This is a genomic window from Actinocorallia sp. API 0066 (assembly GCF_020991275.1).
Lineage (GTDB): Bacteria > Actinomycetota > Actinomycetes > Streptosporangiales > Streptosporangiaceae > Actinocorallia.
Genome location: NZ_JAJLQY010000003.1, coordinates 57672 through 519044 on the forward strand (window position 1 = coordinate 57672; position 461373 = coordinate 519044).

Here is a 461373-nt window from a genome sequence, read left to right on the forward strand (position 1 = left end):
GAGGAAGCGGCCTACGCGGGAGGCGTAGGTGGTGTAGGCGGGGCCGTGGGTGCGGAGGAGGTAGGGCTCTTCGACGGCGCGGACCTGGAGGTGGATGGAGACCACGGTCAGGGCGAGGCCCGCCAGCGAGACGGGGTTGGGGACGGCGGCCGTGAGGCCGAGCGCGGTCACGATCATGGTGGTGAAGATGGGGTTGCGGGCCAGGGCGAACGGGCCGTGGGTAACCAGGGCGGTGTGTTCGGTCTCGTCCACACCGATCCGCCAGGACGCCCCCATCGCGGCCTGGGCGACGACCGTCCCGGCGACGCCGAGCAGGGCGACGACGAGGCCGGGGAGCGCGACGGCCGGGTGGTCGAGGAAGCCGACGGGGTCGAGACCGGCGAGCGCGGCGACCGGGCCCGCCGCGCCGGTGAGCAGCGCGGCGACGAACAGGATGCGGACCCACCACTGGGCGGAGCCGGGCGCGAAGCCGCCGCCGCGGAAACCGGTGTCGGCGGTGGCCCGCCACTGCCTCCAGGTGCGCAGGCCGAACGCGAGGGCGAACCAGACCAGGTAGACGACGAGCGCGGCGAGCGCCATCAGTGTTCTCCTTCGGAAGGGGTGGGGCCGCAGCACACGCGACCGTCCTGGCGGGCGACCGGAGCGCGAGCGGACGTGGCGGCGGGGGTGGGGACGGGCGTGGCGCAGCAGGTGTCGCCGCGCCAGGCGGCACGGCCCTCCCGGACGGCGGCGGCGGCGATGACGAGCGCGGCGACCGGGTCGGCCCAGGCCCAGCCGAACAGGCTGTTCACCGCGAGGCCGACGAGCAGCACCGCGGACAGGTAGGTGCACAGGAGCGTCTGACGGGAGTCGGCGACGGCGCTCGCCGAGCCCAGCTCCCGCCCCGCCCTCCGCTGCGCGTACGAGAGCCCCGGCATGACGGCGAGCGACAGCGCGGCGAGCACGAGCCCGACCGACGTGTGCGAGGCTGCCTCGCCCACGCCCGTCAGCGCCCGCACCGACTCGGCGGCGACGTAGGCGGCGAGCGCGTAGAAGGACACGGCGATGACGCGCAGGGCCGTCCGCTCCCGCCGCGCCACCTCGGCCGGGTCGCGCGCGGCGAACTGCCAGGCGACGGCGCCCGCCGACGCCACCTCGATCACCGAGTCGAGCCCGAAGGCGATGAGCGCGCCCGACGACGCGACGGCGCCCGCCCCGATCGCGACGACCGCCTCGACGACGTTGTAGGCGATCGTCCCCGCGACCAGCAGCCTGACCCGGCGTACCAACACCGTCGCTCGGGTCGGCGAAAGGACGGCTGCCATCAGCAGCAGCCCTTGTCGGCGGCGTCGGGACAGACCGTGGGATCTACCGCGAGGACGAGACCGAGCAGGTCGTCCAGCGCGTGCGCGAGCCTCTCGTCGGCGAGTTCGTACCGGGTGCGCCGTCCTTCCGGCAGCGCGACGACGAGCCCGCAGCCGCGCAGGCACGCGAGGTGGTTCGACAGGTTCTGCCTGCTCGTCCCTACCAGTTCGGCGAGGTCGGCCGGGTAGGCGGGCGCCTCCCGCAGCGCGAGCAGCAGCCGCGCGCGGGTCGGGTCGGACAGCGCGTGGCCGAAGCGGGCGAGCACCGCGCCGTGCGTCGAGGTCTCCATGCCGCCAAAGTACAGCGGAAGCTGAATTCAGTAAAGGCTGAACTCAGCGGGCCTGGGCGTCGAGGGCGCGGACGAGGTCGATGCCGCGCGCGAGGTTGTCCAAGCGGGCGGGGAGGGTGTCGCCCGCCGGGTAGAGGCGAACCGTGGTGACGCCCGCGGCCTTCCAGGCGGCGAGCCGGGCGCGGACCATCTCCTCGGTGCCGATGAGCGTCGTCGCCAGGACCATCTCGTCGGGGATGAGGGCGGCCGCGCCGGCGCGGTCGCGGGCCTGCCAGCGGTCGCGGACCTCGGCGGCGACGTCGGCCCAGCCCTGACGGCTGTAGGCGTTGTTGTAGAAATTGGTGCTCCCGGTGCCCATCCCGCCCAGGGAGAACGCGAGTTCCAGCTTGCGGGAGCCGACGATGCCCGGAAGCTCCGCTTCGTCCCGGACGATGTTGATCTCGGCGCCCTGGCAGAGGTCGAGGTCGGTGCGAGTGCGTCCGGAGCGGACGAGTCCGGCGTCCAGGTGGGTGAGGTAGGCGTCCTCGGCGGCCTCGGGGATGAAGCTCGTGCCCAGCCAGCCGTCCGCGAGTTCGCCGGTGAGCTCCAGCATGCGCGGCGAGAGCGTCGCCAGGTAGACGGGCACCGCTACCGGCGGAAGGCTCAGCCTCATGGGACGGCCCTGCCCGCCCGGCAGAGGGATGGTGAACGCGCTGCCCTCGTAGGAGAGCTTCTCTCCGGTGAACACGCGACGGACGATCTCGACCGTCTCGCGCATCCGCGTCAGCGCGCGCGCGAACGGCACACCGTGGAGTCCTTCCAGCACCTGCGGCCCCGACGCGCCCAGGCCGAGCAGGAACCTTCCGCCGGACAGGTGCGCGAGCGTCATCGCCGTCTGCGCGATCGTCACCGGGGAGCGGGTGCCGAGCTGGATGACGCCCGAGCCGAGCAGCATCCGTTCCGTCCGCGCCGCGAGATAGCCCAGCGGGGACGGCGCGTCGCTCCCCCACGCCTCGGCCACCCAGCACACGTCGAGCCCGAGTTTCTCGGCCTCCACGACGTACTCCGTGAGTTCCGTCCAGTCGCCCGCCGAACCCTCGACCGTCGTCGCCGTCCGCATCACCGCTCCCGTTCCGCGCGCGCCTTGATCGCCGCGAGGTTGGCCCTCATCCCGGTCTCGAACTCGCGGAGCCGGACGAAGACGATCTTCTGTTCCTTGTCGGGCATGGCCTCGATGGCGAGGCTCAGCCCCGACGGCGCCGGGCCGAGCTGTCCGCTCTGCTCCAGGACGGTGCCGCCGTCGTCGTCCGGCCGCAGCGTGAACCGCCACAGCCCCGACGGGTGCGCCGGGTCGCCGACGGCCCAGGCGAACCGCTCGGGCTCCACGCACTCCACGATGGTGCTGACGGTCTCCCAGTCGCCCAGTGACGGGTGCGCGCTGCGGCCCAGGAACCTGGCGCCCTCACGCGGCCCGGTCGCGCCGTCGAGCCAGAAGACCTCCTCCAGCTCGGCGCTCAACTCCGGCATCAGGCCGATGTCGCTCACCAGTGCCCACACCCGTGAGGCGGGCGCGGCGATCCGCGTGGTGACGGCGACCGTCGGCGCGTCGGCGTAGACCTGGCCCGTCCATTCCATGGTCTAGAGACCTCCTTCAACCGGTGGAGCTCAATAGTTGCGTAGATGGACTGACTAGGCAAGGGGAAGATTCCGGCTTTGGAGTGCTGAGTCTTTTTGATGGATCGTCTAGGCTTGGGGCATGAGGCGTACGTCGTTCGCGAACTGGCCCTGCTCGATCGCCCGCACCATCGACGTGCTCGGCGACTGGTGGACGCCGCTCGTCCTGCGCGAGTGCTTCTACGGCGTCCGACGGTTCGACGAGTTCCAGCAGCAGCTCGGCATCGCCCGCAACACGCTGTCCGACCGGCTGAAGCGCCTCGTCGAGGTCGGGCTGCTGGAGAAGCGCGTCTACGAGACGCAGCCCGTCCGGCACGAGTACGTGCTGACCGCGTCGGGCCGCGACTTCTTCCCCGTGCTGGCCGCGCTGAACGCGTGGGGCGACCGGCACCTGGCCGACCAGGACGGCCCCCCGATCGTGTTCCACCACACCGCCTGCGACCACGACGGCGAGGCCGAGGTCGTCTGCACCCACTGCCGCGCCCCCCTGCACGCCGACGACGTCGTCCCGCGCCCGGGGCCCGGCTACCCGGCCCGCCTCCTCACCCGCCCCGACGTCCGCGCCCGCTTCCACCTGGACGACCCGGCCCCCGCCCCCGAATCCTGAACCGGGAGCCGTCCGCGACCCGACGTTTCCGGCCTCCGCGCCCGCCGGATGATCTAGGCTGGGGCGACGCCGCCGCCCGGCGGGACGGACCCTGGAGTTCACACAGCAGTGACCGCACGTTTCTCCCGCCCGCGCCTGGCCGCCGCGGCGGTACTGTTCCCGCTCGTGCTCGGCACCGGATGCGCCGCCGAATCCGCGGACGAGGCCCCGCCGTCGGCTGAGCCGAGGCCGACGGAAGCCGGCGACCCCGCCAACACGCTCGACCGCTCCCGTGCGCTGCCCTCCGCCGCACCGGCCAAGGGCCAGGAGAAGATCCTCGCGGAGATCCTCGACTACGAGGTGCAGCCCGACGGCAGCACCGTCCGCGTCTGGGTGGCGCTGCCCACCGAGGACACCACCGCCTGCGGCACCAGGGCCACCGAAACCGCCAAGTCGGTCACCCTCACCATCACCCTCTGCTTCACCAAGACCACCTCTCCCCCCACCGCCGACGCCTCCCCCACCGCTTACACCGACATCCTCCTGAAGTCGCCCGTCAGCTCCCGGGCCCTCCTGGACCCCACCGGCCTTCTCATCCCCGACCTCCCCTCCTGACCCCGATACTGGCGGGTCTGGGGGGATTCGGGGGATCGCGCACGATCACGGCGGCGCCTGTCCTAGATTGACGAGCCAGTCCATCCGGTGAAGTGAGGTATTCGTGCGCGTTGGTGTGGTGTTGTTCGTTGTGGTGGCGGCCGTGTTCGGGAGCGGTGGGCAGGCAGGGGCGGCGCCCAAGCCGAGCCTGAAGTTCGCGAAGATCCAGTACGACGCGCCGGGGCCGGACACCCGGGACAACTCCCAGCTGAACCGGGAGTACGTCGTCATCAAGAACACGGGGCGGAAGGCGGTGCCGCTCAGGAACTGGACGTTGCGGGACGCGCAGCGGCACACCTACAAGTTCCCGAAGTTCACCCTGAAGCCGGGCAAGACCGTCACGGTGCACACGGGCAAGGGCAAGAACACGGCGGCGCACCTGTACATGAACCGTAGCTGGTACGTCTGGAACAACGACAAGGACACCGCGACCCTGCGCAACGCCAAGGGCGTCAAGGTAATCTCCCGCTCCTGGGGCAAGCCCAAGCCCAAGCCGCAGCCGTCCCTCGACCCGCGCTTCAGCACCTGCGCCCAGGCCAAGGCCAACGGCTACGGCCCCTACTACAAGGGCCGCGACCCCGAGTACCACTGGTACATCGACCGTGACGGCGACGGGGTCGTCTGCGAGTGACCGCCCCTCCCCGGGAAGTTCGCCTGCGGTCAAGCACGCTCAAGGACTGAACGGCCAAGCGCTTCGTCCAGATATGTGCGGGTACGGAACGTAGATGAGGCTTTTGCGGCTTCCCGGGGTGTACCGGCCTCGCCGTGACACCTGGGTCCTGTGCCGCGCCCTGCGAGAGGCGAAGGTCCCGCAGGGCGCCCGGGTCCTCGACCTGTGCACCGGGACGGGCCAGGTCGCCGTCGTCGCGGCCCGCTGCGGGGCGGCCCGGGTGACCGCGGTGGACGTCTCGTGGCGGGCCGTGGCCTGCGCCGCGGTGAACGGCCTCGTCCGACGGCTCCGGGTGAAGGCGCGCAAGGGCGACCTGTTCACACCCGTCGCGGGCCAGCGGTTCGACGTCATCACGGTGAACCCGCCCTACGTGCCGCGCGCGCACGGCGGCCCGCGCAGGCACGGCAGGGAGCGCGCCTGGGACGCGGGCCGCGACGGCCGCGACCTGGTGGACCGGGTCTGCGCCGAGGCCCCCGGCATGCTCGCGCCCGGAGGCGTCCTCCTCATGGTGCACTCGGACCTGTGCGGCGTCCCCCGGACGCTCAGCGCGCTCCGGGAGGGCGGCCTGCGCGCCGAGGTCGTCACCCGCGAGCGCGACCCGTTCGGCCCCGTGATGCGCCCCAGGGCCGCCGACTTCGCCGCCCTGGGGCTCATCGCGCCGGGCCGGGCGCACGACGAACTCGTGGTGATCCGTGCCGAACGCCGCTGACCGGCCCCGCCGCGTCCTGCTCGATCCGCGCGGTCCGCTGCTCGTCGAGGGGCCCGTCGAGATCGTCCTCCCCGACGGCACCGCCACGGTGTGCGAGAGGTTCATGGTCGCCATCTGCCAGTGCAGGCGCAGCCGCACCTATCCGCTGTGCGACACGAGCCACCGGCGCGCGCGGGCGCGTCCCTCAGGGGAGCGGCTCCAGGAGTGACGTCCGCCCTTCCCGCCAGGCGCCAAGGAGGTGGGCTTCCAGGCGGTCCTCCAGCCATCCCGTGGCCCGGACGCCGAACACCACGTCCGCCGCCAGCTCGGGCTCCCGGGCGAGGAGGTCCCCGATGACGTCCCTACGCAACACCTGCTCGTGGACGGCGTCCGCCTCGACGTGCTCGGTGTGGAAGACCAGCGCTCGTGGGCTCGCGCCCAGCCGGGTCAGCGCCTCGGCCATCCTGCGCGCGCTGGGCGCCGTCGTGATCTCGGCGGCGGCGAAGTGCCCGACCATCGCGGCGCGCAGGGCGCGGTGCAGGCCGAACAGCGACATCATGTTGACGATGGCCAGCGCGGGCGCCGGAACCACGTCGAGGTACCGCAGATAGGACGCGTCGAGCCCGGCGTCCGTCATGAGGTCGGCGTACAGGCGGGAGTGCGCGCGCTCGGCGACGCCCGCGCCGAACTCGTCGTACTCGACGGCCACGAGGGACGCCTTGGCCTGCCCCTGGAGCCGGGGGATCACCCAGGCGTGCGGGTCTGCCTCCTTCAGGTGGTACACGGACCTGTGCACGAGGTACTCGCGCAGCCGGGTCCAGGTTCCCTCGTCGCGCAGGAAGTGCGAGACGCCGCGCGCGGCGGGGTCCTCCGCCAGCAGGGGGCTGAGGGCCGCTTCCACGTCGTCGCCTTGGGGGACGGCCGCGCGGAGTTCCCTGAGGAAGGAGTCTTCGAGGTCGCGCCTGAGCCGGAGGAGGCCGGGGTCCCATTCCCAGCGCGGGTCGGCGTCAGCGAAGCCCCGGTAGTGCAGCTCGTAACACGTGTACAGGGCGAGTTGCGCGTCGTCGCCCAAGGGATCCGCCGGGTGGGCGGGGGCGCGCACGGGTGTCCCGGCGGGCGCGCGCAGGGCCGTGACGACGGCCGCGGAGACGGGTCCGCGCGGTCGCGGCAGCCGCGCCGAGCCGTCAAGGACGGCGGTGGGAGCCGGGGTCGCGGTCATGGTTCCTCCTCCGGGTCGGTCTGGGCGGCGAGCAGGTCCAGGACGGCGCGGGGGCCGCCCTCGCCGGCGAGGAGCTGGCGCTGCGCGCCGGTGCCGTCGTCGCGGAGCGCCCGCCACAGGGCGCGCGCCGCGTCGAGGTCGCCCGCGTCCTCCAGCGCGTTTCTGACGGCCGCGAAGAGCGCGGCGACCCGGGTGAACGCGGCGACGGGTGCGGCGCTCACCGGATCGATGAGCGCCCCGCAGAGCCCGTACCGCGCGGCGGCCCACTGCGCCGCCGCGCAGACCTGGGCGTCGAGCGGCGCGGCCTCCCGGCCCACGGCCAGCTCGGCGCGGGCGGTGGCGACGAGCGCCCGGGTGAGCGCGGCCTGGAGCACCGCCTCCCCGACGGTGCCCGCCGCGTCCGCCGCCCTGACCTCGACCGTCGGGTAGCGGGGCGACGGCCTCGCCGTCCAGAACGTCATCGCGGGGTCCACGAGGACACCGCAGTCCACAAGCCGGGCGACGGCCTCGTCGTGCTCCCGCGCGGAGCGGAAGTACGGCGGGACGCCTCCGCCCGGGAAAGGCGCCTGCTCGACCATGCGCCAGCTCGCGTACCCCGAGTCACGCGCGTGGTGGTAGGGCGAGTTCACCGATAGCGCAAGCAGGACGGGCAGCCATGGACGCAGGTGGTTGACGACCGCCACGGCCGTCTCCCTGTCCGGCACGCCCACGTGCACGTGGCATCCGCACACCTGGTAGCCGCGCGCCACGCCCGCGTAGAGGTCCCGCACCCGGGCGAACCTCTCGCCGTCCGTAGGTGGAGGGTCTCGGGTGGCCACGACGGGCGTGCCGGAGGAGACGAGCGCGAGCCCTTCTTGGCGGGCGGCCTCCGCGAGCACCCGCCGTCCGGCCGCCACGTCCACGCGCAGATCCGCCAGCCTCGTGTGCACCCGGGTGACGGCTTCCACCTGGGTCTCCTGCATCTCCGCGTGGAACTCGCCTGCGAACCCGTCCGCCACGGCCGCGCGGGCCATGACGCCGTGGGCCCGGCCCGACGGCTCGCCCGTGTCGGGCTCGACGAGGAGCAGTTCCTCTTCGACGCCCACGGTGCCGGGCTCCGAGACCCGGGCCGTCTGGCCCATACGAACAGCCCTGCCCGAACGCGACACGCCGCAAAGCCGGTTTTGCCAAGCCCCGCACGTGCGATGGCCACCTCCACACCGGCACGCCTCTCCCCCGGACGCACAGGAACGGCTGCGCTCTCGCGCAAAAGGTGAAGCCGGGCGGCGCTTGTGCGGCGTCGCCCGGCTTTGGGGGGAGGGGGGTTACTTGCCCCAGAGCTTCTTGTACTGCTCCTCGTAGTCGGGGACGAGTTTGGGGAAGGTCTGGGCTTCGGGGGCGGGCGGGACGTTGTTGAAGTCCTTGGCCCAGATGAGGGGGCGGGTGTACTGGACGGCGAGGTCGAGGGCGGCGTCGGTCTGGCCGGTGAAGATGCGGGCCAGGGCGTCGACGGTGCGCCAGCCGAGTTCGGGCTGGTCGAACGGAGCGGACGCGGTGAGGGCGCCGCTCGCGACGTGCGGGATGTTCGAGACGGCGGTCGCCACCGAGTAGGTCTTCGGCAGGGTGACGCCGGCGGCCTTGGCGGCGGCGATCAGGTTCGTCGCCATGCCGTCATAGCCGACGAACAGGGCCTTCAGGTTGGGGTTGGCGCGCAGGAAGTTGACGATCAGCGTGCCGTCGTTCGTGCCGAGCGCGGTGACGGGGATCGAGGTGTCCTTGATGGTGCAGGACGGGCAGAGTTCCTTGACCTCGTCCCGGTACGCCACCGAGTAGTCGTTGATGATCTTGTAGCCCTGGATGCCGACCATGCCGATCTCGCCCGGTCCGTCCAGGTCGGCGAGTGTCTTGTCGGCGACGGCGGTGGCGAGGCCGCTCAGGCCGTCGGTGCCCATGATCTGGAGGGTGAGCAGGTCGCCCGTCGGGTCGGGCCCGGTGCTGGAGATGACCGGGATGTTCTTGGACTTCAGCTCCTTCAGCTGGTCCTGGATCGCCGCGACCTCGGTGGCGCTGATCAGCACGGCGTCCGGCTTGAGCTGGATCGCCTGGGTGAGCGCCTGCTGGAACAGCTGCGGCGTCGGCGACTGCGGCTGGATCACCTTGACCGTCCAGCCGAACAGCCTGGCCGCCTCGGTGACCGCCTTGTAGGTGAGGATCGTGCCCTGCCCGCCGGGGCCCGCGCCGATCGCGATGATCGTCTTGCCGCTCGGGACGGGCTTGCCGACCGGCACGGTGATGCCGATGGACGTCGGCGGGGTGCTGTAGGTGTCGGCGAGCGCCTTGGCCTGCTTGAGGCCCGCGGTGTCGGCGGCGGTGCCCTCGCCGCCGCCTCCGCCGGACGAACCGCCGCACGCGGCGACGCCCAGCGCGAGCGCCGCGGCCGCCGCGGACGCCGTCAGCTGACGTGTCCAAGTGATCTTCATGAGCCTGTGCTCCTTACGAGGGGGTTGGGGGTGGGTTGGGCACGACGGCGTCCGGTCGCCGGGTTCGGTCGCCGACGCCGTCGCGCCCGTTCGGCTCGGGGGTGGGGAGCCGACGTTCAGGGGGCGGCGGCCTGCCGCGCCTTGGCGCGGATCCAGGAGCGGGCGCGGATCGCCTGCTCCAGGTTGGAGGCGCCGAGCGCCAGGAGGAGGACGACACCGCCGAACAGGCTCTGCGCCCAGGCGGCGCCGCCGATGAGGAAGATGCCGTTCGTGCCGACGCCGAGCAGGATGACGGCGAGCAGCGTGCCGAAGGCGTTGAACCTGCCGCCGAACTGGGTCGCGCCGAGGAACGCGGCGGCGTAGGCGTCGAGCAGGTAGGGCGGGCCGATGTGCGGGGTGCCGGAGTTGACCGAGGACGCCAGCAGGATCCCGGCCACGCTGACGACGAACCCGGCGGCGATCAGGCTGGCGAACTTGAGCCGCCGGGTCCTGATGCCGACGAGTTCGGCGCCGCGCTCGTTGAAGCCGAGCGCGTAGACGCGGCGTCCCGTCACCGTGTACTTCTGGAAGAACCAGAACGCGACGGCGACGGCGAGCAGCAGGTACAGCGGCAGGGTCAGGCCGAACAGGCCGGTCGTGGCGATCGCGCCGAACGCCCCGCCGAGTTGAGGTCCGGTGACGGACTGGTCGGCCAGCATCGTGACGACCGTCGCGAACAGCGCGCCCGTCGCGAGCGTGCCGATGAACGAGTCGATCTTCGCGGAGACGACGACGAGGCCGTTGAACGCGCCCATCGCCAGGCCCGCGAGCAGCGTCACCAGCACCGCGGGGGCGACGCCCCAGCCCTGTTCGACGAGCAGCCAGGCGACCAGCACGTTCGCCAGGCCCATCGCGTTGCCGACGGACAGGTCGAACAGCCGGGCTGACAGCGGGATGACCAGGGCGAGTGCGATCAGACCCGGCACCGCCGCACCGTTCAGTACGGATCGGACGGTCGTCCACGTCGGGAACGTCTCGGGCGCCAGTATCGAGAACACCACGATCAGGCCGATCAGCACATAGATGATGCCGATGTTCGTGACGCTCAGGTAGCGCGTCCAGGAGCGGCGGGGCTCGGCCGTCCGATCCGGCCGGGGCCGCCGTTCCGCTTCCGCCTCGGGGCGGCGGGGGTCGTCAAGCGTGTTCATCGTGCGCACCTTCGATCGCGTAAGCCAATGCGGACTTGGTGATGCCGTCGCCCGAGAAGGCGCCCGCGACCTTCCCGTCCCGCAGCGCGATGACCCGGTCGCAGCAGGCGAGCAGGTCCTCCAGGTCGGACGAGGCCATGACGACGGCGAGGCCCCCGTCGGCGCGGCGGCGCAGCTCCCGGTAGATGACCCGGCGCGCGCCGATGTCGATCCCGGCGGTCGGCTCGGACAGCACGAGCACCTTGGGCCGTACCGACAGCGCCCTGGCAAGGACCGCCTTCTGCTGGTTGCCGCCGCTGAGCGTCGTCACGGGGCGGGGCGCGTAACGCGGGTCGGCGTGCATCGCGTTGAGCCAGTGGCGGGCGAACCGCCTTTCGGACCGTCCGGTGAACACGCCCTTGCGCCGGATGTACGGGAGCGCGCCTAGTGAGACGTTCTCCGTGGTGCTGAACCCGTCGAAGACGGCCTCGGCCGCGCGGTCCGCAGGCACGAGGGAGACGCCCAGGTGACGCGCGTGCCCCACGGTCAGCCGCTCGGCCGTGACGCCGCCGACGCTGATCGTGCCGCCGCCCACCGTCTGGGCGCCCGCGATGACGTACGGGAGCTCCTCGCGGCCCGAACCGAGCAGTCCCGCGACGCCGACGATCTCGCCGGGCGCGACGGAGAAGCCGACCCCGCGCAGGTACTCGCCGTGCACGTCGCGGACGTCGAGCGCGGGCACCCCGCCGGGGACGCGGCGCTGCGCCGGCCTGTTCGCGGGCTCGGCGTTGGACTCGGCGGCGCCGACCACCAGGTCCACGAGCCCGCTCAGGGTGATGTCGCTGAGGGCGCCGTCCCAGACCTTGCGTCCGTCGCGCATGACGGTGGCGCGGTCGGCGATCGCCATGACCTCGTCCAGCCGGTGCGAGACGATGACGACGGCGGCGCCGCGTGCCGCGATCGTCCGGATCAGGTCGAACAGGACGTCCACCTCGTGCGCGGGCAGCGCCGCGGTCGGCTCGTCCAGGACGAGCACGCCGCGCTCGGTCCGCCAGCCGGAGACGGCCCGCACGATCGCCACCATCGCCCGTTCCGGCGGCGTCGCCTTGGCCAGCGGCATGTCGGGGTCGAGCGCGAACCCGAACCTGGCGAGCAGCTCGCGGGCGTGCCTGGCCTGCCGCCGCCAGTTGACGGCGCCGAACGGGCCGCGCGCGTACCCGGTGACAAATCCGATGTTGTCGACCGCGCCGAGCTCGGGGATGATCCCGAGGTCCTGGTGGACGAAGCGCAGCCCGGCGCGCTCCGCGTCCTGCGCGTCGCCCAGCGCGGTGGGCCTGCCGAACACCGTGCACTCCGCGCCCGGGTCCGGCGTGTACACCCCGGCGAGGCACTTGATGAGCGTCGACTTGCCTGACCCGTTGTGGCCGAGCAGCGCGTGCACCGTGCCCGGCTGGACCTCGAAGTCCACCCCGTCGAGCGCCCGCACCCCGGGGAACGTCTTGGCCACGTTCCGCAGCCGCAGCGCCGGCGTGCCCGCGCCGGCGCCGGCGCTCACCGCGTCCCCCGACGCACGCGGCGAACGGACGGCCCGGTCAGCCGCCCCTTCCGCCACGGAAAAGCTCGTTCCATCGGTCCTCCGCTTCGCCTCGGTCCCGCATCCGCACCCGGCGTCACCGACCCGGCGATCAAATGTGATGCGAGATCGAAAATATATAATGCCTGGTGACTGGCGTCACAGTGAAACAGTCGCCGACGCCACCGTCAACCCCCCGGCCCCTGGTGACTTTCCAGTCACCAGGGCCCCGGCTTGGGCCGGTGCACAGAGTGCGGGGCGGGGACGGGGGCCGGAGGCGCTTTACGAGGGGTGGGAGCGGGTGGACGATCGGGGCGGATCGTCGGGTTCGGGAGGGTCGATGGGCGGTGGCCGGCTGCACGGGTGGTTGGCGGAACAGGCGCCGGAACTCGTCGCGCTCGTCGTCGACGAACTGGCGCGGCGGGTGCCGTTCTACGCGCTGCAACCGCGCGAGGTGCTCGACGGGCCCGTGCGGATGGCCGTCGAGGCGAACCTCCGGATCGTCCTGGAGACGCTCGGGCAGGGCCGCGAGCCGAACGTCGAGGAGCGGGCCGAGGTCATCACGTGGTCGGCGCGGCGGGCCGAGCAGGGCGTGCCGCTGGAGGCCGTGCTGACGGCCTACCACCTCGCGGTCGAGGTGTGGTGGCGGGCCGCCGCCGAACAGGCGCCGCCCGAGGAGGCCGCCGCCGTGCACGATCTCGGGCTGCACCTGCTGGCACATCTGCGGTCCGTCGTCCCCGCGGTGACGCTCGCGCACGTGCAGGAACAGCAGCAGCTCTACGGCGAGCGGCGCGAGGCCAGACGCGCCCTGCTGTCCGCGCTGCTCTCCGGGGAACCCGCACGGCCGCTCGCCGCCCGTGCGGGGACGGCCCTCGCCCCGTCCTACACCGTCGTCGCGCTCCACCTCGGCGGCCCGTCCTCGCGCCACCGGTTGGGCGGCATCCTGGGCGCGCGGCGGGTGTCGCGGAACCTTGAGGCGACGCTGGCGGCGCACGCCGGAGGCCACGTGCTCGCGTCGTTCGACGGGAGCGGCGGGACGGTGCTGCTGCCGGGCACCGCGGTGCCGGACCTGCCGGAACTCGCCGGACGGCTCGGCGACGCCGTCGAGCGGGAGGCACGGGCCGCGGTGACCACCGCGTCCGGCCACGCCGAGATCCCCGGCGCGGCGGCCGAGGCGCGGGAGGTGCTCGGGCTCGTCGTCCGGCTGAAGCGACCGCCCGGCCTGTACCGGCTTGAGGACGTGCTCCTCGAATACCAGCTCGCCCGGCCCGGCAGCGGGCTCGCCAAACTCGCCGCGCGGCTCGACCCGATCGCGGACCGGCCGGACCTCATGGACACCGTCAGGGCCGTCGCGGCGCGCGGGCACAACCGGCGGCGGGCGTCACTCGACCTGCACGTGCACCGGAACACGCTCGACTACCGGCTCCGGCGGATCGCCGAGCTCACCGGGCTCGACCCGGCCGACCCCGACGGGTTCCGGCTGCTCACCGCCGCGCTCACCGCGCGGGACCTGCTGCACTGACGTTTCGGTTGGGTGAACGCCCAACCCGATCATCGAATGATTGCCGCGATTGCGGACAGACACGGATCGTCACGGCGATCAGGATGACTGTCCATGAGGAGCAGATTCACCGCACTCGCGGCCGCCGTGCTCGTCGCGGCCGCCGTCGTGCAGGCACCCGCCAGCGGCGCCACCCCCGCCGCCCCCCTCCCGTCCGCCGCCTCCTGGGGCGCGCCCGGCCCCTACGAGGTCACCGTCGAGATCGAAGCGGTGACCACCTTCTACCGCCCCAAGCACATGAACGGACGCCACCCCGTCGTCATCTGGGGCAACGGCACCTTCGCGATCCCCGGCGTCTACACCGGGCTGCTGCGGCACTGGGCGAGCCACGGAATCATCGTCGCCGCGTCCAACTCCACCCAGTCCAACCCCGGCCTGTCCATGCGCGCCGGAATCGACACGCTGACCCACCGGAACGCCAACCCGGGCAGCGTCTACCACCAGCACGTCAACCTCGACCGGATCGCCTCGGCCGGGCACTCGCAGGGCGGCGCGGGCGCCGTCAACGCGGCGCTCGACCCGCGCGTCGACACCGTCGTCGCGATCCAGCCAGGACCGCTCACCGACCCCGACTGGATCGACGTCCCCACGCTCTTCCTCTCCGGACAGCGTGACCTGATCGTGTGGCCGGCCCTCGTCCGCGCGCTCTTCAACGACGCCGACCACGTGCCCGCCGTCTACGGCGAGCTGCGCGGCGCGACCCACCTGTCCATCGCGGGCGACGGCGGCGCGTCCCGTGCCCCGGCCACCGCGTGGCTGCGCGCCTGGCTGCTCGACGACCCCGTCGCCAGGGCCGCGTTCTTCGGCCCCTGCGGCTACTGCTCCGACGGCACCACCTGGTCGGACTTCAAGCGCAACGCCAAGGCGGCGGCACTCCCCGCCACCTGACCACCCCGCCCCCGGCCCGGAGGCGGCCGCTCCCGACGAAGTCGGGCCCGCGAAGCGGCCGACCTCCGGGCCCATCAAACACAGCCCGGGGGGCGGCCGCTCCCGACGAAGTCGGGGCCGCGAAGCGGCCGACCTCCGGGCCCATCAAACACAGCCCGGGGGGCGGCCGCTCCCGACGAAGTCGGGGCCGCGAAGCGGCCGACCTCCGGGCTCATCGAACACGGCCCGTCCCGGCGTCACCTCTGCACCGGGGCGGGCCCCGTTTTCCCAGGAGTTCCGCCATGATCCGACCCGTCGCCGTCACCGGCGCCGCCGTCTTCGCCCTCTCGCTCGCCTCCCCCGCGCACGCGACCCCTCCCGTCGACTACGTCGCGCTCGGCGACTCGGCCGCCGCCGGGCCGCTCATCCCCGTGCAGGACCCGTCGGCGCCCGGATGCTTCCGGTCGCTGGTGAACTATCCGGCTTTGACGGCCAAAGCACTGAAGGTCCGTTCGTTCCGTGACGTCACGTGTTCCAGTGCGAAGACCGCGCATCTGACGTCGCCGCAGCAGACGCCGCTCGGCGAGGTCCCCGCCCAGTACGCCGCGCTCAGCAGGGGCACCGACCTCGTCAGCCTCCACATCGGCGCCAACGACATCTCGCTCACCCGGATGATCACCGACTGCCTCGCCTCCTCCCCGGCCGCGAAGAGTTGCAAGGACGCGTACTTCGCTGAGACGGGCAAGGACCCGTGGAAGCCGAAGATCAGGGCGCTCGTCCCCGTGCTGCGGAAGGCCATCGACGGGATTCGGGCGCGTTCCCCGCACGCCCGGATCTACGTCGCGGGCTACACGACCTACCTTCCGCGCGGCGGGTGCCATCCGCGCGTCCCGATCCTGCCGCGCGACGCCACCTACATCCAGCAGACCATCAACCGGCTCAACGCGGCCATCGCGCACGCCGCCCGGTCGCGCGGCGCGCACTACGTCGACCTCGCCCGTCCGGCCCGGCACCACACCGTGTGCGCCTCGCCCCGCGTCCGCTGGGTGGAGCCCTACGTCCCCGCCAACCCCGCCGTCCCCTTCCACCCCAACGCGACGGGCATGCGCGCCTTCGCCGCGATTCTCGTCGCCGAACTCAAGCACTCCCGGCGGACTCCAACAGCATAAGGAAAGCGCGGCGATCCGTAGGAGCGGAAAATGTCCTTCGACCCCCATCTGCACGCCGTCCAGCAGCACTCCGACCAGGCGTTCCGCCGGAGCGGCCAGATGATCGACGACCTCCACCGCGACCGGCGCCGCCGCCGCTCCGGCAGGTCCACCGGAAACGGCCTGGGCTTCCTCCTCCTCATCGCCCTGGGCGCCTACATCTACACCCAGCACCCCGACCTCTGGCACACCCTCAAGTCCCACCTCACCGACTTCCTCGCCCTCCTCCAGAACTGACCCAACCCCATCCCCGAACACACGATCCCGCCCCGCCACAAGCACGCGGTGCGTTTCCTCCTTCAGGCCGGAGACCCGATGACAGGGCTCCGGCCTGAACCATTCCCCCACCCCGGCGCATTCCCGGAAATCCCCGGCAAGCGCCAACGTCACCCGCTTCAGCGGCACCCGACGCGCGGCGGCGACGGCACGGCCCGCGAACCAGTTCCCCTGGATATCCGAACCCCAGACGACAAACACCCCAAGCCCAAACGTTTCTCCATACCGCTGACCTGTCGGCACCCGGTTCTCCGCTGGGCATCCGTCCGGTGACGGCCTCGGTTCACCTCGTGCGGCCACACGTGCCGCTGTCTCGACGATGATCGGTCTCGCTGGTCTGGCCGGGGGCGTTGTCGCCGGTGGGTGTGGGGGTAAGCGGGAGAGGGCGGCGGCGGTGAGGGTGGCGAGGGCGGTCATGCCTCGGGCGTTGGGGTGGAGGGCGGCGGCGCCGGAGGGGGCGCGCATGGGTTCGGTCCAGCGGGTGGTGTGGGAGCGGCAGGCGTCGCGGCCGGTGCTCGCGGCGTAGGGGTTGACGGCCAGGGCGCCGTTGGCGGCGGCGCGCTGGGCGAGCATGGTGTTGAGGGCGCGCTGCTTGGCGGAGAGATACGGGAGGTCGGCCGCGTCGAACGGGACCGCCTTGCCGCAGCGCGCGGTGTCGGGGAGCAGCCGGAGGTAGCCGACGACGACGATCGTGGCGCGCGGCGCCTTCTCCCGGATCCGCCGCAGCGCCTTGTCGATCTTCGGCGCGGTCGCGGCGATCTTCTTGTCGATCCGGTCGGTGCCGCCCGAGGTGAAGATCCGTTTGCAGCCGCGCAGGAACGCGCCGATGACACAGGTCCGGAGAATCCCGGTGAATCCGACGTCGTTGCCGCCGAACGTGAATGTCACAAGATCCGTCTCCCTGGTGATGGCGTCGATCTGTGCGGCGACGCCCGCCTTCTGGCGATAGGCGAGCGCGTCCGTCGTCGCCCCCTTGCACGTGACGTCGGTCAGCGACACCCGTCCGATGATCCGCGCGAGTTCCCGCGGGTAATTGCGATCCGACCTGTCACACGCCGCGTTCACCACCCGCGGAATACCGGCCCCCGACGCGAACGAATCCCCCACCGCCACATACCGCAGCGACCGCCCCGCCGCGGGCCCCACCAGCACCCCGCCGACCAGCACGGCAACCGCCACCACCGCAAGTCCGGAACGCCACAACCAGTACCCGCCCACACATCCCCCCAAAATCCCAGAAACCATCACCGCCCACCGCCCACATCGCGATGAGCGTCCGACCAAAAGAAAGATAACCCCGCCACGCCGCCCGAGCAAACAGAATAGCCAATCCCCAAAAACCCCCGCAAATCCACATTCATAATGAACAATCAATAACACCCCCACAATTCACCGGGTCCACCAAAGGCGCGCGGCAGCCCGGAGCCGCGCCCCCGCCAGCCGGGCCCGGTCCAGCGAGACGGCTAGGCGAGGGCGCAGTCGGGGCATTTGGAGCCGGTCGGGGTGCGGTAGTAGAGGCAGCAGGTTCGGCGGCGGAAGGTGAGGGAGGGGCTGGTGAAGGTGCCCTTGTTGTGGAGGTGGCCGAGGGTGAGGAGGCGGGTGGCGAGGTCGTGGGCGGGGGTGGCCAGGTCGGGGCGGGCGGCGCGGAGGTCGCGGGCGGCCTCGGCGAGGGCGGAGGCGGCGTTGCCGTACAGGACGGGTCGGGCGACCTTGACCTTGAGGCCGGAGGCGAAGGGTTCCAGGTGGTCGGTGATGACGGCGCGGTAGAGGGCTTCGGCCACGTCGTCGTCCACGTGGTGCCCGGCCGCTTCCGGGACGCGTAGGGCCGGGCCGTCGTCGGCGCGCTGGAGGCGGCCCAGGTCGGGCAGGACGCCGTGGGCGAGGACGGAGTACAGCAGCGGCGACCAGAGCCGGGCGGCGTGCCCGAGCTGCACGATCGAAGCACCGATGCGCGGTTCGTCGGTCCTGTACCGGTCGGCGGTGGCCTGTACCAGGTCGGCGAAGCCCCGGTCGTAGGCGTCCGTGACGGGATGCCAGCCCGCGTCGGGGCCGCCGACCGCCAGCGTGAAGAACGGACCGAGGGCGGCGGCCTCCGACAGCGCCGCCGCGACGACCGAGCCCGGAGCTTCGGACGACATGGGCAGATCAGCTCCTTTCCACGTACGTCAGGGGTGGCCGCCGAACGGCGCGGGCGCGCCGGGCAGCAGGACGACCTGGGGCACACCGGTCACCGGATGCGGTTCGATCGAGGCGTCCACCTGGTAGACGTCGGCGAGGAGGTCGCGGGTGAGGATCTCCTCCGGCGTGCCGAGCGCCACCAGCCGTCCGCCGTGCAGCACGCAGATCCGGGCGCAGAACATCGCGGCGAGGTTGAGGTCGTGCAGCGCGACGACGCCCGTCACGCCGAGCCCGCCGACCAGCCGGAGCGTGTCGAGCTGGTGCCGGAGGTCGAGGTGGTTCGTCGGCTCGTCCAGCACCATCGTCCCGGCCCGCTGGGCGAGCGCCCGCGCGATGAGGACCCGCTGCTTCTCGCCGCCCGAAAGCCTGTCGAACGGGGCTTCCGCGAGGTGGGCGGCGTCCAGCGCGGCGAGCGATTCGGCGATGATCTCCCGGTCGGTCTGGTCGTCGCCGTCGAATGCCCGTTTGTGCGGGGTCCTGCCCATCGCGACGACCTCGCGGACCGACAGGTCGAACTCCCCCGACGACTCCTGGAGCACCGCCGCGAGCCGCCGCGCGAGTTGCTTGCCGGGCAGCGTCCACACGTCGTCGCCGTCCAGCAGGACCCGCCCGGACGTGGGCCTCTGCGCCCGGTACAGGGTGCGCAGCAGCGTCGATTTTCCGGCGCCGTTGGGCCCGACGAGCCCGACGACCTCGCCGGGCGCGACGTCGAACGAGACAGCGTCGACGAGGGCCCGCCCGTCGGCGCGGACGGTGACGTCGCGCAGGGCGAGCGCGCCGGGCGCGCCGCGCTTCACCGCGCCGCCTTGCGCCGCATGAGCCACAGGAAGAACGGGCCGCCGACGAGGGCGGTGAGGACGCCCACGGGGATCTCCTCCGGGCTGATCAGGGTGCGGGCGGCGAGGTCCGCGCCGATGAGGAAGGCCGCGCCGAGCAGCGCGGCGGCGGGCAGCGCGCGCCGGTGGTCGGTGCCGACGAGAAGCCGCACCACGTGCGGCATGATCAGCCCGACGAAGCCGATCGAGCCGCTGACCGAGACGACGGTGCCGACCATCACCGCGACGCACACGAACAGCGTGGCGCGGAAGCGGTGCACGTCGAGGCCGAGCGCGGCGGCGGCCTCCTCGCCCGCGAGGAGCAGGTTCAGCGGCCGGGAGACGCCGAGCAGCGCGACGGTCCCCGCGAGCACGGCGGTCGCGGGGATCCAGAACATCTCCCAGGTCGTCCCGGCGAGGCCGCCGAGCATCCAGCGCAGCGCCGACTGCGCGGCGTGCGGGTCGTTGGAGGTGACGACGAGGAAGCTCGCGACCGCCGACAGCACCTCGGCCGTCGCGACGCCCGCGAGGACGAGCCGCACCGTCGGCATCCGGCCGCCGGAGCGGGCGAGGAAGTACACCGCGACGAGCGCGGCGAGCGCCCCGCCGAACGCGGCGAACGGCAGCGTGAACACCCCGAACCAGGCGACGCCGTACACGACGACGATGACGGCGCCGACCGTCGCGCCGGAGGAGACGCCGAGCAGCATCGGGTCGGCGAGCGGGTTGCGGACCAGCGCCTGGAGCGCCATGCCGCACACCGCGAGCCCGGCCCCGACGACGCCGCTCAGCAGCACGCGCGGCAACCGCACGTCGAGCACGATGGTCGCGCGGACGGGCGGCCAGTCCGGGGCGGCGAGCCCGGGATGCAGCCAGTGCAGGAGGATGCCCCACACCTGTCCGGCCGGGATCCGGATCGAGCCCGCCGCGACCGCCGCCGTCGCGACGGCCAGGAGCAGCGCGACGAGCAGCAGCAGCACGAGCGGGTAGGGCAGGCGGCGGCGCGCCGCCGGGGCGGCCGGGACCGCGGTGGCGATCCCGGCCGTCTTGGCCTCGGTCACTTGAAGAGGTCCGGGTGGATCTGCTCGGCCAGCGACTGGACGGCGGCGGGCACCCGCACGCCCGTCACGGTGGATGAGAGCGGCAGCACCGCGAACCGCTCGTTCTTGATCGCGGGCACGTCCTTGAGGGCCGGGTTCGACAGCAGGAACTTCTTCTTGTCCGCGGCGCTCTGGCTGCCGTAGTCGTAGATGACGATCACTTCGGGCGCGCGGTCGGCGACCTGCTCGAACGACACGTCGGCCCACGCCTTGTCCACGTCGGCGAACAGGTTGACGCCGCCCGCCAGCTTGATCAGCTCGGTGCCGATGCCCGCGCCGCCCGCGGTGAACGCCGTCTTGTCGCCGCTGTCGTAGACGAACACCTTGAGCGGGTCGAGGTCCTTGAGCTTGGCCGTGACGGCGTCGAGGGGCTCGTGCAGCTTGCCGATGAGGGCTTTGGCCCGGTCCGGCACGCCGAAGATCTTCGCGAGGGTGGTGATCTCCTCGTCCATCGTCGCGAGGGTCACCCTGCCCTCGGGGCACTCCTCGATGTTGACGTGGGTGTTGATCCCGGCCTTGGTGAGGCGGTCGCGGGACCTGCCCTCCTTCTCGTCGAAGGCGCTGGACCAGCCGCCGTAGACGAAGTCGGGCTCGCTGGTCAGGAGCGTCTCGTAGGAGGGGTACTCCTCCGCGATCACCTTGATGCCGTCGTAGGCCGCCTTGTACTCCGGCAGGACCTCGTCATCGAGGTAGGCGGTGCCGACCATCGACTTCTCCAGGCCGAGCGCGAGGAGCGCCTCGGTGGCGTGCTGGTTCATCGACACCGCGCGGCTCGGGGGCCGCTCATAGGTGGTCGTGACCCCGCAGTTCTCCACCGTGACCGGGAAGCCGGGGGTGGCGGCCGCCGTGGGGGACGTGTCGTCGGCGGAGGTGCCGCCGCAGGCCGTGACCAGTGCGGCACAGGCCACGGCGAGCAGCAGGGACAGCGGACGTCTGCCCGTCATAGGGGGTCTTCCTCTCACAAAGAACAGCGAGGCTCGTCGTGAGGGGACGGCGCACCGTGGCACGGTGCGAAGAGAGGCGGAGAGCGTGTTCCGGGGCATACCGGACCGCTCCACGGGCCGCGCGAGACGGCCGACGGGTGACGCGCATGACGGCGTCCCTCCTCTCCGGGGAGATCCGCCCCGGTCACAGCGAGGAGGCGAGACGCGTGAGTCTCCTGGCTCTCGGCTCAAGCGCCCTTCCCGGCCTTCCCACCCCGCACGGGGCAGTGGCAGCTTCGGGACCGGCTCGCCGATCACAGTGGCGGGACCGCGCCGGATTCACACCGGCTTCCTCGTTCCGCGTTCGCCTGTTTTCACCGGCCATCATGGCATATGCCGGGCGTCGCGTCCGCACCCGGCCACCCGCCGTTACAGAGCAGGGATGACCAGCGGTGCGCCCGTGTGCGGATCCGGGTGGGGCGGTTCGAACAAATGTTTGGATTTGTGGTTTGGGGGTGTGGGCCACGGGCAGGTTAGGTCTTGGTCACGGTGTGGCATCGGGGTGTGGCGGTACGTTGTGGAGGTTGTGATGATTGTCGGTTTTGTCCGATGGGTGCGCGGGGTCGTGCGGAGGGTTTGGACGTTCTCCACAATTGGAGGCGCTCAAGGTGCGCTGTGTCCGACATGGTGTCGCGGGCCGCGGGACGGAAGGGTGAAGAGTTCCGGGGGATCGTCGTGCCCGGGAACGTCGTCTGCAGAAGGGCTTGGTCGGGTGTTCAGTCGCATCGCCATCGTCAACCGCGGTGAAGCCGCCATGCGGCTCATCCACGCCGTGCGGGACATCGCAGCGGAGACCGGGACACGGATCGAGACCGTCGCCCTGTACACCGACGTCGACAGGGCGGGGGCCTTCGTCCGTGAGGCGGACCTCGCCTACGACCTCGGTCCCGCCTCGGCGCGGCCCTATCTTGATCTGAAGGTGCTGGAGCGGGCGCTCGTCGCGACGAAAGCCGACGCCGCCTGGGTCGGCTGGGGCTTCGTCGCCGAGGATCCGGCGTTCGCGGAACTGTGCGCGGAGCTGGGCGTGACGTTCATCGGGCCCAGCCCGGACGCCATGCGCAAGCTCGGCGACAAGATCGGCGCGAAGCTGATCGCCGAGGAGGTCGGCGTCCCGGTCGCGCCGTGGAGCCGGGGCGCGGTCGAGAGCCTGGAGGCCGCGCTGGCGTCGGCGGCCCAGGTCGGCTACCCCCTGATGCTGAAGGCGACGGCCGGAGGCGGCGGCCGCGGCATCCGCGTCATCACCAACGAGGCGGAGCTCGCCGACGCCTACGAGCGCACCAGCCAGGAGGCGGCGCGCGCGTTCGGCAGCGGCGTGGTGTTCCTGGAGCGGCTCGTCACCGGCGCCCGGCACGTCGAGGTCCAGGTGATCGCGGACGGCCAGGGCACCGCGTGGGCGCTCGGCGTCCGCGACTGCTCGGTGCAGCGGCGCAACCAGAAGATCATCGAGGAGTCGGCCTCGCCGGTGCTGAGCCCGGAGCAGACCGCCGACCTGAAGGCGTCCGCCGAGCGGCTCGCCCTCGCCGTCGGGTACCGGGGCGCGGCCACCGTCGAGTTCCTCTACCACCCGGGCGAGCGGCTGTTCGCGTTCCTTGAAGTGAACACCCGCCTCCAGGTCGAGCACCCGATCACCGAGTCGACCACGGGGGTCGACCTCGTCAAGGCCCAGATCCACGTCGCGTCGGGCGGCAGGCTCGAAGGCCGTCCCCCGGCCGAGCGCGGCCACGCCGTCGAGGCGCGGCTCAACGCCGAGGACCCCGACCGCGACTTCGCCCCCTCCCCCGGCCGCATCGCCCGCTTCGACACGCCCGTGGGCCCCGGCATCCGGGTGGACACCGGCTTCGCCGAGGGCGACGTCATCCCCGCCGACTTCGACTCGATGATCGCCAAGATCATCGCCTACGGCCGGGACCGCGAGGAGGCCCTGGGCCGCCTGCGCCGCGCGATGGCGCAGACGACCGTCGTCATCGAGGGCGGCACCACGAACAAGAGCTTTGTGCTCGACCTGCTGGACCAGCCCGAGGTGATCAACGCCTCCGCCGACACCGGCTGGATCGACCGCGTCCGCGCCGAGGGCGGGCTCGTCACGCACCGGCACTCCGCGGTGGCCCTGGCCGCGGCCGCCATCGAGGCGTACGAGGAGGAGGAGCGCGTCGAGCGGCAGCGGCTGCTGACCACGGCGTTCGGCGGCCGTCCGCAGGTGCGGCACGAGAGCGGCAGGCCGCTCGACCTCAAGCTGCGCGGCGCCACGTACCGGGTGCGGGTGGCGCGGGTCGGGCCGCACCGGTTCCGGGTCGGCGTCGAGACCAGCGCGGACGTCCGCACCGCCGACGTCGAGCTCGAACGGTTCGACCGGCACACCGGGCGGATCACCGTCAACGGCGCCCGCTACCGGCTGCTGACCGGCACCCACGGGCCCGTCCACCTGGTCGAGGTGGACGGCGTCACGCACCGCGTCAGCAGGGACGAGGGCGGCGTCGTCCGCTCCCCCACGCCCGCCCTCGTCGTGGCGACCCCGCTGGAGGTCGGCGCGGAGGTCGAGGCGGGCGCGCCGGTCCTGGTGCTGGAGTCCATGAAGATGGAGACGGTGCTGCGCGCGCCGTTCAAGGCACGGCTCAAGGAGATCGCCGTGTCCGTCGGCAGCCAGGTCGAGACGGGCGCGCCGCTGCTGCGGCTGGAGCCGCTCGCCGACGACGAGGCCGAGGACACCGCCGACACCGGCGCGATCGAACTCGACCTGCCCGCCGAGCCCGCGACGCTCCCGGCCCGCGAGCGCGTCACCCGGGCCCAGGAGGATCTGCGCAGCCTCCTGCTCGGCTTCGACGTCGACCCGCACAACGACCGCCGCGTCCTGGACGGCTACCTCGCCGCCCGGCGGCCCGCCGAGGCGGACGGGCACCGGGCCCTCGCCGGGGAGCTCGAACTCGTCGAGGTGTTCGCCGACCTCGCCGAGCTGAGCCGCAACCGCCCGTCCGGCGAGGACGGCGCGGGCAGCCACGTGCACAGCGACCGCGAGCACTTCCACACCTACCTGCAGAGCCTCGACGTCGAGCGGGCCGGGCTGCCCGAGGCGTTCAAGGCACGACTCGCCAAGGCGCTCGGCCACTACGGCGTCACCGAACTGGACCGTACGCCGGAGCTCGAAGCCGCGGTGTTCCGGATCTTCCTCGCCCAGCAGCGGGCGTCCGCCGACACCGCCGTCATCACCGCGCTGCTGCGCACCTGGCTGCTGGAGCCCACGCCGGACGCGCTGCTGCGCGAGCCCGCGGGCCTGACGCTGGAGCGGCTCGCCGACGCCACCCAGATCCGCTTCCCCGCGGTCGCCGACCTCGCGCGCGGTGTCCTGTTCGCCTGGTTCGCCCAGCCGCTGCTGCGCCGCAACCGGGCCCGCGTCTACACCGACGTCCGCAGGCACCTGCGGGTGCTCGACACGAACCCGGACGCGGCCGACAGGGCCGAGCGCGTCGCCGAGATGGTCCGCAGCACCGAGCCGCTGGTCCGGCTGCTCGGCCAGCGCCTCCTGCGCCACGACCGGGACAACTCGGTCTTGCTCGAGGTGCTGAAGCGGCGCTACTACGGCAACAAGGGGCTCACCGGTGTCCGCACCCGCGAGGCGGCGGGCTGCTCCTTCGTCATCGCCGAGCGCGCGGGCGAGCACCTGGTCTCGGCGGCGGTCCGCTTCGAGGCGCTGGGCGACGCGCTGCGCGGCCTCGCCGAACTCGCGGACGGCGGCCCGTCCCTCGACGCCGACATCTACCTGTCGTGGGAGGGGCAGCCCGACGACCACGCGGCGATCGCGTCCGCGTTGCAGGAGGTCGTCAGCGCCCACCCGCAGCCGTCGCACGTCCTCCGGGTCACCCTGACCGTCGCGGGCAGCCACGGCGCGGTCATGCACCACCACTTCACGTTCCGCCCGTCGGAATCCGGCCTCGCCGAGGACAGGCTGATCCGCGGCCTGCACCCGTACATCGCGCAGCGGATGCAGATGAAGCGGCTGCACCGCTTCGACCTCACCCGCCTACCGTCGCTGGACGAGGACGTCTACCTGTTCCGCGGCGTGGCGCGGGAGAACCCGTCCGACGACAGGCTCGTCGCGTTCGCGCAGGTCCGCGACCTCACCGAGCTGCGCGAACAGGACGGCCGCCTCGTCTCGCTGCCGACCGCCGAGTACACCGTCGCCGCCTGCCTCGACTCGATCCGGCGGGCCCAGTCGCTGCGGCCGTCCAAGACGCGCTTCAACACCAACCGCGTCGTCGTCTACGTGTGGCCCCCGAGCGACCTGCCACGCACCGAGCTGGAGACGCTCGCCCAACGCATCCTGCCCAGGACGGCGGGCGCGGGCCTTGAGGAGATCCTGTTCATCGCGCGCGAGCGCGACCAGGAGACGGGCGAGCTGACCAAGGTCGCGGTGAAGATCGCGTTCGACGCGACCGGCGGCACCGAGCTGACCGTCGGCGAACCGCCGACCGAGCCGATCGAACCCGTCGACGGCTACCGCCTGAAGGTGCTGCGCGCCGGAAGCCGCAACACCGTCTACCCGTACGAGCTGACCGGGCTGCTCGGCGACTTCACCGAGTACGACCTCGACGACGCCCACACGCTCGTCCCGGTCGAGCGGCCCAAGGGGAAGAACTCCGCGGCGATCGTCGCGGGCGTCGTCTCCACGCCGACCGAGCTGCACCCCGAGGGCATCACCCGGGTGGTGCTGCTCGGCGACCCGACCAAGTCGCTCGGCGCGCTGTCCGAGCCCGAGTGCCGCCGGGTGATCGCCGCGCTCGACCTCGCCGAGCGGCTGCGGGTGCCGCTGGAGTGGTACGCGCTGTCGTCCGGCGCGCGGATCTCCATGGAGTCGGGCACCGAGAACATGGACTGGGTGGCCGCCGCGCTCAAGCGGATCGTCGAGTTCACCCAGGACGGCGGCGAGATCAACATCATCGTCGCGGGCATCAACGTCGGCGCCCAGCCGTACTGGAACGCCGAGGCGACGATGCTCATGCACACCAAGGGCATCCTCGTGATGACGCCCGACTCGGCGATGGTCCTCACCGGCAAGCAGTCGCTCGACTTCTCCGGCGGTGTCTCGGCCGAGGACAACTTCGGCATCGGCGGCTACGACCGCGTCATGGGCCCCAACGGCCAGGCGCAGTACTGGGCGCCGAACCTCACCGCCGCGCGCGACGTGCTGATGGCGCACTACGCGCACTCCTACGTCGCGCCGGGCGAGCTCGCGCCGCGCCGGGCCACGACCACCGACCCGGCCGACCGCGACGTCTCGCCGTTCCCGCACGTGCTGGAAGGCAGCGACTTCGCCACCGTCGGGGAGATCTTCTCCGCGACGGCCAACCCGGACCGCAAGAAGCCGTTCGACATCCGGACGGTCATGCGGGCCCTGTCCGACCAGGACCACCCGGTGCTGGAGCGCTGGGCCGGCATGGCCGACGCGGAGACGGCCGTCGTCCAGGACGTCCACCTGGACGGCATCCCGGTCTGCCTGCTCGGCATCGAGTCGCAGTCCGTCCAGCGGCGCGGGTTCCCGCCCACCGACGGGCCCGACTCCTACACCGCGGGCACGCTGTTCCCCCGCTCGTCGAAGAAGGCGGCGCGGGCGATCAACGCGGCGTCGGGGAACCGTCCGCTCGTGGTGCTGGCCAACCTGTCGGGCTTCGACGGCTCGCCCGAGTCGATGCGCAACCTCCAGTTGGAGTACGGCGCCGAGATCGGCCGCGCCATCGTCAACTTCCGCGGCCCGATCGTCTTCTGCGTCATCTCCCGCTACCACGGCGGCGCGTTCGTCGTCTTCTCCAAGGCCCTGAACCCGAACATGACGGTCCTGGCCCTGGAGGGCTCGTACGCCTCGGTGCTGGGCGGCGCTCCGGCGGCGGCCGTCGTCTTCTCCGGCGAGGTCAACGCCCGCACGTCCGCCGACCCGCGCGTCCGCTCCCTGGAGTCGCGCGTCACCGGCGCCACCGGCGCCGACCGCACCGCCCTGGTCGCCGAGCTCGACGAACTCCGCACCTCCGTCCGCGCCGAGAAGCTCAGCGAGGTCGCCGCCGAGTTCGACCGCATCCACAACATCCACCGCGCCGTCGAGGTCGGCTCCGTCGACGCCGTCATCACCGCCGCCGACCTCCGCCCCAAGATCATCGCCTCCATCCGCACCCACCTCTCCTGACCCGCACCCGCACCACCGAGGCCCGGCCGCCCACCGCGACCGGGCCTCAGCCATGATCAGGACATTCCTGTGGTTCGGCCCGCGTTCGACGCCCTCGTCCGCCGCTGTTCGCGGTAGGCCGACCAGCGTTAGGGCGCGGTTCGGGCACACCGTGCGGTTCGGGCCCGGGTTTGACACTCTCGTCCACTGCTTCGCGGTGGGCCGACCAGCGTTAGAGCGCGGTTCGGGCCCGGGATGGCCTGGGGGTCGGGGGTGGGTCAGGTGGGGGTGTGGCGGAGGGAGTAGGTGATGAGGTGGCGGAGGGCGAGGATGATCGCGGTGACGGCCAGGGGTTGCCAGCCGGGTTCGGCGCCCAGGGTGAGGAGGCCGGAGGCCAGCCAGAAGTCGAGGGCGGTGGCGAGGCCGGTGGTGACGTCGCGGGCGACGAGGGCCACGACGACGCCGGTGACGAGACCGGCGGCCACGCAGCACAGGGCGGCGAACTGGATCCAGGCGGTCATCGCGGCGGTGCCTCAAAACCCAGGTTCCCGAGGCCGGGGTCGGGCGGGCCGGGGTCGGGAGTGAGCAGATTCGGGGGCTTTGTTGGGTGTTGTGCTAGCTCGGCGCGTTCCTCCTTGATCTCTCGGTTGAGGAAGTAGTTGAGGGCGGTCCGGATGGCGGCGACGGCCGCGAGTTCGCCGATCGCTCTGAGGGTCGGCGCGACGGCCGTCCGCAGGATGTCGGACGCGAGCTGGAACTCCAGCCCGAGCGCGAGGAACCGGCCGAGGCCCAGCCGCACGGGCACAAAAGCCTCCGGCGTCCGGTCGCGCACCGCCGCCACCAGGAACCAGCCGAACGCGACCACCGCCCCGGTGAAGATGACGATCGCCCCCGCCGCCTCCACCACCCGCACGAGCAGATCCACCGCCCGCGCCAGCCACGCCTCCCCCAACACCTCGTCCACAAGATCCCCATGCCCACCCACCCGCCCCCCAAGCCCCACCCCACCCACCGGACGCCAAGCGACCGGAGAACGACGTGGGCTGTTCGTGGCGGGGGTGGTCAGCGGGTGTAGTTGAGGAGTTTGGCGGCGAGGTCGGTGAGGACTTCGGTGGAGCCGCCGCCGATGGGGAGGAGGCGGGCGTCGCGGTAGTGGCGTTCGACCTCGGTGCCGTGCATGTAGCCGGTGCCGCCGTGGAGTTGGACCGCCTCGTCGCAGACGTGGGTGGCGCATTCGACGGCGGTCTGTTTGGCCAGGCAGGCGGCGGCGATGAGGTCGGCGTCGAGCGCGCCGGTGACGTGGCGGGCGGCGACGGCGCGGGTGTAGGTGCGGGCGACGTCGACCTGGCGGTGCATTTCGACGAGTTTGTGGCGGACGACCTGGCGGGAGATCAGCGGCGCCCCGAACGTCTCGCGCCGGCGGCAGTACTCGGCGGTGAGCGCCAGGGAGCGGGCGGCGATGCCGTAGGCGTGGACAGCGAGGCCGAGCCGCTCCACGACGAACTGTTCCGCGATGTAAGCGAAGCCCGCGTTCTCGTCGCCGACAAGGTTCGTGACCGGCACACGCACGTCGGCATAGGACAGTTCGGCGGTGTCGGAGCAGTGCCAGCCCATCTTCGCCAGGGCGCGGTCCACGGTGAGGCCGGGCGTGTCCTTGTCGACGACGAGCAGGCTGACGCCACCCGAGCCGGGGCCTCCGGTGCGGACGGCCGTCGTGACGAAGTCGGCGCGGACGCCGCTGGTGATGAACGTCTTCGACCCGTTGACGACATAGTGGTCGCCGTCGCGGACCGCCGTCGTGCGCAGATGGCCGACGTCGGAGCCGCCGCCCGGCTCGGTGACGCCGAGCGCGCCGATCAGCTCACCCGCGAGGGTCGGCCGGGCATAGCGGTCGATCAGGTGGTCGGCGCCGCGCGCGATGAGGTGCGGGAGCGCGATGCTGTGCGTGAACAGCCCGGCCGAGAGACCGCTGGACATGCCCGCCTCGAACATCGCCTCCTGTGCGGCGACGACGTCGAGGAGCGTCCCGCCGTCGCCGCCCTTGTCCTCCGGGAAGCCGAGCGCGAGAAGGCCCTGGTCGGCTGCCGCTTTGTGGAGTTCCCTGGGGATTTCGCCAGCTTCCTCCCACTCGTCGAGGTACGGCATGATCTCGCGCTCGGTGAAGCGGCGGGCGGTGTCGCGCAGCAACTCCTGCTCGGGGGTCCACGGTGACAAGACAGCTCCTCGGGGGGTCAGGGGGTCAGCGCGTCAGGGGCGGGGCGGCGTTGAGGTCGCGCAGGGCGCCGTCGAGGGTGACGGCCCAGCGGTCGAGCACACGGCGTCGGCGGGCCGAGTCGTCGGTGAGCGTGTTGGCGAGGCCGAGGCCGCGCACGAGGTCGAGGGTCGCCTGGACGAGTTCGCGCACGCCGGGCACGGATTCGTCAACGCCGAGCGCCTCGACGGTCAGCCGGTGCGCGGTGCTCCCGATGCGCTGCTCCAGCCGGACGACGGCCGCGTGCAGGGCGGCGTCCCCGCGCGCGGCGACCCACAGTTCGAGGGCCGCCGCGTAGAGGTCGCCGGAGAAGTGCTCGCCCAGCAGATGGACGACATGCCGGATCCGGTCGGGTCCGTCCGGAAGATCCGCGAACGCCGTCCGGTGCGCCGCGCCGCGCGTCTCCCAGAGGTGCTCGACCGCCGCCAGCACAAGATCGTTCTTTGTCGGGAAATGGTGGAGTTGCGCGCCCCGGCTCACCCCGGCCCGCTCCGACACCAGCACCGTGGACGTGCCGCTCCAGCCGTACTCGACGAGGCACGCCACCGTCGCGTCGAGCAGGCGCTGCCGCATCGCCTGCGACCGCTCCCCCTGCGGAACCCGCCCGGACCCGGAAGACGACATGTCCCGCATCATGCCCTCGGCGAAAACAAACAGTCAAGCCTGACTTTTTTGGATCCGCGACCGCTCGTGGTCGGCGTGCGGGGGCGTCAGAGCTTGAAGAGGGTGGTGGCGTTGTCGTGAATGACGGATCTGAGCCAGGCGTCGCCGAGGTCGAGGCGGGCCAGGGACTCCAGGGAGCGCAGGTACGGGTACGGGATGTTGGGGAAGTCGCTGCCGTGCAGGATCTTGTGCTCAAGCGCGCGCAGGCGGGGGCGATCCGCGACGGGGAAGGGGATGGAGCCCTCAGGGAAGTCGGTGAAGGCCATGGTGGTGTCGAGCCTGACCTCGGGGTACCGCTCGGCGAAATCGAGGAAAGCACCGTACTCGGGCATTCCGAGGTGGGCGACGATCAGCGGGAGCCGCGGATGCCTGCGCAGGACCTCCCCGATCGGGCCGGGGCCGGTGAACTCCCCGGCCACCGGGCCCGACGCGCAGTGCGCGACGACCGGCGTCCCCGACTCGGCGAGTCGGCCCCAGACATCGTCGAGCAGCGGATCGCGCGGATCGTAGGCGCCGACCTGGAGGTGCGCCTTGAACACCCGCGCTCCGGCGTCGATGGCCTGTGTGACGTAGGCGGCGGCACCGGGTTCGGGGTAGAACGTGGCCGTGTGGAGGCAGTCCGGCGTCCGCGCCGCGAAGTCGGCGGCCCACCCGTTCAACCAGGCCGCCATATCCGGCTTGTGCGGATAGACCATGGCGGTGAACGCGCGGACGCCGAACGCCCGCAGCGTCGCCAACCGCTCGTCCTCGTCGGCCCGGTAGCGGATCGGCCACTGCACACCCGTCAGCGGCCCCACCGAATCGAAGTACGCCCACACCTTGTCCATCACCCGCTTGGGCAGGAAGTGCGTGTGCACGTCAACGATCCCCAAAAGCCCTGTCCGGCCGAGAAACGCCGCGATCTCCCGCGCCTCCCCGTCCCGAGCCGCCATCCGTCCCTCCCTTTCCGCGCCGAGAACGCTACTCCACCCCCGAACCGCCCCACCCGCGCCCCTCCTCGGCCGGGTCAGGGGGTGAGGGTGAAGGGGGTCGGGGGGTGCGGGGTGCCGTTGACCTGGAGTTGGAGGCTGTGGGGGCCCGGGTGGAGGGGGCGGGTGCTGAGGGGCTTGAGGGGGTGGCGGCGGGTGAGGGTGAGGCGTTCGCCGGACGACAGGGTGCGGGTGGTGAGCTTGAAGACCTTGGGCGCGGTGCGGCCGGAGGACTTGCGGTAGTGGACGATGTAGTCGATCACCAGGTGGGCGGGCGCGTCGCCGGTGTTGGTGATCTCGAAGGCGAAGTCCAGGGCGCCGCCGATGGGGATGTCCGGCGCGGACAGGCGCGGCGTGGTGACGGTGACCGGAGGGTCGGCGGTGAAGCCCAGCAGGGCGAGCGCCGGTGGGTGGCCGCGCTTGACGGCGGTGCGCAGCGCGTGTTTCACGACGCGCGGCGTCCGCGGGTCGGGGGCGGCGGACCAGGTGGCGGCGATCGCGACGGCGAGGTCCGGGTCGGCGTGGCTGATGTCGTTGACGTGGTTGGCCACGGAGCGGCGCACGTACTCCGAAGGGTCGCGGTAGAGGGCGTCGAGGATCGGCAGCGCCGCTCGCGGGTCGCGGAGGATCGCCGGGACGCGGATCGCCCAGGGCAGGCGGGGCCTTGTCCCTTCGGACGCAAGCCTGCGGACGTGCTCGTCCTCGTGCTCCGTCCACGGCCTGATGACGGCGAGGGCACGGTCGAGATCGGCGGCCAGCAGGCGGCGGATCGCGAACTCGGCGGTGAGTCGCGGGGTGAGCGCCGCAAGCAGGTGGAGCGCCTCATCGAACGCTTCCGCCGAGCCGTCCTCCAGCGCCCGCGTCACCACCGCCTCGGTGACGGGCCAGACCATCCACCCGGTGAACACGGGATCGGCGAGCAGCGCCCCGACCGTCTCCCGCATGACGCCGTCACCCCCCGGCAGCCCGGCCAGCAGCGCCGCGCACAGAGCGTCGCTCCGCTCGCGCAGCGCGAGCCCGCCGAGGCCCGCCACAACACGCCGCGCCCCCGCGGCCGCCGCCCGCTCCCCTATCCCGTCGAGCACCGCCGCGAACTCCCCCACAGCCCGCTCACCCAACAACTCGTCCGCGAGAGGCACCGCTCTCCCCTTTCCCCCGAGCCAATGACCACCCGCCACGCTAACCCCCGCCACTGACATTTCTCCCGGCACAGCGCCCACCCACCGACCTCCCAGCACCACGGGCAAGCGGGAGGGTCTCTGGCGCTGGCGGTTTGTGCGGAGTGGTGCGGGTGGTGGCGTAGGTTCATGTTGGTGGAAATTCTTGGCCGGGTGGGCGGATTGTCGGGCGGTGGGACGGAATGTGGAACGGGTTGACAGAAATCAGGCCGGTCGGTCTAGAATCAGGCCATGCGGTCAGAGGATGGCGGGAGCGGGCGGCAGCGGTCGTTCATCGAGGAGGCGCGGCGGGCGCAGATCGTCGAGGCGGCGAAGGAGGCGGTGGCCGAGCTGGGGTACGCGCGGGCGTCGCTCGCGCGGATCGCGGAGCGGGCCGGGATCAGCAAGAGCGTGATCTCGTATCACTTCGACGGGAAGAGTGAGCTGCTGGAGCAGGTCGCCCGGCAGTACCTCGACGCGGCGGGCACGGCGGTGGAGGCGCGGCTGGCCGAGGCGGGCGGGCCGGTCGCGCGCATCCGCGCGTGGGTGGACGCGCAGCTCGAGTACTTCACCGCGGACCGTGTCGGATTCCTCGCGATGGCCGAGATCGTCACCAACCATCGCGGCGAAGACGGGTCGCGCCCCTTCGACGGCATGGACGAGGAGGAGATCGAGATCCTCACGGGCCTGCTGATGGAGGGGCAGCGGGCGGGCGAGATCCGCGATCTCGATCCGCGGGCCGTCGCGGTCGTCATCCAGCAGACGATGAGCGGCCTGCTCATCGGGTGGGCGCACGACGGCGGCTCCCTCGACGTCGCCACACAGGTGCCCGTCGTCGTCGACTTCATCGAGCACGCGATCGTCAAGGAGAAGACATGACCATCCGGGAAGAAACCGGCAAGGCACCCCCTGCCGCGAACAAGGAGGCGGGTCCCGGCACACCGGACCCGACGGTGGGGCGCCCGGCGTCCGGGCGGTGGGCGGCAGGTCCCGGCGCGCCCGACGCACCCGTAAGGCTGCGGCCGCCCCAGAACGGAGTGGAGCGCAGGGCGATCGTGTGGTGGGCGCTGCGCGGACTGACGCTGTGGGGCGGGGCGCTCGCCGCGCTGGCGGCCGTCGCGGTGTTCTGGGCGCCGTCGCGGCCGTGGCTGGCGGCCCCGATCGTCGCCCTGGCCGTCACCACCGTCGCGAAGTCGCTGGTCGAGCCGTGGTGGCGGTTCGCGGTGCACCGGTGGGAGATCACCGACCAGGCGACCTACGCCGTCACCGGGTGGGTGGTCCGCGAGTGGCGGGTCGCGCCGACATCGCGGGTGCAGACGGTCGACGCGGTGCGCGGCCCGCTGGAGCAGCTGCTCGGGCTCTCCACGCTGCGCGTCACCACGGCGTCGTCGTCCGGGGCGATCTCCGTCGCGGGGCTCGACAAGGACGTCGCCAGAGACGCGGCGGAACGGCTCGCCGCCGTCGCCGAGATCACCCCGGGGGACGCGACATGAGCTCCGACGACACACGGCCCTCCGAGCCCACGTGGCAGCGGCTGAACCACCGGGTGATCTGGGTGGATCTGCTCTGGAGTCTGCTCGCGCTCACGCCGGGCGCGGTCGCCCTGTTCGTCGTCGGGGCGAAGCCGTCCAATCTGGTGCCCTGGGCGATCGTCGCGGCGCTCGGCCTCTTCGGCGCGGGCTCCGACATGCTGCGCTGGACGTTCACCCGCTACCGCGTCACCGACCAGGAGGTGCAGCGGCGCACCGGGGTGTTCGTGCGCCGGTACCGGGCGGTGCGGCGCGACAGGATCCGCAGCGTGGACACCCACGCCCGGCTCCGGCACCGGATCGCCGGCCTGCGGGTCGTCACGATCGGCGCCGGGCAGCAGCTCACCACCGGCCAGTCGGCGTTCGTGCTCGACGCACTCGCCGCCCCCGAAGCGACACTACTGCGCGCCACGCTGATGGGCGAGAGCGAAGTCCCAGCCCCACGCACCCCTGCGGAAGAGTTCCCCCAAGCACCAGAGAACCCTGCGGCCCAACACGGGCCCGTGGACGGATCCGCACAGGGGCTCGGAGAGGTCGGGGCCCGACTCGGGCCTGAGAACGCATCCCCACAGGGGCTCGGAGAGGCCGGGGCCCCACACGGGCCCGAGAACGGATCCCCACAAGGGCCTGGGGAGGCCGGGGCCCGACTCGGGTCTGAGGACGCGTCCCCGCAAGGGCTCGGAGAGGCCGGGGCCCGACTCGGGTCTGAGAACGCATCCCCACAGGGGCTCGTAGGGGCCTCGCGCGGGCCTGAAAACGGATCTCCCCAGAGGCTCGGAAAGGGCGGGGTCCGGGTCGGGCCTGAGGACGGATCTGCACAGGTTGGGGAGGCGGGGGTAGCGGGGGCGCGTGGCGGAGGTGGCGGGGAGGGCGGTGCGCCGCGGGAGCGGGTGACGGTCCTGGCTCGGCTGCGGCCGTGGTGGGTGGTCTACAACGTCGTCGGGGTGTGGGCCTATGCGATGGCGGCGGGCCTGCTGTGGGGGCTGTACTGGTTCGTCTCCACGTTCGGCATCGATCTCTGGGACGTGGCGACGGGCCTCGCGGACAGGGCGTCGTTGGGGCCCGTCGCGACGGCCGTGGTCGCCTTCGTCGCGGTCGGTGTGTTCGGCGCGGCGGGCATGGCCGTCAGCTTCTTCACCACGAACTGGGGGCTGGAGCTCGCCCGCGTGGCCACCGCCTCCGGCTCGGCGCTGCGCACCCGGCGCGGCCTGTTCACCACCCGCGAGGTGAACCGGGACGAGGCGCGGATGCGCGGGATCTTGATCCGGGAGCCGCTGCTGTGGCGGTGGGCTGGCATGTCCGACACCCAGGTCATCACCACCGGCCTGCAGCTGTACTCGATGGCCGAGCCCGCCACGATCCTGCCGCGCGGGCCCGTGGGGGTGGCCCGTGCGGTGTCGGCCGCCGTGCTGGGGGTCGAGCCATCGCCTTTGACGGTTCCACTCACCCGGCATCCACGGGCGGCGCTGCGCCGACGCCTCTGGTGGGCGACCCTGCTGACGGCCGTCATCGCCGCGTTCCTCGCCGCGCCCGTCCTCGCCGGGGTGGTGCCGCCGCTCGTCCTGTGGTGCCTGCTCGGCCTCTGGCCTCTGACGCTGCTGCTCGCGGTGGCGGCCTACCGCTCCCTGGGCCACACCGTGAGCGGCGCCTACGTCGTCGCCAGATCCGGCCTGGTCAGCCGCTCGACGTCGGCCCTACGCCGGGACGCGGTCAGCACCATCGCGCTACGCGAGTCGATCCTCCAGCGCCGACTCGGCCTCACCACCGTCTCAACGATGACCGCCGCAGGCTGGGGCGTCTACGCCACCCCCGACCTCGACGCCCACGAAGCCGTCTCCTTCGCCTCCACCGCCGCCCCCGGCCTACTGGACCCCTTCCTCGAACCTTCCACCCCCACCCCACAACCCTCCACCCCCACCCCAGACACCCAAGCCCCAGAACTCCCCGAACCGTCCCCAAAACCCACCAACCCCTCCCCGGACGGCGCCGACCCAGGCTGACGCGCCGGAGCCGTCCCCGCCGACCCAACCGCAGCATCTCCTGCACCGCCCCGGAGACCGCCGACCCGACCTTGGAAACTCCCGCATCACCCCCACGAGCCGCCGTCCCAGCCCCGGAACCCACCGGGCCCTCCCCGGAGGGCACCGACCCAGGCGGGCGCGCCGGACCGTCCCCGCAGATCCAACCGCGCTGACGCGCCGGAGCGGCCCTGCGGACCACCGACCCGACCGCAGAGGCTTCTGCGTCGGACCGGGGGCTGCTGGCCTGGGCTTGGGGGCTCGTGGGTCTTCGCTGCGCGCTGCCGTCGCGGCCCCGGAGGACACCGGGCCGTCCCCGGAGGGTGCTGACCCAGGTTGAGGCGCCGGAGCGGCCCTGCGGACTGTCGGCCCGGTCGCAGGATCTTGTGCGTCGGACTGGGGGCTGCTGGCGTGGGCTTGGGGGATTTTGGGTCTTCGTTGGGGGCTGTCGTCGCGGTGTTGGGGCTCGCTGGATCGGGTGTGGAGGGTGGCGATTCGGGTTGGGGTCTTGGGCTGTTTTGGGGGTGGTGAGGTGGGGCTGGGGTTCTCTTTTGGGGTTGGGGTGGGTGGGGGTGGCTTGGGGGGTGGGGCGTAGGGTGGGGGGAGTTGATCATGGGGTTGGGGTGGGTTCCGGCCTTGGGGAAAGGGGGGTGGCGGGGTGGAGCTGTCAGGGGTTGGGGTGTGGAGTCGGGAACTGCGGTATGGGGATGTCGGGGAGGGGGCGGAGGCGGCTGCGGAGTTGGAGGAGCTTGGGTTTACGGCGCTTTGGGTTCCGGATACCGGGGGGCGGTTGTTCGGGGCGGTCGAGAACCTGTTGGGGGCTACGGCCCGGGTGGTGGTGGCGACGGGGATTCTTAATCTCTGGATGCATGAGGCGGGGGGCGCGGCGGCCGCGCATGCGTCGCTTACGGCGACGTATGGGGATCGGTTCCTGATGGGGATCGGGGTGAGTCATGCGCCGATCGTCGACCGTAAGGAGGCGGGGCGGTACAGGCGGCCGCTTGCGGCCATGGAGGCGTTCCTTGACGGGTTGGACGCCGCTCCGGTGCCGGTCCCGGTCGAGTCTCGGGTGCTCGCGGCGCTCGGGCCGAAGATGCTGGAGTTGGCGGGTCGGCGCGCGCACGGGGTCCACCCGTATCTGGTGACGCCCGAGCACACCAGGATCGTCCGGGAGGCGCTTGGGCCGGGGGCGCTCGTGCTGCCCGAGCAGTCCGTGATCCTCACCGAGTCGGCCGACGAGGCGCGCGCGCTCGGCACCGCCTGGCTGAAGACCTACCTTGCGCTGCCGAACTACACCAACAACCTGCTCCGCCTCGGGTTCACCCGGGAGGACGTGGACTCCGTCAGCGACCGGCTGTTCAACGCGCTCATCTCCTGGGGCGACGTGCCGGCCGTCGCCGCCCGCGTCGCCGAACACCGTGCCGCGGGCGCCGACCACGTCGCCGTCCAGGTCATCATCGCCGAGCCGAAGAGCTTCCCCCGCGAGGAGTGGCGCCGCCTCGCCGCCGCCCTCGTCTGAGCACCGAAGCGGCACCCGAGGCGCGCGACGACACCTGTCGACGCGCGGCTCGAACCGTGCTCCCCCGCCTGGGAGCGCAAAAGCGCTCCGGGCCGGGCCAGGCCCCGGCCCGGACACCTCCGTCGCGGCGCTCGGTGCCGCCGTCCGTGCGGGAGAACAGGACGTGTCCGGGCTTCAGGGTGGGGCGAAGGCGCTCGGGCCGAGTCGGGGCGGGGTCAGAGGGCGCCGGCCTTCTTCGCAGCGGTGGTGAGGTCGGCGATGGCGTGTTTCCAGGCGGTGACGACGGCCACCAGCATGGCGTCGAGGAGGCTACGGGCGGCGTCCTTGGGGGCGACGGCCAGGGCGCGGTCCAGCTCGGCGACGAGGCCGTCGGGCACGGTGAGGGGGTCCTTGGGTCCCGGGTGGCCGACGTACGTCTCGTAGGCGTCGTGAAGCGCCTGCCGGTACAGGTCGTCGCTCATGGATTCGCCGCGTTTGACCCCGCACATGGGGAAGTGCGCGAGTTCGTCGGTGAAGAGCCGGTGCAGGAACGGCAGCCGGGCACCGCCCTGGTACCGGTCGGGGCCGACGAGCGCGGGCCACAGCTCGGGGTTGACGGTGACGATCTCGGCGAGCTGGTACCGCATGCCCGCCTCCCGTGAGGTGCCGTAGTGGACACGCTCGTAGCGGACGCCTACAAGGTGCGCCTCCGGACCCACCTTGGTCGTGGCGAGTTCACCGTGACCCTTGTAGTGCTTCATCAGCCACTCTTCGGAGGAGGGTGACACGAACTTCTCACTGCCGCGCGCCAGGGTCTGGATGGCGCTGGTGTTGTAGACGTCCTTCACGGCGAGGAGGTAGCACCACGTGCTGGTGACGGGCCGTCCGCCGCGGTAGCGGAACTTCCCGTAGTCGTCGTCCGGCAGGGTCGTCCCGGCCCTCAGGGCGTCCCGGTACCCCTGGTGCTCTTCCAGGACGGACTGGACGAGGGGGAAGTCCAGCGCGGTGACGGCGCTCTGCGCGATGCTGACGGTGGTGGCGAGCTCGTTGTCGGCGCTGGCCCGCCGGAACAGGGCCTGCCCGGCGTAGCCGCCGCCCGCGCGCAGCGGGTGCCACACCTGGTCGGCGCCGATCTCGGCGGGCGCCTTCCAGGCGATGGTCGGGCAGGTGATGCCGCCGTCGCGGAACGTCTGCGGGGTCCTGGTGGTGGCGTGGTAGGCGAGCAGGTCGGTCGCCTGGACGCCCCCGGGCAGCGACGTGCCGGCGCCGACGGACGCCAGGAGGGACGCGCGTTCGGCGTCCACCGCCTCGGCCATGATCCACAGGGCTTCGTGGCGCATGAAGTCGAGGGCGTAAGCGGCCTCGTCGTCATCGAGCCACCGGTGTGGGCCGGTGGGGTCGGCCTGGAGGGCGGTCCGCTCGGCGGCACGCGCGTTGCGTTCGGCGTCCGTGGCGGGCAGCCACCGGTACAGCACCTTCAGTCCGGGGTTGACGGGGTCGGCGACCGCGTGCGCCTCGGCGTCGTTCGCCTGGCCCCTGCCCTGGAGCAGGTAGCCCGCGATGATCTTCGCGCCGTCTCCGGCGATCTCGTTGTACAGGCTGTTCGCCCAGTACTCGAACCTGTTCTCGCCGGTGCAGCGTTCCTCCCCGTAGGGGACGAGGTTGCCTCCGACCTTGCGCGGCGGCGGGGTGGGCGGGGTGGACGTCGCCGTCGTGACCGACCGCTGGAACCTGAGCCACAGGTTGAGGCCGCGCAGCAGGTCGGCGTCGGACGTCGCGGAGCCGTCGGGGAGGGTGAGCCGCGCCCACGCCAGGTCGTAGGCGATGACGGGGGCGCTGCTCCCTTCCACCGTGAACCTGTTGGGACGGCCCTCGGGTTTGGACAGGGAGCCCTTCTGCTCGATCGCGGCGCGGATGTCCTTGGCGATCCCGTTCGCGGGGTCGAAGGACAGCAGGGTCGGCGGCGCGGACGACGGCGCGGTCCTGCCTCCGGACGGCGGCGGGCCGCCCGTCGTGGGCGGGGGCGGGGGGCCGCCGGTGACGACGGGGACGCCGAACCGCAGGAGATGCAGGATCTCCTTCCACGGAATCACGCGCGTGTCGGGCGGCGTGTCGGGGGCGAGGTAGGCCGTGAGCGGCCCGTCCTTCGGCGGGGGGAACGTGGTCGGCAAGGGGCTCTCCCGAGGGCTCTGCGGCCCGTTCGGAGCGCGCGGGGGTCGCGTTCCCGGCGGCGGGCCGGCATCGTGAACCTAGCCCGGCCCCGGCCCTGACACGGATCTCTGACTCGCCACCCTTATCTCACTTAAAGCAGCCAAATCACTACATTTCGCCACATTTGCCGACCAATCGCCCGGCCTCTCCGGGCGAGCCCCGGGGGGCCGGGCACCGCGTCCCCTGACGGGTCCGGGAGCTGGAACAATCGGTCCGGGGAGGACGAGATGGGACCGAAGACCGACCGACGGCAGCAGCACGGCGAGGAGTCGCGCCAGCGCATCCTCGACGCCGCCGTCGAGATCGCCGCCGAGCGCGGCTACGAAGGCACCAGCATGTCGCTGGTCCGCCAGCGTTCGGGCATGCCGAACAGCAGCATCTACTGGCATTTCCGGGACAAGGACGACCTGTTCGCGGCGGTCATCGAGCGCAGCTACCACCTGTGGCGCGAGCGCCTGCTCGACGCCGGATCACGCCGCAGGGCGGACGCGAGCCGCCTTGAGCGCTTCCAGGACCTCGCCGCGGCCATCGCCGAGAGCCTGCTCGACCGGCCCGAGTTCCTCAGCCTCGGGCTCATGCTGACGTTGGAGCGGCGGCCCGTCGAGGCCAAGGCCCGCGCCCTGTTCGTCAATATCCGTACCGAGGTGTGCACGTTCGCCCGCGCGGAGTTCGAGGACATCCTCGCCGATCTCCCCGCGGACCGCCGCATCGCGCTAGCCGACCGGCTCGCCTCCTTCACCATCGCCTCCGCCGACGGCTTCTTCATCGCCTACCAGCTCAACCCGGACACCTACGACCTCGTGACGGCCTTCGCCACCCTCGGCACCGCCATCGACGCCCTCCTCACCCGCTGGCTCGCCGAACCCTGAGCCGGGAGATCACAGGCGGAAGGCGGGCCGGAGAAGGAGCCAGAGGAGGTACGGGGCCCCTACGACGCCCGTCACCACGCCCGCAGGCAGGGGGACGCCTGGGATGGCGAACTGGGCGACGAGATCGGAGGCCAGAAGGATGACGGCTCCGATGAGGGCGGAGGGCAGGAGCGCCAGCGAGCCCGTGACGCGCCGGGCGATGGGCGCGCTGACCAGGGCGACGAACGGCACCGGGCCCACGACGGCGACGGCGGAGGCGGCCAGCGCGGCGGCGAGGCCCAGCAGGAGCGTCCGGGTGCGTCCCACCCGCTCGCCCAGCGCCGCCGCAGGGTCGTCGCCCAGCTCCAGGACGGAAAGGCGACGGCCGTAGGCGAGCGCCACAGGGACGAGGACGGCAGCGCAGACGGCGAGGGTCAGCGACGTGTCCCACCCGGCCCGGCCGAGGCTCCCGTTGATCCAGACCAGCGCCTCCTGGGCGTCGCGCACGTCGGTCCGGGTGAGCATGTAGGAGACGACGCTGACGCACAGCGCGGACACCCCGATGCCGACGATGACGAGCTGGTGCCCGGCCCGCCGCCGGGACAGGAGGTAGACGGCGGTCGTCGCGGCGAGCGTGCCGACGAGGACGGCACCGGTCAGCCGCAGCCCGCTCAGCCCGAACGCGATGAGCCCGACGACGCCCGCCGCGCCCGCGCTGTTCGTCACGCCGATGATGTCGGGGCTGGCCAGCGGGTTGCGCAGCAGCGACTGCAGCACCGCCCCGGACAGTCCGAGGCACGCCCCTGCCAGCAGCGCCGTCACCATGCGCGGCATCCGCAGTTCGAGGATGACGAACTCGGTCATCGCGTCGCCACGGCCGAGCACGGCCGCGAGCACCTCCGCAGGGCTCACCGACGCCTTGCCGAACGCGAGCCCGCACACCGCCAGCACGACGATCAGCAGCGCGAGGACCCCGGTGACGCCAGCCTGACGCGCCCGCGCCCGCCGGAACTGCCCCTTCACCGGTGTCGAAAGCGCGCTCATCGGCGTCCCCTCTCCCGCAGCCGGACCAGCACGACGAGCAGCGGCGCGCCGACCGCCGCGACGACGACACCCACCTGGAGCTCACCGGGACGGACGACGACCCGGCCCAGCACGTCGCAGGCCAGAAGCAGAGTGGGCCCGGCGAGCGCCGCGTATGGGATCGTCCAGCGGTGGTCGGGTCCGGCGAGCCGGGCGGCGACGTGCGCGACGATCAGCCCGGCGAACGAGATCGGCCCGGCCGCCGCGGTGGCCGAGCCGCACAGCAGCACCACGGTCAGCGCGGCGAGCGCCCTGACGAGCCCGACCCGCTGGCCGAGCCCGCGCGCCACCTCCTCCCCCATCGCCAGCCCGTTGAGCCCCCGGCTGATCCCGAACGCGATGACGAACCCGGCGGCGATGCCGGGCAGCGTCTGCCACAGCACGGCGAAGTCACGCGCGGCGAGCCCGCCGACCTGCCAGAACCGCATCTGGTCGAAGGCGGCGCGGTCCGTCAGCAGGATCGCGGTGACGATCGAGGTGAGCGCCGCGCTGACCGCCGCCCCGGCCAGCACGAGCGTGACGGGGCTGGCCCCGCCGCGCCCCGCCACGCTCGCGATGCCGTACACGAGGACGGTGACCAGCGCGGCCCCGGCGAACGCGAACCACACACGGCCGCCGCCCTGCACGCCGAACACGCTGATCGCGACGACGACGGACAGCGACGCGCCGGAGTTCACGCTGAGCAGGCCGGGGTCGGCGAGCGGGTTGCGGGTGAGGCCCTGCATGACGACCCCGGCGACGGCGAGGCCGAGCCCCGCCGTCACGCCGACGAGGGTGCGCGGCAGCCGCTTCTCGACGACGACGAGGTGGTGCGGGTTCGCCGGGTCGTACTGCGTGAGCGCCTCCCACACCGTGTGCGGGGGCAGCGCGTTCGCGCCGACGGCGAGGCTGAGCGCGGCGGCGGCGACCAGCGCCGCCGCCAGCGCGAGCAGACCGAGGGCGAGCGGGCCGAACCGGGTCTGGGGGAGGATGGGCACGTACGGTACTTCCGGTTACTTGGCGGCCTTCTCGGCTGCCGCGGCAAGGTGCGGGACGTACTGGTCGAGCATCCACGGGATGGACAGGACGGTCGGCGCGCTGCTGGCCATCACGAACGACTCCCCGACGATCGGCGCGAACCGCTGCTCCTTGATCGCGGGCATCGCGGCGATGACGGGGTCGGCGACGAACTTGTCGACCTCCGCCTGGGAGCCGAAGTACATCACCAGGACGTCGGTGTTGATCTTCTCGACGTTCTCGTAGCTCGTCGGGTAGAAGTACGAGCCGGCCTTCGGGTCGGCGTCGAGCGCAGCGACACTGGGGCTGACCTGCATACCGAGGTCGCCGAGCAACTGCACGCGCGGGTCGCTGGCGCGGAAGATGTTGAGCTGGTCCGCCTCGTTGGCGGAGCCGTAGACGAACGTCTTGTCCTTGAGGACGGGGTTGGCCTCGGCGAGCCGCTTGACGTGGGCCGTCGTCCTGTCGAGAAGTTCCTTGGCCTGGTCGGTACGGCCCAGCGCCTTGCCGATGATCTCGATCTGGTCCTGCCAGGGCAGCGCCCACGGCTTGTCCGGGTAGGCGACGACCGGGGCGATCTTGCGGAGCTTGTCGAAGTCGTCCTGGACGATCCCGGAGTAGGGCGCGAGGATGACGTCCGGCCTCGCCTCGACGATCTCCTCGAACGGCACCTCGGCGGTGTCGGCGCTGAGCAGGGCCGGGGTGGCGCCGCCCAGCTCCTTGATCTTCGCGGCGGCCCAGGGCAGCACGCCGTCCGCGTCGCCGCCGTAGGTGTTCTTCGGCATCGCGACCGGCACGACGCCGAGCGCGAGCACCGCGTCCTGGGCGGACCAGCCCCACGTCACGACGCGCTGCGGCGCCTTCTCGATGACGGCGTCGCCGAGCGCGCTGGTGATGGTGACGGGGAACGTGTCGCCGGAGGCCGCCGGGCCGTCCGCCTTGTCGTCCTGCTCGGCGGCCGAGCACCCGCTGAGCGCCAGCGCGGTCGCGGTGACCAGGGCGGCCAGCGCGGCCCGCGGGCGCGACCGTACGGCGGTGAACATAGGGGCACTCCAAGTGATACGTGAGACTTAAGTTAGGCTTACCTTACCTTGACCCTCACGCGAACTTTGACCCCACCCGTCCCTATAGCCCCACATTGTTACTGAATATGCAGTACGCCGGGAGGCAGCATCCCGGTGAACTCCCCCGACGGCTCGATCCCCAACTCCGCCCGCACCAGACGGCGGTAGGCCCGGTAGTGCCGGACCGCCTCCACCGTGTTGTGCTCCGCGAGGTGGACGGCCACGACGGCGCGGTGCATGCTCTCCCGCAACGGCTCGACGCGGACGCCGGTGAGCGCCGCGTTCAGCGCCAGCGAGTACCGCCCGCGCCGCGCCAGGCAGACGCTGAACGTCTCCAGCGCGTGCAGCCGCAACTGCCGCAGCCGCTCCCGCTCGAAGACCACCCAGTCGTCGTCCCACCCGGGGAGCAGGTCGCCCGCGAACAGCAGGTCCAGCCGCGGCTCGTCACCGCGCACCTCGGCCGCCTCGACGACGGCCAGCGCCGTCGCCGCGAGCAGCCGCGCGTCCACGGCCAGGCCCTCGCGCAGCGCCAGCGTCTCGCCGCCGACGACGAGCGGCCCGGCGTCCCGGTGCAGCCGCCACAGCGCGGTGCGCAGGCTGCCGTGCGCGTGCTCGTCGGTGGACTCCGGCCACAGCGTCCCCGCCACGACGCTCCGCGCGGCACACCCGTGGAGCGCGAGGAACGCGAGAACGCGCCGCCCCGGCGCCGCGACGTCGCGCGCCCCCGCCACGCCGTCCAGCCGGAACGGGCCGAGCAGCCGCAGCATGGGTGGGGGCAGCGACACGTGGGGCATGGTTCCGCCTCAGCTCCTCGGATGGTGCGTTGCCGCGGCGGCCCCGAGACCCGGAGACGACCCGCTGTCCCGCAATGTGCTCACCGATCACCATCTGAAAACCCGGCGACCCGCGGCGCGCACCGGACCGCGCGGCGGTGACGGCACGGTGACGCCCCGGTGATGGGCCCGGCCCTACCGTGCAACGGGACGCGGACACGGCGCGGACCCTCAGGGCGACGAAGGGCGGAGCCATGCCCAGAAGTGACGGCGGCACCCGGTGAGCGCGTTCACCGACGCGCTGATGCTGCGCCTGCACGCCCCCGACGGCGTCCGGGACCTCCTGTTCCCGCAGGGGCCGCAGCGCCCCGCGCGGATCCAACGGCTGGCCGCCACCCTGTACGGCCTGCCCGCCGCCGACATCGCCGACGTCGTGACGGTCGAGGTCGTGGGCACCCGGTTCCAGCGGCCCCTGTTCCGGCGCCGGACGCTCACCGGCACCCGGACCCGCACCACGCCCGACCACGCCCGCACCGACGTCGCCTACGAGGGCCGCGACACCGGGACGCCGCCCGAGTGGGTCGACATGTCCGCGAGCCTGGACGTCACCCTCGTGCTCCGGCCCCGCACGGCGAAGGTCGCGTCGCTCACGCTCGGCGACCTCGGCGACCTCGGCGAGGTCACGACGCTCGCCGAGTTCGAGGCCCGGTTCCGGCACTTCGACCTGACCGGGTACATGGCGCGGCACGGGCTGGAGACCGTCGAGGACGTCAGGCGGTCCAGCCACCTCCTCGGCGAGATCACGCTCGCCGAACCGCCCCCGTTCGACCCGGCCGACCCCGGCAACCGGCGCACCGTCCGGATGGAGATCGGGCTGCTCGTCCGCGACTCCCTCGACGTCACCGGGGCGCTGCGCGCCGCCAGGATCGTCCGCGACCTCGTCGAGCGGGACGTCGCCTACCCCCGCGAGGTCGGCGAGCTGGAGGCCGCCGCCCCGCTGGCCCCGGTGCTCGCCTTCCCGTCGGACGCCGTCACCGCGAGCGGGTTCACCGAGGCGGACCTGCTCGGGTTCTTCGCGGCCCAGGACGTGCTCGCGATCCCGATCCCGCCCTAGCCCGCCCGAGCGCGCCGGTCCGAACACACCAGGAGACGAAGGGGAGAGCGATGGCCGTCCGGTACATCAACGTCAGTTCCACGATGGCCCTGGCCCCCGAGGCCGTGCGCGCGACGGGGAACGTCGCGGTGATCGGCGCCGCGACGTCGGGAACCGACGACGTGCCGGTACCGGTCGCGAACTCCGAACACGCCGCCGAGCTGTTCGGACCGGCGCGGGTGCCGGACCCACAGGACCCAAAGAAGACGGTGCCCAACTCGGCGCTGACGGCGGCGCTGGCGACCCTGTTCGTCCAGACCCCCGGGCCGGGCCAGGTCTGGGCGGTCAAGACCGTGGGCGACACGGACAGATCGGTGACCAATCCGAGCAACGCGCTCGCCGAGGTCGGCGCGCTCGACGTGCAGTTCGTCGTCCTCGCCGGCACGCCGCTCACCACGGCGTCCGGCGAGGCCACCGGTGCGATCGGGCAGCTCGCGGCGCACGTCACCGAGATCTCGAACAACGGCGGCGACGGCAAGGAGCGGATGGGCGTCGCGATGCTGGCCAAGGGCTCCGCCAACCCGGCGGTGGTCCAGGGGAAGCTGGTGAGCGACCGCATGATCTACATCGCGCACAACAGTGACGAGGACGCCGCGGCGGCCGTCGCCGGAACCGTCGCCGGGTATCCCCCGCACGTCTCGATGCTGCTCAAGCGGGTGGCCATCACCAGCGCGCCGTTCACGTCCCTCCAGATCGACCAGCTCAACGACACCGAGAACTGGGGCGACCCCCCAAAAGGCAAGGGGATCAACTGGCTCGTCGATCCGACGCTCATCCCCGGCGGCGGCATCCACCTCGGTGAGGGCTACACCGGTGACCCCGGCGGCAAGAAGTTCATCGACGTGCAGCGCACCGTGGACGATCTCTCCTTCCGGCTGAAGGCGCGGCTGATCAGGGCCGTCGGCGACATCCGGGTCAGCCGGAGCGGGCTGCGCGCGCTCACCGTGCAACTGGAGTCCGCGCTTGAGCCGCTGGTCCGCGACGGGGTGATCGAGGGGTACACGATCGACATCCCCGTCCTCACCCTCCTGGACGGCGACCCCACGGCACTCACCCCGGCGCAGCACGACATCGTCCAGCGCGCGCAGGTCGAGCGGATCATCCAGATCCTGGTGACCGTGGACTACGCGGGCGCCATCCACCGCATCGCACTGAAGCTCACCTTCGCCTAGGAGCGGCCATGCCCGACTGGAACACCCGGCTGGAGATCCGCCTCGGCACCACCGTCGTCTCGCCGATCTCCCAGTTCACACCCACCTTCAACGTCCCGCACCTGGTCCTGCACTCCATCGACGAGGACAACGTCGGCTACGTGCGCCAGCCGCAGACGTTCACGTTCACCATGACGGTGCAGGCGATCGGCACGGTCGTCGCCGACCTCACCGCGCTCGCGGTGAACGGCAAGGAGTTCGAGATCACGGTCGCGGAGAAGCAGGGCACCGACTGGGCTTTCAAGGCGCTCAAGTTCGCCCGGTGCGTCATCACGTCGGTGAATCCCAGCAACGTCGTCATCGACGGCGCGCCAAGCGCGAGCTTCACCTGCATGTCGCTGAGCCCGGGGGTCGAGGCATGACGCCCGACGACACCCGCGACGACGAGGGCGAGGGCCTCTTTGTGATGCCCGCGTTCGACGTCGGCGGCCGGGTCGAACGCACCGGGATCGCGCTCGTGCACGAGGGCGAGTACGTGGTGCCCGCGCCGGGCGGCCAGGCGCTGTTCGGCCCGCCGGACGGCGCGGCCGGGGCGCCCCGCGTGGTCTGGAACCTGCCGGTGGAGGTCGAGGTGGTCGGCGAACTGTCGGACACGCACCTCGAAGCCGTCGCACGGCATGTCTTCGCCGAACTCGACGTGGCGCTGCGGCGGCAGGGCGGACGGTGACCGGGATGCCCGACGTCGAGGTGCGGGTGCCGATCCGGATCCGCCTGGTCGGCCTGCCCACCGCCACGGACCTCGCCCGTCTTGAGGACGCGGTGGCGCTGCTCGTCGCCCGCCGCGCCGCGCAGGCCGGGCAGGCCCTGGCCGCGCGCCCCGGCACCACGGCGGCGACCGCCGGGACCGCCGACGCGGCGGCCCGCTACGAGGCGGGCTTCGACACGACCGGGGACGGCGGCTACTCGATCACGTCCCATCAGGGCCCGGCCCGGCAGGTGCGGGTCCCGCTGGTGCGGCGTGACGGCGCGGGCGCGACCGCCGCCGGGACCGACGCGGCGCGGCAGGCCGCGGTGCGCCGTGTCACCGAGCTGCTCAGCACCGGGATCCTCGACTGGGCGGTCACCGACGCCGAGGCCAGGGAGGCGTTGCGGATCCTGCTGGGCCTCGCCCCGGTCGACCTGATGCGGGCCGTGCAGGCGCTGCGGCTCACCGGCCGCCTCGCGGTGCTGGGCCGGGAGGCGCCCGCCGACGCCCACCGCGACCTCACCGAGCTGCGGAGCCGCATCGACCCGCACGAGGGCTACCTGATGCCGGGCGACACCGTCAGCGTCGAGGTGTTCCTCGGTACGGCGCGGCAGCGGGACGTCTGCGGCGACCACACGCTCGGCTCCGGCGGGCTCGCCCTGCCGCTGCTCGACCGGGTCGTCGAGGCCACCGGCCTGCGGCCCGCGCGGCTGCCCGACCTCATCGCCCGCGCCTACACCGACGCGAAGGTCCTCACCGACCCGTACGTGAAGGTCGCCGTCGCGGCGCGCGGGCCGCTGTACGCGCCGTGGCACGGCCCGACGCGCGGCCTGCTCTGGTACGCCTCAACCCTCCGGGAGCGGACGGCTCGGGCGCGTCCGGGCGGGGCGCCCGAGGCGCAGGCGCCGCCCGAGTCGCCGCGCCGCGGGTTCCTCGCGCTGGCGACCACCATGCGGCACGCCGCGACGGCGGCCGCGCCCGCCGAACGGCTCAGGCTCGCCGGGACGCTCGCCGACTACCTCGCCTGGCTCGGCGCGCGGACCGACGACGCGCTCACCAAGGAGGACCCGGCGACGGTCTGGACCCGCCTGTCGCTGGCCAGGCTGAAGGCCGACGTCACGACCGAGGTGGCCGCGCGGTTCCGCCGGGAGCGGCGGACGGCCGACGACACCGCCGCCCAGGCGCGCTGGGAGGCCGCGCGACGCAAGCTGGACGCGACCCTGGAGTTCCTGCGGGTCCAGCTGGCGCGGCCGCGCGACCCCTACCGGGTCGAGGACCGTGAGCGGAGCACCGGCTACCTGGTGTGGCAGTCGGCGCGGGAGAGCGCCGTGCGCGACCTCATCGCCAACGCGTTCCTGCGCGACGCCGTCGCCGCCGCGCACCGCCCCGACTTCGCCACGACGAGCGTGGCCGCCGACTTCCAGACCTGGCTCGCCGCGCACCCCGCCGAGTACCGCGCCCTTCTCGCCGCGCGGGCGTATCCGGAGACCGAGTCCTACGAGATCCGGGTGGACATCCCGGCGTGGCAGATCGCGATCGAGGTAGGCGTCGGCCTCATCCCCGTCGTCGGCTCGATCGTCGCGGCGGGTGAGGCGGCGCTCGGGTACGACCTGTTCGGCAACCGGCTGAGCACCGTGGACCGGGCCGTGCTCGCCGCCGCGGTGCTGCTGCCCGCCGCGGCCAAGGTGTTCAAGGCGGGACGCGCCGTCGTCACCGTCGCCACGCTGAGCCGCGACTACGGGCTTTCGACGCGCGAGGCCGAGGTCGCCTACCGGGCCCTCACGCGGGTCCGGCCCGGCACGGCGGGGGCGCGGGTGCTGGAATCGGCGGCCCGCGACGTCAGGGCGGGCAGGCCAATGCGCGACGCCAAGCGCCTGACGGAACTCGGCGGCCTCTTCGACGACATGGGCCTGACCGACCGGGCGACCGTGGACGAGCTGCGCGCGGGCGCGGCGGAAAGCGCGCTCGGCGGCCACGCGGGACGTCCAGGGCAGGAGGCCGCCGACCTGTTCGCGTCCGCCGACGAGGCGGCCGAGCTGGTCGGGGCCGCCGAGTCGCGGGCGGCCCGGCCTGTCGTGCGGGGCGGCAAAAAGCCCCACATCTCGGACACCTCGGTGCCCACCACCAAGCGCACGAGGACCGACATCGAGCACCTCCCGCGCCAGCCCGGCGAGACCGGACGCGCGGCGCTCCAGCGGGTGCGGCGGGTCATCGGGCGGCGGATCGACCAGACGCCGCTGAACGAGGTGTGGGCGGAGGCGCGCCGGAGGGTGGTCGGCGACCGTTCGCTGGAGCACGCCACCCGGCAGGAGATGGTCGACCTCTACGACAGGGTGCGCGACAGGTTCTGGCTCCTGGCGCGCGACGGCGGCGAGATCGAGGACTTCCTCAGGCGGGCGGGCTTCGAGTTCCCGGCCCAGAGCGGGCGGAAGCGGCCGGTGGCGCCGCTCCTCGTCGTCGTCGACCCGCCGCCCGGCACCGGCCTGCCGAAGGCCGCCGACCTGTCCCTCCAGGAGCGGCGCGTCAGCCTCGACCACAACCTGGAGAAGGCGCTGGGCGAGAACCACCGCCGCGCCCTGGACGCCGACAACCTCACCTTCGAGCTGCACAACCCGAACAGCGACCGGGAGACCGTCCAGGTGCGGTTCGGCCTGCGGCCGGGCCCCGGGGAGGCCGAATGAGCACGGCCGGGGCACCCGAGCCGGTCCTCGTCGGCTGGACCGGGCGCGGCGACGCGGCGACCCGGCGGGCCGTCCTGGCGGCCGTCGCCGCCGGGGTGCGGCGCGCGCTCGGGCCGGACGGCCCCGCGAGCCTCGCGCGGGCCGCCGCCGGGCGCGGGCCCGACGGCGGCGGCGTGTCCTGGGGCCCCGACGCGGCGGGCTCCCGGTGGGTCATGCCCGGATACGACGGCGGGGGCGCCCCGGTGGCGGTGCCGATCCTGTCGGCGCCGGGGGCGGTCGCCGACGGGGAGCGGCTGCCGCTCGGCGACGTGATCGTCAGGTCGGACTTCCCCGCGAAGCCGGTCATCAGGCTCATCGCGAACACCTGGGTCATGACGGGCGACGGTGCCCATGTGGCGTCGCCGTCGCTGGCCCGCGCGCTGGCCTGGGGCCGGGTGCTCTACCGGGCGCACGGGTTCGCCGTCCTGGAACGGCTCGACCCGCACGCCGCCGAACGGTTCGTCATGGTGCCGCTGGCCGAGCCGCTGCTGAGCCACCGGTTCGGCGACGGCGGCCCCGCCACCACGCACCCCGGCGGGGACGGTACGCCAGGGCTGCGGGTCGGCCAGGGCAGGGTGCAGCCGCTCAAGGGTCTCAGCGTCGTCGCCGTCGCGACCGGCGACGGCCACTACGCCGTCGACCTCGCCCCCCGCGCGCGCTGGGGCCCGGCGGCGCTGCGCCGCGAGGTCGCGCGCACGCCGCGCGCCGAGCGGCTCGACCCGGCCGTCACGGCCCGCGTCGCCGAGTCCCTGCTGACGGCGGAGGGCACCGGCGCGGAGCCGGGCACCGCCGACGACGTGATGCTCAGGCACATCGTCGCCATGGACCGCGACATATTCGCGGCGCTGCCCTGGGAGCGGCGCGCCGCGTTCCTCACCGTGCTGTCCGGGCTGCGGTGGCCGAGTGCCCGGCAGAAGCGGGCGATGGTCGAGCTGGTCGCCTCCGCGCGCAGCGGCGCCGAACTGGAGGCGATGGCGGCGATCCTCCGGGAGAACGGCGCCTACGGGCGGCTGTTCACCACGCTCGACGGCTCGGTCGTCGAGCTGCTGCTCGTCCTGGGCCGCACCCGTCCGCGCCGTCCGATGAGCCCGCGGTTCGTCGGCGCGCTGTTCCGCGACCTCAGCCTCCTGCCCTCGTCCGGGGAGGACGCCCAGGCGCCGGACGTGCTGCGCCGGACGCGCGTCGCGGCCAACGGGCTGAGCCTGTGGGTGCGCTCGACGGTCGACGGCGTCATCGACCTGTTCACCCACCCGCCGGCCGAGCTGATCAGGGGCGTCGCGCACCTCGCGGAGTTCGTGCTCCTCGTCCGCCTGGCCACCGGCGTCCCGCCCGACCCGGCGGCGGAGGCGGAGCTCAAGCTGATCGCCGACCAGGCGGGCGCCGCGATCCGCACCGCGATGGCCGGGCTCGAATACGCCGAGGAACTCGGCACGCCCTACGGGAACCGGGGCGGCGGCGCGCACGTCAGCGGCGACCTCGCCGGGACGCTGGCGACGGCGCTGGCCGTCGAGATCCTCAGCTGGTTCGTCGGCATCGGTGAGATCAAGGACGTGCTCAAGGCCGCCGAGCTGGGCGAACGGCTCGCCGCGCTGCTGAAGGTGCTGGCGGCGGCGCGCGGGCTCGGCGGTACTGCGGCGAAGGCGGGCAAGGTCGCTCAGCTCGACCGGTTCGTCGCCGCGCTGGCCAGGGTCGCGATGCTCAGGGACCTGAACGCGGCGGCGCGGGCGGCGCGCCTGCTCCCGGCCGCGCACCTCGCCGAGCTCGTCCGGCTCGCCGAACTCCTCGACGTCCCGGCGGGCGCGAAGGCCAAGGCGCTGCGGGAGCTGGCGCACGCCAAGAACGTCCTGCCCGAGGTGCGGCGGCTCGCGGACGCGCTGTCCCTCGCGCGGCGGTTCGAGCGCAGGGCGGCGGCGGTCGGCGGTGTCACCGAGGACATGGCGGCGGCGCTGCGGCGGCTGCTCGACACCGGCTGGGCCCGGCCGACCCTGGCGGAGCTGGTGGACGCCGTCCCGGCCGAGCGGCTCGGCGCGTGGTCACGCGCCGTCGTCGCGCTGCGACCCGACCAGGTGACGGCCCTCGGCGCGGAGGCGCTGCAGGCGCTCGCGTACTGGCCGCGCTCGTTGGCGTTCGTCGTCGAGACCGGCGGCGACGTCTACCTCACCCTGCTGCGCCGCCACGGCGGCCGCCAGGAGACCGTGGACGTCCTGCTGCACAGCCTCGACCTGTGGCGGGCCGAACTCGGCGGCCCCGCGAGCTACCAGCGGCTGCTCGACCGGCTGGCGCGCGGCGAGAAGGCGGCCTTCGGCGAGCTGGCCCAGCGGATCTCCAGGGAGGCGGAGGCGGCGCGGGACCGGCTGCGCGCGGCGGGTCGGCGGCGGCTGCTCCGCGAACACGAAGAGGCCGTGCGGAGGGCGGCCGAGCTGCGCGGGCAGGGCCGTACCACCGAGGCCGCCGAGGTGCTCGCCCGGCACGACGAGTTCGCGGCATGGCTCGGACGGCTCTCCGACCGCGAGCTGTCCGGCCTCGACCACGTCGCCCGGCTCACCGAGAACGCCCCGTTCCGGTGGCAGGAGATCCTCGACCTGCCCGCCGCCCACCGGGCCGAACTGCTGGTGCTGGTCGACGACATCGCGAGCGCGGTGCCCGGCGGCCGTCTCCTGAGCGGGGCCGCCTCCTTCGTCGAGCGGCAGCTCGTCGAGGACCTGTCCGCGCACGCCGCGACCGGCTACCGGGACCTCATGTACCTCTACCACCCGAGCGTGGAAGCCGAGCTTCCCCAGCTCGGGGAGCGCATGCTCCGGCTCTTCGACACGCCCGCGCTGACCGCCGAGCTGGCCGGGGCGGGGCAGGATCCCGGCGTCGCGAAGGCCGCGTTCCGGGAGTGGCTCAAGGCGGGCAACCTGCGCGTCTACGGGCGGTGAGCGCGATGACCGTGCGCGGGATCCGGCGAAGGAGGACGGATGGCGAACACACCGGTGCTGATCGGCCCGGTGCCGCTGCTGTACGTGCAGCGGCTCAGCATCACCGAGGGCTACCAGATCGAGCGGATCGCGGGCAGCCGCTTCTCGCAGGCGATCGCCCCGACGGCGAAGACCATCACCGTCGAGGCGGTGCTGCCCGGACCGGGTCGGCTGCTGGTGAAGAAGCAGTTGGAGGCGCTGGCGCTGGTCTCCCGGACGGTGGTCGCCGCGACGGCGCCGCTGCTCGCCGTCGCCGGGATCCCCGTGGTGTCCGGCCTGACCGTGAGCCTCGACATGCAGATCACCGACCTGCGGTTCGCCCAGTCGGCGACCCAGCGGGAGGCGCTGGAGGCGAGCGTCACGCTCCGGCACGTCCCCCGGTCGAGCATCACGGCGGCGCTCGGCGAGGCGGCCGACCTCGCGCTCGCGGCGGCCACCGCGCTGTCCGGGCCGACCCCGCCCGCCGCCGCCGTGCCGCGCGCCGCGACCGCGCCGCTGGGCGGGTGAGCGCGGTGGAGGTCGACCTGTCCCGGTTCCTGCGGCTGCCCGTGCAGGCCGACGACGGCTTCCCGCAGGCGTTCCGGCTCTCCCTCGGCACCGCCGTCTACACCGTCGCGCTCACGGTGACCGTCGTCGAGGAGGAGACGCTGGCGACGGGACGCAAGCTCGTGCTGCCCGAGCCCGGCGCCTTCATGGTCGCAACGGTGACGCGCGAGACGCCGGGGCCGCCCCGTGTCGTGCTGCGCCGCAAGCTCGTACCGGGGCTCACGTACGAGGCGGCCGAGCTGGAGTTCGTCGCGGTGTCGATGGTCGTCGACCCGCGCAACCTGGGCGCGGCGGGCGCCTTCGGATCCGAGGTCGTGGCGGGGGTGGCGGCGCGATGGGCTTTGTGATCTGGTTCCAGGCGCGGATCGAGAAGGCCGCGTTCGGCGGGCTGCTGCCGCTGCGGGTCTCCAACGACGTGTTCGGCGGCGAGTACGTGCTCGACGCCGAGATCAGGATCGACCTGGTGAGCGGCGCGGCGGCCAGCACGTTCTCGATCACCTTCACCAGCCTGCCCGCCGACGTCGTGGAGACGCTGCGGTCACGGCACGCGGCCGCGCTCGCGGGCGGGAAGCCGCTGTCCGTGGTGCTCAGCCTCGGCTACTTCGACGACCCGGACGGCAGGTCGGCCCCGGTGGTCCGGGGCGTCGTCACCTCGATCCGCACCCGCGTGAGCGAATCCGGCGAGCTGCTCACCGACCTGCGGGGCATGGAGGCCGCCGGCTTCCAACTGCTGCGGACGGCGATACGGGCGAGCCACGCCGACGGGCCGCTCACCGCCGCCGTCAAGGCGATCGCCAAGGCGGCGAGCGGCGCCGGGGACGCCCTCGCCGTCGCGGCGGCCGGGCTGCCCGAGGCCGAGTGCTTCACCCTGCGCGCGGGCGACGGGCTTGAGGCGCTCCGGCAGGTCGCCGACTTCGCAAAAGCGCCGCTCGTCATCGGCGACGGCACGATCCGCGTCGGCACCGCCGTCGGCACCGGAACACCGCTGCGGTTCACCGCCACGGACAACATCGTCACCCTCACCCACGTCCAGGAGGACCCGGAGGACCTCGTCCCGCGCCCGCCCGACACCGGCGCCGACGACCCGCTCGGCGCCGCTGCGGGCGCCGTCGCGGCGCTCGCCGGGGTGGGCCCGGCCGGGAAGGCGGACGCGGCGCGCACGAGCGTGGAGCTGACCGTGCTCGGCGACCCCGCCATCCGGCCGGGGCTCCCGGCCGTCCTGGAGCCCGCGGACGGCCGGGACGCGCCGCCCGGCACGCTCCGCGTCGAGCGGGCCGTCCACGTGTTCGGCCGCCACGGGTACACCTGCGACGTGACGCTCGTGGTCGCGGAGCCGGGCCGCAGGGCGGTCCGCACGAGCGGCGCCGACGGGCTCGCCCGGCGTTTCCGCGACCTCGCCGAATCCGTCAGGACCGAGCATCCCGCGATCGACGTCGGCGAGGTCGCGCGGTACCGGGACGGCCGCACCGGCGGGCACCTGGCCGACCTGCGCTACGGGCAGTCCCCCGCCGCCGACGTCGTCGCGCCGAGCGTCGAGACCGAGGTGGACCGCGAGCCCCTGCTGCGCGCCAGGCCGATGGCGTCGCCGTTCGCCTTCCACAACTGCGGGCTGATGGTCCCGGTGCTGCCCGGCATGCGCGCCGTCCTCGCGCACAACCGGGGCCTGGTCAACGACGCCGTCGTCACCGGGTTCCTCTGGCCGGAGAAGCCCGCGTCCACCCCGCCGAAGAACAGGCCGGGCGACTGGTGGCTCTGCCTGCCGACCGGGCTCGACGCCACGGGCCTGCCCACCGGCAAGGGCGTCAACGACCTCACCGACGCCCGAGGCCGACGGGTCGTGCAGGTCAAGGGGCTGCGCGTCGCCATCGGGGACAGGCTGCTGCCGGAGGTCGGCGAGCGGCCTACCGTCCCGGACGACCTCGACGGCAGGCTCGTCATCGAGCACGCGAGCGGCACCACCGTCACCGTCGCGCCCGACGGCGGCGTGACCATCGACGCCGGAGCCGGAACCATCACGCTGCGCGGCGGGACGGCGTCCCTCACGCTCGGCGACGGAAAGATCAAGCTCAGCGGCGCTCCCGTGGAGGTGGCCTGATGCCGCACGTCCTCAACGCCAACGCCTCGATCGGCTGCGGGCACGGCGGCACCGTCGGCGTCGGCGCCGGACAGGGCGCGCTCCGCGCGGGCGGCGCGCCCGTGCTCGTCGCCGGCGACCTCGACGGCCGTCCGATCAGCGGGTGCGCCACCCCTGACAGCGCGGGCGTGACAGCCAAGTGTTGGGCTGTCGTCTCGGTACTCGGCGGCGCCTCGGCGACGCTCTTCGCGGGCGGCCGCCCCGTCCTCCTGGACACCGTGCGCGGCGTGACGAACGGCGTCCCGCCCGGCGTCCTCGTGGTGCTGTCCCCCGGGCAGGCGACGTTGCGCGCCCACTGACCCCCGCCCGAACCCGTCCACGAGGAGGACCCATGGCGACACCGACCGGCCTCGGCCGCGGCCTCGCGCTGCGCGACGGCGACCTCGTCCTCGACGGCGGCCGCCTCGCCGAGGTCGCCGGGCCCGCCAACCTCGCGCAGGCGCTCACACTGCGCGTCCTGACCCCGCTCGGCAGCGACAGGTACGCCACCACCTGCGGCTTCGACGCCGCCGCCGTGTTCACCGGGGCCGTCGGCGCCCGCGAGGCGCGCGACCTGCTGCGGCTCGGCCTCGTGCGCGCGCTCGGCGCCGACCCGCGCGTCCGGGAGATCCGCGACGTCACCGTGCTGGCGGTGCCCGGCGGCGGACGGCGCCTCTGGCGGGCCGAGGTCACCGTGCTCGGCGCGGACGGCGCGGAGCACGCCCTCGCGTTCGAGGTGGAGGTGTGACGTGGCCGAGTTCGGGGTGACCGCCCAGGGGTTCGTCCGCAAGGACTTCGCCACCCTCTTCCGCGAGGCGCGGGCGCGGGCCCGTGCCGCGTTCGGCGACGACATCGACCTGTCGCCCACCAGCGCGCTGACGAAGATCCTGCACGTGGCCGCCGCGGAGGACGCAAGGCTGTGGCGGCGCCTTGAGGACGTCTACTACGCGCGGTTCCCGTCGTCGGCGACCGGCGCCGACCTCGACCGGCTCGGCGAGGACCTCGGACACGCCCGCCCGCACCTGTGGGCGACGGGCCGGGTGACGATCAGCGTCGAGAACCCGCAGCCGAAGCGGATCTACGTGCTTCCGGAGGGAACGGTCCTGGTGTCGTCCGTGCCCGGCCCCGCCTTCCACACGACCGGGACGGTACGGCTCAGCGCGGACGCCGACAGCGCCACCGTCGGGGCGCGCGCCGCCGCCCCCGGCCCGGACGGCGACGTCCCCGCCCACACCGTGACGTCCGTCGACCCGGACTACCAGCGGCGCTACCTCGGGGCGCTCCCGCCGACCTCCTTCACGGTGAGCCACCACAAGCCGTTCACCGGCGGGGCCGACAAGGAGGACGACGAGCGGTACCGGAGCCGTCTCCTCGGCCGCCCACGGACGCTGTGGACGCCCGACGCGGTGCGCGCCGCGGTCCTCGCCGTGCCCGGCGTGCTCGACGTGCTGCTGTCCGACCCGCTCGGCGGCGTCGACGTCGCCCAGGGCTACTTCGGCGCGTTCCCCTTCGACCAGCTCCTGTTCAGCGCGGAACGGCGGATCGGCGAGCCCTACTTCTTCGGCGTGGTCGTCGCGCACGAGTTCACCAACCCGTGGCGGACCGAGCCGCCGGGCACCGTGCCCGGCGTGTTCGAGCGGGTCACCGCGGCCATCGACGCGGTGCGCCCGGTGGGCGTCCACCCCCAGGTCGTCGAGGCCGACCACGTCGAGGTGGGGGTGCGGGCCCGGCTCGTCATCCAGCCGGGCTACGACGCCCAGGTGCTCGTCGGGGTGCTGGCCGAGCGGCTCGCCGCCGAGATCGGCGGGCCGGTGCTGGGCCGCGACGTGCTGTTCAGCGGGGTCATGCGGCTGCTCGCCGAACAGCCGGGCGTCAGCGACGTCCAGGACCTGCGGCTGCGGCGGTGCCCGCCCGCGTTCGGCAGGATCACCCTCGGGCAGGTCGCCTACGCGGGCGAGGCGGTCGAGGCGGGGCCGGGCGAGAACCTCACGATGGGGCCGACGGAGATCGCCGTGTTCAGCGTGGACTCCACGCTGCTCGACCTGGAAGCGGCGGGCCGATGACGGCGTCGTTCGCGCGGATGGCAGGTGACGTCACCGCCCCCTTCAGCCGGGGCGCCGACCTCCTCGACCTGGTGCTGGCGCCGTCCACGGGCGCGGGGCCGGGGGGCGCCGTGCTGGTCGGGGGCGACTTCGCCGAGCACCGCGCCCGGTTCGGCGTCGTGCCCGAGCCCGCGTTCGTCGTGCGGGCGCTCGCCGACGTGCCGGAGCCGACCACGTTGACGTTCGGCTACGCCGTCCCGGCGGCGGACGGCGGCGAGCGGGACGGCACCGTCGAGGTGTCCGTTCCGGCGGGGACGGTCGCGGGCGCTTCGTTCTGCTTTGTGCCGCCGTCGGGCGCGCTGCTACGCACGGTGCGTGCCGCCCCGCCGCCCGTCGAAGGCCAGGTCGCGGATCTGTGGCGGGTCACCGCGCTGCTGGGCAACCTCGCCCGGCTGCTGTGGGTGGTCGGCGCGGAGCACGACGTCCTCGACCAGTGCCTTGACGACGTCAGGACGCTGCCCCGGATCGGCGAGCGGACGGCCGGGGCGACGCTCGACCGGATCGGCGCCGACCTCGGCGTTCCCCGGTTCCCGGCGCGCCCCTACGGGCAGGAGGACGGGACCGTCGCGCTCTACCACCTCTCCGACGCGCCGGGCGCGCCCGTCCATGACGCCTGGCCCCTGTACACGGCGGCGGGCACCGGGCATACGGGGACGGCGACGGGTGGGGTGCGGGCCGGGGTCCCCGGGCGGTTCGGGACGGGGACGCGGTTCGCCGCGCCGGACGCCGAGATCACGATCGGGCACGACGCCGCGCTGTCCACCGGCGCGGCCGCGAGCCTGACCGTCGAGTGCTTCGTCAAACCCGACGCGGCGACGGGCGAGGGCGCGGTGCTGTCCAAGCACGCCGATCCGGCGGACGCGACGCTGCCGGGGTGGGCGTTGAGCGTCGGCGGGTTCGGGCGGGGTATCGCCAGGAATGTTCGGTTCCGGGTCGGGGACGGGACGGCGGCACGCGACCTGTTCGCCGACCGCTCCCTGTCCACCGCGCGTTTTACGCATCTCGCCGGAGTGGTGGACCGGGCGGCGCGCCAGGTACGGCTCGTCGTCGACGGCGAGGTCGTCGCCCTCGCGCCGCTCGACGCCGTGCCGCCTTCCCCCGAACTGGCCGGGGCGCTCAGCAACACGGAGCCGGTGCGGATCGGCCGGACGGGCACGACCGCCGCGCACACCTTCGCCGGGACGATCGACGAGGTGCGGCTCTCGTCGGTCGCCCGCACCGCGTTCCACCCGGTGCTCGGCGAGTCCGACGACGGGTACCGGCGGCGGCTGCGCATCTTCCAGCGCTGGGCGCTGCCGACAAGGCAGGGGATACAGGACGCGCTCAACGACGCGGTCTGCAAGCTCGGGAAAGTCACCGACCCGTTCGTGGTGGAGGACGGCGACGCGACGCTCGTCCACGCGTCGCACCTGCTGACCGTGCTGCCCGTCGCGGTGCCCGTCGGCGGCACGCTCGACGACACGGGGCGGCGCGGGCTCCGCGAGGCCGACGTGCTCGGGCCGCCCGCCGAGGACCCCGGGTTCGCGGCGGAGCTGCTCGTGGACGGCGGTGCGCTGCCCGCGGACTTCGCGTCCGGTTCTCGGCGCATGCGGGTGGGCACCCGTGCGGCGCTGCGCGCGCTGCTCGAGCAGCTCGCGGCCGACGGCGTCACCGGCACGGCGCGGGTCCTCGCCGGGTTCGACCCGGCGGCTCCGGATCTGCGTGCCGTCGGGCGCGCCCTCGTGCTCAGCCATCCGGGGCTGGCGCCCGACGTGCTCGCGGCGCGGGCGATACGGGCCGGTTTTGGCTTTGTCGCGCACCGGCCGGGTGAGGTGTACGCGGCGGTGCGCGGCACCGGGACCGTCGAGATCATCGACGGTCCCGACGACGACGCGACGGCCGAGCACGGCTTCGACCTGCTGGCCGGGCAGACCGTCGGGCTGCGGCTCGATCCGGCGCCGCCGCCCGGCGCCGCCGTGCACTGGTCGGTGGTGCCGTGCGGCGCGGGCGGCGCCGAGTTCGTCGGGGGCCGGGCCTCACAGGACATCCTGCTGCGGGCGGAGCGGCCGGGGAGCCTCGTCGTCGCGGTGCGGGTGCGGCATCGCGGCCGGGTGTTCACCGCGTCCCGCCGCCTGCGGATCGGGCTCGCCGAACTCCCGGCGGGCGCGGCGATCGCGGCGTCGGGGCGCCTCGGCGCGGACGTTCCGGGGCACGACGACCCGGCCTTCCATCCCGTCCACCTTGTCGACGCGCCGTCGCGGTTCGACCGCCCGACCGGGGCGGGGCCGCAGACCCGGCGCGTCCACCCGGCGCTCGCCGCCCGGCTCGCCGCCCTTGTGCCGCTGCTGCCCACGGGACGGCCCCTGCTCAGGTCCGCCTGGAAGCCGGACGATACCGGGGCGGCGGGCGCGGGGCTGACCGTGACGCTGGGGCGCGGCACGTCGGCGGCGTCGCTCGCGCGGCTGGGGGCGCTGGCGCACGCGGCGGGGGTCAGCCATGTCGTCAACACGGGGTCGGAGGTGGTGCTCACCCAGGAGCCGGGATCCGCCTGCCCGATCGAGGGTCCGGCGACCGTCGCCGAGGGGGGCACCGCCGGGCTGCGGGTCGCCCGTGCCGCGCCGTGCGGGCTGGCGCTCGCGGCCGGGCTCGTCTGGACGGTGAACGGCGGCACGGGCAGCGTCTCGGCGGTCGACCCGGAGACGGGGGTGGTCGAGGCGTGCGTCAAGGTCGGGCTCGCGCCGGGCGCGGTGGCCGCCGCGCCGGACGGGTCGCGGCTGCTCGTCGCGGACACCGGGGACACCACCCTCACCGTCGTCACCACGGCGGACCGGGCGGTGGCCGGGCGGATCGCGCTGCCCGCCGCGCCCGCCGCCGTCGCGTACCACCCGGACGGGAGCCGCGCCTACGCGGGCCTGCGGTCGGGGGAGGTCGCCGAGGTCGATCCCGTCGCGGGGACGGTGCGGCGTGTGCTCGCGCTCGGCTCGCCCGTCGTCGCGCTGCGGTGCGCGCCCGGCGGCGCCCGGCTGTGGGTCGCGACGGAGGCGGGCGACCTGCACGGTGTGACGCTCCCGGCGTTCACCTCAGGGCAGGTCGTCGCCCTGGACGGGACGCCGGGCGGGCTCGCGGTGGGGACGGGCCGCGCTTACGTCACCGTGCCTGGGGCGCCGTCGCTCCAGGTCGTGGATCTCGCCACCGCGTCCGTGGCGGCGACGTTCACGGACGTGGGATCGCGGCCGACCGACGTGGCGCTCGCGCCGTCCGGGGCCGTCCTGTACGTCGTGGACGCGGAGCGGGGGCGGGTGCACCTGCGGCGGGCGGACGGCGCGCCGGGGCCGCCCGCGTCGCTTTCGCTGCCGGGGGCCGTCGCGGGGGCCGCCGACGACGCGCGCTGTCACGTCGTCGCGGCCGGGGACGTCGCGGACACCGTCGCCATCCTGGACGCGGCGGGCGGATCGCAGCTCGCGTCCTGGCCGCTGGGCACCGGGCTCGGGGAACGGCTCGTCTGGTCGGTGCGGCTCACCGGCGGGGCCGAAGCCCGGCTTTCCGGGACGACCCGGCCGCGTACCTCGGTGCTCGGGCTGCGGGCCGGGACCGTCCGGGTCCAGGCCGTGTGGCGGCGGCCCGACGCGCCGCCCCCGTACACGATGCGGGTGGCGCTGTCCGAGGCGGTGCTCCTCGCCGACGACGGCCCTCCCGTCCTCACCAAGGAGCAGTACGACCTGGTGATGAACGTGCTCCACCACCTGTGCCCGATCGGCGTCGAGATCGACACCCGCGCGATCCGGGCGCACGTCCTGGAACTGCGGGCCGGGCTGCTCGACCCCTACCCGCCCTACACCTACCCCGACTTCCGTGCCCACGGCCCACGGCGGCCCGCCTGGACGTTCGGGCTCGACACCGACCCGGAGACGGAGAGGACACCACGATGACCGCCGGATACACACCCGAGTTCCAGCACACCGACTGGGTGGACAACGTCGACAAGGTACGCGCGGCAGGCGACAACGGCTTCAACAGCCGCTTCCGCGCGATCGAGGAGGAGTTCCACAGAATCAGCAAGGCCGTCGCAGCCCTGGGCACCACCCCCACCCCGCAACCGGTGAACCTCACCCTCACCCCGACCCTGACCACGCTCACCGACCCCTGGAACCACACTTACGGCGGGGCGATCAGGACGGACGGCGAAGCGGCGAGCGGCATGATGCCCGTCACGCTGCCGCAGGGGGCGGTGATCCAGGCGCTGCGCGTGTGCGGGCGCAAGCAGCAGGGGGCGCTGTCGATCTGCCTGCGCAGGCAGGGCCTGGCACCCGCCTCGTCTCCCGAACCGCTCCTGGAAGTGCTTCCGATGGCCGGAGCCTTCGACAGGGCGGAACGCCACAACGACGGCATCACCGTCCGCAACGAGCAGTTCCGCTACTTCATCACCGCGGAATTCGAGGGTTCGGACGCCGCGTCGACCGTCGAACTGACCTGCTTCCAGATCACCTACCTACCGTCCTGACCACCTGCCGTCATGGGAGGAACGAGATGAGCAAGGTTCCCGGGGACCTCTACATCAAGTACGACGCGTCCGACGACGGGAGCAGCGCGATCCCTGGCGGCGCGGTCTTCTGGGCGTCGCCTTCGATCTGGCTCGCCGACGACGAGGGCGACACCCTGCCATACGCGAAGGTCGGTGTACCCACCTCGATCATGGTGCAGGTGAACAGCACGAGCACGACGCCGCGCACCCAGGTGAAAGTGCAGACGTGGGTCTGCGACTACACCCCCGGCCACATCGGGCCGGACACGGCGCTGTCGAGTTCCGGCGGCCCGAACGGGCGGACGAAGACCGTTTCCACGGCGGTGTCGAAGGCTGGGCCCGGCACTGTCGCGATCCCCTGGACGCCCAAGGCCGCCGACCTCATCAACGGGCCCGACCCAGACCATGGGCACGTGTGCGTAGGCGCGAACGTCTACGTCGAGTTCGTCCCCACCGAGGAGGCGCCGCCGCCCGAGGGGGGCCGGCTCAGCAGCGGCACACTCGACGTGATGAAAAACAGGCACCACGGGTGGAAGAACATCACCGTCGTCCGGAACGGGCCTCAGTTCCGGCCGATGGTGTTCCGGCTGACCAATCCCGGTCCGGAGCCCGCGACGTTCGGTGTCCGGGCCTGGGAGGTCGACGGTGACGCGCCGCTCAGCGATGTCGAACAGGAACACCTGCTCGCCACGCATTTTGTGGACCTCGTGGAAGGCGCGCCGAAACCGCCGCCCCAGAATCCGGCCTGCCTGCGTGAGCCGCGCGAGCGGACCTGGCTGGCCGAGGGCGGCCGCCTCGTCCTCCTGGGCGTGCCGGACCAGGTGTCGCTCCGCCGGGCGGACCGGCGCGCCGACTTTGTGTTGCGCACCGCCGAGGGCGCCTTCGAATCCGGCACCGTGCGCGTCGAACCCGGCCAGCGTGTGCCCGTCGCCCTCACCGTCACCTCTCGGGGCGAACCCGGCGAGGTGCACACCTTCGACATCGTCCGCCACACCGAGGACGGCACCATCGTCGGCGGCGCCCGCCTCATCACCGTGGACGTTCCGGACTGGCACCTCTGACCGACCGGGACGCCACCCCGGCCGGGGCCACCTCCGCGACGCGGCACTCAGCGACCATCGACCATGCGGACGGAAAGCGTCCTCGTTGGGTTCTAGGGTTGAGGCGTTGTGGAGGGGCCCCGGTGGGTGCCCTTCCGGGGAACGGCCGAGGAGGAGACCGGGATGAGCGGCGTTGTGGAGATCTCGTGGGACGGGGTGTGTCGGCGGCGGTTGGTGCGGCATGGGTTGGTGGGCGTGGGGAAGGCGGGCGTGGGTGAGGTGGCTTCGGCGGTGGCGGGGGTGCACGGGCAGGTCATGTCGGCGGCGGAGGTGGGGATCGCGATGCGGACGCCCGGCGGGACTCGGGGGGACGTGCGGGAGGGGCTCTGGGGGGAGCGGAGCCTGGTGAAGACGTACGGGGTGCGGGGGACGGTGCATGTGGTGGCGGCGGAGGAGCTCGGGCTGTGGGTGGGGGCGCTGTCGGCGCTGCCGTTCACGGGGCTCGGCGGGTTGCCGCCCGAGGTGCTGATGTCGGAGGGGCAGATCGGTGACGTGCTGGGGGCGGTCGGGGAGGCCCTGAGCGAAGCGGAGCTGACGGTCGACGAGTTGACGGAGGAGGTCGTCAGGCGGACCGGGGCCTGGGCGGGAGATCCCGTGATGGAGGCGTTTCAGGGGAAGTGGCCCCGATGGCGGCAGGTGATGCATCTGGCGGGGATGCGCGGGGCGTTGTGTTTTGCCCCGAACAAGGGGAGAAAGGTGGCGTTCACCCATCCGGAGCGGTGGGTGGAGGGGTTCGTCCCGGTCGCGGCCGATGAGGCGCTGCCCTGGCTTGTCCGGAGCTACCTGCACGCGTACGGGCCGTCCACGCCGCAGCGGTTCGCGCACTGGACGGGAGTCGGCGTGACGTGGGCGAAGGAGCTGTTCGCGTCGCTCGGAGACGGGCTGGAGAAGGTGCTCGTCGAAGGGGAGGCGGCCTGGGTCGTCGCGGGGGACGTCGACGTGCCCGAGGCGGAACCTACCGGGGTCCGCCTTCTCCCCTACTTCGACGGGTACGCCTACCGGGTCGGGAACCAGCCTCTGTCACTGCTGTATCCGGGCGTCGCGGGGCGGGCCGCGCGGGGGAACTTCCAGGTGCTGCTCGTGGACGGCGTCGCGGCGGGCCTGTGGCACCAGCGCAGGTCCGGCAGGCGGATCGCCGTCACGGTGGAGCCGTTCACGCCACTCACCCCGGCGCGGCATGACGAGCTCGTCGCGCAGACCGAGAGGCTCGGCGAGATCCTGGAGGGCGTCCCGACGCTCACCCTGGGGCCCGTCACCGTCGGCAGCCACGCCTGAACCACACGCCACCACCCCGTATTGACGTAATTCATACCTGAAAAGTATGTTTTTACGGGCGGCTCCCCCGACACCCCCGCCGCCCGGGAACGGAAGAGGTGGCGGCGTGGCTCCGCGAGGACGGCTGGGCAGGCGCGGGTTCCTGGCGGGCGCGGCGGCCGCCGTCGCGGGCTGTGCCGGGGACGAGCGGCCCGCCCCCGACGTCGCGGAGGTCGCGCCCGTCGTGCACGCCGCGCCGCGTCCGGCCCGGCCGAACATCCTGGTGATCGTCACCGACGACCAGCCGAAACACCTCGCGTGGGCGCTGCGCAAGACGCGGCGCTGGCTCGTCGACGGCGGCGTCGAGTTCACCAACGGGCACACGACGACGCCGCTGTGCGCGCCGTCCAGGTCGTCCATCTTCTCCGGCAGGTACGCGCACAACCACGGCGTCCGCGACAACTACCAGAAACTCCGCCTGGACCAGGACACCACGTTCCAACGGCACCTCAAGGACGCCGGGTACCGGACCGGCATGTTCGGCAAGTACCTGAACGAATGGCGCATCGCCAGCCCGCCCGCGCACTTTGAGGACTTCGCGCTGCTCAGCCCGGTCGGCTACGTGGACGGCAGGTTCAACCACAACGGAAAGGTCGCGAAGCTCCCGGGCTACACGACGCACCGGATCCGTGACTTCGCGCGCGGCTTCATCCGGCGCGGCACGACCGACCCGCGTCCCTGGTTCGCGTACGTCGCCCCCTATGCCGCGCATGCGCCCTTCACCCCGGAGAAGAAGTACCGGAACACACCGGTACCGGGCTGGGCGGGCCGCCCGTCCGTCACCGAGCGGGACAAGAGCGACAAACCGCCCTACCTTCGTGACGTCCACGCGGCGCTCCCCCGAGGCCGAGCCATCCGACGCGACCAACTCCGCACCCTCCTGTCCGTCGACGACGCCGTCCAGGCGCTCCGGGACGAGCTGAAGGCCACCGGCCAGCTCGACAACACGCTCGTCATCTTCCTCGGCGACAACGGCTTCCTGTGGGCCGACCACGGCTGGACGCGGAAGTCGGTCCCCTACCGTCCGGCCATCGAGGTCCCGTTCTTCCTCTCGTGGCCCGCCGGCGGCTTCGGCTCCGGCACGAAGGACCGCAGGCTCGTCGCCAACATCGACGTCTCCGCGACCGTCCTGGACGCCGCCGGGATCGACCCGCCCACACCCCAGGACGGCATCTCCCTCCTCCGCGGGCACAAGCGCGACCACCTCCTCATCGAGTTCTGGAAGCAGGGCGGCGACCCCCGCCCACCCCACTCGTGGGCCTCCTACGTCACCGAGACCAAGCAGTACACCGAGTACTACGCCCTCCACACCAACGCCGTAGGCAAACCCGTCGGCTCCGGCCGAGTCGTCTTCCGCGAGTACTACGACCTCACCAAGGACCCCCACCAACTCACCAACAAACTCCACCGAGCCACCCGAGCCCAGGAGAAGTCCTGGGGCATCCCCACCCTGGCCGCCCGCCTCGCCAAGGCCCGCAAAGCCTGAACCGGCAGGGGCCGGACGGGGGGCGCGGAGTTGGTCAGGAATCGAGAAGCGGCGGGGGGTGGGGTGGGCCTAGCGTGGGGGTTATGGGGAAGGGCCCCGTACGACGGAAACGGAGGTGGCGGGATGGTGCGGCAGGAGCAGGGTGGCAAGAGGGCGGCTGGGACGCCCGGAGGGTTCTCGCGGTGGATGCAGCGGAAGATGAACGCCCGGATGAGCCGGAAGGTTCGGGGTGGGAAGGGCTCGTTCATGGGGATGGACGTGCTCATTCTGAACACGGTCGGGCGGCGGAGTGAGGAGGCTCGGGAGACGCCGCTCGCCTGGTTCGCCGACGAGGGCGACGCGCGGCTTGTCGTCGCCTCGGGCGGCGGCTCGCGGCATCCGGACTGGCACGCCAACCTGATGGCGCACCCCGAGCGGGCCTCGATCGAGCTGCCCGGTGAGGCGGCCGTGCCGGTGACGCCGGAGGTGCTCGACGGGCCGGAGCGGGAGCGGGCGTGGGCGCGGATCACGGCGGCCCAGCCCCGGTACGGCAAGTACCAGAGCAAGTCCGAGCGTCAGTACCCCGTCGTGCGCCTCACGCCCCGGTGACGGCCGACCGCGCCCGTCCCCGCCGCCGTCCGGCCGGACGAGGCGGGGAAGGCCGGGCCGCCCGGGCCCTGGCCGCGTCGGGGGCGTCAGGGCAGGGCGGCGAACCTGGGGATCAGGTGCTCCGCGACGAGGGCGGCTTCCGAGGTGAGCGGCCATCCGGCGAGGATGAGGGCGGTCAGGCCGGTCCGGGCGCGTAGGTCCGCGACGGTCGAGGCCAGGCCGTCGGGTGTGCCGACGAGGTAGACGGCTGACGAGCCCGTGCTGAAGATGTCCAGGGGCGACCACGCGGTGACGCCCGCGTACAGGTTGTCGCCGATCTTCAGTTCGCGCGGGTGCGGGAGTTGCCCGGCCAGGAGCGTGTCGACCCACTTCTGGCGGAGCGGGTCGCGCGCGGTGAACGTCCGCAGGTCCTGGGCGCCGTGGGTGCGGCGGCGGACGGCCTGGTCGAGCACCTCGGTGATCCGTTCGACGCCCGCCCGTTCGAACAGCGACGCGAGCCGGTCGAGCGCCTCGGCCTCGGTGGGCCGGACGATCACCCCGGCGAGCGCCCCCAACTCGGTGAGCCGCCGCCCCGCCGCCTCGGCGGACGCCCGCGCGGTTCCGAATTTCTCGTTGAGGAACTCCGGATGCCGCATCATCGTCAGGTAGGCGTCGAGGACCTGGCCGGAGTTCGCGAGCCCGGCGTCGGAGTCGCCCGCGCCCCACACCGGAACACCTCCGGGGCTCGTCGGCTCGATCCGCAGCGGCGTGTTGGGGAAGTTGGAGTCGGCGCCCTCCCGGTACCGGCGGCGGAACTCCGTCCAGTAGTCGCGGCCCAGTTCGTACCGCTCGTCGTGCGCGGTGTCCATCCCGTACCTGGTGAGGATGTTGTCACGCCCATTCACGGAGTTGATGAGCAGCCGCCCGCCGCTGAACGCGTCGAACGTCAGCGCCTTCTCGGCGAGCAGCCGGGCCGGGATCATCCGGGCGTACACCGCGACGAGGAACTTCATGGACGTCGTGTGCGCGGCAGCGACGGAGGCCGACACAAACGGGTCGTTCGGCCACGTGGCGACAAGCGCGCCTTCAAAGCCGCCCTGATCGATGGTCCGGGCAAGGTTCACATACCGGGCCGAATCAAACGGGTACAGACCGTCCGGACTCCACGGATAGTCGCCGTCCGCCGCGCTCAGGTACCAGAACGTCTTGACGCTCACGCGGCCACCGGCTCGATCCTCGCGGACTTGCGCAGGTCGTCCGGCGTGACCGAGGCGAGCGCGTCAAGGAAGGCGGGCACAAAGGTGCCGGGCCCGGCCGCGCCGCCCTCGGCCCGCTCGGACGCGACGGCGAAGTGCGCGTGCGCGGCGACGAGCCCGGTGAACGGGTCCGTCACGGCGAGGTAGGCCGCCGACAGCGCGCCGAGCGAGCAGCCGGTCGCGGTGACGCGCGGCAGCAGCGCGCTCCCGCCGAGCACCCGCACCACCTGCGGGACGCCGTCCACCCGCCCCGCGACGTAGTCCACCGGCCCGGACGCCGAGACGGCACCGGCGACGTCGAGGAGGGCGAGCGCGGCGGGCACCGCGTCGGCGGCGTCGGCGGCGCTGTCCACGCCGCGGGTGTCGCCGCCGAGCCCGGCGACGGCGGCGATCTCCGAGCCGTTGCCGCGGATCGCGGTCGGCCGGTGCGCGAGCAGTGCGGCGGCGAGGCCGGTGCGCCAGGGCAGCCCGCCGACGCCGACGGGGTCGAGCACCCACGGGGTGCCCTTCTCGTGCGCGGTCCGCGCCGCCTCCTCGAACGCGGCGGCCTGGAAGTCGGTCGGGGTGCCGAGGTTGACGAGGACGCCCCCAGCGATCCCGGCGAAGAACGCCGCCTCGTGCGGGTTGTCGATGACGGCGTTGGTGGCTCCGGCCGCGAGCAGCACGTTGGTGAGGAAGTTCGCGGACACGATGTTCGTGAGCGACTGGACGAGCGGCACGGACTCCCGTAGCCGCTCCAGCGCGACGGCGGCGGTCTCGGCGGAGGGTGTGACGGCGGCGGAGACGGTGGTGCTCATGGGAAGGGTCCCTCCTCGGGGCGGTGCGCGAGGCCACGGCGAAGGCGCCGTGGCGACGCGTGTCGACACGCGTCCGCACAAGACTACACAGTTGGTAGGATTAGTGAAGATTCGAGCGGGAGGGGAAGTTTGACCGAGACGACGGGCCACACGCACTACTGGCGACTGCGCCAGGACATCCTGGACGGCGCGTTCCCGCAGGACGCCCCGCTCCTGGAGACGGCACTCAGCGACCGCTACGGCACCTCGCGCGGCCCGATCCGGGAGGCCCTGACGCTGCTGGAGCACGACGGCCTGATCGAACGCGGCGTGCGCGGCTACCGGGTGCGCTCCGGACGTCCCGAGGACGTCGTGGAGATCTACGAGGCCCGGATCGCGCTGGAAGCGGAGGCGGCCGGGGCCGCCGCGCTACGACACACCGACCTCGACCTGGCCCGGCTGACCCGTCAGCACGAGCTGTGCCATACGGCGCCCGACGACGCGTCCGCCCGCGCCGAGAACTTCCGCTTCCACCGGACACTCTGGAAGGCGGCCCACAACACGACGATCGAGACGCTCCTGGAGCGCCTCACCACCCGCCTGCGCATCTACGACAGCGGCCCGCCCGCCTCCTACGGCGACCCCGCCCTCCTGCACACCGAACACGACGGCATCATGGCGGCGCTCCGCGCCCGCGACCCCGAGACCGCCCGCGCCGAGATGCGCACCCACCTACGACGCAGCCTCGACCTGCGCATCCAGACCTTCGCCGAACACCCCTGAACCCCCGTCCGGACCGCGCCGGGCAGGCGGTCCGGACGGGACGGGGTCAGGCGCCGATGTACCCGGCCAGGTGCTCGCCGGTGAGGGTGGAGCGGGCGGCGACGAGGTCGGCGGGCGTCCCCTCGAAGACGACGCGGCCGCCGTCGTGGCCAGCGCCCGGCCCGAGGTCGATGATCCAGTCGGCGTGCGCCATGACCGCCTGGTGGTGCTCGATCACGATGACGGACTTGCCGGACTCGACGAGCCGGTCGAGCAGCCCGAGCAGGTGTTCCACGTCGGCGAGGTGCAGGCCGGTCGTCGGCTCGTCCAGGACGTAGGTGCCGCCCTTGTCGGCCATGTGCGTCGCGAGCTTGAGCCGCTGCCGCTCGCCGCCGGACAGCGTCGTCAGCGGCTGGCCCAGGCTCAGGTAGCCGAGCCCGACGTCGGCGAGCCGGGACAGGATGGCGTGCGCGGCCGGGAGGCGGGCGTCACCGGCCCGGAAGAACTCCTCGGCCTCGTCCACCGGCATCGCCAGCACCTCGCTGATGTCGCGCCCGCCGAGCCGGTACTCCAGCACGGACGCCTGGAAGCGCTTGCCCTCGCAGTCCACGCAGGTGGTGCTGACGCCCGCCATCATCGCCAGGTCGGTGTAGATGACTCCGGCGCCGTTGCAGGTCGGGCAGGCGCCCTCGGAGTTGGCGCTGAACAGCGCGGGCTTCACCCCGTTGGCCTTGGCGAACGCCTTGCGGATCGGCTCCAGCAGCCCGGTGTACGTCGCCGGGTTGCTGCGCCGGGAGCCACGGATCGGGCTCTGGTCCACCGAGACGACGCCCGTGCCCTTGGGGATCGACCCGTGGATCAGCGAGCTCTTCCCCGACCCGGCGACGCCGGTGACGACGACGAGCACCCCGAGCGGGACGTCCACGTCCACGTCCTGGAGGTTGTGCGAGGACGCGCCCCGGATCTCCAGCTTCCCGGTCGGCTGACGCACCGACTCCTTGAGCGACGCCCTGTCGTCCAGGTGGCGGCCGGTCAGGGTGCCGCTTCCCCGCAGCCCCTCCACCGAGCCCTCAAAGCAGACCGACCCGCCCGCCGAGCCCGCGCGCGGCCCGAGGTCCACCACGTGGTCGGCGATCGCGATCATCTCCGGCTTGTGCTCCACGACGAGCACCGTGTTGCCCTTGTCGCGCAGCCGCAGAAGCAGCTCGTTCATCTTCTGGATGTCGTGCGGGTGCAGGCCGGTGGTCGGCTCGTCGAAGACGTACGTGACGTCCGTCAGCGCCGATCCGAGGTGCCGGATCATCTTGGTGCGCTGCGCCTCGCCGCCCGACAGGGTGCCCGAGGGACGGTCGAGCGACAGGTACCCGAGGCCGATCTCCACGAACGAGTCGAGCGTGTGCTGGAGCGTCGCCAGCAGCGGCGCCACCGACGGCTCGTCGACGCCGCGGATCCAGGCGGCGAGGTCGCTGATCTGCATCCGGCAGGCGTCGGCGATGCTGATGCCCTTGATCTTGGACGACCGTGCCGCCGCGCTCAGCCGGGTGCCGTCGCACTCGGGGCAGTCGGTGAACACCACGGCCCGCTCGACGAACGCCCTGATGTGCGGCTGCAGCGACTCCTTGTCCTTGGACAGGACCGACTTCTGCATCCGGGGGATCAGGCCCTCGTAGGTGATGTTGATGCCGTCGACCTTGATCTTGACCGGCTCCTTGTGGAGCAGCGCGTCGAGTTCGGCGTCGGTGAACTCGCGGATCGGCCGGTCGGCGTCGAAGAAGCCGCAACCGCTGAAGATCCGGCCGTACCAGCCGTCGGCGCTGTAACCGGGGATCTTCAGCGCGCCCTCGTTGAGCGACTTGTCGGCGTCGTACAGCTCCGTCAGGTCGAAGTCGGTGACCGAGCCACGGCCGTCGCAGCGCGGGCACATGCCGCCCGCGCGGCTGAACTCCTCGCGGACCGTCTCCTTCTTGCCGCCCTTCTGGACGGTGATCGCGCCCTTCGCCTGGACCGACGGCACGTTGAAGGAGAACGCGTTGGACGAGCCGATGTAGGGCTGGCCGAGCCTGCTGAACAGGATGCGGAGCATCGCGTTGGCGTCGGTCGCGGTGCCGACGGTGGAGCGGATGTCGCCGCCCATCCGCTGCTGGTCCACGATGATCGCGGTGGTGAGCCCTTCGAGGACGTCCACCTCGGGCCGGGCCAGCGTCGGCATGAAGCCCTGGACGAAGGTGCTGTACGTCTCGTTGATCAGCCGCTGCGACTCGGCGGCGATCGTGTCGAACACCAGCGAGCTCTTGCCCGAGCCGGACACCCCGGTGAACACCGTGAGCCGCCGCTTGGGGATCACGATGCTGACGTCCTTGAGGTTGTTCTCGCGCGCGCCCTGCACGCGGATCAGGTCGTGGCTGTCGGCGGCGTGCGAACGGGCGTCGGTCCCGGTGCTCAATCGTCTCTCCATCTGTGGTCGGGGGGCCGCCTCAGCGGTGTCTCCGGCGGAGGCCGGGCCTGGGCGGCCCGGCCTTCGGCAGTATCGCGGATCTTGCGGACGGTTACCGTCCTCATGTCTACCCGAGGCCGGAAAGCTCCAGGAACGTGCCGAACGCGCGGTCAGGCCGTCTGCTGGATCCGGATCAGGTTGCCGAACGGGTCGCGGAACGCGCAGTCGCGGACGCCGTACGGCTGGTCGGTCGGCTCCTGGACGACCTCGGCGCCCGCCCCGGCCAGCTTCTCGAACACCCCGTCGAGATCGGGGGTGGCGAGGTTGACCGCGCCGTAGGTGCCCTTGGCCATCAGCTCGGCGATGGTGCGGCGCTCGTCGTCGGTGAGGCCGGGGTAGGCGGCGAGCGGCTGGAGCACGAGCGAGGTGTCCGACTGCCCGGCCGGGCCCACGGTGATCCAGCGCATGCCCTCGTAGCCGACGTCGTTGCGCACCTCAAAGCCGAGGGTGTCGCGGTAGAAGGCGAGGACGGCGTCCGGGTCGTCGTGGGTCAGGAACGTCTGGTGAATGGTGATGTCCATGGGCTTCACGCTAGTTGCGCCTCGGTCTGCGGCGCTTCTCGATTCCTGACCGGTCTGGTCACCTGCTTGGCGACGCACGCGGGCATGCCCTCGGTGGCCTCCACCGCGTCGCGCCGGTAGACGCTGGGCGGCACCCCGACCAGCTCGGTGAACCGGGTGCTGAACGTGCCGAGCGAGGAGCAGCCGACGGCGAAGCAGACCTCGGTGACGCTGAGATCGCCCCGGCGCAGCAGCGCCATCGCCCGCTCGATCCGCCGCGTCATCAGATAGGAGTAGGGCGACTCCCCGTAGGCGATCTTGAACTGGCGGCTCAGATGCCCGGCCGACATGTTCGCGCCGCGCGCCAGGGCCTCGACGTCGAGCGGCCGCGCGTACTCGCGGTCGATCCGGTCGCGGACCCGGCGCAACCTGACGAGATCACGCAGATGCTGCTCATCAGCGGCTTTCCTGCTCACCTCTGCGATGGTGTCACATCTCCGAAAAGATCGCCTATCGGAATTTCGGGCGGGCCGAACCCGCCTGCGGGGGTGCTAGCCGAGCAGGCCCTCCCCCACCCAGCCGTCCGCGCCGCAGCCGGGGGGCAGGGCGAAGACGGCGGAGCCGGTGGCGGTGGTCCAGAGGTTGAGGAGGTCGGCGTCGGCGAGACGGCGCTGGACGGGGGTGAACTGGCGGGCGACGTCGGCCTGGTAGCAGGCGAACAGCAGGCCGGAGTCGACGACGCCGGACGCGGAGAGGCCGTCGTCGTAGTTGTAGCCGCGCCGCAGCATGCGCAGGGCCGGATCGGCGGCGCGGGCCAGCCGGATGTGGGCGGCGTCGTCGATCACGGGGAAGCCGAAGCGGTCGACGGCGTCCAGGTCGGGGTCGTCGTGCTCGGCGCCGCCGGTCAGCGGCGCCCCGTCGGTGATCTTGCGGCCGATCGCGAAGTCCTTGGCGGCCTCATCGGCCTCGTCCCATTTCTCCAGGTCCATCCGGATGCGTCGGAGCACCATGAGGGTGCCGCCGCGCAGCCAGGACGGGCCGTCGGAGATCCACACCGAGGCGTCGAGGTCGGCGGGCTGGACGGTGCCGTCGAGCTGGCCCATGAGGTTGCGCTGGGTGTGCCCGGCGGGCTGCGAGGACGTCGGCCTGCGGAAGCCGCGCTGGGTCCACCTGACGGTGGCGAACGCGCGGGCGTCCTTGGCGACGAGGCGGAGCGCGTGGGCGAGCGTCACGGGGTCGTCCGCGCACAGTTGGATCAGGAGGTCGCCGCCACTCCATTTCTCCTCCAAGGCGTCGCCCTTGAAGGCGGGCAGGGTGGTGAGGGGGCGTTCGTGGTCCAGGCCCCCGGCGGTGAACAGGCCGGGGCCAAAACCGAACGTCACGGTGAGGCGGGCGGGCGGGTCGGCGAGTTCCGGCTGGGCGTCGGCCAGGCCGGGGCGGCCCTCGGTGAGTCGGCGGGCGTCGTCGGTGAGGAGCCGCATCAGCCGTCCGAGGGCCGCCCGGTCGGTGCCGGGGCGCAGGGTGAGGCCGAGGAAGACGGCGTGGGACTGCGGCGGGGTCGCGACGCCCGCCTGGTGCGGGCCGTGGAACGGTTCGGCGGCGGGGGCGGGCCCCGGGGCCGGGCGCGCGTCGCGCCCGGCCGCCAGGTAGCCGCCGGTGGCGGCGAGCGCACCCGCCGCCACCGCCCCGCCCGCGAACAGACCGCGCCGGGTGAGGCCGGGACGGTCCATCAGTGGCCGCCGCCCGGCTCGTAGTCCTCGTTGCCCCCGGCGAACTCCTTGGCCAGCGCGGTGAACTCGATCTTTGTGCCGTCGCCGAGGGTGAGCGTGAACGGCACGTCGGCGCCCGCCTCGATCGGCTCCTTCACGTCCATGAGCATGATGTGGAAGCCGCCCGGCTTGAGGGTGATCGAGCCGCCTGCGGGCACGACGAACCCGCCGTCCCTGGGCTGCATCTTCGTCTGGCCGCCGGTGTCCACGACCTCGTGCAGCTCGACGACGCCGGACGCGGGCGTGGCCGCCGACACGACGGTGATGTCGGCGCCGGAGGTGTTGGCGAGGGTGCCGAACGCGGCGGTCATGCCCTTCTTGACGACCTTCACCCACGGGTCGGTGACGGTGATCTTCGCCTGTGCCTGCGCCTGCGTGGGGGCGGACGCGGACGGGGCGGCGTCGGTGGAGGTGGCCTCCTCTCCGCAGGCCGCCAGAGGCAGCGCGAGGAAGGCGAGGGTGGGGATGATCAGACGCTTGTCCATGCGGAACTCCTTGATGAGAACAGGGGGACGGAAGCCGCCCGTCCGTGGACGGGCGGCACGCACCGTCAGGACGTCGCGGAGCCGCGCCGACGCGCGAGCCCGATGACGACGTCCAGGAGCAGGAAGGCGAAGAGGGTGTAGCCGAAGAGGGGCACCAACCAGGCCGCGCCCAGGGCTCCGGCGGCGAGCAGGGCCAGCAGCCAGCCCGGTGCGCCCCGCCAGGCGCCGCGCGGGATCGGACGGCCGAAGCCGTGCCGTCCGCGCCGCCACCACATCAGGTAGCCCCAGCAGAGCAGGACGATCAGGGCGAGGGCGAGCGCGGCCAGGACGACCTGGTTGGTGAGCCCGAACAGGGAGCCCATGTGGGCGGATATCCCGATCGAGGTGAGTTTGGCCAGTGGCGGGTAGTCCGCGAAGCGGAGGGTGTCGAGAACCTCACCGGTGGCCGGGTCCAGCGCCTTGGAGTCCTGGCGGAGCGGCCACGAGCGGTCGGTCTGCTTGACCACGAACGCCTGGTCGGCCTTGGCCGGGTAGACGGCTTCGACAGGGCCGTCCAGCCCTGCCGAGGCGATGATCCTGTCGACGTCGGTGGGGGCGGGCGTGTGGTCGTGGCCACCCCCGTTGGACGGCCCGTGGTGGCCCGCCGGGGTTCCGGCGAGGCTCGGGGTGACGCCGTTGAGCTTGGTCTGGAGGACGTCGACGCGGGCTCCGGCGTGCGTCGACCAGGTCAGGCCGGTGGCCGAGAGGAACAGCAGCCCGAGCGCTGCCCACAGGCCCACGGTGCCGTGTAGGGAGAGGGTGCGCTTACGTCCCTTGGCCTTCAGGTCGGGGAGGGCGAGGTCGCGGCGGCGGGTGCGCCTGCGGGCGATCCACAGGACGAGCCCGGCGAGCACGACCACCCACAGCCAGGACGCGGCGAGTTCGCTGTACAGGCGGCCGGTCTCACCCAGGTGCAGGTTCCGGTGCGTCTGCGACAGCCAGGCCCGCACCGGAAGCGCCTCGGACGAGCCGTACACCGGAAGCTCGCCCTTCACCTCGCCCCGGTAGGGGTCGACGTAGACGGCGAGGCGCTCGGACTCGCCGAGCCCGTCCGCGTCCATGAGAACGCGGGTCGTCGCGCCGTCCTCGACCGACGGGCGGACGGCGAGGACCTTCGCGTCGGGCCGCGCCGCCTGCGCGATCTCGACCTGGCGCTGGACGGGCAGCCGCTCACCGGCGGCCGGGACACGCAGCTGCTCGGCGTAGATGATCTTCTCGGCCTGCCAGGACCCGGCGTACAGCAGCCCGGTGACAGCGGCGACGAGCAGGAAGGGCGCGACGAGCACACCCGCGTAGAAGTGCAGGCGCAACGCGAGCGCCCGCAGCCCGCCGGTGGCGGACGTCGGGGGCCGGTCCACCGGGGACGGCGGAGCGGAGATGGGGGATTGAACGGACAAAGCAGTACTCCACAGGGCACTCTTCCGACCGCATGGCGTTTCCCGGCCATACGGCCATGGACCTCCGGCGCACACGCCGAAGGCGCGCATCAACAGGGGAATGTCTAGGAAGAGCGCGGCGCGGGCGGACCACGCCGGGAGACCTCGGTACCGACCGCGACAGGCACCGGCACCCACGCGGGCGACGCCACGGGCCCATCGGTGAAGACGATCGCGGGCCGAACAGGCTCAGGCAGCCGAAGCACCCGGGCGGCGAGCCGCCGCACGAGCGAACAGAACAGCTCCTCGCCACGCCGCAGCCACGCCGCCGAGACAAGCGCGACGATCACGTGGCTGAGCAGCATCGTGCCGTGCGTGTGGTCCATCGCGACCATGCCGGACCCGTCCAGCGCCGCAACCGGCGCGGCGGGCGAAAGCTCCCCGAACGCGGTGTGCAGCCCGTACTGCGCCGCGAACGCCAGCGGAAGGATCACCCCCATCCCCCGCTCCCGCCCCGCCAACAAAAAAGCCCCAAACGTCACCACCAGCGCCGCCACCCCCAGCGCCCCCGCCCCAACCAGCCCCCCACCCCCATACCAGTGCGCCCCAGCCGAAATCACCGTGCACACCAAACCAAACCCCGCCGCACGCACCAAGCGCACACCCAAGTCCGGCTCCACCCTCCCATTATGCCGCCCCCTCCCCCACCTCCCGTCAGGGGTAGGCCCACCCGCTCCTGACCGCCACCGCGCACCGGGATCGGTGGGTTGTTTGGGGGCGGTGGGTGGTGGATGGCCGGGATCACGGTGCTGTGGGGGGTTGGGCGTTGGGTTGGGTGGTTAGGATGGGCAACTAGTTGAATAGTCGTAGGGAGGAGTAGGCGATGGTGGGGTTGGCTGGGCGGGACGGGGTGTTGCGGTATGTGGCGGTGGGGGACAGTCAGACGGAGGGGTTGAATGACGGGTCGGAGGGGGTGGGGTATCGGGGGTGGGCGGATCGGTTGGCGGAGCGGCTCGCCGGTGCCGGGCACGACGTGCGGTACGCGAACCTGGCGATTCGGGGGCGGTTGGCCGGGCAGATCCGGGCCGAGCAGGTGGCGCCGGCGCTGGCGTTGAAGCCGGACCTGGTGTCGGTGATGGCGGGGATGAACGACGTGGTGCGTCCCGGTGTCGTCGTGGGCGCGGTGGCGGCGGAGCTTGAGGCGATGTACGCGGCTTTCGCCGGGACGGGCGCGACGGTCCTGACGTTCACGTTCCCCGACGTCGCGCGGATCGCCCCGCTGGTGCGGCACCTGCGGCCGCGCGTGGTCGAGTTCAACGCGCTCATCAGGGAGGCCGCCGCCCGGCACGGCGTGCTCGTCGTCGACACCTTCCACCACGAGATCAGCGTCGACCGGCGCCTCTGGAGCACCGACCGCATCCACGCGACACCCCTGGGCCACGCCCGCATGGCGGCCGCCGCCGCGCACACCCTGAACCTGCCCGACGCCGACGATTGGGCGACGCCCCTGCCTCCTCTTCCCCCAGCCTCCCGGTGGCGGCACGCCGCCGACGAGGCCGCCTGGGTGGCCACCTTCGTGGGCCCCTGGATACTCCGCCGCCTACGCGGCCGCTCCTCCGGCGACAACCGCACCGCGAAGCGCCCGGACCTCCTCCCCCTCCAAGAATCCTGACCACCTTGCTCGGGCCCTAGCTGGTCCATCGGCTACGTGGCCGCTCCTTCGGCGACGGCAGGGAATTGACTCTTGGGTAATTTACCGTAGGGTCAATTTACTGATCGTGGCCTGGGAGGGGTGGGCGGATGGGGACTCGGTCCTGGTGGGGTTGGGGGAAGGTGGGGGACGCCGTCGTCGGGGAGGAGAGGGCGGCGTTGACGGGGCGGGTGGCGGTGGCGTTGCCCGGCGCTGATCTGACGGCGCACGAGGCGCCGCCGTTGGCGGAACTGGGGGTGCCCGAGGCGCGGATCAAGGCGCCGGGGGCGTTGGCCGGGCTGGCTTCGGCCGACGTGACGGACCGGGTGTCGCATGGGCGTGGCCAGGCGTTCCGTGACGTGGTGCGCAACCTGCTCGGGCGGGTGGAGGACGTGCCGGATCTTGTGTTGCGGCCCCGGACGGAACAGGACGTCCAGGACATCATGGAGTGGTGCGGGGAGGCCGGGATCGCACTGATCCCGTATGGGGGCGGCACGTCCGTGGTGGGCGGGGTGGAGCCGCGTGGGGTTGAGGGCTACGCCGGGACGGTTTCGCTTGATCTAGGACGGCTTGACCAGATCGTCGAGGTGGACCGGACGAGTCGGGCGGCACGCGTCCAGGCGGGCATTCTCGGTCCGGCGTTGGAGGCGGGGTTGCGGCCCGAAGGGTTGACGCTGCGGCACTTCCCGCAGTCGTTCGAGTTCTCCACGCTCGGCGGCTGGCTCGCGACCCGCGCGGGCGGGCACTACGCCACCGTTTACACGCATATAGACGACATGGTGGAGTCGCTGCGGGTGGTGACCCCGGTCGGCGTCAGCGAGTCGCGGCGGCTGCCGGGATCGGGCGCGGGCCCCTCCCCCGACCGGCTGTTCCTCGGCTCCGAGGGCGTTCTCGGCGTCATCACCGAGGCGTGGATGCGGCTCCAGGACCGGCCGCGCTGGCGGTCCGGCGCGTCGATGCTGTTCGCCGACTACGACCGCGCCGTCACCGCGACACGGGAGATCGCCCAGTCCGGGCTCTTCCCGGCGAACTGCCGACTACTCGACCCGATGGAGGCGTTCCTCAACGCGGGGACGGACAGCCCCGGCGGCGTCCTCGTCCTCGGGTTCGAGTCGGCCGACCACCCCGTCGACGAGCCGATGCGCCGGACCGCCGAGATCTGCCGCGACCACGGCGGGCACGCCCCGGACGGGATCGCCTCCACCTCCGACGCCGACGAGGCCGCCGCCCGTCCCGGCGCGGCCGACCGGTGGCGCGCCGCGTTCCTGCGGATGCCCTACCAGCGGGACGCGCTCGCCGCCCAGTCCATGATCGTCGAGACGTTCGAGACCGCCTGCACCTGGGACCGGTTCGACGCCCTACGCGCCTCCATCCTCACCGCCGCCTCGGCCGCGTTCGCCGCGACGGGCGTCACCGGCGTGGTGACGTGCCGGTTCACCCACGTCTACCCCGACGGGCCCGCGCCCTACTTCGGCGTCTACGCGGCCGGTACCTGGGGACGGACCGTCGAGCAGTGGGACGAGATCAAGAGCGCGGTCTCGGAGGCGATCGCAGGCTCCGGGGCCACCATCACGCACCACCACGCCGTCGGACGCGACCACCGCCCTTGGTACGACCGCCAACGTCCCGAGCCTTTCGCCGTCGCACTACGCGCCGCCAAATCCGCGCTCGACCCGCACGGCATCCTGAACCCGGGTGTCCTCATCGACCCCGAGCCGTCCAGGAGCGGCGTCGCGGGGACGGGACGTCCGTGACCAGCACGAGCAACGCGGGCAGGGCCGGTACCAAGGGTGTGCCGCGTGAGGAGCGGGAGCGGCAGATCCTCGACATCGCCACCGTCGAGTTCGGCTCGCGCGGGTACGCGTACGCGTCCCTCAGCGGCATCGCCGCCACAGCCGGAGTGTCAAAGCCCCTCATCTACACCTATTTCGGTTCCCGGGACGGTCTGCACGCCGCGTGCGTCCACCGGGCCGGGACGCGTCTCGTGGAGGCCGTCGCCGCCGCCCAGCGCGTCCCGGGCGTCGCGAACCGCGCGCTGGCGACGCTGTCCGCGATCTTCCACGCCCTGGACGGCGACACCGAGAACTGGAAACTCATCTACGACTCGACGCTGCCCCCCGAGTCGGACGCCCACGCCGTCGCCCGCACCTACCAGAACGCCCTCAACACCATGGGTTCCGAAGGCGTCGCCGCCGCCCTGGCCGCCACCACCACCGACCCCACCGACCACTCCCTCCTCCTGGCCCTCTGGTTCAACACCATCACCACCACCATCACCTGGTGGACCACCCACCCCACCGAAACCCCCGAATCCATGACAACCCGCTCCCGTCGCTTCCTCACGGCCCTCCAACAATCCCCACCGCCATCCCCACCCGATATCGACTGACCGCCCCCAACAACTGAACCCGAGGAATCGCCCGCCAACAGATTCCCCAGCTCAGCCCCCACGTCCCCGGTATACAAGGGGACTCTCACCTGTTGTGACCGGGGGATGACTTACGGATAATCGGGGCGTCGGGGCGGGTTGTCGGGGTGGACATCGACCCCGAGGTCGCGCGGGAGGCCGGGCGGCGGGTCAAGAGTGCCGGGTACAGCGCGACGGTGGTGGCCGGTGACGGGGCGCGGGGGTGGTCGGCGGGCGGGCCGTACGACCGCGTCCAGGTCAGCTACGCCGTCTCCGGGATTCGGGCGGACTGGCTTCGGCAGACGCGACCGGGCGGGGTGATCGTCGCGCCGTGGCGGAGCGGCTTCGTGAACCACGGCGCGGTGGTGCGGCTGGAGGTGGACGGGGACGGAAACGCGAGCGGAAGGTTCACCCGGCCCGCCGAGTTCATGCGGGACCGGCGGGACCGCGCCACGGTGGACCACAACGACTACGTCCCCACGGGGAGCGACGGATGGCCCACCGGCACCCTGGAGTCCAGGACGCGCCTGACGAGGGAGGACGCGCGGGACAGGACCGCCGAGTTCGTCGCCGGGCTGCTGGTGCCCGACGTCGTCTCCACGACGGCCCGGCACGGCGAGCTGCTCACGAGGTGGCTCTACTCGCGGACGGACCGCTCGTGGGCGGCCGTCGTGTGGCCGGACGACGGCGAGGGCCACGTCTTCCAGGGCGGCGGCCCACGCCGTCTGTGGGACGAGATCGAGCGCGCGTTCCACCGGTGGCACCACGCCGCCCACCCACCCCTCACCGACCTCGGCCTCACCATCACCCCGAACGGCACCGCCCTCTGGCTCCACCACCCCAGCCACCCGGCCCAGCCCTAGCCACAGACGGGGTCAGGGGCGAGGGCGGGTCGCCCTGACGGTGGTGAGGAGGGTACGGAAGGCCGGGGTGGGGACCGAAAGGTGGCCGCGCGTCGGGTGCTTGGAGTCGCGCAGACCGATCCGCGAGGACCCTAGTCCGGATACCTCGACGCAGTCGTCTCCGCTGCCGTCGCTGTAACTGGACTTCCGCCAGGCCAGGGGAGTCACGACGTCTCGTCTCCTTGGACTTGGGTGCTCGGCAGGGTGAGGAGAGTGCGGGAGGCGGGGTGTTTCCTAAGTAGGTGGAAACAGCGGGGTGGGTCGACGCTTCGGGCGGCGGGTTAGGGTCAGGGGTGGGTGGCCCTGACGGTGCTGAGGAGAGCGCGGAAGGAGGGGGCGGGGAGCGAGAGGTGGCCGCGCGTCGGGTGCTTCGAGTCACGCAGACCGATGCGGGTCTTGTCCAAGCTGGCGACTTCGACACAGTCCTGTCCCTGGGCGTCGCTGTAGCTGGACTTTCGCCAGATCGGCAGTGTCATGCAAGTTTCTCCATGTACTCGTGGATCAATGCTCGCGAGTCGTTCTCGGCGAGCGCCTTGTACCCCAGAATCTCATGACGCCGCACGAAAGGTGACACCAACTGCGGGTCGGAGATGAGGCGACCCCCGATCGCCGCTTCGGCGCTCACGATCGGCAACTCACCGGTGAACATCATGATCTTGAACTGGCCCTGGTAGCCCTGGTGCATCACTCCGTTCTTCGGAACGATCCCGATGCCGACGTTCGGAAGCTCGGAGACTTCGAGGAGGCGCGCGAGCTGCGCGCGCATCATCCCCCGATCCCCCGCCTCACGGTCGATGGCGTCTTCACTGATGAGGGCGGAGATGTAAGGGGCGGTCGGCTCGGTGCGCGTGAGGATCTCCTGCCGCCTCACGCGCCTCGCGACTAGAGCAGGGATGTCCCCCGGCTGGTCCATCGCTCGGAAGACCGCAGTGGCGTACTCCTCGGTCTGGAAAAGTCCGGGAATGTAGAAAGCATCCCAGCTCTTCATCATCTCCGCGCGGGCCTCCTGCTCCTCCCGGTCCTCTCGGTACCAGTCTTCGGTGGGTTGTTTGTCGGCTTGGAGGACGAGGGCTTCGAAGCGTTGGAAGGTGAAGCCTTCGGGGGGGTCGTAGCCCAGGATTTGTGGCATGCGTTCGGTGACGGCGGCGTCCAGCAGGCGGGCCTGGTCGAGTTTGAGGGACAGGGTGCCGTGTTCGATCTTGGAGATCGCCGTCTTTCCGACGTAGATGAGGCTGCCGAATTCGGTGCCGGTCATGCCTAGCATCCAGCGGAGATGGCGCACCTCGGCGGCGATGAGCCACCTCAGGTGGACCTTCGGGTCGTTGCGGTGTTCGTTGTCCATGGTGCGCTCCCCTGCGTTCCCCTCGCGTTGCCGACATCTGTGAAACTGTGGACACGGTACGTCGCGGACGCCAGGCTGTCAGCAGATTTCGACCATCTGGCAACCCGGGAAACTGTGGGAACTGTTCGATAGCATTCGCCACCAATTGCCCGATTTGCCCGCAATGAGAATAGTGAGGAAGAGCATGGCAGCTGGGGCGATGGACGTGGTGCCGGACCAGGTCGCGTACTCGGAATACGTGATCGGATTTCCGGCGGAGAAGCGGAGCGTCGCCATGGTGCGCACCATGGTCAGAGCGGCGTGCCGGTCCTGGCGGGTGCCCGACGAGGCGGCCGAGCGGATGGAGCTGCTCGCGTCCGAGGTCGTCACCAACGCCGTCCGGGTCAGCGACGGGGAGATCCTGCAGGCCAGGGTCCGCCGCGTCCTCTCGAACCTGTACTTCGACTGCGAGGACAGCCACCCGGACGTCCCCGTCATCCCCACGATGCCCGACCCGACGAACCCCAACGGCCGCGGCCTGGCCCTCATCGACCTCCTGGCCCGCGCCCACGGCTGGCACCGCCTCCCCACCCGCCGCGCCAAAACCTTCTGGTTCCTCCTCTCCCCCGACCCCGACCCCGACCCCGACCCCCACTCCCCCACCGACCGCTGACCCCGCCCCCACCCGAACAACGCCACCGCACCGCCACACGGCCCCGCCCGACAAACTCCAGTTCAGGGCCAGACCCAAAGTTGACTACCATCCCGGCAACACACACGGCGAACCGACGCCACAAAAGCCCACCACCGCCCGGAGGCCCACCGCCATCCACGTCTCTCCCAACACCAGGTTCCCGTGGTTCCTTTCCTTCGACACCCCGAGCCTTCCCGAGACCAGGTCGGAAAGCACGCGACGCCCGAACAAGGCCCGGAAGCACTACTCACGACCCGCGCCGGTCCGCCAGAAACAACCAGTCCAAAAAGCATCCGCGAGGTCAGCGCGCATTGGTACCGCAGGGAATTCCCCTGCGCCGTGCCGGGGGGTGGCCGGGCGGTTCTGGGGTGGTCAAGGGTTCGGGGGCTGAGCGATCCGTCGGCGGCGATGGCGAAGCCGGACACCGTCCTCGGGAACTCGTTGGCGACGTGCTGGGCGGTTGGTCCACCGAGACGGTGACGCCGACGATCTTGTCCGACAGCAGCCCGGCCACATAGATAATGGGCCGCTGGTCGTTCGGGGTCAGGGGGGAGGTTTGAGGGGTAGCGGCAGGAGGGAAAGGAGTTCGTGGTGCCAGTGGTGGAGTTCGTGGACGGTGGGGGAAAGTTCGTAGGAGTGGTAGTGGCAGGCTTGGCTTAGTTGGCTCCAGAGGCTGTGGAGGCGGGCGGCGGTGGAGGGGGCGGTGTAGGCGGTGAGGCAGAGGAGTTGGGTGCGCATGGGGGCGCGCGGCAGGGTCGGCAGGGCGGCGCGGAGCCAGAAGGCGTCGACCTCGTGTTCCAGGGCCAGGCGGAGTAGGAACGCGACGGTGCGTGTCTGGCCCGGCTTGTTGAGGAGGCCGACGGCTACGGGAAGGAGGTCACCAGTCACGGCGCACCGTCCGGGCGGCGCGGGCGACCAGGGTGATGGCGCCGAGCAGGTCGCCGCCGGAGTGCGTCCCGTGCACGCCCCGGTTGCAGAAGGCGATCGCGGCCTTCACCTCCGTGGGGACCTCGGCGTTGAAGTCCTCGCGCGGCCGGTTCTCGCCGAACAGGGCGAGCGAGGCGATCTCGGTGAGGGAGCGGCTCGCCCGGACCCGCGCGTCCACGGCCGAGTGGGCCCAGCCCCGCTCCAGGAGCTTGCGCCGGACGACCTGCACGCAGGCCGCCTCCAGCGCCGTCCGGCACAGCCCGGCGACGACGGTGGCCGCCGTCTGCTGCGGCAGGTCCACGCTCGCCGCGACGGCCCGCGCGTCCGCCAGGGCCCGCGCGACCTCGTCCTCGACCGGACGCACCGTCACCGCCGAGCGTTCCCCGCGCGTCACCTCCAGGACGGTCGCGGGCAGCCGGAGGCGGGCGACGGCGTCACGGAGCCGTGTGTCGTGGGTGAAGACGACGACCTGCCGGTGCCGGGCCACCGAGTCCAGCACCATCGCGAGCCCGTCGACCTTCGCGGGGTCCATCGACTGGACGGGGTCGTCGATGAGCACAAACCCGAAGGGCGTCCGGGCCGCCATGACGCGGGGCAGGAACAGCGCGAGGGCGAGGGAGTGCAGCTCACCCTGGCTCATCACGCCGAGCGCCGATGTCTCGCTCCCGTCGACGGTGACGTCGAGCTCCACCCGTTTCATCGTGCCGGTTCCGGCCAGCGTGACGGGCCCGAGCGACACGTTGCTCTCCTGCCGCAGCCGCTCCCAGATCGCGGACGCCGTCTCGGCCATCGGCCGGAGCTCCTCGGTGCGCAGCGTGTTCGCGGCCTTGGTCAGCCAGGCGCGGGCCGCCTTCAGGCGGGCCAGGAGCGGCGCGGACTCCTGTACCGCGTGTTCGCGCGCCGTCCACGCGGCGAGGCGGAGCGCGAGGGGACGCCACCTGTCGTCGAGCGCGGTGAGTTGGGCCTCGGCGGTCTCAGCGGCGCCGACGCACGCCCGGACGAGCGGCGCGGCGTGCGCGTCGAGGTGGTCGGCGAGCGGCCCGGCCTTGCCGAGCGACAGGCCGGCGGCCCACTCCTTCCAGACCGCGAGCAGGTCGGGCGGGAGGTCGGCGGGCGGCTGGGCGATCAGCGCGTGGGCGGCGGCGACGGCCTCGGCGACGCGGTTCCGGTGCGCGATCGTCTCGGCTGTCCGCGCGCGCAGGGCGGCGAGTTCGGCGCGGGTCTCGTGCGCCCACGCCTCGTCCAGGTGCGTCTCCGCGCGGCAGACGGGGCAGCGGTCGGCGCCCTGGTGCGCGAGGGCGCGTTCCAGGAGGTCGGCGAGCCGCACCTCGTCCGCGCCGATGGACGGCGGCGGCGCGGCGGCCACCGCGCGCAGCTCCCGGACGGCGGCGGCGACGGCCGCGAGGTCGGGCGGCGTCAGCACGGCGAGCCTGCGCAGCGGCGCGAGGTCGCCGGTCGGGCCGCCCGCCGTGGCGAGTTCGGCGAGCGCGGCGACGTCGGGTTTCCGCGCCCGCAGCAGGTCGAGCGCCCGTTCGGCCCGGGGGTCGGCGAGGTCCGCGAGGTCGGCGAGCAGCGCCGTCCTGTCGCGGGCGGACTCCTTGGCCGTCGCCTCCAGGGCCTTGCGGTCGCCGTCCAGCGCCGCCTCGGTCGCGGCGAGCCGCTCCAGGCCGAGGATGCCGGCGATCGCGTCGTGCATGTCCTTCGGCTTGCCGGTGAGGATCTTGCCGAGTTCGGAGTACGACAGGAACGGGCGGCAGACCGTCAGGTCCTCACCCCATCCGAGGCCGTCCAGCCCGGCCGAGATCTCCTCGCCGTCCACGACCTCCACGACCGAGCCGTCGACGGACGTGCCCGGCCAGGTTCGGCGGACGCGCACCGGCTCGGGCCGTCCGTCGAACCTCAGCTCCACGGTGACGGCCGGGGCGCCCTCGGCGTGCAGGTTGCGCCACCCGCCGCGCCACACCGCCGGCAGGTCGCGCCACCGGGCGTTCGTGCCGGTCAGCGCGATCTCCGCGCCCTCGGCGAAGCTCGACTTCCCCGACCCGTTCCGCCCGACGACGAGGGTCAGCCCCGGCTCCGGCCGCAGCGACACCGTGGCCTCCCGCCCGATGCCACGGAATCCGGCGACGGTGATCGACCCCAGATAGGCCCGTGCGACGCCGTCCCCGTGACGGCCGCCCTCCTCCCCCCGCGCGTCGAACGCCGCGAGGATCAGCGCCGCGACGTCCGCGTCCAACCCCGCCCCGTCAAGCCGCTCGACCAGCACGTCCCGCAGCGACATCCGCACTCTCCCGCCGGTCCCGAACCTCACCCGAGACTCTCAAACTACCGACCACCGCTCCCCGCGCGCTCCCGCTTTCGCCGACGGGCGAAGGACACACGCCTCCGCCCGCCGGTGTCCTCCCATCGGGGCCGACCGGCCGACCGCGCGACCGCGCGGAACGTCGTCGAGCCCGCCCCCACGGGCGGGGACGGCTTGTTCACGCCGTGCGCCCGCGCGTGGTGGGTGGTCAGCTGGCTTGGGCGTGGCCGCAGCCCGCCGGGTCAGGGGCGTGGAGCAGGGCGGCCGCGCCGTAGAGGCCGGCGTCGCGGTGCAGGGTGGTCGCGGAGACCGTCAGGAGCCGCTGCCGTGAACGGTGGGCGAGCGCGGCGCGCAGCGGTGGGAGGAGCACGTCGGAGGCCGCCGCGACGCCCCCGCCCACCACGGTGTGGGTGAGGTCGAGCAGCGTGGCCGTCGTGCTGATCACGGACGCGAGCGCGGCGGCCGCCGTGGTGAAGGTCGCCTCGGCGACGGGGTCGCCGGCGCGCGCCGCCGACGCCAGGGCGCGCGCGTCCGGGTCGGGCGCGGCGGGGACCCAGCCGTCGCGCAGGGCACGGCGGACCATGTGCGGGCCGCTCGCGACGGTCTCCAGGCAGCCGGTCCCGCCGCACGGGCACCGGTCGCCGCGCGGGTCCACCACCACGTGCCCGAGGAATCCCGCGTTCCCCGAGCTGCCCAGGTAGGGCCTGCCGTCCAGGACCAGGCCCCCGCCGATCCCGGTCGAGACGACGACGCCCAGCAGCGTGTCGGTGTCCAGGCCGCCGCGCCACCACTCGCCGAGCGCCATGCACTGGGCGTCGCCCGCGAGCCGCACCGGCAGGCCCGGCAGGCGGCCCGCCACCTCGCCGACGAGGGCGAAGTCCCGCCACGCCGGGATGTTCACCGGGCTGACCGTGCCCCGCGCCAGGTCGATCGGGCCCGCGGACCCGATGCCGACGCCGCGCACCCCGCGCGTGCCGGTCGCGTCGATGAGGGCGTGCAGGGCCTCGGTCGGATCCCCGGTCAGCGGCATCTCGGTCCTGCGCCGCAGGGTGCCGTCGGCGTCGGCGAGGGCCGCGGCGAACTTCGTGCCGCCGATGTCGATCGCGAGCACCGTCATGAGCCGGTGCCTCCCTTCGTGCGTGCCCGCCCCCTCCGGGGCGGGGCGGTACTGTCCCGTACCCGCAGGCGCGGGGTCCCCGCCTCCAGGTGGGGCGCGGCTCCGGTGTCGATGAGGATCTCCAGGGTCCGGGCGGCGGCGACGCCGTACTCGTGGACGTCCCGCGACAGCGCGGTGAGCGGCGGGTATCCGATCTCGCAGAGCTGCGAGTCGTCGCCCGCCACCAGCGAGAGCCGTTCCGGCACCGCGACGCCGAGACGCCGGGCCACGGTCAGCCCCGCCACCGCCATGATGTCGTTGTCGTACAGGATCGCGGTCGGCCGCGCGGTCCCGGTCAGCAGCCGCTCCGTCGCGCGGGCGCCCGCCTCCCACGTGTAGTCGGTCTCGACCGCCACCGGTTCCGGCAGGCCGTGCCGGGTCGCGGCCGCCGTGAGCGCCGCGCCGCGCACCCGGGTGTGGTCGAGCCCGGCGGGCCCCGAGACCCGGCCGAGGCGGCGGTGGCCCTGGGCGACGAGATGGTCCACCGCCTCGTCGACGCCGCGCCCGTCGTCGCTCCACACCGCCGGGAACGGCCAGTTCGCGCGCGGCCTGCCGACGAGCACGGCGGGCACGCCCATGGCGGACACGGCCGCCAGGCGCGGGTCGTCGGTCCACAGGTCGGTGAGGATCACCCCGTCCACCCGGCGCTCCTCCCACCAGCCGCGCAGCGCCTCGACGGCGTCGCGCGGCCGGGGGACGACCTGGAGCAGCAGCGCCGACCCGCGGACGGACAGGGTCTTCTGGAGTCCGGCGATGAAGCGGGCGAAGAACGGTTCGACGCCGAGCGTGTCGGTCTCGCGGGCCAGGACGAGCCCGATCGCGTCCGCGCGGGACGCCGACAGCGCGCGGGCGGCGGCGCTCGGCCGCCACCCCATCTCGGCGGCCACCGCGAGGATGCGCGCCCGGGTCGCGGCCGACACGCCGGGGCGTCCGTTGAGCGCGTAGGACACCGCGCCCGTGGACACCCCGGCACGCGCGGCGATGTCGCTGATGGTCGGTCGCCTCACTTGCCCGAGCCCTTGGCCATGCCGTTGTAGATGAACCGCTGGAGCGTGAGGAACACGGCCAGGGTCGGGATGATCACCAGGATGGTGCCCGCGGCGATCGCCTCCCAGTGCGCCCCGAACGGCCCCTTGAACCGGAACAGCGCGGTGGACATCGTCCCCAGGTCGGGGTCGGGCATGTAGAGGAACGGGATGTAGAAGTCGTTGTAGACGGTGATGCCCTTGACGATCACCACGGTGGCGATGGCGGGCTTGAGCAGCGGCAGGATCACCCGCCAGTAGATGGTCAGGGTGGACGCGCCGTCGATGCGCGCCGCCTCGTCCACCGACTTGGGGATGCTCCGGATGAACTGGAGGAAGATGTAGATCGCGATGATGTCCGTGCCCATGTACAGCACGATCGGCGCGAGCCTGCTGTTGAACAGGCCCATCCCGTTGATCACCTGGAACGTGGTGACCTGGGTGGTGATGCTCGGCACCAGCGTGGCGAACAGGAAGAGTCCGACGACGAGGGGGCGCAGCCGGAACTCGAACCTGTCGATCGCGTAGGCGGCCATCGAGCCGATGAGCACCGAACCCGTCACCGAGACGACCAGGATGATCGTCGTGTTGAGCAGCGCGGTGAGGATCCGCCCGCGTTCGAACGCGATCCCGTAGTTCGCGAGGTTGAACCAGTTCTCCGGCAGCGCGAGGACCCCGCTTCTGGCGAGTTCCTCAGGGGTCTTCAGCGACGTGAACAGCACCACCACGAGCGGCATGATCACCACGACGCAGGCGGCGAGCAGCGACAGGTACACCAGGGTGCCGGAGGTCGGCGACATCCGCCGGGGCTTGGGCTCGGTGAGCCGGTGGGACGCGGTCATACGGTCTCGGTCCTCTCCTCCGGGAAAAGGCGGCGCTGCACCCAGGTGACGATCAGGATCAGGACGAGGAGCACCACGGCGGCGGCCGAGGCCAGGCCGGTCTTGTTGAACTGGAAGGCGAGCTTGACGGTCTGGATGACGAACGTCTCGCTGTTGCCCGCGCCGCCGGTCATGATGTACGGGATCTCGAAGACCGACAGGGACCCCGAGACGGCGAGGATCACGCTCAGCCCGATCAGGGGGCGCAGCAGCGGCAGGATGATGTGCCGGAACTGGTCCCAGCGGCTCGCGCCGTCGATCTCGGCGGCCTCGTACAGGTCGGGCGAGATCGACTGGATCCCGCCGAGGAACAGCACGAAGTTCAACCCGAGGTAGCGCCACACCGAGACCCCGGCCAGCGAGTAGTTGACCAGGTCGGGGTCGCCGAGCCACAACCGCCCCTCGACGCCGAAGAACGCGAGGAACGTGTCGAAGGTGCCGCCGGGCTGGAAGAAGTACAGGAAGACGAACCCGATGGCGACGCCGTTGATCAGGTACGGGAAGAACAGGACGCCCTTGAAGAAGTTGCGGAACCGCACGTTGAAGCTGAGGATCGTCGCGAAGTACAGCGCCAGGACGATCTGGACCACCGAGGCGCCCAGGTAGTAGAGGCTGGTCAGGAAGACCTTGAACAGCTGCGGCCGGGTCGCGATGTCCGTGTAGTTCGCCAGGCCCGTGAACGCGTAGTCCGGGCTGATCCCGTCCCAGTCGGTGAAGCTGTAGACGATCATGGTGGCGATCGGCACCATCGAGAAGGTGACGACGAACGCCAACGGAAGCAGGAGGAACATCCAGGGCGTCAGCGCCCTGGGCCAGCGCCTGCGGCGGCCGTGCCGCCCTGTCCTCACCGGCCGGCCTCCCCCCGGCCGACCGGGCTGACCGGTGCCCGTGGCCGCTGGGGGCGCCTTGGTGTGCGACGGTGACCACATGTCCCCGCCCTTTCCTGTCTCGTAGGAGGCGCCCGGCCCTCGGTGGGCTCGGGCGCTCGGTCAGGACCAGGGGCCCGCGGCGGCTGATGGGAGGGAGCCGCCGCGGGCCGACGCGTCAGCCGACGGTCTCCTGGCCGTCCTTCCACTTCTTGGACAGGTCGGCGAGGGCGTCCTTCAGGTCGCCCTTGGCCGCACCGCGGGCGATGTCGATGAGGTGCTGGCGGTAGTCGGGCGTGTTGACTCCCGTCTCAGCCGCCTTGTCGATGTCGTTGTACTGGTTGACCTTGCTCTGGTCGAGCTCGATCAGGGTGACCCCGGCGGCCTCGAACGGCTTGAGCGCGGGCGGGATCGGGGAGCCGATCAGCGGCGAGACGCCCTCGTTCAGGGCGGGGAAGTCGGACTTGTCGACCAGCCAGTCGATCCACGCGCGGGCCGCGTCCTTGTTCTGGGAGTGCGTGCTGATCGCGTAGCGGTAGTCGGGCGACAGCGTCGAGCAGGACTTGCCGTTGGACTGGTTCGGGAACGGCATGAAGCCGATCGTCTGCGGGTCGAGGCCCGCCGCCTCGGCCGCCGCCTGGATCTGCGGGACCGCCCAGGAGCCGAGGAACATCGCGCCGACCTTGCCCTTGGCGAGCAGGCCCTTGGACTCCTCCCAGTTCGTGGTGGTCGGGTCGGGCTCGGTCAGCTTCTGCGCGACGGCGTCGAACAGGAGGCCGTCGCCGACGGCGAAGTCCGCGCCGGGCGCCCACGGGTCGCCGGTCGTCAGGGCGGCCTGCGCGCCCGCGTCACAGCTCACCGCGCCGAGGACCTGGCTCCACTGGGTGATCGGCCAGGCGTCCTTGTAGTTCGTGTAGAGCGGGATCGCGTCGCCCTTGGCCTTGATCGCCTTGAGGTCGGAGAGGAACTCCTGGGGGCTGGTCGGCCAGTCGGTGGCGCCGGCCTGCCGCCACGCCGTCTGGTTGTAGACGAACCCCGAGGCGGCGGCGAACGAGACGATGCCGTAGGACTTGCCGTTCACGTCGGACGCCGAGGTGAACCGGTACTTCTTGGCCAGTTCGGCGGTGTCGCCGAGGGACGCGAAGAACTTGGGGTAGTCGCCGGTCGCGACCGCGTTCGGGACCAGGAGCACGTCACCGTAGTTGTCGGTGTTCATGCGGATCCTGACTTCGCCCTCGTAGTCGGTGAGGGCCTCGAACTTCACGTTGACGTTCGGGTACGCCTCCTTGAACTGGGCGGCGTACTTCTCCAGCGTGCCGTCCTCCTGGAGGTCGGTCCTGTTGGTCAGGACCGTGATGTCACCCGCGACCTTGGTGGGGTCGTCGGCGCTGTCGGCGGTGGACTCGGCGCCGCCGCCTCCGCCGCAGGCCGCCGTCAGCAGCGCCAGGCTGGCGAGCGACAGGGTGAGCGCTCGTCTGCGCATCCTCACCATCTCCCCTCTCAACGGGACGTTCCCGCCCCGCCCGTTTCGCGAGCGCACTTTAGCGCTTCAGTAGGCAGAACAGTGACACAAGCCACTGAACCAGTAAAGGGCATATGTCCACCACGAGACACAACCGTTACGGAGGCCAGTCCAGACATATCGGACTCAAGGCTGTGACCTGGTGGTTTGTAGCTACGAGCTGATCCATCATGCGTCAAACAGGTACCGAACCGGTTACTTAACGCCGGTGAGATCCGGCGCAAGCCGCCGTGCGTGGAGGGCCACACGACGGCGCACCGCGCCCGGGGGCGCGGCACCCGGCCTCAACGGCCGACGGCCACCCCGACGCCCGGCTGGACGGCGTTGACGGAGAAGAGCGCGGCCTCCACCGCCTCGACCGCGGGCGCCCCGGCGAGGCCCGACACGGTGATCGCGACGCTCTCGCCCGGGAGCAGCGTCACCAGCCCCCGGTCGGCCACGGCCTCCGGGCCGAGCCGGTCGGCCTGGAGCAGGAGGTCACGGGCCAGGCCCGCCGCGGTCACCACGACCACAAAGGAGCCGTCGGCGGCGTCGCCCACCTTGACGGTGAGGCCGGGATCGGGGAAGGCGAAATCGCGGTCCTCGCTGCCCAGCACGACGTCACGCAGCCCGTCGGCGTCCACCACGAGCAGCTCCCGCCGCGGCTCGCCGAACGCCCCGACGCCCGACGGCACGGGCAGCAGGGCCACCGTGCGCGGCGGCACGGCGAAAGCCACCCGTTCCGCCGCGAGCGTCCGCCCGTCCGCGCCGAGCCGCCGGACCAGGGCCGTGGCCGTCCACTCCGCGTCCGCCTGGTTGTCCACGGCCAGGACGGGCACGCCGTCCCGGCGCTGGAAGCTGACCAGCCGGTCGGCGTACAGCCGCCGCAGCTCGAAGTACAGCGGCTTGGGCCGCCCGCCGCCGTCGATCGCCGCCCACGAGGTGACCGGCCAGCAGTCGTTCAACTGCCACACGACGGTTCCCGCGCAGACCGGCCACAGCGACCGCCAGTGCGCGACCGCCGTGGCGACGGCGCGCGCCTGGTTGACCTGGGTCAGGTAGTGCCAGGCGTCGAACGTCTCCGGCGGCGCGAAGTGGTGGGCGAGGCCCCGGTCGAGCTTGCCGTTGCCGTCCTCGGCCTTCTGGTGGTGCAGCATGCCCGGCGACGCCGGGGCCAGCTCCTCGGTCGGCAGCCCCTCCCGGATCGTGGCGAGCGTCGCGGGGGCCTGCCAGCCGAACTCGGCGGCGAAGCGCGGTGTCTCGTTCAGGTAGTCGGTGTAGTCGCGCCGGTTCCACACCTCCCAGAAATGGGAGGTGCCGTGCGCGGGGTCGTTCGGGTGCCGGTCCCACGAGCCCGACCACGGGCTTCCCGCGGCGTACGGGCGGGTCGGGTCGAGTTCGGCGACGATCCGGGGCAGGACCCCCAGGTAGTAGCCCTCCCCCCAGCTCTCACCCGCCAGCGGCTCCGCCCAGTCCCAGTCGCGGAAGCCCCACAGGTTCTCGTTGTTGCCGTTCCACAGCACCAGGCTCGGATGCGGCGCCAGCCTGACGACGTTCTCCCTGGCCTCCGCCTCGACCTCGCCCCTGAGCGGCTGCTCTTCCGGGTAGGCGGCGCAGGCGAAGAGGAAGTCCTGCCAGACCATGAGGCCCAGCTCGTCACAGGCGTCGTAGAACGCCTCGTCCTCGTAGATCCCGCCGCCCCAGATCCGGACGAGGTTGATCCCCGCGTCGGCCGCCTGCTCGAGGCGGCGGCGGTAGCGTTCGGGCGTGACCCGGGCGGGCAGGGCGTCGTCCGGGATCCAGTTGACGCCCCGGGAGAACACCGGCCGTCCGTTGATCCGCAGGGTGAAGGCGGTTCCGTGCTCGTCCGGGGAGCGGTCGAGCTCGACGGTCCGGAAGCCGAGCGTGCGCGACCAGGTGTCGAGGACGCCGCCCGAGGAGTCGCCGAGCGTGATCTCGCAGGGGTAGAGGTTCTGGTCGCCCTGACCGGCGGGCCACCACAGCCGCGCGTCGGGGACCTCCGCGACCACCACGGTCTCCGCCGCGCCGGGCTCGACCCGCGCCTCCACCGTGCGGCCGGCGACCGTGAGCCGGGCGGTGAGGTCGGCGTCCCGGCCGGACGCGGTCCGTTCGACCGACACCCGGGCCTCGACCCTGCCCGTGCCGTCCACGACCGTCACCAGCGGACGGACCCGGGCGATCCGCGCGGTACTCCACGTCTCGATCCGGACCGGCCGCCACATCCCCGCCGTGACGAGGGTCGGGCCCCAGTCCCAGCCGAAGCCGCTCGCCATCTTCCTGATGTAGTTGAACGGCTCCGGATAGACGTTGGGGCGCTCCCCGACCAGGGCGCGCACCGCCTCCGCCTCGGTGTAGGCGGAGGTGAAGCGGACCGTCAGCTCGGCTCCCCCGGCGGCCAGGCCGGTCACGTCGAACCGGTAGGAGCGGTGCATGTTCCTGGTCGCGCCCACCACCGTGCCGTCGACGGCCACGGTGGCGACCGTGTCCAGGCCGTCGAAGACCAGTTCGGTCCGCTCGTGCCCGTCCGGGATCCCGGCCAGGACGGTGCGGTACTCCCAGTCGGCCCTGCCCACCCAGGCGACAGCGCGCTCGTTGTCGTCCACGTAGGGGTCGGGGATCAGTCCCGCGGCCAGCAGGTCGGCGTGCACACAGCCGGGAACCTCGGCGGGCAGCGGCCCGTCATGCCCCTGCGCCGGGCCCTGGGGGGCCTCCCCTCCGGCCCACCGGACGGTCCACCCCCGGTCCACCGGCGTCCACTGCTTGCTCAAGCGTTCCTCCTCGGGGAGGGGTGCGCGCGCCAGGTCGGAGACGGATGCCCCCGGCACCGTGGCCCGCGCACCGCGATCTCACGATTGACCGCCTCAAGCTATAGGCTTAACCGGTTCCTGTCCAGAGCGTGATCTACCGTGATCAAACACGCTTATCACTGGCTTAACACCCCCTCAGGAACGGCCGAAAGGGCCCCGCCGGAGGCGCGGCCCCCGGTACGGGGGGCTCCGGCGGGACCCGGTCAGGAGCGGGCCGGGGAAGCCGGGCTCAGCCGCCGTCGCCCGGGGACACCAGGAACACCACGCCGTGGCCGGTGATCGCGGGTGACGGTTCGTCGGCGCCGACGAAGAGTCCAGCGCCCGGGCCGAGCGCGGGTCCGGGTGACGGGAGGATCCGGCCCTCCACGCAGAGCGCGATGTGGGGGACGCCGGGCGCCAGGCTCCGGACACCGTCGAGTTCGAGGCGGCTCAGCCGGAAGTACGGACAGGGCGCCGGGTAGGAGCCGTCGGGGTCGGGACGCACCGGGGTCGGCGTGGCCGCCGGGTCGAGCACCCGCAGCAGCTCGGGGACGTCCACCGGCTTGCCGGTGAGGCCCGCCCGCACGACGTTGTCCGAACCCGCCATCACCTCGACGGCCAGGCCCGACAGGTAGCAGTGCAGGACGCCCGCGTCGAGGAACAGCGCCTCCCCCGGCGCCAGGTCGTGGCGGCGCAGGAAGAGCGGGGCGAGGCAGGCCGGATCGTCCGGGTACCTCGCCCGCAGCTCCCCGACCAGCCGGTAGTCGGGCCCGTCCAGGGACTCGGCGATGTCCAGCGCCTCCCGGAACGTCGTCGGCGCGTGCAGCAGGGCACGCAGCGCGGCGCGCTCCTCCCCCGCCCCCAGCAGCCGGGCCACGAGGCGGGCCGCCGGGGTGTCCAGCGCCCCGAACAGGGCGGCGCTCTCGGCCGCGGGCCGGAACCCGGCGAGCGCGGTGAACGGGGTCAGCGCGCAGACGAGTTCCGGCTTGGGCAGCGGGTCGCCGTAGACGCCCCGGCGGTGCCCCTCGACGGCCTGCCGCGCGCTCGGATGGACCTGGAGCGACAGCGGCGCGTCCACCGCGATGACCTTGAGCAGGTAGGGCAGCCGGGCGCCGAACCGCCGGGCGGTGTCCGGCCCGAGGACACGGGGCCCGGCGTCGGCGATGTGCTCGGCCAGGGTGCGCCCGCCGTCGGCGAGCACCGCCGACCCGGCGGGATGGTCACCCAGCCACAGCTCGGCCTCGGGCTCGGCGCTCGGCGTCGGAAGGCCGCGCAGGGCGGCGATTCCGGTGCGTGAGCCCCACGGGTAGTTCTTGATGATGCCGGTGAGCGGATGCACGTCGTCGTCCTTGCCGGGAGGGGCGGATCGGATGGTTCCGGGCGCGGGCGGCCTCCCTCCCTGGGCCTGCCCGCGCCCGGTGTCCCTAGGGGCGGATCACTCGGCGCGCACGGAGTCGAGGGTGAACGCGCCGGGGCTGAACCAGACGTAGAGTCCGCGGACGTCCGCGAGGTCCTCGGTGGTGCAGGACATCCCCGAGATCAGGTCGGCCTCGACGGTCGCGCTGACACCCGGCTCCTGGTGGCCCCAGGCGGACTGGCACCAGGAGTAGCCCTCACCGGTCTGGAGCGCGACGCTGGTCGAGGTGCTCTGCCCGACCGTGGTCAGGTCGAACTTGAGCGTGCCCTTGCCCGACAGGTCGATCGGCTCGGGGAAGGCCGCGCCGAACCAGCCGCCGCCGGTGGCGTCCACCGCGAGGGCGCCGTTCTGGGCCGACACGGCGCCGGCGCCGTCCTGCCAGTCGCCCGGCGCCCAGCCCTCGGTGCCCCCGTCGAAGGTGAACAGCTCGACCGGCGCGCCCGGGTCGGGCCTGACCACAACGGTGATCTTCGCCTTGTTCGTCAGGCGGGTGAGCAGGTCGCGGATGACGTAGGTGGCCTCGGCCCTGCCGGTGAACCCCGCCTTCGGCTGGAACGTGACCTTCCCGGCCTTGGCGGTGTAGGTGCCCGCGGCCGTCTTCAGGCTCTGCTGGATGCCGGACTTCGCCGGGTCGAGGTCCAGGCTGACGCGGAGGATGCCGCCGAGGTAGGCGATGTCGTTGGCGGCGACGTCCACCGTCACCGGGGTGTCGAACGTGGTGACGGCGGTGTCGTCGTCGGCCACCGGGGGCAGCAGCGCGGCGGGGACGCCCTTCAGCCGGGCCGTGGTGTTGCCGATCGTCGTGCACACCGGGCTCGGGCAGTAGACGGTGAACCCGTCGTAGTCCGGGTAGAGGGTGCCGTCGTCCAGGGTGCCCGCGAGCATCCAGTAGGTGACGCCGTCTCCCCCTTCGTTGACGAAGGTCTCCAGCCACTCCTGGTAGACGGGGTTGCGGACCGCCTTGTCCTGGAGGCCGAACTCACCGAGGATCGCGGGCTTGCCGATCCTGCGGGCGTCGCGGAGATGCCGCTTGATCCACTCCGTGCCCCAGGCGGCGCTCTTGCTCCAGTGGTCGGGGTAGAGGTGGAACGACATGACGTCGATCGCGGGCAGGCGGGTGAGCTTCAGGGTGTCCACGCCGTCCGAGCAGTCCCCGATCGGGTCGGTGCTGCCGGGGGTGCAGTAGAACCCCTCGTCCCCGGCGGAGACGAGCTGCTTCGGCGCGATCGACTTCACGTACCGGGACATCTCGTCAGCCCAGCCGGTGACGGTGTCCACGGTGCAGGAGGCGGACGTCGGGTAGTTGCCCGAGCCCTTGCAGCGCGGCTCGTTGGCCAGCTCCCAGGCCATCACCGTGGGGTCGTCCTTGTACTTGACGCCGGTGATGGTGTTGGTCCGGTTGAGCAGGTGGGAGATCCAGTCCTTGTACCAGCCGCGGATCCGCGCGTCGGTGTAGAAGTCGTCGTGGTGGGTGCCGCCCGCCCAGCGGACGTACTGGTCCATGCCCCCGAAGGCGCTCCAGTTGTTCGTGAACGGGATGATCAGCTTGATCCCGGCGGCACGGGCGCTCGCGAGCACCTGGTCGAGGTGGACCAGGCCGTCCGGTCCGTCGTTATAGGCGGGCGCGGCGCCGTCCCAGTACTGGAAGTAGACGCCGTCCTCCTTGTGGTGGATCGAGTTCGTGCCGTCCTCGTCGCCGATGTCGAGGAAGCCCCAGGTCCTGACCACGGTGAGGTCGGCGGCCTTGGCCCGCGCGAAGACGTCGGCGACCGCGGCCGGGCTCTTGTACATCAGGTAGTAGTTGTTGGTCCCGGCGAAGCGGAAGGGCTTGCCCTTCAGGGTGAGGTCGGCGCCCGAGGCGCGGACGAAGTCGGCGGAGGCTGCGGGTTTCGCCGTCGCGGGCGCGGCCGCCGGGACGGACGACAGGGCCGCTGCCGCCGCGAGCGCGGCGACGGCCAGACGGGATCTCTTCACGGGGTGTGCTCCCTGCGGGGGGTGGTCGGGATCGTGAATGCTTAACCGGTTATGTGAGGCACACCCTAAAGGCAGCACCGACCGCCGTCAACCGCCCGCACCACCGACTCCGCCGACCACGATCACCATCGTGAGGTAGTAAACTGACGGGAGATTTCCCTGTTCGTGCGGTAAACCGGTTCAGTCAGAGGTGTCGTGAGAAGGCCAACCATCGCGGACATCGCGCGGCGCGCGGGCGTGTCCAAGGTCGCCGTGTCCTATGCGCTCAACGACCGTCCCGGCGTCTCCGAGGAGACCCGCGCGATGATCAAGCGGATCGCCGCGGAGATCGGCTGGCAGCCGAACAGCGCGGCCCGCGCCCTCAACGGCGCGCGCGCCAGGTCGATCGGGCTCGCGGTGGCCAGGCCCGCCAGGACGCTCGCGGTGGAGCCGTTCTTCATGGAGCTGATCAGCGGGATCGAGAGCGAACTGTCCCCGCACTCCTTCGCGGTGATGCTCCAGGTCGTCGAGGACCACGCGCGGGAGACCGAGACCTACCGGCGCTGGTGGGGCGAACGCCGGGTGGACGGCGTCATCCTCGTCGACCTGCACGTCGCCGACCCCCGGATCGCGGAGCTTGAGGCGCTCGGCATGCCCGCCGTCGTCGTCGGGCATCCGAGCGAGGCGGGCACGCTGCCCCCGGTCTGGTCCGACGACGCCGTGTCCGTCCGGGAGACCGTCGCGTACCTGCACGCGCTCGGGCACCGCAGGCTCGCCCGGGTCGCGGGCATGCCCCAACTGCTGCACACCAGGCTGCGGGACAGGGCGTTCACCGAGGTCTGCGCGGAGCTGGGCGTGGACGGCGCGATCACCCACACCGACTACTCCGGCGAGGAGGGCGCCCGCGCCACCCGCACCGCCCTGATCTCACCCGCCCCGCCGACCGCGATCATCTACGACAACGACATCATGGCCGTCGCGGGTCTCGGCGTCGCCCAGGAGATGCGCCTCGACGTGCCCGGCGGCCTCTCCATCGTCGCCTGGGACGACTCGCCCTTCTCCCGCGCGGTCCGGCCCGCCCTCACCGCCCTCACCCGCGACATCCCCGCCTACGGCGCGCACGCCGCCCGCACCCTGCTGTCCGTCATCGACGGCCACACCACCCCGGGCTACCAGGACCAGCCGGCCCGCCTCACCCCCCGGGCCAGCACCGCCCCGCCCCGCACCCCCTGACCCGCGACCGACCCCCGGTCAGGTAGGCGGGAGGAGGTGGGTGGGGATTTCGGTGTGTTTGGCGCGGAGGTATTCGCCGAGGGCCTTGGCTTGGGCGTCCAAAGCGTGGTTGGCTGCCACGCCTTCGCCCAGGTAGGTGAGGATGTCGGCGCCGCAGGCGCGGAGGAGGGGGAGTTCCCAGAGGCGGAGCGGGAGGTCGGCGGTTTCGGGGAGGAGGGTGCGGAGGGTGTCCTCGGTCCACCAGGAGCGGAGCCAGCGGTAGGTGGCGTCGTCGCGGGCCCAGACGCCCAGGGTGGCTTTACCCGCTTTGTCGCCGGAGCGGGCGCCCAGGACGGTGCCCAGGGGGGCTCGGGTGGTGGGGCCCTGGGCGGGCTCGGGGGCGGGGGGTTCAGGGGTCGGCACCGGAGGGGCCGTGGTGGGGGGTGTGGGCGGGACGGTCCAGGTACGGCCGTCCAGGGTGACGGTCTGGGGGAAGTCGGCGGGCAGCAGGGTGGGCCAGAAGACCGTGACGGCGTTGCCGGGGCCGGGCGGGGCGGTCGCGTGCAGGCCGGGGTACCCGGCGAGGGCGATCTCGACGGCCGCGCGGGAGAAGCCGGACACGCGTGAGCGGTCCTGGCCGCTTACGGTGATCGTCAGCAGGGCGACGGCCTCCGCGAGGGTGGCGGGGTCGGGGCGGTCGGCGCGCAGGAGGCGGACGGTCACCCTGTCGAACGCCTTCTCGCCGCCCGGCACGCCCGCCCACAGCGCGGTTTGCGCGGCCCGTGCCTTGGCCTCGATGTCCAGGCCCGTCAGCACGAACGTCGCCTCGTTGCGCCAGCCGCCCGGAAGCAGCGCGCCCACCTTGGCGGACGCCGGGGCGGGCTCGCCGCGCACGCCCGAGATCCGGACGCGGTCGGGGCCCTCCTGGGTGAGGCGTACCGTGTCCAGGCGCGTCACCACGTCGGGGTTGAGGTAGCGGGGGCCGTCGATCTCGTAGAGGAGCTGCGCGGTGACAGTCTCGACGGTGACCGCGCCGCCCGTCCCCGGATGTTTGGTGATGACCGAGGAGCCGTCCGGGTGGATCTCGGCGAGGGGGAAGCCGAGACGGCTCAGGTCGCCCAGCTCGGTGAAGAAGGAGTAGTTCCCGCCCGTCGTCTGGGTGCCGCACTCGATGACGTGCCCGGCTGCGACGGCACCGGCGAGCGCGTCCCAGTCGTCGCGCGCCCACCCGAAGTGCCACGCGGCAGGGCCCAGCGTCATCGCGGCGTCCGTGACGCGGCCCGTCACCACCACGTCCGCGCCCGCCGCGAGCGCCTCCGCGATGGCCCAGCCGCCCAGGTAGGCGTTGACGAGCAGCGGTTCGGCGCCGAGCGGGGCGCCGGTGTCGAGGTGCGGGGCGTCCCATCCGGTGGCGCGCGCTGCCTGGAAGGCGGCGGTCACGTCGTCGCCGGTGACCACGGCGACGCGCACGGGCCGACCGATCCGGGCGCCGATCTCCTCGATCCGCGCGGCGCACGCCGCCGGGTTGAGCCCGCCCGCGTTGGAGACGATCTTGATCCCGCGCGCCAGGCAGTCGGCGAGCACGTCGTCGAGCTGCTTCACGAAGGTGCGCGCGTACCCGGCGTCGGGGTCCTTGAGGAGCTGACGGCCGAGCAGGCCCATGGTGAGTTCGGCGAGCCAGTCGCCGGTGAGCACGTCGATGGGGCCGCCGTCGACCATCTCGCGGGCGGCGCTGAGCCGGTCGCCGTAGAAGCCGCTGCAGTTCGCGATCCGCAGGACGCTCACGCCTCCTCCCGCAGGGTCACCAGCGCCGTGCGCGCGTCCACGTACTGCCCCTCCTTGACGTGCACCGCCTCAACCACGCCGTCGCTCGCGGCGGCCGACGGCCATTCCATCTTCATCGCCTCGATGATGACGAGCGGCTGGCCCGCCGACACCCGGTCGCCGGGCCGGACCCGGACGGCGACGACGGTGCCCGCGATCTCCGCGACGGGGCCGCTGCCGCCCGGCCCGCCGGTGTCCTCCGGCAGGCGGGGCACCGGCCGCCAGGCGCGCTGGCCGTCCGGGTCGTTCACCCAGACCGAGCCGTCGGCGTGCACCGCGACCCGGCAGGGCCACTCGCGGTCGCCGTCGCGGACCCGCACGCCGTCCGGCGTCAGGTCGCGCAGCCCCAGTTCACGCGGCGTGCCGTCCAGGGTGAGGCGCAGCGTGGCGGCGCCGTGCGCGGCGTCCAGCCGGTACGCGATCGGGACGTCGGCGCCGTCGGCCGCCGTCCAGACGACGGTCGGCTCGGGGTGTCCGGGGAGCAGCCGGAAGCCGGGCGGCGCGTGGCCGGTCAGCGCGTCGGCGGCGCGGCGGCGGCTGACGGTGACCGCCAGCGCGGCGGCGAGGTGGACGTGTTCCGGTGTCTCCGGCGCGGCCGTGCGCAGCTCGGGGTGCAGCTCGACGAAGTCGGTGCGGGTCGCGCCCGCGAGGAAGGGCGCCGAGCGGAGCGCGGCCACCAGGAAGTCCCGGTTCGTTGTGGTTCCGTGGAGTTCCGTCGTCGCGAGGGCGCGGGCGAGCCTTAGCGCTGCCTCGCGCCGGGTCGGGGCGTGCGCGATCACCTTGGCGAGCATCGGGTCGTAGAACGGAGTGATCTCGGCCGTCTCCGCGATGCCGTCCTCCCAGCGGACGCCGGGCGCGGTGTTGTGCCGGTAGCGGAACAGGGTGCCCGGCTCGGGCGCGAACCCGCGCTCGGGGTCCTCCGCGTAGAGGCGGACCTCGACCGCGTGGCCGTCGAGCCGGACGTCGTCCTGGCCGAAACCGAGCGGTTCGCCCGCCGCGACCTGGAGTTGCAGCCGGACCAGGTCGAGGCCGGTCACCTCCTCGGTGACGGGGTGCTCGACCTGGAGCCGGGTGTTCATCTCCAGGAAGAAGAAGCGGCCCGTGGTGTCGTCCAGGAGGTACTCGACGGTTCCGGCGCCGAGGTAGCCGAGTTCCCGCGCGAGCGCGACGGCCGTCTCGCCCATCCGGGCGCGCAGGTCGGCGTCCACGACGGGCGAGGGTGCCTCTTCGATGACCTTCTGGTGCCGCCGCTGCACCGAGCACTCGCGCTCGTTCAGGTGGATGACGGTGCCGTGCGCGTCGGCGAAGACCTGGATCTCGATATGCCGGGGTGCGGTGAGGTACTTCTCCAGGAAGACGTCGGGGTTGGCGAAGGAGGCCGCCGCCTCACGTCGTGCGCCTTCGATCGCCTCCACGAGGCCGTCCGGGCCGTCCACCCTGCGCATTCCCCGGCCACCGCCGCCTGCGGCCGCCTTGACCAGCAGCGGATAGCCGACCCCTTCGGCCGCCGTGTGCCACGCGGAAGGGTCGTCGCCGGTGACAGGCGCGTCCGGCAGCACGGGCACCCCGGCGGCCTTGGCGACCTCCTTCGCCCTGTCCTTCAGCCCCATCGTCTCGACGGCCTCGGGCGACGGGCCCACGAACACCAGCCCAGCGTCAACGCAGGCACGGGCGAACGCCGCGTTCTCCGAGAGGAAGCCGTATCCGGGATGGATCGCGTCGGCGTTGGCCGTCGCGGCGGCCTGGAGGATCCTCTCCTGGTCGAGGTAGGCCATCGTGCCGCCGAGCGCGACGGCCGTGTCGGCCTCCCGGACGTGGGGGGCGTCGGCGTCGGGGTCGGCGAACACGGCGACGGTCCGCAGCCCCATCGCGCGGGCCGTGCGGATGACACGGCGGGCGATCTCGCCCCGGTTGGCCACGAGCAGCGTCGTGACGGCGGCTGGCGCGTTGCGCAAGGCGGTCCTCACATTCGGAACGGAGCAAAACGGGTGGCTCCGGCGACCGGCGCCGAGTGCACCGCCGACAGGGCCAGGCCGAGAACGGTGCGGGTGTGGCGCGGGTCGATGACACCGTCGTCCCACAGCCGTCCCGTCGCGTAGAGGGCGCCGGACTGGCTTTCGATCATCGCCTCGGTCTGCTCGCGGACGAACCGGTCGGTCGCGTCGTCGTAGGGGCGTCCGGCGCGTTCGGCGGAGCGGCGCTGGATGATCGACATCACCCCGGCGAGCTGGGCGCCGCCCATGACCGCGATCCGGTGGTTCGGCCAGGTGAAGATGAAGCGCGGGTCGTAGGCGCGGCCCGACATGCCGTAGTTGCCCGCGCCGTAGGACGCGCCCACCATCAGCGTCAGATGCGGGACCGTCGAGTTGGAGACGGCGTTGATGAGCTTCGCGCCGTCCTTGATGATGCCGCCGTGCTCGGCGGCCGTGCCGACCATAAAACCGGTGATGTTCTGGACGAACAGGAGCGGGATGTCGCGGGCGTTGGCGAGCTGGATGAAGTGCGCGCCCTTCTGCGACTCGGGCGAGAACAGGATGCCGTTGTTGGCGAGGATCCCGACCCGGTATCCGGCGATGGAGCCCCAGCCGCACACGAGCTGCGAGCCGTAGAGGGGCTTGAACTCGTCGAAGCGGGAGCCGTCGAGGACACGGCCGAGGACCTCGCGGACGTCCATCGGGCGCTTGCTCTCGGCGGGCGCGACGCCCAGCAGCTCGTCCGGGTCCAGGAGCGGCGGTTCCGGTAGCGCCGAGGGCGGCGGGCCCGCGCGCTTCCAGTCGAGGTCGGCGACGATCTGGCGGCCGATCCGGATCGCGGAGCGCTCGTCGGGGGCGAGGTAGTCCGCGAGGCCCGAGACGCGGGCGTGCATCTCCGCGCCGCCGAGCGTCTCGTCGTCCACCTCCTCACCGGTGGCCATCTTCACCAGCGGCGGGCCGCCGAGGTAGACGGCGGCGGCGCGGTCCACCAGCACGGTGTACTCGCTCATGCCGGGCACGTACGCGCCGCCCGCCGTCGAGCTGCCGAAGACGAGCGCGATGGTCGGGACGCCCTGGGCCGACAGGCGTGTCAGGTCGCGGAAGGAGCGGCCGCCGGGGATGAAGATGTCGGTCTGCCGGGGCAGGTCGGCGCCGCCGGACTCGACGAGCGAGACGACGGGGAGCCGGTTGCGGTCGGCGATCTCCAGGGCGCGGAGCTGCTTGGCGACGGCGCTGGGGCTGATCGAGCCGCCCTTGACCGTCGCCTCGTTCGCGACGATCACACACTCGACGCCGGAGACCTGCCCCACTCCGGTGATCAGCCGGGCGCCGGGTTGCTCACCCTCCTCGTGCGCGCCCGCGAAGGCCGACAGTTCGAGGAAGGGCGCGTCCTCGTCCACGAGGAGATCCACGCGTTCGCGAGCGAGGAGCTTGCCTCTTGAGCGGTGCCGGGCGACCGTCTTCTCGCCGCCCGCGCCGACGACGGTGGCGCCCAGCGCGTCGAGTTCCGCGAGCGCCGCCACCATGGCCGCCCTGTCCCCCGTGTACTCGGCGGACGAGGTGTCGATCGCCGATCCGAGTATGGCCATGCGCGCCCCTTCCGCCCTGTCCTTCGCCCGTAGCCTGCCCCGCACATGACAAAGTCGTCAAGTACCTGGGCTGTGTTCGATGGGAGGCCGTGCGGTGGCTCAGGGGGTGTCGGCCGGGGGGCGGAGGCCGATCGCGCGGGCCCACAGCTTCGTGGCCTCGTTGACGAGGTGGTCGCGGTCGTGCGGCTGGCCGTAGAGGTACATCATCCGGCCGATGTTCTCGACCATCGCGCCGAGGAGGTGGGCGCAGACGACGGCGTCGAGGTCGGGGTCGGCCAGACCGTCGCGCTGGAGCTGGCGGGTGCCGCCGATGATCCGGTCGATGAACAGGTCGCGCACCTCAAGGAGCAGCGTCCTGAAGTACTCGTCGCGGACGGCGACCTGTTCCAGGACGAACATCATGTGCGCGTGCTCGGCGAACGCCTCAAGGTAGTGCAGGGTCGCGTAGCGGATCTTCTCCTCGGGCGGCGCCGTGTCCGGCAGCGACGCCGAGGCGCGCGACGCGGTGAACAGGGCGCCCGCCACGCTCTTGACGATCTCCTTGAAGACCGCTTCCTTCGAGTCGAAGTAGGTGTAGAAGCTCCCGTAGGCGACGCCCGCCCGCGTGGTGATCTCGGCGATCCGCGCCTCGTCGAAGCCCCTCTCCGCGAAGATCTCACGCGCCGCCTGCACGATCGCCAGCCGGGTGCGGCGGCCCCGGATGCTCGTCGGCACCGAGACCGGCTGTGACGCCTTGCGTGAAGCCACCGGCTCAGCCGCCGGAGCCGTCGGGGATCCAGGGGGCCGGGCGTTTGGAGAGCAGCGCGGCGATGCCCGCCTGACCTTCCGCACTGGTGAAGTGCCGCACGGACTCGGCTTCGAGCAGGGCGAACGCGCGGTCCGTCTCCTCCCGCCGCACGGTGCGGACCAGCCGCTTGGCGGCGGCGAGCGCGGACGGGCCGCCCTTGACGAGCGCGCCGGTGTAGCGGGCGACGGCGGCGTCCAGCTCCTCCGGCGACACCGCCCGGTTGACGAGGCCGGTGCGCTCGGCGACGGCCGCGTCGAACGGCTCGCCGGTGAGGAAGTACTCGTGGGCGGCCGCCGCGTCCATCCGCGCCAGCACCGGGACGGCGATCATCGCGGGAATGACGCCGAGACGCACCTCGCTGAACGCGAACGTCGAGGTGTCCGGGGCGACGACGATGTCGCACGCGGCCATCAGGCCGAGCCCGCCCGCCCGCACCGCCCCGTTGACCCGCGCCACGACGGGGCGGCGGTGGTCGAGGATCCGGGTGAGCACCTCCGGCATCGAGACCGGGCCGGGGCCCAGGCCGTCGCCCTGCTCCTTCAGGTCGGCGCCGGAGCAGAAGACCGGACCCGCGCCGGTGAGCACGACGACCCGGACCTCCGGGTCCCGCTCCGCCGCGTCGAGCGCCGCCGCGAGTTCGGCGAGCAGCCGCCGCGACAGCGCGTTGCGGTTCCGTGGCGAATCCAGCGTCAGCGTCGTCACACCCGCCGCCGAGGCCACCCGCACCAGCGGTTCCGTGGGCTCCACCATCGCATCCCTCCCCTTTTCTTCGGGGAGCATACTTGACAACCTCGTCATGTCCCAGGGACCTGCTCGGGGTTCAGCCCTTGAAGTAGACGAGCTGGTGCGTCGTGGCGAGCAGGCCGCCGGTGCGGGACCAGAGCTGGGCGGACTGGTCGAAGAAACCCCGGGAGAAACGGTGCGCGCGGGCCCGGCCCAGCAGGTGCGCGTCGCCGTTGGCGGCGAGCTCGGCGGCGTCCGCGAGGAAGTAGACGGTGAGGGTGACGGTTCCGGCCGGGAGGAACTGGCCCCGGCGCAGGAAGACGCGCGGGTAGAAGATGTCGGCCATCGCGGTGAGCGTCGTGAAGTCCAGCGGGCGGGACGGCTTGTCGCGGACCCACACCGTCGTCGTCGAGTCCGGGTGTTCGCCCGGGTTCTCGCCGGGGAGGGCGCCGTCGAGGAAGCGGAAGTCGTAGTTGCGGGCCCAGGCGACGAAGTCGGGGAACCCGCCGGGCGCGATGTCCTCGGGCGCGGGCACCGACGGCATGTCCGTCTCGGCGTCGGCCCAGGTGTCGCGCCGGTACCCGAACACGGCGGTCGCGGTGGTCGCGACGGCACCGTCCTGGACGAGTTCGAGCGCCCAGTGCTGGGTCGACCGGTTCGTCCGCACGGCCCGCGCCGTGATCTCGAACTCCCCGTCCGCGATCGGCCCCGCGAAGTTCACCGTCAGCGACAGCGGCTCGCCGAGGCAGTCCGGCCGCCCCTGCACCGCCGAAAGCAGCGTCGCCGCCGTGATCCCCCCGAACGGGCCGACCATGTTCATGTACTCGGCGCGCGTCCTGCCCCGCACCAGCCCGTCGTCCCCGGCCGTCAACTCGATCGCCCCGTCGAACGGATGCGGCAACGCCTCGATCTCCGTCACTCTTTTCCCCTTATAACCTGGCAAGTCCCCTTACTGTACCCACTCCCCCTTTGGCACCGACAAAGCCCTCCCCCTCGCCCGGTGCGGTGGTCAGAAGATCGTGCCGACGTCGCTCGCGACGAGCCGGGTGGTGGCCTGTTCGGCGAGGGCGGCGATGGTCATGGACGGGTTGCACGCGGCGGTGGTGCCGGGGGCCAGGGCGCCGTCCAGGACGTAGAGGCCCCGGTGCCCCAGGACGCGGCCCGCGAGGTCGCAGACGGTGCCCATGGACGCGCCGCCCAGGGGGTGCCAGGTGGAGGGGACGACGGCGTTGGTGTCCAGGAGCAGGGACGAGCGCCCGGCGATCTTCTCGGCCCTGCGCTGGAGGTGCGCGAAGAGCACGGAGTCGCCGGGCTTGGGCCAGTGGAGGACGGCGTCGTCCTTGGCGGCGTCGTAGACGAACCTGCCACGGGCCTCGCTGACGCCGTAGCCCACGAGCATCGTGGAACGCGGATTGACGGGCAGCGGTGGGAGCGACGCCTGGATGACCGTGTTGGCGGTCGCGGGGTCCGCCCAGTCCTTGCTTCCGTAGACGACGGGTCCGCCCTGCGGGGCGCCGAAGTCCTCCGCGAAGTTCGTCCAGACATAGATGCGGTCGCCGTTCGTGCCCCAGTTCGTCCCGAGGCCGTCAGGGAGGTCGGGGATGTCGCCGCGCGCCGCGGCCCGCATCAGCAGCCGTGTGGTGTTGACCGTCCCGGCGGCCATGACGAGCCCGCGCGTGGTCAGGATCTTCTTCGCCAGGACCGTCCCGTCGGTGGCGATCCGGTCGACGTGGACGGTCCAACGCCCGTCCCGGGCCAGCGCCACGCGGGTGACGTTGTGCCGGGGCGCGACGGTGACGAGGCCCGTCGCGAGGGCGTCCGCGAGGTAGGTGACGTCCACGGAGTGCTTGCCGCCGTTGTTCACGCCGAGCGCGCAGTCCCCGTTCGTGTACGAGGGCCGCATCTCCCCGGCCAGCTCCCGCCGCGCGAAGTTCCAGTCGATCGGCATCGGGATCTTCGCGACGGCGTAGCCCGCGCGTTCGGCGTTGCGCTTGAAGATCCGCGACGGCAGGTAGGTGCGGCTGGCGATGACGTCGTCCGGGGCGGTCCGCAGCCGCAGCATGCGCGCCACCCTCGGATAGTACTCGGAAACCATCCGCTGGTAGTCGAGCCCCTCGGGCATCGTCGTCTCGAACAGCTCGCGCGTCGGCTGGAGCGTCATGCCCTGGTAGACCAGCGAGCCGCCGCCGACGCCCGCGGCGCACACGACGTTCATGCCGTCGCCCGGCACCATCTCCAGCAGGCCGGTGTACGGGTCGTGCGGCCTGACCGGGACGCCGAAGAGGGTGGGCGGGACGAGGCCCATCCAGAAGGCGCGTTTGTCGAGGTTCGCCGGGCTCGGGAACGTTGTGGCGTTCGGGCCGGTCCGCCACCAGACGCCCCGCTCCAGCACCAGCGACGGCACCCCGGCCTGGGCGAACCGGAGCGCGGCGACACCGCCGCCGAACCCGGAGCCGATGATGACGAGCCGGTGCTCCTCGCGCGTCACCGGCACGGGCTTGCGCGCGGCGGCGGGCGTCTGCGCGAGCACCGGCAGCGCGGCGGCCCCGGCCAGCAGCGAACGACGGGTGACGGTGGACATGGCACTCCTCAGGGTCGAAGGCTCACGCGGAGGGGGTGCGGGCCGGGGCATCGGTGCCCCGGCCCGCACGGCGGGTCGAGAACGCGCGGTCAGGGGCGCTTCGGCACGGCCGCGCAGTTCGAGCGGGCGGGCTTGCCGTGGAGGCGGTCCGTCAGCCAGGAGATGGCGGCCGACTGGTCGGTGAGGAGCGGGGCGAAGTGGTTGGTGAGGAGTTTGTCGCCGAGGTTCGGGAGGTTGACGGGCTGGTAGGTGACCTTCGCGCCCCTGGCGCACCAGTCGGCGGCGAGGCGGCGGGCCTGGCCGTGCGGGACGATGTCGTCGAGGACGCCGGTCGCGACCCGGACGGGCCCGGACGGCCTCAGCGAGCCGAGCCGCTCACGGGCCAGGACCTTCCGGACGGCGGGCGTCGCCGCGATGATCGCGGACAGCGACCTGCCGTCCTTCGTCCACTGGCCGCTCCTGGCGAAGGCGTAGCCGAAGATGGCATCGCCCACGCACATCGTGGACAGGTCCTTCAGGGCGGCCTTGCCCTTGGCGTTGACGTGTTCGTTCACGAAGCGGCGCAGTTCAGGGTTGTTCTGCACGAGCCCGTTGATGGACCAGCCGAGCGCGCCCGCCAACGCGCTGCCGTCGATGCCCCTGATGACCTTCGCGAGGTCGGCCGGGGGCGCGCCCGCGTACGTCCCGGCGAGGCGGATCTCGGGCGCGTAGCGGGCCTTCAGCTCGGCCGCGGCCGCGCTGGCGCCGCCGCCCTGGCTGTACCCGTAAAGGCCGACGGGCGACTTGGCCGTGAGCGAGGTGCGCGGCAGCCGGAACGCCGCCCTGACGGCGTCGAGCAGCGCGTGCGCCTGGTCGAACCGCTCGGCGTAGGTGTGCAGCCGGTCGGTGGCGCCGAGGCCGACATAGTCCGTCACGACGACCGCGACGCCCTGGCTGAGCAGCCGGTAGACGGCGACGTCCTCGTACCCGACGGACATGGTCTCGCCCTCGACGAGGATGGGTTTCTCCAGCGCGAACGAGGGCGCGCACTGGTCGCCCTGCCCCATCGTGCCCGCGCCCAGCGCGACGAGCGGGCGCGGCCCCTTGCCCCGCCACGCCTTGGTGGGCTCCAGGTAGGCGCCGGTGACGGCGACCGGCTTTCCGTTGGCGTCCGTCGACTTGTACATGAGCCGGGTCGCGCGGCCCGGCAGCGGCCCGTCAACGCCGGACAGGGTGACGGCCAGGGGCAGCCGCTCGGTCCTGATCAGCGTCCCGTTCTTCTTCGGGAGCTTCTTCGGCGGTGTGTAGAACGCGGGGATCACGACGCCGCGCGACGTCACCCGCTGGTCGGGGGCGGCCTGCGCCGGGGCGGTGGAGGCGACGGCGAGAAGCGCCGTCGCGATGAGGGTGCCGGTGATCGGGAGCACCTGTTTCCGGGTGCGTCGCCGCACCGCGTGTCGCGCCATCAAGCTCAACTCATGCTCCTCGACGTTAAGTTTCCGGCGAGTAACATAAGTGATCCATTACGGGTTTTTCAAGGGCCTGGAGCTAGCCGATTGGCTAGTTCCCACCTAGCCGATCGGCTACCTGCGACGATTGCTATCGTGGCCTGAATGAGCCAGCGAAGCCGTCCCGGAGAAGCGCGCGCCCGCGTGATCGGCGCGGCACTCGCCGTGTTCGCCCGGCACGGGGTCGCCGCCGCCTCGCTCCAGATGATCGCCGACGAGCTCGGCGTGACGAAGGCGGCGATCTACCACCAGTTCCAGACGAAGGACGACATCGTCCGGGCCGTCGTCGCGCCCGCCCTCGCGCGGCTCGCCGAAGTCACCGAACTGGCCGAGCGCCGACGCGGCCGCTCCGCCCGCGCCGAGATCGTGCTGGCGGGCATCGTCGACCTCGTCATCGAGCACCGCGAGCTGACGGCGCTGCTCCAGTCCGACCGGAGCCTCATCGGGCTGCTCCAGGAGGGCCTCGAACTCCAGGCGCTGGAGCAGCGCGTCTTCCGGCTGCTGTCCGGGCCCGACCCCACGCCCGAGACACACGTCGCCGTCGTCATGGCGAGCGGGGCGCTCATGTCCGCCGCCACCGGGCACCACCTCGCCCACCTCGACGACGCGGCGCTCCGCCAACACCTCCTCAGCAACGTGCGCCGCCTCCTCCGGCTCAGAACACCGTCCTGAGGGGTGCGGGACTCGCCCTTGATTCCGGCGCCGTCTTCCGCGTAACCCGCCATCCGCTACCCGGCGCCCGGCAACAACTACTACCCTTGTAGTAGTTGTCCGCGGCCGCGATGGGGGTGCACGGGTCCCGTGACCTGGCTGACGCTCTTGCCCACGGGCCTCGCGCTCGTCCTCGGCGTCGCGCTCGGGCGCGCGCCGCTCCCCCTGCACCCCTCGTGGGCGGGCCGGGTGCTGTGCACCGTCGCGGGCACCGCGACGCTCGCGACGGTCGGCACACTCCTGTTCGTCGCCGTCAACCACGCGGCGACGCGCTGGCCGCACGCCGCCGACCGGCTGCCCGAGTGGGCGCTGTTCGGCGACGAGGAGCCCGTGTCCGCGCTGCTCGGCTTGGGGGCGCTGCTGCTGCTTCTCGGATGCCTCTTTGTGGTGGTGCGGCTCGGCGCGCACTGGGTCGCCGAGGTGCGCGCGGCCCAACGGCTGGCGCGGCCGCTGCCGACCGACGTCCCCGTCGCGCTCGCGGTGCCGGGGCGCCGGGGCGGGGTGCTCGTCTCGCGCGGGCTCGTGGCCGCGCTCAGCCCTGCCGAACTCGACGTCGTCCGCTGGCACGAGGCGTCGCACCTGCGGCACCGGCATCACCGCTACCTCGCGGTCGGGGCGCTGGCCGCCGAGCTGCTGCCGCCGCTGCGGCCGCTGCACGACAGGCTGCGCTTCGCGCTGGAGCGCTGGGCCGACGAGGACGCCGCCGAGGCCGTCGGCGACCGCGCGCTCGTCGCCCGGACGATCGCCAGGGTGGCGCTGCTCCAGCCGCGCCGGGACCCGGGACCGCTCGGCGCGTTCGCGGACGCCGGGGTGGTGCGGCGGGTCGAGGCGCTGCTGGGCGGGGCGCCCTGCCGGAACCCGATCGCGGGGCCGGTGGTCCTGGTGGGCACCGGGCTGGTGTCGGGGGCGCTCGCGTTGACGGCGCTCCAGCTCGACCACGCGCTCGACCACGCCCTGGACCTCACCGGACGCTGAGTTCTCCCGCTCACCCCGCCCTTATTCTACAGACGTGTAGAATACTTACCGACGCGCGTCGCCATCGAGTCAAAACCCATCGGAAAGGGCGTACATGGCTTCGATCGACCTGACGAAGGTGCTGGACAAGGCGTGGTCGGACAAGAGCCTGCCGGAGATCCTCGCCGCCCCCGTCTCCGCGCTGAAGGGCGTCTCCGACCGTGACGGCGAACTCCTCAAGGAGGCCTTCAACGTCACCACGGTCGCCGACCTGGCCAACCTGAAGTACGTCCACTGGGCCCAGGCCCTGGCCGCCCTGGCCCCGGCCAAGTAAGCCACCCGAGGGGCGCGCCCGAACCCACGGCCGCGCCCCTCCCCCACCTCCCCCGTCAGGCGGGGCGGTCCGGGTTGGCGGTGCGTTCCAGGAGGGTGCGGAGGGTCTCCTCGTCGCCCTCGGTGAGGCCGTTGACGAAGCGGGCCAGGACGGCGTTCCGGTCGGCCTCCCGGTCGAGGATCCGGCGCATGCGCAGGGCGGCGAGGTCGGCCTCGTCGGCGGTCGGCGTCCACAGGAAGAGCCGCCCCGACTTCTCCCGCGTCACCGCCCCCTTGGCCAGCAACCGCGTCAGAATCGTGATCACCGTGGTGAGCGCGGCCGGACCGCCGAGCCGCTCCCGCACCCACGCGGCACTCACCGGGCCGGGCGCGGCACACAGCGCGCCGAGCACCGCCGCCTCAAGCTCCCCCTGCCCCCGCCGCCCTTCCGTCACGCGCGCTCCCCTCACCCCGCCCAAGCGAATGGTCCATCGTAGTCAGCCCCGCCCCCCGATGCGTCGCCGCAAGCCGCAGACGCCAAGCGTCCGGTCCGGCCACGCGGCGGGCGCGGGGAGGGCGCGGGACCACCGGCCGTCGCGGGTCCGGCGGGCGGCCACCGAGAGCCGCGCCCCGGGCACAGCGCGTCAAAGGCAGGCGAATCCGCGTTGGTTCCGTCGCGCATGGCGCCAGCCGGACGACCTCTGACCTGCGCCGCGCGGGGTCGCGTCTTCGGGCGGCCCCGCGGCGGGCGCCGCCCTCCCGCGCGCCGACCCTGGTGTGGCTCCAAGGAGGATCATTCAAGGGCCAGGGCCGTGCGGAGGTGGGAGGGGGGTTGGCCCAGGTGTTGTCGGGTGGTTCGGGTCATTTCGGCGTGGTCGGCGAAGCCCAGGTCGGCGGCGAGGGCGGCCAGGTCGCGGTGGCCGTCGGCGAGGGCGTCGAGCATCCGGCGGACGCGGAGTTCGTTGCGGTAGACGGTGATCGTCCGGCCCGTCACCCGGCGGAAGACGCGGCTGAGGTGGTGTGGGGACGCGCCGACGGCGGCGGCCAGGGCGGGGAGACCGAGGCCCGGACGGTGGTGGAGCGCCTCCTGGGCGTCGGCGACGAGGGCACGGTGCGCGGCCCACGTCGCCGGGCGCGGCCTTGGGCCCCGGACGCCGTCGCCGTGCGGCAGGGCGGCGAGCAGCAGGAAGATCCGCTCGGCGGTCTCGGTCGCGTCCGCGCCGCGCCGGACCGCCGCCAGGAGACGGCGGTGCTGGAGGTCGAAGACGGCGTCCGTCCTGAGCAGCCAGTCGCGCGCGCGGCAGGCCCGGGAGGCGTGCGTGTCGTAGGCGTCCGGGGAGAGGCGGATCCAGGTGAGGCCCGCCGCCTCTCCCGCGATGCGCTCCTCGACGCCCGCGCGCGCGACATAGCCGCCCGTCGCGTCCACGAACTCCTCGCGGCCGAGCGCCCTCCGCGCGAACCAGCCGGACCTGACGAGGCACAGCGCGTCCGAGGGCTCCGGCGCCGCCTCCGACCAGCCGCCGTGCGGTGGGGCGTAGGCGATGTCAGCGAGGACGATGCCGCCGGTCTCGGCGAGCCGCCGGGTTCTGAGCATCGTGCCTCCCGGGGATCGAGCACCATTCCACAAGGAGGCCGCGGCCGGTGCTCACGAGGATGGTCGTGTCCGATCTGACACGAGATCAGTGCACCGGAGGCCCGCGTTATGCGCAATGTCCACAACCGGCGGTCGGCCGCCTCGTTCGCCGCGTCCGTGCTCGCCCTCGGCGTCCTGGCGGCGCCGTCCGCCGCGGCCGCCGCGCCGGCGCCGGAGACCTGCAACCCCGGCTGGTACGACGTCGGCGACTACCTCACCGAGCGCGTCTCGCCCTGGTTCACCACCACGAGCGACATCGGGAACCTGCCGCGCCGGATCCAGTTCAAGCAGACCTACGGCAACGTCTACCAGTACGTCACCTACGAGTGCGCCGTCGGCCCGCGCACCACCTTCCCGACCGGCAACATGTACCGCCTCCAGCACTACCCGAACACGATCACGCCGTGGATGTGGTCGAACAAGGGCGAACAGCACCGTCTCGGGAACCGGGCCAGGACCTGCATGGGCTACGACCAGTACGCCTGGGTCTGGCGGGTCTGGTCCTGCTGACGGGCCGTGCGCCGGGGCTCGGACCTTGGTGGCGGCGGGGGCCGTCACCGGGGATCCGGGCTCCCCATCGTCGGCGGGGGTTCGGCCTCCAGGGGCGGGGGCGGAAAGGGGCTCAGCCACTTCTCTCCACCTCTAACGTATAGCGGAGTGGGGGGCTTGCGGCAAGGGGTGGGGGATGCCCCACAATCGTCGGCCTGGGCGGATTCGGGACGACGGGGGAATCATGGCGGGCAGTGTTTTTGCGCTTTCCGAGCAGGTGGCGGGCAAGGCCGATCCGGAGTTGATCGGGGCGGACGAGCGCTACTTCGCGGTGCTCGCGGAGAGCCTTGACGGGGCGATCGCCGAACTGTCCGAACGGCTCGACGCGGCGCGGCGGGAGCCCGGCGGGCTGGGCCAGGCGGCGCTGGACCGGGATCTGGAGATCCACCGGCTGGCGGCGCGGTTGCGGACGCTGCGGCGGTTCGGGCTCGACCTGTGCCTCGGGCGCATGGTCGGGGCCGACGGATCCGAGCCCGTGTTCGTCGGACGGCTCGGGCTCACGGACAAGGCGGGGCGGCGGCTGCTGCTGGACTGGCGCTCCCCCGCCGCCGAGCCGTTCTTCGGCGCGACGCACGCCCAGCCGATGGGCCTGGCGAGCCGCCGCCGGTACCGGTGGACGCGCGGACGGATCAGCGACTACTGGGACGAGGTTTTTACGCCCGACGGGTTGGAGGGGCACGCGGCGCTGGACGACCAGTCCGCGTTCATCGCCGGCCTGGGCGGCCACCGGTCGTCCAGGATGCGTGACGTGCTCGGCACCATCCAGGCCGATCAGGACGCGATCATCCGGGCCGGGTCCAAGGGCGCGCTCGTGGTGGACGGCGGCCCGGGGACGGGCAAGACCGTTGTCGCTCTGCATCGTTCCGCCTACCTCCTCTACTCCGATCCGCGCCTTGGGCAGCGCAAGGGCGGCGTGCTGTTCGTCGGCCCGCACCAGCCGTATCTCGCGTACGTGGCCGACGTCCTGCCCAGCCTCGGTGAGGAGGGCGTGCAGACGTGCACCCTGCGCGACCTCGTCCCCGAGGGGGCCGCGGCGGCCGTTGAGGCCGACCCTGAGGTGGCCCGCCTCAAGTCCTCGGCGGATCTGGTGAAGGCGATCGAGACCGCCGTCAGGTTCTACGAGAACCCGCCCGCCAAGGGCCTGACCGTCGAGACCCACTGGGGCGACCTCCGGCTCACCGCCGACGACTGGACCGAGGCGTTCAACGCGCCCGACCCCGGCACCCCGCACAACGAGGCGCGCGACCGGATCCTCGACGAGCTCGTCACCATCCTCATGGACAAGGACACCGGTGACGCCCCGGCCGAGCCGCTGCGCAGGTCGCTGCTCCAGCACCGGGGCCTGCTCATGGCGCTGAACCGGGCCTGGCCGCTGCTCGACCCGGCCGACCTCGTCGGCGACCTGTGGTCGGTGCCCGCCTACCTGCGGATGTGCGCGCCCCGACTCGGCCCCGACGACGTCCGCCGGCTCCAGCGCGCGGAACCGCACGCCTGGACGGTGTCGGACCTGCCGCTCCTGGACGCCGCCCGGCATCGGCTCGGCGACCCCGAGGCGTCACGGCGCAGGCGTAAGCAGGAGGCGGCGCTCGCAGCCCAGCGCGCGTACATGACGCAGGTCGTGGACACCCTCATCGAAGCCGTCCGACACGTCGACCCGGCCGAAGAAGGCGAGGGCCTCGTGACGATGCTGCGCGGCCAGGACGCCCAGGTCAGCCTGGTCGACGAGACGGTGCTGCCTAACACCGACCCGGACCTGCTCGCCGGGCCGTTCGCGCACATCGTCGTCGACGAGGCCCAGGAACTCACCGACGCCGAATGGCAGATGCTCCTGCTGCGCTGCCCCACCCGGAGCTTCACCATCGTCGGCGACCGCGCCCAGGCCCGGCACGGCTTCACCGAATCGTGGCGCGACCGCCTCGAACGCATCGGACTCCCCGACATCACGCTCACCTCACTCACCATCAACTACCGCACACCGGAAGAGATCATGACGGCCGCGGAACCCGTCATCCGGGCCGTTCTCCCGGACGCCAATGTCCCCACGTCCATCCGCAGCACCGGCATTCCCGTGCGGCGCGGCCGCATAACCGACCGTGACACCATCCTCACCTCCTGGCTAGCCTCCCACCCGGAAGGCACCGCCTGCGTCATCGGCGACCCCACCTTCCAGCCCCGGCCCCGCGTCCAGTCCCTGACCCCCGAACTGGCCAAGGGCCTGGAGTTCGACCTGGTCGTCCTGGTCGATCCCGGTTCCTTCGGCACCGACGTCACCGGCGCGGTGGACCACTACGTGGCCATGACCCGAGCGACCCGGCACCTGGCCGTCCTCACCCCCTGACCCCGCCCGCCCGGCGTCGCACCGCGCGCGGACGCCCACGTCACACCCGCCGCTTGACCTTCGAGTCGACGCGAAGGTCTACCCTCGTCGCAGGGCCACCGGCAGCGGGCGTTCCGCGGTGGCTTCTGCCTTCCGCCCCCTTGATCAAGGAAGAACCATCGTGACTGTTGTGCGGTCGATCGTCCTGTTCGTTGCCGCAGCGCTGTTCGAGATCGGCGGGGCATGGCTGGTCTGGCAGGGGGTGCGTGAGCACCGGGGGTGGATCTGGGCGGGCGCCGGGGTGATCGCGCTCGGTCTGTACGGGTTCGTCGCGACGTTGCAGCCGGACGCGAACTTCGGCCGGATCCTCGCGGCCTACGGCGGTGTCTTCGTCGCCGGTTCACTGGCCTGGGGCATGGTCGTCGACGGTTTCCGACCCGACCGGTGGGACGTCGCAGGCGCACTCATCTGCCTCATCGGCGTCGCCCTCATCATGTACGCCCCCCGCACCTAGCCCCCTCAAGGTTGGCTACCGCACCCGGATAGCACGTTCGGCCAAACTCTGCATCCCGTCGAGGGTCGCCCCGGCGGCCTCCGGTGCGCTGATCTCGACAACGAACCCGGCTTCGGTGCGGTCGAAGCCAAAGCCCAGAAAGGCACAGCACCGCTGCTCCGCAGCGAACAGCGCCCGAATCGCCACCTCCCGAGCCCCGTCAGCCTCGAACGTCAGGCGAAGGCTCAGCGGCCCACGGACCACACCAGTAAGCGCCTCGGCGTACAGGGTCTCAAAGTCCGTCAGCCGCTCGTACATGGCGTTCGGCGACAGCGTGCACACGATCGGCAGCTCGGATCCGGGCATGACAGGCTCCTCATCTCTTCACGAACCACCCCGACGGCAGCCCGCGAAGACGACGGTAAGCCGGTACCCAAGTACCGGATGCAACCCCGACGACTCACGGCACGAGCAAAAAGCAGTGGTCCTCAAGCACGGCGATAAGGCGCGGGCTGGTACCCAGCGCCAACCGCGCCCCGCGCGACCTCGCCTGGCTGATGGCGGGCGTCCTGACGTAGTGATTGCGTCAATGCATTATTCTTCTATGCTGTTTCCCACTCCCTCCCTCGACTCCGCGGATCAGAAGGTCCTCGAAGAGGTCGAGCAGATGCGCCACGAGTTGCGCTGTCAGGTGCGCACTCCCGCGAAGTGGACGGATGGCCTGCGGAAGTTCCTCACGGCGGACGCGGTGGCCGCCTCCAACTCAATCGAAGGCTTCCGCGTGTCCACCGTGGATGTCGCCGATCTTATGGAAGGAGAGCACGACGTCGAGGTCTCCGACGAGGACCGCGCGGAGACGCTGGCCTACCAGCGCATGACGACCTACATCCAGACGCTCCACGACGTGGCGGACTTCTCCTACAGCAAGGGACTGCTGAACGGGCTTCACTGGATGCTCCAAGGACACCGCCACACAGCGCGTAAGCCCGCGGGTCAGTGGCGTAGGGGCCCTGTGTATGTCACGGACGCACGCGATCCGGGTATCGCCGCCTACACCGCACCGGACGAGTCGGAAGTCCCGGCCCTGATGTCGGAACTCGTCGCCTGGCTGAACTCCGACGAAGAGGTACACCCCCTGGTACGGGCCGCCATGGCGCACCTGCATCTTGTGTCGATTCACCCGTGGGCCGACGGGAACGGACGGATTTCCCGCTCCCTCCAGACTCTGATGATCGCCCGGGAAGGGGTCCTCGCCCCTGAGTTCTCCTCCATCGAGGCGTGGCTCGGCCGTCCGGGCAACACCTGGGAGTACTACAAGGAACTCGGGGCCCGCGGCGCCACCTATCTCCCCGACCAGGACGTCCACAGTTGGGTTCGCTTCAACCTGACCGCCTACCACCAGCAGGCCCAGACCGTCCAGGCCCGCCTCGCCCGCTCCGCCAGGGTCTGGACGGCCCTCGCCGACTTCGTCGCGTCCGAACCGTTCGACGAGCGTGTCGTCTCCGCCCTCCACGAGGTCGCGATGGCCGGACGCGTCAGGCGTCTCCGTTACGAGAACGCCGAGGCGCTCACCACCCAGCAGGCACAACGCGACCTCCGCGAACTCGTCGCCGCGGGCGTCCTCACCTCCGTCGGCCGCACCCGCTCCCGCTACTACACACCCGGCCCACGCTTCCCCGACCCGCCCCTCACCCTGGCGAACACCCCGATCATCCTGAGCCCCCCATACCAGCCGTGACCGACCGACCGCGCGGGTTGGTTGAGGATGGCGTCGGGTTCGTCGCCGCGTTGGGCGAGTAGCTTTGCAGTGCCGGGGGTGGTGTCGGGTGGCCGGGGCGGTGATTTGGGGTGGGGGTGGGGTTTGCTTGTGGGAGATTGGCGGGGCAGGCTAGAGTCCGGCGTCTAGGGGGCCGGGAGTTCGGTCGGCAACGTCGGTGTGGCGCGCTGGAGAGGGTTTGGCATGAGCGATCAGCATTCGTCGAATTCGTCGCCGTCGCTGCTCGGGTTCCTGGGAACGGGCGCGACGCTCATGCGGACGCTGCGGCACCACGACCCGTCCGCGCTGCAGGCCGACGAGTGGAGCACCGCCGACCACCTGGACGGCGACCCCACCGAAACCGCCGAGTCCCTCCACATCTTCTCCAAGCCGAGAACCCGCGACCTCACCCCCAACCTCCACGAGGACTTCGAGCCCTGACGGCCGCGGAACCGCGGCGTTGAGCGTTCAACGCCCGTCGTCTCCGCCAGGGTCCCGGCCTATCCTGCCGTGGTGACAGCGCGCCCCTCCTGGCGTTCCGGCGCCTATCGGCACGTGTTGATCGAAGACAAGCGTCGTGCCCCGGCGGGCGACCTCATCAGCGAACTGGCGGCCGCCGAAGATGGGGGTCTTTGAAGCCGGGTCGAGCTGGAATCCATGGTCTTTCTTCTCCTGCTCGGCCATGTAGGAGCGGATGGGGTGGTGGGCGTCAGGGAAGTAGTCTACTATTTTGGTCGATATTGCAGGAATAGGTCGGAGGAGGGGTTGGGATGGGGCGGTTTGTGATTGTGGGGGCGGGGGCGGTCGGGGTGAGTCTGGCGGCGGAGTTGGTGCGGGCCGGGCGGGATGTGGTGGTTGTGGGGAGGGGGGCGCAGCTTGCGGCGTTGCGGGAGGGGCGGTTCGTTTATGTGCGGCCCGAGGAGAGGTGGGTGGTGGAGGTCGCCTCGGTGGGCGGGGTTGACGAGGTGGAGTTGGTCGAGGGGGACGTGTTGGTGTTGGCGACGAAGACGCAGGACGTTGAGGCCGTCGTCGCGGAGTGGGCGTGGCGGCCGGTGCGGTTGGCGGACGGGGGGACGGGGTCGGCGGCGGAGCACGTGCCGGTGGTGACGCCGCAGAACGGGCTGGACGCCGAGCGGGTGGCATCGCGGCGGTTCCGCACGGTGTTCGGGGCGGTGCTGGCCATCCCCGCGACCTACCTGAGGACGGGCGAGGTACTTTCGGCGGGAACGCCCCAGGTCGGGCTGGTCTGGCTCGGGCGGGTGCCCGGCGGGGAACACCCCGGAGTTGAGGAGGTGGCCGCGGATCTGCGTGAGGCCGGGTTCGGGGTGCAGACCGTCCCGGACATCGCCCGGTGGAAGGCCGGGAAACTGCTGCTCAGCGTCACGTTTGTGCTCAAGGCCCTCTACCCGGACGGCCCGCTGCGCGACAGGGCCGCCGCGGTGCTCACCGCCGAGGCGCGCGAGATCCTGGCGGCGGCCGGGCAGGACGCCGCCGACCTGGTGGCCGACAGCACGGTGGACCTCGCCGGGTTCACCGCCGCCGACGTGCCCGGCACCGAGCCCGGCGGGAACTCGACGTGGCAGAGCCTCACCCGCGCGGGCTCCCTCGAAACGGACTTTCTGAACGGTGAGATCGTCCTCGCCGCGCGGCTGCTCGGGCTGCGCGCCCCGGCGAACGAGGCGGTCCTGCACCGGATCCACCGGCTGCGCGCGGAGGGCGGCACCCCCGGATCACTCACCGAAGCCGATCTGCTGGCCGACCTGCCCGTGCTGGCCGAACCGTCCGAACCGTCCGAACAGGACGTACTCATCGACGTCGCAGGGCTCAAGGTCGCCCTGGACGGGCCGGACAAGCCCGTCGTCCTGGACGTCCGCTGGGCGCTCGGCGACCCGCACGGCAGGGAGCACTACCGCGCGGGCCACCTCCCCGGCGCGGTGTTCGCCGACCTGGAGCACGACCTGTCCGGGCCCGCGACGCCCGAAGGGGGACGTCATCCGCTGCCCGACGTAGCGGCGTTGGAGAAGGCAGCCCGTGGATGGGGGATCACGCAGGGCGGTCCGGTGGTGGTCTATGACAACAGCGGCGGTCTGGCGGCGGCCCGCGCGTGGTGGCTGCTGCGCTGGGCGGGCGTCGCGGACGTCCGCATCCTGGACGGCTCGCTCAGCACGTGGACGGCGGCGGGCCTCCCGCTGGAGACGGGCGAAGCCGCGCCCGAGCCCGGCGACGTTGTCCTGAGCGGCGGGCACCTGCCCGTCCTCAGCGCCGACGAGGCAGCCGCGCTGGCGCACGACGGGGTCCTGCTCGACGCGCGCGCCCCCGAGCGGTACCGGGGCGAGACCGAGCCCGTCGATCCGCGTCCCGGGCACATTCCGGGCGCGCGGAACGCCCCGGCCACCGCGAACCTGGGCAAGGACGGCAGGTTCGCGCCGCCGGAGGTGCTGCGGGCCAGGTACGGCGCGCTGGGCGCGGTGCGCGGGGCCGCCGTGGGCGTCTACTGCGGCTCGGGTGTCACGGCGGCGCTGGACGTCGCGGCGCTGCGGGTCGCGGGCGTGGACGCGGCGCTGTACCCCGGCTCGTGGTCGGCCTGGTCGGCCGACCCGGCGCGGCCCGCCGCCACCGGTCCGCGCGCGTGAGCGGCGTCCTGCCCGCCGACCGCTGGCTGACCGGCGCCGACGTCGAGCCGTACCGGTTCGACCGCTCCGGCTGGGTGCCGGAGGGCAGGCCCGCCGCGGTGGCGCTCGCCGAGTCCGTCGAGGACGTCAGCGCGGTGCTGCGGGAGGCGTCGCGCACGGGGACGCCGGTGGTGCCGCGCGGCGCCGGGACGGGGCTGGCGGGCGGCGCGGCCGGGACGGACGGCTCGATCGTGCTGGACGTCAGCCGGATGAACCGGATCCTGGAGCTGGCGCCGGACGACGAGCTCGCCGTCGTCGAGCCCGGCGTCATCACCGCGGACCTGGACAAAGCCGCCGCCGCGTACGGCCTGCGGTACGCGCCGGACCCGGCGAGCGCGGCGATCTCCACCATCGGCGGGAACATCGCGACGAACGCGGGCGGGCTGCGCTGCGCGAAGTACGGCGTCACGCGGGAGTCCGTGCTCGGGCTCGACGTCGTGCTGGCCGACGGGACGCTCCTGCGGACGGGGCGGCGCACCGTCAAGGGCGTCGCGGGCTACGACCTGACGGGGCTGCTCGTCGGCTCCGAGGGCACGCTCGGCGTTGTGGTGGGCGCGACGCTGCGGCTGCGGCCCATCCCCGACGAGACGGCGACGATCGCGGCTCGGTTCGCCGACTTCACGTCCGCCGCACGGGCTTCGGCGGCCCTGACGGCGGCCCGGATCCGGCCGTCCCTCGCGGAGCTGCTGGACGAGGCGACGCTCGCCGCCGTCTCCCGGCTCGACCCGGCGCTCGGAAGCGGGGACGGCGCCCTGCTGCTCGTCCAGACGGACGGCCCCGCCGCCTCCTTGGAAGCCGACCGCATCGAGAGCATCCTCGCTCCCCTGGCCCGCACGACGGACCGGGCGGGCGACGCCCAGGAAGCCGAAGCCCTCCTTGCGGCCCGCCGCCTCGCCCTTCCCGCGATCGAACGCCTCGGCCGTCCCTTCATCGAGGACATCGCCGTGCCGCGCACCCGCCTGGGCGAGGCTGCCTCGTCCATCGCCCGCATCGCCGCCGCCACCGGCGTCCACGTCTGCACCATCGCCCACGCCGCCGACGGCAACCTCCACCCCATCATCGTCACCCCTGACGGGGCCGACCACAACGCCGAGAAAGCCGTCTGGGAGACCGCGGAGCAGATCTTCGCCCTGGCCCTCGACCTCGGTGGCACCGTCACCGGCGAACACGGCATCGGCACCCTCAAACGCCGCTGGCTGACCCGCGAACTGGGGCCCGCGTCCCAGTCGCTCCACCACCGCCTGAAAGCCGTCTTCGACCCCCAGAACCTGCTCAACCCCGGCAAGGCGCTCTGACGACCAAGACCCACCCGTCCGCCGGTATGGCGAGCGCGCTGCTTCTGGATCGCCTGACGCGACAGGTGCCGGTGCCTCCCGTTCGGATCGAAGGGGAGGCACCGGGGCCGGGCCGCTATTCGAGGACGATGAGGAGGTCTCCGGCTTCCACCTGCGTGGGGCCGGGGACTACCACTCGGGTTACTACGCCTGCTACGGGCGTGGTGATGGCGGCTTCCATCTTCATGGCCTCGATGACGGCCACGGTGTCGCCCGCCGCGACCGTCGTGCCGGGGGCGACCTTGGTCGTCACGGAGCCGGAGAAGGGGGCGGCCACCTGGCGCGGGTCGGCCGGGTCGGCGCGTTCGGCGCGCGGGGTGTCGGGCGCCACCGAGCGGTCGCGAACGGTGACGGTGCGGGCCTGGCCGTTGACGGTGCAGATGACCTGGCGGCAGCCCGCCTCGTCGATGGGGCCGATGGCCTCGATGGACGTAAGGACACGGACGCCGGGTTCCAGGTCGAAGGCGACCTCCTGGGCCGGGCGCAGGCCGTAGAGGAACGCGCCCGTGGGCAGGACCGACAGGTCGCCGTACGAAGCGCGGGATTCGGCGTAGTCCTTGGCCGGGCCGGGGAACAGGAGGCGGTCCAGCGTCGTGCGGACGTCGGGCCCGGCCAGCCCCTTCTCCTCCTCCTTCGACAGGGTGGCCTTAGGCGGCGTGTAAGCGCGTCCGCGCAGGGCCGCCGATCGGAACGGCTCGGGCCAGCCGCCGGGCGGGTCGCCCAGCTCGCCGGAGAGGAACCCGATGACGCTGTCGGGCAGGTCGAACGCGGCGGGGTCGGCGGCGAACCGCGCGGGGTCCGCGTCGGCGGCGACGAGGTGCAGCGCGAGGTCACCGACGACCTTGCTCGACGGCGTCACCTTCACGAGCCGTCCGAGGATCCGGTCGGAAGCCTCATAAAGCCGCTCGATCTCCTCGAACCGGTCGCCGAGGCCGAGCGCGACGGCCTGCTGTCGCAGGTTGGAGAGCTGCCCGCCCGGGATCTCGTGCCTGTAGACACGTCCCGTCGGCGCGGGGAGGCCCATCTCGAACGGCGCGTAGAGCCGTCGCACCGCCTCCCAGTACGGCTCAAGCGCGGTGACGGCGTCGAGGTCGAGCCCGGTGGCGCGCTCGGTGTGGTCGGTGTGCGCGACGACCGCCTGGAGCGGCGGCTGGCTCGTCGTCCCCGACAGCGGCGACGACGCGCCGTCCACCGCGTCCACACCCGCCTCGATCGCGGCGAGGTAGGTCGCGAGCTGGCCGCCCGCGGTGTCGTGGGTGTGCAGGTGGACGGGCAGGTCGAACCGCTCGCGCAGCGCGCCGACGAGGGTGCGGGCGGCGGGCGCGCGCAGCAGCCCCGCCATGTCCTTCACGCACAGCACGTGCACGCCCGCCTCGACGAGTTCCTCCGCGAGCCGCAGGTAGTAGTCCAGCGTGTACAGCCGCTCGCCCGGCGACGAAAGGTCGCCCGTGTAGCAGAGGGTGCCTTCGGCGATCGCGTGCGTGTGTAGGACGGCGTCGATAGCGGGGCGCATCCGGGACACGTCGTTGAGCGCGTCGAAGATACGGAAGATGTCCACGCCGGTCTTGGCGGCCTCGCCTACGAACGCCTTGGCCACGGCGTCCGGGTAGGGCGTGTACCCGACGGTGTTGCGGCCGCGCAGCAGCATCTGCAGGCACGTGTTGGGGGCCGCCTCGCGCAGGGCCGCCAGCCGCTCCCAGGGCGACTCACCCAGGAACCGCAACGCGACGTCGTAGGTGGCCCCTCCCCAAGCCTCGATAGACAACAGCTCCGGTAGCGTCCGCGCGACGTGCGGTGCGGCGCGCAGCAGGTCGGCGGTCCTTACACGGGTGGCCAGGAGCGACTGGTGGGCGTCGCGGAACGTCGTGTCGGTGACGGCGAGGGCCCGCTGTTCCCGCAGCTGAGCGGCGAAGGCGCGCGGTCCGAGCGCGAGCAGCCGGTCGCGTGACCCCTCGGGGAACGGCCCGCGAGCCAGCGGCGGGAGCTTGACGGCCGGGTCGAGATCCGTGGGCGCGTCGCCGTAGGGCTTGTTGACGGTGACGTCCGCGAGGTACCGCACGAGCCGGGTGGCCCGGTCGCCGCTGGACCGGGCGGTGAGCAGCTCGGGATGCTCGGCGATATAGGCGGTGGTGACACCTCCGGCCCGGAAGTCCGGTTCGTCCAGCAGTGCCAGCAAGAAGGGGATGTTGCTGGCGACGCCCCGAATGCGGAACTCCGCGACGGCACGGGCGGCGCGGCGGACGGCGTCCTCGAAGGTCCGGCCGCGCGTGGTGAGCTTCACCAGCAGCGAGTCGAAGTGCGGGGAGACCTCCGCGCCCGCGTAGGCGGTGCCCGTGTCGAGCCGGACGCCCGCGCCGCCGGGTGAGCGGTACGCGGAGATCCTCCCGGTGTCGGGGCGGAAGTCGCGCGCCGGGTCCTCCGTGGTGATCCGGCACTGCACCGCGAACCCGGACACCGTCACCTCGTCCTGGGTGATGCCGAGGTCGTCGAGGGTCGCGCCGCCCGCGATCCGCAGCTGCGCCTGCACGAGGTCGACGCCGGTGACCTCCTCGGTCACCGTGTGCTCGACCTGGATGCGCGGGTTCATCTCGATGAAGACGTGCTTGCCCTGTTCGTCGACGAGGAACTCGACGGTTCCCGCGTTGACGTACCCGACCTCACGGGCGAACGCGACGGCGTCCGCGCAGAGGCGGCGGGCGACGAGCGGGTCGAGTCCGGGCGCGGGGGCGATCTCCACGACCTTCTGGTGGCGGCGCTGCACCGAGCAGTCGCGCTCGCGCAGGTGCACGGTGTGGCCCGCGCCGTCAGCCAGGACCTGGACCTCGATGTGCCGCGGCCGGTCCACCGCCTGTTCCAGGAAGACCGTCGGGTCGCCGAACGCGCTCTCGGCCTCGCGGCGCGCGGCGTCCACGGCGTCGGGCAGGTCCTCGCGGCGGTCCACCCGGCGCAGGCCGCGCCCGCCGCCCCCGGCCGCCGCCTTGACGAACAGGGGCAGGCCCACCTCGTCGGCCGCCTCCAGCTCGCGGCCGGGCTCGGGCGTCACCGAACGCAGCACCGGCAGCCCGGCCCGCCGCGCCGCCGCGACCGCCTCGATCTTGTTGCCCGCCAGCCGCAGCACCCGCGCGGGCGGCCCGACGAACACAAGCCCGGCCTCCGCGCACGCCTCCGCCAGCTCCGGGCTCTCCGAGAGGAACCCGTACCCGGGATACACCGCGTCCGCGCCGACCCGCAGCGCCGTCGCGACGATCTCCTCGACGTTCAGATACGCGCGCACCGGATGCCCGGGTTCACCGATCGGGTACGCCTCGTCCGCCTTCTGCCGGTGCAGCGAGAACCGGTCTTCCTGCGCGTAGACGGCGACGCTCGCCACGCCCAGCTCATACGCCGCCCGGCACGCGCGCACGGCGATCTCCCCGCGGTTGGCGACCAGCAACTTCGTGATCACGACACAGCTCCTCGTCCTGGGATACCGCGACGTTCACACGTCGGCACCCCGCTGAGAAGCCACCCACCCGGTAATTCATCAAGATCTACCCTGTCAACGACCAAATGCCAATAATTCCGCCCCACCCTTCACTTCAGCCACAGGACGGCGTTCGCTGGGCCCGGAGGCGGCTAGGTGAGGCGGCGGAGGTCGGGCGGGATGAGTTCGAGGAGCTGGTCGGGGCGGAGCGGGAGGTCGAGAAGGCTGAGTTTGACGCGGCTGCGGCTCGCGTGCTCGTCCGTGGAGAGGCGGACGACCTGGGCGGCCTCGCCGCGCAGGGACGCGCTGAGGACGTCGCCGGGGTCCAGGACGCCCGCCGCGGTGCCGTCGATCTCGACGGTGACGGGCGTGCTGTCCTGCGCCACGGAGAAACGGACCTGGTCCTGCGCGCCCAGGACCACCGAACGGCTGATTCCGGACATCGGCGCGACGGGGGTGACGACGACCGCGTCGGAGGAGGGCGACAGGACGGGGCCGCCCGCCGCGTAGTTGTAGGCGGTCGAGCCGGTCGGGGTCGCGACGACGACGGCGTCGCCCCGGTAGTAGCCGTACCCGAGGTCGTTGACGGCGAGATCGACCGAGACCGTCCCGGCGCGGCCCGCCCTGCCCAGCACCACGTCGTTGAACCCGAACCGCGTCTCCAGCGGGCCCTGCCCTGCCGTCACCTCCAGGCAGCCGTGCTGCTCGATGGTGAAATCGCCGGACGTCAGCCGTAGCAGGGCCTCGGCCAGGCGTGCGGGCGCGACCTCCACGAGGAACCCCAGGGTGCCGTGGTTGACACCGAGGACGGGCACGGGACGATCGACCATCAGCCGCATCGCGCCCAGCATCGTGCCGTCACCGCCGAGCGCGACGACGGCGTCCACCCGGGCGACGAACTCGTGGTCGGCGACGAACTCGACACCGCCCGTCACGCGCTGCCTGTCGCCCTCCCGGACGAGGACCCGGACGGCCTGCCGCCGGGCGAACGCGAGGATCGTCGCCACCGAGCTGTCCACCGGCCGGACCGGATGGACCACCAGCCCCACCGCGCTCCCCCGCAGGTCAGACCCCATACCTCAGCCTAACCTCCGGCGTCCGGCGAGGTGGGCGGCGGTGCGGCTAGCGGAGGTCGGCGGCGAGGGCGGGGCCCAGGTCGTGGAGGACCCGGAGGAGGAGTTCCACGTCGCCGGTGGTGGTGCGCCAGTTGACGATCGCCGCGCGGAGCACCTTTCTGCCGCGATACATCGAGGTTCCCGCGTAGACGCGGCCGTCGGCCAGGAGGGCTTCGCCTAGGCGGGTGTTGAGCTCGTCCAGGCGTTCTTCGGGGACGCCGGGCGGGCGGTAGCGGAAGCAGACGACGCAGAGGCGGACGGGGGCGAGGAGCTCCAGGTCGGGGGCCTGGTCGATGAGGGCGCCCAGATGGGCGGCGACGTCCAGGTGGCGTTCGACCATCTGCTGGTAGCCCTCGCGGCCATAAGCCTTGAGGGTGGCCCAGATAGGCAGGGCGCGTGCCCTGCGGGAGGATTCCGGGCCCAGGGTGTTGTAGTTGATCTGCTCCTCTCCGGCGCCCGGTAGGTAGGGGACGCCCCAGTCACCGAAGGCGCGGTGCTGCCATGCGGGGTCGCGGATGAAGGAGAAACCACTCTCATAGGGGACGTTCAGCCATTTGTGGCCGTCGGCGGTGATCGAATCGGCGCGCTCCATGCCGTCCGTGAGGTGGGAGGTGCGCGGGGAGAGGGCGGCGAACGCGCCGAAGGCGGCGTCCACGTGCAGCCAGGCGCCGTGGCGGGCGGCGAGGTCGGCCAGCTCCGGCAGCGGGTCGGCGGCGCCGGTGGTGACCTCGCCGACGTTGCCGACGACGATCGCCGGGGCGCCGTCCAGGGCGCGCAGTGCCGCTTCCAGGGCTTCGAGATCGACCGTGCCGGTGTCGTCCCGGGCGAAAGTGCGCAGGGTGTCCCTTCCGTGCCCGAGGACCTGCAGGGCGCGGCGGGTGCTCGGGTGCACGAGCCCGCTGCTGAACACGGGCAGCGGCGGCAGGCCGGACAGCCCGTGCGCCGTCACGTCCACGCCGTGCCGCTCCGCCCACCACGCCCGCGCGCAGGCCAGCCCGGTGACGTGCGCGAACGTCGCGCTCGGCGTGAGCACCCCGCCGAACTCCGGCGGGATCCCGAACAGCTCCTTCAACCACCCCAGCGCGACCGTCTCCACCCGCGCCGCCAGCGGCGACGCCAGCCAGAGCCCGCTCACCTGGTCCAGCAGCGACGTCGCCCAGTCGCCCGCCATCGCGGCCGGTGTCGCCCCGCCCACGACCAGATGGAAGAACCGGGGCCCCGACGAATGGGTGGCCGCCCTCACGCCTACCTCGACCAACTGCTCGATACTCCGCTCGCCCCCTACGCCGCGCTCGGGCAGCGGCCCGCCCAGGTCGCCGAGCACCCCGTCGTCGGCCGACTCGTGGACCTTCCGCTCCGCCAACCCCTCCAGATACGGGCCCGCCGCCCGGAAAACCACCTCCAACGCCTTTCCCGCCGCCGCCCCCTCGCCCACCGGATCGCCCATGAACGCCATCGTAGAACCCCCGATCGGGGCCGCCATCGGCACGGCGGCCCGACATCTCCCACCGCAGGGCGCTCCGCGTGGTGGCCCGCTGAGCGTGCCGGTGCTCGGCGGGGCGCGGTGCGCCAGTCCCCATGTACCCCGTGCACGGCGCGAACTCCGTGACGTGTGGGGCGGGTTTTGCTTGCTGTGGAGTGAGGGGGTGCTTGCCGTTCGGTCAGATGGGGACGGCGAGGGTCGAGGTGTAGCCGGTCGCGGGGGTTCCGGTGACGGTGGCCAGTTGGAGGGAGTGGCCGTCCCGGAAGATGATGTCGGTATCCAGGTTGAGGGAGCGCATGGTGGTGGCGCTCGCGGTGTAGCCGGGCTGCTTGTACGCCTCGTTGCAGACGTCTTCGGGGAAGGCCATCTGGGTGGTCTTCAAGGGGGTGGAGGTGGTGGTGGCGATCCTCAGGGAGGCGTAGACCTCAAAGTGGACGTGCGGCCAGCGGCCCGGATAGGCGGCGGGGAAGACGCTGGTGAAGGTGACGGTGCCGGAGGAGTCGGTCTCCTGGACGCCCCGTAGGTAGTTCTCTTCGGTGACGCCTTCCGAATAGAGGGAGTAGCGGCCTTCGCGGTCGCACTGCCACGCGTAGACGGCGGCTCCCGCGAGCGGCGTGCCTTCCCTCGTCACGGTGAAGGAGAAGGTGAGCGGGATGCCTTCGGCCCTGCCGGTGGGGCCGCCGAAGCTGGAACGGATGTCGCTGCGCACGATGCCGGACCGCGTCAGCACGTTCGGGCCGTTGGAGCCGTCGCCCGGGTAGGGGCCTGCGGACTCGTCGGGGATCCGGGCTCCCGCGGCGCCCTGGGCCCGCTCGGCGGTCTTCGTCGAGGTGCTGGCGTGGCCGTCCTGGTCGGCGCAGCCGACGAGTCCCGCCAGGGCCGCGCCGCCCAGGAGGCCGAGCGCGGCCCTGCGGTTCAGCAGCGTCGAGACGTCGAACGTGAGACCGCGATCGTGGTCATGCTCGTGCACGTGTGCTCCTCCGGGTCCGGCGCTCCGATCCTTCCAGCTTGGCGGCCCGTGATGAGATCCGCGTAAAGCCCGCCAGCGGCCCGGACGGAGGAACGCAAGGGCGCGGCGGCCCTGTCTGGAGGCTCCTCCCGGGACGGGCCCATCGGCCATTGGGCGGCATCTGAAGGAACGCGTCCCGGGCGTGGCGCGTAGGCCCGGCTTCGAGTGGATCAGTGGAGGAGGCGGGCGATGAGGGGGCCGACGACCGGGACGGTGCGGCCGGTGCGGGACTCGAAGCGGTCCACGCCGTGGGCGAGGACGTCGCCCGCCGAGGTTCCCAGGTAGCGGAGAGGCTGAGGCTCCCAGCGCGGGGAGCGGTGGTTCGTCCAGCACAGGCGGGTCTCCGGGCCGTCCAGATCCGCGACGAGGCGGGCGGCGGTGCGCCCGGCGAGGTTGGCGAGGGAGACGCCGTTGCCGCCGTAGCCGCCGGCTCGGGCGACGCCGTGGGCCGCGTCGTACGCGACGGACGGGCGGAAGTCGCGCGGCATGGCGAGGGGGCCGCCCCAACGGTGGGTGACGGCGGCGTCCGCCGCGCCGGGGAACAGCTCGTGGAGTGTGGCGACAAGGCGACGGTGAACAGGCGCGGACTCGTCCAGCGCGGCGTGCGGGTGCGACCAGGGGACGCCGACGCCACGGCCGCCCAGAGCGATCCTGTCGTCTGCGGTGCGTTGGAGGTAGGTGAAGTGCAGGCGCTGGTCCGCGAGCGTCGCGCGGTCCGCCCAGCCGACCGAGCGCCAGAACTCCTCGGCGAGCGGCTCCGTGGCGATCATGTACGAGTAGATCGGGGCGGGCGGCGGGCCCGCCAGGCGGGCGCCGGGGATGCTGCCGGTGAACGCCTCGGTGGCCAGGACGACGGTCTTCGCGCGGACCGTCGCCCGGTCGGTGCGCACCAGGGACGGCAGCACCTCGACCACCGGGCTGCCCTCGTGGATCACGCCTCCGCGCGCCTCCACGGCTGCGGCGAGCCCACGGGCCAGCCGGGCCGGGTCCAGGGCCGCGCAGTGCGGGGTGAACGAGGAGGCCACAACGCCGGGGACGGCCAGGTGCTCGCGCGTCTCGGCGGCGTCCAGGAGGCGCAGGTCGGTCGGCCCGAAGCCGAGCGCGTGCCGCGCGCTCACCGTCGCCGCCAGCCGGTCTGCCTGCGGCTTGTTGACGGCGACGAACCTGGCGCCGCCGTGCTTGTACCCGCAGTCGATGCCCTCGTGGGCGACGACGCGCCCTACCTCGGCGACGGTGTCGTCCACCGCGCGCTGCAACGTGGCAGCGGCCTCCCGTCCGTAGCGGCGCGCCCAGGGGGCAGGGCCGCCTGGGAGCTCGCCGAAGCACCAGCCGCCGTTCCGGCCGGACGCGCCGAAGCCCACTGTCTCGGCCTCCAGGACGACAACCGAGAGTTCCGGCGCCAGGACGCGCAGGTAGTACGCCGTCCACAGGCCGGTGAACCCCGCGCCGACGATGGCGACGTCGGCGCTCTTGTCATGCTCCAGGGGCGCGCGGGCCTGACGTGCTTCCAGGCCGCTCTGCCACAGCCCCGGCGCCGTGGCGGGGCTCCCTGCCTTCTTCCGAGTTTCCATGATGTCTATTATGATAATACTCGTCATGGAAATTCAAGCCGGGTGTCGGGCGGCTATGCTCGGGGCTTGTCATGACGTCGCAGGAAACACGCCGCTCCGTCGGCCGCCCGCCCCAGCCGGGCCGCCGCGCCGAGATCCTCACGGCCGCCACCCGGATCGTCGCCGAACGCGGCGTGGAGACCCTCTCGCTCGCCGAGCTGGCCAAGGCGCTGGGGTGCAGCACCTACACGCTGACGTACCACTTCGGCTCCAAGGACCGGCTGCTGGCGGCCATCGTGGGCGAGGTCGAACGGCACCTGCAGGCGGAGATCGCCGAACTCGCCGCGGACCCCGCGACCCCGCTCCCGGACCTGCTGCGCCACTACTGGCAGGCCGTCCGCTCCCCCAGCACCCGCCCCTACCTCCAGCTGTGGCTGGAGCTGCTCGTCCTGTCCGCCCGCCACCCCGACCGCTACCCCGGCTTCCAGGACCAGGCCGTCACCGGCTGGCGCACCCTCGCCGCCGACATCCTCCGCGCCCGCACCGGCTCCGACGCCCTCGCCAACCTCATCGTCGCCACCGTCACCGGCCTGGAACTCGACCTCCTCCTCAACCCCGACCCCACCCCCGCCGACGCCGCCCTCCACCACCTCCTCACCCTCCTGGAAACCCACCCCAACCCCTTCGACCCGACAAGCCCATAAACGGGTTGAGGGCACAGCGGCAACGTTGTTACGGTCAAAACATGCAGTACTACTTCTTCCTCTGACGGGCCGTGTTCGATCGGCCCGAGGGCAGGCGCTTGACAACTCCCGACTTCGTCGGGAAGCGCCCACCCCCGGACTGTGTCCGACCGGCCCGAGGGCAGGCGCTTTGCAACTCCCGACTTCGTCGGGAAGCGCCCACCCCCGGACTGTGTCCGACCGGCCCGAGGGCAGGCGCTTTGCAACTCCCGACTTCGTCGGGAAGCGCCCGCCCCCGGGCCATGTGCCTCCTGTGCCTCCGTGGTGAGGTGGTGGGGCGCTGACGTGTCCGTTGGTCGCTTGGGGAGGGTGCCGGTGAGGTGCGTCCCCGGTTGGTGGAAGAAGAATCATGCGGTTCGAACTTGTTGTTCCGGCGCGTTCGCGTGCCCAGCTCACCGCCGCCGGGGTGCGGGTGGCGCGGGGTGGGCGGGCCGTGCTGGCCGGGGTGGATCTGACCGTCTCGCCCGGGTCGCGGTGGGGGGTCGTCGGGGAGAACGGGCGCGGCAAGACGACGCTCCTGGACGTGCTCGCGGAGCGGCTCGCGCCCGACGCGGGCGAAGTGCGGCGGGTCGGCACGCTCGGGACGGCCGAGCAGGAGATCAACGCCGAGACCGTCGGCGACGTCGTCGCGGTGCACCTCGCCGGGGCGCGGGCCGCGCTGGCCGCCCTCGACGCGGCGGGCGAGGCGCTCGCCGAAGGCCGGGCCGGGGCCGACGACGCCTACCAGCGCGCGCTGGAGGCGGCCGAGGCGCTCGACGCCTGGGACGCCGAGCGGCGCGTCGACGTCGCCCTCGACGCGCTCGGCGCCGAGACCGACAGGGCGCGCCCGCTCAGCGAACTGTCCGTCGGCGGGCGGCACCGGGTCCGGCTGGCGTGCCTGCTCGGCGCGCCCTACGACTTCCTCCTCCTAGACGAGCCCACCAACCACCTCGACGCCGCCGCCCTCGACCACCTGACGACGGCGCTCAGGCAGCGCGCGGGAGGCGTCGTGATCGTCTCGCACGATCGGACGCTGCTGTCCGACGTCGTCACACACGTCCTCGACCTGGATCCGACGCAGGACGGGCGGCCCGCCGTCTACGGCGACGGCTACGCGGGCTACCTCGACGGCCGCCGCGCCGCGCTGGCCCGGTGGGCCGACGAGCACGAGCGGCAGCAGGCCGAGCGCGCACGGCTCAGCGCCGACCTCGCCGCCGCCCAGGCCCGGCTCGTCACCGGCTGGCGGCCGGACAAGGGCACCGGCAAGCACCAGCGGGCCACCCGGGCGCCCGGCCTGGTCCGGGCCGTCAACCGCAGGCGTGCGGAGCTGGAGCGGCATCCGGTGCCTATCCCGGCGCCGCCGCTGCGGCTGTCGGTGCCCGAACTGCCCGCGCGGCCCGGCGTGGCGCTCGTGCACGCCGTGGACGTCCGGGTCGACGGCAGGCTGCGCCGTCCCGTCTCGCTCACCCTGGAGTCGGGGTCGCGCGTGCTGCTCACCGGGCCGAACGGCTCCGGCAAGTCAACCCTGCTCGATGTCCTGGCGGGTCGGCTCACGCCGTCGTCCGGCACCGTCCGCGGCGCGCGGAAGGCGCGGATCCGGCTGCTCCGCCAGGAATCGACCCGCGCGGACGGCCGCGGGGCCGCCGACGTCTACGACGCGCACGTCGCCTCCCTCGTCTCCGCCGGGGAACTCCCGGTAAGCGAAGCTGTCTCCTTGCGTTCGCTCGGCCTCCTCTCTGGCCGGGACCTCGACCGTCCCGTCCGTGACCTGTCCACCGGCCAGCGCCGCCGCCTCGACCTCGCGCTGACCCTCGCCACCCGCCCCCACGCCCTTCTCCTGGACGAACCCACCAACCACCTCTCCACCCAACTCGTGGACGACCTCCTCCAAGCCCTGGAAACAACCCCCGCCGCCGTCCTCCTGGCCACCCACGACCGCTGGCTCCGCCACCGAACCGCCCACTGGCACCAACTCTCCACCACCTGACCAACCCCGCCGGGGCCCGAACCACGAGCCCACCTCTTCCTGACACCGCCGACCGCGCTCATCCTCAACAACGCCAACCATCACCACAGCTGACACGCACCGTACCCGTCTCACCACCGACCGAACTTACCGCCAGGCCACAACGGGCTAACCCCGCGCGGGCGGCGGGTGAGGTGGATCACTTGCCCGGAGGTGTCACAAAGCGCGGGGGTGTCTCGTCCTATGGGCGGTTCGGTACTCAGAGGAGGTCGGGATGAAGATTGTTGTGGTGGGCGCCGGGTACGCGGGGACGATCGCGGCCAATCGGGCGGCTCGGAAGGTGAAGGGGGCGGAGGTCACGGTGATCAATCCACGGGAGGAGTTCGTGGAGCGGGTGCGGCTGCACGAGCGGGTCGCGGGCGGCGGGGGCGCGGCGACGCCGCTCTCGGCGATGCTCCGGGACGGCGTCCGGGTGCGGCTCGGCACGGTCGAGCGGATCGGCGACGGCGAGGTCACCCTCCAGGACGGCGAGGTGTCCGGGTTCGACTACCTCTTCCTCGCCGTCGGAAGCACCGTCAGGGCACCCGAAGGCACCATCCCGGTCGGCACCTGGGAGGGGGCTGAGCAAGGCCGCGCCGCGCTGGCCGGGCTGCCCGACGGAAGCCCGGTGACCGTCGTCGGCGGCGGCCTGACGGGCATCGAGACGGCCGCCGAGGTCGCGTCCGCCCGTCCGGATCTGCGCGTCAGCCTCGTCAGCCCGACGCTCGGGGACAGTCTCGCCGAGGGCGGTCGCAGGCGCGTCCGCAAGGGCCTGGAAAGGCTCAACGTGGAGGTCGTCCAGGACACGTTCGCGGGCCTCGACCCCGAGACCGGCGCCGTCCTCCTGGCCTCGGGCGGACGGATCGCCTCCGGCCTCACCCTGTGGGCGATCCTCGAAGGCGTCCCGGACCTGGCGGCCCGCAGCGGCCTCAAGGTGGACGGCGAAGGCCGCGCGATCGTCGACGAGACGCTCCGCAGCGTGTCGGACCAGCGGATCTTCGTCGTCGGCGACTGCGCCGCGGTGCCCGGCGCGCGGGCCGCCTGCGCGACGGCGCTCCCGCAGGGCGCGCACGCCGCCGACACCCTCGCCCGTGTGCTCACCGGAAGGCGGCCCGCGCCCTACTCCATGGGCTACGCGGGGCAGGCCATCAGCCTGGGCCGCCGCGACGCGGTGATCCAGACGACCCGGCGCGACGACTCCCCGCGCGGTCTCCATCTCGCCGGACGCGCCGCCGCCGTCGCCAAGGAGACCATCGTCCGCTACGCCCGGACGGGCGCCCGCACGGCCGTCTACGGCTGGCTCCGGGGCCCGAAGTGAGCGACCCGGCCGACGAGTTCGCGGCGCACCGGCCGCTGCTGTTCTCGATCGCCTACGAGATCCTCGGTTCGGTCGCCGACGCCGAGGACGTCGTCCAGGACGCCTACCTGCGCTGGCAGGCGGTGGACCACGCCTCGGTGGACAACCCGCGCGCTTACCTGGCCCGTGTCGTCACCCGTAGGGCGCTGGACCTGCTGCGCTCGGCTGCCAGGCGTCGTGAGGAGTACGTCGGCCCGTGGCTGCCGGAGCCGCTGGCGACGGACGGCGCCGACCCCGGCCTCGACCACGTGCTCACCGGCGAGGCCGTCACCACGGCGATGCTGCTCGTGCTGGAGACGCTCACCCCGGCGCAGCGCGCGGTCTTCGTCCTGCGGGAGGTGTTCGACTTCGGCTATCCGGAGATCGCGGCGGCCGTCGGCAGGTCCGAGGCGGCGGTGCGGCAGCTCAACCGGCGCGCCCGCGCGCACGTCCGGGAGCGCCGGGGCGCCGCGATCGCCGACCCCGCCGAGGCGCGGCCCGTCGTGGAGCGGTTCCTGACGGCCGCGGCCACCGGCGACGTCCAGTCGCTGATGGACCTGCTCGCCCCCGACGTCGTCTTCCTGGCCGACGGCGGCGGTGTCGTCAGCGCGGTACGCAGGCCCGTACACGGCCCCGACAAGGTGGCCCGCCTGCTCCTGGGGCTGTTCGCCAAGGGCGCCCGGATGGGCGTCCTGGACATCCGCGTCGGGGTCACCAACGGGATGCACTCGATCACCGCCTATCTGGACGGCGCCCTGGACCAGATCACCGCGCTGGAGGTGCGCGACGGCCGTGTCACCGCCATCTACTGCGTCCGGAACCCGGAAAAGCTCACCAAGGTTCCCGCTCATTAGGGGGTCATGTCCAAGCCATCCCCGCTGACGTCGTAGGTTCGCCTCCATGGGAGACACAGCACAGGTGACGGAGCCCCTCGCGGCGCCGCTCGACCTCGCCCACGGTCCGGCCTGGACCAACCGGTTCGCCGTCGCGCCGCTGACGAACATGCAGAGCCACCGGGACGGCACGCTCTCCGACGACGAGTACGGCTGGCTCGTCCGCCGCGCGCAGGGCGGGTTCGGCATGGTGATGACCTGCGCCGCGCACGTCGCGCGGGCGGGGCAGGCGTTTCCCGGCCAGCTCGCGGCGTGGGACGACAGGTTCCTGCCGGGCCTCGCGCGGCTCGCGGCCGGGATCGGCGCGGCCGGGGCCGTCGCGGCGCTCCAGCTCCACCACGGCGGGCGGCGCGCCAACGCCCGGCTGTCCGGCGTGCCGGTCGTCGCGCCGTGGGACGACGCCGAGAAGGACGCCCGCGCGCTGACGACGGCCGAGGTAGGGCAGGTCGTGGAGGACTTCGTGGCGGCCGCCGTCCGGGCCGAGCGGGCCGGGTTCCACGGGGTCGAGGTGCACGGCGCGCACGGCTACCTCCTGTGCCAGTTCCTCAGCCCCCACAACACGCGGGCCGACCGGTACGGCGGCTCGTTCGAGAACCGTCAGCGGATCGTCTGGGAGATCCTGCAAGGCGTCCGGGACGCTACGGGGCCCGGCTTCCAGCTCGGACTCCGGCTCACCCCTGAGCGGAACGGCATCCCCCTCGCCGAAGCGCGCGCGCTTGCCGCCGACGTCCTCACCTCCGGACTCCTCGACTACTTGGACATGTCCCTCTGGGACGCGTTCAAGGAGACCTACGAGGAGGAGCACCGGGACAGGCCGCTCATCGAGTACTTCACCGGGCTGCCTCGCGGAACGACCCGGCTCGGCGTGGCCGGGAAGATCGCCTCCGCGCCGGACGCGGCGTGGTGCCTCGACCGGGGCGCCGACTTCGTCCTCGTCGGCGCCGGGGCGATCCTGCACCACGACTTCCCCCGGCTGGCCCTGGCCGACCCGTCCTTCCGGCTCGTCCAACCGAGGCCGCGCGAGCACTTCGTCAACGAGTCCGTCGGCCCCGCCTTCCTCCACTACCTCGCCACCGGCTGGCCCGACTTCGTCTCCTGACGCCGCCGGTCTGTGCTCGATTGGCCCGGAGGACGGCCGCTTCGCGACCCCGACTTCGTCGGGAGCGGCCGCCCCCGGGCCGGGTCACCTGGCGCTGCGGTAGGCGAGGGCGAAGGCTACGGCGGCGGAGAGGGCGCCCAGGGTGCGGAAGTGGTTGGCGGTCGTCCAGCGCGACAGGTAGGTGTGCCAGAAGTCGGCGGTCGTGGGCGCGGCGGCCGTCAGGGCGTCAAGGCGGTTGTTGTAAGGCACGTGGTAGACGACCGTCAGAACCACCGGGATCAGGTAGAGGGACGCCCCTACGATCGCGTGGACGGCGCCCGGGGCGTCGGTGTCGCGCAGCCCCGCCACGCCGACGGCGACGCCCGTCACGGCGGTGCCGAACAAGGCGAGCATAAAGAGCGGGTGCGGGGCCGCGCGGTTGATCGACTGCATCGCGGCGACGCCCTGGGCCGGAGGCAGGTCGCCCAGGGCCCGCATGACGAAGGTGGAGAAGCCGAAGAAGACACCGGCGCTCAGCCCGGCGCCGACGGTCGAGACGAGCAGCAGCGCGCGCATGACAGGTACTCCTTCAACGGGGTTCGCAGGGTCGGCCTGACGCCGACACCTCCCATCCCATCGGCCGACGGCGACGAACTCCATGGCCGGGCGGCGCACGCGCATACGCGTCCGGCGCAGGCGCTACCGTCGAGCCATGGACCCTCTCGCCGCCCTCCTGGACGGTCCACGGGCCCGCGGCGCGTTCCTGCTCCGGTCGGTGATGGACCCGCCGTGGTCGATGCGCGTCCAGGACCGCGCCCCGCTGACGGTCGTCGTCATCGTCAGGGGGCACGCCTGGATCAGCCCGGAGACGGGGCCGCCCGTCCGGCTCGCGGCCGGTGAGGTGGCGCTGGCCCGTGGCCCGCACGCCTACACGGTGTCAGACGCGCCGGAGACGCCCGCGCGGATCGTCATCCATCCGGGCCAGGTCTGCACGTCCCTGGACGGCACCAGGCTCGCGGAGCGCATGTCGCAGGGCGTCCGCACGTGGGGCAACAGCCGGGACGGCGCGACGGTGATGCTCACCGGCACCTACGAGACGGCGACGGAGACCACCCAGGACCTCCTCAACGCTCTGCCGCCGCTACTCACGCTCCCGGCCGACGCGTCCAGGGAGCCGCTCGTGGCGGCCCTCACCGAGGAGATCACGAGCGACTCCCCCGGACAGCCCGCCATCCTCGACCGCCTCCTCGACCTGCTGACCATCACCCTCCTGCGCGCCTGGCTGACCCGTCCCGACGCGCGGCCGCCCGCCTGGTACCGCGCGCGGGCCGACCCCCTCGTCGGGCCCGCCCTGCGGCTACTGCACCACAACCCGGCGCATCCCTGGACGGTCGATCTCCTGGCGGCCGAGCTGGCCGTCTCCCGCTCCACGCTGACGCGGCGGTTCACCTCGCTCGTCGGCGAACCCCCGATGGCGCACCTCACCCGGCACCGGCTGAGCCTGGCCGCCGACCTCCTCGAAGACCCCGCCCTCACCCTCGACACGATCGCCCGCAGGGTCGGCTACGCCAGCCCCTTCGCCCTCAGCACCGCCTTCAAACGCACCCGTGGCCTCACCCCCGCCCAGCACCGCGCCAAGGTCCGCTGACACGCGGTAAGCGACCCGAGGTCGCTTACCGCGTGGGGGTGGTGGTGCGTTGGGCGAGGACGGTGAGGGCGTGTTCGGCCCAGGTGATGTTCTCCTGCTCGAAGGAGATGCCGCGGAGGAGGGTGAGGTAGGGGCCTACACGGTCGCCGTGGGCCAGGTGCTCCTCCTCGGTGCGGCCGTCGAGGAGTTTGGCGCGGAGCCGTTCGTAGCGGGCGAGTTTGGCGCGCGCCCACTCCAGGCGTTCGGCGATGGCGGCGCGGACGGCCTCGGTATCGCCCACGTCGACGGCCTGGACCTTGACGAGCAGCTCGTCCCGGATCGCGCCAGGTTTGGGCAGTTCGGCGGTGAACGCCCGGAGCGCCGCACGGCCCGCCTCGGTCAGCGTGTAGACGCGTTTGTTGGGCCTGCGCTCCTGTTCCACGACGCGGGCGGAGATCAGCCCGGCCGCCTCCATCTTCTCCAGCTCCTTGTAGAGCTGCTGCGGGGTGGCCATCCAGAAGTTGGCCACGGACGCGTCGAAGCCCTTGGCCAGGTCGTAGCCGGACGCCTCGCCCTCCAGAAGCGCGGCCATGACCGCGTTGCGCAGTGCCATGCCCCCAGGATACCCACATCGCAGAATAGACAAAAAAGTGACTATTCAAGTGCATGCCTGAGTAGACAGCCGCCCGGCCGGGCACGTACCCTCCAATGCACCTAGTCAAAAAATTTAGTAGGAGGACCGCCCATGACCGCGTTCCGCAAGGCCGTCGAGGCCCGCGACGAGGCCGCCATCGAAGCGCTGCTCGCCGAGAACGTCGTGTTCACCAGCCCCGTCGCGTTCAAGCCGTACCCGGGCAAGGCGATCACCGCGGCGATCCTGCGCGGCGTCCTGCGGGTGTTCGAGGACTTCCACTACGTCCGCGAGATCGCCTCCGCCGACGGCCGCGACCACGCGCTCGTCTTCAAGGCGAAGGTCAACGGCAAGGAGGTCAACGGCTGCGACTTCCTGCACTTCGACGAGGACGGGCTGATCGACGACTTCACGGTCATGGTCCGCCCCCTGTCCGCCGCCAACGCCCTCGCCGACGCGATGGCCGCCCAGTTCGAGCGGATCCAGCGCGAGGCGGCGGGCGCGTGAACGACTACGACGCGATCGTCGTCGGCGCGGGCAACGCGGGCCTCACCGCCGCCGCGACGCTGCAGCGGGCCGGGCTGCGCACCCTGCTCGTGGAGCGGCACAACGTGCCCGGCGGCTGCGGCACGTCGTTCCGGCGCGGCAGGTACGAGTTCGAGGTCGCGCTGCACCAGCTGTCCGGCGTCGGTGAGGAGGGGCAGCCGTTCGGGCTGCGCCGCCTGTTCGACGGGCTCGACGTCGAGCTGGAGTTCGTGCGCGAGGACGATCTGTACCGCTCCGTCGTCCCCGGCCGGTTCGACGTCACGCTCCCCGCCGACTGGGCGGGCGCCGCCGACGCGCTGGAGGCCGCCTTCCCCGGCAACCGGAGCGCCGTCGAGCGGTTCTTCCAGCTCGTCAAGGACGTCACGTTCGGGCAGATCGCGGCGATGCGGGGCATGCCGCCCGAACAGCTCGACCCGGTGCTGTTCCGGCAGGCGCTGCGGCCGCTGAAGGACGTGCTGGACGACCATTTCGCCGATCCGGGGATCAAGTTCGTCCTCGGCAACTACTGGGTCTATCTCGGGCAGCCGCCGTCCCGGCTCGCCTTCCAGGACCTGGCGCTGACCCTGTTCGCGTACCTGGAGTTCAAGCCCTGGCACGTGCGCGGCGGCTCCCAGGCGATGTCCAGCGGCCTCCTGGACGCCTTCCTGCGGACGGGCGGCGAGGTCCGCTTCAACACCGCGGTGGAGCAGATCCTCACCCACGGCGGACGTGTCGTCGGCGTCCGGCTCGACGACGGCCAGGAGGTCACGGCGGCGCACGTCGTCTCCAACGCGTCGCTGCCGACCACCTACGGCATGCTCGACGCCGACGCGCCGCTCGCCGCGCGCGCCGACCTCGCCACCCGCAGGGTCGGTGTGTCCGGGTTCGTGCTGCACCTGGGCCTCGACGCCACCCCGGCCGAACTCGGGTTCACCGCGAGCACGAGTTTTGTCAGCGTGGACACCGACGACGACCGTGCGCACGCGTCGTGGCACACGCTCGAACCCGTCCGGGGTATCTGCGTGACGTCCTACGACGTCGCTCCTATCGGCTTCGCCCCGTCGGGCGCCACACACGTCAGCCTTATGTGCCTCCAGTACGCCGACGCGTGGGACAAGGTGGCGCCCCGGGACTACGCGCGCACGAAGTTCGCCTACGCCGAGTCCCTCCTCGACCTGTGCGAGAAGGCGACCCCCGGAATCCGCGACGCGATCGAGGAGGTCGACGTCGCGACACCCCTCACGATGGCCCGTTATCTGGGCCATCCGGGCGGCGCCATCTACGGGTACGACCAGGACCGCACCGAGAACTGGCTGTTCCGCAACAGCGAACGCGAGAGCCATGTGCCCGGCCTCCACCTCGCCGGGTCCTGGGCGGGCATCGGCGGGTTCCAACCGACCCTCGAATCGGGCGCCCGCGTCGCCCGCCGCCTGCTGCGCCGCACGGCCGCCTGACCTCCGGAGACTCCGTGAAACACCCCATAGCCCATCTTTTCGACGGCCATGACGACGTCCAGGCCGAGATCGACGCCCGCGCCGCCGACCCCGCCGACCACCTCGCCGAGACGGCGCGGCTGATCGAGGGCCGCCACCCGAAGCGGCTGGCGCTCACCGTCACCGAGGTGATCGAGGAGACGGCCTCCACCAGGACGTTCCGGCTGCGCCGCCCGGACGGGTCCGACCTGCCGCCGTTCCTGGCGGGCCAGTACGTCGCCGTGTTCACCGACGGGACGAACCGGCCTTATGCGATCTCGTCAAGCCCGTCCCGGTTGGACCGTTATGACCTGACCGTCCGGCGGGTGCCCGGCGGACGGGTCAGCAACCACCTGATCGACACCGTCGCCGTGGGCGACGTCCTCACCACGTCCGGACCGATGGGGACGTTCCACCACAACCCGCTGTTCCACGGCGAGGACGTCGTTTTCCTGGCCGGAGGCAGTGGTGTCGTCCCGGCGATGAGCATGATCCGTGAGATCGCGGACGACAGACTCGGCCGCCGCTTCCATCTGATCTACGGATCCCGGAACGTCGATGACGTGATCTTCCGGGACGAACTGGACGCGCTCGCCGCCGACCACCCCGACCTGCGCGTCGACCACGTCATCGGCGAGCCCGACCCGTCCTGGGCAGGGCCGACCGGGCTGCTCACGTCCGGCATCATCAGCACGCTCGCCGGGCCGCTCGACGGCCGCATGGTCTACGTGTGCGGGCCGCAGGCGCTCTACCCGTACGCGCTCGACCAGCTCACGGCGCTCGGCCACCCCCGCCGCCGGATCCGCTTCGAGGCCAACGGCGCCCCGGCCCGTCCCGAGGCGCAGCCGCACTGGCCGTCGGACGCCGACCCGGCCGAGGAGGTCACGGTGACGTTCCGGGGCCGCTCCTTCCGGACGCCCCGGTCCCGTCCCCTCCTGGACGCGCTGGAGGACCAGGGCGTCCGGCCCGAGGCAGCGTGCCGCTCCGGCGAGTGCAGCCTGTGCCGCGTTCGCGTCCGCAAGGGCGACGTCCACAACGCGCAGGAGGCCCAACTCCGCCTCTCGGACGCCACCTCAGGCCACGTCCACTCCTGCGTCGCCTACCCCCTCACCGACCTAGAACTCGACCTCTGACCCCACACCAGCAAAGAACCAGGGTGGCGCCTCCGTGGAGACGCCACCCTGGTCTCGCCTTGGCCTCACACCCCGGCGAGTCTGTGTGGCTGATGCTCAGCCGTTGAACTCACGCCTCAGGATCCCGCCCGTGGACGTCAGCGGAAGCCCGTCCCGGAGCTCGACAAGGCGAGGATACTTGGAGGCGGCGAGGCACGTCGTCGGGACCCCGGCGAAGTGTGCGACGGCCCCGTCAGACGGTCTCCCGCTCGACGGCCTCCCTCGGGCCGCGCAGCCTCCGCACCGCGAGGACGAGCAGCACCGCCCCGGCGAGCACCGGGAGACCGACGCGGACGAGGCCCGTCGCGCCGCCCCACGCGTCCACCGGGTGCTGGGTGGCGGTGCCCGCGGTGAGGTCCCAGGTGATGAAGACGGCGTTCACGAACGCGCCGGGCAGCACGCTGCCGGTCAGCCGGTAAAAGTACGTGGAGACCAGCGCGACGACGGCGAGCAGAGGCACGAACTGCATCGCGATGATGATCAGCAGCGGCTGCCCCGGGATCGCCAGGGTGCCGCCCGCGAGCAGCGGCAGGTAGTCGGCGACGACGAGGACCGCGATCCCCGTCACCAGGACCCCGACGTTCAGCGCGAGGTCCCGGCGCAGGCTACGTTCCGCGCCCCTGAGCTGGCCGTGCAGGACGACCCCGAGGACGACGAAGAAGAACGTGAACGGCAGCAGGTAGGTCAGGAAGATCCGGAAGTGCAGGGCGTCCATGAGGTGCAGTTGGAGGATCCAGAGCCGGAAGTCCGTCTTGAACGCCCAGTCGGAGAAGGCGAGCAGCAGGTAGAGGCCGCCGGTGACCGTCGCGGCGAAGACGACGGCACGGCCCAGGCCACGGGTGTGCAGCCCGTAGTCGGCGAGGGTCGCCGTCCGGTTCGCCCGGTAGTGCCAGACCAGCAGCAGGACGAGGGAGATGACGGCGTTGCCGACCGCCCAGCCCATGACGCCCGTCGTGATCTCCTGCGGGAACCAGCCGCTCACCGGGAGGAGCGCGGTCGTGCGGTTCTGCAGCCAGAAGTAGGTGACGGCGGGGATCGCCGTGGCGACGGCGGCCGTCGCCCACCAGGCCGGGCCCGGCCTCACGCCGCGCGGGCGCGGGACGCTCCGGCGCAGCGGCGCGAAGTACGGCGTGGCCAGCAGCAGCCTGCCGAACGGGAAGAGGAACAGGACACCGCCGACGAACGCCGCGAAGGTGCCGAGTTCCTTGAGCCACCACGTCTGCCCGGCCGCCGGACGGCCGCCGTCGAGCGTCGCGGCGAACCAGTCGGCGGAGGCCGCGACGACGCGCGGGTCGGCGTGCAGACCGGGGTGGGTGTTGACCGGCCGGAGCAGCTTGCGCGCGGTGCCGTCCGCGACCGACCCGTAGAGCCTGCCCTCCTCGACCGTCTCGGCCGTGCCGAAGAGCGCCTTCATCTTGGCGGAGGCGTTGGCGTCGCCCGGGTCGTCCACGGCGTACATGAGGGGCGAGAACTCCTCCCACGTCCCGTAGATGTTGAGGACGTTGCGCGGCCACGAGGTGTCGGCCTCGGCCGCGAACGGCGCGCCGGGGGACGAACCGACGAGGATCATCGACCGGTAGGCGTCCGGCATGGCCTGCGCGGCGGCCAGGACCGTCCAGCCGCCCATGGAGTGGCCTTCGAGCCCGATGTTGTCCTTGTCGACGATGTCGAGGGAGCGCAGATAGGCGAGGGCGGCCGGGCCGCCGAAACCGTGGGCGAACGCGGGCGGCGCGGAGTTGCCGTGCCCCTGCTGGTCGAGGGCGAGGACGACGTGGCCGCGCCGGGCGAACTCGATGGCGAACGCGTCCTGGGTCTCGCGGGAGTTGATGTAGCCGTGCACGGCGAGGACGCCGGGCGCGGGGTTCGCGGCGCTGACGCCGTCGGGGACATAGAGCAGGCCCGACAGTTGGCGGCCGTCGTCGCCGGTGAAGCGGACGTCCTGGATCTCCGTCCTGCCTCCGCTGGTCTGCGTCCAGGCGGCGAGGCCGCCGCCGAGGAGGACCAGGGAGAGCGCCAGCAGAAGCAGTGCTCTCGTTCTGTTCATGGGGTGGTACCAGCTTTCTTGCGGAGGGCCGCGCGTACGTCGGGCGGGCACCTCACGACATCACCGATCTCTGTTCGACAATGTCGAACATGTGCAGGGTAGACAGATCCGGCGCGCGTGGGAACAGCACGATCCATCGGATGATCAATGGGAGCCATCGGGATTCCGATGACCGGGGTCAAGAGGGCCCGAAAGGTACGAAATAGACTTCCTGGGTGACCGATAGGAGTTCCAATACACCGCTGGATCTTGGGCAGTTGCGAACGTTCCTCGCGGTCTATCGGGCGGGGTCGCTGACGGCGGCGGCACGGTGGGTCGGGTTGTCGCAGCCGACCGTGACGACGCAGCTCAGGGCGCTTGAGGAACGGCTAGGGCGGCAGTTGTTCGAGCGGCTGCCACGCGGCGTCGCGCCGACCGCCGCCGCCGACGACCTGGCGGCCCGACTCGCCGGGCCGATGGACGCACTGGAGGCCGTCGCCGGAGGAGGACCGCCCGAGCAACGCACCCCCGAGCCGCCGGTCCTGCTCGGCGGGCCCGCCGAACTGCTCGCCGCCCTGGTACTGCCCGCGCTCGCCCCGCTCGTGAACCGTGGCGTGCGGCTGCGCGTCACCACCGGACTCGCCGACGACCTCCTCGCCGGACTACGAGCGGGCCGCTTCGACCTCGTCGTCTCCGCGATCCGCCCGCGCGGCCGCACCCTGATCGCCGAACCGCTACTGGACGAGGAGTTCGTACTCGTCGCGGCACCCACCTGGGCCGCCCGGCTGGCTTCCCTCGCCGCAGACGGCCCAACCGCCCTCACAAACGTGCCACTGCTGTCATACGCCGACGACCTGCCCATCCTGCGCCGCTACTGGCGGCACGTCTTCGGCACCCGACTCCTCGCCGATCCCGCCGTAGTCATCCCCGACCTGCGGGCGGTGAAGGCAGCCGCCCTCGCGGGCGCCGGCGTCACCGTCCTACCCCGCTACCTGTGCGCCGCCAACCTCGCCTCCGGCGCACTCCAACTCCTCCTCGACCCCGAGGACCCGCCCATCAACACCGGCTTCCTCGTCCAACGGGCGGGCGCTCCGGCGCTTCCGCACGCAGCGCTCGTCCGCGACCTTCTTCTCGACTCCGCACGATCCTGGTAACCCCGGCCGGAAAGGGCCGTATTGGGACGAAGTCTTGACCTCGTTCGGTCTGGACCATACATTCACTCATTATCTGTATGAATGAAGGTGGTGGCGGGATGCGTGGGCAGAGGGCTGTGGTGTTGGGCGGGAGTGTCGCGGGGTTGTGTGCGGCCGGGGTGTTGGCGCGGCACTTTGACGAGGTTGTTGTGTTGGAGCGGGACCGGCTGCCGCCGGGGGCGGAACACCGCAGGGGGGTGCCGCAGAGCAAGCACCCGCACTTCCTGCTCAACTCCGGGCGGCGTGCGATCGGCGAGATCCTGCCCGGCTTCGAGGAGGCGCTGATCGCGGCGGGCGGGATGCGGCTGATGCCGTCGATGGACGCCGCGTACTGCGAGAACGACGGCTGGGCCCCGCGCAAGGAGGGCTCGATGACGATGGTGTACAGCTCGCGGGTGCTCATCGAACGGGTCCTGCGCGAGAAGGTCCGGGAGCTGCCCGTCATCAAGATCCGCGAGGGCGTGACGGTCACCGGGCTGCGGTCCACCGGAGGCGGCACCGTGAACGGGCGCGTCGAAGGCGTCGAGTACCGCGACGACGACGGTGACCACCACCTGTCCGCCGACCTCATCGTGGACGCCCTGGGCCGGGGCTCGTCCGTCATCGACTGGCTCGTCGGGACGGGCTGGGCGGCGCCCCCCGAGCGGACCCTGGACGCGAAGGTCACCTACACCTCGCGCTGGTACGACCTGCCTCCCGCCGAGAAACGCCCCCCGGCGTGGTGGTGGAAGCACCTCGTCGTCACGCCGACCCAGGACACCGGCGAGCACCCCGAGGAGCACGAGTTCCTCAGCAACTTCTTCCCCATCGAAGGCGACCGCGCGATCGTGTGCATGGGCTCGTGGGGCATCGAGATGCCGCGTAAGGCCGAGGCGTTCGAGGCGGCGGTAGACAAGGTGCGGGCTACGACCTTCGGCACCGCCACCCGGGCCTGCACACCCACGTCCGAGGTGCACCTGACCCGCGCCACCGGCAACAAGTGGCGCCGCTTCGACCTCCTCGACACACCGCCGGTCGGGCTCGTCTGCGTCGGCGACTCGATCTGCGCGTTCAACCCGTTCTACGCGCAGGGCATGAGCTCGGCCGCCCGCTCCGCGCTCATCCTCGACGCCCTGCTGGCCACCCGCGGCGCCGTCGACTCCGCCTTCACGCGGGCCTTCCTGGCCGAGCAGAAGAAGTCGCTGGACGTCCCCTGGATGCTGGCGATGGCCCGCGACCAGGCTTACGGCTTCGCGACCGGCACCGAGACCGTCGCGCCCTGGCGGCGCGCGGTCGCCGCCCGGCTGAGCTGGCCGGTCTTCAACGCCATCAACGCGGCGAGCCGCGAGGACGCCTACGTCGAGCGGACGTTCGCGCAGGTGTTCAACCTGGACAAGTCACTCAGGGAGATGGCGCGGGACCCCCGGTTCTGGTTCGGCATCGCCCGGTACAAGCTGCGCCGGCGGCTCGGCCGGACCGTGGTGCCCGGCGGCTTCGACCAGCGGCACGACCCGCCCGGCACCGACTACACGGCGCTGGCCGCCCGCCGCGCCGCGCTCGTGGACGCCTGAGCCCCCGGAGGCAGCGATGGACTACACCTGTGACGCGGTCGCCGAGCGCCTCGCCGAAGGGCTCGGCTTCTCCTGCGACGACGCAAGCCCGGTCGTCAGCTTCCGCGACCCGTTCGGCCTGGAGAACGGCACCATGGCCGTCCTCGAACTGCTCGTCGTCGCCGGTGCGGTGTTCGCGTTCGCGCACGCCTGGCGACGGTGGCGGCGCGACGGCGACCCGGTGAACCTCACCCTGTGGTTCGCCTCGGTCGGCTACCTCGCGGTGATCGAACCGCCCCTGTACTTCCCCGGATGGTTCGGCCTCACCGAGCACGTCGGGTTCATCTTCTCCCACAACGTGTTCACCGTGCAGTTCATGTACGACAGGCTGCCGCTCTACATCGTCGCGTTCTATCCGGCGCTTTCGCAGCTCGCCTACGAGCTCGTCAGGACGCTCGGTGTCTTCGCGCGGCGCGGGCCGCTGCTGGGTTCTCTGGCCGTCGCGTTCGCCTGCCAGGTGTTCTACGAGATCTTCGACCACCTCGGCCCGCAGCTGAGGTGGTGGGTGTGGAACCCCGACAACACGATGATCAACCAGCCCGCGCTGGGCTCGGTGCCGATGAACAGCATGCTGTTGTTCGCGTCGGTCTCCTTCGGGGCGCTGACGTACCTCGTGGTCCGGCTCACCGGGGGCGGGGAAAGGCGGGTCACCGGCTGGGGGATCGGGTGGCGTGCCCTCGTGGCGGGCGCCGTGACGCCGCTGGCGATGATCGTCGCGGGCGCGCCCAGCGGGGCCTTCCGGGGCGACGGCCAGCTCGGGATCCAGCGGGCGATCCTCGCCGTCGAGCTCGTCGTCGTCTGGGTCGTCGGGCTCTGTCTGCTCGCGGACGCCTGGCGGGCCGGGCGCTCCGAGGCGGCGTCGCCGCTGTTCGCGCGGACCTATCCGGCGGCGTTCCTCGGTGTGCACGTCGCGCTGTGGCTCGGCGCGCTGCCCGCGTACCTCGCGGCGACGGACGGCGTCACCGGGCAGGGCACGCCGACCGGGAGCCTCTGGTACGCCGCGCTGTGCGCCGTCGCCGCCACCGGGTTCGTCGCGGCGGCGCTGCGCGCGACCGGCTCACCGGCCACGGCGGCGCCTGTGCGATCCTAGGATCATGGCGCACCACGGCTGGGGCGGGCGGCCCCCCGCATCGCACGCCGAGGCCCGGCAGCGCATCATCGACGCGACGGCCCGCTGCGTCGACAGGCACGGCGTCGCCAAGACGACGCTCTCCGACGTCGCCAACGAACTCGGCGTCACGCGCCAGACGGTGTACCGCCACTTCGACCGGATCAGCGACATCATCGGCGAGGTGGCCGCCCAGGGCGCCGCCTCGTTCGTGGACCGGCTGGTGGACCACCTCCAGGGCGTCACCGATCCGGCCGAGGCCGTGGTCGAGGGCATGATCTTCTGTGTCCGGACCATCCCGACCGAGCCGCGCCTCAGCCTGCTCCTCCAGCTCGCCGACTCCACCGCCTTCGGCCGTGGCGCGACCACCGCCGACACGATCGCCTACGGCGCCCGCATGCTCCGCCGCTACCCCGTCGACTGGGACGCCGCCGGCCTCACCGACACCGACCTCAACAGCCTCGCCGAGATCATCATGCGCCTCCTCACCTCCTTCCTCCAACACCCCAGCGACCCACCCCCCTCCGACACCCACCTCCGCACCCTCCTCCACCGCTGGCTCTCCCCCGCCCTCCACCTCCCCACCCCGTCCCTCCCCCACCCCTCCTAGCGCCCGCCCACCACCAGACCAACCACCCTCAACCCACCCCAAGGCCGCGCGCAGGCACAACCACGCGGTGCCGGATCCCCGGCCACGGGCGATCAGGCGGCCCCGATCACCACGCCGAACCGATCACCGGTCCGCAACGCGTAAGCACGACCACGCACACGCGGTGTCGGATCCCCGGCCACGAACAATCAGGCGGCCCCGATCACCACGCCGAACCGATCACCGGGCGGCAGCGCGTAAGCACGACCACGCACACGCGGTGTCGGATCCCCGGCCACGGGCGATCGGACGATCGCCGTCCGCACGGCAAGCCGATCGCCGGTCGGCGGCGGGTAGGCAAGACCGTGACCACGGGCGCACAGTGGTGGATCCCCGGTAGCGGGTGGCTCAGTGGGGGTTCGGGGCGGTGGTCAGGCTCGACAGGGCGGTGAGGTAGGCGGTGGCGAAGGAGGTCGCGGCGGGGTGGTCGAAGAGGGGGTGGCGGTAGCGGAAGCAGAGGTGGAGGCGGTTCGCGGTGGTGACGGCGCTGACGGACAGGCCGCGCGGGAGGGCGGCGGGGGCGGAGAACCAGAGGGGCTCGGGGTCGGGGCCGAAGCGGGGCGGATCGGGCGGAAGACCCAGGTTGGAGAGGAGGACGGTGTCGGCCAGGCGTTCGCCGGTGAGGCGGCGCAGGGTGGTCATGACGCGGCGGCGGGTGGCGGAGGGGGCCCAGGGGCCGGTCAGGACGCGGAGCTGCCAGGAGACGGGCGGGCCGACGACCGCCTTGCCAGCGGCCATCTGGGCCGCGACGTCGGCGATCAGGGCGGCGCCGTCGGACGACGGCTCCGCCGACACCGTGGTCAGCCGTGAGCTGTTGCCGAATCCACGCCACCAGTCCGCGCGGGGCCGTGTGTTGACGGGCACGGTGACGCGCACCGCGCCTTCCGCGGCGCCCCTTGCCGCGTTCCAGCGGCGGACCGTCCGCGCCAGCGCCGCGACCATGACGTCGTTGACCGTGCCCGAGGCCGAACGCGGCACCTCCGTCGACACCAGGACGGCACCGCTACCGGGCCGCCCCGGCGTGCCGCCCTCCGGCGCGATGCGGACGGGACGCGGCGCGGACGACGAAGCGGCCTGGGCGGCAGCCGTGCGCGGCACCGCGCGGGCGAGGGCGATCTCCGTGGGCAGGCCCCGGTACACCCGGGTGATCGTGTTCATGAGGTCGAGCGTCGCGATGCCGTCGTAGGCGGCGTGATGGGCGCGCAGCACCACGACGTCCCCGCCGGGCCCGACCGCGTGCGTGACCCGGAACAGCGGCCCCGCCGTCGTCGGCAGCGGAGCCGACAGCAGCCCGTCGCGCAGCCGTGCCAGATCGGCTTCGTCCCGCCAGCCGACCCGTTCCAACGGATCAACGTCGGGCCCGCCGGGATCGACCCAGCGGGGCCGTCTGAGCCAGCCGCTCCCGACGGCGCGGCGCCGGACCAGCGGATGCGCCGCCACCTCCTGGACGGCGTACCTGAGCCGCGCCGCGTCGAGCGGAGCCAGGGGACGGAGCTCGACGTGGACGACGTTGGGCTCCTCCGACGTGTCGAAGACCCGGTTCAGCTCCTCGACGTAGGTGAAGGGAACCGCCCTGCCCACCGTTCCTCCTTACCGGGGGGACGCGCCCCCGTGCCACGGGTCAAAGGCGGACGGCCCGCACCAGGAGGATGCTGGCCAGCGACGGCCTGCGGCAGATCAGCCGGTCCAGCGGCCGCAGCGGGCGCGGCACGTCGTGGTAGGGCGCGCCGGCGATCCGGTCGCAGCGGAAGCCGTTGGCCTCCAGCAGGCCCGTCAGGGCCCGCAGGGTGAACATGCGCAGGTGCCCCACCACCTCCTCGCCCGGACGGCCATGGATCGCGCGGAGGCTCACCTCGGAGAAGACCGGTTGGACGCCGACGGCGAGCAGCGCCCGGTTGAACCAGGCGGCGAGGTTGGGCGTCGAGATCAGGAGGGTGCCGCCGGGCTTCAGGGCCCGGTGGATCTCCTCCAGCGCGGCGTCGGTGTCCACGAGGTGCTCGATCAGCTCGCTCATGAACACGACGTCCACGGACCCGTCCGCGACGGGCAGCGCGTCCGTCCCGGCCCGCACGACGGGGACACCCCGCTCCCGCGCCCGGCGGAGCGCCATCATCGACCAGTCCGTGCCGACCACGGAGTGCCCCGGATGGCGGGCGATCAGCGCGCCGGTGGCCGCGCCGTCGCCGCAGCCGACGTCGAGGACGCGCAGCGGCGGCCCGTCCAGCAGGTCGCGCACCATCGCGAGCTGCCTGTCCGCGCGTTCGGGACCCGACACCACCGTCGCGTCGGGTTCCTCGTAGAAGCCCTGGAGCGAACCGACGGTCATCGGCGCCGCCTCCGCGCGCCGATCCGGACGGCGGTTCCCCGGGCGTCGCGCGCCAGCCTCCGCATGCACATGGGAAGCATCGTCAACGCCCCGGCACCCCCGGGGCAACCATGCCTCCGACAAAACTCTTTGTCCGTTCGACCAGTGCCGGGCGCGGGCCTGATCAAAAAAGGGACCGCCGCAAAATCCCCGGCGGAAATTGTCGGCGCCGACAAGCAACATTGGAGGGCACGCCGTTGGTCTCGCGTGTGAACGTCGTCACTATCTTTCGGATGGATCCATCCCCCCTTTTCCTCCGGAGGTAGCCGCATGCGCAGAACAGTGGGCGTCGTCTTGCTGACCCTGGGATTCGCCGCCCTGTTCCTCGCCCCCCTGCTGCGCTTCCACGTGGCGGACCGGCTTGTTGTCGCGCCCTCGGGTGACACGATCAAGACCACGTTGACGGCCCCCGGATCCACGTACATTGACGGCAAGGGCACCGTGGTGGAGAACGCGTCACTGATCAACACCACGACCTTCAAGGGCTCGCCCGACGACAGCACCGCCGACACCGCCCTCTGGGACGTCTTCAGCGCGGTGGAGGACACCGTGAGCACCGCGGCGGTCACCTACACGTCCGCCCGGATCGTGCTCGACCGCAAGACGGGCGCGCTGAAGGACGGCGGCTCCCACGAGGGAGACACCAGCGCGGTGCAGACCGGACAGAGCCCCCTCTTCCCGATCGGCAAGGTCGAGAAGAAGACCTACGAGGTCTACAACTGGAACGCGAACACCAGCTGGCTCGCCGGCTACCAGGGCGAGGAGACGGTCGAAGGCATCAAGACCTACCGGTTCGCCGGCAAGGTCGCCCCCACCCCCGTCGGCGGGAAGATCGACGTTCCCGGCTCGCTGGTCGGCATGAAGGTCCCCTCGGTCCCCGCCCAGCGGACGTACACCGCGGACATCACCCTGTGGATCGACCCGCGCAGCGGCGCGACCGTCAAGACCCTCCAGCAGGTCCACGTCACCCTCCGCACCGAGGACGGCGTCGACCGGGCGACCGCGCTGCGCGGCGACTTCGAGCACACCGACGCCGCCCGCCGCGAGGCGGCGGCCCGCGCGAACTCCTCGGCGTCGCGCATCCAGCTCATCACGGTCACCGCGCCGCTCGCCGCCCTCTTCGGCGGCGCGCTCCTGGTGGGCCTGGGCGCCTGGGCCACCGGCCGTGACCGCGGTACGCATCGCGCCGACGCGTGACTGAGCAGGGTCCACGCCGCCGCCGCCTGGCCATGGCCGGGGGCGTCGCCCTGCTGCTCGCGCCCGCCCTGTTCGCGATCACCAGGACGCCGCCGTGCTCGACCGACGAGGTCCAGGACGTCGGCGTCTCGGTGGTCGCCGAACTGCTGCCCGCGGTCACCGCGGCGGCCGAGAGGGTCCAGCCGACCCTGGAACCGCGCTGTCTGCGGCTCAGGGTCGGCGAACGGCGTCCCGACGAGATCTCCCGGATCCTGTCCGGGGAGGCGCTGACCGACGTGGAGCGGACGGACGTCTGGATTCCGGACTCCTCGACCTGGCTCGCCCGGCACGGCCTCTCCGGCCTCTCCCTCGCCCGGTCGCCACTGGTGATCTCGCAGCCGGCCGGCACCGCCAAGGCCGACCGGATCCGCACCTGGAAAGAGCTGTTCGACCACGTCGCCGAGGGCGGGAAGGCGCGGCTGCCCGACCCGTTCCGGGAGGCGGCGGGCACGGAACTCCTCGCCGCGGCGCGGACCATGATCGCCGACCCGACCCGGCGGACCGCGTTCGTCCGGGAGATGGGACGGCGGACGGCGGAGACGTCCGCCTCCCTCGACGACACCCTCGCCGTGCTGCCGGAGCGCATGGTGTGGAAGCACAACACCGAAGCGGGCGGACGGAAGATCCGCGCCGCCTATCCGGCCTTCGGCGTCCCGATGCTCGACTACCCCCTCGCGGTGCTCAACGGCGATCCGCGCCGCCGGGCCGCCGCCGAGCTGCTGCGCGCCGAACTCGAAGGCGAGCCGACCCGGCGCGCGCTGCTCGCCGAAGGGTTCCGCACCCCGGAAAGCCACGCCCCGAGCACGTTCACGGCCGACCTCGGAGTGTTCCCGAGCCCGCCGCGGGTGCTCGCGGCGCCGGGCGAGCGGGAGATCACCGCCGACCTCGCCGTCTGGACCCGGGTGAACCGCGGCCTCAGGATGCTGGTCCTCCTCGACGTCTCCAGGTCGATGGGATCCGAGGTGCGGCCGGGGCGAACCGGGCTGTCCCTCCTCGCCGACTTCGCGCGGGCCGGGCTCGAACTCCTGCCCGACGACACCGACGTCGGCATGTGGACCTTCGCGGGCTCGGCCGGGCAACGGCCCTGGGAACAGCTGGTTCCGACCGGCCCCCTGGACGAGCAGCTAGGTGAGACGACACGGCGGGCGCAGCTCAAGCAGCGCTACGACCGGGTGAAACCGCTCCCCCGCCGTGGCTCGGCGCTGTACGAGGCGTTCCTCGCGGGCTTCCGCGACCTGTCGGGCACCTACCGGCCGGACCGGACGAACGTGCTGCTGATCCTCACCGACGGCGTCCGTGGGTCGAGCGGCCTCAGCCTCGCCGAGACGGTCAGGAGGCTCTCCGCGGAGGTGTCCCCCCAGCGTCCGGTCAGGGCGATCGTCGTCGGGGTCGGTGACCGGGTGGACGTCACCGGGCTGCGGAGCCTCGTCGCCCCGCTGGACGGCATGGTCTTCACGGCGGACGAGCCGTCGGACGCCCGGCGGCACCTGATCGAGGCGATCACCAGCGCCCTGCGCCAGGAGCCGACCGGCTGAGATCCCGGACGGCTCCCGGCGGCAGGGTCAGCGGGTGAGCGCCTCGTCGACGACGTCGGCGAACGTGCGGACGGCGCCGTCCCAGGTGAACTCCAGGGCGCGGGTCCTGGCCGCCTCGCCCGCCCGGAGCCGCCGCGCGTCGTCCAGCGCCAGCGAGGCCCAGTGGGAGACGAACTCGCTCTCCGTGCCCGCCAGCAGGCCCGTCTCACCGTGCACGACGGAGTCGCGCAGGCCGGGCACCGAGAAGCCGATCGCGGGGGTGCCACGGACGGCGGCCTCGGCGACCACGATGCCCCACCCCTCCACCGAGGCGGGGTGCAGGAGCAACCACGCCTGCCCGAGCAGCCGCTGCTTCGTCTCCTCGTCCACCCGGCCCGTGAAGACGACGTCAGGGCCCGCGAGGGCCTCCAGGCGGGCCCGCTCCGGGCCGTCGCCGACGATGACGAGCTGGCCGCCCGTGATCGGCCGCACCCGCTCCCACAGCCGCAGGAGCAGGTCGATCCGCTTGTGCGCGGTGAGCCTGCCGAGCGCCACGAACAGCGGGCCGGACGAGCGCGGGTAGCGCTCGGCGGGGGCCTCGACGCCGTTGCGCAGGATCCGGATCCGCTCGCGGTCGACGCCCAGGTCGGCCAGGGCCTGCGCGGTGGACGGGGAGACCGTCAGCACCAGGTTGCGGCGGTGCGCCCACGGCATGACCCGGCGCTCCAGGAAGCTGCCAGCGGCGGCGATGGGCGCGGGGAACTCCAGCGGCCACATCTCGGTGTGCACGTGGTTGACCATGCAGATGGTCGGCTTGTCCGACCACAGGGGCGTCAGGAACGGCATGCCGTTGCAGACCTCGACGACCACGTCGCAGTCGCGCAGCCGCCGCCCGTACACGAGCGGGGCGCGCAGGAACTGGCTGAGCCGCCCGCCGCTGCGCACCACCTGGTACGGCCGGGCCGTGGACGGCCCACCGGCCAGCAGCGACACCCGGTGCCCGCGCTCGACCATCCCGGCGGCCAGCCGGTCGACGAGGACCTCGGAGCCGCCGGCCGCCGGATTGGCGAGATCACGCCAGGCGACGAAGAGCACATGTGCGCCCGTGCGGGTGCTGGTCGCGAGATCAACGGGTGCGGAGAGCATGACGCCACATAGTGATATGCGTCTCCACCACAGACAAGAAGAAATTCGACAAAGCTCTTCGTGGTGCTCTCCAATGCGGTCAAGGACACCCGTACCGCATTGTTGGCGGGTGTCACTCATTTCCCTTCCGGTGGCGATCATGAAACGGCGGGGCGCCCCCGACCGGATCGCCGCGGCGCGCGCCGCCGTCGCGCTCGTCGCGCGGCACGGCGACCTCGCCGGGCGGGCGGTGCTGGAGATGAGCGACGACACCGGGCAGCACGCCGCGGAGTTCCGGCGGCTCGGCGCGGCCTGCCTGGTGGTGACGCCGGGCCGGGCCGGGCACACCGCCCCGGCGGCGCGGGACACGGTGCTGGCCGAGCCCTACTGGCTCCCCGTCGGTGATCGCCGCGTCGACGTCTGCTTCCTCGCCGACACGCTGGAGCACACCCCCGACCCGGCCGGGCTGCTCGACGAGATGATCCGGGTCACCCGGCCCGGCGGGCTGGTCTGCCTGTCCTACCCCGTCCGGCCGGAGCGGCGGGACACCGTGACGCGCCTCGTCCGGAGCCGCCGGGACGTCACCCCGGTCGAGCTGCGCCCGCGCCGGTGGGACCTCCTCCTGGCCGTCCGTGGGCTGCGCGCGGCGCCCGCCGGGAACCCGCTGGTCGTCCTGCGGCGGGCGCGGTGAGCCTGGCGACGGGCCCGGGGAGTCAGAAGGCGGGCCGGATCCTCGCCGTCGTGTTCTGGATCCTGGCGTTCAACGCGCTGGTGCTCTACCACACCGGCCGGATGACCTTCGACACCAAGCTCGGCGTCAACATCGACCCGCTCGGCTTCTACGCCCGGCTCTGGGACCTGTGGAACCCGCTCCAGTGGTTCGGCGGGATCCACAACCAGTACACCGGCTACGCCTTCCCGATGCTGCCGTTCTACGCGCTGGCCGATCTTGTCGGCCTGCCGGTGTGGCTGGCCGAGCGCGTCTGGATGGCGTCCGTCCTCACCACCGGCTTCTGGGGGTTCGTCCGCCTGGCCGAGCGGCTGTCCCTGGGCGACGCCGTCTCCAGGCCCGTCGCGGGCGCGCTGTTCGCCCTGTGGCCGACCTTCACGATCCTCATCGGCTCCACCTCGGCGGCCATCCTTCCCGCGATGCTCGCGCCCTGGGCCGTCCTGCACCTGGCCAATCCCGATCTGTCGCCGCGCCGGGCCGCCACCCGCGCGGGCCTGATCGTGCTGTGCATGGGCGGGGTCAACGCCGTCTGCACGATCGCGGCGCTGGTGCTGCCGACCCTGTGGGTGCTGTTCCACCGGCGGTGGGCGCTGTTGGGCTGGTGGGTGTTCAGCGTCGGCGCGGCCACCCTGTGGTGGGTCGTCCCGCTCCTGCACCAGGCGGAGTACGGCCACGACTTCCTGCCCTACATCGAGACGGCTTCGGACGCCACCAGCACGATGTCAGCCGCCGCGGTGCTGCGCGGCGCAGGCGACTGGGTCGCCTATCTGGCGCTCGGCGCCCCGTGGCTCCCGGCCGGATGGGCGATGGTCAGCAGCGTCTGGACCATCGGCGCCGCCTCCCTCACCGCCGCCGCCGGGCTGTTCGGGCTGGCCAGGTCCGACCTGCCGGAACGCGCGTGGCTGCGCTGGTCGGCGGGGCTCGCCGCGCTGATCGCGCTCGCCGGGTACGGCGGCCCGCTCGGCGGCCCGCTGCACCCCTGGGTCCAGCAGCTCCTGGACGGCCCGCTCGCCCCGTTCCGCAACGTCTACAAGTGGGAGCCCGTCCTCGCCACGGTGCTGTGCCTGGGCGTCGCGCACACGCTGCCGCTGCTCCGGCAGCGCCTGACGGTCGCGGCGGTCGCGCCGATCGTCCTGGCGGGCGTCGCGATCCCCTACCTGACCGGACAGATCCTGCAACCCGGCTCGTTCCGGGTGATCCCCGAACACTGGCACCAGACCGCCGCGTTCCTCGAGCGGCACTCGCCCACCAACACCGCCCTGGTCGTGCCCGCGAACTCGCACGGCCTCTACGCCTGGGGCCAGCCCATCGACGAGCCGCTGGAGCCGCTCGCGAACTCGCCGTGGGCACAGCGCGACCTCGTCCCGTTCGGCGGCGGCGGCGTCCGCGACCTCCTGGACGCCGCGGAGAAGGCGATCTCCGCAGGGCGGGCGACCCCGGGCCTGGCCGCCTATCTGACGCGCGCGGGCGTGCGCTACGTGGTGGCCCGCAACGACCTCGACCCCGACCAGCCCGACTACACCTCGCCCGACCTCGTGCGCACCGCGCTGCGGGAGTCCGGCTACCAGCGGGTCACCAGCTTCGGGCCGCAGGAGCGCAGGGCCGGAAGCGGCATCGAGTACCCGGCCGTCGAGATCTACCAGGCCGCCGATCCCGCGTACCAGCCGACCACCCCGGTCTCCGTGCTGGCCGCCGACGACGCGCTCAGGGTGAGCGGCGGCCCGTCCGCCCTGCTCCAGCTCGCCGCGCAGGGGCTCGTCCGGCCCGACCAGGCGGTGCTGACCTCCGGTGTGGACCCCGACGCGCCCGCCGCCGCGCGGATCGTCACCGACGGGCTGCGCCGGACCGAGACGAGGTTCAAGCTCGTCACCCGCAACGTGTCCCACACCTACACCGCGACGGAGACCACCCCCGTCGACGACCCCTACGGGCGCGGCGGCCAACCCCCGCTGCAGCTCCCCCCGGTGCCGCTGAAGGACAACGAGACGGTCGCCGTCCTGTCCGGCGCCGCGCGGGTCACCGCCTCGTCCTACGGCTCCTGGTTCTGGAGCGAGCCGCACCGCGAGCCCGTCGCCGCGTTCGACGGCGACCCGGCCACCGCGTGGACGGAGGGCCGTCCCGAGGCGGGCGTCGGCCAGTGGATCCAGGTGGAGTTCGACGAGCCGCTCGACCTGCCCGCCACGGTGCCGATCCGGCTCCTCCAGGACGTGCGGCGGGCGATGGCCGTCGAGATCAAGGCGACCACCGACAAGGGAAGCGTCCGCACGACCCTCGACGCCACCGGCGACGCCCAGCCGCTGAAGGTTCCGGCGGGCCCCACCAAGTCGCTCCGGCTCACCCTGACCCGGGTGGACGGCCACGTCTCCGGCGGGCCCGGCGCGGGCATCTCCGAGGTGGAGCTGCCCGGCGTCCAGGTCGTCCGGGGGCTGCGGGTGCCCGACGTGCCGTCGGGCAAGCCGGTCTCCTACTCGTTCCGGCGTGACACGACCGCCATGGTCGCGCTGCTCGGGAACGACGCGGAACCCGTCCTGCACCGCGTCTTCACCAGCCGCGAACCGACCGCCTACCGGGTCGCCGCGACGGCCGTCGCCCAGCCGGGCGCCGCCCTCGACGCGCTGCTGAACACGTTGCGCGGGGCCGGGAAGGTGTCCGTCACCGCGTCCTCGACGCTGGGCTCGCTGCCCGCGCTCAGGGCCGAGAACCTGCTCGACGGCAGCGAGGCGACGGCCTGGGTGGCGGACGACCCGCGCGCCGAACTGACCCTGCGGTGGAAGGGGAAGCGGCTCATCGACCGGATGGTCCTGAAGCCCGGCGCGCGCGGGCTCGCCTCGGCGCCCGCGCAGGTCGAGATCAGCGGCGCCGACGGCGTGCGGGTCCTCCAGGTCCCCGCCGACGGAAGGCTCTTCTTCACCCCCCTGTCCACGGACCATCTGAAGCTCACCTTCACCGGCGTCCGCGAAAGGCCGGTCCGCAACCCGCTGACCGGGATCACCGGACAGCCGCCGGTCGGCCTCGCCGAACTCGACATCCCGGCGCTCGACACGCTGCTCACCGACACGTCACGGCAGCCGGAGGAGTTCAACCTCCCCTGCGGGCAGGGCCCCGCCGTCACGGTGGACGGGCGCGCCCACCCCACCTCGGTGTCCGGCACCTTCGCCAGCCTCGTCGAGCTGAAGCCGCTGACGGTCAAGCTGTGCACGCCCGGAGCACGGCTCTCGCTCCCCGCGGGCACCCACAAGCTCGACACGTCCCGCGAGGGCGCGTTCGCCGTCACCGACGTCAGCCTGACCGCACCGGCCCCCGAGACCTCGGACAAGGCCGTGCGCGACCTGACCGTGCACACCTGGGACACCGTCGACCGGCGGTTGACGGTGGGGGCGGGCGACACCTCCTACCTGCGGGTGCACCAGGCCGTGAACATCGGGTGGAAAGCGACGCTCAACGGGGCCGCGCTCACACCGGTGACCATTGACGGCTGGCAGCAGGGATTCCTGCTTCCCGAGGGCGAGGGCGGCGAGATCCGGCTGTGGTTCGCCCCCGCGGACCGCCACCACCTGCTGCTCGGGATCGCGGTCGCGGCGGCCCTGCTCGTCGCCGTGCTGGCGCTGTGGCCCGGCGGCCGGGCCCCCGGACGGCCGGAGCCGCTCTATCCCGGCCGGACGGCACTGCCCGTCTTTGTGCTGATCACCGCCGTCGGGGGGTGGGTCGGCCTGGCCGTCCCGCTGCTCACCCGGCTGCCCGACCGGGCCCGGCCGTGGATCGCGTTCGGCGCGATGGCGCTCGCGGGCGCGTTCAGCGCGGCGGGCGTCGCCGCAGGCGAGATCGCCCGGCACGGGGTCGGCGCCTTCGGCTGGCCCGCCCAGCTCGCCGCGCTCGTGGCGCTGGCCGCGGCGCTGCTCCCGGGGAGGCGGAAGTGATCCTCCTCGGCCTCGTCGCGACCTTCCTGTACAACCTCGGATTTGTGCTGGAGAAGCGCGCGCTGGAGCGGCTGCCGCGAGTGCACGCGCGTAGGCCCGCGCGGTTGCTCATGACGTTGTTCAGCACCCCGGCCTGGCTCGCCGGGTTCGCGGTCATGGGGCTCGGCATGGCCTTCCAGACCGTCGTCCTCGCCTACCTGCCGCTCAGCGTGGCCCAGCCGATCCAGGCGACCGGCGTCGTCTTGATCCTCGCGCTGTCCCGGCTGGTCCTGAAAGAGCGCCTCCAGCCCAGGGAAATGGCCTGCCTCGTCGCGATCGTCGTCTCGGTCGTGCTGCTCGCGCTGTCACGGGGCGGGTCGGTGGGTTCTACGGCAAGCCCGCTGCTGATCGTGATCGGGCCGCTCACCTGCGTCTTCGCCGTCTCGCTGGCGCTGCGGTCGCACACCGCCGTCGTGCAGGGGTTCTGCTGCGGGCTGCTCTACGGGGTGGCCGGGCTGGCGCTCAAGGGGCTCTCGACCGAACTCGCCGGTGAGCCGTGGACGCAGTGGCCGGTGATCGCGCTCACCTCGTGGCACGCGTGGGGCAGCGTGGCCTGCTCCGGCGCCGGAATGATCCTCTTCCAGGGCGCGCTCCAGCGCTTCCCCGCGTCCATCGTCGTGCCGGTCTCCTGCCTGACCGGGATCAACTACACGGTCCTGGTCGGCACCTGGATCTACCGGGAGGCACTGCCCTCCGAACCGCTACCGCTCTTGCTCCGCGTCACCGGCGCCGCCGTCACCGTCGCCGCCGTCGTCCTGCTCAACCGCGTCCCCGCGCCGCCGGAAAGGATCCCCACATGAAACTCGACCCCGCGCTGTTCGACCTGCTCGCCTGCCCGATCGACAAGCAGGCGCTGCTGTACCTCGACGACCTCTGGCTGTTCTACAACCCGCGGCTACGCCGCGCCTACCACGCCGAGGACGGGATCCCCGCCCTCCTGGCCCAGGAGGGCGCCCCGGTCACCGACGAGAACCACGACCTCTACCTACGCCGGGCCGTCGAAGGGAACGCCCGCGTCACCCTGCGGGCGTCCCTCGCGGAGGTCGTCCAGTCGGCTCAGCGCGTGCCGTAGTTGTGCAGCGACGCCGACGACGGCTCCGAGTCGCCCGCGAGCTGGATCGTGGTGGTCGAAACCCCGGCGGCGAGCAGGAGTCCCAGGACTCCGGAGATCAGGAACTTCATGAGGTCTCATTTCGGCAGTGAGCAGGTCGTTCAGGACGATAGTTCGCTCCGGTACGCGGCAGCGTCGGCGAACTCCACAGCGTTTCTTGTCCCCCGCCACAGCGCGCGGGACGGATCACTTCACGTCGGAATCAACAAGCCGCAGATACTGGAGCGCCCACCACACCGTCATGGTGTCGGCGAGCCGTTCCAGCGACAGGCCCGTCGCCTTCTCGAACTGGCGCAGACGGTACCGGAGCGTGTTCTGGTGCAGGTGCAGGGCGTCCGCCGCCTCGGGGACACGCTGGTCGTGATCGAGATAGGCGGTGAGCGTCTCGATGAACAGGGCGCGCTGGCGGGCCGGGACGCCGCCGAAGCACCGCTGCACGATGGTGTCCGAGACGCTGCTCTCCAGCACCGCGACGTGCACGGGGACGTCGGTGATGGCGACCACGCCGCGCATGCCGAACCCGTTGGCGACCCGGAGCGCGGTGGACGCCTGGGAGAAGGACAGCGAGGCCGACTTCAACGGGACCTGCTCCCCGACCGCGATCAGGTCGGCGCAGGCGCGGGGCGGCTGGGTCAGCACGCCCATGAGCTCGCCGTTGTGGACCTCCGCCAGCCCGATTCCCTTGAGCGCGCCCTCGATCCGCCACCGGGCCCGCGCGTTCGGCAGCGGCGCGCGGAAGGCCAGATAGCGGGAATTGACGTCGAGGCCGAATTCGGACGCCTGGGCGGCGAGGCCGCTCTCGGAGATCTCCCCGGCGAACAGCGCCCGGAGAAAACCGGCGCGCCTGTCCCGCGCCTTGCCGGACAGGTCCGTCTCGATCCGCCGGTGCTCCTCGCCCGCGGCCTCCAGGACCTCGATCGTCCACATCCACAGCCGCGTGACGTCCGGGACCAGCGGCTCCGCGCCGTTCGCGACGCGCTTCTCACTGACCTCGATCGCGAAGCCGACGATGAGCTTCACGATGTGCAGGAGGGTATGGAACGGCATGCCGGAGCGGGCGGGGTGCGCGCCGATCCGCGCCATGATCCGCAGTTCGGCGCGGGTCGGGGGACGGTCCTCGCGCAGGGCGGCGCAGGCCAGCCGGACGCCGGCGCAGGCGACGGCGCGCACCGCCTCCTCGGGAACCTGAACGTATGCCGAGATCTCGGACTTGACCAGGTTGCAGGCGTAGTCGGTGATCTCGTCGAGCGCGGATTCCACGTCGGCCGGGAAGCCGTCCTCCAGCGCCCGGAGCGGCCGATGCGTCAGGGCCGTGAAATCCCGCTGCGGGTTCACGCCACGCGTGCGCCCGACGGATGAGGGGGTGATGACATTCGGCATGGGTTGCTCCTTCGAGGAACACCGCCCCCGGGGCCGACGGAGCTCCTCACTCCACAACCCGACGGCGTTAAACGGCATCGCATGCTCCGATCTTCTTACGTGATGTAAGTTACACCACGTAGGAAGTACTGAGAACCCTGGGCCGCGAGTGAATCACCCGCACGGCCCGTCCCGGCGGGCACGGTGTGTCCGCCCGAGCGCCGAAAGAATGGCAGGATAAAGTCCGACTTCAAGCACGGGAAGGACGTGCCATGGCACAGCACGCGGTCCGTCGGCGCATGCCCCGCGACCAACGGGCGGCGCAGCTTCTCGACGTGGCGGAACTGCTGTTCACCGAGCGCGGCTACGCCTCGACGACGATCGAGGACATCGCCCGTGTGGCGGGGGTGACCCGTCCCGTCGTCTACGAGCACCACGGCGACAAAGAGGGTATCTACCTCGCCTGCGTGCGCCGTGCACGGCGGGCCCTGGAAGAGGAGATACGCGCGGTCTCCTCCGCCGTCGACGACCCCAAGCAGAAGATGACCGTCGGGTCCGACGCCTACTTCCGGACCCTGGAGGACGACGCGCGGCGCTGGGCGCTGCTGTCCGGCCCCGCCGGGCTCGCCGCCGACACCCTCGCCCGCGAGCTCGACGTGGAACACCGCCAGACGGTCAACGTGATCGCCGAGATCTACCGCGGATACGCCGCGGGCGCCGACCTGCTGGACCTTGAGGCGCTCGCGCACGGCGTCACCGGCGCCGCCGAGCAGCTGGCCCGCTGGTGGCTCGCCCACCCGGAGGTACCGCGCAGCAAGGTCGTCCAACACCACATCGATCTCGTGTGGCCCCGCGTCCGGCAGGTCATGGGCCTGCGCGACGCCCCCTAACCGCCGCTCGGGTCCGGTGCGCGGGGACGGCGCGGCACCGAGGTTTCAGATGATCGCCGGTGGGAAGAGGATCTCACGAGTTCAGCGGTGTTGTCGGGCGTGAGTGTTGTCGGGTGTGGGTGTGGCGCGGGTGTGGATGGCGGAGTGGATACGGTGAGGCGGTGAGTTTCTGGTCGATCTACGAACACGGATTCGCCCGGGTGGCGGCGTGCACCGGGCGCACGGCGCTCGCCGACCCGGCGGGCAACGCCGAGGCGGTGTTGGGGCAGGCGCGGCGGTGCGCGGGGGAAGGGGTCGCGGTCGCCGTCTTTCCCGAGCTGTGTCTGACGGGGTACTCGATCGAGGACCTGCTGTTGCAGGACACGGTGCTCGACGGGGTGGAGGCGGCGGTGGACGCTGTGGTGGCGGGGTCGTCCGAGCTGATGACGGTGCTCGTCGTCGGGGCGCCGCTGCGGCACCGCGACCGGATCTACAACTGCGCCGTCGTCGTGCACCGGGGGCGGGTGCTCGGGGTCGCGCCGAAGTCGTTCGTGCCGAACTACCGGGAGTTCTACGAGGCGCGCCAGCTCGCGTCGGGCGTCGACGAGCGGGGCGGCACGATCCGGCTCGGCGGGGCGGACGTGCCGTTCGGCACGGACCTGCTCTTCGAAGCCGAGGACGTGCCAGGGTTCGTGCTGTACGCGGAGATCTGCGAGGACATGTGGGTGCCCGTGCCGCCCAGCGCGGAGGCGGCGCTCGCGGGTGCGACGGTTCTGGCGAACCTGTCGGGCAGCCCGATCACCGTCGGGCGGGCGGAGGATCGTCGGCTGCTGTGCCGCTCGGCGTCGTCCCGCTGCCTCGCCGCCTACGTGTACGCGGCGGCGGGTCTCGGCGAGTCCACCACCGACCTGGCCTGGGACGGCCAGACCATGATCTACGAGAACGGAGCGCTACTCGCGGAGACCGAGCGGTTCCCGTCGGACGAGCGGCACGCCGTCGCCGACGTCGACCTCGACCTGCTGCGGCAGGACCGGCTGCGGATGGGCACCTTCGACGACAACCGCCGCGCGCACGCCGCCCGCACCGACGCCTTCCGGCGGATCCGGTTCCGGCTCGACCCGCCGAAGACGGACTTCGGGCTGCGCCGCCGGGTGGAGCGGTTCCCGTTCGTGCCCGCCGACCCCGCCCGGCTCGCCCAGGACTGCTACGAGGCGTACAACATCCAGGTCGCGGGCCTCCAGCAGCGGCTCGGCGCGATCGGGAACCCGAAGGTCGTCATCGGCGTGTCCGGCGGCCTCGACTCGACGCACGCGCTGATCGTCGCCGCCCACGCGATGGACCGTGCCGGACGTCCCCGCTCGGACATCCTCGGCTTCACCCTGCCCGGCTTCGCCACCGGCGCGCACACCAAGGAGAACGCGCACAAGCTGATGCGCTCGCTCGGCATCACCGCCGCCGAACTCGACATCACGCCGACCGCGCGGCTCATGCTGGAGGAGATCGGGCACCCGTTCGCGGAGGGCGCGCCGGTGTACGACGTCACGTTCGAGAACGTCCAGGCCGGGCTGCGGACGGACTACCTGTTCCGGCTCGCCAACCAGCGCGGCGGCATCGTCCTGGGAACGGGCGACCTGTCGGAGTCGGCGCTCGGCTGGTCCACGTACGGCGTCGGCGACCAGATGAGCCACTACAACGTCAACTCCGGGGTGCCGAAGACCCTCATCCAGCACCTCATCCGCTGGGTCGTCGGCAGCGGCCAGTTCGACGCCGAGACCGGCCGGACGCTCACCGCCATCCTCAACACCGAGATCAGCCCCGAGCTGGTGCCCGGCGAGGAGCTCCAGTCCACGGAATCGAAGATCGGCCCGTACGCGCTGCACGACTTCACCCTCTTCTACGTGCTGCGTTACGGCTTCCGCCCGTCGAAGATCGCCTTCCTCGCCTGGCACGCCTGGCACGACCCCGCCTCAGGCGCCTGGCCGCCCGGTTTCCCGGACGCCGAACGCGGCTCCTACGACCTGGCCGAGATCCACCACTGGCTCGAGGTCTTCTGCCGCCGCTACTTCGCCTTCGCCCAGTTCAAACGCTCCGCCATGCCCAACGGCCCCAAGGTCTCCGCCGGCGGCTCCCTCTCCCCCCGCGGCGACTGGCGCGCCCCCTCCGACGGCAACGCCCGAGCCTGGCTCCACGACCTGACCCGCTGGAACCTCCCCACCCCCTGATCGACCCGACGCCCGCAGCACCCGCACCCCACGCGCCACCCCCGCCCGGCTTGTGGTTCACCGGGCGCTGCACCTGATCTCCGGCCTCTTGGGGCCGGAGCCGGGTGTGGGTCAGTCCGGGTCGTAGACGGACGGGTCGGAGGGGCGGGGGGGTTCGGGGCCGTCCCGGCCGACGCGGAGGAAGCGGGAGACGCGGATGGTGCGGAACCTGCGGCCCAGCACCTCCCATTCGTGTTGGTGGTTCGGGTGCTCTTCGATCCAGGTGGCGGCGCGTTGCCATTTGGCGAGTTCGGCGGGGGTCGGCGGGTCGCCCTGGAACTCGCGGAGCCGGGGAAGGATCTGCGAGAAGTGGGCGGCGAGACCGCGCCGGGCGTCGTCGGGGCCACGGCCGCCGGTGAGCGGCTTGTACGAGCTTCCCTCGATCTCCACAACGGTGAACTCGGGTGGAAGGACGATGATTCCCGGGTGGGTGCGGTGGGCGTGGCGCGCTTCGGCCTGGATCTGCTCGGGAACGGTTCCCGGAATCGGCTGATAGGTGAGCAGGTTCAACCGGAGTTGCGTTTCCCAGGGGCCGGAAGGCGCCAGCGGGTCAATCGGATGGCCTTCCAGGAGCCTTGATTCCTTGGGCGGATCGGTGTCGGTGTGCCGTGGCGGTTCCATGACACCGTTGTTGATCAACGTGTATTTCTCGATCCGGATGATCCGGTACCGGCGGTCCCCGATCTCCCATTCGTCCTTGGCGAGCGGTTCCCCTTCCGGCGGTTCGAGTTTGTCCGCCGCGGCGAGCATTGCGCGTCCCGTCTCCGGCGGCGTCTCGGGGCGGCGCGCGGCCCGCCGGAGACGCGAGGCGAGCGTGATCCGGGCACCGAGCGGATCTCCGCCGCCCGCGCAGCCGATCCGCCAGGAGTCGCCCGTCTGCACCGCGAAGCCGAAGTCCGGAGAGCCCGCCGGAAAGAGCTTCGGAAGGGCCTTCATCCGCTCCCCGAGCTCATGATCCCGCACCATCGCCGCCGGTTCGAGCCCGGCGACAGCGTTGATCTTGTTGTACCCGCGCATCAACCTGAAGGCCATACCCCCATCATCACCGCGCGCCAGCCGCCGCGCAGCCGATATTTCACGAACGGACCGAACAACCCCACAAAGGCAAATCCCAAAAACCCCCACCCCACCCCAACACCCCACGGACCGACCATGCCGACCATAATGCCCAATTCACCAACCCAGCCCCATCCACCCCACCACAAGCCACACGGCTGAGCGACCAGAAGACGCTCACTACTCGTCAGATCGGGGATGGGCGGCGTCGGCGTAGAGAGCGGCCAGGCGGGCGAAGGCCGCTTGGAGTTCGGGTGGGCCCAGGACCTCGATTCCGGTGTCGAAGCGGCCCAGGGAGGCCGCGAGGGCGGGCCAGGACCACGAGCCGGTGTGGAGGCGGCAGAGGTCGGGGCCCAGTTCCTCGACCAGGTCGTCCTGGGCGTGGGCGGCGACCTTGGCGGCGGGGAGGTGGAGGAGGACCGAGCCCCGGCAGGGCCATTCGGTGGTGCTGTCGGAGCCACGGAAGCGGGCGGTGATGAAGGTGGCGACGTCCTCGGCCGGGAGGTCGCGCGGATGGAAGCGGGGGCCCGTGGGGGTGAGGGGGGTGACGCGGTCGGCGCGGAAGGTACGCCAGTCGGCGCGGTCGAGATCCCAGGCGAGCAGATACCAGCGGCCCTTCCAGACGACGAGGTGGTGGGGCTCCACCCGGCGGGGCACGGCGAACTCGTCCTTGGGCCCGGCCGGAGTCGCCTCGGACGGCGTCGCCGAGCGGTACCGGAAGCGGAGGACGTCGCGGTTGTGGACGGCCGCGCCGAGGGCGACCAGGACGGCGGGGTCGAGCAGCGGCTCGGGGCGGGCGCCGACCGTGGTGATCACCAGGGTGTCGACGCGGTGGCGCAGCCGGGCGGGCATGACCTGCCTGACCGTGTTGAGCGCCCGCGCCGCGCCCACGCCGATGTCGGCTCCGGCGGCGGGCGCGAGCCGGAGCGCGACCGCGACGGCGACCGCCTGGTCGTCGTCGAACAGCAGCGGCGGCATCCTGGTCCCGGCCTCCAGGCGGTATCCGCCGTCCGGGCCCTTGACCGTGGTGACGGGATAGCCGAGCTCGCGCAGCCGCTCGACGTCGCGCCGCACGGTGCGCGGGCTGACCTCAAGCCGTGCGGCGAGCAGCGCGCCGGGCCAGTCACGGCGCGCCTGCAACAGGGACAGCAGCGACAGAAGCCGCGCGGACGTTTTCGGCATACCCGGAATCCTGCCCGGAGTAGCGGACACTTCCTGTCCGCTACCCCTGTGATCGTGGTCCTCCAGCGGCCCGGAACGGCCGGGCCGCACGGGAACGATCACGGAGGAGAACGATGATCAGCACGGTCGCGCACGTCAACCTGCGGGGTGACGCACGCCAGGCCCTGGAGTTCTACCGGTCGGTGTTCGGCGGCGAGCTCGTCGCGGTCACCTACGCCGACGCGCACAGTGTGCGGCACCCCGACGAAGCCGATCAGATCATGTGGGGCCAGGTCACCTCGTCCGACGGCTTCCGGATCATGGCCTACGACGTCCCGTCGTCCCGCCCGTGGAGCCAGGGCGACGCCCCGTTCTTCGTCTCGGTGCGCGGCGCGGACGCCCACGAGATCACCGACTACTGGAAGCGCCTCACCACCGGCTCAACCGTCATCGTCGACCTGGCCCCCGCCGCCTGGTCCCCCCTGTACGGCATGCTCACCGACCCGTTCGGCATCACCTGGGTCCTCGACGTCACCGCGAGCTGACCCCACCCGCCGCCCCGGAACAATCCCGGGGCGGCGGCCGGGGTCAGGGGTCGGGGAGGGGCTGTCGGCGTCGTCAGCGGCTCAGGGAGTCGATGACGAGGTCCAGGAGTCGGTGCATCTCGGCGCGGAAGCGCACCCTGCCCTCGATGGTGTCGGCCCTGATCACGACACGCTCGATGTCGGGGATGCCGCCGACCGAGAACCCCACGACGCTCCAGATGAGGACGCTGAGGAACATCTGCATGGTCGGCACGGCCATGAGGTCGGGGCCCAGAATCCCCTGGATCTTCCGGTAGGAGGACATGTGGTAGCGGGCGTCGAGATCAACGAGGTCGGCCGCGTCGTCGAGTCTGCGGTGCTGCCAGATCGCCAGTTCCGCCGGATGGTCGAGATAGAAGTCCAGCGCCCGGTCGAGGAAACGGTGCATCCCCTTCTCGTCGGGCCTGAAGTCGCGCTCCGCCTCGGTGAGCATGGCGATCGAGTCGCTCGAGAACCGCTCGATGATCTCCTGGTAGAGGCCGCTCTTGCCGCCACGGGCCTCGATGACGTCCCGGGACACCCCGGCGGCCTCGGCAAGCATGTGCACGGAAGCCAAGTCGTAGCCCATTGAGGCGAACACACGCGCCGCCGACGAGCGCACCGGATCGTCGCCGGTGTCGCCGCCGTGGAACTGTGCCGCCATGTCTCAACGCTAGCCCCGGCGATCCCAAGGCCGTCCCGGGGGGAGAGTAAGGTCGGCGCAAACCTCTCCGCCCCGCCGCGGCCAGACAAAGGCGACGTCGGTCGCGATTACCATGGGGGCTTCGTCTGGCTGGTGGGGGTGCTGAGGATGACGTCATCGAGCGGTGTCCGCGCCGAACGGCCGCGCAGGCCCGGGGGCAGGGCGGCGGCGGTCGTCGCGCGGGTTCGGCAGGCCACCGCGGAACTCCTGGACGAGGTCGGCTATGAAGCTCTGCTTCTGCCGGAGGTGGCCGCGCGGGCGGGGGTGAACAAGACGACGGTGTACCGGCGCTGGCCGACCAAGGCGCGGCTGGTGGCCGAGCTGATGCTGGCGCAGATCGCCGAGCAGGACCCAGGACGGGACACCGGCAGCCTCGTCGGCGACCTCATCGCCATGCTGGAGGACATCGCCCGGCTGCTGCGGGAGCGCACCACCCGGGCGGTTCTCGCGGTCCTCGTCGGCGGCGAGCTGGACGAGACGGCGCGGGCCGCCCGCGACGCCTTCTGGGCGGAGCGCTTCCAGCGCGGCGCGGCGATCGTCGAGCGTGCCGTCGCGCGCGGCGAGCTGCCCGCGCACACCGACGCGCGTCTCCTCCTCGAGGACGCCGCCAGCCCCGTCTACTTCAGGCTCGCCGTCACCGGCCGGGCGGTCGGGCGCGCCGACCTCGAACTGTTCGCACGCCGCGCCGCCGCCCGCGCCCAGCTCGGCGGCCTGTGACCGGGCGACGGCTCAACCCGCGTCCGCGAAGGCCAACTCCACCCAGTTCGCCCATTCCGCGGCGAGGTGCCAGCGGTGCCCGGCGACCATGCTCGGCGCGATGACGCGCGGGAACTCGACGCACAGCAGGGCGCCGAAGCCGCCCGGCTCCTCGCGGAACTGGTGCCGGACGCCGCCGATGGCGACCCCGGACCCCGTGCGGGCGACCCCGGCCGCCTCAAGCGGATAGGCGGAGCGCCGGGGCGAGACGAGAGACCCCAGGTCGGTGGAGTCGATGAGGAACCGGCTCGCCGAAGGGCTGCCCCCGGTCGTCTCCAGCACCTCCTGCCTACCGTCGGCGTCGGTCCGGATCAGGAAGTGGTCGGGGCTGGCGGCGATCATCGACCACCCGTAGTCGGCGCGCCCGTCGTCGTTGAACCAGCGCAGGAACTCGGCGGCGTTCCCCCCGGTGACGTGGAGCTCGGCGACGCACAGGGCCCGCCTGCCGCGCGAGAGCCGACCGGTGGCCTGGGAAATCACCGAGGACACCCGCAGATCGCGGGCCAGCCTCCGCTTGACCTCCTCGGCGCCCAGCGCCAGCTTCGCGTCCGCGAAGGCGAGCTTCCGCTCATCGAGCGTGCCACCCGGCACGGGAAGCCCGATCTTCGAGGCCGCCTTGGGGATCCGCCGAGCCTCCCACGCGAGCAGCGCGTCACGGCTCACCTCCCGCCCGTTGATCACCGCGTACATCTCGACCGCCTTACCCGCCATCGGTCCCTCTCCGTCCGTCCGCCTCGCGGCCCACCGCCTGGACGGCTCTCCACCAGGCCACAACCAAGACATCGCCAAATCCGTGGCGACTAAAGCAACTCTAGTTGCTCAGTCAAGGCGCACCGCCCGGCGTTCGCCGACGCCGAGACCACGGGCCGCGAGAAGATCACGGCCATCCCGTGAACACCGACAGCTTCGGGCTCCCCCGCTGACGGCACCGGGATCACGCGAGTCCACACTCGGTGCGTTCGCTTGTGGCGCCGACGGGATGCGGCGCTTGTCGGGGCGTTGACAGAGGCTCGGGGGGCGTGTCATGGTTCGTACGGTGTAAGCGGGTTTTGGGGCGTACGCAGCGGGAGGGCGGGGAATGAGGACCTGGGACGTTGCCACGGGGGCGGTCGGGGATGCCGCGCGTAAGGCCGAGGTGGAGGCCGTCGTCGCCACCGAGTCCGACGCCTGACGGTGCCGCGACGGCGGCCGGACGGGCCGCGCACCTGGCACGTCGTCGGGACGGTCAGCCTGGGCACGGTCATGCTCCTGCTGAGCGGCTCGGCGCTGAACCTCGCCCTCCCCCTGCTCGCCGAGCACTACCGGGCGGGATCCGTCGCGACGACGTGGATCGTGCTCGGCTTCACCCTCACCCAGACCTCACTCCTCGTGGTCAGCGGCCGTGTCGCCGACCGGTTCGACCGGCGGCTCGTCTACCTCGTCGGCATCGCCCTGTTCGTCGCGACGAGCCTCGGCGCGGGCTGGGCCGGGTCGATGGGCCTGCTCATCGGGCTGCGCGTGCTCCAGGGCGTCGCCGCCGCGCTGGTCATGGCGAACGGGACGGCGCTGATCGCCGCGGCCGTCCCGCCGGAGCGGCTCAGCCAGAGCATGGGCGTCTACCTGGGGATCATGGCGGCCGCGCCGCTGCTGGGGCCCTCGCTCGGCGGGTATCTCGCGGAGAACGTCGGCTGGCAGTGGGTGTTCTGGCTGAACGTGCCCGTCGGGCTCGCGGCTCTCCTCTGGGGGGCGCTGGTCCTGCCGCGCGTGAAGGGGGCGCGCCGGGATCCGGTCGACCTGCCGGGCGCTGCCCTGCTGACCGGGTGGCTGGGGCTTCTCGTGCTGCTCGTCTCGCGCACCGCGTCCGGCGGCTTTGAGCCGGTGGACGGGCTCGTTCTGGCGCTGATGCTCCTGCTCCTTGCCGGTTTCGCGGCCCGTCAGCGGTTCGCCCGGGTGCCGCTGATCGATCCCGCGCTGTTCCGCGACCGCCCCTTCGTCTTCAACGGCGCTGCCTCGGCGCTGGGCGCGATGGGCTGGATCGGCGAGGTGTTCCTGATGGCGCTCTACTTCCAGAACGTCTACGGGCTGACGACGGCGCAGGCGGGGCTCGCCGTCCTGCCCGGACCGCTGATCGGGGTCGCCGCCGCGCCGCTGAGCGGGTTCCTCGGCCGACGGTTCGCGCCCGGACTCGTCGCCCGCTACGGGATCGCGACGGCGGCGGCCGGGCTCGCGCTGCTCGCGGCAGCCGTAGGACGGGACACGCCGTACGCGGTGCTCGCCGTCGGGATGGTCCTCGTCTCGGCGGGCAACGGCGTCTTCTACACGGCGAACACCACGGTGATCATGACGGGCGTCCCCGAGGAGCGGCTCGGGCTCGTCAACGGCGTGCGGCTGACGCTGCACAGCCTGGGCCTCGTGCTGGCTCCCGCGCTGTGCGCGGCGCTCGCCGCCTCGCGGCTGCCCGCGCCCGACCGTCACCTCCTCTACGCGAGCGCCGCCCATCAGCCGGGCGCGGAGGCCGTGGACGCGCTGGTGGCCGGGTACCGGCTGGGGTTGTCGGCGCTCGCGGCCACGGCGACGCTGGCCGTCGTCCTCACCGTCGCCGCGGCGCGCTCCGCGCCGGACCGGCGGGACCCGGCGCCCGCCGGGAAGGGCGTGCCGCAGAACACCGGGAGCTTATGACGTCCCGTCCGTGCTCCCCGCTGTTCCCTGGAACAGCATCGCGCGGGATACTTCAATCGACGAACCATGACTTACCAGCCACACACCACCCGTCCGAATCGGACACGCACACGATGCCCGTCCCTCGTCGTGTTGAGGGACCCGGTCGAAGGTCGAGGGCGGATATGAAGGCGAACTGGTATTTGGAGGGCGCTCTCAGGGGCGCCGTTCCACGGGACGATCTTGTTGGGTTGGCGTTCGATGTCGCCGCCTCCCAGGAAGCCGCGGCGGGCCATGCGCTTCGGGTCATCGGGGCGGACGGCGAATGGTACGCCATGACCTTGGATCATGATCCCGACCGGGTCAATCTTATTCTCGAAGCCGGAAAGATCGTCTGGGCCGGTATGTGTTAGAGCCGACCCGACCGCTCGCGGGCCTGGAGATTGACGGTGGCACCTCGGCCTCGTGGCGGGCCGGTGAACGACCACAGAATATGTCGGGTGACCCATGTGGCCGCATGCGGACGAGCGGCGTGCGAATGGGGCGGACGGGGGCTGAAACCGTTGTCGGGAATGCTCGGCGGAAGGGCGGAAAGCGCGTGTAGCATTCGGGCAGTTCGGGTGTGTTGGGCTTTCGGTTCTGTGAGGACATGTTGGCCAATCTCAGTACCACCGCACTGCCTCGGTTTCCGGCCTGGCTCGTGACACGTGACCTGTCCTACTCGGTGAACGTCGACGAGCGGTTGCGGGAGTTCGTGCTCACCACGGTCATGGAGAGCGGGACCCGGGCCGTCTGCCCGTCCTACGGGGTCGATCTCGCACCGGTCGTCCGGCACGCCGCCCGCGCTCGGGAGCGGCGGCGTAAGCAGGACGTCCTTCTTAACGTCGCACGCGGCCTCATCGTGGCGGGCGCGGCCGTGGCCTGGCTGTCCGCGTCGATCGCCGTCGCCATAGGCGGGGTCGTGGTGGCGGCGGGCCTCGCCTGGGCGGCGGTCACCCGACGCGTGTACGGGGACCTGACGGCGGCGGTCGAGGTCGGCCGCGACGGCGTCGACGTGCCCGTCCCGCCGCTGGACGCCCCGGACGAGCGGCGGCTCGCGGAGGTCGGCAAGGCCCAGGTCGTGATCTACTCGCAGGGCGAGAACGACCCTTTCATCGGGAGCGGTCGGCGGATGCACAGCTTCCAGTTGCATCCGATCGACCTCACCCGTCCGGGCCTCGACGACAACGGCGACCCCAAGCCGCTCCTTCCGTTCACCGCAGCGGACCTGCACGCCTATCTCGCCTGGAATCTCCCGGCGAAGGGGCCGACGGGGGTCACCGCGCGCGACCGGCTCTACGTGCGCGGCGACTACGTCCATCTTGTTCCCGGTCTGCTCCCCGACCGGAAAAAGGCGCCGAGCACCACGGTCCCGCCCGACCTGCTCCAGGCCGGTCTTCTCGACCCGACGGAGGTCGCCCGGACGTTCCTGTGCGTCGAACATTCGATGCGGGGCGGCGACATCGTGGTGTGCATGTACGTGCGGGCGTGGATCGACAAGGACCTCCTGTCCATCGAACGGCTCGTGTATCTGCTGCCACCGCTAAGGCCCCGTTTCCGCGTCGACCGGGAACAGGTCTCCGCCGGGCGTCCGGGTGCCGTCGCGAACGCGGTCGGGGAGGGTTTCCGGTGTTTCCTGGGCGCCCTCGCCTTCGTCGACACGGATTACACGATGACGTCGAAGGAACGCCGGGACAACGAGGCCGAGAAGGCGAAGGCGGCGCGCGCGATCAGGGCCGGATTCGAGAACGACTACGGGTCGCGGGTCAGCCTGCGCGAGGCCGTCGCGTCGTACGACACGTCCGAGTTCAACGAGCAGTCCGACGTCGACGACAGCACCAGGCGTCTCCAGATCGCCTTTCTCGGGCTTGTCGAGGAGTTCCTCGACGACCACGGGGTGGAGCTCAGCAAGTTCCGCGACCAGGTGAAGGTCATCAACAACTACACGATCGACACCGTCCAAGGCGGCAACGTTGTTGTCGGGGGCGAAAGCCACATCATCACGGGGCACGGCCAGATCAACACACCCCAGCAGCAGGACCAGCAGAACCCGCAGAAGGAGTGACGATGGGCGACCACATCGAGATCGGCAAGCTGAACGCGATCAACAGCGCGGTCGGCGGCACCGGCCACATCCTCTCCGGCGACGGACGCGTGGAGGCCGCCGCTGCCGACACGGAACTGACCCGGCGGCTCACGGAGCTGAGCCTTGCCCTGATCGCCGAACTCGAACGGCGCTCACCGGACGACGTCGCCGAGGCCGAGGAGTCGCACCGCGAACTCGTCGAGGGCAGGCCGGGCAGGCTCCAGGTCCTCGTGAAGCGCCTCGCCCTCGGCGGCACCGCCTTCACCAGCATCGCCGAGATCCGTTCCGCACTCGAACAACTCGGCTTCTGACCGCGCGCACACCCATGTCCGCGACCGCGTCGGGCGCAGGACGCCCTCGGCCACCCGAACCCCGCCGCCCGGCGCCAGAAGGGCGGGACGGGGATCGGAGCGAGAGCGCTGGCGGCGGTCAGAGGGAGGTGAGGAAGCGGGTGATGGCGGTGTGCATCTGGTCGAGGCCCGGCTGTTCCAGCGGGTAGTGGCCCGCGTTGTCCAGCAGGGCGGTGGTGACGGGGACCTTGGTGACGCGCCTGAGGAACGGCTCGCTCAGGTGGAGCGGGGTCCAGTGGTCCTCGGCGGGCTGGGTGAGCAGGATCGGGCAGGCGGTGAACTCCTCCGGCTCGACGGCAGGCACGTAACTCATGTAGGAGTCGAGGAAGGAGACGGTGACGCTGTTGGCCGCCGAGGTCCGGTCGGTGCGGAAGACGCGCATCGCCTCGGGGTCGTTGGCCAGCGCCGACATCTTCGAGACCCAGCGCATCGGGACGCGCAGACGTCCCAGCGGTGTTCTCGCGGCGAGCCGGTTCACCGGGGCGCCCACGGCGCCGACCAGCGGGTTGATGGCGGTCTCCTTGCGGACCCGAGGGTCGCGCTGGTCGAGGAAACACATGCCGATGATCCCGGCGAGCGAGCCCCGCGGGGCGCGGGCGGCGGTGTGGTAAGCGACCATGCCGCCCGCGCTGAGCCCGTACATCACGGTGGGACGGGGGTCGCGGGCCTGCTCGACGGCGAGGAAGTCGGTGGTGAGGTCGATCCAGTCGTCGTAGGTGGGGTTGCTGCCCGGCGCGACGCGGGTCAGGCCGTAGCCGAGGTTGTCCAGCGCGACGACGTCGTACCCCTGACGGGCCAGCGGGGCGCCGACGATCAGCGACATCTGGCGGCCGTTGGTGCCGACCCCGTGGTGCAGGATCACCCTGAGCGGGGCGTCCGGGTTGCGGTAACGGTCGAGGTGGACCTGGTGGCCGCGCCAGTTCCAGAACTCCTCCGCCGGGGCCGTCTCGTCGGTGAGCCGGTACGCGGCGGGAAGGCGCTGCTGGAGCCTGCGCCAGGTGTCCTGGTCGCGGTAGGTGCTCGGTGCCATGGGTTTCTCCTGATCAGTGGGATGCGTTGAGGTCGGTGAGACGGTCGGCGGTCGCCTTGACGAGGACCACCGCGTGGTCCACGAGTTCGTCCCGACCCAGGGTGAGGCCGCCGTCGATCCAGGCGGCGAACAGTTCGTTCACCGCGGCGACGAGCCCTGTCGCGAGGACCCTCGGCTGGAACGGGCTGTCCGGAGCGGGCTGCGGGAAGGCGGTGGCGAGCAGCCCCGCGAACGCCCGCAGCCCGCGCTGCCTGGACGCCTGCGACAGCGGGCCCGCCCCGACGACCTCCACGAGCTTGACGCGCGCCTTGAGCGGTTCGGCCTCCAGGAACCGCGCCATCTCCACGAGCGCGTGCCGGATCTGGACGATCGGCGGGGCGTCCAGTTCCAGGCTCCGGGCGGCGGCGAAGAACATCTCCGCGTGGATCTCGTCGTGGACGGCGGCGAGCAGCGCGTCGAGGCTGGCGAAGCTCTCCGCGAAGTACCGCTCGTTCAGCCCCGACTCGCGCAGCACGGCCCGCACGGACGTCGCCGCGTACCCCTGGCCGCCGAACAGCCGCAGCCCCGCGTCCAGCAGCTGCCGCCGCCGTTCCGCCCGGCGCTGCTCCGCCGTCAGCCCGCGATAGTCCTTCACCGCCCCATCCCATCCTTCTGGTGCCAACCGATGCCAGAAGTCTATACACGACATCGGTATGGTTGACACCAAGAGCGAATCAATCTGGTGTCATCAGATACCAGATGATCGCCAACCGAGCCTCCCGCATCCGGAGATCACCTCACGCCCCGTCCGCTTCCACAAGGTCGGCGGTCCGGTACCACACGATCCGCTGGAAGGAGCGATCGAGCCGCGCCCGCGTCACCGGGAGGCGGGACGCGCCGGGCGTCGTGCTGTAGAACCGGCCCGTCCGTCCGGCGAAACCCGGCTCGACGGCCAACCGCACGGCGAGGCGCGCGCCCTGCTCCGGCGTGTTGACCAGCGGGGTCCGCGCCGCGATCCGCGTCACCCGGGCCAGCCGCGGCACCTCGCGCAGGAAGCTGGACGCGACGAGCCCAGGGCACATCGCGTTGGCGGTCACTTCGTCCTTCGCCATCTGGATCGCCAACTCCTGGGCGAAGAGGATGTTGTAGAGCTTCGTGCGCCCATAGGCGCGGTTGGCGGCCACCAGCCCGGCGTAGCGCCCGGGTTCGGCGAGCCGGTGCACGTCCACGTCGTCGGCGAGGCGGTGCGCCTCGGAGGCCACCATGACCACCCGGCCCCGGGCCTCCTTCAGCGGGTCCAGGAGGAGCCGCGTCAGCAGGAACGGGCCGAGGTGGTTCGTGGCCACCATCCTGTCGAACCCGTCGACCGTGATCCGCGGGCTCGTGTCCTGGATCCCCGCGTTGTTCACCAGCACGTCCACGGCCCGGAACCGGGTGCGCAGCTCGTCGGCGACGCGCCGGACGTCGGCCATCACCGACAGGTCGGCGAAGAAGGGCTCCACGGACGCGCCGGGCACGGTCCTGCCGAACTCCGCGAGGACGTCCTCGGTCTTGCGGGGGTCGCGGCAGACGATCGCGACGCGGTGACCCCGCTTCGCCAGCGCGCGGGCGATCTCCTTGCCGATCCCGGCGGACGCGCCGGTCACGACGCTGACCTTCTCGCTCATGCGGCTCCCCCCGAGGTGCTGACGGGCGCCGTCTTCCGGTCGGCGGGCACGGGCACCGGCGCGTCGGCCCTCCCCACCGTGTAGGTGTAGTGGTCGAGGTTGAAGGTGCGGCTGGCCCACCAGAGTCGGGGGCCGGAGACCGGGCGGACGAACGGGGCGTCGCCGTGCCGGTCGAAGTAGTAGCTGTTGGCCTGGGCGCAACTGGGCTGGACGAACACCGTGTGCCTCATCTTCGCGCGCATGCTCCTCATGTAGGCGTCGTGCGGCCCTGCCTTGACGACGACGCGCACCGCGTGGCGCTTCTTCGCCTCGGTGACGCAGCGGACGATGTGCCTGCTCCCGGACTCGATGACGCTGAACCAGGAGGATCCGGCCACCGAGTACGGGCCGTTCATCAGCCAGAAGTTCGGGACGAGCGGCGTGGAGATGCCCTCGTAGTTCTGGTAGCGGTGCTCGTCCCAGTACCGGCCGAGCTCGACCCCGCCGAGCCCGTACACGGGGAAGGCGGGCACCGCGCCGAGCTTCATCACCGCGAACCCCGTCGCCAGGACCAGCGTGTCGATCTCGTGGAGGGTCTCGACGTCGGCGCCGGTCGCGGGGTCGGTGCTCCCGGTGACGATGCCCTTCTCGGTGATCCGCTGGATCGGGTCGGTGACGAGGGAGACGTCGGGCCGGTTGAACGTCGGCAGGTACGTGCTGGAGAAGGACGGCCGCTTGCAGCCGAACGCGTACCGGGGCGTCAGCTTCGCGCGCAGCTCCGGATCGGCGACCTGCCGTTCCAGGTGCCGCAGACAGACCCGCTCCATGAACCGCACCAGGAACGGAAGCCGGGTGTGGTGCACGACCCCGGCGGTCATGACGAACTCGGCGAAGGCGGTACTGACGAGCCGCACCGCGCTCTGGGTGGGCGGCACCCGGCGGAACAGCGCCCGCACCCCACGCGGAACCCTGCTGTTCGGCTTGGGAATCACCCAGATCGGGGTGCGCTGGAACACCGACAGGTGCCGGGCGCGCGGGGCGATCTCGGGGATGACCTGGAGGCCGGACGCCCCGGTGCCGATCACCGCGACCCGTGCGCCGTCGAGCGGCACCGAGGCGTCCCAGCGGGCCGTGTGCACCGTCCGTCCCGCGAACGTCCCGACGCCCGGGATGTCCGGCGGCTTGGGCTGGTCCAGCGGGCCGACCGCGCCGACGAGGAACCGGCAGACGACGACGCCGTCCTCGGTGTGCACGTGCCAGACGTCGCCGTCCTCCTGGAACACGGCCTTGACGACCTTGGTGCGCAGCCGCAGGTGCGGACGCAGCCCGTACTTGTCCACGCAGTGCTCGGCGTACCGCTTGAGTTCGGCGCCCGGCGCGAACAGCCGGGACCACGACGGGTTGCTCTCGAACGAGTAGGAGTAGGTCGTCGTCGGGATGTCCACCGCGATGCCGGGATAGACGTTGTGGTGCCAGACGCCGCCGATGCCGTCGGCGGCGTCCAGGACGACGAAGTCCCGGTGCCCCGCCTCGCGCAGTTTGATGGCGACGCCGATGCCGGAGAACCCGGCCCCGACGATCACGATCTCATGGTCGGTCATCGTTGGGTCTCCTCCTGGCTGGGGGGTCGGTGCGGGCCGTCCGCCGCACGCCGGGCGGCCTCGGCGGCGATGGGCTCGGCCAGCGTGCGGATCGTGAAGGTGAGGATCCGGCCGTAGAGCCGCTCGGGCAGCGGGAGGCGCGAGGAGGAGCGCATCGTGTAGGCGAGCGTTGTGGTGCCGTCGCCGTTGTCCGTCAGCTCGACGGTGCCGACGTGCTCCGTCACCGGCATGCCGCCGATCACCTCGTAGACCATCAGTTCGGGCCGCCGCAGCTCCACGACCCGCTCGCGCGGGCCGAGACCGGCGACCATGTCGATCCCGTGGACGGCGCCGACGCTCTGGCCGCCGTCCGCCCCCTCGGTGAGCAGGGTGACCGAGCGCAGCATGCTGAACCGGGCGTAGCCGCACCGGTCGGCGACCACGTCGAAGACGACCTCGCGCGGCGCCTGGACGCGGAACGTGAGCGTGCGGATCGCGTGTCCGGCCATCAGCGGCCTCCCGTCCTGGTGGTGGCGCGCCGCCGTGACGACTTCCTGCGGTTTCGTGTCGCGTTGGCGTGCGTCGCCGCCAGGAAGCGGTGTATGGCGACGACGGTGTGCGCGGTGCGGGCCGAGGCGACGGTGTCGAAGCCGTGCTGGGCGCGGGGCAGTTCGGCGTAGCCGACGGGAGCGGACGAGGCGGCGCGCAGCGCGTCGACGAAGCTCCGGGACTGTTCGGCGCCCACGATCGCGTCGCGGGAGCCGTGGACGACGAGGAACGGGGGCGCGTGCGGTCCGACCCGGTGGATCGGCGACGCCCGCCGCCACTGCTCGGTGTGCGTCGCGTAGGCGGTGTCGAAGATCCTGCCTTCGAGCAGTTCGCGCAGCCCCTGCCGGTCCTGGGTGAGGTCGAACAGCCCGTACCTGGGCACCGCGGCGGCCAGCGAGGTGTCCGCGTCCGCGAAGCCCGGCTGGTAGTCCGGGTCGTTGGGGGTGAGCGCGGCGAGCGCCGCGAGATGGGCGCCGGACGAACCGCCGGTGATGGCGATGAAGCCGGGATCCCCGCCGTACTCGGCGATGTGCCGCCTGGTCCACGCGATGGCGCGCTTGACGTCGACGATCATCGCGGGCCACCGGGCGGCCGGGGCGAGCCGGTGGTTCACCGTGACGCAGACCCAGCCCTGTTCGGCCAGGTAGCCCATCAGCGGTTCGCCCTGGCCGACCTTGTCGCCCAACTGCCACGCGCCGCCATGGATCTGGATCAGCACCGGCGCCTTACCGTCGCGCGGCAGGTCGGCGCGATGCCACACGTCCAGCGTGCCGAACCTGCCGTGGTCGGCGTACACGACGTCAGCCGCCCGCCGGTACCGCCAACGCGCAACCGGGCCGTGTGGGACGCCCGGTGGTCGTCTCCGGCGTGGCTCGGGTGGTGGGGTCACCCCGGCCTGGTCCAGGGCGGTGGCGAGGGCGCGGGCCGAGCGCCGGGCGTCGCCGGACAGCCCGGCGAGTCCGGCGAGCGCGGCCAGGTTCAGCGCGAGCGCGAGCGGGCGGCGTCGTCCGGGGCGGAGCGCGGCGCCCGCCGCGAGCGCGTGCAGCCCGGCGACGAGCGGCGGGGCCTCGGCGGCGAGGAACGCGGACATGTTCGTCACCGACCAGGGAAAGCGGCGCAGCAGCGGCCGGTAGGCGAGTGCGACGGCGGCGCTTCCGGCCGTCCCCACCACCAGGGGCCACGTCGCGGCGGGGGGTTTGTTCTGTGTCATCCCAATGTCTCCTCAGGAATCCGCCGGGCGGGGCCCGGCGCACCGGACACTAATCGGACGCGTGGGACATTTCAAGTCCGATTGTCCGACAGCTTCTTGCGGCATACTGAGGGGGAACAGGGGACGGGAGAAGATGTTCACGGAACTGGTGAAGCGCGCGCTGACGGAGCACTCCGCCGCGGGGGTCGAGCCCGACGAGCAGACCGAGCGCATTCTGGACGCCGCCCTCGCCCAGTTCACCGACTTCGGGCTGCGCCGCTCCTCGATGGAGGACGTCGCGCGGCGCAGCGGGCTCGCCCGCTCGACCGTCTACCGGCGCTTCACCGGCAAGGACGTGCTGCTGGAAGCGGTCCTGCACCGCGAGGTCCAGCGCTTCTACCGGGGGCTGACGGCCGTCCGCGAGAGCGAGACCACCCGCGCGGGCCAGGTCGTGGAGTCCGGCGCGTTCTGCCTGCTGTTCCTGCGCGGCCACGGGCTGCTGCGCCGCCTCGTCGACACCGAGCCCGAGTCGATCCTGCCGCAGCTCACCGTGCACAGCGACGCGCTGGTGGAGCTCGCCAGAAGCATCCTGAGCCTGATGCTGCGGCACGAGCTCTACGGCGCGCAGTCCCCGCCCGCCGAGGTCGCGTCCCGCATCGAGGGCCTCGCGGAGGTCACCGTCCGGCTCACCCTGTCGTTCGTCCTCAACGACCGCGGCGTGATCCCGCTGGAGACCGAGGACGACGCCCGCGAACTCAGCCGCCGCTACGTGCTCCCCCTCTACACCGCCCTCTTCCAGGAGATCTCCGCCTGACCCGGCTCCGCCGCCCCGCGTCCGGTCGGGCGCGGCCGTCAGGCGTGCCCGAACACGCCCACCGAGCGTCACCACCACACCGCGCCGCCCTCGTGTGGAACGTGTCGGACACTTGACGTCCCTGGTGTGTCATGAGTAGTTTCCGACCGTCAGTAAGACGGACGCCCTCGGCCCGCCCCACGCCGCCGGGGGCGTCCGTTTCGCGGCGCGGCCCACCCCCGCGCCGCGCCGCCACGGACCGCGAGGGACACCGAGCATGGCTCCACTGCTGGCACGCGCCCCGGCGCTGGTGAAGGCGCGCGCCGCGAGGACGCTCGACGAGACCGGCGAGCTGTACGTCACGCTGTTCGAGGGGCTCCGCCGGAGCTGGGACGTCCGGACGTGGTGGGGCGCGTTCGTCGAGCAGTGCTGGTTCGTCGTCCGGGTCACGTGTGTCCCGCTGCTGCTCATCGCGATCCCGCTCGGCGCGACGATCTCGCTCCAGGTCGGGGACGTCGCCCGGCAGATCGGCGCGCAGTCCAGCACCGGGGCGCTCGTCGTCACCGCGATGGTCCGGCAGATCGCGCCGCTGGCCGCCGCGCTCCTCATCTCCGGCGCCGGAGGCTCGGCCATCACCGCCGACATGGGGGCGCGGCGCATCCGCGACGAACTGTCGGCCCTGGAGGTGATGGGGATCAACCCGACGCACCGGCTCGTCACGCCCCGGCTGTGGGCCGCCGCCGTCGTGTCGGTGCTGCTCTGCTCGATGGTGATCCTCTCGGGCGTCGCGGGCGGCTTCTACTTCAACGTGATCCAGCAGGGCGTCACACCGGGCGCGTACTTCGACGGGGCCGCCTCGCTGCTGCGGACCTCCGACCTGCTCGTCACCCTCGTCAAGGCCGGGGTCTTCGGCCTCGTCGCCGCCGCGGTGGCCTGCTCGACCGGGATGACCTGCGACTACGGGGCCGCCGGGGTCGGCAGGGCCGTCACCCGCGCCACCGTCGTCACGTCGCTGATCGTCTTCTTCCTCAACTACGTCATCGAGACCCTGTACCTGGTCCTCGTCCCACCCGAGTTCTAAGCGAGGAAACCCCCCTTTGGCCGCCATCCTCCCCGGCCGCCGGCTCGGCTCGCTGGTCCGGGCCCGGGCACGACGGCTCTCCGCCGCCGCCACGGCCCCGCCGCTCTTCCTGGCCCGGGTCGTCCGCCACCTGCTTCTCGACCTGCTGCTACGCCGCAAGTACGGCAAGGTCGTCGTCCGCCACATGAGCGACATGACCATCGGGGTCAACGCGCTCCTCGTCGGCGGCGGCATGGTCTTTGTACTATTCGCGATGTCGTTCTTCACCGGCGCGATCGTCGGTGTCCAGGGCTACCCGTCGTTGCAGCGGCTCGGCGTGGAGTCCTTCACCGGGCTGATCGCCGGGTTCACCACGGTCCGTGAGCTGGGGCCCGTCATCACCGGGATCGCGCTCATCTCGCAGGTCGGCTCGGCCTGCACCGCCGAGATCGGCGCGATGCGCATCGGCGAGGAGATCGACGCGCTGGAGGTCATGGGCGTCAACCCGATCGCCTACCTGGTGTGCACCCGGATCGCCGCGACGATCGCCGTGCTCGTGCCGCTCTACCTGCTCGCGCTGTTCGCGTCGTTCTTCGCGACCCGGCTGATCTCGGTGCGGTTCTTCGGGCTCTCCCCCGGCGTGTACGACCACTACTTCCACCTGTACCTGCCGCCGCGCGACGTGTTCTACAGCGTCGTCAAGGTCGTGGTGTTCGCTTTCATCATCATGGTCGTCCACTGCTACCGGGGCTACCACGCGTCCGGCGGGCCGGTGGGCGTCGGGGTGGCGGCCGGACGCGCCATCCGCTCCTCCAGCGTCGCCGTCATCGTGGCGAACCTGCTGCTGTCGTCGCTGTTCTGGGGCGACGGCGGGACGGTGAGCCTCGCCGGATGAACCACCTCACCGCACGGCGCGCCCTCGCCGTCCTCGCCACCGTGGGCGCCGTCGCCGCCGCCTTCCTGCTGCCCGCCCCGTCCACCACGCGCACGTACACCGCGTCCTTCGGCCACACCGGGCAGGGCCTGGACACCCGCTCGGCCGTCCGGGTGCGCGGCGTGCCCGTCGGCGCGGTGACGGGCGTCGGCCTCGACGCCACGGGCCGGGCCGTCGTCCGCGTCAGGATCGACGCCGGGGTGCCGATCCCGGTGACGGCGTCCGCGCGCGTCGAGTCGCTCTCGGTGTTCGGCCCGAAGGACCTCGTGCTCGACCTCGGCGCGGGCGAGGGCACCGGGCCCTACCTGCCCGACCACGCGCCGATCACCCGCACGGCCGACCCCACCGACCTGGCCGACGCGGGCGCGCCGCTCAGCGCGCTGACCGAGGCCGTCGACCCGGGCGAACTGCACACCGTCGTCAGCACCCTCGCCGCCGCCCTGCGCGGCAACGGCGCCCGGATCCGGCGCGCCACCGGCGACACCGCGACGCTGCTCGGCGTCGTGACCGAGGACCCGGCCGCGCTCCGGCGGCTGATCGGCGACGCCGCCGCGCTGACCGGCACCCTGGCGACCCGCGCGGACACCGCGCCGGCCGCCGCCCGCGACCTCAACACGCTCCTGCCCGTCCTCACCGACGACCCCGCCGCCCTCGGCGACGCCCTGGACGGGATCTCCGACCTCGCCGACGAGGCGACCGCGCTGCTGCGGACCAGCGGGCCCGGCATCGGCCGGATCCTCGACTCCACCGGCGGCCTCACCCGGGTGCTCGACCGGCACCGCGACGACCTCCTCCCACTGCTGCGGGCGCTCCAGGAGCTCTTCGGCGACCTCGCGGGCCTGCTGCGGCTCCCCGGCCCCGACGGGACACTCATGGGCGCGGTCAACAACCACATACCCCTCGACCCCTGCGGCACGTTCGTGGACCTGTGCCCGCCGCGCGACCAGCGGCCGACGGCGACGGACGGCAGCCGGTGAACGGCGTCCTCGGCAGGAACGGCCCCAGCCCGTCCGTCCTCCTCAGATTTGTGGTCTTCGCGCTCGTCGCCGGGACGCTCACCTGGTTCGTCGGCGCGCGGATCCACGGCCCCCGCTACCCCGACGCGCTCGTCCTCAAGGCCGTCTTCGACGACGTCGGCGGGCTGCGGTCCGGCGATCCGGTGAAGATCGCAGGGACGCCCGTGGGCAGGGTCACCGACGTCCGGGTCGCCGACGGCCGCGCGCTCGTCACGCTGCGGATCGACAGGACGCTGAAGCTGCCCCCCGACAGCACCGCTGAGGTGCGCTGGCGCGACCTCATCGGCCAACGCCTGCTCTACCTCGTGCCGGGCACCGGCACCGGCGCGCCGCTCCGCGACGGCGCGACCCTCACCGCCACCAAGGCCGTCGTGGACCTCGGCGAGATCGTCAACCAGCTCGGGCCGCTCACCCGTGGCCTGGACCCGGCGCAGCTCAACCAGATCCTCCAGGCCGTCGCCCGGATGATGGAGGGCAACGGGCAGAACCTCGGCCTGCTCATGGTGGACCTCCAGACGCTCATCGCGACCTTCGCCGACCGCAGGGAGCAGATCGCGTCCCTCACCGACGACTTCGCCAAGCTCAGCGATGTCGCCGCCGAACGCGACGACCAGATCGCCACGCTCATCGGCGACCTCGCCGCGATCAGCAAGTCCTTCGCGGGCAACACCGACCTGCTGGGCGACGCCGCCGACGAGCTCGGCCAGGTCGCCGCCTCGCTCGACACCGTGCTCAGCGGGAACCAGAAGCAGCTCGGCCAGGCCATCGCCAACCTCAGCGCGATCACCGACACCGCCGTCGCCAACACCGCGAAGATCGAGAAGGCGATCACCCAGCTTCCGCCGACGCTGCGGGCGCTGTTCACGCTCACCAACGGCGGCCACTTCGCCCGCATCAACGTCATGTGCTTCAACGTCGTCCGCGCCCCGTGCCCGTGGCCGCTGCGGCTCCCCGGCCAGGGCGCGGCGCAGCCGCCCGCCGACGCGGCCGTCAATCTCAAGAAGCTCGCCGACCTCATGAGCACGCTGACCGAGGAGGCCGACTGATGGCTCTGCGCTCCCTGCGCGACGTGGACCAGCGGCGCGTCGCCGTGGTCGTCACCCTCCTGCTGGCGGTCACCGTAGCCGCCACGTTCGCTTACGGGCAGCTCGGCCTGTTCCGGGGCGGCTACGAGATGTCGGGCGTCTTCCGGGACTCCGGCGGGATCAAACGCGGCGACGAGGTGCGGCAGGCCGGGGTGCGGATCGGCGCGGTCACCGAGGTGACGCCCGACTTCGCCACCGGAACCGTCGTCATCACCTGGCGGGTGGACGGCGGCGTCAGGCTCGGCCCGCGGACCCGCGCCGAGATCACCACCGCCAACCTCCTCGGCGGCCGCTACCTGCGCGTCAGCGGCCCCGTCACCGGGCCCCACCTGCACACCCTGCCCGCCGCCCAACGCCGGATCCCGGTAGAGCGGACCGGTGTCCCCCACACCCTGGTGGACGCGCTCAACACGGGCACCACCACGCTCGGCGCCCTGGACGTCGCGAGCATCACCAGGATCCTCGACGAGGCCCGGCAGACGAAGCTGCCGTCCCCACAGAACCTGCGCAAACTGCTGCTCGACCTCGGCGCCCTGGCCGCCACCCTCAACGACCACGCGCCGGAGATCCGCCGTCTCATCACCGACTCCCGGCGGCTCAGCACCGTGCTCGCCGCCAGGACCGCCGACCTCGCCACCCTGCTGGACGCCGCCCGCACCCTCCTCAGGGTCATCGCCGAACACCGGGACACGCTGTCGGCCGCGCTCGGCGCCAGCGGCCGGACGCTCAAGGCACTCGGCGACACCGTGGCCGACCGGGAGGACGAGATCGACGCGCTGCTCGCCGGGCTGCACCGGATGACGGCGGCGCTCGCGCCCCGCACCGCCGAACTCAACACCGGCCTCGCCCTGCTCGGACCGACCTTCAAGGGGTTCGCGGCGGTCGCCGACACCGGGCACCTCGCCGGGTTCCTGTCCGGGCTCGGCTTCCTCCAACCGCCCCAGCAGGTCCTCATCCCGGAGGCGAGACCATGAGCGTCCCGACCCGCCGCCGCGCCCGCGCGCTGCTGCCGCCACTCGCCCTGGCTCTGGCCGTCGCGGGCTGTGCCATGCCCGACGGCGGCGACCGCCAGGTGACGGTCACGTTCGACCGGGCGCCCAGCTTCTACGCCGGGTCCCGGGTGAAGGTGCTCGGCCTCGACGTCGGCACCGTGACCGAGGTGCGGATCGCCGACACCGGGGTCCGCGTCCGCGCGTCCGTCGACCGGGACGTGCCGCTGCCCGCCGACGCCGTCGCCTCGATCGTCCCGCTGAACGTGGTCGGCGAACGCAACCTCGTGCTGTCGCCCTGGACGCCGGGACGGCCGAAGGCGACCGGCGACCTCGCCATCCCCCGCGAACGCACCGTCCTGCCCGTCGAGACCGACGAGGCGCTCGCCGCCTTCACCGGGATCCTCCAGGCCGTCGATCCGGTGCGGGCCAGGGACCTCACCCGCGACCTCGCCTCCTCCCTCAGCGGCAACGGCACGGCGTTCAACAGCGCGCTCCAGCAGCTCGGCCGGCTCACCGACACCGTGGGCGGGCAGGCCGACGACCTCGCCGCCATCGCCGACAACCTGCACACCGCCCTCGGCGCGGTCCGCGGCAAGGAGGACGCCCTCGGCGACCTGCTCGACGGGCTCGCCACCGCGACCAGAACCCTCGCCGCCGAACGCGAGGCGATCACCCAGCTCGTCCAGGGGCTCGCGAAGCTGATCCGGAGCGGGCACGCGCTGCTAGAGAAGTACGACGGCCAACTCGTGGACGACATGGCGGCGCTGACGCGGGTGGCGCTCACGCTCCAGGGCAACAGCGAGCACCTGGGCGAGTTCGTCGACGCCCTCCCGGCGGCGAGCAGGGCGTTCCTCACCTCGTGGAACCGGAAGGAGCACCGGATCGAGCTGCGCTTCGCCCTCGACCCGCAGCTCCGCCACCTCCTCCAGCAGCTCGGCATCCCCGACCGGTGTGTGGTCCCGGGGCCATACCTGTCGAACTGCCCGTGGGAGGCCGCCCGATGAAGCGGCTCCTCGCCCTCGTCACCGTGCTCGCCGCGCTCGCCGCGCTGTCCGGGTGCGCGCCGTCCCGGCTCGGCGGGGTCACCGGCTCACTCACCCTGACGGCGCGCTTCAGCGACGCGCAGAACCTCGTCTCCGGCCACGGCGTGCAGATGGCGGACGTCACCATCGGCGGCGTCACCCGCGTCGCGCTCGTCGCCGGATTCCAGGCCGAGGTGACCATGTCGATCAAGGACGGGATCCGCATCCCGACCGCTGTCGTCGCGGAGATCGCGCAGACGTCACTGCTCGGCGAGAACTACGTCAGGCTGACGCTGCCGCCCGGCCGCGACCTGACCCAGGGCCCGTACCTGCGCCACCGCGACCGGATCGCCAGAACCGGCGTCGCCCCGCGGTTCGAGACCGTCGTCGGGAACGCCGGGCAGATCCTGCGCGCGGTCAGCGGCGACGACCTCGCCACGCTCGTCGGCGAGGGGGCGCTCGCGCTCGGCGGGCAGGGCGACCAGCTACGGGACGTGCTCACCGCGTCCGGCGACCTCGCCGCGCTGCTCGCCGCGCAGCGCCGCCAGCTCGGCGACACCATCGACGGCCTCGCCCGGATCGGCCGACGGCTCGCCGCCGACGCGCACGCCTTCGACCCCGGCCGGATCGCCGAGAGCACCGCCCTGATCCGACGGGACAAGGACAAGATCCTCGCCGCCGTCACCAAGGCGACCACCACCGCGAGGCTCCTCAACGACCGGGTCTTCGTCAACCGCGCCGACGACCTGCGCCTCCTGCTCCAGCGCCTCGACACGGTGCTCAGGACACTCGCCGGCGGACGCCGTGAGCTCACCGCGCTGATCGACAGCCTCGTCCGCTTCGAGCGGGACGTCCCCAAAGCCCTGTACGACGGCCAGCTCCTGGTGTCCGCGGTAGTCAAACCGGACCCGCCCGGCGACGTCCCGTGGCCGCGCGCGCTGCGCTCCCGGCTCGACGGCCTTCCCGGAGGGCACGGGTGAACGGCCGCCGCGTCCAGGCGAACCTCGCGTTCTTCGCCGTCCTCACACTCGCGCTCGGCGGGTGGGCGGTCGGGACCGTCTTTCCCGGCCTCGTCAGCCGCCCGTACACGATCAGCGCGGAGTTCGCCTCCGCTCCCGGACTGCGGCCCGAAGCCGAGGTCTCCTACCTCGGGGTGCGGATCGGGAGGATCCGGGAGGTCAGGCTGGAGACGGAACGGCACAGGGTCGTCGTCGTCCTCGCGATCGACCGGGGGGTGCGCGTCCCCGCCCGGCTCCGGGCCGCCGCCGCGCGCGGGTCGGCGGTCGGCGAACCCCACGTCGAGCTGAGCCCCGTGCCCGGCGCGGAAGGTGGGCCCCGGATGGGGCAGGGCGGCGTCATCCCGATCGACCGCACGTCCGTGCCCGTCAGCTACAGGACCGTCTTCGGCGAGGCGATCGACGCGCTGAAGGCCATCGACCCCGAGGCGACCAGGACGATCGTCCACGAGCTCGCCCTCGGCCTGGAGGGACGGGACCAGTCGCTGCGTGATCTTGTTGAGGGCGCGGACCGGCTGACCGCCGCCTTCGCCACCCGGTCGCCGGAACTGCGCCAGCTCATCACCGACCTCAGCGCGTTGACCCGCACCCTGGCCGCGCACAAGGACGACGTGGCGGCGACCGTCGACGGATCCGCCGCGCTGCTGTCGTCGCTCACCTCCGTCCGGGACGAGCTGGCGGAGACGGCAAGGACCGGGCCCGGGTTCGCCGCCCGGCTCGCCCGCCTCCTGGCGCGGACCCGCGACACCACCCCCTGCGCCGTCGCCGCGCTCGACGGCCTCCTCGCCGACGTCGCCGCCCCGGCCCGGCTCGACGGGCTCAGCGACCTGCTGCTGATGGCCGACGACGTCCGCGCGCTGCTGTCCGACATCATCACCATCGAAGGCGGAGGGCCCACCCTCAACCTGGCCTTCATCATGGAGACCCGGAAGATCGCGCCGCTCGAACACCGGCACCAGCGGCCGCAGCTGCAGCCGGGCCCCGTGCCGTCCTGCCCGGACGGCTCGTTCCCCGGCCCGCGCACCCCGCCCGCCGCCGCGCCCGTGCCCGCGCCCGGTGACGGGCCCGTCCCGGAGCCGAACGGCACCTCCGTCCCGCACGGCACGCCGACCGGACAGGCCGCCCGGCCTCCGTCCGACGGCTCCCCGTCCTGGCCCGTCCACCTGCCCCCGGCGCTCGCGCTGCTCGTCCTGGGCGGCGCCGCCGTCCGGTTCGTCCATGTGCTGCGCCGCCGCCACGACCGCTGAGACCCCACGGAGTCCCCATGCCCACCGAACCCCCCACCGGCGCCAGGAAGAACGGGCCGGTCCGGCGCGTCCGCGTCATCGAGATCCTCGACGACGGCGACGCCCCGCTGGACGACGCCGCCCTCACCACCGCCCTACGCGCGGCCACCGACCCCGACAAGGACGGGGACGGGGCCACCGCCGACCACACGCCCGACGCCGCTCCCGACGAGGGCGAGACCGCCGCCCGGCGGGGCCGGTTCGCGGCGGGGTGGGCCGGGCTGCGGGCGGCCGTCCCGACGTCCGGCCGTGCCGTGCTCGTCGCCGCGCTCGCCGTCACCACGGCGACGGCGGGGGTCGGGCTGCACCAGTGGCGGGCGCTGGCGGCCGAGAAGAGCGCGCGGCAGGAGCTCGTGCGGCGGGTCGCGGACTACGGCGACGCGGTCGGCGGCTTCGACTACCGGGATCTGCAGGGGTCCATCGACCGGAGCCTGTCCTTCCTCACCGGCGACGCGCTGGCCACGCAGAAGGAGGCGCTCGTCGCGAGCAGGCTGGAGAAGGAGTGGACGTCCAAGCAGCTGAAGCTGACGTCCAGGACCAGCGCCGTCTACGTCACCGAGCTCAACGGGGACATGGCGGGCGCCGTCCTGGTCTTCGACATCAACGCGGAGAGCCCCCTGTTCGAGGACTCAGGACCGGGGCCGCAGCCGCTGCTGGTCAGGAACCACCTCACCCTCGGCCTGGTGAAGCGGCGCGGTGTCTGGATGGTCGCCGCGCAGTCGCCCGCCGGGAACGAGTCCACCGGCACCGCCGTCCCCGGCCTCACCGCCGCCGACCCCCCGACCGAGGAGCCCTGATCCGGGCGGCCCCGGCGCCCAACGCACGAGCCCGTCCGGCGCCGGGGCTGGGCCCCGCGCGCGGGGCCCAGGGGGTTCAGGAGCCGAGCGCGTCCGTGAGCCAGGCGATGGTCTCGGGGAGTACCTCGTCCAGCTTGCGGACGGCGCAGTGGCCCGCGTCGGGCAGCAGGAGGGTTCTCGTGTCGCGGCGGCCCTCGAAGACAAGGGTGTCGTGCGGCGGGACGTGCACGTCGTCCGCTCCGTTGACGACGAGCATGGGGGCGTTGCGGTCCTGGTCGAGCAGGGGGCGCAGGGAGAAGGGCGGCATCAGGGTGTCCCAGTCGGCGGGGCCGGGCGGGGCGGTGAGGCCGAGCGCGTTGCCGACGATGCCGTCCATGCCGAAGCTCGGCTTCCAGCCGGGCGCGAACGCGCGCTCGACCGGTCCGCCGAGGACGACGGCGGCGTCCACCGCGCCTTCGAGCCCGGAACGGGCCGCGTAGTGGCCGCCCATGGAGACGCCCAGATGCCCGATCCGGCGGGCGCCGAACCCCCTGGCGTGCCCGATGAGGCCGGTGACGATCGCGGCCCCGCCGTGCGGGGTCATCGGGCCGGGGGTGTCGCCGGTGCCCGGCAGGTCGAACGCGAGGACCCGGACGCGCAGGAGTTGGGTGAAGCCCACCAGCACCGCGTGCAGGTCCATCTTCCAGGTGTCGACGCCGCCGCTGACGAGCAGCACGGGCACGTCCGCCGCGACGCCGGGCACGGCGAACAGGTGCACGGGGACGTCCACCCGGCCGCCCGTCCCGTCGGGGACGGTGACGACGCGGCGCTCGAAGCCGACGTCGAAGCCGGACGCCGCCAGCAGGTACTCCGAGAGCTGGTGCTCGAACGCGTCCCGCCTGGTGGTGTTCGCCAGGCTGGGGAACTTGGCCCACCCGTACGCCAGCGCGGCGAGGTCGTGCCTGCCCGCGCCCGCGTACCGCCGGGCGACCCGGGACCACTCGTGGACCCAGCCGCCCGGCCCGTCCGCCCACATGTCGGTGATCTCGGCGCGGACCCCGTCGACGTCCACGGCCGGCATCCCGGTCGACGTCATGTGCGGGTACCGCTCAAGGAACAGCGCTTCGGGCTCCAGCGGCCACTCGTACGCCATCATGCCCTCCCGATCCATTAAAAGCAGAAGATTCTGCTTTAACGTAACCGGGTGTTCGCGCCAAAAGCAAGGGCCTCTGCTTTATGGAGCGGCCCACTACGATGGCGTCCGTGAGCGAGAGCGAGGTGCGCCGCCGCCCCGGTGGCCGCGGCGAGCGGGTCCGGGCCGCCGTCCTCGGCGCGACGATCGAGGCCATCGCCGAGGTCGGGGTGGAGAAGGTCGGCATCGTCGACGTCGCCGCCCGTGCCGGTGTGCACGACACGTCCATCTACCGCCGCTGGCGCACCCGGGAGAACCTCGTCCTCGAAGCCCTCCTTGACCACAGCGGCCACCACGTCCCGATCCCGGACACCGGTTCCGTGCGCGCGGACCTCACCGAGTTCGTCCGCCTCGTCAACGCCCACGTGCACACCCCGCTCGGCCGTGCCCTGGCCCAGTCCATGGCCCTCAACCACGACGAGACCCTCGAACCCGCCCGCGCCCGGTTCTGGCGGGCCCGCCTCGACCTCGCCGCCGCGATGATCGACCGCGCCGTCGCCCGCGGCGAACTCCCCGCCGCCACCGACCCCCGCCTCGTCCTGGAGACGCTCACCGCCCCCCTCTACATGCGCGCCCTCCTCACCCGCCTCCCCCTCACCAACGACGACGTCCAAGCCCTCGTCAACCTCATCCTCACCGGCCTCCAGACACCCGCGCCCCGCCCCGCCTCCTGAACGGGCCGGGCACGGCAGGCGTCGCGGCGCGACCCGGCGACCGCGCGCACGCGCTCAGGCCCGGAAGGCGGTGCCATGCTCGCCGCGATCCGCCCGGAACACCCCGCACGTGCCTGACCACCGGCTTCCCGAGGCGGACGTCTGGTAGAAGTGGGCACGACGTCGGGGACCGGCCGGTGGCCCTTACAGGGTGGAGCGGTCCGCCGCCAGGGACCTGGGAGCCAGACCGACGGGTGGCTCGGGCGAGTGATTCGCGACCGGTGGCGCGATCCGTAACGTCGGAAGCGACACACCAACAACCCTGGAGAGACCTTGACCAAGACCCTCGCAGCGCCGCGGACCGGCAGCGACTTCACGCCGCTGGCCCGCAAGGTAAGGGCCAGCGGGCTGATGGAACGCCGCACCGGCTACTACGCCCGCTCTATCGCCTTCACCACGCTGGCGACCGTCGCGGTCTGGGCCGCCGCCGGGGCCGTCGGAGGCTGGTGGGCGCTCCCGCTCGCGGTGCCCGCCGCGCTGCTGTCGGCGCGGCTGGGGTTCCTCGGACACGACGCGGGCCACAAGCAGATCGCCGCGACGGCCCGCGCCAACCGGCGGCTCGGCCTGTTCCTCGGCAACCTCATGCTCGGCCTCAGCCACGGCTGGTGGAACCACAAGCACAACGCGCACCACGCGCATCCCAACCACGTCGGCAAGGACCCCGACATCGGCCCCGGCGCTCTCGTCTTCACCAAGGAGGACGCGATCGGCCGGACGACCGGCGTCATCGGCTGGCTGACCCGCAACCAGGCCGCCCTGTTCTTCCCGCTCACCCTGCTGGAAGGGATCGCCCTGCAGGTGTCGAGCGTCCGGGCGCTGCGGGAGCGGCCCGCCGCCGAGCGCCGCACCGAGGCGCTGCTCCTCGCCGCGCACCACGTCCTCTACTTCGGCGCGGCGTTCCTGCTGCTGCCGGTGCCCGTCGCGCTCGCCTTCATGGCGCTGCACCAGGGACTGTTCGGCCTGCACCTGGGCGCCGCGTTCGCGCCCAACCACAAGGGCATGCCCATGCAGGGGCCGGACGACGACTGGGACCACCTGCGCAAGCAGGTCCTCACCTCACGCAACGTCCGCGGCGGCGCCGTCACGGACTGGATGCTCGGCGGTCTCAACTACCAGATCGAGCACCACCTGTTCCCGTCCCTCCCCCGCCCCGCGCTGCGCGAGGCACGCCCTCTCGTCCGCGCCCACTGCGCCTCCCTCGGCCTCCCCTACACCGAGACGTCCCTGCTCACGTCCTACGCGACGGCCCTCCGCCACCTGGACTCGGTCGCCTGACCCCCGCCCGACACCCGAGTTCCGCACCCAGCCCACGGATCGCCCGAGGAGCTGCGGCGTAGACTCGGGTGAGGTGGGTTCGTGGAGGGAGAAAGGGTCCGCATGGAACTGAGGTTCTCCAAGTCCTCCTACAGCGACGGGCCGTACGCGGCGTGCGTCGAGGCGGCCTCCGGCGTCCCGGACCGGTACTTCCGGGACTCCAAGAACCCGGGCGGCGGTGTTCTGGCGTTCAGCCCGGCCTCCTGCGGCGCCTTCATCAAAGCCCTGAAGTCGGAGTAACAGCCGAGCAGGGCCGGGGTCAGCCTGCCGGGGTCGTGGGCCCTGGCCGTACCAGCGGCAGAAGTAGGCCGTCGACGACCTCCTCGATCTCCTGCCCGGTGCTCTCGGCCCCGCCGTTCAGGCAGCGGTAGAGGATCATCGCGGGTCCGGCCGCGGCGACCGCGGCGACGTCGACGGTGTGCGCGCCGCCGTGCCACCGGATCAGGTCGGCGATGCGCTGCTCACACGGGCTGGTGACCGCCTCGTGGAACAGCTCGCGCAGCCCCGACGTCTGCTGGGGCCCGACCGCGGCGACCGCCTGGAACGCGGCTCCCCGCGAGTCGTACACGGCCTGGTCTAGGTAGCGCAGCAGCGACACGAGCCCGTCGCGCAACGGCGTCCCGGCGGTGACCTCCGGCGGCTCCGGCAGCAGGTCGCGCAGGGCGTCGCGGACCAGTTCCTCCTTGTTGCGCCAGCGGCGGTAGAGCGCCGCCTTGCCGGTGCCCGCCGCCGCGGCGACCGTGTTCGTGCTCAGCCGGGCGTAGCCGACGGTGCCGAGCTGCTCGATCACCGCGTCCAGGATCGCCCGGCGCAGCTCCTCGCCGCGCCGCCGGTGGACGGTCGGCCCCTCGGGGCTGTCCGGAGCGGCCTCCTGGGGCGCGCCCTCGGCGGCGTCCGCCCTGGCCATCAGCACCTCCGTTCGGGCCGCGCGGCCCCGATCCGGGCAGGCCGACGGCGCCGCAAAGCCGTTGCGGCCCACCCTACCAATCTCTATAGTGAACCATGTGGTTCACTATTCCGGATCACATCACGGCCCTGATCGTCCGTCGTCCTCAAGGGGGAGTCTTGTCCAGTCAAGCCGAGCGCGCCACCTCGCCACCGGTCCAGGCGCTCACCGGCGTCGCCGGGGTGGCGCTGGCCATCATCGTGTCCTGCGAGCTGATGCTGATGCTCGACGGGACGATCATGAACGTGGCGCTGCCCGAGATCCGCGCCGGGCTCGGCTACACGCCCTCCGGGCTGTCCTGGGTCTCGACCGCCTTTCTGCTCGCCTACGGCGGGCTGATGCTGCTCGGCGGACGGATCGGCGATATCGTCGGCCGCCGCCGGACCTTCCTCGTCGGCATCGCGGTCTTCACCGCCGCGTCGCTGGCGGGCGGCCTCGCCGAAGGGCCCGGCTGGCTCACCGCCGCCCGCGCGGCGCAGGGCCTGGGTGCGGCGCTGGCCGCGCCGAGCACGCTCGCGCTGCTCGTCACCAACTTCCGGGGGCCGCTCCAGGCCAGGGCGCTGAGCGTGTACTCCTCGGTCACCGCCTCGGCGATGACGCTCGGCCTGGTGCTGGGCGGCGTCATCACGAGTGCGCTGTCGTGGCGGTGGGTGCTGCTGGTCAACGTCCCGATCGGGCTGCTCGTCCTGGCGTTGGCGCCCAGGTTCGTCGCCGAGTCGCCCCGCCGGCCCGGTCGGCTCGACGTAGGCGGTGCGCTGGCCTCGGTGCTGGGCCTGGTCGCCGTCACGTTCGGGCTGGTGCGCGCCGGTGAGCACGGGTGGTCCGATCCCGTCGCGCTCAGCTCGCTGATCGCCGGTGTGGTGCTGGTCATCGGGTTCGTGCTCATCGAGGCGCGGGCGAAGGAGCCGATCATGCCGCTGCGGCTGTTCGCCGACCGCACCCGCGCCGGGGCGTTCGCCGCGCTGCTGCTCATCCCCATGGTGACGATGAGCACGCAGTTCCTCATCATCCAGTTCCTCCAGGAGGTGCTCGGCCACAACGCGCTGCAGGCCGGGCTGGCGTTCCTGCCGATGGCGGCGGGCATGCTCGTCACCGCGCAGAACGCGCCGAAGCTGATCGGCCGGATCGGCGGCAGGTCCACCGCCCTCGCCGGAACGGCGATCCTCGGCGTCGGCATCGGCTGGCTCGTCCCCCTGGCCGCCGACACCGGCTACCTCACCGGCGTCGCCGGGCCGATGCTGCTGGTCGGCGCGGGCATGGGCCTCGTCGTGGTGCCGTTCAACATCGCCATCATGTCGACCGTGGACCCCGCCGAGTCCGGCGTCGCGGCCGGTGTCCTCCAGACGGCGCTGCTCACGGGCGCGTCGCTGGGCATCGCGATCCTGTCCACCGTGTACGCCTCGGGCCTCGGCGGCCACGGCCCGGCGGCGGCCGCCCCCGGGCCCGCGTCGCCACCATCGGCCGAGACCATCGCCGACAGCATGGGCACCGCCTTCACCGTCGGCCTCGGCCTCGTCGTCCTGGCGTTCCTCGTCATCCTGTTCACCATCAGATCCCCCGCCACGGCGAACCGCGCCAACTCCTCCGTCGACTCGGCTTCTGACCAGGCGTGACCACCGGTTGGGAAGAGGGGCGCCTTGGCGGTTAGACGGGGAAGGGGATGCCGGTGAGTTTTTCGGAGGTCTCCCAGAGGCGGCGGGCGGTGTTGGGGTCGGTGGCGGAGCGGACGGGGCGGACGAGCTTCGGGTGGCCACGGCTTTCGGCGATGCCGTCGGGGCCGTAGAAGGAGCCGCCCTCGACGTCCGGGGCGGTGGCGGCGTAGAGCTGGTTGAGGGCGCCCTTGCTGACGTGCTGGGCGAGGAGCAGGTTGCCGATGCGGCCGCCCAGGTTGATGATGCCGGTCGGGCCCGAGGTCTGGAGGTTGGTCGCCGCGTAGCCGGGGTGCGCGAGAGTGCTGACGACGGGGCTGCCGGACGCGCGCAGCCGCCGGTCCAGCTCCAGGCCGAACAGCACGTTCGCGAACTTCGACTGGGCGTAGGCGCGGGCCGGTGAGTAGGAGCCGGTGGCGCCCAGGTCGTCGAAGTCGATGCGGCCCCGGCGGTGCAGGCTGGAGCTGACCGTGACGACCCTCGGCGCGGAGCCCTCCCGCAGCACCGGGTACAGCAGCGCCGTCAGCGCGAAGTGCCCGAGGTGGTTGGTGCCGAACTGGAGCTCGAACCCCTGCGCGGTGGTGCCGCGCGGCGTCATCATCACGCCCGCGTTGTTGACGAGCACGTCGGCGCGCTCGACCCCGGCGGCGAACCGGGCGACGGAATCCAGGTCGGCGAGGTCCAGCGTGCGGACCTTCACCTCGCCGGGCAGGCCCGCGGCTGCCGCCCTGCCCTTCTCCGGGTCGCGCGCCGTCATGATCACCCGCGCGCCGTGCTCGGCGAGCCGCCGCGCCGTCTCCAGCCCCAGGCCGCTGTTGGCGCCGGTGACAACGAAGGTACGACCGGTCTGATCAGGAATGTCAACTGCCGTCCACTTAGCCATGTGCCTCATCATGCCCATCTTGGCACTGAGTGTCAACTCTTGCATTGAGGGGCACGTCTGGCATGGTTGATACAGTTCCAGGGTGATCTGGAAGTCCGAGCCGCCCAGCATCGCCGAGCGCAAACGCCGGGCCGTCCGGCAGGAGCTCGGCGAGGTGGCGCTGAAACTGCTCGCCGCGCACGGCTTCGAGGGCACCACGATCGACCAGATCACCGAGGCCGCGGGCTGCTCCCGCCGCACCTTCTTCCGCTACTTCAAGTCCAAGGAGGACGTGATCATCGAGGTCCTCAGCGACCTCGGCGACCTCGTCGTCACCGCCCTCCGCACCCGCCCCGCCGACGAGCCCCCACTGGACGCCGTCCGCGCCGCCCTCCAGGCATCCCTACCCGTCCTCACCGCGAACCCCCACAAATCCGCCGCCCTAGTCCGCCTGGTCCACGACACCCCCGCCCTCCACGCCCGCCACCTACACCGCCAACAGGACCTCGAAACCGCCCTGACCGCCGAACTCGCCACCCGCGAGAACGCCCCCCCGGACGACCTCCGCCTACGCCTCACCGCCGCCACCGCCCTCAAGATCTACGACCTGGTCCTCCCCCGCTGGGCCAGAACCAACGGCCAAGCCGACCTCTCCGCCCTGCTGGACGACGCCTTCACCCTCCTCGACGGCCCCTCCGCCACCCCGGTGGCCGACCCGCACGACAAGCCGCGCCCTGGGCCCGGGTGACGGCCCGGGCCCGGGGCGCGATCGCGGCTTGCGCGCCACCGAGATCGTTACCATGTGCGCATGTCATGTCACCCAATGCCGTTCGGCTGGAGGCGGTCGGCGGCCGTCGTGCTCGGTACTGCCCTGCTCACCGTCACCGCCACGGGCGCGCCGGTCCGCGCCGGCCACCCGCCCCTGTTGTCGCCCGCACTCGACGACACCCTTGTCCATCTGCTCCTGAGCAAAGGAGACAACCTCGTCGAAAGCGACTGTAGGCAGCTCCAGGAGCCGATCGTCGCCGAGTGCGTCGACCTGATGAAGAAACTCCTCGCGCTCCAGGTCGAGGACGAGAAGGCCGAACAGGTCAAGTGGGAGCAGCAGCAGGCCGAGGACCGCAAGATCGCGCCGGCGCTGGCCGTCGCCAAGAAGGGACCGAAGGAGACGTGCAGCGTCTCGACCGACAGCCGGGGCTCGGGCAAGTCCGTCGTGTGGTCGTTGTGCCTGAAGACCAGCGGCCACAAGCACGGCAGCTTCGAGACCGGATGCTGGGGCGGAACCATCCTCTGGTCGCGTCAGAAGTGCTCGGTCCACGGCCGCTACAAGCTGCACAAGGACGGCAAGCTCATCAAGGCCGCCTACTTCGGCGGTTCGGGCGACCCCGACGGCCAGCTCCTCCTGGCCGACCGGTTCACCTTCAGCTGCGACGGCCCCGGCAAGTACACGTTCTCCGTCACCGATCTCGACTTCACCGTGGGCGGCGGCCTGTCTCGCGGCTCCTTCAAGGTTCCGGCCGGAGGCTCCATCTCCCGTCAGGGATGCTGACGCCCGCCTCGGCGGGAACGGGTCAGGAGGACGGGATGAGTGTGGTCTTGAGGCGAGTGAAGGCTTGGATGCCTTCGGGGCCGCCTTCGTAGCCGTAACCGCTGTCGAGGCGGCCGGAGAGCGGGGAGGCGGGGTCGGCGCCGGTGGCGAGGTTGAGACAGACTCGGCCCGCGTTGAGACGGGGGGCGAGGGTGCGGATGTGTGCGGGCCGTTCCCCACCAGCCCGAGTAACGGTCCGGATTCGGTGGGGTGGCCCCCTGCCATGGCTCCCCGCTCTTGGCCGACCACTACATCAGGAGCGTCCCGATCTGCTAACGCATGTTCTTGACCTCTGGCACGTTCCGCCACCGTGCGGAGAGGGCGACGATCTCCGCGAGATATCCGTGCAAACGAGCCGATGAGACCAAGGGCGCAATGTGCACCAGCGGTCCGGTCAATTCCACAGCGGTGATCGGCTGAGAAGATCGCAGCGCGTCTCGGTACGGGCTGTCGGTGGCGGTCGGCACAAAGCCACGGTCGCCACCTTGGTGATGAACTCGCGTCGCTTCACTGCCGCCCATCGGGTTTGCGGCGTATGACCAGTTCATAGCCTATGCGTCCCAGCATGTCCGAAAGCTGGTTGAAGCGGATATCTTGCTTCCCATCGAGCACAAGAGACACCCAAGCCTCGGTCCGCCCCCATGCCTTGCCCAGGTCCGCTTGGGTCCACCCCTTGTCTTTCATGATCGCTTGGACCAGTTCGGGGAGATTCCTGATTTCCATGGGGCGAGACTACAAGAGGCCCCCAGATATGCCCAGGTCCGTATAAGCACTTCTTGTACGGCCCTGGCTGTCAATCACGCGCCCTAATGAGGATCGGTGGCGATCGCCACGAATCGAGCTGAGATCGCCGGGGCGGGCCGACCTGAGTCACAACCCGGAAATCGGAACAAACGGGTGCAAAAGGGTGCGATCCCCTCCGCCGCCGAGCTGGCCACCAACGCATGCGCCGCCACGCCCGAAGAACGATGCCCAGCATGTCCGTAAGGCAGATACCACGGCATTTCTGATCTTTTGGTGCGAGGAAATTGTGTGCATATGTCTATGTCTGTTATGAATCTGGTCCGGTGGGGAGAGGTGCCGTACATCACGGCGTGGTCGTCGGAAGAGATTGCCTGTCGCGTTGATGGTTCGCGGCGGGCGGATCGCCTATGCCGATGAGAGGGCGGGGGATCGTGATGGTGCGTGCGGCAGCGGCGGGCGATGGGTGAGTTGCTGTGCCGCGTGACCGTTGGCGGTGGGTCAGGGGGATGGGGTGAGGGTGGTTTTCAGGCGGGTGAAGGCTTGGATGCCCTCGGGGCCGCCTTCGTAGCCGTAGCCGCTGTCGAGGCGGCCGGAGAGGGGGGAGGCGGGGTCGGCGCCGGTGGCTAGGTTGAGGCAGACTCGGCCCGCGTTGAGGCGGGGGGCCAGGAGGCGGACGCGGGCGGGGTCGCCGAAGAGGAAGGCGCCCAGGGCGTAGGGGGTGGTGTTGGCCAGGGCTACGGCCTCGTCCTCGGTGGTGAAGGTCTGGACGGGGGCCAGCGGGCCGAACGGTTCCTCGGTGAGGATCCGGGCGTCGGGCGGGAGGTCGGTGAGGACCGTCGCCGGGTAGTACCAGCCGGGGCCCGGCGGGATCGTGCCGCCTGCCCGGAGTGTCGCGCCGCGCGCTACGGCGTCGTCGACCAACGTGTGGACCTCGGTGCGGCGGGAGGCGGTGTGCAGGGGGCCTAGGGTGCCGCCGGGGTCGCGGTCCAGGGTCGGGAGGGCGGCGAGCAGCAGCGCGACGAACCGGGCGGCGACGGGCTCGGCGACGAGGAAGCGGCTGGGGGCGGCGCAGCTCTGTCCGGCCGAGCCGAACTTCATCGGGACGAGGGCGGCGACGGCGGCGTCAAGGTCGGCGTCCGCGGTGATGATCGCGGGCGCGTGGCCGCCGAGTTCCAGCACGCACGACGCGAGGGTCTCGGCCGCGGCGGCGGCGACGAGCCGTCCGGTGCGCGTCGCACCCGTGAAGCTCACCGTGCGGAACTCCGGCCGCCGCACCAGCGCGGACGCCCCGGCCGGCGTCGTGAACACGACCTGGAGGACGTCCTCGGGCACACCCGCGGCGTGCGCGGCGGCGACGAACGCCCGGACCATCGACGGCGCCGTCTCCGGCGCCTTGACCACCACCGGGCAGCCCGCGACAAGCGCGGCACCCGCCTTACGCGCGGTGACGACCGCCGGGAAGTTCGACGGCACGATCGCCAACGCCGGACCCGCCGGTTCCGCCGTCACCTCCCGACCCGGCCCGGCACCCGACGCGGAAGCAAGAGCAAGCGCGGAGCCCGCCGATTCCATCGCCGCCTCCCGGGACGGGCCGAGATCGGCCGCAGGAACGCGGGTCAGCGCGGGGGTGGGGGTGAGGGCGGCTTGGGCGTTTTGGGCTATCCACTCCAGGGTTTCGGAGGTTCGGGCTAGTTCGGCTTGGGCTTCGGTGGGGGTTTTGCCGGTTTCGCGGGTGAAGGCGGGCACGAGCGAGGGGGCCCGCTCGGCCAGTACGCGGGCCGTCGCGGCGAGCAGGGCGGCGCGGTGGGCCAGAGGGACGGCGGCCCAGGAGGCGGCGGCCAAGGCGGCGCGCTGGGCCGTCCCCCCGACGGCGTCCTCCGGGAGCAGCGCGATCTGGTCGATCACGCCGCCGGTGCGGGGGTCGTGTACTGGCGCGAGCGGGGTCATCACGGTCCTCACTAGCTCCAGGTGACGACGGTGCGGTCGTCGACGAAGCCGAGCATGGCGGCGAGGGTGGTGCGGGTCTGGGTGGCGGCGGTGTTCGGCTCGACGGCGTGGACGTGCGCGCCGTTGAACACGTACACGTCGCCGGTGCGGACCTCGACCCACTGGGACTCGTAGCCGGTCAGCGTCTCCAGCGGGTACGGCGAGCCGGTGAACTCGACGCCCAGCGCGCGCTTGCTCTCGACGTCGGGCTTGACGTTCCAGTAGACGAGCCGGCCGCCTTCGCTGTCGTTCTCCAGGCAGATGTTGAGCGCGGCGACCTGGTGGTCCACCACGTGGCGGCGCTCGAAGTCGGCCATCTGCGGGTCGGCGCACTGGGAGTCGTCGTCGTGCGGGTCGAGCGCGAAGACCCCGGCGCCGTGCCACGAGCGCAGCAGCGCGATCGCGGCGGAGCCCCCGTCGTGCTGGGCGGGACGGACGACCGCGCCCTCCCGGGCCAGGGCGGCGCCGAGTCCGGTGTAGAACTGCTTCATCGGGTCGCCCGGCACGTCGAGCAGCTCGCGCAGGATCGGGTTGACCTGCTCGGACTCGGCGATGTACTGCGCGGTCGGCTTGTTCCAGGAGTAGGCGCCGAGGTAGAAGCCGGGCGCCTCGACCCCGCGCACCCGGCGGTGGGTGTTGGCCCAGAACCGGTCGGCGACGGCGTCGCAGACGTCGCGGGGCACCATGCCGCGGAACATGACGATCGCGGCGCGGCCGTGCAGGACGTCGAGGACCGCGTCGGGGTCGTAGCCGTCGTACTCGCGGATCTTGAAGTAGTCGGGGGAACCGGACCATCCGGTGAGCGGGCGGGCCTGCAGGGCGTTGTTCATCGGACCTTCTCCATTTCGCGTGCGTTTTCCGGTGCGGTCGGGGCCGTGCCGTCGTCCGGCTCGGCGGTGTCGGCTGCGGTGTCCGTGGGCGGCTCGTCGGCCTGGACGGGCGAGCGCAGCGCCAGCACCGCCGCGACGGGCCCGATGAGCGCGACGGCCCCGCACACCAGCCAGGTGGTGGTGAGCCCGAGGACGAGGGAGAGCCCGCCGAACACCGCGACCGAGGCGGGCGCGGTGGCGATCCCGGCGAGCGAGAGCGTGGACATCGCGGCGCCCATCCGGGAGCGCGGCGCGGCCTGCTGGTAGAGCGTGACGATCGCGGGCCCGTTGAAGCCGGACAGGACGCCGACGGCGAACCCGACCGCCGACAGCGCCAGCACCGTCGGCATGAGCGCCATCGCGGCGATTCCGATGGCGATGCCGACGCCGCTGGCGACGAGCCGGATCCAGAGCGGGATGCGGTGCGCGTACATCGCCCCGGCGAGGCCCGTCAGCAGGGCTCCGGCGCTGAACGCGGCGACGGCGATGCCGATCGTCTGCACGCCCCAGCCCCGGTCCTCCACGAGCAGCGGCAGCGCCACTTCGACGGGCCAGCCGAAGGACATGTCGAGGCAGAAGGCGCAGACGAACAGCCAGCGCAGGCGGGCGTTCCCGGCCAGGAGCCGGACGCCGTCGCCGGAGCGGCGCAGCAGGCTCTCGCCCTGCTGCGGCGGCGGCTTGGGGAACCCTCGGGTGACGTACACGAGGGTCCCGAAGGAGACGGCGCACGTCAGGCTGACGAGGGCGAGCGCGTGCCACACGTGCCCGGCGCCGATCAGGATGGCGCCGAACGGGGTGCCGACGATAGGCGAGAGCCGCAGGACCGTCGAGTAGAGCGAGTTGGCGCGGGCGAGGTCGTCGCCCTCGGCGAGTTCGGGCAGCAGCGAGCCGAACGACGGGCTTCCGAGCCCGAGCAGCGCGCCTTCGACGGCGGCGATCAGCACGAGCGGCCAGAAGGTGTCCGTCAACGCGAGGGTGACGGCGCCGCCCGCCAGCAGGACAGTCCGGGCCGAAGTGGTGCGTAGCAGGACGAACCGAGGCCCGTGCAGGTCCGCGAACGCGCCGCCGAAGATGAGGGCGAGCGCACGCGGCACCGCGGCGGCCAGGCTGAGCAGGGTGATGGCGCCCGCGCCGCCGTGCTGGACGGCCGTCCAGGCGAGCGCGACGAGGAGGGCGTAGTCGCCGGTCAGAGCGAGGCCCTGGCCTAGGACGAGGGCGAGGAGTCTGCGCCGGGGGGACGCGGGCGCGGGGTCGAGGGCGGCTTGGGTCGCCATGGGGGTCACCTGTTCCGGTCGGGGAGCTGACGGGGGCCGTGGTCGCCGCGCTGCGGCAGGAGCATCCAGGCGCTGCCCCGGCCGCCGCGCAGCGCGCTGGCGACGGCATGGGCGACCGCCTGGCTTTCGGTGGCCTCGGCGGCGCGGCAGCCACGGGGCAGGACGCCGTCGGAGGTGATCTCCGCGTGCCCGCCCAGGTAGCCGCGGCCGAGCGTGGACAGCGTCCTGGCCATGGCCCGGATCGCCATCGCCCGGTGCGGGGAGGTCGTGAGGAGCGGCACGTCGGACGGGGTGAAGCGGGCGTGCACGGAGCGGGCGGCCGGGGTCCGGACGGTCGGGTCGACCGTGCACCAGCGGGCCGCTGACGGTGAACGTTTCACTGGCGGTCTCCGATCGGGACGCGGGGCGCGGGCAGGGGCTCGTCGGGCGTCCACAGGTCCTCGGGGGCGAGCGCGGCGACGTCGTACTTGCCCAGCGCGCTGATGAGCAGCCGTGCTTCGGCGGCCAGGCAGGCGGCGAGCCTTTCGAGGCCGTGGTCGGGGTCCTCGTCCACGGCGAGCAGGGCGGCGCGGCCGAGCCCGGCGGCGCGGGCGCCGAGCGCCAGGGCGCGGACGACGCGGGCGCCCTCCCACATGCGTCCGGACGCGAGCAGGCAGCCGCCGGGGGTGCCGATCCGGCGTAGGCACTCGGCGAGAGGCAGGCCGACGTGGGTGAGGAACGCGTGCGGCGCCCAACCGGTGCCGCCCTCGGCGCCGTCCACGGTGACGGCGTCGGCGCCCGCCTCCCACGCGGTGCGGGCGGCGGCGGCCACGTCCCGGCCGGGCGGCAGCTTCACCCACACGCGGGCGCGCGGGTAGTTGTTGCGCATGAACTGGACCTGCCGCCGGACGATCTCCTCGGTGAAGGTGCCGGGGGTGGCGGTGCGCAGCTTGGCATCACCGCCCAGGACGTCGGAGACGGTGAAGGTCGCGGCGGCGCGGGCGCTCTCTTCGGGGCCGACGACGGTCATGCCGCCGAGTCCGGGCTTGGCGCCCTGGCCGATCTTCAGTTCGAAGCCGAGACGGCCCGCCCAGAGGAGGTCCTGGGAGGCGGGGTCGCTGTAGACGAGGTTCCAGACTTCGGCGTCGGCGTCCTCGGTGCTCTGCTGCACCACGACGCCGCCTTGCGCGGGGTCGCCTTCCTCTGTGTAAGCACGGATGCGGGCTATGAGCGGGGCGTCTGCCTTGCGGTAGCCGTGGACGGGCACCATGTTCTCGCCGATCACCATGGGGATGCCCAGGCGGGCGGCCTGACGGGCGGTGGCGACGCCCAGGTCGCCGCTTCCGGCGCGGGTGGAGCCGAACGCCGACAGGTAGAGCGGGAGGGACGAACTGAGGCCGCCGACGTCGGTGGTGAGATCCACGTCGTCGGGCATGGGCTCGCGGCCCAGGTCGATCAGCTTCTCCAGGCGCAGGGGCATGAAGACAGGGGGAACGATGCGGGTGCGATCGAGGGCGTCGGGGTGGCTGCCGAAGAGGGTGGTGCCGTAGTCGCGGGCCTCGGGGAAGGCGGCGGCGGTGCCCATGCGGGCTCGGGCGCGGACCTCCGCCTCCGGGAAGCCCGGCGCGGACAGGGCCGTCACGGGGCCACCACCCCGGGCAGCTTCGGATAGGCGCTGACCTGCCACACGGCGTCCAGGCCGGTGAGGAAGCGGACCAGCCGCTCGACGCCCATGCCGAAGCCCGCGCCGAACGGGATGCCGTCCTTGACGTTGCGCAGGTACCAGTCGTACTTCGCGGGGTTCTCGGCGCTCTCCCGCATCCGGGCGACCATGGTGCGGTAGTCGCTCTCGCGCTCGCTGCCGCTGACGAGCTCGCCGTAGCCGCCGTGCGCGATCAGGTCGAAGTTGCGCAGGGTGCCGGGGGCGTGCTCGTTCTCGCGGTCGTAGAAGCCGCGTGAGCCCTTCGGGTAGTCCGTGATGAAGAACGGGCGGGCGGTCTGCTCCGAGAGGGTCCGCTCCCCCGTCCAGTCGATCTCGGCGTCGGGGCTCTGCGGGTGGCCCTGGGCGCGGAGCTTGCTGACGGCTTCTTCGTGTTTGACGACGTCGAAGGGGCCTTCGAGGAGGGCTTTGAAGAACTCCTGGTCGCGGCCGAGGTCTTGCAGCACGTCGGGGACACGGGCGCAGACCGCCTGGACGACGTGCTGGAGCAGGCCCGTCGCGGTGGCCATGGCGTCCTCGCGGGTGGCCCCGGCGATCTCGACGTCGATCTGGTGGAACTCGACGAGGTGGCGTCCGGTCGTCGCGGTCTCCGGCGGCTCGATCCGAACATTCGGGGCAATAAAGAACAACCGCTCGAAGCCCCGCAGCGACACCTGCTTGTACAGGTACGCGCTCGTCATCAGCTTGTAGGTGTGCCCGTAGTAGTCCACGTCAAGGGGCTTCGCCCCCCGCCCGCCCGGGTCCGTGACCGGCCCCATCAACGGCGGCAGCAACTCCACAAACCCCTCGCCGCGCAGAAACTCCCGAGCCGCGTACAGCGCCTCCTGCTGCACCAACATCGCCGCCCCAAGCTCCGGCGTCCGCAGATGCTCCCCAAGCGGCAACGGCCCCTCCACCGCCACCCCGACCCTGTCCCGATCCATCACGCCTCCCAAGCGTCCGGACAACCACTCGTCGATCCCCTTCACGCTAAAAGCCCACCCCCCGCCCAACCGGAGCCCCAACCGGCAGAACCCCGGCAACTCCCCCCACCCCGCAACGCGACCAGAAAGCCGTCAGAACCCTCCGCCTCCGAGAATGCGGGGCATATCAGGTGCGGGTGAGGGCTGTGAGGGCTTGGGTGAGTGGTTCGGAGAGTGCTGTCAGGCTGGGGAGGACCGTTGGTGGTGGGGAGTCCAGGGCGGCGTGGTGGAGGAGATCGGACAGTGCTGTGCTGGTGTCGGGGGGAAGTGTCGCTGGGCAGGACGGGGTGGCGAGGGCGGCGCGGGCGGCGTAGGCGTCGTTGGCTGTCAGGATGTCGTCGGCAAGACGTCGCCAGAGTGGGGCGAGCAGTTCCGGTGGGCTGCCGAGTGCGTCCGCGACGTGGGTCAGGCGGACGTGCCAGAACGCGGACGACGGGTCGGTGTGTTCGCCGTTCGATGGGAGTTCGCGGATAAGTGCATCGACGTAGCTCGGGAGGTGGTCGTCCCTGGTTTCGGCATGGGTGTCGATGAGGGCGTGCAGGGCGAGACCGCAGGGGCTGCCGCGGTCGGCGGGGTGCGCGGAGTCGATGAAAGCGCGGGCCGAGTCGGTCCGGGCGGCTCGTAGCTCGGCGACGACGCGGGTCTGGCGGGCTTCGTGGAGGCGATCGGGGTCGGTGTCGTGGAGGGCGGCGTGTGCGGCGGCTCGGGACCAGTCTCCGGTGGCGGCGAGGGCCCTTGTACCGTCCTGGGCCAGGACTTCCCGGTACCAGGCCCGTGCCTCGGACGTGTCGGTGGTGAAGCCGTCCAGTGTGACGCGGGTGTTGTGGAGATCGATGCCGACCCCGTTGTTGAGTGTCCGGGCGATGCCGGTGAGCGCCTCGTACATGAGGTGGGGACGGCGGGCACGTCCGTGGAGGCGGGCGAGATTGACCAGGGGCTGGAGTGCCGCGATGGCCGCTCGGCCCGGCAGGGGCCAGAGTCGGCGCAGGACGTGGTGTTGCCGCCAGCACAGGTCGGCTGCCAGGCCGGGAAGGCCGCTGTCGGCGGCGATGAGGGCGGCCAGGTTCCAGGCGCCGCACGCGCGGTCGATCCGTTCCTCGGGGTCGGTGGCGTCCATGGCGGCGTCCGCGTGGTCGGCGACGCCGCGGAGCCGGTCGGCCAAGGGCGGGCAGATGAGCCGCGGTCGCGGGACAAGAGGGAAGAACCGGTAGACGCCGTCCGGCTGTGGGTGCTCGGAACGACGCCTCGCGGGTCTGTTCGGAGCGGTCGGAGCGGGGCCGAGCACGGCGCTGCGGGCAGCGTGGGCGAGGAGGCTCTGCTGGCGGAAGGCCAGGCCGAGCCGGTTCCAGTGGAAGAGGACGTGGTAGGCCAGGACCGACCTCAGGCCGCGTTCCAAGATCCCTTCGGCTGCCAGATCCGCCAGGGCACGGCCGCAGGTGAAGAACGCACGCGCCCACGGTGCGGCGTCGGCGAGCGGCCCCGAAGGCCCGAACGCGGCGCCCTCCGGACCGGCGTCGGTGCGCAGCAACGTGCCGACCGTCCCGGCGAGCCGGTCAAGTGCGCCTGCGCCGACGTCTTCAGGGAGCGGTCGTTCCGCCGCCGCCTTCGCCCAGACGTCACCCATCTCGTACGGTTCGAGCCGGGCACCCGCCAGCAGGGCGCCGCACAGCAGCATCGACAGTTCACGGGCACCGACCGGCAGATCCGCGCCCCTGCGGAGGACGGCGTGGCTGTCGGCCGCGAACAGGGTGTGCGCGGCGGTCATCGCGGCGGGACCACCGAACGCGGCCGTCTCAGGTTCGTAGCTCCCCGACCACCACCGGTCGAGAACGCCCGCATCGACAAATTTGTCGAGCGCACCGGTCAGGGCGTCGGCCGCGGAGCTGACGCGCAGCCGCCAGCCGGGGTGCTTGCGGATGAACCACCACGTACCGGGCCCGGCGGTGCCGTCCAGGACGGCGGCCATACGGCTGAAGGACTCCGCGGGGGCTTGGTCGGCGAAGCGGAGGAAGAACTGGCGCCAGTGTGCTTCGTGCGCGGCCGTAAGGCGAGCAGCAGGCATGTGTCCCATTCCGAGGAGGGTGGGTCGAAAGGCCGCTGAGCGGAGCTCAAAGCGAGGAAGGCTCCGGCGTCGCCATCGAGAAAGCCGGGCCCGTGCCCGCGCGGATCGGAGGCTCTACGTGCGAGCCGTCCGGCCAGCTGGGGAAGGAAGGACGTCAACGTGGGAGCGACGGCGTCCTCAGCGGCGCGTCGAACGGTCTGGTAGAGGCCGGCGGCACCGTGGCACAGGCCGGGATCCGTGACGAGTTCCTGCTGGGCGAAGTCCGCGAGGCAGGCTGCGAGCGCGTCCTCGTAGCGGTGCTGGACGGCCGGGTCCCCGATCGCCAGCGCGGCGAGTTGCCCGGCACGGGCGATGCCGGGAGTGCCGTAACACCAGCTCGGACGTCCAGGGCCGGTCTGCGACGGCCGCCCGAGCACGAGATCCCGACGGGTGATCCACTGCGGCCACCACAAGCTGTGGGGTCCGTCCTGTCGCCAGGAGTCGAGAAAGTCGAGGATCACGGCGATGGCCTCGGTGTGGCCGTCGACGGTGTGTCCGGCTCGGGCGGCGATGGCGAGCAGTGCGAGGGGCCCGGTCACGCCGTGCGCCATGCCGAGGTTGGCATGGCCTCCCGGATAGGAGGACGAGTTCCGGCGGTGCGGGTCGTGCCCCACCCACCAGCCCGGCAGCCAGACGTCCTGCTCACGGCGCGGACGCGTCAGGGCGACGAGTGACGTCAGGACCCGTTCGGTCGCGCCGCCGCCCGGATCGAGGCGCAGCAGCAGAGCACCGAGTCCGGCGAGTCCGAAGAACACGTCGTACTCCCGGAAGGTCGCCGGGATCCCGGCGGCGACCCGGGCCTGGAGCGCATCGGCACGTCTGTGCGCGATCGCGGCGAGCGGTCCGGCCGTGTCGGCGAGCCCACCGCCGTAGCGGGCGGTGGCGCGCAGGAGGAAGGCGACGGCGGGCAGTCCCTGGAACAGACCGGCGTCGTCGCCCGCGCTGACCGGACCACCCGCGCACGCGCGCCGGATCCATGCGTGCGCCTGCCGCCACGTCCCCGTGCCGAGCCGGGCTCGCTCGACGTGTACGAGAGCGATCCCGGTGGTTCCCTGGGCGAGCGAATGCGCCCACCACGGTTCATCGTCCGGAGCGGGTCCGGGCTGCGGAAGACGAGCCAGGCACGCCGCCGCGGCAGCTTCGACGGAGGCGCTCACGATCGGGACAGGCCGGGGTCGTGAAGCTCGCGGAGCGCCCGTGCCCGTGCGAGCCGCATCGTGGTCCGCTCGTGGTCGATGTCGCAGGCACGACGGTGGTGGCCACGCAGCAGCAGTGTCAGCATCGTCATCGGATCATCCCGTTCCGTCTCCAGCACGGCTCGATAAGCGCGCAGAGCGGCGGCCCGGTCCCGCCATGCCGCGGCGACCTCCTCCGGCACGACGAGACGCAGCGCGTGATCACGCAGGACGGGATCTACCCGCCCCCGGCGACCGGGCGGTCCATCCACCAGATGACGCCGTCCAGCGTCGGGAGCCCCGGCGAACGCGCACGCGAGATCCACCATGCTCACCGCGGCGACAGCGGCGGCCGGAATCCGCGCGCGAGCGGTGAAGGCGATCTGCGCGAGCACCGCGACGGTGTCCGCCGCGAACGCCGCGTAGGCGGCGTCAAGCGAACGCTCGGACCATCCGTACTGTCCCGGTTGTGCGCGGAAGGTCTCCAGCGTGACGTCGGACGCGAGGTTCCGGCGCACGAGGTCATCGACCCAGGACGTCAGCGCTTCGGCGGCCTCTCCGCGCGCCGACGGTGCGGACACAGGGAAGTGCAGGAGCAGTGCCGGCGGAGTGTCCGGCCTGCGCAGGTCCCGGTGGCGGACGAACCACCACCGTGGCGGAGATTCAGGAAACGCGGCGAGCAATCGAGGCACGTGAGCCGTCAGAAGCTCGTCCCATCGGGCCGGATGGCTCAGCAACCGGGCTTTGAGCACCGTCCTCCGGTCCCGGGGTTCTGCAACGTGCCGAACCGAGGAGAACCCGCCGCTCACGCGCTTCACGGGTGCGGAAGGTCGGCTGAGGCGTAGCGGGAGAAGGAGCTCGTGCGCACGGCCGATCCACCCGTTGTCCACCAGGTCCTCGTGAAGCTCCACTCGGGCGGCGGCACCCAGACGCGACCGCAGAAGGTGCCGGTGCAGCGGCCGGTCGACATCAAGGGGAAGTCGGCGGTCGTACTCGACGAGTACCACCTCGCGCGGGACGTTCCAGCCATGCCTCCAGCGTGCGAACGCCTCGTCCCATGTGCGCTGCGCGGCCGCTCGGCCGGGGAGCTCATCCGCCCGCAGGAGCCAGCGCGCCGGTGCCAGGATCGTACGGCGGAAGCGAACGCGCGGCAGATAGGGCAGCGTTTGGGCCGCGCCGAAGTGGAACCCGGCGTACAGGGCGCCGCGCGCCGTGGTGATCTCGGAGAGGAAGCGGGCGAGCGGAGGGATGTGCGTGGTGGCTTCCAGCGCGTTCGCCACCCTGATCTCCAAGCGGCGTCCGGACGGCTGATGGAGCAGGCGGAACCGATCTGAAGCCGCCACCACCGCGATGTCCGCGACCCCGAGCACCCGCGCCTCGCCCGCGTTCCCGGCGGAGACTCCCTCGCCCAACGGAATGAGGTGGTCGAGCAGCGGGACAGCGGCGGCCAACACGGCGTTGCCCCGACGGCGCGGCGGGCACGAGAGCTGCGCCGCGATGGCCCCAGGGTCGTCTGCCGTGAGGCTCGCGGCGAGTTCCGCACGCGCCTCGGCGGGCAGGAAGTGCGCGTGCCTGCCCGTCATGCTGCTGCCCGATCGAGGAGTGCCGGTCACCAGAAGAGCAAAACGGCCACGATCGATCTCCTCTCGCGAAGCGGCCTGGACCTGGACGCCGATCTCCGCCCGGTCGGGCCAGATCGGCTCCGCCCCCTCGTCGTCGGCGAGTTCACACACGAGGTCGTCGGTCAGCACCAGTTCACCGCCCTTGACGCCGATCTCCTGCACGAGCGCCAGGAGGCGTTCGTCGCGCGCGGTCAACACGCGCGGGGCGAGCGCCGCCGCGGCTCCCGCGTACCCTGCCGGGAAACCGAGGCCGCCGTCTCCGACGAGTTCCAGCACGGGTACGGGCCGATCCGTCCCGTACCGGTCGAGAAAGCGGGCGTGGTAGTCCCGCCAGGCGGCCGTCCCGAACGGGAACGGGGAGAGCCGACACAGGATGGCCGCCGCCCGCGCCGCCTCCCGTCCGACCTGTTCCGGCACCAGGACTGAGGCGTCCAGCACTGTGTCAGCCGTCAGACGCACCTGCTCCGAGCCCGCTCTCACGAATGCGTCCAGAGCGGCCGGGGCGTTCAGCGGAAGTTCGGGGACGAGGCCGTGACGCAGCGCGAGCAGTTCGTCGACCGTCCCGGCCAGTTCGGGCACGTCGTGCGCCGCCACGTCGCGAAGGACACCGCACACGTGGCCGAGCGCGTCAGGACCGCTCATCGGCGGGTTCAGGTCGCTGATCAGGAGATTGTGGGCGACGAGTTCCCGGAGGATGCCGTTGATCCGATCGCTCGACGCCTCGGGGAACGCCTCGGCGACGATCTTCGCCAGTTCACCGGCGCGCACCGGCGCGCGGGCCTTCGCCAGGGCGAGCCGCACCGGACGCGTCGCGCGCACCGACACCTCGACCGGTGCGAGCCCCGCGTCGACGGGGACGGGACCCGGGCCGACGAACTTGTCTCCGCGCACGGTCAGCGCGCCGTTCGCCGTGACGGTAAGACGTTCCAGCAGCGCGGGACATGCGTGGAGGCGCGCGACGACCTCACCGAGCCAGTGCGGGTCGGGCCGCCGGACCACCTGATGCCGATCGCCCCACCGCACAGCCGTCCGGCCGCGCCGGACGGTGCCGACCCCGGCGAAGAGGCCGAACGGAGTGGCCCGGTGCCGCCACCGCAGCAGGTAGGACGCGGTCGAGATGACCAGTCGGCGCAGGCGCCGTTGATCGGTCTCTCCGGAGTCGAGGTGATCCAGGGCGTCGAGCAGATCCGGACTGGCCATCGCCAGCGCCGCCCGCACCTCCGGGCGACGGCAGAGCCCGGTGAGCCAGGCCGCGCCACGGCGGAGATCTGCGGGGTCCGTCAAGTCCAGTTCGTCGGGCAGTTCGAGGTCGCCTGGCGCTGTGCTCGCGCGGAGCACTCCGCTGCCGGACCACCGGAACGTCAACTCAGGGGGCATGCTGTGGCCTCCGCGATCAGCACCCTGAGGGGCGGACGGCTCGGCTGCTCCCGCCCGCCCCCGGAGACGGTCAGGACAGGGCGTTCATCGCGGAGTTGCAGGCGCTGGAGCTACCGGAGCAGGTGTTGCCGCACCCGTCGTCGGTGGGGCACGGCGTCCTGCCGACCGGATCGAGCGTCACCAGCACCGTCACGTCGAGGTCGAACTCGTCGTCGAGGTCGGCCGGTTCGGCGAACGCGAGGCCGCCGGGGGAACGGTCGTACATGCGGTTCTCTCCTTCAGAGTGAGTCGGACTGTTCGGCACGGGTAGGCGTCGGCCAGGAGATCGAGACGCGCACGTGACGCTTGTTGATGACGCGGCCAGGAGGGATCAGGTCGTCGGGCGTGCCCGCGAGGTAGATCCGGTACCGGGGGCCCGGCCCGTGACGCTGTTCCCGGCCCCAGGTCCGCAGCTGTTCCGCGACGCGCTCGGCCAGATCGGCGGCCTCGGGGCCGTAGGCGTGAACGCCGTACTCCGCCGACCTGTCGACCGTGGTGGCGGTGCGGTGGACCAGGTAGGCGAGGTTCGGCCCGTCCACGACGGCCATCGCCATCGCCCGGTTGCCCGGGAACTCGACCACGCCGCTGTCCCTCTCGCGGTCGAGGGTCAGCCAGCAGAAGCCCGGCTGGGTGGTGGCCAACCACATCTGCACCGTGTCCAGGGGCTCGGTGTCGCCGATCGGCTGGCCGCTCCACACCTCGGTCCACGGCCCCTCGAACACCGTGTCCAGCGCCCCTGGCGACAGCGCGGAGTCGTGATCGTCGTCGTCGAACCGCAGGCTCACCTGGCCGCCGCGCAGAACGACGACCTTCGCCCGGTGGGCTCCTTCCCCCTGCATGGGCACGAACCCGAACAGCTTCGCCCCCACACTCACCAGGCCGCCGGTGATCGAGTCCTTGGCGAACGCGATCGTGCGGGACAAGCCGCGCATGCGCAGCGGAATCAGGAGCAGGCCGTCATCGGCGAGCTGGTCGATCCACGCAGGAGGGATGTCCCAGCTTCCGACCGTGACCAGGATCCGGTCGTACGGCGCCCCGTCCGGCACACCCGCCTCGGCGTCGCCCAGGACGACCCTGACGCGCGACCCGTATCCGTTCTCGTCGAGGAGACGGCTGGCCCGGTCGGTCACCCACTCGTCGATGTCGACGGTCGTCACCCGACCGTCGGAACCGACGAGCTCAGCGATCAACGCGGCGTTGTAGCCGCCCGAGCCGATCTCCAGCACGTTCGCGCCCGGCTCGATCCGCGTTTCGCTGAGCATGTAGGACTGGACGTGCATGTCCGACACCGAGCTGAGCGCGTTGCCGTGTTCGTCCCGCTTGGTCACCACCGCCGAGAACGGATCCCACGCCGACTCCGGGTCCACCTCGGGGATGAACAGGTGCCGCGACACCTGCCTGAACGCCTCCTCGACGTCCGCGGAGACGATGGTGCCCGCGGAGCGCAGTTCCGCGATGGCGGACTCGCGGAGCCCCTCGATGCCGGTTCGGTCGGTGGTCGTGTCGGTCACTGAGACTGTCCTCGTTCGTCGATGATCCGTGGTCGAGCCAGGAACCATGTAACCGGGTCGGCGAGATACCGTCACGGGGGCGCGGAGCATCTTCGCCATGCGTCAAGAAAGGTCGATGAGCTGCGGTTTTGGGCCCGCGCAGCGAAGATCTATACGTTGGATTCGACGGCCGTGACCTGCGTCCGCCATTCGTCTTCAAGGATCGAATGGACGATCGAGTCCCGCCAGGCGTCGCCGATCTTCAGATGATGGCGGATGCGTCCTTCTTCGATCATGCCGAGCTTGCGCATGAGCTGGTCGGACGCCGTGTTCTCCGGTGATCGAGCGCCCCAAAGCCGATGCAGGCCAAGGCCCTCGAAGCCCAGGCGAAGGAGAAGGCGCACGGTCTCCTCGCCCAGGCCCCGACCCCAGAGGTCGGCGCGGACCGCGAACCCGAGCTGGGCACTGGACTGACCGGGATGAGTGGAATCGACCGCAAGACGGGCGAAGCCGATGCATCTGCCGGTATCGGCGAACGCCACGGCCAGCGAGTACTCGGTACGCGGTTCCGCCCGTGCCGCGCGCGTCACGGTCTCGATGGTCCTGACTACCTGGCCGCGCTCACGCGGGTCGAAGGACAGGTGCTCGGTCACGACCGGATCGCCGTAGACGGCCAGGACAGCGTCAACGTCGTCCTCGGTGAACTCACGAAGGACGACCCGCTCGCCTGTGATCGTGACCGGGAACATGCCCTTGAGCCTAGCGTCCGGCCGGAAGAGCCGCGCTGACCGGGAATCGGCAGAAGTCCTCGATCTCCGTCTGGAAGCCCTTCACCAGGGTGTTCCCCCGGTACCGCGGACCACGCAGGGCGTGGTGGACCCGCATGACGCTGGCCGTGACGCCCCCGATCCGCTGCCCGGCGGGCAGATCGAGGACGGGGCGGATGGCCTCGGCAGCGCCTTCCACCTCCGCCCTGTTGGCCCGGGCGAGCGCCAGATCGGCTCGCGCCCCCGCCTCGTCGCTGAAGGACCTCTCGTGCGCCGGGGCGGCCTCATACGCGCGGATCGCGGCTTCGGCCGACCCCGCGACCTGATCGTCCGCGTTGGGCAGCCACACCTGGGTGTCGGCGACGTAGTAGAGCTGGCGGGGCAGGGGGAACGCCATGATCCCGCCGAGTTCGTCGAGCTCGTCACCGCGCACCGCGTCCCTCGCCCGCACCGCACGGACGATCGCTTCTTCCGCGCGCTCGGCGTCGCCGAGAACGGCCCAGGCACGGGCTTCCTGCGCGGGCAGCCACACCGAAGCGGTCCCGCCAGCCCGAGCGGCGGCCTCGATACCGAGTCCGGCGTAGCGGATCGCCTCGTTCGGCCAGCCCGCCCAGTAACCGATCATCGACTGGAGGCAGCGCGTCCAGGCGCGTAGCCCGTCGTGTCCGGCGTTGTCGGCGCACACATAGGCCGTACGGGCCTGCGTCATGGCGGCGTTCGGGTCGCCGAGGTCATGCGACGCCTTGGCGAGCATCCCCGACAGGGCTCCGGCCATCAGGTAGAGGTCGATGGTGTCCGATGGCCGCTGTCGTCCCTCCAGCAACCGGAACGCCACGTTCTGAAGGTCGATGAGATCTCCCAGGACGTCCGGCAGACCGTGCCGCGGATAGGCGTGCGCGACGCGCGTCACCTCCGAGCGGAGCTGCGCCAGCGTTTCCGGTCCGACGTTCGAACCCTCGACGGTGACGGCGAAGCTCAGCGCCCTGCGTGCGGCCATCTCAACCTGCCTTTCCAACGAATCATCCGTCGCCGTCCTCGGCCGCGCGTTCGACACGGACGTGGTCTCGGGGCTTTCACGCGGAACTCGACTCACGACCGGGGCGACGTTCGCGGGGGCGAAACCGGCGTCACAACGGATCAGCACCGCGCGTTCGCGTTCATCAAGGAGATCGAGCGTCACGGCGTCCATCAGCCGAAGCGGCCTTGTGCCGTACAGGCCCGCCAAGGTGATGATCTGCGTCGCGAGCGGGGTCCGCGCGCCCTCGGCGGGAAACGCTTCCAGCCGGGACAGCAACGGCTGGTCCATCACCGACCGCGGCGCCACGGCGGAGTACCGTTCCACGACCTCGGGCTGGGACAGCCCGCACGCCATCCGGTACGCCGCGAGCATCGACCCGCGCGTCAGATGACGGATCTCCGCCGCGATGTCGTCGACGTCCCGGCCCTGCTCGCTCATTCGCGACCGCAGCCGGTTCACGTCCCGCCTGCTCCAACCGCCCATCACGATCCCCTCGCGTACGGTTACCCGGTCCAGCGTCTCCACTCGACGCCGCCACGACAACCAGACAAAACCGGCACTGCCCGTCCCGGTGACATGGACGCGACGAACCTCGGTGCGTCCCCGCAGGTCACGGGCTTGTCCGCGGCATAGAGAACATGCTCCTGACACCGATGTGTGTTTCCGTGCCCGTTCCAGATGCCGGACGGCGCGGTGGACGGGCATGCGAACCACAGCAGGCTGCGGGAGCATCCCTTCTCATCGGTTCCGCCGGGGGCGGCCGCCGTTCAGATAGAGAGGGCGGTGCTCTTGGGCGGCGGTGAGTGCCGCGGCGAGCCGGGCGGGCAGGTCCTCGTCCAGGACGTCGAGGACCATGGCGCATGCCTCATCGAGACGCCGCTGTTCGATCAGGATGGAGATCAGCACGAGCTGACCGAAAACAAGGTGAAGGGATCGATTTACCCGCTTTGGTGCGGTTACCGGAGAGATCCGCCGTACGACTACTCCGGGTTCGGCCCGCCCAGATGCTCGGCCCTCGCCTTTTACCGGCTGGGCCCCGACCGGTCGGGGTGGGGAGTGGGTGATGGCGGCCCTTGGGCGCGGGGAGTGCGCCGGGGCCGCCATCGGGGGGTGGGGTCAGGTGTATTGGGCGACCAGGCTTTGGGGGCGGATGTCGGTCCAGTGGGTTTCGATGTGGGTGAGGCATTCCTGGCGGGTGCCTCGGTCTCGGGCGACGGTCCAGCCGCCGGGGACGGGGGCGAAGTCGGGCCAGAGTGAGTGCTGGCCCTCGTGGTTGACGAGGACGAGGAAGGTTCCGTCGTCGTTGTCGAACGGGTTGGTCATGTGAGCCTCCGTGAGAGCACTGCGCCTATGTGCGCGATGGGCCGGGGGTCGGTCATTCGCAGGTGGGGGGAGTCGACGGGATGGTCGATGACTTCTCCTTCCAGGTGGGGGTGCCAGCGGGCGTGCGCGGGCGGGGTTCCGCCCTGGTTCTCCAACGCGGTGAAGAACAGCGGGTCTCCGGTGAAGACCCGCGGCCGGTGGGCGCACATCAGGTGCGCGTGGTGGACGGCCGCCTCGACGAGTGCCGCCGTCTCGTCCTCGGTGAACCCGGCTAGCACCGGGTCGCGGCGGCGGAGGACCTCGGCGACGGCGACGACCCTGGGGTCGGGCGCTCCCGACGGAGCCCGGCTTCCGAAGCGTTCCGCCCCCTGGTCCGAAGTGAACAGGGCGTCGAGGCGGTCGGGTGGGACGTCCTGCGGGTCCGGGCCGAGGAGCATGGTGACGAGTTCGGCGTCGGTCACCTGCTCGCCGGGCGGCACCGGGTAGGCGTCCAGGAGGGCCAGCAGCTCGACTTCCTCGCCCGCCTCCTGGAGCAGAACGGCCATCTCGTGCGCGACGAGCCCGCCGAACGACCAGCCGAGCAGCCGGTACGGCCCGCGCGGGCTGACCTCGCGGACCGCCGCCAGGTAGTCGACCGCCATCGCCGCGACGCTCTCGGCCCGGTACCCGGACTCAGCCAGCGCGCGCGTCTGCAGCCCGTAGACGGGCTGGTCAGGGCCGAGATGCGGAAGCAACCTCGCGTAGGGCCAGGCCATCCCCGCGCCCGGGTGGACACAGAACAGCGGCGGCCGGTCTCCGGTGGTACGGAACGGGAGGAGCACGTCGGCGACGCCGGGCGCCGCGTCGGCGGGCGTGCCACCGGTCGTCCCGGTGGGCGTCCCGGCATGCGTGCTGGTCGTCCCGGTGGGCGTGCCTCCGGTCGTCCCGGTGGACGTGGTGCTGGTCGTCCCGGTCGGAGTTCCGGCATGCGCGCCGCCGGTGGTTCCGGCGGGCGTGCCGCCGGTGGTTCGGGTGGGTGGTGTGGGGGGTGCGGCGAGGAGTCCGGCGACGGTGGGGGTGCGGAAGATGTCGCGGACGCGGAGGTCGAGGCCCAGGGTGTCGCGGATGCGGGCGACGAGGCGGGTGGCGAGTAGCGAGTGCCCGCCCAGGTCGAAGAAGCCTTCGTCGATCCCGACGCGGTCGACGCCGAGAACCTCGGCGAACAGCGCGCACACCAGGCGTTCGCGGGCGTCGCGGGGACCGCGTGCCCCGCCGGCGCGGGCCGGGGCGGGCAGGGCGCGGCGGTCGAGCTTGCCGTTGGGGGTGAGCGGCAACTCGTCCAGGACGACGATGGCGCTGGGCACCAGGTAGTCCGGAAGCACGCGTGCGGCTTCCGCGCGCAGCGCCTCGGCGTCCAGCACACCACCGGCCGCTGCCCCGCCGCGGGGGTGGGGCGGGGTGGTGGGGGTGACGTAGGCGACTAGGCGTTTGTCGTTGGGGCGGTCTTCGCGGACGGTGACCACGGCGGCGGCGACGCCTGGGAGGGTGGTTAGGGCTTGGGCGGCCTCGTCTGGTTCGATGCGGAAGCCTCGGATTTTTACCTGGGCGTCGGCGCGGCCGAGGAACTTGAGTTCGCCGGCCGGGGTCCAGCGGACCAGGTCGCCGGTGCGGTACATGCGGGAGCCGTCGGCGGCGAAGGGGTCGGGGAGGAAGCGGGAGGCGGTGAGTCCCGGGCGGTCCAGGTAGCCTCGGGCTACCTGGGGGCCGCCCAGGTAGAGCTCGCCTACGCCGCCGAGTGGGACGGGGCGGAGGCGGTCGTCCAGGACGTAGGCGCCGATGTTGTCGAGCGGGGTGCCCAGGCGGACGCCGTCGAAGGTCCGTCCCTCGGTGCCGAAGCGCTGGTGGTGGCTGGCGAAGGTGACCTCGGTCGGGCCGTAGCTGTGCACGACGACGGTGTCCGGGCAGTGGTCGAGCACGGTGCGGAGGACTTCGGGGGCGATGACGTCGCCGCCCGTCCAGACCTCCTTCAGCCGGGCCAGGGCGTCGAGTTCCGTCTCGGCCATGAGGTGGAACAGCCCGGCGGTGAAGTAGGCGGCCGTCACGTCCTCGTCGGTGATGACGCGGGCCATCTCGCGGACGTCGGCGCCGTCACCCGAGGCGATGACGAGGCCGCCGCCGCGCAGCAGCGGCACCCACAGCTCGTAGGTGGAGGCGTCGAAGCCGAACGCCGAATGCACCAGCATCCGCTCATGCCGCGCCGCGTCCCAGCACCCGGCCTCCACCAGGGCGACGATGTTGCTATGGGTGACGCCGACGCCCTTGGGCCTGCCCGTCGAACCGGACGTGAACATCACGTAGGCGAGATCGTCGGGGTGGACGGGCACGCACGGGTCGTCGTCCCGTCCCCCGGGCTGGGGGCGCGACGGCAGGACGCGGGTGCCCGCCTCGCGTTCGGCGGCGAGGATCTCGGGCGCGGTGCCGTCGCCGACGAGGACGGTGGCGCCGGAGTCGGCGAGCACGATCCGCGCCCGCGCGGCGGGCAGCCGGGGATCCACCGGGACGTAAGCGGCACCGCACTTCAGCGCCGCGAGCGTCACCGCTATGAGGTCAGGCCCCGGCCGCACGAGCACGCCCACGGCCCCGCCGGGGACGACACCCGCCGCGATCAGCAGGTGCGCGAGCGCGTTGGCCCGGCCGTCGAGCTCGGCGTACGTGAGCACCACCCCGTCACAGGCGACCGCGACCGCCCCGGCCCGGGAACGGACCCGCCCGGCGAACAGCCCGTGCACGGTCCCGGCCGAAGCAGCCGCGATGCGCGGAGCAGCAGCCGGGACGGGCAGCGCCGCCGAAGCGGCGGAGACCGACAAAGCACCGGGGGCGACAGGCGCGCCGACGGCGGCCGGGGTGCCGGAGACGGTCCGAACGCTGAGGGTGGCCGGGGTGGCCGGGGTGGCCGAGACGCTGGGGGTGGCCAGGGCGGTAGGGGTGGTGGGGGTCGGGGGTGGGAGGGTGACGACTTGGGCGAGTTCGTCGGGGGGCATCAGGGTGACTTCGCCTACGGTCAAGCCTGGGTTGGTGGCTACGGTGGTGAGGAAGCGGACTAGGCGGGCGGTGAGGAGGGTGGCGGTCTGGTGGTCGAAGAGGTCGGTGGCGTATTCGAGGGAGCCGTCCAAAGTGGTGATGGTGCCGTTGGGGGCGCGGTGGACGGCGGCGGCTAGCGTCAGGTCGAACTTGACGGCGCCGGTGTCTACGGGCCAGGGGCTTCCCGCGAGGGGGGAGTCTGCGGGGTCGGCCTGGGTGGATTCGGTGACCAGGAGCATGACCTGGAAGAGGGGGTGGTGGGCGGCGGAGCGGGCCGGGTCGAGGTGTTCGACGAGCAGCTCGAACGGGAGGTCCTGGTGGTCGTAGGCGGCGAGGTCGGCGTCGCGGACGCGGGCTAGGAGGTCGGTGAAGCTCGGGTCGCCGGAAGTGTCGGTGCGGAGGACTACGGTGTTGACGAAGAAGCCGACGAGGCCGTCGAGGTCGGGGTGGTCGCGGCCTGCGGTGACGGTGCCGAGGGGGATGTCGGGGCCGGTGCCGAGGCGGGACAGGACGGCGGCGAAGGCGGCCTGGACGACCATGAACATCGTGGCGCCCGACGAGGCGGCGAGTCGGGCGAGTCCGGCGCGGGTGGCGGCGTCCAGGGCGAACGGGACGTGGCCGCCGTGGTGGGTCGGCTCGGCCGGGCGGGGGCGGTCGGCGGGCAGGTCGAGGACGGGCGGGGCGTCGGCGAGCGCGTCGCGCCAGAAGGCGAGGGAGCGGCCGGCCGGGCTCGCCGCGTCGGACGGGTCGCCGAGCAGGGCGCGCTGCCAGACGGCGTAGTCGCCGTACTGGACGGGCAGCGGCGCCCAAGCCGGGGCCTGCCCCGCCGCGCGGGCCGCGTAGGCGGCGCCGAGGTCGTCCATCAGCCGCGCGACGGACCAGCCGTCCCCCGCGATGTGGTGCAGCACCAGCACGAGGAGCTGTCCCTCGTCCGCCTCCACCAGCCAGACCCGCAACGGCACCTCCGCCCCCACCGCGAACACATGCCCGGTGAGCGCGTCCAACTCGGTCCACAGCGCGCCAGGCGCGGGCCGCCGCACCTCAACAACGGGCCGCCCGAGCTGCGGCCGCGAAGCCCGAACGCTCCGCGCGCCCGACTCCACCGAATGCGTCCAGTCGACGGGCTGCGTCTGCTCCGCGCCCTCGGACCCGACGCCTTGCGGGGGCTGCTCTGAGGGTCCGCTAAACTGGGGGTGTTGTTGGCTTGGGGTGCGGACGTTTGTTGGGTCTGGCGTTGTTTGGGCGTAGGGGCTGGATAGGACGATTTGGTGGGGTTCGGTGTTGATCTGGGTGAAGAGGGAGCGAAGGACTTCGTGGCGGGCGATGACGTCGGTCAGGGCGGCTTCCAGGGTCGCCGGGTCGGCGGGGTGGGTGAGGTGGAGGACGACCGGGATGTTGTAGGAGCGGCTGGGGCCTTCCAGTTCGTTGATGAACCACAGGCGGCGTTGGGCGTAGGAGAGCGGGAGGGGGGCGGACCTGTCGACCGGGACCAGGGCCGGGGCGTCGGCGCGGGTCCTGGTGAGGCGGGGGGCCAGGGCGGCCACGGTCGGGGCGGCGAAGACGTCGCGGACGCCGAGGTCGGCGCTGAGCTCGGCGCGGATCCTGGCGACCAGGCGGACGGCGAGGAGGGAGTGGCCACCCAGGTCGAAGAAGCTGTCGTCGATGGTGACGTCGGGGACGCCCAGGACGTCGGCGAACAGGGCGCACAGGGCGCGTTCGCGTTCGGTGCGGGGGGCCCGGCCGCCCGTCGTGTGGGACGGGGCGGGTAGGGCGCGCTGGTCGAGTTTGCCGTTCGGGTTCAGCGGGAGGGCGGTGAGCGGGACGACGGCCGACGGCACCAGGTGCGCGGGCAGCAGCCGGGCGACAGCCTCGCGCACGGCCCGCGCGTCGAGTGTGTCCGGCGTGAGGTAGGCGACGAGCCGCTTGTCGCCGGGACGGTCCTCGCGGACGGTCACCGCGACCTGGCCCGCCTCCGGGACGGCGGCCCTGACGGCCTGCTCGACCTCGCCGGGCTCGATGCGGAAGCCGCGGATCTTCACCTGTCCGTCGGCGCGGCCGAGGAACTTCAGCTCGCCGTCCGGCGTCCAGCGGACGAGGTCGCCCGTCCGGTACATGCGCGAGCCGTCCGCCGCGAACGGATCGGGCAGGAAGCGGGCGGCGGTGAGGTCGGCCCGGCCGAGGTAGCCGTGCGCGACCTGCGGGCCGCCGACGTACAGCTCGCCGACGCCGCCGAGCGGGACGGGACGCAGCATGTCGTCAAGGACGTAAGCGGCGACGTCGCCCAGGGGCGCGCCGAGGTAGACGCCGCGCAGGTCACGTTCGCCGGGCGGGAACGTCTGGTGGTGGCTGGCGAAGGTCGTCTCGGTCGGGCCGTAGCTGTGCACGACGACCGTCTCGGGGCAGTGCTCCAGGACGGTGCGCAGGACCTCGGGGGCGATGACGTCGCCGCCCGTCCAGACCTCCTTCAGCCGGGCGAGCGCGTCGAGCTCCGTCTCGGCCATGAGGTGGAACAGCCCGGCGGTGAAGTACGCCGCCGTCACCTTCTCCTCGGTGATGATCCGGGCCATCTCGCGCACGTCGGCGCCGTCGCCGGGCGCGACCACGAGGCATCCGCCGCGCAGCAGCGGCACCCACAGCTCGTAGGTGGACGCGTCGAAGCCGAACGCCGAATGCACCAGCATCCGCTCGTGCCGCGCCGCGTCCCACACCGCGTCGAAGACAAGCCGCTTGACGTTGTGGTGGCTGACGGCGACACCCTTGGGCCGCCCGGTCGAGCCGGACGTGAACATGACGTAGGCCGTCGCCGAGTCCGGCACGTCCACACCGGGGTCGGTGTCGAGCCCGGACCCAACGCGCACGCCGTACTCACCTTCGCCCGCAGCCAACGGACCCGCGACACACGCGACATCAGCGGGCACAACGGGCAAGCCGTACTCGCGTCCGGCGTCGGCGACCGGGTCCGCGATGTGCGCGACATCGGCGGGCGCGCCGTACTCGCCTTCGGCGGTGGGGAGTGGACTCGGGGTGTGCGGGACGTCGGCGGGCACGACGGGGGTGCCGTGGGCGCGTTCGGCGGTGGCGAGGGGGCCTGTGGTGTGGGTGGTGTCGGTGAGGAGGGCGGTGGCGTTGGAGTCGGCGAGGACCATGCGGGCGCGGGTGGCGGGGAGGCGGGGGTCGACGGGGACGTAGGCGGCGCCGCACTTGAGGGCGGCGAGGACGGCGGCGACCTGGGCGGGGCCGGGTTCGGTGAGCACGCCGACCGCGTCGCCCGGCCGTACCCCGGCGGCGCGCAGGCGGTGCGCGAGGACGTTGGCGCGGCGGTCCAGCTCGGCGCGGGTCAGGGTGACGTCGGCGCAGACGAGGGCGGGGGCGTCCGGCTCCCGTTCGGCGCGCTCGGTGAAGAGCCGGTGCAGCCCGCCGTCAGGGATCTCGTGCGTGACGGCGGGGGGAAGCAGCCGCGCGCGCTCGCCCGGAGCCAGCGGGTCGAGGGCGCTCAAGCGGCGCGCGGGGGCGGCGGCGACGGCGGTGAGGACGGCGGTGAGGCGGGAGACGAGCAGCGCGGCGGTCTCCCGGTCGAAGAGGTCGGCCGCGTACTCCAGGCCGCCGTCGCAGGCCAGGACGGCCCCTGCGGGGTCGCGCCGGACGGTCAGCGAAAGCGACATGTCGAACTTGACCGTCCCGGTGTCCACCGGCCAGGGTTCGCCCGCCAGCGCGGCCGGGGCTTCGGCCGTCTCGTCCTGGACGGACAGCATGACCTGCACGAGCGGGTGGTGGGCGGCCGACCGGACGGGGTTGAGGTGCTCGACGAGGAGGTCGAACGGCGTGTCCTGGTGCGCGTAAGCGGCGAGGTCGGCCGCGCGCACACGGTCGAGGAGTTCGGTGAAAGCGGGGTCGCCGGAAACGTCGGTGCGCAGGACTAGTGTGTTGACGAACAGGCCGACGAGGTCGTGCAGCGCCTCGTCGTCACGGCCTGCGACAACAGTGCCGATCGGCAGGTCGGTGCCCGCGCCGAGGGCTCGGAGCACCGTGGCGAAGGCGGCCTGGACGACCATGAACAGGGTGGCGCCGGAGGCGGCGGCGAGCCGGGCCAGGCCGTCGTGGACGTCGGGGTCGAGGGCGAACAGGACGGCGCCGCCGCGGTGGGTGGGGGCGGCCGGGCGCGGCCGGTCGGCGGGCAGGTCGAGCACCGGCGGGGCTCCCGCCAAGGTGTCCTTCCAGAAGGCGAGGTGGTGGGCGAGGGGGCTTTCCGGGTCGGCGGCGTCGCCGAGCAGGGCGCGCTGCCAGACGGCGTAGTCGCCGTACTGGACGGGGAGCGGCGTCCAGGCGGGGGGCTCGCCCGCGGCGCGGGCGGTGTAGGCGGCGTCCAGGTCGGCGAGGAGGCGGCCGACCGACCAGCCGTCACCGGCGATGTGGTGCAGCACGAGGACGAGGATCTGGCCGCTCTCCGGCGCGGTGACGAGCGCGGCCCGGACGGGCGGTTCCGCGCCTACCGCGAAGGCGTGCCCGGCGAGGGCGTCGAGCGCCTCCCAAAGGCCGTCCTCGGGGACGTCGAGGGTCTCCACGCGGGGGTGTTCGCCGGGCGTGACGCGCTGGTGCGGCTCGCCGTCGATGACGGTGAAGACCGAGCGGAGCACCTCGTGCCGCTCCACCACGTCGCCTAGCGCGGCTTCCAGGACGGCCGCGTCCACCGGACGCGTCAGGCGGATCAGCACCGGGATGTTGTAAGAACGTCCGGGGCCTTCCAGCTCGTGGACGAACCACAGCCGCCGCTGGGCGAACGACAGCGGGAGCGGGCCCGACCTGTCCGTCGGGACGAGCGCGGGACGGGCCGCCGCCGCTGCCCGCTCGATCCGGGCGGCGAGACCGGCCGGGGTGGGCGCGAGGAACAGGTCGCGGATGCCGATCTCGGCGCCCAGGACCGCGCGCACCCGGTTGACCAGCCGCACGCCGAGCAGGGAGTGGCCGCCGAGCGCGAAGAAGTCGGCGTCCCGGCCGACCGACGGCAGGGCGAGCACCTCGGCGAACAGGGCGGCCAGCGCGTCGGTGCCCGCGCCGTCCGACGCGGCGGGGACGGCGGTGTGCGCGAGGGCTTCGGCGACCGCCGCGCGGCGTGCGGCCAGCCCGGCCTCCTCCGAGGGCGACAGCACGGCCAGGGCGTCGACGGGCCTGGACGGGTCGGCGGCGACGGCCTCCAGGACCCGGACGAACAGGTCGAGCAGCAGTCGGGCGGTGTCCTCGTCGAACAGGTCGAGGGCGTACTGCCACCAGATCTCCAGGCCGTCCTCGTCCGCCACGCACGAGACGCTGAGGTCGAACTTGGCGGTGTCAAGCCCGGCGGGCTCGACCCGTCCCGTCAGCGGGCCGAACGGCACGGCGGCGCCCGACTCGGGGCCGTCGAGGGTCAGCATCACCTGGAAGAACGGGTGCCGGGCCAGCGACCTGGGCGGGTTGAGGTGCTCGACGAGCAGGTCGAACGGCAGGTCCTGGTGGGCGTAGGCGGCCAGGTCGGCGTCGCGCACCCGGTCGAGCAGCTCGGCGAACGTGGGCCCGCCCGAGACGTCGGCGCGCAACACCAGCGTGTTGACGAAGAACCCGACGAGGTCGGTGAGCGCCTCGTCCGCCCGGCCCGCGACCGGCGTCCCGATCGCGACGTCCGTGCCCGCCCCGGCCCTGGCCAACGCGGCCGCGAGCCCGGCCCGCACCGCCATGAACGGGCTGGCCCCCCGCTCCTCGGCGAGCGCAAGCAGCCGCCGCGCCGGTTCCGCGCCCAGCCGCGCGCTGAGGGTGGCGCCCCGGTACGTCGGCTCAGCCAGCCGAGGCCGATCCGCGGGCAGGTCGAGGCTGGGCGGCAGCCCGTCCAACGCCCGCCGCCAGAACGCGATCTGCCGCGCCAACGTACTCGCCGGGTCGCCGGGATCGCCGAGCGCCTCCTGCTCCCACAGAGCGAAGTCGGCGTACTGGACGGGCAACGGCTCCCACTCGGGCTCCGTCCCCCCGAGCCGGGCGGCGTAGGCGGCGGCGAGGTCACGCAACAGCGGCCCAAGCGACCACCCGTCCGTCGCCACGTGGTGCACCAACACGACGAGCACCGCGTCGCCGCCCGTGACGGCGTTCGTGTCGGGTTCGCTGGTGAACAGGCGGGCCTTCAGGGGGACGTCGGTGAGGAGGTCGAAGGCGGTGTCGCAGAAGGCGGCGACGAGGCCGTCGCGTTCGGCGGGCCGGCAGGTGGTGGCGGAGAAGAGGCGGCGGGCGGTGGCTTCCTCCGGGGTCAGGACGTGCTGGAAGGGTTCGCCGTCGGCGGCGGGCAGGATCGTGCGGAGCACCTCGTGTCGCTCGACCAGGTCGGCGACGGCGTGCTCCAGCGCCGTCAGGTCCGGGACGCCGTCCAGGCGCAGCACCAGCGGCACGTTGTAAGCGGCCGAGCCGCCTTCGAACCGGCTGAGGAACCACAGGCGGCGCTGCGCGTACGACAGCGGGATCCGCTCGTCCTCGGGCACCTCGGGAACCGTGTGCGCCGGCTCCGGCGCGACGACGGGCGCCGCGACGACCCGTCCGGGAACCAGCGTGCGCAGGAACGGCCTGTCGATCTTCCCCGTCCCCGCCCGCGGCATCACGGGCAGCAACGTCACCGTCCCGGGCACCGCCGCCGCCGGAAGATAAGCAGCCAGATGCGCCCGCAACACCCCAGCCAGCTCCGAACCAGCCGAACTCCCCCCGTCCCCGGCAGCGCCAGGTCCCGCGGTCGCGGCGGGGTCGGTGGCGAGGGTGGGGACGGCGTAGGCGGCGAGTTGGCGGGTGCCGTCGTCCAGGGTGCGGACGACAACGGCGGCCTCGCGGACGGACGGGTGCTCCAGGAGGACGGCTTCGACGGCCAGGGGGTCGATGCGGTGGCCGCTGATCTTGACTTCGTCGTCGATGCGGCCCAGGTAGCCGAGGGCGCCGTCGGGGCGGATGACGGCGCGGTCGCCGGTGCGGTAGGCGCGGGCGCCGTCCAGGCGGGTGAAGCGCCGCTCGGTGAGGGCGGCGCGGCCGAGGTAGCCGTGGGCGAGGCCGCCGCCGAGCAGCCACAGTTCGCCGTCCACGAGGGCCGCCTGGACGCCGGGCAGCGGCAGCCCGATGGGGACCTCGCCGCCGTCGAAGCCGGTGAGGTCGGCGACAGTAGCCACGACGGTGGCCTCGGTGGGCCCGTAGGTGTTGAGGAGCCGCACCCCGGCGGCGTGGCGGCGCCAGCGCGCGATCCGCTCCGGCATCGCCGCCTCCCCGCCGATGATGACGAGCCGCAGCTCCGGCGGAAGCGAGACGACACCGGTGGAGACGGCGTAAGCGAGCTCGTGCCAGTAGGCCGTCGGCAGGTCCAGGACGGTGACGCCCCGCGCCACACACCCCGCCACAAGGCCCGGAACATCCAACATGTCCGGGTCGCGCAGCACCAGCGTCGCCCCCGCGCACAGCGTCACGAACACCTCTTCGACACTCGCGTCGAAGTGCAGCGGCGCGAACTGGAGAACCCGGTCCCCCTCCCCGATCCCGTAGACCGCGAGCGCCCCCGCGACAAAGTGCGCCAACGCCTCTCGCCCGACCACAACCCCGTTGGGCGTCCCCGTCGACCCCGACGTGTAGATCACATACGCCGCCCCCTCCGGCACCCCCTCCCCCGAAAGCACAACCCCGCCCGCCCCGGCTTCGATGCTCCCGTCGTCCCGGCCGCCCGTCGCGTCGGTGAGGATGGCGGTGGTGCGGGCGGGTGGGGCGGTGGGGTCGAGGGGGAGGTAGGCGGCGCCGGTGTGGAGGACGGCGAGGAGGGTGACGAGGGTGGGGAGGTCGCGGTCGCCGCGGACGGCGACGAGGCGGCCGGGGGCGGCGCCCCGGGCGGTGAGCTCGGCGGCGCGGGTGGTGATGGCGGCGGCGAGGTCGGCGTAGGTGAGGTGGTCCGGGCCGTGTTCGAGGGCGGGGCGGTCCGGGTGCAGGTGTGCGCGTTCGGTGATGAGGGCGAGCAAGTCCCGCGGCGGGGTGGGCAGCGGGCCGCCGTCGAGGACGGGGGTCGCGGTCTCGGTGGTGAGGGTCGGCGCCATGGGAGGTCCTCCGGATCGCAGCGGCTCTTCGGTCGGCCCGGCCCGGATGGTCGGCCGGTCATCGGCAGGCTATGTCGGCAGATCTTCGGATATCGGCAGGTCAGGCGGCAGATAGCGGGGGGATAGTCCGGTGATGGCGGTCAGTGCTTGGCGGCGTCGTGCAAGCGGGCGCCGCCCCTGGTGCGGCGGCGCAGCGCGGGCCGCGCCGCCTCGGGCGCGGGGGCCTGCGGGGCGGCGGCCTGGAGACGGGCGGCGAGCGTCGCGACCGTGGGCGCCTGGAAGACGTCACGGAGCGTCAGTTCGCCGGGAACGCTCGCCCGCACGCGGTTGAGCAGCCGGACGGCGAGCAGCGAGTGGCCGCCGATCTTGAAGAAGTTGTCGTCGACGCCGACCGGCCGACCGCCGAGCAGGTCGCGGAACAGCGCGGCGAGCAGCTCCTCGACGGGGCCCCGGGGGGGACGTCCGGCGGGCGCGGCGCGCTCGGGGGCGGGCAGCGCGGCCCGGTCGAGGCCGCCGTGCTCGGTGAGCGGCAGGGCCGGCAGCGCCACGACGGCGTCGGGCACCAGGTGCTCGGCGAGGACCTCGCCCACCCGCTCGCGCAGCCCCGTGGCATCCGCGCCCGGCGCCAGCACGACATAGGCGACAAGCCCACCGTCTCGGATGACGACGGCGGCCTCGCGCACCTGCGGCGAGAGGAGGAGCACCTCTTCCACCGCGCCGGTGTCGAGCCGGTCGGGGTCGGCGACCGGGCCCAGGTGACGCAGCGTGCCGTCCGCCGCCCGGCGCACCAGCGCGCCGGTGCGCGCCATCCGGCCGCCGTCGGGCCGGAACGGGTCCGCGACGAACCGCGTCGCGGAGACCCCCGGCGCGGCCGGGAACCCCTCGGCGAGCCCGTCTCCGCCGACGTACAGCTCACCTGGCGTCCCGGCGGGCACCGGACGAAGCCGAGCGTCCAGCACATAGCGGACCGCGCCGCCCACGGGACCGCCCGCCAGATCCGGCGCATGCACGACCCGCGCGTCACGCAGCAGCGCCCGGACCCGCGCCCGAGGCCCGTCCTCCCGAGGCACCCCGGTGACGGCCACCTCCCGCAGCCGGGCGAGCGCCTCCGGCCGAACCTCCGCGATCCGCTCCAGCAACCGCGCGGGCAACGCCAACGCGGTCACACCATGCGCCACCACAAGATCGGCGACCTCCTCCGCCGACGGCCGCGCCCGCGACGCCAACACACACGTCCCGCCCACGGCCAGCGCCCCCCAGAACTCGGCGACGAACGACCCCCAGGAGACCGGCCCCCACTGAAGCCGCACCACGCCCCGCCCCCCACAACACGCGCCGACCACGACCCGATGCGACACCAGCACCGCCCGCCCCTCCCCCGACACGTCCCCAACAAGCACCACACCCACCGCATCCCCCGCATCCCCCGACCCACGCGGAGCGCTCGGGGTACCTGACTCATCCGGGGCGAACGGCATGCGTGACACGTCCGGTGTGCCCAGTGCGAGCGGCGCACCAGACATGCCCGACGTGCCAGGCATTCCCGATGCGTCCGGCGCGTGCGAAGTGACCGGCATGCCCAGCGCGTCTGGAGGTGTGTTCGGGGTGGGAGGGGCGGGGTTGTTTGGGGTGTCCAGGAGGAGTACCGGGAAGGTGGGCGGGGTTGGGTGGGTGGGGTCGGAGACCAGGAGGGTCGCGCGGCTCTCCAGGAGGAGGGGTAGGGGGTCGGTGGCCGGGTCGAGGACCGCGTGGGCGGCGCCGGTTCGGGCGATCGCCAGGACGGTGGTGGCGAGTGGGAGTGCGCGGTCCAGGAGGACGGCGACGGTCTGGCCTCGGCGGGCGCCGTGGGCGGCCAGACGGGCGGCGAGTGCGGCGGAGGCGGCGTCCAGTTCGCGGTAGGTGAGGGTGCCGTCGGCGGCGATGACGGCGGTCGCGTCCGGGGCCGCCGCGACGTGGTCGGCGAACAGGTCGGGCAGGGTCGCGTCACGCGGCACCGGCACGGGCCGGGGGTCGGGTGCCTCTCGCGAAGCCGGGCCCTCGTCGAGCGTGGCCAGGGGGGAGGGGGTGGGGTCGGTGAGGTTTAGGGCGGAGATGGGGAGGTCGGGGGTGGTGGGGGCGGTGAGGAGGGTTCGGGTGAGGAGGTGGGAGACGAGGGTGGCGAAGTCGGGGTCGAAGAGGTCGGCGGCGGATTCGACGACGCAGGAGAGGCCGTCGGGGGCGCCCAGGGGGTCTCGGCGTTCTCGGACGGCGACGGTCAGGTCGAACTTGGCGGTGTCGCCGGCGACGGGGATCTCGGTGCCAGCCAGGGGGGAGCCCGCGGTTTCCTCCTGGAAGGAGGTCTGGACGGTCAGCATGACCTGGACCAGGGGGTGGCGGGAGGTCGATCTGACCGGGTTGAGGTGTTCCACGACGAGGTCGAACGGGACCTCCTGGTGGGCGTAGGCGGCCAGGTCCGCCGCACGGACCCGGGCGAGGAGTTCGGCGAACGTGGGGTCGCCCGAGACGTCGGTGCGCAACACCAGCGTGTTGACGAAGAACCCGACGAGGTCGTGCAATGCCTCGTCGTCACGGCCCGCCACCACGGTGCCGATCGGCAGGTCGCGGCCCGCGCCCAGCCGTTCCAGCACCACCGCGAAGGCCGCCTGGACGACCATGAACAGGGTCGCGCCGGACGCGGCGGCGAGCCTGGCGAGCGCCCGGTGCGCGGCGGCGTCGAGCTCGAACGGGACGAGTTCGCCGCGCGGGGCGGGCGCGGCGGGGCGCGGCCGGTGCCCGGGGATCTCCAGCAGCGGCGGCGCGCCCTCCAGCGTCTCCTTCCAGTAGGCGAGCTGCCGGGCGAGCGGGCTGTCGGGATCGTCCGCGCCGCCGAGCAGGGCCCGCTGCCAGACGGCGTAGTCGCCGTACTGCACCGGCAGCGGCGCCCACGCCGGCGCCTCGCCACGGGCCCGCGCGGCGTACGCCTCCCCCAGGTCGGCGAGCAAACGCCCGACCGACCAGCCGTCCCCCGCGATGTGATGCAGCACCAACACCAGCACGTCACCCGAGCCCGTCGTGACGAGCGCGGCCCGCAGCGGCGGTTCGGCCCCGACGTCGAAGGCATGCCCGGCGAGCGCGTCGAGCACCGCCGCCTCGTTCGAGCTGCGACCGTGTGCGTCCTCGGCGGGAGTGTTCGTGCCACGCTCGGGTTCGTGTTGGTTCGGGCGCGGGTGATGCCCGGTGTTCGGCTTGGTGGCCGAGATGATCTGCAGGTGGGGGCGGAGGGTGGGGTGGACGCGTTGGTGGGGTTCGCCGTCGATGACGGTGAAGACCGAACGGAGGACTTCGTGGCGGTCTGCCACGTCGGCGAGGGCGGCTGCCAGGATCGTCGGGTCCACGGGGTGGGTCAGGCGGATCAGGACCGGGATGTTGTAGGCGCGGCCGGGGCCTTCCAGTTCGTGGACGAACCAGAGGCGGCGTTGCGCGAAGGACAGGGGCACGCCGCCGGACCTGTCGACGGGGACGAGGGGCGGCCGGTCGGCCCCGGCGGACTCGCCGATCCGCGCGTCGAGTCCGACGACCGTCGGGGTGAGGAACAGGTCGCGGATGCCGATCTCCACGTCGAGCACGGCCCGGATCCGGTTCACCAGCCGCACGCCGAGCAGCGAGTGCCCGCCGCTGCGGAAGAAGTTGTCGTCACCGCCGACGAACGGCAGCCCGAGCGCCTCCGCGAACAGCCCGGCAAGGATCTCCTGACGAGGCGTGAGCGCCACGGCCCCCTCCGGCTTCCCGGACGTACCGGGCTTTTCGGGCGGGGTGAGGCGGCGCCGTCGTTCGGCGAGGCCCGCCAGTTCTTCGGCGGTCAGGAGGTCCGTTGTGTCTGCGGGTCGGGCGGGGGTGGTGGCGACGGCCTCAAGGACGCGCGTGAACACCGTGAGGAGCAGGCGGGCGGTCGTCTCGTCGAAGAGGTCCTGGGCGTACTGCCACCAGATTTCGAGGCCGTCGCCGTCGGGGAGTTCGGTGCAGAAGACGGTGAGGTCGAACTTGGCGGCGCGGAGGTCCACCGGCGAGATCCGGCCCGGAACACCGCCCAGGTCGTACCCGTCCTGGGGGGTGGCGTCCAGGGTGAGCATCACCTGGAAGAACGGGTGCCAGGCCAGGGTGCGCTCGGGGTTGAGGTGTTCGACGAGCAGGTCGAAAGGCAAGTCCTGGTGGGCGAAGGCGCCGAGGGCGGTCTCGCGGACGCGGTCCACCAGGTCGGTGAAAGGCAGGTCGGGCGGGACGTCGGCGCGCAGCACCAGGCTGTTCACGAAGAACCCGACGAGGTCCTCCAGCGCCTCCTCCGCGCCGCGCCCGGCGACGGGCGTCCCGATCGCGACGTCCCGCTGCCCGGAGACGGCGGCGAGCGCGGCGGCGAGCCCGGCCTGGAGCACCATGGCGAGGCTGGCGCGACGGGCCCGGCCGAGCGCGCGCAGCCCCGCCAGCGCGGCGCCGTCGACGCGCGCGGTGGCGAGCCCGCCGCGCCCGGACGGTTCGGCGGGGTGCGGCCGGTCGGCGGGCAGGGCGAGCCGGTCGGGCAGGCCGTCCAGGGCGGCCCGCCAGTAGGCGAGCTGTTCGGCCGCCTCGCTGTCGGGGTCGGCGGGGTCGCCGAGCACGTCGCGCTGCCACAGCGCGTAGTCGGCGTACTGGATGTCGAGCGGCGGACGCGCGGGCGCCGTCCCGGCCAGTCGGGCGGCGTACGCTTCGGCGAGGTCGCGCAGCAGCGGGCCGAGCGACCCCCCGTCCGTCGCGACGTGGTGCAGCAGCAGCACCAACACCGAGGCGTCAGGCCCGGTGACGAACAGGCGAGCCCGTAGCGGCAGGTCCGTGAGCAGGTCGAAGGGCAGCCCGCAGAACTCCCCGACGAGCACGTCGGCCTCGTCAGCCCCGCACCGCACGACGGTCAACAGGCCGGAAGGCGGCTCCAGCACCCGCTGACAGGGCTCCCCGCCGACGACGGGCAGCACCGTGCGCAGCACCTCGTGCCGCGCGGTCAGGTCGGTGAGCGCGGCGGCGAGCGCCGCCGCGTCCGGCACCCCGGCGAGCCGCACCACGACCGGCGCGTTGTAGGTCGCGGACTGTCCGTCCAGACGGTTCAGGAACCACAGCCTGCGCTGCGCGTACGACAACGGGATCACGGGGTCCTCCTAAGCGGCGTCCAGCCGGGGCGGGCAGGGCCGCCCGCCCCGAGAGGCGTGTTCGTCAAGGTCGCGCACTGGGCGCGTCCCACCGGGCTGTGGTCGGTTAGCCCGAAGGCGGATCTTCGGCAACTCCCGACTTCGTCGGGAGCGCCCGCCTCGGGCTGTGTTCGGTTGGCCCGGAGGCGGGCCCTCGGCAGCCCCCGACTTCGTCGGGAGCGCCCGGCACCGGGCTGTGTTCGAGGGGCCCCGAGGGCGGGCGCTGGGCGGCTGCCGAGCGGCCGCCCCCGGGTCGGGTCAGACGGGGGCGGGGGCGCGGTCGAGGGCGGATTCGATGCGGGCGGCGAGGTCGCGGAGGCGCGGGTTCTGGTAGACGTCGCGGACGGGCAGGCGGAGGCCCAGGTCGGCGCGGACCCGGGCGACGAGCTTGATGGCGAGCAGCGAGTGCCCGCCGAGTTTGAAGAAGTTGTCGTCGGCGGTGATGCCGGGCCGCTCCAGCACCTCGGACCAGACGGCGGCGATGAGCGCCTCGACCGGGCCGAGCGGCGCCGCGTCGGCGGTCCCCGCCGGGACGGCGGCGACGGGGTCGGGCACCGGCGTCGGCAGCGCCGCCCGGTCCAGCTTCCCGTTGGGCGTCGTCGGGAACCGTTCGACGGCGACGAGCGCGGCGGGCACCATGTAGGGCGCCAGCCGCGCCGCGAGGTGCTCCCGCAGCTCCGCCGCCGAGACGGCTTCCGCCACCCGGTAGTAGCCGACCAGGCCGTCCTCCCGGAGGGCGACGGCGGCCTCAGCGACCGCCGGGTGGGCGGTGAGCGCCGCCTCGATCTCGCCGATCTCGACCCGGTGCCCGCGCACCTTGACCTGGCCGTCGGCGCGGCCCAGGTACTCCAGGCCGCCGCCGGGCAGCAGCCGACAACGGTCCCCGGTGCGGTACATCCGGGACCCGTCGGCGGCGGCGACGTCCGCGACGAACCGCTCCCCGGTGAGGCGCGGCCGGTTGCGGTAGCCCCGCCCCACCCGCACCCCCGCCAGGTACAGCTCGCCCGTCTCGCCCTCGCCGACCGGGCGCAGCCGCTCGTCCAGCAGCCGCGCGGACAGGCCGGGCAGGACGGCGCCCAGGTGCGGCCGGTCGGCGGCGGCGATCCACGCGGCGGTGGCGTCGACGGTGCACTCGGTCGGCCCGTAGACGTTCACCGGCCGCAGCACCCCGGCCTCGGCGAGCGCGGCCAGGCGCGCCCACAGCGCCGGGGAGATCGCCTCTCCCCCGACGAGCAGGGTGAGCGGCGGCGCGCCCGGACGGTGCCGGGCGGCCAGCGGGTCGAGCAGGTGCTCGGCGTGCGAGGGGGTGATGTCGAGGTCGGTCAGCCCGGTGTCGGCGACGAGCGCGGCGAACAGGTCGGGGTCGGTCCGCGTCTCCTCGTCGATCATGACGACGGTGTCGCCCCGGCACAGCCGCACCCACTGCTGGACCGAGGCGTCGAAGGACGGCGAGGCGTTCCAGCCGACCCGCCCGGCCTCGGTCGTCGCGATCCCGACGGCCTCCAGCTCGGCGAGCAGCGCGGCGGCTGCCCCCCGGGTGATCTCCACGCCCTTGGGCGCGCCGGTCGAGCCGGAGGTGTAGATGACGTAAGCGAGGTCGTCGGGGCGGGTCGGCGCGGGCCGGTAGGCGGCGCACGGGCCGCCGGGCGCGGTCAGCTCGGCGGGCGTCAGGCAGGGCACGTTGACGCCGGGGATCGGCGGGCCGATGACGAGATCGGCGCCGGAGTCCGCGACGAGGTGGCGGCGCCGCTCGGCGGGCAGCTTCGGATCGACCGGCAGGTAGGCGGCGCCCGCCGTCAGCGTGCCGACGAGGGCGAGCAGCAGGTCGGCGCCGCGCGGCAGGTGCAGCGCGACGACCCGCTCGGGTCCGACGCCGTGCGCCGCGAGCCGCCGGGCGATCCGGCCCGCGTGGGTGCGCAGCTCGCCGAACGTGAGGGCGAGGTCGCCGTCCAGGACGGCGGTCCGCTCGGACGGCACGGCGCCGAGGCGGTCCAGCAGGTCCGTCGTCATCGCGGGTCACTCCTTCGGGGCCGCCGCGGGCGCGGCGGGCGGGGTCAGCGGCCGGCAGGCGGCCAGCGGCACGGGGTCGCCCATGGCGACGAGGATCTTCCGATCGCCGCGGTAGGACTCGCGGCCGTGGGCGGACAGGATGTTGTCGACGAGCAGTAGGTCGCCGCGCTGCCACGACTCGCGCGCGGTGACCTCGGTGTAGACGCGGTCCAGCTCGGCGGCCTCCGCCTCGCTGATCGGGGAGCCGTCCCCGACGAAGGTGTCGAACGGGAGGCCGTCGTCGCCGTAGGTGTCCAGCAGGACGTCGCGGACGTCGGCGTCGAGCGTCCAGCGGTTCCAGAACGTGAAGTGGTTGAACCAGACGTGCTCGCCGGTGACGGGGTGGGTGACGACGGCCGAGCGGCGCTGGCGGGTCCGCAGCTCCCCGTCGGCGAGCCACTCGTGGCCGATGACGTTCTCGCGGCAGTACGCCTCGACCGTCTCCGGGTCCTCGGTGGCGAAGCTCGTCTGCCAGGGCAGCCCGGCCAGGTCGGAGTAGTTCCGGACGAGCAGCCAGCCGTGCTCGGCGAACCGCGCGCGCAGGCTCTCCGGGATGCGGCGCAGCGCCTCGCGCATGTCGCCGACGGTCGTCGCGCCGCCCTCCTCCGGCGCGACGAGGCAGCCGAACAGGAGGGTGCCGGGGAATTCGAGGGTGTAGCTGTTCTCGTTGTGCAGCCGGATCGGCTGGGCCGCGGGCAGGTCGGTCGACGAGAACACGCCCTCACCGAAGTCGGTGCGCGGCGTCGCCTTCTCCTTGTACCCGGCGGGCCGCTCGATGAGGACGTCGCGGGCCCGGGCGAAGTCGGCGGCGTCCGCCACCGGCAGCCCCCGCACCATGACGGAGCCGGAACGCAGCAACTCGGCCCGCAGCGCGGCCCGGTGGTCCCGCAGCCACTCCACCGCCGGGTCGAGCGCGGGAAAGTACGGCGCCTGCACGATCGGCGGCCGCCCCGCCGGACGGTGCACCGCCAGATCGGGCCCGGCGGACACCGGAGACGGCGCGGGACGGTCCACCGCGAGGTCGGGCATGACGGACGTCAGGGACAGGGCGGTGCCGTCCACCGCCAGGTCGGGCGGGGCGGGGGGTTGGGGGAAGGTGGTGGCGGTGGTCGGGGACATGGGGGCTACCTCCGGTCTGCTTGGGCGGACGGTGTTTGCCGGGCCGTCAGGCGGGCCGGGCCGCCAGGATCGACGTGACGAGGGACAGGAACTCCGGCAGGCGGTCCTGGAAGTAGAAGTGGCCGCCGGGCAGGACCGTCAGGGCCGCCTCGCGGTCGGTGACCTCAGCCCAGTCGGCGAGCGCGTCGACCGGCACGATCGGGTCCTGGGCGCCGCCGAGCGCGGTGACGGGGCAGCCGAGCGCGGGCAGCGCGCCGGTGAAGCGGTAGGCGTCGTCGATGGCGAAGTCGGCGCGGATCGACGGGAGCACGATCTCGCGCAGCTCCGGCTCGTCGAGGACGGCGTCGTCGGTGCCGCCGCGTTCCTTGAGCGCCGCGACGAGGTCGTCGTCGGTGAGCCGCTCCGGCTCGACCCGGCTCGGGTTCGGCAGGAACGGCGCACGGCACGCGGACGCGACGAACGCGCGCGGCGGACGTCCCTGCGCGGTCAGCGCCCGCGCCACCTCGAACGCCACGAGCGACCCCATGCTGTGCCCGAGGACAACAAGGTCGTCGGTGTCCTCGGGCAGGCACGCGGCGATGGGCCCCGCGAGGTCGTCGATACCGACCGGCAGGTCCTCGGCGAACCGAGCGCCCCGGCCCGGATACTGCCCGATGAGCAGCCTCACGTCAGCGGGCAGCAGCCCCCGCCAGTCGGCGTAGGCATGCGCGTTCCCACCCGCATGCGGAAGCACGAGCAGCGACGTACGATGGCGCGCCGCACCGGGCAACCGCCACACCACGTCATCAGCGGCGACCGTCGCCGCCAAGTACTGGACCGGACTCATCATGCACTCCATTCGAGGTCAGGCCGGGCGGCCGGGTCAGGGTCAGGCGGGGTGGGGTCGGAGGTCGGGGGGTGGGCGGGGTTAGAGGAGGGTGCCGGAGGTGGTGCGGCGGCGGAGGGCGGGGCGGGGGCGGCGGGCGGGGGTGGGGGCGGTGCCGTCGGGTGGGAGGAGTTGGGCCAGGGCGGCGGGGGTCGGGGAGTGGAAGATGTCGCGGAGGGTGAGTTCGGTGGCGGTGGCGGTGCGGATTCGGGCGGTGAGGCGGGCGGCGAGGAGGGAGTGGCCGCCCAGGTCGAAGAAGTCGTCGTCGATGCCGACGCCGGGGACGCCGAGGACGTCGGCGAACAGGGCGCACAGGGTGCGTTCGCGGTCGTCGCGGGGGGCGCGGCCGACGGGCGCGGCGGTCTCGGGGACGGGCAGGGCGCGGCGGTCGAGCTTGCCGTTCGGGGTGAGGGGGAGCCGGTCGAGCACCACGACCGTGGACGGCACCAGGTGTTCGGGCACCGACCTGCGGACGAGGGCGCGGACGTCCCGTCCGTCCAGGGACGCGTCTCCGGCGGGGACCGCGTAGCCGACGAGGCGGTGGGAGGTGCCGTCCTTGACCGCGACGGCGGCGGCCTGGGCGACGTCCGGGTGGGCGAGCAGGGCGCGTTCGACCTCGCCCAACTCGACCCGGAAGCCACGGATCTTGACCTGGTCGTCGGTGCGTCCGGCGAACTCCAGGGTGCCGTCGGCGCGCCAGCGGGCCAGGTCGCCCGTCCGGTAGAGGCGCGAGCCGTCGGCGGCGAAGGGGTCGGCGACGAACCGGCGGCCCGTCTGCGCCGGATCGGCCAGGTAGCCGTGCGCCAGGCCCACCCCGCCGAGATACACCTCGCCGACCGCGCCCACGGGGACGGGTCGCAGCCGCCCGTCCAGGACGTAAGCCCGTTTGCCGCCTATCGGCGCGCCGATCGGGACGGGACCGCCTTCGAAGCCGCCGGGGACGGGGAACACCGTCGTGAAGCCCATCGACTCGGCGGGCCCGTAGGCGTTGGCGACGACCGCCGCGCCCCGCGCCGTCACCCGCGCCACGTGGCCGCCCGAGGCGACCTCGCCCCCGGTGAACACAACACGCACGGTGTCGAACACGGCGGGGTACTCGTCGGCCATCACGTTGAACAGACCCGACGAAAGCTGAAGCATCGTGACGCCGTGCTCGGCCGTCAACGCGGCGATCAGCCCGGGTTCCGGCCGCTGCCCCGGCTGGAGGACACACGTCCCACCGAAGGCGAGCGCGCCCCAGAACTCCAGCGAGAACCCGTCCCACGAGACCGGCGAGCACTGGAGGAACACCGATTCGCCACCGAACGGCGCGTACGCCTGGCCAACCAGCGTCCCGACAAGCGCCCGATGCGGCGCGAAAACCCCCTTGGGACGGCCCGTCGAACCCGACGTGAACATCACGCACGCCGTGTCCCCGGGCTCGACCGGCACGCCAAGATCCGCGCTCTCGTACCCGGCAAGCCCCGGATCGTCCACCAGGACCACCGGAGGGCCGCCAAGCCGCTGAGCCGACCCGGCCCGAGTCACCACCCCGACGGGCGCCGCCTCACCCACCACAAGCCCGATCCGCTCATCCGGAAAATCCGGATCAAGCACCACATACCCGGCCCCAGTCTTCAGGACCGCGAGCAGCGCGACGGCAAAGTCCAGCCCCCGCTCCAACAGCACCCCGACCAGGTCCCCCCGCCGCACCCCCCGCGCCAAGAGCAACCGCGCAAGCCGGTTAGCCCGCGCGTTCAACTCCCCATAGCTCAACCGCGCCTCTTCCCCGACCGACGCGGCAGCCTCCGGCCGATCCCGCGCGGCGTCGTCAACCGGCGACACGGCGTGGGGAAGCTCGCGTGTCGGCGGCTGCCCGGAGGTCGGCCGTGTCGCGTCGTACACCAGCGCGATCGCGTTCGGGTGTTGCCGGGCGTGGTGTTCGACCAGGGCCGGGAGGGTTGTCTCGGCGGTGGTGCCGTTGCCGGTGGCGGTCCATTCGGTCAGGAGTCGGGTGCGTTCTTGGGGGTCGAGGACGTCCACCGTGCCGAGGGTCAGGGTCGGGTCGGCGGTGACCTGGTCGACGACCCTGGTGAAGGTGGCGGTGATGCGGTCGACGCTCGCCCGGTCGAAGATGTCGGTGCGGTAGAGGACGGCGCCGCTCAGGCCCGTGGTGTCCTCGGTCAGGAGGAACTCCAGGTCGAACTTGGCGGCGCCGCTGTGGGTGACGGTGGTGGGGCTCGCGTTCAGGCCCGGCAGGGAGGGGGCCGGGCCCGCCGCGCGCTCCAGGCCCAGGCAGACCTGGAACAGGGGGTGGCGGGAGAGTGACCTGACCGGGTTGAGGGCTTCGATGACGAGGTCGAAGGGGACCTCCTGGTGGGCGAAGGCGTCGAGGTCGGCGGCGCGTACTCGGGAGAGCAGTTCGCGGAAGGACGGGTCGCCTGAGGTGTCGGTGCGCAGGACGAGGGTGTTGACGAAGAAGCCGACGAGGTCGCCGAGGCCGTCCACGGAGCGGCCCGCGACGGGGGCGCCGATCGGGACGTCCACGCCCGCGCCGAGCCGGGTCAGGGTGAGCGCCAGTGCGGCCTGGAGCACCATGAACGGGGTGGCGCGTTCGGTGCGGGCCAGGTCGAGGACGCGGCGGCCGGTCTCCGGGCCGAACGCGACGGGGACGGCGCCGCCCTCGGTTCCGGCGACGAGCGGGCGCGGCCGGTCGAGCGCGAGGCCGAGTTCCTCGGGCAGGCCCGCCAGCGTCTCGCGCCAGAACGCCAGTTCGCGGCCCGCGACGCCGTCGGGGTCGGCCGGGTCGCCGAGCGCGGCGTGCTGCCAGAGCGCGTAGTCGGCGTACTGGACGGGCAGCGGCGCCCAGTCCGGGGCGCGGCCCGCGCGGCGGGCGGCGTAGGCGGCGGCGAGGTCGGCGAACAGGGGGCGCTGCGACTCGCCGTCCGTGGCGATGTGGTGCAGCAGGACGAGCAGGACGTGCGCGCCGCCACCGAGGTCGAAGAGGGTGACGCGCAGCGGCGGTTCCGCAGCGAGGTCGAAGGGCCGTCGCGCGGCGTCGGCGAGTGCGGCGTCGAGGTCTTCGGGGGCCGTCGCGACGTGCGTGAACGGGACATCCGCGTTGAGGATCCGCTGGTACGGCTCGCCGTCCTCGGCGGCGACGACGGTGCGGAGCGGCTCGTGTCTGGCGGCGACGTCGGTGAAGGCGGCGCGTAGGGCGGCGACATCGAGGTCACCGGCGAGGCGGACGGTCAGCGGCACGTTGTAAGCGGCGGACGCGCCTTCCAGCCGGGAGACGAGCCACAGCCTGCGTTGGGCGTAGGAGAGCGGGAGCCGGTCCGGGCGGGAGGCGGCGACGAGCGGCGGCGGGGCCTGGCCGTCGCCGCGCAGGGTGACGGCGAGGGCGGCGACGGTCGGGTGCTGGAAGACGTCGCGGATGGTCAGCTCCGCGCCGAGCGCGGTACGGGCGCGGGCGGCGAGGCGGGCGGCCAGGAGGGAGTGGCCGCCGAGATCGAAGAAGTCGTCCTCGGGGCCGACCTCCGGCACGTCCAGGACCTCGGCGAACAGGCCGCAGAGGATCTCCTCGCGGGCGTCGCGCGGGGCGCGTCCGGCCGGGCCCGCCGCCGTCTCGGGGACGGGCAGGGCACGCCGGTCCAGCTTGCCGTTGGGGGTGAGCGGCAGCCGGTCCAGCACCACGACCGTGGACGGCACGAGGTGCTCGGGCAGGCGGGCCCGCAGCAGGGCGCGCAGCTCCCGCCCGTCGAGGTCGCTTCCGGGCTCGGGGACGGCGTACCCGACGAGCCCCTCACCGACGGCTGCGGCGACGGCCTGGGCGACCCCCGGGCAGTCCAGCAGGGCGCGTTCGACCTCGGCGGGTTCGATCCGGAAGCCACGGATCTTCACCTGGTCATCGGTGCGTCCGGCGAACTCCAGGGTGCCGTCGGCGCGCCAGCGGGCCAGGTCGCCCGTCCGGTACAACCGTGACCCGTCCGCCGCGAACGGGTCGGCGACGAACCGGCGACCCGTCTGCGCCGGATCGGCGAGATAACCGTGCGCCAGGCCCACCCCGCCGAGATACACCTCCCCGACCGCACCGACCGGGACGGGCCGCAGCCGCTTGTCCAGCACGTAAGCGCGCTTCGCGGAGATCGGCTTTCCGATCGGGACGCCCTCGCCGCCGAACCCGTCGGGCACGGTGAACACCGTCGTGAACCCCATCGACTCGGCGGGCCCGTAGGCGTTGGCCACCGCGACACCACTGCCCCGAGCCAGCACCCGCGCCACATGCGCCCCGGACGCCACCTCACCACCGGTGAAAACCACCCGCACAGTGTCAAAAACCGCCGGATACTCGTCGGCCATCACGTTGAACAGCCCCGACGAAAGCTGAAGCATCGTCACCCCGTGCTCCGCCGCCAACGCCGCGATCAACCCCGGCTCAGGCCGCTGCCCCGGCTGCGACACACACGTCCCCCCGAACGCGAGCGCCCCCCAGAACTCCAACGAGAACCCGTCCCACGAAACCGGCGAACACTGCAAGAACACCGACTTCGGCCCAAACGGCGCGTACGCCTGCCCCACCAACGTCCCCACCAGCGCCCGATGCGGCGCCATCACCCCCTTGGGCCGCCCCGTCGAACCCGACGTGAACATCACACACGCGACATCCCCCGGCTCCACAACAACCCCAAGGTCGGCGTCCGACGGGTTGGTTGGGGTGGTGGTGTTGATCCAGGGGGTGGCCTTGGGGAGTCGGGGGGCGAGGATGGGGTGGGTGATGACGGTTGTGGCGCCCGAGGTTGTGGTGACGGCGGCGATTCGGGCGTCGGGGAAGTCCGGGTCCAGGACGATGTAGGCGGCGCCGGTCTTGACGACGGCCAGGAGGGCGACGGCGAAGTCGAGGCCGCGTTCCAGGAGGACGCCGACCAGGTCGCCCCGGCGGACGCCCCGCGCCAGGAGGGTGCGGGCCAGGCGGTTCGCGCGGGCGTTCAGGTCGCCGTAGGTCAGGCGGTCCGGGCCGTGGATCAGGGCGACGGCGTGGGGGCGGTCGTGGGCCTGGCGTTCGACCAGGGCCGGGAGTGTGGTTTCGGCGGCGGAGGCGTCGCCGGTGGCGGTCCACTCCGTCAGGAGGCGCGCGCGGTCGGCGGGGGTGAGGAGGTCCAGGTCGCCGACCGGGGCGTCGGGGTGTTCGCCCAGCGTGGCGACCAGGCGGGCGAAGGTGTGTCCGTAGGCGGCCAGGTCGGCGGAGCTGGACTCGTCCAGGGTGACGTCCACGCGGAGTTCGCCCGCGTCGCCCCGGCAGACGGTGAGGGAGAGGTCGTCGGCGGTGCCACCGGTCGACAGCATGTGGGCGGGGCCGCCGGCGGAGCCCAGGTCGTGGACCTCTCGGTCGGTGAGGATGTTGACCATCGGGCCGAACTGGCGGACGCCGCGCTCCCACCAGCCGAGGTCGCGGAGCAGCTCGCCGGTCTGGTAGCGCTGGTGCCACTGGGCCTTGGCGGCGAGCCCGGCGACGCGGGCGGCGAGCGCGGCGGCGGGCTCGGCGGGGTCGACGGCGCAGCGCAGCGGCACGATGTTGGCGGTCATGCCGCCCGCGTGCCGGATGAGCCGTCCGGGGACGGCCATGCTGAGCAGCACGTCGGTCTCGCCCGTCCACAGGTGGCGGTGCAGGACGGCGGCGCCGAGCAGCGCCTGGTGCCACGAGATCCCGGCGGCGGTGGCGAACGCGCGCAGCCCGGTGAACGTCGCCGGATCGAGCCGGACGGAGGCCCGCGCGATCCGGTGCACGGGCGCGGCGGCGGGCGGCGGCACGGGCGCGCCGTCCAGGTGCGCCCGCCAGTAGGCGGCGTCGCGCCTCCACGCGGCGGAGCCCGCGTAGTCGTCGGCGGCGTCGAGCAGGACGCCGAAGGACGCGAGCGGCCGGGACGCCGCGCGCCCCTCGGTGAGCGCCCGGTAGTGCTCGGCCACCCGGCGGCACAGCTGCGTGACGGCGTGCCCGTCGCGCACGAGGTGGTGGGTCCGCGTGTACCAGCGGTGGTGCTCGGGCCCGAGCCGGAACACCATGTCGTGGTGCAGCGGCCCGTGTTCGAGGTCCGCGACGACGGCGAGGTCCGCGCGCATCGCCGCGAGCGAGGCGGCGGCCGGGTCCGGTTCGCCCGAGACGTCCGTCACCGCGGGGACGGGCGCGGAAACCGGCCCGAACGTCTGCGCCGGGGCCCCGTCGCGTTCGGCGAACGTCAGCCCGAGCGCGTCGTCCTCGCCCTGGGCCCGCGCGACGGCGGCGGCGAGCAGCGCCGGATCGAGCGGGCCGCGCAGGTCGAGGTAGCCGCCGAGGTTGAACACGGCGCTTGCCGGATGGAGCCGCTGGGCGTACCAGACGCCCGACTGCGCGGCGTTGAGCGGCCTTTCCGCGGAGGCGGGCGCGGACATGGGGGTGCTCCTTCACTGGGAGAGTGCTGCGAACAAGAAGGGGGGCGGCGCCGCCGGGCTCCGACGGCGCCGCGCGGGGGACTACTGGCGGCTGAGGATCGCGTCGAGGATGTCCTGGACGTTCTGGACGTGGGCGATCTCCGCGTCCTCGAAGTCGAAGCCGAACTCCTTCTCGACGTTCGTCATGATCTCCACGACGGACAGGGAGTCGACGCCGAGCACGTCGGCGAAGGAGTCGGCGGCGGCGAATCCGGGCTCCAGCTCGGGCACGGCCTTGAGGACGAGGGCGTTCACGCGGTCGAGGACGGCTTCCATGGGGGGTCTCCTTACTCTGGATCTCTTACGGGGTAGTGCGGACGGAACAGGGCGAAGCGGGGTGGGTCAGAGGGGCGCGGTGGCGGGCAGGCCGGGCCAGACGAGGGTGGCCGCCGCCCAGGTGACGCCGCCGCCGAAGGCGCAGAACAGGATCCGGTCGCCCGGCTTGAACCTGTCCTGGCCCATCGCGTCCACGAGGGCGAGCGGGATGGACGCGGCCGAGGTGTTGGCGACCCGCTCGACGTTGACGACGGCCCGCTCGGCGGGCACCCCGATGGCCGAGGCGGTCGCGGTGAGGATGCGCCGGTTCGCCTGGTGCGCGACGAGGTGGTCGACGTCCTCGGGCCGCCAGCCGGTCCTGGCGAGGACCTCCTCGGACGCCGCGGCCATGTGCTTGACCGCGTACTTGTAGACGAGCCTGCCCTGCATCTTCAGGTAGGCGGTGTCCGGGTCGAGCGGCACCCCCGCGACGCGCATCCGCGAGCCGCCGCCGGGCGTCACGAGGATGTCGAGGAGGTCGCCATCGCTGCCCATCACCTGCTCCAGCAGCGATCCGGGCTCGCCCGGCTCGCCGCGCCGCAGCACGACCGCGCCCGCGCCGTCGCCGAACACCGGGGAGGTGACCTGGTCGAACTGGTCGAGCAGCGGGGTGACGACCTCCGCGCCGATCACCAGGGCGGAGCGGAACGCGCCGGTGGCGATCATCGAGGACGCGATGGTGAGGGCGTAGATGAAGCCGGAGCACGCGGCGTTCATGTCGAAGGCGGGGACGCCCTTGAGCCCGAGCCGGGCCGCGACGGACGGGGCGGTGGCCGGGAAGAGCGAGTCGGGCGTGCACGTCGCCAACAGGACGAAGTCCACGTCGGGGTTCCCGCACGAGTCGAGGGCGCGGCGGCCCGCGTCGACGGCGAGGTCGGACGTCGCCTCGTGCGGCGCGCTCACGTAGCGCTGTTCGATGCCGGTGCGGTCGCGGATCCAGTCGTCCGACAGGCCGAGCCGGGCGGAGACCTCCTCGTTCTTCACCAGCCGCTCGGGAAGGCAGGCGCCTATCCCTGCGATGACGGCCGTCGCGGCCTGACCTGCTGACACGGCTCCTCCTTCGGAGACGATCGGGGGCGATCGCGGATGATCGGTTTCTCGTCAGAGCCCATGGGACACCGCGGACGCGGTGCGGATCGGCAGTTGGCCCGGCATTCGCGCAGCAGTAGCGCGGACCGTCTCCGGCACCCGGAACGGCGGCATCCCGGGCTCCTGCACGGTGCGGACGAGGCCGCGCAGCAGGAGGCCGCGGACCGTCCTGCCGCTGTCGGGCAGGCTCCGGCCGGTGACCGCGACGACGTCGTCGAGGCCGAAGCCGCCGTCTCCGGCGGAGAGCGCGGCGAGCAGCTCGGCGTCCTCGGCGGGCAGCCCGCCGACGCACCGGGCGAGCGCCTCGGGCAGGCCGGACGTCCCCTCGGTGCCGCCGAGGTGGTCGAGCAGCTCGGCGGGGCCCGCGGTGAGGCTCCGCAGCAGGGTCGGCATGTCGTAGATGAGCAGCCAGGACGCGGCGGCGGCGAGCGCGAGCGGGACGCCGTCCAGGAGACGGCAGATCGCGGCGGCCTGCGCCGTCTCGGCGGGTGTGGTGTGGACGCGGCGGGCGGTGCGGTCGGCAAGGGTGTGGAAGAGCCGCAGCGCGGGCGCGTCGGCGGGGGCGCCGTCCGGGCCGGGCACCTCCAGCGGCGAGAGCAGGAACCGGCGCTCGCCCGGCACCCCGCACGGTTCGTCCGCGGTGACGAGGACGCGCAGGTCGGGGCAGCGGCGCAGCAGCCAGGCGAGCCGGTCGCCGCGCGGGCGGGGCGCGCCGACGCCGTCGATGACGAGCAGGGCGGGCGCGTCCCCGGCCAGCTCGGCGAGGAGCGCGACGCCCTTGCCGTCGCCGGGGCCGAACAGGTCGTCGGCGCAGGCGCGGGCCAGCTCGCCGAACGGCCCGGACGCGGAGCGAGGCGACGTACCGGGCAGGGTGTACCAAAGCACCGGATAGCGGTCTTCGGCGCGGAGGCGGCCCGCCACCTCAAGGGCGAGCCGCGTCTTGCCGACACCCCCGAGCCCGACGACCGTGACCAGGCGTTCGGCGCCCGACCGCAGTTCGTCGGCGATCACCGCCACCTCCTCCGCGCGGCCGACGATCGGGCCCGGCGCGGCGGGCGGCCCCGGCGGGTCGGCGCGCAGCGCGTCCTGCAGCGCGCGGCCCGCGAGCCCGTGGTGGGCGGCGGTCTCGAACGCGGCGCGGGCGCGCGGGCCGAGCCGCAGCCCGTCGGCCAGCAGCCGGACGGTGTCCAGCCGCGGGCGTCTGGCCTTGCCCTGCTCTATGTCGCGGATGGCCCGCACACTGATCGTCGAGAAGTCGGCGAGTTCACGCTGAGTAAGTCCGATGCGGAGGCGGTGCTGCCGCACCATCGTGCCGAAATGCGGCGTTTCCTCGCCGGCGGTGGCGGTATTGGCGGCCATTCGACGCTCACCCTTCTGCTGGGGGTCCGGGTCCTGCTGCCGCCCATACTCCGGGGCCGGTTATTCGCGGGGCATCACCGCGACTATCACGGCGGATAGCGCCCGGCGCGGGCCGCGATAATCCGGGGATAAGGGGAGTGATAATCGGGTGAATGCCCCTCTTCCTACCTTTGTGGCATCAGGTGAGGACAGCAGAACAGAGGACACGATGACCCCCATCGCCCCCGCCGCCACTCTTCTCCCGCTCTCCGGTCTCCCGCTCTCCGGCAGCGACCCGTGGGACTGACCGACCCCCACCGCTCCCAGCGCCGAGCACCCCGGCCCGCCAAGGCCGGGGCTCTCCGCGTGTCAGGAGGTCGGCGTGTTCCGGGCGCGACCTGCGGTCAGTCGGCTGCCGGGGTCGCCCGTTCCGTGGTGACGGGCTCCGGGTCGTCCGCCCCGTCGGGCAGCGCCTCGATCTCGCGGCGCAGCGCCGCCGCCCCCTCGACGTCCATGATCTGCTCGCGGATCGCCAGCGCCCGCCGCAGGTAGAAGGCGGCGCGCCGGGGCCGCGCCCCGGCCAGGTGCAGCTCGCCCAGGTTCACCAGCAGGTGGATCTCCCCCATGAGGTCGCCGCCCGCGCGGACCAGCGCCAGCGCCTCGGCCAGCTTGTCCTCGGCGGCCACCGGGTCGCCGTGCCGCAGCAGCATCAGCCCCATCCGCCGCAGCGCCCGCGCCTCCCCGCCGACGTACCCGACCGACCGGTACACCGCCAGCGCCTCCTCCACCTGCGCCAGCGCCCGCGCGCCCTCGCCGCGCCGGTCCAGGATGGGGGCGCTCTGCGTCAGCACGATGGCCTTGCCTACGGTGTCGCCGACCCGGTCGAAGTCGCGCGTCGCCCGCTCGTAGAGGGACAGCGCCCGGTCGTCGCGGCCGGAGAGCCGCTCCAGCAGGGCGAGGTCACGTAGGCAGAGCGCGGTGCCGTGGCGTTCGTCCAGCCGGTCGAACAGCGTGAGCGCCTCGTCGAGGTGGCCGCGCGCCGGGCCGAGTCGGCGCCGGTTGAGCTGGAGCGTGCCGAGCGACGCCAGCAGCGCGGCGGTGCCCCGTTCGCTGCCGGACTCGCGGGCCGCTTCCAGCGCGCGTAGGTGCGTCCGCTCCCACAGGTCGGAGTAGCCGCGCGGCTCGAAGAGGCTGACGAGCGTCGTCGCCAGGTCCCAGCACGCCTCGCCCAGGCCCTCCTGCGCCGCCTGCTCCACGGCCGCGACGAGGTTGACGTGTTCGCGGTCCATCCAGTCGAGCGGATCGGCTAGCAGCGCCTCCGCGTACCCGTCGGGGAAGCGCCAGCGGGGGGCGCGGCCGTGCAGGACGGTGAAGTCGCCGCCGTAGATGCGCCGGTGCGCCTGCTCGGCGAGGGCGAGCCAGCCGCCGATCATCCGCTCGGCGGCGGCGCGGCGGGCGGCGGGGCTGTCGAGTTCGGCGAGCTGCTCGCGCGCGAACATCCGGATGATCTCGTGGAAGCGGTAGCGGAACTCGCCGGTCGGCTCGACCGCGACGACGTCCAGCATCTGCACGTCCACCAGGGCCTCCAGGAGGTCGGCGGGGCGCGGCCTGTCGTCGTCCAGGAGCGCCCCGGCCAGCCAGCCCGGCAGCACCGGGCCCTCGGCGAGGCTGAGCAGCCGCAGCAGCCTGCGGTGTTGGGCCGGGAGGCCGTCGTGGGTGAGGGAGAGGCTTGCGCGGACCGTCATCTCGCCGTGGGCCAGCTCGTCCAGGCGGTGCCGCTCGTCGGCGAGGCGCTGCACCATCGATGCGAGCGACCAGTGCGGCCTGGCGGCCAGCCGCGACGCGACGATGCGCAGCGCCAGCGGCAGCCCGCCGACCGCCCGGACCAGGGCTTCGGCGGCCTGCGGCTCGCGGTCCATCCGCTCGGGGCCGACGACGCGGCGCAGCAGGTCGAGGGAGCGGGGCACGTCCAGGACGTCCAGTTCGAAGCGGCGGGCGCCGGGCAGGCCGGTGAGGCGCGCCCGGCTCGTCACCAGCACCGCGCAGTTCCCCGAACCGGGCAGCAGCGGCGAGATCTGCGACTCGCCCGCCGCGTCGTCCAGCACCACCAGCGTGCGCTGGGTGGCCAGGAGGGTGCGGTACATCTCGGCGCGCTCGTCCAACGCGTCCGGGATGACGGTGCCGGGGATGCCGAGCGCGCGCAGGAACCTGCCGAGCACCTCCTGGGCCGCGACCGGCTCGGCGCTGGTGCCGCGCAGGTCGCAGTAGAGCTGGCCGTCCGGGAACACCTCGTCGCCCAGCCGGTGCGCGATGTGCGCCGCCATCGTGCTCTTGCCGACGCCCGGCCTGCCGACGAGGATCACGACCGGCACCGCGCGTCCCGACCCCGCCGCGCCGACCGCGTCGGCGGCCCGCTCCGTGAAGTCGGGATCGCCGACGAAGTCCGCGGTGTCGGCAGGCAACTGGTGCGGCTTCTCCTTGCGGTAGCCGACCGCCTGCCTTGGCGGCTCGGGCGCGGGCCGCGGCGCGTCCGCCTGGAGCGCCGGATCGCCCGCGAGGATCGCCGTCTCCAACAGCCGCAGCTCCTCACCCGGCTCCAGGCCCAGCTCCGCGACGAGCAGGTCGCGGCCCTCACGGTAGGTCTCCAGCGCCTCGGCCTGACGGCCCGACCGGTACAGGGCCAGCATGTACTGGGCGCGCAACCGCTCACGCAACGGATGCTCGTGCACCAGACGGCCGATCTCTCCGACGAGCTGGTGGTGCCTGCCGAGGCCCATCTCCAGGTCGAGATACGTCTCGGTGGCGGCGAGCCTGTCCTCGTCCAGGCGGAGCGCCTTGGTGCGCAGCGCCTCACTCGGCACCCCGCTCAGGCACGGCCCCCGCCACAGGTCCACGACCGAGCGCAGCTGCTCGGCCGCCTCCGCCGCGCGGCCCTCCTTGACCAGGACACGCGCCTGGGCGACGGTCCTGCGGAACACGCTGAGGTCGAGTTCCTCCTCGCCCGTCTCCAGCCGGTAGCCCGGCGGGCGGGTGGCGATGACGGCGGTGATGCCGGCCTTGGCGAGGGCCTTGCGCAGCCGCGAGACACAGATCTGGACCTGGGTGCGGGCGGTGTCGGGCGGGTCCTCGTCCCAGATGAGGTCGACGAGGTAGTCGGTGCTGACGACCCTGTCCGCCTCCAGGAGCAGGGCCGCGAAGATCGTCTCCTGGCGTCCCGGCGGAATGCGGACGGGCCCGTGTGGCCCCTGCACCTGGAGGGGCCCGAGAATGCCGAACGTCAGCCTCCCGGACCCCGTTCCGCCCGCGGAGGATCCGAGCATCGGCGGGACCCCTCCCAGCTGTTCGGCAAAGACCGGAGGCCGCATATCCATGATCAAGCTAAGCGAAAAGTCAGAATTTGTCCACGAGGCCACGTTAATTGACAATGACCTACGGGTTGCCGATCAACTCCACCTTCGCGGCGAGATGGTCAGGACCTGGTCAGGACGGTGCGGGATAGCGCGGCGATAACCCCGGATCAGCGCCCGGCACAACAGTGGGATTCCCAGGGCCCCCGCGCCCGCGCCCCGACCGTGCCACGAGGAGCACCGATGACCCGCCCGAACGGGCACCTCCCGCCCAGCGCCGCCGCCACCGCCGCCGGCGTCGACCACGTCCTCCTCTCCTACCGCTACCTCGACGAAGGCGACACCGACGCCTACGCCTCCCTCTTCACCGAGAACCCCCAGATCCACCACCCGGCCTCCCCCCGAGCCTGCCACCACCACGTCTACAAGGTCGTGGCCCAAGCCGACTCCGTCGCCGTCATGGGCCGCCTCACCCGCCTCCCCCCCTCCCCCCCCATCGACTTCGCCGACTTCTTCACCCTCTCCCCCACCGGCCTCCTCCACGGCTACCGCCGCTTCTACCACACCCCACCCCCCTGACCCGGCCAACCATAAACCGCAAGGAGATCCGCGCCGAACCCGGCGACACCCGCCCCTGGACCGACCGCCTCCCCGGGTCGTGGCCTTCCATCCGATCGGCTTGCCCGGCCGCCCCTCCCGCATCGAAACCACCACGGTCATCGTCGACGACGTCTGGGCCCTCGTCGGGACCTCCACGTTCCGCCGCCGCGGTCTCACGTTCGACGGCTCCACCGACCTCGCCCTCACCGACACCGTGCTGGAGGAGGGCGCCTGCCCGTCCCTGCGCGACTTCCGCCGCACCCTCCTCGCCACCCGCCTGGGCATCCCGCCGCTCTCCGGCGCCCTCGCCGATCCCCGCCACGTGCGCCTGGCCGACGGTGCCGAAATGGTTCCCCTCATTCGCGACCAACTCCTGGCCGGAGAGCAGTCACGCGTCGAACCCCTCTGGCCCGGCACCCGCCGGGCCGCCGCCCTCCCGCAAGACCTGGCCGATCCGGACGGCGCCGAACTGGAACTGACCGCCGTCCTGGCCCTCACGGCCCTCACGGCCTGACCCCCGGTAGGCCGCCGCCGGACGGCGGCCGACTCCGCCGATCGGACCATCACGGCGCGGGCGAGAGGTGATCAACGCCGGTGGGCACAAGGTGGCCAGTCGTTCGGCGTGCTGTCACAGCTCGTCGGCCATCCGGTGTCGGGTGATCCGGTCGCGGCCGGGACGCACCTGCTGGAACAGCTAGGCGAGGACGGAGACGCGCCTATCGTCATGATCGTCGACGACGCGCACTGGGCCGACCTCGTGTCGCTGCGCGCCGTCACGTTCGCCCTGCGACGGCTGCGCACCGAGCGTGTCCTCACGGTGCTGATCGCCCGCGACACCGGGTGGCCGCACATGCCGACGGGCCTGCGCAAGCTCGTGGACGACGATCGGACCACGCGGATCCGGCTCAACGGCCTGCGCTCCGCCGAGGTGGACGGGCTGTGCGCGGTCTTTCCCCATCCCATGACGCGCACGGCCGTCTACCAGGGGCTGGGCCCGACGATCCGCCGACGTCTGCACAGGCATGCCGCACTCCTGGCGGTGGCCGAGGCCGATCGGCTGCACCACAGGCGAGGCGATCGCCCTGCTGACGGACGCCTGGCGGGAGCTGGACCGGGAAGCCGACCCATCCTGGCCGCGCGTGTCGCCGAGCAACTCGCCGTGCTGTACCTGATGGCCGCGGACGCGCCCCAGACACTCGCCTGGTCCCGAAGAGCCCTCGCCGGGCCCGCGGACGCGGCGGAGCTGGGGCAGGTGCTGCACGCCCGGCTGCTGGCGCGGGCCGCGTCGGGCCGGGCGAAGGAGGCATTGGACTCGGTCTCCGATCTGCCGGCTCCAGCTCAGGCGGACCGATCCGAACGCGATCTGCTGATCGGCCGGGGCCTCGTCAGGTCACGGACCGGGAATCTGACCGGCGCCGTCACCGACCTGGAAGGGCTGATCCACGACGCCGACCGGCTCTCCGCCCATCAGCGGGTCCATGTCCACGCCCAGCTCGGATTCACGTTCGACCGGATGGGGCGCTGGGACGACGCGTCGGTCCAGGCGGAGACGTCGATCGCGTTCGCCGAGGCGACCGAGCAGCTGTGGATGACGGCGGCGTCCCGCAGTCTCGCCGCCATCGTGCCCGCCAAGCGCGGTGACTGGACGGCCGCAGCGGACCATCTCGCGCAGGGGCGGCTCGCCAGTGGCGACATCGTCAGCTCCCGGATCTACCTTGCGGTCGCCGAAGCATGGCTGGCCACCTCCAGGGGCGACGCCGACCGGGTCGTCCGAGCGCTGGAACCGCTGCGTCCACGACTACGCGCACCGCAACCCGCTGGTGTTTACCCGTAATCCGGCCGCGCTCGGCCACAGGCTCACCTACGGCGCCACCTTCAAGCTCAGCCACACCTGGACCGGCCGGACGCTGCACTCCCACGCGCTCAACTACGGACACCCCAAGGGTTCCGGCCAGCAGCAGGTGACGGCGTTCGACTGGAGCACGTGCTCACCCGCCGCAACCTCCACAGCCACAGCGACCACCGGTCACCGGTCACCGGTGACGGGCCAGCAGGAGGTGACCTGTTTCGGCGAAGGCGGCGTCGGCGACGCCAACGACGACTGGCGCGTCGAGGTCGACGGTGCCGGCGAATGGACCGCCGGGGTCAGGGGACGGGGAACTCTTCCATGCACGCTCGTGAGGCGACCGCCAAAGGAACCCGTTCACCATCGACTTCGATGGCATAGTTGCCTTCACGCGCCCATTCCCAAAGGGCCTCCTCGGTTCCCTTGGGTATGTGCAGGACGACCTCCGCGTGCGCGCGGTCGAGAACCTGCGCGTTGACAGCGGCACCAGGTCTTGTGTCGATGAGCAGGAATCTGTCATCACCCAATTGCATGACCTGCAGAAGTGGCTTGGCGGTCGACGACCACGCCTCACGCCAGGCGTCCACGCATTCGGAAAGTTGAGCTGCCACGGCTGGGAAACCGCGGGCCGCAGACGTGTACTCGCCCTGGAAATGGTAGGCGATCTGCGGCAGCGAGTTCACGTCGCCGAATGCAAGCGAGTAGGCGGGAATCGGGCGCACAGCATGGATTCCGAACTGGGCAGGCCGTTCGAAGTAGGGGCTGAACCGATCGATACTGAGTGGGCTGCATCCGGACGGTGGCTGCAGATGGGCCAGGTGCGGTATTATGCCGGCGGTCGTCTCGTACCACCCGACCTCATCGCCCGGAAAGTCGAGAAGCAGATTCCAGGTGACATCCATGCCGACCGCTCGCGCGTATCGGAGGCATTGAATGTTCTGCCGCACTGTCACGCCTTTTCTCATATGCGCGAGAAGCGGACTGCTCAAAGCCTCTATACCTGGCTGTATACGTCTGACACCGGCATCCCAGAGGAGTTTCATACGATGGAAGGACAGGTTCGCCTTCTGCTCGTAGAAGATATGGAACTTTGATTCCCTTGAAGCCAGCTCCGGAAGCAGGGTCGTGAAATACCGATAAGGCATGATGTTGTCGACCATGAGAACACGGTCACGACCGTACCTCGCCTCGATCGCGTCCAAATCCGCCAGGACCCTGCTCACCGATTTCTCACGGAAGACCATCCCCTCGGCATTGAGCCCGCAGAAAGTGCAATGATGCTTCTGGCCCCACCAACAACCACGACTCGTCTCGTAGGGGATCCAGATCCGACGCTCAAGAAGATCCCCGAACTCAGTACCCACCAGGGCCGCCGAGAACTGCTCGAAGTAGTCCTCGTACGCGGGAAGAGGAATTTCATCAAGGTCACGCTTCGGACCCGTCGACCTAATAATATGCGGGGACTCACGAGAACCGGGCGCAGTCGAATGGGAGTCTCGAACATAGTTGCGAAAAGACTCCTCCGACTCGCCAGAGAAGATCACGTCAACCCCGGAGGCCACCGAACGGATACCGTTGGCCAGTTCGCCGTCACAGTTGGCGCCGCCCAGGATGAGTATCTTCTCGGGTGATGTGCTCTTGACGTGCCGAATCAAGGTCAAGGAGGCGAGTGTCTGCTCGTAGACCGAGGTGAACCCGATCATTCGTGAACGGGTTCGCGCAAGCCGGTGCCCCATCTCCTCCGCCCAGCGGCTCGCCACATCCTGGAGATACTTCAGCGGCTCAGGCTCGCCGGGAATCAGCTTTCGCAGAACTGCGTCGGTCTCATCGAGGACCGCAGCATAACTGGGGAGCACCGGGGCACCGAGCGGATTCGGGCCACGGGAGACCCAGCCGGCGCTGAAGATCTGTTCTCCGATGAGCAACCCCGTCGGTGTGTGGCAGAGTTCCTGATACAGCTCTGAACCCAGAACACTGGCGAAGTCCAGATTCGCATAGAAGACCTGTGCCGTCAGGCCCTCCGCACGCGCGATGTCCGCGATGATACTCGCGCCGAGCGAAGGACGATCAATCCCGCCGAAGGGTGGGACGACCACCAGGAACTCAGCCGATTGGCTGAGCGCATCGGCGAAGGACTCACCCTCATGACGCACTCAGAACTTCACCTTGACGCTGACCTCGACCTCGACGGCCTCTTCGCTGACGCCGCTCTGGTTCTCGACGATGTCAGCGACCTCGGCGTTGATACGTGCCTGCTCGTCGGCGGACAGCACAAGCCCCTTGGCCGCCAGCGCGGTCGCGGGATCCGTCACGAAGTCGAGGCCGAAATTTGGGGAGTCGGTCGGCTGGGCCAGACGGTTCAGACCCCTTACCAACTCCGGGATGTTTTCAGTCATGGAGCCCTCCTCGATAGGTCCGCGTGTTGGACCGGGAGACCGCGACGGATCCAACCTTCAGAAGTCTGACATGAACCCTCGCGACACGCCAGACCCGACCACAGGGCCAAATTATGGGCGACCCGAAAACCACAAAGCCCACAGGAGAAAACAAGCATCCACCAAGCATGCGCTGAGCGTTTTTCATCGTGCTTTGCGGTTGGCGAGGACGGCGATGGCTTTGACGAGGTGGCCGACTTTGGAGGGGCTGTACCGGAGTTGGTGGAGGAGTTTCCATGATTTGAGCTGGGCGTTTGCTCGTTCACCCGGGTGCGCGCAGGTGGGCGTGGGAGCGGTTGGCCTGTTTTGGGAGGCGGGTTTGCCTCGGCCTTTGTAGGGCGTGATCACCATGCGAGTCTTGGCGCCCTGGTAGCCCTTGTCAGCGAGGACAGGGATTCCGGTCTTGATGAGCGTCCCGTCCAGGACGAGCAGGTGCAGCCCGTCGTGCACGGCCCGGGTTGAGCGGGTGTTGGTTGTGCGGGGAACCCGCGGCCATGCTGTGATCAGCCCACCCGCACCCAGGATGAAAAAGGCACACTATACCAAACCGCATTATTATCACCGCCGAATTTTGCGATGCTTAACGGATGCTCATCGAACGAGACAGCCCCTTTACATAAAGGTTCAGCTGCCTTTGCTCGCTGATCCGGGCGATCGTAGCGCCGGTTCAGACCGCACCTGACAGGAGCACAGCACCCACAGAACCGCGTCAACACCAGGTTCGGGCCCGCGAACGCGTCTCGCTGCACGAGATCGCCATCGCGGAACGGTGGGGGCGGGCGCCCGCGGCGAGGAAACCCGGCATGGACCGTGAGGTCGGCGGGGTGCGGGGCGGGTCAGACCGCGGGCGTTCCGGTGGGGTTTTGGGGGTGGGGGTGGGTTCGGAGCCAGTAGGTGAGGGCGGACTGGTATTCGAGGTTGCGTTCGGGGTCTCGGATGGTGGGGCCGAAGACGTCCTCTAGTTGGCGGATGCGGTAGCGGATGCTTTGGGGGTGGAGGTTGAGGGAGACGGCGACCTCGGTGGCGTTGAATCCGCACTGGAGGCAGCGGAGCAGGGTTTCCATGAGGGGGCGGCGGCTGGACTTGCGCAGGGTCGTCACCGGGGCGAGGAGGGTTCTGGTGAGGTGGTCCATCATCTCGCCGCCGTGCAGCAGCACGATGGGCAACGTGTGGTCGCCGGCGTGGATGAGCCGGTCCGGGCCGAGATGGCCCTGGGCCGCGAGGTCCAGGGTGCGGCGCGCCCAGCGCAGGGACTCGGCGGCCCGGGTGACACCGACGGTCGGGCCGACCGCCGCGATCCAGTCGCGGAGCTCGGCGGCGTGGCGTTGGCGGTGGCCGGGCCCGGCCGGGTCGGGGATGATGAGGCAGGGCTCCGGGTGGTGCAGGCCGGGAAGGGCGTCGGCGGGGATGACGGGCCGGAGCGCGACGGTGTCGGGATGCGGGCGCAGCGCGACGGCGGCGATCGTCCGGGGGACGGGCCAGTCGGCGTCCAGGGCGAGCTGGTGCACGTCCTCGGGGCGGGGGTCGTCGCTGATCAGCAGGTCGAGGAGCTTGCGCCGGTACTGGAGGGTGTCGCTGGCGGAGCGGGCTCCGGCGTAGCCTTCGTTCATCGCGCCGGTGATCTGTTCGAGGTAGTACAGCACGTCCTGGGCGACGCGGGCGATAGCGGTCGGCGTGACGCCCGGATGGGTCCCGACGGCCTCGGTCAGCCGGTTGATCGCCACCCCGGTGGCGACCCGGAAACAGCTCTGCCAGCTCTCCTGCGGAATGCCCTCTTCAGCGATCATGACGCCGAGCTCCCGATAGAAGCCGTGAAGCTCCTCCAGCCGAGCGTCCCCACCGGCCAGCAGTTCAACAAACCGCCCGATCCCCCACCGCACCGCCTGCCCGAGAAACGCCGCGTACCGCGGATCATGCGGCCGAACCACCGCCGGAACCTGCGCCTCAACCTCAAGAATCGCCTCAGCCGCAACCTCGGGAAGCCGCCCGCGCAACACCGCGCCCAGCTCCGCCACCTGCTCCTCAGTCAACTCCAGATCAGTCAACCGCATAGCACTCCATCCCCCTCATGTAACTCAGATCACAATATGCCCACCCAGGCCAAACAAACCCCCAGATTCCCGACGAACACCCATCAACGTGCAGACATCACGCTAAGCAACCATCCACTCCCGATAGGCAACGCATGCCGGGTATCTGTGCCGCACAATAGGTACTGATCTCGTGGGTGCTCGCTGTCTCTGGAGGAACCGTGTTTGGGCTTTTGGTGCGTTTCACCTGCAAGGACGAGGGGAGCGCCGAGGCGTTCGATCTGCTCGTCGCGGAGACGTTGGAGCTGATCAAGGGGCGGGAGCCGGGGACGCTCGTGTACGTCTCGCACCGTGTGGAAGGCGAACCGCTGGTGCGGGTCTTCTACGAGCTGTACGCCGATCGGGACGCCTTCGACGCGCACGAGGAGCAGGAGCACGTCAAGCGGTTCCTGGCGGCACGGGAGGCGTTCCTCACCTCGGTTCACGTGGACTGGCTGAGCACGGACGACGGCAAGGGGATTCCCATTCGAACAGGCTGAGGAGACCGCCCGCACGACCGCTGACGCGCTGGGGCACCTCGCCGACGGGGGCGGCCCCGAAGCCATGGCGTTGTGGGGCGGGCTCACGCTGCAACGGGCGATCGTGGCGTCCCGGCTCAACGACGCCGACACCGCCTACGCCCATCTCGCGCGGGCGCGGCGGATGGCGACCCGGCTCGGCGAAGGGCAGAACCACTTCAACACCGAGTTCGGGCCCGCGAACGTCTCGCTGCATGAGATCGCCGTCGCGGTGGAGGTGGGTGACGCCGGGCGCGCGCTCCGGGTCGCGGCCGAACTCGACGTGTCGGGGCTGTCGGACGAACGACGTGGCCGGATGCTCGTCGACGTCGCACGGGCCCACGCCCAGCGACGCCAGGTCGAGGAGGCCACGACGGCGTTGCTGGAGGCCGAGGAGATCACACCTGAGCAGATCCAGAACCATCGCGCCGTTCGACAGCTCGTCACCGACCTGCTGACCATGCGGGAACCACCCGGCTCCGACCTGCGAGAACTCGCCGACCGGACCGGAGCATAGAAACAGCCGGACGACCTACCCCGAGTACTGGTCGTCACCGAACGAGCGAGCCTGGTCGCCTCGGCTGACGCCTGACGTGCAAGTTCTCGCCCATGGGCGCTCAAGCGAGCCCGACTCCGTCGGGAGCGCCCACCCCCCGGGGGCGGTGGGGGTGGGGTGCTGCGCTGTCGCAGAATCTTTGTCAACGCTATTGGCGGACCGCCAATAGCGGCCGTAGGGTAGCGCGCGTGACGCGACGAGTGGGGTTTCAGGGACGGGTGGATGTCGGGGCGGGGCGGCGATGAGTGCCGTGCCGGTGCCGGATCGGCTGCGTGGGCCGTTGACCGAGGTCGGCACGCTTTTTGTGCTGGCGTTGGAGGGGCTGCGGTACAGCCGGCATGTCGGCAAGTGGTGGTGGGAGTTCGTCGAGCAGTGCTGGTTCCTCGCTCGGGTGACGAGTGTGCCGGTCATCCTCGTGGCGCTGCCGCTTGGGGCCACCGTGGCGCTGCAGGTCGGGCAGCTCGCCGAGCAGCTCGGCGCGCAGTCCGCGACCGGCGGGGCGGTGATCGTCGGGCTCGTCCGCGAGGTCGCGCCGATCGCCGCCGCGATGATCATCGCGGGCGCGGGCGGTTCGGCCATGACCGCCGACATGGGCGCCCGGCGCATCCGTGACGAGCTGGCCGCCATGGAGGTCATGGCGGTCAACCCCGTCCAGCGGCTGGTGACGCCCCGGCTGTGGGCGGCGAGCACCGTCTCGATGCTGCTGGCGTCACTGGTGATCATCGCCGGGGCGTTCGGCGGCTTCGTCTTCAACGTCATGCTGCAGGAGGTGACCCCCGGCGCCTACTTCGACGGCGCGGTCTCCCTGCTCCGCATGTCGGACATGGTCGTCACGCTGTTCAAGGCGTGGCTGTTCGGGCTGGTGTCGGCGGCGGTCGCCTGCCACATGGGCATGAACTGCGCGACCAGCCCCGTCGGCGTCGGCAGGGCCGTCAACCAGGCGATCGTCGTGGCCTTCCTGCTCGTCTTCGCCCTCAACTACGTGATCACGACCGTGTACATCCTCGCCTTCCCCCCGGTGATCTGATGCTCGCGCTCCCCAAGGGACAGACCCTCGCCCGCGGCGCGCGGGCCGCCGCCGAGAGGTACGCCTCGCTGGCCGCCTGGCCGCTCTTCGTGACGAAGGTGCTCTACCGCTCCCTCGTCGACGTCATCTTCCGCCTCAAGTACGGCAGGACCGTCCTGCGGCACGTCAGCGACATCGTCGTCGGGGTCGGCGCGACGGTCGTCGGCGGCGGCATGATCTTCGTCGTCTTCACCATGGCGTTCTTCGTCGGCACCGAGATCGGCCTCCAGGGCTACACCGGGCTGGAGACGATCGGCGCGCAGTCGTTCATGGGGCTGGTCGGCAGCTTCGCGAACGTCCGCGAGATCACCCCGGTGATCGCGGCGACGGCACTGGCCGCCCAGTGCGGCTCGGCCTTCACCGCGGAGCTCGGCGCGATGCGCATCAGCGAGGAGATCGACGCCCTTGAAGTGATGGGCATCAACTCGCTCGTGTACCTCGTGTGCACCCGGGTGGTCGCCGCGCTCATCGCGCTGGTCCCGCTCTACCTGATCGCGCTGTTCGCCAGCTTCTTCGCCACCCGCCTGGTCAGCACCAGCTTCTTCGACCTGGCGCCCGGCGCCTACGACTACTACTTCCACCTGTATCTACCGACGATCGACCTCGTCTACAGCACGATCAAGGTCGGCGTCTTCGCCACCGCGGTGATCATCATCCACTCCTTCTACGGCTACTACGCCACGGGCGGCCCCGTCGGCGTCGGGGCGGCGGCGGGCCGCGCCATCCGGCTGTCGATCATCGTGGTGGTCACCCTGAACCTGCTGCTGTCCTACGTGTTCTGGGGGCAGGGCTCGACAGTGAGGCTGAGCGGATGAACGTTCCCCTACGCCGTGGGGCGGCGATCACCACGGGCACCCTGGCCGCCCTCGCCGTCACGCTGTACCTGCTGCTGGCCAAGCCGTTCAGCGCCACCGGCGCCGAGGTGCGCGCCGAGTTCGGCAGCGCGGGCCAGGGCCTGCGCAGCGACTCCCCGGTGAAGGTCCGCGGCGTCCAGGTCGGGCGCGTCGCCCAGGTCAGGCTCGGCCAGAACGGCCGCGTCCACCTGACCCTCCGGCTCGATCCCGGCTACCGGGTGCCCGCGACGGCCGTCGCCGCGATCGAGCCCGCGTCGGTCTTCGGGCCGAAGTTCGTCAACCTCGTCCCCGGCGACGGCGAGACGTCCGGCCCCTACCTCGCCGACGGCGACCGCGTCACCCGCACCGCCGACCCCACCGACCTGGCGCAGCTCCTCGCCGACGTGTCCGGCGTGGTGGAGGCCGTCGATCCGGCGGACGTGGCGACGCTCGTCCGCACACTCGCGCACGGCCTCGACGGCCAGGGCCCGGCGCTGCGCCGGATCGTCGAGCACACCGACACCCTCGTCGGCGTCGCGCACCGGCACCGCGCGGACGCCCGCAGGTTCCTCCGCGACGGCGCCGACCTGGGCGGCGCGCTCGCCAAGGCCGGGCCGGACGTGGTGCGCGCGGCGGGCGACACCAACCACGTCATCGACGCGGCCGCCGCGGTGCCCGAGGGCAGTCTCGGCGCGTTCGCCGCCGGGCTCGGCGACGTGTCCCTGATCGTCGCGCACGGCCTGGACAAACGCGGCGACCAGCTCGGCGAGTCCTTCCGCAGCGCGGAGCGGCTCGTCTCGCTCCTGTACGGGCAGCTCGGCGACCTGGGCGGCGCCATCCGGGCCGCGAACCAGCTACTCCCGGTCTACAACGACCTCGCGAAGGTGCCCGCCGCGAACGGCAAGCACTACCTGGGCGTGCACGCCTACCTGCCGTCCAACCCCTGTGAACTGGTCCTCGGCCTGTGCGGGAGGCCCTGATGCGCGACTCCTCTCCCCGGGCGCGGCTGCGCCGCCGAACGCTGGTGAAGCTCGCCGCGTTCGTCACCGTCACCGCGACGCTGACGGTGTTCCTGTCCCTCCAGATCCAGCGGTTCGACTTCTCGCGCGGCTACCCGCTCACCGCCTCCTTCGACGACGTCAGCGGGCTGCGCGCGGGCGACGCGGTGAAGATCGCGGGCGCGCCGGTCGGCCGCGTCACCAGCATCACCGTGGACCAGGGCAAGGCGATCGTCGGGCTCCGCGTGCACGCGGGGGTGCGGGTGCCGTCCGACAGCCAGGCGGTGATCCGCTGGCGCGACGCGCTCGGCCGCCGCGTCGTCTACCTGGTGCCCGGCGACGCCACGACGATGATCCGGCCGGGCGCGCGCGTCGCCACGACCCGCTCCGCCGTCAACACCGACGACCTCGTCGAGAGCCTCGCGCCCCTCACCCGAAGCCTGGACGCCGACCAGGTCAACCGGCTTCTCGTCACGCTCACCGAGACGCTGGAGGGCAACACCGGCGCGGTCGGCGACCTCATCGAGAACGTCGACGTGCTGCTGGCGACGGTAGCCTCCCGCCGCAAGAACATCGGCAAGATGATCGCCGACTACGCGACCGTCACCGAACTCGTCGCCTCCCGCGACAAGCAGATCGGGCAGGCGATCGACAACCTCGTCGCGCTGAGCGACGGGTTCGCCCGCAACCGCGCCCTCGTCGACGACACGCTCGTGGAGCTGGCCAGGCTGGCCCGCACCAGCGACGCGGTGCTCGGCCAGAACGCCGACGACCTCGGCCGCGTCCTGGACCGGCTCGCCGTGATCACCGGCGGGGTGCGCCGCAACACGGCGACGGTGTCGCAGATCCTCACCGACGCGGGGCCCAAGCTCGAACACGTCTTCGCCGCGACCGAGGACGGCCGCTTCATGAAGGTCGCGGTGCCCTGCATCACGCTGGTCGCGCCGCCCTGCCCCTACCCGGTGAAGCTGCCGGGCCCGACCGTCAACGGGGCGGGCCGCCTCGACTCGGCGCCGTCCTTCCAACGGCTCATCCTCGGAGGCGCGCAGCCGTGAAGTCCTTCCGCGACCGCGATCCCATCATCGTCGGCCTGGTGTCGGCGACCGGCCTGGCGCTCCTCGTCGGCGGCGTCTACCTCGTCGGGTCCACCGGCGTCCTCAAGGACCGCTACACGATGAGCGGCGTTTTCACCGGCACCGGCGACCTGCGCTCCGGCGACGAGGTCAGGGTGGCGGGCGTCCGCGTCGGCGAGGTGTCGTCGGTCGCGCCCGACTTCCGGCGCGGCAGGGTCGTCATCACCTGGAAGGTGGACAGCGACGTCGACCTCGGCCCGGCGACCCGCGCCGAGATCCGCACCGCCAACGTGCTCGGCGGCAGGTACCTGCGGCTCACGGGCCCGGTCGCGCGCCCGTACCTGCACACGCTGCCGGAGGACAAGAGGCGCATCCCCGAGGAGCGCACCCGGACGCCCGCCACCGTCAACAGCGTCGTGTCCGACTCCGCCCGCACCGTCGAGAAACTCGACGCCAAGGCGCTGAACCGGCTCGTCGCCCAGCTCACCGGCGTCAGCGAGGAGACCAGGGGGAAGCTGCGCGGCTCGCTGCGCAACCTGGCCGCGCTCGCCGAGACCGTCAGCGAAAGCAGCGAGGACATCAACAAGCTCCTCAACGGCGGCGACAAGCTGATGGCTGTCATGCACACCCGCGACGGCCAGCTCACGAAGCTGCTCGCCAACGTGCGGCTGATGCTCGCCGAAGTGCAGGCCCGCCGGGACGAACTCGCGACCTTCCTCGGCGACAGCAGCACCGTCGTCCAAGAGCTGACCGACCTCATCGACGACCACCAGCGGCAACTGACCGGGGTGATCGCCGACCTGCGCGGCACCCTCGCCACCCTGCGCCCCCAGCTCGGCGACCTCGGGACGGTCCTGGCCTGGGCGGGCCCCACACTCACCGGCCTCGCGGGCGCGGGCGGCTACGGGCCGTGGGTGGAGGTCGCGGCCACCGGCCTCGGCCCGCTCACGCCCGCCGACCTCGGCGCGCTCGTCGACTCGGCCAAGGACGGAGGATCATGAGGCTGATCGCCGCCTGCGGCGTGCTGATGCTGACCGCGACGGTCGGCGGTTGTGAGGCGGTGCCGCTACCGGGCGAGTCCCCGTACCGGATGAGCGCCTATTTCGCCAAGGCGCCCTCGCTCTACCCCGAGTCCAAGGTCAAGGTCATGGGCGCCGACGTGGGCTCCGTCACCGCCGTCAGGATCGACGGCGCGCGCGTCCGCGTCGACCTCACGATCGACGCCGACGTGCCCCTGCCCGCCGACGTGTGGGCGTCCATCGAGGCGGTGGAGACCCTCGGCGAGCGCAGCGTCGTGCTGTCCCCCGCGTGGGAGCCCGGCATGCCGAAGGCGGCGCCCGGCGCCGTCGTCCCGCAGGAGCGCACCACGCTGCCCGTCGAGATCGACGAGGCGCTCGAAGCGTTCACCCGGCTTGAGTCGGCGATCGATCCGGGGAAGCTCGGCGCGCTGCTGCACGAGGGCGCCCAGGCCCTGGACGGCAACGGCATGCGGATCAACGACGCCGTCGGCCTCACCGCCGACCTCGTCAACGACCTCGCGGGCCAGGACCAGAAGCTCGTCCGGATCGCCGAGCGGCTCCGCGACCTGGCCGCCGACCTCAACGGCGAGGACCTCGACACCATCCTCGCCGCGTTCGCCTCGACCAGCGGCACCCTCGCGCAGGAACGCGCGCGGCTCCAGGCGTTCATCACCGGCCTCGCCGACACCATCCGCAAGAGCGGCGTCCTCATCACCGCCTACCAGGAGACGCTCCCCGCCACGGCCGCCGACCTGTCGAACATCGTGATGACGCTCAAGGCGGGCAGCGACTCGATCAACCAGGTCATCACCTCGCTCTCCCGGTTCGCCGACGTCATCGTCAACGCCTGGGACCGCGAGAACCACGTGGCGGTCATCCGCATCCAGCTCTCGGCGACCGTCCGGATCTGGCTCCAGCCGATCTTCGACGCGATGGGCTGGGGCCGGGTCCCGTGCCCGCGCGACAACACCGAACTCGCCGACTGCCCACCCCCCAAGAAGAAGGCGCCATGACAGGAGTACAGGCCCTCGGCCGGATGACGCTGGCGATGACCCTGACCGTCGGCTGCGCGGCGGGATGCTCGGTGCGGACGGTCGGCGGCACCGGCGGCGGCCACGCGCTGACCGCGGTGTTCGACGACGTGCAGAGCCTCGTCGTCGGGCACAGCGTGCAGATCTCCGACGTGCGCGCCGGGACGGTGACCGCCATCGCCCTCGACGGCTACCGCGCCCGTGTCACGATGGCGCTGCGCGTCAGGGTCCCGGCCGGGACGTCGGCCGCCGTCGCCAAGACATCGCTGCTCGGCGAGAACTACGTGCGGCTCGACCCGCCCCCCGGCCACCCCCTGGACAGCGGACCGTACCTCGCCGACGGGGCGGTGGTCACCCGGACGTCGGTCGCGCCCGACATGGAGGGCATCACCCAGCACGTCGGGCCGCTGCTCGCCGCGCTCAGCGGCCAGGACGTGTCGACGATCGTGGACACGTCGGTCAGCGCGTTCGGCGGCCAGGGCGCGCGGCTGAACCGGCTCGTCGCGCGGATCTCCGAGGTGAGCGAGAGCTACGCGGCCGCCAGCGCCGACCTCGGCCGCGCCCTCGACGCCCTCGCCGACCTCGGCGGCACCCTGCGCAAGGGCAGCGCCGAACTCGGCGCGCTGCCCGCGAACGTCAGGCTGGCCACCGAGCGGCTCAAGAACGACAGGGCGGAGCTGAAAGCGGGCGTCCAGGACATGCTGAAGATGAGCAGGTCGTTCAACGCGAAGATCGAGCACCGGCACGGGGCGCGGCTGAGGGTGCTGCTGGAGCGCGCGGACAAGATGCTCGCCGCCGCCGTCCGGGGGCGCGACCAGCTCAAACGGCTCGCGCTCGTGGTGCTCGACTTCCTGCGGGCGCCGTCGGTCTCCGTCAACGGACAGGGCCTCCTCATGGTCTGGCTCAAGGGCTTCCTGCCTCCGGGCGACGCCGGACCCGCGCGCGCCCAGGGGCTCGACCTGACCGAGCTGGCGGGGCCGCCGCGATGAACGCCCGCATCGTCGTCAACCTCGTGTTCTTCGCGGTGCTCGGCTGCGTCCTCGCCGTCTGGTCGGCGACGTCGCTGCTGCGCCTGGACCTGATCGAGCGGCCGTTCGCCGTCACCGCCGAGTTCGCCTCCTCGCCCGGGCTCCACCCCGACCTCCAGGTGACGTATCTGGGCGTCCCGGTCGGGCGGGTCGCCTCGGTGACGCTGCGGCCGGGCCGCGTCGCCGTCCTGATGGAGCTGGACCACCACACGAAGGTCCCGGCCGGGGCGGGCGCGCGGGTGCTGCGCAAGTCGGCGGTCGGCGAGCCGTACGTCGAGCTGACCGCGCCGACCGGCCCCACGGACGGCGTCCTCAAGGCGGGCGACACCGTGCCGCTGGCGCGCACCAGCGGGACCGTCGACTACCAGGAGCTGTTCACGGGCCTCGGCGACACCCTGAACGCCGTCGATCCGGCCGACGCGGGCAAGGTCGTGCACGAACTGGCCACCGGGGTGGCCGGGCACGGCGACACACTCCGCGACCTCATCGGCGACACCGGCCAGCTGACCGCGACGCTCGCCGCGAACGCCGACGTGCTGAGCGGGCTCGCCACCGAACTCACCGACGTCACCGGCACCCTCGCCGCGCACCGCAGGCAGCTCACCGCGACCGCCGGGAACCTCGCGGACGTGAGCGCCTCGGTCAGGACGGTGAGCGGCGACCTGGTGACGGTCCTGGAGCACGGTCCCGGATTCTTCGCCAGGGTCGAGACGCTGCTCCAGAAGTCACGGCCCGGCCTCGCCTGCCTGCTGGCGGCGGGCGCGACACCCGGCCCGCCGGTGTTCGACAAGAAGACCGAGGCGACCGTCGAGCACGTCCTCACCCTCCTGCCGACGTTCCAGGCGCTGCTCAAGGACACCGCCGTCGTCACCCCGCAGGGCACCTTCCTGCGGGCGACGGCGCTCGTGTCCATCGCGGGCCCGAAGGCCGCCGCCGACTACCTCGAACCCACCCCGAAGCCGGTGTGGAAGCCCGCGCCGGTGTGCCCCGCGACGCCGGGCGCGGCCAAGGCCGACGACAAGAAGCGGCCCTCCGCCGCCCGGCCCGACCCGGGCCCCTCGGCCTCCACCGCCGCCCCGGCCGCCGCCGACCCGACCGCCGTCCCGGCGAAGCGGATCGCCGACTGGAGCGGGGTCCGGGACTCGCTGCCGCTGCTGCCCGTCGTCCTCGCCGCCGCCGTCCTCGGCGCCGTCGCGATCCGCAGCGCCCTGACCTTCTGGTCCAGCCGCAGGCGGGACCACTGACCACCCCGGCAGATCCCCATGGAGCGAACCCGATGAGCACCAAAACACCAACGGAACCCACCACCACCGCACCACGGGAGGAGGACACCACCGCCGACACCACACCGGAGCCGGACGCCGACACGCCTACGAACCCGCCCACCACCACGGAGAAAGACGCCACCGCACAGGAGGAGGCCACCCCGGACAAGGCCACCTCGGAAGAGGACGCCGCCCCAGAGGAAGACAGCGCCCCGGACAGGGGCGCCATCACAGAGAAGGACGCCACCGCGGAGAAGAGCGGCACCTCGGAGAAGGAGGCGGCCGGGGGTGCGCGGCGGAGCCTCACGATCGCCATTCCGGTGCCGGGGCGTGCCTCGCTCGGCAGGGTGCTCGGCGTGCTCGTGCTTGTGGCGGCGCTCGCCGTGGCGGGCTGGCAGTGGCGGACCGCCGCCGACCTGGCGGCCAAGGAGGACACCCGGGCCCGGATCTCCTCGGTCGCGGGACGGTTCGGCGCGGCGCTGCTCAGCTACCGGCACGGCGACCTGGCCGCCGCCCGCGCGCGGGTCCTCGCCCTGGCCACCGCCGACTTCGGCAGGACCTACGAGGTCGCGTTCACCGAGACGCTCCAGTCCACCATCACCGAGTTGCGGGCGGACGCCACCGCGACGGTGCGCGTCGTCTACGTCACGGGCGGCGACGACGGGACCGCGCGCGCCGTTGTGGTGATGGACTCACAGGTGAAGAGCTCGGCGGGCACCAGGAACGTCACGGGCTCCTACCTCCAGATGGACCTCGTCGAGCAGAAGGGCGACTGGAAGGTCAGCGCCGTCAACTCGATCGGCGCGGTCAACGAGAGCCTCGCGGCCACCCCGGACGCCGACCCGGCGGCCAGCCCGTCACCGGAGCCGTCCGCCCCCTGACCCGCGCTCCGCTCCCGTTCCCCCGCCCGGCACCGGGCCGTCCACGAGGTCCGGGATCACCTTCTCGATGAGGTGCATCAGGCTGCTGACGAGCAGGTGCCGCACCTCCGCGCGGGACAGCCGCTCGCGTTCCAGCCATTCGCGGGAGGCTGTCTGCGCCAGCCCGGCGAACGCGTGGAGCACGCCTTCTACCTGCGGGTGCGCGGCGGTAGCCGCGTCCAGCCCGACCACCTCGGTGATCCGCGCGACGGCGCGGGCCCGCGCGGCCTCCATGACCCAGTCGAGTTGGGCGTCGCCGCGCGGGGCGGCCCGGTCGAGCGCCGTCAGCCAGGTCTCGCGGTTCTGTTCGAGGAGCGACAGCCAGCCGTCGACGCTGTCGGTCACCCGGTCCAGGAGGCCCGCGTCGGCGCGGTACGGCGGTATCCCGGTCGGCGGGACGTCGAGCATCTCCGCGAGCGCGGCCAGATACAGCTCGCGTTTTGTCCCGAAATAGTGGTTGAGCAGGCCGCGGCTGACGCCCGCCGCGGCGGCGATCTCCTCGGCCGACACGTCCTCGAACCGGCGGCTCCGGAACAGCTCGCGCGCGCAGGCGAGGATCTGCGCGCGCCGCTCGTCGCGGTCCTTGCGCACCCGTCGTCCGGCTGCCATGCGCCTCCCCTTCTCGGCCCCTGACAGAGAAGGTAGTACGTATGGCCCGGCATGCCATAACCGGTGCGCGCGGACGGTCAGGAGGTGCTCGCGGCCACCGGACGCCTGCCGGTGTAGCGCTTCCAGCGGGTCCGCCGCGCCACCGGGACGGCGAGCCGGGCCGGCAGCCGCCGCACCGGGCCCGGCGTGATCCGCAGCACCACGCCCATGGCCGCGATCACCAGCCGGAAGCGGCGGGCGTCCGAGGCCGTCCAGGAGAGCCCGTACTGGCGCCGGATCGGCTCGGGCAGCAGGCCCGCCGTCATGAGCCGGGTCAGCGGCCCTCCCAGGCGCAGCGACCACTGCCGGGGGTACAGGATGGCCCGCGCCTCCCCCCTGGCGACGTCGCTGACGGTCAGCGCGGCGATCTGCTCGTCCCAGTAGCGCGCGAAGGTCGCCGCGTTGTCGGGAAGCGCCTCGCGCGGCGCGCCCAGCAGCGTCGCGAGTGCGGCGGACTCCTGGTAGAACCGCTCCCCCGTCGCCTCGTCGAGGGGGCCGTGCAGCCGCTCCTGCAGGTCCCGCGCGACCTGGTAGAGCGTCGCGAAGACCCAGGTGAGCAGCTCGGCGTCGTGCGCGGAGTAGCCGGGTCCGTTGACCCTGTCGTGCGCGCGCATGGCGTTCCACGCGACGCGGTGCGCCTCCTCCTTCGTGCCGAAGATGACCATCGTGAGGTAGTCGAGCGTCGAGTAGAGGCGCTGCCGGGGGTTGTCCTTGAAGTCGCTGTGGTCGGCGACGCCGCGCGCGACGCTCGGGTGCGCGAGCTGGAGCAGCAGCGCCGCCGGTCCGCCCAGGAGCCCCTGGGGCTCCGCGCTGATCCGCCGGATGGTCGCGGTGTCCTCGAACAGTCCGGGCTTCATGCGGCCTCCTCTAGAGAAAAGATCATGTTTCTCAAGATAGACCGGACATACCGGAGGATGCAAGTGCTTACTTACATCGACTGCCCGTCGGGGAAGAACAGCGCGTCGGTGAAGCGGTGGACCTCCGGCGCGAGGTCGGGCAGCCCGCCACTGAGGTGCTGGACGACAAGTTCGGCCACACCGCCCAGATAGGCGGTGACAAGCACGTCGTCACGCGGACGACCGAGCATCCCCGCGACAAGCGCCGCAAGCCGACGAAAGGAGGCGTTCCGCCGCGCCAGGATCACCGGCCCACCGCCAACCGCCTCCATCGCGAGCATGCGCGTCAAGTGCGGCGCTGCGGCCAACAGCGCCAACGCCACGTCGAGCGCCGCGTGCAGCCGCACACGCGGCGCCCCCCCGGCCCGATCCCCGGCAATAAGCGCGTCCAGATCGTCGTAAACCGCAAGAAAGGCCGCCTCCTTCCCGTCAAAGAGCGCGTAGAACGTCTTGGTCGAGACCCCAGCCCGGCGAGTGATGTCAGTAACAGTGACCTTGCCATACCCCTGCGCAGCAACAGCCTCAGCCGCCGCATTAAGGATCCGCGCCCGCTGCACGGACTCCACCTCAGCCCGCGCCATCCCATGCCGATGCCGCGGCAACACCGTATAAGTAAACACTTGCATCCCCATGCCCTCCAGGCTATCCCCAGGACTGCCGCCATGCCCGGCCCCGCCCGCCGAGGCGCTCCCCGCCCGGCGCGTCACGACCGAGCCGCTGGCCGCGGCGGCTGGCTGTGGACCCCCGGCCAGGGGGTCCCCGAACGGCAGGGGCTAGCTGGTCGCGCTGCGTACGGGTCTGGGAACCTTCCGCGCCCACCGGGTGTACGGGCCGCCCACGACGCGCGTCGTGTACGGGTCTGGGGAATCCCGGCCCGGACATGGTGAGGGTGCCCCCGCCTGAACGAGGGCGCCCTACCCGGTGGGTGTCAGATCAGGGTGAGCGCGGCGAGCGCGTACCGGGCCTGCTCGCCCCGTACTTCCACCCCGACCCCGCCAGCGCACGGCGGAGCCCTTCGACGGCGGCACGGGCTCGCATCACCGGCCCGTCCAGCGCCCTCATCGCCGACCCCTCAGCCACACGATCAGCGTGACCACGGCCAGCACCCACAACAGGACACCGACCACGACCACGGCGACCGCGTCCGTACTCGTCACGATGCCGCCGAACCGGGCACGTCCGCGCCGGAGGCGGTGTGTCCGGCAGCGGCGAGCAGATCGCCGAGCACGGCCCGGAGCGCGGCGGCCTGGTCCAGGGTGAACGCCAGTTGACCCGTGGCGGGCAGCTCCCACACCGGCGTCTGACGGGCGACGGTGACGATGTCGCCGCGCTCAAGGTTCCGCTCAAGGAACACCAGCACCGGCTTCCCGTCATGGGTCAACGCGGGCACGTCCGAGCACGGCCCGTAGTGCGGCTCGTCGCCGGGGTGCGGGTGCGTGCACCACGCCGGGCACCCCGGCCGCCCGGCGACCGCCGGTTCTGTGGAACCGGACACGGACGTCGGCACGGGCACGGACCCGGCCCGCAGATGCGCCAGAGACACCCCGATTCGCTCGTCTCGCGTGGCCTTACCATTGCCCACAGCGGACCTCCTGAGTCCGTCAGGCCCCGGACCGCCTTCCGCTGTTCGCGCGGCAGAAGCCGGGGCCGTTCACCGTTTCTGGAGACCAGACTCACAAGAACGGGCTACCGTGGCTACGAACCGTCCAGCCACCATGACGCAAACCCCACGGCAGATCACCGAAACCCGGATGGGTTTCAACTCTCGGGAGCCCCATGCCCGCGCAGAGTGAACAGATCGATTCCCCGATGCTCCGAGCGTTCGCCATCGCCCTTACGGCCATGCGAGGCAGTAAGTCCAAAAACAAGCTCGCTGCGGAACTCGGCTACACCTCCCAGTACATCGGGCAAATCGAGGCCCGCAAGAACTGGCCGTCGCGGAAGTTCGCCGAAGACCTCGACACCCACTTCAACGCCGGAACCATGTTCGTGGACCTCTGGGAGTTGCTCGACGAGCACCGCGACGAGATCGAGCTACCACCGGGGTTCACCGACTTCGTAGAGCGTGAGGCAGAGGCATCTTTTATTTACATCTTCGGCGTCACGGTCTTCCACGGACTATTTCAGACGCGCGATTATGCGACTCAGATCGTGAAGGCGGGGCGCGCTGCCGACGAGATCGAAAGGCTCGTAAACAAGCGCATGGATCGCCAGGAAATCCTGACCAGGGACGGCGCGCCGCGAATCGTAGCGATCTTCGATGAGGCAGTGGTCCGTCGAATGATCGGCGGTAAGGCCGTCATGAAGGCCCAGCTTGAGCAGATCATCAATATCGCGGAAATGCCGAACATCACGCTCCATGTCATCCCAGCTGACGATGGGGCGCATCCGGGCGTCATGGGATCGTTTACGCTCCTACGCTTCTCGGACGCTCCGGAGATGACTTATACCGAGGGGCATGTGGGCGGTACCCTCACAGACCACCCGCCGACCGTTGCCACCTACACGCTAAGCTTCGACCTGATCAGGGGGGCGGCTATGTCCGCCGATGACTCCCTAGCGTTGCTTCGCGCGGTTTTGGAGAGCCTATGAGCACCATGGACCTTTCGTCCGTCACGTGGCGGAAGAGCACCTACAGCGGCAGCACGGGCGGGGAATGCGTCGAGCTGGCCGACCTCGCCCCCGTGGTGGCCGTGCGGGACTCCAAGCACCCTGACGGCGGGGTGCTCGGTTTCAACCGTGCCGTGTTCCGGACCCTCACGCGGGAGATCCGTGCGGGACGCCTCGACCTGTAGGACCCGCTGAACAGCGTGACTTCCAGACGTCCGGCCCTACCTCTCAAGTCCTGACAGGTCGCACGGCGCGTTAGGAGGACCTGCCTGGAAGAAGACGCTGAACAGCCGACGCCACCGGTCGGTTCTTCGGCCTGGGACGGGACGCCCGGCCCGACGGCCCTCAGGCGAAGGTGGCGAGGATCGTGAGGAAGTAGACCACGCTGACCGAACCACTGGTGAGGCCGAGGACGGACTGTGCGCGGCGGATCCCGTTGACGAGACCAAAAATCCCGAACGTGACGGCGAGGAGTCCGGCGAGCAGCGGAATTCCGAGGCCCACATATTCGACGAGCGCCAAGGTGATGACGGAGCCGACACCGAAGACCAAAGACACAGGCCCATAAGCGGTGACGGCGGTTCCAGCGGTGCCAGTGGCCATACTCCACTCCCTGTCGCCATCAAAAGCGCCCCATACCACGCCCGACAATCCGAACTGTAACACCGCGCCCGGAGCACCACCTCACCCGGGCGAATCGGTGCGGCGTTCGCGTTGTGCCAGGGGTGTGAAGGGGATGGGGCAGCAGCCCGCCTGTGCGCATTCCACGAGGTCGGTGCAGCCCGCCTCGATCGTCTGGCGGAGCGCCTCGGCGATCACGGCGAGGTCGGCCATGCGTTCCTCGACCTCCGCCAGTTTCTGACGGGCACGCCCGGCCAGGCCATCGCCCCGGTGCCGGTGCCCCGCGGTCTCCAGGAGATCCGCGATCTCCTCCAACGTGAACCCGAGGCGCTGCGCCGCCTTGATCACCCGCAACACCGTCACCGCCTCAACCGGATACAGACGATGCCCACCCAACGTCCGCTCCGGCTCCGCGAGCAGCCCGCGCCGCTCGTAGTAACGCAACGTCTGGGCGTTCACCCCCGCTGCGGCGGCCAACTCCCCCGACCGCAGCCCCTCGTACTCGCTCACCGGCCCCCTCCCATCCGCCCCTGCGGCGACTCTCTACCAGAGACGGTAAGCCCGTACCCGGGTACAGGATGCAAACCCGGCCAGCGGGGTTACCGGCCATGCCGGGCAGCGCGGAGAGAGACCCGCCGGTAGAAGGCGTTGAACAGGGCGAACGCCTCGACCACGAACGGATCCGCGATCCGCACGAGCGGAGTACCGCCGATGATCAGAGGAATATCCGCGCTGAGCCGACAACGGCTCGGGAAGCGTTTTCAGGCGCGCGACCTTATTCGAACGCACGGCCGGACAGCATAGTCAGGGCAGCGATCAGCCCATGGGTCGGGCCCGCCCGTCTCGGCGGCTCCGCCTCAGTCCCACCAGCGCTGGAGGCGGAACGCGCCGTGATGGTAGGCCACCTCGGCGATCGCCACGGCGGCGCCGTCCTCCTCCCGCACCTGAAGACGGTAGAGCCGCCCCTCGCCTGGCGCCTGCCACTGGTGCAGGACACGGACGCCGTAACTCCGGCCCGCTCGGGTGATACGCACCAGATGTCCCGCTCCGGAGAGTTCGGCTCCGATGGATTCGTTCCTCAGCACACGGTCACCCTACCGCATCGGTCGATCATATGTTCGATCGCCGTCGCCCTGGCGTGTCGGGTGAGGGCGCCGTGGGGGTCAGCGGAAGAAGCGGGCCGTCTGGGGGTCGGCGGGGAAATAGGCTTCGACGGCGATCTCTTCGAGGGTGACGTCGAAGGGGGTGCCGAAGGTGGTGATCGTGTTGATCAGGGACAGTTCGGCGCCGCGCCAGGTGAGGTGCAGGGGGAGGGCGATGTCGGCGGGGTCGGGCGGCGGGGCCTCGTGCGGCGGCGCGTAGGACCGCAGCTCCTCGTGGAGGGCGTGCAGTTCGGGGTCGCCGGTCTGGGCGGCCTGCCGGGCGAGGCGCGGTAGCAGGTGGGCCCGCACCTGGTCGAGGTTCCGTAGCCGGGGCGCCAGGCCGTCCGGGTGCAGCCCGAGCCGCATCATGTTGACCGGCGGCCGCAGCAGCGCCGGGTCCGCCCCGTCCAGGAACACCTCGGCCGCGTCGTTGGCGAGCAGGAGGTTCCAGCGGCGGTCCACCGCGAGCGCCGGGTACGGCTCGTGCCCCCGCAACACCTGCTGGACCGCCTCGCGCGCGCGGGCCATGTCAGGGTCGTCCAGGGGCCGCTCGCGGAAGACAGGCGCGTGTCCGGCCGCGACGAGGAGCCGGTTCCGTTCGCGCAGCGGAACACCCAGATGCTCAGCCAGATGCAGGACCATCGAACTGCTCGGAATCGTCCGCCCGGTCTCGACAAAACTGACGTGCCGCGCGGACACCCCGGCCTGGATCGCGAAGTCGAGCTGGCTCAACTTGCGGCGCAGCCGCCATTCCCGCAGCAGTCGCCCGACGGGCCGTTCCTCGATCACAAACCCTGAGTCTGCCCCGACGCCACCCACCACCGCCATGACCAGCCTGGTAATCGACGCCACAGGCCGACCCCTGCGACCGTCAACCCATGAACCTCGCAGAACACAACAAGAACCTGGTCCTGAACGGCTTCACCAGGTTCGCGGCAGGCGACACGGAGGTCCTCCGCACCCTCCTCCACAAGGACTTCATCGAACACAGCCCCGGCAACCCCAGCGGACGAGACGCCTTCATCGAGTTCATCACCTCCTCCCCCGTCGCCAACGCCCACCTCGACCTCAAACGAGTCATCGCCGACAACGACCACGTCGTCCTCCACTACCTGATGACCCCACCCGGCAACGACCAAGGCATCGCCGTCATCGACATCTGGAAACTCGTCAACGGCCAGATCACCGAACACTGGGACGTCGTCCAACCCGTCCCCGACCTCGCCGAGACCCCCAACGGCATGCTGTAAACCCCACAAGACCCCCGGAGAGCCTGCTCCCGCAGGCCGTCAACCACCCGCCGCGGCCCGCCACCGGGACTCCCATGCTCGGGTGGCGGCGGGGGTTCGGCTCAGGGGGTGGGTTGGGGGATGGGGAGGAGGGGGGTGTGGTCGGGGTTGAGGGAGTACCAGGACCAGGTGCCTCGTTTGGTGCGGGTGAGGAGACCCGCGTCCACGAGGATCTTGAGGTGGTGGCTGATGGTCGGCTGGGTGAGGCCGAGGGGGGTGGTGAGGTCGCAGACGCAGGCTTCGCCGTCGGGGCTGGTCTGGATCATGGTGAGGAGTTGGACGCGGGTGGGGTCGGCGACGGCCTTGTAGACACGGGCGACGCGCTCGGCCTCCTCGCGCGGCATGGCCGTGAGCGCGGGTGCGGGCGGGCAGGCGTCCGGGGAGGTGGTCGTCACTCGGCCATCGTTCACGACATGAGTGTACGAGTGGTGAACGAAGGTGAAGGACTGGTGAACGGGATCCGGGTGCGGTCGGCCGCGCGGCGGTCGGAGCTCGGTGAAGGACGTCAGGGGCAGGCCAGGCGGTAGCCGATGCCGCGGACGGTGACGATGAGGGCGGGGTTCTCGGGGTCGTCGCCGAGCCGTTCGCGGAGGCGGCGGATGTGGACGGCGATGGTGTTGGTGAGGATCCTGTCGGTGCGCCAGACGTCGGTTTGGATGGCCGTCCGGGTGATGACCTTGCCGCAGCCGCGCATGAGGTAGTGCAGCAGCTCGTATTCGCGTTGGGGCAGGTGGACGGGCCGGGCGTCGACGCGGACGAGGTGCCTGCCATGGTCGAGTTCGACGGGGCCGCAGGTGAGGACGGGTTCGGCGGCCGGCTCCGTGACGCGTCCGGTGATGAGGGGCAGCAGTTCGGCCGGGCGGTAGGGGCGCGGGACGCAGAAGTTGGCGCCCGCGGCGAGGGCACGGACCGTCGCGTCGGCGTCGGCGGGGCCCACTCCGACGATCAGGGTGATCGGGAGTTTCGCCTTGACGGCCCTGATGAACGCGGTGGCCTCGACGGTGGGCAGGCCGGCGCCGACGAGGATGACGTCGGGCCGGTCGAGGCCGACGCGCAGGAGGGCGTCGGCTCCGTCGGTGCAGACGATCACCGAGACGCCGTGTTGGGAGAGGGCGAGGAGGAGTTCGCTGCCGGTGTCCTGGTCGGGGTCGGCGACCAGGAGCACCGGGGTGGCGGCGGGCTGGGGGGTGGCCATCCGGGTCGCGTCTCAGCCGAACCGGCCGGTGATGTAGGCCTCGGTGCGCTCGTCGGACGGTGTGGTGAACAGCTTGGACGTCTCGTCGTACTCGACGAGCCGCCCGTGCCGGACGCCTTCGCGGTCGACGTCGGCGGTGAAGAACGCGGTGCGGTGGGAGACGCGCGCCGCCTGCTGCATGTTGTGGGTGACGATGACGATCGTGTAGTCGCGCGTCAGGTTCTGCATGAGGTCCTCGATCTTCGCGGTGGCGATGGGGTCGAGGGCCGAGCAGGGTTCGTCCATGAGGATGACCTCGGGTTTGACCGCGATGGTGCGGGCTATGCACAGCCGCTGCTGCTGGCCGCCGGACAGGGCGAGGGCGTTCTGCTTGAGCTTGTCCTTGACCTCGTCCCACAGGGCCGCGCCGACGAGCGCTTCCTCGACGAGGTCGTCGAGGCCGCGTTTGACGCCGTTGACGCGCGGTCCGTAGGCGATGTTGTCGTAGATGGACTTGGGGAAGGGGTTGGGCTTCTGGAAGACCATGCCGATGCGGCGGCGGACCTCGATGGGGTCGACGTGGTCGCCGTAGAGGTCCTCACCGTGGAAGGTGATCTTCCCGCCGAGGCGGGTGCCGGGGATGAGGTCGTTCATCCGGTTGAAGCAGCGCAGCAGGGTGCTCTTGCCGCAGCCGGAAGGGCCGATCATCGCGGTGATCCGCCGCTTGCCGATCTTCATGTCGACGTTCCGGACCGCTTCGTAGTCGCCGTAGAAGACGGACACGTCGGCCACCTCGAAGACGGTGTCGACAAGGTCGAAGGGCCCTTCGACGGCGTCGTTCACGACGGTCGGCTGTACGGGTCCGGCGCCGCCGGGCCGGCCGGTCACGGGGACGCCTTGGCTGGTCGAGAGGCGGGATGAGGTCGTCGTCATGTGTCACCAGCGCTTCTGGTAGCGGTTGCGGACCCAGATCGCCACGGAGTTCATGGCGAGCAGGATGAACAGCAGGATCACGATCGCCGCGGAGGCGAGCGTGTGGAACTCGGCTTCCGGCTGCTTGGTCCAGTTGAAGATCTGGATAGGCAGGACCGTGTAGGAGTCGGTGATGCCCGACGGGTTGAACGTGATGTGGGTGACCGCACCGAGCAACAGGAGCGGGGCGGCCTCGCCGATCGCGCGGGACAGGGCGAGGATGACGCCGGTCGCGATCCCGGGGACGGCGGCGGGGAGCACCTGGCGGGCGATGGTCTGCCACGGGGTCGCGCCGAGCGCGAGCGATGCCTGGCGGATGGACCCGGGCACGGCCCGGATGGCCTCGCGGGCCGCGATGATGACGACCGGCAGGACGAGCAGCGACAGGGTGAGCGACGCCGTCAGCAGGGTCCGGCCGAGGTCGAGGCCGCGGGCGATGACGCCGAGGCCGAGGATGCCGTAGACGATCGACGGGACGCCCGCGAGGTTCTGGATGTTCAGCTCGATCATCCGGTTCCACCAGCGCGAACCGTCGGCGTACTCCTCCAGGTAGATCGCGGTCATCACGCCGATCGGGACGCAGAAGGCGCCGGTGAGGGCGATGACGTAGATCGTCCCGACGATCGCCGACTGGGCCCCGGCCCGCTCGGGGTAGAGCTTGGAGGGGAAGTTCTCCCACAGCCTCGGGTCCAGCCGATCCCAGCCCTCGGTGACGACGTAGCTGAGCAGGACGACGAGGAACAGCACGGCCAGCGCGAGACTCGCGAGCAGCATGCCCTTGAACAGCGGCTCCAACGGACGGAACCGGCCGGCCAGGCTCGGGTTCTCGGTGCGGTGGCGCGCGGGGGCGGTGGTCATTCGTAGACCTCCCGGTACTTGCGGACCAGCCGGATGCTGAGGAAGTTCATCGCGAACGTCAGCACGAACAGCAGCAGCCCGACCGCGAAGATCGTCGTGTAGTCGAAGGACGCGACGGGCAGGTCGCCTTCCCCGGCCGCGGCGATGTATCCGGTCATCGTCTGCATCGCCTGCAACGGGTTGAGAGTGAACTCCGGCTTGAGTCCCGCCGCGATCGCCACGATCATCGTCTCCCCGACGGCCCGGGAGATGGCCAGGACGATGGCCGCGACGATCCCGGACAGCGCGGCGGGCAGCACGACCCGGATCGACACGAGCCGCCGGGTGGAGCCGAGCGCGTAGGCGCCTTGGCGCAGCGACTGCGGGACCGCCGACATGGCGTCCTCCGAGAGCGACGCGACGGTCGGGACGATCATCACGCCCATGATCAGGCCCGCCGACAGCCCGTTGAAGATCTCCGGTCCCTCACCGGAGCCGGGCCAGAGGTCGCGCAGCAGCGGGGTGAAGAAGGTGAGGGCGAAGAAGCCGTAGACGACGGTCGGGATGCCCGCCAGAACCTCAAGGACCGGCTTCAGCACCTTGCGCGTGCGCGGTGTGGCGTACTCGCTCAGATAGGTCGCGGCGGCGAGCCCGATCGGCACCGCCACCGAGATCGCCAGCGCGGTGGTGGTGAGGGTCGCGGTGATGAGCGGCAGTACCCCGTAGGACGGCGGCTTGAACAGCGGCGTCCACTCGGTGCCGCCGAAGAACTCCCCGAAACCGACCTCCCCGAAGAACCGCAGCGCCGGCGGCAACAGGGAGGCGACGATGCCGACCGTGGTGGCCACCGACACCAGGGCGGCGGCCAGCAGGAGGCCCTTGATGACGGCCTCGCCATAACGTGGGCGGCTCCGCCGCAGGGATGACCCCGCGGCGGAGCCTGCGGAAGCGGAGGCCACTAGCCCGCCTGCGTCTTCAGGGCGTCGAGTGCCTGCTTGAGCGCGGTCTCCTGGGTGGCGTTCAACGGCACGAACTTGGCGGCCTCGGCGATCTTGGCGTGGTTCCCCACGTAGTACTCCACAAAGGCGAGCGCCTCGGGCCGCTTGAGCGCCTCGGCGCTCGGGTAGATGAACAGGGGCCTGGCCAGCGGCTTGTAGGTGCCGTCCTGCGCGGCCGCCACGCTCGGCGCGACGCACCCGGCGCCGCCGTCGATCTGGAGGACCTTCAGCTTGTCGGCGTTCTCCTCGTAGTAGGAGAAACCGAAGTACCCGAGGCCGCCCTTGGAGCCCGAGACGCCCTGCACGATGACGTTGTCGTCCTCGCTCGGCTGGAAGTCGCTGCGGCTCGCGCCCTCCTCGCCGTTGATCTCAGCGGTGAAGTAGTCGAAGGTGCCCGAGTCGGTGCCGGGGCCGAACAGCTTGAGCGGCTCGTCCGGGAACGACGCGTCGATCTGCTTCCAGTTGTTGACCTTGGAGCCGGGCTCCCAGATCTTCTTGAGCTGCTCGACGGTCAGGCAGGTCGCCCAGGTGTTCTCCTTGCTCACCACGACGCTCAGGGCGTCGTTGGCGACGGTGAACTCCGAGTACTTGACGCCCTTGGCCGCACAGGCGGCCTTCTCCTCGTCCTTGATCGGACGGGACGCGTTGGAGATGTCGGTCTCCCCCGCGCAGAACTTCTCGAACCCGCCGCCGGTGCCGGAGGTGCCGACCGGGATCTGGACCCGGCCGTTCTCCTCGGTGAACAGTTCGGAGGCGACGGTGGTCAGCGGCGCGACGGTGCTGGAACCGTCGATCTTGACGGAGCCGGACAGCTCGCTGCCCGAGGCGTCGTCGGTTCCCCCGCCCCCGCAGGCCGACAGCGCCAGGGCCAGGCCGGACAGGACCGCGGCGGTCCGCACGGTAGCCCGCATCGAGATGGTCACGTCTTCAGTCCTCTGTTCTTCAGCCCGCTGCGATGCGGGCGGTCTTCACCGGCACCGGGGACGGCGCCAGCGGGTTAGATAGAAGACCGTCTATATGAACGCCAGGCGAACGAGGTGTGGCGGGCGGTATAACATCGACATCCATCTATTAACGGACGTCCAGACGTTGCCATCAGCGCGGGCTGATAACATCACCTCATGCTGACATCAGTCCAGACTGGCTTGTTGAGGGTTCTGGCCGACCCCCTGCGGATGCAGATCATCACCCTGCTCGCCCGCGAAACACTGTGCACGACACACCTGGTCGCCGAAACCGGCGCGCGGCAGACGAACCTGTCGAACCACATGAAGGTGCTGCGCGAGGCCGGAGTCGTCGACACCGAGCCGTGCGGCCGGTTCACCTATTACCGGCTGCGGCCCGAGGTCATCGAGGAGCTGTCCGACGTACTGGGGGACTTGGCCGCGACCGCACGACAGACCGCCGAGACCGGCCGACGGAGGTCCTGCTGATGTCCGTCACACAGAAGTCCACGGCACCGGCGGCTGAGGCCTCGGTCGTCGGGAAGCTGTCCACGCTCGACCGCTTCCTCGCGGTGTGGATCCTGCTGGCGATGGCCGCCGGGCTCGGCTTCGGACGGCTCGTTCCCGGGCTGGGCGACGTGCTCGCACGGGTGGAGGTCGGCGGGATCTCGTTGCCGATCGCGCTCGGGCTGCTGGTCATGATGTACCCGGTGCTGGCGAAAGTCCGGTATGACCGGCTTGATGCCGTCACCGGGGACCGGCGGCTGATGGCGGCGTCGCTGGTCGTGAACTGGGTCGTCGGACCGGCCGTGATGTTCGCGCTGGCCTGGCTGTTCCTGCCCGACCACGCCGAGTACCGGACGGGGCTCATCATCGTCGGGCTCGCCCGGTGCATCGCCATGGTCATCATCTGGAACGACCTCGCGGGCGGTGACCGGGAGGCAGCGGCCGTCCTCGTCGCGTTGAACTCGGTGTTCCAGGTGTTCGCGTTCGGGCTGCTCGGCTGGTTCTACCTCGACCTGCTGCCCGGCTGGCTCGGCCTCGGCGACGGCGCGTCCCTCGACGTCTCGCCGTGGCAGATCGCCGCGAACGTCCTGGTCTTCCTGGGAATCCCGCTCGTCGCCGGGTTCCTCACCCGGCGTCTCGGCGAGAGGAGGCTCGGCCGCGAACGCTACGAGACGGCCTTCCTACCGAAGATCGGCCCATGGGCGCTGTACGGGCTGCTCTTCACGATCGTCGTCCTCTTCGCCCTCCAAGGCAGGACGATCACCTCCCAGCCGTGGGACGTCGCCCGCATCGCGCTGCCCCTGCTCGCCTACTTCGCGATCCTGTGGTTCGGCACGTTCCTGCTCGGCCGCGCCCTCGGCCTGCCCTACGACCGGACGGCGACCCTCGCCTTCACCGCGGCGGGCAACAACTTCGAACTCGCCATCGCCGTCGCCATCGCCACGTTCGGCGTCACCTCCGGGCAGGCACTCGCCGGGGTCGTCGGACCGCTCATCGAGGTGCCCGTGCTCGTCGCGCTCGTCTACGTCTCGCTCGCGCTGCGGCGCCGCTTCGCCGAGAGCAGCGCATGAGACAGCCGGAGGCCCTGCTTACGCGCATCGCGCTGACGATCGCGCGGCGCTTCGACGGTGTTTTCGCGGCCGAGACCGTCGCGGAGTACGTCCGCGACGCCTACCGGCTGCTGGCGGCCGACGCCGTCTCGACCACGCACCTGCCCGTGCTGGCCGAACGGTTCGCCGGGCAGCGCCTGACCGCGCTCGCCCAGGCCCAGGGGCTCGCCGCCAAGGCCGTGCCCGAGGTGCTGTTCGTGTGCACCCGCAACGTCGGCCGCTCCCAGATGGCGGCCGCGCTGCTCGCCCACCACGCCGCCGGACGCGTCCACGTCCGCACCGCCGGGACGGCTCCGGCCGCGCACCTGGACACCGTCGTCGTCCGGGCCCTGGCCGAGATCGGGCTCGACCCGGCCGAGGAGTTCCCGAAGCCGCTGACCGACGAGGTGATCCGCGCCGCCGACATCGTCATCACCATGGGCTGCGGCGACGCCTGCCCCGTCCATCCCGGCAAGCGCTACCAGGACTGGCTCCTCACCGCCCCCGAAGGCCAGCCCATCGAACGCGTCCGCCGCATCCGCGACCACATCGACGAACGCGTCCGCGAACTCCTCGCCGAACTCGACATCACCGCCACACCCCTCACCTGAAAGGCCGCCCGACATGTCCGACAAGCCCAGTGTCCTGTTCGTCTGCGTCCACAACGCCGGCCGCTCCCAGATGGCCGCCGCCTTCCTCACCCACCTCGCCGGCGACGCCGTCGAAGTCCGCTCCGCCGGCTCCGCCCCCGCCGACACCGTCAACCCCGCCGTCGTCGCCGCCATGGCCGAACTCGGCATCGACATCTCCCACGAAACCCCCAAAATCCTCACCGTAGACGCCGTCCAGTCCTCCGACATCTGCATCACCATGGGCTGCGGCGACACCTGCCCCGTCTTCCCCGGAAAGCGCTACCTCGACTGGACCTTGGCCGACCCCGCCGGCCAGGGCATCAACGCCATCCGCCCCATCCGCGACCAAATCAAAACCCGAATCGAAAACCTCATCAAAGAACTGGGCATCTAGCACCAGCACTCCTGGAGCACCCACGCCAAGCCCTAAGCCCAACCCTCAAGCACACCGTCACCATTCACACCTTCACCGGGCACGGCTCCGCCTCCAAAAGCACCCACCGCCACTCCGGCAACGCCAAATCCCAAGCCCACCCGGCAGATAAGTTCACCCCTTGCCCGAGTCGCCCCCCGCAATTCCCTTTTACCCAGAACCAACCAAAAAATAAATCAAATCCGATGCGGTTTTGTCGGTGGGTGTGACCACCTCGTCCTGTGCACGGACAACGAGCAGCCGGTTGTCGTTTCAATCCGATGCGGTTTTGTCGGTGGGTGTGACAGTGCTTCTGATTATGGGGTGTTGAGCTGGGCTTTACAAGATCATGCGCCAACCGTTGTTGGTGGGGCGCGGCGGGGAAGGTTATTGATCTTGGGGTTCGGGGATTCGCGCAGGTCAGCGGTGTGGTTTGGGGGTGCGCCAACCTCTGGGTGGCCCCTCTGACGCTGAACTCCTTCCGCGTGTTCTCAGAGGGCCGGGCAGCACGGCGTCTCGCGGGGGCTTCCCGGGAACCGTCCACCGCTCATGCCCGTCTGGGCTCGTCGGCCTGGAGTGGTGTCGGCCGCGCTCGCCTCAGGGTCGGCGACGCCCAACTCGCGCGGGCCGCTGTCCACGGTGACGTAGGAGGCGGGGCGCGGCGTTCGGGTGGACCGCTGGGGGGGAGGGGGTCAGGGGGTGGGCGGGAGGGTGAAGAGGGTGGAGAGGCGGGTGATGGCGGTGGGGACGGGGCGGTAGTAGACCCAGGTTCCGCGGCGTTCGCCGGTGATGAGTCCGGCCTGGCGGAGGACCTTGAGGTGGTGGGAGATCGTCGGGCCGGACAGGTCGAACGGGGTGGTGAGGTCGCAGACGCACGCCTCGCCGCCCGCGCTTGAGGCGATCAGGTTCAGCAGGCGCAGGCGCACCGGGTCGGACAGCGCCTTGAACACGCGCGCCAGCTCGACGGCCTCGTCCTCGGCCAGGGGCGGGCCGCCCAACGGCGCGCAGCACGGCGCCGTCGCCGTGACGTCTTCCAGCTCCAGGGACTTCGACATGCATCTAATTTGACATCTATCTATCCAGAAAGGCAAACTCGGCCCTACTTAGATGAACTTCGAATCAGGAGGCGATCATGACCGACCTCGCCGGACCGGGTGAGCAGGGCGGCTGCTGCGGCGTCAGCGCGTGCTGCACCGACGCCGAGCAGGCTCTCGACCCCACCGTCACCGTCACCCAGGCCAAGACCGACGCCGGGTGCGGATGCGTCGAGGACGCCGCGCCGGGCGACGACCCGCCGGTCGTCGTCATCGGGGCCGGGCCCGTCGGGCTCGCCGCCGCCGCGCACCTGGCCGAGCGCGGGCTGGACTTCCTCGTCCTGGAGGCCGGGGAGACGGTCGGCGCGGCCGTCGCCGACTGGGGGCACGTGCGGCTGTTCTCACCGTGGCGCTATGACGTCGACGCCGCGGCCCGTCGCCTCCTGGAGGCCGAAGGCTGGGACGCGCCCTCACCCGAGCTGCTACCGACCGGCGCCGACCTCGTCCGGGAGTACCTCGCGCCGCTCGCCGCCGTCCCCGCGCTGTCCGGACGCGTCCGCACGGGGGCGCGGGTGCTGGCCGTGACGCGTCAGGGCGTCGACGTCACCCGCACGATCGGCCGCGACGAACGCCCGCTGCTGGTGCGCGTCCGCCACGCCGACGGCACCGTCCAGGACGTGGCGGCCCGCGCCGTCATCGACGCCTCCGGCACCTGGGGGCGGCGCAACCCCCTCGGCCACTCCGGCCTCCCCGCCCCCGGCGAGCACGAGGCCGCACCACGGATCACCGGCCCGCTGCCCGACGTCCTCGGCCGCGACCGCGACCGGTTCGCCGGAAAACACACCCTCGTCGTCGGCATGGGCCACTCGGCCGCCAACACCCTGCTCGCCCTCGCCGAACTCGCCGTCCAGGAGCCCCGCACCCGGATCACCTGGGCCGTGCGCGGCACGTCGGTCGCCCGGCTGTACGGCGGCGGCGAGGCCGACGGCCTACCCGCGCGCGGCGCCCTGGGCACCCGTCTCAAGGCGGCCGTCGACAGCGGCGAGATCAACCTCGTCCGTTCCTTCACCATCACCGGCTTCACCAACGCCGCCGACAGCGTGCACGTCACCGGCTCGACGCCGGACGGCGTCCGGACGCTGGCGGCTGACCTGGTCGTCGCCGCCACCGGATTCCGGCCCGACCTGGCCATGCTCCGCGAGGTCCGCGTCTCCCTGGACCCGGCCACCGAGGCCCCGACCGGCATCGCCAAGATGATCGACCCGAACCTCCACTCCTGCGGCACCGTCCCTCCGCACGGCGAACGCGACCTCATCCAGCCGGAGAAGAGTTTCTACATCGTCGGCATGAAGAGCTACGGCCGCGCCCCGACCTTCCTCCTCGCCACCGGCTACGAGCAGGTCCGCTCCATCGCCGCCGCCCTCGCCAACGACCGCGAAGCCGCCGACACCATCCACCTCAACCTCCCCAAAACCGGCATCTGCTCCACCACCCCCGCCCCCGAAACCCCCCTACCGGACACCAAGCCCGACTCCGAGCCTTCCCGCGCACTTGAGCCCGGCCATAAAACGTCCGGCACGCCCGAACCCGACCACGACACGCCCCACGCACCCGAGCCCTCCGCCGAGGCGGCCCGATGCTGCGGAAGCACCCCACAGCCCGTCACCATCGGCGCTTCCACCGGACGCGGTTTCGCCACCGGACGCGCCCACGGCTACTCCGGCGACGCCGAATCCTGAGCCCACCCGGCGGAGGCCATCCCGGTCTCCGCCGCGAGCCTGCTCTCACCCCTCTCCCCCGGTCGGCCCGGTGCCGGTGCCGACCAGCCCAACACTCTGCCCCGAACCGCCTCAGTGAACCGCCCACCAGAAGGCTCTTCCAACCCGTCCGACACCCGACGCCTCCTGCCGCACGCCAGCCACGTCCCGGAGCCACCGATGACCCACCACCTGCGCCTCATGCGCCCCGGCGACGCCGCCCAGGTTCTCGCCATCTACCAGGCCGGACTCGACACCGGCGACGCCAGCTTCGAGACCCAAGCCCCCACCTGGGAGACCTTCGACAGCAGCAAACTCCCCGACCACCGCCACGTCGCCACCACCGACGACGGCACCCTCCTGGGCTGGATCGCCGTCAGTCCCGTCTCCTCCCGCCCCGTCTACGCCGGAGTCGTCGAGCACTCCGTCTACATCCACCCCGCGTCCCAAGGCCAGGGCATCGGCTCCGCCCTCCTCAAAGCCCTCATCACCTCCACCGAAGCCGCCGGAATCTGGACCATCCAATCCAGCATCTTCCCCACAAACACCGCAAGCCTCGCCCTCCACCACCGCCACAACTTCCGCACCATCGGCACCCGCCACCGCCTTGCCCAACACCACGGCACCTGGCGCGACGTCACCCTCCTAGAACGCCGTACCCCAACCATCACCTAACCAACCGCCCCGAACCACTTCCCCCCAGCCCCCCACGTCCACCCGAACACTACCGAGCCCATTGTGGATACCCTTCCTCAATGCGACCGCTTCGGTACTCCATCAACCTCACCCTGGACGGGTGCTGCGATCATCTCGCGATCGTCCCGGACGAGGAGTTGCACCGTCACCACGCGACGAACCTCGACCGGGCCGACGCACTTCTCTTCGGCCGCGTAACTTACCAAATGATGGAGGAAGCATGGCGGCCCCCAACGCCGCCGGGCGCCCGACCTGAGTGGATGGAACCCTTCGCCCGAACGATCAGCGCGGCCCAAAAGTACGTCGTGTCAAGCACCCTGAACCACGTCGACTGGAACGCCGAACTCCTACACGGCGACCTGGCCGAAACCGTCCAGCAACTCAAACAGCAGCCCGGCAACGGCCTCCTCGTAGGCGGAGTAAAACTCGCCCTCGCCCTGACGGAACTGAGATTGATCGACGAGTACGAGTTCGTGGTGCAACCCAGAATCACCGGCCACGGCCCAACACTCTTCACCGGCCTCTCAAAACACGTCGACCTGAAACCCATAAGCCGCGTCGAGTTCAACTCCGGAACCGTCGCAACCCGATACAAGCCCACCTGACCCCCAAAGATCCCACACGACACCCCCACCAGACCAAAAGCGCCCGACAGCAACCACACGCCGAAACGATTCGGCGAAACCACCCGCCGACGCCACCCGCGCCAACCCGTCGAACACACACCGACTCGGGCGATCCGGCAACCCACAACACCCCCAGCCCCCTGACAACAACCAAGACAAAGTCGCGCGGACCACAGCCCGCGCGACTTTCCCTTACCCATAAGACCAACAACATCAAATCCGATGCGGTTTTGTTGGTGGGTGTGACCTGAGCAAGTACGGAATCGGCGGCGTGCTGGCGCTGTTTCAATCCGATGCGGTTTGTCGGCGGGTGCGACGCCTATGCAGGTTGAAGTGTCATGAACGGAGAAGGTTTCAATCCGGTGCGGTTTTGTGGGTGGGGGTGACGGGGCTCTGATTATGGGGTGTTGGGCTGGGGCTTTGCAAGATCGTGGGTCGACCTGTCCAGGTGGTGCGTTGCGGAGAGCGTCGTTGATCTTCGCGTTCGGGTGTTCACGCGAGTGAGTTGTGTGGTTCTGGGGTGCTCCGAACCTCTGGGTGATGGGTTGTCCATCGGTAGGGGCATGAGGAGTTCTGGGTGTGGAACCGTGCCTGGCGGGGCTGTGGGGTGGGTTTGTGGAATCGGTGTGGGTTTGGGGGGCGGGTTCATTAGGGTGCGGGGAGGGTTGTGGGGTGGAAGAGGGGTGGGGGATGCCGGCTCGGATCGGGGTGCTGTTGGAGGCTGGGAGGGGGGCTGCTGGGCGGCCGGCTGTGCATACTGGGCCGGCGGTCAATGCGGCGTTTCTTGCGGCGGTTCGGGATGGGGGTGAGGCGGAGCTTGCGACTTTGTTTCATGAGGCGAGGCCGCCCAAGCCGTATACGTTGACGCCGTTGCTTGATGAGCGGGACCGGCCTGCGCGGGGGGTTGGGGAGCGGGTGCGGTTCGAGGTCGGGGTGCTCAGTGACACGCTTACCGCGCCGGTGCTTCTGGCGCTCTCTCGGCTGTCGCGTACTCGGGTCGCGAACTGCCATTACTCCGTCGCGGGGATCGAGGTTCTGCGGGCTGAGCCGTACGCTGAGTTGCTTGACGCCGCGCGGTCGGTTCGGCGGTGGACGTTCGACATTCGGACGCCTGCCGCGTTCTTCACGGCTCGGGAGGAGGGTGTGCGCCGGGTCCGGCCGTTCCCCACTCCCGAATGGGTGTTCTCGGATCTGTATCGGCGGTGGAACGCTTTCGGGCCTCCGATGGATGATGAGACGGCGGATGCGATCACCGGGAATCTCGAAGCCGTCGAGCATCGCTTGGTGACGTCGGAACACCTGCTCAAAGCGGGTGCGCCGACGGTTCGGGGCTGTGTCGGGACGATCTCGTACAGGGTTGTCGGCCAGCCTGGAGCGGACGCCGTCCTCGCGTTGGACGCGCTTGTCCGGTTCAGTGCCTATGCCGGTATCGGTGACCGCACCAACATCGGCATGGGACACGTCCACCCCACATCACCGTGACGAGCCCGGCGGACTACACCCGACGCGTCCGGTAGCGGTTCTACGGAGCCTGCTCCCGGTGGAGCGACCGTCACTGTCGAGGCCGTCGCCCGTCAGCCGGAGTTCGCACGCGAGGAAGCGGTTCTGCTTCTACGGCGCGTCCGCCGGTGACTCGAACGCAGGTTGATCAACGGGGTGTCCGGACCCGCTCGGTCGAGGTGGCGCGCACGAGCGTGTCCGACCAGTCGACGCCGGCCCGGGCGACGAGCAGGGCCAGCGTGACCACCAGGTGTTGTGCCCGGTCGTCGGCGAGGGCCAGGGTTTGTGCCGCGTGGCGGGTGAGGGAGTCCAGGGCTGGGTGGTCGGCGGCGCACAGCTTGCCGATGAGTGTCCGGTAGGTGCGGGTGGTGCCGCGCGGGGAGGCGGTCGTGGGCAGGTGTCGCAGTGCGGTGCGGGCGGCGGCGCGGTCGGCGGCGACGATCGCGTGTCGCTCGGGGTCGGGGCTGGGGTGGGGGCTGATGGTCTCCTCTACACCGCCCATGTTGGCCGCGTAGAAGGCGGGATTGACGGTGTGGAGGCGGGCCAGGAGCGTCCGGGTTCGGCGGGTCGCTTCGGCTCAGCTGAGGTGGTGGCGTGTCAGGAGGTCTGTCGGCGGTTCGCAGGGGTCGGGGGCGCCGCGTCGGGCGCGGAACACGGCGGCGATCAGCAGGTCCAGGTCTGCCTCGTTGGAGCGGAGGGGCGCCGCCCAGGCGGCCTGGCGGAGGTCGCGGTCGGGGCGGGCCGAGGCGCCGCGCCGGACCGCGTCGGCCCTGCGGACGCGTTCCTCCAGGTGGCGCAGCGGATAGTGGACGAGTTGGGCGCGCATCGCGCGAAGCCAGGCGGGGGCCTCGTCGGTTCCCGCCAGGGCGGCGGCGTGCGCGGCGGCGTCCTCGTGCGCCGCCTCCTGAGAGGTCAGGAAGTCGCGCAGCACCACAAGTTCGCGGACGCGTTCGCCCGCGCGTGTGGTGGGCACGGCGCCGTCCAGCGCGCCGCGCAGGCGGATGAAGCTCGCGTGCAGCAGGTCGTTATGGTCCGACTCGCAGTCGGCGCACCACGCGACGCCGACCGGAGCCAGGCACGGAGCGCCGCCGTGCCGGGCGCGGTGCAGCGGGCCTCGGCGGCCAGTGTTCCGGCGCGCGCCATCGTCTCGGCGGTGGCGAGCAGCCGCAGCCTCGTCCGGCCGGGGCGGGGCAGCGCGGCTCGGTACCGCGCCGTCTCGGCCAGGACCAGCCGGACGGCCGTCCGGCCTTCGGCGTCCCGGGGATCGGCGGCGGGGCCGAGACCGACGCCCATCAGCACCAGCGCGTCTCCGGACCCGAGGACGGGCCACGGGGTCAGGCTCCGGCCGCGCACGAGCGCGGGTGTCAGGTCGCCGCGTTCCCAGGCGTCGGCGCAGGCGACGATGGTCTCCGGCAGCGGAGCGGATCCCGGGCCCGCGAGGTGGGCGGTGTGCCTGGCGGCCCGCCTGTAGAACGCGAGCCAGGCGCGCAGCAACGACTGGTCGATCGCCTCGCCCCGGACGACACGTTCGAAGAAGGCTGCCTGCACGGACGGCCACAGCTCCTTCAGCTTCGTCAGCTGCCCTGCGGTGACCCCCGCGACGGGGCCCCGCGCGGCGCTGGTGTCGGCGCGCTGACGGGCGGCCAGGAGACGCCACAGCGCGGCTCCGGCGGGGTCGAGTTGGGCGAGTTCCGCCCAGAACCGATGGCGTAGCAGCCACTGACGCAGCGGTTCCCGGGTGCCGATGAGGTCCGGCAGGCCGTAGGGGGCGGCGGCCGCGTCAACGGGGACCCGGCTCGTCGGGCACCCGGCGTCCAGCGAAGCCAGCAGGGCCGCCACGGAGAGCCCGGTGGCGCCGCTGCCCGAGGTCACCAGGCACGTGTCCGGGGCGAACCGGGCGATCTCGGCGGCGGCGGGGGCGAGCCCGGCGAGGGCCGTCGCTCCACGGCCCGGACCTGGCCGGGTGCGAAGGCCCGGCCGAACATGCCGTGCTCGCCGCACAGCCCGTCGCGCAGCCGCCGTCCCTGCTCGGCGAACGACTCCGTGCCGGGCCGGTGGACGTTGACGGTCGAGAGCAGCGTGAGCCCGGAGATCGCTACGCCCGCCTCGGCGAGACCCGCGAAGATCTTCTCCAGGGGACGGAGCCGGGGGACGGGCGTCGCGCCGCCGTCGCGGTCGGCGGGCCTGGCGGGGGGAGGCAGGCCGAGGTCGCCGCCGCCGATCGGGTGCAGAAGGAGGGTGCGGGCGGGCTTCACTCCTTTCCCTTGTGCTTGTAGAGGGGGAGGCGGTCGGTTGAGAGTGGGCGTGGCAGGGAGCGGCCGTGGCCGGGGGCGACGGTCTTGCCCTTGAGCTTCTCGTTGGCGGTGAACCACTCGTAGGAGCGGCCTCTCGGGTCGGGCGGTACCGGAACGCCCGGGTCCATCCCGTCCGGGCGGACTCGGGGGTAGTGGACGGGGATGTTGGGCACGCCCTCGGACACGGCGAGGAACTCGGCGGCGACGCCGCCCAGGCCGTCCTCGTCCCGGTGCCGCTCGAAGTGGGCGATCGCCTCTTCGACGATCCTCAGGCCGTCGGTCTTGGGGAGGTCCTGGTCGAGGCCGCGGTAGTACTCGGCCCATTGCGCGCCGCTGTGCAGGTCGGCGCTGTCGACGCTGAGCCGGACGGCGCCGAACCCGAGCGGTTTGCCGAGACCGAGCCGGTGGTGGTGGCGGTCGTCCAGGCTCAGCAGCCAGCCGAGGGCGCCCAGTTCGACGTCGTCCACATCGCGCAGGTCGATCCGGAAGGTGAACTCCGTGCCCGGGTTCACCCACGCGCGGACGGAACGGTTCTGGCTGTCGCGCTGTTCGGGTGAACGGGTGCGGAAGGCGTCGCCTTTGCCGGTCAGAGCCGGTCCGTCGTCCTCCACCAGGGTCCGGGGACGGGTGAACTCCCGGTACCGGCCCTTGACGGGCGCCTGGGTGGGGTCGGCTCCCTGGCCGTCGGCGGGGCGGCTCCAGTACTCGGTGTCGCCCTCCGTTCCGACGTGATGCCAGTACACCTTGCGGCCCCGTACCTCCTGGTCGGCCGAACCGTAGATCTCCTCCTTCGTGAGCGGCGCGCCGGTGGGGCGGGTCGCCTTCCAGGAGAAGCGCCCCTGCGACCGCTTCGGCTGTTGCAGGATCGCGAGCGGCATACCGTTCTTGCCGAACTCCATGACGCTCGGCTCATGGCACTCGACGGGGCCGACGCGGAGCCTGCCCCGGTAGGCGGGGGTCCGCAGGCCCGAGCCCTCGCGCGCGACCCACCCGAAAAGCCGGTCGGCCGGGGACAGCGAGGTGAAGTCCGGGGCGGGGTGCAGCGGCTCCGGAAGCAGTTCGCTGACCGTCTTACGGCTGATGTCCCGTGGGATCGCCACCGGGTAGAGCGCGACGATCTCTTTTCTGTCGTTCGTCCGGGCATAGCAGAGCGATCCCGGGGTGAGTTCCCTGCACCCGTCGACCTTGAGATGGCGGCTCCATTCGGCCGCGGCGGCGTCGGTGCCCATCTGGGGTGGCGGTTTTTTGAGTTCCTCCGCGGTGTGCGCCCCGAGATAGTTGTCTATCAGGTCGGTCCAGCGCTTTTTGAGTTCTTCGTTCAGGGGCTGTGTCTTGCCGTTCACGAAGAAAACACGTTCGTGCTTCTTCCGGTCGATGTTTTGCCCGGTGACGAATGCGTACCCCTCACGCCAGGAACGCTTTGACGCCGGGTCCGGTTCCGTGCGGAGTTCCGTGCATTTGCTGTTCCAGCCCGTTCCCATGACGATGGCCCAGACCCGCTGCCCGTGCGTGAGCTTGTGTTTCGGCCCTGGATACATCTCGACCTTCGCGGCCTCACAGAACTCGATCCGCTCGCCGTCGTCGCTGATCCGCACGGGCGTCATCGTCGCGGCGTCGTCGGCGTTCCGGCGCCAGCCGAGCGGCTCGTCCAGCGCGTCGAAGACACCGAACCGGGAATTGGTGACGATCTCGTAGGCCGAGCGCAGCATCCCCTTGACCGAGGTCGCCGGAAGATGCGGCTTGCCACGTCGGCTGAGCAGGGGGTAGAGGAAGTGCTCGTCGGCGGTGTTCCCGCCCTTCTCGCGGCGCGCGGCGTCGAGCAGGAGCAGCGGGGTCCGCACGGTGAGGCGGACCGTGAGCGATCCAGTCCACCTCCGCTCGTGGAGACGGTCGTGGCCGGGCGGCGGGGCGTCACCGAACGCTTCGCCCAGGCCGTCGCGGGAAGGCGTGGAGACGAAGGTGTAGGGATTGAGGAACGTGTGGCCGTCCGGGACGAACTCGGACTTCTTCTGCTCGCTCACGCGCCCTCCGGTCGTCTCGGCTCCGCCCGGCTGAAACGCAGGAGGCGTTCCTCGGCCACGTACACGTTCCCGTGCTCCTGCTCCCGCGCCAGGTACTCCAGCGCGACGAGCGAGGCACGGCCGCCCTCGGGGACGTCCCCGGGGATCTCCAGCCTCCCGATCCGGGCGGTGGCCAGGATGCTCCAGCCGTCCGTGGGGCCGAGCGAGCCGCCCCACAGCAGGTACTCGGTCTGGTGCGTCCCGATCGTCTGAATATCGGCGAAATCGCCGAACCCCGCGACGGGCGAGGGGTTCTCGGTGAGCACGACGGCCCTGCCCGTTCCCGGCCCGGTCTGGGACCAACGGAACTCGGCGTTGTCGTTGAAGATCCGCGCCTCGAACACGTCGGTCAGCGGAACCTCGCCCGCCCGCGTCGTCGCCGCGCCGGACCGGACGAGCGCGACGTGGTAACGCCACGGCGTCGAGAGCAGCGCGACGGACCCGTCGGCAGCCTCGGCGAGCACCCGGTCCAGGCCCGTGTCGTCGCGGGCCGCGTAGTGCAGGGTCGTCACGGTTCACCGCCTTCGGTCGCGGTCTGCGGCTGTTCGAGGTAGGCCGTCCACGCCTTCTGCTGCTCGCCGGACTTGCGCAGTGCCTGCTCCAGCGTCACCTGCCCGCCCCACGGGCCACCGGTGAGCGTGATCTTGCTGACTTCGACGTCGCCGAAGCCGCGGTTCACCATGCCGCCGAGCGGGATCCGCCTGCCGCGCAGATCGCGCAGGATGAGCAGCAGCAGGGCGAGCGCGCTGTCCTGGTAGAGGTCGAGACGGTCGAGATCAACGCGTAGGACGATCGGTTCCCACCTGACCTCCGCCGGTTCCAGGACGCTGTAGAGCAGCCCGTCAGCAGCGCCGCCCGTCCACCTGTCGATGGCGACGTGGTCGGCCTGGAACACACCGGCTTTCTTCAGCTTCTCCAGCGTCTTGGCCGACAGAGCCGACTCCCCTCCCTGACCGGGCTCCGCGACGCCGAGGGCCAGTTCCCGCCACAGTTCGGCGGAGAGCTTTGTGGTGCTGTAGGTGTCTTTGACGGCCAGGGCCGCGCTTCCCCAGAAGGGCCCCTTGTCGCCGTTGTCCTGGCGGGCCGCGCCGAAGAGCGCCTTGACCGTGGGATATCCGTCGAGCTGGGCGCGGAACCGGGCCTCGTGCTCGCGCACCGGCGCCTCGTCGGCGAGCGGTCGCGGGAGGTCGTCGCCGCGCGCGGTGCGTTCGATGAACTCGGCGTGCGTGCGCAGCGCCCCCTTGACGGAGCTGCCGCTCAGCGTGAAGACGAGGGTGTCGGCGTCGAGACTGGTCATCAGCGGGAGCGTCTGGACGACGGCGCCGTCCTGCCCGGCGCGCACCATGACGGGTGCGAGCGGCTTCCACTCGATGGTGACGGTGAGGAATCTCCGGCGGTCGGGAAGGTCCGCCGCTTTCCCGTCGTCGGCAGCGGACCGCTTCGCGTTGTCCGTGAGGAAGGCGATGAGTCCCGCCGCGCTGGTGAAGTCGTGCTCCCAGACGGAGACGCCGTGTTCCTCCAGGCGGACGACTCCGAGGCCCCGGCTCGCGGCCGCGCCCAGCGAGATCTCCGCGTTCCCGAGCGCGTCCAGGAGCACCGCCAGCCGGGCCCGGTCGGTGGCGCGGTGCGCGGCCGTGGACTCGATGTCCAGCTCCAGGTGGAGGAGGTTGCCGGGAGGCACCACGGTGCGCGCGTAGAGGAACCCCGCCGCCACGGCCCCGGTGTAGCGGTCGATGGCGACCCCGTGCCGGACGGGCAGCGCCGTCACGTCGAGCGGCTCCCGCGCGTCCGTGACGATCACGGCGTCATGGACGACGACACGGCTGACCGTGCCGGGGTCGGAGTCGTCCTCGGCGACAAAGCCCCACAGGTCCGACAAAGCACCCGCCTCGGTCCGTGTGCCGCGCATCCAGGAGCGGAACGCCCCGGCCAGCGCGGTGCCCGGCACATGGGCACGGCCCTGCCCGTCCACCGCCACGGGCAGCGCCTCGGCCGGGTCAAGGCCGATCCCGCCCACGTGCAGCGGCGTCTTCAGCCGCAGCCAGCCGCTGACCCGGAACCTGACGCGCATCGGACGTCCCCGCACCGGCGTGCCCGTCATGACCCGGCCCCCGCGTGCGCGGCGGCGGCCCGGCGGGTGTGGACGGCGAGGCACGCGCTGACGAGGGCGCGCAGCGCTTCCAGCCCGAGTTCGTCGCGCAACCTCTCCTCGGCGCCCTCGGTCAGGCAGAGTTCCGTGAGGGGCAGTTCCAGCCGATTCCAGAGCGCGTCGCCGGTGGTCATCAGCTCGCGGGCGGCCGGGCCGTCCCGGTCGCCCCAGCGTTCGGTGAGGAGCGCGACGCGCTTCCGGAGCGTCTCCGGATCCCTGGAGTCCTGGTCGAGGACACCGCGCAGGCTGTTGAGGCGGGTGACGCTCACCTTCTGGAAGCGGTCCAGGACGTCCCCCTTGTTCGCGAGGCTCTCGGCCGTGCGCCAGATCTCCGCGCGCCAGGCCGCCTGTTCGATGAGCTCGGCGGCGGCGTGGGCGTCGCCGTCGTCCCGCTTGCGCAGGAGGACGGGAGCGGGCTGCTCGACGGCTTCGTCCGGCTGTTCGCCCGTCTTGTCCGGCTGCTTGGGCTCCTCGACGGCCTGGGTGAGCAGCGGGTCGTTGAAGCTGACCTGGCCGAAGCCCTCGCCCCTGCGGAGCCCGACTCCGGCCAGTTCCACGGCCGCGAGCGCCTCGGGCCCGACCCGTCCCTCGGTGATCTCGAAGGTCAGGCAGCCGCCCGCCGCGAAGCCGAGCAGGCTCGGCCGGGGCAGCCCCCAGCCCGTGTGCCAGGACTCGGTCCGCGACACCGCGAACGCCGTGGGCACCAACCCGTCTTCTTCCAGGACCCGCTCCAGAACGACCCCGGGCGTGCCCGCCGCCGCGAACGCCGCAGAAAGGGCACTGGCGAGGTCACGGATGTCAGCGCTGAGGCGCAGCCGCTCGTCCTGCACCAGCGTGTCGGACAGCAGCCACACGCGCAGCCGCCCGTCCGCGCACAGCTCCGGTTCGGGACGGCCGGGCAGGGGCTCGACGGTGACGTCGACGCGGCCGTAGTCGTCCTTGCGGGAGCGGCCGAGCCGCCACGACCCGGCGAGCCGATCCGCCCAGCCGTCGGGGAGCACACCGTCCCGGACCCGCACCTCGGCGGCCAGCACCGTGCCCGGCCGCAGCGCCCGGTAGACGTACACACCGCCGAGATCCTCGGTCGGGCGCTGCTTCTCGTCGTTGATCGTGTTGTGCGTCCGGGTGACGAACTCCGGACGCAGCACCACCGGGGCCTCCCCCGGCCGGGTGACGACGTAGCCGGACGCGCGCGGCTTCACCGTCTCGTCCTTCTTGCTGACGTGCTGCGTCATCCGGTTGACGACCTTGGACTCGTCGCCCTTCGGGCTCGCCAGCACGCGGGGCATCGGGCGGGACGGGACGCCGTCCCGGGTCGGCGTCGCGGACGTCACCACAAGGTCGCCGCGCCGGGCCGCGCCGCCCGCCTCGGGCCGGAGCGGCCCCAGCCAGGACAGGACGGCGGGCAGCAGCGTCCATCCGGGGACGTGGCCGAGCCCCTCCACGAGGTTGCCGATCGTCCGCCCGTGGGCGATCAGCGGCGTCCTGACCTCGATGGTCAGCCTGACGCGCTGCCAGGCGTCGGCCATCGCCGGGACGTCCGGCGTTGTGGTGTCCGGGCGCGGCGGGCCGGGCGGGTCGGGTGGGTTCTTTGCCAGAAGGCTGTAGTTCGGCTTCCAGTTCCCGACGGTCATCTCCAGCTCGCAGCGGCCCGCGCCCCTGCGCCGCTTGCCTCCGATGCCCTCCAGCAGCTCGGCTCCCGCCCAGAGGAGGGTGGTGGCGTAGAACGACTGTTGGGAGGTCATGTCGGGAAGAACGGCCTTGCCTACGAGCGTCACACCGCCGCGAGCCATCTCATCGAAGCGGAGCTTTCCGCTGTCGGCCGTGCGGGTACGGGGGTCGAGCGCGACGCCCGGCTTCACGAACGTCACCGCCTCCCGCAGCCGGGGTCGGGCGGCGATCGCCTGGCCCAGGGCGGGCGGGAGGCGGAGCGGGCCGTCCAGGAGCAGCGCGGCCGGACGGGGCGCGCTCGCGTCCGGGTCCGGCGTCCGCCCGGCTTCGGCGGCGGGATACGCGGGCTGGCTGCCGAACAGGTACTCCACCCAGGCGTGCCAGCGGCCCGCCGTGTCTCCGTCACAGGCGCGGGCGGCGACCTCGCAGGCGTCCCGCCACACCCCGACCAGCGTCTTGGCGGGGACGAACGGGAGGCCGTCGTCGTCGCGCAGCACCCGGCTGGTCGTGACGCCACGGGTCACCGTGCCCGTACCGATGTGCCAGTCGCTCAGCATGGTGAGACGCAGTTGGAGAACCGTCATGTCCGCGCCTCCGGGGAGGCGTGCAGGAAACCGACGGCGTCCATCGCGTCCAACAGCCCTGTGCTCGTCACCTCGTCGTGCGACCAGAAGGGAGACCCGTCGTCTCCGGCGATGTCGCCGACCGCCGAGCCGCCGAGCCTGGTGGACAGCGCCGCGAACCGCGCGTCGGCGACCTTCCGGCCGAGGAACAGGCCGGAGCGCAGATCGTGCGTCTGGCTCGCGGGCAGGACCCGGCCGTCCTCGTCGCGCCGTTCGAGCGCCGCGACCCGCCGTCGCAGATCCGTCCAGTGCCGGTGGCGCGCCCAGCCGTCCGGGTCGTCCCCGACCTCGCCGACGACGTAGGGCTGGGCGACGAGCCGCGTGCCGTCCGGCAGCGTCGTGTTGGCGCGCAGCCGCGCGAGGTCGGCGATCGCGCTCTCGTACAGGACGTGGAACGACAGGGCGCACCGGTCGGGGCCCAGCTTCTCCTTGGCGATCTTCGCCTCCTTCGTCAGCGACTCGGCGAGGTGGACGGCGCTGTGGAACGGGAAGTGCGGCTTGACGATCGCGACGCCCGCGCAGGCGCCGAGGCCGTGCCCCGTCTCGCCGAGCACCCTGCTGATCCCCGCGTTTTCGGCCGCGTAACGGGCGAAAAGGGTCAGGTAGCGTTCGGCGAAGTCGAGGGCCATCGGGCCGTCGCACACCACGGTGAGGTCGTCGCCGCCGAGCACGAGCGGGAGGATCGGCAGCAGCCCGGCGACCCGCCGGTATCTCGGCCCGCCCCCGGCGTCAACGGCGTTCCCCAACTCCCACACGGTGTCCTGGAACGCGCGCTCCGCGCTCTTGTCGACTCCGGCCGACAGACCACGCAGCGCGTCCGGATAATCCGGGCCACGGTAGCCGTCCCGCGCCACCAGGGACCCGAGGCTCTGGAACACCGCGCCCAGACCGTTGCCGTCAGCGTGGACGACGGCGACCCACTCGGCCTTGTCCTCCAGATAGTCGACTACCTCGCGCAGGCTTTCTCTCGTGTCCTTCTCAACGCCTCGCCTTGTCTCGACCCTCGGCGGAAGCCCCATCTTGTTGATGAGACGCCGCAACGCCTTCTCGAAGGCGTCGAGTTTGGCCGCGCTCGCAGCCGACCTGGGCTCCTTCGTGCCGTCCTTCGCGAGGGACATCTCCAGCCGCGCGGGCAACCCGCTCGACGTGCACCGGGCCGCGACCGGCAGCCCGACGAACCGCGCCTGCGGCCCCGGACGGGCCATCCGCACCGCCGGAAGCCTGGACCTGGCCAGGCGCAACGCCTCGGCGACACCGTCGGCTCTCTCTTCGTCAACGGGCTCCCCGACCGCCCCGCAGACGTCCAGGCCCGGCGCCTCCAGCAGCGCCCGCCCGGTGATCCACGCGACGAGTTCACGACCGACCGCGACGTCCTCGACGAGCGCGCTCACACCACCGGCGTTCGCCGTCACGATCTCGACCGGCCCGTCACCCAGACGCTCGCCCCGCCTCCCCCCAACGGCCGCGAGCGCCCCGTCCAGCCACGCCTCCTCAACACGGGCGACCAGATACGACGCGCCCACATTCTCCCGACGCTTGTTCGACGCGAAGATGTACCCCTGCGTCCCCGACGTCCCGATCACCACCGGATACCTCGCCACCCACATCCCCGATCCACCCACCCGGCACCTTCTCCCCGACCGGACACCACAGCACCATATTCGGCCCAGACCCCCTCCTGACGCCCCTTTCACCAAACGACCGAGCGAACCACCCGACGTCCACGAAATAAGGATGGAAAGGCCGCCCTTTATGTCCGGCAACAAACCCGGCACCGAAATGGGGCGCCGTGATGCTTCAGGCAGTGATCTCCGGGACGACGGCGGGCGGAAAGGGTTCGTAGGTGCTGTTCGCACTGTTGAAGGAGTAGGCGGTCCACCGGCCATGGTCGGCCCCAGCGAGGCGCGCTCCGAGCGCGAGCGCGATGGCAGCGGGCCCGCTGAGGAAGACGGAGCACTTGCCGGTGCGGGCGGCCACGGGAAGCGGGGCGTCACGCCAGGCGCGGTAGATCTGCTCGACCGCCCCGGTGAACGTGTCACGATCGGGGGTGAGGAGCTGCGTCGGGCTGTGCAGACGCAACAGAGTGCCGACGCGCTGCTCGCGACAGGTCTGGACAACGGGCGCGAAGAACTGGTCACCACGGGCCTGAAGGTCCAGGGCAAGCGCCGCCTTCGTAGGGTCTCCCCCTTCCAGGGTTTCCAGGCTCCCAACGACAAGAGGCGCCGCGTCCGTCTCGGTGACAGCCAGCGCCGTGGCCGGGAAGTAGGGCGCGTCGGCACCCCCCGTGGTGTTCTTGGCGTGCACGACGATCTCGCGCGCATGCGTCTGCCCCAGCCGCGCACCGAAGTAGAACGCCAGGTGCAACTCCATCGTAGGAATGACGTTGATGCAGAACGCGTCAGGCGACAGCCGCTCGGAGATCGTCGCCGCGGTCAACGTCTCATCGACCAGCGCGTCGACAAGCTCCTTCGCACGCGGCCCAGCATCCGGCACCTGAACCGCAGTCTTCAGCGTGAGCGGATAACGAGCGCGACTATACGCTTCGGCCCCTTCGTCACTACGCACCCCCGCAGGCACACCACGCCGCACATCGGCCGCCGTCACCACAATCCCCACCTGGACCCGGCGCCTAGCCCGCTCCCGCAACCAAAACCCCACCCCCACAACCACCAACCCCACCAGCCCCCCAAGCACCACCAACCACACGCTCTTATCGGCCTCCCCCGTCATCACCGACTTAGCCGCCTCCACCACAAACCCCCCAGCCAATGCACCCCCACTCCCAACCAACGCCGTCCCGTCCCTGAACAACTCCCGCCACCCCGCCACCACCCGAGGCCCACCCCCAGCCCCCACCACCGTCAACCGAGGCCCCTCCCCAATGTTCAAGATCGCCATACCCAACCCCTCCTAGATCTCCCAGACATCCGACCCGCCGGACGTCCCACTCTCTCCGATGGACGAACCCACGTGAACCGATCCGCCTCTTTCACCAAATCCCACCCCGAACCCAAGCCCCCCACTATGCCCTCACACAGGTCCAACACGCCCCCAAACGCGGACCGCCCCGGAAGGACCGGCGAACGCGACGATTACCGCCAGCTCGTCTATACCCGACACAAAGCCGCAATGGAGACCGGCCTGGATGAGCCGGTGAAGGTCTGGCCGAACTCTCCGACCTTCATGTCCGGGTCCTCGCCGCAATGGGGACCGGCCTGGATGGGCCGGTGAAGGCGGTACTGCCCGATCGACCCGATGCGGATCTCCGCGGTGCCGCAATGGGGACCGGCCTGGGTGGGCCGGTGACGGAGCGGCTGAACGGCAACAAGCAGACCGAGATCCAAGCCGCAATGGGGACCGGCCTGGGTGGGCCGGTAACGGGCCGCGGCGCTCGGGGAAGACTGCGGGGATCAGGGCGCCGCAATGGGGACCGGCCTAGGTGGGCCGGTGATGGGGCAGCGGACGCGAACTCGGTGTGCGCCATGTCCAAGCCGCAATGGGGACCGGCCTGGATGGGCCGGTGACGGGCCGGCCTATGGGCTCACCGGGCTCGTACACGTACCGGCCGCAATGGGGACCGGCCTGGATGGGCCGGTGACGGACCCCCACCGCGACTACAGCCACCACCCCGCCTAGAGGCCGCAATGGGGACCGGCCTGGATGGGCCGGTGACGGCATCGACCGGCACCGGCTCCTCGTGGCGAGTCCGGTGCCGCAATGGGGACCGGCCTGGGTGGGCCGGTGACGGGGCGGATGAACTGGGGTTACTACGGGGGGTGAGGTTGAGGGGGCGAGTCTGTGTCGGGTTTGTTGTTTTTTGGGGTTGTTTGGGGTTGGGAACCGTCTAGGGATTCTGTGGGGGCTTGGGGTTCCGGAGTGGGGGTGGGGGCCAGGGGGTGGGGGTGAGGGGGCCCAGGCTTTTGCGGAGGGGTTTGCGTTCGGCGGCGGCGAGGGTGAAGACGGTGAGGTTGTGGAGGGAGGGGGCGTTGGTGGTGGGGGTGATGTGAGGGTGGTTGAGGAGGGTTTGGGTTGGGGTGAGGGTGAGGGGGTGGGTCCAGAGGGGCCAGATCATGAGGTAACGGTTGTTGTGGTGGTGCCAGAGGGTGCTGAGGGTGCGGTGGCCGTCGCCGGTCAAGGTGAAGAGGGGGAGGGTTTGGGTGGCCAGCCAGGTGGCGCCGGGGACTCCTCGTTCGGTGGACTGTCCTTGGGGGTGGTGGGCGGCGTCGTTGATGACGCGGTGGTCGAGGTACTCGCCGGTGAAGTTGTCGGTGCGGCGCCATCGGGTGAGGGCGTGGTGGAGGTGCGCGGGGTGGCGGCGGACTTCTTCGAGCGGCTTCGTGAAGTAGGTGCGGACGCTCTGTTTGCCGCTGGGCGCGCAGAAGGGGGTCAGCGCGACGCGGCCCTCCTTGTCGACGGCGAGGTCGGTGACGACGGCGCGGAGCCACGGCAGGGCGCGGGGGTCGCAGCGCCGGGTGCGTTCGACGAGGGCGGGGTAGAGGTGGCGCGGCGTGCGGATGGGGTCTTTCTGGTTGTCGGCGCGGCCCGCTTTGACGTCGGCGGCGTTGGCCGGCCGGAAGGGGAAGTCGTCGTGGACGCCGATGATGGCGGTGCCGTCCGACGCCCGGGCGACGATGCCGGCGAGCACGTCGGTGATGGCTTCGACGTCCGGCAGCGGGCTGTCGAGGAGGGCCCGCCCGGTCAAGGGCGAGAACGACAGGCGGACGGGATCCGGCAGCTCATCGGTGAGGAGGCATTGGAGGCCGAGCGCCGCGAGGAAGCCGAGGGGATCGTGGCCGTCCAGGGCGGGGAGTTCAAGGGTGGGCATCGGTGTCCTGTTCGGGTTCGGCGCGCTCGGAGCACCAGATGTCGGCGAGGCGGACGACGGCTTCGAGGTGGGCGAGCGTCCATCGGCCCAGACGGGTGTTGAGGGCGGCGAAGCGATCCGGCGCGTCGAGGTCGATCGTCCGGTCGGTGGGGAAGTCCGCCGCGCGACCGTCGACGGTGACGGTGAGGTTCAGCGATGCCGGATCTTCCACGGGCGGGAGCAGGGGGCGGGCCCTGCCGTGGTGGGCGGCGACGAGGTGGACGGTGAGGTCGTCGGCATCGGGCAGGAGTTCGGCGGTGATGCGGGCGGACAGCGCCTCGTGGCGCATCCCGCCGGGGTACCCGGCCATGGCCTGGGCGCGGCGGAACGCCGCCCGGTCGGCCGGGTCCATCCCGGACTTGGCGAGGAGGCGGGCCCTGCCGAGCGCGCGCAACGGCCGCTGGTGGAGCATCGCCTGGAACCGTGGATCCCGCTTGCCGTGATCATGCCATTCGGCCGAGGCGACGACCGCGCTATGGAGCTCCTCGGGCAGTGCCAGGTTGGCGGAGAAGATCGCGGCCCGGCGGCCCACCTGGGCGTGGTGCTCGTCGAGGCCGACCGGGTTTCCGGCGCCGGAGGATTCGAGGGCGCCCTCGTCTCCGGCGAACCCCCCGCCCCTGCTGGACAGCACCACGACGACGTCCTGCTCGGCCTCGTAGGACGTGACACGAAGCCGCTCGGCGAGCCTGGCGAAGTTGTCGACCAGCGGTAGCCCGCCCGGGGGAAGCCCCTTGAGGCAGGAGCGGACCGCGCTCACCGAGGGGAGCTCTCCTGTGCTGGTTCGCAACGCGAGGAGCGCGTCGAGCACGGGGAGCAGTTCCGGGTGCCTTCGGCCGGTGAGGTCGCGCAGCGTCGGCCGCAGGCGCAGGAGGGGCCTGCCCCGGCGGCGGGCGAGATCGGCGAGATCGGTGACCGCCGCCGTGGAGTCCGGGTGCCAGCCGAACTCGTCACAGCCGCCCGCTTCGGCGCGGACGACCAGCAGGTCGCCGGGCCGCAGCGTGTCGGCGGTGACGCGCTCGCATGACGTGCCGGGCCCGGTGACGCGGACGGCGAGGACGGCACCACCGCCCGGATCATCGGCCCCCGTGTTGTCGTCGGTTTCGCCTTCGACGTCGCCGACCTCGGCGGCCGACAGGCCCGCGAGCCAGCGGCGGGCCACGGCGAAGGGGATCTCCAGCGCCTCCTCGGCGACCGGTGGGACGGCGGCCAGCTGCCGTCCCCATGCCTCGGGGTCTACGGGGAGCTCGGACCGCCAGACCAGGGCGACGTCGGGCTGCCCGTGTCCGATGCCGTGCAGGTACGGGGCGACGGGCGGGTCCGCGTGCGGGGCCGGTGAGGTCCGCGCCCAGGCGTCGAGTACGTCCGCGCCCAGGTGGGGGATGTAGGGCTGGGGAGGTTGGAGCGCGGCACGGGTGTCCGGGTCGAGGCCGTCGAGCAGGGCTCGCAGCGCCATCGGTGAGGCGGCCAGCCCACCGGGGAGGGCGTCTGTGGGCACGGTCTTCGCGTCCAGCGGGTCGGCCAGGCCGCGCAGCAGCCGCCAGGTCGCGAGTCTGGACTGCCCGTAGATCGGATCGTCGGCGGTGCAGGTCGGATCGTGCACGATCAGGGCCGGGGACGTCGGGAGTTCTCCGAGCCGGTCGAGGCGGCCCAGGCGCTGCACGATCGAGGACATGGCCGCGGACTCGCTCAGGAGGGCGTCGGCGGAAATGTTCGCGCCTACCTCGATTGTCTGAGTCGCCACGATAACCAGCGGTTTGCCCGGAGCGCGTTTTCGGCCCGCTTTGATCCGGTCGTAGTGGGTGGCGAGGAGGTACTCGCGGTCGATCGGCCGTGACCGGCCCACCAGCAGCAGGCGGTCGGGGCCGGGGCCGATCCGGTCGAAGACAGCCCGTGCCCGCGCGACGGTGTTGCACACCACCGCGACGACCCGCCCCGAATCCGGCCCGCCTGCCAGCGCATGCGCCCAGGCGGCCATGACCGATGGGACGACCGTCACCGCCGTCGTCTTCGTCGCGGACGGCTCCAGCAGGTGCAGCCTCCGTTCCGCGTGCAGGCGGCGCCGCGCCACGGTGTGCTGTTCGTCCGCGGCGCTGATCCGGTGGACGCGCAGCCCGTCGGCTCCGGGGACGGTCGCCGACATGGTGAGCAGCCTCGGCCCCTCCCCCGGATCCAGCCGCCCGATCGCGTCGACGACCCGCCGGAACGGCTCCGACAGGTGCCCTTCGTCCAGGACGATCATGCTGTCGACGCCGACGAGGGCCGCGTCGATCGACCGCAGGTGCTCGCCCACGCCGTAGCCGCGGAACAGCAGGCGGCTGCCGACCTGGTCCACGGTTCCCACCACGACCGCGTACCTGTCGGGCCGGTCCAGCCAGCGCCACGACCACGTGACGCCGCCGCGCATCCGCATCACCTGCAGCGGCACGTCGTCGTCGGGCTGCCGCAGCGCCTCGGCGACCCGGGCGACGAGAGGGTCTTCCGGGGCGCGAAGCGCGTCAGCGATCTTACCGGCGTGCTCGTACGCCTCGTCGATGATCAGGCGGCGGTCCACGACGAAGAACAAACGCCTGCGCGCCAGCTCGGGCCGTGCGGCGGCGACGAACACGGCGACATCGATCACCGAGGTCTTGCCCAAGCCGGTCGACACGTCCAGGACGTCGGGCCACCGGCCGTCGCCCAGGACGCGGGTGACGAGGTCGGTTTGCCAAGGGAAAGGCCGGTGACCGTGAACCGCCTGGTAGAAGGCAGGGAAGTCCGCTGCTCGCAGGGCGTTCATGGGTTCTCCTTCGCCGGGGCGAGCAGGCCCAGCCCCAGATAGCGGAAGGCGCCGACCAGAACGGGGCCGACCTGTGGCGCCGCGAACGTCACGCGGGCGTGCACGAGCGGCTTCATCGGGCGGCCTTCGGGGAAGGACCGGCGAGGAATCCGGTGCAGTCCCCCCGTGATCATCGGGGCTTCGGCGAACTCCACCTTCTCGGGCTCGGGGTAACCGGCGCGCACCACCGACGCGGCGAGCTCGCGCAGCACGGCCTCGTCGCCGTTCCTGCGCTTGGGGAAGCGGTCGAGCATCAGCGGCGCGACCGTCGTCCACCCGTGGCTGCCCCCGGCCCCGCCCGTCCACCGGCCCGGCTGCACACCCTGGAGCGGTGAGAACTCCAGCGGATGCTCCAGCTTCACCTGCGTCTGCCGGGTGAGCCACAGGTGGTCCAGGGGCCGCTCGACGACCGCCTCCCACAGCACCGCGTAGTCGTCGGAGGGCAGGTCCGCGGGGATTCCCAGCGCCACGCCCAGGATCCTGCCGCTGGCGTGCTCATGGCCGACGTCGGGCAGGGCCAGGTAGGCGAGGTGCCGACGGTCCTCGGAGCCGTGCCCGGACACCTGCGGCGGGATGTTCGTGCCGATGCGGGACATCACCGCCTCGCGCAGCCGGGACGTCAACGCCAGCAGCGAGTCGCCTGACGGCTTCACCGTCCCGCGTTCGAACGGGAACACCAGCAGTTCCTCGAACGGAGACGCCACCGCGTCCGCGTCGCGGATCTGCTCCTCTTCCACCCGCACGTACGGAATCGACGACGACTCCTCCCAGGCCCGGCTCCCCTCCTCGTACGCCTCCCGCAGCCGGCTCGTGTAACCCGGGTACGGAACCCGCAGCGGCACCGCCGCCCGCTCCCCCGGCTGCGCAGGCCGGAACCTCTCCCACGACTCCCGAGGCCGCACGGCGACATCCTCGACCCGCAACGTCACCGGAGACGTCGAACGGCCCAGATACGGGACGCGCCGCGCCAGGGCGCGCACCGCCTCCACCGTCCCGGGCAGGGCCTCGGCCGCGGGCCACACCACGGCGAACTCCGGATCGGCGGGCTCGGCGGTGACCCGGACCCGGAGGCCGTTGGTGCGGCCGAGCCTGTGCTGGCTGGCCGCCGAGCTGTCCGTGGCGTTCGTGACGACCCAGCCCTGCCGCTTCGAGGAGGTGTACCGCGCGCACGCCCACACCTCCGGCGCCCCGGCGGCCTCCAGCCAGCGCAGCACCTCCCAGTGCGCGTCCTCGGTCGCCGAGGCGACCAGCGCGCAGAACAGGCGCGCCGGATGCGGCGGCCACTCCGCCTCGTCCGGCCGCTGCCCCGCCGCCTCGTACCTTCCCTCGCGCAACCGCGCCGTGATAGCCAGCACCGTCAGTCCTCGGCCGTCGCCTTGGCCACCGCGAACTCGATCGCCTGCGCCAACGACGCGTTCGGCGCCAACTCGACCGTCTCGGTGCTCATCTCCAGGCCCAGCTCCGCGGTGTGCTGCCGCAGCTCCGTGAACGCCGCCACCGCGTCCGCCGCCGACACCTCCACCTCCTCGACCCGGCCGCCGTCGCCCTCGAACGCCACGGCCTCCCGCACCCGCACCAGGTCGCACCCCGACCGCAGGAAGAGCGACGGACGGTCGAACGCCAGCCGGTCGCCCGCCAGCGCCAGCGCCAGCAGGGTCGCCCGAGCGGCCCGCGCCGCTTCCGGCGACGCGTCACCGAACCGGACCCGCTCCAGGCCGGCCAGCGAGATCCACGCGTCCCGGCGCGCCTCCGAGATCGACACGCCTCCCGGCGGTGGCGTCTTCGCCATGGCGTTGCCGTGCCCGATCTCGCTCAGCTTCGTGCCCTTGGACTTCGTCCCCTCCGGCACGAACTTCCAGCCGTCCTCCGCCTTGCCCTTGTCGTCGATCCCGCCCTGCAGGTTCAACGGGTCGAACCGGATGCTCCGGCGAGCCCCCACCTCCGGATCCAGGCCGAACATCGACGAGGTGTAGAACCGCGCGAACTTCGGCCACCGCCCCTTCCGGTGCGAATCCCACGCGCCGAACACCAGCGACCCCGGATCCAGCTCGAACAGGCCCCGGGCGTCCTCCGCCCGCACCTCCCGGAGCCGTTTGCCGACCTCGCTCTTGTCGAACGCGACCCCCTCCACCAGGCTGTCGCGCAGGTAGGCGTCGGCGTACCGGTGCGGGAACTCCAGCGACGTCAACCGCACCGGCCCGTGCGACGTCACCGCCCTCAACACGAACAGCGGGATCCCCAGCCGCCCCGCGTCCCGCGCCGCCAGCAGCGCCTCCTCGACCCGGTTCGCCTGCGACGGCACCTGGTCCAGCACCACCGTCCGCTCCCGCCGTTCCCCGTCCACCTGCCGCGGCTCCACCAGATACGGGACCTTCACCCCGTCCGACAGCACCGACCCCTCCGGGAACGTCGGCGGCATCACCTTCGCCTCCACCGCCGACCGATACACCCCCCGCACCGAAACCCCCGCCTGCCCGCTGCCCTCCCCCACACTCTCCAACAACCTCGTCGACAACCCAGTTCCCATGGACCTCCACCTTCCTCCGAAACGACTCCCAAAAGACTAAGAGACCCCACCGACAAAAACCGACGCCCACCAACAATGTCCTACTCGTCCCGAAATACAAACAGACAGGACACCACCAAAAACCCAACCGACACCAAGAACCTCGAATCAATACAATCCAGACACCAAGATGCGACAACTCGGGCATCTGCCCAGAGGTCGCGCAATCGGGGCCGGTTACCATCCAAGGGGACCTCAGGATCCCAGGCCGAACCGAGCCAGAGAGGAACAACGACAGTCAAGCCGTGAACGGTCTGGGCTGGGTCGTGTTCCACGGCGGCCGCGAAGACCACCTTCAACCCCTAACGCGACCGACCGCCGACGTCTTCCCGGAGATACCAGCGGACAACTGGCCTGATTCAAGAACGAACTCTGGCCTGATTGGCGGGTTTCAGGGTGACCGACCAGTCGTGGCCCCGGACCTGGAGCAATCCGGGTCCAGGAATCCGTACGGTTCCGCGGAACGGTGCACTTCCGCTCCAGAGAGCGTCGATCTTGACGTCGTCGGAACCGAGAAATTCGAGCGAGCCATAATGAATGCCGAAATTCAGCACGGCGTCTATCGGAGGACCCTGATAGCGGATCACTTCATCTTCGCCACCACTGACCGAGGACAGCAGTTCGGGAATCTCCTCGACCTGCAGGAATCTGGCCTTCCAGCCGCCGGGGAACGAGCCACTGGAATCCGAACCATAGATCCGGGATCGCACCTGGACGTGGGTGTACGGGACATGGACCTCCTTGTCCTGATCGGGATCGTATCGAGTGTCGCCAGCGACGATGTATCGACCAGATCCTGAACCGATGTCGCCGATTCCCGGCCTGCTCTCAAGTCGCTCCGGAGTGTCGATGAGGCCATCGACAAATACTGACGCCATGAATCCGCAGCGCACCTCGACAACCACGGCAGTATCAGATGCCCGAGGAAGAGGGACCTTCCCCGTCCCGCGCCCCCGGTAAGGATAGTGTTTGGAGTTCCGCTTGCGCCATACCATGAAACGTAGGTTAGCTTGAAAGGAAGGCTCGGGTTGGGTTTCATGACATTCTCGCCGATTGTTCGGCTGCGAAGCCCGGGTTGCATGCGTCCGACAACGAACGCGGCCAAGCTGACCATTGCCCCACCAGGCAGCGCGATGGACTGGCGGGGAGAGATACGGACGGGGCTTGGCTAGGCAGATGCCGCCAGAGCCCTTTTGAGGCGCTAGTCGGACCCGACCGGGTCCATATGCTGCCGAACCCGCGCGGTCGCGCCCAGGCGAACCGGTCTACTCCGGCCGAGGGTGGATCGTCCCCGCCCTGCGCCAACGCACCACCACGGATACCGCGCCCACCTCAGCGTCAGCATCCCTGAACACACCCTCCATCTCAGCGGGCTGAGACCGCGCCCCGGCTCCAATCCGCGCTCGGTCCGCTTCCTGGACCACGCCCGACATAGGGGCGTAAGCCAGGCTTGCTTGACGGTGACAATCAGCGCGGTGGTGGGCGATCTGGCGGATGCCGAGGGCGGACCAGTCGTAGAGCTCGTTGGGCTGGTCGACGAACTCCGCCGCGGTGGGGGCGGGTCGGCGCTCGTGCCCGGCATAGCCATCGACGGCCGAGCGCAGGTAGGTGTCGGTCTCTCGCCGGAGTCGTTCAAGGCGTCAGGCAGGGCTGTGGGACTGGTAACCAGACGCTACGCGGAACCGTCAGGGAGGGCCATGACGATCCGGATGCTGTATCCGGCGGCGAGCGTGGCGCTGTTGCCCAACCACCGGGCGACCTTCTCCAAACCCGTCCATTGGTCGATGGCAAGGCGGGTGGCAGGGGCCAGCGTCACGAACGCAAGGCCCAGCAGGGCCAAGGTCGAACAGGTGCCGCGCAAGGCCAGCGACGTGGGGTCACGACGCAGATCGCGCACCTTGTAGAGCCCACCGGCGAAGCACAGGCACGCCAGGACGTAGTAGGCGTGCGTCATCTCGACCGCTCCCGCTCTTTCCCCAAGCGCCCTCGATACGAGTCTGGACATCGGTGACACCGTCGGCCAGAGAGGGGGCGGCAGGACCGTAGCCGACGCGCCGGAGGAACATCAAAACGAAAGCCTCAGCCTCGCACTCCTCCCGCGTGGTGTACGAGACCCGCTTCAGCATCCGTTCAACCGGGTCGGCATCGAGACCGGGGAACAGGATCGGCTGGAGGTCTGCGCCGAAGAGGTCGTTCGCGTGGTCGAAGAGCAGGTGCCCGAGTTCATGAGCGATGACGTGCTCTCGGTGCAGCGGCGTAGCGCCCGACATGAAGAAGACGACGTCGACGCCAGCTGCGCTGATCAACATTCCACACGGCAGACCTTCGACCGAACGACTCATCGGCATCGGTTCCAGGTGGAGAGCCCGGCCTCGCCACTCCTGAAATCGATGCACGATGAGGGCCAGCCATGGGTGGCCGGTAAAGGTGAGACCCCAAACACGAGATCTGGCCGTCCCCCAAGCCGCAATGAGCCGGTGAAGGAAGGCGCGCGCCCGCTATCCGGGCGTCCGCACCGGGCCGTAATGAGGACCAGCCGTGGGTGGCCGGTGAAGGCCGAGTCCGCCACTCAGCCGCGTCGTCGGCGCGCACCGCCGCAATGAGGACCAGCTGTGGGTGGCCGGTGAAGGCACGGCGATCACGAGGGGCAGTCACAGAGCGCTAGCCGCCGCAATGAGGACCAGCCGTGGGTGGCCGGTGAAGGGGCGGACGGGTCCGCAATGGTCTGCAGCTCACTGACGCCGCAATGAGGACCAGCCGTGGGTGGCCGGTGAAGGCGTCACCGTGGAGAGCGGCCTTGATGTCGATCGGCCGGCCGCAATGAGGACCAGCCGTGGGTGGCCGGTGAAGGGGTGATCGTCGCCCGCCGACGCTAACCACACCAACCGCCGCAATGAGGACCAGCCGTGGGTGGCCGGTGAAGGCCCCGCCAGCTACCGCCCGTCGCGGCCGTCCACAGCCCGCCGCAATGAGGACCAGCCGTGGGTGGCCGGTGAAGGAGCAAATGAGCTGGGGGTATCGCGTTGTGTAATCGCGTAGAGCCGATTCTGCGTCGGCTTTGTTGGGTTTTGTGGCCGTTTGGGGTTGGGAACCTCCCGGGGTTTTTGTGGGTGCTTGGGGTTCCGAAGTGGTTTGGGGCGGCATCGCGGCGAGGTCATGTGGTGATGGTCAGAGTCGGCATCCATTGCATGCCGGAAGAACCCTTGGCATGACTGAGTCATCCGCATCCCCCATCGGTCCTACGAAGATTCCCACGCGACCAGCGCGCCAACCGGCTGCGCAGAGGCAGCCGAGGCGGACGCTCGCCCTGGACACCGACCTCTACCACGAACGCAACCAAGCCGAGCGGTGCTTCAACCGGCTCAAGCAGTTCAGAGCCATCGCCACCCGCCACGACAAGCTGGCCAGCCTCATCCTCTGGACCCACGAACAATCAGACGGCCCTAGAGCTGCGCGGGCTCTACCGGCCGACGCGCGCTCTCATCGCCGCAGCCACCGTCCTGCCCGCTGACGCCCACCCTGCCTGGGACAAGCTGTTCGAAATGGTGGACGTCATCGCTGACCGGCGGGTACGCCTTGGCCCGCAGGTTGGGCTGCCCGGTGGGCATCGGCGTGAGCCGCTCACGCGAAGGCGAACGCGGAGGGCCGGTCAACCAGGATCTCCCGATCCGGGCGCACCGTCGGAGAGCCGCTCCGCGGCTACGGCTTCCCCCTTGAGGTCACCCGCCCGTTCGGCTGGGTGGGTCCGGACCACGTCAGTGGGGTTGCGTTTCGGGTTGGGCGTCAGCGGCTCGTATGGCCGCTGATGAGGGGGCTGAGGAGTTCGTCGGCTGTTCGGACGGTCGGGTCGTTCAGGTAGGGCCGCCAGGCGGCGCGGAGGTGCACGAGGGCTTGGGTGATGCGGCCGGAGGTGACGAGCGCTAGGTCGGATGCGAGGCGGGTGATGGTGTCGGCGGCATGTGCGGGGTGGCGTCGGCGGAGTTGGACTTCGGCGAGGCGGACGCCGATGAGGGCGCGGTTGCGGTTCTCGTGGGGCGCTCGGGAGGCGGCGGCGGCTTTTCTGGCCGCGAGGGAAGACCGGCCGGAACGGCTGGCCGTCGACGGGGCGCTGCGCCTGCACCACCAGGCCGGGCAGCGACCGCGTGTCGCCGGGTTCGCCGACAAACCCGGTCATGAGCGCGCCACAACCGGCGTTCACCCGCACCGGCGAAGGATGGGTGACGCGCTACAGCCGTACCGACACCGACCACTACCAGCCTCTTTCTGGCCGGGATGCCGACCTTCAGCGCGCCCTGGGGTTCCTCGACCGTGCCGCAGCGCCCGGCAGCCGCTACCGGATCGACCTGACGCTGACGGCCGGGCAGGCTCTGCTCTGGGCCAACGACCGACTCGGCCACGGCCGCACCCCTTACCGCGACACCGCCGACGCTCCGCGGCTGCTACGCCGCGGCCTGTTCACCCTCCGCCCCCGGCAGGCAGGAGCGGACCGGTGACCCCGAAGCCGTCGGCCGCCGCCCTCGTGGCCACCGGGCTGCAGACCTTGCGTGCGGACCAGGAGCGGGCCCGCCGGACCATCAACCTGGTCGCCGCTGAATCCCTGATGCCGCAGGTCGCCCGGCTCCCGCTGATCTGCGATGCCGCCGCCCGCTACATGTTCGAATCCGAGGCCGATGACAGGGCCGCATGGAACTTCCCGGGCGGGCGGGACACCGCGTGGTTGGAGACCGGACTGGCGGTGCCGCTGCTGCGCGGCCTTCTCGGCGTGGACCACGTGACGGTCCGGCCGCTGTCGGGCCTGCATGCGATGGAGATGACGATCGGCGCGCTCGCCCCGCCCGGCAGCACCGTCGCCTGCCTGGACGCCGAGTCGGGCGGCCACTACGCCACCGCCGCGGTCGCCCGACGGCTCGGCCACCCCATCGTCGGGCTCCCCACCGCCGGCCCGCACCGCCTCGACGTCGAGGCGGCCGCCGACCTGTGCCGTCGCAATTAAGACCAGCCCCGAAGGGCCGGTGAAGGCACGCAGTGCATCGGTGAACCCGCGGACCCACGCCTGGCCGCAATGAGGACCGGTCGCGACGAGCCGGTGAAGGTGGTTGAACAGCCGCCACAGCTCGGAAGAGGACTTGCCGCAATGAGGACCGGTCGTGAAGGGGCGGTGAAGGCCACGGCGGCCTCACCGCCGTGAAGTGGATCGACTCCGCCGCAATGCGGACCGGTCGTGAAGGGCCGGTGAAGGGGCAAATGAGCTGGGCACATCACCTTGTGTAATCTTAGTGGAACTGGTTCTGTGTCGACTTTGTTGCACCTTCTGCCCGTTTGGGGTTGGGAACCCTCCGGGGTTTTTGTGGTGCTTGGGGTTCCGAAGTGGTCTGGGGTGGGGCATCGCGGTGAGGTCATGTGGTGATGGTTAGAGAAGAGAGGACTTGTCCTGCTCATTCCGGATAGCCGCTGGCAACCGCTCTGCCAGTTCCATGCCCATGGCCTCCGCTGCCCGTGGCTGAAAACTCTAGGGCCCGCGACCGACATCACGCGGAAGAAGCACGGACAATCAGGCGTCCGGTTATTGCACAACGTGCTTGGCTCGGCGGCGTCATAAAGGATGAGGGGGTGGGTGAGCGTGGGATCACTGGGGAGTTTTTGGGAGGATTAGGGGCGGTGGGGCCAGTGGACGGGGAGGGACTGGGGGGAGCGCATCTGGCGGCTTTTGCGCCAGGGGAGGGTTTCGGGGGGTTGGGTGAGGGTGGGGTGGGTGGGGAGAAGAGTGGAGAGGGCGATGTGGGTTTCCAGCTTGGCTAGGTAAGCGCCGGGGCAGTAGTGGGGGCCTCGGCCGAAGGAGAGGTGGGGGGTGGGGTTGTGGGTGGGGGTGAAGGTGTCGGGTGAGGGGAAGGTGTGGGGGTCTCGGTTGGCGGCGGCTAGGGAGATCATGATGGGTTGGGCTTCGGGGATGTGGGTGTTCGCGTAGGTGACGGGTTGGGTGGTGAAGCGGAGGGTGGCGATGCTGAGGGGGGCCTCGAAGCGGAGGGATTCGTCGATGATCGCGGGGAGGGTTTCGGGGGTGGAGTGGAGGTCGGTGAGCAGGGCCGGGCGGGAGAGGGTGGCGAGGGCGGTGTTGGCGATGAGGTTGGCGGTGGTCTCGTGGCCGGCGACGATGATGAGCGAGGCCAGGGACACCACCTCGTCGCCGGTCAGGGCCGGGTCGGCTTCGGAGGCGTCTAGGAGGGTGCTGATGAGGTCGTCGCCCGGGGTGGTGCGGCGGGTGGTGACGAGGTCGGTCATGTAAGCGGCGATGTGGTGGGAGGCGGCGTCGCGGATGCGGTGGTCTCCGTGCAGGAAGAGGTTTTCGGACCATCGGTGCAGGGCGGGGCGGTGTTCGGCGGGGACGTTGAGGAGTTCGCAGATCACGGTGAGCGGCAGGGGGACGGCGAAGTCGGCGACCAGGTCGGCTTCACCGCGGGCGACCATCCCGGCGACGAGCTCGGCGGCGATCTGCTCGATGCGGCCGGTGAGCCGGTCGGCCATGTCGGCGGTGAACGCGCGGGTGATCGGTCGGCGTAGGCGGGTGTGGTCGGGTGGGTCGGTGGTCAGCAGGGAGCGGCTGATCGCGGGCGCGATGTCGCGCGGCGTGCCGCTGCCCGCGAGGAGGTGCTGGTAGCGGGAGGTGTCCTTGCTCAGCGTCGGGTCCGCGAGCGCCTGCCTGGCTTCGGGGTAGCCGGTGATGAGCCAGAACGGGAACCTGCCGCCGTCCACCCGCCGCACCGGGCTCGTCTCCCGCATCCGGGCGTAGAAGGGATAGGGGTCCTGGAAGAACGCGTCACCGAACATGGGTCGCCTCCGGGAGGTTCAGCGCTGACGAGAGGGCGGCGGCTACCTCGGACAGCCAGGGCGACACAGCGGTCAGGCCGTCACGGATCTCCACGACCCTGCGTTGGAGCATCCAGCGGGAACCGAAGCGCGGGCCTGTCGGCATGACGATCTGGGGGAACGCCTCGTACAGAACTCGCCATAGCGGTTCGAGCCGACAGTGCAGATGTCGGTCCTTCCACCATCGTCCGGGCGCTGCCAAGGCCGGGCACCCGCCCTCTTCCTCCACTATCGGCAGGTCGAGCGCGAGCATCTGGGACTGGACGAACAGAAACTTCTCCGCCAGATACGCCAATGCGACCACCGCACCGGCCGAAACACTCCACAGCCCCACCCGCAAAGTCGCCCATGCTGCTCGGCGCGCATAGCGGACCCCGGTGACCAGCAGGTCGACTACCGCCCACCCCAGCATGACAACGAACACGTCGCTGTAGACCCCGAGCATGGGCACCTGCCCATACAGCTCGCCGAACGTCCCGACCCTCACAGGTACCGGATTACTCAGAAAGATCCCGGCCATCACGGCGACCGCGACCCCATACGCGACAACCCGCCAACGGATCGCCGCCCGCGCCGTTCCTGACGGATGGCAGAAGAAGCCGCGCCAACTCCTCCACCCCCAACCCGGAACTCCTGTGCCCAAAAAGCAGATGCCCAATCTCATGCAGAGCGATGTACTCCCGGTGATAGCGAGTCGTTCCTTAAGAGACTATTACACACCACTCCCCACTCCCACTAGAGTTCAATAAATAACAAATATCCCAAACATGCCACAAGATAATCTTTTGTCTGGAATGGAGATCTGCCAAGCAAGACATAATTCCGGACGGATTACACGCCACTTCGGCTTACAATGACCCAGGAAGCCTTGGACGATGACTTGGCCGCCTCCACCACAAACCCCCCAGCCAATGCGCCCCCACTTCCAATCAAAGCCGCACCATCCCTGAACGTCTCCCGCCGCCACCCGCGACCCACCCCGAGCCCCCACCACCGTCAACCGAGGCCCATCCCCAATGTTCGAGATCGCCATATCCGACTCCTCCTAGAATCCCCTGGGCATCCGGCCCGCCGGACGTCCCGCTCTCTCCGATGGACGAACTCATGTGAACCGATCCATCTTCTTTGTCGGAGACCGCTCCGAACGCAAGTTCTCCAGTCGGGTGTGCTTGCCCAGGGGGCCTGCCTGGGCGGGCTGGTGAAGGCGTGCACGGCGAGCGGGGCTGTGGGGCTGGTGGCCCCGCAGGCCCTGCTCGCTGCCGCGCGTGGAGGTGTTGGGGAGGATTAGTAGAGGCCGCCGATGACTAGGGTGACCGGGTTGGTGCCGGCGAAGACGTCGGCGCTGCTCCAGACCGCGTGGAAGGAGGACGCGCCGGTGTCGGCGTACATGGCGAAGGTGCCGGAGGCGCTGCGGTCGGCTTGCCGGGCGTCGCTGCTTCGGGCGAAGACCTCCAGGGTGACGGTGTCGGGGCCGTCGATGGCGACGACGGCAGCCGCGTGGTACGGGTAGGGCGACGCGGGCACGGTCGAGACGATGACGTACGCCTCCTTGTAGTCGGGGTTGGCCTGCTCGCCCGTGTTCGGCTGCCCCCGCCCGGCCTCGGCGATCCTGATGTTGTCGGCCTCGCTCCTGCCGAACAGCTCGTCGCCGACGTGGCTGTAGTCGCCGCCGAGCGGCAGCGCCTTGCCGTGGATGATCTCCTCGGCCGCGTGCAGACAGTCCCGCAGGAACCTCCGCTCGGGCTCGTAGGAGGTGTACTTGACGCCGTCGTAGGTGATGCTGTCCAGTTCGGGGCCGCAGTAGTGCGGCTTGTCGGCTCTCGGGTGCACGAACAGGCGTAGCGGCTCGAACTCCGCGACGATGTAGTGGCCGCTGGCGCTCAGGCTCGCGGGCTTTCCCTTGACCTTGATCGTTTTCATCGGGACCTCCGGGGGACGCTGTCGACGTAGTGTCCCGGCCCCGCTCCCGTCAGTGCCCTCCCCGCACGGTGACAATCATGTTCGACCCCCGCGCGTCACGGCGCTGGTGGAGGCCCGGAGCGCATGGGCGCCTAGTCGTCGTCCCCGCGTTGGGACGGCAGGATCAGCAGGCCGATGACGGGCACGGTCAGGGTGAGCGCGGCCAGGAGCGCGTCCGGCCAGCTGGCGTCGGCGGCCAGGCCCAGGGCGACGGCCGCCACCAGCACGACGGCGACGAGCGCGGCGCAGGCCAGGGTCCGGGTGGAGATCATCGGCGCGGCTCCCCGGCGTGGTCGTGGTCGGTGGCGTCGTCGGCCCAGAACTCGATCAGTTCGCAGGGTGTGAGGTCCTCGTACGGGCGGGGCAGGGACCGTCCGGTGCGGACCACGTGGTCGGCCAGGAGCAGCAGGAGCAGGGCGCCGTCAGCGCTGTGCTCCCCTCGCCGAACCGGGCACATCACCGGGCCTGCGCGGCGCCGCGACCGGCGGGCCGGGCACGGCGAAGAAGCGGAAGTCGTCATACGCCCAGCCTCACCAGCACCGCCCTCCCGCCGCGACCCGCGCCGAACATCGCGGCGGATCACGGCGGATGACGGCGGATCACGTCAACATGAAACCTCTTTCACCGCATCTGCCGCGATCTGTGGCGAATCGCCGCAGCCTGTTCTGGTCTAACGAGATCGGTCATCCGCGACCACTGTCCGGCACGGTGATGGTGGGATACGTGATGCGGGATGGGGGATGCGCGCGGAATGTGAAAATTGCAGGGCATCGCCCTCCTCCTTGCTTGCCGTCGACCATCACGACCAGGACCAGGACAGGTGACGCGCCGTGCACGAGGGTCACTACGCCCGGGACGACGACCCCGTCGCCCCGCTGCGCCGCCGACTGCTGCGCGCCCTGGCGCTGGCCGACATCACCAACACCTCGCAGCTCGCCCGCCGCGCCGAGCGCCTGCTGGGTGAGGGCAGGATCTCGATGGAGCTGCCGAGGTCGACGGTCGACCCCCATCTGAAGGGCGAGCGGGTCGGGTTGCCCGGGTGGCCGATGGTCCGCGCGATCGTCCGGGTGTGCCGCCTGACGGCCAGACCGGAGAACCTCGCGGCGATCGGCACCGAGGGCGAGTGGCTCGAGTGGCACATCGACGCGCAGGAGGCATACAACGCGCACCGGCGCGGCGGCACCGACGAGCCGCTGGCCGCGCCCGTGCACCTCCCCGACCCACCCGAGGTGACGGCGCCGGAGCTGCCCGCCTGGGGCGAACAACCCCCGCCGCCCGGACCTCCCCTGACCGAGTACGCCACCGAGATGCCCATCGGCCAGTTCGAGGCGGGCCTCGCCGAACTGTACGACGACGAGAGCGTGCGCAGGGAGCTCGTCCCGCTGCCCACCGGCGACAGCCCGGACCCGATCGCCATCGAATGGATGAGCGGGCGGTACGGCCGTGCCGGAGGCAGCCTGTACCGGCGCGCCACCACACCGTCCCTGGAGCAGCCGCGCGCGGCCTGGCAGATGGCCCTCCTGCTCGGCTGCGACGGATACCTCCGCCAAGCCCAGGCCTGGCTCACCCTCGCCGAACGGTCCGAATACCATCGCGCACTCGAACTCGCGAACTGCGCCGACCTGAGAGTCGGCTGCGGCATCACCGCGTACCACCTCGCCAACGAACTCGACGACCGCCCGAGCACCAGGCCGCTCGCCCGGATCCTCCGCGACGCGGCAGCCCGCGCCACCCCCTGGCAGCCACCGGCGGCACCGGTCCCCGACGATCCGCCCGACCACTGAGACCAGCGGTCCCGGAATCGTCAGGGGCCCCGGCCGACGCGTTGACACGCATAGACCGCCATGTCATTGTTCGTACATCATAAACAATTTATAGGTCGTACGTACCGAGGAGGAGAACCTCATGTCAACGCACGATCTTTATGCGGCGCCCGTCCGCGACGGCATCCGGACCGTCGAGATGGCCGGGGACACCCGGTTCACCTGGGAGTACGACGACGGACGGGACACACTGCTGAACCTGTACCAGAAAGGCAAGGACAAGCAGTGGGACTCGGTCAAGCGGATCGACTGGGACCTCGAAGTCGATCCCTATGACCTGCTGGGCACCCCCGACCAGGCGCTCGCGATCTACGGAACCCCCCACTGGGACAAGATGAGCGAACGCGACCGCAAGGAACTGCGGCGGCACTCGGCGTCGTGGCAGTTCTCCCAGTTCCTGCACGGCGAGCAGGGCGCGATGATCACGGGCGCCAGGATCGTGGAAACCGTCCCGGACCTCGACGCCAAGTTCTACTCGGCCACCCAGACCATGGACGAGGCCCGCCACGTCGAGATCTTCTCCCGCTTCCTGCACGAGAAGATCGGCCTGGTCTACCCGATCAACGGGAAACTCCAGGAACTGCTCGACGACACTCTCGGCGACGCCCGGTGGGACATGCCCTACCTGGGCATGCAGGTGCTCATCGAAGGGCTGGCACTCGCGGCGTTCGGCGTCATCCGCGACGTCACCACCAAACCGCTGCCCAAGCAGATCCTCACCTACGTCATGCAGGACGAGGCGCGGCACGTCGCGTTCGGCAGGCTCACCCTGCGCGACTACTACCGCCAGCTCTCGTCCGCCGAACTGAGTGAGCGTGAGGAGTTCGTCATCGAGGGCTGCTATCTGATGCGCGACCGGATCCGCGGGCTCGAGATCTGGGAGAACTTCGGGATCAACACCGCCGACGCCAAACGGCTCGCGGACGAGTCCGCCTACATGCGCGCCTTCCAGAGCCATCTTTTCAGCCGGATCGTCCCGTGTGTGCGGGACATCGGGCTGTGGAGCGAACGGGTACAGGCCGCCTACACCGACATGGGGGTGTTCGACCTCGCCAGGTCGGACCTGGAGGCGCTGATGCGGCACGACGAGGAGCAGGCCGAGCGCCTGGACGCCGCCCGGTTCGCCGCCGAGGAGGCCGACCGCAAGGCCGAGGTGGACGCCGTCATCGCGGCCGAGGCCGACGCCTGACGGCGCCACACTTTCCGTACGAGATAAACAAGATATATTCCGTACGCCTCCCCGCCTCCGCGCACTGCTAACGTTGGTGACAGGGTGCGCGAAGACGTGCCCTGCGGGAAAGGGACGGAATGGCGAAGAAGGCGGCGACTCGTCCCGCTGAGCGGCGGACGCTGACGCGAGCGGCGATCGTGGGCGCGGCCATCACCGTGATCGAACGAGACGGCGCAAAGGCGCTTTCGATGCGGAAGGTCGCCGCCGAACTCGGCGTCGGCACCATGTCGCTCTACACCCACGTCCCCGACCGCGACGCGCTCATCGAGGAGATCGCGCAGACGGTCCTCGCCGGAATCGACGCGCCCGAGGCGACGAGCCCGAACCAGGACTGGAAGGTCAACGCCCGCGCCATGGTCGGCGCCTTCCGAGCCGCCGCCCGCAGACACCCGCGCAGCATGCACCTCGTGCTCACCCGCAAACTGGAACTGGAGTTCAGCTGGCGGGCCGCCGAACGCGCCCTGAGCCTCCTGGTCGCCGCCGGATTCGACGGCGAGACGTCGGTGCGCGTCATCCGGACGCTGATGTCCTACGCCATCGGCTGCCAGATGGTGGCCGGAGGGGCACTCGACACCCCGGACCGGCTACCGGACACAGCGCTCCGCCCCATCCGCGACGATCCCGACCTTTTCCCCCGCTCGCTCGCGCTGATCGAGCAGCTCCTGAATCCCGACCCCGAGGCCGACTTCACCACGGGGCTGGAGATGCTCCTCGCCGCGATGGACCGGCTCCCCCGCAGCGCCTGAGCTTCTCCGGTTCCTCAGCCGTCGGCGCGGTCCTCACACATCATCTCCACGGCCGTCAGGAACAGTTCGAGCCCGAACTCGAAGTCGGCGTCCGAGCCGTGCGCCGCCGACTCGTCCGGCAGCGCCACGACGTACGGGAAACACGCGGCGCCCAGGCCCCGCGCCACGTCGGCGGGGTCGCCTTCGGCCCGCTCCGGCCGCGCCCGCATCTGGGAACCGAGCGTCCACGCCATCAGGGCGCGCACCACCCGCACCGACACCGGCCCGTCCAGCCCCGCCTCGGCACACAGGGACAGCGCGCGCTCGAACGCCCGAAGCCCCACGGGAATCGCCGTCCCGGTCTCCAGGACCAACGCGAGGCTGCGCGGATACTCCCGCGCGATCCCCCGGAAGGCACGCATCAGGATCCGCGCCTCGTCCTTCCAGTCCGTCCCGTCCGCGCTCTCCGGAACGTCCATCGTCGCCATGACGTACTCGGCGACGCCCGCGATCAGCGACTCCCTGCTGTCCACATGCCGATAGACGGCCATCGCGGTGACGCCGAGCTCCTCCCCCACCGCCCGCATCGAAAGCCCGTCCGCCCCCCGCCGCTCCACGATCTCCACCGCGGTGTGCACAACGAGTTCACGCGTAAGCACCAGCCGCATCACCCGTAGCGGCGGCCCATGCCCCGGCCTCGCCATCGCCACCCCCCACACCCGACCACATCCAGCAACCCACCCTATGTTCTCCCCGCGCCGGAACGGACGCGTCCCGCCCCGCCCTTCGCCGCCTCGGTCGGGGTCAGCGACGGTCGGTGGGTGCCGTGGTCATTCGGGGTGGGCGGGGCGGACCAGGCCGCTTTCGTAGGCGTAGATCGCGGCTTGGGTGCGGTCGCGGAGGCCGAGTTTGTTGAGGATGTTGCTTACGTGGGTCTTGATGGTCTGCTCGGCGAGAACGAGGCGGGTGGCGATCTCGGTGTTGGAGAGGCCCCGGGCGACCAGCGTCAGGACCTCGGTCTCGCGTTCGGTCAGGACGGACGGGCGGGGGCCGTCGGCGGGAGCCGTGCCCCTGGTCTTCGAGAAGGTCCCGATCAGCCGGCGGGTGACCGAGGGGGCCAGCAGCGCGTCCCCGGAGGCCACCACGCGGATCGCCTCGGCCAGGGCGCCGGCTGACGCGCTCTTCAGGATGAAGCCGCTGGCTCCCGCGCGGAGCGCGGCGTAGACGTACTCGTCCTGGTCGAAGGTGGTCAGGACGACGACCCTGGTCGTGCCGGAGACCTGGCGTGTGGCCTCGATGCCGTCGACCCCCGGCATCCGGACGTCCATCAGGATCACGTCCGGTTCCAGCTCCGCCGCCCGCGCGACGGCCTCCGCCCCGTCGGCCGCCTCACCGATCACGGTGATGTCCGGTTGGGCGTTGAGCAGGACCGAGAAGCCCTCACGGACCATGGCCTGGTCGTCGGCGATGAGGACGCGGATCATTGGCTCTCCAGGTAGGGCAGGACGGCTCGGACGGTGAAACCCCCGTCGGCGCGGGGTCGTGCGCTGAACTCTCCGGCCAGCATCACGGCACGCTCGCGCATGCCGAGCAGCCCGTGGCCGCCGCCGGGCGCCGCCGACACCGGCTCGCGCGCGGGCCCGTTCGCGACGGTGATCGTCAGCCCTCGCGCCGAGTAGCCGATGCCGACCTCCACCTCGGCTCCCGGCGCGTGCCTCAGGACGTTGCTCAGGGACTCCTGGACGATGCGATAGGCAGACAGCTCGACCCCCGCTCCCGTCGCCCTGTGCTCACCCTCGATCACAAGATCGACGTCCAACCCGGCCTGCCGCACACCCTCGACGAGTTCCGGCAGTTGCGCCAGGGTGGGCTGCGGCGCCTGGTCGGTGCCGTCATCGGACTGCCTGAGCAGGCCGAGCACCCGATGCAGTTCGGTCAGGGCTTCCAGGGCGTGGCCACGGATCGTCGCGAAGCTCTTGGCCAGCTCGTCCGGCATCTCGACGACCCGGTAGGTCGCCGCCTCGGCCTGGATCGCCACGACGGACATGTGGTGCGCGACGACGTCGTGCAGTTCACGGGCGATCCGGGTCCGCTCCTCCAGCAGCGCGTGCCGGGACAGTTCCGCCACCCGCAGCCGCCGCTGCTCGGACAGGCGGCGCAGCGCCTCGCCGCGGGCCCGCACGGCCACCGTCGCGACGAGGACGGCGCCGGAGAGCAACGCCACCTCGGGCAGGTTCGGGAACTGCTTCCGTTCCGGGGCCACAAGCAGCAGTCCCGCCGTGACGGCCACCGTCAGGACCCACATCTCCAGCGCCACGCGCGGCCGGACCCGCAGCCCCACCAGCGCGATCACACAGAGGTGGACGGACAGGCTGGGCGCCGCCAGGAGCGGCCCGTCGCCCTGGGGCGCCACCGAGTCGGCGGCCAGGCCCGTGATCGCGACCATGCCCAGCGAAAGCCACCAGGCCGCGATCGGCCGCCACAGGGCGAGCACCATGGCGGAGGCGTGGGTGAGGCCGAGCACCGCCGCCGTCGGGTCGGCGATCCCGTAGTCGGTGAGCAGGATGTGCCAGGACGAGCCGCCGAGCACCGCCGCCGCGCACACCACGAGCAGGTGGGGCAGCCAGCCCGACAGCGGAAAGCGGCTCAGCCCGATCGGGGCCAGCGGGCTGACTCCACGCGGCGACAGGTCCTCCCAGACCGCCCCCGCCAGATCTCTGATCCGCCCGCTCATGCCCACCATTCTCACGCCCGGGAGCCCTAACCCTCCTCATACCGGAGAGCGAGTCGACGGTCCGCTCCCGCGTGGGAGGCGGACCACCACCCCGGCCTCCTAGTTTCGAGGCAAAGGAGGTCGAACGATGATCGAAGTCCGTGAGCTCGGAAAACGTTACGGTCCGGTGACCGCCGTCGAGGATCTTTCCTTCAAGGTCAGGCCGGGAAGCGTGACGGGGTTCCTGGGCCCCAACGGCGCCGGGAAGTCCACCACGATCAAGATGATCGTGGGGCTGGACCGCCCGACGACCGGCGAGGCGCTCGTCGGCGGTCGGCCTTACCGCTCCCTGCGCGAGCCCCTGCGCACGCTGGGGGCGCTGCTCGACGCGAGGGCGGTGCACGGCGGACGGAGCGCCTACCACCATCTGCTCTGGCTGGCGCAGAGCAACGGCATCGCCAAGCGCCGGGTCGAGGAGGTCCTGGAGCAGGTCGGGCTGACCGAGGTCGCCCGCCGCCGGGCCGGCGGGTTCTCCCTCGGGATGGGCCAGCGGATGGGCATCGCCGCGGCGCTGCTCGGCGACCCCGAGGTCCTCGTCCTGGACGAGCCCGTGAACGGCCTCGACACCGAGGGCATCCGCTGGATCCGCTCCCTGATGAAGGACCTCGCCACCGAGGGCAGGACCATCTTTGTGGCCAGCCATGTCATGGCGGAGATGCAGCAGACCGCCGACCGGCTCATCGTCATCGGTCAGGGCAGGCTGATCGCCGACTGCACCATGGCCGACTTCATCGAGGAGAACTCAAGGACGGTGACCCTTGTCAGGTCTCCGGCCCTCAGCAGGCTCGCCGAGCTCGTCACGCGCGCCGGTGCGAGGTTCCTGCCCGCCGACGAGACCTCCGCGCGGGTGGAGGGCATGGCGGCGCCGACGATAGGCGCGCTCGCGGCCCTGCACCGCATCGAGCTGCACGAGCTGACGCCCCAGTACTCCTCGCTTGAGGAGGTCTACACCGAGCTCACCAAGGAGGAGCTCGACTACCGCACCACAACAGCGGAGGCACCGATCGAAGAGGTGTTGCGATGAGCGAGATCCCGGTGACGACCGCCTTCCTGCGGACCCTGCGCGCCGAGTGGACGAAGGCCCGCACCGTGCGCGGCGTGTTCTGGATCGCTGTGGCGATGGTCCTGGTGACGCCCGGTCTCGCCGTGTTCGTCGGCGCCACGGAGAGCCTTCAGCCCGACGACACCATCCTGGGCGGCAGCCTCACGGGCGCCGTCATCGGCCAGGTCCTCGCGGCGGCGCTCGGCGCGCTCGTCATCTCCGACGAGTACGGCGACGGACTCATCAGGTCCACCTTCCTGGCCGATCCCGGAAGGGTTCGGGTACTCGCCGCCAAGGCCGTCGTCGTCGCCGTGCCCGTCTACGTCCTGTCCCTTCTCTCCGGCTACGGGGCCTTCCTCGTCGGCGACGCCTTCCTCTCCGGCGCGGGGTTCGAGGCGGGCAGCCTCATGCCGGAGCTTCTGGGCGTCGCCCTGTGCTTCGCCGGAGCCGGCCTCATCGGCCTCACGCTGGGCACCGCGCTGCGGCACACCGCCGGCGCCATCAGCGCCGCGACCGCCCTGATCCTCCTGCCGAGCCTGGTGGGGCCGCTCTTCGGCGACCTGCAGAGCTGGGTCAGCGGGGCCTCGCCGACCGCGCCACTACGCAAACTCGCGCAGAGCTCCGACGCCACGGCCGAGACCATGGGCTCCCTCCCGGCCTGGCCTTCGGTCGCGATACTCGCCGCCTACACCTTCGCCGCACTCGGCTTCGCCGCCCTGCTCCTCCGCCGCCGCGACGTCTGACTCCCGAAGATCGGCCGCCCGCCGCACGGTGACCGATCTCGCGTGCGCGCCGGGCGCTAGCCTCGGGGTTTTCCGCGCGGATCCCGGCTAGGCGCCGACCGTCCCGAAAATGCTGATCTTCGCCGCGTGGCGGGCGCGGAACTCCTCGTCCTCGATCCCCATTCCGGGCTCCGGCGCGAGGCAGAGAATGCCCAGCTTCCCCTGATGCCGGTTCTGCAGGACCTCATGGGCGGCGGTCGCCGCCTCGTCGAGCGGGAACGTCTTGGACAGCGTCGGATAGACCTTGCCGCGCCGCATCAGTTCATTGGCCCGCCAGGCCTCCTGGTAGTTCGCGAAATGGGATCCGACAATGCGCTTCAGGTGCATCCACAGATAGCGGTTGTCGAAATAGTGGTCGTAGCCACTCGTCGACGCGCAGGTGACGATCGTGCCGCCACGGCGGGCGACGTAGACGCTGGCGGGAAAGGTGTCGCGGCCCGGGTGCTCGAAGACGATGTCCGGGTCGTCGCCGCCGGTGAGGTCCCTGATGGCCGACCCCAGCCGACGCCATTCCTTACGGTTCGGGGTGGTGCCGTCACGCCAGAACTCAAAGCCCTCCGCCGCCCGGTCGATGACCATCTCGGCCCCCATCGCGCGGCACAGATCCGCCTTCTCGGGCGAGGAGACCACACACACCGGGTCGGCTCCGCCGTTGAGGGCCAGCTGGGTCGCGTAGGAGCCCAGCCCGCCGCACGCCCCCCAGATCAGGACCTTGTCCCCCTGCTTCATGTCGGCGCCGTTGTGTGAGACGAGCTGGCGATAGGCGGTCGACAGGACGAGCCCGGGAGAGGCGGCCTCCTCCCACGTCAGGTGGGCGGGTTTTGGCATGAGCTGGTTCGCCTTGACCAGGGCGAGGTCCGCCAGGCCGCCGAAGTTCGTCTCAAAACCCCAGATCCGCTGCTCGGGGTCGAGCATGGCGTCATCGTGGCCGGCCGGATCCTCAAGCTCCACCGACAGGCAGTGCGCGACCACCCGGTCGCCGGGCCGCCAGCGGTGCACCCCCGGGCCGACGCGCAGGACGACGCCCGCCAGGTCCGAACCGAGGACGTGGTAGGGAAGGTCGTGCCTCCTGCCGAGCTCGGATGTGCGTCCGTAACGGGTCAGGAACTCGAACGTCGGGACCGGCTCGAAGATCGAGGACCAGACGGTGTTGTAGTTGATCGAGCTGGCCATGACGACGACGAGAGCCTCACCGGGCCCGAGTTCGGGCACCGGCACGTCGTCCAGGTGGAGGGACCTGCGCGGGTCCCGTTCGGCGGTGGGCAGCCCCTCGAAGATGCCCGTCTCGTCCTTGCGGATGGTCAGCGCCCGGTAGGAGCCCGGTACGGGCAGGTTCTCCCAGTCTCGTGACGTCAGCCTCTCGGCGCCCACCGCCTCAAGAATCTGCTGCATTCACCCTCCACCCCATGATGAATCATCGTGCCTAGCAGAACAGACGACAACCGGCTACCTCAAGTACCCCCCTACCCCTAGATTCTCCAGCCGCATAGGGGGGCACATTTAGGGGTTTCCCCTCATGACCCGGGCGGCAGATCATGTGATTCGTGGCCGATGACGATAACGACGACAGGTGGATTCACCGATTCGGCGTCGGTTCGGATCCGCGCTCACGCTTGTACTGTTTTCCGTACGCCGCCGGATCGGCCAGCTACTACTTCCCGCTGTCCCGGCTCATCGACCCGGCCGTCGAGATCAACGCCGTGCAGTATCCCGGGCGCCACGACCGGCACCGCGAGCCGCCCATGACATCCATTCACGAAATAGCCGACGGGGTGCTCCGGGCATTGTCCGACTCCACCGACGACCTGCCGTTCTCGTTCTTCGGACACAGCATGGGATCGGTGGTCGCCTACGAGGTCGCACGCAGACTGGAGCGATCGGGAAGGAAAGCTCCCACGCGGCTGTTCGTCTCGGCGAGGCGCGCACCCTCCTGCACCCGTCCAGGCAACGTGGACCCGGGCGATGACGCCTCCATCATCGCCGAACTCCGCAAACTCGGAAGCACCACGAGCACCTTCCTGGACGACCCCGAACTCCTGGACGACCTGCTGCGAGTGGCCCGGGCCGATTACACGGCCATCGAGTCCTACCGCTGGCAGGACGACGGAACCCCCCTGGCCATCCCGATCACGGCCATGGCCGGAGCCAACGACCCGAACGCCACCGTGAGCGAAGTCGCCGCCTGGCAGTCCCACACCTCCGGCGACTTCACCCTCAAGGTCTTCCCAGGCGACCATTTCTATCTCGAACAAAACCTCACCGAGATCACCTCAACCCTCACCCCCGTCACCGACCGATAAGCCAGAACAAAGAACTCGACTGGATCATCGTTGTCGCCGACCGCGTCCGAGCCTCCTCAGGCAGAGCGGTCCGTCCGGAATCCTGTGCGCGCAGTGCGTTCGGCCGACTACAGTTCCGCTCGTGGACTCCTACGTCACCGCGATCACCCATCGGATTCGGCGCATGCCCGAACCTGTCTGGCTGGACGTGCCCCTCTCCGGAGAGCGTCTCGCGGAAATCGTCTTCTTCGGGCACGGCAAGGACGCCGATCTCATGATCCGGCTCCGAGACGAACGGAAGTTCGTCATCCCCATGGGCGACCGCTTCAGGCTGAGCGGGTGCGACGGCCTGCGGCACGAGATCATCCCGTGGGACGACCGCTCACTGGCCATCCGGTACTCCGGCGAGAACCTGGAACTCGCCGCTCTCAGAATCGAGATCCCCCGCTGGGCCCACACCGAGGACGAGGACTTCGAAGACGCGGTGCGGCGCTGGCTGGAAGACGACGAAGAACTGCCAGCATGCCTGCAGGTCGACATACACCTAAGGCACCAGCCCCCCGAAGCCAAGCCGACACCCGGAGGCGGTGAGCTTGGAGACCCGCCCGTCGGCATTCCAGGCACACCTCATAGACCGGGCTCGGAGAAGTCCTTGGTGTGGTAGTCGTCGAGGAGCGCCAGAACATGAGGAGGCAGGCTGTCCTCGTTCACGTGGCTCTTGTCGAGCGTGGCGACGATCGTCTTCTCATGCGGTTTGTATGCTGCGACGAGCTCGCCGGGCGGGCTGCCATATGCATGCCCATGGGCCGCTTCGGGGCTCACGCGGAGTTTCCAGCACTTGTCCGTGGCGTGCGCGGGGCGCGTTCAGGCGTCCGCGGGGCTGATCGGGAAGTTCGCGCGGAAGACGTTGTCGGGGTCGTGGGCGCGCTTGACGCGCCGCAGCCGGGCCAGTCCCGCCTCGCCGAACGCGTCGAACAGCCGCTCCGGTCGTGTGTCGGTGTCGAACGACAGGTAGAGGCCGTCGGTGTGTGGCGCGACCTCCTCGTCCCACACGGCGTTCAGCGAGGACTGGTGGGCGCCCATGGCGGTGAGGGCGAAGTTCTGGTGACGGTGGGGGTAGGCGGTCGCGTCCGGGGCGAGGTCGTGCGCGGCCCCGCCGGTGGCGCGGATCTGGAGGAAGTAGGGCGTGCCGGAGCGCGCGGCGCCCGCGAACGCGCGGCTGACGTCCTCGTCCAGGTGGGTGACGAGGCCGGAGCGCACCGCGGGATCTCCCCCGCCGGTGTGGTGCTTGTCGACGGGCGGCACCACCCCGGCGTAGGGCAGGAGGTAGCCCTGGTGGTCGAGGAGCGGGCCCGCCTCGGCGAGCCGTTCCAGCTCCTTCACCGCGGCGTTCGTGTCGTCGCCCGCGTAGACGGTCATCAGCTGGGCGACCGCGTCGCGGCCACCGCGTGGTGGGGAGAGGACAAGGAAGCTCGTCAGCTCACGCGGGGCCGCCTCCACCGCGACGCCCCAGCGCTGGAGGAGCCCGGAGATGTCGCGGGCGCCGAGGGTCATCTGCGAGAAGACGACGTCGCCGAGTTCCATCGCCTCGATCTCGACCCACGTCACCACGCCGAGGTTGCCTCCGGCGCCGCGCAGTCCCCAGAACAGGTCGGGGTTCTCCTCGGCGGACGCGCGCAGCACCCTCCCGTCGGCCGTCACCACCTCCGCCGCGACCACGTGGTCGATCGTCAGCCCGAATTTCCGGCCGAGGAAGCCGATCCCGCCCGTGGTGGCGAGCCCGCCGACGCCCACGCCGCCGAAGTCGCCCGAGCTGATCGCCCACCCGTGCGGTGCCAGCGTCTCGGCGACCGCGCCCCAGGTGGCGCCCGAGCCGAGCCGTACCCGCCGGGTCCGCGCGTCGACGACCTCGACGCCGTTCAGCGCGCCGACGTCGAGCACGATGCCGCCGTCGTTGGTGGAGCGGCCGCTGATGCCGTGGCCGCCCGAGCGCACGCCCAACGGCACGTCCTGGGAGCGCGCGTAGCCGAGCGCCTCCACGACCTGGCCCGTCGTCGCCGGGCGCAGGACGAGGCCCGGCGACCCGGACCGCAGATAGTTGTGCCGCACCGAGGCGTACGCGCGGTCGCCCGGCTCGACGGCGTCGGCGGCGAGGCTCGCGGGCACCTTGGCGTAGTCGATCCCCGGGTGGCGCAGCGCCAGCGCGGCCGTCCCACGCCGGGACGACGCGGGCGCCGTCCCGGCTTTGGCGCGCTCGCGTGCCACGTTCTCGCGCACGGCGGGGGCGATCTCCGCGCCGAAGACCTGGAGCGCGCCCGGGTCGTCGGAGGCCAGGACGAAGGTGCCGATGCCGTCCTCCAGCGCCAGGGCGGTCAGCTCCTCCGTCCACTGCCCGACGGGTCCCCGCAGGAGGCCCTGGGACTCCGGGGAGATCTCGCCGGCGATGTTCAGCAGGCGGCGTACCTGGGCCGGATCGCGGCCCGCCTCGGCGGCGGTCTCGTCGATGAGGGCGTTGCCGCGACGTAGGTCGCCGTCCTTCAGATAGGCGAGGCTGGGCAGCCAGCCGTCGGCCTTGCGGGCGACGAGCCGCAGCATGCGCGGCCCGTAGGCGCCCAGCCAGACGGGGATGTCGTGCGCGGGCGCCGGGCCGCGCTTGGCCCCGTTGACCCGGTGGTGCGCGCCGTCGACGCGCAGGATGCCGCGCTCGTCCGCCGCCCAGATGCCCCGGATGATCTCCAGGCCCTCCTCCAGCGCGGTGACCGACTCGGCAGGGGTGAGGCGCCGCGCGCCCATGGACTCGATCGCGTCCCAGAACCCTCCCGCGCCGATGCCCAGCGCGAACCTGCCCTGCGACAGCAGATCGAGCGACGCCGCGGCGCGGGCCAGCACCGCCGGCGGGCGGAGCGGCAGGTTGAGCACGTTCCCGGAGACGGTGACGCGCTCGGTGCGCGCGGCGACCCAGGACAGCAGCGTCCAGGTGTCCAGGAATCCCGCCTGGTACGGGTGGTCCTGGAAGGTCACGAGATCCAGCCCGGCGGCCTCGGCGGCCTGGGCGAGCCGGACCGGGCTCTGCGGATCGCGGTTCTGCGGGGTGAGGAACGCACCGAACACGAGGTCGTGGCCGTAGTCCGTCATGTCACACTCTCTTCTGGCAAGATAATCTGTCCTACAGACTATATGCTTGGCAACATATCTGGATGGCAGCGTATTTCCGGCTAGGCTGGGAGCGTGACCATCGGGGAGAGGCCGCAGGCGTCGCACCGGCCGTCCACGCTCGGCTGGACGCTCACCGTGCTGCTCAGGCAGTGGCACGAGCGGGTCGAGGACATCGCGCGCGAACTCCCGCAGGGTGTCCGTGGCTACCAAGTGCTCTCCGCCGTCGCGCACGGTGCGCCGCCCACCCAGGCGGCCCTCGCCGCCCGCCTCGGCATCGACCGCACCGTCATGACCTACCTGCTCGACGCGTTCGAGGGCTGTGACCTCCTGCGCCGCACGCCCGACCCGGCCGACCGGCGGGCCCGCCGCATCGTGCCCACCGACCACGGCCGAGGTGTCCTCGCCGACCTCGACGCGCGCGTCGCCGAAGCCGAGGACGACCTCCTGCGCGGCCTCGCCGCCGGGGAGAGGAGCCTCCTGCTCACCCTGCTGGAGCGCGCCGCGTCCACCGCCTCCCCCGATGCGGACCCCTGCACGGAGGTGCTCCCGCCCCGCGCCTGACCCGCACGCCGCGCGGCGACGGCGGGGCGCAGAAAACCGATGGGGAGAAGTGCTCGTTGAAAAAGTGCGGATGTGCGGACCTGTAGGAGCGGGACGCGGGTGTTGGGGGTTACCAGGTAATTGTGGCTGAGATCGGGAGGTGGTCGCTGGGAGTGGGGGGCAGGGTGTGTGAGCTCGTCAGGGTGAGGGTGCGGGTGAGGATTTCGTCGGCTCGGACCAGGGGGAAGGCGGCCGGCCAGGTGAAGCCGAAGCCTTGGCCGGCTGTTTTGTGGGCCGGATGCATTTGGGAGGTGATGGGGGTGAGGGCGCGGTCGTCCGTGGTGCCGTTGAGGTCGGCCAGGAGGACCACACGGTCGTTCTGTTCGGCGGCGACGGCTTTGCCCAGGGCCTGGACGCCGATGTTTCGGGAGGCCGTCCAGAAGCCTGATCTGGGGGTCAGTCGTACGGACCCCAGGTGGGCGACGAATACGGTGAGCGGGCCGTGTTCTGAGGTTGCGGTCGTGCTTAGGGCTCGGGTCTCGGGTGAGTTTCTGTCGGGTGTCATGGCGGTTTTCAGTGGGCCATAGTTCATGATGTCGATCGGTCGGGTATTGGATAGGGGGAGTTTGCTCCACAGGCCGACCGTGCCCAGCACCGCGTGATGTGGGTATGTGCTTCTCAGCTCTTTCTTGTAGGTGTCTGTCGATTGGGGGGTCAGTTCCTCCAGGGCCAGGAGGTCGGCTCCGAAGGCGGCCAGGGCGCGGGCGGTGCCGGTGGGGTCGGGATTGGCCGCGCCGACGTTGTGGGTGGCCACGGTGAGGTCGGCGTCCGGGCGGGACTTGTCGATGAGCAGCCCGCCGAAGAGGCACGTCCACACCACGAGCGGCAGGAGCAGCGCGACCGCCGCGGAGGCGGAACGGCGCCACAGCGCCCCGGCCAGGAGCACCGGGATGCCGAGGCCGAGCCAGGGTAGGAAGGTCTCCACAAGGCTGCCGAGGTTCCACGGGCGGTTCGGGACCTGCGCGTGCGCCAGCATGGTCAGGCCCAGCAGCAGCGCCAGCGCGGCCGGCACCGGGCCGCGCCTCCAGGGCTCCGGTCGGGAGACGGCGAGGACAGCCTGGCGGAGGCCCGCGCGGCCGACGCCGGGAAGCCGGTGGATCTTGCGGGACGCTTCTCGCGTCGGGGCCGGTGGTTGAGGCATCCGGGCAGTCAAAGCGGCGTGAGGTTGCCAGGGCGTAGGGGATTTCCGATACGCGGGCGATATGCGGCGGCTCGTAGCATCGATCGTATGCGCGTGCTGATCGTCGAGGACGAACCCTTTCTCGCGGAGGCCATCCGCGCCGGCCTACGCCTTGAGTCGATCGCGTCCGACATCGCGGGCGACGGCGACACCGCGTGGGAACTACTGTGCGTCAACACCTACGACATCGCCGTCCTCGACCGCGACATCCCGGGGCCGTCAGGTGACGAGATCGCCAGGCGCGTCATCGCCTCCGGCAGCGGGATGCCCATCCTGATGCTCACCGCGGCCGACCGTCTCGACGACAAGGCCTCAGGGTTCGAGCTCGGCGCGGACGACTACCTCACCAAGCCGTTCGAACTCAGGGAACTCGCGCTCAGGCTCAGGGCGCTCGACCGCAGGCGCGCGCACCACAGGCCGCCCACGCGGGAGATCGCCGGCCTGCGGCTCGACCCGTTTCGCAGGGAGGTCTACCGGGACGGGCGCTATGTCGCGCTGACCCGGAAGCAGTTCGCCGTCCTCGAAGTCCTCATCGGCGCCGAGGGCGGTGTCGTCAGCGCCGAGGAGTTGCTCGCGCGGGCGTGGGACGAGAACGCCGACCCGTTCACCAACGCCGTGCGCATCACCGTCTCGGCGCTGCGCAAACGTCTGGGCGAACCATGGATCATCGCCACGGTGCCCGGCGTCGGTTACCGCGTCGACACGCGCGAGGGCGGGGAGCGTGGATAGGGCCCCCGGGCTGAGCGTCCGGCTCAAACTGACCCTCAGCTACGTCGGATTCCTCATGCTCGCGGGCGCGCTGCTGCTCGCCGCCGTGTGGATCTTCATCCTGCGCCACCTGCCCGACTACACGAGCGTCCCCGGGGGCGTGCTCCTACGCTCGACCCTCCTGCACGACTTCGCGTCGGCCGCGGGCGCGGTGCTGCTCGTCCTGCTGATCTTCGGTCTCGCGGGCGGGTGGCTGCTCGCCGGCCGGATGCTCGCCCCGCTGGCCCGCATCACGGACGCCACGCGCATGGCCACAAGCGGGTCGCTCTCGCACCGGATCCGGCTTCCCGGCCGCGGTGACGAGTTCCGTGAGCTCGCCGACGTCTTCGACGGCATGCTCGCGCGGCTCGAAGCACACGTCGCCGAACAGCGGAGGTTCGCGGCGAACGCCTCACACGAGCTGCGCACCCCGCTCGCGATCTCGAAGGCGCTGCTCGACGTGGCCCGCAACGACCCGGCACACGACACCGACGAACTCGTCGACCGCCTCCACGCCGTCAACACCCGGGCGATCGACCTCACCGAGGCGCTGCTCCTGCTCAGCCGCGCCGACCAGCGGTCCTTCAACCGGGAGCGGGTCGACCTGTCACTCATCGCGGAGGAGGCGACCGAGACTCTTCTTCCCCTGGCGGAGAGGCGCGGCGTTACCGTCAGCGTCTCCGGAGAGGTCGCCGCCGCCGTCGGATCGCAGGCGCTTCTGCTGCAGTTGACCATGAACCTCGTGCAGAACGCGATCGTGCACAACCTGCCCGAGCGGGGCACCGTGTGGGTGAACACCGGCGTCCGGCCCGGGGCGGCGGTGCTCACGGTCGAGAACACCGGCGAGCCGATCACTCCACGGCTCGCCGCGACGCTCACGGAGCCGTTTCAGCGCGGCACCGAGCGCGTCCACACCGACCACGCGGGCGTCGGGCTCGGTCTGACGATCGTCAGGACCATCACCGACGCGCACAGCGGAAGACTCACCCTCACCCCGCGCCCGGCCGGAGGGATGCACGTCACCGTCGAACTACCCGCGCCCGGCCCACACGTCAACGGGTGACTTCAGGGGGTCGTCGACTCTCGCACGAGCGACCGCCCGCCGGGCTCAGGCTCCCCGACCCGCTTCGCATCGAGGACGCCTGCGACGCGATCTCCGCGCGGCGAGGTCGCGCTCAGGCCCCTGTGGCGCGAGGACACCGCCAGCGTCCCGAGCGCCAACTCGCCGCGCGGACGGGGTGACCTGAAACTCAGTCGTCGGGGATGCCCGTGCCGCTCAGCTGCGGCACGGTCTTCTCGGTCTGGGCCAGGGACAGCGCGCCGGCCTTGAACTGGGCGAGGACGTCGATGATGGTCTGGCCGACGGGCTTGTGGCCCCAGACGCTGATGCCCTGGTGGGTGGAGGGCTCCCAGGTCGCCTCGTCGATGACGATGGGGTTCCAGCCGACCTCCCACTCGAAGCCGGAGGGAGTCACCGCGTAGTAGGACAGCTCCTTGTCGTTGGTGTGCTGTCCGACGGACAAGGCCATGGTGAAGCCGAGTTCGTGGACGCGCTGGTAGCTCCGAGCGACGTCGTCGAGTTCGGCGACCTGGATGTTGAGGTGCTGGACGCGGGTGCGGATGGGGTCGATCGGCGCGCCCTTCACAGCGGCGATGGCGATGGAGTGGTGGCGTTCGTTGACGCGCAGGAAACGGATCTTGAGCTTGGCGCCGTTGATGGTCTCGTCGATGTAGTCGGTGAGACGGGCGTCGAAGACGTGCGCGAAGTAGCCGCGCATCAGGGTCGGCTTCGTCGTGGTGATCGCCACGTGCCCCATGCCGGACTCACCGGTGACGAAGCCCCGGGCGAGCATGTTGAGCGGCTCGGTCTTGAGCTTCGGGGTGGTGTAGATCTCCTGGGTGATGCCCTTGGGCCCGGGGAAGCGCAGCAGCCGTTCGACGCCGCGGGCGGCGGCTTCCTGCTCGGTGCCCTGCTTGTAGGGGATCCCGGAGGCGCGGACGCGGGTTTCGACCTGCTCGAAGGACGCGTGGTCGTCAACGTGCCAGCCGACGGCGACGACGTCTTCGGCGGGGCCGCGCACGAGCAGGAAGCGGCATTCCTGGTCATCGAGGCGAAAGCGCATGCGGTCGATGTCGAGGGCGTCGTGGTGCATGCCGATGGCGTCGGCGCCGAAGCGCCGCCAGTCGGCGAACCTCTGGGTCTCGATGACGAGGTAGCCGAGGTGGACGGTGCCGAACACCGAGGGCGCGGTGGTCATCGGGTGCCTCCCAGGAAGTCGGCGCACAGGCGGTTGAACAGGTCGGGGCGCTCGAACTGGACCCAGTGGCCGGTGTTGGCGACGACGTAGAGGTCGCAGTCGGGCATCCGCTCGACCAGGGCGGCGCCGCCGGACGGCCTGTTCACCTTGTCCCGCGCACCCCAGACGACGAGCGTCGGCACCGCGAGACGGGCGAGGCGTGCGTCGCGCGTGAAGTCCATCCGCAGCAGGGTCTTCAGCGCGCCGGGCCCGGACGGGCGACGCAGCGGCGGCGCGGCGACCACCTCGGGGTCGACGCTGGCCTCGTAGCGCTCGTCGATCACAGAGTCGGGAATCTGGGCGGCGTTGAAGACGAGGTACTCGCGGATAAACTTCTCCAGTTTCGCCCGCGAGGGCCCGTCTCCGCCGTAGTAGGCGAGCAGCGACTTCAGGCCGGGCGTGGGCAGGCCCCGGCTGGTGCCGACGCCGCCGGGGCCCATCAGCACCATTCGCTCGACCCGTTCCGGGGTGTCCAGTGCGAGGCGCAGCGCGCAGGCGCCCCCGTAGGAGTTCCCGACGAGGTGGGCGCGGTCGAGGCCGAGCGCGTCGAGCAGGCCGCGGATGCCGTCGGCGAGGTACCCGAAGGGGTCGGTGGCATCGACGCCCTTGGTGCTGCGGCCGTAGCCGGGCAGGTCGGGCACGATCACGCGGAAGTGTTCGGCGAGGGCGGCGATGTTGCGCCGGTAGTTGGAGACGCCGGAAGCGCCGGGGCCGCCGCCGTGCAGGAGCAGGACGGGCGGTCCGTCACCGGTCTCGGCGACGAAGATCTTCTTGCCTGCGGCGTCCACCAGGGATTCCCGCATCTCAGGGAGGGCCGGTGTGGTCGTCATCGTTGGTTCCTCTCGGCTGCACCGGGCTGGAAGCCCGCGGGCGGGGCGGGTAGGGGCGAGGTCTCGGAGGCTGCGGCGTAGACGTAGCCGTCCGGGCGCAGCACGGCCGTCGCGGTCTTGCGGCGGTCCAGCCAGGCGAGCAAAACGCCGGTCTCGTCGACGATCGTGCCCTTCGCGGAGGCCGGGAGTCGAGCACCGAATCGGGCAGCTCTCCACGCAGGACGGCGGCGAGCTTCCAGCACAGGTTCGCCGCGTCCCGCACCCCGGCGGCCATGCCCTGGCCGATCCACGGCGGCATCGCGTGCGCGGCGTCCCCGGCGAGGAACACGCGGCCGACCCGGAAGCGGTCGGCGAAGCGGACATGGTGGCTGTACACCGTGGCGCGCAGGATCTTCACGTTCGCCGCGGTGATGCCGTAGCGGGACAGCAGCCTCCAGATCGCGGCGTCGGTGACGAGTTCCTTCTCGTCCTCGCCGTGCAGGATCGGGAACTCCCAGCGGTGGTGGCCGAGCGGAGTGGGGCAGTCGACGGCGGGCCGGGCGGGGTCGCAGTGGAACCGGAGCCGGTCGTGGCCCTCCCACGGCTCCAGCATCTCGGTGTCGATGACGACCCAGCGGTCCTCATAGGTGCGGCCCTCGTAGCCGATGTTGAGCTGGGCTCGCGTCAGGCTGGATCCGCCATCGGCGGCGATCACATACCGGGCGCGCAGACGCCGCACGGTGTCCTCTCCGGTGTGCACGAGGGTGAGCTCGACCCCGCCCTCGTCCTGGACGACGCGCAGGCACTCCCGCTCCAGCAGCAGCTCCACGTTCGGATACCGTTCGACGCCCTCGCGCAGAACCTCCTCCAGGGCGGGCTGGTAGATGAACATCTGTGGCGGGTGCCCGTGCCCGCGTGGTACAGGGTGGGCGCACAGGAACGGCTCCCCCTTGGCGTCCACGAACTCCAGGGGAAGATCACCGAGCATGTCGAGCTTGAGCCGGTCGGCGAGGCCGATCCGCTGCCAGACCCGCAGCACCTCCTCGTCGGTGGAGATCGCCCGGGCCCGCGTGAAGATCTCCGCGTCCCGCTCGATCACCGCGACCCGCAGGCCCAGGGCGCCGAGCAGATTCGCCGCGGTCACGCCCGTCGGGCCGTACCCGATCACCGCGACGTCGTATTCCGCTTCTTCGGTCACCGCGGTACTCCTCTCACTGGTCTCCCACCAAGATACTGGATCGATTAGTCCACTGAGGATCGATAGTTACACTGAAGCATGTGTCAGGCAGACGGCAAGGAGCAACGGTGATGGGACAATCGGTCCGGGGAGGCTTGATGGGACCGAAGACGGACCGGCGGCAACAGCACGGAGAGGAGTCGCGCCAGCGCATCCTGGACGCCGCCGTGGAGATCGCCGCCGAGCGGGGGTATGAGGGGACGAGCATGTCGCTGGTCCGGCAGCGCTCAGGCATGCCCAACAGTTCGATCTACTGGCATTTCACGGACAAGGACGACCTCTTCGCCGCCGTCATCGACCGCAGCTACCAACTCTGGCGGGACCGGCTCCTCGACATCGCCGTCCGCCGCGACCCGACGCTCCCGCGCCTGCGGCGGTTCCTGGACGTCGCCCACTCCATCGCCGACAGCCTCCTGGAGCGGCCGGAGTTCCTCAGCCTCGGGCTCATGCTCACGCTGGAGCGCAGGCCCGTGGAGGCCAAGGCCCGGGAGCGGTTCGTGGAGATCCGCGCGGAGGTCCACAGAATCGCCCGGACCGAGTTCACGGACATCCTCGCCGACCTCCCCGAAGAGCGCCGCGGTGAGTTCGCCGCCCGCCTGGCCGACTTCACCATCGCCGCCACCGACGGCTACTTCCTCGCCTATCAGCTGAGCCCCGACACCTACGACCTGCACGGCGCCTTCGCCACCCTCGGCACGGCCACCGACGCCCTGCTGGAGCGCTGGCTCGCCGAGTCCTGAGCCGTCAGCGGGCCAGGCGCGGGGACAACACTTCGGCACCGCCTCTGGCCGGCCCTTGTATTTCGAAGACGTTTCGCCAATACTCCCCGTATCGATCGGTCCGGAGTGTATCAACCGATCCAGTACGCCATGAGGAGGAGTGATCGACATGTCCGTGGTCGACACAGCGAAGGGCCTGGCGGGTGAACTGGCTACTCAGGTGGCTGAGGGCAACGAGCTGCGGCGGCAGCCTCTACAAGCTGTCACGTTGCTCGACACGCTCGGCCTGGAGAAGGTCCACCTGGTCGGCGACTCCTACGGTGGCATCGTGTCGCTCGCGCTCGCCCGCAAGGAGCCCGAGCGGGTAGGCCGGATCATTCTCATGGGCGGTGCGGGCGCCCCGATCCCGCCGACGGAGGAGCCACTGAAGCTCATCACCTGACAGTCGCATCGAGGGCATCGGCACGCTGCGCACCCGCTTCACCCGAGGAGAATCCCTGTGAGCAACCGCATCGACGTGCACCAGCACATGGTGCCACCCGCCTACGCCGCCTGGCTGCGCGGCCACGGCGTCCACACCCCCGGAGGCCGCGCGCTGCCGGACTGGAGCCCGCAGACGGCGATCGGCTTCATGGACCAGAACGGTATCGCCACCGGGATCCTGTCCCTGACCGCGCCGGGCGTGCACCTGGGCGACGCCGCCGAGGCCAGGCTCGCCGCACGTGAGGCCAACGACTACGGCGCGCAGCTCGTCGCCGACCATCCCGACCGGTTCGGCTTCTGGGCCGCGCTGCCGCTTCCGGACGTCACCGGGGCCGTCGCCGAAGCGGTCCGCGCGCTGGACACGCTGCCCGCCGAGGGCGTCGTCCTGCTCGCGAACAGCCGCGGCCTCTACCTCGGTGACACGGTTCTCGATCCGCTCATGGCCGAACTGAACGAGCGCTCGGCAACCGTGTTCGTGCACCCCGCCGAGCTGCCCGGAAACCCGCCGGTCGAGGGCATCCCCGCCTTCGCCGCCGACTTCCTGCTCGACACCACCCGGGCCGCGTTCAACCTCGTCAAGCACGACGTGCCCCGCCGCTTCCCGAACCTCAGGTTCATCCTGTCGCACGCGGGCGGCTTCGTCCCCTACGCCTCGCACCGCCTCGCCGCGACCGTCTTCGCCGAGACCGGCCGCGACCCCTTCGCCATCCTGGACGACCTCGCCGGGTTCTACTTCGACACCGCCCTGTCCTCCAGCCCCGCCGCCCTGCCCACCCTGCACGCCTTCGCCAAGCCCGGCCACATCCTCTACGGCAGCGACTGGCCCTTCGCCCCCGACCTCGCCGTCGCCTACTTCAACGAAGCGATCGCCGACGACGGCGCCATCGGCCGCACCAACGCACTGCCGCTCCTGCGCCGCGCCGGAGCGGCCACAGCCTGACCCGCACGGATCTCCCGGGATGGTGGGCCGATCGGTCCCAGCCGCCATCCCGGGTGTCAGAAGCCTCCCCCACCCCCCAAGGACGCTCATGACCTCCGCAGTCCCGTTCGACCGCCGCCGCCTGCTCGCCACGGCCGCGGCCTCCGCCGCCCTTCTGCCGCGCGCCTCGAAGGCGTCCGCCGCCCCGCCGCAGGGCCCGTTCCGCATCGACATGCACGCCCACTGCCTTCCGCCGGACTACCGCAAGGCGCTCCTGAAGGCCGGGTTCCTCACGGTCGGCGGCTACCCCACGCCGACGTGGTCGCCGGAGGCCGCGCTGGAGTTCATGGCGCGGTACCGGATCCAGACCCAGGTCCTGTCGGTCTCCGACCCGGCGGTGACGTTCCTGAAGGGCGCCGAAGCCCGCAACCTCGCGCGCTATTGCAACGAGTACGCCGCTGCCCTGGTGGCGAAGCAGCCGACGCGGTTCGGCGCCCTCGCGGTCCTCCCGATGCCCGACGTGGTGGCCTCGCTCGTCGAGATCAGGTACGCCCTGGACGTCCTGAAGCTCGACGGGATCGGGCTTCTGTCCTCCTACGACGGCGTCTACCTGGGCGATCCCCGGTTCGAGGTCGTCATGGCGGAGCTGAACCGGCGAGGCGCCTACGTGTTCGTCCACCCCGCCGCGCCGCCGCCGGAGAACAAACCGGCCCTCCTCATCCCGGACTTCCTGTACGAGTTCACGTTCGACACCACCCGGGCCGCCACCGCGATGATGTACAGCGGCACGATCAAGCGGTACCCGAAGATCCGGTTCCAACTCGCGCACGCGGGCGGCACCGTGCCCTTCCTGGCGAACCGGCTGGCGCTGCTGGAGAACATCGGCCTGCCCGACCTCGTCAAGCCCGTGCTGCCGGACGTCTCGGGCCACATCCGCTCCTTCTACTACGACACGGCGCTGAGCCCGGCCCCCTCGGCGATGAAGAGCGTCCTGGAGGTCACCCCCCGAGACCACATCGTGTTCGGCAGCGACTGGCCGTTCAGCGCGCTGACCCTGGGTGGCTCCGGTGACCCCCAGCCGCGCCTGTCGGAGACGTTCTCCGACTCCCAGCGCCTGGAGATCGAAAGATCCAACGCTTTGCGGCAGCTCCCCCGGCTCGCCTCCCTCCTCGCATGACCGGGACGCACGCCCCAGGGAGCGCACTCGATGAACGCGACCAATCCACGGTGCCACGACCCGGACAACCCCGACACCCACGTTCCGCAAACCTTCCCCGAGCAGTTGTTCGACACCGGTGAAGGGCAGGCCCACCCGGACGCCCAGCCGCTACACCCTCGACAACATGGGGCAACGACCTCGTCCGCTTCGTCCAGGGAGTCATCGGAAGGCCGACGATCGCGCCCGGGTTCTCCTCCGGCCAGTCGCTGCGCCAGCGCGTCGGCCCGATGTCCGCCCTGCGGAGCAAGCACCTCGGCGCCCAGTGGAGCGTCGCCGACCGGGAGGGCATGGTCGCCGCCGCGCCCTCCGAACCACCGCCCTGGATGATGTTCCCGTTCGAGGCCGACGGCACGACCGGCGCCGAACCACCGCGGAACCTCAAGGAGTACGACCCCGAATGGGCCCGCGCCTTCTTGACCGGCACCCTCACGGGCGCCATCTCCGACCTCCAGCTCGCGCGCGTCCGCGAGATCCTCGCCGCCACCGGCGCCAGCCAGTGGAGTACCTCTCCCTCCCCGACTCCGGCCACTCCCCACACGGCGAAACCCCGCCCTCTTCGCCTCCGCCCTCACCGCCTGGGCCCAGAAGCTCACCTGACCTACGATCTCCGTCTCACCTGAGGCGCGCCGGTCCGCGAACGACACTCGGGTCGTCGCACGGCCCTGGGCGCAGCTCCACGCGCCCGGACGCCCAGGATCCCACCATGCGCATGACTGCTCCGGTCGACCACGCTCCCCTCCGGAGTCGTCGGTGAGCTCGAAACTGATCGGTGCGGCCGCGGCCGCGGTCCTCGCGCCCATCACCCTCGTCATGGGCATCGGCATCGGGACGGGCAGCTCAGCCACCGCCGACCGGAACGTGGACTCCACCTGCCTGGAGACCAAGGCTCCCTGGGGCTCTTCCAGATGCGCCCCGGCCAGGGATGGGGCACCACAGCACAGATCACTGACCCGGTCCACGCGAGCAAGAAGTTCTACTCCGCCCCGGCGTCCAGGTCCTGTCCGACGGCGGCGACCGCGACGCCTACCGCACCGTCCTGGCAGGTGCCGACCTGGCTCTTGCGCCGTTCCGCTCGGGCTGCACCTGGTCGATGTCGGTCATCGACTGCCAGGCGCTGGGCGTACCAGTTCTCGCGCCCCGGCTGGGCTGGCTCGCCGGGGCCGTCGAGGAGCAGTTGACGTTCGACGAACCCGGCGAGGCCGTGAAGATCGTCGAGGAGCTGTTGGCGAGCCCGACCATGTGGCAGGCGGCCTCACGTCGAGCCGCGGCCTCCACACCCGAGCGCTGGCCCCGGAGCTGATCGCGGCCCGCTACCTGGCGGCGATCGCGTGAACCGATTCGACACTGTGTTCCTTTCGGTGGACGAGCCCCTCGCCGACGAACTGTTCGGCCGGCTCTGCCGCGTGCTCGGCCCCGCCAAGCGCCTCCACGGAGTTCGGCCCATGCGCCGCGCCTACCAGCTGTGCGCACAGCTGGCCGACACCGAGGAGTTCTTCCTGGCCGACGGGGACTTCGACATCGACCCCGACTTCTACGCCGACGCCATCGACCCCCTCGCGGAAGGCACATGCATGCGCGTGTGGCAGGCCCGCAACCCCATCAACGGCCTGACCTACGGCTACGGCGGCCTCAAACTGATCCGCGCCTCCGCGCTACGTCACCTCGGCGACGCCGTCGACGTTCTCGCGGCTCTGCCGGGCCAGGTCGAGTTCACCGGCACCCCCGCCGGAACCACCCGGATCGACCAGTCCCCCTACCACGCCTGGAAGGCGGCCTTCCGGGAGTGCGCGATGCTCGCCCGAGGATGCGAGTACGGAGCCACCGGCCACGCGGCCCAGCAGCGGCGCATCGACGCAGCCCTGGCGGCCGAGACACCCGTCATCGTCGTGGCCCTCAACGGGATCTGCGACGCCAGCCGCGAGGCGCTGCTGAGGGTGACACGCACTTCCGAGCCTCGGACAGCGGAGACCTCGCCGCCGTCCTCGACCGGGCCGCATCCGATCCACCCACCCGCCCGCACCCCGGTGAGGCGACCGGCCTCGGACTCGCCACCCCGGCCCGAGCGATCGCCCGGCTCGCCGACATGAACGCCCGCCTCACCCTCATCGGGCCGCCCCGCCTCATCAGCCGCGGCCCCTGGCACGAAGCCCTCCACAGCCGGCTGCGCGACCACCTGCGGGCCACCGCGACCATCGAGCATGGGCCTGGCTGGCACCTCCTGGCGACAGCGACGAGTTCCACACCTGTCCCGCACCGCTGGACGAGCAGATCGCCGCCGCCGAAGCCGACGGCCGCCGCGTCGTCGGCGGGGTCCTGGTGGACCGCGTCGCGGCCGACGGACAACTCACCGGCTGGCAGCCCACCGTCGGCCTCGACGCCACGTACCGGCTGGGAGGGTTCCTCACCCATCGGCTGCTACGAGCCGACCCCCGCAAGATCGTCCTCGCCCACTCCGACGCCGCCCTCGCACTCGGCAGCCACCGCAGCGGCGCGTGGAAGGAGGAAACCCCGGCCATCCGCGACGAAGCCGCCCGACTGCTCGCGCACCTGGACGCCAACGACGGCCGCATCGACACCGCCAACCCCCTGATGGACTGGCGGCCGATCTCCCTCACCGTCCTCCCTTCCTGGTGGCCCGAACTCGCCACCAGGGTCATCGCCGAATTCCGGCCCCCCGCCGGGGCGGCCCGACCATGACCTTCCCGCGTCCGGGCCTCTGGCGCCGAGCAGGCCGCTGGTACCTGCAACGTTGGCCTGGCCTTCCCGGACAGAGCCACCTCGCCGGTGCGCTGGACCGCAGCTTCCGAACGGACCCGGTGACGGCGATCGCACGGACCCGCTTCGGCTCAACCGTGCCGGTCACCACGACCGACCTATCCAGCGGTACGTACACCTGTTCGGAATCTGGGAGCCGAACCTGACCCGCTGGATGTCGAACCGGATCCGCGCAGGCGACACCGTCATAGATGTCGGAGCCAACGTCGGCTACTTCACGCTCCTGGCCGCCCACCTCACGGGCCCGACCGGGCACGTCGTGGCGATCGAAACCGCCCCCCACTTCCACAACGCCCTCACCCAGACCATCCACACCAACGGCATCGACGACGTCCTCGACCCCTTCGCCGCACACGGCTTCCACGCCTACCTCCTGACCAACGACTACGACGCCCGCAGCTACCCCGACACGATCCGCCGCCCCGAACCGCCCGTCCGTCTCCATCCGCCCTACCCCGACCTCAAGGACCCCACCGACCTGGTGCTCTCCCGCACCGACACCGACACGCTGCCCTGACGCTCAGAATGCGGGCGGCTCCTCGCCCTCACCCGACGGAGGCTCGAACCGCGCGAAGAAGTCGTCCAGCGCCTCCTCGGTCACCAACAACGCATTCGCGTCGGCCCGCCGGTTGCGCTCGCCCAGTCGCCGCAACAGCTCACCCCGATCGACATCGAAGAACACCAGCCGCCACCGACCACCCGCAGCCTCCACCAGCCCCTTCACCCGCTCACGATCCGCCTCCGCCACAGACCAGCGTCCAGAACCACATCACGACCGTCCGCCACCAGGGCCTCCAGCCTCCGATACACCTCCTCGACCACAGGCGCCTCCAGAGCCCGGTACTCCGACTCGTGGTAGTCGACACCGTAGCGGCCATGCCGAGCGAAGACCTCCTCATCCACGCTCAGGCGCACCACCCCGCGCTCCTCCAGCAGCTTGGCCAACGTCGTCTTCCCCGACACGGTCAGCCCGACCAGCAACCACACCGTCACCACCACAGCCTCACACATCCCAGATCCACCCGCGCCCAGCCGCGCGAAAGCACAGCAGCAACCCGCGCCACCCGCCACAAGGACGCCCGCAGCCCTCACCTCGTCTACGACGACGGTGTCGCCGTAAAGAAGGAGGAGCGGCCCAGGGGACCGGCTCGGATGGGAGCGCCGCGCAGCACCCCGGACCTCCACCCTGCGGCAGTCCATCACCGCCGTCGTCCTCACCAGAGTGCTCTGGCGTGGGAGCCAGAGGGCCGCAGGCTGATCGTGACCCAGGTGTACGACCACCTCAGCCAGCGCTTCGACGGCGCGCGCGGCTGCCGCCCTCCCACACGCAGGTGTCGGGGTGACGGGTCGGATCGGATCTTGCACCCTGACTCGACGCTACCCCCGCGCCTGCGCTGTGCTGCTCATGGATAGAGGCCCCGCTCCCCTAACGGGAGCGACGGCCTCTGCGGTGACGCGGGGAGTCGGCTAGGTTCTGTTGTCCCAGCTCAACGCCAGCAGGCACCACTGCGGCGAGGTGCCTTCACGCAGGTGCTGCAGGACGGTCTTACCGTGGATCGTCCGGTAGAGGTCAGTGGGCTCGAACCCGTTGTCCTGCAAGAGCCGGATGTAGGTGATGTCGAGGGGATGCACCCCCTCCGCCCACCATTGATTCACTCGGTCGACATCGTGGTTGGACAGGAAGGCCCAGGCCGCGACGACTTCCTCGCGGTCGAGGTCTGTCGTTTCCCACTCGACTTGTTCATCGATGTAGAACCCGATCCGGAGGAGCGCCTTAGCCTTTTCGCGGTCCTTGTTGGGAGTACCCGAACGCTGCCGCCCCCTCCGCAGCCGTTCGCGCTCAGGGCGGTTGATCCCGAGGGCCCGCAGTTCGTCGTCCGAGATCTCGGCCTTTGTTCTGGCCGCGAAGCGAGCCGACCGGGGCTTGCGGGCTTTGGTCTTCGCTCCGCCGTCCTGCTTCGGCTTGGGCTTTTGGCCGCCCAGCATGAACTCCATGAGGCGCTGGTGCGCGTCGTCTTCTTGCGTCAAACATCCCCCTGCGCCAGTGCGAGACTGGCCTCCCAGTATAGAACATCAGTTCGCCTACGAGCATCGCCTTCCTAGCGAACGAGCTCGCCGCGATCTGTCGCGACCTGGGATTAACTGGGCGCGCCATCCGCTACGACCGACTCCTGGATCCGCGCTTCCAAGAGTCCGGACTGGAGACCGGCGTCGAGGTCCGGGAGTGCCTCTCAGGCACGCTCTCTAGCCGCGGGGCTCGCGGTCGCAGCCCCCGAGAGATAGGCGACCAGATCCGCTTCTCGGAAGCGGATCTGCTTGCCGAGTCGGATGGCTGGGATCTTGCCAGCCTCAACAGCGTCGTAGATCCAGCTCTTCTTGGTGCGAATGAGTTCGCAGAGCTGGTCCACGTCGAGGAGTCGCAAGCTCTCGTAGTCGCCGTTCGCGGGCCGAGCCCCTGCTTGATTCTCACCAGTCAAGTCCATGTCCCCCAAAAATCTACACCCACAAGAATACTCAGGTCAACTGCCGCAGACCGGGGCCCCGCACCACGCGTCGACTAACTGGGTGGCAAGCCCTGTAGGGTTCTCGCGCTCTCAACCATGGTCCGGATGGCGTTCAGGGCCTCCTCGGACAGGCCGTCGGTTCGAATCGCCCGATCGCGCGCCTCGTCCGCCGCCGCGGCATCCGGCTCCTCGAAGAAGTAGCTCGGATGCACTCCGAAGAACTTGGCGAGCGCGATGATGTGCTTGTAGGTCGGGTTGTCCTTGGCGCCCTTCCGCAGGCTGTGTATGTAGCTTGCGGCGATGCTCGGCCCCTCCGTCGTGGCACCGATGGCATCTGCGACGTCTTGGCTGCTGTATCTCTTCTTGCCCGGAGGGGTGACGGTCTGGAACAGATGCTCCAGACGTTCCGCGAACAAACCCGGTGAGGACGAAGGCGTGTCGCTCATCTGATCTAGCCTCTCCAAGGTTGACGGCTTCCCATGGGTGGAGCCTTCCGGGCCGTAAATTCTCTTCAGTGTAGTCCAGGCACCCACCCAACCGCAGGATCAAGCTTGGGCTGGCCGCCGCCAGCGACTGTGCGCGACCCGGCAGGGAGAGGGTCTCGCCCAGATGACCGCGCCGGTGAGCGGGACGGGGCACTTCGCAGGGATAGCCCCCGGGCTGCCGGACACTGGCGAGTATGGTCCGCATATGCCAGCAGAAGTCGGTCTTTGGAGAGTCGATGGTCCTGTGCCACAGCGGATGGTCTCCTCAGGCATAGGCACCGAACTGGAGCTTGAGCGGCTCATCGAGCAGGAGCCCGACGTACTCGGCGACCCGGTTCTGGTCGTGGGCCGCCAGGTGGTGACCTCACACAGAAACAGGGTGGACCTGCTGGCGATCGACGCCGACGGGGATCTGCATGTCCTGGAGTTGAAAGCGGGACCGGACGCCTCGGAAGGTGGTCGCCCAACTCCTCGATTACGGCTCCTGGGCTGCCGACCTGTCGGGGTCAGACATCCGAGCGATCTTCCAGGCATACCGGCCGGAGACGGATTTTGATTCCGCGTTCACCGAGCGGTTCGGTGAACGCCCGCCAGAACACCTCAACACCGGCCACAAGCTGACCATCGCCGCCCACGACGCCGACGCCGCGATGAAGCGGATCGTGCAGTACATGAGCACCTACGGAGTACCGGTCAGCATCCTGTTCTTCCGCTACTACTACGACGACAACCGCCATTACCTGATCCGCAGCCGGCTGTCTGACGAGGATGCCCCTACAGTGCGTCCGTCGACACAGAGCAAACGCCCGCTGTGGAATGGATCGGACTGGTACGTCGCCCTCGGCGGAAAAACCAGCAAGCGGAGCTGGGACGACGCGCGCCAGTACGGGTTCGTCTCCGCCGGGGCCCTCCGGCACAGCAGCGCCCTGCGCAAGATCCCGCCTGGGAGCCGGATCTTCGTCCATATCCCCAAGGAAGAGTACGTGGGAGTCGGTGAGGTCACCGGCGAGGCGGTCATGTTCCCCCACGGTCTCTGGAGATCAACGGGCAGCCGCACCGGATGACGAACCTCCCCCTCAGGGGAACATACCGGCAGTCCGATGACGAGAAGGAAGCCGAGTATGTACTACCGGTCCGGTGGATACGCACCCGGGCCCGTGAAGAAGCCTTCTGGGTCAAGACCCTGCGTGCCTATCGCTCCGTCGCCTGCCAAATCACCCACGCCTCCACGATCGAAACCCTCACCACAGAGTTCGGGCTCCAAGACTGAAGCCAACCGCCTGGAAGGCCAGAACCTCCTCCGTTCCACTGCTATCACGCGAAACTCCGCCTTCTGCCGGATCATGCGCACTTCCTGGCAGATGCGCTGGTCGTCAGACGGCGTGCGGGACCGCGTTCGCCGCCAGGGTCCGCGACGAGCAGCGTCCCTAGAGCTGCTGTGCTCAGCTGCGGGGTGCGTACATGTCCTTCGGTCGGGCGGGGGTTGGTGCAACGGGAGGTCAGGTGGCGGGGTCGAGCAGCTCGTCGATCAGGCCGGCGTGCTCGGCCGCCGCGGTGAGCTCCAGGTGCAGGTACTCCCCGTCCAGGTGGAAACTGATCGCCAAGGCAGGGTGGCGACTCTGCTCGGCGACGGCCAAGCCCGCGAGGGTCGCGGCGCGGGCGGCGGGCAGGGTGAGCCGCAGCCCACCCGGGACTGGCGGGTGGGAGGCTCCGTCCAGGATCGTCCTCCACGGGGACGGGCTCGCAGCAGCGGGGAGAGCCTGGCCAGACAGGAACGGGCAAGCGGGGTCGCATGAGGTGTGCCGGTCAGGCAGGGCGTCCAAGCGGGCCAGCGCGTCGCGCAGCGAGGCCGTGAACACCTCCAACTGGGCCGCGCGCTGCTCGGCGTCGGCGAGGCGGCCGTCGATCATCGGCCGCGGATTCGCCCGGACCTGCGAGCACGGCCCGTCCTGCCACACCGCGACCAGATCGCGGATCTCCCCCAGAGCGAGGCCGAGGTGCTTGGCGGCGCCGATGAACGCCAACCGCTCCAACGCGTCCGGCCCGTAGGTCCGGTATCCGGACGGGGTCCGATCGGCGGGCAGCAGCCCTTCGGCCTCCCAGTAGCGCGGCGTGGTCGCCGGGATCCCGCTGCGCTCGGCGAGCTGGGAGATCTTCATGGCGACCATGCGCACAGGGTAAACCTTCGACTCGACTCAAAGGTCAAGGCAAAGATCCCCCTCCCCAGGGCGCTCAGACCGAGGTGCCCGCGCACGGGCAGACTGCGCGCCTCGCCACAGCCCTGGGCTGCGTGCAAGAGCATACTGAGTCTCTGCTGACGAGATGCGTCTTGTGCTTCTCAAAGCTGTGCCATTCTTATCAGACCAGATCGTCCCACCCCCATCGCGCGGTGGGTATAAATCGATTGTTCGGTGCGAGGAGGGAAGTCTCTCGGCCATACCGAAAAGCTCCCCGTTGTCTCGTTTCTTTGAGATAGAGCTCGAAGTGGCCGATGTTGGGGAGGCGGCCGACCAATAGCTTCAACGCACGATATGCTTCACCTTTGCGCAGCTGTTCGAGAACCTGCACCATGCCACTAGGGGTACCGCGACAGAGCCTCTCCGCAAGGGCCCGAAATTCCCAAATTTCCCCACTCTTGCGCATGGCTTCGAGAATCTGCCCATAGTCGATTTTATCGACGATCGGATATTCAGTCGCGATATGATGCGCAAGTGTGCGAAACGCTTTTTCCCCACCCTGCGTCTCCATCCTGCGCAGAATATTGAGCATGAAGCCAGTTATGTCGGCGAACTGAGGATCCCGTGCAGCACGTTCTGCAAGCTTGATGACTGCCCCGCCCGCTTCGCGAATGTCAAGCAACATTAGTATTGAAAGCCATGCCTCAGCCGGGAGCAATGCATTTGCGGCAATACGATCGGCTAGTCGGCGAAAGGCGTCTACTGCGTTGAACTTTTCGACAGAGTCGGGCTCATACTCTTCCATATTCCACAGCTTCAGTCCCACGATCTGAAGGGCTGACAGCACCGCACATAGAGTGCTCGCATCGGTGAGCGGAATCTCATCTGCGGCGCGATCGGCCATAACAGCAAAGGGTGCTGCGACACGGGCTGCACGCAACAGCACGAGCACTCCCGCAAAATCTGACGGATCAACGCGCAGAAGTTCGGGTGCAGCGCGGGCGACTCGGTCGGTCAATGCGGGAGAGAAGAGCCCGTTCGCTCTCATGTTATCAAGAAATACCCCGACCCCGCCCGGATCGGCAAGCGGAAGGTCAGGTACAACCCGATAGATGCTGTCATGCAACGCAGCTCCCAACTCATGCGGAATATGCGAATTTGGCATATCGCCGAGAATTTCCCCAATGCCACCCGGATCGGCGACCACAAGCTCGGGCAAGGCAGGGATGATGAGATCGATCAACGCTCGACAAGCCTCGGCATCCCAATCCCACAAGCTAGAAACAAGTACTCCAAAATGGCCGAGTTCAGCAAAGGGGAGGTCGGAGAACAATCTCTGCACCAGCGAGGTAAAAGCGCCAGAAGCCTGACCCTCGTGTAGCATTTTTAGCAGGCTTATCAGAGCTGGAAGATCTGTGATGGGAATTTTCGATGCAACACGGTCAGCCAAAATCTCGAACGGTCCGGTTGTCTCGACTGAGACCAATATCTCGAGTAGATCGACGAGCCCTCTAATATTTGCGATTGGTACTTGGCGGGCGGCACGGGCGGCCAGTACATTGAATTCTTCCTGGTCACTACGCAGGGATCGCAAGATCCCTGCGATATCATATGGATCAGCGCAAGAGGCATGGGTAGCAAGCCACCCGCTTGGGCGGTGGTCTGCGGGATCAATGGCCTTCATCCGCCGCAAGAGCCCGTGGCTGGACCAAGCCATCCCTTGTTGAATGTTGTGCTTGTGGAGCTGGGCTGCCTCCCGGTAGAGACCACGGCGGTCGGCGGAGACCGCGATAGCCAACAGCGTGTCCGGAGGTGCATGGCGGGCGGCACTCCAGAATTCTGGCGGGGGCAGAACGTCTTTGCGGCGGGCCTCTATCTGCTGAAGCAGATAGTCGTTGGGCTGATAGCAGGGTTGCTCTCCAGCGGCCCGGTGATGGAGCGTCAACGCGGTCAGAGCATGGCTAACGTCGGTACGGGTGCCGTCAGCCCGGTAGCCGCACGCCAGTGCCTTCAGAGCCGTCTCAAAGGTGCGGCTGTCAATAGGAAGATCCTGGGAGGACAGGTATCCGGCAGCGGCCTCGCTGAGCAGATGTGCCGGAATTAGGCCGGGGAGCCCAAGACGACAGATGTCGATGGCCGCTGTTATCAGCGCGTGCTCAACTGGCAGGAACGGGCCCCCAGCCGAGCGGGTGGGATCACTGTCCAGATAGGCGCCGACCAGGAGCGGCCCACCGGTGAGGTGCTGGATGACCCGGCCTCCAGCGAGAGCACCGCCCACGATCGCGTCTTGCACCCGCCGGTCGCTGGCCGCCAGCGCGGCGAATGCTCGTTGTTCCTCGATCTCCAAGACCGCCGGCACTGAGATGCGGAAGGAACGTTGGATCAGCAACTCCCGTACCGCCTGCCGTCCGGGCACTCCACCCATGGTTAGCTCCGCCCAATACGGCGAACTCCACATTGCTCCGACCGCGATCACTTGCGGCACCCGATCCAGCAGCTGCGCCAGTGCTTTAGCGGCACGCACTCCGTTGACGCCATAAAAGAACTTCTGCGCCTCATTCAGCCAGAGCACCGTGCGTCTGGAGACACCATCACCGTCCAGCAGGGACAGCAGATCCTCGGCGTCGATGGGCCGGGCTAGCTTCCAGTCAGGCACGATCGCAGTTACGGCCTCATACAGTGCACGGGTTTTCCCAACTGACGACTCGCCCGTCAGCATGACCAGCACCGACCGCGCAGACCCGCCAGGATCTGATATCGGCTCCAACACCTCGCGCAGGATTCGATCGTGGTCGCGTAGCAAATACGGCGTCAGTTCCTCGTTGACGGTGCCTGATGCGGGCAGAGCACGATGCACGCCCACCTCGTGGAGGGTGATTGCCGCAACGGTGCCATGCAAAGGTGCAGCAAGCGGACCACTAGCGGCGGCTGCGGCCTCGTACAGGACCCGCCACGCGGCTGGGTCCAATATCTCGCCCGACAATCCGTGGCCAACCCTCAGCTGTTTCAATGCGGCAGCCACCACCGCCATCAGCGTGGACTGAGAGGCGGGCGTGTTCTGTCCGGCTATCCAAGCGCTCAACCGCTGCGGAGAGACCTTCTCAGCCTGGATCGGGCGCCGAGCGTGGCCGCTAGTCTCGGTCGCGCGTTTGGCCAGAATTTCAGTGGCCCGCCTGGCCACGCCCTGTTGGTCAAGCACACTCGCTTTCACCAGCAGTCTCAAGCGGGCAGCCAGAAGCATCCGCGGATCATCGTCGGCCGCTCCGGTCTCCGCGATGCTCATGTCATCGGTTCCCGCCGCCAGCACGACGCTGTGGTGGCACACGCCTCTGCGAAACAAGGCGATCCGGTCCGGACCCGACCGGATAAGACATCGGTGCAGGTCGACGAGCGCTCCAGACGGAACAGGAGCACCGGATCCGCTTGTGCTGGGGTCTAGTGGAGGTGCCCGGGCTACTCGGCCCGGTTCTCACATCCTCGGGAGCGCCCATGTGGACCACCTTGCTGACCGTGCTGGCAACCATTGGCATGGTGCTGGCCGCTGCCACGCGCATTCCGGACGCCATCACCCCGTTGATCCGCGCGCTCGTCCCGCTCATCGAGGCACTCGGCGAGGTTCGTGACGCGTGGGATCGGCTCCGCGCCTCCTCCCCCCAGGACAGCGACACCAACGATGGCGATACGGACTCAGTACCGCCCGGATCCCGCTGACAGCTTGTCATATCAGCCATCCTTGACCACAACGAAGATCATGGCATGCGAATAACCACAAAGCGCCAGTCCCGACATCAGGGACTGGCGCTGTGCGTATGAAAACTTACGCACAGCGACTTCGGTCATAGGGCGGAGCAATCCGTGAGACTGTCGGTACCCCCGAGGCCGTACGTTCGCCGGTAGAGAGCGCGTGCGCGCGGTCGACCTGGCGGCAGATGGGTCTCCGATGAGTTCATGGCGCTTGAATGCACAAGCAAGGGCAGCCGTCAGGGTCTACAACCTCAGCCATGGCCGCCTGTTCGCTCCTACCTCTCCCTACTCACCCGAGGATGCAGTCGAACCGCAGGTCTACGAGGACGGCGGACTACGACTGTTCTTCGGCCGCCTGTCCGACAGTTCCCCCGACACCCAGGAACAGCTCATCCTGTATTCCGGTCGTCGACCACACGCGCAGGTTCCTCGCGCTCACCCTGGCAGCCAGCGAACAGCCGGCTACTTCGGCAACTTGGCATGCGCTCTGAGCCACATGACCCAGTCATTTCGGGGGGCGAAGGAGTTTCTGCTGATTGGTAAGGGTCGTGGTGTGGAACAGCCATTCCAAAGAGGCTCGGTTGCGGCCTCGGGTCTTGCGTTCATGGCAGTTCCCGCAGACAGCGATCATGTTGATGATCTCATCTTCGCCGCGTTGTCCGAGAGGGGTGATGTGGTCGACCTGGAGCAGCGGTTCATCGTTGACGGTCCGGTCGAGCTGGTAGCCCTTGTCACCGCAGTCGGGGTTCTCACAGATGCCTCCGCTGCGGTGCAGGACGAGGGAGCGCTTGGCCGGGTCTCGGACGAACTCCTGACGGAAGGTCGCCCGGCGCTGGGTCGGGTAGCTGCGCTGGCGGAGCGACGGTTCGGCCTTCGGCCCCTTCTTCGCCGAGGCGATCTCCCTAAGTATCCGTAGGACGCCATGCGCCTGGTCAAGGGCCCTCTGTGGTGGGGGGAGTTCGGCGAGCGCCGGCCGGATGACCGGCTCGAACCAGATGCCTTCGAACAAGGATCTCAAGACGCGGGCGCACTCCCAGCTGATCGACGACAGCGGCTCCAAGATCTCGGTGATAGCGGCGTTCAACAGCCCGTTCGGGTGGGGGCCGTAGTCGGTGGAGAACTCCTGCTCGCTGTAGAAGGCGCCGTAGACTGCGGCACGGTCGACACAGACGACCTTGCGGCCGTTGAGAGTCTCGTGGATGAGGGGTTCATCCCGGAAGTAGTTTCCCGACCGGACGAGCTTTGGGGTTAGGCCGGATCGCCGCAAGTTGCGCTGGCCGCGCATGCTCTTCCACTCGGGGTCGATGAGGAGATTCGCGGCAGTTCGGCCTCGAAGGTCGATCGCCGCGAACTCACAGATGGCCGTGCGCTGGTCCAGGTTTCCCTTGGGTGGGCGGAACCTGCCGATGGTGTTGATGGCGATGATCAGGGTCGAGGGGTCCCTGAAGAGGTCGCGAGCGGTGTTGATGGCGTGGTTGCGGTCAGCGGCAACCTGGCGCTCGGTCGGCACGTCGCGGGCGCCGACGGCGTGAGCGCGCCGGTATAGCGGCACCGGGCGGTAGATAAGACGGCTCTCGCCATTCCATTCGATCTGGTGGTGCGGACCGATCGCGATCCCGTCCAGCAACAGATCGTTCAGGGGACGTAGCCGATCCAGCCCAAGTTCGTACCGGGTGGCCAAGCTGCCGGGACGCTCCGACCAGCGCGCTACGCCATCCAGCTCCTGCCTGCTCCAATCCGGCCACAATGCTACCTCCTGGCCGAAGACAGGCACCCCGAAACCCACCGGAAAACCCCACTCCACCGGAACGAACGCCAACTTTGCAGCCCCTTCGATTTCGTGACGATCCACACTAGTCGAACAAAGATACGGCAACCAACACGATCAAGGTGGCGATTTGGGCCGACGCATAGATATGAACCGGTACTTCCGGTAGCCGACTGCGAGACTCGTCGACTTACCGATGCCACAGTCGGCAGCAAAGCAGCACCCGGTTTGAGGTCGAAGACCGCTTCGGTCCCCAGCATCGCCCAGATTACAACCCCAAGACCAAATGGGTATAAGTCCGACTCGACACCTTATTCCGTTTCGTCCAGATATTACCCAGGGGCTGAAGGTCGAAGTATCCAACCCTCTGGCTGACGCTTCCCATCGAGAGTGAGGGGGCTGCTGTTCGGCTACCGCGTCCTCGTCGGATTGTGCCGTGCGTAGTCGTGGCTAGGATCGACGGATTCGTCTTTCCTGGCGTAATCTCCTGGCGTAGTCGGAATCCGGAGGGCCGAAGCCCGAGGGGCCGTCGGGATCCGGACCTTTCCCGACTTCGGGCTGGTACAAAATCGGCCGGGATGCCGACATCGCCTGTTCAGAGCGTCAGCGCGAACGGACAAAGCATCCTTTCTCTTCGGGACGCGGTGTCGGATGTGAGCGGCTTAGATCGGGAGAGTGTGCTGAGTGGCACACTCCGCGCCCGACGATTCGGCGGAGCGCGACCTCATATCCAAGGAGAGACGGAGCTCCCGCGATGACCCCTTCGACAGCGACCGACTCCGTGACATCGGTGGAGAAATCCTTCGCTGCGGTCAGCGCATCCAGCGCGGCCGTCCGGCGGTGGGTCAAGGATGAGGTGCGGGCGAAGGTAGGGCATGAGAGCGGCCACCCTGCGGCTGAGACCGCCGAGCTGGTCGTCTCGGAGTACTTTTCCAACGCGGTGCGACACGGGGTCGAGGGAGGCACGGCGGAGATCCGCCTGACCTTCACCGATGTCTCCGTGCTGGTCGAGGTTTCCAACGAGACCGCAACCGGCGGTGATCCGGCTCCGGCCGACATCGACGAGCTGGCCGAGAACGGGCGGGGGCTGGGCATCGTGGAGGCCGTCGCCTGGGACAGCGGCTGGGAACGCGGGGAGGACGGCAAAAGGCGGGCTTGGGCGCTGCTCGGCTTTGGAGAAGATCCGGGCGCTGCTTAGCCTGATGCGCGGGACGGCCGGTAGTCGGCGAGGCTGTCGGTGCCGTGCAGGAGGTCGTTGCTGATGAGATCGGCGAGAAGGGCGGCCAAGGTGATGCCGCTGTGGGTGAAGGCGGTGTAGAGGCCCGGTCTGATCTGCCCGGTGAGTGGGAGTCCGTCGAGGGGCATCGGTCTGATGCAGCGGCGAGCTTTGTGGATGCGGACGTCCTCAAGCTCGGGCAGCCGCGAGCGTGCACGGGCGAGGAGTTCGCCGGCTCGTTCGTCGAGCTCCGCTTGCGTGGTGGTGTGGTCGGTGGCGGTGTCGGTATCGCGGGCCTCCAACACCAGGCCGCCGGTGAGGCTGTGCCTCATGTAGAGGTCGGGGCCGTGGACGACCCCCCTGACAAGCCGACGTGAAGTCGGAGTTGTGGCGGCGACCATGCACTGCGTGGTGGAGCCCGGAACACGCGGGTCGTGGACGGGCAGAGTTGTGCCGATGGTGGCGAGCAGGTCCGGTGTGCGCCAGCCGGCCGCGCAGACTGTGATGTCGGCGGTCACCGTGGTGCCGTTGTCGAGGCGTACTCCGGTGACCGCGGTACCGCTGGTGATCAGCTCGGCGCCGGTGCCTCGGACGAGGTGGGCACCGCGCTCGACGGCGCGGCCCGCGAGGGCTTGGGCCGCCTCTTGGCCATGGATGTGGCCTTCCAACGGAAAGTGCGCGACCGTTGCGGCGGGCGGGAGGTCCAGGTGCGGCTCGGTCTTGCGGGCGGCGTCGCGGGTCAGGAGCTGTGCGGGGTAGCCCGCCGCGGCGAGGGCTGCGACGCGGTTGGCGAGATCGTCTCCGGTGTTCGACCAGGTGAGGTTTCCCGTCGGCTGGTACCAGGTGGGTCGGCCGAACTCGGCGGAGAGCCTGTCCCAAGGGCGAAGGGCTTCGGTGCGCAGCGCATGGTAGGTGCTGGGTTGGGGGCTGTTGGCGTTGATCCAGGCCAAGCTCGTCGCGGTGGTGCCGCTACCGGGCTCGCTGGCGTCCAGCAGGGTGACGGTGGAGTGAGGTGCGAGGCGGTCGGCGAGGGCGGTCCCGATGATCCCGGCGCCGACGATGAGGACCGAGGTCGGCATCAGGAGCGCAGCTCCAGTTGACGGCTGGCGGTGTCGGCCATGAAGGAGCTGATGGCCCCTTGGAGGTCGCGGGCGACGGGGGTGTCGCGGTAGTGGGGAGCGGCCAGGTCGCGTTGGACGAGCCTGAGGCCGGTGGACAGGGTGTCGAGTCGTTGGTCCGGCTCGATGGCGAGGATGGGGGCGAGCTCTGCTTCCACTCCATCGAGGTTACGCGTGTCCAGGCAGGCGCGGACCGCGTCGAGGCGCGCGCACGCTTCGGCCCCGAGGAACCGTTCCATCGGAGGAGCGGTCTCGAAAAGGCCAAGAGCGGTGCGGGTTTCGCCGAGGGCGTCGCCGGGCTGGCGAAGCTCCAGGAGCACGCTGCCCGCGAGGTAGTGCTGCTGCGCCATGCTCAGTCCGAGGACTCCCCCGACTTCGTCCGCGCCCGTTCCCCGTTCCCGGGCCGACCTCCACGCCCGCAGGGCACCGTCAGCCGCGTTGACGGCTCCCATGCGCGCGTAGGCGCGGGCTTCCAGCAGATGGAGGAGAAGAACGCCTCCGTCGGTGCCGGGATAGGTGAGACCGTCGGCGGCGAGGTCGGCGGAATCGGCGAAGGCTCCGGACCAGTACGCGAGCTTGCTCTGCGTGGCCCGCACCCAGGTGAGAGCGCCGGGGTGTTCGGCCAGGTTCGCGGCCATCCAGGCAGCGCTGGCGTGCTCGCCCGCAGCGCCGTATGCCCCGAGGTCTCCGGCCATCCAAGCCAGGATGGAACTGAGCCGCGCGTTGATGAGGTAGAGATCCCGCGAGTGAGCCGGGCTTTGGCGTCCCTGGAGAAGCTTGGCGACCTGGCCGCGCAGACGGCGCGTGCGGTTGAGCAGAGGTAGCGGAGGACTCCACAAATAGGCTGCGGAGATCGCACGAACCTGCCGGGACAGCTCTTCGACCAACCGATCATCGACGTTGGTGGAGGCCATCCAGGTCGCCATCGCCGCCGACTCGTCAGCGGCGGCGTCGATCGGGGTCGTGCCGTGGTCAGCCGGTGGAGCGACGGCGGTGGGAGTCGGCGCGCCCAAGCTCATGGTGCTGCGCCTCCGCAGGAATAGACGCCGGCGAGCTTTTGCAGCGTCGCGATGGTCGGCCGGGCCTGAGACCGGAGGTTGTTCGGCCATACTTCCCACTCGTAGACGCGATTGCGTCCTATGGGACGTTCCCGGCCGACGCTGAACCGCAGCGCGGCCTCGTCCAGGGAGAAACCGTTGGCCAACCGCCACGCTTCTCGCGGACGCTTTCCTTTGGCTCGCAGGTCAGCGAGCGCCGCCCGAGCCTTCGCGTCGACGTTGTCGGCAACCGCGGCCCTGCTGGCTCCCGACCAAAAACCTGAGCACCTTGCCGCCTACTCCGTCGACAAAACCATGGCGCCAGCCGACCGGCGCGCGATCCCGGCCCGGCTCGCCGGGCCGGGCCATGAGACGACGGTCATCACGAACGCGAGGCTGCTGACCGAAGGTGTCGACGTGCCCGCCTTGGACGCGGTGCTCTTCACCGACCCCCGCAACTCGATCGTCGATGCCATACAGGCGATCGGCCGTGTCCTGCGAGCCGGGTCAGACCCGGGCAAGACCGAGACGATCATCGTGCCGGAAGGTGCCGACGCGGAAGCGGTACTCGACGACAGTGCCTTCGCCACGGTCGGACACGTCGTCAGAACTCTCCGCGCGCACGACGAGAGGCTGTCCGCCTGGCTCGACGAAGCCCGAGCGTCCGCAGCACGCCTGCCCCAGGGCACCCCCTCCACCGATGACGGCACGCCGCCCCCTTGGATCGAGATGCCAGGCAGCAGTGCCGGCCGTGCCCGCGACCTCCTGGTCCGTGCCGTCACCATGGGGACGCCCAGATGGTTCAACGGCTACGAGCACGCGGCGGCCTGTCAGCGAGAGCACGGACACCCGAACGCGCCGCTGCGGTACGTCAACGCCAGTGGCTACCACGTCGGCAAATGGGTGGTGGCGCAACGAACACGCCACCGCCGCGGTGAACTGCCCACCGAACAAGAACGGCTCCTGACCGAGCTCGGCATCGACTGGAAGAACCTGACAAGATAATGGGCTGACGGAATCACCCGCGCCCGCGAGTACTTCGTCAAGCACAAGCATCTCGCCGTCCCCACCACCTACCTCTGCCACGACGGATTCCCACTCAGGCTGTGGCTTTCCTGGCGCTACCAGAAAGGAACACTGGCGCCAGAGCGCGTCAAAGCCCTGGAAGGGATCGGAATCGTCTGGGATACCTCTGACCGCTACTGGGACCGCGGCCTCACAACCGCCCGAACATACTTCAAGCTCCACGGTGACCTCAAAGTCACCGCAGAATACGTCATCGACGGCGTCGACCTCACGGCCTGGGTGGAGGCCCGACTGCTCGACCACGATTCCCTCGCCGACCTCAAAGAGATCCACCAGTCGCACGGTCACCTCCACCTGAGAGGCGACGCAGCCGGTCGCCGGAACCCGGATCTCGGCTGGTGGGATCCGGTACTCGGTCCGCACGCCGCCGCACTGACCGCGCTCGCCGAATATGCGGCCACCCACGGCAACCTGAAACTCCCACCCGCCTACACACACGACGACCTGAACCTGTCCGCGTGGTTGACACACCAGCGCAGCCGCATGCGAACCGACGAAGAGCGAGCCCCCGTACTCCGCGCATACCTTGACAAACTCGACGCCACATGGACCAGCGCCGCCAACTCACAAGAAGGACAGACTCGGGGAAAAGCTTCTCGGTCATGACCATCAAGAAAGAATCTCGACGCTCCGCGACAAGGACCGAACACGCTTGTCGGGCGCTCCGACCAGAGCACCCGCCAGCGGAAGGACATGGCCTCCACCGGGGAATCAACCACCAAAGGACCGCACTTGGGAGGCTCCAGGCGCGGCAGCATATGGATGAACTTCTCTCAGTCCCTTCGGAACCAAAGACCGAATCGCCCTCACCAAGAACCTCTTCTACGTATCTGCTCCCGCGCGAGGAACCGACTCGCCGTCGTCCTTCTCAGCGACCTTTCAGCTCCGGCCGAGTCCATCGCCCACGAATGGTTCAAAGCGGGCACCATTCACCCCTGAACCGCTCCCGTTCAACCAAGCGAAGGACTACACCTCGACTACCCATCGCCCCGATTCCTGCTACTCAGAGTAGTGTTCGATAGGCAACCGACCCACCATTAGATGTGATTTGCATCATGCCTCATCATCACTCCAGAGCCTTCAGCAGAGGACACCACATGATCCGCCCAGATCCATGATCACTACCATTCCGACTACCATCGGGGTAGCACACAGATCCGGGCGAAGCATGAAAACAGCAGGTCAGGGCTACAATCCGAGGTCGCGGGAGATGATTAGTTTCATGATTTCGTTGGAGCCGGGCCCAGGCTTCACCGGACTCCCGCCGAAAATTCGGCAGAAGGCCATTGTCCGCCGCGCAACGTGGCGAAACCCGCTCACGCCAAGGCCAAGGCCAAGTGCGGGGAGTTTTCGAGTCCATTTTAGGAACGCGGTTCAGTAGCGGTATCGCCGTCCCCGAATCGCAGATGGGCTATCTGGCCCTGCACCATGGCGATCATCTCCGGTGGCACCCCTTCCGGCATATGGGCCAGGCGCTCGGAGAGCGTATTCGGATCGAGAATACCTGCGGCGATTAGGGACAGAACGTAGGTCGCATCCTTCTCTCGGCCTGCAATCGCCTTCGCTGCGGCAAGGTCATGCGGTTCAGGGGCGTAAGCGACGACTTCATCTGGCAGTCCTTCGAATCGGACAAGCCGCTGCCTCCAGCCTTCGGGCAGTTTGGCCGTATTCAATCCGACGCCTTGGGCGTAAACATCGTGTTCCTCGTGGTAGCGCGAGTACTCACCGAGCGCGCCATCCACGATGTCCGACTTTTCCTCGTCACCATCAAGGAACGTTACGTCCACCTCGACGGACGCCGTTGCTTCGGGCGGAAGCCGCTCTTCCGGCACCGCTGCGAGGATGGCCTGGCTTCCGACCACCAGGATCTCCCCGCCGAGCCTGCCGATCAGAATCAGTAGGTCATTCAGCTCTTCGCGCTTCACGCCTCAACACTAGCCTCGGTGGACTCCGAGGACCGCTTGTTCACACGGGTCCAGTACCTGCCGAACCCCGCGAGGAGGCGCTCACGATCCTCCTGAGGCAGCACTCCCGCGAAAGGCGTGTTCTGTCGCAATTCCACAGCCTCCGGGTCACGCGACAAAAGCACTTCGATCACCGCATCGACCCCGGAATCGAGAACGATCCTCCACCGCACGAGCCAGGGATTGCGTCCCCACCCCTCTCTGCCCCGCATGCGCTCCAGATTGCGGCGGGCTATCCCCAACACACGATCAGCGTCAGACTCCAGCTCCGTCACGACGGCACGGTTCAACCACAAGGACCGCTCCGCCTCACGCGACAGCCGACGCTCGGACACGGACACGAAGCGCTCGACCGCCTCGCGGTCCGCATCATCCATCGACCCCTCCGACATAGCCCGAAGTCTACTCACAGGTCCTGCCGCCCTTCGGGCTCCGACCGCATGGCTGCGATCACTACCAGCACCGCCGTCATACCTGCTGCGAGCGCACCGGCACGAGCGCGTGACGACCTCAAGCCACCCGTGGCACTGAGGCAGCCGGTCCGTGCCACGGAGGGGCGTCTCAAGACCTCCGCTGTACGCCTGAAGTGGATCCCGCTTTCTCGCAGGACAGCGTTATCTCACCCTGGGTGTCCCAATCGGGCCACTGCGTTGTGGACGACAGGGTTCTTTCGAATTCTGGAGGGCTGGCCTCCCTCCACCGAAAGGCGGTCCTTGTGGATCCGTCAGATCCCAAGATCAGAGATGCTTCACTAGGCCTCGCCGGCTACCTGGGCGAACTGGTCCGCGCGGCCGAGCCGCTCAACCGCACTGCGCGCGGTCTCGATTCCTGGTGGCTCGCGGAACTCCCGAACGGCGTCTCTCTTCCGACGACCGGTCGGAACGGACTTCTCCTTGCACTCGACCTGGAAAGTTCTGAGCACCCTCCTGCTCCTCCCTCCGTATTCGAAGGACGTATCGACGGCGGCTGGTCAGATCCCACGGTGGTTCCGAAGCTGCTGCGGCCCCAGCATCCGGAGCCTGCGCCCGAGGGCATGCCGATGATCGAGGTGCCGACCGGCCTCGGCGCGAAGCGGTTCGATGAGTGGCTCGCTCGCTGGACACGTTGGGCCGAGTCAGAAACCGCACGGCAACGCCGAGAGAGCCTCCGCGAGAACTCGCGGCCGCCCGGCAGTTGGACCTCCACAGCGACACCCAAGAACTGGTCCTCGGCGTCGGGCTTCTCTGCTGGCGCTCGCCCCGCGGGGACGAAGTCTTCCGCCACCTACTCACCGCTTCGGCCGAAATCTCGGTGGACAAGCAGACTGGTCGAGTGAGCGTGCACCTTCGTGAAGAAGGCGAAACGGCTCTGGAGGACCAGTACTTCCTCACGGAGCTCGACGGATACTTCGGCTCACGCGTCGAGCCGGTGCGAAGCACTCTCGGCGAGATCTCCGACCCTCTGGACGATCACGCGACGGCCCTCGTGCAGAAGGGCTTCCCACGGACTGGAGACGCCGTGCCGGTTCGAGCCGAGTTGGTCGAAGCCCGAGACCGTCTGTGGAAGCTCGTCGAAGCGGAGACCACAGACCTCGGAGAGGTCGCGCCCGGGTACCGCGGTCGTCGCGCCGACATCGCCGAGCGCGTGGCCGACCTCGCGGCCGCGCACTCCTGGATAGGCGTCATGCCGCGGCCCACGGCTCAGGCCCCCCTGGACTCGCAGGAGGCGCAGGAACTCGCGCGGCTCCTCGACGTCCGCGTGCCGGACGAGCAGCCGCTCCCCGCGCTGCGAACCGGCTTCCTCCCGGTTCCCGATCAGTTCTCCGACATCATCTCAGCGGCTCATCAGATGCTGCCGTCCAGCGATGTCGGAGCACGCGTCGCCGAGAGGCTCAGCGCGCTCGACGAGGACGCCTTCCGCGCGGCGAAAACCCTATGGGAGCGCGCGCAGCGCCCTGGAGGCCCTGGGCCTCCACGAAGCCCCCGCTTCATGGCCGTCGCGTTCATGGCAGACAGCAGCAGCGCTCTCGCTCCTCGGTGGTGGGGAGGTCTCGACTTGGAAGCACCTGTCGGAAGCCACCCGGGCCGCCGCGCCGACCGCTCGGGCTCTGGCGCGACTCACAGGCCGCCGCCTCCAGATTCCAGCGCCGCACGACGCAACGGCAGCCGAAGCCGCCTCGGCCGCGGAGTCCTACAGCCGCTACCTCAAGCAGGGAGGGCTGACCGGCAGGTTCAAGAAGAGCCCTCAGCAACGGCTCGCGGAGCGCATGTTGGACGGGTGCCTCATCGACGGCCAGAAGCCTGCCGTGCCCCACGATTTCGACGTCCTGGCGACAGCCCTTCGCGCGCTCGCCGTTCTCAACGGGTTGACCGATCGGTGGCGGAGGAGCGGCGTCGCCACCGGCACGCAAACCGACGTCACGCAGAACCTCGAAGCCCTCGTCGGATGGGAAGCCGACCTCGCGGAGCTGATCCGCTTCGGCGAAGCACTCGGCGATCTCCACCGTCATCTGCCACGTCGCAATGCCACCCAGGAGAACGGCGCGTGGGACTGGCAGGCTCTCACCGAGGGCTTCGTAACCGCACCCGCACATGTGAGACGTGCTCGGGCAAGACGCGAACTCGATGCGCTCCGATCCCGGGTCAGCGGAGCCCGACCACCCGCTCCTTCGCGAGATCGCCCGTGCCATCGGGCGATCAGACCTCGCCGCCTACACGACGGCGTTCGGGATCTGGGAAACGCGCGTCCATAATCAGCGGCTGGCAGAGGGACGCCGCGAACTCATCGGGCGGCTGGCCGCCGTGCACCCTGCTCTCGCCCACGAACTCACCTCGGCCACGGCAGGGGGCGACTGGACCTCTCGTCTGGAGTCCCTCGCCGAGGCATGGGCCTGGTCCGCTGTGGCCGCAGCGATACGCACCCACTCCACCGAGTCGGCCACCGAGCTGCAGGGGAACCTGGACCGCCTTGAGGACACCCTCATGCGGACCACCGCCGAACTCGCCTCCGAACAGGCCTGGTGGCACTGCCTGCGGCGCATGACCGTCCGCGAGGCTTCGGCGCTCCGCTCCTTCGCCCGAGAAGTACAGAGGGTCGGCCGCGGTAAGGGCCGGTACGCTGGTCGGCACAGGCAGGGTGCGCGGGAGGCCATGCGGCTCGCCCGCGACGCGGTGCCGGCCTGGGTGATGCCGGTCCGGCAGGTCGCGGAGACGATCGAGCCGCGGCCTGACGCGTTCGACGTGATCATCATCGACGAAGCCAGCCAGCTTCCCGTCGAATCGGCGTTCCTCCTCTGGCTCGCGCCCCAGGTGATCGTGGTCGGAGACGACAAGCAGTGCTCGCCGCCGATGCGGGTCAGCGGAGAACTCGAACCGATCTACGAACGGATCGAGGAGTACCTGCCCGACGTGCCCAGGGCGTTCCGGCACAACCTCACACCGAAGTCGAACCTGTACGAGCTGATGAACGTGCGGTTCCCGGGCGGACAGCGGCTGACCGACCACCACAGGTCAATGCCGGAGATCATCGACTGGTCGTCGCGCATGTTCTACGACGGGTCACTCACTCCCCTGCGCCAGTACCGCACGGATCGGCTTCCGCCGCTCCGCGTCGTGGAGGTACCGGGCGGCTACCGAGAAGGGCGCGAACAGAGCCTTCGCAGCCCACCGGAGGCGGAGAGGCTCGTCACCGAACTCAAAGCGATGACCGAGGACCCTGCCTACAGCGGGAAGACCTTCGGGATCATCACCCTGCAGGGCGGCGAACGCAGCGGCCACATCAGGCTCATCGAGCAACTGCTCGACGAGCATCTCCCCGACCAGGCTCTCCGCGAAAGACTCAAAATCAGGGTCGGTACTCCACCGGACTTCCAGGGCGATCAGCGCGACGTCGTCCTCTTGTCGATGATCGCCGTGGACACGCCCCGGATCCAGGGAGGGGCGGACTTCGAGCGGCAGCGCTGGAACGTCGCGGCGACACGGGCCCGCGATCAGCTCGTCCTCTTCACCTCGACGACCCTCGCTCAGCTGAAGAGCGAGGACCTCAGGGCATCGCTGCTGAAGCACATGCTCGACGCCCCGACGCGCGAGACGACGCCCCGGCACCTGGCGAACGCCGACCTGCACACCAAACGCCCCGAGTTCGACTCGCTCTTCGAGTAGAAGGTCTTCCTCAAGATCAGAGAACGCGGATACGAGGTCGTTCCGCAGTATCCGGCCGGCCGCCGCATGCGCATCGACCTCGTAATCGTCGGCGAACAGGGGCGTCTCGCAGTGGAGTGCGACGGGCGCTACTGGCACAGCAGCCCCGAACAGGCGCAGAACGATCTGCTGCGCGAACGCATCCTCCGCCGCGCCGGATGGACGGTCTGGCGACTCCGCGAGAGTGATTTCCTCCTCGACCCCGACGCCTCGCTTCGCCCCCTGTGGGCTCTCCTCGACCGCCTCGGCATCCATCCCGCGAAAGGACGATGATGCGCCGCCTCGACGACAACACCCTGGAAGAGCTCGCCTATCTCATCTCCGCTGACGACGAACTCCATTACAGGTCCGGACCAGGCCTCGCGAAATTCCTCACTGGCGCCGGGTGGCCCTCGGTCCCGCCTCACGACGGCACGCCTCGCCGGCTCTGAATCCTCACCCGGCTGCAGGAACGCCGCGACGACCCGAAGGCAATGGAGGCCGTCCTGCTCCGCCTCGCCGACAGCAGGGAGTATCTGGGCGAGCCGGCCGACACCGTCACCAACGTGACGCGAGCGCTCAACGCCTTCCTCGTCCACGACGAGGTACAAGGTGAGCCGCGTCAGCGGCGCACCCAGGCTAGTGGAGTGCGCGCCCGGGTCGGACACCACCACATCCTTCGCACCCGAACTCCTTCGAGAAGCCCTCGACAAAGCCGTGTGGCCTTCGGACCTGCGCACCATCCTGCGGAGCCGTCTGGACGAAGCCGTCACCTGCTGCGAGAACGGTTCGCACGTGGCAGCGATCATCATGCTCGGCAGCCTCATCGAGGGCATCCTGATCGACGCCACGACGACGAGGCCCGTCAGCGTGCCGCCGCGATCCGACCTGAACAGAATCGGCCTGGACGACCTGCTGGCTCTCGCACGAGACAACGGCTGGATCGGCAACGACGTGACCAGGTACCCCTGCGCGGCCCTCCGCCAGTACCGGAACCTCGTCCACCCGCGAGCCCAGATGCGCATGCCCGGCCCGCCCCCGGACCGCGGCACAGTCGAACTCTGCTGGCCCGTCGTCCGCGCCGTCCTCAACGACCTGATCAGCACACGCGAGAAGCCGACGACCCCGTCCACTCCGTCTGGACAGCCCGCGCATCGCGGTAGGCATCCGCAACGCGGATAGCACACCGGCCTCCAGACCCGGTCCGGGTCTGTGCGGCCGCAAACGGCACCGACCCGGATCCAGGACGAACGCTCGTCCGGTGAACGATCTCGACTTAAGCCCGATCACACAGGTGATTCGGCCTCGGCCGCTTCCTTCTCGGCCCCGTAGAACCCGTTTAAAGACCATCTAGCAGTGCACCGGCCCTGCCGGGCAGAACCTATCGCCTTCGCTTCTGCTTCGCCTTGGGTCGCTGACCGCTCTTACCGCCCAGCGGGGGTCGGTTGGCGTTCGGGTGGAGGCGGTTCTGCAGGCTCGATGCCGGCTGCAAGGACCGAAGGGTCTCTGTGAGCCCGCCGTCGAGCGGCCCGATGTGCCCGTCGTAGAACGCATCAACCAGATCGCGGGTCACCTCGTCGTACAGGAACGCGGCGCCCCGGGGGATCTTGAGCTGGTGCTTCTTTGCCCGCAGGTAGTCGCGGACCCTTTTCTCGGCATGGGCGGCCGTCTCACCTGGTGGGCGGGTGACCCAGACGAACAGCCATCCTTCCGCCGGATCGATGCTGCTGGTGATCGGAGTGGTCAGGCTGCGGCCTACTCCTTGCGGCGACGGGTTATCCAAAAGGTCATCCGCGTTGCGCGAGAACTGGCTCTGCGTTCGTGTATCCCCGGCCAGCAGTGTTGCGCCGATACTGAGCCAACCGGTGACATTGCGTGACTGCAGTTCATCGATCAGCGGCGCGACGGGCGATGTCACCATGGCAGGCTTCGGCGCGGTCTCCGCGTCCGCGTCAGGGCGGTCCTTCATGTAGTACCACTGGTCCAGTGGGTCAGTGCGGCTGGTCAGGATGGCCGGCATTTGCTCGCGGTAGCGGCGGAGTTGTGCGGTGGTCGGCTCAGGGAGGAAGGGGTACGCGGCGCGGACCAGGTTCGGGTCGGGTTCGACCCAGAGGCCAGTTTCGTAGAAGTAGAGGAACAGGTCCAGTTCGTCTGCGGCTCTGAACATGACGGTGACGTCTGGCTCACGTCGCCGACGAAGGTAGAGGAGGAACTCGGCCGGGCGTGCTACGACTTCGGTGATCAGCTCTAGGTCGTGGAGCGAGACGGTCCAGGGGATGTTGTCGAGGGAGAGCACTCTGGCCTTGAGCAGCTCCGCCGTGGCGGCGAGGACGGTGGAGATGTCGTCGAGGCTGACCGCGATGGTGTGGATCTCGCGGATATGGCTGAGGTCGACCCAGCCTTCTCCCTTGATGCGGAGGCCGCCATCGCGTTCGATTCCGTCGCGCAGCCTGCCAGCCTGGTCAGCGGCCTTGGTGATGATGCCGGTCAGGTCGGTACGGATCCGTTTAATCTTCCCTCCGCGGGACAGGGCGCTCAGCGCGACGGCCTTATCCTCGACGATGATGGCGACGTCGTCGAGAAGGACGAGGTGGTCGCATTCGGCCTTCTTGGTGTACTTCGCCGGATCCGCGGCGGTCTCTTCGGCGTCGTTCGCAGGGGCGAAGTACTCGAACCCGTCCCGGTAATCGGCACCAGGGAGTACGCGGGCCAGCGCGGCACGAGTCCGTGACTCCAGCAGATCGCCCCGGTACTTCCCGTACCTGTCCCATACCTTCGATGTCTTGAGATGCTCCTCGAGGTTGTACCGGACGGCGGCTGCGTTGAGAGCGTGATGCGGCAGCATCATGCGCCCATCTCCGCTGACGATGAGCGGGCGGGCGCGCATCGGGTTCCGCCCAATCGCGAACTCATCAACGACCTCCGTCGGCGCGGCCGTTCCGAGATCCAGCCGGAACCGCTCGACAACAGCCCGGACCCTGTCAGCGGGAATTCCGGTCTCTGCGATGACCGCTTCGATCGCGACGGTGGCCTCATCCGCTTCGGGCTCGAACAACGCGTTGAAGCGAGACCGGTAGAACTCCACGAGCTCCGGGTCCGGCCCACCGTCCGCCATGGAGGCCATCGCCCTGTCCATCGCTTCGGCGTAGGAACCCATTCGCCTGTTCATGCCGACCTCTTGCAGGCGGTGACACGCGTTCAGCACGGCAAGGGCATCGGTCGCGTCGAAGCCGAGCTCGGCGTTCAGCGCCTCCCTGACTACAGGCTCGCCGTCCAGAAGCGCGAGGTTGGTCGCCTCGACCATCTCGGGGTAGGACGAGTTACGCATCCAGATCTCGGCACCTTGGATCAGCAGCGCCACCATGGCAAGTTTGTCGTCGTGGTCCGCATTGACTACAGACCGCATATGCGCCAGATAGAGAAGCGCAACGAGCTCTTCCTTCGCCTCGGAGATGAACGCGCTCATCTCCTGGGCCTCGACCGAATCAGATCCAGCTACGCCGGCGGCCGCATCCTTCTGCCGGGCCGAGAGCGCGATGAGCGACAGCGCCTCGACGTGCGCGGCACCCGCTTCCGCGGTGGTCGGCATCTCGCCGTCCACAGCCATGGGAAGAAACGCCATCCGGGCCACTTCGATCAGCCGGATCGCGTCGAACCTTCGCAGTTTCTCAACGAGCTCCCCAAGAGCCATGTCGAAGGCCGAGGCGACCACCGTCACCGGGTCGTCGTCGGCAGCGAACCTCTCCATGAACCGCTCCATCGCCGCCAACGAGTCGACCACAACCTGCGTATGCACATCGAACGACGGTGAAGCCGAGCCTGCGCTGCGCCGCCGCCTGTTGCGCATCTTCCGGCGCTTCGATCGAGAACCCATCTGCCGACCCCATCACATGTCGAGACCGCCGGGTAGCAGTTTTCATCGTGCAGATCCCACGGCCCTGGCTCGTCACCACCTCCGCAGACAGGGTGTCAGGATCAGCAGGCGAGGAAGACCTCGCGCAGCTCGGCCTTCTCCAAACGAAGCCGACTTCCGAGGACACCTGCATTCCGCAAGCATGGAGGTCACCGCGATCTTGACGTCCGATGTGGTTGGACCAGGCCCTCGCCCGGACGGCTGCACCACTCGTCCTCCGGGGTCGGGTCCGGCACGCCGAAGGCTGCAAACTCGACGACGACGTCGGTCATGCTCAGCACCTTCTCCACTTCAGCAAGGGATTACGGCAGCTTCGCGACGCTAAGACTCCTGCGGGCGTAGCGTCAGCGGTACTGATCGCCAGAACCAGAACTTTCGGGGGACCACGAAGTGATCCAGTGGAAGGCCATCGACGATCCGGGACAGATCGAGCGCACCATCAAAATGCTCATCCGCAGACTGCACCCCACCGCGCGGGGCATGGACGGGAAGGGCGGTGACGGAGGAGTCGACAGCTGGATGCCCACCGACCTCAAGCGCCCGGTCATCTTCGAGATCAAGTCCTTCACCAGGCGTTTGAGCGGCTCCCAACGCAAGCAGATCGAGAAGTCCCTCGCCAACGCCGCAAAGTTCAACCCGATCGTGTGGAGACTGATCATTCCGCTGGAGCACAGCCCGGCAGAGAAGGCGTGGTTCGACGAACTCCAGCAGAAGTACCCGAAAACGATCCTGGTGTGGCAGGGCGTTGACTGGCTGGACGAGCAGTTCGCCCGCCACGACGATCTTCGCCGCTACGTCGAGGGCCCAGACTACGGCCTTCTGACCCGGTGCAAGGAAATGCAACTGGAGCAGGCCGCACTCGCCACCCTGCCGGACCTGAGCGCACGTGTCCGGACACTGCGCGATCGTGCTCAGGACATATCGCCGTACTACCGTGTCGACTTCGCCACCCACGAGGGCGGCACGCTCCTGAGAATGACACCGGATCCGTCAGCGGGGTCGATCTCGATCGTGCCCCGGCTGCAGTTCGCTCCCGACGACGCCGAAGGCACTCACGCCCAGCGGAACCTAGAGAAGGTACTGGCCTACGGAGGCAGCACGACCATCAATGGTCGCTTCGTGGAGTCGCTCGAGATTCTCGACGCCGGGCGCCTGGTCGAAGAGCTCCGACCCTTTCCTGACAACGACCACCTTCACCTCGCCACTCCGCAGGAGGCCGCTCCCGCTCCGGTGCCCTGTCAGCTACGGATCCTCACCACCGACGGCCGGTCCTCAGCACACCTCGACGTCGCCCTGACCACCCGCACCACCGGCCGACTCGGCATGTCTGCAATCGGAACCGACCCCTACGGTGTCCTCGAAGCAATCCTCCGAGTCAACCATCCGAAGGACGAGAAAATCCGGGGCGGGATGGAGCTGAACCTGGCGCCGATGACCGGGCAGTGGCCTTCCGCGATCAGGCCCGTGGCCGACCTGCTCATCGCCTCCCAGACCCACCCCACGGTCGAGGTGCTCCTAGCCGGGAAGCCCGTCGCCCGCGGCACCGCAGACACGCCTCTGCCCATCCCGATCCTCGCCGCTGCACGTCTCGTCTCCCTCTTGGACGACCTCCGGCAGCTGACCGGAGTCCACTTCCCCACCCCTGCCGAGGTCTCCGCCGGCGACGTGGCAATGCTGACCGCGCTACGCGACCTTCTCAGCTGCGGCAAGGGAACGCTGCCACGCGGCACCATCTCCATCACCTTCGCCCCCGAGGGCCTGGCAGAAGCCATGAACGTGATCGACACCGACAACTGCGCCCTCACCCTCGACACCACCTGGGAACTCGCCTGCGTGGGCCACACCTACCCGCCCGTCGACGTCAGGATCCACAGCGGTCACTTCCTTCTGACCAACCGCCCTGAGCTCCAGGCAGCCCGCGACTGCGGAAGCCCCGCCACCGCGCGATTCACCTCGGCTGCCGACCACAGCATCGAGATCTATCGGCTGAACACCGACACCTCGACCGGTTGACGGCGCCAGAGCGCCCGCCGTCAGCCCGTGGGCGCGGCGGGCTCGAAGCTCCCAGCCGACCTGGAGTTGGCGCCTTCGCCTCTGCCCTGTGAGCGGCCGCGTCGCTCTCGGCCGCTTCCTCGGCGTCGCCTCGCCCAGAGCACCGAATGGTGGCGCCAGATCCTTCCGGAGTCCTTCCTCGCCACCCGACCCGCCCTCTCCACCCAGCTCTGCCATGTCGCCATGGCCGCTACATCGCCGCGAGCACCGACGAGAATTAGGACACCACCGGCCTAGTCGGCATGCTCGCCTCCTCCCTAGAGCAACAGCCTGACGAGGCCCCGACCCGCCGCGGCCACTCCTTCAGCACGAACACCCACAAGCACCAGAACGAAAGCCCGGCTGACGGTCACCTCCACTCGCAACAGGGAACACGCAATCATCATCTGAAACAGCGTTCCCAGCCGCACAGGCTCCACCGTAGGGAGCTCAGAGCATCGGCCCTTCGTGTTCTCTTGGCCAGCCTCACCGATATCAAGCAAAACAGCGAACACAGGGACACAGCGCGTAGTTCAGTCTTACCATCTGCAACAGGCACGGGGGTGCCGTTCGAGTCTGTGTCCTGCTGATGGGGGCTGGGTGTTTCTCGCAGAGGTACGTGCTGAGAACTTTCGGATCTATGGGCCAAAGCAGGTCGGCCCCGAGGAGAAAGCGCATCGCGCGGACGCCGCTCTCACAGTGCGGTTCGAGCCGGGGCTGAGCGTGCTGGTGGGCGAGAACGATGGTGGGAAGACCGCGATCGTCGACGCCATCCGGTTGTGCCTGCTGTCGTCCTCCACCGAGTGGGTCCGGGTGACTTTGGAGGACTTCCACTGCGGGGCCGACAAGCGTGCCGACGAACTCTCCATCACCTGCGTGTTCGAGGGGATGAGCGCTGAGGAGGCATCGAGCTTCGCGGAGTTCCTCACCTTGGTTCCCAGTCAGAGCCCGCGCCTGTACGTGACGCTACGCGCCCGGATCATGGATTCCGCTGGCCCTGGCCGCATCTCGACCAGTATTCGAGCCGGCGAGCTGGGTGACGGCCCTGCGATCGACGGCAATGCCCGTGAACTGCTGCGCACCACGTATCTTCGCCCCCTTCGCGACGCCGAGGCATCCCTTCGGGCGGGCCGCGGATCGCGGCTGTCACAGATCCTCCAGCACTACCCGAACATGAAAGCCCAGAAGGACGATGACTTCGTCCCTGGCGGCGACAAGGCACCGCAGACCCTGGTCGGCATCATCAGACAGGCCGAGCACGGCATCGAGAGCAACACACTTGTGAGGCAGGCCAGAGACGAACTCGACCGGAGTTACCTGGCCAAGTTCGCCATCGCCGATGACCCGCTGGCGAGCCGCATCAGCGTGGCCACCGGAGCCTCACTCCAACACATCCTTGAACGGCTGGAGCTCACCTTCGCGCCGGACGGACGCCGCTCGGACGCGACCCGGCACGGGCTCGGCTACAACAACGCGCTGTTCATGGCCGCGGAACTTCTCCTGCTCGGAAAACACGGCCTCGCCCCGCTGCTGCTCATCGAGGAGCCGGAGGCACACCTGCATCCCCAGCTGCAAAGCCGCATCATGGAACTCCTCGCCGAGCGCTCCGCCGCCGACGAGGTGCAGATCATCGTGACCACCCACAGCCCGCACATCGCCTCGACGATCCCCGTCGAACGTCTCAGCATCGTCTCGCACGGCAGCGTCTACCCGCTCGCCGCCCAGCACACCCGGCTCAACCCCAGCGACTACGCCTTCCTCTCCCGCTTCCTCGACGCCACCAAGGCCAACCTGTTCTTCGCACGCTCGGTGGCCATGGTCGAGGGAGACGCGGAGGTGATCCTGCTGCCCGCCCTGGCGAAAGCAGCCGGCTACTCCTTCAACCGCGACGGCGTCAGCGTCGTCAACGTCGGTCATGTGGGACTCTTCCGCTACTCGCGGATCTTCCAGCGGCAGGATGAGCGAGAGCTCCCCATTCCCGTCGCCTGCATCCGTGACCTCGACATCGCTCCGGCCGGGACCAGCGAGGACCTGCGCAGGAAACTCCCCGATGCGGCGACCATGCCGCCCGAGAAGCACGCCGAGCATATAAAGAATCTGAACGAACTCGACGGGCAGAGCGTCCGGACCTTCGTCGCCGATCACTGGACCCTGGAGTACGATCTCGCGCGAGCGTCTTGGCCACTCGCCAAGATCATGCATCAGGCAGTATCGGCGGCTTCGATCGTCAAGACCCACACCTGGCCGACCGACGGAGAGCGTGACGCGATCTTCGCCGAAGCCGGCGAGAAGGTCGACTCGTGGCAGCACACCGTTGAGTCGCCCGCAGAGATCGCCGAGGAGATCTTTAGGCCCCTTCGTAAGGAGCACAGCAACGTCAGCAAGGCGGTCACCGCACAGTTCGCCGTTCACATCCTGACGAACGTGACCGGCAAGCTCTCCCCTGGGGACCTGCCGCCGTATCTGGCAGAGGCGTTCGCGCACCTGTGCGGGAGCGCTCGATGATAATGCCGTCCCGCACCCGGATCGACCCGTTGGCCCGGCAGCTCGGCCTGACGATCGACGACGACAGGCAGTGGGATTTCCTTCTCGCCACTGACTCCGTCGACGTTCAGGCGGCTCCGGGCTCCGGCAAGACTAGCCTCGTCGTCCTCAAACTCCTGGCACTCGCCGGGTCATGGGCAGAGCCTTCACGTGGCATATGCGTGCTCTCCCACACCAATACCGCCAAGCATGAGATCACCGACGGCCTAACGCGCCTACCGGCAGGAGCACGGCTGCTGGAGTATCCGCACTTCATCGGGACGATCCAGGAATTCACCCATACCTTCCTCGCCCTGCCCGCGATCCGCTCCAAGGGCATCACCGTCGAAAGCATCGATGATGAACGCTGCCGTGCAGTCATGGAGCGGGCCCTTGATCGGAGCCCGTACTGGACACTCCGTAGTGCCCTCGAGATGAGTCCCAACCGACGCCCGAAGGCCGTCGAAGCCACCTACCGCTTCGACCAGAAGACCAGCAGCCTCCAGATCCACGAACCGCCCTACCGGGAGACATCTCGCAGTGGCGCACAACTGATCAAGCTCAAGGAAGAGGTCAGTTCTCGCGGCATCTACCGCTACGACGACATGTACGCGATCGCAGCCGAGTACCTTCATCTGCACCCCTGGGCAGGGGCAGCCCTGAGGTTCAGGTTTCCCTATGTCCTCATCGACGAGATGCAGGACACCAGCATCATGCAGGATGAACTGCTCCTCCAGGTCTTCAGCGCCGAAGGGAACGTGATTCAGCGCGTCGGCGACGTCAATCAGAGGATCTTCGATGCCAAGAACCGACTGTCTGTCGGTTCCTCGTTTCCCCGGCAAGGCAAGACGATCAATCTCGCCACCAGTCGTCGCTTCGGCCACGCCATCGCGGAAGTCGCCAGCCGATTCACCGTCAATGAGCCCCAGCAAACCCTCGGCAGCTCAGGTGCGCCAACCGGAACCCTCGCCATCATCACCTTCGACGAGGCATCCATCCTCAACGTCACCCCCCGCTTCGAGAAGCTGGCCGCCCAGATCGTCCCACTCGACGTCTTGCGCGAGCATCCACCGCGGGTTCTCGGCTGGCGCGGCAACCCAGGCGACGGAACAGCTACTCCCCGAGCCATCACCTGCTACGCGCCCCATTACACCCCGCCCCCCACCCCACGAGGTCCAGGCAGACTACTCGCCCATGTACGTACTGCCCACAACCGCGCCATAACCCACCCAGAAAGACTCCTCGGTGAATCGGCCCAGGAACTTTGGGAAGCCATACGCCATTACTCCCGCACCCTGCACCCGAACCGCAGCCAGGAGGCCCTGACAACAGGGCTCCCGCCATTGCGCAACCTCGACCGCACCCCGCGTACAGCAGGACACCGAACCCGACTCGCCATCCTCGACATGCTGACAAACCCGCCCTCCTCCGCGCAGGAGTGGTCCGACCAGGTAGCCACGCTGCTGGCCGCCTTGAGCACGTTGACCGGCTTGGACCACACCACGAACAGCCTTCACGAAGAATGGCTATCATTTCACGACTCGATCGCTCTTCAGGAGACCGTCGCGACGCCAAGACTGGTCCCCGCGGTTCTCAGCACCACCCACAGCGCGAAAGGCGAAACGCACTCGGCGACTCTGATCCTGGAATGCGTCAACATGCATGGGCAGAAACACGATCTCCGCGCGCTCTTGCCATATCTGACCGGGCAACGCACTGAGTACACCCAGCAGAGCACCAGGGAAGCCGCACGACTCGCTTTCGTCGCGGCAACACGCCCCCGGCATCTTCTGGCTCTCGCAGTTCACCAGGACCCGGCCCAACCCTACCTGGCGAGGTTGGCGGAACTCGGCTGGAAAATGCACTCGGCTAACGAGCAGATCCCTATCCCCACGCCACGATCTGCAGCCGTCGCAGAACCCTTGTTCGGAACTGGCGATCTGTTCGGTTCCATCCTTTAAGCACGAGTACTCGACCGGAGACGGATCGCTCCAGCCCCGGCTCGAACATCCTCGGCCCCGCACGGGCAACAACCACCGTCACAATAGGAATTCGATCGACTACAAAAAGCTAGAGGCGGACATCCGACACGCCGGAAGCCCGCCCCAGCAATGAGATCTACATCATATGACATCAATGGCCTGCAAGCCGCGCCAGCCAGCTCCACAGACCCCGCACCAAACCATGATCACTACCATTCCAACTACCATCGCGGTAGCCAGCAGAACTGTTGAAACCATGAAAACCGCAGGCCAGGCCTACAATCCGAGGTCGCGGCTGATGATCAACTTCATGATTTCGTTGGAGCCGGCCCAGATTTTGGTTACTCGGGCGTCGGTCCAGGCTTGGGCGGTGCGGTATTCGGTCATGTAGCCGTAGCCGCCGTGGAGTTGGACGCAGGTGTCGATGATGGTGTTCTGGACTTCGGCGGACCACCATTTGGCCTTGGCGGCGTCGATGGCGGTCATGTCGCCGGTGAGGTGGGCGGTCAGGCACTGGTCGACGTAGGCTCGGGTGACTTCGGCCTGGGTGAACAGTTCGGCCAGTTGGAAGGCGTTGTGTTGGAAGGAGCCGATGGGCCTGCCGAAAGCCTCTCGGGTCTTCACGTACTCCAGGGTCTCTTCGAGGATCTGGGTGGCGTGGGCCAGGTTGGTGACGGCGGAGCCGATGCGTTCCTGCGGGAGGAGTTTCATCATGGAGATGAAACCCATGCCCTCCTCGCCGATGAGGTTCTCGGCGGGGACGCGGACGTCACTGAAGAACAGTTCGGCGGTGTCGGACTCGGGCTGGCCGACCTTGTGGAGTTTACGGCCGCGCTCAAAACCGGGAGTGTCGGCCTCGACCGCGAAAAGGGAAATGCCCTTGGTGCCCTTGGAAGGGTCGGTGCGGGCCGCGACGATCACCAGGTCGGCGGAGTAGCCGTTGGTGATGAAGGTCTTGCCGCCGTTGATGACCCAGTCGGAGCCGTCCCTGACCGCGACGGTCTTGAGGGAGGCGAGGTCGGAGCCGCCGGACGGCTCCGTCATGCCGATGGCCGTCCACAGCTCGCCGGTGCAGAAGCGCGGGAGCCAGCGCCGCCGCTGCTCCTCGGTGGTGAGCTTCACCAGATAGGGGGCGACGATGTCGGCGTGGATGCCGAGGCAGGAGGCGTAGCCCATGGAGACCTTGGAGAACTCCTCGTTGGCGACGACGTTGAAGCGGAAGTCGTCAGCACCTGAGCCGCCGTACTCCTCGGGCACCTCAAGCCCGAGAATGCCCAGCTCGCCCGCTTCGCGCCAGACCTCGCGGTCGATGGAGCGCTGCTCGACGAACTTGGGGTAGTTCGGCTTCAGGACGCGGTCAGCGAAGCCCCGCACCGTGTCCCTGAAGGCTTCGTGGTCCTCGTTGAACAGCGTCCGGCGCATCTCGGCCCTCCCGGCTCGTCCACCATTAAGCGTTCGCTTAATGTAGCCGACGCCAAGGGACAGGTCGCCCACGGGGTGCCGTGGGCGACCTATCGGGTGCGGGGTCACAAAATGATCAGCCGGTTTCCAGCGGCAGTGACGGATCGGCCGACCACTCGGTGAGGGATCCGTCGTAGAGGCGGACGTCGTCGCGGCCCAGGAGGGCGAGCGCGAAAACGGGGATCGTGGCGGAGATCCCCCCACCGCAGTAGGCGACGAGAGAAGGCTCGCCCCTCAGGGGGGCGAGTTGGGAGGCGAGGTCTTCAGGAGGCAGGAAGCGGCCCTTGTCGTCCAGGAGGGAGCGTGCGGGGGCGTTGACGCTGCCTGGGATGCGGCCCGGACGGCTGTAGGAGGTGACGCCCTCTCCCCGGAACGCCTCTGGTGCAAGCGCGTTGATCAAGCAGGACGATCCGCTTGCGACGATCTCCTCCACGTCCGCGCGGGTGGCCACAAGGTGGGGTCGTGGACGCGCGGTGAAGGTGGTCGGCGCGTACCCGGTGGGGCGGCCGGACGCGACAGGCAGGCCCGCGGCCTTCCAGGCGGGCAGGCCGCCGTCCAGGACGCTGACGGCGTCGAAGCCGAAGTGGCGCAGCAGCCACCACAGCCGGGTCGCCCACATGGGGCTCTCCTGCGCGTACACGACGACGTGGGCGCCCGGCCCTATCCCGAGCCGTCCGGCCGCCTCGGCGAAGCGCTCGGGGGACGGGAGGGTGAAGGGCAGGGTGTCGGGGGCGGCGAGGTCTCCGGCGAGGTCGGCGAAACCCGCTCCCGGCAGGTGGGCGTCCTCGTAGGACGAGCGGCCGCTTTCGGGCGTGTAGGGGCCGCCTCCCGGAGGACGGGTGAGGCGGACCGTCGTATCGAAGATCCGCAGGGTGGGGTCGTCCAGGCGGGCCGCGAGGTCGGCGGGGGTGATCAGCATGCTCACGGCACCCACCGGTGGCCGTAGGCGGGGTGATCCGGGCGCACCCGTGGCGAACCGGTGAAACGCTCGCGCAGGGTGGCGCCCTCGTAGGCGGACCAGACGCGTCCGCGCCGCCGCAGTTCGGGGACGACGAGGTCCACAAAGTCGCGGTGCCCGGCGGGCGCCACCGGGTCGGCGACGTTGAAGCCGTCGACGTCCGCCTCGTCCATCCAGCGCTCCAACTCGTCGGCGACGGTCGCGGGCGATCCTACGAGGACGGGCCCTCCCCCGCCCACCCCGACGAACTCCCCTATGGCCCGAGGGGTCCACTTCCGGGTGGGGTCCAGGGTGGTGAACAGTTCGACCATGCCGCGGATGCCGTCGGTGTCGACGTACTCCAGCGGCGCGTCCGGATCGAGGACCGACAGGTCGATCTGCATGAGGGCGCTCCACCGGGCCAGGGCGCCCTCCCAGGACGCGTAGGAGGCATAGGAGGCGTACTTGGCGCGTGCCTCCGCGTCTGTCTCGGCGACGACGACCGTGGTGATGGGCAGGAACTTCAGGGAGTCCGGATCACGGCCCGCCGCGCGCGCCGCCTCCTTCACCTTCGTGACGAGGCCGCGTGCCCCCGCCGTCTCGTACGTGGACAGGAAGACGCCCTCCGCGTGACGGGAGGCGAAGGCGATCCCTGCGGGCGACGTGCCCGCCTGGTAGAGGACGGGCGTGCGCTGCGCGGAAGGCTCCGAGAGGGCTATGTCCCGCACCTTGTAGTACTTGCCTTCGTGCCGCACGGGACGCACCCGTGACGGGTCCACAAAGACGCCCTCCTCGACGGACCGTACGACGGCGTCGTCACGCCAGCTCCCCTCCCAGAGCTTGTAGACGACCTCCATGAACTCCTCGGCCACGGCGTACCGTTCGTCGTGCGGAAGCTGGTTGTCGTATCCGAGGTTGCGGGCGGCGCTGTCCAGGGCGGACGTGACGATGTTCCATCCGACGCGGCCGTGGGTGAGGTGGTCCAGGGTGGCCATCTTGCGGGCGAAGCTGTAGGGCTGCTCGTAGGTGGTGGAGACGGTGACGGCGAACCCGAGGTGCTCGGTGGCCGCTGCCATGGCGCTGAGCGTGAGCAGGGGGTCGTCCGTGGGGGTCTGGACGCCGTCGCGCAGGGCCGCGTCCACGCTGCCCCGGTAGGTGTCCAGGGGGCCGAGCGCGTCGGCGATGAACAGGGCGTCGAAGGTGCCGCGCTCCAGGATGCGCGCGACCTCCGTCCAGTGGGCGAGCTCCCGGTACTCGTGGGCGCGGCTGTCGGGGTGGCGCCACAGGCCGACGGCGGTATGCCCGACGGTGGACTGCCGTAGCCCGTGCAGGCGGATGCGCTTGCTCATCTCTCCTCTTCCAGCAGGGTTTCCAGGAGTTCCGCCTCGATCCGGGTGAAAGCCGGGTCGGTGTAGGAGGCGAGGGTGCGGGGCCGGGGCAGGCCGACCTCGACGCACTTGACGACGGTCGCGGGGCGTGGCGAGAACACGTACACGCGGTCCGAGAGGAAGACCGCCTCGCGCACGTCGTGGGTGATGAGCAGGACCGTCCAGCGGTACTCCTCCCACACCCGTTCGATCCACTGCTGCATGCGGGCCCTGGTGAGCGCGTCGAGGGCGCCGAACGGCTCGTCCAGGAGGAGGACCTCGCGGTCCTGCACGACGGTGCGCAGGAGGGCGGCCCGCTGTCTCATCCCGCCGGAGAGCTGCGCCGGGTAGGAGCGTTCGTAGCCGGTGAGCCCGAAGACGTCGAGGAGGGGTTCGACCTTGCGACGTGCCTCCTTACGACGTACTCCGGCGACTTCGAGGCCGAGCGTCAGGTTGTCCAGGACGCGTCGCCACGGCAGCAGGGCGTCCTTCTGCGGCATGTAGGCGAACCGGCCGGGGCGCTCGGCGAGGGGGACGCCGTCCACGCGCACCTCCCCCGACGTGGGAGGCAGCGCCCCCGTCAGCACGGAGAAGGTGGTGGACTTGCCGCTGCCGCTGGGCCCGAGGATGGACACGAACTCGCCTTCGGCGACGTCCAGCGTCAGGTCCTTCAGCACGGGCACGCCGTCGAAGGAGCGGTTGAGGTTCCTGATCTCCAGCTTGCTCATGTCCGCTCCCCCTTGCGCGCCCAGGGTGTGGCGAGCCTTTCGACGGCGTAGGTCAGCGCGAACAACGCGAGGGTGAGGGCCGCGCTGACGCCGACGGCGGCGAGGACGAGGTCCGTGCGGAAGGAGTTCTTGGCGTTCTGCATGTAGATGCCGAGCCCTTCGGTGGCGCCCGCGTACTCGGCGAAGATCGCGCCGACGACGGCGTAGGTGATGGCGATGCGCAGCCCGGCGAAGAAGTACGGCAGGGCGGTCGGGACGCGCAGGGTCCGGAAGATCCGCCACCGGCCCGCGCCCATGCTGCGCAGCAGCGCCTGGCTGTCGCGGTCGGTCGCGCCGTAGCCCTCGACGAGCGCGACGGTGATCGGGAAGAACGTGACGAAGGCGACGAGCAGCACCTTGGGCAGCAGGTCGAAGCCGAACCAGAGCACGACGAGCGGCGCGATCGCGATGAGCGGCAGCGTCTGGCTGACGATCAGGACGGGCATCAGCGCGCGCCTCAGCACGCCGGAGAGGTCGATGAGGACCGACAGCGCGAACCCGACGGTCAGCGACAGCGCAAAACCCGCGAGCGTGGCCCTCAGCGTCGGCAGCGCGTTGTCCAGCAGCGTCGCGCGGTGCTCCCAGCCCTGGCTGAGCACGCGCGACGGTCCGGGCAGCACGTCGTCGCCGAGCGCGCCGGACGCCGCGTAGAGCTGCCAGGCGGCGACGAGGAGGGCGACGAGGGCGAGGGACGGTAGCCAACGGCCGGGCCTCACGGTTCCACCACCACGTCGGCGCGTTCGCGGGTGCGTTCGCGGGCGAGGTGGGCGCGTTCCTGCGCGGCCCACCGCTCCCAGTGGGGCGTGTAGGTCGCTCCGTCGCGTTCCAGCGCGCGTTCCTTGCGCTCCGCCTCGGGGACTTCCAGCCAGACGAGCACGCCGACGTACTGCGCGGCCCGTAGGGCGCCCGCTCCGACGCCCTCGATGACGAGGTGCTCCGGTGGATCGAGGGGCACGGGTTCGTCCCATGCCTCACGGATCCAGTCGTAGCGCGGGACGTGGGCGCGGCGGCCTTCCGCGAGCGGGACGAGGACGTCGGAGACGAGCCTGTCCACGCCGTCCTCCAGGCCGTCCCAGCCGCCGTAGAGGTCCTCCAGGCTCACGACCGGGGCGGCCAACTCGCGGGCTACGCGGGCGGCGAGGGTGGACTTGCCGGCGCCCGAGCGTCCGTCGACGGCGAGGACGCGGGTGCGTCCGGCGCTCGGCGGGGCGGCGCGCAGGCGGGCGGCGAGGTCGGTCATCGGGGGCTCCCGTAGACGGCGACCCTGTCCGGCGTCACCCGGATGACCACGCGCGACGCCTCCTGCGCTGGATCGGTGACGACGTGTGGCGCGCCCGTGTACGCGAGCGCCAGACGATCCATGAGAGCGGCTGCTCCTTCCGTCTCGATCCTCGCGCTGCCTTCGATACGGGCGTAGTGCTGCGGCCTGTCCCGCTGGTACAGCAGGACGCTGACGCGCGGGTCGGAGGCGATGTCCCTGGCCTGGCGGCGGAAGTCCTTGGTGACCATGAACAGCTCGTCGCCTTCGCGGCCCGCCCACATGACGCACTGGTGCCGCTCCCCCGTCGCCAGGACGGCGAACTCGGGGGCGTCCAGGAGGCGGCGGGCGGCCTCGGGCAGCACCGCCGTCATGCGGCCTCCAGGTAGGCGTTGGTGGTGGCCTCCCGCCACACGCCGCCGTCGGGCAGCACGCCGCTGGCGGCGAGCCACGCGGCGTAGGGCGCGTGCAGGTCGGGCCGCTGGACGCCCCAGCGGCCCTCGTGCGTCCACGTCCCGGAGATCAGCGTCAGGGACCGTTCCAGCAGCGGCCGGGGGAAGTACGGGATGTAGCGCTCGAAGGCGTCCAGGGCCAGCTCAGGGCTTTCCACGGCGGCGAGGTAGCCGCGGCCCGCCGCCGCGAGGAACGCGCGCACCAGTTCGGGGTCGCGCTCCAGCGTGGTGTCGGCCGCGCCGAGCAGGTAGCTGTGGAAGCTGGGCGCGCCGATGGTGTCGACGGGCCAGTAGACGCCGGGCTCGCCGAACAGCACGTCCCACGCCCAGTAGTTGCCGAAGGTGGCGTCGGCCGCGCCCGACTCGAGGTCGGCGACGCCGAGTTCGCGCAGGCCGCTGTCCACGGTGACGACGGCGTCGGGGTCGCCCCCGTCGGCGGCGACGAGGTGCCGGACCATGGCGGTGCCGCGCGGGGTCGGGTTGTAGGCGACGCGGCGTCCTTCCAGGTCGCGGGGGCGCTCGATCCCGGAGCCCGCGTAGGTGCGGAGCGTCTCCATCGCGCGGTGGTTGACCGCCGCGACGCCCGTGAGGCGCTCCCCCCGGGCGCGGCGGACGAACAGGCGGTTGGCGGGGAAGACGGCGAAGGAGGCTTCGCCGCGCGCCAGGTAGGCGAGGGAGTCGCCGCGTGACGGGTCAGCGGAGGACAGCTCGACGTCCAGGCCCGCGTCGCGGAACCAGCCCTGCGCGGCCGCCACGAACAGGCCGCCTGAGTTCGTCCAGGGGTGCAGGTATTCGAGGAGGACCCTGACGTGCGTGGTCACTGGACCGCCTTGGGGAGGAACTCGTTTGTGTAGTAGGTGGACCAGTCGGGCTTGGCGGTGAGCTTCTTGCCGTCGGCGTCGACGAGGAGGCCGTTGTCGTAGAGGAAGTTGCCGTAAGCGTCCCAGAAAGCGGGGCTCTGGTAGCCGATGTTGCCCTTGGCGTCACGCAGGTAGTTCCCGTCGGTGAGCGCCTGCTGGCTCTTGATGACGAGCTGCGGGTCGGGGAAGGCCGCCTTCTCGGCCTCCACGAGGATGTCGGCCGCCTCCTTCGGCTTGTCGGCCGCGTAGGCGTAGCCCTTCTGGACGGCGGTGAGGAAGGCGCGTGCCTCGTCTCCGTTGGCGTCCAGGTACTTGCGGCTGGTGGCCAGGAGGTTGGAGTACTGGTCGGGGAAGCCGTAGTCGGTGAGCTCGAACGTCTTCACCGGCTTGCCGACGAGTTCGGCCTGCACGACCTCCCATGTCTTGACGGAGATGGTGAAGTCGGCTCTGCCGTTGTAGACGGCGTCGTAGGCGGCGGTGCTGAGGCTGACGTTCTTGAACTCGCCCTTCCCTCCGTCGTGCTTGATGATGTGCCTGAGTTCGGGCACCTCGTCGGGGGTGCCGAAGCCCGCGTAGGTCTTGCCGTCGAGGTCCTTGGGCGAGGCGATGTCGTCCCGGTCGGCGCGGACGGCGATCGCGTAGGTGCCCTTCTGGTTGGGCGCGAAGGCGGCTACGACGTCGTGGCCAGCGGCGCGGGCGTAGGCGACGCCGGCCTGGTAGGAGAAGCCGAAGTCGGCGGTGCCCTGCTCGACGAGGGTCTCCGGCGCGGTGGACGCGAACGGGATGATCTTGAGGCTGATCCCGGCGTCGCGTAGGTAGCCGAGCTTGTCGGCGACGTACAGGCCGGTGTAGTCGGTGTTCGGCGACCAGCTCAGCGCGACGGTCACCTCGCTCGTGCCGCCGGGCGCGGCCTTCTCGTCCCCGTCGCCGCCGCAGGCGCTCACCGCCAGTAGGACCGTGGCCGCCAGTGCGGTGAGCCGCGCGCTGTGTCTCATCCTCATCCCCTCCAAGCTGGGCATACGCGACATTCCATGACGCGTGCCGCGAATACTATAGGCATCAGGTAGGAAAAGTGAAGTTCGCGCGTGTACGCGTGTATACGCTAGGATCCAGCTCGTGATCTACGAGCGGCTGCGTGCGGACGTCCTCGCGGGGGGCTTCCCGGCGGGCACCCCCCTGATGGAGACGGTCCTGGCGGCGCGGTACGGGGTGTCCCGCACGCCCGTCCGCGAGGCGCTGGCCCGGCTGGCGCAGGACGGGCTGCTCAAACGCGCCCCGCGCGGCTACGAGATCGCCTCGGGGACGCCGAGCGACGTCCTGGAGATCTACGAGGCCCGGATCGCGCTGGAGGGCCAGGCGGCCGCCTCAGCGGCCGAGCGGCGCACCGACCTCGACCTCGTCCGGCTGCGCCACCTGCACGACGAGGCCGCCGACCCGGCGACGGCCCGCGAGGCGAACTCGCGCTGGCACCGCGCGCTCTGGCAGGCGGCGCACAACGCGACGATCGAGGCGCTGCTCACCCGGCTCACCGCCCAACTGCGCATCTACGACCGCACGCCTCACGAGACACCGGAGGACCTCGCCCTGACCCGTGAGGAGCACACCGCGCTGCTGACCGCGATCGCCGACCGCGACCCGGCCGCCGCGCGCGCCGCCAGCGACAGCCACCTCGGCCGCTCCCGCGACCTCCGCCTCAACACCTTCGCCCGCGACCTCCCCTCCGACGCCCTCTGACCCTCGCCGCGCCTGACTGCCCGGACATGTCGTCGGGCGGGCGTGGACGCGGCAGGGGACGGGATCTAGAATCCGGGCGCCGGAGTCGCGCGCCGGATCAGCGCGGCCACGGCGGAGTCGGAGGCGGTGCCGGTGGCGGAGCACGAGCGGTGGGAGCCCGACCGAAGGGCGCCCGAGCTGCTGTCGTCCGGCGGGGACAGGCGGGCCGGGTGGACGTCATGGTTCGAACCCCGCTCGCGGACGGGCCGTGGCCTCGTGCTGGTCGTCGGCGCCGCTGCGGTGGCGTTCCTCGTGTTCCAGGACGTCGGCCGTAACACGCCGCCCTCCCCCGAACCCACCGCGCCGCCGCCCCCTCCGACACCCGCTACCGGGCCGCCGGCACAGATCTCCCAGGGCGGCGCCTCCTGGGCCGGGCCGCGCTGGAGCGCCAGCGCCGACGCGCACGACGACTTCGCCGGAGTGCCCTTCGTCGACCGCGACGGCCTCTACTGGAGATACATGGCCCGGGACGGGGAGATCACCGGAAGCAGCTTCGCCGTCCAGGCGCTGCACGAGTCCGTCACCGTTCACGGCGCCCGAGTGAAGGGCCTCTCCTGCGAACCCTCCCTCGCGGGTACCGTGTTCGCCGCGCCCCGGTCGGCCGACGGCCCCGGACGGCCCGCCATGAGGCTGGGCTTCGACCTCGACGCCCTCACGCCGCACACCGCCTCCACGGACGTGCGCTACGCCGAGCCGGACGGCGAACTAGGCGGACCGCTCGAGGACACCGTCACGCTGCCCCAGGGTCAGGTCCAGGAGTACCGGATCGTCTTCCACTCCCTCCGGAGGCACTGCACCTTCCTCGCCGACCTCCTGGTCCGCTCCGGGGGCCGCGAGTACCACATCCCCATCCCGAGCGCCTGGACCCCTGACGGGCGCCCCAGGTACGGGTTCGACGTGACGGGCCCCGCCCGCCGGTACCAGCACGCGTACATCCCCGTCGCCTCCGACGACGGCGCACGCCTGACCTACCGGTCCGTCGTCCCGCGCCGCCTCACCGTCTCCGACGAGCCGGGCGAGACGTTCGGACGGCTCGTCCTCCCCAAGGTCGGCTGACACAGGTCGGCTTACGACCGCTCCGGACCGGGCCAAAAATCCAAAACCAAGGCCGATTGACGGAATCCTTGTCGCGACCCTACAAAGGCCCAAGGGTCAGCTTCGTTCATGATCTGTAGAGGCAGACGTGGAATCCCCTGGCAGACTCGGTTTCACAGTGAAACGCCGTTCACTCATGGATGCGCGGCGTTTGTGTGATCTATACGGGAGGCAGCATGCGTGAAGCCGTCGTCACCGGCCTCGGCGCGACCACACCGCTGGGCGGTGACCTGCCCTCCACGTGGGCGGGTCTGCTCGCGGGACGGTCGGGCGTGACCCTGATCGAGGACGAGTGGGCGGCTGAGCTGCCCTCCCGGATCGCGGGGCGGCTGCTGGTCGAGCCCACCGAGAGCATCCCCAGGCACGAGGCACGCCGCCTGGACCGGGTCGAGCAGATGGCGCTCGTCGCCTCCCGCGAGGCGTGGCAGGACGCGGGGGCGCCCGAGGTCGACCCGCTGCGGCTGGCCGTGGTGATCGGCACCGGCATCGGCGGCGCGACCACCATGCTCGACCAGTACGAGCTGATCCTCGACGGCAAGGCCAAGCGGGTCTCCCCCAACACCATCCCGATGCTCATGCCTAATGGGCCGTCCGCTTACGTGAGCATGGAGTTGGGCGCCAAGGCGGGCGCCCGCACCCCGGTGAGCGCGTGCGCGGCCGGAGCGGAGGCCATCGCCTTCGCCGCCGACCTCATCCGGCTCGGCAGGGCCGACGTCGTGGTGACCGGCGGGGCCGAGGCGTGCGTCCACCACCTGACGATGGCCGCCTTCGCCCAGATGCGGGCGCTGTCCACCCGCAACGACAGCCCCGCGACGGCCTCCCGGCCCTTCGACGTCACCCGTGACGGGTTCGTCATGGGTGAGGGCGCCGCCGTCCTCGTGCTGGAGAGCGAGGAGTTCGCCAGGGCGCGCGGGGCCCGTGTCCACGGCCGCGTCGCGGGGTCGGGGATCACCTCCAGCGCCGCGCACATCACCGCGTCCGACCCCGAGGGCCAGACCCGCGCCATCGGCTTCGCGCTGGCCGACGCGGGCCTCTCCCCGCTGGACGTGGACCACGTGCACGCGCACGCCACGTCGACGCCGCAGGGCGACGTGGCGGAGGCGGAGGCGATCGCGACGGCGCTGGGCACCCACCCGCTCGTCACCGCGACCAAGTCGATGACGGGCCACCTGATCGGGGCGAGCGGCGCCCTCGGCGCGATGAGCGCCCTGCTCTCGGTCCGCGACGGGATCGTGCCCGGCGTGCTCAACCTGACCGAGATCGACCCGGAGATCAAGGTGGAGATCGCCACGGGGGCCGCCCGTGAGACGCGGGTGCGCGCCGCCGTCGCGAACAGCTTCGGCTTCGGCGGGCACAACGTGTCGCTCGTCTTCACGCCCTGAGGGTTCCAGGTTCCAGCAGCGCCCCGGAGGGCCCGTCGTGTCAGCGGCGGGCCCTCGGCCTGTCCCAGCCCTCCGGCAGCGCCTCGGACAGCCGCCAGGACGGGTCGGGGCGGAAGTCGCACCACGTGCCGTCGAAGGGGAACGCGCCCGCCTCGATCAGCTTCGCGACCTTCAGGCCCTCGGCCCGGACGGCCGCCTCGTCGGCGACCCAGTAGTGCTCGGGGAAGTTCAGCCGCTCGGCGAGCTCGTGCTCGTCCTTCCACGACCAGGTGCGGTCCCGGTTGACCCACATGTCCAGGTCCTGGTCGGTGATGTCGACGCCGGCCGCCGTCTCGTCCCGCCAGAGGACGCCCGGCTCCTCCAGGTTGACGTACCACCCGAAGAACCTGTCCTTCGGATACCAGAAGAACATCACGGAATGCCCGGAATCGGGCGGGGTGTACATGAAGATGTCGGGCCCGGTCCAGCGCATCGCCGTCAGCTCGCGCTCGACCCGCACCCACTCGGCGAAGGGCATGTCCCGCAGGCCGCGCCCGTCCACCGTCATCGTCGCCGACATCGGCGTGTTCCGTGGGATCCACATGCGCAGGCCCAGGTCGTCGTGCGCCACGACCCGGACGGCCCGCACATAGACAAGCCGGTCCCCCGTGAAGTGCCGATGCAAGATCACCTGCCCCGGCTCGAACCGCACGGTCGCCGGGTCCTGCTGCATCGTCATGAACGGATTGAACCAGATCCCCTGGCCCGTCCATTCCCGGCGACCCCCGGACGCCCGGCTCACCCCGGTTCGTCCGCCCGCCCGGTGTGACGGTGCGCGAACTGTCGGTGGCGTCGCCTAGTCTCGGCGGCATGGTCCAGAGCAACGCCCCCGACGTGGACGGATACCTCGCCGAACTGCCCGAGGCGCGGCGCGCCGCCGTGACGCGCATCCGCGAGCTGTGCCTGGCGGAACTGCCGGGATTCCGCGAGGAGATGTCCTACGGCATGCCCGCCTACGCGCGGGAGGAGGGCGCGGAGATCGCGTTCGCCAGCCAGAAGCAGTACATCTCCTTCTACCTGCTGCGCACCGACGTCCGCGACGCCTTCACCGACCGCCTCGCCGCGCACGACATGGGCAAGGCGTGTCTGCGCTTCCGCAATCCCCACAAGATCGACTACGACCTGCTCCGCGATCTCCTGGCCGCCACCGCGGCGACCCGTGGCACACCCTGTTGAAGAGCCGACCCGCCCGACATACCGGATATGCCGGGCGGATCGGACGGGCGGTCAGCCGGGTTCGCGGAGGACCTGGACGGACATGGTGACGTCGCCCGTCGCGGTGAACGTGCAGTGGGCGTCGCCGCTCTGCCCCGCGCAGGGCCCGGCGGGCCACACCCGGTCCAGGACGGCCGGGTTCCACACGAAGTAGACGTCGTCGCCGGTCGGCAGACTGAGCGAGACCGTCGCGCCGTCCGGGACGGGGAAGGCACAGCCCGCCGAGGCGCAGGCGCCCACGGTGCCGCCGTTCACCTTCACCTTGAGCGCGCCGTCTCCGGAGACCGACAGCAGCAGGGTGTGCACGACCGGCGCGACGACCTCGGCGTCCACCGCCTCGGGCTCGGACGGCGGCGGAAGGACCACCTGCGGCTCCTCGGGAACGTCGGGGCCCTGGCCCTCGCCCGGGTCCTGGCCGTCCTGGCCCTCGTTCTGCGGGCTCTGTGGGCCGGGCCCGTCGCCGTCCTGACCGGGACCGCCGCCCGAACCGCCGTCGGAGTCGTCGCGCGGGCCGTCGCCCGGCTTCTGGCCGGACGTTCCGGGGCCGTCCTTCGGGTCGTCTCCCTTGCCGGGGGAGTCCTTCCCGTCCCCGTTGCCGCCGCCCTGGGCGGGCCGGGAGCCGTCCGGGGGCTCAAGGGCGGTGCCGCCGGAGCCGTGCGGGGCCCGCTCGCCCGGCCCGGCGAGGTCGAGCGGGCGCGGGCCGAGGTCCGCGCAGCGGCCGAGCAGCATCAGCAGCGCCAGCACCGCCGCGCCACCGACGGCCCTTCGCGCCCCGCGCCTGACCCCGCCCACCGGCCGACGCCTCGCGGACCGCCGCCCGGCCCCGCCCGCCCACGCCGCCTTCCGTAGCGCGGTCCGAGTCCGGGCCCCCGCCCGAACCGGACGGCCCCCGCCACCCGACGAACCACGACCCGGCGCATCCCTTCCGAAACCACCGGACCCACCCGATGCGCCAGATTCGTCCTGAGCCGACTCATCCGACCCGCCCCGGCCGGACTCACCGGACTTGCCGGACGCCTCCCCACCGGGCCCGCCAGATCCACCGGGCCCAGACGGCTCGCCGGACCCACCCGGCTCGGCGGAGCTGTCCGCGCCGGGGTCGGAGGGGGTCGGGGTGAGGTGCTCGGAGGTGTCGGAGACCAGGTGGAGGTCGGCGGGGGCGTCGGTGGGCGGCATGCCGCCGGCGGGGATGCCCAGCACGGCGGGGGTGTAACGGACCATGCGGGCTTTCTGCACGTCCGCGCAGGACGCGCAGACGGCCGCGTGGTCGTTGACGAGGTTCTCCTGCTTCCTGGTGAGCGGCTGTCCTTTCTCATAGCCCGCCTCGCGCAGCCGCGCGTTCAGAGCCAGGCAGCCGCCCTCGAAGGCGAGGACGTGCGCCCGGACGACCTTCCGGACCGCGAGCTTCAGCTTGAACACGCGGTCGGAGGCGCGGTCTCGGGGGATGCCGAGTTCCACGGCGATCTCGTCGGTGCCCCTGCCGTGCACGAAGCACTGCTCGAAGAGGGCGCGCTGGTCGTCGCCGAGCCGCTCCCCGGCCCGCTGGACGATCCTGATCAGCCGCAGGCGCGGGCTCTCGACCTCCTCCGGTTCGAGGCCCTCCTGCCCGTCGTCCCCGGGATCGGCGGCCTCGGGCACGAGGCCGCCCGGCTCGTCGCGCAGGGCCAGGGCGACGGCGCGGGCCTTGGCCTCGTCGGTGAGGTGGCGGCGGTGCTCGGCGAAGGCGACGTTACGGGCGACACGCTTCAGCCAGCCGCCGATCTTGTCCGGTTCGTCCAGGGGATCCTGGAACTTCTTCCAGGCCACGACCAGGGTCTCCTGGTAGACGTCCCAGGCGCGGTCCCGGTCGCCGAAGACCCGGCGCAGGCAGTACGCCATCAGGTCGCGGCCGTGCCGGTCGAGCAGCAGCGCGAACGCCCGCTCCCGGTCGGCGGCGTCCCCGGCGCGGAACCGGTCGAGCAGGGCGGCGTCCGTCACGCCGCCGCCGTCCATGACGCTCACGCGGACCTCCCGTTGCCGCAGTCACACCCGGTCTCGACGTCGGTGCCGGTGGGGGCCTCGGCCCAGCGGGCGTGCAGCAGCAGTCCCGCGGTGACCACGCCGAGCACCCAGTACCGCTCTCCCGGCACCCACGTGAAGGGGACGGCGACGGCGACGCTGGCCAGCCACTGGCCGACGAACCGCTTCCAGACGGCCATCGGAACTCCTTCCTCTAGGTTGCCCTCTACTGCGCGGAGGGGTGCTGGATTCGCCGGGATTCCGGGAGGAATCTGAGAATCCATCCTGGGAAGGGGGACGCCGTCGTGTGTCCGGAGATAATCGGAGGGTGAGCGATGTGGAGCTTGAGGAGTTCGCGACGCGGCTGTTCGACCTGGCCAGGGCGGGTGAGACGGAGCGGCTGCGGGCCTACGTGGAGGCCGGGGTCCCGGCGAACCTGACGAACGGCACGGGCGACACCCTGCTGATGCTCGCGGCCTATCACGGCCACGCCGAGACCGTCGCGATGCTCGTGGCGTCGGGCGCCGATCCGGAGCGCCTGAACGACCGGGGGCAGAGCCCCCTGGCGGGCGCCGTCTTCAAGAAGGAGCCCGACGTCGTCCGGGTCCTGCTGGCCGCGGGCGCCTCCCCCGACGCGGGCAGCCCCACCGCCCGGGACACCGCCGCCCTGTTCGGCAACACCGAGTTCCTCACCTGGTTCGCCGCTCCGGGCCGCCCCGCCGACGGCCTGGGTTAGTGCAGGAGGTGGTGGCGGAGGACGTCCAGGTCGGCGCCCAGGGGGCCGGTGAGGAAGTCCTGGACGGTGCCGTGTTCCGCTTCGGCCTGGGCGAAGGCGGCTTCCAGGTAGGCGGGCCGGACGTCCAGGAGGGGTTCGAGGAGGGTGGCGTCGATCGGGCTTTCCGGGGTGCGGAACAGGTCGACGAGGTTGGCCTGGCGTTCGTTGGTGAGCAGGTAGTCGGCCACGATGGACTCGCGGGGGACGTCCAGGGCGCTCAGCAGCAGGGCGGCCATCCAGCCGGTGCGGTCCTTGCCCGCGGTGCAGTGGAAGAGGATGGGGCCGGTGCCGCGCTCGATGAGGCGGAGGGTGTGCGCGAAGGGGGCGCGGGCCTCGGCGTCGCTGACGAACCAGCGGTACAGGTCCGTCATGATCGCCTCGGCGCGGCCGTCGCCGAGCACCCGGTGCTGGGCGGCCGGGTCGGGGTCGGTGACGAGCGGTGTGATGAGCGTGTAGACGTCGTGGTCGGCGGAGACGACGGGCAGGTGGTGCCCGGTGACGCCGTCGGGCAGGAGGTCCGCGCCGCTCATCGCGATCTCGGGGGCGCCCCGGAAGTCCACCACGTCGCGGACGCCGAGCCGGGCGAGGCGGGCGAGGTCGGCGTCGGTGAGCCGGTGCAGGGCCTCGGCGCGCAGCACGGTGCCGGGCCGTACCGCCCTGCCGTCGGCGGTCCGGTAGCCGCCCAGGTCACGCGCGTTGGGCGCGGCCTCCAGCCCCAGGCTCAGCCCGCCGGTCTCCCCCATGCCCGCTCCTCTCACCGATCATCGCAGGAAGGGTAAACCACCCGAAGCGGGACAACCTACCCGGGGAGGTCGAGGAGGGCCGGGAGGTCCGCGACGCCCGGCAGGAGGTGGGTGTGCCGTTCGACGCCGAGCTGTTCGGCGGTCATGCCGCCGGTGAGCACGCCCACCACAAACGCCGCTCCCGCGTTGGCGCCCGCCCGCAGGTCGCGCTCGGTGTCCCCGGCGACGAGCACCGACCCGACCGAGCGCACCCCGGTCAGCTCCATCGCCCGGAAGATCATGTAGGGCGCCGGACGGCCCGCGGGCACGTCGTCGGCGCAGACCACGGCGTCCACGACGGAGGAGTCCCAGCCCAGCACGTCAAGGATGAGCGTGGTGATCGAGCTGTCGAAGCCGGTCGTAAGCGCGACCTTCACCCCCGAGGCACGTAGCGCGGCCAGCGCCTTCTCCACGCCCGGCAGCGGCTCGGGCGGCGTCGCCTTGTACGCGGCGGTGAGGCGGGTGTGGAAGTCGGCGAAGACCGTCTCGACGGTCGCCGGGTCCGCGCCGCCGAGCAGCGCGGCGATCGCCTCGCGCTTGTCGGCGCCCATCCAGCGGTCGATCGCCGCGGCGTCGGGGGCGCCGCCCGCCGCCTCGACCGCCGCGCGCAGCGCCACGTAGACGGCGCCGTTCTCCTGGACGGTGGTGCCCGCCATGTCCAGGGCGACGAGCTCGATCATCGGGGGTCTCCGTTCCGGCGTCATGACGCCTGCCAGCTCCGCAGCAGCGCGGGCTGCGCCTGCTGGGAGTTCTCGATGGTGAAGCCGACCCTGTCGGGCCGGTAGCGGTCGTCGGAGTACTCGACGGGGCTGCCGTCGGCGCTGCGCGCGATCCTGCTTTCGCGGAGCAGGGGGAAGCCCTCCGGGACGCCCAACAGGGAACTGTCGGTGGGGTCGGCCGCGACGGCGTCGATGCGGTGCCGGGCCAGGGACATGTCGACGTCCTGCTCGGCGAGGTGGGCGTACAGCGATCCGGAGTCGCAGTCGAAGTCGAACAGCAGCCGTCCGACGGGCTCGATGAACGTCGTGCGTTCCAGCATCGTGGGCTCGTCGTCGATGAGGCGCAGCCGCAGCAGTTGGACGACGGGGGTGCCCTCCTCCAGGTCGAGCGCGTCGGCGACGTCGGCGCTCGCGCGGCGCAGCGCGATCTCCTGGGTGCGCTGGCCGGGGACGCGGCCGAGGCCGCGGACCCAGCTGGAGAACGACACGAAGGTCGCGAAGGGCTGGCTGAGCGACTGGCGCAGCACCACGGGCGGTTTGCCGCGGCCGCCGCCGATCATCCCCTCGGCGCGCAGCGCGGCGAGCGCCTGGCGGACCGGGCCGCGCGAGGCGCCCCACCGCGCGCACAGTTGCGCCTCGGACGGCACGGGCTCGGCCACCGCGAGTTCGCCGGTGGCGATCTGACGGCGCAGCTCGACCGCGATGCGCTCGTGCATGGGAAGCTCCATGTACTTGACTATACAGGTGATGACGCGCCGACGCAGGCGGTTACGGAACCGCATTCCTCCCGTTCACCCGCTGTTATTTGAACACGAAGTAAACATGAAGAGACTTCTGATCGCTGCTGTTGACGTGGCTCGCGATCACCCTGAAGTCTTCTTGTCATGACAAGTTTGCGCACCTTCCTTGATCAGGCCGACCTCGTCGTCGTGGGGGCGGGCATCGTGGGTCTCGCCCACGCCCACGCCGCCGCCGCCCGTGGTCTGTCGGTCGCCGTCGTCGAGCGGAACAGCAGGCCGCTCGGGGCGTCCGTGCGCAACTTCGGCCACGGCTGCGCCACCGCCCAGGACGGCGCGGCGCTGCGCTACGCGATGCGGGCCCGCGAGACCTGGCTCTCGCTCGCCGAACACGGCGTGCAGGCACGAGCCACCGGAACCGTCGTGGTGGCGCGCGCTGACGACGAACTCCAGGTGCTGCGCGAGTTCGCCGACCTACGCGGCCCCGAGCAGGTCGTCCTACTGGACGAGAAGGGGACGCGCGACAAGGTGACGCTCGGAGAGGGCGTCGTCGGAGGCGCCTTCCTCCCCCTGGACGTCAGGGTGAACCCCCGCCAGGCCGCGCCCGCCTTCGCCGCCGCGCTCGCCTCCCTGGGCGTCCGCTTCCACTGGTCCACCTCCGCGCACGTGGTGGAGCCCGGAGAGGTCGTGACGTCAAGGGGAGTCATCAAGGCACGGCACGTCGTCGTCGCCGTGGGCCACGACGTGGACAGGCACTTCCCTGACCTCGCCGCGGACGCCGCCGTACAGCGCTGCTCCCTGCACATGCTCCGGGTGAGCGACCCCCACGGCCGCGTCATCGACCCCGCTGTCCTCACCGGCCTATCGCTGCTGCGCTACGACGGCTTCGCCGCGTGCCCCTCCCTCACCGACGTGCGCGCGCGGATGGACCAGGACAGCCCCCGCCTCGTGGAAGCGGGCCTGAACCTCATGTTCACCCAGCTCCCCGACGGCGACCTCACCGTGGGCGACACCCACGCCTACGCGGGCGATGTCGCGCCCTACCGCGCCGAGGAGCTCGACGACCTCGTGCTCGGCGAGACCGCCCGCCTCCTCGGCGCCCCGCGCCTGCGCGTCAGGGAGCGCTGGCGCGGGGTGTACGCCTCCGCGCCCGACCCGTTCCTCGTCGCCGCGCCCGCCGACGGCCTCCGGATCGTCTCGGTGACCTCCGGCATCGGCATGACCACCGCGCTCGGGCTCGCGCCCGAGGTGCTCGACGACCTCATCCCCTAACCCCCTCGAAGAATCCCCCTACAGGAGAACACCCGATGAAGACCCTGCTTCGGCTCACGGCCCTCATGGCCCTGCCGCTGATCGCCCTCACCGCCTGCGGCTCGGGCGACGAGCCCGCCACCGCCGCGGGCGCCTGCCCGAACGGCAAGGTGCGGTTCGGCGTCGAGCCGTACGAGGACCCGGCCAAGCTCAAGCCCGCCTACCAGGTCCTCGCCAAGGCGCTGGAGGAGAAGCTCGACTGCCCGGTCGAACTCCAGGTCGTCGAGGACTACTCGGCGGAGGTCCTGGCGATGCGCAACGGCCAGCTGGAGATCGCCCAGTTCGGCCCGCTCGGCTACGTCTTCGCCAGCACAAAGGCGGGCGCGGAGCCTCTCGTGTCGTTCGCCGACGGCACCGGCGCGCTCACCACATACACCGGAGGCATCTGGGTGCCTAACGACTCACCCATCAAGAGCCTGGCCGACCTCAAGGGCAAGTCCCTGGCTCTCGGCAGCCCCGGATCGACCTCAGGTGACGCGCTCCCCCGGTACGCGCTCGCCAAGGAGGGCATCGCCGAGTCCGACGTGAAGATCAACTACGCGGGCGGGCACCCCGAGGCGCTGCTCGCGCTCACCAACGGCAAGGTGGACGCCGCCCAGATCAACAGCCAGCAGCAGGCCACCGCCACGGCCGCCGGCCACTTCGACGCCTCGAAGTTCCGGCAGATCTGGAAGTCCGACCCGATCCCGAACGACCCGATCACCATCGCGTCCAACCTCGACCCCGCCTTCAAGAAGAAGGTCGCCGACGCCCTCCTCGGCCTCGACCCCGCCGACGTCGCCCAGGTCGGCGCGTTCCTCGACGTCGACCCGCCCGGCCCGCTCAAGGCCGTCACCAAGGAGACCTACCAGCCGCTGTTCGACCTCGCCGAGCAGCTCGGCCTGACCGAGAAGGACGTCTGATCCGATGACGCTCCGCGTCCGGGGGCTGCGCAAGGAGTTCGGCGGCCGCACCGTGCTGGACGGGCTCGACCTCGACGTCGCGCCCGGCGAGTTCACCGCGGTGCTCGGCGCCAACGGGTCCGGCAAGTCGACGGCGCTGCGCTGCGTCGTCGGCCTGGAGACGCCGACGGCGGGCGAGATCGAGGTGGACGGCAGGGCGGCGATGGTCTTCCAGAAGATCCACCTGGTCGGCCGGCGCAGCGCCCTCGACAACGTCTGCGCCGGGGCGCTCGCCAGGCTGCCGCTGCGCCGCTCGCTGAGCCCCCTGCTGTTCCCCCGGACGCTGCGCGAGGAGGCGATGGCCTGCCTGGACAGGGTGGGCCTCGCCGACCGCGCCGCCGAGCCCGCGAGCCGCCTCTCCGGCGGCCAGCAGCAGCGGGTGGCGATCGCGCGGGCGCTGTGCCAGCGCTCGACCCTGCTCCTGGCCGACGAGCCCGTCTCCGCCCTCGACCCGAAGGCCGCCGAACAGGTGGTGGCCCTCCTGGCCGCACTCGCCCTCGACGGCCTCGCTGTCGTCGCCGTCCTGCACCAGCCGTCCCTGGCCCGCCACCACGCGGGCCGGATCGTCGGGCTCCTGGACGGCCGCCTCGACCTCGACGCACCCGCCTCGGCCGTCACCGACCACGACGTGGACCGGCTGTACGCCCCCGACCGGGCCGCCGTGCCCGCCGAGTAGGAAACCGATGACCCTCATCCGCGAACCCGGGCCCGCGCCCGCTCCCCCGGGCCGCCGCCTCCCGTCCGCGACCGTGTGGCTGACGCTGGCGGTGTTGGCCGCCGCGCACGTCCTGGCCTGGCAGGGCACCGGCTTCTCCTTGACGGCGCTCGCGCAGGGCTGGCGGGGCATGGCCTCGTTCCTGGGCGACGCCCTGCCTCCCGACTTCGACTGGGAGACGGTCCTCCAGCCCAGCCTGAAGGCCGCCGCCGTCACGCTGTACATCGGGCTGCTGGGGACGACCCTCTCCATCCCGTTCGCTCTGGTGCTCGCCGTACTGGCCGCCCGGGTGACGGCGTACGGGACGACGTCCTATCAGGCCGCCCGGTCGCTGCTGTCCTTCCTGCGCTCGGTGCCCGACGTGGTGTTCGCGCTCATCTTCGTCACGGCGGTCGGCCTCGGGCCGTTCGCCGGGGTGCTCGCCCTCGTCGTGCACAACACGGGCGTCATGGGCAAGCTGTGGGCCGAGGCGATGGAGGAGAGCGATCCGGGGCCGCGCGAGGCGATGCGCGTCCTCGGGGCCTCCCGGCTGCAGACCGCCCTGCACGCGGTGCTCCCGACCGTCCTGCCGCAGCTCGTAGGGCTGCTGCTGTACCGGTTCGACGTGAACGTCCGCGCCTCGCTGGTGCTCGGGCTCGTCGGCGCGGGCGGCATCGGCTTCCTCATCAACCAGTCCATCAAGCTGTTCCGGTTCGACCAGATGGCCACGCACATCCTCGTCGTGCTGGTCCTCGTGATCGCGGTGGACCAACTCTCCGCACTGATCCGCCGCCGCATCGCCCCGTGACTCCGGCCCGGCGGCCACGCCGGGTCGGCCTCCGGAGAACGCATTCCGGATCCCCCCATCCGCATCGCGCACCGAAGGAACGTCCATGCGCATCCGCGTACCCGCTCTCGCCGCCTCCGCCGTGCTGGCGGCGGGCGCCCTCGTGTCCGTCACCGCGCCCGCCCAGGCCGCCGCGCCCGGCAACCGGCACGTCGTTGTGTTCGGCATCGACGGCGCCCGCTGGGACAAGATCCAGTCGCTGAACCTGCCGACGTTGGACGGCCTTGTGGCGTCCGGCTACTCCTCGCCGACCTGGCTGTACGCGAGCCCCCTCGCCCAGACGCTCTCCGGACCCGGCTGGTCCACCAACCTGACCGGGACCTGGCCCGACAAGCACAAGGTCACGAACAACACGTTCCTCCTGAACGCGCTGTCCTCGAACCCGAGCTTCCTCAACATCATCGAGTCGCACAACAGCGCGTTCCGCACCTACGCGGGCGTCGACTGGAAGCCGATCGGCGACCACATCATCGGCCCCGGGCTCGACCGCGAGTACGTGCTCAACGGCGACGCCAACGGCTACCCGGGCGAGGACACCAAGATCCAGAACGACGCGGCCTCCTACCTGAAGAACAACGGGCCGCACGCGTCGTTCGTGTACTTCGGCGAGGTGGACATCGCAGGACACAACCACGGAGGCGCCAGCACCGCCTACGCCCAGGCGATGCAGTCCACCGACGCGCGGATCGGCGCCGTCATCAACGCGGTGAAGAGCCGCCCGACCTACGCGCAGGAGGAGTGGCTGTTCCTCGTCACCTCCGACCACGGGCACACCGACTCCGGCGGCCACGGCGGCAACAGCAAGCTGGAGCGCGGCTCGTTCGTCATCGCGTCCGGGCCCGGCGTGCCGACCGGGACGCCCCCGGTCAAGCCCAAGAACGTCGACATCGCCGCGACGGCCCTGCACCACCTGGGCGTGCCCCGCCCGGCGCACCTCGACGGGCAGCCGCTGAACACGCCGTCCACCGACCCGTTCGAGGCGCAGGCCCCGCTGCTCGCGCCCCGCCAGGACGAGACGGGCATCCCGGCGTCCGTGCTGGGTTGGACCAAGACGTTCCCGAGCGGCTGGAGCGTCGAGAACGGGCCGATCAGCGGCGGCGTCGCCGAGTGGCGCGGCTGGACGCTCACCAACGACGAGTTCTGGACGTCCGCCGAGGCCGGGCAGAACCGCGAGAACAACGTGCGGGCGCGCGGCGTCTTCGCGGTCGCCGACTCCGACGAGTGGGCCGACAAGTCCTTCTCCGGCACCTACAGCACCACCCTCATCTCGCCCGAGGTGAACGTCGCGGGCAAGACGACGCTGCCGATCTCGTTCATCTCGCACTACCTGCAGGAGGGCAGCCAGCGCGCGACCGTGCTCATCTCCTTCGACGGCGGCGCCGACCAGCAGTTGCTCCAGTACAGCGCCGACGCCAGGTCGCGGCTGGTGAACCTGACGGCGACGGTCCCGGCGGGCGCGCAGCGGGCCAGGATCAAGTTCCGGCTGTCCAACGCGAACAACAACTGGTACTGGGTCGTGGACGCGCCGAAGTTCGGCTGACCCGCTGGTCAGGCGACTTCCGAACTGAGTTATCCACAGCTCGGTCAGACGCTGTTCGCCCGATCATGGCAAGCTGGGTCCATGGCAGAGTCAGAGCAGGACCCGCAGTTCACCGCCGAGGGCGAAGAGGCGGCCGTCGAGGAGACCCCCGAGGAGGCCGCCAAGCGCAAGTTCCGTGAGGCGCTGGAGCGCAAGCGCAGCGCCTCGCACGGTTCGGCCGGGGGCGGGCGCGGCGGGTCGAAGATCCACGGCACCCACTCCCAGGCGGGCGGCAAGCGTACGTTCCGCCGGAAGGCCGGCGGTTGACTGCCCGGAGGCCCCGGTTCCCCCGGGGCCTCCCCCCACCCGGCACCGACGTGTGCGGCGGTGGGGGTGGGGTCAGGGTGGGGGTTTGTGGCGGGGCGGTGGGCGTTCGTCGTCGGGGGCGCCGGCGATGAGGTTCTGGAGGCGGCGCATGAGGTCGTCCACGCGGGTGTAGCGCTGTTCGCGGCGGGCCGCCCTTGTCATCTTGCGGGAGCCGTTGGGGTAGAAGCGGTGCGCCCACGGCGAGGAGGGCCGGGCCAGGCGGAGCGCGCCGAACAGCGCGAAGAAGCCGAGGTAGAGGCCGACGAGGCCGAGCCACGTCCTGCCCTTGAGCAGGGCGACGACGGAGAACGCGAGGTTCGAGACGAGGATCGCCGCGATGATCCAGAGGCTGTCCTCCTCGCCCTGCCGGTCGCCGAGGCCGAACGGGCTGAACCCGATCAGGGTGAGTCCGGTCAGCGAGATCGCGATGAACACCACCTCGACCGAGAGCCGCCCCTCCTCACTCCAGTAGACGTCCTGGAGGTGGAAGACGAGCGCGAACTCGTCCAGCACCAGCGCCGTCCCGACCCCAAAAACCGCCGCCGCGACCGCGGCCCACCCCGACTCCGGGTCCGTCACCGCGAGCCCCGTGACGCCGCCGACGCACATGAACGCCACCCCGAACACCACGTGGTGGATGTGCGCCCCACCGGGCGTCACGTCGCGGAACCACCACCGCACGTCCGCCCGGATCAGCCGCACACTCACCCTGATGAACAGGAACCCGCAGATGAACGCCACAAAAAAGCAGAACAGCCGCAGCTTGCCCGCGTCGAGAACGTCCTGCCGGAACCAGTGCTCCATCGCCGCCCCACCCTGAGATCCCCCGTCTCCGCTCCCTACCCCGGCACACCCCCGAACTCCCCCACCAACACCACACCCCACACACCCATCAAGGCACGAGCACCAGCAGACGGGGACGCCACACGACGCGAGCGCCACAAGACACCAACCCCAGAGCCACGGACGTCAGGGACACGGATGTCAGGCAACGCGGATGTCAGGCAACGCGGACGTCGGACGGCGCGGATGTCGGACGGCGCGGACGTCGGACGGCGCGGACGTCGGACGGCGCGGACGTCGTGAGACACCGGTCTTGGTGAGGCGGGTGTCAGGGGGTGCGGTGGGGTTGGCGGCGGAGCCAGAGGAGGCCGAGGACGGGGAGGACGAGGGGGATGTAGCCGTAGCCGGAGCCGAAGCCGGACCAGACGGTGGCGTCGGGGAAGGCGGCGGGGTCGAGCAGGCTGAAGAGCCCGATGGCGAGGACCCCGGCGAGTTCCACGCCGATCGCGCCGTAGGCGACGGCGCGGCGGGAGCTCCACAGGGCCACGGTGGCGAGCAGGTAGATCGCGGCGGCCAGCGCCGACAACAGGTAGGCGACGGGCGCCTCGTCGAAGCGCGTCGCGAGCTGCACGCCCGACCGCGCGCCCGCGGCGAGCGTGAAGATCGCGTAGACCGCGACCAACGCCCGACCCGGCCCCGACGCCAACTCACGGCGCGGCTCCGCGCCCCGCCGCCGGTCCACCGCGTCCGCTGGCCCTGAATCCGGGGTCCGCGACACGTCCGCTGACTGCGGCGTGCCTTGAGCCTGCCCCGCATCCGGCGTTCGCGGCACATCCGCTCGCCCTGAGTCCGGCGTTCGCGACGCGTCCACTGGCCCCGAGTCCGGGGTTCGGGGTGCGTTCGCGGGGCGGGGTGGGTCCTGGGGCTGTTCTGGGTTGGAGGGGTCAGGCACCGGTGGGGCTCCACAGTTCGAGCATGCGGAGGATCATGACGGGGACGGCGAGGCTGGTGACGGCGGCGGCGACGGTTCCCCACTTGCTGCGCTCGCCCACGGCGAGGAAGGCGCCGATGGGCAGCAGGATCAGGGAGGCGGCCAGGTAGCCGATGAACGTGGCGCGTTCGGCCGGGTCGTGGCCGCCCGCGAGTTGCACCGTGGCGACGACGGCCTGACCGACAAGTCCGAGTTCGACAATGGCCATCGCCAGCAGGTGCACCGCCTGGATGGACTTGTCCCACCGCGAGAGGAGCAGGAACCACACCGCGACAGCGAGGGACACGGCCATGAGCGTCCCCGCCAGCCACCCGACCATGCCGTTCTCCCCTTTCGCGCCTTTCGCCTCCAGCGGCAACCACCGTACCGCCGCCCCACCCGCCCCCGCGCCCACCCCGGCCCTACGGGGTCAGACCCAGGCGGGGAGGGGGTGGGTGGGGTGGGGGGCTTCGACGCCGGTGCCCTCGTAGGCGCAGGCGAGGCGTTCCACGGCTTCTTCGAGGTCGGCCGGGGGGAGGGCGAAGGGGAGGCGGACGTAGTCCTCCAGGACGCCGTCGACGCCGAACATGGGGCCGGGGAGGACGCGGACACCGCCGCGTTGGGCGGACTCGCAGAGGGCGGAGGCGACGGGGACGGGGAGGCGGGCCCACAGGCACATGCCGCCGCCCGGCATGGTGAACTTCCAGTCCGGGAGGCGTTCGCGCAGCGCCCGCGCCATCGCGTCGCGGGACGCGCCCAGGTGCTCCGCGCGCTGCGCACGGACGGCCTCCAGGTCGCAGAACAGCTCGGTGACGATGAGCTGGTCCAGGACGGGCGAGGCGATGTCCATCGGCTCCCGGGCCCGCGCGAGCCGCCGGGCCAGCGGGACGGCGGCGCGGATCCAGCCGATCCGCAGGCCGCCCCAGAACAGTTTGGAGGCCGACCCGACGGAGATGACCCGGCCGCCGCCGTCGAACGCGGCCAGGGGCCGGACGGGCTCGGCGTCGATGCTGATCTCCGCGAACGTCTCGTCCGTGATGACCTGGACGCACAGGTCACGGGCCATCTCGACGACGGCGGCCCGGTCGTCCTCGGACATGAGGTGGCCGGTCGGGTTCTGGAAGTCGGGGATCAGGTAGGTGAGCCGGGCGCCGGTCTGCCGCATCCCGTCGGCGAGCAGTTCGACGTCCCACCCGTCGCTGACGCCGACGGTGGTGACGACGGCGCCCCGGTTGCGCAGCGCGCCGAGCGCGTGCGGGTAGGTGGGCCGCTCGACCATGACGGACTCGCCGGGCGTGACGAGCGCCTGCACCAGGAGGCTGCAAGCCTGCTGCGCGCCCGTCGTGATGACGATCTCCTCCGGCCGGGTCGGTAGGCCGCGCTCGGTGTACCGGTCGGCGATGGCGGCTCGTAGGCAGAGCAGCCCGCCGGGTTCGTAGCCGGGCCCGCACGTGTACTCGGGCAGCCTCCTGACGGCCGCTTCGACCGCCTCGGTGAACACGTCGGGCGCGCCGTTGGAGGCGCAGCCGAGGTCGATGGTGCCGGGCGCCTGGTCGCCTCGGATCGCGGTGAAGACGAGCCCGCCGTGCCTGCGCCCGCCCTGCGCGGGCAGTGCCGTCCAGCTTCCGGCGCCCTGCCTGCTGGCGACGAAGCCCTCGGTGCGCAGGTTGTCGTAGGCGGAGGTGACGGTGGTGCGGCTGACGCCGAGCGCGGCGGCGAGGTCGCGTTCGGCGGGGAGCCTGACGCCCAAGGGCAGCCGCCCGTCCTGGATCAGCGTCCTTACGCCACGGCTGAGTGCCAGATACAGGGGCCGTTCCTTCGGCAGGGATCCAAGAAGCCGGGCCAATTGGACACCGCCGACGTACCTCACCTCGCTCATGCAGGCCACTTTGCCGGATTGGCTCTTCACAGGCAAGCCAATGGCCGGATTAATGGGAAGTGGCTTGAGAACCATCAACCCCCGAGGTGCCAAATGATCTACGTTGTGGCCTTCTTCGTCGCGGCCGCAGTCCTGGGCCCGCGTTTCGGCGCGGACTCGCGTGACGGCCGCGACTGGGCGCCCGCCCTCCTCCCCCGGCGCAGGCACGTCACCAGAGACGCCGACGACAACACCGACACCGAGCCCGTCGCCGACACCGAGGCGGGCCGCACCGGCGTTCCGGGTGACGACGACTCCTCCGAGCCGGAAGAATGCCCGCATGAGCGTGAGCCTGCCGGGCATTCACCGGCGTATTGCTGAGGAACTGGGAGTACGGGAGCGACAGGTCGAGGTCGCGGTCGAGCTGCTCGACGGCGGCTCGACCGTCCCGTTCATCGCCCGGTACCGCAAGGAGGTGACCGGTGCGCTCGACGACACCCAGCTGCGCACCCTGGAGGAGCGGCTGCGCTACCTGCGCGAGCTGGAGGAGAGGCGCGCCGCCGTCCTCGAATCGATCGAGAGCCAGGGCAAGCTGGACGACGCGCTGAAGGCGCAGATCCTCCAGGCCGACTCCAAGGCCCGCCTGGAGGACCTCTACCTTCCCCACAAGCCCAAGCGCCGCACGAAGGCCCAGATCGCGCGGGAGAACGGCCTGGAGCCGCTCGCCCTGACGCTGTTGGCGGACCCGTCCCACGACCCGAAGGCGCTCGCCGAGCGGTACACCGGCGAGAACGTCGCGGACGCGGCGGCCGCGCTGGAGGGGGCGCGCGCGATCCTCGTCGAGAGGTTCGCCGAGGACGGCGACCTCATCGGCGAGCTGCGTGAGCGGATGTGGGGCCGGGGCCGCCTGGTCTCGCGCGTCCGGGAGGGCAAGGAGGAGGCGGGGGCGAAGTTCTCCGACTACTTCGAGTTCGACGAGCCCTTCACCAAGCTGCCTTCACACCGCATCCTCGCGCTGTTCCGGGGTGAGAAGGAGGAGGTCCTCGACCTCGTCCTGGAGCCGGAGGAGCCCGTCGAGGGGCCGAGCAGCTTCGAGCAGAGCATCGCCCGCAGGTTCGCCGTCGCCGACCGGGGCCGCCCGGCCGACCGGTGGCTCCTGGACGCCGTCCGCTGGGCGTGGCGGACCCGTGTCGTCGTGCACATCGGCATCGACGTGCGGACGCGGCTGTGGCAGGCGGCCGAGGACGAGGGCGTGCGGGTGTTCGCCGCGAACCTCCGCGACCTGCTGCTCGCCGCGCCCGCCGGGGCCCGCACCACGATGGGTCTGGACCCGGGCCTGCGCACCGGCGTGAAGGTCGCGATCGTGGACGCCACGGGCAAGGTCGTGGCCACGGACACGATCTACCCGCACGAGCCGCGCCGCCAGTGGGACGCCTCGCTGGCGACGCTGGCCAAGCTCGTCAAGGCGCACAACGTCGATCTGGTGGCGATAGGCAACGGCACCGCCTCCCGTGAGACGGACAAGCTGGCGGGCGAGCTGGCCAAGCTGATGCCGGGCGTCACCAAGATCATGGTGTCGGAGGCGGGCGCGTCGGTGTACTCGGCGTCGGCCTACGCGGCGCAGGAGCTGCCCGGCATGGACGTGTCGCTGCGCGGCGCCGTCTCGATCGCGCGCCGCCTCCAGGACCCGCTGGCCGAGCTGGTGAAGATCGACCCGAAGTCGATCGGGGTCGGCCAGTACCAGCACGACCTGTCGGAGACGAAGCTGTCGCGCTCGCTGGACGCGGTGGTCGAGGACTGTGTGAACGCCGTCGGCGTCGACGTGAACACCGCGTCGGTGCCGCTGCTCACCCGGGTGTCGGGCATCGGCCCCGGCCTGGCCGACAGCATCGTGACGCACCGGGACGCGAACGGCCCGTTCCGCACCCGCAAGGCGCTGCGCGAGGTGCCGAGGCTCGGCCCGAAGGCGTTCGAGCAGTGCGCGGGCTTCCTGCGCATCCCCGGCGGCGACGACCCGCTGGACTCCTCGGCCGTCCACCCCGAGGCGTACCCGGTGGTCCGCCGCATCCTGGAGGGCACCGGCAGCGATCTGAAGGCGCTCATCGGAAGCAGCGCCCTGCGCAAGCTCCGGCCGCAGGACTATGTGGACGACACCTTCGGCCTGCCGACCGTCACCGACATCCTCGCCGAGCTGGAGAAGCCGGGCCGCGACCCGCGCCCGGCGTTCAAGACCGCCGCCTTCAAGGACGGCGTGGAGAAGCTCACCGACCTCAAGCCGGGAATGGTCCTGGAGGGCGTCGTGACGAACGTGGCGGCCTTCGGCGCGTTCATCGACGTCGGAGTCCACCAGGACGGCCTCGCGCACGTCAGCCAGCTCTCCAACACGTTCGTGAGCGACCCGCGCGACGTCGTCAAGCCCGGCGACGTCGTCCGCGTCAAGGTCCTTGAGGTGGACCTCCAGCGCAAGCGCATCTCGCTGACCCTCCGCCTGGACGAGGACGCCCCACGCCCGCGTCAGGGCGCCCAGGAGAGCCGAGGCAAGGGCGGCGGCCAGGGCAACCGTCCACGCGGAGGCGGCGGCCGTGGCGACGGCGGCAAGGGCGGCGGCGGCAAGCCAGCGCCGGGCGGCGCCCTCGCCGACGCCCTCCGCCGCGCCGGACTCGCCTAGCCGGGACACCTGAGGGCCGGGACGCGTCCCGGCCCTCAGCCATGCGGGGAAGGCCGCGCGGTGACGGCTCCGCCCCCGGGGCGCCGTCCCGCGCGGCGGCTCAGGCGGTCTTGGGGGCGTAGCCGTGGCCCGGGGTCATCCGGGTGAGCATGGCGGCGACGGCGACGAGGAGGAGGCCGACGGAGCCCGCGAGGAAGAAGCCCCAGCCCGCGCCCGCCTCGTCGATGACCCAGCCGGTGAGCGGGCCGGAGAACGCCAGGCCGAGGGTGAGAGCGGTGGACTGTAGGCCCATCGCCTCGCCTCTGCTGGTGTCCGGGACGCGGTGGCTCATCGCGTCCACGGTGGAGGCCATGGACGGGGCGCACAGGAAGCCCGCGGGGATGAGCGCGAGGATGAGCAGCCGCCAGTCTCCGACGAGGCCGAGCGGCGCGGTCGTCGCGGCCATCAGGGCGACCACGAGCAGCGGGGACATGCCCTTCTTGAGCAGCCCGTAGGCGAAGCCGCCGATGAGCGACCACAGGCACCACAGGCCGATGACGAGGCCCGACCACGCCGTCGCGCCGCCGTCCTCCAGCACGGCGACGATGCCGAGTTCGGTCGCGGTCACCACGAACGTTCCGGCGGCGGAGACGGCGAGCAGCCCGAGGACGGTCGGCGTCAGCCAGGTGCGGCGCGCGGGCGGCGCGACGGCGGGAACGCCCCCAGGGTCGGCGGCGTCGCGGGTCGGCGGGTTCAGCACGTACAGGATGAGGCCCGCGCCGACGAGGCCGACGGCGACGGCGCCCATCGTCCAGTGGCTGCCGACGGCGGTGGTCGCGGCGACGGCGAAGGCCGGGCCGATCATGTAGGAGATCTCGGCCATCACCGAGTCGAGCGAGAAGGCGGCGTGCCGCTGCGCGGGCGGCACCACCACCGAGAGGCACTGGCGCAGCAGGCCCATCACCGGGATGGCGAACAGCCCCGACCCGACGGCGCCCGCGAACAGGGCCCAGAAGGGCAGGAACGAGGCGGTGAGCCAGAACACGAGCTGGACGCAGGCCGTCAGCGCGACGACGGGGCGGAGGCCGTAGCGGTCGACACAGCGCCCCGCGACGGGCGATCCCGCCGCGATGCCGAGCATCGCCCCCGCGCCGACGAGGCCCGCCTGGAGGTAACCGAGGTCGAGTTCTTTCACGACGTAGAGGGTCAGGGTCAGCCCTGTCGCGTTGACGGGGATCCTGGCGAAGATCGCGACGAGCATGAGGGCGCGCACCCCCGGCAGGGCCAGCACCCGCCGGTAAGGCTCTATGGACATGTGGTTCATTACCTCCGGGGACACAGTGTGCCACTTGTGTCCCTCGCGTTACGAACCGACCCCATGACCCGAAGTAGACGAACACCTGACCAGCGGGCTACTTGAAGTTTTCGCACCGACGGATCTGCCGGTATCGCTTGCCCCAACGCGTTACCACCAGTACATTCTTCCGAGATCGACCCGTGATCAACCCCCGAAGGTTGCGGCACCCCTAGGAGTACGACGTGGATCCGGTGGGCCAGAAGCTGCTCGACCTCGCTGAAAGCGAGCTCGGCTACAGCGAGCAGGCGGGCGGGTACACCAAGTTCGGCGACTGGTGGACCAAGAACGTCGACAGCGACGCGTACTTCAAGACCGCGCCCTGGTGCGACATGTTCCTCGCGTGGGCCGCCGACAAGGCGGGCGTCACCGAGTGGGTCGGCCAGTTCGCCGCCACCCGCGACCACGCCCAGTGGTTCAAGGAACAGGGCGCGTGGGGCACCAAGCCCGAGCCGGGCGCCCTCGTGTTCTTCAACTGGGCGGGTGCCAAGAGCCTTGGTTCGATCCAGCACGTCGGGCTCGTCAAAGAGGTGAAGAACGGCAAGATCATCACGATCGAGGCCAACACCCACGACACCATCGCCCGGCGCGAACGCGACCCTTCGGACATCGTGGGCTACGGCTACCCGTCCAGGGTCGAGGTGAACGGGAAGACCTTCGCCGAGACGGTCGCCCTCGCCGAGGCCGGCACCGCCTACCAGCACTACGCGCCCAAGCACGCGGCGCCCGCCCCGACCGTCTCCCAGCTCGCCGACCCGAACGCGGCGGCCGCCGCCGCGTTCGCCGCGCAGGCGCCCGCCGACTCGCCCGCCGCCGAACTGCCCGTCAAGGAGGCGGCGCTGACGGGCGTCGTGGGGATCGCGGTCCTCGCGGTGCTCGCGCTCGGCATGGCCAAGGTCGCCGCCGCGCGCGTCCCGGCCGCCGTCGCCGCCGCGCCCGAGATCAAGGTCCGCAAGAAGGGCCGCCACCACCGCACCTCCGGCGCGCCGCCGGTCGCGCTGCCCACCGAGATGACGCGGTACGACCTCGACGACGCCGAGTCCGGCACGCTGCTGATGCCCGCGATCTCCGCCGAGGTCGCCCAGCAGGCCGAGGACCGCGAGTTCTGGGGCCGGATCGCGCACCTCAAGGAGGACGACGAGCTCTCCTTCTGGACGGATCTGCACGCCGCGGTCACCACGAACGCCGAGCAGACCGTGGGACGGCCCTAGCCGTCACAGACCCTGGGGATGAGGGAACAGAAGGGGTGCGGACCCACCGGTCCGCACCCCTTCGCTTTGCCTGGGCGGGCTCCGGCGGCGGGTCAGCCCGCCGAGGCGGTGGCGAGCTTCGCCGCGAACCCGAGGAAGAGGACGCCGACGGCGCTTGTCGCCGTGGCCGAGGTCCGCTTCCGCTCGCGGAAGGCACGGGCCAGCCTCGTCCCGCCGAAGATGAGCGCGCTCAGGTAGAGGCCGCTGAACACCTGCAGGATGACGGCCAGGAGCAGGAACGACAGGGCGGGCGCCGGGTAGGCGGGGTCCACGAACTGGACGAAGAAGGAGATGAAGAACAGGATCGCCTTCGGGTTCAGGAGGCTGATCACGAGGGCGCGGCGGAAGGGGTTGCCCTCCGGCACCGGCTCGTCCGCCGTCCGGGCGGCGACGGCCCGGCGCTCCCGCCACATCCCCCAGGCGGCCCGCAGCATGCCGACGGCGAGCCACGCCAGGTAGGCGCCGCCGAGGATCTTCACCACCGAGAACACCGTCGGGTTGGCCCGCAGCAGCGACGCGGCACCGGCTGCCGTCGCGACCATCAGCACGATGTCCCCGAGGAACACCCCCGCCGCCGCCTGGTAGCCCCGCCGGACGCCCTCCTTGGCCGCCACGCTCAACGTGTACAGCGAGTTCGGCCCAGGCAGCAGCACGATCAGGAACGCCCCCACCGCATAGGTGACGACATCAGTAACGCCCAACATGTCGGACATCCTGCCATGACACCAGCCAAACCCCCAATGACTCCTTAGCCATACCGGGAGCCGACGCCGACACCGGGATCCCCGTCGACTCAGCGTCCTGACAAACCGCCGCCCCGAACACCACGGGAATCCACGCGGCCGTCCCGGCGCGGAACCGCCATCCTCAGGACCCCACCCCCTTTCTGGAGGTCCACGTCACATGAGGAAACCGATCCGCCTGATCGTCGCGGCGCTCGCCCTCGTCGCGGGAGTCGTCGCCGCGCCGGCCGCGCACGCCGCCCCCAACCCCCACCAGCGCGGGCCCGAGCCGACCGAGGCGAGCGTCACCGCCGAACGCGGCCCGTTCGCCGTCGCCTCGCAGCGCGTCACCGCCTTCAGCCACCCCGGCTTCAAGGAAGGCACCGTCTACTACCCGACCGACACCAGCCAGGGCACCTTCGGCGCCGTCGCGATCTCGCCCGGCTTCGTCTCGCCCGAGGCCACCGTGGCCTGGTACGGCCCGCGCCTCGCCTCGCAGGGCTTTGTGGTGATGACGCTGGAGACCACCACCGGCGCCGACCTGCCCGAGGCACGGGCGGGCCAGCTCCTCGCCGTCCTCGACTACCTCACCAAGAGCAGCCCCGTGAAGAACCGCATCGACCCGTCACGCCTGGCCGTCATGGGCTGGTCGATGGGCGGCGGCGGCACCCTGCGGGCGGCGCAGCTCACGCCGAGCCTGAAGGCCGCCATCCCGCTCGCGCCCTGGGACCTCGGCGTCGACTTCAGCGACGTCCGGGTGCCGACCCTCGTGATCGGCGCCGACAACGACTTCATCGCCGCCACCGGCCTGCACTCCGAGCCGTTCTACGAGTCGCTCACCGTCGAGAAGGCGTACCTGGAACTGGAGAACGCCGGCCACTTCACCTTCACCACCGCCAACCCCACCATCGCCAAGTACTCCATCTCCTGGCTGAAGCGCTGGGTCGACGACGACACCCGCTACGACCGGTTCCTCTGCCCGCCGCCCGCGGGCAACGGCCCCGTCATCCAGGAGTACCGCTCGACCTGCCCCTACTAGGAGACCGGGGGGAGGGCGCGGCGCGTCGCCCTCCCCTCACCCGTCGTCCGGGGGCGTCCCGCTCTCCAGCCGCGACCACGCGTGCAGGAGCAGCATCAGATCGAGCCGCCGCTCGGGCAGGTTCAGGTCCGTGCCGATCAGGTCCGACGCCCTCCGGATCCGGTAGCGGACCGTCTGCTCGTGCGCGCGGACCCGTTCGGCGGCGGCCACCGCGTTGCCCCCGCACTCCAGGTAGCTGAGCAGCGTTCGCATGAGCGGTTCCCGCCGGTTCGCGGGCAGCGCGGCCAACGGCGCGAGCCGCAGCGGCAGCGCCACCTCCAGGAGTTCCGCGGACTCGGCGGCGACGAGCGTCGGCACGTGGTCGAGGCAGCGGACCGGCCCCACCGCGTCGATGGCGCCCGCCTCGACCAGGGCGAGGGTCCGCCGGGCCCAGCGCAGCGACTCGGCGGCCCGGCCCGGCTCCACCGAAGGCCCGACGGCTGCCCTGCCCTCCCCCACCAGCGCGGCGATCTGCCGGGTGCTCGCCCTGCCGTCCGGATCCGGGACGATGACGTAGGGGCGCGGCCCGTACCAGTCGGCGAGGATCTCCGGCGGCACCACGGGCGCGGGCACCCGCACGGGGCGCGGCGGGAAGGCCACGACCGCCACCGAGCGGGGCAGCGGCCAACCCGCCTGGTGGGCGATGCCGGACAGCGCCTCGTGGCTCGTCACCGGGTCCGCCAGCAGCAGCTCGCGGAGGCGGCTCCTGAGCCGTTCCCGCTCGGTGCGCAACTGCTCGCTCGCCCCGGCGAACCCGCGTTCGGCGGCCGCGCTGATGCGCTCCAGGAAGACGAACAGCGCCTCGGTGATCACCCCGACCGTGTCCAGCGACCAGCCCAGCCGCTTCGCGTCCCGGATGAACCTGCGGCAGGCCACCTGCCCGCTCATCCGGATGGCCGCCTGCAGGCCGCCCAGGCCGCGTCCCTTGCGCGCCTCGTGGACGCCGATCCCCTCGTAGATCCGGATGACGTGCGCCCAGTCGGCCTCGGGCCGTCCGATGGCGTCGACGAAGCAGCGCACCGTCTCGCCGATCGCCCAGCTCATCCGCCGGCCGTACGGGCTGTCCGGCGGGCGGGCGTACTCGGGGACGAGCGCCTGGATCTCCCGGACCATCTCCGCGGCCGCGGCTTCGAGGTGCGGCCGGAGCGGTTCGGCGAGCTCGTGGGCCAGCGTCGTGATGGGCGGGACGTCGGTGTCGTCGGGCCTTGTCGGGAGCACTTCGACCTCCGTGAACGCCGGGTTCACCCGTGGGCCTCAGAGGATCACCCGTCCCGCCCCGGACCGTTAGTCATCGAACCTCGTGCTTGGTCCGCCTCGCTTCATCGGGAGATGACAAACTCCGGCGGCGCGCCGCCCCGGCACCCCCCGCTTAGTTACAGACGGACAATTCGGACGACTAACAAGACACTCCGGCACCTATCCCGGATTTCCGGTATTCATGGACCCTGGAGAGATCGCCGTGTCACGTCCCGAGGAGGTCCGTTCCGTGCTCCTGTACGAGGCACCGGGTTCCGCCGCCGGGAACCCGCCGCTGGCGCGCGTGGCGCCCGAGATGGCCCTGTCCCTGCGTCCCTTCCTGGACGAGACGGTCGCCGAGATGGTGGGGGAGATCGAGCGGCTGATCCCCGACCACGCACGCCTCGTGTACGACGGCTCCAGCGCGGCGATGTCCCTGGTCGTCGGCCAGACCGTGCGCTCGTTCGTCGCCGCCTTCGAACGCGCCGACGCCGACCTCACCGAGCTCACCCGGACGTACGAGGAGATCGGCGCGCACGAGGCGGCGCACGACAGGCCCCTGGACGGGATCCAGGCGGCGATCCGCACCTGTGGGCAGGTCGCCTGCCGCCGCTTCATCAGGAACGCGAAGCGGCTCGACTGGCCGCTGGAGATGCTCGGCCTGCTCACCGAGTCCCTCTTCCGCTACCTGGAGACGATCACCAGCGCGGCCGGGCGCGGCTACGCCGAGGCCCGGCAGCGGGTGGCGGGCGAGCACGAGCGGCGGCGGCGCAGGCTCCGCGAGGTCCTCGTCGCCGACCCGCCCTCCAGCGCGGCGGCGATCAGCGAGCTGGCCAGGGCGGCCGACTGGCGTCCGCCGACGACGATCGCCGTCGTGCTCATCGACCTGCCCGACGAGCACGCCATCCCCGTGCTGCCGCCCGACGTCCTCGCGGAGTGGCGGACGACCGAGCCCTACCTGATCGTGCCCGAGCCCGAGCGCGGCTACCAGGCGCGGCTGATCGAGACGCTCGCGCGCGGCCGCCGCGTCGCCGTCGGCCCGCCCGTCCCGCCGCACCGGGGCGCCGTCTCGCTGCGCTGGGCGCGCGCCACGATGGCGCTGGTGGCGCGCGGCGCGGTGCCGTCCCACGCGCCCGCGCACTGCGTCGAGCACCTCGCGACGGTGGCGGCGCACGCGTCCGAGGACCTGATCCGGCTCGCCGTGCGGGCCCGGCTGCGGCCGCTGCTCGAACTCAAGCGGCACCGCCGCCGGCCGATGGCGCAGACCCTGCTCTCCTATCTGGACCACGGAGGCAACGCCGTCACCACGGCGAAGGACCTGAACGTCCACGAGCAGACGGTGCGCTACCGCGTCCGCCAGGCCGACGCCCTGTTCGGCGACCTCCTCACCGACCCCGACCGGCGCACCGAACTCACCCTCCTCCTGCACGCCTGGATCCACCTCGACCTGGACGAACCCGCCCCTTTCCCAGCATCTCCGGTGTGACGGATCCGTCTTCTCCCCCTCGGGGGCGGGCGCGCCGGGTACAGTGCGGCGCGTCGGCGAGGAGTGAGGCGGTACCGGTGGAGCAGTGGCGCGGGGAGCGGGCGGCGGACGGAACCCCGGAGGCGGCCGGGAGCACCCGGATCATGCCGCCGCTCGGCGGGCAGGACGCGGCGCCGGCGCGGGGGCGGCGCGGGCGGGTGCTGCCCGTGGTGACGGGCTGCCTCGTCGTCGTCGCCGTCGTGTCCCTCGTGGTGGTGCTCGCCGGGGGCGGTGACCCGCCTCCCCCGGCCCCGCGCGCCTCCAGCGCCGCCGTCGCGGACGACGACGTGGCGGACGAGGTCGCGGAGCCCGCGCCGTCCAGCACCCCGGTGCCGGGCGCGCCGGGGGCCGCCGGGCCGCTCGATCCGCTGTTCGCGCTCCAGGACCGGCTCGACGAGCGGGTGGCGGCGGGCGCGCTGGACTCCGGGGTCGCCGAGGACGTGCGCAAGGACGTCGTCGCGCTGGCGGAGGCGTTCGTGGACGGCGACACCCGCAAGGTCACCCGGGAGCTGCGTGACATCCGCCGCCGCCTGGACCGCGCCGTCCGCAGGGGCGACATGCGCCCCGACCCGCAGACCACCGCCCTCCTCCAGAACGTGCACACCGCCCTCGGCGTCCCCACCCGCCCCAACCGCGACGAACGCGACGACGACGACCGCGACCGCGACCGCGACTGAGCTTCACTGCCACGGCCGACGCGACCGACGTGCGGCACGAGCCTGACCGACAGGGCCGGGAGGGCGGTGGGTCAGGCGCGGGCGACGATGGCGGGGAGGTCGAGGGACGGGTCGAGGGCGCCGTACTCAAGGCTGCGGTCCTCGCCGAGGCGGGCCGCGACAAAACCGTCCGCGACGGCGGTCGGGGCCTCCTTGATGACCACGGCGCCCTGCAACGCGAGCGCGAGCGACTCGACGACGCGGCGGGCCAGCGCGGGCCCGGCGGCCGGGTCGGCGGCGACCCGGCCGAGCAGCTTCCGGGTCGCGGCCACGTGCGCGTCGTAGGCGGCGTACTGGCCGAGCGCGGAGGCCAGCTCACGGTCCACCGCCTCGACGGACTCCGGCTCACGGGCCATCGCGCGCAGCACGTCCAGGGCGATGACGTTGCCCGAGCCCTCCCACACGGCCATGACAGGCTGCTCCCGGTAGCGGCGAGCCAGTGGGAACTGCTCGGTGTAGCCGTTGCCGCCCAGGCACTCCAGCGACTCGTAGGCGTGGTTCGGGCCGCGTTTGCACACCCAGTACTTGGCGACGGCGGTGGCCAGCCGCCGGAACGCGGCGGACTCGTCGTCGTCGCGGTCGTAGGCGGCGGCCAGGCGCAGCGCCGTCCAGGTGGCGGCCTCGGCTTCGAGCTGGAGGTCGGCGAGCACGGCGGTCATCGCGGGCTGGTCCACCAGGACCCCGCCGAAGGCGCTGCGGTGCCGGGCGTGCCAGCCCGCCTCGGCGACGGACTGCCGCATCCCGGCGGCGCTGCCCAGCACGCAGTCCAGGCGGGTCTGCGCGACCATCTCGATGATGGTCCGCACGCCGCGCCCCTCCTCGCCGACGAGCCAGCCGACGGTGCCGTCCAGCTCGATCTCGGAGGAGGCGTTGGACTTGTTGCCGAGCTTGTCCTTGAGCCGCTGGATGCGGAACACGTTGCGCTCACCGCCGGGAAGCACCCGGGGAACCAGGAAGCAGGACAGCCCGCCCCGCGCCTGCGCGAGAACAAGGAAGGCGTCGGACTGCGGGGCCGAGCAGAACCACTTGTGCCCGGTGAGCCGGTAGGTGCCGTCACCCGCGTCCACCGCGCGGGTGGTGTTGGCGCGGACGTCGGAGCCGCCCTGCTTCTCCGTCATCGCCATGCCGAAGATGGCGGACGGCTTGGTGGCGGGGTCGCGCAACTCGGGGTCGTAGACGCGGGAGTACACGCGCGGGATCCAGTCGGCGGCCAGCTCGGGCGTGAACGCCAGCGACGGGACGACGGCGTGCGTCATGCTCACCGGGCAGGCGTGGCCTGGCTCGATCTGGCCGAACAGCATGAAGGTCGCGGCGCGGGCGACGTGCGCGCCGGGCCTCGGGTCGGACCAGCACGACGTGTGCGCGCCGCGCTCGATCGCCGCGCCGATGATCCGGTGGTAGGCCGGGTGGAACTCGACGGCGTCCACCCGGTGGCCCCACCGGTCGTGGCCGCTGAAGACGGGGGTGTGCGTGTTGGCCAGCTCCGCGTCGCGCTGGAAGTCGGCCCGGCCGACCAGGGCGCCCGTCTCGGTGAGCGCGTCGGCGGCCCACTGCGCGTCGTAGCGCTTGACCGCCTCGACCAGCGCCGGGTTGACCAGGTACTCGTTGACGTCGACGCGCGGCGGCGCCTGGTTGAGGACTTCGTGGGTGGGGGTCACAGCGTCTCCTCGGTACCGAGTGCCCGGAAGCAGAACAGGCGGATGCCCTCGACGATGGCCGCGTCGGCCTCGGCGGACGCGGCGGGGCGGTCGCCGGGGCGCAGGCCGCCGATGAGCGCCTCGGAGATCGCGCCCAGCACCGCGGAGGCGGCGAGCGCGACGTCCTGGGCGGCGAAGACGCCCTCGGCGACGCCGTCGCCGACGATCTCCGCGAGCAGTCCGGTGTAGGAGCTCCGGTAGACGAGCCGCTCCGCCTCGACGGCCGGGGTGACCGGCTCGAACAGCAGCGACCAGGCCATCTGACGGCCCTGGAGGGCGCGTCCCGCGAAGGTGCGGACCAGCGCGTCGAGCCGGGCCACCGCCCCCTCGCCCGCGCCCGCCGCCGCGTCCCGCACGACGCCCAGCTCGTGGCCCGCCGCGCTGCGGAACACCTCGGCCAGCAGGTCCTCGCGCCCGTCGAAGTAGGAGTACACCGACCCGACGCTCGCGCCGCTCTCCGCCGCGATGGCCTGGACGGTCGCGCCGCCGAAGCCGTGCGCGGCCACCAGCGACCGCGCGGCCCGCAGGAACGCCCGCCGTTTCAGCTCGGCGTTCCTGCGCGTCGCCTCCGTCGCCCGGTACGCCACGCCCGGCCCCTCCCAAGTTCTGAATCCAGTTTCACTTCTTCCTACCAAGAAGTGAATCCCAATTCAGCCGAGTTGGCAAGTGCCCACTGACCCCACGGCCGGGTCAGCCGTCGAGACGGGCGTGCGCGCGGTCCAGGACGGCGGCGAGGACCCGTCCGGCGACGGCGAGGTCGGCCTCGGGCAGGTCGCCCCACAGGTCGGCGGTGATCTTGCCGAGGTCGGTGCGGATCTCCGTCCAGCGGGCGCGGCCGGTGTCGGTGACGTGGACCTGGTCGGCGTCGTCGACGTGCAGCAGACCGGCGGCGGCGAGTTCGGCGACGCGGTCGGCGACGGCCCGCTCGGCGAACCGTGTCGCGGTGCGCACCCGGGTGACCAGGTCGGCGCGCGCGACGGGCGAGGGGCCGACGTTGGCGAGGGTGAGCGTCACCCACTGCGGCTCGCTGACGCCGGTTCCGGCGAGGCGGCGCTCCAGGATCGCGTTGAGCGCCTTCTCGGTCTGGCCGATGAGGGCGGAGCCGAAGGGCGGCGCGGTGCGGGTCATGGGGTTCTCCGTTTCTCCGGGGCCGGGTGGGCGCGCCGGGATAACCGTTCACACAACTAACGTTTGTGCCACTAACGAACTTAGATCGTTGGTGGCACGAACGCAAGGGCTAGACTCACCGGCATGAACGAGGAGACGGAGCCGGACGACGGCGGCGCCGAGACGCCGGAGCGGCTGCGGCGGCTCGCCAGCCGCGCGCTCGGCCGCGCCGCCGCCCAGGCCGACCGGATCATCACCGAGGGCCTGGCCGAGGCGGACGCGCACCGCTGGCACTACGCGGTGCTGGCCACGCTCGCGGAGTTCGGCCCCGCGAGCCAGGCGACGCTGAGCCGTCGCACCGGCGTCCACCGCAGCGACATGGTCGGCGTGCTCAACACCCTCGCCGCGCGCGGCCTCGTCGAGCGCGCCCCCAACCCCGCCGACCGCCGCCGCAACGTCATCACCCTCACCCCCGAGGGCAGCGCCCGCCTGGCCGACCTCGACGCCCTCCAGACCACCCTCCAGGACCGTGTCCTGGCCCCCCTGTCCCCCGCCGACCGCGCCCTCCTCCACACCCTCCTCGACCGCCTCACCGCCCACCACGGCCAGGCGGGCCAGCCCCCCTGGCCCGCCTGACCCCGCCCCGCGCGGAGCCCGTCGGTCAGCGGAGGGCGTACATGCGGATGGCCACGGTGTGCGGTCCGGCCTCGCGGGCCAGGCCGACGAAGACCGTGCGGGCCAGCCAGAGGTGGGCGGGGGCGTCGGTGCGGAACGTGGGTGACGTGCGGTAGTAGACGCCCGTGGCGGCGACTTCGAGGCCGTCGTCGTGCTGCGCCGGGGCGTCGGGCTCCTCCTCGTGGTAGTAGCCGCGGTTGACGATGTCGATGACGGCGCCGTCGTCGGCGCGCAGAAGGTAGCGGGCGTCCAGTTCGCAGACCCGGCCTCGGGTGTTGGACCAGTCGCCGCCGCCGGGCAGCACCGTGCCGTTGAGGAGCGGACCCTGGACGGTGCCGCCGGTGATGGGCGTGAACTCCGTCTTCTCGCCGTCGCCGTGCCCGACGTGCAGGGTGGGGGCCAGGTCGGCGCGGATCTCGAAGGCGAAGGTGAAGGCGGGTCCTGCGGACATGGCGGCTCCCTGGAATGCAACGTCGTTGTACATCGGTGTTGTATCACAGGGGCATGCCGAAGCGCCTCCCCGCGAGGAGAACGGCGTCAGCGCTGGGCGGCGGCCAGGCAGCGGGCGAAGACCGACGTCTCCAGCTGGGACGCGAGCGCCTCGTCAAGGGCGGCGACGGGCTCCAGGCCCAGAGCCGCGAGCCGCCGGAGGATCTTGCCGTAGGACTCGGCGTACAGCGCCCCCCACAGGCCCGACACCGTCAGCCGCTCGGCCTCCGCGACCGTCTCCGGCGCGGCGTCCGCACGCCCCCCGCCCAGCACGGCGAGCGCCGCGAGCAGCGTCCGGAGCCCCGGCTCGACGACGGGCGCCGGACCGGACGGGTCGCCCACCAGAACCTGACGACGGGTCCGCACCGCACCGGGCAGCACGTCCCCGTCCGTCGCGGCGGAGGCCCCGGTGACGTACAGGACGTCCCAGACGCCCGGCGGCACCGTGTCGGGCAGCGCGCACGTCACCGCCGCCGCCTCGGCGGGCCGCTCGGTGAGCAGCGCCAGCCGCGCGGCGGAGCGCTCCCGCCACGCGTCCTCCGGCTCACCGTCGAGAACCTGGGCCGCCTGCTCGGCCGCCCATTCCAACGAGTCGCGGGCCTCGCTCTCGACGCCGCGCAGCCGTGCCGTCTCGGCCGCCGACGCCTTCTCGTGCTCGGCGAGCGCCGCCTCGGCGTCCACAAGCCCCTGCGTGGTGGCGGTGACGGCGGCGGCCGTCTCCACGGTGTTCTTCTCGGCCGCGGCGAGCGCGGCGCGGGCGGCGGCGAGCCGCTCCTCGGCGGCGATGCCCAGGCGGCGCGCCTCGTCGGCGGGCTCGGCGGTGCGGCGCGCCTGGTCGGCGGCCTCGGCCGCGACGGCGGCGAGCCGCTCGTGCTCGGCGCGGGCGGGCAGCAACTCCTCCTCGAAGCGCGGAATGTCGGCGGAGGCGCGCCGGTACGCCTCGCGGGCGGTGCCGATCTCGCGGTCGCCGCTCTCCAGGAAGCCGGTGACGGCGGCCCGTTCGGCCTCGGCCCGCTGCGCCGCCTCGTGCAGCTCGGTGGCGCGGGCGAGCGCCTGCTCGGCCTCCAGCCGCCGGGACGCGACGGTGGCGCGCTGCTCGGCGACCTCGGAGCTGGCCGGGGCCAGGTGGAGCCGCTGCCCCAGGTTCTGCCGTTTCCGGACGGAGGCGAGCGCGGATTCGGCGCTGGCCAGCCGGTAGTAGGTGGCGTGCCGGAGCGCCTCGGCCTCGGCGGCGGCGGTGCCCGCGCGTTCGGCCTCGGCGGTGACGGCGGGCAGCCGCTCGCGCGCCTCGTCCAGCCGGTTGCCCAGGTCGATCTGGGCCTGCTCGGCCCCGGCGACGGCGGCCCGCGCCTGGCCGAGCCGCTGCTCGATCGCGGCGGCCCGCTGGTGGGCGGCCTGCGCGGCGGACCCGGCGGCGGCAGCGGCGTCGGCCGCCGTGTCGGCGGCGGCCTTGGCCTCGGTGAACGCGGCGAGCCGGGCTGCCGCGTCGGCCGTCGCCGCGCGCTCCTCGTCCACCGCGCCGTCGAAGGCGGCGGCGGCGTGTTCGGCGGCGGCCCGCGCCTGCGCCTTGGCGCCGAGCGCGGTGTCGATGGCGGTGGCGAGCCCGGCCCGGCGCTGGACGGCGACGGCCTCGGCCGACTCCCGCGCGGTCCTGGCGCGGCGCAGTGTCTCGGCGGCGGGCTCCAGCGCGCTGAGCAGACCGAGGCCGGTGCCCAGGTCCTCGATCTCGACGGACCAGGCGGGCCCGACGGGCGCGCCGGACGCGTCGACGGCCAGGACGTCGCCGGGCAGCGCGTCGGGCGTGCCGAACAGCAGCACCCGCTCCCCCAGCCGGACGGACTCGGCGACGAGTTCGCCGAGCCGTTCGGGGTGGACGCTCACCGCGAAGTGCCGGACGTCACGGCGGGCCGGGTCGAGCAGCGCCGTCGCGAGGGCGGCCCGGTCGCCGGGCACCTCGCCCTCGCGCAGCACCCGCAGGACGGCCAGGCGCGCCGCCCAGTCGGCGGACGGGGCGCGGCCCGGTTCGGCGCTCCTGGTCTGCAGGAGCTGATAGAGAGCCACCAAGGCGGCGTATCCGGACGAGATCCGCTGCTGGGTTTCTGCCTCGGCGTGCATGACCCAAAAATATCCCAGCGCACGGTCAACACCGATCGTTCCCGACCTGCCCGTTGTCCGAGCCGCCGGTCTTGTTCCCGTCTGAGAATTTCCTTTCCGCCGGTGGGGCCCTCCCCGTACGGCCTAGGGTGGCGTTATGCCTTTGGCGACGACGGCCCACCCCTCCACCGTCCGGCTCGGCTGGCTCGACCTGCTCCGCGGTGTCGCGGCGCTGGTCGTGGCCGCCCACCACGGCGCGGCGTATCTGACGCCGGACGCCTGGCGGGCGGTGAACCAGTGGGTGAATCCCGGCAAGTACGGCGTTCTTCTGTTCTTTCTCATCAGCGGTTACATCATTCCGGCATCGCTGGAGCGGCACGGGAAACTGCGCGCGTTCTGGATCGGCCGGGCGGCGCGCATCTATCCGCTGCTGCTGGTGTGCCTCGTGGCGACGGTCGTGCCCGTCGGGCTCGGCTGGTGGCGGCTGCACCCCGCGCTCACCGAGAACGGCGTGTTCACCGCCGTCGCGGCGCACCTCACCATGCTCCAGGACCTCCTCGGCGTGCCCAGCGCGCTGAACGTGCTGTGGACGCTCTCCTACGAGCTCGTCTTCTACCTGCTGGTGGCGGCGCTGTTCGTAGCGCGGCTGCACCGGGCGTCGGCGGCGCTGACGGCCGGGCTCGCCACGGTGGCGCTCGTGCTGGGCGGGGTGCTGCCGATGGCGGGGCTGTCCGAGGTGTTCGGCGCGGGTCCGGTCGCGCTCGCCGCGCTGGTGGTGCTGGTCGGCGTCGTCGCGGCGGCGGTGACGGGCACGCTCGTGCGGACCGCGGCGGTCGTGGGCGGGTGCGCGGGGCTCGCGCTGGTGCTGCTGAACGGGCGCGCGGGGCCGTGGGAGGGCGTGTCGGTGCTCGCGGTGATGTTCCTCGGCACCGCCCTGTACCGCGCCGAGCACGGCCAGAGCCCCCGCTGGACGGGCTACGCGGCGACGGCCGCCGTCGGCGGCGGCACCGTCGCGGCGGGCCTGTGGCACGGGTACGACGCGCTGGGCGCGGCGCAGGTCCGGGAACTCGTCGCGATCTGGGCGCTGCCGCTGCTGCTCGCGCTGCTGTCGTTCGCGGCCGGATGGGCGGTGCGCGGCCGCCGGACGCCGCGCCCGCTGATGACGCTCGGCGCGATCAGCTACTCGGTGTACCTCGTGCACGCGATCCTGCTGCTGCCGCTGCACGACAGGCTCGACATCGGGCCGAGCCGCCCGCTCGCGCTCGCCGGGTTCCTCGCCGCGACGGTGGCGCTGAGCTGGGCCACGCACCGGTGGGTGGAGCTGCCGTGCCAGCGGTGGGGACGGACGCTCGCCGCGCCGCGCCCGGCTCCGGAGCGGGCGGCCCCGGAGCCGGTGGGCGCGGGCCGCTAGGCCACGCGCGTCACTCGCCCGTGCCGGGCGCGGCGGGCACCTCGACGTCCGCAAGGTCGACGGGGTTGCCCTTCGGGTCGGTGACCGCCTCGTCGTCCATGCCGAGCACGCCGATGCCGCTGATCAGCCAGCGGCCGTCGTTCTGCCGCTCCAGCTCGACGAGCAGCCGCATGCCGGTGACGGTCCTGACGAACTCGGCGCTGGTGATCTGGGTGTCGGCGACGACCATCGTCTTGGCGACCGGGCCGTCGAACTCGTTCACGAAGACCTCGCGGACGCTCACCCGCGAGGAGGCGCCCAGCTCGGTGATGACGGGGAACTGCGCCTTGACGGCCTGGCTGATCGGGCCCTTGTAGTCGGGCACCGCCAGGGCCGTCAGCCGCTCCTCCCACCCGTCCAGGTCGTCCTTCTGGTAGAGCAGGAACGCCCGCGCGAACTCCGCCGAGCTGGTCCTGACGCGCTGCTGTTCGGCCAGTTCCCCCGACGCGGCGTCGTAGGACCGCCACAGGAACGCCGCCGCCACGATCGACGCCGTCAACGCCAGCAGCACGGCGACCGCCGTGAACCGCCCGTCCAGGTCGATCCGCGGCACCCTGACCCGCCGCTTCCCGCCCCCGCCCTCCGCCGCGTCGCTCTCGGTCTCCGTGTCCTTCGTCTTCCCGGATTCGCCTACGGTCTCGGCCTTGGCGCTGCCGTCTTCAGGCTTCGGCTCCGAGACGGCGTCCTTGGCGCTGCTGCCTTCGGGCTCCTCCTCCACGGCGGCGTCCTTGGCTCGGGCCGTCTCGGTGACGGCGTCCGACGGCGTGTCCGGGGCGGCGTCCTGGGCCCGGTCCGGGGCCGTGGCGAGCTCGACGACGGTCTCGGAGGCTTCGGTGTCGGGTTGGTGTGCGGTCTTGCTCATGGTGGCCTCCAGAGGGCTATCGGCCGCCGCGCCTGCGGACGACACGGAGGGTGCGGCGGGCGGTCACGGCGAGGACCGCCGCCGCCAGGACGATGGGCAGCAGGGTGAGCCAGCGGCCGACGGGAGAGGTGTCGGAGGCGGGCCGCGCCCGCGCGGGGTCGGGCGCCACGACCTCGGTGAACGGGCCCGACGCGCGGACGGGCGGTTCGCCCGGCTCCCCGGTCGGCTCGCCCGCCGCGGACTTCTTCCGGTCCAGGTCGTCGGCCTTGTACGCCTTGGTGCAGTAGTACAGGCGCGGGGTGCCCGGGCCCTTGGCGGACTTGGTGTAGTCGCGGGCGGGCGGCACCGGGCCGCCGCCGGTGATCACCATGGTGACGCGGGCGTAGTCGCCGTGCGCGCCCTTCTCGATGACGTCCTTGACGATCCTGGGGAACCGCTGGTTCAGGAGGCCGAGCGCGTGCCCGATCTCCTTGCTCGCGTCCTGGGTGAACAGGGGCGGCGCGTCGGTGCCGAGCGCGGTGAGCAGGCAGCTGAGGCCGGGCCGCGACCGGTTGAGCAGCGCCTCGACCTGGCCGAGGAACGCGGGCCCCGCCGCGAGGATGCCGTCCAGCTCGGTGCGCCGGTCGGCGAGCGCCTGGGAGAACGCGGCGAGCCCGTCGAGGCCGCCCGCGAGCTGGGGTCCGCCGTCGGCGAGCACGCCGGTGAGCGCGGTCAGCTCGACGGCGAGCCGGTCGAGCACCTCGGCGTTGTCGGCGAGGGTGCCGGTGAGCTGGTGGGCGTCGCCGATGAGGTCGCGCAGCGTGGTGTCGCGGCCTTGGAGGCCGACGGCGAGTTCGTGCACGAGGGTCCGCGCGTCGTCGGGCTCGACGGCCTTGAGGAGGTCGCCCGCGCCGTCGAAGAGCCGCTTGTACTCGACGGCGACCTCGGTGCGGTCGAGCGGGATCACGTCGCCCTGGCGCAGCGGCCGGGCGGGCGCGGACGGCGGCGGGCTGATCTCGATGTACGGCTCGCCGATCGCGGACTTGCGCAGCACCGCCGCGCCGGAGTTCGACGGCACCCGCACCCCCCGGTCCAGGTGCATCGCCACGACGACCTTGCCCGCCGCCAGCCGCACCGTGTCGACCGAGCCGACCCGGACGCCCAGGTAGGCGACCTCAAGGTCGGTGCGCAGCCCGGGCGACGACTGGAACTCCGCCTCGACGGTGAAGGGCCTGCGCAGCGCGTCCACCGAGACGATGCTGGTGAGCGCCCAGACGACGAGGACAACGCCGAGCACCGCGAACGAGACGAGGTTGACGAGGATCCGGAGCCGCATCAGCTGCCCTCCTTGCGGACGACGGGCGACACCGCGCGGGCGGCGGTCGTGGACAGGTCCACGGGGGTGCCCGCGCCCTGGTTGGCGGTGACGTGGCCGGCGTCGGAGGTGAAGCCGAGCAGTCCGGCGAGCCAGACGTGCATGAGGCCCTGCCCCTTGTAGGTGAGGGAGTTCGCGCCGAGCAGGCCGCTGTTGAGGCCGCGGACGAGCGCCTTGAGCGTGTTCCGGCCGCGGACCATCGCCTGGAGGATCCGGTCGAGCTTGGCCAGCAGGGTGCGCAGCCGTTCGGCGTGCCGGGGGTGGACGGTGCCGTTGAACTGCTCGCCGAGCTTCACGAGGTCCCGGACCGCCTGCTTGAGTTCGGCCCGGTCGGCTTCGATCCGGTCGGTGGCGAGCACGAGGCGTCCGGGCAGCTCGTCCAGGTCGCCGGACTTCTTGGCGAGGGAGTCGCCGAGCCTGGCGAGGCCGTCGATGGTGTCCTGGAGGTCCTTGGCGGCGCCCGCGTAGCTGTCGGACACGTCGGCGATGTCCTTGATGAGCTTGTTCAGCTCGGGGCCCTTGTCCTTGAGGGCCGTCGCGACGGCCTCGACGATGGCGCTGAGGTTCTGCCCGCCGAGCGCGGCGAGCACCGGCCCGACCTTCTCGGAGATGCTCTCCAGGTCGGGCTGCACGGACGTCTGGGTGATGACGGCGCCCTTGCCGAGCGAGGGCGACTGCCCGATGACGGCGCCGGGCGGCAGCTCGATCCGCACGTAGTTCTCGCCGAGCAGCGAGGTCTTGGCGATCGCGGCGGTCACCCCGCGCGGAAGGCTGCGGCCGGGCTCCAACTGCATCGTGACGCGCGCCTTCAGGTCGTCGGTCAGCGCGATCCCGGTGACGGTGCCGATCCGCACGTCGGAGACCTGGACGCTGTGCCCGACCACGAGGGTCTGCACGTCGGTGAACTCCGCGCCGAACTCCAGGCCGCCCTTGGGCGCGCCGAGCGTCTGCACCGAGCAGGCGGTGCAGGAGGCGGCCAGGACGGCGGCGACGACTGCCCTTCTCACGAGCCACCCGCCTTCTTCTCGACGGTCTTGCCCGCGCAGTTGTTCAGCGGCGGGTCGAGGCAGGGGACCTTGCCCCAGCCCATCGCGGTGAACAGCGGCTGGAGCCAGGTCCGGCCGATCGCGCCGAGCTGGAGCCGGACGATGATGAGCTTGCGCTTGCGGTCGTAGGACCGCACCACAACGTCGGTGAACTTCGACAGCGCGGTGATCGCGTCGGCGAGTGACCCGCTGCTCGCCTTCATCGACATGATGATCTCGGAGGCGTCCGTGACGGTCCGAGGCAGCTTCTCGTGGTACGCCTCGACGAGCACGTCACCGCGGCGCACCACTGCCTCAAGCCCGCTGAGGAAGGCTTTCAGGGATTCGCGCTCGCCGGCGAGCAGCCCGCCCGCGTCGTTGAACGCGGTGAACAGCGCCTTCAGTTTGGCGTCGCGGGCGTTGAGGGAGGCGGCGAGGTCGCCGAGGTCCCCGGCCAGGCCGACGAGCCGCTGGTCCTGCGCGGCGAGGTCGGACGTCAGGTCGCCGACGGTCTGGAGCCCGGCGTTGATGTCGTCGCCCTTGTCGCGGACGACGTCGGCGGCGCCGCCGAAGGTGTCGCGGAGCTTGCCGGGGTCGACGGACTCGGCGAGCGTGCTGAACGCCTCCAGCGCCTCGTCTATCTCGACGGGCAGGTCGGTGCGGTCGCGCGGGATGACGGCGCCGTCGGCGATCCTCGCCGCGCCGGGCTTCCACGCCGGGTACAGCACGATGTTGCGCTCGCCGATCGTGTTCGTGGCCAGGATCGCGGCGCGCGCGTCGGCGGGCACCGGCACGCCGTCGCGGACCCTGAGCGTGACGGTGACGCCGCCGGTGGACTCGTCCACGGCGATCCGCTCGATGGTGCCGACGTCGGCGCCCATCACCTTGACCCGCGACCCCTCGTACAGCGAGGGCGTCTTGGCGAAGTCGGCGGTGAGCGTGTAGGTGCCGCCGCCGACGACGGAGCAGCCGCCGGTGGTGAGCACGAGGGTGAGCGCGGCCAGCGCGGGCAGTTCCCGTCTCACCTGCGCGCCTCCTTCATCAGGGCGTTGAGCCTGGCGAGGTCGGTCGGCGAGAGCTGGCCGATCTGGGTGAACATGGTGTCCACCCAGTTGCCGTAGTTGCCGATGTCGGTGAACGCGGTGAGGGACGGGCCCGCCCACGCCATCGCGGTGTTGAGGTCGTCCATCCGGGGGTCGAGCGCGGTGGTGGTGCGGTTGAGGTCGCCGATGATGCCGATGAGCTGCTTCTGCTGGTTGACGATCAGCCTGTCCATCGTCTTGACCGCGCCGCTGCCGCCGCCGAGCAGGAGCGACAGCTGGGTCCTGCGCTTGCGGAGGGTGGCGATGAGGTCGAGCGCGTTGTTCACCAGCTGGGAGAGGGTCTCCTCCTTGTCCTTGACGATGGCGATGACGCGTTCGCTGTTGTCGAGGAGGTCACCGATACGGACCTCGTCGCCCTCCAGCTCCTCGGCGACGTCGACGAGCCTGCCGAGCGCGTGCGCCAGCTCCTTGCGGGTCTTGGCGGGCAGCCCGCCGATCTCGTCGAGGACCTTGCCGAACGTCTCGGCGTCCAGGCCCTTCAGCGCCGTCGTGCCCTCCTGGAGCACCTCGTTGACGGTGATGGGGATCTGGGTCCGCTCGATCGGGACGCGCCGCTCGCGTTCGGGCACGTCGGCCAGGTACGGCTTGGCGACGGGCCCGGTGAGCCGCAGGTAGCGGCCGCCCAGGATGTTCGTCATGCGGATCTCGGCGCGGGTCGCGGGGCCGAGGTCGACGTCGGAGTCCACCTTCCAGGTGACCAGGACGTGCCCCTTGTCGAACTGCGGCTCCACACCGGTGATCTCGCCGACCCGGACGCCCGCGACGAGCACGTCGTTGCCGTCGCGCAGCCCGCCGGTGTCGGCGAAAATCCCGCTCATCGTGTACCTGTCCTTGAGCAGGCCCATGGTGCCGACGGCGAAGGTCGCGGCGATGACGAGCCCGATCGCGGTGAGCGAGACGAGGCCGACGAGGATCGGCGGCCGGTCGCGGAAGGACTTGAGCGCCATCAGCTCCCCCCGATGAGGATGCGGCGGAGGGTGTCGGGGTTCTGCGGCCTGCCCTGGTAGTCCTTGAGGACGACGGGGTAGGGGCAGGCGCCGTCCAGGAGCGTCAGGCAGGCGACGTTGCCCTTGGCGTACTCGCCGTCGTTGAACACCGAGAACAGCCGTTGCAGCTTCGGCCCGGCCAGGCGGAGCGCCTCGTCCACGGTGCCGAGGTTGTTCTCGATGCCGGCCGCGACGACGGCCAGGCCCGCGATCACCTTCTCGAGCTGGTCGCCGTTGCCGGTGAGCAGTTTGTCGGCGGTCTGGAAGGTCTGGGAGAGCTGGACGATGGAGTCCTCCAGGAGCTCACGGTTGCGCAGGAACGCGTCGGTCAGCTCGACGAGGTTGTCGGTCATCTGGCGGATCTGCTTGTCCCGCCGCGCGATCACCTCGGTGACCGTCGTGTAGTCCTTGAGCAGGTTTTTCAGCGTGGTGCGGCGCGCGGCGATGGTGGAGGCGAGCTGGTCGACGTCGGAGACGAGCTGGACGACGTCGGCGCGGTTCCCGTCGAGCGCCTGGTAGATCGCGGTGAGGATCTGGTTGAGCCGGTCGGGGTCGAGGCTGCGGGCGAGCGGCGCGAGCTGGTCGACGAGTTCGCCGATGTCCACGACCGAGCGGGTCCGCTCGATCCGCGCGCCGTCCCTGATCTTCTCGGCGGACGTGCCGGGGATGAGGTAGACGACGCGCTGTCCGACGGCGCTGCGCCACCGGATGGCGATCTCGCTGTCGGCGGGGACCCGGTACTTCTCCTCGACGGTGAGCTGGACGACGGCCTTGCCCCGGTCCACCCGGATGGAGTCGACCCGTCCGACGGGCGCGCCCGCGATCTTGACGACGTCGCCGCGCGTCAGGCCGGTGGCGTCGTCGAACACGGCGGTCAGCCGGTAGCCGCCGCCGAACGACACACGGGCGATCTGGGTGCCGATGAGGAAGGTCAGGGTGCCGGTGATCGCGAAGAAGACGGCCAGCCGGAGGAGGGTCGCCCTGCGCTGTCCGCGCCGCTCGCTGACGGCCATCAGCGGGCTCCCTTCTCTGCGTTCTTGTCCTTGGTGTCCTTGGTGTTCTTGGTGCCGCCGGCGCCCGGCTTCTGCGCGGTCTTCCCGGTGGCCGTGCTGGGGCAGACGCCCAGGATGATCGCGCAGGGGTTGGCGGGGATGAGGATCTTGACGGCGAGCATCCGCCGGTCGCCGGGCGCCTTCGGCCAGGCCACCGACTTGTAGACCGGCAGGAGGTTGACCATGGTCCGCAGGCCGGGCCCGAACCTGCCGAGCTGGGCGTCGATGACGCCGATGGCGCGCTCGGCGGAGCGGAAGCCCGCGGCGAGGTCGCCGCCGTGCGAGCCGATGCCGTGCGCGCTGAGCGCGGCGACGCCGGACAGGTTGTCGGCGAACGACCTGAGCCGTCCGTCGCCCTGGGCGGCCGTCGCGATGACGGCGTTCGTCCCGGCGACGATGGTGGCGATGTCCTGGCCCGCGCCGTTGATCCGGGCGAGCCTGCCCAGGTCGGCGAGGAACGCCTCGGCGTTGCGCCGGTTGTCGTGCGCGACGCCGACGATCGTGGTGACCGACTCCAGCGTCTCCCTGAGCTGCTGGCCCTGGCCGCCGAGGCCCGAGGCGAGCGCGTCCACGATGATCGCCAGCTCGGTCGGGTCGAGCGCGGCGAGCGCGGTGTTGGCGTCGGCGAGCAGGTCGTTGAGGTCGCGCGGGTCGGACGTGCGGGTGATGACGGACCCGGCGGGCAGGTAGGGGCCGCCGTTCTCGTGCTCGCCCGGGAGGAGGTTGATGAACTTCGGCCCGAACACGGACTCGGGCTCCAGCGAGGCGACGGCGGTGTCGGGCACCCGCACGCCCTTGTTCAGGGTGAGGGTGATGCGCGCCTTGCCGGTCGGGAGCAGCTCGATCGCGCTGACCCGGCCGACGTGCATGCCGCGCACCTTCACCGGCGACGTCGTGCCGAGGCCCTGTCCGGCGGTGCCGAACTCGGCGGTGAACTCCGGGCCCTTGGCGGCGAACGGCTTGGTGATGAGGACGAACAGCAGCAGCGCCGTCAGCAGGACCGTGGCGGCGGCGACGGCGGTCCGCCGCGCCAGGGAGGGTTCGGTCATCCGGAGAGCCTCACTGTTCCGCCCTGGCCCCAGAACACGTAGGACAGCAGCAGGTTCAGGGTGACGATCATGACGATCGACAGCCGGATCGCCCGGCCCGCCGCGGTGCCGACGCCGACCGGGCCGCCGGAGGCGTAGTAGCCGTAGTAGCAGTGGATGGTGATGACGGCGAAGGCGAACACCGCCACCTTGACGCAGCTGAACACCAGGTCCTGCAACGGCAGGTACAGGTGGAAGTAGTAGTCGTAGACGCCGGGCGCGAGGCCGAAGAACTCGGTGGAGATGAACCGGGTCGCGAAGAAGCTGGCGAACAGCGCGATCAGGTAGAGCGGCACCAGCGCGATCAGGGCGGCGACGACGCGGGTGGAGATGAGGTAGGCGAAGGAGTTGATGCCCATCACCTCAAGCGCGTCGATCTCCTCGGAGATCCGCATCGCGCCGAGTTCCGCGGTGAAGGCCGACCCGCACTGGGCGGCGAGCGCGATCGCGGCGATGATCGGGGTGATCTCGCGGACGTTGATGAAGCTGCCGACCAGGCCCATGAACGACTCGGCGCCGATGATCTCCAGCCCGGTGTACACCTGGAGTCCGACCTCGGTGCCGACGAACAGCGACATCGTGAACGTCACGAACACCATGCCGCCGCCGACGACGGTGCCGCCGACGCCCACGACGATGTCGCTGACGTGCTGGCCGACGGTCTTGGCGTACTTGAAGCGGAAGATGATGTCGCGGACGCAGTACAGCAGGACCCGGCCGACGAACATCGGCCAGCCCGACAGGCCCGCGAACCGCTCGACGGCGGCCGTCGATCCTCGGGCGGCGCCCAGGGCCGCCTTGCGTGGGACGTTCGTGAGCATCCGGCCTCAGATCTTCGGGGGGTAGGCGATGACGTAGATCGTGGTGATCACGTAGTTGAAGCCGAACACCAGCAGCAGCGCGACCACCGTCGCCTGGTTGACCGCGCGGCCCACGCCGACCGGGCTCTGCTCGCACGTCATGCCCTTGTAACAGGCGACCATCGCGGCGATGAGGCCGAACAGCCACGCCTTGAACAGCGTCACCACGAGGTCGGAGACCTGGAGCAGGGCGAGCGCCCCGTCGAAGTAGGCGCCGGGGGTGACGTCCTGGAGCAGGACGTTGAAGAAGAACCCACCGACCGCGCCGGACAGGATCACCAGGGAAGCCAGCATCGTCGAGACGAGGCTGGCGGCCCACATGCGCGGCGTGACGAGGCGGTGCACCGGGTTGACCGCCATCACCTCCATGGCCGCGAGTTCGTCGCGGATCCGCCGCGCCCCCATGTCGGAGGTCATCGCGGAGCCGCCGGCGCCCGCGATGATGAGCGCCGCCGCGATCGGCGCGACCTCGCGCACGAGGCCGACGACGACCGCGCCGCCGGTCGCGGACTGCGCGCCGAGCTGCGCCGCCAGGTCGCCGACCTGCAGCGCGACGGTCGCGCCGAGCGGGAGCGCGATGAGGATGACGGGGAGCGTCGTCACGCGCGCCAGGAACCAGCACTGCTCGACGAACTCCCAGAACCAGTTCCGGATGTCCCAGGTGCGGCGCAGACCCTCAAGCGCGATGGTGAACAGTTCACCGATCTGGGTGAGCACTCCGCGCAGCTGTGCGGTGACCACCACGGGCACGCTCGCCATCGGCCACCCCTCCGCGAGTAACGATCCGTTTACAGACCAAGCGCTTGGTACGGTAACGCGCGTCACACTGGGGCCACAAGACCTTTGATCCGATAGTTGCCGAAAGACGGAGGATCCGGGGTACCACAGCTACCACTTACTCGTCCGTCCGCGCATGGGCCCCTACACACCGCGACCGACCCCGGCCAGCGCCGTCACCGACGTTTAGGCTGGTGACACGAGACACGCCGCCGTCCCGGGAACCCGGCAGGCGGCGTCCCGTGGGAAGGGACGCACACGTGGGCAGGGTGACGGAGCGGCGCCGGGTCGCGCGCTGGACGGGCGAGGCGACCACCGAACGGGTGGACACCCTCGCGGTGGAGGAGCCGCTGGAGATCCAGATCGGCGGGCGGTCCCTGACCGTCACGATGCGCACGCCCGGCGCCGACTTCGACCTCGTCGCCGGGTTCCTGCTCGCCGAGGGCGTCATCGCCGGGCCCGCCGACCTCGTCGCGATGAAGCAGTGCGGCGACGACGAGTTCAACATCGTGGACGTCGCGCTCGGCCGCCCCTGGGACGGCCCCGCCCGCGCGTTCCCGACCAGCTCGGCCTGCGGCGTGTGCGGCACCGCCAGCGTCGCCGACCTCGCCGGACGGGCCGCCTGGGACGTCGCGGCCGACCCGGTGTCCTTCTCCCCCGCCGCGCTGACCGCGCTGCCGGACGCGCTGCGCGCCGCGCAGAAGGTGTTCGCCAGCACCGGCGGCCTGCACGCGGCCGGCCTGTTCACCACCGACGGCGAACTGCGCTGCCTGCGCGAGGACGTCGGCCGCCACAACGCGGTCGACAAGGTCGTCGGCTGGGCGCTCAAGGAAGGGCTGCTGCCGCTGCGCGGGCACGTCCTCATGGTGAGCGGGCGCGCCTCGTTCGAGCTGACACAGAAGGCGTGGGCGGCGGGCGTCCCGGTGCTGGCCGCCGTCTCGGCGCCGTCGTCGCTGGCCGTCTCGCTCGCGGCCAAGGCGGGGCTGACGCTCGTGGGGTTCCTGCGGCCGCCCACGTTCAACGTCTACACCCGGCACGACAGGGTCCGTCAGTGACTACTTACGGCGATCGGCTAAAGTGCAGCTGACCTGGTTCACGCACCTATCCCCGAAGGAGGCGACCGGTGGACTTCACCCTGCCGGAGAGCGCGATCGCCGTCCGGGACGGCATCGCCGCCGTCACCGCCAAGTACGGCCACGAGTACTGGGACGCGTGCGACACCGAGCACCGCTGGCCCGAGGAGGTCTACCGCGACCTCGCCGAGGGGGGCTGGCTCGGCCTCGCCGTCCCCGAGCAGTACGGCGGCGGCGGGCAGGGCCTGCTGGAGCTCACGGTGGCGCTGGAGTCGCTCGCCCTGTCCGGCGCGGGCGCCGCCGCGTCCTTCATCTACCTGCTGAGCCCCGGTTTCGGCGCCCTCACCATCACCCGGCACGGCACCGAGGAGCAGAAGGCGCGGTTCCTGCCCGGCCTGGCCAAGGGCGAGATCGAGACGTGCTTCGCGCTCACCGAGCCCGACGCCGGAAGCAACGCCATCAACATCACCACCCAGGCCCGCCGCGACGGCGACGGCTGGCTGGTGCGCGGCCAGAAGATCTGGATCTCCGGCGTCGAGCGGGCCGACCACATGCTGCTCGTCACCCGGACCATCCCCGCCGCCGAAGCCAAGCCCCGCACCAACGGCTTCACCGTCTTCCTCGTGGACGTGAAGGCGGCGATCGAGGCGGGCACCCTCACCTTCCAGCCGATCCCCAAGCTCGGCACCAACACCGTCGCGTCCAGCATGGTCTTCATCGACGACCTCCGCGTCACCGACGCCGACGTGCTCGGCACCGTCGACGGCGGCTTCGCGGTGCTGTGGGACATCCTCAACCCCGAGCGCATCCTCGCCGCGGCGGCCGGGGTCGGCGGGGCCGAGGCGGCGCTGAAGGTCGCGGTGTCCTACGCCCTCGACCGCGCCCCCTTCGGCAAGCCGATCGGCGCCAACCAGGCCATCGCGTTCCCGCTCGCCAAGATCAAGGCGCAGACCGAGCTGGCCCGCCTCATGACCTACAAGGCCGCGTGGCTGTGGGACCGGGGCGAGCCGTGCGGCTCGGAGGCCAACATCGCCAAGCTCACCGCCGCCGAGGCCGCCTGGGAGGCCGCCGACCGCACCTTCCAGACGCACGGCGGCATGGCCTACTCGCTGGAGTACCCGGTCGCCCGGATCTTCCGTGACGCCCGGATCGCCAAGAACATCCCGGTGGCCGAGGAACTCGTCCTCGCCCACATCGCGCAGCACGACCTGGGCCTGCCCCGGTCGTACTGACGGCCCGCTAGGCGTCGTCGCTGGAACCGCACTCCGCGACGAGCGCCTCGAACAGCCGCAGGTCGTCGCCCTCCTCGGGGTGCCACTGCACCCCGAGGCCGAACCTGTGGCCCTCCACCTCGACGGCCTCCACGACCTGGTCGCGCGCCCACGCGACCGCGACCAGGCCACGGCCCAGCACGTCGACCGCCTGGTGGTGGTAGGTCGGCACGTCGGCGAGCTCCCCCAGGATCGTCCCGGTCCTGCTCGCCGGGCTGATCTGCACCCGGTGCCTGGAGAACCTGCCGGGCACGGGCGCGTGGCCCTCGTGCCCGACCGTGTCCGGCAGGTGCTGGACGAGCGTGCCGCCGCGCACCACGTTGAGCAGTTGCAGGCCCCGGCAGATCGCCAGGAACGGCTTGCCGCCCTCGACGGCCGCGCGCAGCAGCGCCGACTCGAACCTGTCGCGCGCCAGGTCGGGCGCGCCCGTCCGCTCGTGCGGCGCCGCCCCGTACTTGGCCGGGTCCACGTCCGGGCCGCCCGCCACCACGAGGCCGTCGAGCCGGGCCAGGAGCGTCTCGACGGCGTCCTGCTCCGCGTACGGCGGCAGCAGTACCGGGACGCCGCCCGCGCGCTCGACCGACCGGGTGTAGGAGACGGGCAGCAGCGCCGCCTCCCGGACCCAGACGCCCCAGCGAGCGGCCTCCTGGTAGGTCGTGACGCCGATCAACGGACGAGCCATCCAGCACCTCCTGGTCCCACGGGGCCCACCGGTCCCACAAGCAGCTTGCCGCAACCGCGCGCGGGAGCACAGCCCCCCGGACGCGTCTCACACCCGTGGATCCGGCCGGAGACGGCCGAACACCCTCGGGAACGGATGTCCAGACCGGGCGGAATTTCCCGTAGGAGCATTTTCTCCCAAAGTGTAAGGAAGATTCCGCCGCGGTGATGATGTGGGGAATTCACCGTGCCCAACAGACGGCTACCGAGCGGTATTTTACTTTTCCCCGTCATCACCCGATGAGCATAGCCCGTCACCCATCGTAGATAGTGGGGCGTCTTATCGTGAAACGGTTGAGCTTCACCACCCCTGGTGTAACACTCCGAGCAAGGCATCCGGCACCGTGCGTACCGAAGTCCGCCGCCTTGGGGGAAGGCGGGACAGGTACCCGGCCCGGCGGTCCGCACACGAACTCGCCCGGCGTTCACCCGACGCCGCGGGCACCGTCAGTTTCTCCGCAGTTTTGCCAAGGGGGGCGAGATTGCCACATGTCCTTGAATCCCCGGCTCGTCAAAGAGAGCTTCGCGATCCTCGAACCGGACGCGCCGCGGGCCGCCGCCTACTTCTACGGGCGGCTGTTCGCCGAGCACCCCGATCTGCGGGCGCTCTTCCCACCGGCGATGGACGTACAGCGCGACCGCCTGCTGCGCGCGCTCGCCACCGTCGTCTGGAGCCTTGACAGCCCCGACGCCCTGACCACCTACCTCAGCGAACTCGGCCGCGACCACCGCAAGTTCGGCGTGTCCGAGGCGCACTACACAGCCGTCGGCGACGCCCTGCTCGCCACCCTGCGCAAGTTCCTCGGCGACCGCTGGACCGCCGAGACCGAGGCGAGCTGGGCCACCGCCTACCGGATGGCCGCCGAGATCATGCACGGCGCCGCCGTCGCCGACGCCCTCATCGCGCCGCCCTGGTGGATCGGCGAGGTCGTCGCGCACGAACGCCGCCGCGACGACCTCGCCGTCGTCACCGTCCGGCCCGCCCAGCCGCTCCCCTACGAGGCGGGACAACACGTCTCGCTCCAGGTGTCGCGCTGGCCCCGGATGTGGCGGCCGTACTCCATCGCCAACGCGCCACGCCCTGACGGCCGGGTCGCCTTCCACGTCAGGTCCGTGCCCGGCGGCTGGGTGAGCACCGCGCTCGTCCGGCACACCGAGGTCGGCCACTCACTGCTGCTCGGGCCCGCGCTCGGCGCGATGACCCTGGCCCGCGACGCCACCCGCGACCTGCTGTGCGTCGCGGGAGGCACCGGCCTCGCCCCGCTCAAGGCACTCGTCGAACAGGTCGTCGCCGAAGGCGGGGGACGCGGCGTGCACCTCGTCGTCGGCGCCCGCACCGCCGACGACCTGTACGACCTGGCCGACCTGCGCCGCCTCGCCGCCGAACACCCCTGGCTGCGGGTGGTGCCGGTGGTGGCGGACGACCCGTCGTACGAGGGGCTGCGCGGGCCCGTCGCCGACGCCCTCGAAGGCATCGGCGAGTGGGCCGAGCACGAGGCGTACGTGTCGGGGCCGCCCGAGATGGTCTCGGCCACCGTCGACCGGCTCGGCGCGCTCGGCCTGCCGCCCGACCGGATCCACCACGACGCGCTGCACCTGGAGAAGCGGGCGGGCTGCCCCCACCTGTCCGGCTACATCACGGCGGGGCCCAAGCTCGTCCCGCCCGCGCCCGTCAGGGAGTGACGACGGCCCAGCGGACCGGCTCCCCGGTACCGGTCCGCGCCGCCCGTCCCGCCTTCTCCAGCACCACCAGGTGGGCGAGGGTCTCCAGCATCGCGGTGCGCCGCATGAACGGCTGGATCCGCGCCCACGGCCGCGACCAGGTCAGCTCCTGGGCCAGCTCCCACGCGGTCGGCGGCTCGGTGCCGCCCGCGATCACCGCGAGGATCTCGCCCAGCCGCTCCTCGTGGTGCGCGAGCAGGACGCCGACGCGCTCGTCCAGGCCCGCGAACCGGTACTCGTGCGCGGGCAGCACCTCGCCGACGGGCAGCGCCCTGACCTTCTCCAGCGACGTGAAGAACGTGCCCAGCGGGTCGTCGCCCGAGCGGGGGAACAGGCCGATGGTCGGGGTGATCCGGGGCAGCACGTGGTCGCCGGACAGGAGGACGTTGTTGCGGGCGTCATGGAAGCAGACATGGCCCGGTGAGTGGCCGGGCGTCCACACCGTCCGCAGGTCCCAGCCCTCGACGGGCGGGGCCGTGCCGTCCACGAGGGCGATCTCCGGCTCGGTGTGCTCGACCATGCCGAGCATCGTCCGGGTGGCCTCGGCGAGGGTGCCGCCGACGTCGTCGGGAACGCCGTGCTCGGCCATCTGGCGCCGGATCGCCCGGATGAGCCCGGCCGGGTCGCGCTGCCGCGCGGCCAGCAGCTTGGTGTCCTCGGGGTGCAGCGCCACCCACGCGCCGGACTCCTGTCGGACGCGCGCGGCGAGCCCGTAGTGGTCGTGGTGCATGTGCGTGACGAGCACACCGCGCACGTCGCCGATCTCGAACCCCGCCGTCTTGAGGCCCGCGACGAGCGCGTCCCACGACTCGGGGGCGTCCCATCCGGCGTCCACGAGGGTGACGCCGCGCGGCCCCTCCAACGCGTAGACGAGGACGTAGCGCAGAGGGTTGTCCGGGATGGGCACCGGAATCGACCAGAGTCCGGGCCGTACCCGCTCCACGGGGGGCATCACCTTGTCGAGCCAGGCCTGCCGCTGTGCCACGCCGGTGACTTCCACTGGAGCCTCCTTACTAGAATCGAATTCTAGACTCCAGTGGTATCACCCCGGTGTCCACGCGTTCACCCCTACCCGGAAGGTTCAGACCTTCCGCCAGCGCGGGATCCACGCCCCGTCGACGACCTCGTAGTCACCGAACAACGCGGGCGCCTCCGCCTTCAGCACCTCACCGATCTTGTGGAACAGGAGCCGGATCTCCTCCTCGGCCCCCTCAGCCGTCCGCGCCTCCAGCGTGTGCCGCAACGTCCGCACGTTCGCCGTCCACACCAACCCGGTCGCCACCCCTTCCGGCGCGAACCGCCGCATGAACGACGTCCGATGCTTCTTCTCCTTGAACGGCACCCCCTCCTCATCCAACCCAAAATGCTCCGCCATCCACCCCTGAAACTCCTCCATCTGTCCCAACAACACCGTGGCCCGCGCCATCAACTCGTCATCCTCCCGAGCCCACTCCGGAAACCAGAACGGCAGATCCTGCAACCGAACAAACCGCAACGACTCCTGCGAAATCGCCACCCCAGGCCGATGCCTGATCAGCTCGTGGGTGTTGCCGGAGACGACAGGCTTGCCGTTGCGCCGGACCCACAGCAGGCCGTTGGGGACCTTCACGCAGTGGATCCGCCCGCTGTAGTGCTCGATCCGGTCGTGGTACCCCTCGTCGTTCCAGTAGCGGCTCGGCCGGTGGCGACCGCTGTTGACGAGCGGGGTCAGCCGCTTGGTGAGCAGCGAGACGACGTAGCAGGGGCGGAGGTTGTGGAAGCGCTGCCCGCTCGGCATGACCCGTTCCAGGCCCACCCGGTCGTCGATCCGCACGTTCGCGGAGAAGCCCGCCTTGATCGCCAGGACCTGGAGGTCGTCGGCGAGCTGCGGGGAAACGGTGTAGATGACGCGGTGGCCGCTGGTGCGGTGCTCGGTCCCGTCGCCCTCGACCATGGCGTCGAGGAACGCGGCGATCGCGTCCGGACCCCAGCCGTGGACCATCTCGGGAACGTACTTCTCGTGGCAGTGGCCGAGGGCCGCGAGGAAGTCGCGCAGCGGCGTGCAGGACGTCCGCACCGTGCCGTGGCCGGTCTCGGGCACATAGGCGGGTAGGCCCATCTCCTCGATGGCCGCGCGCATCTTGTCCAGGATCGGGCCGCGGTTCTGCGCGACCACGATCTGATGCCCGTTGATGCTGCCTTCGGCGATGTAGTAGCCGAGGAAGCGGGCGAAGGGGAGGGTCGGGAAGGACACGCCCTCGTAGTTCCGGGTGACGTGCGTGCCCGTGTCGGAACGGTCGTAGGAACGGGTCGTGGCCGGGATCTCCACGCGCTCGGGAGTGTGCCCGGACCAGGCAGCCGCCTTCTGGTACTGGACCCGCTTGTGCAGGACGTCCTCGGCGAACTCGACGCCGAAGTCCTGCTCACCCCGCTTGGCGGCCTGGGTGTCGTAGCGCCGCACCCACATCCGGTGGTTCGGCGTCACCAGGAGGTCGACCTGTTCGGACGCGACCCGGTACATGGGGCCGTCATAGTCGGCGTGGAAGACCTCGGTGGCCTCCTGGTACTCCAGTTCGCGCGTCCGCGGGTTGAGCGTCGCGAACGTCTCGTCGCCCTCGATCTTCGGCCAGGGAATCCAGCCGCGGTCCGTCAGCACCTCGGTGTCGGAGTCGTAGCAGCAGACGCGGCTGACGTTGTGGAGGGTGAAGGAGAAGGAGATGTGTTCGAGGACGGAGCCGTGGAGGCTGGCGAGGATGTTCTGGAGGTAGGCGGTCTGGTCGGTGCGGACTCGGGTGACGTTGGGGTTGAGGCCGGGTTCCCAGGAGCGGTAGCAGAGGCGGCCGGCGAACTCGGCGAGGTTCTGCGGGTCGTTGAGGTGGTCGTCCAGGTCGCCGCGGTCGAAGCGCTCCAGCCAGGACTCGCCGCCGACCTCCCTGAGGTAGGCCGCGAGCTGGTCGTAGTCGAGTTGCGGCTTGGCGATCAGGAAGACCTCGGGCTCGACCTGCTTCACTGACTCCCACTCCCCCAAGAACGGGGCCCGCGCGGGCCCCTGACACACGGACGCCCCGGAGGGCTCCGGGGCGTCCGTCAGCCTAGCCTCTCCCCGAATCCACGGGGGAAGAACCCCCAGGTAACGCGCTGTGCCCTCCGTCGCGGGGCGGCGGTCAGGCGGTCCGGACGAGGCGGAGCACGTTGCGGACGATCTTGTGGCCGTTGCCGCCGGTGGCGGTGAGGATGGACTCCGGGTGGAACTGGACGGCCCAGCGGCGGCGGACCGGGTCCTCCAGGGACATGACGACACCGTCCGCGGTGGCGGAGGTGATGGTGAAGCCGCCGGCGCCGAGCAGGTCGGCGGTGGTGTGCAGCGAGTGGTAGCGGGCGGCGGTGAACTCGGCGGGCAGCCCCGCGAGGATCTGGCTCGCCGGGAAGCCGTCGGTCCTCACGTGGCCCGGCTTGCCGTGCTGCGGGTAGGACAGCTGGGCGAGTTCGCCGCCCGCGTGCTCGACCATGGCCTGCAGGCCCAGGCAGACGCCGAACGCGGGCTTCTCCCTGACGTCGAGCGCCTTGAGCAGCCCGGCCGTGTCGAAGTCCGTGGGACGGCCGGGGCCGGGCGACAGCACGACGAGGTCCGGGTTGAGCTCGTCCAGGAGCCGCTCGGGGAAGCCGAACCGCAGCGTGGTGACCTCGGCGCCCTCCTGCCGGAAGTAGTCGGCGAGGGTGTTGACGAACGAGTCCTGGTGGTCCACGACGAGGACCCTGAGGCCGGCGCCGGGCAGCTCCGGCTCGGGCTCGGCGACGGGCTCGGCCTGCGGCGTCTGGGAGGACGACAGCGCCTCCAGCAGGGCGCGGGCCTTGAGGAGGGTCTCGCGCTCCTCGGCGTCGGGGTCGGAGTCGTACAGGAGGGTGGCCCCGGCCCGGACGGCGGCGACGCCGTCCCGGATCTGGGCGGTGCGCAGGGTCAGGCCGGTGTTCATCGAGCCGTCGAAGCCGACGTAGCCGACGGCGCCGCCGTACCAGCGGCGCGGGGTCTCCTCGTGGTCCTCGATGAACTGCATCGCCCACGTCTTGGGCGCCCCGGTGACGGTGACGGCCCACATGTGGGTGAGGAACGCGTCGAGCGCGTCGAAGCCGGGCCTGAGCCTTCCCTCGATGTGGTCGACGGTGTGGATGAGCCGCGAGTACATCTCGATCTGGCGGCGGCCGATGACCTTGACGCTGCCGGGCACGCAGACGCGGGACTTGTCGTTGCGGTCCACGTCGGTGCACATGGTCAGCTCGGACTCCTCCTTGAGGGAGGTGAGGAGGGTCCTGATGTTGTCGGCGTCCTCCAGCGGGTCGGCGCCGCGCTGGATGGTGCCGGAGATCGGGCAGGTCTCGACCCTGTCGCCGTTGACGCGGACGAACATCTCCGGGGAGGCGCCGACGAGGTACTCGCCGTCCCCGAGGTTGAAGAAGAACTCGTACGGGGCGGGGTTGGTGTCGCGGAGCCTGTCGAAGAACCGGGCGGGCGACGGACACGGCCCGTGCATGACGTGGCCGGGGACGACCTCGAACAGGTCGCCGCGCAGGAACTTGTCCTTGGCGTCGCGGACGACCTCGGCGTACAGGCCGGGGACGGGCGGCGGCGGCACCTGGGCGGGGACGGGCACCGGCGTGGGCTCGGTGCCGCGCGGCATCCCCTCAGTGGAGCCGGACGGCGTGGCGAAGTCGTAGGAGTAGCGGGTGTAGGACTCGCGCTTGCGGTCGATCACGAGGATCTCGTCGGCCAGGTGGAGGACGAGGTCGCGCTGGTCGGCGGGCCGTTCGATGGCCATCCTGATCGGCTCGAACTGGAAGGACAGGTCGTAGCCGAAGGCCCCGTACAGGCCCAGGTGGGGGTCGGCGTCGGCCGGGTCGGCGGGGCGGAAGAGGTCGACGACGGCGCGCAGCGCGGTGAAGACGGTGGGTTGGCGGCTGCGCTCCTCCTCGGTGAACACCTCCTCGCTCTGCGGGACGTGGACCTCGAGGGCGCCGGGCTCGTCGGTGGTGACGTCGCCGGTGCCGCGGACGGCGTCGGCGACGAGCGGCAGCAGGAGTTCACCGCGGGCGTTGAGGGCGCGGACGGCGATGGATCTGCCGCGCGCGACGAGTTCGAGCGACGGGTCGACGTACCCCATGGCCCAGCGGCTGTACCGGCCGGGGTACTCCATGCCGGAGCTGAGCACGCCGCCGCGGCGCTGCTCGACGGCGGTGACCAGCCGGGCGAGGAGTTCGGCCTCGCTCTCGGCGGCGACGGGCGTGGCGGTGCGGGTGACCCGGACGCCTCCGCGGGTCGTGTAGGTCGTGCTCTTGCTGTCCACCCTGGTCTCCTTCTGGTCCGACGACTCGGGGCGGAAACACAAGAAGACCGCCCTGAGGGGGGCGGTCACTGTGGTCAGAACACGCTGAACCGGCGCCGCCTCAGCGACGCCACCACCACTGGGTGTTCGATCCGGTCCGCATGATGTGGGCAGCGTACCGGAGCGAGGGTCGCGATTTCAAAGCGACCACCGTGTCCAACAGGGGTTCTGTTGCGCCCGGATTACTGCGAAGATAGCCGAAAGCGATCACTTACACGGGCGAAGGACACGGCCTTGGACAGGATCAACACCGAGTTCGAGCTGCGCGGCGTGAACCACGTCGCGCTGGTGTGCGCCGACATGCGGCGGACGGTCGACTTCTACCAGGGCGTCCTGGGCATGCCGCTGATCAAGACGATCGAGCTGCCGAACGGCTGGGGCCAGCACTTCTTCTTCGACGTCGGCGGCGGCAACGCCCTCGCGTTCTTCTGGTTCCCGGACGCTCCCGACGCGGTTCCCGGAATCAGCAACCCCAAGACGGTTCCGGATCAGGGGGAACTGGTGTCGGCCGTCGCCTCCATGAACCACATCGCCTTCGACGTCGCCCCGGAGAGGATCGAGGAGTACCGGGACAAGCTGGTCGCCAAGGGCGTCGAGGTGGGGATGATCCTCAACCACGACGACAGCGACTTCGGCGTCGCGCCCGGCTGGACCGAGGACGTGTACGTCAGGTCCCTGTACTTCAAGGACCCCGACGGCGTCCTTGTCGAGTTCGCGGGCTGGACCCGCGCGCTGGACCGGCCCGGCGACGTCGGGCACGAGCCGAGGACGGCGGCCGACCGAAACGTCTGAAACCCCCACCCCACCCCCCGCGAGGAGATCCGCCGTGCCACGACTGCGCCAGGTCGGCCGCGCCGAGACCGACGACAAGCTCGTCCTGTTCTTCTACGACCGCCTGTTCGGCCCCGACGTCGATCCGGTCGCCTCGCCCGGGACGGCCACGGGCACGCCGGGCGACTGGTGGACGGTGTTCGCGCTCGACCACGCCGTCTTCAAGCACTGCGTGCAGGGCTTCCAGGTGTACCGGGGCGTCAAGCTCGATCCGCTGCTGCGCGAGCTGGGCCAGACCCGGGCGGGCTGGAGCCGGGGCAGCCAGTTCGTCTACTCCCAGCACTGTAAGCAGATGCGGGCCCTTGGCGTCCCGGAGGCGAAGATCGCGGCTGTCGCGTCCTGGGAGGTCAGCGACCAGTTCGACGAGCTGGAGCGGGCCGTCCTGGCCTACACCGACGCCCTGGTCCTGGGCGGCGGCCGCGTCCACGACGAGGTGTTCGCGGTCCTGAAGCGGCACCTGCCCGACGAGCAGATCCTCGAACTCACCTACACGACGTGCCTCTACGAGATGCACGCGACGATGACCAAGGCACTCCGCCTCGAATGGGACAACCGCGAAGACCCGATCACCGAGATCCCCGCACCCGAGGGTTACGGCAGCCGCGACATCGCCGACGACCTCGCGGGCGCCTAGCCCGTCCGGTGCCGCACCGAGGCCCGCGCGGGCGGGCAAAGCTCGGGTAAAGACGCGCCGCGCGCGGGTCGGGTATCGGGGGTGATCGGGAATGACCTCCTCGTCTGTGACTTCTGATCATCCGGAGGTGGGGCGATGCGCGGCGCTGTGCTCGGCTGGGGTCTCGGGGCGGCGCTGCTGCTGTCGTCGGGGCCCGCGCTGGCCGACGGGGGCCTGGAGGTCAACCCGAGCAGCGCCAAGCGCGGCCAGACCATCGGGGTGTCCACCGGCGACAACTGCCGGGAGACCGACGGCGAGGCGACCATCAGCTCCTCGGCCTTCCCCAAGGTGGAGACGACCGTGACGCAGGGCGAGGCGAACGTCTCGGTGACGATCTCCGGCAACGCCGCCTACGAGACCCACCTGATCACGCTCACCTGCTCGCCGTCCAAACGGAAGATCGAGGGCGCGGTGACGGTCAAGCAGGCGTCCTCGGACCGCTGCTGGCAGGACGAGAACGGCCAGTGGCACGGCCGCTGCTACGGGCAGGGCCCCGAGACGGGCTTCGGCGGATCGCTCGGGAGCGGGCCGACGGCCACCGGCCTGGCCGGGCTCGGCCTGCTCGGCACCGCCGCCGCCCTGCTGCTCGTGCGCAGGATCCGCGCCACCCGTGCCTAGCGCCACGGCCGTCGTCGCCGGGGTGCTGGCGGTCGCGGGGGTGGCGCTGGCCGCGCGCGGCTGGGAGCACCGGGAGCCGCCCCGGTACCGCGAGTTCGGCGGGCCGCAGGCCATCTGGGACGTCCCGGACGGCGAGGCGATGCCCGCCGCCCTGCCGAAACGGCTCCGCGTCCCGTCCGCGAAGGTCGACGCGAAGATCGGCACGGTCGGCGAGAACCGGCAGGGCGGCATCGCGGTGCCCGCCGCGTCCCGCGCCGACGAGGCCGTCTGGTACGACGGCAGCGCCCTGCCCGGCACCCGTGGCTCCGCGATCATCGTCGGGCACTACGACGACAACAAGGGCGGCGCCGTCTTCCACAACGCGCACCGCATCCGCGCGAACGACAGGATCCTCGTGGACCGCGCCGACGGCAGCGTCGCGGTGTTCCAGGTGGACGCCCTCGAACAGGTGCACAAGGCGCTGTTCCCCACGCGGCGCGTCTACGGCCGCGTCGGGTACGCGGGCCTGCGCCTGGTCACCTGCGGCGGCACGTTCGACGAGCGGCGCGGCCACTTCCGCGACAACGTCATCATCTACGCGCACCTCGTGGAGGCGCGCGGCGCTAGGAAGAAGCCACCGCGGCCGCCGGAAGGCCGCTGAGCACGAGGTCGGTGAGCGCGGCGACGACGGAGGCGCGTTCCACGTCGGGGTGGTCGAGCCACCAGTCGCCCGCGTTCTGCACCATGCCGACGATCGCGTGCCCCCACACCTGGGCGCGCGCCGGGTCGTGCACCCCCGCGTCGGCCAGCAGCAGGTCGGCTATCTCCCGGCCGAGGCTGTGCATCACCGTGGACATGACGCTGTGCGTCGCGGTGTCCTCCGCCCGCGCCCGGTGCATGAGGAACCGGTAGAAGTGGAGGTTCTCGGCGATGAGCGCCAGGTAGGTGTCGATGCCGTCGTGGACGCGCCCGCGCATCCCGCCCGCGTCCCTGCGCATCGACTCCCGGATCGCCTCGATGAGCACGCGGCTGTGCCGCTCGGCGAGGGTCTGGTAGAGGCCGCTCTTGTCGCCGAAGTGCCGGTACAGGATGGGCTTGCTCACGCCCGCCTCAGCCGCGATCGCCGCCATCGACGCCTCGGGGCCCTCCCTGCCGATGACCGCGTCGGCGGCCTCCAGCAGCGCGCGGCGGCGGTCCGGGTCACGTCTGCTGGTTCGCGCGCTCACGGACCGTACGTTACGGGTCGGTCCGTCCCGGACGCCATTCGGCTCCCGGTATCGTCGGCCCGTGCCCGAAGGTCATGTCATCCACCGGCTCGCGCGCCGCTACGGCGCGTCGTTCGCGGGCCGTCCCGTCGTCGCGGAGAGCCCGCAGGGCAGGTTCGCGGACGGCGCCGTGCTCCTGGACGGCCAGACCCCCGCTGGGGCGGAGGCGCACGGCAAGCACCTGTTCGTGGAGTTCCCGGCCGGGTGGCTGCACGTCCACCTGGGCCTGTACGGGAAGGTCGCCTGGGGCGAGCCGCCCGTGCCCGCGCCGGTCGGGCAGATCCGGCTGCGGCTGGCCAACACGACGGCCTACGCGGACCTGCGCGGCCCGACGGTGTGCGAGGTGCTGACGCCCGGCGAGAAGGACGTGCTGCACGCGCGGCTCGGCCCCGACCCGCTGCGCCCCGCCGAGGACGGCCAGCGCGCCCGCGACGCGATAGCGCGCAGCCGTCAGCCGATCGCGACCCTCCTGATGGACCAGAAGGTGATCTCAGGGGTCGGCAACATCTACCGGGCCGAGGTGCTGTTCCGGCACCGGCTCGACCCGCTGCTTCCCGGCCGCGACCTCACCGACGAGCAGTGGAAGGCCATCTGGGACGACCTCGTCGTGCTCATGGCCGACGGCGTCGCGGGCGGCCGGATCGACACGGTGCGTCCCGAGCACCTGCCCGAGGCGATGGGCAGGCCGCCGCGCGAGGACGCGCACGGCGGCGAGGTGTACGTGTACCGGCGGGCCGGGCTGCCGTGCCTGGTGTGCGGCACCGAGGTCAGGACGGGCACCGTGCAGGCCCGGAACCTGTTCTGGTGCCCGACGTGCCAGGGCCGCGCCTGAAACGTCAGGGTGCCCGACTAAGATCGGTTCATGGTGCATGAGCGTGCGGGCAATCGTGGTCCGGGCACAGTGGCCCAGCCGGGGGATCTCATCGACGTCGCATGGCTGGTGACGGCCTACTACGCGATCAAGCCGGATCCGGGGGACGTGGGCCAGCGTGTCGCGTTCGGGACGTCGGGGCACCGCGGCTCCGCGCTGGACGCGGCCTTCAACGAGACGCACATCCTGGCGACGACGCAGGCGATCTGCGAGTACCGGGCGGCGCGGGGCACGGACGGGCCGCTCTACCTGGGGGCGGACACGCACGCGCTGTCCGACCCGGCGTGGGTGAGCGCCCTTGAGGTGTGCGCCGCCAACGGCGTCACGGTCCGCTACCAGAACGGGTACACGCCCACCCCCGCCGTCTCGCACGCGATCCTCGCGTTCAACAAGGGGCGCACCGGGCACCTCGCGGACGGGATCGTGGTGACGCCGTCGCACAACCCGCCGCGCGACGGCGGCTTCAAGTACAACCCGCCGCACGGCGGCCCGGCCGACACCGACGCCACCTCGTGGATCCAGGACCGGGCGAACGCGCTCATCGAGGGCGGGCTGAAGGACGTCAAAAGGACGCCGTTCCAGAAGGCGATCGGCACCGCGGAGGAGTACGACTACCTCGGGACGTATGTGGCGGATCTGCCTTCGGTGGTCGATATCGAGGCGATCCGGCGGGCGGGTGTGCGGATCGGGGCCGACCCGCTGGGCGGCGCGAGCGTCCGGTACTGGGACGCCATCGCCGACACGCACAAGCTCGATCTCACCGTGGTGAACCCGTTGGTGGACCCGACGTGGCGGTTCATGACGCTGGACTGGGACGGCAAGATCCGGATGGACTGCTCCTCCCCCTACGCGATGGCCTCGCTCATCGGCAACAAGGACGCCTACGACGTCGCGACAGGCAACGACGCCGATAGCGACAGGCACGGCATCGTCACGCCCGACGGCGGGCTGATGAACCCGAACCACTACCTGGCCGCCGCGATCTCCTACCTGTACGCGCACCGGCCCGAGTGGTCGGCGGACGCGGGCGTCGGCAAGACCCTGGTCAGCAGCAGCATGATCGACAGGGTGGCCGCCGGGCTCGGCCGCCGCCTCGTCGAGGTGCCCGTCGGGTTCAAGTGGTTCGTCCCCGGCCTGCTCGACGGCTCCCTCGGGTTCGGCGGTGAGGAGAGCGCGGGCGCGTCCTTCCTGCGCCGCGACGGCTCGGTCTGGACGACCGACAAGGACGGCATCATCCTCGCCCTGCTCGCCTCGGAGATCATCGCGGTCACCGGGCAGACCCCCAGCGCCCTGTACCGGGAGCTCACCGGCAAGTACGGCGACCCCGCCTACGCGCGGGTGGACGCGCCCGCCACCCGGGAGCAGAAGGCCGTGCTGTCCAAGCTCTCCCCGTCGCAGGTGACGGCGACGGAGCTGGCGGGCGAGCCCATCACCGCGATCCTCACCGAGGCGCCCGGCAACGGCGCGCGGATCGGCGGCCTCAAGGTGCGGACGGAGAACGCCTGGTTCGCCGCGCGCCCGTCCGGCACCGAGGACGTCTACAAGATCTACGCCGAGTCCTTCCACGGCCCCGACCACCTGGCGCGGGTTCAGGAGGAGGCGCGCGCCCTGGTGTCGGCCTCGCTCGCCTGAGGGCGGCGGCCCGTCGCGATGTCGAACTCGCGGTAGGGGTCGCCGAACGAGCCGAGCGCGACGAACTGCCTGCGGAAGAACAGCGCGAACGTCCAGTCCCCCAGGACCCGTGCCTTGCGGTTCAGCGTCGGCAGGCGCACGAGGTGGTAGGTGCGGTGGATGAACCACGCGGGGAGCCCCCGCACCTTCACCCCGTACAGCTGGGCGACGCCCCGGTACAGGCCGAGGCTCGCCACCGACCCGACATAGGCGTGTTCGTACGGTTTCAGCGCCTCGCCGCGCAGCGTCGCCACGAGGTTGTCGGCGAGGCGGCGGGCCTGCCGGACGGCGTGCTGGGCGTTCGGCGCGGTGAACCGGCCCGGCTGGGTGAGGTCGGGGACGGCCGCGTTGTCCCCTGCGGTGAACGCGTCGGGGTATCCCTCGACGGTGAGGTTCACCGTCGCCTGGACCCTGCCCTTCTCGTCCAGGGGCAGGTCCGTCGCGCCGACCAGCGGGTGCGGTTTGACGCCCGCCGTCCACACCAGCGTCGCCGCGTCGAAGACCTGGCCGTCCGACAGCTCCACCCGGCCGCCGACGGCCGAGGTGAGGCGGGTGTCCAACAGCACCTCGATGCCGCGTTCGCGGAGCTGCTCGACGGTGTAGACGCCCAGCTCGGGGCCGACCTCGGGGAGGATCCGGTCGCTCGCCTCCACCAGGAGCCAGCGGGGCCGGACGGGCAGGGGCGGCAGCCACTTCAGGTAGTCGCGCGCCATGTCCTCCAGTTCGGCGAGCGCCTCGACGCCCGCGAAGCCGCCGCCGACGAACACGAACGTCAGGCAGCGGCGGCGCTCCGCCTCGTCGCGGGTGGACGCGGCACGGTCCAGGAGGCCGAGCACCTGGTTGCGCAGCTTGATGGACTCCTCGATCGTCTTGAACCCGATGCCGTGCTCGGCCAGGCCCGGGATCGGGAGCGTCCGGGAGACCGAGCCGACCGCGAAGACGAGGTAGTCGTAGTCCACCGACCACGCCTCGCCCGCGACGATCTCCACGGTGGCGCGGCGTTCGGCGTGCCGGATGCTGGTGACCCGTCCGTTGATCAGCTTGCAGTGGCGCAGGACGCGGCGCAGTGGCACGATCACGTGCCGTGGCTCCAGGTTCCCGGCCGCGGCCTCCGGGAGGAAGGGCTGGTAGGTCATGTACCCGTGCGGATCGACGACGGTGATCTCGACCTCACCGCGTCTCAGCGGGCCGCGCAGCTTCCGCTGGAGTCTGAGCGCGGTGTAAAGGCCCACGTAGCCGCCGCCGACGATCAGAATGCGCTTCGTCATACGGGTCCCGTGCCCGGTGGACCGGCCCGGAAACAAACAGGAATATCTTCGGATGTATGTCACGATCGGATCAGACGACCTGGAACCGCCCTATACCCCTCATCGGGGATGCGACGGCGGCGGTGGAGCGGGCCGCTGATCCTTCCGCCTGGGCCTTCCCCGACGCCGTCCGCGCCGCCTTCTACGACGTCGCCGACGCCCGGCGCGACATCCGGCGGTTCCGGCCCGACCCCGTCCCCGACCCGACCCTCCGGCGCGTCCTGGCGGCCGCGCACACCGCGCCGTCCGTCGGGCACAGCCAGCCGTGGCGGTTCGTGATCGTCCGCGACGCCGCCGTCCGGGACGCGGCGGCGCTCATGGCGGAGCGGGAGAAACTCGCCCAGGCCGACCTCATGGACGAGGAGAGCGGCCGCCGCCTGCGCGACCTCAGCCTTGAGGGCATCAGGGCCGCGCCGCTCGGCGTCGTCGTCTGCTGCGACCGGCGCACCCCCGCCGCCGGAGTCCTCGGCCGCGCCACCTTCCCCGACGCCGACCTGTGGTCCTGCGCCTGCGCCATCCAGAACCTCTGGCTCGCCGCCCGCGCCGAAGGGCTCGGCCTCGGCTGGGTCACCCTCTTCCAGCCCGCCGAACTCGCCGCCCTGCTCGGGCTCCCACCCGGCGTCACCACCCTCGGCTGGCTCTGCCTCGGCTGGCCCGACGAACGGCCCCCCTCCCCCGGCCTGGAACGGCGCGGCTGGTCCCGCCGCCTCCCCCTCGACACCGTCACCTTCACCGACCGCTGGCCCGCCGACTCCCCCGACTCCCCGCCCAACCACCTCCCCGAACCCGACCCGACGCCGGGCGGCGGAGCCTCCACGGCACCCGGACCCGACACGGTGGCCGTATCGGCGCCGAGTGACGGAGCCCTCGCGGCCCCCGGACCCGACGCGAAGGCCGTGGCCGGGCACGTCTCGGCGCCGGGCGGCGGGGGGTTCTCGGCTCCGGGGCCGGAGGCGGTCGTGGCGGCGCGGGACGGGGCCGACGCGCTGCTGGCGGTGCCGGGGGCGCTCGGCGTGCTGGACACGGCGCTCGACCGGGTGCTCGCGGTGCGGCCCGCCGGGTTCGCCGGAGGGTGCCTCGTCGTCGCGGCGGCCGACCACCCGGTGACGCGGCACGGGGTGTCGGCGTTCCCGTCCTCGGTGACCCGGCAGATCCTCGACGCGACACGGGCCGGGGTCTCCCAGGGCGCCTCGGCGGCGCGGGCGGCGGGCCTCGACGTCATCGCCCTGGACGCGGGCGTGTGGGACGCGGCCCCCGGCGAGCACGAGTTCGACGGGATCATGGCGGAAGCCGTCAGGGACACGGGGGCGCGGGGCGACCTCGTCACCGAGGACGCGCTCAGCGGCGCCGCCGTCAGGCTCCTCGTGGAGGCCGGGAAGGCCATCGGCGAGCGGGTGGCCGGGCGCGGGCTCGTGGTGCTCGGCGAGGCCGGGATCGGCAACACGACGCCCGCGGCGGCCCTCGCGGCCGGGCTGCTTGGGCTGCCCGCCGAGCGGACCGTCGGGCTCGGCGCGGGCTCCGACACCGCGATGGTCGAGCGTAAACGCGAGGTCGTCGCGCGCGCGCTGGCCAGGGCCGGTGACCGGCGCGACCCCCTCGACCTGCTCGCCGCGCTCGGCGGCGGCGAGTTCGCCGTCCTCACCGGGGTGGTGCTCGGGGCCGCCACGCGGGGCGCCGCCGTCTTGCTGGACGGGCTGGCGACGTCCGTCGCGGCGCTCACCGCCGTCCGGATCGTGCCGGGCGTCGCCGCGCACCTCGTCGCGGGCCAGCGCAGCCGGGAGCGCGGGCACCCGCCCGTACTGCGCGCGCTCGGCCTCGAACCGCTGCTCGACCTGCGGTTGCGCGCGGGCGAGGGGGTCGGCGGGGCGATGGCCGCCGCGCTGCTGCTCGCCGCGCTCCGCACCAGGACAGAGACCGCCCGCACCACCCCCTGACCCCCCGCACCACCTGCTGAAAGTCTCGTTCTGGTATTTCCTGCTGGTAGCGCCCCCGTGAGCACTAAGATCGTGCGGAAACGATCTTTTCGGGAGGCGGCGTGCGGACTGTCGATCTGGGCTCGCAGGGGTTCGAGGTCTCGGCGCAGGGGCTCGGGTGCATGGGCATGAGCCAGTCCTACGGGGTCGCCGACGACACCGTGTCGCTGGCCACCATCGACCGCGCCCTCGAACTCGGCGTCACGTTCTTCGACACCGCCGACGTCTACGGACTCGCCGGGATCTACGGGTTCGGCGCGAACGAGAAGCTGCTCGGATACGCGCTGCGCGACCGCCGGGACGAGGCGGTCATCGCCACCAAGTTCGGCATCCGCGACATCACCACCGAGGGCGGACGGATCCAGATCCACCCGGACGGGTCGCCCGAGTACGTCAGGCGCGCCTGCGAGAGCTCGCTGCGGCGGCTGCGCACCGACCGGATCGACCTGTACTACCTGCACCGGCCCGACCCGAAGACGCCGATCGAGGACACCATCGGCGCGATGGCCGAACTCGTCGCCGAAGGCAAGGTCCGGTACCTGGGCGTCTCGGAGGTGTCGGCCGCCGAGCTGGAGCGGGCGCACGCCGTCCACCCGATCACCGCGTTGCAGAGCGAGTACTCGCTGTGGACGCGCGGCATCGAGGACGAGATCCTGCCCACCGCGCGCCGTCTCGGCGTCGGCGTCGTGCCGTTCTCCCCGCTCGGCCGCGGCTTCCTGACGGGCACCGTCACCGGCACCACCGAACTGTCCTCCGACGACATGCGCCACAACATCCCCCGCTTCACCCCCGAGGCCCTCGACGCCAACCAGGCCCTCGTCGCCACCGTCCGCGACATCGCCGCCGCCCACGGCGCCCTCCCCGGCCAGGTCGCCCTCGCCTGGGTCCACGCCCAGGGCGACGACCTCGTCCCCATCCCCGGCACCAAACGCCCCACCTACCTGGAACAGAACGCCGCCGCCACCACCCTCACCCTCACCCCCGAAGACCTCACCCGCCTCAACCCCCTGGCCACCCAGGTAACCGGCTCCCGCTACTGACCCAGCCCCCCGCGCCCCTGACGCGACACCCCAAGGCCACCCCCTTTACACAGTAAGGTTCTTTCCGGCGCCACCTTGATGGCCCGGCCCCGCACCCCAAAGCCTCCCGATAAAAGGGACAGTTGGTGCAAATTTAAATGGATCAGACCTTTCCGCTGAATTCCATAAAGCACAAGCGAGTACCCTGCACCACCGGTAACTTCACTCCCATGCCTTCACCACATCACGACTCCCTGAACGCGGTTTTCCGGAGACGTCCGACATTGGCGCTGGAAGTGCTGCACGACCTCTGCGGCGTGCGCATCTCCCCCCATTCCCCGGCCCGGGTCGAGTCCAACGACTTCAACACCCGGCCGTCAGACGACTTCACCCCCGACACCGTCATCACCGTGGGCCCACCGCGGGCGCCCTCGCACGGCGTCATCGTCGAGATCCAGCAGACCCGGATCGCGGCGAAGCGCACACAGCTCGCGCGCTACGCGGCCTCGATGTGGCTGCAGATCCGGCGCCCCGTGCACGTCCTGCTCTTCGCCCCCGACGACAAGACCGCCGACTACTACGCGGCCCCCATCTCCACGAGCCTGCCCGGCTACACCTTCCACGCCCACTCCGTCGGCCCCGCGCGCCTCCCCGTCGTCACCGACCCGGCCGAGGCAGCCGCCCATATCGAGATCGCCATGTTCAGCGTCCACGCACACGGACAAACCCACCCGAAAACGATCAACGCCTTCGCGGAAGCCCTCAAGAAGTTCCCCCAGGAGCACTCCGAGGCTTACGCTAACTTCTGCTGGAACATCTCCGCGCCCGCCATCCGCACGATGCTGGAGGCCGTCATGAAGAACGCCACAGAATTCCCCCTCTCAGCCAAGATCATCGACGAGGCCCGCCCGGAGATCATCGCCAGGGCCCGGCCCAGGATCATCGCCGAGGCGCGGCCGGAGATCGAGGCTGAGGCCGTGCTCACGGTGCTCAGCGCCCGCGGCGTGGCCGTCGACGAGGCCACGCGCGAACGCGTCCTGGCCTGCACCGACCTCACGACGCTCGGGGGATGGCTCAAGGCGAGCGCCACGGCGACCTCGGCCGACGACCTGTTCGGCTGAGCCGAGGAGGGTTCGAGCCGCACGGCGTCCGCTCTCGGAGGACGTCGTGCGGCTTGTGGTGTGGTCAGCGGGGTGGGGGGTGGAAGGTGGTGGAGAGGGGGCAGTGGGTGCCCTGGTAGATGGTGGGCATGCAGCGGTTGCAGTGGGTGCAGGCGGAGGTGGCGGAGGGGTTCTGGTGGAGGTGGTTGGGGAGGTCGGGGTCGATGAGGAGGGCGCGGCCCAGGGCGGCGAAGTCGAAGCCCTCCGACATCGCCAGGTTGAGGGAGGGGCGGTCGGTGAGGCCGCCCAGGAGGATGAGGGGCATCTTGAGTTCGGCGCGGAAGCGGCGCGCTGTGGGGAGGAGGTAGGCGGGCTCGTAGGGGTAGGTGTGGAGGAAGAAGCGGCCGAAGAGGCGTAGGGCGGTCCGCACGGGTTGGGGGAAGGCGGCGGCGAACTCCTTGACGGGGGCGTCGCCTCGGAACAGGTACATGGGGTTGAGCAGGGAGCTTCCGGCGGTGAGTTCCAGGGCGTCCAGGTGGCCGTCGGACTCCAGGAGGAGGGCGAAGGCAAGGCCGTCCGCCTCGGTGAGGCCGCCGCGGACTCCGTCGGACATGTTGATCTTGGCGAGGACCGCGATCCGGTCGCCGACGCGGGCCCTGACCGCCTCGGCGATCTGCCTTGCCACGCTCGCGCGGTTGACCAGGGAGCCTCCACGGGCGTCCCCGCGCTTGTTCAGGCGAGGGCTCAGGAAGGAACTCGCCAGGTAGTTGTGGCCGAAGTGGAGTTCGACGGCGTCGAAGCCGCAGTCGGCGGCGAGTGCGGCGGCGTCGGCGTGGGCGCGGGTGATCCTGGCGAGGTCGTCCTCGGTCGCGGCCTGGACGAACCGGAACGTCAGGGGGCTGAGCCGTCGCGACGCCGACAGCGCGGGCAGGCGGTTGGAGCGGGCGTCGGCGACGGGCCCCGCGTGGCCGATCTGGGCGGAGATCGCCGCGCCCTCGGCGTGCACGGCCTCGGCCAGCCGGGTGAGGCCGGGAGCGGCCTCGGGGCGCAGGTAAATCTGGCGGCGTTCGGTGCGGCCCTCCGGTGCGACGGCGCAGTAGGCGACGGTCGTCATGCCGACGCCGCCCGCCGCGATCGTCCGGTGGAAGGAGATGAGGTCGTCGGAGACGAGGGCCTTGGGGGTGCGGCCCTCGAAGGTGGCCGCCTTGATGAGGCGGTTGCGCAGGTTCAGGGGTCCGAGTCTGGCGGGGCTGAAGGGGTCGGGCACGGGGGCGCTCCGTTCGCGGGGGGTGGGAGGGGCGCGTCGAGTCCCGCGGCGACGAACGCCGCGACGCTCGCGGCGGGCGGCGGGTCGTCCGCCGCGTCGCCGTAGGTGTGCAGGACGAGGTCACGGGCCAGCCGCCATCGCAAGGCGGCCTCCTCAGGCGGCAGGCCGGGGACGGCGCGGGCGAGGAGGGCGGCCCAGGGTTCGGGGTGGGACCACGCCGACCGCCACGGCAGCGGATGCCCGGCGCGGACGAGCCGGGCGAGCAGCCCGACGAGCCAGCGCCGCGCCGGGTCGGCGGCGAGCGCGGCCAGGGGCTCCACGAGGAGGGCGGCGATCCGGGACGCCCGCACGGGCCCGGTGCCGCGCAGGAGGCCGTCGAGTTCCGTCAGCCGGGCGCTCCAGAGGTCGCCGAGACCGCGTTCCAGGAGCGCGGTGGCCAGCGCCTCCTTGGAGCCGAAGTGGTAGTGCACGGCGGCGGGGTTCATCCCGGCGGCCTTGTTCACGGCGCGCACCGACACCGCGTCGTAGCCCTGGGCGGCGAAGAGTTCGGCGGCGGCGTCCAGCAGCCGTCCGGGCGCGTCGGCGATCGTCACGCCGCAAGTGCACCACGCCCGCCCGAGCCCGGTCAATCAGTGATGGAATCGCTGATTGACCGGTTCCGGCATCGCCCCCACCCCTGGAACTCCGCGCTATCCCTGGAACTCCAGGAGGGGCACGTCGTACATGTGCGGATTCGGCGGGCGGCGCATCGGCGGGTCGGCGACCTCGACGACCATCAGCTCGGCGACGAACTGGACCGTCGCGGCCATGAGATGGCTGGTGAGGGCCTGCGCCGAACGCTCCTTCATGCCGACCGAGATGTGCACGTGCGGCACCGCCAGGCCCCGCTCAGGGTCCCAGGCGAGGGTCCCGCAGCCGACGGCCTCGACGTTCGCGGCGTGCACCCGCGTCCACACCGGCGCCATCGGGTCGGCGACCCGCTCGCACGTCCCGATGACCTCGACGGACGAGAACGCGCCGAGGAACATCGGGATGTAGCCCTGCCTGACGTCGTTGTCGGCGCAGAAGGCGGCGAGCGCGGTGAAGAAGTCGTCGCCCGGGTCGAAGACGACGCCGAACGTGCGGCCCGCTTTCAGCTCACTGCTGCGCATGCGCTCCCTCCAGGTCGGCGACGTCGGGTCCGCCGCCCGTCGCGGCGATGGCGGGCGCGGCGCCCACCGGCGTCCCGCAGAACGCGGCGGCGGCCGACGCCAGCAGCGCGTCCTTCCCGGCGGGCGCGAGCAGGGTGAGCCCGTGCGGACGGCCCGCAGGGGTCATCCCGCCGGGCACCGCGATCCCGGCGAGGTCGAGCAGGTTCGCGAACGTGCTGTAGTGGCCGAGCACCTTGTTACGGCCGATCGGGTCCTCGCGCATCTCCTTGTGCGTGAAGGTCGTCGGCACGGTGGGCACCGCGAGCGCGTCGATCCGCTTCCAGGTGTCGCGGGTGAGGGCCCGTAGCTCCTGGAGGCGGTGCGCGTCGGCGAAAGCGTCGGCGGCCGTCATCGACGACCCGGGCCGCAGCACCCTGCGCGTCACCGGGTGGACGGCCTCGGGGTGCCGTTCGGTGAACGCGCCCACGGCGGTGAGCCTTTCGGCCAGCCAGGCGCCCCCGTACAGGAGCCTGCCCGCCTGGAGGAAGGGGTCGAACTCGATCTGCACGAGGGTGTGGCCGAGGTCGCGCAGCCGGGCCAGGACCTCCTTGAACGCCACCGCCGCCGCCCCGTCGCCGAAGAACTCCAGGCGGCGCGGCACCCCGACCCGCAGCGGCCCGGACGCCGTCAACCCGCCGACCGGCAGTTGACGCGACCACGGGTCGCCCGCGACGGGCCCGGCGATGACCGACAGGACCGTCCAGGCGTCCGGCACCGACCCCGCGAAGACGCTCGCGCAGTCCAGCGAGGCGCACGCCGGAACCATGCCCAGCGTGGACACCAGCCCCCGCGACGGCTTCAGCCCGACCGTCCCGGTGAACGCCGCGGGCACCCGGCCGGACCCGGCCGTGTCGGTGCCGAGCGCGAACGACACGAGGCCCGCGCCGACCGCGACCGCCGACCCGGAGCTCGACCCTCCCGAGATGAGGCCCGGCACGAGCGGCGACTCGCACGACCCGTACGGGCTGCGGGTGCCCGACAGGCCGGTGGCGAACTGGTCGAGGTTGGTCTTGCCGAGGAGCAGCGCCCCCGCCGCGCGCAGCCGGTCCACGACGGGCGCGGAGACGTCGGGCGTGTAGGCGTACCCGGGGCACGCCGCGGTGGTGGGCAGCCCCGCGACGTCGATGTTGTCCTTGACCGCGAAGGGCACCCCGTACAGGGGTCCGTCCGGCAGGGCGGCGGCCTCGGCGAGCACCTCCGCGCGCGGCCGGAGCGTGATCCAGACGTGGTCCTCGCCCCGCGCCTCGATCCTGTCGTAGACCTCGTTGACCACGTCCTCCGGCCGGGCCGTCCCGGTGCCGTAGCACCGGGACAGCTCCGCCACCGACAGCGAGCCGGTCATGTGCCTCCCAAGGTGTCGAGCAGGGCCGACGACGGCGCGATCGCCCCGAACACGCCGCCCTGCATGGTGATCATCTTCAGCGCCGCCTCGTAGTTGCCGACGTCGGTCGCGCCCGTGCAGTCGGTGAGCAGCAGGCACTCGTATCCCCTGTCGTTGGCGTCGCGCATCGTCGTGTGCACGCACACGTCGGTGGTGATGCCGGTGAGGATGAGGTGCGTGATGCCGCGCGTCCGCAGCAGCAGATCGAGGTCGGTGGCGTAGAACGAGCCCTTGCCCGGCTTGTCGATGACGAGTTCGCCTTCGACGGGCGCGACCTCGGGCACGATCTCCCAGCCGGGTTCGCCCCGGACGAGGATGCGTCCCTGCGGCCCCTCGTCGCCGATGCCCGCGCCGATGCCCTTGGACCGCCAGAGCTTGTTCGGCGGGCAGTCCGCGAGGTCGGGCCGGTGCCCCTCGCGGGTGTGGATGACGGTGAAGCCGAGCGGCCGCACCGCGTCCAGCACCCGGGCGGTGGGCTCCAGGCCCGCGCGGGTGAGCTCCAGGTCGTAGCCCATGGCGTCGACGTACCCGCCCTTGCCGCAGAAGTCCACCTGCCAGTCGATGCAGATGACCGCGGTCTTCTCGGGCGTGAACGTCCCGTCGTAGGGCCAGGCGTAGGGCTGCGCCATCACTGGACCGTACTGAGCGCTCATTTCGCCGCCGTAACGTCCGCGTCAGCGGCGGGTACGCTCTCGGCGGCCGGTTCCGGCCCGGACTCCTCGGCGGCCGCCTTCTTCTTCGCGGCGGCGTCGTAGAGGCCGAACAGGAGGAGGACGATCCCGGCGAAGACGTAGCCCAGCGCGACCTGTCCTTCGGCGTTCCACTCGACCTTCTCGGCGTGCACGAGGCCGATGAAGGACAGGACGGCGCCCGCGCCCGCGTAGCCCGCCGCCCAGACGAACCTCCGGTCGATGATGAACGCGACGATCGCGCCGAGCACGAGTCCGGCGAGGATCGCGCCACCGCCGAGCAGCTTCAGCCCCTCGTAGACGACGCCGGCCCCGGCCAGCGCGTCGTAGCCGAGTTCGTGCGCCGACGTCCCGGCGGCCGACAGCACGTTGTCCATCTGTCCGACCGCCCACGAGGCGACGTTCGGGAGCAGCGCCATGACGACGGCGATGGCGTGCGCCTTCGGCACCTCCTGGAACGCCTGGGCGCCGATGAGCAGGCCGATGTACAGCAGGATCGGGACGATCGCGGGGGTCGGGAGCAGCGCGCCGAGCAGCGCGAAGAACCCGAGGAAGCAGAACAGCGCGATGACGACGCCCGTGGCGAGCGAGTACGACGACCTGCCTCCGGCCGCCTTCCAGCCCGGGTGGCCGATGTACACGGCGGGCGGGAAGGGCGAGCCGAGCCCCGCGCCGACGACGGCCCCGAGCCCGTCGGCCAGGAGCACGGCGCGGAGGTTGTACTCGTCGCCCGCGACGGCGGCGCTCTCCACGTTGGTCATGCCCTCGGTGAAGTTGTAGATGCCGAGGGGGATGGCCGTGGCGAGCAGCGGCGAGACCTCCTTGAGGCCGTCCATCAGGAGGTCGATCTGGAGGGTCGGCAGGCCGATCGCGATGTCCTTGGCGGCCGCGGTGACGTTCGCGGGCTCCATGTAGCCGCCCGCCCAGCCGATGGCGGTGCCGACGAGCAGGGCGGCGAGGCCGACGGGGAGGCCGAACGGGAGCTTCAGGTCGGTGAAGAACCCGATGAGCAGGATGACGAGGACGGGCAGCGCGATCCAGGCCGCCTCGAACATCTGCCCGGTGGGCCGCATCGAGATGAAGGCGATGGAGATGCCCGCCAGGGTGCCGAGCATCGCCGCCTGCGGCGTGTACTTCCTGATGTACGGCCCGACGAACGCGCCGAGGATGACGATCAGGCCGATGATGAGCGACCAGGCCAGGCCCGCCGCCCACGCGGCGAGCGGGTCCTTGGTGGCCAGGTAGATCGGCAGCATGATCACGAACGTGACGATGAACATGTGCGGGACGGACGGCCCGTACGGCATCGCGCACACGTCGGTGCGTCCTTCACGCGCCGCCAGACGACGCGCGAGGTAGGTGTAGTACACGTTGCCGATGAGCATCTGGATGCCGAGCGCCGGAAGGATGACGCCGTAGACGTCGCTTCCGGGGATGTTGACGACGCCCAGGCACAGGCCGGTCAGGACCAGCACGTTGACCATGACGTTGAAGCCGAGGCCGAAGAACGCGTTGGTGTCGCCCGCCACCCAGAAGGGGAGCTTGAAGGGCTGTTCTTGCTCTGGCTGCTTGGTCTCGGTGCTCATGCGAGCGCCTCCAGGAAGTGCTTGGCGGGGGCGGTCCAGCCGAAGATGCCGCCCTGCGCGGAGATCATGTGCAGTCCCGCGTCCTGGAACTCCGGGAAGTAGGAGCCGACGCAGTCGGACAGGACGAGGCACTCGTAGCCCCGGTCGTTGGCCTCCCGGACGGTGGTGTGGACGCACACCTCGGTGGTCACCCCCGTCACGACGAGGCTCGTGATGCCGTTGGTCTCCAGGAGGTCCTGGAGGCCGGTGGCGTAGAACGAGCCTTTGCCCGGTTTGTCGATGACGATCTCGTCCGGGAGGGGCCTCAGCTCGTCGATGATGTCGTGGCCGTACTCGCCGCGGATGAGGATGCGGCCCTTGGGCCCCGGGTCCCCGATCCGCAGGGACGGCTCGCCCCGGTTGAGCTTGGCCGGGGGGCAGTCGGACAGGTCGGGCAGGTGGCCCTCCCTCGTGTGGATCACGAGCAGCCCGGCGGCCCGTGCGGCGTCGAGCACCTCGCGCAGCGGCGGGATGACCCGGCGCAGCAGCGAGACGTCGTTGCCCAGCGTCTCGCCGAAGCCGCCGGGCTCGACGAAGTCACGCTGCATGTCGATGATCAGCAGTGCGGTGGTCGTGAGGTCGAAGCCGAACGGGTACGGTTCGGCCTCTACGGACGCGGTCATGGCGGCTCCCTCTCCCCCGAATCCGTGGATGCCTTACTGATCGTCGATTGTCGACAATCACATGTCAGCGACGGACCTCGTCCGTTACGCCGGGGTAAAAGGCGGGATCGCGGGAGAAAGCGGGAGTCAGCCCGCGTAGGTGCGGGCGCCGTGGGAGGCCAGCGCGGCCAGCGCGACGGCCGGGTCGCCCGTGGCGAGCGCCTCGTACAGGCGCCGGTGCCGGGCGACGCCCTCGCTGGGCGCGCGCAGCACCTCGGCCTCCAGCCTCAGGTTGGCCGCCATGTAGAGCTGGAGCTTGAGGATCACCGGCTCGTAGGCCAGCACGAGCTGGCGGTGGCCGGACAGCGCGACGAGCGCCAGATGGAACCTGTGGTGCGCGTCGTTCTCGGCCAGCACGTCGCCCTCGGCGGCGGCGCCGTCCATCTCCTCCAGGGCGCCGGCGAGGTCGGCCAGGACGACGGGGCCCGGCAGCGCCTGTTCGACCGCGTACCGCTCCAGCACGTCGCGCAGGCCGAACAGCTCGTCCACGTCGTGGGAGGACAGCTCCGCCACCCGCACGCCCCGGCGCGGCAGGTGCTCCACCAGGCCCTGCTGGCCGAGCAGCCGCAGCGCCTCGCGCAGCGGCGCCCTGCTGATCCCGAACCTGGTGGTCAGCTGCTCCTCGATGAGCCTGTCGCCGGGGCCGAGCTCACCGGAGAGGATGTCCGCGCGGACGCGCTCCATCACCAGCTCGACAAGGCTGGCGGGCTGAAGCTCGTCCATGCGGCACGACTCCCCTACGTCTGCGCGGGCGGCCTCACGGTGTCGCGGGGCGCCGGTATCTCAGGAAGAGATGGTCTCCATCCTGCCTTACCGCCGCGAGAGCCATCCCCCCGTCCAGGGCCGGGCCCCGGACGATCCTGGGCGCGGCGCCGCCCACGAGGTGCGGGGAGAGCGTCAGGCACAGCTCGTCGAGAAGCCCGGCGGCGGCGATCCCGCCCAGGACCGTCGGGCCTCCCTCGCACAGCAGCCGGGTGAGGCCGCGCCCGTGCAACGCGGCGACGGCGGCGGTGAAATCCACCGACTCCTCCCCCGCGACGATCACCTCGGCCCGCTCCCGCGCCTCCGCGAGCCGGGGTGAGCGGGCCGTGGCGACGATCAGGACACGGCCGTCGAAGAGCGGCGCGGCGAGGTCCAGGTCGAGCGAGCGGGAGACGATCACCAGGGGGACGGGCGCGGGCCCGTACCCCTCGGCCCGCACCGTCTGCGCGCCCACGACGACCGCGTCCGCCATGTCGCGCAGTGCCAGGAACAGCCGCCGGTCCGTCTTGTTGCCGAGCCCGCCCGACAGGCCCGCGCGCGCCGCCGCGCCGTCGAGGCTGGCGATCATGTTGGCGCGCAGCCACGGGCCGTCCGGGTGGGCGTAGTCGGCGAGCAGGTCGGGCGGCAGGTCGGACATGCCGCCCAGGGTCTCAGACGGACGCGGCGTGCCCGGCCACGAGGTCGGCGATCTCGTCCGGGCGGGCGGCGGGCGCCCAATGGCCGGTCTTCAGCCTGCGGACGCTGAGGTGCTTGGTGAACGGCGTGCAGGAGGCCGCCAGAGCGGGCGTGACGAACGCGTCGTCCTCCAGGACCACCAGCTGTACCGGCACGTCCGTGCGCCGCTCCCTGGGCCGCAGGACGCGCGACAGGATGTTCGCCCGGTAGAGGTTGACGCCGTACTGGCCGTCCAGCGCGACGGTCGGCGCGAAGTGCGGCGTGCTCATCCCCTCGGACCGCGCGACGACCTTGGCGCCCAGGCCCGTCCGCCAGGACAGCGCGGGCAGGAAAGGCAGGTGGAAGAAGGCGATGTACCAGGAGTGCAGGCCCTGCTTGAGGCCGCGCAGGGTGGTCGCGTGCGCCCGGTTCCAGCGGCCCGCGTGGTCGAGGCTCGGCCCGGAGATCGACGTGTAGGACAGGAAGCGCTCCGGCATCGTCGTCACCGCCTCCCAGCCCTGGATCGAACCCCAGTCGTGCCCGACGAGGTGGACGGGCGCGCCGGGGCTCACGTCGTCGGCCACCGCCGCCAGGTCGCGCATCAGGTGTTCGAACCGGTAGGCGGCCCTGCCCCTGGGACGGTCCGACGCGCCGGCGCCGCGCACGTCGTAGGTGACGACCCGGTACCGGTCGGCGAGCCGGGACGCGACGCCGTCCCAGACGGTGTGCGTGTCGGGGTAGCCGTGCACGAGCAGGATCGTCGGGGCGCCGGGGTCGCCCTGGACCTGGACGGCGAGGTCGACGCCGTCACCGCGGACGATTTTGTTGGACATATTGCCAATTAGAGGGGTCCGGCCGCCGGTGGGTCAAGTCCGGGTCCCCCGAACGCATCGGTACACTGACAGGGATTTACGTGACCATGACGAAAGAGGCAGAGCACATGTCCGCTGGTGGATCGCACGCCGGAGACCCCAAGTCCTGGTTCGCGGTGTCCGTCGTAATGATCGGCTTCATCGTCGGCGGCGTCGGGTTGCCCCTCGGCAACTGGGTGCTGTTCTGGGCGGGCGTCGCCATCGTCGCCGCGGGCACCGTGCTCGGCGCCGTCGTCCGGATCATGGCCGACGTGGTCGTCGCCGTCCCGCCCAAGATCTGATGTTCCACCGTCGGTCGCTCGACGAGGAGATCGCCCACCGGCAGGCCAAACGCGGCCCGCTGGCCGAGGGCAGGCACTTCGAGCACGGCCCCGCGAAGTTCATCTTCGTCAGCCTCATCAGCGTCACCATGGTGGCGCACGTCGTCGCCCTGGTACTGCTCAAGTACACCTGACGGAGGTCCGTGCGCGCAGCGGCCGTCCTCACTACCGCGCTCATCCTGGTGGGCGCGGTCCTCGCCGTTCCCGCGGCCGCCGCGCCCGCGTCGCGCTGCGCGGCCGGGACCTGGCGGCTGGCCAAGGCCGACCTCACCGTGCGGCAGTCCGCCAAGACGAAGCTGCGCATCACCGGGGGCGCGGGCGCCGTCCTCGTCCTGGGCGGCGGCAAGGCGACGCACCGCTACGCGGGCTCGGCCAAGCTGAAGGAGAGCGGCACCTCGGGCGGCGCGCAGGTCGCCGGGTGGCTCCGCTACCGGGGCACGCTCCGCCTCAAGGCCAAGGTCACCGGGACCCGGCTCACCGCCACCGTCTCCAGCGCGACCGGCAACGCCACGCTGAAGCTCCGCCAGACCCGCCCCCTCCAGCTCGACCCGGCGCCCCGCGGCCTCGCCGCGCTGCTGAAGTCCGGCGAGTTCAGCGGCGTCCCGTACAACGCGCAGGTCACCTGCTCGCGCACCGCGCTCAAGCTCCGCCAGACCGGCACCAGCGGCGGCGCCGCCTTCACCGGCGCCTGGAGCTACCGCCGCGTCTGACGCCGCCCGCGCCGCAGGTACAGCTCGGCGACGATCAGGTTGGGCACCCAGCACAGGAACGTCACGGCCGTGTAGGCGCGGTCGAAGGCGAGCTCCTCCGCCACACCGACCTGGGCCATGATCAGAAGCGGAGTCCACACGCGGAGCATCACGCCCGCGTAGGTGAGGGCGAACAGGCGGATCGCCCAGCGGCGGTGCGCGGGGACGTCACGGCGGCGGATCGCCCGGAACGCGGCGACGGCGCAGGCCAGCCACGCGAGGCCGAGCAGCCCGAACCCGGCGACCCCGACCGCGCCCGCGCCGTTGTAGGGAGCGATGACGAGGCCCGCCGCCCCCGCCAGCAGGATCGCGATCAACACGACGCGTCCCACGCCCCGGTGCGCGCCCGTCCGGCGGGCCCGCAGCCGTGACGAGAGCTGGAGGGGGCTCAGCAGCAGGGCGAGGCCGCCGCACACGATGTGGACGTAGAAGGCCGCCTGCACCGCCATG

At 71.4% G+C, this 461373-nt stretch carries 415 protein-coding genes, 5 pseudogenes, 2 CRISPR repeat arrays and 1 riboswitch (2 of these 423 running past the window's edge); of the genes and pseudogenes, 186 read left to right on the forward strand and 234 right to left on the reverse strand.

Features of this window, described 5'->3' with window-relative positions:
* The 5 genes in view from LO762_RS08100 to LO762_RS08120 are tightly spaced (at most 43 nt apart) and all read right to left on the reverse strand, a layout consistent with a single transcriptional unit that may run on beyond the window.
* On the reverse strand, positions 1-579 hold the 5' portion of the coding sequence (locus LO762_RS08100; RefSeq protein ID WP_230613695.1) for an isoprenylcysteine carboxylmethyltransferase family protein. Its footprint begins 27 nt before the window's first position; 579 of the gene's 606 nt are visible here — the first part of the coding sequence; its start codon is at positions 577-579; the stop codon falls past the left edge of the window.
* Positions 579-1304 carry a cation transporter gene (locus LO762_RS08105; protein WP_230613696.1) on the reverse strand — a complete coding sequence of 242 codons (726 nt, stop codon included), beginning with the start codon at positions 1302-1304 and terminating at the stop codon, positions 579-581. The genes LO762_RS08100 and LO762_RS08105 overlap by 1 nt, the downstream gene beginning before the upstream one ends.
* Positions 1304-1633, reverse strand: coding sequence for a helix-turn-helix transcriptional regulator (locus LO762_RS08110; RefSeq protein ID WP_230613698.1), 330 nt, complete (start codon positions 1631-1633; stop codon positions 1304-1306). Before LO762_RS08110 ends, LO762_RS08105 begins: the two co-directional genes overlap by 1 nt.
* A gap of 43 nt (positions 1634-1676) precedes the next feature.
* Positions 1677-2732: an LLM class flavin-dependent oxidoreductase gene (locus LO762_RS08115; protein ID WP_230613700.1), complete on the reverse strand. Its 1056-nt coding sequence runs from the start codon at positions 2730-2732 to the stop codon at positions 1677-1679.
* Entirely contained in the window at positions 2732-3247 is a 516-nt protein-coding gene (locus tag LO762_RS08120) for an SRPBCC family protein (protein WP_230613702.1), read from the reverse strand. The genes LO762_RS08115 and LO762_RS08120 overlap by 1 nt, the downstream gene beginning before the upstream one ends.
* A gap of 121 nt (positions 3248-3368) precedes the next feature.
* Here LO762_RS08120 and LO762_RS33060 point away from each other — a divergent pair, with 121 nt between their 5' ends.
* The 5 genes from LO762_RS33060 to LO762_RS08145 all read left to right on the forward strand — a co-directional run bounded on the left by LO762_RS33060 (position 3369) and on the right by LO762_RS08145 (position 6113).
* The gene (locus tag LO762_RS33060) at positions 3369-3893 is read left to right on the forward strand and encodes a helix-turn-helix domain-containing protein (protein ID WP_304523629.1); all 525 of its coding nucleotides are present in this window, start codon (positions 3369-3371) and stop codon (positions 3891-3893) included.
* A gap of 108 nt (positions 3894-4001) precedes the next feature.
* Positions 4002-4487 (forward strand): hypothetical protein, encoded by a 486-nt coding sequence (locus LO762_RS08130; protein WP_230613704.1) that lies wholly within the window; start codon positions 4002-4004, stop codon positions 4485-4487.
* A gap of 103 nt (positions 4488-4590) precedes the next feature.
* Complete coding sequence (locus LO762_RS08135; protein WP_230613706.1) at positions 4591-5157, forward strand: lamin tail domain-containing protein; 567 nt, start codon at positions 4591-4593, stop codon at positions 5155-5157.
* Between the two features lie 94 nt (positions 5158-5251).
* Positions 5252-5905, forward strand: a complete 654-nt coding sequence (locus LO762_RS08140; RefSeq protein ID WP_230613708.1) for a HemK2/MTQ2 family protein methyltransferase — start codon at positions 5252-5254, stop codon at positions 5903-5905.
* Positions 5889-6113, forward strand: a complete 225-nt coding sequence (locus LO762_RS08145; RefSeq protein ID WP_230613711.1) for a CDGSH iron-sulfur domain-containing protein — start codon at positions 5889-5891, stop codon at positions 6111-6113. The genes LO762_RS08140 and LO762_RS08145 overlap by 17 nt, the downstream gene beginning before the upstream one ends.
* On the opposite strand, the gene LO762_RS08150 is transcribed toward LO762_RS08145, so the two are convergent.
* The 5 genes from LO762_RS08150 to LO762_RS08170 all read right to left on the reverse strand — a co-directional run bounded on the left by LO762_RS08150 (position 6090) and on the right by LO762_RS08170 (position 12283).
* On the reverse strand, positions 6090-7103 hold the full coding sequence (locus LO762_RS08150) for an iron-containing redox enzyme family protein (RefSeq protein ID WP_230613713.1): 1014 nt from the start codon (positions 7101-7103) through the stop codon (positions 6090-6092). The genes LO762_RS08145 and LO762_RS08150 overlap by 24 nt on opposite strands.
* Positions 7100-8224, reverse strand: coding sequence for a glutamate--cysteine ligase (locus tag LO762_RS08155; protein ID WP_230613715.1), 1125 nt, complete (start codon positions 8222-8224; stop codon positions 7100-7102). The genes LO762_RS08150 and LO762_RS08155 overlap by 4 nt, the downstream gene beginning before the upstream one ends.
* A 183-nt stretch (positions 8225-8407) precedes the next feature.
* Positions 8408-9562 carry a substrate-binding domain-containing protein gene (locus LO762_RS08160; RefSeq protein WP_230613717.1) on the reverse strand — a complete coding sequence of 385 codons (1155 nt, stop codon included), beginning with the start codon at positions 9560-9562 and terminating at the stop codon, positions 8408-8410.
* A gap of 116 nt (positions 9563-9678) precedes the next feature.
* Positions 9679-10749, reverse strand: a complete 1071-nt coding sequence (locus tag LO762_RS08165) for an ABC transporter permease (RefSeq protein ID WP_230613719.1) — start codon at positions 10747-10749, stop codon at positions 9679-9681.
* Positions 10736-12283 carry a sugar ABC transporter ATP-binding protein gene (locus LO762_RS08170; protein WP_230613721.1) on the reverse strand — a complete coding sequence of 516 codons (1548 nt, stop codon included), beginning with the start codon at positions 12281-12283 and terminating at the stop codon, positions 10736-10738. Before LO762_RS08170 ends, LO762_RS08165 begins: the two co-directional genes overlap by 14 nt.
* Positions 12284-12641: 358 nt before the next feature.
* Here LO762_RS08170 and LO762_RS08175 point away from each other — a divergent pair, with 358 nt between their 5' ends.
* The 4 genes from LO762_RS08175 to LO762_RS08190 all read left to right on the forward strand — a co-directional run bounded on the left by LO762_RS08175 (position 12642) and on the right by LO762_RS08190 (position 16174).
* On the forward strand, positions 12642-13823 hold the full coding sequence (locus LO762_RS08175) for a CdaR family transcriptional regulator (protein ID WP_230613723.1): 1182 nt from the start codon (positions 12642-12644) through the stop codon (positions 13821-13823).
* A 93-nt stretch (positions 13824-13916) separates the two neighbouring features.
* A complete protein-coding gene (locus tag LO762_RS33065) occupies positions 13917-14750 on the forward strand; it encodes an acetylxylan esterase (protein WP_304523630.1) in 834 nt (277 codons plus the stop codon).
* A 281-nt stretch (positions 14751-15031) separates the two neighbouring features.
* Positions 15032-15898 (forward strand): SGNH/GDSL hydrolase family protein, encoded by an 867-nt coding sequence (locus LO762_RS08185; RefSeq protein WP_230613725.1) that lies wholly within the window; start codon positions 15032-15034, stop codon positions 15896-15898.
* Between the two features lie 30 nt (positions 15899-15928).
* Positions 15929-16174, forward strand: coding sequence for a hypothetical protein (locus LO762_RS08190; RefSeq protein ID WP_230613727.1), 246 nt, complete (start codon positions 15929-15931; stop codon positions 16172-16174).
* A gap of 513 nt (positions 16175-16687) precedes the next feature.
* Here LO762_RS08190 and LO762_RS33860 read toward each other — a convergent pair.
* The 5 genes and pseudogenes from LO762_RS33860 to LO762_RS08215 form a co-directional block, all read right to left on the reverse strand.
* Positions 16688-17458: pseudogene (locus LO762_RS33860) on the reverse strand (SGNH/GDSL hydrolase family protein); the annotation flags it as partial.
* A 218-nt stretch (positions 17459-17676) separates the two neighbouring features.
* The gene (locus tag LO762_RS08200) at positions 17677-18351 is read right to left on the reverse strand and encodes a (2Fe-2S)-binding protein (RefSeq protein WP_230613731.1); all 675 of its coding nucleotides are present in this window, start codon (positions 18349-18351) and stop codon (positions 17677-17679) included.
* Positions 18352-18378: 27 nt separating this feature from the next.
* The gene (locus tag LO762_RS08205; RefSeq protein ID WP_230613733.1) at positions 18379-19188 is read right to left on the reverse strand and encodes an ABC transporter ATP-binding protein; all 810 of its coding nucleotides are present in this window, start codon (positions 19186-19188) and stop codon (positions 18379-18381) included.
* Positions 19185-20267 (reverse strand): iron ABC transporter permease, encoded by a 1083-nt coding sequence (locus LO762_RS08210; protein WP_230613735.1) that lies wholly within the window; start codon positions 20265-20267, stop codon positions 19185-19187. The genes LO762_RS08205 and LO762_RS08210 overlap by 4 nt, the downstream gene beginning before the upstream one ends.
* Positions 20264-21250, reverse strand: coding sequence for an ABC transporter substrate-binding protein (locus LO762_RS08215; RefSeq protein WP_230613737.1), 987 nt, complete (start codon positions 21248-21250; stop codon positions 20264-20266). The genes LO762_RS08210 and LO762_RS08215 overlap by 4 nt, the downstream gene beginning before the upstream one ends.
* A 208-nt stretch (positions 21251-21458) precedes the next feature.
* Positions 21459-21587, reverse strand: a riboswitch (cobalamin riboswitch).
* Between the two features lie 414 nt (positions 21588-22001).
* Between LO762_RS08215 and LO762_RS08220 the strand changes: the two genes are divergently transcribed.
* Positions 22002-27458 carry a carboxyl transferase domain-containing protein gene (locus LO762_RS08220; protein ID WP_230613739.1) on the forward strand — a complete coding sequence of 1819 codons (5457 nt, stop codon included), beginning with the start codon at positions 22002-22004 and terminating at the stop codon, positions 27456-27458.
* A gap of 257 nt (positions 27459-27715) precedes the next feature.
* Here the strand turns inward: LO762_RS08220 and LO762_RS08225 are convergent, their stop codons facing one another.
* From LO762_RS08225 to LO762_RS08250, 6 genes are all read right to left on the reverse strand, one after another.
* Positions 27716-27958 carry a DUF1622 domain-containing protein gene (locus tag LO762_RS08225; RefSeq protein WP_230613741.1) on the reverse strand — a complete coding sequence of 81 codons (243 nt, stop codon included), beginning with the start codon at positions 27956-27958 and terminating at the stop codon, positions 27716-27718.
* Positions 27955-28401: a DUF1622 domain-containing protein gene (locus LO762_RS08230; RefSeq protein ID WP_230613743.1), complete on the reverse strand. Its 447-nt coding sequence runs from the start codon at positions 28399-28401 to the stop codon at positions 27955-27957. The genes LO762_RS08225 and LO762_RS08230 overlap by 4 nt, the downstream gene beginning before the upstream one ends.
* Before the next feature lie 98 nt (positions 28402-28499).
* Complete coding sequence (locus tag LO762_RS08235) at positions 28500-29651, reverse strand: acyl-CoA dehydrogenase family protein (protein ID WP_230613745.1); 1152 nt, start codon at positions 29649-29651, stop codon at positions 28500-28502.
* Between the two features lie 25 nt (positions 29652-29676).
* Positions 29677-30312 carry a TetR/AcrR family transcriptional regulator gene (locus LO762_RS08240; RefSeq protein WP_230613747.1) on the reverse strand — a complete coding sequence of 212 codons (636 nt, stop codon included), beginning with the start codon at positions 30310-30312 and terminating at the stop codon, positions 29677-29679.
* Between the two features lie 86 nt (positions 30313-30398).
* A complete protein-coding gene (locus tag LO762_RS08245) occupies positions 30399-31283 on the reverse strand; it encodes an amidohydrolase family protein (RefSeq protein ID WP_230613749.1) in 885 nt (294 codons plus the stop codon).
* 74 nt (positions 31284-31357) lie between these two features.
* Positions 31358-32458, reverse strand: a complete 1101-nt coding sequence (locus tag LO762_RS08250) for a DNA alkylation repair protein (RefSeq protein WP_230613750.1) — start codon at positions 32456-32458, stop codon at positions 31358-31360.
* Between the two features lie 270 nt (positions 32459-32728).
* Here LO762_RS08250 and LO762_RS08255 point away from each other — a divergent pair, with 270 nt between their 5' ends.
* From LO762_RS08255 to LO762_RS08270, 4 genes are all read left to right on the forward strand, one after another.
* Complete coding sequence (locus LO762_RS08255; RefSeq protein WP_230613752.1) at positions 32729-33355, forward strand: TetR/AcrR family transcriptional regulator; 627 nt, start codon at positions 32729-32731, stop codon at positions 33353-33355.
* Positions 33352-33969: a PH domain-containing protein gene (locus LO762_RS08260; protein WP_230613754.1), complete on the forward strand. Its 618-nt coding sequence runs from the start codon at positions 33352-33354 to the stop codon at positions 33967-33969. The genes LO762_RS08255 and LO762_RS08260 overlap by 4 nt, the downstream gene beginning before the upstream one ends.
* Positions 33966-36005 (forward strand): PH domain-containing protein, encoded by a 2040-nt coding sequence (locus LO762_RS08265; protein WP_230613757.1) that lies wholly within the window; start codon positions 33966-33968, stop codon positions 36003-36005. Before LO762_RS08260 ends, LO762_RS08265 begins: the two co-directional genes overlap by 4 nt.
* A gap of 697 nt (positions 36006-36702) precedes the next feature.
* Positions 36703-37542 carry a TIGR03620 family F420-dependent LLM class oxidoreductase gene (locus tag LO762_RS08270; protein WP_230614464.1) on the forward strand — a complete coding sequence of 280 codons (840 nt, stop codon included), beginning with the start codon at positions 36703-36705 and terminating at the stop codon, positions 37540-37542.
* A gap of 215 nt (positions 37543-37757) precedes the next feature.
* Here the strand turns inward: LO762_RS08270 and LO762_RS08275 are convergent, their stop codons facing one another.
* On the reverse strand, positions 37758-39692 hold the full coding sequence (locus LO762_RS08275) for a hypothetical protein (RefSeq protein ID WP_230613759.1): 1935 nt from the start codon (positions 39690-39692) through the stop codon (positions 37758-37760).
* Positions 39693-39959: 267 nt separating this feature from the next.
* On the opposite strand from LO762_RS08275, the gene LO762_RS08280 reads away from it, so the two are divergent.
* Positions 39960-40601: a TetR/AcrR family transcriptional regulator gene (locus LO762_RS08280; protein WP_230613761.1), complete on the forward strand. Its 642-nt coding sequence runs from the start codon at positions 39960-39962 to the stop codon at positions 40599-40601.
* Positions 40602-40610: 9 nt separating this feature from the next.
* Here LO762_RS08280 and LO762_RS08285 read toward each other — a convergent pair whose 3' ends face one another.
* The 4 genes from LO762_RS08285 to LO762_RS08300 form a co-directional block, all read right to left on the reverse strand.
* On the reverse strand, positions 40611-41624 hold the full coding sequence (locus tag LO762_RS08285; RefSeq protein WP_230613763.1) for an iron chelate uptake ABC transporter family permease subunit: 1014 nt from the start codon (positions 41622-41624) through the stop codon (positions 40611-40613).
* Positions 41621-42640, reverse strand: a complete 1020-nt coding sequence (locus tag LO762_RS08290) for an iron ABC transporter permease (protein ID WP_230613765.1) — start codon at positions 42638-42640, stop codon at positions 41621-41623. The genes LO762_RS08285 and LO762_RS08290 overlap by 4 nt, the downstream gene beginning before the upstream one ends.
* Positions 42641-42655: 15 nt before the next feature.
* Positions 42656-43702, reverse strand: coding sequence for an iron-siderophore ABC transporter substrate-binding protein (locus LO762_RS08295; RefSeq protein WP_230613767.1), 1047 nt, complete (start codon positions 43700-43702; stop codon positions 42656-42658).
* A gap of 98 nt (positions 43703-43800) precedes the next feature.
* Positions 43801-44517 carry a BTAD domain-containing putative transcriptional regulator gene (locus tag LO762_RS08300; protein WP_230613769.1) on the reverse strand — a complete coding sequence of 239 codons (717 nt, stop codon included), beginning with the start codon at positions 44515-44517 and terminating at the stop codon, positions 43801-43803.
* A 259-nt stretch (positions 44518-44776) separates the two neighbouring features.
* Here LO762_RS08300 and LO762_RS08305 point away from each other — a divergent pair, with 259 nt between their 5' ends.
* The 18 genes from LO762_RS08305 to LO762_RS08390 all read left to right on the forward strand — a co-directional run bounded on the left by LO762_RS08305 (position 44777) and on the right by LO762_RS08390 (position 66975).
* Positions 44777-45610 (forward strand): hypothetical protein, encoded by an 834-nt coding sequence (locus LO762_RS08305; protein WP_230613771.1) that lies wholly within the window; start codon positions 44777-44779, stop codon positions 45608-45610.
* Positions 45611-45660: 50 nt separating this feature from the next.
* Positions 45661-46821, forward strand: coding sequence for a hypothetical protein (locus LO762_RS08310; RefSeq protein WP_230613773.1), 1161 nt, complete (start codon positions 45661-45663; stop codon positions 46819-46821).
* Positions 46822-46829: 8 nt separating this feature from the next.
* Entirely contained in the window at positions 46830-47222 is a 393-nt protein-coding gene (locus LO762_RS08315; RefSeq protein ID WP_230613775.1) for a hypothetical protein, read from the forward strand.
* Complete coding sequence (locus tag LO762_RS08320) at positions 47219-47527, forward strand: hypothetical protein (RefSeq protein ID WP_230613777.1); 309 nt, start codon at positions 47219-47221, stop codon at positions 47525-47527. Before LO762_RS08315 ends, LO762_RS08320 begins: the two co-directional genes overlap by 4 nt.
* Positions 47528-47532: 5 nt before the next feature.
* Positions 47533-50226 carry a pre-toxin TG domain-containing protein gene (locus LO762_RS08325; RefSeq protein ID WP_230613778.1) on the forward strand — a complete coding sequence of 898 codons (2694 nt, stop codon included), beginning with the start codon at positions 47533-47535 and terminating at the stop codon, positions 50224-50226.
* Positions 50223-53186 (forward strand): hypothetical protein, encoded by a 2964-nt coding sequence (locus LO762_RS08330; protein WP_230613780.1) that lies wholly within the window; start codon positions 50223-50225, stop codon positions 53184-53186. The genes LO762_RS08325 and LO762_RS08330 overlap by 4 nt, the downstream gene beginning before the upstream one ends.
* Before the next feature lie 39 nt (positions 53187-53225).
* Positions 53226-53732 (forward strand): hypothetical protein, encoded by a 507-nt coding sequence (locus LO762_RS08335; RefSeq protein ID WP_230613782.1) that lies wholly within the window; start codon positions 53226-53228, stop codon positions 53730-53732.
* Positions 53729-54118 carry a hypothetical protein gene (locus LO762_RS08340; protein WP_230613784.1) on the forward strand — a complete coding sequence of 130 codons (390 nt, stop codon included), beginning with the start codon at positions 53729-53731 and terminating at the stop codon, positions 54116-54118. Before LO762_RS08335 ends, LO762_RS08340 begins: the two co-directional genes overlap by 4 nt.
* Positions 54106-55866 carry a hypothetical protein gene (locus tag LO762_RS08345; RefSeq protein ID WP_230613785.1) on the forward strand — a complete coding sequence of 587 codons (1761 nt, stop codon included), beginning with the start codon at positions 54106-54108 and terminating at the stop codon, positions 55864-55866. The genes LO762_RS08340 and LO762_RS08345 overlap by 13 nt, the downstream gene beginning before the upstream one ends.
* Complete coding sequence (locus LO762_RS08350; RefSeq protein WP_230613786.1) at positions 55866-56204, forward strand: hypothetical protein; 339 nt, start codon at positions 55866-55868, stop codon at positions 56202-56204. Before LO762_RS08345 ends, LO762_RS08350 begins: the two co-directional genes overlap by 1 nt.
* 32 nt (positions 56205-56236) lie before the next feature.
* Positions 56237-56632 (forward strand): hypothetical protein, encoded by a 396-nt coding sequence (locus LO762_RS08355; RefSeq protein WP_230613787.1) that lies wholly within the window; start codon positions 56237-56239, stop codon positions 56630-56632.
* Between the two features lies 1 nt (position 56633).
* Entirely contained in the window at positions 56634-57947 is a 1314-nt protein-coding gene (locus tag LO762_RS08360) for a baseplate J/gp47 family protein (RefSeq protein ID WP_230613788.1), read from the forward strand.
* Positions 57944-61894 (forward strand): LamG-like jellyroll fold domain-containing protein, encoded by a 3951-nt coding sequence (locus LO762_RS08365; protein WP_230613789.1) that lies wholly within the window; start codon positions 57944-57946, stop codon positions 61892-61894. Before LO762_RS08360 ends, LO762_RS08365 begins: the two co-directional genes overlap by 4 nt.
* The gene (locus LO762_RS08370; protein ID WP_230613790.1) at positions 61891-62466 is read left to right on the forward strand and encodes a hypothetical protein; all 576 of its coding nucleotides are present in this window, start codon (positions 61891-61893) and stop codon (positions 62464-62466) included. The genes LO762_RS08365 and LO762_RS08370 overlap by 4 nt, the downstream gene beginning before the upstream one ends.
* Positions 62467-62492: 26 nt before the next feature.
* Positions 62493-63548, forward strand: coding sequence for a hypothetical protein (locus tag LO762_RS08375; protein ID WP_230613791.1), 1056 nt, complete (start codon positions 62493-62495; stop codon positions 63546-63548).
* 162 nt (positions 63549-63710) lie between these two features.
* The gene (locus tag LO762_RS08380) at positions 63711-64862 is read left to right on the forward strand and encodes a winged helix DNA-binding domain-containing protein (protein ID WP_255685207.1); all 1152 of its coding nucleotides are present in this window, start codon (positions 63711-63713) and stop codon (positions 64860-64862) included.
* A 106-nt stretch (positions 64863-64968) separates the two neighbouring features.
* Positions 64969-66387 (forward strand): sulfatase, encoded by a 1419-nt coding sequence (locus LO762_RS08385; protein WP_308103575.1) that lies wholly within the window; start codon positions 64969-64971, stop codon positions 66385-66387.
* A gap of 210 nt (positions 66388-66597) precedes the next feature.
* On the forward strand, positions 66598-66975 hold the full coding sequence (locus tag LO762_RS08390) for a nitroreductase family deazaflavin-dependent oxidoreductase (RefSeq protein WP_255685209.1): 378 nt from the start codon (positions 66598-66600) through the stop codon (positions 66973-66975).
* Between the two features lie 86 nt (positions 66976-67061).
* Here the strand turns inward: LO762_RS08390 and LO762_RS08395 are convergent, their stop codons facing one another.
* A complete protein-coding gene (locus tag LO762_RS08395; RefSeq protein WP_230613793.1) occupies positions 67062-68171 on the reverse strand; it encodes an LLM class flavin-dependent oxidoreductase in 1110 nt (369 codons plus the stop codon).
* Entirely contained in the window at positions 68168-69007 is an 840-nt protein-coding gene (thiM, locus tag LO762_RS08400) for a hydroxyethylthiazole kinase (protein WP_230613794.1), read from the reverse strand. The genes LO762_RS08395 and thiM overlap by 4 nt, the downstream gene beginning before the upstream one ends.
* A gap of 129 nt (positions 69008-69136) precedes the next feature.
* On the opposite strand from thiM, the gene LO762_RS08405 reads away from it, so the two are divergent.
* A complete protein-coding gene (locus tag LO762_RS08405) occupies positions 69137-69769 on the forward strand; it encodes a GntR family transcriptional regulator (RefSeq protein ID WP_230613795.1) in 633 nt (210 codons plus the stop codon).
* 46 nt (positions 69770-69815) lie between these two features.
* Here the strand turns inward: LO762_RS08405 and LO762_RS08410 are convergent, their stop codons facing one another.
* From LO762_RS08410 to LO762_RS08440, 7 genes are all read right to left on the reverse strand, one after another.
* Positions 69816-72203, reverse strand: coding sequence for an excinuclease ABC subunit UvrA (locus LO762_RS08410; RefSeq protein ID WP_230613796.1), 2388 nt, complete (start codon positions 72201-72203; stop codon positions 69816-69818).
* A gap of 149 nt (positions 72204-72352) precedes the next feature.
* Positions 72353-72763 (reverse strand): VOC family protein, encoded by a 411-nt coding sequence (locus LO762_RS08415; RefSeq protein WP_230613797.1) that lies wholly within the window; start codon positions 72761-72763, stop codon positions 72353-72355.
* A gap of 5 nt (positions 72764-72768) precedes the next feature.
* Positions 72769-73218 (reverse strand): helix-turn-helix transcriptional regulator, encoded by a 450-nt coding sequence (locus tag LO762_RS08420; RefSeq protein ID WP_230613798.1) that lies wholly within the window; start codon positions 73216-73218, stop codon positions 72769-72771.
* Positions 73219-73293: 75 nt separating this feature from the next.
* Positions 73294-74472, reverse strand: coding sequence for a Dyp-type peroxidase (locus LO762_RS08425; protein ID WP_230613799.1), 1179 nt, complete (start codon positions 74470-74472; stop codon positions 73294-73296).
* On the reverse strand, positions 74472-74996 hold the full coding sequence (locus LO762_RS08430) for a copper chaperone PCu(A)C (RefSeq protein WP_230613800.1): 525 nt from the start codon (positions 74994-74996) through the stop codon (positions 74472-74474). The genes LO762_RS08425 and LO762_RS08430 overlap by 1 nt, the downstream gene beginning before the upstream one ends.
* 65 nt (positions 74997-75061) lie before the next feature.
* Positions 75062-76393 carry a PepSY domain-containing protein gene (locus LO762_RS08435; RefSeq protein ID WP_230613801.1) on the reverse strand — a complete coding sequence of 444 codons (1332 nt, stop codon included), beginning with the start codon at positions 76391-76393 and terminating at the stop codon, positions 75062-75064.
* A gap of 143 nt (positions 76394-76536) precedes the next feature.
* Positions 76537-76911, reverse strand: a complete 375-nt coding sequence (locus LO762_RS08440; RefSeq protein ID WP_230613802.1) for a hypothetical protein — start codon at positions 76909-76911, stop codon at positions 76537-76539.
* Between the two features lie 383 nt (positions 76912-77294).
* Between LO762_RS08440 and LO762_RS08445 the strand changes: the two genes are divergently transcribed.
* From LO762_RS08445 to LO762_RS08465, 4 genes are all read left to right on the forward strand, one after another.
* On the forward strand, positions 77295-78083 hold the full coding sequence (locus LO762_RS08445) for an SGNH/GDSL hydrolase family protein (RefSeq protein ID WP_230613803.1): 789 nt from the start codon (positions 77295-77297) through the stop codon (positions 78081-78083).
* A gap of 128 nt (positions 78084-78211) precedes the next feature.
* The gene (locus LO762_RS08455) at positions 78212-79855 is read left to right on the forward strand and encodes an FAD-binding oxidoreductase (RefSeq protein ID WP_304523632.1); all 1644 of its coding nucleotides are present in this window, start codon (positions 78212-78214) and stop codon (positions 79853-79855) included.
* Entirely contained in the window at positions 79852-80490 is a 639-nt protein-coding gene (locus LO762_RS08460) for a TetR/AcrR family transcriptional regulator (RefSeq protein WP_230613804.1), read from the forward strand. The genes LO762_RS08455 and LO762_RS08460 overlap by 4 nt, the downstream gene beginning before the upstream one ends.
* 119 nt (positions 80491-80609) lie before the next feature.
* Positions 80610-81371, forward strand: a complete 762-nt coding sequence (locus tag LO762_RS08465) for a hypothetical protein (RefSeq protein ID WP_308103698.1) — start codon at positions 80610-80612, stop codon at positions 81369-81371.
* 12 nt (positions 81372-81383) lie between these two features.
* Here the strand turns inward: LO762_RS08465 and LO762_RS08470 are convergent, their stop codons facing one another.
* The 3 genes from LO762_RS08470 to LO762_RS08480 all read right to left on the reverse strand — a co-directional run bounded on the left by LO762_RS08470 (position 81384) and on the right by LO762_RS08480 (position 82752).
* Entirely contained in the window at positions 81384-81578 is a 195-nt protein-coding gene (locus LO762_RS08470) for a DUF397 domain-containing protein (RefSeq protein ID WP_230613806.1), read from the reverse strand.
* 119 nt (positions 81579-81697) lie between these two features.
* The gene (locus LO762_RS08475; protein WP_230613807.1) at positions 81698-81886 is read right to left on the reverse strand and encodes a DUF397 domain-containing protein; all 189 of its coding nucleotides are present in this window, start codon (positions 81884-81886) and stop codon (positions 81698-81700) included.
* The gene (locus tag LO762_RS08480) at positions 81883-82752 is read right to left on the reverse strand and encodes a Scr1 family TA system antitoxin-like transcriptional regulator (protein ID WP_230613808.1); all 870 of its coding nucleotides are present in this window, start codon (positions 82750-82752) and stop codon (positions 81883-81885) included. The genes LO762_RS08475 and LO762_RS08480 overlap by 4 nt, the downstream gene beginning before the upstream one ends.
* A 184-nt stretch (positions 82753-82936) precedes the next feature.
* On the opposite strand from LO762_RS08480, the gene LO762_RS08485 reads away from it, so the two are divergent.
* Entirely contained in the window at positions 82937-83404 is a 468-nt protein-coding gene (locus tag LO762_RS08485; RefSeq protein WP_230613809.1) for an ATP-binding protein, read from the forward strand.
* Between the two features lie 564 nt (positions 83405-83968).
* Here LO762_RS08485 and LO762_RS08490 read toward each other — a convergent pair.
* From LO762_RS08490 to LO762_RS08535, 10 genes are all read right to left on the reverse strand, one after another.
* Positions 83969-84313, reverse strand: a complete 345-nt coding sequence (locus tag LO762_RS08490; protein ID WP_230613810.1) for a hypothetical protein — start codon at positions 84311-84313, stop codon at positions 83969-83971.
* Positions 84303-86633, reverse strand: coding sequence for an AAA family ATPase (locus tag LO762_RS08495; RefSeq protein ID WP_230613811.1), 2331 nt, complete (start codon positions 86631-86633; stop codon positions 84303-84305). Before LO762_RS08495 ends, LO762_RS08490 begins: the two co-directional genes overlap by 11 nt.
* A 229-nt stretch (positions 86634-86862) precedes the next feature.
* A complete protein-coding gene (locus LO762_RS08500) occupies positions 86863-87771 on the reverse strand; it encodes an ROK family protein (protein WP_230613812.1) in 909 nt (302 codons plus the stop codon).
* Positions 87768-88817, reverse strand: a complete 1050-nt coding sequence (locus LO762_RS08505; protein ID WP_230613813.1) for a LacI family DNA-binding transcriptional regulator — start codon at positions 88815-88817, stop codon at positions 87768-87770. The genes LO762_RS08500 and LO762_RS08505 overlap by 4 nt, the downstream gene beginning before the upstream one ends.
* Entirely contained in the window at positions 88814-89677 is an 864-nt protein-coding gene (locus tag LO762_RS08510; RefSeq protein ID WP_230613814.1) for a carbohydrate ABC transporter permease, read from the reverse strand. The genes LO762_RS08505 and LO762_RS08510 overlap by 4 nt, the downstream gene beginning before the upstream one ends.
* Positions 89674-90564, reverse strand: coding sequence for a carbohydrate ABC transporter permease (locus tag LO762_RS08515; RefSeq protein ID WP_230613815.1), 891 nt, complete (start codon positions 90562-90564; stop codon positions 89674-89676). The genes LO762_RS08510 and LO762_RS08515 overlap by 4 nt, the downstream gene beginning before the upstream one ends.
* A 196-nt stretch (positions 90565-90760) precedes the next feature.
* Positions 90761-92065 carry an ABC transporter substrate-binding protein gene (locus LO762_RS08520; RefSeq protein WP_230613816.1) on the reverse strand — a complete coding sequence of 435 codons (1305 nt, stop codon included), beginning with the start codon at positions 92063-92065 and terminating at the stop codon, positions 90761-90763.
* Between the two features lie 323 nt (positions 92066-92388).
* Positions 92389-94872 carry a glycoside hydrolase family 2 protein gene (locus tag LO762_RS08525; RefSeq protein WP_230613817.1) on the reverse strand — a complete coding sequence of 828 codons (2484 nt, stop codon included), beginning with the start codon at positions 94870-94872 and terminating at the stop codon, positions 92389-92391.
* 268 nt (positions 94873-95140) lie between these two features.
* Positions 95141-96229, reverse strand: coding sequence for a mannose-6-phosphate isomerase, class I (manA, locus tag LO762_RS08530; RefSeq protein WP_230613818.1), 1089 nt, complete (start codon positions 96227-96229; stop codon positions 95141-95143).
* Positions 96230-96325: 96 nt separating this feature from the next.
* On the reverse strand, positions 96326-98281 hold the full coding sequence (locus tag LO762_RS08535) for a cellulase family glycosylhydrolase (RefSeq protein ID WP_230613819.1): 1956 nt from the start codon (positions 98279-98281) through the stop codon (positions 96326-96328).
* Between the two features lie 195 nt (positions 98282-98476).
* On the opposite strand from LO762_RS08535, the gene LO762_RS08540 reads away from it, so the two are divergent.
* A complete protein-coding gene (locus LO762_RS08540) occupies positions 98477-99493 on the forward strand; it encodes a LacI family DNA-binding transcriptional regulator (protein ID WP_230613820.1) in 1017 nt (338 codons plus the stop codon).
* An 18-nt stretch (positions 99494-99511) separates the two neighbouring features.
* Here the strand turns inward: LO762_RS08540 and LO762_RS08545 are convergent, their stop codons facing one another.
* From LO762_RS08545 to LO762_RS08580, 8 genes are all read right to left on the reverse strand, one after another.
* Entirely contained in the window at positions 99512-101257 is a 1746-nt protein-coding gene (locus LO762_RS08545) for an acyclic terpene utilization AtuA family protein (RefSeq protein ID WP_308103583.1), read from the reverse strand.
* Positions 101254-103251: a biotin carboxylase N-terminal domain-containing protein gene (locus tag LO762_RS08550; RefSeq protein WP_230613821.1), complete on the reverse strand. Its 1998-nt coding sequence runs from the start codon at positions 103249-103251 to the stop codon at positions 101254-101256. The genes LO762_RS08545 and LO762_RS08550 overlap by 4 nt, the downstream gene beginning before the upstream one ends.
* Before the next feature lie 8 nt (positions 103252-103259).
* Positions 103260-104858, reverse strand: coding sequence for an acyl-CoA carboxylase subunit beta (locus tag LO762_RS08555; RefSeq protein WP_230613822.1), 1599 nt, complete (start codon positions 104856-104858; stop codon positions 103260-103262).
* Between the two features lie 99 nt (positions 104859-104957).
* Positions 104958-105605, reverse strand: coding sequence for a TetR/AcrR family transcriptional regulator (locus tag LO762_RS08560; protein ID WP_230613823.1), 648 nt, complete (start codon positions 105603-105605; stop codon positions 104958-104960).
* Positions 105606-105609: 4 nt separating this feature from the next.
* Positions 105610-106395 carry an enoyl-CoA hydratase-related protein gene (locus LO762_RS08565; RefSeq protein ID WP_230613824.1) on the reverse strand — a complete coding sequence of 262 codons (786 nt, stop codon included), beginning with the start codon at positions 106393-106395 and terminating at the stop codon, positions 105610-105612.
* Between the two features lie 70 nt (positions 106396-106465).
* Complete coding sequence (locus tag LO762_RS08570) at positions 106466-107287, reverse strand: acyl-CoA thioesterase II (RefSeq protein WP_230613825.1); 822 nt, start codon at positions 107285-107287, stop codon at positions 106466-106468.
* A 90-nt stretch (positions 107288-107377) separates the two neighbouring features.
* Positions 107378-108949 carry a GMC oxidoreductase gene (locus LO762_RS08575; protein WP_230613826.1) on the reverse strand — a complete coding sequence of 524 codons (1572 nt, stop codon included), beginning with the start codon at positions 108947-108949 and terminating at the stop codon, positions 107378-107380.
* 89 nt (positions 108950-109038) lie between these two features.
* Positions 109039-110394, reverse strand: a complete 1356-nt coding sequence (locus LO762_RS08580; protein ID WP_230614468.1) for a lipase family protein — start codon at positions 110392-110394, stop codon at positions 109039-109041.
* Between the two features lie 147 nt (positions 110395-110541).
* Between LO762_RS08580 and LO762_RS08585 the strand changes: the two genes are divergently transcribed.
* From LO762_RS08585 to LO762_RS08595, 3 genes are all read left to right on the forward strand, one after another.
* Positions 110542-111108 (forward strand): TetR/AcrR family transcriptional regulator, encoded by a 567-nt coding sequence (locus LO762_RS08585; protein WP_230613827.1) that lies wholly within the window; start codon positions 110542-110544, stop codon positions 111106-111108.
* A gap of 129 nt (positions 111109-111237) precedes the next feature.
* Positions 111238-112122 carry a M56 family metallopeptidase gene (locus tag LO762_RS08590; RefSeq protein WP_230613829.1) on the forward strand — a complete coding sequence of 295 codons (885 nt, stop codon included), beginning with the start codon at positions 111238-111240 and terminating at the stop codon, positions 112120-112122.
* A gap of 94 nt (positions 112123-112216) precedes the next feature.
* Positions 112217-112435 carry a hypothetical protein gene (locus LO762_RS08595; RefSeq protein ID WP_230613831.1) on the forward strand — a complete coding sequence of 73 codons (219 nt, stop codon included), beginning with the start codon at positions 112217-112219 and terminating at the stop codon, positions 112433-112435.
* A gap of 55 nt (positions 112436-112490) precedes the next feature.
* Here LO762_RS08595 and LO762_RS08600 read toward each other — a convergent pair whose 3' ends face one another.
* The gene (locus LO762_RS08600; RefSeq protein WP_230613832.1) at positions 112491-112868 is read right to left on the reverse strand and encodes a BlaI/MecI/CopY family transcriptional regulator; all 378 of its coding nucleotides are present in this window, start codon (positions 112866-112868) and stop codon (positions 112491-112493) included.
* Positions 112869-113206: 338 nt separating this feature from the next.
* Positions 113207-114007, reverse strand: coding sequence for an AraC family transcriptional regulator (locus LO762_RS08605; RefSeq protein ID WP_230613833.1), 801 nt, complete (start codon positions 114005-114007; stop codon positions 113207-113209).
* 108 nt (positions 114008-114115) lie between these two features.
* Here LO762_RS08605 and LO762_RS08610 point away from each other — a divergent pair, with 108 nt between their 5' ends.
* The 3 genes from LO762_RS08610 to LO762_RS08620 all read left to right on the forward strand — a co-directional run bounded on the left by LO762_RS08610 (position 114116) and on the right by LO762_RS08620 (position 117426).
* The gene (locus tag LO762_RS08610; protein ID WP_230613834.1) at positions 114116-114556 is read left to right on the forward strand and encodes a hypothetical protein; all 441 of its coding nucleotides are present in this window, start codon (positions 114116-114118) and stop codon (positions 114554-114556) included.
* A gap of 223 nt (positions 114557-114779) precedes the next feature.
* Positions 114780-116933, forward strand: coding sequence for an RNA polymerase recycling motor ATPase HelR (helR, locus tag LO762_RS08615; protein WP_230613835.1), 2154 nt, complete (start codon positions 114780-114782; stop codon positions 116931-116933).
* Between the two features lie 160 nt (positions 116934-117093).
* A complete protein-coding gene (locus LO762_RS08620) occupies positions 117094-117426 on the forward strand; it encodes a YnfA family protein (protein WP_230613836.1) in 333 nt (110 codons plus the stop codon).
* A 15-nt stretch (positions 117427-117441) separates the two neighbouring features.
* On the opposite strand, the gene LO762_RS08625 is transcribed toward LO762_RS08620, so the two are convergent.
* Entirely contained in the window at positions 117442-117771 is a 330-nt protein-coding gene (locus LO762_RS08625) for a hypothetical protein (RefSeq protein WP_230613837.1), read from the reverse strand.
* A 238-nt stretch (positions 117772-118009) separates the two neighbouring features.
* On the opposite strand from LO762_RS08625, the gene LO762_RS08630 reads away from it, so the two are divergent.
* From LO762_RS08630 to LO762_RS08655, 5 genes are all read left to right on the forward strand, one after another.
* The gene (locus tag LO762_RS08630; RefSeq protein WP_230613838.1) at positions 118010-119143 is read left to right on the forward strand and encodes a Fic family protein; all 1134 of its coding nucleotides are present in this window, start codon (positions 118010-118012) and stop codon (positions 119141-119143) included.
* A gap of 222 nt (positions 119144-119365) precedes the next feature.
* Positions 119366-119602 carry a hypothetical protein gene (locus LO762_RS08635; protein WP_230613840.1) on the forward strand — a complete coding sequence of 79 codons (237 nt, stop codon included), beginning with the start codon at positions 119366-119368 and terminating at the stop codon, positions 119600-119602.
* 72 nt (positions 119603-119674) lie between these two features.
* Entirely contained in the window at positions 119675-119797 is a 123-nt protein-coding gene (locus LO762_RS08640) for a cytochrome P450 (RefSeq protein ID WP_230613841.1), read from the forward strand.
* 134 nt (positions 119798-119931) lie between these two features.
* Complete coding sequence (locus LO762_RS33405) at positions 119932-121794, forward strand: rhodanese-like domain-containing protein (RefSeq protein ID WP_308103589.1); 1863 nt, start codon at positions 119932-119934, stop codon at positions 121792-121794.
* The gene (locus LO762_RS08655) at positions 121791-123128 is read left to right on the forward strand and encodes an FAD-binding oxidoreductase (RefSeq protein WP_230613843.1); all 1338 of its coding nucleotides are present in this window, start codon (positions 121791-121793) and stop codon (positions 123126-123128) included. Before LO762_RS33405 ends, LO762_RS08655 begins: the two co-directional genes overlap by 4 nt.
* Before the next feature lie 115 nt (positions 123129-123243).
* Here LO762_RS08655 and LO762_RS08660 read toward each other — a convergent pair whose 3' ends face one another.
* The 5 genes from LO762_RS08660 to LO762_RS08680 all read right to left on the reverse strand — a co-directional run bounded on the left by LO762_RS08660 (position 123244) and on the right by LO762_RS08680 (position 131808).
* Complete coding sequence (locus LO762_RS08660) at positions 123244-126612, reverse strand: pyruvate carboxylase (protein WP_230613845.1); 3369 nt, start codon at positions 126610-126612, stop codon at positions 123244-123246.
* Positions 126613-126782: 170 nt separating this feature from the next.
* Positions 126783-127679: an NAD(+)/NADH kinase gene (locus LO762_RS08665; protein ID WP_230613846.1), complete on the reverse strand. Its 897-nt coding sequence runs from the start codon at positions 127677-127679 to the stop codon at positions 126783-126785.
* Positions 127680-127752: 73 nt separating this feature from the next.
* Positions 127753-129192, reverse strand: coding sequence for an aminotransferase class I/II-fold pyridoxal phosphate-dependent enzyme (locus LO762_RS08670; RefSeq protein WP_230613847.1), 1440 nt, complete (start codon positions 129190-129192; stop codon positions 127753-127755).
* Positions 129193-129406: 214 nt separating this feature from the next.
* Positions 129407-130198, reverse strand: coding sequence for a hypothetical protein (locus tag LO762_RS08675; protein WP_230613848.1), 792 nt, complete (start codon positions 130196-130198; stop codon positions 129407-129409).
* A gap of 209 nt (positions 130199-130407) precedes the next feature.
* Entirely contained in the window at positions 130408-131808 is a 1401-nt protein-coding gene (locus LO762_RS08680; protein ID WP_230613849.1) for an FAD-binding oxidoreductase, read from the reverse strand.
* A 71-nt stretch (positions 131809-131879) separates the two neighbouring features.
* Between LO762_RS08680 and LO762_RS08685 the strand changes: the two genes are divergently transcribed.
* The 5 genes from LO762_RS08685 (at position 131880) to LO762_RS08705 (ending at position 137842) form a co-directional block, all read left to right on the forward strand.
* The gene (locus LO762_RS08685) at positions 131880-132491 is read left to right on the forward strand and encodes a TetR/AcrR family transcriptional regulator (protein ID WP_230613850.1); all 612 of its coding nucleotides are present in this window, start codon (positions 131880-131882) and stop codon (positions 132489-132491) included.
* Positions 132492-132879: 388 nt separating this feature from the next.
* Positions 132880-134496 (forward strand): ABC-F family ATP-binding cassette domain-containing protein, encoded by a 1617-nt coding sequence (locus LO762_RS08690; protein WP_230613851.1) that lies wholly within the window; start codon positions 132880-132882, stop codon positions 134494-134496.
* A 253-nt stretch (positions 134497-134749) separates the two neighbouring features.
* The gene (locus tag LO762_RS08695) at positions 134750-135832 is read left to right on the forward strand and encodes an NAD(P)/FAD-dependent oxidoreductase (protein WP_230613852.1); all 1083 of its coding nucleotides are present in this window, start codon (positions 134750-134752) and stop codon (positions 135830-135832) included.
* On the forward strand, positions 135829-136704 hold the full coding sequence (locus LO762_RS08700; protein ID WP_230613853.1) for an RNA polymerase sigma-70 factor: 876 nt from the start codon (positions 135829-135831) through the stop codon (positions 136702-136704). The genes LO762_RS08695 and LO762_RS08700 overlap by 4 nt, the downstream gene beginning before the upstream one ends.
* Positions 136705-136750: 46 nt before the next feature.
* Positions 136751-137842, forward strand: a complete 1092-nt coding sequence (locus LO762_RS08705; protein ID WP_230613855.1) for a hypothetical protein — start codon at positions 136751-136753, stop codon at positions 137840-137842.
* Positions 137843-137926: 84 nt separating this feature from the next.
* On the opposite strand, the gene LO762_RS08710 is transcribed toward LO762_RS08705, so the two are convergent.
* On the reverse strand, positions 137927-138397 hold the full coding sequence (locus tag LO762_RS08710) for a DUF1772 domain-containing protein (protein ID WP_230613857.1): 471 nt from the start codon (positions 138395-138397) through the stop codon (positions 137927-137929).
* 136 nt (positions 138398-138533) lie between these two features.
* Between LO762_RS08710 and LO762_RS08715 the strand changes: the two genes are divergently transcribed.
* Positions 138534-139469: an AraC family transcriptional regulator gene (locus LO762_RS08715; protein ID WP_230613859.1), complete on the forward strand. Its 936-nt coding sequence runs from the start codon at positions 138534-138536 to the stop codon at positions 139467-139469.
* 25 nt (positions 139470-139494) lie between these two features.
* On the opposite strand, the gene LO762_RS08720 is transcribed toward LO762_RS08715, so the two are convergent.
* Positions 139495-140061 (reverse strand): PadR family transcriptional regulator, encoded by a 567-nt coding sequence (locus LO762_RS08720; protein WP_230613861.1) that lies wholly within the window; start codon positions 140059-140061, stop codon positions 139495-139497.
* Between the two features lie 132 nt (positions 140062-140193).
* Here LO762_RS08720 and LO762_RS08725 point away from each other — a divergent pair, with 132 nt between their 5' ends.
* Genes LO762_RS08725 through LO762_RS08735 form a run of 3 tightly spaced genes read left to right on the forward strand, consistent with a single transcriptional unit; the run spans position 140194 to position 143209 of the window.
* A complete protein-coding gene (locus LO762_RS08725) occupies positions 140194-140586 on the forward strand; it encodes a nuclear transport factor 2 family protein (protein ID WP_230613863.1) in 393 nt (130 codons plus the stop codon).
* Entirely contained in the window at positions 140583-142058 is a 1476-nt protein-coding gene (locus LO762_RS08730) for an NAD(P)/FAD-dependent oxidoreductase (RefSeq protein WP_230613865.1), read from the forward strand. Before LO762_RS08725 ends, LO762_RS08730 begins: the two co-directional genes overlap by 4 nt.
* A 14-nt stretch (positions 142059-142072) precedes the next feature.
* Complete coding sequence (locus LO762_RS08735; protein WP_230613867.1) at positions 142073-143209, forward strand: FAD-binding oxidoreductase; 1137 nt, start codon at positions 142073-142075, stop codon at positions 143207-143209.
* Positions 143210-143441: 232 nt separating this feature from the next.
* Here the strand turns inward: LO762_RS08735 and LO762_RS08740 are convergent, their stop codons facing one another.
* Positions 143442-145292: a S9 family peptidase gene (locus LO762_RS08740; RefSeq protein ID WP_230613869.1), complete on the reverse strand. Its 1851-nt coding sequence runs from the start codon at positions 145290-145292 to the stop codon at positions 143442-143444.
* 257 nt (positions 145293-145549) lie between these two features.
* Between LO762_RS08740 and LO762_RS08745 the strand changes: the two genes are divergently transcribed.
* The 4 genes from LO762_RS08745 (at position 145550) to LO762_RS08760 (ending at position 149771) form a co-directional block, all read left to right on the forward strand.
* Positions 145550-146425 carry a LysR family transcriptional regulator gene (locus tag LO762_RS08745; protein ID WP_230613870.1) on the forward strand — a complete coding sequence of 292 codons (876 nt, stop codon included), beginning with the start codon at positions 145550-145552 and terminating at the stop codon, positions 146423-146425.
* Positions 146426-146523: 98 nt separating this feature from the next.
* Positions 146524-148014 carry an NAD(P)/FAD-dependent oxidoreductase gene (locus LO762_RS08750; RefSeq protein WP_230613871.1) on the forward strand — a complete coding sequence of 497 codons (1491 nt, stop codon included), beginning with the start codon at positions 146524-146526 and terminating at the stop codon, positions 148012-148014.
* Positions 148015-148030: 16 nt separating this feature from the next.
* Positions 148031-149143: a hypothetical protein gene (locus LO762_RS08755; protein WP_230613872.1), complete on the forward strand. Its 1113-nt coding sequence runs from the start codon at positions 148031-148033 to the stop codon at positions 149141-149143.
* 4 nt (positions 149144-149147) lie between these two features.
* Positions 149148-149771 carry a TetR/AcrR family transcriptional regulator gene (locus tag LO762_RS08760; RefSeq protein WP_230613873.1) on the forward strand — a complete coding sequence of 208 codons (624 nt, stop codon included), beginning with the start codon at positions 149148-149150 and terminating at the stop codon, positions 149769-149771.
* 387 nt (positions 149772-150158) lie between these two features.
* On the opposite strand, the gene LO762_RS08765 is transcribed toward LO762_RS08760, so the two are convergent.
* Together LO762_RS08765 and LO762_RS08770 are read right to left on the reverse strand one after the other, a co-directional pair.
* Positions 150159-151391 carry a hypothetical protein gene (locus LO762_RS08765; protein ID WP_230613875.1) on the reverse strand — a complete coding sequence of 411 codons (1233 nt, stop codon included), beginning with the start codon at positions 151389-151391 and terminating at the stop codon, positions 150159-150161.
* 40 nt (positions 151392-151431) lie between these two features.
* Positions 151432-152136 (reverse strand): class I SAM-dependent methyltransferase, encoded by a 705-nt coding sequence (locus LO762_RS08770; RefSeq protein ID WP_230613877.1) that lies wholly within the window; start codon positions 152134-152136, stop codon positions 151432-151434.
* Between the two features lie 309 nt (positions 152137-152445).
* On the opposite strand from LO762_RS08770, the gene LO762_RS08775 reads away from it, so the two are divergent.
* A complete protein-coding gene (locus LO762_RS08775) occupies positions 152446-153372 on the forward strand; it encodes a DUF3068 domain-containing protein (protein WP_230613879.1) in 927 nt (308 codons plus the stop codon).
* The gene (locus LO762_RS08780) at positions 153369-154946 is read left to right on the forward strand and encodes a substrate-binding domain-containing protein (protein ID WP_230613881.1); all 1578 of its coding nucleotides are present in this window, start codon (positions 153369-153371) and stop codon (positions 154944-154946) included. The genes LO762_RS08775 and LO762_RS08780 overlap by 4 nt, the downstream gene beginning before the upstream one ends.
* Positions 154947-154973: 27 nt before the next feature.
* Here the strand turns inward: LO762_RS08780 and LO762_RS08785 are convergent, their stop codons facing one another.
* Entirely contained in the window at positions 154974-156071 is a 1098-nt protein-coding gene (locus LO762_RS08785; protein ID WP_230613883.1) for a glycosyltransferase family 4 protein, read from the reverse strand.
* A gap of 139 nt (positions 156072-156210) precedes the next feature.
* Between LO762_RS08785 and LO762_RS08790 the strand changes: the two genes are divergently transcribed.
* From LO762_RS08790 to LO762_RS08805, 4 genes are read left to right on the forward strand one after another with little or no spacing between them, the layout of a single operon-like run.
* Entirely contained in the window at positions 156211-156741 is a 531-nt protein-coding gene (locus tag LO762_RS08790; RefSeq protein ID WP_230613885.1) for a class I SAM-dependent methyltransferase, read from the forward strand.
* Complete coding sequence (locus LO762_RS08795) at positions 156738-160697, forward strand: alpha-(1->3)-arabinofuranosyltransferase family protein (RefSeq protein WP_230613887.1); 3960 nt, start codon at positions 156738-156740, stop codon at positions 160695-160697. Before LO762_RS08790 ends, LO762_RS08795 begins: the two co-directional genes overlap by 4 nt.
* Positions 160694-161536 carry a DMT family transporter gene (locus LO762_RS08800; RefSeq protein ID WP_230613889.1) on the forward strand — a complete coding sequence of 281 codons (843 nt, stop codon included), beginning with the start codon at positions 160694-160696 and terminating at the stop codon, positions 161534-161536. Before LO762_RS08795 ends, LO762_RS08800 begins: the two co-directional genes overlap by 4 nt.
* Positions 161533-161808, forward strand: a complete 276-nt coding sequence (locus tag LO762_RS08805) for a Trm112 family protein (RefSeq protein ID WP_230613890.1) — start codon at positions 161533-161535, stop codon at positions 161806-161808. The genes LO762_RS08800 and LO762_RS08805 overlap by 4 nt, the downstream gene beginning before the upstream one ends.
* Here the strand turns inward: LO762_RS08805 and LO762_RS32415 are convergent.
* Positions 161793-161918, reverse strand: a complete 126-nt coding sequence (locus LO762_RS32415) for a hypothetical protein (protein WP_255685241.1) — start codon at positions 161916-161918, stop codon at positions 161793-161795. The genes LO762_RS08805 and LO762_RS32415 overlap by 16 nt on opposite strands.
* Before the next feature lie 115 nt (positions 161919-162033).
* Positions 162034-163227 (reverse strand): CdaR family transcriptional regulator, encoded by a 1194-nt coding sequence (locus LO762_RS08810; protein ID WP_230613892.1) that lies wholly within the window; start codon positions 163225-163227, stop codon positions 162034-162036.
* Positions 163228-163478: 251 nt separating this feature from the next.
* On the opposite strand from LO762_RS08810, the gene LO762_RS08815 reads away from it, so the two are divergent.
* Both LO762_RS08815 and LO762_RS08820 read left to right on the forward strand, forming a co-directional pair.
* Positions 163479-164096: a TetR/AcrR family transcriptional regulator gene (locus tag LO762_RS08815; RefSeq protein ID WP_230613893.1), complete on the forward strand. Its 618-nt coding sequence runs from the start codon at positions 163479-163481 to the stop codon at positions 164094-164096.
* Between the two features lie 161 nt (positions 164097-164257).
* Positions 164258-166297, forward strand: a complete 2040-nt coding sequence (locus tag LO762_RS08820) for an NAD(+) synthase (RefSeq protein ID WP_230613894.1) — start codon at positions 164258-164260, stop codon at positions 166295-166297.
* Positions 166298-166408: 111 nt separating this feature from the next.
* Here the strand turns inward: LO762_RS08820 and LO762_RS08825 are convergent, their stop codons facing one another.
* Both LO762_RS08825 and LO762_RS08830 read right to left on the reverse strand, forming a co-directional pair.
* Positions 166409-167368 (reverse strand): DUF5954 family protein, encoded by a 960-nt coding sequence (locus tag LO762_RS08825; RefSeq protein ID WP_230613895.1) that lies wholly within the window; start codon positions 167366-167368, stop codon positions 166409-166411.
* A gap of 204 nt (positions 167369-167572) precedes the next feature.
* Entirely contained in the window at positions 167573-168574 is a 1002-nt protein-coding gene (locus LO762_RS08830; RefSeq protein WP_230613897.1) for a YafY family protein, read from the reverse strand.
* Between the two features lie 113 nt (positions 168575-168687).
* Here LO762_RS08830 and LO762_RS08835 point away from each other — a divergent pair, with 113 nt between their 5' ends.
* Positions 168688-169098 (forward strand): VOC family protein, encoded by a 411-nt coding sequence (locus LO762_RS08835; RefSeq protein ID WP_230613899.1) that lies wholly within the window; start codon positions 168688-168690, stop codon positions 169096-169098.
* Positions 169099-169171: 73 nt separating this feature from the next.
* Here the strand turns inward: LO762_RS08835 and LO762_RS08840 are convergent, their stop codons facing one another.
* Positions 169172-169780, reverse strand: a complete 609-nt coding sequence (locus tag LO762_RS08840) for a TetR/AcrR family transcriptional regulator (RefSeq protein ID WP_230613902.1) — start codon at positions 169778-169780, stop codon at positions 169172-169174.
* 147 nt (positions 169781-169927) lie between these two features.
* Here LO762_RS08840 and LO762_RS08845 point away from each other — a divergent pair, with 147 nt between their 5' ends.
* Positions 169928-170536, forward strand: coding sequence for a TetR/AcrR family transcriptional regulator (locus tag LO762_RS08845; protein ID WP_230613904.1), 609 nt, complete (start codon positions 169928-169930; stop codon positions 170534-170536).
* Between the two features lie 12 nt (positions 170537-170548).
* On the opposite strand, the gene LO762_RS08850 is transcribed toward LO762_RS08845, so the two are convergent.
* Positions 170549-171286, reverse strand: a complete 738-nt coding sequence (locus tag LO762_RS08850; protein WP_230613906.1) for a hypothetical protein — start codon at positions 171284-171286, stop codon at positions 170549-170551.
* A gap of 462 nt (positions 171287-171748) precedes the next feature.
* On the opposite strand from LO762_RS08850, the gene LO762_RS08855 reads away from it, so the two are divergent.
* The 4 genes from LO762_RS08855 (at position 171749) to LO762_RS08870 (ending at position 175648) form a co-directional block, all read left to right on the forward strand.
* Positions 171749-173233: an MFS transporter gene (locus LO762_RS08855; RefSeq protein ID WP_230613908.1), complete on the forward strand. Its 1485-nt coding sequence runs from the start codon at positions 171749-171751 to the stop codon at positions 173231-173233.
* Positions 173234-173463: 230 nt separating this feature from the next.
* Positions 173464-173625, forward strand: coding sequence for a hypothetical protein (locus LO762_RS08860; RefSeq protein WP_230613910.1), 162 nt, complete (start codon positions 173464-173466; stop codon positions 173623-173625).
* A 287-nt stretch (positions 173626-173912) separates the two neighbouring features.
* Complete coding sequence (locus LO762_RS08865) at positions 173913-175316, forward strand: hypothetical protein (RefSeq protein ID WP_230613912.1); 1404 nt, start codon at positions 173913-173915, stop codon at positions 175314-175316.
* A 2-nt stretch (positions 175317-175318) separates the two neighbouring features.
* The gene (locus LO762_RS08870; protein ID WP_230613914.1) at positions 175319-175648 is read left to right on the forward strand and encodes a hypothetical protein; all 330 of its coding nucleotides are present in this window, start codon (positions 175319-175321) and stop codon (positions 175646-175648) included.
* 118 nt (positions 175649-175766) lie between these two features.
* Here LO762_RS08870 and LO762_RS08875 read toward each other — a convergent pair whose 3' ends face one another.
* From LO762_RS08875 to LO762_RS08900, 6 genes are all read right to left on the reverse strand, one after another.
* Positions 175767-176717, reverse strand: a complete 951-nt coding sequence (locus LO762_RS08875) for an alpha/beta hydrolase (protein WP_230613916.1) — start codon at positions 176715-176717, stop codon at positions 175767-175769.
* A gap of 13 nt (positions 176718-176730) precedes the next feature.
* A complete protein-coding gene (locus LO762_RS08880) occupies positions 176731-177351 on the reverse strand; it encodes a TetR/AcrR family transcriptional regulator (RefSeq protein WP_230613918.1) in 621 nt (206 codons plus the stop codon).
* A gap of 142 nt (positions 177352-177493) precedes the next feature.
* Complete coding sequence (locus tag LO762_RS08885) at positions 177494-178363, reverse strand: SDR family NAD(P)-dependent oxidoreductase (RefSeq protein ID WP_230613919.1); 870 nt, start codon at positions 178361-178363, stop codon at positions 177494-177496.
* Positions 178360-179943 carry an NAD(P)/FAD-dependent oxidoreductase gene (locus tag LO762_RS08890; protein ID WP_230613920.1) on the reverse strand — a complete coding sequence of 528 codons (1584 nt, stop codon included), beginning with the start codon at positions 179941-179943 and terminating at the stop codon, positions 178360-178362. The genes LO762_RS08885 and LO762_RS08890 overlap by 4 nt, the downstream gene beginning before the upstream one ends.
* Entirely contained in the window at positions 179940-180431 is a 492-nt protein-coding gene (locus LO762_RS08895; protein ID WP_230613922.1) for an SRPBCC family protein, read from the reverse strand. The genes LO762_RS08890 and LO762_RS08895 overlap by 4 nt, the downstream gene beginning before the upstream one ends.
* Positions 180431-181681, reverse strand: coding sequence for an alpha/beta hydrolase (locus LO762_RS08900; protein WP_230613924.1), 1251 nt, complete (start codon positions 181679-181681; stop codon positions 180431-180433). Before LO762_RS08900 ends, LO762_RS08895 begins: the two co-directional genes overlap by 1 nt.
* 133 nt (positions 181682-181814) lie before the next feature.
* Here LO762_RS08900 and LO762_RS08905 point away from each other — a divergent pair, with 133 nt between their 5' ends.
* The 10 genes from LO762_RS08905 to LO762_RS08950 all read left to right on the forward strand — a co-directional run bounded on the left by LO762_RS08905 (position 181815) and on the right by LO762_RS08950 (position 191661).
* Positions 181815-182474: a TetR/AcrR family transcriptional regulator gene (locus tag LO762_RS08905; RefSeq protein ID WP_230613926.1), complete on the forward strand. Its 660-nt coding sequence runs from the start codon at positions 181815-181817 to the stop codon at positions 182472-182474.
* Between the two features lie 256 nt (positions 182475-182730).
* Positions 182731-183534, forward strand: coding sequence for an ABC transporter permease (locus tag LO762_RS08910; RefSeq protein WP_230613928.1), 804 nt, complete (start codon positions 182731-182733; stop codon positions 183532-183534).
* Between the two features lie 16 nt (positions 183535-183550).
* Positions 183551-184408, forward strand: a complete 858-nt coding sequence (locus tag LO762_RS08915) for an ABC transporter permease (RefSeq protein ID WP_304523633.1) — start codon at positions 183551-183553, stop codon at positions 184406-184408.
* A complete protein-coding gene (locus tag LO762_RS08920; RefSeq protein WP_230613930.1) occupies positions 184405-185424 on the forward strand; it encodes an MCE family protein in 1020 nt (339 codons plus the stop codon). Before LO762_RS08915 ends, LO762_RS08920 begins: the two co-directional genes overlap by 4 nt.
* Positions 185376-186509, forward strand: a complete 1134-nt coding sequence (locus LO762_RS08925) for an MCE family protein (protein WP_230613932.1) — start codon at positions 185376-185378, stop codon at positions 186507-186509. The genes LO762_RS08920 and LO762_RS08925 overlap by 49 nt, the downstream gene beginning before the upstream one ends.
* Positions 186509-187522 (forward strand): MlaD family protein, encoded by a 1014-nt coding sequence (locus tag LO762_RS08930; protein WP_230613934.1) that lies wholly within the window; start codon positions 186509-186511, stop codon positions 187520-187522. Before LO762_RS08925 ends, LO762_RS08930 begins: the two co-directional genes overlap by 1 nt.
* Positions 187519-188544 carry an MCE family protein gene (locus tag LO762_RS08935; protein WP_230613936.1) on the forward strand — a complete coding sequence of 342 codons (1026 nt, stop codon included), beginning with the start codon at positions 187519-187521 and terminating at the stop codon, positions 188542-188544. Before LO762_RS08930 ends, LO762_RS08935 begins: the two co-directional genes overlap by 4 nt.
* Positions 188541-189542, forward strand: coding sequence for an MlaD family protein (locus LO762_RS08940; RefSeq protein ID WP_230613938.1), 1002 nt, complete (start codon positions 188541-188543; stop codon positions 189540-189542). The genes LO762_RS08935 and LO762_RS08940 overlap by 4 nt, the downstream gene beginning before the upstream one ends.
* Complete coding sequence (locus LO762_RS08945) at positions 189539-190825, forward strand: MCE family protein (RefSeq protein WP_230613940.1); 1287 nt, start codon at positions 189539-189541, stop codon at positions 190823-190825. Before LO762_RS08940 ends, LO762_RS08945 begins: the two co-directional genes overlap by 4 nt.
* A gap of 17 nt (positions 190826-190842) precedes the next feature.
* Positions 190843-191661 (forward strand): hypothetical protein, encoded by an 819-nt coding sequence (locus LO762_RS08950; RefSeq protein WP_230613942.1) that lies wholly within the window; start codon positions 190843-190845, stop codon positions 191659-191661.
* Positions 191662-191737: 76 nt separating this feature from the next.
* Here LO762_RS08950 and LO762_RS08955 read toward each other — a convergent pair whose 3' ends face one another.
* Complete coding sequence (locus LO762_RS08955; protein WP_230613944.1) at positions 191738-192796, reverse strand: alpha/beta fold hydrolase; 1059 nt, start codon at positions 192794-192796, stop codon at positions 191738-191740.
* Between the two features lie 107 nt (positions 192797-192903).
* Here LO762_RS08955 and LO762_RS08960 point away from each other — a divergent pair, with 107 nt between their 5' ends.
* The 3 genes from LO762_RS08960 (at position 192904) to LO762_RS08970 (ending at position 195099) form a co-directional block, all read left to right on the forward strand.
* Entirely contained in the window at positions 192904-193506 is a 603-nt protein-coding gene (locus LO762_RS08960) for a TetR/AcrR family transcriptional regulator (RefSeq protein ID WP_230613946.1), read from the forward strand.
* Between the two features lie 312 nt (positions 193507-193818).
* Positions 193819-194820, forward strand: coding sequence for an acyl-CoA desaturase (locus LO762_RS08965; RefSeq protein ID WP_230613947.1), 1002 nt, complete (start codon positions 193819-193821; stop codon positions 194818-194820).
* Between the two features lie 102 nt (positions 194821-194922).
* Positions 194923-195099, forward strand: coding sequence for a DUF397 domain-containing protein (locus LO762_RS08970; RefSeq protein WP_230613948.1), 177 nt, complete (start codon positions 194923-194925; stop codon positions 195097-195099).
* Positions 195100-195118: 19 nt separating this feature from the next.
* On the opposite strand, the gene LO762_RS08975 is transcribed toward LO762_RS08970, so the two are convergent.
* A complete protein-coding gene (locus tag LO762_RS08975) occupies positions 195119-195766 on the reverse strand; it encodes a TetR/AcrR family transcriptional regulator (protein ID WP_230613949.1) in 648 nt (215 codons plus the stop codon).
* Positions 195767-195924: 158 nt separating this feature from the next.
* On the opposite strand from LO762_RS08975, the gene LO762_RS08980 reads away from it, so the two are divergent.
* Positions 195925-197418, forward strand: coding sequence for an MFS transporter (locus LO762_RS08980; protein ID WP_230613950.1), 1494 nt, complete (start codon positions 195925-195927; stop codon positions 197416-197418).
* 31 nt (positions 197419-197449) lie between these two features.
* Here LO762_RS08980 and LO762_RS08985 read toward each other — a convergent pair whose 3' ends face one another.
* Complete coding sequence (locus tag LO762_RS08985; protein WP_230613952.1) at positions 197450-198337, reverse strand: oxidoreductase; 888 nt, start codon at positions 198335-198337, stop codon at positions 197450-197452.
* An 82-nt stretch (positions 198338-198419) separates the two neighbouring features.
* Between LO762_RS08985 and LO762_RS08990 the strand changes: the two genes are divergently transcribed.
* Together LO762_RS08990 and LO762_RS08995 are read left to right on the forward strand one after the other, a co-directional pair.
* Positions 198420-199064: a TetR/AcrR family transcriptional regulator gene (locus LO762_RS08990; RefSeq protein ID WP_230613953.1), complete on the forward strand. Its 645-nt coding sequence runs from the start codon at positions 198420-198422 to the stop codon at positions 199062-199064.
* Between the two features lie 60 nt (positions 199065-199124).
* Positions 199125-199865: a hypothetical protein gene (locus tag LO762_RS08995; protein ID WP_230613954.1), complete on the forward strand. Its 741-nt coding sequence runs from the start codon at positions 199125-199127 to the stop codon at positions 199863-199865.
* A gap of 22 nt (positions 199866-199887) precedes the next feature.
* Here LO762_RS08995 and LO762_RS33865 read toward each other — a convergent pair whose 3' ends face one another.
* From LO762_RS33865 to LO762_RS09125, 27 genes are all read right to left on the reverse strand, one after another.
* Positions 199888-200106, reverse strand: coding sequence for an aldehyde dehydrogenase family protein (locus tag LO762_RS33865; RefSeq protein WP_374201547.1), 219 nt, complete (start codon positions 200104-200106; stop codon positions 199888-199890).
* A gap of 305 nt (positions 200107-200411) precedes the next feature.
* Positions 200412-200627, reverse strand: a complete 216-nt coding sequence (locus LO762_RS09000; RefSeq protein WP_230613956.1) for a helix-turn-helix domain-containing protein — start codon at positions 200625-200627, stop codon at positions 200412-200414.
* Positions 200628-201146: 519 nt separating this feature from the next.
* A complete protein-coding gene (locus LO762_RS09005) occupies positions 201147-202595 on the reverse strand; it encodes an aldehyde dehydrogenase family protein (RefSeq protein ID WP_230613958.1) in 1449 nt (482 codons plus the stop codon).
* A gap of 11 nt (positions 202596-202606) precedes the next feature.
* Positions 202607-203464 carry a hypothetical protein gene (locus tag LO762_RS09010; protein ID WP_230613960.1) on the reverse strand — a complete coding sequence of 286 codons (858 nt, stop codon included), beginning with the start codon at positions 203462-203464 and terminating at the stop codon, positions 202607-202609.
* Positions 203461-204777: an MFS transporter gene (locus tag LO762_RS09015; RefSeq protein ID WP_230613962.1), complete on the reverse strand. Its 1317-nt coding sequence runs from the start codon at positions 204775-204777 to the stop codon at positions 203461-203463. Before LO762_RS09015 ends, LO762_RS09010 begins: the two co-directional genes overlap by 4 nt.
* A gap of 5 nt (positions 204778-204782) precedes the next feature.
* Positions 204783-205157, reverse strand: a complete 375-nt coding sequence (locus LO762_RS09020; RefSeq protein ID WP_230613964.1) for a hypothetical protein — start codon at positions 205155-205157, stop codon at positions 204783-204785.
* Positions 205154-206398, reverse strand: a complete 1245-nt coding sequence (locus LO762_RS09025; protein WP_230613966.1) for a glutamate synthase-related protein — start codon at positions 206396-206398, stop codon at positions 205154-205156. The genes LO762_RS09020 and LO762_RS09025 overlap by 4 nt, the downstream gene beginning before the upstream one ends.
* Positions 206395-207399, reverse strand: a complete 1005-nt coding sequence (locus tag LO762_RS09030; protein WP_230613968.1) for an asparagine synthetase A — start codon at positions 207397-207399, stop codon at positions 206395-206397. Before LO762_RS09030 ends, LO762_RS09025 begins: the two co-directional genes overlap by 4 nt.
* A gap of 166 nt (positions 207400-207565) precedes the next feature.
* A complete protein-coding gene (locus tag LO762_RS09035; RefSeq protein WP_230614471.1) occupies positions 207566-209404 on the reverse strand; it encodes a thiopeptide-type bacteriocin biosynthesis protein in 1839 nt (612 codons plus the stop codon).
* Positions 209302-210696 (reverse strand): lanthionine synthetase C family protein, encoded by a 1395-nt coding sequence (locus LO762_RS09040; RefSeq protein ID WP_230613969.1) that lies wholly within the window; start codon positions 210694-210696, stop codon positions 209302-209304. The genes LO762_RS09035 and LO762_RS09040 overlap by 103 nt, the downstream gene beginning before the upstream one ends.
* Positions 210693-213713 (reverse strand): lantibiotic dehydratase, encoded by a 3021-nt coding sequence (locus LO762_RS09045; protein ID WP_230613971.1) that lies wholly within the window; start codon positions 213711-213713, stop codon positions 210693-210695. Before LO762_RS09045 ends, LO762_RS09040 begins: the two co-directional genes overlap by 4 nt.
* A gap of 70 nt (positions 213714-213783) precedes the next feature.
* Entirely contained in the window at positions 213784-213978 is a 195-nt protein-coding gene (locus LO762_RS09050) for an FxLD family lanthipeptide (protein WP_230613973.1), read from the reverse strand.
* Positions 213979-213991: 13 nt separating this feature from the next.
* A complete protein-coding gene (fxlM, locus tag LO762_RS09055) occupies positions 213992-215263 on the reverse strand; it encodes a methyltransferase, FxLD system (protein ID WP_230613975.1) in 1272 nt (423 codons plus the stop codon).
* Between the two features lie 149 nt (positions 215264-215412).
* Positions 215413-215991: a GNAT family N-acetyltransferase gene (locus LO762_RS09060; RefSeq protein WP_230613977.1), complete on the reverse strand. Its 579-nt coding sequence runs from the start codon at positions 215989-215991 to the stop codon at positions 215413-215415.
* A 10-nt stretch (positions 215992-216001) separates the two neighbouring features.
* Positions 216002-217510: a hypothetical protein gene (locus LO762_RS09065; RefSeq protein ID WP_230613979.1), complete on the reverse strand. Its 1509-nt coding sequence runs from the start codon at positions 217508-217510 to the stop codon at positions 216002-216004.
* Positions 217511-217765: 255 nt separating this feature from the next.
* Positions 217766-217933 carry a hypothetical protein gene (locus LO762_RS09070; protein WP_230613981.1) on the reverse strand — a complete coding sequence of 56 codons (168 nt, stop codon included), beginning with the start codon at positions 217931-217933 and terminating at the stop codon, positions 217766-217768.
* Between the two features lie 210 nt (positions 217934-218143).
* Positions 218144-218350, reverse strand: coding sequence for an MbtH family protein (locus tag LO762_RS09075; protein ID WP_230613983.1), 207 nt, complete (start codon positions 218348-218350; stop codon positions 218144-218146).
* Positions 218347-229482 (reverse strand): non-ribosomal peptide synthetase, encoded by an 11136-nt coding sequence (locus LO762_RS09080; RefSeq protein WP_230613985.1) that lies wholly within the window; start codon positions 229480-229482, stop codon positions 218347-218349. Before LO762_RS09080 ends, LO762_RS09075 begins: the two co-directional genes overlap by 4 nt.
* 140 nt (positions 229483-229622) lie before the next feature.
* Entirely contained in the window at positions 229623-234635 is a 5013-nt protein-coding gene (locus tag LO762_RS09085) for a condensation domain-containing protein (RefSeq protein ID WP_230613986.1), read from the reverse strand.
* 297 nt (positions 234636-234932) lie between these two features.
* Entirely contained in the window at positions 234933-236684 is a 1752-nt protein-coding gene (locus tag LO762_RS09090) for a non-ribosomal peptide synthetase (protein WP_230613988.1), read from the reverse strand.
* A 6-nt stretch (positions 236685-236690) separates the two neighbouring features.
* Positions 236691-237842: a TauD/TfdA family dioxygenase gene (locus LO762_RS09095; RefSeq protein ID WP_230613989.1), complete on the reverse strand. Its 1152-nt coding sequence runs from the start codon at positions 237840-237842 to the stop codon at positions 236691-236693.
* Between the two features lie 46 nt (positions 237843-237888).
* Positions 237889-238671, reverse strand: coding sequence for a thioesterase II family protein (locus LO762_RS09100; protein WP_230613990.1), 783 nt, complete (start codon positions 238669-238671; stop codon positions 237889-237891).
* A 78-nt stretch (positions 238672-238749) separates the two neighbouring features.
* Positions 238750-245115: a non-ribosomal peptide synthetase gene (locus LO762_RS09105; RefSeq protein ID WP_230613992.1), complete on the reverse strand. Its 6366-nt coding sequence runs from the start codon at positions 245113-245115 to the stop codon at positions 238750-238752.
* A gap of 81 nt (positions 245116-245196) precedes the next feature.
* A complete protein-coding gene (locus tag LO762_RS09110; protein WP_230613994.1) occupies positions 245197-245430 on the reverse strand; it encodes an acyl carrier protein in 234 nt (77 codons plus the stop codon).
* A 66-nt stretch (positions 245431-245496) separates the two neighbouring features.
* Positions 245497-246519: a 3-oxoacyl-ACP synthase III family protein gene (locus LO762_RS09115; protein WP_230613996.1), complete on the reverse strand. Its 1023-nt coding sequence runs from the start codon at positions 246517-246519 to the stop codon at positions 245497-245499.
* 51 nt (positions 246520-246570) lie between these two features.
* Entirely contained in the window at positions 246571-247917 is a 1347-nt protein-coding gene (locus tag LO762_RS09120) for a helix-turn-helix transcriptional regulator (RefSeq protein ID WP_230613998.1), read from the reverse strand.
* Between the two features lie 383 nt (positions 247918-248300).
* Positions 248301-251216, reverse strand: coding sequence for an AfsR/SARP family transcriptional regulator (locus LO762_RS09125; RefSeq protein WP_230614000.1), 2916 nt, complete (start codon positions 251214-251216; stop codon positions 248301-248303).
* Between the two features lie 270 nt (positions 251217-251486).
* Here LO762_RS09125 and LO762_RS09130 point away from each other — a divergent pair, with 270 nt between their 5' ends.
* From LO762_RS09130 to LO762_RS09140, 3 genes are all read left to right on the forward strand, one after another.
* Positions 251487-251822, forward strand: a complete 336-nt coding sequence (locus tag LO762_RS09130) for a nuclear transport factor 2 family protein (RefSeq protein ID WP_230614002.1) — start codon at positions 251487-251489, stop codon at positions 251820-251822.
* Positions 251823-251922: 100 nt separating this feature from the next.
* On the forward strand, positions 251923-252357 hold the full coding sequence (locus tag LO762_RS09135; RefSeq protein WP_230614004.1) for a hypothetical protein: 435 nt from the start codon (positions 251923-251925) through the stop codon (positions 252355-252357).
* A gap of 108 nt (positions 252358-252465) precedes the next feature.
* Positions 252466-253677, forward strand: coding sequence for a hypothetical protein (locus LO762_RS09140; protein WP_230614006.1), 1212 nt, complete (start codon positions 252466-252468; stop codon positions 253675-253677).
* Positions 253678-253988: 311 nt separating this feature from the next.
* Here the strand turns inward: LO762_RS09140 and LO762_RS09145 are convergent, their stop codons facing one another.
* From LO762_RS09145 to LO762_RS09155, 4 genes are all read right to left on the reverse strand, one after another.
* On the reverse strand, positions 253989-255842 hold the full coding sequence (locus LO762_RS09145) for a RiPP maturation radical SAM C-methyltransferase (RefSeq protein WP_230614008.1): 1854 nt from the start codon (positions 255840-255842) through the stop codon (positions 253989-253991).
* Entirely contained in the window at positions 255843-256085 is a 243-nt protein-coding gene (locus LO762_RS09150) for a hypothetical protein (RefSeq protein WP_230614009.1), read from the reverse strand.
* A 183-nt stretch (positions 256086-256268) separates the two neighbouring features.
* On the reverse strand, positions 256269-256574 hold the full coding sequence (locus LO762_RS33870) for a transposase family protein (RefSeq protein WP_374201544.1): 306 nt from the start codon (positions 256572-256574) through the stop codon (positions 256269-256271).
* A 386-nt stretch (positions 256575-256960) separates the two neighbouring features.
* The gene (locus LO762_RS09155; RefSeq protein ID WP_230614010.1) at positions 256961-258175 is read right to left on the reverse strand and encodes a CdaR family transcriptional regulator; all 1215 of its coding nucleotides are present in this window, start codon (positions 258173-258175) and stop codon (positions 256961-256963) included.
* Positions 258176-258375: 200 nt separating this feature from the next.
* Between LO762_RS09155 and LO762_RS09160 the strand changes: the two genes are divergently transcribed.
* The 11 genes from LO762_RS09160 (at position 258376) to LO762_RS09210 (ending at position 268461) form a co-directional block, all read left to right on the forward strand.
* Positions 258376-258693 (forward strand): putative quinol monooxygenase, encoded by a 318-nt coding sequence (locus LO762_RS09160; RefSeq protein WP_230614011.1) that lies wholly within the window; start codon positions 258376-258378, stop codon positions 258691-258693.
* Positions 258694-258757: 64 nt separating this feature from the next.
* Complete coding sequence (locus LO762_RS09165) at positions 258758-259228, forward strand: hypothetical protein (RefSeq protein WP_230614012.1); 471 nt, start codon at positions 258758-258760, stop codon at positions 259226-259228.
* 280 nt (positions 259229-259508) lie between these two features.
* Positions 259509-260294: an ABC transporter permease gene (locus LO762_RS09170; RefSeq protein WP_230614014.1), complete on the forward strand. Its 786-nt coding sequence runs from the start codon at positions 259509-259511 to the stop codon at positions 260292-260294.
* A complete protein-coding gene (locus tag LO762_RS09175; protein ID WP_230614016.1) occupies positions 260294-261148 on the forward strand; it encodes an ABC transporter permease in 855 nt (284 codons plus the stop codon). Before LO762_RS09170 ends, LO762_RS09175 begins: the two co-directional genes overlap by 1 nt.
* Positions 261145-262146 carry an MlaD family protein gene (locus LO762_RS09180; RefSeq protein ID WP_230614018.1) on the forward strand — a complete coding sequence of 334 codons (1002 nt, stop codon included), beginning with the start codon at positions 261145-261147 and terminating at the stop codon, positions 262144-262146. The genes LO762_RS09175 and LO762_RS09180 overlap by 4 nt, the downstream gene beginning before the upstream one ends.
* A complete protein-coding gene (locus LO762_RS09185) occupies positions 262146-263219 on the forward strand; it encodes an MCE family protein (protein ID WP_230614020.1) in 1074 nt (357 codons plus the stop codon). Before LO762_RS09180 ends, LO762_RS09185 begins: the two co-directional genes overlap by 1 nt.
* Positions 263216-264238 carry an MlaD family protein gene (locus LO762_RS09190; protein ID WP_230614022.1) on the forward strand — a complete coding sequence of 341 codons (1023 nt, stop codon included), beginning with the start codon at positions 263216-263218 and terminating at the stop codon, positions 264236-264238. The genes LO762_RS09185 and LO762_RS09190 overlap by 4 nt, the downstream gene beginning before the upstream one ends.
* A complete protein-coding gene (locus tag LO762_RS09195; protein WP_230614024.1) occupies positions 264235-265269 on the forward strand; it encodes an MCE family protein in 1035 nt (344 codons plus the stop codon). Before LO762_RS09190 ends, LO762_RS09195 begins: the two co-directional genes overlap by 4 nt.
* Positions 265266-266276 (forward strand): MlaD family protein, encoded by a 1011-nt coding sequence (locus tag LO762_RS09200; protein WP_230614026.1) that lies wholly within the window; start codon positions 265266-265268, stop codon positions 266274-266276. Before LO762_RS09195 ends, LO762_RS09200 begins: the two co-directional genes overlap by 4 nt.
* A complete protein-coding gene (locus tag LO762_RS09205; RefSeq protein WP_230614028.1) occupies positions 266273-267559 on the forward strand; it encodes an MCE family protein in 1287 nt (428 codons plus the stop codon). The genes LO762_RS09200 and LO762_RS09205 overlap by 4 nt, the downstream gene beginning before the upstream one ends.
* Positions 267560-267591: 32 nt before the next feature.
* Positions 267592-268461, forward strand: a complete 870-nt coding sequence (locus LO762_RS09210) for a hypothetical protein (RefSeq protein WP_230614029.1) — start codon at positions 267592-267594, stop codon at positions 268459-268461.
* Here LO762_RS09210 and LO762_RS09215 read toward each other — a convergent pair.
* From LO762_RS09215 to LO762_RS09235, 5 genes are all read right to left on the reverse strand, one after another.
* Entirely contained in the window at positions 268438-269109 is a 672-nt protein-coding gene (locus LO762_RS09215) for a TetR/AcrR family transcriptional regulator (RefSeq protein WP_230614031.1), read from the reverse strand. The two genes, LO762_RS09210 and LO762_RS09215, sit on opposite strands and share 24 nt — an antisense overlap.
* Positions 269110-269186: 77 nt before the next feature.
* Complete coding sequence (locus tag LO762_RS09220) at positions 269187-270005, reverse strand: oxygenase MpaB family protein (RefSeq protein ID WP_230614033.1); 819 nt, start codon at positions 270003-270005, stop codon at positions 269187-269189.
* Positions 270006-270076: 71 nt separating this feature from the next.
* Positions 270077-270676 (reverse strand): TetR/AcrR family transcriptional regulator, encoded by a 600-nt coding sequence (locus LO762_RS09225; protein WP_230614035.1) that lies wholly within the window; start codon positions 270674-270676, stop codon positions 270077-270079.
* 301 nt (positions 270677-270977) lie between these two features.
* Positions 270978-271124 carry a hypothetical protein gene (locus tag LO762_RS09230; RefSeq protein WP_230614037.1) on the reverse strand — a complete coding sequence of 49 codons (147 nt, stop codon included), beginning with the start codon at positions 271122-271124 and terminating at the stop codon, positions 270978-270980.
* A gap of 73 nt (positions 271125-271197) precedes the next feature.
* Positions 271198-271587, reverse strand: coding sequence for a hypothetical protein (locus tag LO762_RS09235; RefSeq protein WP_230614038.1), 390 nt, complete (start codon positions 271585-271587; stop codon positions 271198-271200).
* Positions 271588-271820: 233 nt separating this feature from the next.
* Between LO762_RS09235 and LO762_RS09240 the strand changes: the two genes are divergently transcribed.
* Together LO762_RS09240 and LO762_RS09245 are read left to right on the forward strand one after the other, a co-directional pair.
* Entirely contained in the window at positions 271821-272636 is an 816-nt protein-coding gene (locus LO762_RS09240) for a DUF5753 domain-containing protein (RefSeq protein ID WP_230614039.1), read from the forward strand.
* Positions 272633-272839, forward strand: a complete 207-nt coding sequence (locus tag LO762_RS09245) for a DUF397 domain-containing protein (RefSeq protein WP_230614040.1) — start codon at positions 272633-272635, stop codon at positions 272837-272839. Before LO762_RS09240 ends, LO762_RS09245 begins: the two co-directional genes overlap by 4 nt.
* Before the next feature lie 160 nt (positions 272840-272999).
* Here LO762_RS09245 and LO762_RS09250 read toward each other — a convergent pair whose 3' ends face one another.
* From LO762_RS09250 to LO762_RS09265, 4 genes are all read right to left on the reverse strand, one after another.
* The gene (locus tag LO762_RS09250; RefSeq protein ID WP_230614041.1) at positions 273000-273257 is read right to left on the reverse strand and encodes a hypothetical protein; all 258 of its coding nucleotides are present in this window, start codon (positions 273255-273257) and stop codon (positions 273000-273002) included.
* 81 nt (positions 273258-273338) lie between these two features.
* Entirely contained in the window at positions 273339-273785 is a 447-nt protein-coding gene (locus LO762_RS09255; protein WP_230614043.1) for a MerR family transcriptional regulator, read from the reverse strand.
* A gap of 347 nt (positions 273786-274132) precedes the next feature.
* Positions 274133-274360 carry a hypothetical protein gene (locus tag LO762_RS09260; RefSeq protein WP_230614044.1) on the reverse strand — a complete coding sequence of 76 codons (228 nt, stop codon included), beginning with the start codon at positions 274358-274360 and terminating at the stop codon, positions 274133-274135.
* A gap of 78 nt (positions 274361-274438) precedes the next feature.
* The gene (locus LO762_RS09265; protein ID WP_230614046.1) at positions 274439-275206 is read right to left on the reverse strand and encodes a helix-turn-helix domain-containing protein; all 768 of its coding nucleotides are present in this window, start codon (positions 275204-275206) and stop codon (positions 274439-274441) included.
* An 89-nt stretch (positions 275207-275295) separates the two neighbouring features.
* Here LO762_RS09265 and LO762_RS09270 point away from each other — a divergent pair, with 89 nt between their 5' ends.
* Positions 275296-275667 (forward strand): nuclear transport factor 2 family protein, encoded by a 372-nt coding sequence (locus LO762_RS09270; RefSeq protein WP_230614048.1) that lies wholly within the window; start codon positions 275296-275298, stop codon positions 275665-275667.
* Between the two features lie 101 nt (positions 275668-275768).
* On the opposite strand, the gene LO762_RS09275 is transcribed toward LO762_RS09270, so the two are convergent.
* From LO762_RS09275 to LO762_RS09300, 6 genes are all read right to left on the reverse strand, one after another.
* Positions 275769-276116: a metalloregulator ArsR/SmtB family transcription factor gene (locus LO762_RS09275; protein ID WP_230614050.1), complete on the reverse strand. Its 348-nt coding sequence runs from the start codon at positions 276114-276116 to the stop codon at positions 275769-275771.
* A 95-nt stretch (positions 276117-276211) separates the two neighbouring features.
* Complete coding sequence (locus LO762_RS09280) at positions 276212-276901, reverse strand: response regulator transcription factor (RefSeq protein ID WP_230614052.1); 690 nt, start codon at positions 276899-276901, stop codon at positions 276212-276214.
* Positions 276902-276913: 12 nt separating this feature from the next.
* On the reverse strand, positions 276914-277723 hold the full coding sequence (pstB, locus tag LO762_RS09285) for a phosphate ABC transporter ATP-binding protein PstB (protein ID WP_230614472.1): 810 nt from the start codon (positions 277721-277723) through the stop codon (positions 276914-276916).
* A 93-nt stretch (positions 277724-277816) separates the two neighbouring features.
* Positions 277817-278710, reverse strand: coding sequence for a phosphate ABC transporter permease PstA (pstA, locus tag LO762_RS09290; RefSeq protein ID WP_230614054.1), 894 nt, complete (start codon positions 278708-278710; stop codon positions 277817-277819).
* On the reverse strand, positions 278707-279648 hold the full coding sequence (pstC, locus tag LO762_RS09295; RefSeq protein ID WP_230614057.1) for a phosphate ABC transporter permease subunit PstC: 942 nt from the start codon (positions 279646-279648) through the stop codon (positions 278707-278709). The genes pstA and pstC overlap by 4 nt, the downstream gene beginning before the upstream one ends.
* Entirely contained in the window at positions 279648-280610 is a 963-nt protein-coding gene (locus tag LO762_RS09300; protein ID WP_230614059.1) for a PstS family phosphate ABC transporter substrate-binding protein, read from the reverse strand. Before LO762_RS09300 ends, pstC begins: the two co-directional genes overlap by 1 nt.
* 198 nt (positions 280611-280808) lie before the next feature.
* Between LO762_RS09300 and LO762_RS09305 the strand changes: the two genes are divergently transcribed.
* The 4 genes from LO762_RS09305 to LO762_RS09320 are packed head-to-tail and all read left to right on the forward strand — an operon-like array spanning position 280809 to position 283252.
* Positions 280809-281120, forward strand: coding sequence for a helix-turn-helix transcriptional regulator (locus LO762_RS09305; RefSeq protein ID WP_230614061.1), 312 nt, complete (start codon positions 280809-280811; stop codon positions 281118-281120).
* Positions 281120-282208: an ACR3 family arsenite efflux transporter gene (gene arsB / locus LO762_RS09310; protein WP_230614063.1), complete on the forward strand. Its 1089-nt coding sequence runs from the start codon at positions 281120-281122 to the stop codon at positions 282206-282208. The genes LO762_RS09305 and arsB overlap by 1 nt, the downstream gene beginning before the upstream one ends.
* Entirely contained in the window at positions 282205-282837 is a 633-nt protein-coding gene (locus tag LO762_RS32420) for a three-helix bundle dimerization domain-containing protein (protein ID WP_255685296.1), read from the forward strand. Before arsB ends, LO762_RS32420 begins: the two co-directional genes overlap by 4 nt.
* Before the next feature lie 13 nt (positions 282838-282850).
* On the forward strand, positions 282851-283252 hold the full coding sequence (locus LO762_RS09320) for an arsenate reductase ArsC (RefSeq protein WP_230614065.1): 402 nt from the start codon (positions 282851-282853) through the stop codon (positions 283250-283252).
* A 710-nt stretch (positions 283253-283962) separates the two neighbouring features.
* Here the strand turns inward: LO762_RS09320 and LO762_RS09325 are convergent.
* Positions 283963-284325 carry a helix-turn-helix transcriptional regulator gene (locus LO762_RS09325; protein WP_230614067.1) on the reverse strand — a complete coding sequence of 121 codons (363 nt, stop codon included), beginning with the start codon at positions 284323-284325 and terminating at the stop codon, positions 283963-283965.
* A 77-nt stretch (positions 284326-284402) separates the two neighbouring features.
* Between LO762_RS09325 and LO762_RS09330 the strand changes: the two genes are divergently transcribed.
* The 4 genes from LO762_RS09330 to cas6 all read left to right on the forward strand — a co-directional run bounded on the left by LO762_RS09330 (position 284403) and on the right by cas6 (position 288865).
* Positions 284403-286043 carry an FAD-dependent oxidoreductase gene (locus LO762_RS09330; protein ID WP_230614069.1) on the forward strand — a complete coding sequence of 547 codons (1641 nt, stop codon included), beginning with the start codon at positions 284403-284405 and terminating at the stop codon, positions 286041-286043.
* Between the two features lie 198 nt (positions 286044-286241).
* Positions 286242-286736, forward strand: a complete 495-nt coding sequence (locus tag LO762_RS09335; RefSeq protein ID WP_230614071.1) for a GNAT family N-acetyltransferase — start codon at positions 286242-286244, stop codon at positions 286734-286736.
* 80 nt (positions 286737-286816) lie between these two features.
* Positions 286817-287362, forward strand: a complete 546-nt coding sequence (locus LO762_RS09340; protein ID WP_230614072.1) for a dihydrofolate reductase family protein — start codon at positions 286817-286819, stop codon at positions 287360-287362.
* Between the two features lie 711 nt (positions 287363-288073).
* Complete coding sequence (cas6, locus tag LO762_RS09345; RefSeq protein ID WP_230614074.1) at positions 288074-288865, forward strand: CRISPR-associated endoribonuclease Cas6; 792 nt, start codon at positions 288074-288076, stop codon at positions 288863-288865.
* A 166-nt stretch (positions 288866-289031) separates the two neighbouring features.
* Here cas6 and LO762_RS09350 read toward each other — a convergent pair whose 3' ends face one another.
* The 16 genes from LO762_RS09350 to LO762_RS09430 form a co-directional block, all read right to left on the reverse strand.
* Positions 289032-289385 (reverse strand): hypothetical protein, encoded by a 354-nt coding sequence (locus tag LO762_RS09350; RefSeq protein WP_230614076.1) that lies wholly within the window; start codon positions 289383-289385, stop codon positions 289032-289034.
* A 75-nt stretch (positions 289386-289460) separates the two neighbouring features.
* Positions 289461-289856, reverse strand: coding sequence for a hypothetical protein (locus LO762_RS09355; protein ID WP_230614077.1), 396 nt, complete (start codon positions 289854-289856; stop codon positions 289461-289463).
* The gene (locus LO762_RS09360) at positions 289796-290755 is read right to left on the reverse strand and encodes a hypothetical protein (protein ID WP_230614078.1); all 960 of its coding nucleotides are present in this window, start codon (positions 290753-290755) and stop codon (positions 289796-289798) included. Before LO762_RS09360 ends, LO762_RS09355 begins: the two co-directional genes overlap by 61 nt.
* Entirely contained in the window at positions 290752-291138 is a 387-nt protein-coding gene (locus LO762_RS09365) for a hypothetical protein (protein WP_230614079.1), read from the reverse strand. Before LO762_RS09365 ends, LO762_RS09360 begins: the two co-directional genes overlap by 4 nt.
* Positions 291135-293198 carry a TIGR03986 family CRISPR-associated RAMP protein gene (locus tag LO762_RS09370; RefSeq protein WP_230614080.1) on the reverse strand — a complete coding sequence of 688 codons (2064 nt, stop codon included), beginning with the start codon at positions 293196-293198 and terminating at the stop codon, positions 291135-291137. The genes LO762_RS09365 and LO762_RS09370 overlap by 4 nt, the downstream gene beginning before the upstream one ends.
* Positions 293195-293749, reverse strand: a complete 555-nt coding sequence (csx19, locus tag LO762_RS09375; RefSeq protein ID WP_230614081.1) for a CRISPR-associated protein Csx19 — start codon at positions 293747-293749, stop codon at positions 293195-293197. The genes LO762_RS09370 and csx19 overlap by 4 nt, the downstream gene beginning before the upstream one ends.
* Positions 293746-295338, reverse strand: coding sequence for an RAMP superfamily CRISPR-associated protein (locus LO762_RS09380; RefSeq protein ID WP_230614082.1), 1593 nt, complete (start codon positions 295336-295338; stop codon positions 293746-293748). Before LO762_RS09380 ends, csx19 begins: the two co-directional genes overlap by 4 nt.
* Positions 295335-297641 (reverse strand): RAMP superfamily CRISPR-associated protein, encoded by a 2307-nt coding sequence (locus LO762_RS09385; protein WP_230614084.1) that lies wholly within the window; start codon positions 297639-297641, stop codon positions 295335-295337. Before LO762_RS09385 ends, LO762_RS09380 begins: the two co-directional genes overlap by 4 nt.
* The gene (locus LO762_RS09390) at positions 297638-299281 is read right to left on the reverse strand and encodes a hypothetical protein (protein ID WP_230614085.1); all 1644 of its coding nucleotides are present in this window, start codon (positions 299279-299281) and stop codon (positions 297638-297640) included. Before LO762_RS09390 ends, LO762_RS09385 begins: the two co-directional genes overlap by 4 nt.
* A 196-nt stretch (positions 299282-299477) precedes the next feature.
* Positions 299478-300287, reverse strand: coding sequence for an SAVED domain-containing protein (locus tag LO762_RS09395; protein WP_230614087.1), 810 nt, complete (start codon positions 300285-300287; stop codon positions 299478-299480).
* A 516-nt stretch (positions 300288-300803) separates the two neighbouring features.
* Positions 300804-301425: direct repeats of the CRISPR family, unit length 22 nt; unit sequence GCCGCAATGGGGACCGGCCTGG.
* 99 nt (positions 301426-301524) lie between these two features.
* The gene (locus LO762_RS32425; RefSeq protein ID WP_255685304.1) at positions 301525-302505 is read right to left on the reverse strand and encodes a hypothetical protein; all 981 of its coding nucleotides are present in this window, start codon (positions 302503-302505) and stop codon (positions 301525-301527) included.
* Complete coding sequence (cas3u, locus tag LO762_RS09410; RefSeq protein ID WP_230614091.1) at positions 302492-305320, reverse strand: type I-U CRISPR-associated helicase/endonuclease Cas3; 2829 nt, start codon at positions 305318-305320, stop codon at positions 302492-302494. The genes LO762_RS32425 and cas3u overlap by 14 nt, the downstream gene beginning before the upstream one ends.
* A complete protein-coding gene (gene csb2 / locus LO762_RS09415) occupies positions 305317-306714 on the reverse strand; it encodes a type I-U CRISPR-associated protein Csb2 (RefSeq protein WP_230614092.1) in 1398 nt (465 codons plus the stop codon). The genes cas3u and csb2 overlap by 4 nt, the downstream gene beginning before the upstream one ends.
* 2 nt (positions 306715-306716) lie before the next feature.
* The gene (gene cas7u / locus LO762_RS09420) at positions 306717-307886 is read right to left on the reverse strand and encodes a type I-U CRISPR-associated RAMP protein Csb1/Cas7u (protein ID WP_230614093.1); all 1170 of its coding nucleotides are present in this window, start codon (positions 307884-307886) and stop codon (positions 306717-306719) included.
* 398 nt (positions 307887-308284) lie between these two features.
* Complete coding sequence (locus LO762_RS09425) at positions 308285-308830, reverse strand: hypothetical protein (RefSeq protein ID WP_230614094.1); 546 nt, start codon at positions 308828-308830, stop codon at positions 308285-308287.
* Between the two features lie 767 nt (positions 308831-309597).
* Positions 309598-309879 carry a hypothetical protein gene (locus LO762_RS09430; protein WP_230614095.1) on the reverse strand — a complete coding sequence of 94 codons (282 nt, stop codon included), beginning with the start codon at positions 309877-309879 and terminating at the stop codon, positions 309598-309600.
* A 493-nt stretch (positions 309880-310372) separates the two neighbouring features.
* Positions 310373-310924: direct repeats of the CRISPR family, unit length 37 nt; unit sequence GCCGCAATGAGGACCAGCCGTGGGTGGCCGGTGAAGG.
* A 302-nt stretch (positions 310925-311226) separates the two neighbouring features.
* Between LO762_RS09430 and LO762_RS09435 the strand changes: the two are divergent.
* Positions 311227-311436, forward strand: a pseudogene (locus tag LO762_RS09435) (hypothetical protein); the annotation flags it as partial.
* A gap of 272 nt (positions 311437-311708) precedes the next feature.
* On the opposite strand, the gene LO762_RS09440 reads toward LO762_RS09435, so the two are convergent.
* Positions 311709-312089 (reverse strand): hypothetical protein, encoded by a 381-nt coding sequence (locus LO762_RS09440; RefSeq protein ID WP_230614096.1) that lies wholly within the window; start codon positions 312087-312089, stop codon positions 311709-311711.
* 8 nt (positions 312090-312097) lie between these two features.
* Here LO762_RS09440 and LO762_RS09445 point away from each other — a divergent pair, with 8 nt between their 5' ends.
* Positions 312098-312418 (forward strand): TauD/TfdA family dioxygenase, encoded by a 321-nt coding sequence (locus tag LO762_RS09445; protein WP_230614097.1) that lies wholly within the window; start codon positions 312098-312100, stop codon positions 312416-312418.
* Positions 312415-312918 carry a hypothetical protein gene (locus tag LO762_RS09450; protein WP_230614098.1) on the forward strand — a complete coding sequence of 168 codons (504 nt, stop codon included), beginning with the start codon at positions 312415-312417 and terminating at the stop codon, positions 312916-312918. The genes LO762_RS09445 and LO762_RS09450 overlap by 4 nt, the downstream gene beginning before the upstream one ends.
* Before the next feature lie 656 nt (positions 312919-313574).
* On the opposite strand, the gene LO762_RS32430 is transcribed toward LO762_RS09450, so the two are convergent.
* From LO762_RS32430 to LO762_RS09475, 5 genes are all read right to left on the reverse strand, one after another.
* Positions 313575-314750, reverse strand: a complete 1176-nt coding sequence (locus LO762_RS32430) for a cytochrome P450 (RefSeq protein ID WP_255685311.1) — start codon at positions 314748-314750, stop codon at positions 313575-313577.
* Entirely contained in the window at positions 314740-315453 is a 714-nt protein-coding gene (locus LO762_RS09460; protein WP_230614099.1) for a DUF6545 domain-containing protein, read from the reverse strand. Before LO762_RS09460 ends, LO762_RS32430 begins: the two co-directional genes overlap by 11 nt.
* 620 nt (positions 315454-316073) lie before the next feature.
* Entirely contained in the window at positions 316074-316709 is a 636-nt protein-coding gene (locus tag LO762_RS09465; RefSeq protein WP_230614100.1) for a hypothetical protein, read from the reverse strand.
* A 131-nt stretch (positions 316710-316840) separates the two neighbouring features.
* A complete protein-coding gene (locus tag LO762_RS09470; protein WP_230614101.1) occupies positions 316841-317020 on the reverse strand; it encodes a hypothetical protein in 180 nt (59 codons plus the stop codon).
* Entirely contained in the window at positions 317017-317268 is a 252-nt protein-coding gene (locus tag LO762_RS09475) for a hypothetical protein (RefSeq protein ID WP_230614102.1), read from the reverse strand. Before LO762_RS09475 ends, LO762_RS09470 begins: the two co-directional genes overlap by 4 nt.
* Before the next feature lie 310 nt (positions 317269-317578).
* Here LO762_RS09475 and LO762_RS09480 point away from each other — a divergent pair, with 310 nt between their 5' ends.
* From LO762_RS09480 to LO762_RS09490, 3 genes are all read left to right on the forward strand, one after another.
* A complete protein-coding gene (locus LO762_RS09480) occupies positions 317579-318532 on the forward strand; it encodes a hypothetical protein (RefSeq protein ID WP_230614103.1) in 954 nt (317 codons plus the stop codon).
* A gap of 121 nt (positions 318533-318653) precedes the next feature.
* The gene (locus LO762_RS09485) at positions 318654-319760 is read left to right on the forward strand and encodes a ferritin-like domain-containing protein (RefSeq protein ID WP_230614104.1); all 1107 of its coding nucleotides are present in this window, start codon (positions 318654-318656) and stop codon (positions 319758-319760) included.
* A gap of 119 nt (positions 319761-319879) precedes the next feature.
* A complete protein-coding gene (locus tag LO762_RS09490; protein ID WP_230614105.1) occupies positions 319880-320548 on the forward strand; it encodes a TetR/AcrR family transcriptional regulator in 669 nt (222 codons plus the stop codon).
* A gap of 14 nt (positions 320549-320562) precedes the next feature.
* On the opposite strand, the gene LO762_RS09495 is transcribed toward LO762_RS09490, so the two are convergent.
* The 3 genes from LO762_RS09495 to LO762_RS09505 all read right to left on the reverse strand — a co-directional run bounded on the left by LO762_RS09495 (position 320563) and on the right by LO762_RS09505 (position 323261).
* The gene (locus LO762_RS09495) at positions 320563-321195 is read right to left on the reverse strand and encodes a TetR/AcrR family transcriptional regulator (protein WP_230614106.1); all 633 of its coding nucleotides are present in this window, start codon (positions 321193-321195) and stop codon (positions 320563-320565) included.
* 162 nt (positions 321196-321357) lie between these two features.
* A complete protein-coding gene (locus tag LO762_RS09500; RefSeq protein ID WP_230614107.1) occupies positions 321358-322011 on the reverse strand; it encodes a response regulator transcription factor in 654 nt (217 codons plus the stop codon).
* Positions 322008-323261, reverse strand: a complete 1254-nt coding sequence (locus LO762_RS09505; RefSeq protein WP_230614108.1) for a sensor histidine kinase — start codon at positions 323259-323261, stop codon at positions 322008-322010. The genes LO762_RS09500 and LO762_RS09505 overlap by 4 nt, the downstream gene beginning before the upstream one ends.
* Positions 323262-323388: 127 nt before the next feature.
* Here LO762_RS09505 and LO762_RS09510 point away from each other — a divergent pair, with 127 nt between their 5' ends.
* Together LO762_RS09510 and LO762_RS09515 are read left to right on the forward strand one after the other, a co-directional pair.
* On the forward strand, positions 323389-324324 hold the full coding sequence (locus tag LO762_RS09510) for an ABC transporter ATP-binding protein (RefSeq protein ID WP_230614109.1): 936 nt from the start codon (positions 323389-323391) through the stop codon (positions 324322-324324).
* Positions 324321-325085: an ABC transporter permease subunit gene (locus LO762_RS09515; protein ID WP_230614110.1), complete on the forward strand. Its 765-nt coding sequence runs from the start codon at positions 324321-324323 to the stop codon at positions 325083-325085. The genes LO762_RS09510 and LO762_RS09515 overlap by 4 nt, the downstream gene beginning before the upstream one ends.
* Positions 325086-325172: 87 nt before the next feature.
* On the opposite strand, the gene ccrA is transcribed toward LO762_RS09515, so the two are convergent.
* A complete protein-coding gene (ccrA, locus tag LO762_RS09520) occupies positions 325173-326516 on the reverse strand; it encodes a crotonyl-CoA carboxylase/reductase (protein ID WP_230614111.1) in 1344 nt (447 codons plus the stop codon).
* 152 nt (positions 326517-326668) lie between these two features.
* Between ccrA and LO762_RS09525 the strand changes: the two genes are divergently transcribed.
* Positions 326669-327424, forward strand: coding sequence for a thioesterase II family protein (locus LO762_RS09525; protein ID WP_230614112.1), 756 nt, complete (start codon positions 326669-326671; stop codon positions 327422-327424).
* Between the two features lie 121 nt (positions 327425-327545).
* Positions 327546-328067 carry a hypothetical protein gene (locus LO762_RS09530; RefSeq protein WP_230614113.1) on the forward strand — a complete coding sequence of 174 codons (522 nt, stop codon included), beginning with the start codon at positions 327546-327548 and terminating at the stop codon, positions 328065-328067.
* On the opposite strand, the gene LO762_RS09535 is transcribed toward LO762_RS09530, so the two are convergent.
* Together LO762_RS09535 and LO762_RS09540 are read right to left on the reverse strand one after the other, a co-directional pair.
* Positions 328031-328225 (reverse strand): hypothetical protein, encoded by a 195-nt coding sequence (locus LO762_RS09535; RefSeq protein ID WP_230614114.1) that lies wholly within the window; start codon positions 328223-328225, stop codon positions 328031-328033. The two genes, LO762_RS09530 and LO762_RS09535, sit on opposite strands and share 37 nt — an antisense overlap.
* A 42-nt stretch (positions 328226-328267) precedes the next feature.
* Complete coding sequence (locus LO762_RS09540; RefSeq protein ID WP_230614115.1) at positions 328268-330538, reverse strand: LLM class flavin-dependent oxidoreductase; 2271 nt, start codon at positions 330536-330538, stop codon at positions 328268-328270.
* A gap of 93 nt (positions 330539-330631) precedes the next feature.
* Between LO762_RS09540 and LO762_RS09545 the strand changes: the two genes are divergently transcribed.
* Entirely contained in the window at positions 330632-331120 is a 489-nt protein-coding gene (locus LO762_RS09545) for a MarR family winged helix-turn-helix transcriptional regulator (RefSeq protein WP_230614116.1), read from the forward strand.
* A gap of 109 nt (positions 331121-331229) precedes the next feature.
* Here the strand turns inward: LO762_RS09545 and LO762_RS09550 are convergent, their stop codons facing one another.
* Complete coding sequence (locus LO762_RS09550; protein WP_230614117.1) at positions 331230-332171, reverse strand: endonuclease/exonuclease/phosphatase family protein; 942 nt, start codon at positions 332169-332171, stop codon at positions 331230-331232.
* Between the two features lie 216 nt (positions 332172-332387).
* Between LO762_RS09550 and LO762_RS09555 the strand changes: the two genes are divergently transcribed.
* Together LO762_RS09555 and LO762_RS09560 are read left to right on the forward strand one after the other, a co-directional pair.
* Entirely contained in the window at positions 332388-333068 is a 681-nt protein-coding gene (locus LO762_RS09555) for a response regulator transcription factor (RefSeq protein ID WP_230614118.1), read from the forward strand.
* Positions 333061-334149: a HAMP domain-containing sensor histidine kinase gene (locus tag LO762_RS09560; RefSeq protein WP_230614119.1), complete on the forward strand. Its 1089-nt coding sequence runs from the start codon at positions 333061-333063 to the stop codon at positions 334147-334149. The genes LO762_RS09555 and LO762_RS09560 overlap by 8 nt, the downstream gene beginning before the upstream one ends.
* Before the next feature lie 187 nt (positions 334150-334336).
* Here the strand turns inward: LO762_RS09560 and LO762_RS09565 are convergent, their stop codons facing one another.
* From LO762_RS09565 to LO762_RS09575, 3 genes are read right to left on the reverse strand one after another with little or no spacing between them, the layout of a single operon-like run.
* Positions 334337-335344, reverse strand: coding sequence for a VOC family protein (locus tag LO762_RS09565; protein ID WP_230614120.1), 1008 nt, complete (start codon positions 335342-335344; stop codon positions 334337-334339).
* Positions 335341-336213, reverse strand: a complete 873-nt coding sequence (locus LO762_RS09570) for an alpha/beta hydrolase (RefSeq protein WP_230614121.1) — start codon at positions 336211-336213, stop codon at positions 335341-335343. The genes LO762_RS09565 and LO762_RS09570 overlap by 4 nt, the downstream gene beginning before the upstream one ends.
* Positions 336188-337390, reverse strand: coding sequence for an FAD-dependent monooxygenase (locus LO762_RS09575; protein ID WP_230614122.1), 1203 nt, complete (start codon positions 337388-337390; stop codon positions 336188-336190). The genes LO762_RS09570 and LO762_RS09575 overlap by 26 nt, the downstream gene beginning before the upstream one ends.
* Before the next feature lie 137 nt (positions 337391-337527).
* On the opposite strand from LO762_RS09575, the gene LO762_RS09580 reads away from it, so the two are divergent.
* The 9 genes from LO762_RS09580 (at position 337528) to LO762_RS09620 (ending at position 344061) form a co-directional block, all read left to right on the forward strand.
* On the forward strand, positions 337528-338169 hold the full coding sequence (locus LO762_RS09580) for a TetR/AcrR family transcriptional regulator (protein ID WP_230614123.1): 642 nt from the start codon (positions 337528-337530) through the stop codon (positions 338167-338169).
* Between the two features lie 148 nt (positions 338170-338317).
* A complete protein-coding gene (locus tag LO762_RS09585) occupies positions 338318-338590 on the forward strand; it encodes an alpha/beta fold hydrolase (protein WP_230614125.1) in 273 nt (90 codons plus the stop codon).
* A 57-nt stretch (positions 338591-338647) separates the two neighbouring features.
* Positions 338648-339571 carry an amidohydrolase family protein gene (locus LO762_RS09590; protein ID WP_230614126.1) on the forward strand — a complete coding sequence of 308 codons (924 nt, stop codon included), beginning with the start codon at positions 338648-338650 and terminating at the stop codon, positions 339569-339571.
* 88 nt (positions 339572-339659) lie between these two features.
* Positions 339660-340727 (forward strand): amidohydrolase family protein, encoded by a 1068-nt coding sequence (locus tag LO762_RS09595; RefSeq protein WP_230614128.1) that lies wholly within the window; start codon positions 339660-339662, stop codon positions 340725-340727.
* 269 nt (positions 340728-340996) lie between these two features.
* Complete coding sequence (locus tag LO762_RS09600; protein WP_230614131.1) at positions 340997-341389, forward strand: hypothetical protein; 393 nt, start codon at positions 340997-340999, stop codon at positions 341387-341389.
* A gap of 470 nt (positions 341390-341859) precedes the next feature.
* Positions 341860-342069 (forward strand): hypothetical protein, encoded by a 210-nt coding sequence (locus tag LO762_RS09605; RefSeq protein WP_230614132.1) that lies wholly within the window; start codon positions 341860-341862, stop codon positions 342067-342069.
* 28 nt (positions 342070-342097) lie between these two features.
* The gene (locus LO762_RS09610; protein ID WP_230614134.1) at positions 342098-342856 is read left to right on the forward strand and encodes a hypothetical protein; all 759 of its coding nucleotides are present in this window, start codon (positions 342098-342100) and stop codon (positions 342854-342856) included.
* 229 nt (positions 342857-343085) lie between these two features.
* A complete protein-coding gene (locus tag LO762_RS09615) occupies positions 343086-343466 on the forward strand; it encodes a hypothetical protein (protein WP_230614136.1) in 381 nt (126 codons plus the stop codon).
* 232 nt (positions 343467-343698) lie between these two features.
* On the forward strand, positions 343699-344061 hold the full coding sequence (locus LO762_RS09620; protein WP_230614140.1) for an FkbM family methyltransferase: 363 nt from the start codon (positions 343699-343701) through the stop codon (positions 344059-344061).
* Between the two features lie 3 nt (positions 344062-344064).
* Here the strand turns inward: LO762_RS09620 and LO762_RS33875 are convergent.
* The 4 genes and pseudogenes from LO762_RS33875 to LO762_RS09645 form a co-directional block, all read right to left on the reverse strand.
* Positions 344065-344744 (reverse strand): annotated as a pseudogene (locus LO762_RS33875) (AAA family ATPase).
* 267 nt (positions 344745-345011) lie between these two features.
* Complete coding sequence (locus LO762_RS09635; RefSeq protein ID WP_230614147.1) at positions 345012-345572, reverse strand: hypothetical protein; 561 nt, start codon at positions 345570-345572, stop codon at positions 345012-345014.
* A gap of 203 nt (positions 345573-345775) precedes the next feature.
* A complete protein-coding gene (locus tag LO762_RS09640; RefSeq protein WP_230614149.1) occupies positions 345776-346027 on the reverse strand; it encodes a helix-turn-helix domain-containing protein in 252 nt (83 codons plus the stop codon).
* A 74-nt stretch (positions 346028-346101) separates the two neighbouring features.
* Positions 346102-346494, reverse strand: a complete 393-nt coding sequence (locus tag LO762_RS09645) for a helix-turn-helix transcriptional regulator (RefSeq protein WP_230614150.1) — start codon at positions 346492-346494, stop codon at positions 346102-346104.
* Positions 346495-346988: 494 nt separating this feature from the next.
* On the opposite strand from LO762_RS09645, the gene LO762_RS09650 reads away from it, so the two are divergent.
* Positions 346989-347597 (forward strand): hypothetical protein, encoded by a 609-nt coding sequence (locus tag LO762_RS09650; protein WP_230614151.1) that lies wholly within the window; start codon positions 346989-346991, stop codon positions 347595-347597.
* Between the two features lie 435 nt (positions 347598-348032).
* Here the strand turns inward: LO762_RS09650 and LO762_RS09655 are convergent, their stop codons facing one another.
* Together LO762_RS09655 and LO762_RS09660 are read right to left on the reverse strand one after the other, a co-directional pair.
* Positions 348033-348701 carry a MerR family transcriptional regulator gene (locus tag LO762_RS09655; RefSeq protein ID WP_230614152.1) on the reverse strand — a complete coding sequence of 223 codons (669 nt, stop codon included), beginning with the start codon at positions 348699-348701 and terminating at the stop codon, positions 348033-348035.
* A 190-nt stretch (positions 348702-348891) separates the two neighbouring features.
* On the reverse strand, positions 348892-351993 hold the full coding sequence (locus LO762_RS09660; RefSeq protein ID WP_230614153.1) for a hypothetical protein: 3102 nt from the start codon (positions 351991-351993) through the stop codon (positions 348892-348894).
* A 206-nt stretch (positions 351994-352199) separates the two neighbouring features.
* Here LO762_RS09660 and LO762_RS09665 point away from each other — a divergent pair, with 206 nt between their 5' ends.
* Positions 352200-352421, forward strand: a complete 222-nt coding sequence (locus LO762_RS09665) for a hypothetical protein (RefSeq protein ID WP_230614154.1) — start codon at positions 352200-352202, stop codon at positions 352419-352421.
* A gap of 538 nt (positions 352422-352959) precedes the next feature.
* Here LO762_RS09665 and LO762_RS09670 read toward each other — a convergent pair.
* A complete protein-coding gene (locus tag LO762_RS09670) occupies positions 352960-354273 on the reverse strand; it encodes an HNH endonuclease (protein ID WP_230614155.1) in 1314 nt (437 codons plus the stop codon).
* Positions 354274-354976: 703 nt separating this feature from the next.
* On the opposite strand from LO762_RS09670, the gene LO762_RS09675 reads away from it, so the two are divergent.
* Complete coding sequence (locus LO762_RS09675) at positions 354977-355420, forward strand: ATP-binding protein (protein ID WP_230614156.1); 444 nt, start codon at positions 354977-354979, stop codon at positions 355418-355420.
* Here the strand turns inward: LO762_RS09675 and LO762_RS09680 are convergent.
* Positions 355417-356517, reverse strand: coding sequence for an FAD-binding oxidoreductase (locus LO762_RS09680; RefSeq protein ID WP_230614157.1), 1101 nt, complete (start codon positions 356515-356517; stop codon positions 355417-355419). The two genes, LO762_RS09675 and LO762_RS09680, sit on opposite strands and share 4 nt — an antisense overlap.
* Positions 356517-357575, reverse strand: coding sequence for a hypothetical protein (locus LO762_RS09685; RefSeq protein WP_230614158.1), 1059 nt, complete (start codon positions 357573-357575; stop codon positions 356517-356519). Before LO762_RS09685 ends, LO762_RS09680 begins: the two co-directional genes overlap by 1 nt.
* Positions 357576-357752: 177 nt before the next feature.
* Here LO762_RS09685 and LO762_RS09690 point away from each other — a divergent pair, with 177 nt between their 5' ends.
* Both LO762_RS09690 and LO762_RS33880 read left to right on the forward strand, forming a co-directional pair.
* The gene (locus LO762_RS09690) at positions 357753-358598 is read left to right on the forward strand and encodes a helicase associated domain-containing protein (RefSeq protein ID WP_230614159.1); all 846 of its coding nucleotides are present in this window, start codon (positions 357753-357755) and stop codon (positions 358596-358598) included.
* A 12-nt stretch (positions 358599-358610) separates the two neighbouring features.
* Positions 358611-359285, forward strand: coding sequence for a helicase associated domain-containing protein (locus tag LO762_RS33880; protein ID WP_374201548.1), 675 nt, complete (start codon positions 358611-358613; stop codon positions 359283-359285).
* A 755-nt stretch (positions 359286-360040) separates the two neighbouring features.
* Here LO762_RS33880 and LO762_RS09695 read toward each other — a convergent pair.
* The 5 genes from LO762_RS09695 to LO762_RS09715 all read right to left on the reverse strand — a co-directional run bounded on the left by LO762_RS09695 (position 360041) and on the right by LO762_RS09715 (position 363131).
* Positions 360041-360604 carry a DUF6036 family nucleotidyltransferase gene (locus LO762_RS09695; protein ID WP_230614160.1) on the reverse strand — a complete coding sequence of 188 codons (564 nt, stop codon included), beginning with the start codon at positions 360602-360604 and terminating at the stop codon, positions 360041-360043.
* Positions 360601-361035 carry a hypothetical protein gene (locus LO762_RS09700; RefSeq protein ID WP_230614161.1) on the reverse strand — a complete coding sequence of 145 codons (435 nt, stop codon included), beginning with the start codon at positions 361033-361035 and terminating at the stop codon, positions 360601-360603. Before LO762_RS09700 ends, LO762_RS09695 begins: the two co-directional genes overlap by 4 nt.
* Positions 361036-361394: 359 nt before the next feature.
* Entirely contained in the window at positions 361395-361565 is a 171-nt protein-coding gene (locus LO762_RS09705; protein WP_230614162.1) for a hypothetical protein, read from the reverse strand.
* Positions 361566-362035: 470 nt separating this feature from the next.
* Positions 362036-362290, reverse strand: a complete 255-nt coding sequence (locus LO762_RS09710) for a hypothetical protein (protein ID WP_230614163.1) — start codon at positions 362288-362290, stop codon at positions 362036-362038.
* 334 nt (positions 362291-362624) lie between these two features.
* Positions 362625-363131 carry a hypothetical protein gene (locus LO762_RS09715; protein ID WP_230614164.1) on the reverse strand — a complete coding sequence of 169 codons (507 nt, stop codon included), beginning with the start codon at positions 363129-363131 and terminating at the stop codon, positions 362625-362627.
* Between the two features lie 91 nt (positions 363132-363222).
* Between LO762_RS09715 and LO762_RS33410 the strand changes: the two genes are divergently transcribed.
* From LO762_RS33410 to LO762_RS09730, 3 genes are all read left to right on the forward strand, one after another.
* Positions 363223-364782, forward strand: coding sequence for a DEAD/DEAH box helicase (locus LO762_RS33410; protein ID WP_230614165.1), 1560 nt, complete (start codon positions 363223-363225; stop codon positions 364780-364782).
* 15 nt (positions 364783-364797) lie between these two features.
* Complete coding sequence (locus tag LO762_RS09725; RefSeq protein WP_230614475.1) at positions 364798-365094, forward strand: DUF559 domain-containing protein; 297 nt, start codon at positions 364798-364800, stop codon at positions 365092-365094.
* Between the two features lie 501 nt (positions 365095-365595).
* The gene (locus LO762_RS09730; protein WP_230614166.1) at positions 365596-365982 is read left to right on the forward strand and encodes a hypothetical protein; all 387 of its coding nucleotides are present in this window, start codon (positions 365596-365598) and stop codon (positions 365980-365982) included.
* Positions 365983-366181: 199 nt separating this feature from the next.
* Here the strand turns inward: LO762_RS09730 and LO762_RS09735 are convergent, their stop codons facing one another.
* Together LO762_RS09735 and LO762_RS32440 are read right to left on the reverse strand one after the other, a co-directional pair.
* On the reverse strand, positions 366182-368647 hold the full coding sequence (locus LO762_RS09735) for a hypothetical protein (protein ID WP_230614167.1): 2466 nt from the start codon (positions 368645-368647) through the stop codon (positions 366182-366184).
* 215 nt (positions 368648-368862) lie between these two features.
* Positions 368863-368985, reverse strand: a complete 123-nt coding sequence (locus LO762_RS32440) for a hypothetical protein (RefSeq protein ID WP_255685314.1) — start codon at positions 368983-368985, stop codon at positions 368863-368865.
* 118 nt (positions 368986-369103) lie between these two features.
* On the opposite strand from LO762_RS32440, the gene LO762_RS09740 reads away from it, so the two are divergent.
* From LO762_RS09740 to LO762_RS09750, 3 genes are all read left to right on the forward strand, one after another.
* A complete protein-coding gene (locus LO762_RS09740) occupies positions 369104-370726 on the forward strand; it encodes a hypothetical protein (RefSeq protein WP_230614168.1) in 1623 nt (540 codons plus the stop codon).
* A 618-nt stretch (positions 370727-371344) separates the two neighbouring features.
* Positions 371345-373249 carry an ATP-dependent endonuclease gene (locus LO762_RS09745; protein WP_230614169.1) on the forward strand — a complete coding sequence of 635 codons (1905 nt, stop codon included), beginning with the start codon at positions 371345-371347 and terminating at the stop codon, positions 373247-373249.
* Positions 373250-373251: 2 nt separating this feature from the next.
* Positions 373252-375228 carry a UvrD-helicase domain-containing protein gene (locus LO762_RS09750; RefSeq protein WP_230614170.1) on the forward strand — a complete coding sequence of 659 codons (1977 nt, stop codon included), beginning with the start codon at positions 373252-373254 and terminating at the stop codon, positions 375226-375228.
* Positions 375229-375525: 297 nt separating this feature from the next.
* On the opposite strand, the gene LO762_RS09755 is transcribed toward LO762_RS09750, so the two are convergent.
* The 9 genes from LO762_RS09755 to LO762_RS09795 all read right to left on the reverse strand — a co-directional run bounded on the left by LO762_RS09755 (position 375526) and on the right by LO762_RS09795 (position 383346).
* A complete protein-coding gene (locus LO762_RS09755) occupies positions 375526-376671 on the reverse strand; it encodes an acyl-CoA dehydrogenase family protein (protein WP_230614171.1) in 1146 nt (381 codons plus the stop codon).
* 115 nt (positions 376672-376786) lie between these two features.
* Entirely contained in the window at positions 376787-377629 is an 843-nt protein-coding gene (locus LO762_RS09760; RefSeq protein ID WP_230614476.1) for a sulfurtransferase, read from the reverse strand.
* Between the two features lie 2 nt (positions 377630-377631).
* Complete coding sequence (locus LO762_RS09765) at positions 377632-378996, reverse strand: LLM class flavin-dependent oxidoreductase (protein WP_230614172.1); 1365 nt, start codon at positions 378994-378996, stop codon at positions 377632-377634.
* Positions 378993-379742, reverse strand: coding sequence for an ABC transporter ATP-binding protein (locus LO762_RS09770; protein WP_230614173.1), 750 nt, complete (start codon positions 379740-379742; stop codon positions 378993-378995). The genes LO762_RS09765 and LO762_RS09770 overlap by 4 nt, the downstream gene beginning before the upstream one ends.
* A complete protein-coding gene (locus LO762_RS09775; protein ID WP_230614174.1) occupies positions 379739-380497 on the reverse strand; it encodes an ABC transporter permease in 759 nt (252 codons plus the stop codon). The genes LO762_RS09770 and LO762_RS09775 overlap by 4 nt, the downstream gene beginning before the upstream one ends.
* Entirely contained in the window at positions 380494-381021 is a 528-nt protein-coding gene (locus tag LO762_RS09780) for an AAA family ATPase (protein WP_230614175.1), read from the reverse strand. The genes LO762_RS09775 and LO762_RS09780 overlap by 4 nt, the downstream gene beginning before the upstream one ends.
* Positions 381018-381413 carry a pyridoxamine 5'-phosphate oxidase family protein gene (locus LO762_RS09785; protein WP_230614176.1) on the reverse strand — a complete coding sequence of 132 codons (396 nt, stop codon included), beginning with the start codon at positions 381411-381413 and terminating at the stop codon, positions 381018-381020. The genes LO762_RS09780 and LO762_RS09785 overlap by 4 nt, the downstream gene beginning before the upstream one ends.
* Positions 381410-382312, reverse strand: coding sequence for an ABC transporter substrate-binding protein (locus LO762_RS09790; protein WP_230614177.1), 903 nt, complete (start codon positions 382310-382312; stop codon positions 381410-381412). Before LO762_RS09790 ends, LO762_RS09785 begins: the two co-directional genes overlap by 4 nt.
* The gene (locus LO762_RS09795; RefSeq protein ID WP_230614178.1) at positions 382309-383346 is read right to left on the reverse strand and encodes an ABC transporter substrate-binding protein; all 1038 of its coding nucleotides are present in this window, start codon (positions 383344-383346) and stop codon (positions 382309-382311) included. The genes LO762_RS09790 and LO762_RS09795 overlap by 4 nt, the downstream gene beginning before the upstream one ends.
* A 121-nt stretch (positions 383347-383467) precedes the next feature.
* Here LO762_RS09795 and LO762_RS09800 point away from each other — a divergent pair, with 121 nt between their 5' ends.
* The 3 genes from LO762_RS09800 to LO762_RS09810 all read left to right on the forward strand — a co-directional run bounded on the left by LO762_RS09800 (position 383468) and on the right by LO762_RS09810 (position 386601).
* Positions 383468-384085, forward strand: a complete 618-nt coding sequence (locus LO762_RS09800; RefSeq protein WP_230614179.1) for a GntR family transcriptional regulator — start codon at positions 383468-383470, stop codon at positions 384083-384085.
* Between the two features lie 132 nt (positions 384086-384217).
* Positions 384218-385180, forward strand: coding sequence for a hypothetical protein (locus LO762_RS09805; RefSeq protein ID WP_230614180.1), 963 nt, complete (start codon positions 384218-384220; stop codon positions 385178-385180).
* 215 nt (positions 385181-385395) lie between these two features.
* Entirely contained in the window at positions 385396-386601 is a 1206-nt protein-coding gene (locus LO762_RS09810; RefSeq protein WP_230614181.1) for a beta-ketoacyl synthase, read from the forward strand.
* Positions 386602-386641: 40 nt separating this feature from the next.
* Here the strand turns inward: LO762_RS09810 and LO762_RS09815 are convergent, their stop codons facing one another.
* Positions 386642-387319 (reverse strand): DUF402 domain-containing protein, encoded by a 678-nt coding sequence (locus LO762_RS09815; protein ID WP_230614182.1) that lies wholly within the window; start codon positions 387317-387319, stop codon positions 386642-386644.
* A gap of 131 nt (positions 387320-387450) precedes the next feature.
* Here LO762_RS09815 and LO762_RS09820 point away from each other — a divergent pair, with 131 nt between their 5' ends.
* Positions 387451-387816, forward strand: coding sequence for a DUF1801 domain-containing protein (locus LO762_RS09820; RefSeq protein ID WP_230614183.1), 366 nt, complete (start codon positions 387451-387453; stop codon positions 387814-387816).
* Positions 387817-387867: 51 nt separating this feature from the next.
* Here LO762_RS09820 and LO762_RS09825 read toward each other — a convergent pair whose 3' ends face one another.
* Both LO762_RS09825 and LO762_RS09830 read right to left on the reverse strand, forming a co-directional pair.
* Positions 387868-389847 (reverse strand): RNA polymerase sigma factor, encoded by a 1980-nt coding sequence (locus LO762_RS09825; RefSeq protein WP_230614477.1) that lies wholly within the window; start codon positions 389845-389847, stop codon positions 387868-387870.
* A 5-nt stretch (positions 389848-389852) separates the two neighbouring features.
* Positions 389853-390053, reverse strand: a complete 201-nt coding sequence (locus LO762_RS09830; protein ID WP_230614184.1) for a hypothetical protein — start codon at positions 390051-390053, stop codon at positions 389853-389855.
* A gap of 128 nt (positions 390054-390181) precedes the next feature.
* On the opposite strand from LO762_RS09830, the gene LO762_RS09835 reads away from it, so the two are divergent.
* Complete coding sequence (locus tag LO762_RS09835) at positions 390182-390589, forward strand: ankyrin repeat domain-containing protein (RefSeq protein WP_230614185.1); 408 nt, start codon at positions 390182-390184, stop codon at positions 390587-390589.
* On the opposite strand, the gene LO762_RS09840 is transcribed toward LO762_RS09835, so the two are convergent.
* The 3 genes from LO762_RS09840 to LO762_RS09850 are packed head-to-tail and all read right to left on the reverse strand — an operon-like array spanning position 390586 to position 392857.
* Positions 390586-391371 carry a tyrosine-protein phosphatase gene (locus LO762_RS09840; RefSeq protein ID WP_230614186.1) on the reverse strand — a complete coding sequence of 262 codons (786 nt, stop codon included), beginning with the start codon at positions 391369-391371 and terminating at the stop codon, positions 390586-390588. The two genes, LO762_RS09835 and LO762_RS09840, sit on opposite strands and share 4 nt — an antisense overlap.
* A gap of 56 nt (positions 391372-391427) precedes the next feature.
* Complete coding sequence (locus LO762_RS09845) at positions 391428-392090, reverse strand: phosphonatase-like hydrolase (RefSeq protein WP_230614187.1); 663 nt, start codon at positions 392088-392090, stop codon at positions 391428-391430.
* Positions 392091-392110: 20 nt separating this feature from the next.
* The gene (locus LO762_RS09850) at positions 392111-392857 is read right to left on the reverse strand and encodes a GntR family transcriptional regulator (RefSeq protein ID WP_230614188.1); all 747 of its coding nucleotides are present in this window, start codon (positions 392855-392857) and stop codon (positions 392111-392113) included.
* Positions 392858-393013: 156 nt separating this feature from the next.
* Between LO762_RS09850 and LO762_RS09855 the strand changes: the two genes are divergently transcribed.
* The 6 genes from LO762_RS09855 (at position 393014) to LO762_RS09880 (ending at position 398505) form a co-directional block, all read left to right on the forward strand.
* Positions 393014-394138, forward strand: coding sequence for a TIGR03364 family FAD-dependent oxidoreductase (locus tag LO762_RS09855; RefSeq protein WP_230614189.1), 1125 nt, complete (start codon positions 393014-393016; stop codon positions 394136-394138).
* Positions 394139-394173: 35 nt separating this feature from the next.
* The gene (locus LO762_RS09860) at positions 394174-395079 is read left to right on the forward strand and encodes a phosphate/phosphite/phosphonate ABC transporter substrate-binding protein (RefSeq protein WP_230614190.1); all 906 of its coding nucleotides are present in this window, start codon (positions 394174-394176) and stop codon (positions 395077-395079) included.
* A 4-nt stretch (positions 395080-395083) separates the two neighbouring features.
* Positions 395084-395794 carry a phosphonate ABC transporter ATP-binding protein gene (locus LO762_RS09865; RefSeq protein ID WP_230614191.1) on the forward strand — a complete coding sequence of 237 codons (711 nt, stop codon included), beginning with the start codon at positions 395084-395086 and terminating at the stop codon, positions 395792-395794.
* A gap of 7 nt (positions 395795-395801) precedes the next feature.
* Positions 395802-396620: a phosphonate ABC transporter, permease protein PhnE gene (phnE, locus tag LO762_RS09870; protein WP_230614192.1), complete on the forward strand. Its 819-nt coding sequence runs from the start codon at positions 395802-395804 to the stop codon at positions 396618-396620.
* 85 nt (positions 396621-396705) lie between these two features.
* On the forward strand, positions 396706-398199 hold the full coding sequence (locus tag LO762_RS09875; RefSeq protein ID WP_230614193.1) for an alkaline phosphatase family protein: 1494 nt from the start codon (positions 396706-396708) through the stop codon (positions 398197-398199).
* A gap of 81 nt (positions 398200-398280) precedes the next feature.
* Positions 398281-398505, forward strand: coding sequence for a DUF5302 domain-containing protein (locus LO762_RS09880; RefSeq protein ID WP_230614194.1), 225 nt, complete (start codon positions 398281-398283; stop codon positions 398503-398505).
* 72 nt (positions 398506-398577) lie between these two features.
* On the opposite strand, the gene LO762_RS09885 is transcribed toward LO762_RS09880, so the two are convergent.
* The 4 genes from LO762_RS09885 to LO762_RS09900 form a co-directional block, all read right to left on the reverse strand.
* A complete protein-coding gene (locus LO762_RS09885) occupies positions 398578-399348 on the reverse strand; it encodes a hypothetical protein (RefSeq protein WP_230614195.1) in 771 nt (256 codons plus the stop codon).
* Between the two features lie 307 nt (positions 399349-399655).
* Positions 399656-400069: a hypothetical protein gene (locus LO762_RS09890; RefSeq protein ID WP_230614196.1), complete on the reverse strand. Its 414-nt coding sequence runs from the start codon at positions 400067-400069 to the stop codon at positions 399656-399658.
* Between the two features lie 202 nt (positions 400070-400271).
* Positions 400272-400637 (reverse strand): hypothetical protein, encoded by a 366-nt coding sequence (locus LO762_RS09895; protein ID WP_230614197.1) that lies wholly within the window; start codon positions 400635-400637, stop codon positions 400272-400274.
* Between the two features lie 90 nt (positions 400638-400727).
* A complete protein-coding gene (locus LO762_RS09900; RefSeq protein ID WP_230614198.1) occupies positions 400728-402176 on the reverse strand; it encodes a PLP-dependent aminotransferase family protein in 1449 nt (482 codons plus the stop codon).
* A gap of 93 nt (positions 402177-402269) precedes the next feature.
* Here LO762_RS09900 and LO762_RS09905 point away from each other — a divergent pair, with 93 nt between their 5' ends.
* A complete protein-coding gene (locus LO762_RS09905; protein WP_230614199.1) occupies positions 402270-402536 on the forward strand; it encodes a hypothetical protein in 267 nt (88 codons plus the stop codon).
* Entirely contained in the window at positions 402496-404823 is a 2328-nt protein-coding gene (locus tag LO762_RS09910) for a Tex family protein (RefSeq protein ID WP_230614200.1), read from the forward strand. Before LO762_RS09905 ends, LO762_RS09910 begins: the two co-directional genes overlap by 41 nt.
* A gap of 100 nt (positions 404824-404923) precedes the next feature.
* Here LO762_RS09910 and LO762_RS09915 read toward each other — a convergent pair whose 3' ends face one another.
* Complete coding sequence (locus LO762_RS09915; RefSeq protein ID WP_230614201.1) at positions 404924-406117, reverse strand: MFS transporter; 1194 nt, start codon at positions 406115-406117, stop codon at positions 404924-404926.
* A gap of 224 nt (positions 406118-406341) precedes the next feature.
* On the opposite strand from LO762_RS09915, the gene LO762_RS09920 reads away from it, so the two are divergent.
* Entirely contained in the window at positions 406342-407367 is a 1026-nt protein-coding gene (locus LO762_RS09920) for a CHAP domain-containing protein (protein ID WP_230614202.1), read from the forward strand.
* A 92-nt stretch (positions 407368-407459) separates the two neighbouring features.
* Here the strand turns inward: LO762_RS09920 and leuE are convergent, their stop codons facing one another.
* Positions 407460-408110: a leucine efflux protein LeuE gene (gene leuE / locus LO762_RS09925; protein ID WP_230614478.1), complete on the reverse strand. Its 651-nt coding sequence runs from the start codon at positions 408108-408110 to the stop codon at positions 407460-407462.
* 199 nt (positions 408111-408309) lie between these two features.
* Between leuE and LO762_RS09930 the strand changes: the two genes are divergently transcribed.
* Positions 408310-409167, forward strand: coding sequence for an alpha/beta hydrolase (locus LO762_RS09930; RefSeq protein ID WP_230614203.1), 858 nt, complete (start codon positions 408310-408312; stop codon positions 409165-409167).
* 36 nt (positions 409168-409203) lie between these two features.
* Here LO762_RS09930 and LO762_RS09935 read toward each other — a convergent pair whose 3' ends face one another.
* A complete protein-coding gene (locus tag LO762_RS09935) occupies positions 409204-410424 on the reverse strand; it encodes a helix-turn-helix domain-containing protein (protein ID WP_230614204.1) in 1221 nt (406 codons plus the stop codon).
* A 241-nt stretch (positions 410425-410665) separates the two neighbouring features.
* Between LO762_RS09935 and LO762_RS33415 the strand changes: the two genes are divergently transcribed.
* Entirely contained in the window at positions 410666-411928 is a 1263-nt protein-coding gene (locus LO762_RS33415) for a CdaR family transcriptional regulator (RefSeq protein ID WP_230614205.1), read from the forward strand.
* A gap of 77 nt (positions 411929-412005) precedes the next feature.
* Positions 412006-412644, forward strand: coding sequence for a hypothetical protein (locus LO762_RS09945; protein ID WP_230614206.1), 639 nt, complete (start codon positions 412006-412008; stop codon positions 412642-412644).
* Positions 412645-412715: 71 nt separating this feature from the next.
* On the opposite strand, the gene LO762_RS09950 is transcribed toward LO762_RS09945, so the two are convergent.
* The 3 genes from LO762_RS09950 to LO762_RS09960 form a co-directional block, all read right to left on the reverse strand.
* Positions 412716-414341 carry an acyl-CoA dehydrogenase family protein gene (locus LO762_RS09950; protein WP_230614207.1) on the reverse strand — a complete coding sequence of 542 codons (1626 nt, stop codon included), beginning with the start codon at positions 414339-414341 and terminating at the stop codon, positions 412716-412718.
* Positions 414338-414967, reverse strand: a complete 630-nt coding sequence (locus tag LO762_RS09955; RefSeq protein ID WP_230614208.1) for a TetR/AcrR family transcriptional regulator — start codon at positions 414965-414967, stop codon at positions 414338-414340. The genes LO762_RS09950 and LO762_RS09955 overlap by 4 nt, the downstream gene beginning before the upstream one ends.
* Positions 414968-415070: 103 nt before the next feature.
* Positions 415071-415508, reverse strand: coding sequence for a hypothetical protein (locus LO762_RS09960; protein WP_230614209.1), 438 nt, complete (start codon positions 415506-415508; stop codon positions 415071-415073).
* Positions 415509-415631: 123 nt separating this feature from the next.
* Here LO762_RS09960 and LO762_RS09965 point away from each other — a divergent pair, with 123 nt between their 5' ends.
* Positions 415632-416123: a MarR family winged helix-turn-helix transcriptional regulator gene (locus LO762_RS09965; protein WP_230614210.1), complete on the forward strand. Its 492-nt coding sequence runs from the start codon at positions 415632-415634 to the stop codon at positions 416121-416123.
* 25 nt (positions 416124-416148) lie between these two features.
* On the opposite strand, the gene LO762_RS09970 is transcribed toward LO762_RS09965, so the two are convergent.
* A complete protein-coding gene (locus tag LO762_RS09970; RefSeq protein WP_230614211.1) occupies positions 416149-416613 on the reverse strand; it encodes a DUF3237 domain-containing protein in 465 nt (154 codons plus the stop codon).
* Positions 416614-416699: 86 nt separating this feature from the next.
* Positions 416700-418766: a hypothetical protein gene (locus LO762_RS09975; RefSeq protein WP_230614212.1), complete on the reverse strand. Its 2067-nt coding sequence runs from the start codon at positions 418764-418766 to the stop codon at positions 416700-416702.
* Between the two features lie 136 nt (positions 418767-418902).
* On the opposite strand from LO762_RS09975, the gene LO762_RS09980 reads away from it, so the two are divergent.
* Positions 418903-420156, forward strand: coding sequence for an acyltransferase (locus LO762_RS09980; RefSeq protein WP_230614213.1), 1254 nt, complete (start codon positions 418903-418905; stop codon positions 420154-420156).
* A gap of 10 nt (positions 420157-420166) precedes the next feature.
* Here the strand turns inward: LO762_RS09980 and LO762_RS09985 are convergent, their stop codons facing one another.
* Genes LO762_RS09985 through LO762_RS10025 form a run of 9 tightly spaced genes read right to left on the reverse strand, consistent with a single transcriptional unit; the run spans position 420167 to position 429284 of the window.
* Entirely contained in the window at positions 420167-421057 is an 891-nt protein-coding gene (locus LO762_RS09985; RefSeq protein WP_230614214.1) for a hypothetical protein, read from the reverse strand.
* Positions 421058-421073: 16 nt separating this feature from the next.
* On the reverse strand, positions 421074-422372 hold the full coding sequence (locus LO762_RS09990) for an MCE family protein (protein WP_230614215.1): 1299 nt from the start codon (positions 422370-422372) through the stop codon (positions 421074-421076).
* Positions 422372-423418, reverse strand: coding sequence for an MCE family protein (locus LO762_RS09995; RefSeq protein WP_230614216.1), 1047 nt, complete (start codon positions 423416-423418; stop codon positions 422372-422374). Before LO762_RS09995 ends, LO762_RS09990 begins: the two co-directional genes overlap by 1 nt.
* On the reverse strand, positions 423415-424461 hold the full coding sequence (locus LO762_RS10000) for an MlaD family protein (protein WP_230614217.1): 1047 nt from the start codon (positions 424459-424461) through the stop codon (positions 423415-423417). The genes LO762_RS09995 and LO762_RS10000 overlap by 4 nt, the downstream gene beginning before the upstream one ends.
* Positions 424458-425486: an MCE family protein gene (locus LO762_RS10005; protein ID WP_230614218.1), complete on the reverse strand. Its 1029-nt coding sequence runs from the start codon at positions 425484-425486 to the stop codon at positions 424458-424460. The genes LO762_RS10000 and LO762_RS10005 overlap by 4 nt, the downstream gene beginning before the upstream one ends.
* Positions 425486-426538 (reverse strand): MCE family protein, encoded by a 1053-nt coding sequence (locus LO762_RS10010; RefSeq protein ID WP_230614219.1) that lies wholly within the window; start codon positions 426536-426538, stop codon positions 425486-425488. Before LO762_RS10010 ends, LO762_RS10005 begins: the two co-directional genes overlap by 1 nt.
* Positions 426538-427626, reverse strand: a complete 1089-nt coding sequence (locus tag LO762_RS10015) for an MCE family protein (protein ID WP_230614220.1) — start codon at positions 427624-427626, stop codon at positions 426538-426540. The genes LO762_RS10010 and LO762_RS10015 overlap by 1 nt, the downstream gene beginning before the upstream one ends.
* Positions 427623-428486 carry an ABC transporter permease gene (locus LO762_RS10020; RefSeq protein ID WP_230614221.1) on the reverse strand — a complete coding sequence of 288 codons (864 nt, stop codon included), beginning with the start codon at positions 428484-428486 and terminating at the stop codon, positions 427623-427625. Before LO762_RS10020 ends, LO762_RS10015 begins: the two co-directional genes overlap by 4 nt.
* A 6-nt stretch (positions 428487-428492) precedes the next feature.
* Positions 428493-429284, reverse strand: coding sequence for an ABC transporter permease (locus LO762_RS10025; RefSeq protein ID WP_230614222.1), 792 nt, complete (start codon positions 429282-429284; stop codon positions 428493-428495).
* Between the two features lie 278 nt (positions 429285-429562).
* Here LO762_RS10025 and fdhD point away from each other — a divergent pair, with 278 nt between their 5' ends.
* Positions 429563-430357 (forward strand): formate dehydrogenase accessory sulfurtransferase FdhD, encoded by a 795-nt coding sequence (gene fdhD, locus LO762_RS10030; protein ID WP_230614224.1) that lies wholly within the window; start codon positions 429563-429565, stop codon positions 430355-430357.
* 68 nt (positions 430358-430425) lie between these two features.
* The gene (locus tag LO762_RS10035; protein WP_230614226.1) at positions 430426-431607 is read left to right on the forward strand and encodes an acyl-CoA dehydrogenase family protein; all 1182 of its coding nucleotides are present in this window, start codon (positions 430426-430428) and stop codon (positions 431605-431607) included.
* Between the two features lie 7 nt (positions 431608-431614).
* Here LO762_RS10035 and LO762_RS10040 read toward each other — a convergent pair whose 3' ends face one another.
* Positions 431615-432328, reverse strand: a complete 714-nt coding sequence (locus LO762_RS10040; protein WP_230614228.1) for a gamma-glutamyl-gamma-aminobutyrate hydrolase family protein — start codon at positions 432326-432328, stop codon at positions 431615-431617.
* Positions 432329-432855: 527 nt separating this feature from the next.
* On the opposite strand from LO762_RS10040, the gene LO762_RS10045 reads away from it, so the two are divergent.
* Positions 432856-434049 (forward strand): globin domain-containing protein, encoded by a 1194-nt coding sequence (locus LO762_RS10045; protein WP_230614230.1) that lies wholly within the window; start codon positions 432856-432858, stop codon positions 434047-434049.
* Here LO762_RS10045 and LO762_RS10050 read toward each other — a convergent pair.
* From LO762_RS10050 to LO762_RS10065, 4 genes and pseudogenes are all read right to left on the reverse strand, one after another.
* Positions 434039-435088: an MBL fold metallo-hydrolase gene (locus tag LO762_RS10050; protein WP_230614232.1), complete on the reverse strand. Its 1050-nt coding sequence runs from the start codon at positions 435086-435088 to the stop codon at positions 434039-434041. The two genes, LO762_RS10045 and LO762_RS10050, sit on opposite strands and share 11 nt — an antisense overlap.
* Positions 435089-435169: 81 nt before the next feature.
* Positions 435170-435634 (reverse strand): annotated as a pseudogene (locus LO762_RS10055) (FAD-dependent thymidylate synthase); the annotation flags it as partial.
* Positions 435635-436735: 1101 nt separating this feature from the next.
* A pseudogene (locus LO762_RS10060) lies at positions 436736-437077 on the reverse strand (FAD-dependent thymidylate synthase); the annotation flags it as partial.
* A 154-nt stretch (positions 437078-437231) separates the two neighbouring features.
* Entirely contained in the window at positions 437232-439406 is a 2175-nt protein-coding gene (locus LO762_RS10065; RefSeq protein ID WP_230614233.1) for an anthranilate synthase component I, read from the reverse strand.
* 273 nt (positions 439407-439679) lie between these two features.
* Here LO762_RS10065 and LO762_RS10070 point away from each other — a divergent pair, with 273 nt between their 5' ends.
* The 4 genes from LO762_RS10070 to LO762_RS10085 all read left to right on the forward strand — a co-directional run bounded on the left by LO762_RS10070 (position 439680) and on the right by LO762_RS10085 (position 442207).
* Positions 439680-440237 (forward strand): VOC family protein, encoded by a 558-nt coding sequence (locus tag LO762_RS10070; RefSeq protein WP_230614234.1) that lies wholly within the window; start codon positions 439680-439682, stop codon positions 440235-440237.
* A gap of 34 nt (positions 440238-440271) precedes the next feature.
* Complete coding sequence (locus LO762_RS10075; protein ID WP_230614236.1) at positions 440272-440910, forward strand: carboxymuconolactone decarboxylase family protein; 639 nt, start codon at positions 440272-440274, stop codon at positions 440908-440910.
* A 135-nt stretch (positions 440911-441045) separates the two neighbouring features.
* The gene (locus tag LO762_RS10080; RefSeq protein ID WP_230614239.1) at positions 441046-441567 is read left to right on the forward strand and encodes a hypothetical protein; all 522 of its coding nucleotides are present in this window, start codon (positions 441046-441048) and stop codon (positions 441565-441567) included.
* On the forward strand, positions 441560-442207 hold the full coding sequence (locus LO762_RS10085; RefSeq protein WP_230614244.1) for a class F sortase: 648 nt from the start codon (positions 441560-441562) through the stop codon (positions 442205-442207). Before LO762_RS10080 ends, LO762_RS10085 begins: the two co-directional genes overlap by 8 nt.
* On the opposite strand, the gene LO762_RS10090 is transcribed toward LO762_RS10085, so the two are convergent.
* Positions 442170-442772 carry a TetR family transcriptional regulator gene (locus LO762_RS10090; protein ID WP_230614246.1) on the reverse strand — a complete coding sequence of 201 codons (603 nt, stop codon included), beginning with the start codon at positions 442770-442772 and terminating at the stop codon, positions 442170-442172. The genes LO762_RS10085 and LO762_RS10090 overlap by 38 nt on opposite strands.
* Before the next feature lie 61 nt (positions 442773-442833).
* Between LO762_RS10090 and LO762_RS10095 the strand changes: the two genes are divergently transcribed.
* Together LO762_RS10095 and pgm are read left to right on the forward strand one after the other, a co-directional pair.
* On the forward strand, positions 442834-443643 hold the full coding sequence (locus LO762_RS10095) for an Fpg/Nei family DNA glycosylase (protein ID WP_230614248.1): 810 nt from the start codon (positions 442834-442836) through the stop codon (positions 443641-443643).
* A 30-nt stretch (positions 443644-443673) separates the two neighbouring features.
* A complete protein-coding gene (gene pgm, locus LO762_RS10100; protein ID WP_230614250.1) occupies positions 443674-445314 on the forward strand; it encodes a phosphoglucomutase (alpha-D-glucose-1,6-bisphosphate-dependent) in 1641 nt (546 codons plus the stop codon).
* Here the strand turns inward: pgm and LO762_RS10105 are convergent.
* Complete coding sequence (locus tag LO762_RS10105; protein ID WP_230614252.1) at positions 445272-446621, reverse strand: NAD(P)/FAD-dependent oxidoreductase; 1350 nt, start codon at positions 446619-446621, stop codon at positions 445272-445274. The two genes, pgm and LO762_RS10105, sit on opposite strands and share 43 nt — an antisense overlap.
* A gap of 56 nt (positions 446622-446677) precedes the next feature.
* On the opposite strand from LO762_RS10105, the gene bluB reads away from it, so the two are divergent.
* The 3 genes from bluB to LO762_RS10120 all read left to right on the forward strand — a co-directional run bounded on the left by bluB (position 446678) and on the right by LO762_RS10120 (position 450773).
* Positions 446678-448594, forward strand: a complete 1917-nt coding sequence (gene bluB, locus LO762_RS10110; RefSeq protein WP_230614255.1) for a 5,6-dimethylbenzimidazole synthase — start codon at positions 446678-446680, stop codon at positions 448592-448594.
* 101 nt (positions 448595-448695) lie between these two features.
* Positions 448696-449673 carry an aldo/keto reductase gene (locus LO762_RS10115; RefSeq protein ID WP_230614257.1) on the forward strand — a complete coding sequence of 326 codons (978 nt, stop codon included), beginning with the start codon at positions 448696-448698 and terminating at the stop codon, positions 449671-449673.
* Positions 449674-449882: 209 nt separating this feature from the next.
* Positions 449883-450773: a hypothetical protein gene (locus LO762_RS10120; protein WP_230614259.1), complete on the forward strand. Its 891-nt coding sequence runs from the start codon at positions 449883-449885 to the stop codon at positions 450771-450773.
* A 64-nt stretch (positions 450774-450837) separates the two neighbouring features.
* Here the strand turns inward: LO762_RS10120 and LO762_RS10125 are convergent, their stop codons facing one another.
* From LO762_RS10125 to LO762_RS10170, 10 genes are all read right to left on the reverse strand, one after another.
* A complete protein-coding gene (locus tag LO762_RS10125; protein WP_230614262.1) occupies positions 450838-452019 on the reverse strand; it encodes an NADH:flavin oxidoreductase in 1182 nt (393 codons plus the stop codon).
* Positions 451980-452612: a helix-turn-helix domain-containing protein gene (locus LO762_RS10130; protein WP_230614264.1), complete on the reverse strand. Its 633-nt coding sequence runs from the start codon at positions 452610-452612 to the stop codon at positions 451980-451982. Before LO762_RS10130 ends, LO762_RS10125 begins: the two co-directional genes overlap by 40 nt.
* Positions 452613-452708: 96 nt before the next feature.
* The gene (locus tag LO762_RS10135) at positions 452709-453170 is read right to left on the reverse strand and encodes a PPC domain-containing DNA-binding protein (RefSeq protein WP_230614266.1); all 462 of its coding nucleotides are present in this window, start codon (positions 453168-453170) and stop codon (positions 452709-452711) included.
* A complete protein-coding gene (gene atzF, locus LO762_RS10140; protein WP_230614270.1) occupies positions 453157-454551 on the reverse strand; it encodes an allophanate hydrolase in 1395 nt (464 codons plus the stop codon). Before atzF ends, LO762_RS10135 begins: the two co-directional genes overlap by 14 nt.
* Entirely contained in the window at positions 454548-455219 is a 672-nt protein-coding gene (locus LO762_RS10145) for a cysteine hydrolase family protein (RefSeq protein WP_230614271.1), read from the reverse strand. Before LO762_RS10145 ends, atzF begins: the two co-directional genes overlap by 4 nt.
* A gap of 20 nt (positions 455220-455239) precedes the next feature.
* A complete protein-coding gene (locus tag LO762_RS10150) occupies positions 455240-456865 on the reverse strand; it encodes a solute carrier family 23 protein (protein WP_230614275.1) in 1626 nt (541 codons plus the stop codon).
* Positions 456862-457527 carry a cysteine hydrolase family protein gene (locus LO762_RS10155; protein ID WP_230614277.1) on the reverse strand — a complete coding sequence of 222 codons (666 nt, stop codon included), beginning with the start codon at positions 457525-457527 and terminating at the stop codon, positions 456862-456864. Before LO762_RS10155 ends, LO762_RS10150 begins: the two co-directional genes overlap by 4 nt.
* Before the next feature lie 126 nt (positions 457528-457653).
* On the reverse strand, positions 457654-458289 hold the full coding sequence (locus LO762_RS10160) for a GntR family transcriptional regulator (protein WP_230614279.1): 636 nt from the start codon (positions 458287-458289) through the stop codon (positions 457654-457656).
* Between the two features lie 34 nt (positions 458290-458323).
* Positions 458324-458965 (reverse strand): dihydrofolate reductase family protein, encoded by a 642-nt coding sequence (locus LO762_RS10165; protein ID WP_230614283.1) that lies wholly within the window; start codon positions 458963-458965, stop codon positions 458324-458326.
* 13 nt (positions 458966-458978) lie between these two features.
* On the reverse strand, positions 458979-459815 hold the full coding sequence (locus tag LO762_RS10170; protein WP_230614285.1) for an alpha/beta fold hydrolase: 837 nt from the start codon (positions 459813-459815) through the stop codon (positions 458979-458981).
* A gap of 107 nt (positions 459816-459922) precedes the next feature.
* On the opposite strand from LO762_RS10170, the gene LO762_RS10175 reads away from it, so the two are divergent.
* From LO762_RS10175 to LO762_RS10185, 3 genes are read left to right on the forward strand one after another with little or no spacing between them, the layout of a single operon-like run.
* On the forward strand, positions 459923-460135 hold the full coding sequence (locus LO762_RS10175; protein ID WP_230614287.1) for an HGxxPAAW family protein: 213 nt from the start codon (positions 459923-459925) through the stop codon (positions 460133-460135).
* The gene (locus tag LO762_RS10180) at positions 460135-460308 is read left to right on the forward strand and encodes a hypothetical protein (RefSeq protein ID WP_230614289.1); all 174 of its coding nucleotides are present in this window, start codon (positions 460135-460137) and stop codon (positions 460306-460308) included. The genes LO762_RS10175 and LO762_RS10180 overlap by 1 nt, the downstream gene beginning before the upstream one ends.
* A gap of 9 nt (positions 460309-460317) precedes the next feature.
* Positions 460318-460884 (forward strand): hypothetical protein, encoded by a 567-nt coding sequence (locus LO762_RS10185; RefSeq protein WP_230614291.1) that lies wholly within the window; start codon positions 460318-460320, stop codon positions 460882-460884.
* Here the strand turns inward: LO762_RS10185 and LO762_RS10190 are convergent.
* A protein-coding gene (locus tag LO762_RS10190) for a DUF2306 domain-containing protein (protein ID WP_230614293.1) crosses the window boundary here: on the reverse strand, positions 460869-461373 show its 3' portion. 245 nt of this gene lie beyond the right edge of the window; the window shows 505 of its 750 coding nt (coding positions 246-750); the start codon falls outside the window, past its right edge — the gene reads right to left on this strand; its stop codon occupies positions 460869-460871. The two genes, LO762_RS10185 and LO762_RS10190, sit on opposite strands and share 16 nt — an antisense overlap.

Coding starts and splice junctions, on each gene's coding strand:
- LO762_RS08105 (WP_230613696.1), bottom strand. CDS start 1,304: ATGGCAGCCGTCCTTTCGCCGACCCGAGCGACGGTGTTGGTACGCCGG.
- LO762_RS08110 (WP_230613698.1), bottom strand. CDS start 1,633: ATGGAGACCTCGACGCACGGCGCGGTGCTCGCCCGCTTCGGCCACGCG.
- LO762_RS08115 (WP_230613700.1), bottom strand. CDS start 2,732: ATGCGGACGGCGACGACGGTCGAGGGTTCGGCGGGCGACTGGACGGAA.
- LO762_RS08120 (WP_230613702.1), bottom strand. CDS start 3,247: ATGGAATGGACGGGCCAGGTCTACGCCGACGCGCCGACGGTCGCCGTC.
- LO762_RS33060 (WP_304523629.1), top strand. CDS start 3,369: ATGAGGCGTACGTCGTTCGCGAACTGGCCCTGCTCGATCGCCCGCACC.
- LO762_RS08140 (WP_230613708.1), top strand. CDS start 5,252: ATGAGGCTTTTGCGGCTTCCCGGGGTGTACCGGCCTCGCCGTGACACC.
- LO762_RS08150 (WP_230613713.1), bottom strand. CDS start 7,103: ATGACCGCGACCCCGGCTCCCACCGCCGTCCTTGACGGCTCGGCGCGG.
- LO762_RS08155 (WP_230613715.1), bottom strand. CDS start 8,224: ATGGGCCAGACGGCCCGGGTCTCGGAGCCCGGCACCGTGGGCGTCGAA.
- LO762_RS08160 (WP_230613717.1), bottom strand. CDS start 9,562: ATGAAGATCACTTGGACACGTCAGCTGACGGCGTCCGCGGCGGCCGCG.
- LO762_RS08165 (WP_230613719.1), bottom strand. CDS start 10,749: ATGAACACGCTTGACGACCCCCGCCGCCCCGAGGCGGAAGCGGAACGG.
- LO762_RS08175 (WP_230613723.1), top strand. CDS start 12,642: ATGGGCGGTGGCCGGCTGCACGGGTGGTTGGCGGAACAGGCGCCGGAA.
- LO762_RS33065 (WP_304523630.1), top strand. CDS start 13,917: ATGAGGAGCAGATTCACCGCACTCGCGGCCGCCGTGCTCGTCGCGGCC.
- LO762_RS08185 (WP_230613725.1), top strand. CDS start 15,032: ATGATCCGACCCGTCGCCGTCACCGGCGCCGCCGTCTTCGCCCTCTCG.
- LO762_RS08190 (WP_230613727.1), top strand. CDS start 15,929: ATGTCCTTCGACCCCCATCTGCACGCCGTCCAGCAGCACTCCGACCAG.
- LO762_RS08200 (WP_230613731.1), bottom strand. CDS start 18,351: ATGTCGTCCGAAGCTCCGGGCTCGGTCGTCGCGGCGGCGCTGTCGGAG.
- LO762_RS08215 (WP_230613737.1), bottom strand. CDS start 21,250: ATGACGGGCAGACGTCCGCTGTCCCTGCTGCTCGCCGTGGCCTGTGCC.
- LO762_RS08225 (WP_230613741.1), bottom strand. CDS start 27,958: ATGACCGCCTGGATCCAGTTCGCCGCCCTGTGCTGCGTGGCCGCCGGT.
- LO762_RS08240 (WP_230613747.1), bottom strand. CDS start 30,312: ATGTCGTCTTCCGGGTCCGGGCGGGTTCCGCAGGGGGAGCGGTCGCAG.
- LO762_RS08245 (WP_230613749.1), bottom strand. CDS start 31,283: ATGGCGGCTCGGGACGGGGAGGCGCGGGAGATCGCGGCGTTTCTCGGC.
- LO762_RS08255 (WP_230613752.1), top strand. CDS start 32,729: ATGCGGTCAGAGGATGGCGGGAGCGGGCGGCAGCGGTCGTTCATCGAG.
- LO762_RS08260 (WP_230613754.1), top strand. CDS start 33,352: ATGACCATCCGGGAAGAAACCGGCAAGGCACCCCCTGCCGCGAACAAG.
- LO762_RS08265 (WP_230613757.1), top strand. CDS start 33,966: ATGAGCTCCGACGACACACGGCCCTCCGAGCCCACGTGGCAGCGGCTG.
- LO762_RS08280 (WP_230613761.1), top strand. CDS start 39,960: ATGGGACCGAAGACCGACCGACGGCAGCAGCACGGCGAGGAGTCGCGC.
- LO762_RS08285 (WP_230613763.1), bottom strand. CDS start 41,624: ATGAGCGCGCTTTCGACACCGGTGAAGGGGCAGTTCCGGCGGGCGCGG.
- LO762_RS08295 (WP_230613767.1), bottom strand. CDS start 43,702: ATGTTCACCGCCGTACGGTCGCGCCCGCGGGCCGCGCTGGCCGCCCTG.
- LO762_RS08300 (WP_230613769.1), bottom strand. CDS start 44,517: ATGCCCCACGTGTCGCTGCCCCCACCCATGCTGCGGCTGCTCGGCCCG.
- LO762_RS08310 (WP_230613773.1), top strand. CDS start 45,661: ATGGCCGTCCGGTACATCAACGTCAGTTCCACGATGGCCCTGGCCCCC.
- LO762_RS08315 (WP_230613775.1), top strand. CDS start 46,830: ATGCCCGACTGGAACACCCGGCTGGAGATCCGCCTCGGCACCACCGTC.
- LO762_RS08320 (WP_230613777.1), top strand. CDS start 47,219: ATGACGCCCGACGACACCCGCGACGACGAGGGCGAGGGCCTCTTTGTG.
- LO762_RS08325 (WP_230613778.1), top strand. CDS start 47,533: ATGCCCGACGTCGAGGTGCGGGTGCCGATCCGGATCCGCCTGGTCGGC.
- LO762_RS08330 (WP_230613780.1), top strand. CDS start 50,223: ATGAGCACGGCCGGGGCACCCGAGCCGGTCCTCGTCGGCTGGACCGGG.
- LO762_RS08335 (WP_230613782.1), top strand. CDS start 53,226: ATGGCGAACACACCGGTGCTGATCGGCCCGGTGCCGCTGCTGTACGTG.
- LO762_RS08345 (WP_230613785.1), top strand. CDS start 54,106: ATGGGCTTTGTGATCTGGTTCCAGGCGCGGATCGAGAAGGCCGCGTTC.
- LO762_RS08350 (WP_230613786.1), top strand. CDS start 55,866: ATGCCGCACGTCCTCAACGCCAACGCCTCGATCGGCTGCGGGCACGGC.
- LO762_RS08355 (WP_230613787.1), top strand. CDS start 56,237: ATGGCGACACCGACCGGCCTCGGCCGCGGCCTCGCGCTGCGCGACGGC.
- LO762_RS08365 (WP_230613789.1), top strand. CDS start 57,944: ATGACGGCGTCGTTCGCGCGGATGGCAGGTGACGTCACCGCCCCCTTC.
- LO762_RS08370 (WP_230613790.1), top strand. CDS start 61,891: ATGACCGCCGGATACACACCCGAGTTCCAGCACACCGACTGGGTGGAC.
- LO762_RS08375 (WP_230613791.1), top strand. CDS start 62,493: ATGAGCAAGGTTCCCGGGGACCTCTACATCAAGTACGACGCGTCCGAC.
- LO762_RS08380 (WP_255685207.1), top strand. CDS start 63,711: ATGAGCGGCGTTGTGGAGATCTCGTGGGACGGGGTGTGTCGGCGGCGG.
- LO762_RS08390 (WP_255685209.1), top strand. CDS start 66,598: ATGAGCCGGAAGGTTCGGGGTGGGAAGGGCTCGTTCATGGGGATGGAC.
- thiM (WP_230613794.1), bottom strand. CDS start 69,007: ATGAGCACCACCGTCTCCGCCGCCGTCACACCCTCCGCCGAGACCGCC.
- LO762_RS08410 (WP_230613796.1), bottom strand. CDS start 72,203: ATGGAGAGACGATTGAGCACCGGGACCGACGCCCGTTCGCACGCCGCC.
- LO762_RS08415 (WP_230613797.1), bottom strand. CDS start 72,763: ATGGACATCACCATTCACCAGACGTTCCTGACCCACGACGACCCGGAC.
- LO762_RS08425 (WP_230613799.1), bottom strand. CDS start 74,472: ATGGACCGTCCCGGCCTCACCCGGCGCGGTCTGTTCGCGGGCGGGGCG.
- LO762_RS08430 (WP_230613800.1), bottom strand. CDS start 74,996: ATGGACAAGCGTCTGATCATCCCCACCCTCGCCTTCCTCGCGCTGCCT.
- LO762_RS08440 (WP_230613802.1), bottom strand. CDS start 76,911: ATGGGGGTGATCCTTCCGCTGGCGTTCGCGGCGCAGTACGGGCTGCAC.
- LO762_RS08445 (WP_230613803.1), top strand. CDS start 77,295: ATGGTGGGGTTGGCTGGGCGGGACGGGGTGTTGCGGTATGTGGCGGTG.
- LO762_RS08455 (WP_304523632.1), top strand. CDS start 78,212: ATGGGGACTCGGTCCTGGTGGGGTTGGGGGAAGGTGGGGGACGCCGTC.
- LO762_RS08475 (WP_230613807.1), bottom strand. CDS start 81,886: ATGACACTGCCGATCTGGCGAAAGTCCAGCTACAGCGACGCCCAGGGA.
- LO762_RS08480 (WP_230613808.1), bottom strand. CDS start 82,752: ATGGACAACGAACACCGCAACGACCCGAAGGTCCACCTGAGGTGGCTC.
- LO762_RS08485 (WP_230613809.1), top strand. CDS start 82,937: ATGGCAGCTGGGGCGATGGACGTGGTGCCGGACCAGGTCGCGTACTCG.
- LO762_RS08495 (WP_230613811.1), bottom strand. CDS start 86,633: ATGTCGCTGCGGGACGTGCTGGTCGAGCGGCTTGACGGGGCGGGGTTG.
- LO762_RS08500 (WP_230613812.1), bottom strand. CDS start 87,771: ATGACGGTGCTCGCGATCGACATCGGCGGCACGAAGTTCGCCGCGGCC.
- LO762_RS08510 (WP_230613814.1), bottom strand. CDS start 89,677: ATGACCGCGTCCCACCGGCTCACCGAGCCCAAGCCCCGGCGGATGTCG.
- LO762_RS08520 (WP_230613816.1), bottom strand. CDS start 92,065: ATGCGCAGACGAGCGCTCACCCTGTCGCTCGCCAGCCTGGCGCTGCTG.
- LO762_RS08555 (WP_230613822.1), bottom strand. CDS start 104,858: ATGGCCATACTCGGATCGGCGATCGACACCTCGTCCGCCGAGTACACG.
- LO762_RS08565 (WP_230613824.1), bottom strand. CDS start 106,395: ATGGTGGAGCCCACGGAACCGCTGGTGCGGGTGGCCTCGGCGGCGGGT.
- LO762_RS08575 (WP_230613826.1), bottom strand. CDS start 108,949: ATGTCCACCGTCACCCGTCGTTCGCTGCTGGCCGGGGCCGCCGCGCTG.
- LO762_RS08580 (WP_230614468.1), bottom strand. CDS start 110,394: ATGGCGCGACACGCGGTGCGGCGACGCACCCGGAAACAGGTGCTCCCG.
- LO762_RS08585 (WP_230613827.1), top strand. CDS start 110,542: ATGAGCCAGCGAAGCCGTCCCGGAGAAGCGCGCGCCCGCGTGATCGGC.
- LO762_RS08595 (WP_230613831.1), top strand. CDS start 112,217: ATGGCTTCGATCGACCTGACGAAGGTGCTGGACAAGGCGTGGTCGGAC.
- LO762_RS08605 (WP_230613833.1), bottom strand. CDS start 114,007: ATGCTCAGAACCCGGCGGCTCGCCGAGACCGGCGGCATCGTCCTCGCT.
- LO762_RS08610 (WP_230613834.1), top strand. CDS start 114,116: ATGCGCAATGTCCACAACCGGCGGTCGGCCGCCTCGTTCGCCGCGTCC.
- helR (WP_230613835.1), top strand. CDS start 114,780: ATGGCGGGCAGTGTTTTTGCGCTTTCCGAGCAGGTGGCGGGCAAGGCC.
- LO762_RS08625 (WP_230613837.1), bottom strand. CDS start 117,771: ATGCCCGGATCCGAGCTGCCGATCGTGTGCACGCTGTCGCCGAACGCC.
- LO762_RS08630 (WP_230613838.1), top strand. CDS start 118,010: ATGCTGTTTCCCACTCCCTCCCTCGACTCCGCGGATCAGAAGGTCCTC.
- LO762_RS08635 (WP_230613840.1), top strand. CDS start 119,366: ATGAGCGATCAGCATTCGTCGAATTCGTCGCCGTCGCTGCTCGGGTTC.
- LO762_RS33405 (WP_308103589.1), top strand. CDS start 119,932: ATGGGGCGGTTTGTGATTGTGGGGGCGGGGGCGGTCGGGGTGAGTCTG.
- LO762_RS08670 (WP_230613847.1), bottom strand. CDS start 129,192: ATGGGCGATCCGGTGGGCGAGGGGGCGGCGGCGGGAAAGGCGTTGGAG.
- LO762_RS08680 (WP_230613849.1), bottom strand. CDS start 131,808: ATGGAAACTCGGAAGAAGGCAGGGAGCCCCGCCACGGCGCCGGGGCTG.
- LO762_RS08685 (WP_230613850.1), top strand. CDS start 131,880: ATGACGTCGCAGGAAACACGCCGCTCCGTCGGCCGCCCGCCCCAGCCG.
- LO762_RS08690 (WP_230613851.1), top strand. CDS start 132,880: ATGCGGTTCGAACTTGTTGTTCCGGCGCGTTCGCGTGCCCAGCTCACC.
- LO762_RS08695 (WP_230613852.1), top strand. CDS start 134,750: ATGAAGATTGTTGTGGTGGGCGCCGGGTACGCGGGGACGATCGCGGCC.
- LO762_RS08705 (WP_230613855.1), top strand. CDS start 136,751: ATGGGAGACACAGCACAGGTGACGGAGCCCCTCGCGGCGCCGCTCGAC.
- LO762_RS08710 (WP_230613857.1), bottom strand. CDS start 138,397: ATGCGCGCGCTGCTGCTCGTCTCGACCGTCGGCGCCGGGCTGAGCGCC.
- LO762_RS08715 (WP_230613859.1), top strand. CDS start 138,534: ATGGACCCTCTCGCCGCCCTCCTGGACGGTCCACGGGCCCGCGGCGCG.
- LO762_RS08720 (WP_230613861.1), bottom strand. CDS start 140,061: ATGGCACTGCGCAACGCGGTCATGGCCGCGCTTCTGGAGGGCGAGGCG.
- LO762_RS08725 (WP_230613863.1), top strand. CDS start 140,194: ATGACCGCGTTCCGCAAGGCCGTCGAGGCCCGCGACGAGGCCGCCATC.
- LO762_RS08740 (WP_230613869.1), bottom strand. CDS start 145,292: ATGAACAGAACGAGAGCACTGCTTCTGCTGGCGCTCTCCCTGGTCCTC.
- LO762_RS08750 (WP_230613871.1), top strand. CDS start 146,524: ATGCGTGGGCAGAGGGCTGTGGTGTTGGGCGGGAGTGTCGCGGGGTTG.
- LO762_RS08755 (WP_230613872.1), top strand. CDS start 148,031: ATGGACTACACCTGTGACGCGGTCGCCGAGCGCCTCGCCGAAGGGCTC.
- LO762_RS08760 (WP_230613873.1), top strand. CDS start 149,148: ATGGCGCACCACGGCTGGGGCGGGCGGCCCCCCGCATCGCACGCCGAG.
- LO762_RS08770 (WP_230613877.1), bottom strand. CDS start 152,136: ATGACCGTCGGTTCGCTCCAGGGCTTCTACGAGGAACCCGACGCGACG.
- LO762_RS08775 (WP_230613879.1), top strand. CDS start 152,446: ATGCGCAGAACAGTGGGCGTCGTCTTGCTGACCCTGGGATTCGCCGCC.
- LO762_RS08785 (WP_230613883.1), bottom strand. CDS start 156,071: ATGCTCTCCGCACCCGTTGATCTCGCGACCAGCACCCGCACGGGCGCA.
- LO762_RS08790 (WP_230613885.1), top strand. CDS start 156,211: ATGAAACGGCGGGGCGCCCCCGACCGGATCGCCGCGGCGCGCGCCGCC.
- LO762_RS08805 (WP_230613890.1), top strand. CDS start 161,533: ATGAAACTCGACCCCGCGCTGTTCGACCTGCTCGCCTGCCCGATCGAC.
- LO762_RS32415 (WP_255685241.1), bottom strand. CDS start 161,918: ATGAAGTTCCTGATCTCCGGAGTCCTGGGACTCCTGCTCGCCGCCGGG.
- LO762_RS08810 (WP_230613892.1), bottom strand. CDS start 163,227: ATGCCGAATGTCATCACCCCCTCATCCGTCGGGCGCACGCGTGGCGTG.
- LO762_RS08815 (WP_230613893.1), top strand. CDS start 163,479: ATGGCACAGCACGCGGTCCGTCGGCGCATGCCCCGCGACCAACGGGCG.
- LO762_RS08825 (WP_230613895.1), bottom strand. CDS start 167,368: ATGGCCTTCAGGTTGATGCGCGGGTACAACAAGATCAACGCTGTCGCC.
- LO762_RS08830 (WP_230613897.1), bottom strand. CDS start 168,574: ATGCCGAAAACGTCCGCGCGGCTTCTGTCGCTGCTGTCCCTGTTGCAG.
- LO762_RS08835 (WP_230613899.1), top strand. CDS start 168,688: ATGATCAGCACGGTCGCGCACGTCAACCTGCGGGGTGACGCACGCCAG.
- LO762_RS08840 (WP_230613902.1), bottom strand. CDS start 169,780: ATGGCGGCACAGTTCCACGGCGGCGACACCGGCGACGATCCGGTGCGC.
- LO762_RS08845 (WP_230613904.1), top strand. CDS start 169,928: ATGACGTCATCGAGCGGTGTCCGCGCCGAACGGCCGCGCAGGCCCGGG.
- LO762_RS08850 (WP_230613906.1), bottom strand. CDS start 171,286: ATGGCGGGTAAGGCGGTCGAGATGTACGCGGTGATCAACGGGCGGGAG.
- LO762_RS08870 (WP_230613914.1), top strand. CDS start 175,319: ATGGGCGACCACATCGAGATCGGCAAGCTGAACGCGATCAACAGCGCG.
- LO762_RS08875 (WP_230613916.1), bottom strand. CDS start 176,717: ATGGCACCGAGCACCTACCGCGACCAGGACACCTGGCGCAGGCTCCAG.
- LO762_RS08885 (WP_230613919.1), bottom strand. CDS start 178,363: ATGAGCGAGAAGGTCAGCGTCGTGACCGGCGCGTCCGCCGGGATCGGC.
- LO762_RS08890 (WP_230613920.1), bottom strand. CDS start 179,943: ATGACCGACCATGAGATCGTGATCGTCGGGGCCGGGTTCTCCGGCATC.
- LO762_RS08895 (WP_230613922.1), bottom strand. CDS start 180,431: ATGGCCGGACACGCGATCCGCACGCTCACGTTCCGCGTCCAGGCGCCG.
- LO762_RS08900 (WP_230613924.1), bottom strand. CDS start 181,681: ATGACACAGAACAAACCCCCCGCCGCGACGTGGCCCCTGGTGGTGGGG.
- LO762_RS08905 (WP_230613926.1), top strand. CDS start 181,815: ATGTTCACGGAACTGGTGAAGCGCGCGCTGACGGAGCACTCCGCCGCG.
- LO762_RS08910 (WP_230613928.1), top strand. CDS start 182,731: ATGGCTCCACTGCTGGCACGCGCCCCGGCGCTGGTGAAGGCGCGCGCC.
- LO762_RS08920 (WP_230613930.1), top strand. CDS start 184,405: ATGAACCACCTCACCGCACGGCGCGCCCTCGCCGTCCTCGCCACCGTG.
- LO762_RS08930 (WP_230613934.1), top strand. CDS start 186,509: ATGGCTCTGCGCTCCCTGCGCGACGTGGACCAGCGGCGCGTCGCCGTG.
- LO762_RS08935 (WP_230613936.1), top strand. CDS start 187,519: ATGAGCGTCCCGACCCGCCGCCGCGCCCGCGCGCTGCTGCCGCCACTC.
- LO762_RS08940 (WP_230613938.1), top strand. CDS start 188,541: ATGAAGCGGCTCCTCGCCCTCGTCACCGTGCTCGCCGCGCTCGCCGCG.
- LO762_RS08950 (WP_230613942.1), top strand. CDS start 190,843: ATGCCCACCGAACCCCCCACCGGCGCCAGGAAGAACGGGCCGGTCCGG.
- LO762_RS08955 (WP_230613944.1), bottom strand. CDS start 192,796: ATGATGGCGTACGAGTGGCCGCTGGAGCCCGAAGCGCTGTTCCTTGAG.
- LO762_RS08970 (WP_230613948.1), top strand. CDS start 194,923: ATGGAACTGAGGTTCTCCAAGTCCTCCTACAGCGACGGGCCGTACGCG.
- LO762_RS08975 (WP_230613949.1), bottom strand. CDS start 195,766: ATGGCCAGGGCGGACGCCGCCGAGGGCGCGCCCCAGGAGGCCGCTCCG.
- LO762_RS08985 (WP_230613952.1), bottom strand. CDS start 198,337: ATGGCTAAGTGGACGGCAGTTGACATTCCTGATCAGACCGGTCGTACC.
- LO762_RS08995 (WP_230613954.1), top strand. CDS start 199,125: ATGTCATGTCACCCAATGCCGTTCGGCTGGAGGCGGTCGGCGGCCGTC.
- LO762_RS09000 (WP_230613956.1), bottom strand. CDS start 200,627: ATGGAAATCAGGAATCTCCCCGAACTGGTCCAAGCGATCATGAAAGAC.
- LO762_RS09005 (WP_230613958.1), bottom strand. CDS start 202,595: ATGACCCCGCTCGCGCCAGTACACGACCCCCGCACCGGCGGCGTGATC.
- LO762_RS09010 (WP_230613960.1), bottom strand. CDS start 203,464: ATGAACAACGCCCTGCAGGCCCGCCCGCTCACCGGATGGTCCGGTTCC.
- LO762_RS09015 (WP_230613962.1), bottom strand. CDS start 204,777: ATGGCGACCCAAGCCGCCCTCGACCCCGCGCCCGCGTCCCCCCGGCGC.
- LO762_RS09030 (WP_230613968.1), bottom strand. CDS start 207,399: ATGGATCGGGACAGGGTCGGGGTGGCGGTGGAGGGGCCGTTGCCGCTT.
- LO762_RS09035 (WP_230614471.1), bottom strand. CDS start 209,404: ATGGCCGCCGTCCTGGACGGCACCGCCGGGCCCGGTACGTGGTGGTTC.
- LO762_RS09045 (WP_230613971.1), bottom strand. CDS start 213,713: ATGCCCCCTGAGTTGACGTTCCGGTGGTCCGGCAGCGGAGTGCTCCGC.
- LO762_RS09050 (WP_230613973.1), bottom strand. CDS start 213,978: ATGTACGACCGTTCCCCCGGCGGCCTCGCGTTCGCCGAACCGGCCGAC.
- LO762_RS09060 (WP_230613977.1), bottom strand. CDS start 215,991: ATGTTCCCGGTCACGATCACAGGCGAGCGGGTCGTCCTTCGTGAGTTC.
- LO762_RS09065 (WP_230613979.1), bottom strand. CDS start 217,510: ATGGGCGGTTGGAGCAGGCGGGACGTGAACCGGCTGCGGTCGCGAATG.
- LO762_RS09075 (WP_230613983.1), bottom strand. CDS start 218,350: ATGACCAACCCGTTCGACAACGACGACGGAACCTTCCTCGTCCTCGTC.
- LO762_RS09080 (WP_230613985.1), bottom strand. CDS start 229,482: ATGGCGCCGACCCTCACCACCGAGACCGCGACCCCCGTCCTCGACGGC.
- LO762_RS09090 (WP_230613988.1), bottom strand. CDS start 236,684: ATGACGACGGACCTGCTGGACCGCCTCGGCGCCGTGCCGTCCGAGCGG.
- LO762_RS09095 (WP_230613989.1), bottom strand. CDS start 237,842: ATGTCCCCGACCACCGCCACCACCTTCCCCCAACCCCCCGCCCCGCCC.
- LO762_RS09100 (WP_230613990.1), bottom strand. CDS start 238,671: ATGATGAGTCCGGTCCAGTACTTGGCGGCGACGGTCGCCGCTGATGAC.
- LO762_RS09105 (WP_230613992.1), bottom strand. CDS start 245,115: ATGTCCGCGCCCGCCTCCGCGGAAAGGCCGCTCAACGCCGCGCAGTCG.
- LO762_RS09110 (WP_230613994.1), bottom strand. CDS start 245,430: ATGGAAGCCGTCCTCGACCGCGTGAACGCCCTCGTCCTCAAGGCCGTG.
- LO762_RS09120 (WP_230613998.1), bottom strand. CDS start 247,917: ATGGCCGCCAATACCGCCACCGCCGGCGAGGAAACGCCGCATTTCGGC.
- LO762_RS09125 (WP_230614000.1), bottom strand. CDS start 251,216: ATGCTCGGATCCTCCGCGGGCGGAACGGGGTCCGGGAGGCTGACGTTC.
- LO762_RS09130 (WP_230614002.1), top strand. CDS start 251,487: ATGACCCGCCCGAACGGGCACCTCCCGCCCAGCGCCGCCGCCACCGCC.
- LO762_RS09150 (WP_230614009.1), bottom strand. CDS start 256,085: ATGACTGAAAACATCCCGGAGTTGGTAAGGGGTCTGAACCGTCTGGCC.
- LO762_RS09155 (WP_230614010.1), bottom strand. CDS start 258,175: ATGCGGTTGACTGATCTGGAGTTGACTGAGGAGCAGGTGGCGGAGCTG.
- LO762_RS09165 (WP_230614012.1), top strand. CDS start 258,758: ATGGCGTTGTGGGGCGGGCTCACGCTGCAACGGGCGATCGTGGCGTCC.
- LO762_RS09170 (WP_230614014.1), top strand. CDS start 259,509: ATGAGTGCCGTGCCGGTGCCGGATCGGCTGCGTGGGCCGTTGACCGAG.
- LO762_RS09175 (WP_230614016.1), top strand. CDS start 260,294: ATGCTCGCGCTCCCCAAGGGACAGACCCTCGCCCGCGGCGCGCGGGCC.
- LO762_RS09180 (WP_230614018.1), top strand. CDS start 261,145: ATGAACGTTCCCCTACGCCGTGGGGCGGCGATCACCACGGGCACCCTG.
- LO762_RS09185 (WP_230614020.1), top strand. CDS start 262,146: ATGCGCGACTCCTCTCCCCGGGCGCGGCTGCGCCGCCGAACGCTGGTG.
- LO762_RS09195 (WP_230614024.1), top strand. CDS start 264,235: ATGAGGCTGATCGCCGCCTGCGGCGTGCTGATGCTGACCGCGACGGTC.
- LO762_RS09200 (WP_230614026.1), top strand. CDS start 265,266: ATGACAGGAGTACAGGCCCTCGGCCGGATGACGCTGGCGATGACCCTG.
- LO762_RS09205 (WP_230614028.1), top strand. CDS start 266,273: ATGAACGCCCGCATCGTCGTCAACCTCGTGTTCTTCGCGGTGCTCGGC.
- LO762_RS09210 (WP_230614029.1), top strand. CDS start 267,592: ATGAGCACCAAAACACCAACGGAACCCACCACCACCGCACCACGGGAG.
- LO762_RS09215 (WP_230614031.1), bottom strand. CDS start 269,109: ATGGCAGCCGGACGACGGGTGCGCAAGGACCGCGACGAGCGGCGCGCG.
- LO762_RS09220 (WP_230614033.1), bottom strand. CDS start 270,005: ATGAAGCCCGGACTGTTCGAGGACACCGCGACCATCCGGCGGATCAGC.
- LO762_RS09225 (WP_230614035.1), bottom strand. CDS start 270,676: ATGGGGATGCAAGTGTTTACTTATACGGTGTTGCCGCGGCATCGGCAT.
- LO762_RS09240 (WP_230614039.1), top strand. CDS start 271,821: ATGCCCGCGCAGAGTGAACAGATCGATTCCCCGATGCTCCGAGCGTTC.
- LO762_RS09245 (WP_230614040.1), top strand. CDS start 272,633: ATGAGCACCATGGACCTTTCGTCCGTCACGTGGCGGAAGAGCACCTAC.
- LO762_RS09250 (WP_230614041.1), bottom strand. CDS start 273,257: ATGGCCACTGGCACCGCTGGAACCGCCGTCACCGCTTATGGGCCTGTG.
- LO762_RS09270 (WP_230614048.1), top strand. CDS start 275,296: ATGAACCTCGCAGAACACAACAAGAACCTGGTCCTGAACGGCTTCACC.
- LO762_RS09280 (WP_230614052.1), bottom strand. CDS start 276,901: ATGGCCACCCCCCAGCCCGCCGCCACCCCGGTGCTCCTGGTCGCCGAC.
- pstA (WP_230614054.1), bottom strand. CDS start 278,710: ATGACCACCGCCCCCGCGCGCCACCGCACCGAGAACCCGAGCCTGGCC.
- LO762_RS09305 (WP_230614061.1), top strand. CDS start 280,809: ATGCTGACATCAGTCCAGACTGGCTTGTTGAGGGTTCTGGCCGACCCC.
- arsB (WP_230614063.1), top strand. CDS start 281,120: ATGTCCGTCACACAGAAGTCCACGGCACCGGCGGCTGAGGCCTCGGTC.
- LO762_RS32420 (WP_255685296.1), top strand. CDS start 282,205: ATGAGACAGCCGGAGGCCCTGCTTACGCGCATCGCGCTGACGATCGCG.
- LO762_RS09320 (WP_230614065.1), top strand. CDS start 282,851: ATGTCCGACAAGCCCAGTGTCCTGTTCGTCTGCGTCCACAACGCCGGC.
- LO762_RS09325 (WP_230614067.1), bottom strand. CDS start 284,325: ATGTCGAAGTCCCTGGAGCTGGAAGACGTCACGGCGACGGCGCCGTGC.
- LO762_RS09330 (WP_230614069.1), top strand. CDS start 284,403: ATGACCGACCTCGCCGGACCGGGTGAGCAGGGCGGCTGCTGCGGCGTC.
- LO762_RS09335 (WP_230614071.1), top strand. CDS start 286,242: ATGACCCACCACCTGCGCCTCATGCGCCCCGGCGACGCCGCCCAGGTT.
- LO762_RS09340 (WP_230614072.1), top strand. CDS start 286,817: ATGCGACCGCTTCGGTACTCCATCAACCTCACCCTGGACGGGTGCTGC.
- cas6 (WP_230614074.1), top strand. CDS start 288,074: ATGCCGGCTCGGATCGGGGTGCTGTTGGAGGCTGGGAGGGGGGCTGCT.
- LO762_RS09350 (WP_230614076.1), bottom strand. CDS start 289,385: ATGGGCGGTGTAGAGGAGACCATCAGCCCCCACCCCAGCCCCGACCCC.
- LO762_RS09380 (WP_230614082.1), bottom strand. CDS start 295,338: ATGACGGGCACGCCGGTGCGGGGACGTCCGATGCGCGTCAGGTTCCGG.
- LO762_RS09385 (WP_230614084.1), bottom strand. CDS start 297,641: ATGACGGTTCTCCAACTGCGTCTCACCATGCTGAGCGACTGGCACATC.
- LO762_RS32425 (WP_255685304.1), bottom strand. CDS start 302,505: ATGCCCACCCTTGAACTCCCCGCCCTGGACGGCCACGATCCCCTCGGC.
- cas3u (WP_230614091.1), bottom strand. CDS start 305,320: ATGAACGCCCTGCGAGCAGCGGACTTCCCTGCCTTCTACCAGGCGGTT.
- cas7u (WP_230614093.1), bottom strand. CDS start 307,886: ATGGGAACTGGGTTGTCGACGAGGTTGTTGGAGAGTGTGGGGGAGGGC.
- LO762_RS09430 (WP_230614095.1), bottom strand. CDS start 309,879: ATGACGCACGCCTACTACGTCCTGGCGTGCCTGTGCTTCGCCGGTGGG.
- LO762_RS09445 (WP_230614097.1), top strand. CDS start 312,098: ATGAGCGCGCCACAACCGGCGTTCACCCGCACCGGCGAAGGATGGGTG.
- LO762_RS32430 (WP_255685311.1), bottom strand. CDS start 314,750: ATGTTCGGTGACGCGTTCTTCCAGGACCCCTATCCCTTCTACGCCCGG.
- LO762_RS09460 (WP_230614099.1), bottom strand. CDS start 315,453: ATGAGATTGGGCATCTGCTTTTTGGGCACAGGAGTTCCGGGTTGGGGG.
- LO762_RS09465 (WP_230614100.1), bottom strand. CDS start 316,709: ATGAAAACGATCAAGGTCAAGGGAAAGCCCGCGAGCCTGAGCGCCAGC.
- LO762_RS09470 (WP_230614101.1), bottom strand. CDS start 317,020: ATGATCTCCACCCGGACCCTGGCCTGCGCCGCGCTCGTCGCCGTCGTG.
- LO762_RS09475 (WP_230614102.1), bottom strand. CDS start 317,268: ATGACGACTTCCGCTTCTTCGCCGTGCCCGGCCCGCCGGTCGCGGCGC.
- LO762_RS09485 (WP_230614104.1), top strand. CDS start 318,654: ATGTCAACGCACGATCTTTATGCGGCGCCCGTCCGCGACGGCATCCGG.
- LO762_RS09490 (WP_230614105.1), top strand. CDS start 319,880: ATGGCGAAGAAGGCGGCGACTCGTCCCGCTGAGCGGCGGACGCTGACG.
- LO762_RS09495 (WP_230614106.1), bottom strand. CDS start 321,195: ATGCGGCTGGTGCTTACGCGTGAACTCGTTGTGCACACCGCGGTGGAG.
- LO762_RS09500 (WP_230614107.1), bottom strand. CDS start 322,011: ATGATCCGCGTCCTCATCGCCGACGACCAGGCCATGGTCCGTGAGGGC.
- LO762_RS09505 (WP_230614108.1), bottom strand. CDS start 323,261: ATGAGCGGGCGGATCAGAGATCTGGCGGGGGCGGTCTGGGAGGACCTG.
- LO762_RS09510 (WP_230614109.1), top strand. CDS start 323,389: ATGATCGAAGTCCGTGAGCTCGGAAAACGTTACGGTCCGGTGACCGCC.
- LO762_RS09515 (WP_230614110.1), top strand. CDS start 324,321: ATGAGCGAGATCCCGGTGACGACCGCCTTCCTGCGGACCCTGCGCGCC.
- ccrA (WP_230614111.1), bottom strand. CDS start 326,516: ATGCAGCAGATTCTTGAGGCGGTGGGCGCCGAGAGGCTGACGTCACGA.
- LO762_RS09540 (WP_230614115.1), bottom strand. CDS start 330,538: ATGACGGACTACGGCCACGACCTCGTGTTCGGTGCGTTCCTCACCCCG.
- LO762_RS09555 (WP_230614118.1), top strand. CDS start 332,388: ATGCGCGTGCTGATCGTCGAGGACGAACCCTTTCTCGCGGAGGCCATC.
- LO762_RS09565 (WP_230614120.1), bottom strand. CDS start 335,344: ATGACCACCGCGCCCTCGGTGTTCGGCACCGTCCACCTCGGCTACCTC.
- LO762_RS09570 (WP_230614121.1), bottom strand. CDS start 336,213: ATGACGACCACACCGGCCCTCCCTGAGATGCGGGAATCCCTGGTGGAC.
- LO762_RS09580 (WP_230614123.1), top strand. CDS start 337,528: ATGGGACCGAAGACGGACCGGCGGCAACAGCACGGAGAGGAGTCGCGC.
- LO762_RS09585 (WP_230614125.1), top strand. CDS start 338,318: ATGTCCGTGGTCGACACAGCGAAGGGCCTGGCGGGTGAACTGGCTACT.
- LO762_RS09595 (WP_230614128.1), top strand. CDS start 339,660: ATGACCTCCGCAGTCCCGTTCGACCGCCGCCGCCTGCTCGCCACGGCC.
- LO762_RS09600 (WP_230614131.1), top strand. CDS start 340,997: ATGTCCGCCCTGCGGAGCAAGCACCTCGGCGCCCAGTGGAGCGTCGCC.
- LO762_RS09605 (WP_230614132.1), top strand. CDS start 341,860: ATGTCGGTCATCGACTGCCAGGCGCTGGGCGTACCAGTTCTCGCGCCC.
- LO762_RS09620 (WP_230614140.1), top strand. CDS start 343,699: ATGTCGAACCGGATCCGCGCAGGCGACACCGTCATAGATGTCGGAGCC.
- LO762_RS09640 (WP_230614149.1), bottom strand. CDS start 346,027: ATGGACTTGACTGGTGAGAATCAAGCAGGGGCTCGGCCCGCGAACGGC.
- LO762_RS09645 (WP_230614150.1), bottom strand. CDS start 346,494: ATGAGCGACACGCCTTCGTCCTCACCGGGTTTGTTCGCGGAACGTCTG.
- LO762_RS09655 (WP_230614152.1), bottom strand. CDS start 348,701: ATGGTCGCCATGAAGATCTCCCAGCTCGCCGAGCGCAGCGGGATCCCG.
- LO762_RS09660 (WP_230614153.1), bottom strand. CDS start 351,993: ATGAGCATCGCGGAGACCGGAGCGGCCGACGATGATCCGCGGATGCTT.
- LO762_RS09665 (WP_230614154.1), top strand. CDS start 352,200: ATGTGGACCACCTTGCTGACCGTGCTGGCAACCATTGGCATGGTGCTG.
- LO762_RS09675 (WP_230614156.1), top strand. CDS start 354,977: ATGACCCCTTCGACAGCGACCGACTCCGTGACATCGGTGGAGAAATCC.
- LO762_RS09680 (WP_230614157.1), bottom strand. CDS start 356,517: ATGCCGACCTCGGTCCTCATCGTCGGCGCCGGGATCATCGGGACCGCC.
- LO762_RS09685 (WP_230614158.1), bottom strand. CDS start 357,575: ATGAGCTTGGGCGCGCCGACTCCCACCGCCGTCGCTCCACCGGCTGAC.
- LO762_RS09700 (WP_230614161.1), bottom strand. CDS start 361,035: ATGTCGGAGGGGTCGATGGATGATGCGGACCGCGAGGCGGTCGAGCGC.
- LO762_RS09715 (WP_230614164.1), bottom strand. CDS start 363,131: ATGACGGTGGAGATCGCCGAGTGCTTCGCCGAAGCGGATCAGCTCCGC.
- LO762_RS09735 (WP_230614167.1), bottom strand. CDS start 368,647: ATGCGCAACAGGCGGCGGCGCAGCGCAGGCTCGGCTTCACCGTCGTTC.
- LO762_RS32440 (WP_255685314.1), bottom strand. CDS start 368,985: ATGACCGACGTCGTCGTCGAGTTTGCAGCCTTCGGCGTGCCGGACCCG.
- LO762_RS09750 (WP_230614170.1), top strand. CDS start 373,252: ATGCCGTCCCGCACCCGGATCGACCCGTTGGCCCGGCAGCTCGGCCTG.
- LO762_RS09755 (WP_230614171.1), bottom strand. CDS start 376,671: ATGCGCCGGACGCTGTTCAACGAGGACCACGAAGCCTTCAGGGACACG.
- LO762_RS09760 (WP_230614476.1), bottom strand. CDS start 377,629: ATGCTGATCACCCCCGCCGACCTCGCGGCCCGCCTGGACGACCCCACC.
- LO762_RS09765 (WP_230614172.1), bottom strand. CDS start 378,996: ATGAGCAAGCGCATCCGCCTGCACGGGCTACGGCAGTCCACCGTCGGG.
- LO762_RS09770 (WP_230614173.1), bottom strand. CDS start 379,742: ATGAGCAAGCTGGAGATCAGGAACCTCAACCGCTCCTTCGACGGCGTG.
- LO762_RS09780 (WP_230614175.1), bottom strand. CDS start 381,021: ATGACCGACCTCGCCGCCCGCCTGCGCGCCGCCCCGCCGAGCGCCGGA.
- LO762_RS09785 (WP_230614176.1), bottom strand. CDS start 381,413: ATGACGGCGGTGCTGCCCGAGGCCGCCCGCCGCCTCCTGGACGCCCCC.
- LO762_RS09795 (WP_230614178.1), bottom strand. CDS start 383,346: ATGAGACACAGCGCGCGGCTCACCGCACTGGCGGCCACGGTCCTACTG.
- LO762_RS09810 (WP_230614181.1), top strand. CDS start 385,396: ATGCGTGAAGCCGTCGTCACCGGCCTCGGCGCGACCACACCGCTGGGC.
- LO762_RS09815 (WP_230614182.1), bottom strand. CDS start 387,319: ATGACGATGCAGCAGGACCCGGCGACCGTGCGGTTCGAGCCGGGGCAG.
- LO762_RS09820 (WP_230614183.1), top strand. CDS start 387,451: ATGGTCCAGAGCAACGCCCCCGACGTGGACGGATACCTCGCCGAACTG.
- LO762_RS09825 (WP_230614477.1), bottom strand. CDS start 389,847: ATGGACGGCGGCGGCGTGACGGACGCCGCCCTGCTCGACCGGTTCCGC.
- LO762_RS09830 (WP_230614184.1), bottom strand. CDS start 390,053: ATGGCCGTCTGGAAGCGGTTCGTCGGCCAGTGGCTGGCCAGCGTCGCC.
- LO762_RS09840 (WP_230614186.1), bottom strand. CDS start 391,371: ATGGGGGAGACCGGCGGGCTGAGCCTGGGGCTGGAGGCCGCGCCCAAC.
- LO762_RS09845 (WP_230614187.1), bottom strand. CDS start 392,090: ATGATCGAGCTCGTCGCCCTGGACATGGCGGGCACCACCGTCCAGGAG.
- LO762_RS09850 (WP_230614188.1), bottom strand. CDS start 392,857: ATGGAGCTTCCCATGCACGAGCGCATCGCGGTCGAGCTGCGCCGTCAG.
- LO762_RS09855 (WP_230614189.1), top strand. CDS start 393,014: ATGACAAGTTTGCGCACCTTCCTTGATCAGGCCGACCTCGTCGTCGTG.
- LO762_RS09860 (WP_230614190.1), top strand. CDS start 394,174: ATGAAGACCCTGCTTCGGCTCACGGCCCTCATGGCCCTGCCGCTGATC.
- LO762_RS09865 (WP_230614191.1), top strand. CDS start 395,084: ATGACGCTCCGCGTCCGGGGGCTGCGCAAGGAGTTCGGCGGCCGCACC.
- phnE (WP_230614192.1), top strand. CDS start 395,802: ATGACCCTCATCCGCGAACCCGGGCCCGCGCCCGCTCCCCCGGGCCGC.
- LO762_RS09875 (WP_230614193.1), top strand. CDS start 396,706: ATGCGCATCCGCGTACCCGCTCTCGCCGCCTCCGCCGTGCTGGCGGCG.
- LO762_RS09880 (WP_230614194.1), top strand. CDS start 398,281: ATGGCAGAGTCAGAGCAGGACCCGCAGTTCACCGCCGAGGGCGAAGAG.
- LO762_RS09885 (WP_230614195.1), bottom strand. CDS start 399,348: ATGGAGCACTGGTTCCGGCAGGACGTTCTCGACGCGGGCAAGCTGCGG.
- LO762_RS09895 (WP_230614197.1), bottom strand. CDS start 400,637: ATGGTCGGGTGGCTGGCGGGGACGCTCATGGCCGTGTCCCTCGCTGTC.
- LO762_RS09900 (WP_230614198.1), bottom strand. CDS start 402,176: ATGAGCGAGGTGAGGTACGTCGGCGGTGTCCAATTGGCCCGGCTTCTT.
- LO762_RS09905 (WP_230614199.1), top strand. CDS start 402,270: ATGATCTACGTTGTGGCCTTCTTCGTCGCGGCCGCAGTCCTGGGCCCG.
- LO762_RS09910 (WP_230614200.1), top strand. CDS start 402,496: ATGAGCGTGAGCCTGCCGGGCATTCACCGGCGTATTGCTGAGGAACTG.
- LO762_RS09915 (WP_230614201.1), bottom strand. CDS start 406,117: ATGTCCATAGAGCCTTACCGGCGGGTGCTGGCCCTGCCGGGGGTGCGC.
- leuE (WP_230614478.1), bottom strand. CDS start 408,110: ATGTTGGGCGTTACTGATGTCGTCACCTATGCGGTGGGGGCGTTCCTG.
- LO762_RS09930 (WP_230614203.1), top strand. CDS start 408,310: ATGAGGAAACCGATCCGCCTGATCGTCGCGGCGCTCGCCCTCGTCGCG.
- LO762_RS09960 (WP_230614209.1), bottom strand. CDS start 415,508: ATGACCCGCACCGCGCCGCCCTTCGGCTCCGCCCTCATCGGCCAGACC.
- LO762_RS09965 (WP_230614210.1), top strand. CDS start 415,632: ATGAACGAGGAGACGGAGCCGGACGACGGCGGCGCCGAGACGCCGGAG.
- LO762_RS09970 (WP_230614211.1), bottom strand. CDS start 416,613: ATGTCCGCAGGACCCGCCTTCACCTTCGCCTTCGAGATCCGCGCCGAC.
- LO762_RS09975 (WP_230614212.1), bottom strand. CDS start 418,766: ATGCACGCCGAGGCAGAAACCCAGCAGCGGATCTCGTCCGGATACGCC.
- LO762_RS09980 (WP_230614213.1), top strand. CDS start 418,903: ATGCCTTTGGCGACGACGGCCCACCCCTCCACCGTCCGGCTCGGCTGG.
- LO762_RS09985 (WP_230614214.1), bottom strand. CDS start 421,057: ATGAGCAAGACCGCACACCAACCCGACACCGAAGCCTCCGAGACCGTC.
- LO762_RS09990 (WP_230614215.1), bottom strand. CDS start 422,372: ATGCGGCTCCGGATCCTCGTCAACCTCGTCTCGTTCGCGGTGCTCGGC.
- LO762_RS10005 (WP_230614218.1), bottom strand. CDS start 425,486: ATGGCGCTCAAGTCCTTCCGCGACCGGCCGCCGATCCTCGTCGGCCTC.
- LO762_RS10010 (WP_230614219.1), bottom strand. CDS start 426,538: ATGGCCGTCAGCGAGCGGCGCGGACAGCGCAGGGCGACCCTCCTCCGG.
- LO762_RS10015 (WP_230614220.1), bottom strand. CDS start 427,626: ATGACCGAACCCTCCCTGGCGCGGCGGACCGCCGTCGCCGCCGCCACG.
- LO762_RS10020 (WP_230614221.1), bottom strand. CDS start 428,486: ATGCTCACGAACGTCCCACGCAAGGCGGCCCTGGGCGCCGCCCGAGGA.
- LO762_RS10025 (WP_230614222.1), bottom strand. CDS start 429,284: ATGGCGAGCGTGCCCGTGGTGGTCACCGCACAGCTGCGCGGAGTGCTC.
- LO762_RS10040 (WP_230614228.1), bottom strand. CDS start 432,328: ATGGCTCGTCCGTTGATCGGCGTCACGACCTACCAGGAGGCCGCTCGC.
- LO762_RS10045 (WP_230614230.1), top strand. CDS start 432,856: ATGTCCTTGAATCCCCGGCTCGTCAAAGAGAGCTTCGCGATCCTCGAA.
- LO762_RS10080 (WP_230614239.1), top strand. CDS start 441,046: ATGCGCGGCGCTGTGCTCGGCTGGGGTCTCGGGGCGGCGCTGCTGCTG.
- pgm (WP_230614250.1), top strand. CDS start 443,674: ATGGTGCATGAGCGTGCGGGCAATCGTGGTCCGGGCACAGTGGCCCAG.
- LO762_RS10105 (WP_230614252.1), bottom strand. CDS start 446,621: ATGACGAAGCGCATTCTGATCGTCGGCGGCGGCTACGTGGGCCTTTAC.
- bluB (WP_230614255.1), top strand. CDS start 446,678: ATGTCACGATCGGATCAGACGACCTGGAACCGCCCTATACCCCTCATC.
- LO762_RS10120 (WP_230614259.1), top strand. CDS start 449,883: ATGCCTTCACCACATCACGACTCCCTGAACGCGGTTTTCCGGAGACGT.
- LO762_RS10135 (WP_230614266.1), bottom strand. CDS start 453,170: ATGCGCAGCAGTGAGCTGAAAGCGGGCCGCACGTTCGGCGTCGTCTTC.
- atzF (WP_230614270.1), bottom strand. CDS start 454,551: ATGACCGGCTCGCTGTCGGTGGCGGAGCTGTCCCGGTGCTACGGCACC.
- LO762_RS10145 (WP_230614271.1), bottom strand. CDS start 455,219: ATGGCGCAGCCCTACGCCTGGCCCTACGACGGGACGTTCACGCCCGAG.
- LO762_RS10150 (WP_230614275.1), bottom strand. CDS start 456,865: ATGAGCACCGAGACCAAGCAGCCAGAGCAAGAACAGCCCTTCAAGCTC.
- LO762_RS10155 (WP_230614277.1), bottom strand. CDS start 457,527: ATGACCGCGTCCGTAGAGGCCGAACCGTACCCGTTCGGCTTCGACCTC.
- LO762_RS10160 (WP_230614279.1), bottom strand. CDS start 458,289: ATGGACGAGCTTCAGCCCGCCAGCCTTGTCGAGCTGGTGATGGAGCGC.
- LO762_RS10165 (WP_230614283.1), bottom strand. CDS start 458,965: ATGTCCGACCTGCCGCCCGACCTGCTCGCCGACTACGCCCACCCGGAC.
- LO762_RS10170 (WP_230614285.1), bottom strand. CDS start 459,815: ATGTCCAACAAAATCGTCCGCGGTGACGGCGTCGACCTCGCCGTCCAG.
- LO762_RS10175 (WP_230614287.1), top strand. CDS start 459,923: ATGTCCGCTGGTGGATCGCACGCCGGAGACCCCAAGTCCTGGTTCGCG.
- LO762_RS10180 (WP_230614289.1), top strand. CDS start 460,135: ATGTTCCACCGTCGGTCGCTCGACGAGGAGATCGCCCACCGGCAGGCC.